This window comes from Cupriavidus sp. 09_S30 (assembly GCF_056930435.1).
The window spans coordinates 556,973-1,005,015 of record NZ_JBXOWI010000001.1; the positions used below are offsets into that span (position 1 = coordinate 556,973).

Here is a 448,043-nt window from a genome sequence, read left to right on the forward strand (position 1 = left end):
TCCACCATCAGGCTCGACATCGACAGCTCGGCGCCCAGCGCATGCACTTCGTCCAGGTACCACTCCAGGATCAGCAGGGCCTGCTTGCGGGCCGCGTACTCGAGCGTCTCCGCGGTGACGTTCGGGTTGCCGTCGCGGTCGCCCCCGATCCACGAACCCATCTGGAAGAAGGGCGGCAGCCGCCGGGACTTGTCGGCGCCGGCGCCCTGTCCCTTGCGCGCGGCCGGGAAGACCTTGGCGATGTCGTCTTCCAGCTCGCTGATCAACTGGGGGATGCCGTGCAGGAAGGTGGTGCGATAGTAGGACAGCGCGTTCTCGATCTCATCCACCACCATCAGCCGCGTATTGCGCAGCATGCGGGTCTGCCACAGCGTGGTCACGCAGGCGCGCAGGCGCGCGGTGTTCTGCTCGCGCTCGCGGGCGGTCATCGGCAGGTCGCGCTCGGCCAACAGGCGGGCGATCTCGCGCTCGGCGTCCAGGATGCTCTTGCGCTGCACTTCGGTCGGGTGCGCGGTCAGCACCGGCACGATCAGCGCCTCGTCGAAGAACTTGCGCAGCGCCTTGCCGGTCACGCCGGCGGCGTCGATGTCGGCCAGCGCGCGTTCCAGGCTGCCCGGCTGGGGCGGCGAGCCCGCCAGCGCGTGCACGCGGCGGCGGCGGTTGTGGTGCTGGTCCTCGGCGATATTGGCCAGGTGCGAGAAGTAACTGAAGGCGCGCACCACCGAATTGGTCTGGTCGCGCGACAGCCGCTTGAGCAGCCGGTCGAGCTCGGCGCCCGCGGCACGGTCATTCTCGCGGCGAAAGCGCACCGCGGTCTGGCGGATGGTTTCGACCACGTCGAAGGCGGCCTCGCCCTCCTGCTCGCGCAAGCTCTCGCCGAGCAGGCGGCCGAGGAAGCGGATGTCCTCGCGCAGCGGCAGGTCCTTGTCGGCGGCGCGGCGCGGCGTGGCAGCGCCGGTCGCCACCAGGGCGCCATCGGCGGCGCCGTTGGGCTTGCTTGCGCTGGCAGTACGTCGAGTGGTTTTTGCTGCACTCGTGGCTTTGCCGGCCGACACGGTCTTGGCAGCCTTGGCGGGTTTGGCGGCCTTGGCGGTCTTGGTGGCCTTTGCGGCGGTGCGGCGGGAGGGGGAGGGTTCCTGCGATCCGGCAGCTTGGCCGGAAATGGGGTCGTGGCTACTGGCGGCCGGGGCGGTGCCTCGGCCGTCGGGGCGCGCAGCGGGCTGCGTCATGCAATCTCCTCTCGGTCTTATATGATCGGTCCGGTCGGCGCCGGGGGGCGGCGTCAAGGGTGCGTGCTACCATTGGCGCATGCAAGCATCCGCCACCCCGCCGTCTTCCTCCGATACCGCTACTGCTGTACCGCGCAAGCTCGTCATTGCCTCCCGCGAAAGCCGTCTGGCAATGTGGCAGGCCGAACATGTGCGTGCTGCGTTGCAACAATACTACCCTGCGTGCGATGTGTCCATTCTGGGCATGACCACCCGCGGAGATCAGATTCTAGACCGGACTTTGTCCAAAGTCGGGGGCAAGGGTCTCTTCGTGAAGGAACTGGAGGTGGCGATGGCCGAGGGCCGGGCCGACCTGGCGGTGCATTCGCTCAAGGACGTGCCCATGGAGCTGCCGCAAGGATTCGCGCTGGCCGCCGTGATGACACGCGAGGATCCGCGCGACGCCCTGGTCAGCAGCCAGTTCGACTCGCTCGCCGAGATGCCGGCGGGCACCGTGGTCGGCACCTCCAGCCTGCGCCGCGAGGCGGCGCTGCGCGCGCGCTACCCGCATCTGCTCATCAAGCCGCTGCGCGGCAACCTTGACACGCGCCTGGGCAAGCTCGACCGCGGCGACTACGGCGCCATCATCCTCGCCGCTGCCGGCCTGAAGCGGCTGGGCCTGGGAGCGCGCATCCGCGCGCTGCTGGCGCCCGAGGATTCGCTGCCGGCGGCAGGGCAGGGCGCTCTCGGCATCGAGATCCGCGCCGACCGGCCTGAGCTGGCCGCTTGGCTGGCGCCGCTCAATGACCGGCCGACCGCACTGGCGGTGGCCGCCGAGCGCGCGGTCTCGCGCGCGCTGGGGGGCTCCTGCCAGGTGCCGCTGGCCGCCCACGCGCGCTGGGATGGCGCGCAACTGCGGCTCGACGCCTTCGTCGCCCTGCCCGATGGTTCGCGCTGCCTGCGTGCCGCGGCGGTGCGCCAGGCGGACAGCCTCGAGGCGGCCGAGCGGCTCGGTGCCGATGTCGCCGGCGAACTGCTGGCTCAGGGCGCCAGCAAGATCCTGGCTGCGGTGGCCGACCTGACCACCCCCGATACTCCCACCTGAGGTTCACCGCATGCCTCGCCCGACCGTCGTTGTGACACGACCCGCCGGGCAGTCCCGGCATCTGACCGAGGCCTTGCAGGCCGCCGGCCTGGACGTGCTCGGCTTCCCGCTGCTGGCCATCGGGCCGGCCGCCGACGAAGGGCCGCTGCGCGCCGCGCTGGCGCGGCTCGCTGATTTCGCGCTGGTCGTCTTCGTCAGTCCCAATGCCATCAGCCATGCGCTGGACGCGCTGGCTGAGGTCCAGGCGGCCGTCGTGCCGCAGTGGCCGGCCGCCGTTCGCATTGCCGTGGTCGGGCCGGCCAGTGTGACAGCGCTGGCGCGGCGCGGTATCGGTGCGCCGCGCGAGCGGGTGATCGCGCCGGCCGGGGCCAACGCAGGGGAGCGCCATGACGAGGGCACCGGCGAGAACGGTGGTGAGAACGGCGGCGAGAATGGTGGCGATGGCCCGCGCTTCGACTCCGAGGCCCTGTGGGCGCAACTGGGCGCCCATCTCGATCTGGCCGCGCTCTCCGGCCGCGAGGTCCTGCTGGTGCGCGGCAACGGCGGGCGTGACTGGCTGGCGGACCGCCTGCGCGAGGCCGGCGCCGAAGTGCGGGCGGTCGAGGCCTATCGCCGCTCGCTGCCCGAGCCCAGTGCCATGCTGTGGCAGGCCGTGCGCGACCGCTTGCGTCCGGGGGCCGCGCCGCAGGCCTGGTTGCTGACCAGTTCCGAAGCGGTGCGCAACCTCGATGCCTTGGGCCGCCAGCACCTGTCCGCGCAGGAGCTTGCCTGCCTGCGCCAGGTGCAGTGCATCGCGCCGCATGCGAGAATTGCCGAACAGGCGGCCGCGCTCGGCTTCACGCGCCTGCTGCGCGCCGCGCCGGGCGATGAAGGTCTGCTGGCTGCGTGCCGGCAGTGGGCCGAATCCTACGCTGGCCCGCCGCAGCCCGCGCCGGCGGCGGCAGTCCCGCCGCCGCCAGCCACATCCATCAAGGTCGAACGCGTGACGCAAGACAACCCGTCCTCCACTGCTCCCGGTCCCGCCGCGGCACCGCACGCTGGCACGCCGGCCGCCGGTCCCCGCCGCGCCAGTCCCTGGTGGCTCCTGCTCGTGGCCCTGGTGCTGGCCATCGGCGGCGGCTTCTGGTGGCTGCAGCAGCGCGTCGACCACCTGACCCAGGAACTGGCCCGGCGCCAGCAGAGCAATGACGCCCTGGTGCAGGAGTCGCGCGTGCTGTCGCGCAATGCCCAGGACACGGTCAAGGAACTGCAGGCGAAGGTGGGCGCGCTGGACGGCCAGGTGGCCGAGGCGCGCGACAAGCAGGCCGCGCTCGAGCAGGTCTACCAGGACCTGATGCGCAACCGCGACGACTGGGAGATCGCCGAGATCCAGCAGCTGCTGACCAATGCCGGCCAGCAACTGCAGCTCACCGGCAACGTCCAGGTGGCCCTGGCCGCGCTGCAGAGCGCGGACGCGCGCCTGGCGCGCACCGACAAGCCGCAGTACAACCTGCTGCGGCGCGCGATCGCGCGCGATGTCGCGCGCATGAAGGCCGTGCCCGATACCGACCTGACCGGTGCCGCGATCAAGCTCGACGAGGCCATCAACCAGATCGACACGCTGCCCCTGCTATCCGGCGAGCGCATGCTCGAGCGCAGCGAGGCCGACGCGCGCAAGGCTGCCCGCAAGGCCGCGAAGGACGAGAAGCCTGCAGCCCCCGGCAGCCCGGCGCTGCAGGCCGGCCATGCCATCGCCGGCTGGTTCGGCAGCCTGTGGGACGACCTGCGGGACGAACTCGCCAGCGTGGTGCGCGTGCGCCGCGTGGACGATGCCCAGGCGCTGCTGCTGTCGGGAGATCAGGGCTGGTTCCTGCGCGAGAACGTCAAGCTGCGCCTGCTCAATGCGCGGCTGGCGCTGCTGTCGCGCAACGAGCCGGTCTTCCGCAATGACCTGGCGGCGGCGCAGTCGATGATCTCGCACTATTTCGACGTGCGTGCCCGGCGTGTGCAGGGCGTGCTGACCTTGCTCAAGCAGGCACAGGCCGGCGCGGTCACCGTGCAGCTTCCGACCATGGCCGAAAGCCTCGGCGCGCTGCGCGCGCTCAAGAAGGAGTAGCGCATGCGGCTTTTGTTCTGGGTGGCGCTGCTGTTCGGCGGCGCGGTGGGGCTGGCGCTGTTCACGCAGTTCAACCAAAGCAATGTGGTGCTGTTCTACCCGCCATACCGGGTCGAGCTGTCGCTGAACCTGACGCTGGCGCTGCTGCTGCTGACCTTCGTCGTGCTGTGGACCCTGTTCTCGGCGGTGCGCCACCTGGCGGAGATGCCACGCCGCGCGGCCGCCTATCGTGAGAAGAACCGCATGGGCCGCGCGCAGGCCGCGCTGCGCGAGTCGATCGAGAACCTGTTCGCCGGCCGCTTCGCCCGCGCCGAGCGCGCCGCGCGCGATGCCCAGGCCTGGCCGGAGCAGGCGCAGACCGCCGCGCTGATCGGCGCGCGCGCCGCCCACCGCATGCAGGAAGCGGAACGGCGCGACAAGTGGATGGAGCAGGTCACCGATCCCGACCGCGAGCAGGCCAAGCTGGTATCGATGGCGGAGCTGCTGGTGGATGCGCGCGACGCCGAGGGCGCGCTCGAGACCATCGCCCAGCTGCAGGCGCAGGGCGCGCGCCAGATCCACGTGCAGCGCATCGCGCTGCGCGCGCACCAGCATCTGAAGAACTGGGCCGAGGTGCTGCGGCTGGCGCGCTCGCTGGAGAAGCGCAATGCCCTGCACCCGGTGCTGGCGCTGCGCCTGAAGCAGATGGCCTGCGAGGCGATGCTGGAGGAGCGCCGACACGATGCCGTGGCGCTGCAGGAATTCTGGCGCTCGCTCTCGGCCGAAGAGCGGCGCGCGGTGCGCATCGCCGAGCCCGCCGCGCGCTACTTCGCCGCGCTGGGCAAGCAGGACGAGGCGCGCAAGATCGTCGAAGATGCGCTCAAGGCCAACTGGGATGCCCGCCTGGTGCAGCGCTACGCCGATTGCGCCGTGCCCGGCCAGGCGTTGCCGTTGATCCAGCAGGCGGAGAAATGGCTGGTTCAGCATCCGGCCGACGCCGATCTGTACTACACCCTCGGCGGCTTGTGCCTGGGCGAGAAGCTTTGGGGCAAGGCGCAATCGAATTTCGAGCGGGCGTTGAAGTACGCCGACGCCGAGCAGCAGCGCCGCCTGCGCGTGCGTTCCCACCTGGCGCTGGCCCGGCTGTTCGAGGAAACCGAGCGGCCGGAGGACGCCCAGCGCCACTACCGCGAAAGCGCGATGCTGGCGGCCTGATCCGGCCGGCATCGTTCGCTGCCCGGCTCGCCTGCGCGGCCCGGATCGCTGCCTGGCGGCGTCCGTTCCGTGGCCGGCCAGCAGTATAGGCCAGTCGTTGGCGGCCGGGCCGATCACCTACCCTAATCCAATGCCGTTGGCGCCGCCGCGCGCCGGGCAAGCAATCGGGAAGCCGCGGGCTTCCGCACTACAACATGATGACACTCGACCGTATTCTCCAATCCCAAGGCTTCGGCACGCGCCGCTATTGCGGCGACCTGGTCGGCGCCGGCCTGGTCGAGGTGGAGGGCGAACTGTGCGAGGATCCGCGGACGAAGTTCGAACCGGAAGGGCTGCAGCTGGTCGTGGACGGGGAGGCCTGGACCTGCCACGTCAAGGCCTACCTGATGCTGAACAAGCCCACCGGCTATGAGTGCTCGCAGCGCCCGCTGCATTACCCCAGCGTCTATACGCTGCTGCCGGTGCCGCTGCGCCAGCGCGGGGTGCAGGCCGTCGGCCGCCTGGACCAGGACACCACGGGCCTGCTGTTGCTGTCCGACGACGGTCAGTTCATCCATGCCCAGACCTCGCCCAAGCGCAAGGTGCCCAAGGTCTACGAGGTGACGACGGCGGAGCCGGTCACGCTGGCGCAGATCGAGGCGCTGCGCACCGGCGTGCAGCTCGATGACGAGCCCGCGCCGCTGGCGGCGGCCGATTGCATGGGCACCGGCGAACACAGCCTGCGCCTGACCCTGGTGCAGGGTAAGTACCACCAGGTCAAGCGCATGGTGGTGGCCGCCGGCAATCACGTCACCGCGCTGCACCGCAGCGCGATCGGCGGCCTGACGCTGGACCCGGCCCTGGCGCCGGGCGGCTGGCGCTGGCTCGCCCCCGAGGAGCTGACGCTGCTCACCCGGAAGGACTGACGCCGGCGCCCTGCGGGGCCGACGCCAAAGTTTTGCGGAACAAGCGCGGCGATTTGATAAAATACGAGGCATGGCGAAGCCCGAAGCCCCGATCAATCTGACCAATCAGTTCCTCATTGCCATGCCCGGCATGGCAGATCCGACCTTTGCGGGTGCCGTCGTCTATTTGTGCGAGCACAATGAGCGTGGCGCGCTGGGCCTGGTGATCAACCGGCCCATCGACATCGACATGGCCACGCTGTTCGACAAGATCGACCTCAAGCTGGAGATCCAGCCGGTGGCGCACCAGCCGGTCTATTTCGGCGGCCCGGTGCAGACCGAGCGTGGTTTCGTGCTGCATGACCCCGTCGGCCGCTATGTTTCCTCGCTGACCGTCCCAGGCGGCCTGGAAATGACCACTTCCAAAGACGTTCTCGAGGCCGTCGCCAATGGCGAAGGCCCGAGCCGTTTCATGCTGACGCTGGGGTATTCCGGCTGGGGCGCCGGCCAGTTGGAGGAAGAGCTGTCCCGCAACGGCTGGCTGACTGTCCAGTCCGACCCCGAAATCATCTTCAGCGTTCCCCCCGAGGAACGCTTTGCCGCCGCCATCCGCCTGCTGGGCATCGATATGAGCATGCTCTCGGGCGAGGCCGGGCATGCTTGATCAGCCGGGCTTGACCCGGCCCCGCGACGGCACCGTGCTGGCCTTCGACTATGGCGAGCGCAAGATCGGCGTCGCACTCGGGAATTTCGTGACGCGCGGGGCGCGCGCCTTGACCATCCTGCCCAACCTGACCGTGGACGGCCGCTTTGCGGCCGTCGCCGCACTGATCGCGGAGTGGTCGCCGGTGCAGCTGGTGGTGGGCATGCCGCTCAACCCCGAGGGGGGCGAGCAGGCATCGATGCGGCTGGCGCGCCGCTTCGGCAACCAGTTGCATGGCCGCTTCGGCCTGCCGGTCACCTGGGTGGACGAACGCTACACCTCGCGGCTGGCGCAGATGGCCGGGGCGCGCCCCGGCGCGCTCGATGCAGAGGCGGCCCGCATCATCCTGCAGCAGTATTTCGACCAGCCCGAAGGGCTGGAACGGCCCGACATGCCGCCCGACCGGGAGGCAGGCTGAGCGCCAGCCGGCCAGGCGCAGGCTCCGATTCCGCACCCGACCCGAATTCCGAAACCGTTCCCGCCATGACCAAGAACCCCTCACCCGACGCCGAAGCGCTCTACAGTTCGCTGCGCGACCAGGTCCAGGCCTTGCTGCCGGCCGCTGCCGAAGCGCGCGCGCAGTGGTCGGTAGCCGGCATCCACTCCGGCGGCGCGTGGATCGCCGAGCGCCTCGCCGCCGATCTGGGGCTCGCAGGCCACGGCGTCGTCAATGTCGCCTTTCATCGTGACGACTACGCCAAGAAGGGCCTGCACAGCCAGGCCCAGCCCACCACGCTGCCGTTCGAGGTGGAGGAGCGCAACGTGCTGCTGATCGACGACGTGCTGGCGACCGGGCGCACCATCCGCGCTGCCGTCAACGAACTGTTCGACTACGGCAGGCCGGCGCGCGTCGTCCTGGCCGCGCTGGTCGACCGCGGCGGCCGCGAACTGCCGATCGCGGCCGACCTCGTCGCCCTGCGGCTGGAACTGCCGCGCGAGCGCACGCTGGTGCTGTCCCGCGAAGGCGAGGGCGCCGCGATGCGCTTCGCCTTTGCCAACGAGGCCGTCGCCAGCTGATGTCCCGGCGCCCGGCCCGCATTCGCCGGCGCGCCGAAGAAGAACCCGACCCGATTTCTGCCCAGGTCCGATCCGCCATGACCAAGATGTTCCGCAACCCACAGCTGACCAAGAACGGTGAACTGAAGCACCTCTTGTCGATCGAGGGACTGTCGCGCGAGATGGTTACCCACATCCTCGACACCGCCACCCAGTTCGTCTCGCTTTCCGATTCCGACCGCGAGGTCAAGAAGGTGCCGCTGCTGCGCGGCAAGAGCGTGTTCAACCTGTTCTTCGAGAACTCCACGCGTACCCGCACCACCTTCGAGATCGCCGCCAAGCGCCTGTCGGCGGACGTGCTGAACCTGAACATCAACGCTTCGTCGACCAGCAAGGGCGAATCCCTGCTCGACACCATCAACAACTTGTCGGCGATGTCGGCCGACATGTTTGTGGTGCGCCACGCCAGTTCCGGCGCGCCCTACCTGATCGCCGAGCACGTCGCGCCCCACGTGCACGTGATCAACGCCGGCGACGGCCGCCATGCGCACCCCACCCAGGGGCTGCTCGACATGTACACCATCCGCCATTTCAAGAAGGACTTCACCGGGCTGACGGTGGCGATCGTGGGCGACATCCTGCACTCGCGCGTGGCACGCTCCGACATCCACGCGCTGACCACGCTGGGTGTGCCGGAACTGCGCGCGATCGGTCCGCGCACGCTGCTGCCCTCCGGACTGGAGCAGATGGGCGTGCGCGTCTTCCACGACATGGAGGAAGGCCTCAAGGGCGTGGACGTGGTCATCATGCTGCGCCTGCAGAACGAGCGCATGAGCGGCGCGCTGCTGCCGTCCGCGCAGGAGTACTTCAAGGCCTACGGCCTGACGCCGGAACGCCTGGCACTGGCCAAGCCGGATGCCATCGTGATGCACCCGGGCCCGATGAACCGCGGCGTGGAGATCGACTCCGCCGTGGCCGACGGCCCGCAGTCGGTGATCCTGAACCAGGTCACCTTCGGCATCGCCGTGCGCATGGCGGTGATGGGCATCGTGGCGGGCAACAACGACTGAGGCCGCGCCCGACCAGGCGCACAAGCGAACACAGCGAACACAGCAAGCGACGCGATATGAAGATTCACATCAAGGGTGGCCGCCTGATCGACCCGGCCGGCAAGATCGACGCCCAGCAGGACCTGTACATCGCGGCCGGCAAGATCGTCGGCGTCGGCGATGCCCCGGCCGATTTCCAGGCCAACAAGACCATCGATGCCACCGGCCTGATCGTCTGCCCCGGCCTGGTCGACCTGTCCGCGCGGCTGCGCGAACCCGGCTACGAATACAAGGCGACGCTGGAATCCGAAGTGGCCGCCGCCGCCGCAGGCGGCGTCACCAGCCTGGTGTGCCCGCCGGACACCGACCCCGTGCTCGACGAGCCCGGCCTGGTCGAAATGCTCAAGTTCCGCGCCCGCACGCTGAACCAGACCCACGTCTACCCGCTCGGCGCGTTGACTGTAGGGCTCAAGGGCGAAGTGCTGACCGAGATGTCGCAGCTCACCCAGGCAGGCTGCGTCGGCTTCAGTCAGGCCGAGGCGCCGGTCCACAACACCCAGGTGCTGCTGCGCGCGCTGCAGTACGCGCAGACTTTCGGCTTCACCGTATGGCTGCGCCCGGAAGACCCCTTCCTGGGCGGCGGCGTCGCCGCCAGCGGCGCGGTGGCCTCGCGCCTGGGCCTGTCGGGCGTCTCGGCCTTTGCCGAAACGGTGCGCCTGCACACCATCTTCGAGCTGCAGCGCGCCTCCGGCGCGCGCGTGCACCTGTGCCGCCTGTCCACCGCTGCCGGGCTGGAGCTGGTGCGCCAGGCCAAGCGTGAAGGCCTGCGCGTGAGCTGCGATGTCAATATCCACCACGTGTCGCTGACCGACGTGGATATCGGCTACTTCAATTCGCAGATGCGCTTCACGCCGCCGCTGCGCAGCGCACGCGACCGCGACGCCATCGTTGCCGCGCTGGCGGACGGCACCATCGACGCGCTGTGCTCGGACCACACGCCGGTGGACGATGACGAGAAGCTGCTGCCGTTTGCCGAGGCCACGCCGGGCGCCACCGGGCTTGAGTTGCTGCTGCCGCTGACGCTGCGCTGGGCGCGCGACCAGAAGGTGCCGCTCGTGCAGGCCCTGGCACGCATCACCAGCGAGCCGGCGCGCGCCGTCGGCCTGCCTGCGGGCACGCTGGCGGCAGGCAGCCCCGCCGATGTCTGCCTGTTCGACCCGGAGCAGGCGTGGAAGGTGGAGCGCCGCTCGCTGAAGAGCCAGGGCAAGAATTCACCGTGGCTGGGCTACGAAATGCAGGGCAAGGTCCGCATGACGCTGGTCGGCGGACAGGTCGTGCACGAAGTCCACTGACGGGCGGCCCGCCATGGTCAGGCTGCGCAAGCTGGCGCTGGTCCTCCATCTGATGCGTGGCGCGCTGACCTGCGCGCTGCTCTTTCCCTGGCTCGGCGAGGCCGCGCGGCACAGCCATATCCGGCGCTGGTCGCTGCGGCTGCTGCGCCTGTGCGGCATCACGCTGGAGCTGCAGGGCGAGCCGCCGGCCACCGGCAAGGGCCACGGCGCGATGGTGGTGTCCAACCATATCTCCTGGCTGGATATCTACGTGATCAACTGCTGGCATCCGGTGCGCTTTGTCGCCAAGTCGGAGATCCGCGACTGGCCGCTGATCGGCTGGCTGTGCAAGCAGACCGGCACCATCTTCATCGAGCGCGCGCGCAAGCGCGATGCCCACCGGGTGCTGCACGACATCACCAACGTGATGCGACAGGGCGATCTGGTGTGTGTCTTTCCGGAGGGAACGACCAGCGATGGCAGCTCCGTGCTGCCTTTCCATGCCAACCTGATGCAGGCGCCGATCTCGGGCGGCCTGCCGGTGCAGCCGCTGGGGCTGGCCTATCTCGACGCCGCCACGCGGCAACCGACCATGGCGCCTGCCTATATCGGCGACCTGAGCCTGCTGCAGTGCCTGGACGCCATCCTGAAGTCCCCGCCCATCATCGCCCGCCTGTCCTTCGCGCCCGCGCTGCATGCCACGTCCGCCAGCCGCCGCGAGCTGGGCGAGGCGGCGCGTGAAGTCGTGCTGCACCTGTGCCAGGGGGCGCCCGAACGTGCAGAGGACGTGGCTGCGCGGGTCAACGGCGGCACGGGTGGCGCACCGCAGGAGCCTGGAGCAGGCGCCGAAGCGCTGGCCGCACCGGCACGCTGAGACGCGCCCGCCTTCCCAACGTCCAACCCCGCAGGTGCGGGGTTTTTCGTGTCAGGCCAGCGGATCACAATAGGGCGGGCAGTCGACTTGCACCAGTTCGCGCGCCGCGGGCTCCGCCGCCAGCCGTACCGCGCTCAGCTTGCCGCCCCAGACGCAGCCAGTGTCGAGCGCCAGCAGGTCCGGCCGCATCACCAGTCCGAGCGTTGACCAGTGCCCGCAAACGACCGTCACGCCACTGGTGCGGCGGCCCGGCACATCGAACCAGGGCATGAATCCGTCCGGCGCCTTGCCCAGCCCTTCCTTGGTCTTCAGGTCCATGACGCCTTCGGCATTGCAGAAGCGCAGGCGCGTCAGGGCGTTGACGACCACGCGGTGCCGCTCGATGCCGCGCAGCGCGTCGTGCCAGCGGTTGGCGGCATTGCCGAAGACATCGGCCAGGAAGTCTTGCCAGTTGGGGCCCTGCAACTGCGCCTCGACCTCGCGGGCAAGGTCCAGCACCTGTGCCGGCGACCACTGCGGCAGCACGCCGGCGTGGACCAGCAGGAAACCGTCGTCCGCCAGTGCCAGAGGGAGGTGTCGCAGCCAAGTGAGCAGTTCGTCGCAATCCGGGGCGCCCAGGATGTCGTCCAGCGTGTCCGATTTCCCCTTCTTGCGCACGCCGGCGGCCACGGCGAGCAGGTGGATGTCATGATTGCCCAGGACGGCGCGCGCGCGCGCGCCCATGGCCTTGACGGTGCGCAGCGTCTGCAGTGATGCGGGGCCGCGATTGACCAGGTCGCCGACGAAGCACAGCGGCGCGGCGGCTGGCAGGCGGCCTAAAAGGTGGTCGAGGGAGGGGAGGCATCCCTGCAGGTCGCCGATGGCGAAGGGGCGGCTGGCGTACTCAGGCGCGTCAGGCATAAAGTGTGTTAGGAAGTGTGAATTATTGTTTGAATGTGATAACAACAAGCGCAAGGTCAGTTACATCACGCTACAAAAAATCATCCTGTCCCCGCAAGCGGGACTGCCGGTCAGATAGAATACCGCCACTTCCAAGCGCTACGGATTCCCGCCAAACTACAAATAGCAATATGGCGGATGCCCGGCATTTGCCGGGACCTCGAAATATATCGATATGCATGGAGCAAACGAGTTGTCCTATATTTTTGTAACGGGCGGGGCGGGGTTCATCGGTGCGAACTTCGTGCTCGGCTGGCTGCGTGACGACAGCGCAGATGCCATCGTCAACATCGACAAGCTGACCTACGCGGGCAATCGCAAGACACTGGCCTCGCTCGAGGGCGACGCGCGTCATGTCTTCTCCCAGACCGATATCTGCGACCGCGCAGCGCTGGATCGTCTTTTCGCTACCTATCGCCCGCGCGCGGTGGTGCATTTCGCGGCAGAGAGCCATGTGGATCGCTCCATCCATGGCCCGGCCGAGTTTATCGAGACCAATATCGTCGGCACCTTCACGCTGCTGGAAGCGGCACGCGCCTACTGGGGCGCGCTCGACAAGGACGCCAAGGGGGCCTTCCGCTTCCTGCACGTGTCCACCGACGAGGTGTTCGGCTCGCTCGGCCCCGCCGACCCGCAGTTCTCGGAATCCACGCCGTACGCCCCCAACAGCCCGTATTCGGCTTCCAAGGCGGCCTCCGACCACCTGGTGCGAGCCTACCACCATACCTACGGGCTGCCGGTGCTGACCACCAACTGCTCGAACAACTACGGGCCGTACCACTTCCCCGAGAAACTGATTCCGCTGATGATCGCCAACGCGCTGGCGGGCAAGCCGTTGCCGGTCTACGGCGATGGCCTGAACGTGCGTGACTGGCTCTATGTGGGCGACCACTGCGCAGCCATCCGCGAAGTGCTGGCGCGCGGCCGCCTGGGCGAGACCTACAACGTCGGCGGCTGGAACGAGAAGACCAACCTGGACGTCGTGCATACGCTGTGCGACCTGCTGGACGAACTCCAGCCCAAGGCAGAGGGCTCTTACCGGTCGCTGATCACCTACGTCAAAGACCGTCCGGGCCATGATCGGCGCTACGCGATCGACGCCCGCAAGCTGGAGCGCGAACTGGGCTGGAAGCCCGCCGAGACCTTCGAGAGCGGGCTGCGCAAGACGGTGCAGTGGTACCTGGACAACCAGGCCTGGGTAAAGGATGTGATGTCCGGTGAATACCGGAACTGGGTGGCCAAGCAATATGCAGCCTAAGACAGCTGAGGTGTCCACCATTCTTGTGACCGGGTGTAACGGACAGGTCGGCTTCGAACTCCAGCGCAGCCTGGCCCCACTGGGCCGGGTGATCGCGCTCGACCGGGCAGGCTGCGACCTGACTCGGCCGGATCACATCCGCCAGGTCGTGCGCGAGTTGCGGCCCGACGTGATCGTCAATCCGGCTGCCTATACCGCGGTCGACAAGGCTGAGAGCGACGCCGAAACGGCGTTCGCCATCAATGGCACCGCCGTCGGCGTACTGGCCGAAGAGGCCAAGGCCCTCGGCAGCCTGCTGGTGCACTACTCGACCGACTACGTGTTCGACGGCCGCAAGGACGGCGCCTACGTCGAGACCGATCCCGTCGATCCGCAATCGGTGTACGGCAAGAGCAAGCTCGCGGGCGAGCAGGCCGTCGCCGCCTCGGGCGCGGCCGCGCTGGTGCTGCGCACCTGCTGGGTGGCCGGTGCCCACGGCGGGAACTTCGCCAAGACCATGCTGAAGCTGGGCAGCGAGCGCGACAGCCTGCGCGTGATCGCTGACCAGTTCGGCGCGCCCACCACGGCATCGCTGATCGCGGACGTGACGGCGCAGATCGTCGCGCGGCACTGGTTGTTCGGCGACCGTGCAGCCTTCCCGGCGGGCACCTACCACCTCGCGGCCGCGGGCGAGACCACCTGGCATGGCTATGCCACGGAGGTCCTCGGATACGCGGCAAGCAAGGGGCTCGCGCTGAGGGTGAATCCCGCCGCAATCGAGGCGATTCCGGCGACTGCCTACCCATTGCCCGCACCGCGGCCATCGAATTCGCGACTGGACACCAGCAAGCTGCGCGCCACCTTTGACATTCATCTGCCGGATTGGCGGCAGGGCGTCCACTATTTGCTCGACCAGATCCTCGCCTGAACTACTGGCAGCATGTATAAGGGACAGGATCTTCGCTGGCAGTCGCAGGCACGAATCGATTCGAGAAACGGCGGCACGTCGACGACTTGTGCGGTGCACAGGCAACGTCAAGCGGTCGGATCTCAAAGAGGGCGTATCGAATGCGGCTTTGCCGTAATGCAGGCCGACCAGCGCGATGCACGAGCCCACTGGAACGTCCTTGGGCTGCCGTCCGCGCCGGCCACTTGTCGGCTGCATGGTGCGGTAGGATGGGTGGTGAGTTCGGCGCGTCACCGTTTGCATCGCCAGTCGCGGCTTTGTGCCTGCCAGCGATGCAATCTGGCCGATGACGGGATGATCATGCTGGCGGCCCTTGGTCCGGTTCGAGCAGGCAGCAGTATGTACGATTGACCCCGCCAATGCAGGGGGCGGTAGTTACCATCATCTATGATCACTATCACATTAGCATTTCTCGTCTCATCGCTGATTACCTTTCTGGTGGTGCGGTACTCGCGCTTCCACGAGCACCTTACCGCGGACTGGGATCTCCAGGGCGTACAAAAACATCATGCGAAGCCGGTTCCTCGCATTGGGGGGCTAGGCATCGCGACGAGCCTCGCGGTGGTGTCGCTCATCACCTGGACGCGCTCGGACGCAACGACAGGTGGCACGATGCTCCTGCTGGCGGCCTGTGCGACATTCGCATTCGGCGCGGGCTTCTGGGAGGACTTGACGAAGCGGGTGTCGCCGCGTGAGAGACTGATCGCGACCATGATTTCGGCATTGGCTGCGGCCTGGCTGCTCGACGCCAGGATCATGCGGGTGGACGTCGCGCTGATCGACCAGTTCCTCTCCATCACTGTTGTTTCGATCGCCATCACTGCGCTTGCGGTTTCGGGGCTGGCGAACGCGATCAACATCATCGACGGGTTTAACGGGCTGGCCTCGATGGTCTCGATGATCATGTTTCTGTCGCTGGCCTACGTCGCTTTCCAGGTCGGGGACGCATTCGTTCTCACGGTGGCCTTCCTGATGATCGGCGCCATATTCGGTTTTTTCATCTGGAACTTTCCGGCGGGTTCGATTTTCCTCGGTGACGGCGGAGCCTATCTGATTGGATTCGTGCTGGCAGAGCTGGCCATTCTTCTGATTGCGCGGCATCCGCAGATTTCCGCGTGGTACCCGTTCCTGATGGTGATTTACCCGATCTTCGAAACGCTTTTCAGTATCTATCGCCGGAAGGTGGTCAGAGGGGTGCCGGCAGGCCATCCCGACGGCGTGCATCTGCATACCCTGATCTATAAGAGGGTGATGCGCTGGGCAGTGGGAAGCGCGGATCATCGCCATAAGCTGCGGCGTAACTCCATGACCTCGCCTTATCTCTGGCTGCTCAGCCTGTTCGCCGTCGTTCCTGCGACGCTGTTCTGGAACAACGGGATCGTCCTTGCGATTTTCTCGGCAGTGTTCATGATTTTTTACGTGTGGATATATTGGCGCATCGTCCGCTTTCAGGCCCCACGTTGGATGATATTTCGGAAATAAGGACGAGCATGCCCTTGAACAAGTCTATTGCAGCCAGTGAAGATCAGGACGAAGACCTGGGCCGGATGACGCTGGAGTTCCTGAGGAAAGCGAAGTACTGGCTGGTAGCTGGCGCGCTACTGGGCGGGGCTGCCGGATATGGCGCTACGTTCCTCGTTCGTGCCCAGTGGAATGCAACCCTTCTGCTGCAGGTCGCCCAGATCGGAGGGGACAACGGCGGCGCTCCCACGATCGTGGAACCGATCGGCCGCACGGTGGACAGGATGGTCTCCAGGCAGTTCAAGGAGGCAGTGCTGTCGCGGCTTGGGCTCCCTTCCGATGTGAACGTCAGCCCGGATACCGACCTGATACTGAAGTCTGCCAATGTCGCGCAGATGCGCAATTCCGATCTGCTCATGGTTTCGGTGAATGGGTATAGCAGGGAGCAGGCAGGCCAGTTCGCCAAGGCATTCGAGAGTGAAGTCTCCCAAGTACATGACGTACTCGCAAAGCCGACGATCGACAAGCTGAAGACCGAGCAATCGTCGATCGAAGACTCGCTGGTGACCGAAGAAAGGCGCAGGACTGAATTGCAGAAGCTTGCGCAGGACCAGTTCCGCGGCGATGTGGCCGGGAAGTTCTCGCAAAGCGTATTGTTGTCCCAGATGCTCTCTCAGAACGAACTGTCCCTGCTGCAGCTCGGGCGTAGAGAGCGTGCGCTCAAGGAGCAACTGGATCCCACCCGCACCTTCGGCACGCATGCTCTCCTGGGGGCGGCCGACATAAGCAGGCGTCCGGTCTTCCCTCGCAGATCCGCATTTGTCGGGGCGGGGATTCTCGCGGGCCTGGCCCTGGCCATGGTGTTGCTGCTGGTTCGGCAGCAAAAGCGAAAATAGGGCCGGTGTTGGAAGCCGGTCCCGCAGCGGGTCGGGGTCCTTGCTTGCGATAAGTCGGAAGAGATTGAGCCGTCTCCGCGTCTGTCTTTGCCTTTCGTGAGAGACGCTCACGAAATCACCGGGCGAACGGGAGCGGAGAGTTGTTGGGAGTTTAAGGGTAATGCCGAAGATCGTTCATTTTGGGAAGTACTATCCCCCAGACGCCGGTGGCATTGAAAGCGTGACATCCAGCCTTGCCCAAGGTGCGGCAAAGGCGGGTTACGACGTGACTGTTGTCTGCTTCAAGAAATCGGCGGCGGACGATGTCAGCGTTGTCGATGGCGTCCGGATCATCAGGCTGCCGATCAGCAAGCTGGTCGCCTCGCAGCCGCTGGGTCTGAAGTATCTGAAGGTGTGCCTCGACGAGGCGCGCAAGGCCGACGTCATTCACCTGCATGTGCCCAATATGCTCGGCGCATTGTGCTGCCTGCTGATCGGGAAGAAGCCGCGTCTTCTGGTGCACTGGCACGCCGACGTCATCAACAAGGGTTTCCTGGGCAAGTTGATGATGCCGCTCGAGGTCGCCTTGCTGAAGCGGGCGGACTGCATCGTGGCTACGTCGCAGGTCTATGCTGAGGCCTCGCCGTTCCTCAGCCGTTTCAAGCATAAGGTTTCAGTCGTGCCGATCGGCGTGACGGACGTGCGAGAGGGCGCTGTTTCGACCGATGGCTCATCGCACCTTCCCCCGGAGCTGGAAAGCAAGCTGGCCGGCAAGAAACTGATCCTTGCAGTCGGGCGGCTCGTTCCCTACAAAGGTTTTGACGTGCTGATCGAAGCCGCCAGGCACCTGCGCGACGATGCCGTCGTCGTCATTGTCGGCAGCGGTCCGCTCAAGGAATCGCTCGAGGCTTCGATTCACCGCGCGGGGGCGGCGGCTCGCGTCGTCCTCGCGGGCCGTCTGAGCGACGATGCCCTGCATGCGTTGTTCGCCCGTGCTGCCCTGTACTGCCTGCCTTCTGTCACCCGGGCTGAAGCGTTCGGCGTGGTGCTGCTCGAAGCGATGGCCTATGGGCTTCCGATCGTCGCGACGGATATTCCCGGTTCCGGCGTGCCATGGGTCAATCAGCATGGCGTCAGCGGCATCAACGTGCCAGTGAGCGATGCCAATGCATTGGCTCAGGCCTGCAACCGGATTCTCGAATCGGAGCCGGAGCGGGCCAAGCTTTCGGAAGGGGCACGCCGGCGGTTTATGACCGAGTTCACGGAGGAGGTTTCCGTGAAGCGGATGATGGCGGCCTATGGTCGTCTCGCAGCGTAGTCAACGAATTGCGCCAAATTGACAATCCGGGCCGCCATGTCGTGCGAGGCATTTTTTGCATGCCGTCGCCGGCTATGCGGCAAGGGAAAAACCAATGATCTCGGTTACTCCAGTTATTCTTTGCGGTGGTTCCGGTACTAGGCTCTGGCCCCTTTCGCGGGCAGGCTTCCCGAAGCAGTTCCTGTGTCTGACCGGAAAGGAAAGCCTCTTCCAGCAGGCCATAGACAGGATCGCGGCCGTGGGGACGGCCCAGGTCTCGGTCGGCTCGCCGCTTCTCGTCAGCAATGAAGAGCACCGCTTCCTGGCCCTCGAGCAATTGCGCGAGACAGGTGTGGCGCTGGGTGCGGCCTTGCTGGAGCCCGTGGGGCGGGGTACCGCGCCTGCACTGACGATTGCGGCGCTGGCAGCGCTGGAGAAGGGGGAAGACCCGGTTCTCGTGGTGACGCCCTCGGACCAGTCCATCTCTGACAAGGCGGCCTATGTGGCCGCCTTGCGGGTTGCGATCGATGAAGCCGCCGCTGGTGCCATTGTCATTCTCGGCATTCCGGCGCAGACACCGGAAACGGGCTACGGCTACATCAAGACCCGCATGGAAGCCAGCGCATCTGCTGCGGTCAGCGATGTCGAGGCATTCGTCGAGAAGCCCGATGCCGCCACCGCCATGCGCTACCTGGAAGCGGGCGGGTACTACTGGAACAGCGGGATGTTCGTGCTTCGGGCCTCGCTTTGGCTCGCTGCGCTCGGGCACTTCCGTCCCGATATTCTCGAGGCATCGCGCAGGGCCTGGGAGGCGCGCAGCAACGATGCGAATTTCACGCGGCCAGGCGGCCCTGAGTTTGCCGAGATACCGGCGGACTCGGTCGACTGCGCGGTCATGGAGCGCTGCCCGGGAAGTCCGTTCCCCATCCGGATGGTGCCGCTCAATGCGGGCTGGAGCGATCTGGGGGCTTGGGATGCGATCTGGAACGTATCGCCGAAGGACGAGGCCGGCAATGCGCATATGGGTGATGTGATCACTGCAGAAAGTCGCGATACCCTGGTGCATGCCACCAGCCGACTGGTCGCTCTTGTCGGCGTGGAAAATCTCGTCGTGGTCGAAACACCGGATGCTGTCCTGGTAGCTGACAAATCCCGCTGCCAGGACGTGAAGCGCATTGTCAGCGCGCTCGACCAGCAGCAGCGCAAGGAACATACCCTGCATCGCAAAGTGCACCGGCCCTGGGGCTGGTATGACAGCGTCGATGAGAGCGACCGCTTCAAGGTCAAGCGCATCCAGGTGAAGCCGAAGGCCAGTCTGAGCCTGCAAAAGCACTATCACCGGGCGGAGCACTGGATCGTGGTCAAGGGCACGGCGGAGATCACCTGCGGCGACAAGACGATCCTGCTCACTGAGAACCAGTCGACCTACATCCCGCTGGGAGAAGTCCATCGGCTGGCCAATCCGGGCAACATCCCGCTGGAGATCATCGAGGTCCAGTCGGGCAGCTATCTCAGCGAGGATGACATTGTGCGAATCGAGGACAGCTACGGACGCCAATGATGCTGCAATGGATAAACCCAGCCGGCAGGCGGGCGGACGCCAGGCGGCAGCCGTACCATGGCCGACCGCTTCGATCGAATGCCATGTCTCGTCCCGTCTTCGCATGCTGGTACCGGCACTCCGGAGTGCGCGGCGATGACTAGCAACCCGCATTCGGCGGCCCGGCATCAGCAAGGCCTGCGCATCGCCGTGATCGGCGCGTGCTATTACATGCCACCTTCGCGTTTCTCGAAGGTGGTGGCGGCGTTCGTGCGCAATCTGCTGCCGCCTCACAGTTCGGTGCAGAAGTGCTACGTCGGCATGCGTTCGCCTGAATCGGCACCCGCCGTGGGCAACGAGGAGTCGGCGTTGTGGATCGGCTCGTCCGGGCACTTTCTCGACATTTCCGCCTATGCTTCAGCAGTCTGCGGTCGTCGGAAACCACGATCTTTATCTGGTACTGAACGATACGCTGTTCGCCAAGCATCCGTGGCACCTGATTTCCAAGAGTCTTGGCGCGCTGATTCCGAGCTTGGCAGCGATCAGCGAGCCTGCCGCAGCAGGCGTCGTCCATCCCACCACCGACCTGCTGCTGGTGGATTCGCGCAACCCGACGCGGCGGCACCTGTCGACATTCTGCTTCCTGCTGAATCCGGCCGGATTCGCCGTGTTCAGGGAACTCGCCGACACATTGCCTACGGATGGCTCGAACCAAGGCATCCGCGATTGGCTGAGGGCCCATGGTGAAGCCCATGTGCCGCTGAAGCATCTGCTACATGTGCATCTTACGGGCCCGGTCAGCCCATGGTCCTGGAAGGGCCGGCTGGGCGCTGGCGTCTCCGAGGAACTGGTGCTTCGCAAGGCGGTAACGGTGGCGTTCGAGTATCTGTTCAGCGAACAGATGCTGCGCCTTGGCGGGCTGGTCATGCCGATCAATCTGGGACTGACATACCGCATGCGCGCGAAGGCAGCCGCCTTGTATTCACGAATCGGACGTAGATGAAACGCATAAAAATACTCGCATTGGGGCCGCAAGAAGTGATTCCTCCGGTCGATGGCGGGAAGGAAGGGATACATGGTGCGCTCGCCTCGCTTGCCGAGCAGTTCGATGTCACCTATGCCTATCCGCGAGCGGAGAACAGCGCAGAGGCGGCTGCGGGCTACGCGGCCATCGGTGTTCGCCAGGTCGCGGTTCCATTCACGCCGCGCGAGTCCGTGGGCGTGGTTCTGTCTTCCACGCTGAGAGCGAAGCCGTATAAGTTCGAGAAATACTCGGCCGGCACGGCTGCCTCGGCCTATGCCGAAGCAATCGGTCCCGTGCAATTTGACGCCATTCTCTGTTTCCATCCGCACACCGTTGCGCTGGCCGAGAAGATCAAGCGCAATGCAGGCTGGCGCGTGCCGATCATCCTGCGCGAGCACAACATCGAGTATGAGCTGGTGCGCAGTTTTCGCGATTCGCTGCACGGGCCAGCCCGCATTGCGGCCAGTCTGTTCGCCATGCTCACACGCCGGGAAGAAATGCAGATCTGGCGGCGTGTGGATGCGGTCGCCTTCCTGACCGACCACGACCTCTCGATCGCCCGCGCCCAGGATGCCAGCAGCAACTTCTTTCTCGCGCCTGAAGGCATCCCCATTCCGCCGAGGCGCGAACTGAACCGATCCGCGGCGTCGTTGCAGCTGCTCGTCCTGCTCAACCCCCGCGCCACACAGAGCGTCGCCAGCCTGAAGCGCTTTCTCCATACCGTCTGGGTGCCGGCGTCGACTGAGCCCGCGCTGCAGCCCCTCTCTCTGGCAATCACCGGCGTGGAAATGGGGCAACTCGCCCAACTCGTCGATATGACGCCGGACAGGCTCGCAGAACTGCGGGTAAGAGCGCTTGGCTTCGTGCCATCCTTGAAAGCGGTCTTCGCGGAATCGCTTGCGCTGGTTTCCCCGACCTATGTCGGCGGGGGGATACGGAAGAAGATACTCGAGGCGATGGCCAACCAGGTGCCGGTGATCGCTACCACGCTCGATGTGGAGAGTTGCGGCTACTTCCGGGCGGGCCAGAATCTCATTTCCTTCGATTCGCCTTCCGAGTTCATCAGCGGAGCCGTGCGGCTGATGGAAGACAATGCCTACTGGGCGCAAATCGCCGACGCCGGACGAAGCGCGGTCGAGACCCATGCCAGCTGGAAGCTGTTTGCTGATGAGATCCGGGCGGAGGCTGCCCGGCTGGTCGGCAGCGCAGTGCCGGCGCGCGACTGAGGTGCTCATTTACTGAGATGCTCATTTCCCGGCTGTTATCCATCGCGTTCTCCGCATCGATTGCCCTGACGGCATTCGGCGCCGTCTATCGGCCCGGGACCCTTGGCTATCTGGCGGCCTCGCCGGGCACGCTGCTGATCGCATGCTGCCTGCCTATGGTGCTTCTGGTGCGCCTGGTCGAGGGACGCGCGCATTCGACAGTCAGCCTGAATGCCTGGTGGCTCGTTGGATATGGCCTGGTGGCTTCGATCCTGTCGATGCTCTTCTTCGGGATGGCGCCGCTGTTCGCAGTGAAGTCGGCAACACTGCTTGTGCTGTCGGCACTTTGGTTGTCGCCGCTGCTGTTCTTCGATCACCTGCGAGTGCGGGATCTGCGGATGGGATTGACCATCGCACTCGCCATCTGCGCGATCGCTTATCTCTGCAGCGATGTTTTTCCGGGCAGCCTGCCCCAGGCCATTCGCGAGGTAATCTTTGCACCCGGCTATCTGGTCGCTTCGGATGCACGGGCGCGTGGATTCATGCAGGAAACGTCCCATTTTTCGACGCTGGTCGGGCGCTATGCCATGATGCTCTTCCTGTTGATCGAAGCGCCGCGCGCCTACTCGGCGAAGCGGCAGGCCGTGTTCATGCTGTTGCTCGTGGTCCTGCTGGCCATCTTCGGCTCGAAGGGGGCGTCGATCAGTATCCTGATTGCTTTCCTGAGCATCAGCCTGACACGCCGCCAGATTCCATACCTCATCGCCTTCGCTCCGGTTGTCGCGTGGATTGGCCTGCACCAGGCGCAGGCTGTCGCGTACGATTTCCAGAACTTCACCTCAGGGTCGACGCGCCTTACGCTATGGCTCACCGGGCTGTCTGGTCTGGTCGCCGATCCGATAGGATATGGCTATTACGGTTTCTACGGCGCCGTGCAGCATTTTGGAGGAGCGGCCATGAACTGGCTCGGCGCGCTGTACCCGCTGAACTTTTCAGAGATGGTCGATATCCTCGAGGGGCTGAACAATGTGTCGACAAAGTCCACCCTTCTCGATTTCCTGCTGGTGTACGGCGTCTTTTTCTTGTGGATGATGTATCTGTTGTGCCGGCGCATCAACTTGGCGGATCCCCGTGCCAAGGCAGCCATCGTCTACCTGGCGCTCACGTCCTTGGCAAGCAGCGGCCACGAGTCAATATCCTTCTTCCTTGGCTTCGCGGTGCTGCTCATCGCGTTCCCACGGAAAGCGGCGGCTCGAATGCCTGTGGCTGCAGATACTGTATCAACCCCCTGTTCATGAGTTCGGGCCGATGATCTTTCGTGAAATGTCCCGTCTGAATGGGTGTCTTTCAGGTGAAAACTAAATGATTATTCGAGCGCGTGCACCTCTTCGTCTTGGTCTCGCAGGCGGCGGTACCGACGTGTCGCCCTACTGCGATGTTCATACCGGTGCGGTATTGAACGCAACGATCGATCGGTATGCGTATGCGGTCATCAAGGTGCTGGACGAACCCGTGGTCCGCTTCGTTGCATCCGACCAGGGGCTCGTGTCGGAGCACGGCGTGGATGATGTGCTGTCCACCGCATCGAAGCTGGCGCTGCATTCGGCGGTGTATCGCGAGATCATGCGCGAATTCAACAATTCGGTGCCGATGGCGCTTGAGCTGACGACATTCTGCGATGCGCCGGCCGGCTCGGGGCTCGGCTCCTCGTCGACGCTGGTCGTGGCCATGGTCAGGGCATTTGCGGAGCTTCTCCGTCTGCCGCTGGATGACTACACCATCGCGCGCATGGCGTTCAAGATCGAGCGTGTGGACTGCGGCCTGAAAGGCGGTCGCCAGGACCAGTACTCGGCGACCTTCGGCGGCTTCAACTTCATGGAGTTCTACGCTGAAGAGCGGGCCTTGATCAGTCCGCTACGCATCAAGAACTGGATCATCTGCGAACTGGAAGCGTCCCTGGTTCTCTTCTACACCGGTGTTTCGCGGGAGTCCGCCAAGATCATCGCGGACCAGAGCGACAATATGCAGTCCGGCAGCCAGGATGCGATCGAGACATTCCACAACATCAAGCGCGAGGCATTCGTCATGAAGGAGTGCCTGCTGAAGGGCGATTTCTCCGGCATCGTGGATTCGATGCTGCAGGGATGGGAGAACAAGAAGAAGAGCGCGCGCACCGTATCCAACCCGCACATCGATGAGATCTATGATGCCGCCATCTCGTCAGGCGCGCTGGCAGGCAAGGTATCCGGCGCCGGCGGCGGCGGATTCATGATGTTCTTCGTGCCGCCGGATCGGCGCATGGACGTGATCCGCACGCTGAACAAGTATGAAGGACAGGTCAGCAACGCGCATTTCACTAAGCACGGCACCCAAGCATGGAGTATCGCATGAACAAAGCCTATATCGTTGATCAGGTCAGGGAAACGCAGCGCATCATGGGCGAGATGCTTGGCGACCAGTCATTGCTGGCGGCCACCGAGGCGGCTGCCTTGGCGTGCGTGAAGGCGCTGAATGCGGGCGGCAAGGTCTTGCTGGCCGGCAATGGTGGCAGCGCCGCGGATGCGCAGCACATCGCAGGCGAGCTCGTCAGCCGCTTTGCGTTCGACAGGCCCGGCCTTCCGGCAGTCGCCCTGACGACGGACTCGTCGATCCTGACCGCGATCGGAAACGACTACGGATTCGAAAAGCTGTTCGCGCGCCAGGTACAGGCACAAGGCAAGCCGGGCGACGTGTTCATCGGTTATTCGACGTCCGGCCAGTCGCCGAACATCCTCAAGGCGTTCGAGACGGCGCGCCAGTCCGGCGTCGTGACAATCGGCCTGACGGGCAACCGCGGCGGCCCCATGACGGAACTCTGCGATCATCTGCTGGCCGTGCCGTCGGCCGTCACGCCGAAGATCCAGGAGGGCCATCTGGTCCTCGGGCACATCCTTTGCGGGATCATCGAACAAGAGATCTTCGGGGAGGCCGCCTGATGGAGGCCATCGTCTTGGCGGGCGGCCTCGGGACGCGGCTCAGGGAGGTCGTGTCGGATGTCCCGAAGGTCATGGCACCGGTGGCGGGGCGCCCGTTCCTTGAAATCCTGCTGACGGTGCTGGCGCGCAAGGGCTTCACCCGGGTGGTGCTGTCCCTCGGCTATCTGGCCGACACGGTGGTGACGCACTTCGGCAGCAGCTTCGCCGGGCTCGATCTGGTGTATGAGATCGAGCAGCAGCCGCTGGGCACGGGCGGAGCCATGCGCGCCGCCCTGGGCCGCTGCACGGGCGAACATGTCTTCGTCTTCAACGGCGACACCTTCCTGGACCTGGAAGTTGCCGATGTCGAGTTGGAGTGGGGGCGCCGGCAGGTACCGGTCATCGTCGCGCGCGAAGTGCCCGATACCAAGCGATATGGCCGCCTCGATGTCTCGGACGGCCAGGTGCTCGGCTTCTTCGAGAAGGGGATGTCCGGTCCCGGCCTGATCAATGCCGGGTGCTATGTGCTGCCCCGGGATACGCTCGATGCCTTCGCGCCAGGCCAGGCATTCTCGTTCGAGACGGATTACCTGCCTGGTGCCGTCGGGCAGCGGCGCTTCGATGTCTTCGTGAGCCGTGGCTACTTCATCGACATCGGCGTGCCCGATGACTATGCGCGGGCGCAGAGCGAACTGGCGGGCATTGCCAAATGACGATGCGTCCTGCACTGTTCCTTGACCGCGATGGCGTCGTGAACGTCGACCACGGCTACGTATCGACACCCGCGCAGTTCGAGTTCCTCGATGGCATCTTCGATCTCTGCCGGGCGGCGAAGGAACGCGGCTACTGGATCTTCATCATCACCAACCAGGCCGGCATCGGCCGCGGTTACTACACGGAAGACGACTTCCGGGTGCTGACCGACTGGATGAAGGCGGCGTTCAAGTCGGCAGGGGCGGAGATCGATGCGGTCTACTACAGCCCGTATCATCCCGAGCACGGCGTGGGCGAGTACCGGAAGGACAGTGACTGCCGCAAGCCGAAGCCGGGCATGCTCATCCAGGCGACGAGGGAGTTCGAGGTGGATCTCGGCAGGTCGCTTCTTGTGGGGGACAAGCACTCGGACATCGAAGCGGGCCTGGCCGCCGGCGTGGCGCGCAACCTGCTGTTCGCCCCACCCGCCGGGAATCGGTATGACGAGACCTCGCAAGGGGCCACCGCAGTCATCGGGTCTCTGCGCGAAGCGGTTTCTTATTTGGAATATTGAGGGCGGCAGCCTGTCCGCGAATCGTCCGGCATGGCTTGTCCGAGGCGGGCATGCCGGATACCCCGGGCATTTCCCGGAGTGACAGCGCCCGGCGCGTCAAGACGCTCCCGGGATGCAGAAGGAGAAAAACATGACAGCACGTAAAGGCATTATCCTCGCCGGCGGGTCGGGAACCCGGCTTTATCCGGTGACGCAGGCGGTTTCGAAGCAGTTGATGCCTGTCTATGACAAGCCGATGATCTACTACCCGCTCAGCACGCTGATGCTGGCGGGCATGCGCGATGTCCTCGTGATCTCGACCCCCCAAGACACGCCGCGATTCGCGGAGCTGCTCGGCGACGGCAGCCGGTGGGGCATGAACATCAGCTACGCCGTGCAGCCCTCGCCGGACGGCCTGGCGCAGGCATTCATCATCGGCCGGGATTTCCTGAACGGCGGCCCCAGCGCGCTGGTGCTGGGGGACAACATCTTCCACGGGCACGATCTGCCGAAGCTGCTGAAGAGCGCCGACTCCCGCCAGAACGGGGCCAGTGTCTTCGCGTATCACGTGCATGACCCGGAGCGCTATGGCGTGGTTGAGTTCGATGCCGGCCAGAACGCGATCAGCATCGAGGAAAAGCCGCAGCAGCCCAAGAGCAGCTACGCGGTGACCGGCCTGTATTTCTACGACCAGCAGGTCTGCGACATCGCGGCCGACATCAAGCCGTCCGCCCGGGGCGAGCTGGAGATCACCGACGTCAATCGCCGCTACCTCGAGCAAGGCGACCTCAACGTCGAGATCATGGGGCGAGGCTACGCCTGGCTCGATACCGGGACGCACGACAGCCTCCTGGATGCGTCGAGCTTCATTGCCACATTGCAGAAGCGCCAGGGTCAGATGGTGGCCTGTCCGGAAGAGATCGCTTTCGGACAGGGTTGGATCGATGCGGCCAAGGTGCAGGAACTTGCCGCGCCGCTGGCCAAGAACGGGTACGGCCAGTACCTGCTGGGCCTGCTGAAGTAAGGGAGAACACAGATGCCATTCATTGCGACGCCGACGGCGCTGCCCGAAGTCGTGATCCTGGAACCCAAGGTCTTTGGCGACGACCGGGGTTTCTTCTTCGAGAGTTTCAACCAGCGCGACTTCCAGCAGGCCACTGGGGTCGATACGCCGTTCGTGCAGGACAACCACAGCCGGTCGGCCAAGGGGGTGCTGCGCGGCCTGCACTATCAGATCCAGCATCCGCAGGGCAAGCTCGTGCGGGTGGCGGCCGGCGAAGTGTTCGACGTGGCGGTCGACCTGCGCCGCAGCTCGCCGAACTTCGGGAAGTGGGTGGGCGTGGTGCTGTCCGCCGAGAACAAGCGCCAACTGTGGGTGCCGCCCGGCTTTGCCCATGGTTTCGTTGCCACCAGCGACGTTGCCGAGGTCCTGTACAAGACGACCGACTACTGGCATCCGGAGCATGAGCGGAGCCTGCTCTGGAACGACCCGACGGTGGCCGTGCAGTGGCCGGTCTCCGGCACGCCGACGCTGGCCGCCAAGGATGCGGCGGGCAAGCTGTTCAACGACGCCGATATGTTCGAGTAAAGGCCGGCCCGCAGCAGCGGGCTTCCTTGCGGCATCGCGGGCAAGGGGGCTGGCCGTTGTCCAAGCGGCGCGCCGTGCGGGAGCCCCGCCGGCGCCAGCCTGGCGCCGCTATGCCGCAGCGATGACGTTCAGGCCGGCGCGTCCTGCCCTGTCCTGCCGGGGGACTTCCGGCTCTCGCGAAGGTAGAGCCATGCAAACGCGGCGGCGCCGACCAGTTCCGTCAGGATCACCGAAATGATGGTCCCTTCCGCGCCCAGATAGCGCGTGAGCGGTACGACGTACAACAGGTGCAGACCGGTGGCGACCGCGTACACATTCTTCAGCAGCCGTGTGTGGCCCATGGCCATCAAGCCCAGATTGCCGTACACGAGCGCTACGCCGATGATGGGCAGCAGCACCGCTTCCAGCCTCAGCAGTGCGATCGATGAGTGGAATTGCTCGCCGAGCCAGAAGGTGACCGCCCAGCCTGCGCAAAGCTGGATCACCACGAACATGATGCCGGCGGAGCCCAGGATCGCGAGCATCGCCGTGCGCAGCAGCCTGCCCGCAGCGGCGGGATCGATGGCGTTGTACTGGCTGATGCGTGGATAGAACGCCTGGCCGATCACGACGAACACGGCCTGCGCTGCCAGGCGGATCTTGTCCGCCATCGCGAACTGGCCGACGGCGACCGGTCCGTAGAAGTAATTCAGCAGGATCGAGTTGAAGTTCACGTAGAAGCTGACCAGCACCACCGAAAGGAAGACCGGGAACCCGTCAACGAGCGTGTCACGGATTGCCCGCATCTTCACCATCGCGAAGGATGCCAGCTTCTCCCTGGCGATGATCCACAGGGCAGCGGCGGCGAGCATGACGTTGCCGATGCTGATGCCGAGTGCTGCAAAGGCTGCGTCGCCGTTGCCCTTGACCAGCATCACCACGCAAAGCAGGCTCACCGCCTTCGAAACGAAGGTCGGCAGCACCAGGGACTTCATCCGCTCCAGGCCCTGGAACAGCCACAGGGGCGTGACTGCGTTCGCGATCAGGCCCAGGCTCGCGGCCAGGAACACGGCCCAGTGCGAGCGGATATCGGGGACGAACGCGATGCCGGCAATCAGCAGCACCAGCGCGCCGAGCATCAGCGCCAGCCTGCCCGCCGTGGTGCACGAATACACCTGGTCCAGCATGGGCCGGTCGTCCCGGTGCAGCGATACGAGCCGCGTTGCCGTCAGGTTGTAGCCATAGTCGGTCAGCAGGGTCAGGTACTGCATGATCGCCTGGCAGTAAGCAAGTACGCCGAATTCCTTGACCCCAAGCACTTTGCCGAGATAGGGCAGCAGCAGCAGCGGAAACAGGTAGTTGCCGCCTTGGATCAGGATCAGATACAGGACGGTCTTCTTGATCGATGTGGTCATCGGCTGTGTTTTGAGGCGTACGCCAGGCGTGGGCGATCAGGCGTGTGCAGGGCCATGGATCGCGCTGCCGCCGCCGGGCGTCGTGACTGAGCGCCGGCGCGAGGCGATGGCGCACGCAATCCGTGTCACGACACCGCACACGCGCGCGTCTGCTCTGTTCTCCGGGGGAAAGCTCTGTGTCCGAGAGGGTGGCCGGGGAGCACGAATGCCGAACCGGTCTGGCGCGCGCAAGACGGCCGCAGGAACCGGTTCTGCCGGAACGGGCCGCCGCGATGGCGAAGAACGCCCCTGGGCTGTACCGGCGGCGGGGGCGCGGATTCCCGCATGCCCCGGCTCTCGAACGGTGGCGAGTGTAGCATGACAGCCTGCGCGCTCACCGTGGCGGGAACAGGGCGGCGGGAGCACCCGGTGCTAGGTTCCCGCTTGCGGCGGTCTGCTCGCCAACCAGGCCTGGACGGCCGAATGCAGCGCGGTCCAGGTCGAGAAGCGGCGATGCTCGTAGTACAGCGGGCCGGCATGCGGGCGCTCGAGAATCCGCTGTCTGCTGACCGGCTGCAGCGCCTGGGTTCCCGAGGTCATGTAGTGCAGGACAAGAAAAGGGAACAGTCCGATCCAGCTATTGCGCTGGGAGGGGTAGGTCAAGGCGTACTTCAGGAAGCGAACGCGATGGCGCCACGGAATGCGCGAGGCCTGAACCGGGCCGTTCTCGCGCAATGGAGCCAGGAGCCGAAAGAAGGGCCGCGGGCAGCGAAACGCATTGTAGAGGGCGAATTGCCTGGCGCGGGTGGTGATTCCCAGTTCCGTGCAAAGCTGGACCGCAAAGGCGTGCAGGCTGTCATGGTCGGGATGCCCGCCCTCCCAGGCTGGCATGTACACGGAACCGATCGAGGCGAACGATGCCAGCCAGGATCGGGTCCATGCGAAGGCGGGCTGAAGCGCATCGCTCAGTCTTCCGTCGGCGATGCCGAGTTGCGCGCCGGCGAAGCGCACATCCGTCGCCGCGACCCCCAGGCGGCCCAATACGGCCAGCGATTCCCGATCCCGCTGCGCAGGGTCCGAGCCAGGGGGCACGCCGCTGGTGAGGTATGCACAGACCACGCGCCGCCCAAGCCGCCGCTCGGCAAGGATCTGCTGAAAGACACCGAACTCATCGTCCTGGTGCGCGAACAGGAATACCGCGACCGGACCCGCCTTGCCGTCCTCAGTAGGCATCGAAATCCAAGAAGGTGAACTGGATCTGCCCCGGCTCCAAGCGTGCGCCGTCCGCGCCCAGCGGGCGATAGATCAGGTTGAGGGGGGACGGGCGCAGGCGCTGGGGGATGTGCGCATACGCTGCAAAATCGCAGGCGGCACCAGGTACAAGACCGAGGAACAGCCGCAAGGGCGTGCGCAGGCTGCCGTTTCCGCCGGTGCCCGCTTCCACCGTGGCAGGCAGTTCGGCGTAGGCGGAAATCAAGCGGCCAGAGGCACGGGCTTGCAGGCACAGCCGGTCATTCCAGAGGCGGCGATGGACCGGATTGACCGGATTGGCGCAGCGCCAACCCAGGGACTCCGGCGTCCATACGCGTTCGAACGCCGCATCACGCGCGACCCGGGAAAAATCGATTCCGAGCCGGCCGACGCCGACCATCGCATCCAGCGGCTGCACCAGCTGGAAGCCCAGCTTGCGCACGAAGCCGGGCGTGCTGTTGCTGTTGGCGACGCCGTACACGCAATGGAAGCCCAGGTCGGCCGCCGCCCGGTAGGTCATGTCAGCGAGCTTGGTGAATAGGCCCTTGCCCTGGTAGTCCGGGTGCGTCGCGGTGTTGAGCGACAACAGTGCCGTGACCGGCATCCCGTGGACACGGAGACGGGCGGGAATGCAGGCATAGTGCGCGGCCAGGCGATCGCCGTCGAAGGCGTCGAATCCGATGGCCTCGCCGTCGGGGTTGTCCTTGTACAGCCACGTCAGGAAGGCTGAGCCAAACTTGGTGGTGCCGGGGAAGCACTCCCGGAACAGCGTCTGATAGCGCTGCAGCCGCTCCTGCTCGATGCCGATCGGCGAGAAAGTGATCATCTGAATACCCAGTGCCTGCTCAAGAAAAAGCCATTGGCGGCCACGACGGGAAGCGACGCGATCTTGCCGATCATCACGCTGTCCAGGAGGTGGCGGGAAACAACGATCAGGGCGATCGTGATCAGATAGTTCAGGAAGACGACAACGCCGAACTTCATCATGGTTGCCGCGGATCCCCGCACCTTGAAGGTGACGCGGGCGTGGCAGGCGTAATTCACAGCCAGACCGATGAAGAAACTCGCAGTGGCGGCGACTCCATACTGGACGCCCCAATGGATCAGCGCCTGCATCGCGGAGATATCGACGGCGGCCGAAAGCACGCCGACGCACACAAAGACGGCAAACTGGCGACTGATCATCATTCCCCTGCCGGCCCCTTCGGCCTGCGCACGGCACGTTTGTGGATGGCCCTGCGCGGCACCGACGAGATGTCGTGCGCGATGAAGGCCAGGACGAATTGCAGGCCGATCAGCAGCGGGATGGCGGCAAGCATCACGGTGCCGGCAGGCGTGGCCGAGCCTCTCTCCAGCGAGGAGATCCAGTGGTAGCTGCCGAAAATGATGCCCGCCAGCATCATGAGTATCCCCGTCGGCAACTCGATCGAAGCGAGCGACATGTCCCGCAGGTAGTAGTTGTAGAAGATGCGCTTGGCGAAGTTCCGGGTGTGCTTGACCAGGAATTCACCGACGATCTTGCTGATCTTCAGGTTGCTCACCTCATCGCCGTACTTCGCATCCATCGGTATATCGACGACGACGGCGCGCAAGGTGTTGAGACGGAACAGCATGTCGGTCTCGAAGAAATACCGGCGGCTGATCTTGTTGAACGGCAGCTTCTGTGCCACCTCCCGGTGGATGGCCGTATAGCCGTTGGTCGGATCGAACAGGTCCCAGTAGCCGGAAGAGAGCTTCGTCATGAAGGAAAGCGCCGCGTTGCCGAAGAGCCTGGCCTTCGGCATGGCGCTGATCTCCTCGAGATTGAAGAAGCGATTGCCCTTCGTGTAGTCAGCCTCGCCAGCCCAGATCGGAGCGATGAAGTCCGGGATCAACACAGGATCCATCTGTCCGTCGCCATCGACCTTGACGATGATGTCCATGCCGTCCGCAATCGCCGCCTGGTAGCCGGTCATGACAGCACCGCCGACGCCCATGTTCACGGCGTTTTGCAGGACCGTCACGCGCGGGTCTTGGCAATTGTCCCTGACGAAGTCTCCGCTGCCGTCCGGGCAGCAGTCATCGACTGCGTAGATCCTGGCGCATTCCGGTCCGATTCGGCCGATGAGGCCAAGGATGTGCTGCTTTACCTTGTAGCAGGGTATGACCACGGCAACAGCCTGCTGCGCATTTGTCGGACTCATTGTCAATTCGTCTCTAGCGTAAGGTTCGTCAGCAGGATCTCAGGTGCATCTTGCCTGCCAAGGCGGATCTCCGCACGGGAGGCCCCGCTTGGTACCGGCAGCGATTCCGAGAAATCGGTCGGTTCACCATTGCAGGGAATGAGGCGATAGTAGGTCGGCCCCGCATCCCAGTTGATCTGGAATACCAGGCGTCCAGCTGGCGACTGGCAATTGAGCGTTGCGTGATACCGCGCAAGCGATGCACCGCCGATCGGTACTGTCGCCAGTATCTCAGGGGCTTCGCTTCTCACTGTCTTCGTCGTGTCCGAAGTGTCCTTCTGGAGATCAAAGACCTGACGATAGGAGAGGTCATGGCCAATGACGCGGTACAGAACGAAGTTGCCGAGCCGGAGTTCCGGAGTGCCTGCACGACTCAAGTATTCCCGCAGCCACCATTCCGGATCCTTGGCGGCGTACACATCGTAAGTGCTCCAGACGACGAATTCTACCTTCTCGTCTTTCAGGAAGTCCGCGACGTCGGCAAGGTTCCTGGCTGCGCCGAAGCGAGCCTCGGTCGACGGGGAGTACCAGTTGACGTAGATAGGGGCGCCTTCAAGGCTCGCGCCGAAAGGCGCGGAAGCCGGGTAAAGCACCCTCGCACCTTTGTATTTGTCATTCACATAGGCCGTCATCAGTTTTACCGGATTGATCTTCTCGGTAATCTGGTGGCGCCCTGCCTCCCTGTAGGCCTGCTGCGGTGCGGTCTCGAAGACCCAGGAGATACCCGGAAAGAAGTACAGGTTGACGGCGGCATAAAAGAAGATCGCGCCTCTCACGATGGCGATATGCCAGGAGCCTCTGCCGGGCCTCTCCCGGAGAAGCACCCCGATCACGATCGTGGCGAGCGGGAGCGCTGGAAAGACGTAGCGCCAGTACTGGGTCATGGCGAACATCGCGATACCGAAGCCGGCGAGCGGAATCAGCACGATCAACAGCTGCTTGCGATGCACCCTCGTGATGCCGGCCAGGGCCAGGAAGGGAAGGAACAGGTACTGGAAGCCCGCGACGAAGTCCTTCGATTCGAGAAACCCCGACGTCCTGAAGAACACGGTCCAATAGCTCTGCAAGCTGAAGCCCTTGATCCATCTCACGTCGGAGAAATTCTTCGCCTCGAATAAGGGGGACTTGAAGATGCCGTTGTAGAGGGGGAAGAACGGGTTCCCCGTCATTTTCCAGGCCGTGACGTACGAATGCAGCGCCAGCAGCACCATCAGGGAGAGGAACAGCAACATCGCCCAGTGCCTCGGTCGCTGCACGGCTTGGGCGGGGCCGCGCGATAGCCAGACTTGCACAGCAGTCGCCATCGCCAGCAGGGCCCCAATCAGCGCACCGGGCAACTTGGTTGCCGCGCACATGGCTCCGATCGCGATAACGACGAGGGTCTTGCTGCTGAGCCAGCCGTCCTTCGCCTCCAGGGCAAGCCGGACGCCGCCGGCGGCCAACAGCGCCAGTAACAGCTCCGCCTGCAAGGTGCCAAGCAGGCTGCCGACCATCGGCGTGCTCGCCAACAGGAGCAGCAGCAGCATGCGGTCGAGCGGCCGCACGGAGAAGTGCGCGAGGATCGCCCAAAGCTGGGTGAAGAGGAGAAGCAGAAACGCCAGATCGAGCGCGCCGCGCGCGTCCGCGCCCGCCGTGAGCGAGGCAATGGCATGCAGCAGGGCCACGGAGAAGGGCGCCACCTCCCAGACCTGCGTCAAGACGTCGAAGGAATAGACGTGCCGATAGGCGAGCTCCGTCCAGAGCCTCAGGTGCTGTGCATTCTCGTCATAGCCGACCGTGGGGTAAAGCGCATATCTCGCCACCACCCCCAGCAACGTTGCCAGCAGGACGAAATACCAGTATGGAATTTCGTCCAATGCCTTCATCCGTGCCGCCATGCCGTCTGAAAAGGCACGCCAGCCCAACATCATCCGGCCGCAAAGGAGCTGGCCGGCCAAAGGCGCCGCGAGAATGGTGAAGTACAACGCCCTGAAATTGACGGAAAAATGGACCAGGACGCTGAACACGGCCAGCAGCACCGCCAGTCCCGCGAAGATGCACTGGGACCAGTCGGCGGCTTCGCTTCCACTGCTGAAGACGAGGCGAAGCGATGTACGTCCGTAGAGGAAAGCCGAAAGAAAGAGCAGGGCGACAGCGGCACTCGCGCTGAAGCCCACGCCGATAGACAGGTACAGGAGGATGGTCAGCGCGAAGAGACGGGTGGCCCACACCTTCGCAACGCGCCGAAGCAGCCATGCGATGCCCAGGCAAGCCGCGCTCCAGGCCAGGAAATCCCTGAATACGTCCGGCTTCCAATACACAGGGAATTCGGCGGCGTAGTGAGCCAGGCCCGCCAGTACGCACAGTACAGACGCGATGAGGAGGATGGCCGTCGGCTGGCTTCTTGTCTCCTGGGGCCGCTGGCTAGCTTTATCTGGGTATATCAGCATGTTGGCGCTGGTAGGCAGGTGGATCGGCGCTGGTGGACCGCAATTGCGCGAGGCCACCGGGAATTCTCGTTCACATGAGGGGAGGCGCCACGCCTCCCGGGCGATGGCGCGTGGCGGGCGTCGCCGGCTGCGCCGGCACGGACATGTTCGACTGGCACGACATCTCTCATGGTTTCGCTATGCTGCTGCTCCAAGTCATAGGTTGCTTCTCTGCGTCAGGCCGCAAGCGGCGCCGGAGCGCCGGCCAGCCTGCGCTGCCCTAGCCCTTTCGTTCGCCCGGGAGCAGCAGCTGTTCCCACATGTCCGCAATTCGGCGGTCGGCGTAGCCGAGCGCGACGGCACGCCCTGCCTCGCCCAGCCGTGCGCGAAGGGAAGGGGAGGCAATTGCGCGCATCAAGGCTTGTGCCAGGGCCGCCGGGTCGTCGGTGGCGACGAGCAGCGCATTGTCTTCGCCAGTAAGCAGTTCCCTTGGTCCGGTCTCGCAGTTGGTGGAAATGACCGGCAGGCCGTAGGCCATGGCCTCGACCAGCACCAGCCCAAATCCTTCATACCGGGAGCTGAGGCAGAAGACGGCAGCGCCCATGTATGCTGTCTCAACGTCGTTCCTTGCGCCCGGCAGCGAAACGGAAGCGGCAAGCCCGAGGTCGTCCCGCAGTGCCAGGAGGTCCGACCGCTCCGCGCCTTCGCCGACAATCTGCAGCTGCCAGTCCGGAAATGCTGCGACGACCGTGGACCATGCCCGCAGCAGGACGTCGAAGCCTTTGGCGGTATCGAGCCGGCCGACGGCCAGCACGCGTTTGGTGTCGGCTGGGGCGGCGCGTTCTGGGTACGGGAATGGCAGCGCGTTCGGGATGCGTTCGACCGGGCAGCGCGGATGCAGGGCCTCCAGCCACCGTAGGCGATCGCGCTGGGTGAGCACCACGATCCCTGCCGCAGTGCGGGCAGCGAGATAGCGCGCAGCACGCCTGGCTCGCCGACCCAGGTCCTCGTCAAAGTGGCAGTGCTCCCACGCAATCCTGCGCACGGGCAGTCCGCAGCATGCCGCCATGGTGAACAGCGTGAGCATGGTGTCCACCTCGACCAGGGTGTCCACCCGGTGCTGCCGGAGATAGCGCCGGATACCGGTGACGGTGGCGAGATAGGCCCGCTTGAACGAGGGGCGTTCGCTGAAGAGCGCATGGTGGGTCACGCCGGGGTGCAGCGTGAAGCAGCTGCGCGCATCCCACAAGCTGAGGATGTGGACGGCGTAGCCGCGCGCGGCCAGGGCATTGGCGATGACCGCCGTCATGCGTTCCGCTCCGGCCAGGGCATTCAGGGTGCCGGTGAGGAAACAGACCGTGGGCAGTGTCTTCATGGTGCCACCAGCGAAAGTGTCTTCCTGGTGCGCCACCACATGCACGTGCCGAAGATGACGGCGACGGCATTGCCGGTGGCATAGCCGCCGATGGCGCCCCAGGCGCCGTAGGTCGGCACCATGACGAGGTCGAAGACGAGCGTGACGCCGAGCACGGCTCCCCACTTGATGGCGATCCACCCGGGCCGCCGCAAGTAGACCGGCAGCAGGGTCAGGCCGACGTCCGCGAAGATCAGCGTCGATGACAGTGCGGCAGCGCGCAGCAGGGAGGCCGTGGACGAGAACGCCTTGCCGTACAGCAGTTGCACGATCCACGGCGCTCCGGCGGCGATGAGGATCGCCCCGAACAGGCCGACCGCCGTCATCGCCACGGCGACGCGGGCGATGTTGGCGTGCGCGGCGGCGAATGCCGTCCTGCTGTACACATAGGCCGGGGCAATGCCTGCAGCCAGGATGGTGGCCACGATGGTGTAGTTGTCGAGAATCTGCATGCAGGCCGCATACGCGCCGAAATCGGCGAGCGGGACCGCGGGCTGCAGCACGAGCTGGTCGACCCGTCGCGCGCCCATCATCAGCATGAAGCTGACCCAGAACAGCGCGCCGCTGCGCATCAGTTCTCGCGCGAGGCGGGGATCGTACCCGACGGCACTGCGCTTCTCGCTGATGAAGTAGTAGGCGGCGAGCAGGGCGGCGAGGATGATGGCCTCGATGGCATAGGCGCTGGCGAACCAGGGAACGCTGTGCATGCCCGTGACGAAAAGGAATGCCACGAGTCCCGCCTTGGCGGCGAGCGAGGCCAGGCTGAACAGCGTATTCGGCCGGTTGTTCGTGTGCGCCTGCATCCAGGCGGTGACGACGCCGAAGGGCTCGCGCAGCAGGATGGCGATCCCCAGGAGAGCGGCCGCGCTCCAGGTGTCCGGTGCCGGGCTGCGCACCAGCAGGAAGCCGCACATCAGCAGGTATCCAAGGATGGCTCCGCCGGCACGCAGCAGGAAGGCGTGCGTCAGCAACTGGTGCTGGGCCTGCGGCTCGGGTTTGGCGACCAGGCGGGGCACGACGACCTCGCCTCCGCAGATCAGCGCCACCGAGGAGGCGATCAGCACGACGGCTTGCGCGTACTGGAAGTGGGCAAAGCCCTCCGGTCCGAGCCCGCGCGCCAGCATGGCGACGATGCCGATTCCGGTGGTGACCTGGATGCCGCGCTCGGCCAGCATCCAGAGCAGGTTTCCGGCAATGCGGCGACTCATCGGGCGGGCTCCGCGTGCGCGGCAGGAGCGGACGCGGCGAGGCTGGCATAGCGTTCGAGCCATTGCCGGGCGACGGCTTCGATGCTGAAGCGCGAGGCAACGCGCTGGCAGCGCGCGGCCTGCGCTTGCGGGGAGGCATCGGTCGACTCCAGCGCGGCGCGCATCGCTGTGGCCAGTGCCTCGGCATCGCCGCGCGGCACGATCCGGCCGGCATCGCCTAGCATGTCCGTCACGCCGGGCGCATCGGTGGAGACGACCGGACAGCCGCAGGCAAGGGCCTCCGCCACCACCAGCGGCATGCCTTCCACCTGGGATGACAGGACAAAGAGGTCCGCGGCATTCAGCAAAGCCGGGATGTCGCGCCGCATGCCCAGCAAGGCGGCACGATCGCCGAGGCCGAGCCGGGCGATGGCGTCGGCCAGTGCCGCCCGCATGGGGCCTTCGCCAGCAATCAGCAGGCGCGCCGTGCCGGCACTCTTGCCCCCCGCGGCCTGCAGGCGGCTGAAGGCGTCGAGCAGCAGGTCTTGCGCCTTCTCGGGCACGAGCCGGCCGACGTTGAGCACCAGCATCGCTTCGGGCGGCACGCCGAGGGCGGCGCGCGCTGCCAGCCGCAGGTCGGGGCGGGGGCGGAAGCGTCCGGTGTCGATGCCGTTCGGCACCACGGCGATGCGATCGGCCGCCACAGCGCCGGCGTCGATCATGCCCTGGCGACCGTCGGTACTGACGTGCGTGGTCAAGCTGTCCCAGCCGTCGGTGAGGCGGTAGGCAAGCATGCGCAGGCTACCGCCCTCGCGGTAGCTGTGTGCGGTGCAGACCAGCGGCGGCGCCTGCACGATGCGCGTCAGCACGCGTGCGAACACATTCGCGTGGATCATGTGGGCATGGATGACGTCCGGCCGCCAGCGGCGCACGATGCCGCGCGCTTGCCACAGGGCCCGCGCCATCGACCAGGGCGTCTTGCGCATGTCGAGGCAGGTCAGCGTTGCCGCATCGGGCAGTTCGACATCGCAGCCGGGCGTCAGGCTGACGATGGCCACGGCATGGCCGAGCGCGATGAACTGCCGCGCCAGCGCGGCGACCTGCTGCTCGGCGCCGCCCATCTTCAGGCCCGTGCTCAGCAACATGATGCGCATCGGCCGGGGCGCAGGCGAGGTCGGCATCCTCAGCGCGCTCCGTACCCGGTCATCATCGTGCGCAGTGTCTTGACCGCGATCAGCAGGTCCAGCGCGAACGAACAGCGCTTGACGTAGTAGAGGTCATAGCTAAGCTTGGTGACCGTTTCTTCGTGGGTGCCCACGTAGCCCTGCTGCACCTGCGCCCAGCCCGACAAGCCGGGGCGAACCAGGTGGCGATACGGATAGTAGGGGATGGTGTCGGAGAAGTGTTCGACCATCGGCACCTGCTCGGGGCGCGGTCCGATCAGGCTCATATGCCCGCACAGCACGTTCCACAACTGGGGAATCTCGTCGAGCCGGTATTTGCGGATGACACGGCCGACCCGCGTCACGCGCGGATCTTGATGGGCCGCGAATTGCGCGGGCGCGCCGGCGTCGAAGCTCATGCTGCGGAACTTCAGCATGGTGAAAGGCTTGCCGTAGATGCCCGCGCGTCCCTGCCGGAACAGGATCGGGCCGGCGGAGTCGCGGCGGACTGCCAGCGCGACCCCGAGCGCGATCGGGATGGCGAGCGGCGCCAGGCAGAGCACGGCCAGCAGGTCGATGGCGCGCTTCAGGTAACCGTACAGATAGTGGCTGGCGTAGTCATCGAGGAAGTTGTCGTCGATGTGCGCCAGCCCGACCCGGCCGGTGATCATCTCGCCAATCTTCTCCACGGAGTACATGCGCACATGGCTCAGCTTGAGCTTGGCCAGCAGGCGCGTGCGCTCCGGATCGGCGGCGGCGTTGCGGTCGAGCATCAGGCCGTCGCAGTGCACTGCGTCTTCCAGCGATGCGATCATCTCGAAGCGTGGCTGCATGGGCGGCGCGGCGCCCGGCATGGCAAGGATCTCGTGCAGTTGTTCGAGCGTTGCCGGGTCCGTGTAGCCGAAGACCGGCACGTAGTTGCTGACGTAGCGGCGGTATCCGGTCCAGGTCCAACCCAGCGTGGTCAGGTAGCCGAGCAGCAGCGCGCCGCGGGAATACTCGATGTGCAAGGCCGCGAACACGAAGAGCAGGGCAATGAAGGGCAGGGTCACCGCCAGCCCGACCAGGCTGTTGCCCTCCATGGCCGGCAGGTGCAAGGCACGCTGCAGCAGGGTGAAGGCCAGCAGGTAGGGGGCGATGGACCAGAGCAGCGTGCGGGTGAAGACATGGGTGACCAGCCCCGCATGATGGGCCGTCTCGGCCAGCACGGCGTTGAGCCCGTACAGGAGCAGTCCGAGCGCTGCCCAGCTGAGCATGTGGCTCGCGCGGCGGATGGTTTCGGAGCGCAGCCCGGCCGTGCGTGGCCCCTTGCGCTGGAGTGTCTGGCTCTTGCTCATCGGATCGAGCCCGCATGGTGTAATGCCGGCCGGTGGGCACCCGCGGCCAGCTGATAGACGTTCCACGTGGCGTCGGCCATGGGTGCTTGGCCGAAGCTGCCTGCCCAGCGTGCGCGTGCGTCGGTGCCGAGTTGTGCGCGCAGGCGGGGATCGCCGGCCAGCCGCTGCAGGGCCCCGGCCAGGACGCTCACGTCGCCCGCCGCCGCCAGTATCCCGCAGCGCCCGTCATCGAGCTGCTCGCGGATGCCGGGCAGGTCGGTGGCCACCACGGGCAGCCCGGCGCGCATGGCCTCGAGCACGGAGAGCGGAAAGCCCTCGTGGTCGGAGGCCAGGGCAAAGACCTGTGCGCTGGCCAGCAGCGATGCAATGTCCTGCACGGCGCCCGGCAGGCGGATGCGCGCGGGCGCCAGGCTCGCGGCCAGCGTGCGCATGGCCTCCAGCTGCGGCCCTTCGCCGGCGATGACCAGTTCGCAATCCGGCAGCGCTGCCTGCGCGAAGGCCCGGATCAGCAGGTCCGGTCGCTTGGGGGCGGCAAAGCGCGCCACCATCACGATGCGCCGCAGCGCTTGGCCGGGCTCGGCCAGCAGCGTGGTGTCGCCGATGCCGTTGCGGATCACGCTGACCTTGTTCTGTGCGATGGGCAGGCTGCGGGACAGTTCGCGTTCGGCTTCCGCCACGCAGATCATGCGGGCGGTCAGCGGTGCCAGCAGCCATTCGCCGATGCGCGCGGCGAGCCGTTGGCGCACCGGCGCCGCCGGCTTGAAGGCGAATCCATGCACCGTGTAGACCACCGGCACGCCGAGCAGGCGGCCGGCCAGGCGGCCGAGGGCGCCGGCCTTGGCGCTGTGGGCATGGATCAGGTCGGGGCGCGCGGCGCGCAGCGCACGCATCAGCTCGCGCAGCGCGGCGATGGCACGCACTGGCGACAAGGCATTATCGAGCAGGGGCATCCGCACGACGGTGGCGCCGGCGTCTTGTGCTCCCTGCAGCAGGGGACCATCGCCGCCGGCCAGCAAAGTGGCGGCGACGCGATCGCGCAGGGCCCACAGCAGGTCGAGCACGTGGCTTTGTGCTCCCCCGATCTCCGACTGGGTGATCAGGAAGGCGACGCGAAGCCGGCGGTCGGGCAGGTTGGAGGACGACAATGCCAGGTTCTCTGACGGGATCGGGTGGTGGTTCGGGGCGGACCGGGCCGGGTTGCGGCGCTTGCGCCGTGTCACGACGCGGGCGGACGCCAGGCCAGTCTCGCGAGACGCGGCATCGGATGTGCTGCCGCACGCCTTGTGCGTCGCTTTTTCCGGCCGGGCGCGGTGCCACGCGGTACTGGTGCTCGCCGGGCGTGTAAGGTGGTGCACGAGGGTGCGGCGTGCGCAACCCCACCATTATAAACTGCCGCGCCCGGCGCATTCCGGCAAAATATCGCCTTTGGCGCCTGGCCAGCCCGCCATTGGCGGTGGCCGGACATCGCTGACATGGCGGACCGACACGCCGCCGGCAGGCGCGGGCAGAGACCCGGGCCGCAGGCCGGTACAACGCAAACAGGACGAAGCATGCAACTCGATTCCTCCATTTTCAAAGCCTATGACATCCGAGGCATCGTCGGCAAAACGCTGACCCGCGAGGTCACGCGCGCCGTTGGCCTGGCCTTCGGTTCCACCGCCGTCGAGAAAGGCGAGCGCGCCGTGGTGGTCGGCCGCGACGGCCGGCTGTCCGGTCCCGATCTGCTGGGCGGCCTGGTCGAGGGCCTGCGCGCCGCAGGCCTGGACGTGATCGACCTGGGCATGGTGGCCACGCCGATGGTCTACTTCGGCACCAATGTCGAGCTCGACGGCCAGCGCGCCACCTCGGGCATCATGGTGACGGGCAGCCACAACCCGCCCGACTACAACGGCCTCAAGATGGTGCTGGCCGGCGAGGCCATCTACGGTGACGCCATCCAGGGGCTGCGCCAGCGCATCGAAGCGGGCAATTTCACCAGTGGCGCGGGCGGCTACAAGCAGGTGGACATCCGCCGCCAGTACGTCGACCGCATCCTGGGCGACGTCAAGCTGGCGCGGCCGATGAAGATCGCGCTGGACGCGGGCAATGGGGTCGCCGGCGCCTTCGTCGGCGAGTTGTTCCGCGGACTGGGCTGCGAGGTGACCGAGCTCTTCTGCGAGGTGGATGGCAACTTCCCCAACCACCATCCGGACCCGGCGCACGTCGAGAACCTGCAGGACCTGATGCGCTGCCTGCGTGAGACCGACTGCGAGCTGGGCCTGGCCTTCGACGGCGATGGTGACCGCCTCGGGGTGGTCACCAAGGATGGCCAGGTGATCTTCCCCGACCGGCAGCTGATGCTGTTCGCCGAGGAGATCCTGGCGCGCAATCCGGGCAAGCAGGTGATCTACGACGTCAAGTGCACCGGCAAGCTCGCACCCTGGATCCGCCAGCACGGCGGCGAGCCGCTGATGTGGAAGACCGGCCATTCGCTGATCAAGGCCAAGCTGCGCGAGACCGGTGCGCCGATCGCCGGCGAAATGAGCGGCCATGTGTTCTTCAAGGACCGCTGGTACGGTTTCGACGACGGCCTGTACACCGGCGCGCGCCTGCTGGAGATCCTGTCGCGCCATGCCGACCCGAGCGTGGTGCTCAATGCGCTGCCGAACTCCAACAGCACGCCCGAGCTGCAGCTCAAGTGCGCCGAAGGCGAACCCTTCACGCTGCTCGACAAGATCCGCGCCAACGCAACCTTCGAAGGTGCGCGCGAGGTGAACAAGATCGACGGCGTGCGCGTGGAGTACCCGGATGGCTTCGGCCTGGCGCGGCCCTCCAACACCACGCCCGTGGTGGTGATGCGTTTCGAGGCCGACAACGACGCCGCGCTGGCGCGCATCCAGGCCCAGTTCAAGCGCGCGATCCTGGCCGAGAAGCCGGATGCGCAACTGCCGTTCTGAGCGGATGCGGATGGATTCCCTGCCCGAAGCGGGCGCCCTGACGGTGCCCGCCCAGGGCGCCGTCGCCGGTTTCGCCTTGCCGGCGCGGCCGCGCATTCTCATCGTGAAGGTATCGTCGCTGGGCGACGTCGTGCACAACATGCCCCTGGTGCACGACCTGCGCGCACGTTGGCCCGATTGCGAGATCGACTGGGTGGTGGAGGAGGGCTATGCCGACCTCGTGCGGCTGCTGCCCGAAGTGCGACAAGTGATCCCTTTCGCGCTGCGCCGCTGGCGCAAGCGCTTCTATCAGGCCGCCACCTGGCATGAGGTGGGGGCTTTGCGCGCCACCTTGCGTGAAACGGCCTACGATGCCGTGATCGAAACCCAGGGTTTGCTGAAGACAGCGGTGGTGGCGCGCGTGGCGCAGCGCCAGCCCGGTGCGCCGCTGATCGGCCTGGCCAATGCCACGCAGGGCTCCGGCTATGAGCCGGCGGCCCGGCTCTTCTATACGCTCGACGTGAAGGTGCCGCGCCAGACGCACTCGGTGCGGCGCTCGCGCCTGCTGGGCGCCGCGCTGACGGGGATGGCGCCGCCGGAGCCGCCACGCTTTTTCGGGCCGCAGGCGCGTTCCCTGCATGTCGACGACCCGATCTGGTCCAGCCTGCCGGCACGCTATGCCGTCTGCTTCCATGCCACGGCGGGCGCGAAGAAGCGCTGGCCGGTGGCGAGCTGGCACGCGCTGGGCCAGCGCCTGCGCGCCGAGGGGCTGGAAGTCCTGTTGCCGTGGGGCAATGAGGCGGAACGGCGCGTGGCCGAGCAGATCGCCGCCGGCGTGCCGCAGGCGCGGGTGTTGCCGCGTTTCTCGGTGATGCAGGGCTTCGGCCTGATCAACCGTGCCGAGGTGGTGGTGGGCGTCGACACCGGCCTGGTCCACATCGCCGCGGCCTTGTGCCGGCCGACGGTGGAAATCTACACGGCCACCTGGCGCTGGAAGACCGAAGGCTACTGGTCCGACACCATCGCCAACGTGGGCGACGACGGCGTGGTGCCCGCGGTGGACGAGGTCTATGCGGCGACGCGCCGCGTGCGCGGGATGACTGCCTGATGCTGCGCCTGCTCTATTCCCTGCTGTGGCTGATCGCGCTGCCGGTGGCGCTGCTGCGCCTGGCCTGGCGTGCGCGCCGCGAGCCTGGCTATCTGCAGCACGTGGGCGAACGCCTGGGCCGCTATCCGCATAGCCCGGGCGCGGGTCCCTGGCTCTGGGTGCACGCGGTGTCGGTGGGCGAGACGCGCGCCGCGCAGCCGCTGGTACAGGCACTGCTGGCGCGCTATCCGGGCCACCGGCTGCTGCTGACTCATATGACGCCGACTGGCCGCCAGACCGGCGCCCAGTTGTTCGGCAGCGAGCCGCGCGTGGCGCAGTGCTACATCCCTTATGACCTGCCCTGGCTGGTGCGCCGCTTCCTGCGGCATTTCCAACCCGAAACCGGCATGTTGATGGAGACCGAGGTCTGGCCCAACCTGGTGCGCGGCGCGCGCCGGGCGGGCGTGCCGCTGTTCCTGGTCAACGCACGCCTGTCTCCGCGCAGCTTCCGCCGTACCGCGCGCTTCGGCAGTGCCGCCGCGGCGGTCTATGCCGACTTCGCCGGGGTGCTGGCCCAGACCGAAGGCGATGCCGAGCGCTTTCGCGCCTTGGGCGTGGCCTCGGTGCAGGTCACCGGCAACCTGAAGTTCGACATGCAGCCCGCGCAAGGCCTGATGGAGCGCGGACGCAAGCTGCGCCAGGCCTTCGGTGAGCGTGCCGTGCTGGCGGCCGCGAGCACGCGCGAAGGCGAGGAGGCCCTGCTGCTCGAGGCGTTCGCGCGCTGGACGGCGCTGGGCGGCGGCGTGCCGCGGCCGGCGCTGTTGCTGGTGCCGCGGCATCCGCAGCGCTTCGACGAGGTGGCCGCCCAGGCCACGCGCGCTGGCTTCTCCGTGCAGCGCCGCAGCACGCTGGCGGGCGGCGCGTGCTCGGGTCCGTTGACGGCCGATGTGCTGCTGGGCGATTCGATGGGCGAGATGGCGATGTATTTCTCCGCCTCGGACCTGGCCTTCATCGGCGGCAGCCTGATGCCGCTCGGCGGGCAGAACCTGATCGAGGCCTGTGCGGTCGGCACACCGGTGCTGGTCGGGCCGCACACCTTCAACTTCGCCCAGGCGACCGAGGACGCCATCGCTGCCGGCGCCTGCGAGCGCGTGGCGGATGCAGACGAACTGATGCGCGCCGCCGCCGCGCTGCTCGGCGACGCCCCGCGCCTGGCCGCCATGGGCGGCAACGCGCGCGCCTTCGCCGCGCTGCACCGGGGCGCCACCTCGCGCACGGTGGCCGACCTGGCGCCGGCCATCGTGCCGTTCGCGCAGGAGCCGCGTTGAACTCTGGGTGCCACGGACGCCTCTAACACCCTTGTCGTTGTCAAGGAGTCCGACCCATGCACATGCCAGCCCGTCTTACCGCCCTTGGCGCCGCCCTGTTATTGGGTGGCGCATTGGCCGCGTGCGCGTCGTCGTCTGCGCCGGAGGCCCCCGCGGGTGAGCCGGCCGGCCTGAACCAGAGCCAGTCCGACGGTCCCAGCCGCTGGGAGCTGATGCGCTGGCAGCAGGCTGACGGCACACTCAAGCCGATTCCCCACGGCGATAACGGCGAGCCGATCATGTTCGAGTTCAGCGCCGGCATCGACGCCGCACAGGGCCGGGTCAGCGGATACAGCGGCTGCAACCGCTTCACCGGCAGCTACGGCAAGATTGCCGGTGGCATCCGCTTCGGCCCGGTGGCGGGCACGCGCATGGCCTGCGAGCCGCCGCGGATGGCGTTGGAGTCCGCCTTGTACCAACTCATGGAAGCGCCGCTCAGCACCGTCGGCCTGCAGCCGTCCTCGGGTTCGATGGGCCGCCAGGTCATCTGGAAGGCCGCCAATGGCGACCTGCTGCAGTTCGTCGAGCGCGAAGGCGTGGGCCGCCGCGCCGACAAGCTCGATGCGCAGGCGCAGGCTGGCGGCGTCGAGAAGACCATCTACGTGGATTCGCAGCGGGTGAACTGCACCGGCGTGGCGCCCCAGCAGTGCTATCGCGTCAAGACCGCGCCCGATGCACCGTGGACCCTCTGGTACGGCCCCATCGAAGGCCTGGACTTCGAGCCCGGCACTGCCTACACGCTGCGCGTACTGGAGACCCGAGTGGAGAATCCGCCGGCCGACGCGTCATCGGTCCGCTGGAAGCTGCTGCGCGTGGAGTCGCGCACACGGGCGCAATAACGATGCGGCGCGGCGCCTGCCGCGCCAGCGCCCCGGTGGCCCCGGTGCGCAGTCCGAGCCTCAGCGCGTAACAGGTGTATTGCCGGCGAAGGTCTCGCGACGCGGGGCAGCGGCGCGTCGGGGCGCGGCCTGGTCGCGCGAGCCGAGCCTGGCGGCCTCCGGCGGCTTGATCATGCTGCCCGGCGCCGACGTCAGCAGCGTATTGATCTGCACCACGTCGTCTTCCTGCAGCGTGGCGGCCGCGCCTTTCAGCCGCAGCCCGTTCATGATGGTGTCGTAGCGCGCGCGGGCCAGGTCGCGCCGCGTCGAGTAGAGCTGGGCCTCGGCGTTGAGCACGTCGATATTGATGCGCACGCCGACCTCATAGCCGAGCTGGTTCGATTCGACCGCGCTCTGCGCCGAATGCTCGGCCGCCTCGAGCGCCTTGACCTGCGCCAGTCCGTTGGAGACGCCCGAATAGCTCTGGCGCGCCGTCTGCGCCGCGCTGCGGCGGGCGAATTCCAGGTCGCTGGCGGCCTTGTCGGCCAGCGCCAGCGTCTCGCGCACGCGCGACTGGATCTGGCCGCCGGTGAAGATGGGGATGTTCAGCTGCACGCCGATCTGCGAGCTGTTGTACCGGCTCGCGATATTGACCTGCTGGGTCGCCGTGCCGGTCTGGTTGGTGAAGCCGTAGGCGGCCACCAGGTCGACCGAGGGCAGGTGCGCGGCACGGGCCTTGTTGGTCTCGCGCTGCGCCGTTTCCAGGTTGTAGCGCGCCAGGCCGACCTGCAGGTTGTCGGCTTCGGCCTGGGAGGCCCAGGCGTTCACGTCGGCTGGCTGCGGCCCCGGAAGGGCGGCGCCGGCGCGCAGGCCGAGCAGATCGTCGACCGGCTTGGCAGTGATCTGCTGCAGCGTCGCGCGCCGGATTTCCAGGTCATTCTGTGCGGCGATCTCGGTGGAGACGGCCAGGTCGTAGCGCGCCTGTGCGTCGTTGGCGTCGGTGATGGTGGCGGTGCCGACCTCGAAATTACGTTTTGCCTGCGCCAGCTGCTCGGCGATCGCTTTCTTCTGTGCGCCAGCCAGGTAGAGGGTGTCCTGCGCGCTCAGCACGTCGAAGTAGGCTTGCGCGGTGCGCAGGATCAGGTCGATCTGCGCCTGGTTGAAGGTGACCTCGCCGGCCAGCACGGCCAGTTCGCCCTGCTTGTAGGTTTCCCAGCGGTCCCAGCGGAACAACGGCTGGTTCAGCTGCAGGGCCCAGTTGTTGTTGTTGAAGAAGCGGTTGGCCTGCAGCGGCTGGCTCTGGTCGATATTGGTGCGCGTGGCGCCCGCCGAGCCGAAGATCTGCGGCAGCAGGCCGGACCTGGCCTGCGGCAGTTTTTCGCGCGTCGCCTCCCGCTGGGCCCGCGCGCCGGCGAACTGCGCGTCGTTGGCCTGCGCATCGCGGTAGACCTGCATCAGGTCAGCCGCAGCGGCTGCGGCCGGCTGCAGCAGCGCGAGCAAAGGCAGCAGCAGGGCCAGGCATGCCTGGGGACTGCCAGGCACGGCGGGAAGCGCGAACGTCATGACATCTCCAGGTATGCCGGCGCGAGGCGGCCGGCCGTCGGTATTGCGGCCGGCGCGGGGCCGGCGGGGGCGATGGGGCCGATAGGGCCGATGAGCGATAGGCGATCCGCCCTCAGTACTTCGGCATGGCCGGGTCCACCTCGTGGGCCCAGGCATCGACGCCGCCGCTCAGGTTGTAGACCTTGGCATAGCCCTGGCGCTCGAGGAAGCTGGCCACCTGCATGCTGCGCATGCCGTGGTGGCAGATGCAGACGATGTCCGCATCTTCATCCAGCTCCGCCAGGCGGGCGGGGATCTGTCCCATCGGGATGTGGGTGATGCCGGGCATGGCGCAGGTCTGCACCTCCCAGCCTTCGCGCACATCGAGCAGGACCGGCTGCGGCCGGCCGCTATCGGCCAGCCACTGGGCCAGTTCCGTTGCCTTGATGACCTGCATGGCTTGCTCTTACCTTAGAACTGGAAGCGGGAGGGCTGCTCGGCGCCGTCCAGCGGTTGCACGGCGGTCTCGAACAGGTTGGTCACCTGGTATTCGGTCTCGGACACGCGCGTGACGAGGCGCGCTTCCATCACCGGCAGCGTGCCGATGAAGGCAGCGATGCGGCCGCCCACCTTGACCTGGGCCAGGATGCTCTTGGGCAGCACGGGCAGCGAGCCCGAGATGCAGATGACGTCGTAGGGGGCGGCGGCATCCCAGCCGGCCGCGGCATTGCCCTCGACGACTTCCACGTTGCCCACGCTGGCGCGGGCCAGGTTGAGGCGGCTCATTGTCACCAGTTCCGGGCGGATCTCGACCGACAGCACGTGGCGGGCGCGCTGGGCCAGCAGGGCGGCCATATAGCCCGAGCCGGTGCCGATTTCCAGCACGTTTTCATGCTTGCGCACGGCCAGGTCCTGCAGGATGCGGGCTTCCACGCGCGGGGGCAGCATGCACTGGCCGCCCGGCAGCGGGATTTCCATGTCGACGAAAGCCAGGGCCGCATGCTCGGGCGGCACGAACTGCTCTCTCTTGACCACGGCCAACAGGTCCAGGATTTCCTGATCCAGCACATCCCAGGGACGGATCTGCTGTTCGATCATATTGAAGCGGGCTTTTTCGATATCCATCTTGCCATTCCTTCCATTGCCAACCGCCAACGGTTCCGAGCGGTTCCATCTTGCGGTCCGGCCACGCCCGGGTGGCGCTTCCGGACCCTGAATTTCGTCAAACCGTCTATTCTAACCCCCGCGAGTGTCACCCGGTTCATTCCGCGGACACTTCGCCGGGCTGGCCGGCCGGCGCCGCGGGGGCCGGCGGATGCGCCGGCTTGCCGCGCCAGAGCCTGGCCAGCCAGGCCCCGAAGTCGTCGAGGTAGGTGTAGATCACGGGTACCACCACCAGCGTCAGCACTGAGGAGGTGATGATGCCGCCAATCACGGTCTGGCCCATCGGCGCGCGCTGCTCAGCGCCTTCGCCCAGGCTGAAGGCCAGCGGCACCATGCCGAAGATCATGGCCAGCGTGGTCATCAGGATCGGGCGCAGCCGCACGCGCGCGGCCTCCACCAGCGCCGCCTCGCGCGACAGCCCGGCCTTGCCGTCCTCGCCCTTGCGCGCCTGGTTGGCGAAGTCCACCAGCAGGATGGCATTCTTCGTCACCAGCCCCATCAGCATGATGAAGCCGATGATGGAAAACATGTTCAGGGTGGAGCGGAACATCAGCAGCGCCGCGAACACGCCGATCAGCGTCAGCGGCAGCGAGCTCATGATGGCCAGCGGCTGGAAGAAGCTGGCGAACTGCGAAGCCAGGATCATGTAGATGAAGATGATGGCCAGCGCCAGCGCCGAGACGGCGTAGCCGAAGGACTCGTTCATCGATTTGGTCGAGCCGCCGAAGCGGTACTTGTAGCCAGCGGGCCAGTTCATGCCGTCCAGCGCTTGCTTGACGTCGCGCGCCACCTCGCCGGCGGAGCGCCCGGCCGTGTTCGCGGTCAGCTCCACTTCGCGGTTCAGGTCGCGCCGGCTGATCTGGTTGGCGCCGGTGGTCGGCACCAGCTCCGCCACCTGGCGCAGCGGCACCATCTTCGGCGAGCCGTCGGCATTGGTCTGGCTGCTGGCGATCATCAGCGCGTTCAGGTCGGCCAGGCCGGTGCGTGCGTCCTTGGGCAGGCGCACGCGCACGTCATAGTTCTGGTCGTCGGGCCCGCGCCAGGAGCTGATGGCATCGCCCGCCAGCAGCGGGCGCAGGGCGTTGCCGATCTGTGCCACGCCGATGCCCAGGTCCGAGGCCAGCTCGCGGCGCACGCGCACCTCGATGGTGGGGCGGTCATCCTTCATGCTGGAGTCGAGGTCGGCCAGGCCGGGGATGGCCGCCATGCGGCGGCTGGCCTCCTGCGACAGACGGCGCAGCTCGTCCAGGTCATCCCCCTGGATCGATACCTGGAGCGCCTTCTGGCCGCCGGCGCCGTCGGGCATGCCGACCATGGTCAGCGTGATGCCGGCGATGCTGGCCAGCCGCTGGCGGATCAGGGGATTGAGCTGTGCGGTGCTGCGCGCGCGGGCGCGCCGGTCTATCAGCCGCACCGATACCAGTGCGTTATTGCGCCCCGAAGTATTGCCGGCGTTGATGGTGGCGTAGGTGTAGTCGACCTCGGGGAACTCGCGCAGGGCCGCCTCGACCTGCCTGACCTTGGCCTCGGTCACGTCCAGGGCGGTGCCGACGGGCGTGGTGAAGCCGACCTGCGTCTCGCCCAGGTCGGCCGCCGGCACGAACTCCGTTCCGATCAGGGGCACCAGCGCGAAGCTGCCGAGGAAGGTCACCACGGCGATGAGGGCAGTGGCCAGGCGATGGCGCAGCGCCCAGGCGAGCATGGCGGCGTAGCCGTTGCCCAGCCCATCCATGCGCGTCGAGAACCAGTCGAGCGCGCGGCCCACGGTGCGGCCGTACCAGCTGGTCTTGTTCCCGGTGCCATGCAGGTCCGGATCGTGCCAGACCGATGACAGCATGGGGTCGAGCGTGAAGGACACGAACATCGAGATCAGCACCGCCGCCACCACGGTGATGCCGAACTGGTGGAAGAAGCGGCCGATGATGCCGCCCATGAAGCCCACGGGCAGGAACACCGCCACGATGGAGAAGGTGGTGGCCAGCACCGCCAGCCCGATCTCGTTGGTACCGTCCAGCGCCGCCGCGTGGTGGTCCTTGCCCATCAGGTTGTGGCGCACGATGTTCTCGCGCACGACGATGGCATCGTCGATCAGCAGGCCCACGCACAGCGACAGCGCCATCAGCGTGATCACGTTCAGCGTGAAGCCGCACATATACATGACGCCGAAGGTGCCGATCAGGGCGATCGGCAGCGTCAGCCCCGTGATCACCGTGCTGCGCCACGAGCCGAGGAAGAGGAAGACGATCGCCACCGTCAGCAGCGCGCCTTCGAGCAGGGTGGAGCGGACCTCCTTGACGCTGCTGCGGATGCCGCGCGCGGTGTCGTTGATGACGGTCAGGCGCACGTCGGCGGGCACCAGCTTGCGCGTTTCCTCGGTCATGCGCACCAGGCCGTCCACGGTATCCACCGTGTTCTGCCCCTGCGCCTTGACCACCGACAGGAAGAGGGCGCGCTTGCCATCCAGCAGCGCCAGGCTTTCCCGCTCTTCCTCGCCATCGCGCACGTCGGCCACCTCGCCGAGCGTGACGGGATGGCCGGCGCGCCGCGCCACGATGATCTGCCGGAAGGCCTCCGGCGTCGGCACGCGCCCCTTGATCTGCACCACCGATTCCGTGGCCGACGAGCGCAGCTCGCCGGCGGGCAGCTCCTGGTTCTCGCTGCGGATGGCGTTCATGACCTGGTCCACGCCGATGCCCAGCGCTTCGAGCTGGGCCGGCCGCATGCGGATCTCCACTTCGCGCTTGGTGCCGCCGACGATATTGATGGCGCCCACGCCGCGCACCGTCTCCAGCCGCTTGCGCACGATCTGGTCGGCGATCGTGGTCAGTTCGCGCTGGCTGCGCGTGGCGCCGGGCGCGTTGGACACGGACAGGTAGAAGATGGGCGCGTCCGACGGGTCGTAGCGCAGCACGCGCGGCTCCTTGACCTCATCGCGCAGCTGGGGGCGGATCAGCGCGATCTTGTCGCGCACGTCCTGCGCGGCCTGGCCCACATCCACGCTCAGGTCGAACTTGACCACCACCACCGAGCTGCCCTGGTAGGAGTGGGAGAAGATCTCGTCGATGCCCGAGATGGTGTTGACGATCTCCTCGACCTTGCGCGTCACGTCGGATTCCACCGACTCGGGCGCGGCGCCGGGGTACTCGGTCTGCACCACCACGATGGGGAAGGTGATGTCGGGGAACTGGTCTACCGACAGGCGCTGGTAGGAGAACAGGCCCACCACGATGAAGGCCAGCATCATCATGGTGGCCAGCACCGGGTTGCGGATGGACAGGCGGGTGAACCACATGGCGGCGGCGTCCTCTTGGGTCCTGGCTCAGCTCTTGACGAGCTTGACTCTGCTGCCTGCGCGCAGCGTGCCGAGGTTGTTGCGCACGATGCGCGCGCCGGGCGACAGGCCGGCGGTGATTTCCACCATGCCGCTGCCGGCATCGTGCACGCCAAGCTGCACGGGGCGCTCGGCCAGCACGCCGTCCTCGACCGCGTAGACGAAGGCGCGCTCGCCTTCGCTGCGCACCGCGCCGGCCGGCACCGCCAGGACGCCGGCACGGCTGCCCAGCACTAGCGTGCCGCGCGCGAACATGCCGGAGCGCAGGCGGGTCTCGGCATTGTCCACGCGCACATAGATCATCACGCTGCGGGTGCCGGGCGTGACGGCCGGATTGATGCGCGCCAGCCGCCCTTCGAGGCGCCCGTGGCCCTCCACCTCGAGCTGCACGCGCTGGCCGATGGCCGTGCGGGCCACATCGGCCATCGGCACCGGGGCTTCCAGTTCCAGCACACGCAGGTCGACCACGTCGATCAGCCGGGTGTCGGGCGACACCTTTTCGCCGGGCTGCACGGAGCGCGCCGAGACGGTGCCGTCCAGCGGCGATTTGACCACGGTGTCGGCCAACGCTTTCCGCGTCACCGCCAGCCCCGCCTCGGCGGCATCGAGATTGGCGCGGGCCACGTCCAGGCTGGACTGGTAGTTGTCGAAGGCGGTCTGCGAGATGAAGCCCTTGCTCACCAGCGTGCGGTTGCGCTCGTAGGTCTGGCGCGCGTTTTCGTACTGGCCGCGGGCAGCGAGCATCTGGCCGCGGGCCTGTGCCGCCTTGGCGTCGAATTCAGTCGGGTCGATGCGCGCGATCACCTGGCCGGCGCGCACCGGCTCGCCCTCGCGCACCAGCACCTGCTGCACCTCGCCCGAGACCTTGGCCTTGACCGAGGACTGGTTCAGCGCCCGCAGGCTGCCGGACAGCGGCAGCGCGACCTGCAGGTCGCGCGGGTCGACGCTGACCAGGTCGGTCTGCAGGAACTCCACCATGGCGGGTGCCGCCGGTGCCGGGGCCTTGGCGCCGCGGCCCTTGCGCATGGCAGCGCCCGTGCCCAGCAGCACGGCGAGCACGAGCACACCCAGCACGATCTTCTTGCCACGTCTCACGTCTTGTCTCCTTGCCGGCCATCCGGCGCGGGGGCGGCGTCGGCGGCCTGCCGGAACCGTTCCCAGAAATAGGGGCTCGACTTTGGTGGCAGCGGCGTGTCGCGCGCGCTGCCGGCGGTCAGGCCGAACAGCAGGACTTCGAGCAGGTTGTCGAGATAGGCCGAAGGGTCGATCTCGCAGGGCGCGCCCACGCCCAGGCCGTGCTGCCACAGCATCAGGAACACCAGGGGTGCGCAGATCAGCGTGGTGGCCGGGTTCGGCGGCAGCGCACGCAGTTCTCCGCGCGCCACCCCGCGCGCCAGTACCCGGGCGAACAGCTCATCGCCGGGTACCGTGACCTCGCGATGGTAGAAGGCCGCGATGTCAGGGAAATTGCCGGCTTCGGCCAGGATCAGCTTGGTCAGTCCCGCCACCGGCGTGGCCCCGATCAAGCCCCACCAGCCGCGCAGCAGCTCGCGCAGCAGTTCGGGGGTCGAACCTTCGTAGCTGTCGACCAGATCCACCCCCTTGGCCAGGGCGGGCACGAGGTTCTCGCGCACCACCGTCTTGAACAACTCCTCCTTGTTGGCGAAGTACAGATAGACCGTGCCCTTGGACACGCCTGCCGCCGCGGCCACGTCCTCCAGCCGCGTGGCCGCGTAGCCGCGCTCGACGAACAGGGCCAGGGCGGCCGCCACCAGTTCCTGCGGGCGGGCGGCCTTGCGCCGGCTCCAGCGCTTGCCTTCGCTGCCAGGCTTGTCTTTAGGGGGAGATGCGTTCAAGGGAGGGCTGCGGTTCGGTGTGGTGGGTCGGCCGCTTCTTATTGTTAATAACTACTGGGTCAGTAATGTAGTTGAGGCCCCGGAGGCGGTCAAGCGGCCGGCAGGCGGCGCAAACGCCGCGTGACGGCCGCGCTCCGGACGGTGGCCTGGGTGCCGCGATGGGAGCCGGGCAGGGCGCGCCTCGCCAAGCCGGGCGCGGCAGTTCCGGACTGGGGCACAATGGCGGACTTGTGTCCGCCGGCCTGTGCCGTCCTGAACCTTTGCCATGACCCGCCAGTCTGATGTTTCCTGCCGCCCGGCGTGTGGCGCCTGCTGCATCGCGCCCTCGATCACCTCGCCGATTCCCGGCATGCCCGAGGGCAAGCCGGCCGGCGTGCCGTGCGTGCAACTGCTGCCGGACTACCGCTGCGCCATTTTCGGCCGGCCGGAGCGGCCGGCCTTTTGCGCGGGCCTGCGTCCCGCCGCCGATATGTGCGGAGAGTCGCGCGGCGAAGCGCTGGCCTGGCTGGCACGGCTGGAGGCCCAGACTGTGCCGGCGGCGGCCTGATGAATCGAGCTAGGGGAAAAGACATGATCCACACCACGCGCCGCCGCTGGATGGCCGCGGCCGCAGCGGCTGCCACCGTCGGCCTGGCCGGCTGGCTGGGCGGTTGCGCCGGCATCGGCAACGACTACACATTCTCCCAGGCGCAACTGCAGGCAGCGCTCGAGCGCAAGTTCCCGTTCAATAAGCGCTATATGGAGCTGTTCGACATCCAGCTTGCACACCCGCAGCTGCTGCTGGATCCGCAGCGCAACAGAGTCAGCGTGCAGTTCGACGCCACCATCGATAATCGGCTGTTCTTCAGCCAGCCGCTGAAGGGCCGCTTCGCGCTGGACAGCGGGCTGCGCTACGACCAGCCTTCGCGCTCACTGGTGCTGCAGGATCCGCAGGTGCAACAGTTCGACGTGGCGGGCCTGCCGGGGCAGTTCTCGCGCCAGCTCAACGCGCTCGGAGCGATCCTGGCCGAACAGCTGCTGCAGGGCTATCCCCTCTACACCTTCAAGCCGGAACAGCTGCGCCTGGCCGGCACCGATGTGGAGCCCGGTACAATCACCGTCCTGCCCAACGGCATCAACGTCAAGATCAACCGGCCCTAATGTCCGCGCGACGGCCGAACAACAACCAAATCGCTCCAGCATGGATATAGCAATCGCCCTGAAAGCCGTGATACTCGGCATCGTGGAAGGCCTGACCGAGTTCTTGCCCATCTCCAGCACCGGCCACCTGATCCTGGCCGGCCAGCTGCTGGACTTCAACGACGAGAAGGGCAAGATCTTCGAGATCGTGATCCAGTTCGGCGCGATCCTGGCGGTGTGCTGGGAGTTCCGCCATCGCATCGCCAAGGTGGTGGCCGGCCTGGGGTCGGATCCCAAGGCCCAGCGCTTTACCATCAACGTCATCGTGGCCACGCTGCCGGCCATCGTGCTGGCCCTGGTCTTCGGCAAGTGGATCAAGGCACATCTGTTCAATCCCATCACCGTGGCGACGGCCTTCATCATCGGCGGCCTGGTGATCCTGTGGGCCGAGCGGCGCGACGGGCGCCGCGGCCAGGTGTCGAACCCGCGTGCCAACGCCCTGCTGGAAGCGGCCAAGGCCGGCGCGCCGCGCATCGAGTCGGTTGACGACCTGAACTGGCGCGACGCGCTCAAGGTCGGCCTCGCGCAGTGCTGCGCGCTGATTCCGGGCACCTCGCGCTCGGGCGCGACCATCATCGGCGGCATGCTGTTCGGCCTGTCGCGCCAGGTGGCCACCGAGTTCTCGTTCTTCCTGGCCATCCCGGTGATCTTCGGCGCCACCGTCTATGAACTCTACAAGGCGCGCGCCCTGCTGTCGGCCGACGACCTGGGCATCTTCGCCATCGGTTTCGTCTTCGCCTTCATTTCGGCATTCTTCTGCGTACGCTGGCTGCTGCGCTTCGTCGCCACCCACGACTTCAAGCCCTTCGCCTGGTATCGCATTGCCTTCGGCCTGATCGTGCTGGGCACGGCGTATTCCGGGCTGGTGGCCTGGAGCGCATAAGTCGCGGCAGGCGCGGCAGGCGCGGCAGGCCCCGCCAACAAAAAAACCTCCCGATCCGGGAGGTTTTTTTTGTTTTGTGGCACGTGTCAGCGGTGGCTTGGCTTGCCGCCGTTGCCCGGCATTGCGCTACCGCGCGCATCGCGCCGCAGCCGCCTCTCCTCACGCACCACCAGCCACACGCCGCCGACCAGCATCAGCGCCAGCCCGTACCAGGTCAGTGCATAGATCAGATGGTTGTTGGGGAAGGCGAGCACCGTCAGGCCGCCGGCCGGATAGGTGGGCGCCGCGCCTGGCGCCGCGGGCGCGGCTTCAGCGTCGATGAAGTAGGGCGCCACCGGGCCCAGTCCGCGCGCGGCGGCGATGGCCTGCACGTCGCGCGCATACCAGATGTCACGGGCCGGATCGTTCTTGCGCAGGAAGCGGGTGCCGGGTTCGCTGATGCGCAGCAGGCCCGTCACCGTGGTCTGGCCCGTCGGCTCGGTGCCCGTGCGCGTGGCGCGCTCGCGCTGCTCGGGCGGGACGAAGCCGCGGTTGACCAGCACGATGCTGCCGTCGGCCTGGCGCAGCGGCGTTATCACCCAGTAGCCGCTGCCGAGCTCCGTGCTGGCCTGCACCAGGGTCTCGCGGTCGTTGAGGAAGGTGCCGCTTGCCTGCACGTGGCGGTATTCGTCGCTGGCGGCGGTGATGCCCGGCCACTGGGCGGCGCCGGGCGCGGCGACAGGAGGCGCATGCACGCGCTGGTCGACGTGGGAGATCAGGTCGAGCTTCCAGGCGCGCCGATGGACCTGCCAGGTGCCGAGCGCGCATAGCGCGCCGAAGGCAAGCAGGGCGATCAGGGCAAGCAGGATGAGGGTGGCGGGACGGCGGGGCCGGGAGGTTCGGTCGAGCCGGTCGAGCCGGCCGGTGGTGGCGTTCGGTTTGCTGGTCAAGGCAAGTTCTTCATGTCCTGCGTTGTCATCGGCATCATGTTCTCGTCGAGGTGGAACATGACCCAGAGCGAGCCGCTGAGCGCGATGACCACCAGCACGATGGTGAAGATCAGCGCGAGCATCGACCAGCCTCCGTGCGACTTGGCGTTCATGTGCAGGAAATAGATCATGTGCACGACGATCTGCACAGCGGCCAAGGCCAGGAGGAACAACGCAGTGGTACTGGATTTCTCGAACACCTTGCCCATCACCAGCCAGAAGGGGACGGCGGTGAGGACCACCGACAGGAGGAAGCCTGTCATATAGCCCCGGAAGCTGATGTGGATGTCGGCGAATTCGTCGTCATGATGGTCGTCATGGCCGTGGGCGCCGCCGGCATCGGCAAGGGTATTGTCGTGCGCGCTCATGGTAACACTCCCATCAGGTAGACGAAGGTGAAGACGCCGATCCAGACCACGTCAAGGAAGTGCCAGAACATGGACAGGCACATCAGGCGCCGCTTGTTCTCGTGGATCAGGCCATGCTTGCCGACCTGGGTCATCAGGGTCAGCAGCCAGACGATGCCGGTGGTCACGTGCAGGCCGTGGGTGCCGACCAGGGCGAAGAAGGAGGTCAGGAAGGCGCTGCGCTGCGGGCCGTTGCCCTCGTGGATCAGGGTGCCGAACTCGTACAGTTCCACGCCGAGGAAGGCGGCGCCGAACAGGCCGGTCACGGCCAGCCAGAACTGGGTGGCGCTCACGCGGTTGCGCTGCACCTCCAGCATGGCAAAGCCGTAGGTGATCGACGACAGCAGCAGGAAGGTGGTGTTGAGCGCCACCAGCGGCAGCTCGAACAGTTCGGCGCCGGTCGGGCCACCCCCGTAGCGCCGCCCCAGCACGCCATAGCCGGCGAACAGGCAGGCGAAGACGAGACAGTCGCTCATCAGGTAGATCCAGAAGCCCAGCAGCGTGCCGTGGGGCGGATGGACCTCGGTGGTGGCGTAGAAGCGCAGCGGCCCGGCGGCCTGCGGCGCCTCCGGTGTGCCGGCGGACCCGGACGGGTAGAGGGCGGTGGTCTCAGACATGGTTGGCGAGCAGGCGCGTGCGCGCCGCCTCCGTGCGGGTGACCTCGTCGGCCGGGATGTAGTAGTCGCGCTTGTAGTTGAAGGTGTGGCCGATCGCCACGGCCAGCGTGGCGGCGAAGGACAGCACCACCAGCAGCCACATGTGCCAGATCAGCGCAAAGCCGCACAGCGTGCTGAGGCCCGCGAGGATGATGCCGGCGCTGGTGTTCTTCGGCATGTGGATGGGGATGAAGTCCTGCTGCGGCCGCTGGAAGTTGTGCTCCTTCATCTGCCACCAGGCGTCGGTGTCATGAACGATGGGCGTGAAGGCGAAGTTGTAGGGGGGCGGGGGAGAGGAGGTGGACCATTCCAGCGTGCGCGCCCCCCAGGGGTCGCCAGTGGTGTCACGCAGCGACTCGCGCCTGCGGAAGCTGACCACCAGCTGGATCAGGAAGCTCGCGATGCCCAGTGCGATCAGGAAGGCGCCGAAGGCAGCGAGCTGGAACCAGATCTTCAGCGAGGGGTCGACGAAGTGGCTGAGCCGGCGGGTGACGCCCATCAGGCCGAGCACGTACAGCGGCATGAAGGCGAAGTAGAAGCCGACCAGCCAGAACCAGAACGAGCACTTGCCCCAGAAGGGGTCGAGCCGGTAGCCGAAGGCCTTGGGGAACCAGAAGGTGATGCCGGCCATCAGCCCGAATATCACGGCGCCGATGATCACGTTGTGGAAATGGGCGATCAGGAACAGGCTGTTGTGCAGCAGGAAGTCGGCCGGCGGCACCGCCAGCAGCACGCCGGTCATGCCGCCGATCACGAAGGTGATCATGAAGCCGACGGTCCACAGCATCGGCACCTCGAAGCGGATGCGGCCCTTGTACATGGTGAAGAGCCAGTTGAATATCTTCGCCCCGGTCGGGATCGAGATGATCATCGTGGTGATGCCGAAGAAGGAGTTGACGCTGGCGCCCGAGCCCATGGTGAAGAAATGGTGCAGCCAGACCAGGTAGGACAGCACCGTGATCACCACCGTGGCGTACACCATCGACGCATAGCCGAACAGGCGCTTGCCGCTGAAGGTGGAGACCACCTCGGAGAAGACGCCGAACACCGGCAGCACCAGGATGTAGACCTCGGGGTGGCCCCAGATCCAGATCAGGTTCACGTACATCATGGGGTTGCCGCCGGCATCGGCGGTAAAGAAGTTGGTGCCGACGTAGCGGTCGAGCGCCAGCATGGCCAGCGCGGCGGTCAGCACCGGGAAGGCGGCGATGATCAGCACGTTGGTGCACAGCGAGGTCCAGGTGAATACCGGCATCTTCATCAGCGTCATGCCGGGTGCGCGCATCTTGACGATGGTGACCATGATGTTGATGCCCGACAGCAGGGTGCCGATGCCCGCTACCTGCAGCCCCCAGATGTAGTAGTCCACGCCGACGTCGGGGCTCTGCAGGATGCCGGACAACGGCGGGTAGGCCAGCCATCCGGTGCGCGCGAACTCGCCGACGAACAACGAGGCCATCACCAGGAGCGCGCCGCCGGTGGTCATCCAGAAGCTGAAATTGTTCAGGAAGGGGAAGGCCACGTCGCGCGCGCCGATCTGCAGCGGCACCACGAAGTTCATGATGCCGGTGACCAGCGGCATGGCCACGAAGAAGATCATGATCACGCCGTGCGCGGTGAAGATCTGGTCGTAGTGGTGGGGCGGCAGGTAGCCCAGCGAGTCGCCGAAGGCGATGGCCTGCTGCAGCCGCATCATGGCGGCGTCGGCGAAGCCGCGCAGCAGCATCACCACGCCGAGGACCACGTACATGACGCCGATCCTCTTGTGGTCGATGCTGGTGAACCACTCGTGCCACAGGTAGCCCCACAGGCGGAAGTAGGTGATCGCCCCCAGCACGGCCACGCCGCCGATGGCGACCGCCGCGAAGGTTGCCAGCAGGATGGGCTCGTGGAGCGGGATCGCCTCCCACGTCAGGCGACCGAATATCAGCTTGGTGAAGTCGAGGCGCTCTTGCATGGTGGTCGTGGTCGGCAGTGGATCAACGGAACCGGGGGCGCATCATCGGGCGGGGCCTGCGGGGATCGCTATCGCTGCAGGTTGCCGCCGGATGCGGAGACGGTGGGAGTGCGCGCGAGACGTGCGGTGTCGGCGGCCGTGCAGACCGCGCTCAGGTAGGGGGGGCTGCCGCGCGCCAGCCCGAGCCGCGCGCGGGCGGCTTCGGCCGCGGCGGCATCGTGTGCCCCGCCTTGGCGGCCGCGCGAGTCCATTGCCATCACGTCGCGAATGCATGGGCGGCCGGCCTCGACGCAACGGTTCACGATGGCGTCGTAGAGGTCCTTGTCCACGCTGGCATAGTGCCGCACGGGTTCGCGCTCGCTAGGCTGCTCGAGCTTCAGGTAGGCCGCGCGGCTCAGCGCACCGCCGCCGCTCCTGACCTGCTTCACCCATTGCTCGAAGTCGGCGCCGCTCATGCCGTGGAAGGTGAAGCGCATGCCCGAGAAGCCGGCGCCGCTGTAGTTGGCCGAGAATCCTTCATAGACGCCGGGCCGGTTGATGACGGCATGCAGCTTGGTCTCCATGCCGGGCATCGCGTAGATCTGGCCTGCCAGCGCGGGGACGAAGAAGGAGTTCATCACGCTGGTGGCGGTGATCCTGAAGCGGATCGGCTGATCCACCGGCGCGGCCAGTTCGTTGACGGTGGCAATGCCCAATTCCGGGTACACGAAGAGCCACTTCCAATCCATCGCGACCACTTCCACCGTCAGCGGCACGGTGCCGGTCGGCACCTCGCGCGCCTCGTCGAGCCGGGCGAGCGGGCGGAAAGGATCGAGCTTGTGGGTGCTGACCCAGGTCAGCGCGCCGAGCGCGATGATGATCAGCAGCGGCGCGGACCAGATCAGCAGTTCCAGTTGCGTGGAGTGGTCCCAGTCGGGCTCATAGGTCGCCTCTGTGTTCGAGGCGCGGTATCGCCATGCGAACAGCAGCGTCAGCGCGATCACCGGAACGATGATCAGCAGCATCAGGCAGGTGGAGATGATGATGATGTCACGCTGCCGGACCGCAAGGTCGCCGGCGGGCGACAGCAGGACAGCGTTGCATCCAGCCAACAGCGTGAGGGCGGGCAGCAGGAGCAATCCGCACTTGGCTTTGAGGTTTGGCCTTGTCGGCATAGGTGACACCTTAGCCGTGGGAGAGAGCGCTGAATTTACGCCCGTGATCGCGTAGCGAGAACTGGACATATTCCCTATGGCAAAGTGGTCTGGCGGATGCCATTCTTATGGATGCGGCACGAAACCGCGTCCGACCTGCGAGAGGGCCTGATGATGACCAGCATCACTCACAAGCACCAATCGTCTTCTGCTTCACCTGCTGCGCCCGATCCCGCGCATCGCGCGCAGGTCGCCCCGGGAGAGATCGCCACCGGGGTCGTCATCGGCCGGGCCTCCGAGTACTTCGACTTCTTCGTCTACGGCATTGCCTCTGTACTGGTGTTCCCTTCGGTCTTCTTTCCGACCATGGAGAGGCTGGAAGGGATGTTGTACGCTTTCACGATCTTCTCCTTCGCCTTCATCGCGAGGCCGTTCGGCACGGCCTTGTTCATGAGGATCCAGCGTCGCTGGGGACGCGGCATCAAGCTCACGGCCGCGCTGTTCGTGCTGGGCACGTCCACGGTCGGGATAGCATTCCTGCCTGGCTACAACAGCCTCGGCTTCACGTCCATCGTGCTGCTGTCTTTCTTCCGCGTACTGCAGGGCATCGGCTTCGGCGGCTCGTGGGACGGCCTGCCCTCGCTGCTTGCAATCAATGCCCCGTCGCAGCGGCGTGGCTGGTACGCCATGCTGGGACAACTCGGTGCGCCGATCGGCTTCATCGTGGCCTCCGCGCTGTTCCTTTTCCTCTATACGAGTCTGGACGGCGGCGACTTCCTGGATTGGGGCTGGCGCTACCCCTTCTACGTCGCTTTCGCGATCAACGTGGTGGCCCTGTTTGCGCGACTGCGGCTGGTGGTCACGCAAGAGTACACCCAGCTGCTGGAAGAAGGCGAGTTGGAACCGATCAGCACCATGGAAATGGTACGCGGCCAAGGTTACAACATCTTTATCGGCGCCTTCGCGGCGCTGGCCAGCTATGCGCTGTTCCACCTGGTCACGGTGTTCCCGCTGTCCTGGGTGGTGATCAGCGCCACCCAGGATGTCAGCCACGTCCTGGTGGTGCAGATCATCGGTGGCTTTATTGCCATCTTCTGCACGCTGGCCTCCGGGCGCATCGCCGACATCATCGGGCGCCGCACCACGCTCGGCCTGATGGCCGGCCTGATCGGGGTGTTCGCCTTGTTCGCCCCCTTCCTGATGGGCGGCGGCGCGGCCCGGCAGAATCTGTTCATCCTCGTAGGCTTTGGCTTGCTGGGGCTGTCCTACGGGCAGGCCGCGGGAACGGTCACGGCCAACTTCGAGCGGCGCTTCCGCTACACGGGCGCGGCGCTGACTTCCGACTTCGCCTGGCTGTTCGGCGCCGCCTTCGCGCCGCTGGTCGCGCTTGGCCTGTCCACAGTGTTCGGGCTGGTGGCGGTCAGTGCCTACCTGCTGTCGGGTACCGCGTGCACCATGGTGGCGCTGCGCATCAATCGGGCGCTGGAGACACGCGACTGAGGCGCGACTGAGGCGCAACGCCATATCGCAAGCGCTGCGGTAGGCTGCCGCCCACGCGGTGACCACAAAAGCAAAAGAGGCCTCGCCCGCAAGGGGAGGCCTCTTATCATTCCTGCTTCCTTATTCGGCTGCGGGCCGCGCTCCTGGGGGCGGCCCTAGTCATGCCTGGAAAATCAGCCGCGCTTGCGGAACACCACATCCCAGACGCCATGGCCCAGGCGCAGCCCGCGGCGCTCGAACTTGGTGACCGGACGGTAGTCGGGGCGCGGCGCGAAGCCGCCGGCCATATCCGAGGTGTTTTCCAGCGTCGGCTCGCCCGACAGGACTTCCACCATCTGGTGCGCGTACTCTTCCCAGTCGGTGGCGCAGTGGATGTAGCCGCCCGGCTTCAGGCGGCTGGCCAGCAGCTTCACCAGCGGCGGCTGTACCAGGCGGCGCTTGTTGTGGCGCTTCTTGTGCCAGGGATCGGGGAAGAAGATATGCACGCCGTCCAGGCTGTCCTCGGTCAGCATGTGTGCGACGACTTCCACGGCATCGTGCTGCAGGATGCGCACATTGCCGATGTCCCGTTCGCCGACCAGCTTGAGCAGCGCGCCCACGCCGGGCTCGTGCACTTCGCAGCCGAGGAAGTTGTCCTGCGGGCGCAGTGCGGCGATGTGCGCGGTGGTCTCGCCCATGCCGAAGCCGATTTCCAGGATGGCCGGCGCTGCGCGGCCGAAGGCGGCCTGCCAGTCCAGGGGCTCGGGTGCATAGGGCAGCACGAAACGCGGACCCAGGTCGTCGATCGCGCGCTGCTGGCCCGTCGACGTGCGGCCGGCACGCCGCACGAAGGAGCGGATGCGGCGCGGATGGGCTACACCCTCGATGTCGGCGGCGTCGGGCGCGGCGTCGACACCTTCCGGCGTCGGGTCGGTAGGGGGGGATTGGGGAAGCATGGCAACAAGAAAGCCGCCGGGCGGTTTCCGAACCGGTTGGCGCTGGCTTCAGCGCAATGACCACGGATCGGCTGCCTCTGGCGGCTTGATTCAGTATGCGGTGGAGCGGGCGATGGGAATCGAACCCACGTCTTTAGCTTGGGAAGCTAAGGTAATAGCCATTATACGACGCCCGCGGAGGACGCAATTCTATGCGGGATTTGGGTGGTGGCGCAAGCAGCAGGGCTGCCTGCTTGTCGAAAAAGTGCGACAAAAGCCATGCGCCTGCTGCGCCCGCCCCGGGCGCAGCAAGCGCCGGCGCTCAGTGCCCCGCGCTCTGGCCGCCGTCCACATGCAGGATTTCGCCCGTCACGAAGGGGGCGGACTCGAGAAACAGGATGGCTTGCACGATATCTCGCATCTCGCCCATATGGCCGACCGGATGCAGGGCGCCGAGCGCTTCGTGGGTTTCCGGCGCGTGCATGGGCGATTTGATGATGCCTGGCGAGACGGCATTGACGCGAATCCCGGTCTTCGCGTACTCGATCGCCAGCGACTTGGTGGCAGCATTGAGGCCGCCCTTGGTCAGGGAAGCGAGCACCGACGGCACGCCCTGGATGGCGTGATCCACCAGGCTTGTCGTGATGCTGACCACATGGCCGCTCCGGTTCTTCTCCATCTCGGCAATGGCGAGCTGCGTGATATGGAAGAAGCCCGACAGATTGACACCCGTCGTGGCGGCGTAGTCTTCCGCGGTGTAGCGGGTAAATGGCTTGGCGAGGAAGATGCCGGCGTTGTTGACGAGCGTGTCGATGCGGCCGAAGGTTTTGAGGCCTTCGGCAATCACGCGGCGTGCCGTGGCCGGGTCTGAGATATCGCCTGCGACGGCCAGGATGTCCGCGTCATCTGAGGGCTTGATCGTCCGTGCCGTCGCGACGACGCGGTAGCCGTGTTCGCGGTAGGCCTTGACCAGCTCAGCACCGATGCCTTGGGATGCGCCTGTGATAACGGCGACTTTTTGGGGAGAGCGCATTGCAAACCTCTAGATAGGTTGATTGATTTGGCTTTATGCCGATCGGACCAGCGGGGCCGATGGGAACCAATCTAGTGCAGCGGTCCTGGCGCACGAATGCCCACCGCGGACCAACAGTTATGCGCAGCGGGAACAAGTCGATAGGGAAGATCTCCCAGGGCGCCTGGGAGGGCACCAACCGCAATCGCGGAGAAGATTGGCGTTGATGGGAATACGAGGGCTTGCGCTTAGGGGCGCCGCGCCTCCTTCACTCGCTGTGGAGATGGGCAGCCGGTGGTTCGTCATGACTGCAAACAGGTGGGGGGGTAAAGTGCCGAAAAACGTACACTGGCAAGCCAGGCCAGCCATGACCCAGCCTTTGATTTTCAAGTCGCATGCTCCATGCTTCGAAGGGTCGCACGCCGCGAGGTAAGACAACGAACTGGCATTTGTGCCTGGCGCAGTGCGGGGTCGGTCGATCCGGCTGCAGGTATCGCATCGCATTGCATCGGGCGTCGCATTGCCGGGGCCCGGTGGAAAGGCAACCTACGTCTTTGGGAGATCCGTCATGAAGGTTCTGATCGTTCTGACTTCTCACGACCAACTCGGCGATACCGGCGCGAAGACCGGTTTCTGGCTCGAGGAATTGGCCGCGCCCTACTACGTGCTGCAAGATGCCGGCGTCGATGTCACGCTCGCCTCGGTCAAGGGCGGACAGCCGCCGCTCGACCCGAAGAGCAATGACCCCGGTTTCCAGACGGATGCGACGCGCCGCTTCGAGGCGGATGCCCAGGCGAAGGCTGCGCTGGCGACGACGCGCAAGCTCTCCGACGTGTCGGCCGACGACTACGACGCGGTGTTCTATCCGGGCGGGCACGGTCCGATGTGGGATCTCGCCGAGGATGCGCACTCGATCGCGCTGATCGAACGCGTGTATGCCTCAGGCAAGCCGGTCGCCGCGGTCTGCCATGCGCCCGGGGTTCTGCGCCATGTGAAGGCGCCGGACGGCAGCCCGCTGGTCAAGGGCAAGAACGTGACGGGCTTCACGAATACCGAGGAGGAGGCCGTCGGCCTCACCAAGGTCGTGCCGTTCCTGGTGGAAGACATGCTGAAAGCGAACGGTGGCCGGTATTCCAAGGTCGGCGACTGGCAACCGTATGCCGTGGAGGACGGCTTGCTGATCACCGGCCAGAATCCGGCGTCGTCCGAACGCGTCGCCCACACGCTGCTTGGCCAGCTGAGGTCGCGCTAGAGCGCGCTGGGGAGCGGAAGCAGCCCGGGAATCCGAGAGCGCATCGAGGATGCCCCGGGCATCGCCATCCATCGGATGCCTCATGGAATGAAGCGACAATTCGACGACCTTCAGCTCGGCAGCATCGAACTGTTCTGTCTCGCCGCGGAGCTCGGCAGCTTCACGGCGGCGGCAGTTGCAGCCGGTGTGACGCCGCCCGCGGTCAGCCGCACGATCCTCCGGCTGGAGCAGCGGCTGGGCGTCCGCCTCTTTGTGCGTACGACACGGCAGATCCGGCTGACCGAAGCTGGGCGCGTCTATTTCGAGCAGAGCCGCCGTGCCCTGGCGCAACTGGTGGAAGCCGAGCGGCAGATCAGCGGGCAGCAGGTGGCGCCGGCGGGCCTGGTGCGGATCAGCTTGCCCACGCCCTACGCGCACTATCGCGTCCTGCCCATCCTTCCCGCATTCCGGGCGCGGTATCCGGACGTCGAGATCGATGTGCATATCAGCAACCGAAATGTCGATTTTGCGGACGATACCTACGACCTGTCCGTGCGCGGGCGGGCGCCGGACGATTCGAGCCTCATCGCCCGCAAGCTGGAAGACGCGGAGATGGTCGTGGTAGGCACCCCGGACTATCTCCGGCGCGCGGGTACGCCCCGGACGCTGGACGATCTGCACAAGCACGAGTGCATCCAGTTCGAAGTGCCCAGCAGCGGCAGGAGGCTTCCGTGGACGTTCAACGTGGAGGGAGAGGGAACGGACATGCTCACGCCGGGCACCTACGGCACGTCGGAGGATGCGCTCGGTGGCGTCACGCTGGCCCGGGCGGGAGCCGGTCTCTTCCAGACCTACCGCTTCGTCGTCGAGCAAGACCTGCGGGATGGCGCACTCGTCGAGGTTCTGCCCGACTATGGCGGCCGCACGCGGCCCTTTGTCCTGCTCTACCCCTCCGCCCGGCACGTGACGCGCCGGGTCCGCGCATTCGTTGACTTCCTGGTGGAGAAGTGTGCCGCCTAGCCATGCGCGGCTCGGTCTCGGCGTACTGCCCTCGGGAGGGAGAGCGGGAGAGACCGCCGGGGATCCGGCAATCCGGGAAGGCGTCGTCAAAGGGACTTCGATGCGCGAAGCGGGCAGCTACTGAGCCTGGCCTGGCTCCGCCCTCTTCACGTTCGGATCGGGCGCACCGGCAGCGTTGGCCAAGGCCGGCTCACGCTTGCACCTTGAGCCGGCACACAGCGTAGTCTTCGTCACCCGGCGCCAGCCAGCGCAGGCCGTTGCCATGGCCGATGGCATCAGGCAGGCCCAGCCAGGGCTCGACGCAATAGTAGTCGGCCTGCTCGTGCTCGCTCCACGTGGTCACGGCATGCCAGGCGGCGCTGCCGCCGGCATCCAGTTCGATGGCGAGGCGCCGGCCGCGCGGGGCGGCGGCATGCGGCGGGATGGCGAGCACAGCGGTGCCGGCATGGCCGTCGGCAGGCCGGAGCACGTGGAAGGTGTCCTGCAGGCGCGCGTCATCGAGACGGTAGCTGGCGGCGCCTGGCTCGGCTGGCGCGAGCGCGCCGTCGGGCCGCTGGCGCTGGCGTGCCGCCGGCGGCATGGCCAGCGTGGCGCCAGCGCGCACCGAGGCCGGCAGCCCGAAGTAGAAGTGGTGGCCGGCGTAGTGCGGCAGCGGCGCGGTGCCGGTGTTGCGGATCCGCAGCGTGGCTTCCAGCCCGTCCGGCAGCAGGCGGTAGCCGGCGGTGAAGGCGAAGTCGAAGGGGTAGCCGGCGCGTGTCGCGTCCGAGGCGTGCAGCGACATGGCGATCGACGGGCCACCCTCGCCATCCTGGGCGGCGTCGACTGCAAAGGGCAGGTCGCGGGCGAAGCCGTGCTGCGGCAAGGCGTGGACGCTGCCGGCGGCGTCGCGCCAGCGTCCCGCTTCGCCGTCGGCGAAGTGCCGGCCGATGAAGGGGAACAGCAGCGGGTTGCCGCCCCGGATCTTGCCCGAACGGGTCCAGTCGGCAGAGTCTGGCCAATAGAGGATGTCTTCGCCCCGATGTACCCAGCGCACAAGCCGTCCGCCGTGGGCCGGCGCCAGCAGCAGGAAGCTGGTGTCGTCGCCGACGCGCACGAGCGTCTGGCCCTGGAAGTTGACTGCCGTCGGCAGGGGGGAGGGGGCTGGCATCATCGGGACTCCGTTGCGTTGCCGTGGTGTCGGGGGTGCCGGCATGGCGCCGGCGTGGTGCGAGGGCAGGCCGCCCTCGCGCGTCGCCATGATAGCGTCCCGGTCAGCGCCTGGTTCATGCGTTCTCACCACGATGGTGCCGGCGCACGGTTCGGTGTGCCACGCTGGTGCATGCGCGCGGGCCGCGCCAAGGCGCCGGCCTGCGCGCTCCGGTGCTTGGCTCAGGCGCTCATGTAGATGTGGTCGCGTACCAGCGGGTAGACCTGCACTTCCCAGCGCTTGCCGTGGAACACGCCATAGTGACCGACGCCGGTCTGCACATGGTGCATGCGCTTGCAGGGCGGCAGGCTGGCGCACAGGTCCTGCGCTGCCATGGTCTGCCCGATCGAGCAGATGTCGTCGCGCTCGCCCTCGATGGTGAGCAGCGGGGTGCGGCGGATCGCGGCGGGGCGTACGCGCCGCCCGGCGACCGCGAGATCGCCCTGCGCCAGCAGGAAGCGCTGGAAGACCTGGCTGACCGTCTCCAGGTAGAAGTCGGCGGCCAGGTCCATGGTGGCGAAGTATTCCTCGTAGAAGGACTGGATGGCGTCGGCCTGGGCGTGTTCGCCGCGGGCGCGCAGCGCATAGAGGTCGCGCAGCGCCTGCTCGTGGCGTTCCAGGTTCATCGTCATGAAGGCGAGCAGCTGGACGAAGCCCGGGTACACGCGCCGCAGCGCGCCGGGGTAGCGCAGCGGTACCGTGCCGATCAGCGTGGTCTCGAACCATTCGATCGGGCGGCTGGTGGCAAGCGCGTTGACCTTGGTGGGGTTGACGCGCGCGTCGATCGGGCCGGCCATCAGGGTCAGGCTTGCCGGCTGCGCCGGATCATCGTCCTCGGCCATCAGTGCTGCCGCCGCCAGTGCCGCCACAGTCGGCTGGCACACCGCAACCACGTGGGTGCCGGCGCCAAGCTCGCGCAGGAAGGCGACCAGGTGCTGGACGAACTCGTCGAAGCCGAAGCGGCCGCAGGCCAGCGGGATGTCGCGCGGGTTGTGCCAGTCGGTGATGTAGACATCGTGGTCGCGCAGCATGGTCTGCGCGGTGCCGCGCAGCAGGGTGGCGAAGTGGCCCGACATCGGCGCCACCAGCAGCACGCGCGGCTGGCCGCTCACACCGTGGCGGCGCAGCCGCAGCAGGGAGCAGAAGGGGGTGCGCATCACCACCTCTTCGCTGACCTGGACCGGCATGCCGTCGACCATCACGCCTTCGATGCCGAAGGGCGGGCGCTGGTGCGTCAGCCTGGCCAGCGCGAGGACCTCGCAGGCCGCGCGCATCGCCCGGGCCGCCTCGCTCGTCGTGCCGCTTGCCAGCGACGCGGCAGCCAGCCCGGCCAGCGCGCAGGCTGGATGGGTCAGGTCCGCATAGGTTTGGTACGCCTGATAAAGCATCGCTCGGCCTCATCGTGCAATGGCCTCTGATGTGCAATATATATGCCAATGCGCGAAAGTTGGCACGCAGTTTGCGAGGTATTCAGCGGCAGGCGTGGCCTGTCGCACTGAAGGGTGGCAAAGCGCCGGCGGATCCGCAGGCGGCACCGGCCGATTTCAGTGATTCAGTGGACTAGCTGCTAGGCTTCAGGAAGGATGCCCCGCCTGGAGTCTTTCCGCTCGGCGACCGCCTGTATGGCAATGGAGGCGCGATGGCAAAGACGACGCTTACGATCAGCAGCAAGACCTATTCTTCCTGGTCCCTGCGCGGCTGGCTGCTGGCCCGCTTCGCCGGGCTGGAGTTCGACGAGGTAGTGGTGTCGCCCGAAGATGCGTCGGTGCGTGCCGAACTGCTCTTGCTCTCGCCATCCATCCTCGTGCCCTGCCTGCGTCACCAGGGTGTGACGGTCTGGGACACACTGGCGATTGCCGAATACCTGAATGAAGTGCGTCCCAAGTCGGGGCTGCTGCCGGCCGACCGCGCCGCGCGCGCGCACTGCCGCGCCATCTGCGGCGAGATGCACTCTGGCTTCGCCGCGCTGCGCGCCGCGCTGCCGATGAACCTCAAGGGACACTTCCCGGGCCTCAAGGTCTGGTCGCGCGCGCAGGCCGACATCGATCGCATCTGCGCCATCTGGAGCGAGTGCCTGGACCGCTACGGCGGGCCCTACCTGTTCGGCACGCGCACCATGGCCGACGCGATGTACGCGCCGGTGGTGACGCGCTTCATGACCTATGGCGTGCAGGTCGATCCGCTGCCGCTGGCCTACTGCAAGCAGATCCTTTCGATGCCCGAGCTGCAGGAGTGGATGGCCGCCGCCAAGCAGGAACCCGACGAGATCAGCGAGCTGGACGTCGAGTTCTAGCGGTGGCGGTACCGGCGCAGGGGGCGGCGCCGGTAGCCGGTAGCGGCTCAGGCCGGGCTGTCCTGCGCCTGGCGCGCGGCGAGGTAGGCCGCCGCGTAGGCGAAGTACCACTCCAGGCAGTCGGGGTTGGCCATGGCGTCGCGGTTGGCGATCTTGTCGGCGGGATGGCCGAGCAGCAGTTTCTTGATCGGCACTTCCATCTTCTTGCCAGACAGCGTGCGCGGCACCGCCGGCACCTGCAGGATCTCATTGGGCACGTGGCGGGCCGACAGTGCCTCGCGGATGCGCGCGCGCAGCGTATCGCGCAGCGCGTCGTCCAGCGACAGGCCTTCGCGCAGCACCACGAACAGCGGCATGTAGGACTCGCGGCCCAGGTATTCGAGGTCCACTACCAGGCTGTCCAGCACCTGCGGCAGCTCTTCCACGACCCGGTACAGCTCGCTGGTGCCCATGCGGATGCCGTAGCGGTTGATGGTGGCGTCCGAGCGCCCGTAGATGATGGCGCCGCCGCGCGCGGTGATCTTGATCCAGTCGCCGTGGCGCCAGACGCCCGGATAGACGTCGAAATAGCTGTCGCGGTAGCGCTGGCCGTCGGTGTCGCCCCACAGGAAGAGCGGCATCGATGGCATCGGCTCGGTGCAGACCAGCTCGCCGACCTCGTCGATCAAGGCCTTGCCCTGCTCGTCGAAGGCTTCCACCTTGGCGCCCAGGCAACGGCATTGCATCTCGCCCGAGTAGACCGGCAGCAGCGGGCAGCCCGCCACGAAGGAGCCCGAGAAGTCGGTGCCACCCGACATCGGCGTCAGCCAGATGTCTGCGCGCACCTCGCGGTAGATCCAGTCATAGGCTTCGGCCGGCAGCGGCGAGCCGGTCGAGCCCAGCATGCGCAGGCGCGACAGGTCGGCCACCTGCGCCGGGCGGATGCCGGCCTTCATGCCACCGGTGAAAAAGGCGGCGCCCGCGCCGAAGGCGGTCACGCTTGCCGACTCGACGAAGCGCCACAGCACGCCCGCATCCGGCCAGGCGGGGTTGCCGTCGTAGATGGCGATGGTGGCGCCCAGCAGCAGGCCGGACACCTGGGCGTTCCACATGATCCAGCCGCTGCTGCTGTACCAGTGGAAGACATCGTCGGCGCCCAGGTTGTTGTGGAAAGCCATCAGCTTGAGCTGCTCGATGACCACGCCGCCGTGGCCATGCACGATGGGTTTGGGACTGCCCGTGGTGCCGGACGAGTAGACGATCCACAGCGGATGGTCGAAGGGGACCGACTCGATCTCCAGCGGTGCCGCATGCGCCAGCACCTCCTGCCAGGCATGCTGGCGCACCCGCGTGTCCAGGCGAGGCGATGTGCCCAGCAGCGGCACCACCACGACGTGCTCCAGGGAGGGCAGGGCGGCGACCAGGTCGGCCAGCACGGGGGTGCGGTCGAAGGCCTTGCCGCCATAGTGGTAGCCATCGACCGCGACCAGCACCTTGGGCTCGATCTGGCGGAAGCGGTCGATCACCGCTACCTGGCCCATGTCGGGGGCGCAGCCCGACCAGATCGCGCCAAGGCTGGCGGTGGCCAGGAAGGCGACGATGGTGGCGGGGACGTTCGGCAGGTAGCCGGCGACGCGGTCGCCGCGGCCCACACCCATCCGGCGCAGCGCATGGGCCAGGGACGCCACCTGCCGCTCCAGCTCGTCCCAGCTCAGCTCGGCCAGTGGCTGGGCCTCCCCGGCAAAGCGGATGGCGGCCCGCTGGCGTGCCGCGCCGGTGCCGACATGGCGGAATACCTGTTGTACGTAGTTGAGGCTGGCACCCTCGAACCAGCGTGCCCCCGGCATCTCGCGGCGCGCCAGCACGGCGCGCGGCGGGGTGTCGAAGCGCACGTCGAAATAGGCGCGCACGGCGTCCCAGAAGGCCTCGATCTCCGTCACCGACCATTGCCAGAGGCTGGCAAAGTCGGCGAAGTCGAGCCCGCGCTCGCTGGCCAGCCAGCGCATGAACTGCGCGATCTGGCTGCCGTCGCGGAACGCCGCGGACGGCGTCCACATCAGTTTTCCTTCTTCCAGCGTGGTCATGCTTGTCTCCTCCGTGGTCCGTCTTGGCGCGGACGCGGGTGGTTGGCGGTTTGGGTGCCGAGGGGCGGCGCCGGCCTGCGGGCCGCCCGGGCAGGCCTCCATGATACCTGCAGCGCACCCCGCACCGCCGGCCCGGGCTTCAGCGGCCGGCGGATGGCGCGAACAGGGTTTCCCACATGCCGTCCACGCGCGCCTTGACGGCCTCGTCCATGTGGATGGCGCGGCCCCACTCGCGGGTCGTCTCGCCGGGCCATTTGTCGGTGGCGTCGATGCCCATCTTGGAGCCCAGGCCGGAAACCGGGGAAGCGAAGTCGAGATAGTCGATCGGAGTGTTGTCCACCATCACGGTGTCCCGGCTGGGGTCGACCCGCGTGGTGATGGCCCAGATCACTTCCTTCCAGTCGCGCACGTCGACATCGTCGTCGACGACGACGATGAACTTCGTATACATGAACTGGCGCAGGAAGCTCCAGACGCCGAACATCACCCGCTTGGCGTGGCCGGCGTACTGCTTCTTCATGCGCACCAGCGCCATCCGGTAGCTGCAGCCCTCCGGCGGCAGGTAGAAGTCGGTGATCTCGGGGAACTGCTTCTGCAGCAGCGGCACGAACACCTCGTTGAGCGCCACGCCGAGCACGGCCGGCTCGTCGGGCGGCTTGCCCGTGTAGGTGGAGTGGTAGATCGGATCGCGCCGCATGGTGATGCGGTCGATGGTGAACACCGGGAACCAGTCCTGCTCGTTGTAATAGCCGGTGTGGTCACCGAAGGGGCCCTCCAGCGCGTGCTCGTAGCCCGACGGATGGGACGGGTCGGGGCGGATATGGCCCTCCAGCACGATCTCCGCGCTGGCAGGCACGTTCAGCTCGGACAGCGTGGGGGTCAGGCAGGATGCCAGTTCGGTGCGGCCGCCGCGCAGCAGCCCCGCGAACTGGTATTCGGACAGGGTGTCGGGCACCGGCGTCACCGCGCCCAGGATGGTGGCGGGGTCGGCGCCCAGCGCCACGGCGATGGGGAAGGGCTGGCCGGGGTTGGCCAGCGCGTGCTCGCGGAAGTCCAGCGCGCCGCCGCGATGGGCCAGCCAGCGCATGATGACCTTGTCGCGGCCGATGACCTGCTGGCGGTAGATGCCCAGGTTCTGGCGCTTCTTGTGCGGGCCGCGGGTGACCACCAGGCCCCAGGTGATGAGCGGCGCCGCGTCGCCCGGCCAGCAGGTCTGGATGGGCAGGCGCGCCAGGTCCACGTCCTGGCCTTCCCACACGATTTCCTGGCAGGCCGGGCTGGACACGCGCTTGGGCGCCATGTCCCACACCGACTTGGCAAGCGTCAGCAGCTTGCCCGCCTCGCGCAGGCCGCGTGGCGGATCCGGTTCTTTCAGCGCCGAGAGTACGCGTCCGATGTCGCGCAGGTCGGCCAGCGATTCGGCGCCCATGCCGAGTGCGACCCTGCGTGTGGTACCGAACAGATTGGCCAGTACCGGCACCCTATAAACGTGCTGAGGGCCGCTGCCTAGGGAGGGGCGTTCGAACAGCACAGCCGGCCCGCCGGCACGCAGCAAGCGGTCGCAGATCTCGGTCATCTCCAGGTTCGGCGACACCGCGGCAGCAACGCGCTTCAGCTCGCCCTGTGCCTCGAGTTTGCCGATGAAGTCGCGCAAGTCCTTGTATTTCATGGTGAATTCGTATGGCGCAGCGGGATGCTGCCGCCAGATCTCGGTTATTGTGTGTGTCCGTTAGAGCACTTCGCGTAAAGACGGCGCAAATTTTTTGCTTTTCCGCACGGCTGCGAATTGTAAGTTTTTTGTGTCATCAGGCCACGGGCCCTTCGCCGCCAGCCCAAGACAGTACGCCGATTCCGGGGGCTCGGGTGCACGGAAAGCAGCATCGCCATCCTTGTTACATATATCTGGAGGTAATGATTTTCTTCGCCCTTATTATTGACGGGATATAAAACGGTTCCTACAATCCGGTCTGCTCAATGGAATGTTGCGTCGCAACATGGGTTTCGCCCCGCTGTCAAGAGGGGAAGCAGCGAAATCCGCCATTTCAGACCGACCCGGCTGAAGCATCCGATTCGATGCGCCTGGCGGTCACCCCGGTTTCGCCGGGGCGTCTTGAGTCATTCGCAGCAGGGTGCGTTCCCCCAAGAGCGTACCCTGTTTCTCGTTGGACGCATGGGAAGCGTCCACCAACAGATGCCGGTCGTCCCTGCTAGACGGCGCAGCATCCTTACTTGAGTACGTTGGGATCGGGCGTGCGGCCGCTGTTTGCCGCCCGCAGCGGACAACGGATGGAGGTAAGCATGAGCGGTTGGAAAACCCTTCAGCTTCCCGGCGTCGGGCGGGCATTGCAGGTCCGCCTACGTACGCCGGTTCCAGGCGTAAGCCGGTCGCTTCAAATGCGGCTGGCACACCCTGTGGCGGGCCGCGCTTTGCGCGGTGGCCGCCTGACCTTGAAGTACGCCCTGAACAGCTTGGGCGTGGTGGCCGTGGTCACGGCCGTCTCGCTGTCGCTGAGCCAGGAGTGGCGCACAGAACTGGCTGGCCTGCTGGCCGGCGGCAAGGCAACATCGGTGCGGCTCGACGCGGCCGCGCCTGCCAGCAGCGCCGACGCGGCCGCGGCGCAGCTGGGCTACCCGCGCGGTGGCCTGGCGACGGCCAGCCTGCCGACGGGCGGCCTGCCGACCGTGAGCGGCGTGGACGAATGGAGCCAGACCGCGGCCAAGGTACCCTCGGTGGCCCACCTGGCCGCGCAGATCCCGGTGCAGCGGGTGGCGCTGGATGCCCGCGACAAGGCGGGCGTGCTGGGCAGCCCGCGGGAGCAGGCTGCGGTGGCTGAGTACATCGCACGCAAGTACCGCGTGGCCGCGGAAGCGACCGCGCAACTGGTCAAGGCCGCCTATACGACGGGCCGCGAGGTCGGCATCGACCCGCTGCTGATCCTGGGCGTGATCGCCATCGAGTCCAGCTTCAACCCCTACGCCGAGAGCGGCGTGGGCGCGCAGGGCCTGATGCAGGTGATGACCAAGGTTCACCAGGACAAGTACGAGGCGGTGGGCGGCGTTGCCGCTGCGCTGAATCCGTACGCCAACATCAAGATCGGCGCGCTGGTGCTCAAGGATTGCATCGCGCGGGCCGGTTCGATCGAAGGCGGCTTGAAGTACTACGTGGGTGCCACCACCAACACCGATGGCGGCTATGGCGCCAAGGTCCTGGCCGAGCGCACTCGCCTGCGCCAGGTGCTGGGCCTGCGCAACGCGGCGCCGGAAGTTGTCGCCCGCCCGGCGGCACCGGCCGTCAAGACGACCGAGGCTGGCCAGGGCGCTGATAAGCTCGAGGCTGCCGGCGCAACGCCGCCGGCCACGGTCATCGCGGCGCGCGGCTCCGCCTGATACGCTGTGAATCCGGAGCGTCCGCGGGCGCTCCGGCTGCCGCTGGCGGCGGGGCGTTCGTCACCGCCAGCGGCAGGAACACTCTCCCGCCCCCCACTTGCCGGCACCGCCCGGCATGCCTTCACCCCCAGGCCTTTTCCGTGCTCAGGCTCACTGCCGGCTCGATCCCCAATGCCATGCGGCGCCCGCCATCGCCGGCTCCCTCGCCTGCGGCTTTGCCTTTCCGGGCGGCCGCGACCAAGGCGCAAATTCAGTTTTTGGGCGACGGTCCGGGGCCATCAGTGAGAGTTTTCCCTGCGCCGTGTCGCGCGGGGAGCTGCCATCAAGGCCGGCCTATCGCTGCCGGCAGCGATAGGCGCTGGCAGGCGATTCAGGCGACTCAGGCGAACAACTTGCCGAGCCGCGCCATGGCCAGTTCGATGTTCTCCATCGAGGTGGCATAGGAGACGCGGATATAGTCGCGCGCCGTGTGCGGACCGAAGTCCTGGCCGGGTACCAGCACCACGCCGGCATCCTGCAGCATGGCCTGGGTCAGCCGGTCGGCGTCGCCGGCGGCGGGATGGTTGACGCCGCGGCAGTCGGCATAGACATAGAAGGCGCCGTCGGGCTTGACCGGTACCCGGAAGCCAAGCGCCTCCAGTGCCGGCACGATGGCTTCGCGGCGGCGGTGGAACTCGGCCTTGCGGGCATCGTAGATGGCGAGCGCCTCGGGCGTGAAGCAGGCCAGCGCCGCGTACTGGGCGACCGCGGAGGCGCAGATGAACAGGTTCTGCGCCACTTTCTCGAAGGCGTCGACCAGCGCGTCGGGCACCACCAGCCAGCCCAGGCGCCAGCCCGTCATATTGAAGTACTTGGAGAAGCTGTTGACGGTCACCACCTGATCGTCCAGCGACAGGGCCGTGACGGGCGGCGCGTCGTAGGACAGCCCCTGGTAGATCTCGTCGAGGATGGCGAAGCCCTTGCGTTCGCGCACCACCTGCAGGATCCGCTGCAGTTCGTCGGCCAGGATCGAGGTGCCGGTCGGGTTGGAGGGCGACGCCAGCAGCACACCGCGCGTGCGCTCACCCCAGTTGGCCTGCACCTGGGCAGCGGTAAGCTGGAAGCGTTCGGCCGGGCCGCTCGGGATCATCCGGGCCGCGCCATCGAAGGCGGCCACGAAATGCCGGTTGCACGGGTAGCTGGGGTCCGGCATCAGCACCTCGGCGCCGATCTCGACCAGTACCGCGCAGGCCAGCAGCAGGGCGCCCGAGGCCCCCGCGGTGACGATCACGCGGCGCGCCGGCACATCGACGCCGTAGGCCGTCTTGTAGTAGCCGGCGATGGCTTCGCGCAGCGCCGGGATGCCCAGCGCGCCCGTGTACTGCGTCACCCCGCTTCGCATCGCGGCCTCGGCGGCCCGCACCACCGGCTCGGCGGCGGTGAAGTCCGGTTCGCCGATGCCCATATGGACAATGTGGCGGCCGGCGCGCTCCAGCTCGGCGGCCTGTTTGGCCAGTTCCATAACGTGGAAGGGCGCGATATGCGCGAGGCGGGAGGCGGTGGCGATGCGCTGCAGGTCCATGGGTCTGTGGGGTCTGTGGGGCAGGTGGCGGCCCGCGATCAGTTCAGGTGGGGAAAATGACAACACCCGCCGCGGCGGGTGTTGCTGTTGGCGTTCTGGCGCCCCTTGTTGCGGCGGCATGGCCGCCGCGCGGGCGCGTCAGGCGCTCAGCGCCGCGCGGCGACTTCGGTGGCGCGCACTTGGGCGGCGACCTTGTCGAGTACGCCGTTGACGTACTTGTAGCCCTCGACGCCGCCGAAGGTCTTGGTCAGCTCGACGGCCTCATTGATCACAACCCGGTAAGGGATGTCGATGCAATGCACCAGCTCGTAGCTGCCGATCAGCAGCGCCGCGCGTTCCACCGGCGACAGCTCATCGACGGTGCGGTCCAGGAAGGGCTCGAAGGCGGCCGTCAGGCGCGCTTCCTCACGCGTGGTGCCGTTGAGCAGGGCGTCGAAATGCTCGCGGTCGGCCTTGCTGAAGCCCTGCGCATCGTGCAGGTGTGCCTGGATGGCGCCGATGTCGTTGCGGTTCAGCAGCCATTGATACAGGCCCTGCAGCGCCAGCTCGCGCGAGCGGCGCCGCGCGCTCTTGGGCGGTGCCTTGGGCGCGGCCGGCTTGCCGGTTTGGGGCGCATCACTCATCGTCGTCCTCGTCTTCGTCCTCGTCGCCATCATGCTCGCGCAGCGAATCGAGCGCCACCACCAGGTTGGCCATCTCGACCGCGGTGCGGGCGCAGTCGCGGCCCTTTTCACGGGTGCGGGCATGCGCCTGGGCGTCGGTGTCGACGGTGAGGATGCCGTTGGCGATCGGCACGTTGAAGTCCAAGCCCACACGGGTGAGGCCGGCGCCGGACTCGTTCGAAACCAGCTCGAAATGGTAGGTTTCGCCGCGCACGACCGCGCCCAGCGCGATCAGGGCGTCGAACTGGCCGCTTTCGGCCATCTTCTGCAGTGCCAGCGGCACTTCCAGTGCGCCCGGCACGGTCACCACCAAGGTGTCCTCGCCCTCGACGCCGAGTTTTTCCAGTTCGGCCACGCAGGCCTCGCGCAGTTCATCGCAGACGGGCTCGTTGAAGCGCGCCTGCACGATGCCGATGCGCAGTCCCTCGCCATCGAGGTTGCTGGGATAGAAACCGTGATCCATCGTGATTCTCCTGTATTCGGTAAGGCGGCCGTGCCGGGCACGGCCGCCGGATGTTCGGTGGTTCGGTCGATCAGTCGATCAGTCGGCGCGCGTGGCGCCCATGGACTGGTAGCCGGTGACTTCCAGATCGTAGCCGGTCATGCTGGGCACCCTTTGCGGCGAAGCCAGCACCCGCATCTTGCCCACGCCGAGATCCTTCAGGATCTGGGCGCCCGTGCCGTAGGTGCGCAGGTCGTGCTTCTGGCGCGCCCGGTTCTCCGGCGCGTCCAGCGCGCTGAACTGGCGGAACAGCTGCTCGGGGGTGTCGCCGCAATTAAGCATGACCATCACGCCGTGCTCCGCCTGGGCAATGGCTTCCAGCGCGGCAGCCACGCTCCAGGAATGGGTGGTGGACGCCACTTCCAGCAGGTCGAGCACCGACAGCGGCTCATGCACGCGCACCAGCGTCTCGCAGTCGGGACGCGGCTCGCCCTTGACCAGCGCCAGGTGGGCGCTGCCGCTGGGCTTGTCGCGGTAGGCGATGCAGTGGAAGGTGCCTTGAGGCGTCTGCATGCTGCGCTCGCCCACGCGCTCGATGATGCTTTCGGTGCGGCTGCGGTAGTGGATCAGGTCGGCAATGGTGCCGATCTTGATGCCGTGCTCCTCGGCGAACTCAATCAGGTCCGGCAGGCGCGCCATGGTGCCGTCGTCCTTCATGATCTCGCAGATCACCGCGGCAGGCGTCAGGCCAGCCAGTGCCGACAGGTCGCAGCCGGCCTCGGTGTGACCGGCACGGATCAGCACGCCGCCCGGCTGCGCCTTGAGCGGGAAGATGTGCCCGGGCTGGACCAGGTCGGACGGCCTGGCTTCGCGTGCCACTGCGGCCTGCACGGTGCGGGCGCGGTCGGCCGCCGAGATGCCGGTGGTCACGCCTTCGGCCGCCTCGATGGATACCGTGAAGTTGGTGCCGTGCTGGGTGCCGTTGCGGCTCACCATCGGATGCAGCTCGAGCTGCGCGCAGCGCTCGGCGGTGAGCGTCAGGCAGATCAGGCCGCGGCCGAATTTGGCCATGAAGTTGATCGCTTCCGGGGTGACGAAATCGGCAGCCAGCACCAGGTCGCCCTCGTTCTCGCGGTCTTCCTCGTCGACCAGGATGACCATGCGGCCGGCACGGATTTCGGCAATGATGTCTTCGGTACGGGCGATTGTCATGGAATGCTGGACGAAGAAAAAACGGGCAGGAGGCGGACGGGCGCCGCGTGACAAGGTTCCGGGCCGGCCTTGCGGCCGCGCTCAGGGCGGGGCGTGATCAAGGCCGGTATTGTACGCCAAGCGGGCCCGATCCGGCGCCGGGGCGGCGTGCGCGGCCCGACGGCGGGATGGGGCGGCCCGCGCCGACTGGGGACTGTGGCCCCTGGCGAGCCGCGCTAGGCGTGGCCGGCGTGATCGGCGTGGTCGGCGCGCCGGGCCAGCAGGCGCAGGTCGTCGCCGATCTGGCTGACCTCATGCCAGCGGAAGGCCGGCGCATCCTGCAACTGCGCCAGCGCGGGAAGCTGGAACATGCCTTGTGCATCCCCCAGCAGCTTGGGTGCCAGATAAACCAGCAACTCGTCGGCGCAGCGCTCCCGCACCAGCGAGCCGTTCAGCTTGTAGCCGGCCTCGACGTGCAGCTCATTGATGCCGCGTCGGCCCAGTTCTTCCAGCATCTTGCGCAGTTCGACCTTGCCCTGCGCGTTGGGCAGCATCACCACCTCGGCGCCGCGCGCCTCCAGCGCCTGGCGGCGTTCCGGTGCGTCCACCGCGCAGAAGACCAGCACAGGCTTGGCGAAGGGGCCGTGCTCAGGCGTCAGCAGGCGCGCGTCCAGCGGCACCTCCAGCCTGGAGTCGACCAGCACGCGCTGGGGCTGGCGCGGCGTCTCGACCGCGCGCACGGTCATCTGCGGGTCGTCGTCGCGCACGGTGCCGATGCCGGTGAGGATGGCGCAGGCGCGCGCGCGCCAGGCATGGCCATCGTCGCGTGCTGCCTGCCCGGTGATCCACTGGCTGGTGCCGTCGTGCAGCGCCGTCCGGCCGTCGAGCGAGGCCGCCACCTTCACGCGCACCCATGGCAGGCCGCGCGTCATGCGTGAGACGAAGCCGATGTTCAGTTCACGCGCCTCCTTCTCGAACAGGCCGCTGCGCACCTCGATGCCGGCCGCACGCAGCCGCTGCAGGCCACGTCCGGACACGCTGGGGTTCGGGTCCTCCATGGCCGCCACCACCTGCGCCACGCCGGCGCGCACCAGCGCGTCGGCACACGGCGGCGTGCGGCCGAAGTGGCTGCAGGGTTCCAGCGTGACGTAGGCCGTGGCGCCGGTGGGGTCGAAGCCGCGCGCGGCGGCGTCCTTCAACGCCTGGATCTCGGCATGGTCCTGCCCGGCGGGCTGGGTGGAGCCCTGGCCGATGACCTGTCCGTGCTTGACCAGCACGCAGCCGACGCGGGGATTGGGCGTGGTGATGTAAAGCCCGCGGGTGGCGAGCGCCAGCGCCTGCCGCATGGCGGCGTGGTCAGTGTCGGAGAACATGTGAGAAATGGTATGGATCCCGGTTTGGCTGCCGTGGCCGGCAGGCCGGCGGGTCAGCGGCACGCTCACGGCGGGCCGGCGGTGTCGCAGTCGGGATCCTGCCCCGGCGTGCAGATGCGAATCCGGCCTTGCGCGCCCACCCTGAGCTGCCGCTGCTCGCCGCGGCAGCGCAACATGAAGGTGGCGGCGAAAAAACCGCCTTGCTCAGTCCGAGAGTATCCCACAGCCGTCACGCGCAAGGCGGATTCGCCGCCGCTGGAGCGCAGCCGCACGGTCAGGCAGCGGTGGTGCAGTTGCACCGTGGAGACGGTGGCCTCGCCCTTGTCGCCGTCGCCGTCGTCGCCGGCTGCCATGCGCAGGCGCCATCCCCCGTTGAAGCCGGTTGCGCCGGGCAAGGGCTCGACCAGGACTTCGGTGCGCCGGGCCGCCGCCGCCGTTCGCGCGAGCGCGAGGGAGCCGGCCAGCCGGTCGCCCGCCTGCGTGACTTGCTGGCGGGCCTGCCAGGCTTGCCAGGAAGGGTAGGCCATGGCGCCGAGGATGGCGAGCAGCAGAAGGCAGCAAAGCAGTTCGACCAGGGTGGTGCCATGAGGCACGCCGCTTGCCGGGCGTGGGCCGGGCGGTGTCATGTCAGCACGCCGGCGGCAGGGGCCGTGGCGGTTCTGCTTCGGTTGCTTGCGAGAGCCACTCTCCGGTGCTGCGCAGGATCAGCGTGCCGCAATGGCCGTCCGGCAGCAGCGGCACCGCGCGCAGTTCCACGCAGTGGTCGATGCCCGCCTGCGGACAGGCGGCGGGCACCAGCAAGTGGCGTGGCTGCGCGGGCGGCGGTGGCACGGGGCGTGGCCAGTCGCCCGCAATCCTTCCCCTATCGCCGGGCGCGGCGAAGCTGGCTGTGGAGAGCGCGAGGCGCTCCAGTTCCAGCATGGCCGCCACCAGTGCCGCCCGCGCCTCCATGCGGCGGCCGCGCTCCAGGTGCTGTTGCCAGGCTGGCACGGCGATGCCCGCCAGCACGGCCAGGATGGCCAGCGCGACCATCAGTTCCAGCACGGTGAATCCGGAGCGGCCACTCATGGGGTCGGCTCCGATGCCGGCGTGTGAATCAGTTCGCGCCAGCTCAGCCGCCCCTTGCGCCGCTCGTCATGAATGCGATTCAGCGGGGTGGCGATGCCGCCTTCGATGGCCCACAGGGTATAGGTGATTTCCACCGTTGCCGGCTTGCCGGGCAGGGTTGGCGGACCGGCAAGGCGCGAGGCCTGTGTCACCAGCAGATGTGCCTGCGGGCCAAGCGCCTGCCCGGTGCGAATGGGCATGGCGCGCAGGCCCGGCCTCAGGCTGCCGGAGGACTCGCCGCGCCGCGCCGTCACCAGGTAGGCGCGTTGGCCTCCGGTGCCATCGACGGAGACGATGGCGAGGTGCGCAGGCCCTGCCGGCAGCAGGCGATGCACGCGCTCGCCGGCATGCGGCAAGTCCAGCCGCCAGCCGCTCGGCTGCGCGGCTGGCAAGCCTGGCGTGCCCGGCGCGGGAGGCGCGGAAGGGGCGCGCAGCACGACGGCGCCACCTTCCGCCAGGTCGGCCTCGACGGGCGTGGCGGGCATGGCCCTGCGTTGCGCCAGCGGGCCGGCGTCGAATACGGCGTGCACGCTGGAGCCGCTGCCGTAGATGGCGAGATGTCCGCCCGGGGCAGCGAAGAGCAGCGGAGGCGCCGCTTCCTGCAGCTCGCCGCCGCCCGGGCGGCCCGCGCCGGCAGTCGGGGCATGCAGGCAGGCGGCGGCGTGCCTGCGGTCCGGTCCGGTAGCGAGGTCGGGCAGGTCGAAGCGCCATAGCTGTGCGGCCGCATCGACGGCATAGGCCGCCCGGGCAATGCCGGCGGCATCGTTCAGCACGCTCGCCGCCAGCAGCGGGGAAGCGGAGACGCCGCCCGCGCAGGCTTGCGCGGGCAGGGGCAGGACGATATCCGGTGCGTCCGGGTCCAGTGGCAACAGGGCGAGGCCGGGGCGCGGCACGCCGCGCGGGTGGGCGATGGCGCTCAAGGCGTGCCAGCGTGGCCGCAGCGGGTCGCCCAGCGCCAGCGCGCGTACCGGCCCCGCCGCGGACAGCGGCAGCGCGGGCGAGGTCTCGCGCACCAGCAGCACCGGGGGAGGTTCGCCAGCGGTGACGCGCGAGATGTCGAGCACGTAGATGCGGACTCCTGGCGGTGGCAGGGTTTGCCGGCGCGGCGCTGGAGGGCCGTTGCCCGGCTGGGCCAGGCCGTGGGCGTCACGCATCTCTCTTGTGGTCATGCCGCAAAGCAAGACCGTGCGCCAGGTGCCGTCGCCCAGCCGGACATCGGCGGCTTGCGGACGCGGGCAGGGGTTGCGCGGATGCCGTGGCATGCCGCCAGCACCGGTGCCGGCCGGCGCCGCGGTCGTCATGACTACGGCGCCGCTGGCTGCGTCGAGGGCTTGGATCTTGCCGTCGGCAGTGCCCAGCCAGATCAGGGACGGGCGCTTGCTGTGTTGCGCGCGAAAGGCAGCATGTCCGGGTTGGCCGGGCATCCAGGGTGGCGCCGGCACGAGCACTGCCGCTGCGAGATCGCGCAGGTCAGTCAGCTCCGGGCGGAGGCCAGGCAGGCTTGCCTGCCACCGCACAGGAGCGGGGCCGGCGGCGCCATCCGCGGGCAGTGTCCGAGCCACCAGGCGGTCGGTGGCCTCGATCAGGATGACGCGCTCCAGCGCCGCGGTTGGCCCGCTAGCATCGTGCGGCGCCGCCGCGCATGGAGAGGCGGCCAGGGCCAGCGCGGTGATTGCTGCGATCGCGCCGATTGCGGCGCGCGCGGTGTCAATGGGGCTCATGGCAGGAACTCGCTTTGCAGCACGACGCGGCCCAAGCCATGACGGCCCACGCCGATGGCGGTGATGCGCAGGCGTGGCGCGGAGGGCTGCTGCGCATAGCTGGCGTTCAACAGGCTGTATTCCGGAGATTCCGGCAGCAGTTCGACCAGGTACCGCGGTGGCAGGGTGGCGCCGGCAGCCCGCGGCGGCAGCAGAGGCAGCCTGTTGCCGGTGATGTCCCCGAAGGCGACGCCGAGCGAGGTCACCGGCACCTGCCCATGCAGCCAGGCCAGCCAGGGCGGCTCGCCTTTGCCGTCGGGGCGGCAAAGGCCGCGCTGCGCACCGCTGCCGCACCGGCCCGGCGCGGGCCAGTCGGACAGGCGCACGCTCACGCCGGCCGCAGTGTCCCGCAGCGCCTTCGTCATGTCGGCTTCTGCGTCCTGCAAGGCGGCATCGGCCGCGCGCAAGGCGATTTCCCGTTCCAGTTGCAGCGTGACAAGCTGCCGTCCCGATAGCAGGAAGGACAGCAAGGCGACGGTACAGGCCGCGCTCGACAGCAACAATACGGCAGTGAGCAGCAGGGTCGAGCCGCCGCGGATGGTTGCCGCACCGAAGCGTTGGCGCGCGCATCGCGCCGGCGGGATCGCTGGCGTGCTCATGGCACATCGGCGTTCGCCGGGTTGCGCAGGTGAACGGTGGTGGCGAACACCCTGCGCACCAGGCCTGGGTTGGTGTCGGGATGGAACAGGATGTCGCTGCCCTCGGGTGCGGCCGCGTCCTGCGCGCGGCGCGGCAGAAGGGGCAGGGCATCGGAGGTGCCGGCGCCGGGCAGTGGCCGCTCGCCGCGCAGCACCATGGCCACCTGCACCGCGCGGACTTGTGTCCAGGACGGGGCGCCGGGCCGTTCGAGCTCTCCGGCACGAAGATAGTCGTCAATGACGCCGTCGCCATCGCGGTCGACGCCGTAGCGCAACTGCATCGTCTCCACCCCGCGCACCAGGGCGCCGGACGTCCAGGCGCCGGCTTGGGCCATGCCGTTGCGGCGGGTGGGATAGCGGCACAGCAGTTGCGGTTCGCCATCATTGCCCAGGCCCACATACAGCAGGTTGGCCGCGGCATGCCCGGCAACGGCGGCGCCGCCATCGTCGACCGCCTGCGCGGCCAGCGGATAGCCGCTGCAATCGATCATGGTCCGGTCGGGGACGGTCGGATCGGCGGCCATAGCACTGCCGCTCATGCGCACCAGCATGGCGTCGCTGGCGACCACGCCGCGTCGTCCACAGGACAGTGCGTTGCCGATGGCAGGCTGCCCGCAGTCGTCGCGGCCGCTGAGCGCCGGCGGGGCGCCAGCCGGAAGGGCGCCGGCCTCCGTCGGGCGCCAGCCCGCATGGCGGACGAGGTGCGCGACCATGGCGAGCGCGCGTTGCCCCCGCTCCTCCAGCAGGATGCGGTCGACCGCCAGGCGGTAGGCGAGCTGCAGCGCGTGGAAGGCGATGCCCGCCAGGCCCAGCACGAGCAGACCGAGGACAAGGCCGACCATCAGTTCGACCAGGGACATCCCGCGCGTATCCGGACGCCGTCCGCGCCTGCCACTGCAAACGCGGCCTTCAGGCCGGACGCACGGTGGCCGGCGTGCCAATGCGCGGGTGCAGTCGTCGCGGGTCAAGGCCGGCTCCACAGCGCCACGGCCGCTTCGCCATCCGACGCCCCGGGGTGGATGGCGGGCAGCAGCGCGACCGCCAGCCGGCGGCCGGGGTGACAGACCCGGCCGTCGAACCGGTCGCAGTGCATCAGTTGTGTCTTGCGTTCGGCCGCCGACTGCCGGCCGGCCAGGACCTCGTCCGGGCCATTCGCCTCGGCCAGTTCCGCTGCGGCGCGCGTGGCCGCGCCCAGCGTCTCGTAGTGCCGCAAGGCGTCGACGGCGAGCGGCGCCAGCGTGGCCATCGGCATCAGCGCGATGCCGGTGAGCGCGAGCGCGACGAGGCTCTCTGTCAGCAGGTAGCCTCGATCGAGCTGTGCGATGGGCGTGATCCGCCGGGGTTGCGGGCGGGCGCCGAGAGCGGCAAGCGGGGAAGCTGGCATGGCAATCTCCATCGGCTTGGTATCCGCTCAGGATAGGGATCGGCGTGCGGGCCGATGTGCCAGCCTGTAAAGAGATTGCTTAATGATGTTGCCGACTGCCTGCGCGAAGGGCAGGCGCTGGCAACCACGATCTGCCGGCCTCTTTGTCGATGTCGCGTGCGTGGCGGCATTGCGTCCTTGTCCTAGGCGGCGTCAGCCTTTGCACCCAACAACCATACGACATCCCCCTTCGGGGGCTGCCGGTCACTTTTCTTTGCGTTCTGCAAAGAAAACTAACGAAAAGAAAGCAGACCCTGCCGGGGGCAGAGCAATAAGGCTCGCTTGGGTTATCGCCAGCCGTCGTGGGCGTGTCGCCTCTGCTGGTCGCTGCCGCGCCCGGTGCTTAAGTGGTCGACGCTGCCAATGCCGAGAGCATGGATGGTTGGGCCCCTGATGCCGGGCCGCCGTGGTAGTTAGACCATCCTGCCGTTACCGAGGCTGGCCGCCACTTCCTACTAATCGTGGCTGGTTTCGTGGTGGGCGTGTTGGCACCGCCCTCCGGCGCCTTAGCCAGGGCTAGCTTTCTCGTGAGACGCGCTGTTTTCGCTCGGCGGCGCCTAGAGCTTGCGGTTCGGGCCGGCCGAGATTTCCTCCAGCACTTCCCTGAACTCTGATACATCCTCGAAGCTCCGGTAGACCGAAGCGAAGCGGATATAGGCGATCTTGTCGAGCTTGCGCAGTTCGCGCATCACCAGTTCGCCGACCTGGCTGCTCAGCAGTTCCTTCTGTCCCAGCGACAGCAGCTTTTCCTCGATGCGCGTGATGGCGTCGTCGATGGCCTCGGCCGAGACGGGGCGCTTGCGCAGCGCGGTGCGCATGGAGTCCTTGAGCTTGGCGCGGACGTAGTCCTCGCGCGAACCGTTCTTCTTGACGATGGCGGGAAAGAAGAGCTCGATCCGCTCGTACGTGGTGAAGCGGCGGTCGCAGGATTCGCAGCGGCGCCTGCGGCGCACCGTGTCGCCGTCCTCGGACATGCGGGTGTCAAGCACCTGCGTATTGGAATGACCGCAGAAGGGACATTTCATGCCTGACCACCTTGGGATGAGAAAACCTGCCGCGCCGCGCGTCTTGTCATTCTGTCATGGCGCGGGGGCATTGGGGAGGGGGCGGGCAGCGCCGGCAGGCGCCGGCCCGCACCTGGCGCCGCCCGGGGAGGGCGGCGCGCCGAGGTCTCGTCAGCCGTAGACCGGGAAGCGGCGGGTCAGCGCGGAGACCTGTTCGCGCACGCGCGCGATGGTGGCCTCGTCGTGCGGGTTGTCCAGCACGTCGGCGAGCAGGTTGGCCACCTGGCGGGCTTCGTCTTCCTTGAAGCCGCGGGTGGTCATGGCCGGCGAGCCGATGCGGATGCCCGAGGTCACGAACGGCTTTTCCGGGTCGTTCGGGATGGCGTTCTTGTTGACCGTCAGGTGGGCGTCGCCGAGGATCTTCTCGGCTTCCTTGCCGGTGATCTTCTTGGCGCGCAGGTCCACCAGCATCACGTGGCTCTCGGTGCGGCCCGAGACGATGCGCAGGCCGCGCGCGATCAGGGTCTCGGCCAGCACGGCGGCGTTCTTCACCACCTGTTCCTGGTAAGCCTTGAATTCCGGCGTCAGCGCTTCCTTGAAGGCCACGGCCTTGCCGGCGATGACGTGCATCAGCGGGCCGCCCTGGATGCCGGGGAAGATGGCCGAGTTGATGGCCTTCTCATGCTCGGCCTTCATCAGGATCACGCCGCCGCGCGGGCCGCGCAGGCTCTTGTGCGTGGTGGTGGTGACGAAGTCGGCGTGCGGCACCGGGTTCGGGTAGACGCCCGCGGCGATCAGGCCGGCGTAGTGGGCCATGTCGACCATGAAGTAGGCGCCGATGGACTTGGCGACGCGCGCGATGCGCTCGAAATCGATGCGCAGGGCGAAGGCGGAGGCGCCGGCGATGATCAGCTTGGGCTTCTTCTCCTGGGCCAGCGCTTCCAGCGCGTCGTAGTCGATGTCTTCCTGGGCGTTCAGGCCGTAGCTGACTACGTTGAACCACTTGCCGCTCATGTTCAGCGCCATGCCGTGGGTCAGGTGGCCGCCTTCGGCCAGGCTCATGCCCATGATGGTGTCGCCCGGCTTGAGCACGGCGAAGAACACGCCCTGGTTGGCCTGGGAACCGGAGTTCGGCTGCACGTTGGCGGCTTCCGCGCCGAACAGTTGCTTGACGCGGTCGATGGCCAGCTGCTCGACGACGTCGACGTACTCGCAGCCACCGTAGTAGCGCTTGCCAGGATAGCCCTCGGCGTACTTGTTGGTCAGCTGCGAGCCCTGGGCGGCCATCACGGCCGGCGAGGTGTAGTTTTCCGAGGCGATCAGCTCGATGTGATCTTCCTGGCGCTGGTTTTCCTTCTGGATGGCGGCGAAGAGTTCCGGATCGATCTGGTCGATCGTGTAGCGGCTGCGTTCGAACATGGCGGGATTCGTCTTAAAAAAAGGGGATCCGACTTGAGCTTCGGGGGGAGGGCGCGCGGGGGAAGGCACATGCGACCAGCACCGGCGGGACTTCCGACCGGCGCAGGGCGCACCCTGCTTCCCATTCGCTGCCCAGGCGAGCGGCAGGCGTTATAAACTACACGCCAGAGACCTTGCGCTTCCTCGTGGTAGTGCCCACTGACTTCGCCAGTCGCGCAAGATGGAATGGTTGGCGCGAGTTTACGCGAGCCGCGGGCCGGCCGCAAGACGCCTGCCAGGCACTGTGGCTGCGGATACAAGGGTTTACGTCAGGGTGGGGTTCGGCTCCGCTACAATCGCGGCCATGACGAACTTTGTCTGGACCCTGCGCGTGTATTGGGAAGATACCGACGCAGGCGGCGTGGTCTTCTACGCCAACTACCTGAAATTCTTCGAACGTGCCCGCACCGAGTGGCTGCGCGCGCTTGGAGTCGGCCAGCAGTCACTTGCCGACGAAGCGGGCGTAGTCTTCGTCGTCAGAAGCACGGCAGTGGAATACAATGCGCCCGCCCGCCTGGACGACCAGGTCGAGATCCGTACCCGGATTGAACGGGTTGGCCCGGCCTCGGTCCAATTCGCCCAAGAAGCGTGGCGCGGGGAGTTGTTGCTGGCGACCGGCGCCATCCGCGTCGGTTGTGTAGATAAAGTCACGTTCCGTCCCGCCCCCATCCCCGCCCCCGTCCTCGCAACCATCAAGACCGCCCGATGAATCCCGTGTCCGTCACGCAAGACCTGTCGATCATTACGCTGGTGCTTCACGCCAGCCTGCTGGCGCAGGCCGTCATGGCGCTGCTGCTGGTGATGTCCCTGTTCTCGTGGACCTATATCTTCCGCAAGCACTTGGCGCTGCGTTCCGCGCGTAGCCAGACCGAGGGCTTCGAGCGCGATTTCTGGGCCGGCGGCGACCTGCAGGCCCTCTATAACAGCGCGGTCAACAACCGTCACAACACCGGCGCGCTGGAACGCATCTTCGAGTCCGGCATGGGTGAATTCCTCAAGGCACGCGAGCGCAGCAACGACGCCGGTGCGCTGCTCGACGCGGCCCGCCGCGCGATGCGCGCGGCCTACCAGCGCGAAATGGACGTGCTGGAGTCGCACCTGCCCTTCCTGGCCTCGGTCGGCTCGGTCAGCCCCTATATCGGTCTGTTCGGCACCGTGTGGGGCATCATGAACGCCTTCCGCGGCTTGTCCAACGTCCAGCAGGCGACCCTCGCCTCGGTGGCGCCCGGCATTGCCGAGGCGCTGGTGGCCACGGCCATCGGCCTGTTCGCCGCGATTCCGGCGGTGATCGCCTACAACCGCTACGCGACCGAGATCGACCGGCTGGCGATCCGCTTCGAGAGCTTCATCGAAGAGTTCCTGAACATCCTGCAGCGCCAGACGCGCTGACGCCAGCAAGGAGCCCAGCTATGGCAGCCATCCAGCGTCGCGGCGGTTCGCGCCGTCGTGCCAGCGCCGAGATCAACGTCGTGCCGTATATCGACGTGATGCTCGTGCTGCTCGTCATCTTCATGGTGGCCGCGCCGATCGTGAGCCCGGCCGTGGTCGACCTGCCTTCGGTGGCCAATGCCACGCCGCAGCAGAAGACGCCGCCCATCGTGGTGACGGTCCACGAGGACGGCAAGCTGACCGCGCGCGGCAAGGACAATGCCGGCAACGCGTTCGACCGCCAGCTCGACAAGCCGGGGCTGATCGCCTTTGTCAATCAGCGCCAGAACGAGAACCCGGACCAGCCGGTGGTGATCGCTGCCGACCGCTCGGTGCGCTATGAAGCCGTGCTCGACGTGATGTCCGACCTGAAGGCCGATGGGGTCAAGCGCGTCGGCCTGATGGTGAAGTCCAAGTAGCCAGAGTCAGCCCGCCGTCGATGAAAAAGGCCGCCTACCCTTACCAGCCGGTGCAAGAGAAGGGAACCCTGCGTTCCTTCCTGCTGGCCCTGCTGATGCACCTGCTCCTGGCGCTGGTGTTGTACTTCGGCGTTCACTGGCAGATCAGCACACCGGCGGGCTCCGAAGCGGAGCTTTGGAGTGCCGCCGACCTGACGCCCGAGCCCGCGCCTGCGCCTGCGCCGCCACCACCGATGCCGGTTGTGCCGCCGGCGCCGGTGCCGCCCGCGCCGGCTGTGCGCCAGAAGGCGGAGGAAGAGGCCGACATCGCCCTGCAGCAACTGAAGCGCCGCCAGGCCGAGGCCGCGGTGCGCGAGGAAGCGCGCAAGCAGGCGGAACTGCGTGAGCGCCAGGCGCGCGAAGAGGCCGAGCGGCAAGAGGCCCAGCGCAAGGAAGAGGCTAGGAAGAAGGAGAAGGCGGCGCAGCAGCAGGCCGCCCAGCTCGCTGCCCAGCAGGAGCAGCAACGCAAGGAACAGCAGCACAAGGAAGCGGAAGCCAAGGCGAAGGCCAAGGCGGATGCCGATGCGAAGGCGAAGGCCGAGGCAGCTGCCGAAGCAAAGGCGAAGGCCAAGGCGGATGCCGAAGCGAAGGCGAAGGCCGAGGCTGCTGCCGAAGCGAAGGCAAAGGCCAAGGCGGATGCCGAAGCAAAGGCGAAGGCCGAGGCGAAGGCCGAGGCGGCTGCCGAAGCGAAAGCGAAGGCCAAGGCGGATGCCGAAGCGAAGGCCAAGGCCGACGCGGCTGCCAACGCCCAGCGCCGCGGTGAGCTCGCGCGCCTGCAGGCCATGGCCGCGGGTGCCGGCGGTGGTGCCGGCGGTGGCGGGGTGGGCAGCACTGCCGGCGCGGGCGCCGGCAGCGGCGGCAAGGCCTCACCCGGCTACGCAGATCGCGTGCGCCGCCGCGTCAAGCCGAACATCGTCTTCACCGAGGATATCCCCGGTAATCCGGCCGCCGTGGTGACGGTGCAGCTCGCGCCGGATGGCTCGCTGATGTCCGCCCGCTTGAGCAAGTCGAGCGGCAATTCATCCTGGGACAACGCCGTGCTGCGCGCGGTGGAGCGCTCCGATCCGCTGCCGCGCGACGAAAACGGCAAGGCGCCGAGTAACTTCACCATTACGTTCCATCCCAAGGATTGAGCGGCACCGGCGACCATGAATTGCAACATAATGCAACTATCGAAACAGGGCGCCGGATCCACGGCTACGATGATAGGTTGCCTGACGCAGCCGGCTGCGCACATGCAGCACGCTATTGCCAGTGTGCTGCGCGCCACGCCGCGCAACGCCGTGCGCCGGCTGCGCCCCATGAATCTTGATCTTGATTGAGGAGCAGCATGCGAAAGCTTTGGGCCCCAATACTGCTGTCCGTGACGCTGGCATTCACCGCCGGCGGCGCGCGCGCACAGCTCAACGTCGAAATCACCGGGGTTGGCTCCAGCCAGTTCCCGGTGGCCACCGCCAATTTCCAGGGTGAGGCGCAAGCCCCGCAGAACCTGACGGCGATCATTCGCTCCGACCTGCAGCGCAGCGGCCGCATCCGCAACGTCGACCCCGGCGGTGCCACCGTGGCCGAATCCGCGCAAGTGGATCTGGGCAGCTGGAAGGGGCGTGGTGCCGACGCCTTCGTCGCCGGCAGCGTGACGCCGTCCGGCAACGGCCAGTACGACGTGCGTTTCCGCCTGTATGACACGGTCAAGGGCCAGAGCCTGGGCGGGCTGGCCTTCAACGTCAACCAGAACCAGCTGCGCCTGACGGCGCACAAGATCGCCGACTACATCTACGAGAAGCTGCTCGGCGAGCGCGGCGTGTTCGCCACCCGGCTGTCCTATGTGTCGCGTGTCGGCAACCGCTACCAGCTGCTGATCTCGGATTCCGACGGCCAGAACCCGCAAGTCGCGCTGACCAGCACCGAGCCGATCATCTCGCCCTCGTGGTCGCCGGACGGGCGCCGCGTCGCCTATGTTTCGTTCGAGGCCAGGAAGCCGGTCGTCTACGTGCACGACCTGGCCACCGGCCGCCGTACGCAGGTGGCGAACTTCAAGGGCAACAACAGCGCGCCGGCGTGGTCGCCGGACGGCCAGCACCTCGCCCTGGCCCTGTCGCGCGACGGCAATACCCAGATCTACCTGGTCAACGCAGACGGTACCGGCCTCAAGCGCCTGACCCGCAGCAGCGCCATCGACACCGAGCCGATGTACTCGCCCGACGGCCGCAGCATCTACTTCACCAGCGACCGTGGCGGCGGCCCGCAGGTCTACCGCATGCCTGCCGATGGCGAGGCCAGCGGCACGGCCCAGCGCGTGACCTTCAAGGGCAACTACAACGTCAGTCCGCGCATCTCGCCGGACGGCAAGCAGCTCGCCTATATCACGCGTGCCGGCGGCTTCAAGCTGCAACTGCTGGACCTGGCCACTGGCGATGTCAGCTCGCTGACCGACACCAGCAACGACGAAGCGCCGAGCTTCGCGGCCAACGGCAAGTACATTCTCTACGCAACCCGGGTGGGCGGCCGCCCGGTGTTGGCGGCGGTGTCCACTGACGGGCGTACCCGCCAGGTTCTGTCCCTCCAGTCCGGCGAAGTTCGCGAGCCGTCCTGGGGTCCCTTCATGCAATAACAGGAGTGTTCTGCCATGTCCCAAATGATGACCAAGACTCTCGCAGTCGCAGCGCTGCTGGCGCTGGGCGCGTGCAGCTCGGGTGTCAAGCTCGAAGACACCGCCAACGCCGGCGCGAACAAGGGCGCGGCAACCGATGCACGCGCTGTGGCACCGGTCGACGTGAGCCGCGATGCGCTGAACGACCCGAACAGCCCGCTGGCCAAGCGCAGCGTGTACTTCGACTTCGACAGCTACTCGGTCAAGCCCGAGTACCAGGGCACGCTGACCGAGCACGCCAAGTACCTCGGCGGCCATCGTGACCACAAGATCCTGATCCAGGGCAACACCGACGAACGCGGCACCAGCGAGTACAACCTCGCGCTGGGCCAGAAGCGCGCCGAAGCGGTGCTGCGCTCGCTGTCGTCGCTGGGCGTGCCCGAGAGCCAGATGGAAGCTGTCAGCCTGGGCAAGGAAAAGCCGAAGGCGACCGGTCACGACGAATCCTCGTGGTCGGAAAACCGCCGCGCGGACCTCGTCTACTGATCGGACGGTTCACACCATGAATGCACGCGTCTCCAAACTGTCCTGGCTGGCCGCGCTGTCCTGCGTCGGCCTGCTGTGCGCCGCCGGCCAGGCGCGCGCCGGCGTCTTCGATGACGACGAGGCCCGTCGCGCCATCATGACGATGCGCGACCAGTTCAACGCCTTCCAGGCCACGGCCTCGCAGCGCATCGACCAGACCAGCCGCGTCCAGCTCGACATGCAGAACCAGCTCGAGGGCCTGCGCCAGGAAGTGGCGCGGTTGCGCGGGCAGAACGAGGTACTGCAGAACCAGTTGGAGACGCTGCAGAAGCAGCAGAAGGACTACTACGCGGATCTCGATGGGCGGCTGAAGAAGTTCGAACCGCAGCAGGTGACGGTGGAAGGCAAGGAAGGCGTATCCCAGCCGAACGAGAAGCCGGAGTACGACGCCGCGCTGCAGCGTTTCCAGGGCGGCGACTTCAAGGGCGCCGGCCAGGCCTTCTCGGCCTTCATCAAGAAGTATCCGCAGAGCCCCTACCTCCCGCTGGCGCAGTACTGGCTCGGCAATTCGCTGTATGCCCAGCGTGACTACCGCGGTTCGACCAGCGTGTTGCAGAACATGGTGCAGGCCAATCCCTCGCACCCCAAGGTTCCCGATGCGCTGATCGTGATCGCCAACAACCAGCTCGAGTCCGGCCAGAAGGCGGCCGCCCGCAAGACGCTGGAGCTGGTGGTGTCCAAGTATCCGGGCACCGAAGGCGCGCAGGTGGCCAGCAATCGGCTCAAGACGCTGAAGTAGGCAGGGTCGGTGGCTGCTGCCGCCGCACCGACGGATGCCCTGATGGAGCCCGCGCTGGTCGCGGGCTTTTCTTTTGCCTGCGTCCTGGCCCCGCCGCCGAGGGGTAAGGTGCCGAGGCAGGCTAAAATACCCGGTTACCCCAATCCGCAGATCGGCGCCGCCAGCGCCGGGCACCCATCATGACCAAACGCGCCATCGTCCTGCTTTCCGGCGGCCTGGACTCCGCCACCGTGCTCGCCATGGCACGCGACCAGGGCTTCGAAACCTATGCCCTGTCGATGCGCTACGGCCAGCGCCATTCCTCCGAACTCGAGGCGGCCAAGCGCGTCGCCGCCGCCCTCGGTGCCAAGCGCCACGAGATCATCGACCTGGACCTGCGCCGCTTCGGCGGTTCGGCCCTGACCGACGACGCGCTCGAGGTGCCGACCGACGGCGCCAGCGAGGGCATTCCCATCACCTACGTGCCCGCGCGCAACACCATCATGCTGTCGCTGGCGCTCGGCTGGGCCGAGGCCGTGGGCGGGCGCGACCTTTTCTTCGGCGCCAACGCGGTGGACTATTCCGGCTATCCCGACTGCCGGCCGGAGTACGTGGCCGCCTACGAGACGCTGGCGAACCTGGCCACCAAGGCTGGCGTGGAAGGGGAACGCTTCCACGTGCACGCGCCCATCATCCACATGAGCAAGGCCGAGATCATCCGTGAAGGGAACCGCCTGGGCGTGGACTACGGCCTGACCGTCTCCTGCTACCAGGCCGACGACGACGGCCGCGCCTGCGGTGTCTGCGATTCCTGCCGCATCCGCCGCGCCGGCTTCGAAGCCGCCGGCGTGCCCGACCCCACCCGCTACCAGCAGGCCGGCTGAGACCGGCGCTGCGCTTCGACCTTCCCACGCCCCCGCCTATGCCCGAGATCGATCTTTCCGCGCTCACGCACACGGTGCTGCTGAGCACCTTCGTCCTGACCTTCCTGTTCGGCGCGGTCCTGCAGCGCACGCACTTCTGCACGATGGGTGCGGTGTCCGACGTGGTCAACATCGGCGACTGGAGCCGTATGCGCATGTGGGCGCTGGCGATCGGCGTGGCCATGATCGGCACCGGCGCGCTGGCCGCGGCGGGGGTCATCGATCCGACCAAGACCATCTACACGGTGAGCAAGCTGTCGTGGCTGTCAGCGCTGGCCGGCGGCCTGATGTTCGGCTTCGGCATGGTGCTGGCCTCCGGTTGCGGCAGCAAGACGCTGGTGCGCATCGGCACCGGCAACCTGAAGTCGCTGGTGGTGTTCGTCTTCCTCGGGCTGTCGGCCTTTATGACGCTGCGCGGCCTGTTCGGCGTGGTGCGCGTCAATACGGTGGATGCCGTCTCGCTTGCGCTGCCCGTCACCCAGGACCTGCCCTCGCTGCTGGCCCAGGGCAGCGGCATTGCGCGCGGCACGCTGCAGCTCGGACTGGGGCTGGTGCTGGGCGGCGGCCTGGCGCTGTGGGCGCTGGCGGGGCAGGGCTTCCGCACCTTCGACAACCTGCTCGGCGGCATCGCGGTCGGGCTGGTCATCGTCGCCATGTGGTATGTGTCCGGCCATCTCGGCTACGTGTCGGAAGACCCCAATACGCTGGAAGAGCTCTTCGTCGGCACCAATAGCGGACGCATGGAAAGCCTGAGCTTCGTCGCGCCCTATGCCTACACGCTCGACTGGCTGATGATGTTCAGCGACAAGAGCAAGGTGCTGACCGTGGGCATCGTCAGCGTGTTCGGCGTGATCGCCGGCGCCGCGACCTATGCGCTGGCGACGCGCACCTTCCGCTGGGAAGGATTCGCCGGCGCCGAGGACGTGGCCAACCATATCGTCGGCGGCGTGCTGATGGGAGCCGGCGGCGTGACCGCGCTGGGCTGCACGATCGGGCAGGGGCTGTCGGGTGTGTCGACCCTGGCGCTAGGTTCCTTCATCGCACTGGCGGGTATCCTGGCCGGCGCGGTGCTCGCGTTCCGCTACCAGATCTGGCGTCTGGAACGCATGGCTTGAACAAGTAGGTCGCCAGCGCTTGACATTGCCTGGTGTCGATGCTTATAATCGCTGCTTCAGTTTTTCGGGGTCGTTAGCTCAGTCGGTAGAGCAGCGGACTTTTAATCCGTTGGTCGCGTGTTCGAGTCACGCACGACCCACCAGCATTTCGAAGGGCCTGTGGCGCAAGTCACAGGCCCTTTTTATTTTTCTTTTGCTGATTGATTGCCGTCTTGGCTTGTTCTGAGCCTGGCAGGCTTGCGCAGGTGCGCCGCAGGAGAATGCAGCCGGTGCCGAATGCGCGTTTCGGGCGAGTTTCGGCACCGGCCGGATTCAGCGGTCCTGTTCGTGTTCCTGTTCCTGTTCCTGCTTTTGTTCCGTTGCCGTGCCGGCTGGCGTATCGGTAGCTACCTGTGCCTCGTTCCAGCGCTGGTAGGCCCAATAGCCGGCGCCCGCCACCAGTCCCACCTTCGACAATTTCCAGGCCCAGCGCGCCAGCGGCGTCTTGCGCAGCAGCGGCATGGCCAGCGAGATGGCCGAGCTGAGCACTGGGTGGTCCTTTGCCAGGCCGAGCACGCGCATCCAGGGCGAGGACGTGCCTGGCAGCCAATGGCGCAGGCTGGCGATGCGGCTGGCATTGCCGCGGACGTGGTTGACGGCCTGCGCGAAATCGTAGCGTTCGAGGGCGGCGCGGGTGAGCAGCAGTTCCTTGCGCACGGCGAGCGGTAGCTTGGTTTCGCGCGGCAGTCGCACGGGACGCGGGTGTGGCCGCTGCGATGGGCCGGTCTCGCCTGGCATGGCGCCGGTCTTCGGATCCGTCGCGTTCATCGGCGCAGCACCTCCCGATCCTTGTCAATTTCGGCCAGCGTGGCCTCGAACAGCGGCGGCGCGGTGCGCAGAGTGCGGCGCGCGGCCAACAGGCAGATGGCGCAGGCGAGGATGTCGATCGCCACCACGGCGCCTAGTGCCTGCCAGCGGTAGGTATCCCAGAAGACGACGGCGACCAGCACGGTCAGGGTCACCAGGGCGAGGCCGAAGAAGACCAGGCCGAAGCAGGCGAGCAGGGCCATCTTGATCAGCCGCGCGCGTTCCTCGGCCAGCTCGACACTGGCGAGTTCCAGGCGCGTCTGCGCCATGGCCACCACCGAGCCGGCGAGGTTGCGCAGGGATTCCAGTAATTTAGGTGAGGTGGGCGATTCGCTCATGCGGATTGGGCGTGGCTACATTCGCCCGGACGCGGCTCGGCCGGCCACGGGCGGGAGGGGCCGCGGCATCGCGGCCGCGGGGGCTTGGCTCGCAGTGGCGCGCAGCGTGCGCCACCGCCCGGGCGCGGCGCGGCCGCGCGGGATTACTTGCGGTTGAGCAGCAGGCCGATCAGCAGGCCGACACCGGCGGCCACGCCCACGGCACGCCAGGGGTGATCGTGCACGTAGTCGTCGGTCGCGCGTGCGGCGGCCTTGCTCTTGGTAACGACTGCGTCCTGCAGGTCCTGCGCCTTTTCCTTTGCTTGCTTCAGCAGGCCCATGCCGCGTTCACGCAGCTCGGCAGCCTTTTCACCAGTGGTCGAGGCCGCTTGCTTAAGCAGTTCTTCGGCGTCGGACAAAACGGTCTTGACATCGCTCATCAGTTTCTCCTGTTTGCGGGCGGTTGGTTCGGATGTTGGCATTGTGCCTGCCTCGCGCCGCCTTGGGCGGATTCTTGCGTACTTCCTAGCATATGCGGCGCGCCTGCGTGGTTTCAAGGCCACGCAGTCATATCGTCCGCATCCGCGCGATGCGCGGGCTGGCAGCATATGCCCTTATGCGTTGGAGTGATTTTGTCGTGACTTTATATTCGTTTGGGTTGGATCGCAATCCGGCTACGCTGGTTCCCATCTCAATTCTGTGTGCGTCTTTTCAGCAAGGAGCAAAGCATGGCACTGCGCCTCGGCGATATCGCCCCCGACTTCGAGCAGGATTCCAGCGAAGGTCCGATTCGCTTCCACGCCTGGCTTGGCGAGGGTTGGGGCGTACTGTTCTCGCATCCGGCCGACTTCACGCCGGTGTGCACCACCGAACTGGGGCTGACCGCCAAGCTGAAGGATGAGTTTGCGCGGCGTAACGTGAAGGTGATCGCCTTGTCCGTGGATGGCGTGGAGTCGCACCGCGGCTGGATCCGCGACATCGAGGAAACGCAGGGCGCCTCGGTCGGCTTTCCCATCCTGGCGGATGCGGACCGCAAGGTCGCCACGCTCTATGACATGATCCATCCGAACGCCAGCGAGACGCTGACCGTGCGCTCGCTGTTCGTGATCGACCCGAGCAGGAAGGTGCGGCTGATCATCACGTATCCGGCCAGTACTGGGCGCAACTTCAACGAGATCCTGCGCGTGATCGACTCGCTGCAGCTGACCGACAGCCACAGCGTGGCGACACCGGGCAACTGGCAGGATGGCGACGATGTCGTGATCGTGCCCTCGCTGAAGGACGAGGAGGTGATTCGCCAGAAGTTTCCGAAGGGCTACCGCGCTGTACGGCCATATCTGCGCCTGACGCCACAGCCGAACAAGTGAAGGCAGTATGCGATGCCGGAAACGGAAGCGGCGCGCGGGGCCTGAGCCCTCGCGCGCCGCGCTTGCCTTGGTGGCGGTGTAGTCAACGGCGGGGCAGCCCGTCGTCTCCTTGGTAGTGCGTGCTTGGCCCGGCGTGGCCCGGCATTGCCGGGCCTTTTTACTGCACAGCCGGAAGCAGGCGGGGCCTCAGAAGAAGGCCTGGATGCCGGTCTGGGCGCGGCCCAGGATCAGGGCGTGGATGTCGTGCGTGCCTTCGTAGGTGTTGACCACTTCCAGGTTCACCACGTGGCGGATCACGCCGAACTCGTCCGAGATGCCGTTGCCGCCGAGCATGTCGCGCGCCACGCGGGCGATGTCGAGCGACTTGCCGCAGGAGTTGCGCTTCATGATCGAGGTGATCTCGACCGCGGCCGTGCCTTCGTCCTTCATGCGGCCCAGGCGCAGGCAGCCTTGCAGGCCCAGCGTGATCTCGGTCTGCATGTCGGCCAGCTTCTTCTGGATCAGCTGGTTGGCGGCCAGCGGGCGGCCGAACTGCTTGCGGTCCAGCGTGTACTGGCGGGCGGTATGCCAGCAGAACTCCGCGGCGCCCAGCGCGCCCCAGGCGATGCCGTAGCGGGCCGAGTTCAGGCAGGTGAAGGGGCCCTTCAGGCCGGCGACGCCGGGCATCAGGTTCTCTTCCGGCACGAAGACCTGGTCCAGCACGATCTCGCCGGTGATGGAGGTGCGCAGGCCGACCTTGCCGTGGATGGCGGGCGCGCTCAGGCCCTTCCAGCCCTTTTCCAGGATGAAGCCGCGGATGGCTTCCTTGCCGTCGTCGCCCATCAGCTTGGCCCAGACCACGAAGACGTCGGCGATCGGCGAGTTGGTGATCCACATCTTGGCGCCGCTCAGCTCGTAGCCGCCCGCGACCTTCTTGGCGCGGGTGATCATCGAGCCCGGGTCGGAGCCGTGGTTCGGCTCGGTCAGGCCGAAGCAGCCGATCCATTCGCCGGTGGCCAGCTTGGGCAGGTACTTCTGCTTCTGCGCCTCGCTGCCGAATTCGTAGATGGGCACCATCACCAGCGACGACTGCACGCTCATCATCGAGCGGTAGCCCGAGTCCACGCGTTCGACTTCGCGCGCGATCAGGCCGTAGCTGACGTAGTTCAGGCCGGGGCCGCCGTATTGCTCGGGGATGGTCGGGCCCAGCAGGCCGAGTTCGCCCATCTCGCGGAAGATGGCCACGTCGGTCTTCTCGTTGCGGAACGATTCCAGCACGCGCGGGGCGAGCTTGTCCTGGCAGTAGGCGGCGGCGGCATCGCGCACCATGCGCTCGTCGGCGCTCAGTTGCTGGTCGAGCAGCAGCGGGTCGGCCCAGTGGAATTCGGCGTTTGCGGCCATGGAGGTCTCCTTCGGTAGATCGGTAGAGCAGTCGGGTCGGGTGGCCGGCATGCCGGCCAGGGATCAAATGCGGGTGCGGGTTGGTCTTGCTTGGTTCCGCATTGCGGAACTTTGTTCCGATGAGTTAGTATAGCGTAAAGATGCCGGCCGGCAATAGGGGGCTGCCAAGCCCGGTGCCGGCCAGCGCCAGCCTGTGCGTGCGGCCGCTATGCCTCTTTTGCCTGCCGCGGCGCATCTGCCGCTGCGGGCTGGACGCGTCGGCAGGTCCCTTGCAGGCCGGTTCCGAACTCTCCGCAGGAGCGCCACCTTGTCTAACCGCCAACTCTCGCCATCCGTCGCCGACGCCGCCGCGCCGCCCGCCCGCGAAAGCGATCCCAACTTCGTCACCGCGCTGGCGCGCGGGCTGGAGCTGCTGCGCTGTTTCCGCACCGGCGAAGCCATGCTGGGCAACCAGGACTTCGTGCGCCGCACCGGCCTGCCCAAGGCCACTGTCAGCCGGCTGGCCGGCACGCTGGTGCAGCTTGGCTACCTGCGCTACGACGACAGCCTGGGCAAGTATGCGCTGGATGCCGGCGTGCTGGCGCTCGGCTACGCCTATCTGTCGGCCTCGGACGTGGTGGGGCTGGCGCGCCCGCACATGCTGGCGTTTGCGCAGGCCTATGGCGTGTCGGTGTCGCTCGGCAAGCGCGAGCGGCAGGAGGTCATCTACCTGGAGTCGATCCGCAATGACGCGGGCGTGATGCTGGGGCTGGGCGTGGGGTCGCGCCTGTCGCTGGTGTCCAGCTCGATGGGACGCGCCTACCTGGCGGCGCTGCCACCGGCGCGGCGCGAGCGGGTGTTGGCCGAGTTCGCCGAGGCCTTTCCCGAGCAATGGAAGCAGCAGGAGGCGCCGATGCGCGCCGCGCTGGCGCAGGCGGAGCAAGACGGCTACGCGGCGTCATTCCGCGATTGGCATCCGGCCATCCATGCCTGCGCGGTGGCCTTCCGGCCGGTGGGGGAGACGGAGCCGCACATGCTGAGTTGCAGCGCCTCGTATGGCTCGGTGGCCGAGTCCGTCTTCGCTGAGACCCTGGCGCCCGCGCTGCGGGCGCTGGCGGCCAGGCTGTCGGCCCCGGCGGGATAAGCGGAGGGGCGGAGGGGCGGAGGAGCGGTGCGGCCGCACCATCGTGCGGCCGGGCTGGCAGGCTACAGGTCGGTGCGCAGCTTCCACAGCTCGGGGAACAGCACCACGTCGAGCATCCTGCGCAGATAGCTGACGCCTTCGGTGCCGCCGGTGCCGCGCTTGAAGCCGATCACCCGCTCCACCGTGGTCACATGGCGGAAACGCCATTGGCGGAAGGAGTCCTCCAGGTCAACGAACTTCTCACCCAGTTCGTACAGCTCCCAATGCGCGTCGGGCTTGCGGTACACCTCCAGCCACGCGGCCTCGACCGAGGCGTTGTAGGCGGTGGGCTGGGTCCAGTCGCGCTCGACGCATTCGGCGTCGATGGCGAAGCCGCGCCGCGCCATCAGCCGGATCGCCTCGTCATAGAGCGAAGGCGTGCGCAGCGCCGCGTCCACCAGCGCCAGGTGCTCCGGCCGGTGGGCGTGCGGACGCAGCATGGCGGCGTTCTTGTTGCCGAGGATGAACTCGATCTCGCGGTACTGGTAGGACTGGAAGCCGGATGACATGCCCAGGTAGGGCCGCATGGCCGAGTACTCCGGCGGCGTCATCGTGGCCAGCACGTTCCAGGCCTGCACCAGCTGGTCCATGATGCGCGACACCCGCGTCAGCATCTTGAAGGCCGGCGGCAGGTGGTCCTGGCGCACCGAGTCGCGCGCGGCGCGCAGCTCGTGCAGCATCAGCTTCATCCACAGCTCGGTGGTCTGGTGCTGCACGATGAACAGCATCTCGTTGTGGTCCGGCGAGAGCGGGTGCTGCGCGCTGAGGATCTGGTCCAGGCCCAGGTAGTCGCCATAGCTCATGTCCTTGGCGAAATCCATCTGCGCGCCGTGCCAGCCGTCGCCCGAAGCCTCGTCCTGGCCAGCCGCGCCCGACATCGGGCATCCCTTGTGTTGGCTCATGCTGCGTCTCTCTCAGGTTACCGTGCTGCGGATCTGGAAGCGTGCGTCGCGGTAGCTGCCGCTGTCGAGCACGTCGCGCAGCACTTCGACCGCGTCCCAGACTTCGGTGAAACTGGTGTAGAGCGGCGTGAAGCCGAAGCGCGCGATGCGCGGCTCACGGTAGTCGCCGATCACGCCGCGCTCGATCAGGTTGGCCATGAGCGCGTAGCCGTCCGGGTGGGCGAAGCTGGCCTGGCTGCCGCGCCGGGCATGCTCGCGCGGCGTGATGAGTTCGAGCGGGTGGTGGCCGCAACGCGTCTCCACCAGTGTAATGAACAGGTCGGTCAGTTGCAGCGACTTCGCGCGCAGCGCCTGCATGTCGGTCTGGGCGAAGATATCGAGGCCGCATTCGACCAGCGCCAGCGAGGTGATGGGCTGGGTGCCGCACAGGAAGCGGGCGACGCCGCTGCGCGGGCGGTAGCCGGGCTCCATGGCGAAGGGGGCGGCATGGCCCCACCAGCCCGACAGCGGCTGCCAGAAGGCATCGCGCAGGGCCGGCGAGACCCAGACGAAGGCGGGCGAGCCTGGGCTGCCGTTCAGGTATTTGTAGGTGCAGCCGATCGCGTAGTCGGCGCCGGCCCCGCTCAGGTCGACCGGCACCGCCCCGGCCGAGTGGCACAGGTCCCACACCGTCAGCACGCCCTTGGCATGGGCCATGGCGGTCAGCCCGGCCATGTCGAGCATCTCGCCGGTCTTGTAGTTGACGTGGGTCAGCATCAGCACCGCGGTGTCGGCGCCCACGGCAGCTTCGATCTGGTCCGGCGAATCCACCAGCTTGAGCGAGTAGCCCTGCTGCAGCAGGTCGGCCAGCCCCTGGGCGATGTACAGGTCGGTGGGGAAGTTGCTGGCTTCGGAGACGATGACCTTGCGCGCGGGATCGCGCGAGGCCTGCACGCGCAGCGCGGCGGCCAGCACCTTGAACAGGTTGATCGAGGTGGTGTCGGTCACCACCACTTCGTCCTTGCCGGCACCGATGAGCGGCGCCAGCTTGTTGCCCAGCCGCTGCGGCAGGTCGAACCAGCCGGCGCTGTTCCAACTGCGGATCAGGCCGTCACCCCATTCGTCGGCCACCACCGCGGCGGCGCGCGCGGCGGCCGTGCGCGGGCGCGCGCCGAGCGAGTTGCCGTCGAGGTAGATCACGCCTTCGGGCAGCGCGAACTGATCGCGCAGGTGACGCAGCGCGTCGTCACGGTCGAGTGCGAGGCAGTGCTCGCGGGTCAATGTCGTCATGGTCAGGGCAGGGGACGGATATCAGGTACTGGTCAATGTGGGCCAGGGTAGGCGTGCCGAGCGGCCTCAGCGGAGCGTGCGCAGCACCGCGCGCACCGGGCTGGCGTCCAGCCCGGCCAGGCGCAGCGGCAGCGCGATCAGTTCGTAGTCGCCCTCGGGCACCTCGTCGAGCAGCAGGCCTTCGAGTATGGCCATGCCGTGCCGGCGTATGGTGCGGTGGGCGTCCATGGTCTTGGATTCCTGCGGGTCTACCGAGGGCGTGTCGATGCCGACCAGGCGCACGTGGTGCGCGGCCAGCAGTTCGATCGCCTGCGGGGAGATGGCGCAGAAATGCGGGTCCCAGCGCGCCAGCGGCGCCGCCTGATAGCAGCGCAGCAGCACGCGCGGCGGCGCGCCGGCCAGCGCATGCTCGATGTGGCGCGGTTCGACCAGCGGCGCGGCGCCGATGCAGTGGATCACACGGCAGGGCCCGAGGTAGGGCTCCAGGGGCACCGCGCCGATCGGCGCGCCGTCGGCCGCGTAATGCAGCGGCGCATCGGCATGCGCGCCAGTGTGCGGGGACAGCGTGATGCGGCCGACGTTGACCGGGCAGCCCGGGCCGATGGCCCAGGCCGGCTCCTGCTGGAATGGCGTGTCGCCTGGCCACACGGGCGTGTCGGGCGAGAGCGGCGGGCTGATATCCCAGAGCTGGCGGGGCGAGGCATGGTCGGTCATGGCAGTGGGGCCGCCGCAGAGGCGTGCACAAGCTGTCGATGTCCGCATGATAAGCAAAAATGCCTGCAAGATGCTTGCTATTTCCACTATGAATGCCGCACGCTATCGCATAGAATTCGAAAACAAAGCCTGAAAACGGAATTTTCTGCGAATGCAACTCGATCCTACCGACCTGCGCATCCTCGACTGCCTGCAGGAGAACGGCCGCATCAGCAACCAGGACCTGGCCGAGCGCGTCGCGCTGTCGCCTTCGGCCTGCCTGCGCCGGGTGCGCCTGCTGGAAGAAGGCGGTGTGATCGGGGGCTACCGCGCCTGGTTCGACGCCGAACAGCTCGGGCTAGAGATCGAGGCCATCGTGCAGGTGTCGATGCGCCATGACGTGGACGACTGGCACGATACCTTCAACGCCGCGGTGCAGTCCTGGCCGGAAGTGGTGTCGGCCTACATCATCACCGGCGACAGCAACTACATCCTGCGCGTGCAGGCGCGCAACCTGAAGCACTACTCGGATTTCATCGTGAACCGGCTCTACCGCACCCGCGGCGTGATGGACATCCGCTCCAATATCGTGCTGCAGCGGATCAAGGCCGGCGGCTCGCCGCTGGCGGTGCTGAAGGCCTGAGCGCCGCCCGGACGCGGGGGCGCAAGTTTCAGCGCGCCGTATGCAGCGCGATGAGCCGGCGCAAGGTTTCCTTGAGCTGCTTGCCCTGCCGGGTGCCGAAGTCTTCCAGCACCGCGCGTTCGTGGGCGGCAGCCTGGTCCAGCAGCGGCAGCGCGCGCGCGCGGCCCGCGGCGGTGATGGAGACCAGCGCGGTGCGGCGGTCGGTCTTGCCATTGCGGCGCTCGACCAGGCCTTCGGCGGCCATGCGGTCGATCAGCTTGGTCAGCGTGGGCTGCTTGTTCAGCGTGATCTGGGCCAGTTCGCCGACCGGGCAGGCGCTGCGGTCGGCTAAGGTGGCCAGCACGCGCCATTCGGCCACGGTCAGGCCGGCGGCCTCCACCTGGCGGTGGAATTCACCCGACACGAGGTGGCTGGCGCGCGCCAGCAGGTAGGCCAGGTAGTCGTCGACGAAGGGTTCGCGGACATCGTCAGCCATGACCGTGCGGCATGCTCAGTCGGTGAGCGGCGTAGTGGTGGAAAAGGCGCCGCCCTGGAAGACCAGCGGGTGGCCGCCGCGATCGAGCACGCCGCAGCGTTCCACCTCGCCGACGAAGATGAGGTGGTCGCCCTCGTCGTAGCGGCTGCGGTTGTGGCACTCGAACCAGGCGAGCGCGTCCTTCAGCACCGGCAGTCCGGTCTCGGACAGGCTGTAGTCCACGCCCGCGAAGCGGTCGCCCTTGAGCGTGGCGAAGCGCTGGCACAGGTCGAGCTGCGAGGCCGACAGCACATTGATGATGTAGTGCGAGCCATCGCGGAACATCGGCAGGCTGTTGGCGCGTGTGGCCATGCTCCACAGCACCAGCGGCGGCTCCATCGACACCGAATTGAAGGAGCTCGCCGTGATGCCCACGAACGGACCGCCGGCGCCCGGCGCGGCGCGCGTGGTGATCACCGTCACACCCGTGGCGAACTGCGACAGGGCGCGGCGGAAGTGCTTGGCGTCGAAGTCAGGCGCGGCGGCGCCACCGGCCTGGCGGGGGGCGCGCGGCTCGGGCTCAGGCATGCCCATGTCTCGGGCTCCACTGGAATCCATGAAATTTCATATATTATTTGCGCCAGGGCCAAGAATCACAAGCACAAGCTAATGCGCTTCCTGTCCGCCATCGGTGGACTTGCGCACACAAGGCAGAAGGAGGAGACATGCTCATCGAGCAGATCGAGCACCGCTGGCTGGCGGCGTTCCGGCGCACCCTCGAACTTTGCGGCCTGGCAGGCGGCGAGGTGGTGGGAATTGTAACGGAGTCGCAATCCCGGCGAGTGAACGTGGAATTGGCCGAGCTGGCCGTGCAGGCGCTGGGCGCCACACCGGTGCGCGTGCAGGTGCCGACCCCGGCACTGAGCGCGCCGGCACCGGTGCGTTCCACCGGCGCCAGTGATGCATTGCAGCAACTGGCGCCGGTCGTCGCCGCGCTGTCGCGCTGCCACCTCGTGCTGGACTGCACCGTCGAAGGCCTGCTGCACGCACCGGAACTGCCGCAGATCCTGCGCGGCGCCGACGGCGTGGTGCCGCGCCTCTTGATGGTCAGCAACGAACATCCCGAGATCCTGGAGCGCTGCCTGCCCGATCCCGCGCTGGAGGGCAGCGTGCGCGCGGCCATGAAGCGGTTGCGCGGCGCGCGCGAGATGCGCGTGCACAGCGCCGCCGGCACCGAGCTGCGCATCGGCCTGGGCGAGGCGCGCGTGGGCGGCGTGTGGGGCTACTGCAACAAGCCCGGACAGGTCGCGCACTGGCCCGGCGGGCTGTGCCTGGCGTTCCCGGCGCGCGGCCAGGTCAACGGCACGCTGGTGCTGGCGCCGGGCGACGTCAACCTGACCTTCAAGACCTATCTGCGCGACACCGTGGTCTGCCACATCGAGGACGACTATATCGTCGGCATCGAAGGGCAGGGCGTCGACGCCGACATGATGCGCGGCTACTACGAGGCCTGGGTACAGCGCGAGGGCAACCGGGATGCCTATGCCGTCTCGCACGTGGGCTGGGGCCTGAACCCGGCCGCGCGCTGGGATGCCTTGACCTTCTACGACAAGCGCGACTGCAACGGCACCGAGCTGCGCGCCTTCGGCGGCAACTTCCTCTACTCGACCGGCGCCAACGAGGTGGCCGGCCGCCACACCCTGGGCCACTTCGACCTGCCGCTGCGCAACTGCACCGTCACGCTGGACGGCCGCGTCGAGGTCGAGCAAGGCCGCCTGATGGAGCCCGCCGCATGAGCGCCGCGCCATCCGTCCAGACCGCCGCGCCGCTGCGCCGGGTCCACGCCAATGGCATCGCCACCCTGGAACTGGGCGAGGGCCCGGTGGCGGTGGTGATGCTGCACGGCATCGGCGGCGGCAAGTCCGCCTGGCCGGCGCAGTTCACCGCGCTGGCACAGGCCGGCTACCGTGCCGTCGCCTGGGACATGCCGGGCTATGGCGATAGCGCGATGATCGATCCCTACGACTTCGACGGCCTGGCCGCCGCGCTCGTGCCGCTGCTGCAGGCCGAGCGGGCTGCGGGACGACGCGTGGTGCTGCTCGGCCACAGCATGGGCGGCATGGTCGCCCAGCAGGCTTGCGCGGCCACGCCGGCGCTGATCGACGGCATGGTGCTGTCGGGCACCTCGCCGGCCTTCGGCAAGCCGGGCGGCGACTGGCAGCGCGCCTTTGTCGCGGCGCGTACCGCGCCGCTGGATGCCGGCAAGAGCATGGCGGAAATGGCCGCCGGACTGGTGCGCGCGATGGTGGCGCCCGATGCTGGCGCCGACGGCGTGGCCTTCGCCACCGCCGTGATGGCGGCGGTGCCCGCCGACACCTACCGCGCCGCGCTGGGCGCGCTGGTGTGTTTCGACCAGCGCGAGGCGCTGGCGCGCATCGCGGTGCCGGTGCTGGCCCTGGCCGGCGAGCACGACACCAATGCCGCGCCCGCGGTGATGGAGCGCATGGCACAGAAGATCCCGGGCGCCGAGTACCGCTGCCTGCCCGGCGTGGGCCATCTGGCCTGCATGGAGGAACCGGCCGCGTTCAACGCGGCCGTGCTGGATTTCCTCGGACGGCGCTTCCCGGCCGCTTGAGTCATGCCGCTGCGCCGCTCCCGCTGCGTCGGTTGCGGGCGGCGGTGCGGCACCCCCACACGAAGACCGGCACAGCCGGCAAAAAAACAAGCGCTGGCCCCTGCGGCGGCGCCATCAGGAGACAGCAACATGCCACTGGATTTCACTCCCGCGGTCGGCAGCGCCGACTTCACCGAGGCGCAGGCGCGCCTGCTTACATTGGCCAACCGGCTCGGGCGCGAATGCTTCGCCCCGCGCGCGGCCAAGTGGGACCGCGAGGCGAGCTTTCCCTTCGCCAATTACGACGACCTGCGCGAGGCGGGCCTGCTGCGCCTGTGCGTGCCGCGCGCCTTCGGCGGCGAGGGCGCGGACTTCGCCACCTACTGCATGGTCGGGGCCGAGATCGGCCGTTTCTGCGGTGCCACCGCGCTCACCTACAACATGCACATCTGCTCGACCATGTGGACCGGTGTGCTGTCCGACGGCATCGACATGACAGCCGAGCAGCGCGCCGAGCACGAGTCGCGCCGCGAGCGGCATTTCGCGCGCGTGGTGCGCGACGGCGCCATCTACGCCCAGCCCTTTTCCGAAGGCTCGGCCGCCGCGGCCGGCAAGGCGCCCTTCGGCACCACGGCGCGCAAGGTGGAGGGCGGCTGGGTGCTCAATGGCCGTAAGATCTTCGCCTCGCTGTCGGGCGCGGCCGACTACTACGGCATCCTCTGCACGGAGGACCGCGGCGACCACCATCCCGACATGCGCGACACGCTCTACATCGCCGTGCCGGGCAGCGCCGAAGGCCTGACCGTCACCGGCGATTGGGATCCGATGGGCATGCGCGGCACGGTGTCGCGCACGCTGCTGCTCAAGGATGTCTTCGTGCCCGACGCCGAGCAGCTGATGCCGCGCGGCGTCTACCACAAGGCCGCGCAGACCTGGCCGGCGATGTTCTTCACGCTGGCGCCCACCTATCTCGGCGTGGCCCAGGCCGCCTACGATTTCACCGTGCAGTACCTGCGCGGCGAGGTGCCGGGGCAACCGCCGGTCAAGCGCCGCATGTACGCGACCAAGCAGATCGCGGTGGCGCAGATGCGCATCCAGCTGGAGAACCTGCGCTCGATCTTCTGGAGGGTCATCCACGAGGCGCGCCCCAATCCGTCCAAGGACGAGCGCCTGCGCCTCTATGCGGCCCAGTACACGGTGATGGAAGGCGCCAATGACATCGCGCGCCTGGCCATCCGCACCTGCGGCGGCCAGTCGATGCTGAAGGACCTGCCGCTGGAGCGCCTGTACCGCGACTCGCGCTGCGGCGCGCTGATGCTGCCCTGGACCGCCGAGCTCGTGCTGGACCGCATGGGCCGCGAAACGCTGTACGAAGCCGGCGAGCGCGACGAATGAGCGGCGCGCTCGCCGACGCCGCGCAGGCGGCCACGCTGGCAGACGCGCTGCGCACGCATGCCGCGGCCGCGCCGCAGCGGCCGGCGCTGCACTACCTCGGGCGCACTCTCTCCTATGGCGAACTGTGGCAGCGCGTGGAGACGGTGGCGGCCGCCTTGGCGCGCGACTGGGGCGTGCGCCAGGGCGACAGAGTCGCCACCCTGTGCCTGAACCACGAGCTGCAGCTCGCCTTGCTGTTCGCCTGCGCGCGGCTGGGCGCGGTCCTGGTGCCCATGAACTATCGGCTGGCGGTGCCGGAGCTGCGGGCGGTGGCCGAGCATGCGCAGCTTGCCGTGCTGTTCCACGATGACGGCCATGCGGTGCAGGCGTTGCAGGTGGCGGATGGCCTCTGCAAGTGCGGGCCGCTCGCGCGGCTGGCCGATGCGCCGGCGGCCGGCGACGCCGCGCTGCCGGCCGCGACGGATGCCGGCACGGTGACCGTCGATATGCCGCTGCTGCTGGCCTACACCTCGGGCACCACCGGGCGGCCCAAAGGCGCCTTGCACACCCAGGCGGCGATGCTGGCCAATGCGCGTGCGAGCTGGTGGGCGCATGGGCTGCAGCCGCAGGACCACGTCTTGTCGGTGCTGCCGCTGTTCCACGTGGGCGGGCTGTGCATCCAGACCTTGCCGGCGCTGCTGGCCGGCGCGCAGGTCACCCTGCATGACCGCTTCACCCCCGAGTCCTGGCTGCAGGCGCTGGGGTCGGCGCGGCCGACCTTGACGCTGATGGTGCCGGCCACGCTGCGCGCAGCGCTGGAACATCCGGACTGGGCCCGCGCCGACCTGTCCTCGCTGCGCGGCGTGATGGCGGGCTCCTCGCCGATCCCGCTGTCCTACATCGAGGCCTTTCACGCGCGCGGCGTGCCGCTCGGCCAGGTCTACGGCACAACCGAGACCGGTCCGGTCTCGGTCGCGCTGCGCCTGTCCGATGCCATGGCGCGACCGGGCGCGGCAGGCTGGCCGCATCCGGGCGCCAGCGTGCGCGTGGTGACGCATGCCGGCGGGGAGGCGGAGGCGGGCGCGGTCGGCGAGCTGTGGCTGCGTGCCGACAACCTGATGCAGGGGTACTGGCGCGAGCCGTCGCATGCCGATTTCGTCGACGGCTGGTTCCGCTCGGGCGACCTCGCCAGGCGTGATCCGGATGGCTGCCTGACCGTGGTGGGGCGCAGCAAGGACATGATCATCTCCGGTGGCGAGAACATCTATCCGGCCGAGATCGAGAACGCGCTGCTGGCGCTGCCGGGCGTGCTGGAGTGCGCCGTGGTCGGCCTGCCGGATGCGCGCTGGGGCGAAGTGCCCGTCGCGGCGATTGTGCCGGCGCCGGACGCCGACCGCGACGCGTTGGCGGGCGAGCGCCTGCGCGCGGCACTGGATGGCCGCATCGCGCGTTTCAAGCTGCCGCGCGAGGCGGTGCTGATGGAAGCGCTGCCACGCAGCGCGCTGGGCAAGGTGCTCAAGCCGCAATTGCTGGCCATGTTGGCGCAGCGCGTGCGGCCGGCAGACTGATCGCGCCGGTGCGGTAGGGCACGGGCGGCGACCGCGTGCCGGTCGCCGCGCCCATGCGTGGCCCCCGGCGACAGGCTATGCTACAGGCATTGTCAAGGGAGCAAAGTCTATGGAAAACGGACTGGAGACCGCCACGCTGGGTGGCGGCTGTTTTTGGTGCCTGGAGGCCGTCTACCAGCAGGTGAGTGGCGTCAAGGCGGTCGAGTCCGGCTACAGCGGCGGGCATGTGCGCAATCCGAGCTACGAGCAGGTCTGCGTGGGCGACACCGGCCACGCCGAGGTCGTGCGCGTGACCTTTGATCCCTCGGTGATCACCTACCGCGAAATCCTGGAGATCTTCTTCGCCATCCACGATCCCACCACGCTCAACCGCCAGGGCCATGATGTCGGCCCGCAGTACCGTTCCGTGATCTTCACGCATTCGCAAGCCCAGCGCGACACCGCCGAGCAGGTGATGCAGGAACTGGCGGCGGCCAAGGTGTTCGACGAGCCGCTGGTCACGCAGGTCGAGCCGGAGCAGCCCTACTGGCGCGCCGAGGACGGCCACCAGAACTACTTCCAGGACCATCCCGCGCAGGGCTACTGCGCGGTGGTGATCTCGCCCAAGCTGGCCAAGTTCCGCGAGCGGTTCGCCGACCGCCTGCGCCGCTGAAGCGTGCAGGCCGTTCGCGCCGCGCCCCGCATCGCCATCACCCCTGCATGCGCGCGGCAATGGCCTCGGCCAGCCGGATGCAGCTCAGCGGCGCCGAGCCTTCGGCCTTGTTGCTGACGATCACGTAGGCGGGCTGGCCGGCGCGCAGCGTGCGCACCACCACATCGGCGATGGCCTCGCGCGTATGCACATCTTCCTCGACCAGCTTGTCGAAGGGTGCGTAGATGGACTCGGCCAGTTCGTACGGGCGTCCGCCGTGCAGCATCCAGCGCAGCACCAGCGGGCCCGGCTCGCCCTCATCCAGCATGGCCTGCGCCGGTGCCTGCCGCGCCACCGGCGGCAGGCGGTCGCGCGCCGACAGGCAGAAGCGCACGCCGCGTGCGCGCAGCAGCTTGATGTAGCGCGGCGTCAGCAGTGCAGAGTCGCGCAGTTCCACGGCATAGCAGGCGTGCGGTGTGATGCTCGGGTCGAGCGGCGGCAGCGCCGACAGGAAGGCGTCGAGCCGCGCGAGGAAGGCGGCGGCATCGTCGGCCAAGGCGCCCAGCGGCGACAGCTGGAACAGCAGCGGGCCGCATTTCGCGCCCAGTCCACCGGTGGCCGGCACGATGAAATCGCGGATGGCGATCTGCGCGTCGAGAAAGGCGGCGTTGGCCAGGCGGCCCGCGCCATCGGAGCCACGCAGCCACGCATCGCAGACACTGGCGGGCGCCTTCACCAGGAAGCGGAAGTGCTCGGGCACCTGCGCCGCGTAGGCGAGATGGTCGGCCAGCGGGATCGGCGCGTAGAAGCCGCGGTCAACGCCCGCCGCGCGCAGCAGCGGGTGGCGCGAGTAGGCCGCCAGGCCCTTGCGCGACAACATGCTTTCGCTGTACTCGCCCTGGTAGACCAGGCCGTTCCAGCCCGGGTAGGACCAGGTCGAGGTGCCCAGGTACAGCCCGGCGGGCAGGTGCGCGGCCAGTGCCGCCAGGGCGGGGTCGGTCGGCACCGGCAGCACGGACTTGCCACGCGCGGCGCGAGAAGAGGAGTCAGGCTGGCCGTCGGAGGAAGAGGCGCCTGCTGCGGCCGGCGGCAGGTCGTCGAACAAGTCAGCGGTCAAATCGTTTGTTGCGTCTGTTGCGCTCGCGCCCGTCGTGGGCGCGCGGGCCCGTCAGGACTTGTCATGCGTTGAGCGGTCATACATATAGCGGCGCGACCAAGGCAGCGAGGACGCGTCCTTGCCCGCCTTGTGGCACAGCACCTGGAACAGCGCCATCTGGTCCGTTTCGAAGGCGTGCGCGCAGCCAGCCAGGTAGACGCGCCAGATGCGGTATTTCTTCTCGCCCACCATCGCGCGGATGGTATCGCCCTGCTGCTCGAAGCGGTCGGCCCAGTGGCGCAGCGTTTTCACATAGTGCCGGCGCAGGCCCTCCACGTCCAGCGCTTCGAGGCCGCCCTTCTGCATGGTGGTCAGCACCAGGCCGATGTGCGGCAGTTCGCCCTGCGGGAAGACGTAGCGGTCCATGAACTCCGATCCGTCCGTGGGTCTGGCACCGACGGCCGGGTCGGGGGAGGTGATGCCGTGGTTCAGCGCGAAGCCGTCGTCGGCCAGCAGATCGCGGATGCGGCCGAAGTAGGTGACCAGATTGTCCTTGCCCACGTGCTCGAACATGCCGACGCTGGTGATGCGGTCGAAGGTGCCGCTGATGTCGCGGTAGTCCTGCAGCCGGATCTCGACGCGGTCGGCCAGGCCGGCGGCCCTGACGCGCTCGGTGGCCAGGTCGAACTGGTTCTGCGACAGCGTGATGCCGACGCAGCGCGCGCCGAACTTCTGCGCCGCGCGCAGCACCAACGCACCCCAGCCGCAGCCGATATCGAGCAGGGTCTGCCCCGGCTGCAGGCGGACCTTGGTCAGGATGTGGTCAATCTTCTGCAGCTGGGCCGTGGCCAGGTCCTCGTCGCCGTTGGCGAAATAGGCGCACGAATAGACCATATTGGGATCCAGCCAGAGCTTGTAGAAATCGTTGGAGACGTCGTAGTGATACTGGATCGACTTCTTGTCGTCCTGCTTGCTGTGCGTGAAGTGGTGCGCCACCTTGGCCAGCGCCCCGCCGGCGCGCCGGGCGGCTGCGGCGGAGAACTGATAGCCCACCGAGATGATGTCGGCGAGCCTGCCCTCGAAGTCGATCTTGCCCTGCACATAAGCTTCGCCAAGGTTGTCGAGGCTGGGCGTCAGCAGGAAGGGCAGGGCGCCCGCCTCGCGCACGGTGAGCGTGACGGCCGGGCGTTCGAACTTGCCCAGCGCATACTCCGTGCCGTTCCACAGGCGCAGCCGCACGGGAATGTCGGCGTTCTCGCGCAGGTCGGTGATCCAGTGATCCAGTTGCTTGTCCAGTCGCTTGTCGAGTACTTGCTTGAAAAACATGCGGCCATCCTCCAAACGGTTACGGCGCACTCCTCGAAACCACTGCAACGCGCAGGCACGTTACCCGCACGCCATCGTGGGGTGTTGCCAACAGGTCAATGAAGCAATATGGCTTGCACTTTACTCTACGACAATTCACGCGATTGTGCTGGGACCGCCGCTGCGGCAATCCGGGCCAGCCCTCAGGGCGACAGGCGCACGATGTGCCAGGTGCCGTCGTCCTGCCGGCGGTAGCCGATGCGGTCATGCAGGCGCGAGGGGCGTCCCTGCCAGAATTCGATCCAGTTCGGAATCAGCCGGTAACCGCCCCAGTGCGCGGGACGCGGCGGGTTCTCGCCGAACTTCGCGCGGAAGTCCGCTTCGCGCTGCTCGATCACTTCGCGGCCGGTCACTTCACGGCTTTGTTCGGAGGCCCAGGCGCCCAGGCGCGAGCCGAGCGGGCGCGTGACATAGTAGGCATCGCTCTCAGCCTCGGAGACCTTCTCCACCTCGCCTTCGACGCGAACCTGGCGCTCGAGCTGCACCCAGTGAAACAGCAGCGCGGCGCGCGGGTTGGCGGCGAGGTCCAGCCCCTTGCGGCTCTCGTAGTTGGTGAAGAAGGTGAAACCCTTGTCGTCCAGGCCCTTGAGCAGCACGATGCGCGCCGAGGGCTGGCCCTCGGCATCGACCGTGGCCAGCGTCATGGCGTTCGGCTCCGGCAGCTTGGCGTTGACGGCCTCGTCGAACCAGTGCCGGAACTGCTGGACGGCGTCGACGGCCACATCGGTTTCGGATAGCGCACCCAGCACGTAGGTGCGGCGCAGTTCAGCAAGTTGAGTCATGTCGGATTCAGTTGGAAGTCGGCGCGACGTCGGGCCGGGCGCATCGATCCGGCCCCATCCGCTATTTCGAGTATAGCGAAAGCACCGCGGGCGATTTTGCGCCGGCGCAAGCGCATCGGGGCTTGTTTGCGGCAGGTCGGGTGTCTGGGCAGGTGCCGCGTGCGCCTGGCGGGAAGGCCGGGCCGTCGGCGGGCGCGTGTGGCGCGAAGGCGGGAGCAGATGTGAAGGCTGCAAGTGGCACGAGAAAAATGAGTGCGGCCGAAGCCGCACCATGTCAAGGCCGCCTGCTCCGGGACAGGTCCGGCGCAGGCACTTGCTGCATTGCCATCGTTCAAGTCGTCGTTGTAAATGGCTGCTTAATTATGCGGCTCGGCCGCGCCTCGCACAACGCCTTTCTGCCCACCGCACAGCAAAGTGTTGCGAATTTGCTTCGCCAGGGCTGGGCCGGCAGGATGCCTTCACCGAGGCCCGGCGGTCAGCCTCCCTGGGTGAAGTCATCCTGCCGGCGCGGCGCTGGGGATGGCGTAGGCACGGGCCGGTCGGTGCGGGGCATGCTGGTGGCGGCGCTGCCGGCAGCCTTGGGCACCACCGGCACCCCGGGCTTGTCGCGCATGGCGGCCAGCAGCTTGCCGCACTGGCTCTCCTGCCCGGGCGCCAGCTCGGTCAGCGGCAGGATGGCGGTGGCCACCGGCGCCAGCAGGGCCAATGCCAGCACGCTGCCGGCGCGCAGTGCCAGCACGCCGGCGTCGGGGCTGACCGAGGGACGCTTGAACGTGCCGCCCACATAGAGCGGTGCGTTCAGGGAGAGGATGCGCACGCCCTTGGCTTCGGGGCGCACGGTCAGTGCCAGTTTCTCCTCGCCCAGGTCGATCACGCCTGTGGTGCGGACAACGGCATCCTCCGTGTCGAGGACGAAGGTGCGGGCGGTGGCGATGCCCTTGTCGAAGCTGAAATCGCTGACACCGCAAAGGATGCGCACCGGCTTGTCGCCGAACAGTTTGGTCAGCACCACGCTGCCCACATTCAGTCCCATGGCTTCCAGCAGGAACTTGCTGACGGTGCCGTCTTCGACGAGCAGCCCGGCTTCCCCGTTGGCGCTGCCCAGCAGCGCCGCCACCGAATTGCCCCGCGCGGCCAGCCGTGCGCTGCCGTTGAGTTCGCCCAGGCTGGTCTTCATCGGCTCGAAGGTGGGGAAGAGCTGCTTGAGTTTCAGGTGGCGCGCCGTCACGGAGAGTTGGGCGGCCAGCGGCGCGCGCTTGCCGTCCAGGCGCAGGGTGGAGACGAGGTTGCCGCCGGCGACGCCGAAGTTGAGCGGGTCGAGCGTCAGCGCGCCGTCCTTCAGCGACAGGTGCCCGCGCAGGTCGGTGACCGGCAGCGCGGCCTCGCGCACGATGCGCTTGCCGGCGAAGGTCACGTCGGCGTCGATGCTGTCCCAGCGCTCGACATGGAAGGGTGCCACCGGCAGTGCCTTGTCGGCGGGCTGCTTGACCGGGCTGTCGCTGGCGGCCTTGCCGGGTTTGGCCTCGGCGCCGATCAGCGGCGCCAGGTCGGCCAGCCGCAGTTCGGACGAGCTGACCGTGCCGGACAGCAGCGGGCGCGGCTGGCGCTGCGCGTAGGTGAGTGAGCCGGACAGGTCGCTGCCGCCCATGCGGCCACTGAAGTCCTCATAGTGGAACACGGAGGCCTGCCTGCGCAGCGTCGCGCGCAGCCTGCCACGCGTGTCATACGGTGGCGTGGAGGGCAGGGTGATGCCGGTCAGTGCATACAGCCTGGCCAGGTTGTCGCCGGCGAGTTGCAGGCGCAGGTCGAGCGCTGCCAGGTGGGCCGGATTGGTCAGCGTGCCCTCCAGGGCCACGCGCGTGGTGCCGATGCGCACCTCGGCCTGGAGCGGAAAGGGTGTGTCGGAATCGCGCAGGCTGAGCACGCTGCCGGCCTTGCCGCTGGCGCTGATGCTGTTCTGGTTGAAACGCCCGCTGGCCTTCCAGCGGATCCCGTAGGGCGAGTCCCGTCCTTCCTCGGCGGCCGGCGCGCTGCCGGCCACGGCAGGGACCGCGGCGGACGACGGCGCGGTTGCGGCAGGGGAAGCGGGCCCGGAGGCCGCCGCAGAGTCGCGCGGGCGCGCATAGAGGCCGTCGTCGCCGATGGTGTCGATGGTGGCCTGCAGTTCGATCTTCTGGGCCTGGTCCGACAGCGCCAGGTTGCCGCGGGTCAGCACCACCTCGTCGATGCCGAGCCCCCAGCGCGGCCCGGCGCCGCCGCCCAGGGTGAAGGTCCAGTTGTTGCGCTGGTCGGCCAGCCGTTCGAGCCAGATGGAGGGGGTGTCCAGCACCAGGCGCGGGATCTCGATGCGGTGCGCCAGCAGCGGCAGGGGGCGCAGGATGAAGACCAGCTCGCCCACGCTGGCGATATTGGTCTCGCGCGTCCAGTCCGGATTGCCGACGGTGATATCGCGCGCGGACAGCCGCGGCCATGGCACCCAGGTGCGCCAGCCCGTCTCGCCCACGGCGCTGCGCCAGGTCAGGCTCAGGTCCCCGTTGATGGCGAACGGCCGGCCGATCGCGTCGGAGACCCGGTGGTTGAGCCAGGGCTTGAGGCGGTTCCAGTCGAAGGTGAGCAGCAGGATGACGATCAGTCCGAGCAACACCAGCGGTGTCAGCAGGCTCAAGACGACGACCTTGCGGCGCAGGGGCATGGGGACGGACTCCTGGACAGCGCAAACGGGTGGCACATCCGGGTGGCACATCCACGCCATGATGTGGCGGACAGGCCACGATGGTGACTATTGTATAGTTGCGCGCCGTCCCCGCCTCTCGCTTTGTGTGCGAACCATGTGGCACGGCACGCATTTCCCGTCACTTCAATGTTCCGGCCATGTCCCAAGCTGATCCGTTCCCACCGACTTCGCCAATCCTCCAGGATGGGTTCGCCGACGACGACTGGTCGCGCCGTTTTGGCGGCGTCGCCCGCCTCTACGGCGAGTCCGGCCTTGCGCGGCTGCAGCATGCCAGCGTGTGCGTGGTGGGCATCGGCGGGGTGGGCAGCTGGGCGGCCGAGGCGCTGGCGCGCAACGCCGTCGGCCGCATCACGCTGGTGGACCTGGACCATATCGCCTTGTCGAACACCAATCGCCAGATCCACGCGCTTGGCGAGGCCTACGGCCGCGCCAAGGTCGAGGCGATGGCCGAGCGCATCACACAGATCAATCCGCGCTGCCAGGTCCGGCAGGTGGACGACTTCGTCACCACGGACAACGTGGCCGAGGTGCTCGGCGCCGGCCATGACTACGTGATCGACGCCATCGATGCTGTCCGGGTCAAGATCGCCATGCTGGGCTGGGCGCGGCGCCAGGGCCTGCCGATCATCACCTGCGGCGGCGCCGGCGGCCAGATCGACCCCACGCGCGTGCGCATCGACGATCTGGCGCGCACCATCCAGGACCCGCTGCTCTCCAAGGTGCGTGCCGGCCTGCGTAAGGAGTGGGGATTACCGCGCGATCCGAAGAAGAAGTTCGGCATTCCCGCCGTCTATTCGGATGAGCCGCTGCGCTATCCGGCACCGCAGGTGCAGGCCTGCGATATCGATGAAGCGCCGCCGCGCCAGCACGGGCCGCAGGGGCTGGCCTGCGCGGGATTCGGCTCGTCGGTCGCCGTCACGGCGGTGTTCGGCTTCGTGGCGGCCTCGGCGGCGATCGGCGCGCTGGCCGCCGGCTCGGTGCCGGTCGCCGCGCTGGGGGCCGCAGACTAATCTGCGAGGGCGGACAGCAGCGCGTCGAATTCGGCCTGGCCGGGCGCGCCGTTGTCGAAGTAGATCAGTTCCGGATAGTCGGTCGCCGCCGGCATGAAACGCCGCGTGCGGTAGTTTTCCCAGTGGGCCAGCTTGTAGGCATCGTTGGGGTTGCCGCGCCGGACGATGCGCGCGTGGGCCTCGCCTTCCGGCAGATGCACCCAGACGATGCGCACCGCGGTGTCGGCCGGCGCGCGCAGCCAGGCGGGGTCGTGCAACTGATGCGCGCGCACTTCGCGCGAGAGCGGTCCCACCACGATGACGCTGATGCCCAGCGCCAGGTTTTCGCGCGCCGTGTCCATCAATCCTTCATATTCCGGGTTGCGCAGGTGGGTCAGGTAGGTGGGGCTGTCGCGGTCGTTGGGGTCGCCAGTCAACGCGGCCATGGCTGCGGCGCTGTAGCCGCCGTACAGCGTGTCCTTGTCGAGCAGGCAGAAGGGTTCGCCGGTGGCGCGCATCAGCGGGCCGATCAGGCGGTGCGCCAGCGTGGTCTTGCCGGTGCCGGCATGGCCGCAGAAGAAGATCAGTCGAGGCATCGGGGCCGTGGTCGAATTCGGAATGCCCCGTAAGCATAACCCGGCACACGGGCCCGCCGCGCGATCCCCCCTGGCCTTGCGCCAGATCAGGGTGGCGTGCCGCCGATTGGGTATGCTTGAGGCTTGCCCGGGCGCAGCCCGGCCGTCTATCCAGCCGTCCGCTCCATGACCGATTCCGCTTCGCTCTCCTCCGCCGCCCTCCCGTCCGAACTGCATCTCGGCGAGCCGGTGACCGATGCCACCCACGCCGAATTCACGCTGCTGCTGGCGGCCGCAGCGCGCGCCGCCGACGACGGCTTCCTGGCGGCCTTCGATGAATGGATCGAACATACCCGCCATCATTTCGCGCAGGAAGACGGCTGGATGGAGGCGATGGATTTCGGGCCGCGCCATTGCCATGCGGGCGAGCACAAGCAGGTGCTGGCCGTGGTCGAGGCGGTGCGCGCCAAGGTGGTGGACGAAGGCCAACTGGAACTCGGCCGCCGCCTGGTGGCCGAGCTATCGGGCTGGTTCGCCCATCATGTGACGACCATGGACGCGATGATGGTCAGCCATATGCGCGAGAACGGCTTCACGCTGATCGAGGCGCCGGCCTGATGGTCTGATGGCCTGAAGGCCCGAAGTCCTCAAGACCTGGCAGGCAGCGGCGCCTGGCGGGCTCAGGCCGGCCGCGCGGCGGCGCGGTCGATCACGACGAAGTGCTTGCGCACGGGTTCGAGCACTTCGAACACGCCCTGGAAGCCGGCGGGGATGACGCAGGCGTCGCCGGGGCCGAACTCGCGCGCGGCGCCGGCCTCATCGGTGATGCGGATGCGGCCGCTGATCACATGGAAGAACTCTTCCTTGCCGGGCGCGAAGGCGATGCGCCAGGCACCGGGTTCGCAGGCCCAGATGCCGCAGTCGAAGTCGCCCGTGGCGGCGGCGTAGTGGGTCCACGTGGTGCGTCCCGGATTGCCGCGGACCAGGCGGTCGGGCCGCGGGCGGTCGTGGCTGGGTGCGGGGTCGGCGCGGAAGTCGATGAGGACGGGCGAGGGGGCGGTCACGTTGGCGGTCACGGTTGGCGGGCAGGCCGCGGGCGGACAGTTTACCGTGCCGCCGGGCCTGCCTGCTGCCCTGCCGCTTCAGTTCAGCGCCGTGCTGAGCAGCCGGCGCCAGCGCGACACCGCATCCGGCCGGTCGGCCATCAGGTCGAACACAGACAGCATGGTCTTGCGCGCCACCTGGTCTTCGTAGTTGCGGTCGGCGCGCACGATGGCCAGCAACTGCTCCAGCGCTGCCTCGTAGTCATGATGTGCGATGTGCTGGCGGGCCAGGTCGAGGCGGGCGGCGAGGTCGCCCGGATCGGCCGCGACGCGCTGCGCCAGCACCGCCGCATCGGGCAGCGCCGAGGCTTCGCGCACGGTCTGCAGTCGCGTCTGCAAGGCCGCGTAGCCATCCTCCTGCGGCGCGCGCGCGCTCAGCAGGTCAAACTCCGACTCGGCGTCGGCCACGGCATTGCCGTCCAGCAGGAAGCCGATGTACTCGATGCGCGCAGAGTCCGCGCCCGGATCCAGCGCCAGCGCGGCCTGGAAGGCCGCCTGCGCCGCCTCGCGCTCGCCGGCGGCCGCCAGATCGCGCGCCTGGCGCAAGGCGAGCTCGCTGGGAGCGGGCGTGACGCGGGCGAGGAATTCGCGCAGTCCGCTCTCGGGCAGCACGCCGACGAACTGGTCGACCGGCTGGCCGTCGACGAACGCGATCACGTGCGGGATGCTGCGCACGCCGAAGTGGCCGGCCAGCTGCTGGTTCTCGTCCACATTGATCTTGGCGAGCTTCCATTTGCCGGCCGACTCATGCTCCAGCTTCTCCAGCATGGGGCCGAGCGTGCGGCAGGGACCGCACCAGGGCGCCCAGAAATCCACCAGTACCGGCACCTGGCGCGACATCTCGATGACGTCGGCTTCGAAGGTCTGCAGGGTCGTATTGCTCATATCTGTTCTCGATTCTCGTGACGGGTGCGCCATTCGCCATGGTACGCCTCCCTCTATTCTGAGGGCGCCGGCTTCGTTTGCAACCCGCTGCCGGGTAGGGCCAGGGGCAGGGCCGCATCGGGGCCGCATCAGGGCCGCAACCGATTGAAAATAGAACGGTCGTTCGGTTATATTGATTGACTGGATTCGACAATACCCGGTCGCCAGACGACCACCTAGGAGACATCATGCAGAACAAACAGCCCGCGCGCCCGCACCTGCAGTTCTGGCCCAAGCGCGTGCCCACCGAGATCGTGCTGCCGGAGACCTCGCTCTGGTACAACCTCGAGGTCTCGGCCCACCGCTATGCCGAAAAGGCGGCCATCCGCTACTTCGGCAACGCCATCAGCTTCCGCGCGCTGCGCGAGCAGGCTGAGGCGCTGGCGGGCTGGCTGCAGCACAAGGCCGGCGTCAAGAAGGGCGACCGGGTGTTGCTCTACATGCAGAACTGCCCGCAGTTCATCATCAGCTACTACGCCATCTTGCGCGCGGATGCGGTGGTGGTGCCGGTCAACCCGATGAACCGGGCCGAGGAGTTCAAGCACTACGTGACCGATGCCCAGGCGCGCGTGGCCATCTGCTCCGCCGACCTGGCCGCCGGCGCCGCCGCGGCCGATGCCGAGCTGCCCGCCGACGAACGCCTGCAGCACCTGCTGGTCACGCAGTACGCCGACGCACTGCCGCCGCATCATGAGCATCCGGAGGATGCGCCGCCGGCCTGGTTGACCGCGGCACATCCGCTGCCCGCGGGCGCCACCGCCTGGCAGGTGGCGCTGGATTCGGCGCCGGCGCCGCGCGAGCACACCGCCGGGCCCGACGACATGGCCGTGATGCCTTACACCTCCGGCACCACGGGCTTCCCCAAGGGCTGCATCCACACCCACCGCTCGGTGATGCACAACGTCATCGGCGGCTCGACCTGGTCGGGCAGCGGCGCCGAGTCGGTGATCCTGTCGGTGCTGCCGCTGTTCCACGTGACCGGCATGCAGTACGGCATGAACGGTCCGATCTACAGCGGCGCCACCGTGGTGATGCTGCCGCGCTGGGACCGTGAGGTGGCGGGCCGGCTGATCTCGCGCTACCAGGTCACGCACTGGACCAACATCCCCACCATGGTGATCGACTTCCTGGCCAGCCCGAACCTGGAGCAGTTCGACCTGTCCAGCCTGCGCTACATCGGCGGCGGCGGCGCGGCCATGCCGCAGGCCGTGGCCGAGCGCCTGAAGCAGCAGTTCGGCCTGAGCTACCTGGAGGGCTACGGCCTGTCGGAAACGATGGCGCCGACGCACAGCAACCCCTCCGACCGGCCCAAGCTGCAATGCCTGGGTGTGCCAACCTTCAACACCGAAGCGCGCGTGATCGACCCGGTCACGCTGACCGAACTGCCGCCCAACGAGATCGGTGAGATCATCGTCAGCGGCCCGCAGGTCTTCAAGGGCTACTGGGGCAAGCCGGAGGCCACCAAGGAGGCCTTCATCGAGTTCGAGGGGCGCACCTATTTCCGCACCGGCGACCTGGGCCGCATGGATGAAGAGGGCTACTACTTCCTCACCGACCGCCTCAAGCGCATGATCAATGCCTCGGGCTTCAAGGTCTGGCCGGCCGAGGTGGAGAACCTGCTCTACAAGCACCCGGACATCCAGGAGGCCTGCATCATCGGCACGCGCGACCCCTACCGCGGCGAAAGCGTGAAGGCGGTGGTGGTGCTGCGCGCCCATGCCAAGGGCAAGACCACCGAGGCCGACATCATCGAATGGGCCAAGGAGAATATGGCGGCCTACAAGTATCCGAGAGTGGTCGAATTCGTCGACGCGCTGCCCAAGTCGGGCACGGGCAAGGTGATGTGGCGCCAGCTGCAGGAAACCGAGAACGCGCGCGTGGCCGCGCAGGCCGCCCAGGGCAAGGCCAACCCCTGAGCGCACAGACCGTGGCGGGGATGGCGGGCGGCGGTGGCCGCCCTGCCGCCCGCTCCGCCCACTTCGCCGCGCGCGGCTTCAATGCCCGCGCGCGCGCATCAGCATCTTCACCATCGTCTTGTAGCCGCGCTCGCGCGCATGGCGCGTCGGCGTGGTGCCTTCGCGGTCGGCCAGGTTGGCGTCCGCGCCGGCATCCAGCAGCAGCTGCACGATATCCTCGTAGCGCTGACTGCCGTCGCCCAGGATGATGGCCTCCAGCAGCGCCGTCCAGCCGAGCTGGTTGACGTGGTCGACCGGCACGCCCGCCTGCAGCAGCAGCTTGACCACCGCGACGTGCCCGTGTTCCGCGGCGGCGATCAGCGCGGTGCCGTCGTAGCGGTCGGTGCTGCGCAGGTCGGCGCCGTGCGCGATCTCCAAGCGGACCAGGTCGGCCTGTCCGCTTGCCGCCGATTGCAGGAAGGGGCTGTTGGCCTCGCCGTCCTTGCGGTTGACGTCGGCGCCGGCCAGGATCAGCACCCTGGCCACTTCGTAGTGCTGGCCGTAGATGGCCCCCAGCAGCGCGCTGCGCCCGCGCTCGTCCACCGCCTGTGCCGATGCGCCGGCGTTCAGCAGCTTGGCCACGAGTTCCAGGTCGCCCCCGGCGGCAGCGGTGATCAGGTTGCGGTCCAGCGCGGAGATGCCGTTGTGTACGGAATGGTGCGGCGGCGGGTGGAGCGCAGGCGCGTGGAGGGGCATGCCGGCGGACGCCGAACTGGCGGCCATCCGAGCCGCCTGCGACGAGCCGCCCGGCGTGGTGAGGAGCGCGCTGCCCATCAGCAGGCCCGCCAGGCCCAGGACCTCGGCGACCATCAGGCTGCGTGAACGTGCGGCGACGCGTCGCATGGGGTTCCCCGCTACTCAGCCTGCCGCGGGAGCGGACACGCCTGAACCGGCGTCCTCGTGCTGCAACTGGCGCCACAGACGGTCGAGATACGGATCCTCGACACCGTTGGTGGCGAGTCCCAGCATAGTCTGCTGCAGGTATTCCCGTGCGGGTCCGTACAGGCCACAGGCGTGGCGCAGGCAGGCCACAACTCTGGCGTCGGGCAGGCGGCCGGCATAGGCCTCGTGGCCGCGGTTCATGACGAAGGCCAGCGCGCGCTGGGGTTCGCCGGCGAATTCGCCGTCCATCCGGACTTGCAGCCAGCGCGGGTGATAGGCGCCGGTCAGCATTTCGCGGCGCCACAGCAGGCGGAATTCCTGCTCGATGACATGGCGCGGGATGCGGAAGGCCATGCCGTGGCAGCAGCCGCCGCGGTCCAGGCCCAGCACCAGGCCGGGGTTGTCCCAGGTGCCGCGGTTGATGCGGGAGTAGAGATAGAAGCCCCGGTGGTAGCCGTGGACGGTAGCGATCCGGCGGTCGATATGGACCACCATCGGGTTCCAGATCAGGGAGCCATAGCCGAACAGCCAGACGTCGCCATCCAGTGAGAGGGCGTCGGGGCGTTGATCGAGCGTGTCGTGCAGCGACCGTTCGAGCGCATCCTCGGGCAGCAGCGAGGCAGCCACCGGCGTGCTGCAAAGCGTTGCACGCAGCCGATCTGCTTCGAGATCTTGTCGGGTGATGGCCATGCTCCAAGCATAATGCAAAGGCAGCCGGGATGCGGCAGCCAAACCACATCCCACGGGGGAAATCGCTCTAAGGATGGCCGCGCTGTCGGCGACAGACAACGGTATCTCGTGTCAGGAGGCTTCGATGCCATTCCAGATCGCTCTGTCGAGTGCGCTGTCCGGGGCAGGCGCCAACGCGCGGCACCTCTGCTGGCTGGCCTTTGCCCAGCCGGCCGACGGTGAGATCGCGCAAGCACGCGCCGCGCCAGCATGCGCAGCGGCCAAGCCTTGATCCAGCGCAGCCGGGGGGCGAGCCGGCTGGCGGGCATGCCCCGGGTATCCGTACAATGGGGGGTCTCAATCAGGAGAACATGCGATGGCGCGCACGCTTACGGTGGTTTTCGGCAATGGCAGGGAATTCGCATTCACGATCGGGGAGGCCGAGCTGGCTTCGATCAGTGAGGAGGCAGGCTGGCGCTGGTTCGACCGCGAGTATGCGGAGCTCGACTGCCAGGCCTCCAGCCCGGTGGGCAAGGTGCTGGTGATCGACAAGATACTGAGCGTGGCCAAGTTCTCGGGCGAGTCGCGCTTTGCCGACGATGCCGCCTGGGCGGCAGACTATGCGCGCCACGCGGCGCGGCTGCTCGACCGCGACAAGGTGCGGGTCGACGTCAGCAACGCGGCAATCAGCTTCTGAGCGTTGCCGCGCAGCGGGGCCGGCCCGCGGCCCCGGAAAGACTTGGGGGCGCCGCGGGACACCGCTGCCGCGATGCCCCGGGGCGCCCCCGGGTGGAGCTCAAGTCCTGCGCGGACTCAGACCGACAGCAGTTCCACTTCGAACAGCAGCGTCGCGTTGGGCGGAATCACGCCGCCGGCGCCGCGCGCGCCATAGCCCAGGTCGGCCGGGATCACCAGGCGGCGCGTGCCGCCCACCTTCATGCCCTGTACGCCTTCGTCCCAGCCACGGATCACGTGGCCGGCGCCCAGCGGGAACACGAAGGGGTCGTTGCGGTCCTTGCTCGAATCGAACTTGCGGCCTGCCTGGCCGTTCTCGTACAGCCAGCCGGTGTAGTGCACTGTCACGTGCTTGCCGGCGACGGCTTCGGCGCCCGAGCCGATCACGGTGTCTTCAAACTGCAGGCCGGAGGGAGTGGTTTGCATTTCAATCTTCCTTGGTTGGCGTGGTCGGCGGCGGGACGCTGTGCCCCGCCGTGGCTCAATGCGCGGCGCGCTGCAGCGCGTCGAGCGTCAACTGGACATTGCGGTCGTCGCTGCTGACCCAGATCTCGCCGTCCTGGATCGTCACCGTCAGCCGCATGGCGCGCTCGGCCAGGCCGGCCAGCGCTTCCACCGCATCGTCCCGCACATTGTAGATGGTCACATTGCGCAGCTTGCCGGCCTTGCCGGCCATGCCCTTCCACCATTCGCGCGCGCTCGCGCCGTTGTAGGTGAAGACGGTGACGCGGCCGGCACGCGCCGACGCGCGCTTCAGGCGCGCCTCGTCGGGCTGGCCCAGGTCGATCCAGTGGGCGATCTCGCCGGTCAGGTTCTTTTCCCACAGGTCGGGCTCATCAGGCTCGTCCAGGCCGCGCGTGAAGGCCAGGGTTTCGCTGGCCTCGCAGGCGAAGGCGAGCACGCGAACCATCATGCGCGCATCGGTCTCGGACGGATGCCGGGCGATGGTCAGCGCGTGGCTGCCGTAGTAGGGGCGATCCATGTCGGAGATGGATAGCTCGGCCTTGAAGATGGTGGACTTGAGCGCCATGGGAGAGTTGCGGCTTTGGGGCTTGCGACAATGCGAAAGGCCGCATCATACGCGAATCCCGCGGCAGGCCGTGGCTGCGCCCCTCGCTGCGCCTATTGCTGTGCCTATTTCGCTGACTGCGCGGGTGCGCCGGACGCCGCAGGTCCGGGGCCCGCGGCGGGTGTGGCCTCCACCGCAATGGACAGCGTCACCGCGTCGCTGACCTCAGGGAGAAAGCGCGTCATGCCGAACTCACTGCGCGACAAGGTGACGTGGAAGTCCCCGCCGCAGGCGTGGCGGCGCACGCCGAGAATCACTTCCTCGCCACAGCTGAAGCGTGTGGCTTCCAGCCGCACCGGGCGGGTAACGCCGTGCAGGCTCAGCTCACCCTCGACCGCGACGAGGCGGCCGTTCTCCGAGAGAAAGCGCTGCGCGCGCAGCCGTGCGTAGGGGTGGGCCTGGGCATCGAGGAACTGCGCCGAGCGCAGCACGCCGTCCAGCGGCGGCAGGCCGGTATCGACCGAGGCGGTGTCGACGGTGAAATCGAGCGAACCCACGCCGCTGGCCGGATCGTAGAGGATGCGGCCGTCAATCTTGCCGAAGCGCCCGCGCACGCTGCTGCGGTCGAAGTGGCTGGCGGCGAAGTAGACCGCGGTATGCGTGGGGTCCACCGTATAGGGGCGGGCCTGGGCGAAAGCGCCGTGCAGGCCGCCGAGCCAGCCGGCCAGCACGGCCAGGCCGGCCAGCGCCAGGCGCGCCCTGCGCGGAACCGGTTTCATGGGCAGGGTCATGGTGCTTGGCCTATGGTTAGTCCACTGAATCACTGAAATTGGTCGGTGCCTGCCACGCCATGCGGGCTCATCGCGTCGTTGCAAATGCTCGCAATAGCCGTGCTATTGCTGCGCTTTGCGCCTAGCGCTGATTCCCGCATGGCATGTCCTTCACCTCCCATTTCAGTGATTCAGCGGACTAGCGCTGGCGCCGTGGACGCTCAGTGCACGAAGACCGGCAGCAGGAAGATGCCGATCACCGAGAGGAAGCCGACCGTCCAGCACAGGGTGCGCAGTGTGGCGCGGTCGCCGAGGTAGCACAGCGTGTACAGCACGCGCGCGACGACGAAGGTCAGCGCGAGCTCGTCGATGCGCGCGGGATTGGCCTGCAGGTGGCTGGCGCTGAGCACGGCCGCGGCGAAGAAGGGAAAGGCCTCGAAGTGGTTGCGATGGGCGAGGTCGGCGCGCCGCGCCCGGCCACTCTGCCGCTCCAGCCAGCTGCGCGGGTCGTGGTTGTCGTAGCCCTTGCCGCCGGCCTTGGCGAGGGCCACCGTCAGCACGGGCAGGATGCCCGCCACCAGCACGCACCAGAATGCGATCGGCATCGATGTCTCTCCTGCCTCAGGCGGCCACCACGCGGATCCTCACCGGGCCCACGCCGACCACCTGGCCGGCGCGGATCTTGGCCGTCTTGCGCGTTTCCAGCGCGCCGTCCACCGTCACTTCGCCGGCCGCGACCAGTGCCTTGCCGGCGCCGCCGCTGTCGCACACGCCAGCCACCTTGAGCAAGTCGTTGAGCGCGATGAACTCGCCTTCGAGCGGGAAGGTGACCGTCTGCGTGCCTGCCATGTCGTGTTGTCCCTTGTGTCCTTTATCTCGTGCGCTCATTTGGCCCAGCTGTCCTTGAGCCCGACGATGCGGTTGAACACGGGCTTGCCCGGCTGCGAGTCCACGCGGTCGGCGACGAAGTAGCCGTGGCGCTCGAACTGGAAGCGGTCTTCGGGAGCCGCCTCGCGCAGGCCGGGTTCCAGGTAGGCCGTGATGACCTTCTTGGAATCCGGGTTCAGCGCCTCGAGGAAGTTCTTGCCGCCCGCATCCGGGTTCGGGTCGTTGAACAGGCGGTCGTACAGGCGCACCTCGGCCTCGCAGGCGTGCGCCGCGCTGACCCAGTGGATGTTGCCCTTGACCTTGACGCTGTCCGCACCCGGCGTGCCGCTCTTGGTCTCAGGCAGGTAGTTGGCGTGCACGGCCACGACATTGCCGTCGGCATCCTTGTCCACGCCGGTGCATTCGATCACATAGCCGTAGCGCAGCCGCACCTTGTTGCCCGGGAACAGGCGGAAATAGCCCTTGGGCGGGTTCTCGCTGAAGTCCTCGCGCTCGATCCACAGCTCGCGCGAGAGCGGGAACACGCGGCGGCCCAGTTCGGCTTTCTTCGGGTGCACCGGCGCCGAGCACTCCTCGCTCTGGCCTTCCGGGTAGTTGTCCAGGATCAGCTTGAGCGGATCGAGCACGGCCACCGAACGCGGCGCGCGCGAGTCGAGGTCGTCGCGCACGGCGCCTTCCAGCGTGCTCATGTCGATCCAGCTATCGGACTTGGCCACGCCGACGCGGTCGCAGAACAGCTGGATCGACTCGGGCGTGAAGCCGCGCCGGCGCACGCCGACGATGGTCGGCATGCGCGGGTCGTCCCAGCCGTCCACCCGGCCCTCGTTCACCAGTTGCAGCAGCTTGCGCTTGCTGGTGATGGCGTAAGTCAGGTTGAGGCGGGCGAACTCGTACTGGTGCGGCAGCGGATCCTTGAACGCGCCGCAGTCGCGCAGCTGGTGCAGCACCCAGTCGTAGAGCGGGCGGTTGTTCTCGAACTCCAGCGTGCACAGCGAGTGCGTGATGTTCTCCAGCGCGTCCGAGGTGCAGTGCGTGAAGTCGTACATCGGATAGATGCACCACTTGTCGCCGGTGCGATGGTGGTGCGCGTGGCGGATGCGATAGATCACCGGGTCGCGCATCACGATATTGGGCGCGCTCATGTCGATCTTCGCGCGCAGCACGTGCTCGCCGTCGCCGTACTTGCCGGCGCGCATGTCGCGGAACAGCTGCATGTTCTCCTCGACGCTGCGGTCGCGGAACGGTGAAGGCGTGCCCGGGCGCGAGAAGTCGCCGCGGTTGGTGGCGATCTGCTCGGCGCTCTGGCTGTCCACATAGGCCACGCCGCGCTCGATCAGCTTCTCGGCGAAGGCGTAGAGCTGGTCGAAGTAGTCGCTGGCGTAGTACAGGTGGGTCTCGCCGGCGCCGTCCCCGCTTGCCCAGGAGAAGCCCAGCCAGTGCACCGCGTCGATGATGGAGTCGACGTACTCGGTGTCTTCCTTGACCGGGTTGGTGTCATCGAAACGCAGGTGGCAGCGGCCGCCGTAGTCGCGAGCCAGGCCGAAGTTCACGCAGATGCTCTTGGCATGGCCGATGTGCAGGTAGCCATTGGGCTCCGGCGGGAAGCGCGTGATCACGGTCGGCAGCGGCTGGCCCTGGCTGTCCTGGCGGCCGGCATAGGTGCCGGAGGCGAGATCCTGGTCGATGATGCTCCGCAGGAAGTTGGAGGCGGCTGGCGTGCTGTCGGTGGTCTTGGGAACGTGGCTCATGGTGGCGCCGCCGGAGCGGCTGGAAACGCTGCTGGATCGTCGCTGGAAAGGCCAGCGGGTCTAGAGGCAGGATTTTACCGCGCCGCAGGGGGGCTTGCCGGATTCTGTGCAGGGTGTGCCGCAGGCCGGCAGAAGCGGCTGCGCCGGACTAGCATGAAAGCGCACGGCGGCTGCGCCGCAGCGGCATTCGCGCCGCCGCACGCCGCGCTAGTCCACGCGCCAGTCCATCGAGAGCCATCCCATGGAATCCACTACGTCCGTTCCCGCCGTCGCCCTGGCCAGCCTGTGGCAGGAGGCCGGCCTGCCGCAGGAGGCGCTGGCGCAACTGCGCCTGACCGGCGCCGATCCGGTGCTCCCATCCAGCTTCGCCGTCGGCGCGGCGGCCCAGGCCAGCCTGGCGGCCTCGGCGCTTGCCGCGGCCAGCCTGTGGCAGCAGCGCACTGGACGCTGGCAGCAGGTGGCGGTGGATATGCGTCACGCGCTGACGGAGTTCCGCAGTGAGCGCTACCTGCGCGTCGCCGGCAGCCCGGCACCGGAGTTCCACGACAAGATCGCCGGCCTGTACCGCTGCGGCGACGGCCGCTGGGTGCGGCTGCACACCAACTTCCCGCATCACCGCGACGGCGTGCTGCACCTGCTCGCCTGCGCGCATGACCGGGATGCCGTCGCCGCCGCGCTGGCCAAGTGGGAGGCCGAAGCCTTCGAGACCGCGGCGTCGGAGGCCGGCCTGGTGGTGGCGGCCATGCGCAGCTTCGAGGAATGGGACGGGCACCCCCAGGGGCAGGCGCTGCGCGGCCTGCCGCCGCTGACACTGGAGCGCATCGGCGACGCGCCGCCCGAAGCGCTGCCGCCTCTGCCGGCGGACGGCGCACGCCCGCTCACCGGCGTGCGTGTGCTCGATTTCACCCGCATCATCGCCGGCCCTGTGGCCGGGCGCACGCTGGCCGCCCACGGCGCCGACGTGCTGCTGGTGACCGCGGCGCACCTGCCGGCCATCGGCCCGCTGGTGATCGACACCGGCCGCGGCAAGCGCTCGTGCCAACTCGATCTGCGCGACCCGGACGACCGGCACACGCTGCACAAGCTGCTGCACCGCGCCGACGTGATGGTGCAGGGATACCGGCCCGGCGGGCTGGCCGAACGGGGCTTGGGGCCGGACGACGCAGCGAGGGCGCGGCCAGGCATCGTGTATGTGACGCTGACGTCGTATGGAAATGCCGGTCCCTGGGCGGCCAAGCGCGGCTTTGACTCGCTGGTACAGACCGCCACCGGCTTCAACCATGCCGAGGGCATGGCGGCCGCCACCGACGCGCCACGGCCGCTCCCGGCGCAGGTGCTGGATCATGCCGCCGGCTACCTGCTGGCATGTGGCGCCATGGCGGCGCTGCTGCGGCGCGCCCGGGAGGGGGGCAGCTGGCACGTGCGCGTCTCGCTGGCGCAGGTGGGGCAGTGGCTGCGCGGGCTGGGCCGGGTCCCAGACGGGTTGAAGGTGGCCGACCAGCGCTTCGAAGACATCGGCGACCTGCTGGAGACGCTGCCGTCCGGGTTTGGCGAGCTGACTGTAGTGCGGCACGCGGCGCAGCTGTCCGAGACGCCGGCGCGCTGGGTGCTGCCATCGGTACCGCTGGGAACGCACGCGGCCGAGTGGTTGCCGCGCGGCTGACGGCCGGTCTTTCATAGTATCTGGACGGAATCGGTCTGCGAGTCAACGGCCCGTTTCGACTCCCCTGCGGGGAGTCGAAACAGGCTGTTGCCCTAAACAACCCGCGCCGCCCGTCCAAAGCCCCAGAGCCCAAAAGCCCAAAAGCCAGCCCCTACCTCACCAACTGATCAATCTCAATACGTTGCCCCGCCGGCGCAGTCCGCGTTCCCTACGCGGCGCCCGTCAGCCGCGCCATCCACTCCGCCATGTCGCGCTCGACCTCGCTGCCCGCGCGCTGCGCTTCCAGGATGCGTGCACGGTCGCCGGCCGGGCGGTTCTGGCTCAGCTTGAACTTGGCTTCGACTCGCGTCGGCACCAGACGCAGGCCGACGATGGCGCCGAGCATCTTCTGCTGGAAGTCGGCAGGCAGCTCGCGCCATTGCTGCGCGTAGGCGGGTTCGTTGCGCCCGATCAGGCGCTTGAGCAGCGCATCCTTCTCGCCGGCATCGTGGACGGTGGCGATCTCGCCATAGACGTGCACGGCAATGTAGTTCCACGTCGGCACGGACAGCCTCTGCTCGTACAGCGCGGGCGAGACGTAGCCGTGTGGGCCCTGGAAGATCAGCAGGGCGCGCGGTGCGGCTTCCAGCCAGCGCCAGTGCGGATTGGCGCGCGCCATGTGTCCTTCGATGCGCCAGCCCGACTCGCCGCGCTCGGCCACCACCGGCAGGTGGGTGGCGAAGGGCATGCCGGCGGCGTCGTTGCCGATCAACGTGGCAAAGGGGTAGCGGCGCATCACCTCGTCGATGAGGTCGGCGTCTTCGCTGGTGAAATGGGACGGCAGGTACATGGCGGTGGGCCTTGCGTGGGCGGGTTGGCGGTGGCGGTGCTCAATACAGCGTGCCGCGCATTCGCTCCGGCTGGCCCTGGTCGTAGGCCTGCCCGTCGATGCTGCCGCGGCTGAGGTCGGCGAGGATGGTGCCGTTGCTTGGCAGCGCGCTGCGCGGGACCTGCGCCTGCGGCGACCACAGTTGCGAGCGCACCAGGGCGCGCGCGCACTGGAAGAATACCGAGTGGATCGAGATCACCAGCACGGTGGCCGGCGCCTTGCCCTGCACGTGGCAGCGCGCGATCAGGTCGGGGTCCACCGAGATGCGGGCGGTGCCGGCCACGCGCAGGGTCTCGTTCACGCCGGGCACCAGGAACAGCAGGCCTACGCGCGGGTCGGCGATGAGGTTGCGCAGGCTGTCGATGCGGTTGTTGCCGCGGCGGTCCGGCAGCAGCAGGGTGCGCTCGTCCAGCACCTGCACGAAGCCCGGCGCGTCGCCGCGCGGCGAGCATTCGGCCCGGCCTTGCGCCACCGTGGACAGCAGGCAGAACGGCGAGGCTTCGACGAAGGCGCGGTAGTGCGGATGCAGGTAGTCGACTTCCTTGGCGAGGGAGGCGGCGCCCGGCTCTGCGTAATGGGCCTCGAGTTCTTCCAGCGTCGTGAGCGTGTGCGATGTCATGGGGACTAGGGAGGTGTCGGCGCGGCGCCGCAGGGCGGCGCCACGCTCTTCAATGTAACGCAAGGGCGGGGCGCGTGGCGCGCAGGTCCGCGCGAGGCTACAGCGTGATGGTGCCGCGGCCGATCTCGATCACGCGCCCGCCGACCTCGATCGCGCCGTCGCCGCTGACCGCCAGGTGCAGCCGGCACGGACGCCCGACCGCTTCGCCCTGGTCGATCGAGTAGGCCGCCGGCAGGGCGTGGCCGGTGGCCAGCAGCCAGCCGCCAAGGTTGGCGCAGGCAGAGCCGGTGCCCGGATCCTCGGCCACGCCGCCGCCCTGCTTGGTGAAGAAGTAGCGCGACAGCACCGTGCCGGGCCGCTCGGCATCGAAGGCGAACGCATAGGCCGTCTTGCGGCCGAGGCTGCTTTGCGGCCAGGCCGCCAGCCGTGCGCTGTCGGGCTGGGCACGCCGCACGGCCTCGGTGGTCTTGAGCGGCACCAGCAACTGGTCGGCGCCGGTATCGACCCACATCGGCGAGGCCGCCAGATCCTCGGCGCGCAGGCCGAGCAGCGCCGCCATCTCGGCGTCGGACACGCCGGCCGGTGCCGTCCTGGGCTGGCCGGCATGCGGCGCGGTCAGCGTCCAGGCATCGCCCTGCGCGGTGACCGGCACCACGCCGGCCTTGAATTCGAGGCGCTGCGCATCGCCGCCGCGCAGCGCGCGCAATACGTGGGCCGTGCCCAGCGTGGGATGGCCGGCGAAGCGCATCTCGTAGCCGGGCGTGAAGATGCGCACGAAGGCGTCGGCCTGCGTGGAGGGCAGGATGAAGGTGGTCTCGGAGAGGTTGAACTGCAGGGCAAGCGCCTGCATGGTGGCGTCGTCCATGCCGCGCGCATCCTCGAAGACGCACAGCGGATTGCCGCCGAAGGTCGATTCGGCGAAGACATTGACGAGGCGGAAGGCGTAGGTCGGCATGGCTGGGCCCCGGGGGAAATCGGAATCCGTCAGTGTAGGGCCGCGCCATGCCGGCGCAAGGGACAATTTGGTGCGGCGGGGGCAGGCCAGTTGGATGGGCGAGCGCCCAACCGGCCTGCGCGGCCCCGCTTCGCGCGTGGGGGCCGTGCCGCGCTAGCGTCAGAAGCCCACGGCCTGGCCGTCGCGGCGGCTGTCGCTGGCCGCTACATAGCCTTGGTCGGCGTCATCCGACAGGCGCCAGATGAACTGGCCCGAGCCGAAGTCCATATACGGATCGTCGACCGTCTTGAGCTGGTGGCCGCGCGCCTTCAGGCCCGTCACCACGTCGCGGTTCATGGTCGCTTCCAGGTCCACCGTGAAGTCGCGGTTCACCTTCCAGCGCGGCGCGCAGCAGGCGGCCTGCGGCTGCTGGCGGTAGTCGAGCATGCGCACGATGGTCTGCAGGTGTCCCTGCGGCTGCATGTCGCCGCCCATCACGCCGAAGCTCATCACCGGGCGGCCGTCCTTGGTCAGGAAGGCGGGAATGATGGTGTGGAAGGGGCGCTTGCCGCCGGCCACGACGTTGGCCGACTTCGGGTCCATCGAGAAGCCCACGCCGCGGTTCTGCAGGCTGATGCCGGTGCCCGGCACCACCACGCCGGAACCGAAGCCCATGTAGTTCGACTGGATGAAGGAGATCATCATGCCGTTCTCATCGGCGGCGCTCAGGTAGATGGTGCCGCCGCTCTTCGGCATGCCGAACTTGAATTGCGTGGCACGCTGCATGTCGATCAGCTTCGCGCGCGATTTCAGGTAGCCGTCGTCGAGCATCTGCTCGGGCGTGACTTCCATGCTGCGCGGGTCGGCCACGTACTTGTAGAGATCGGCGAAGGCGAGCTTCATCGCCTCGATCTGCAGGTGCTGCGAATCCAGCGAATCCACCGGCAGCGAGGCCACGTCGAACTGCTCGAGGATGCCCAGCGCCATCAGCGCGGCGATGCCCTGGCCGTTGGGCGGGATCTCGTGCACGGTATAGCCGCGGTAGTCCTTGCCGATCGGCGTGACCCAGTCGGGGCGGTAGTTGCGCAGGTCGTCCAGCGTCATGGCAGCGCCGCACTGCTTGCTGTAGGCGGCGATCTTCTCGGCGATCTCGCCTTCGTAGTAGGCGCGCCCGCGCGTCTCGGCGATCTTGCGCAGCGTCTCGGCCGCGGCCTTCATCACGAACTTCTCGCCTACTTGCGGCGCACGGCCATGCGGCATGAAGGTCTCGGCATAGCCCGGCTGGTCCTTCAGTTCCGGCACGGCCAGGCCCCACTTGTGCGCCACCATCGGCGGCACCGCGTAGCCGCGCTCGGCGATCTCGATGGCCGGCTCCATCAGGTCGGCGAAGGGCAGCTTGCCGAAGCGCTCATGCAGCGCCGCCCAGCCGGCGATCACGCCCGGCACGGTGACCGCATCCCAGCCGCGGATCGGCCGCTTGGCCAGGCCGTCGGCCTCGGTGCCGTACTTGGCCTTGAAGTATTCCGGGCTCCAGGCGGCGGGCGCCACGCCCGAGGAGTTCAGGCCGTGCAGCTCCTTGCCGTCCCACAAGATGGCGAAGGCGTCGCTGCCCAGGCCGCAGGAGACCGGCTCGACGATGGTGATCGCGGCCGCGGCGGCGATCGCGGCGTCCACGGCATTGCCGCCCTTGAGCAGCATGCGCAGGCCGGCCTGCGCGGCAAGCGGGTGGGACGTCGAGACGACGTTGCGCGCGAACAGCGGCGTGCGCGCGGTGGGGTAGGGGTTGGTCCAGTTGAATGCTTGCATGGTGTTCTCGCGAGTGCTGTCGAATTCGTTTGCTGTCTAGTGTCTGTGCTGCTTGCTGCCGGTTTGCTCCCCTCTCCCGCTTGCGGGAGAGGGGTTGGGGGAGAGGGCCGGCGCTTGCCAGCGGCAATGGGTTGGATAACACCGACGGCTTCGTTGCTGCGTCGGCGTGCTGGATAACACCGACGGCTTCGTTGCTTGTGGTGCCTTGCTAGACCACCCCTCTCCCCAACCCTCTCCCCATGAGGGGAGAGGGAGCCAAGACACTATGCTTGGCCGACGGTGTTGGCGCATCCTGCCGGCTTCGGCTGGCGCGTTGAGTTTCGCGCCGCGCTGGTGTGCTCCCCTCTCCCGCGTGCGGGAGAGGGGTTGGGGGTGAGGGCGGGCGCAGGCCAGCGGCGATGGCCTGGATAACACCGACGGCTTCGTTGCTGCGTCGGCGTGCTGGAGAACACCGACGGCTTCGTCTGTACGTGGCGCCTTGCTAGACCACCCCTCTCCCCAACCCTCTCCCCATGAGGGGAGAGGGAGCCAGGACACTATGCTTGGCCGACGGTGTTGGCGCATCCTGCCGGCTTCGGCTGGCGCGTTGAGTTTCGCGCCGCGCTGGTGTGCTCCCCTCTCCCGCTTGCGGGAGATGGGTTGGGGGTGAGGGCGGGCGCTGGCCAGCGGCGATGGTCTGGAAAATACCGACGGCTTCGTTGCTGCGTCGGTGTGCTGGAGAACACCGACGGCTTCGTCTGTACGTGGCGCCTTGCTAGACCACCCCTCTCCCCAGCCCTCTCCCCATGAGGGGAGAGGGAGCCAAGACCGCGTGCTTGGCCGATGGCGCTGGCGCATTCTTTCGGCTTCGGCCTGCGGTGTCGCTCGTTCCATTCAATCCACCGCTATCTTGCGGTCCTTGATCAGCTTGCCCCAGCGCGCGCTGTCCTTCTTCACCATGGCGGCGAACTGCGCGGGCGTGCCGCCGACAGGTTCGGCGCCGAGCTTGGCCAGGCGGTCCTTGACCTCGCTGGCCTGGATGGCCTTGTTGAACTCGGCGTTCAGGCGGCTGACGACATCGGCCGGCAGGCCCTTCGGTCCGTAAATGCCGAACCAAGTGTCGGACTCGAAGCCGGGCAGGCCGGACTCGCTCGCGGTCGGGATGTCCGGCGCCAGCGGCGAGCGCTTCAGGCTCGTTACCGCCAGGCCCTTGAGTTTGCCGTCCTTCACGTGCGGCAGTCCGGACACGATGCTGTCGAACAGCACTTGCACCTTGCCCGACATCAGGTCGGGGATGGCCAGCGCGGTGCCGCGGTACGGAATGTGCGTGATGAAGACGCCGGCCTGCGCCTTGAAGGCCTCGGTGGTCAGGTGGACCACGGTGCCGGGGCCACTGGAAGCATAGTTCAGCTCGCCCGGATGCTTCGCGGCGTAGTCGATCAGTTCCTTGACGTTCTTCACTGGCAGGCTGTTCGGCACCAGCAGCAGGTTGGTGGCGGTGGCAACCTCACCGATCGGGGTGAAGTCGGTCTCCGTGTTGTAGGGCAGGCGCGGCGTGATGTGCGGCCCGATCGAATGCGTGCTGGTGGTGGCGATCAGCAGCGTGTAGCCGTCGGCCGATGCCTTGGCCGCCATGTCGGAGCCGATCGCGCCGCCGGCGCCGGGACGGTTGTCGATCACGATCTGCTGGCCGATATTGACGCTGACCTTCTGCGCGATGGCGCGCGCCAGCAGGTCGGTGGCACCGCTGGCCGGGAAGGGCACGATCAGGCGGATCGGCTTGCTCGGGTAGCTGTCAGCGAAGGCCGGCGCGGCGGCGAGGGTGAGGGCGGTGGCAAGGCCGGTGCCGGCGCGGCGCAACCAGGGGGGCATGATGGTCTCCGTTTGGAATGGCAGGAAGGCGTGCCTTTGTGCCTTTGTGCCGCTCGAGGCGCGGCGCCAGGTCTCCGGCCATTATTCCGCGCGCTGCCAAACAATAAAAGCTAATATTTCTTTTTGCTGTCACAAGGATTTCTTTTGTATGACATGCCTTGCCCTGTGCGTCGCGGCGCTTGGCCAGGCCATGTCCTGCGATGTCTTGCCGGGTCTTCCGCTTGCCGCAGCCTGCCTCCGGCCGACCCTTCACCGCCTCTCTGTCCGCAGCGTTCGCCATGAGCACCATCCGCTTTCTCCGCACCTTCGTCGCCGTTGCCGAGCATGGCTCCTTTGCCGCCGCCGCTGGCCCGGTGGCACTGACCCAGGCCGCCGTCAGCCTGCAGATGCGCGCGCTGGAGGCCGAGCTGCGGCGCGAGCTGTTCGACCGCGGCGGGCGCATGGCCGTGCTCAATGCCGACGGCCGCGAATTGCTGCCGCAGGTGCGCCGCCTGCTGGCGCTGTATGACGAGATGCGCCTGCCGCTGGTGCCGCCGGAGGCGATGGCCGGCGCCGTTGCGGTGGGGGCCGTGGTGTCGGTGATGGGCGGCCTGTCGCAGGTGGTGGCGCGCATGAAGCGTGCCTATCCCGCGCTGGATGTGCGGCTGGTGGGCGCCAAGTCGATCGAACTGGCGGCCCAGGTAGAGGCCGGTGAGCTGGATGCCGCGGTACTGGTGGAGAGCGCGGGCCGCCTGCCCGGCACCTTGCGCTGGACGCCGCTCTACCAGGAGCCGCTGGTCGCCATCGCCGCGCGTGACAGTCCCGGGCAGACTGCGCGTGAGGCGCTGGCCGCCAATCCCTTCCTGCGCTTCGACCGCGGCCAGCGCACCGGCATGCTGGTGGAGCGCGCGCTGCGCCGCGCCCACCTGCGAGTCAACGAGTTCCTGGAGCTCAATTCGATCGAGGCCCTGGTCGAGCTGGTGCGCCAGCAGGTGGGCGTCACCGTGGTGCCGCAACTGCGCCGCGCGCGCTGGCTGGAGGACGAGGCGCTGCGCGTGCTGCCGCTGCAGGGCGGCACGCCGGTGATGCGCACGGTCGGCATGCTGGAGCGGCGCGACCATGCGCGCCGCCGTGTCACCGAGGCGGTGCGGGTGGCCTGCGCGGAACTGTTCGGCGCCTGAGTGCCCGCGCCGGGGGAAGAGGAGGGAAGCGGGGCGGAGGGCCGCTGAATGCAGAACGGGGGCCTTGCGGCCCCCGTTCTCATCGTCTTGGCGTCCGGCCCGCAGCAGCAGGCCGGCAAGCCAGCAAGCCAGGCGTGGCTTACTCTTCCTGGAACGCTTCTTCGCGCTTGGCCTTGATCGACGGCATGGCCACCACCAGCACCAGCAGCGCGGCGCCGACCAGCAGGCCGAGCGACAGCGGGCGCGTGACGAACACGGTGAAGTCACCGCGCGACAGCAGCAGCGAGCGGCGGAAGTTCTCTTCCATCATCGGCCCCAGCACGAAGCCCAGCAGCAGCGGTGCCGGCTCGCAACGCAGCTTGATGAAGAGGTAGCCGATCACGCCGAAGGCCGCAGTCTGGAACACGTCGAAGGTGGTGTTCTGGACCGAGTAGACGCCGATGCAGCAGAACGTCAGGATGGCCGGGAACAGGTAGCGGTAGGGCACCTTCAGCAGCTTCACCCAGACACCGATCATCGGCAGGTTCAGGATGATCAGCATGAGGTTGCCGATCCACATCGAGGCGATCAGGCCCCAGAACAGCGCGGGGTTGCTGGTCATGACCTGCGGACCCGGCTGGATGTTGTGGATGGTCATCGCACCCACCATCAGCGCCATCACCGCGTTGGGCGGGATGCCCAGCGTCAGCAGCGGGATGAAGGAGGTCTGCGCCGCGGCGTTGTTGGCCGATTCCGGACCCGCCACGCCTTCGATCGCGCCCTTGCCGAACTCATGCGCGTACTTCGAGGTCTTCTTCTCCAGCGAGTAGGCCGCGAACGAGGCCAGCGCCGCACCGCCGCCCGGCAGGATGCCCAGCGCCGAGCCCAGTGCCGTGCCGCGCAGCACAGCGGGGATCATGCGCTTGAAGTCTTCCTTGGTCGGGAACAGGTTGGTCACGTGGTCGGTGAAGGTCTCGCGGGCTTCCTTCTGCTCCAGGTTCGCGATGATTTCCGCGAAGCCGAACACACCCATGGCGACCGAGACGAAGTTCAGGCCGTCGGTCAGTTCGGGCACGTCGAAGGAGAAGCGCGCGGCGCCCGAGTTCACGTCGGTGCCGACCAGGCCCAGCAGCAGGCCCAGCACGATCATGGCGATCGCCTTGACCAGCGAGCCCGAGGCCAGCACCACGGCGCCGATCAGGCCCAGCACCATCAGCGAGAAGTACTCGGCGGGGCCGAACTTGAAGGCCAGCTCCGACAGCGGTGCGGCGAAGGCTGCCAGGATCAGCGTGGCCACGCAGCCGGCGAAGAACGAGCCCAGGCCAGCGGTGGCCAGCGCCACGCCGGCGCGGCCGCGCCTTGCCATCTGGTAGCCGTCGATGGTGGTCACCACCGAGGACGATTCACCGGGCAGGTTCACCAGGATGGCGGTGGTCGAGCCGCCGTACTGCGCACCGTAGTAGATGCCGGCCAGCATGATCAGCGCGGCCACCGGCGGCAGCGTGTAGGTCACCGGCAGCAGCATGGCGATGGTGGCCAGCGGCCCCAGGCCCGGCAGCACGCCGATCAGGGTGCCCAGCACGCAGCCCAGGAAGGCGTACGCGAGGTTCTGGAAGGACAGGGCGGTCGCGAAGCCCAGTCCGAGGTTGGCGAGTAGTTCCATCAGGCCGTCTCCTTAACCTGCCAGGAATGCCGGCCACACCGGCATCTGAAGATTGATGCCGTACACGAAGGCGCCCAGGCTGATCAGCACCAGCACGATGGCGTTCAGGATCGCGCCCTTCCAGCTGAACTCGTGGCTGGCCATCGACGACACCAGCACCAGCACCACGACCGACAACACCATGCCGAGCGGCTTGAGCAGCAGGCCGAACAGCACCACCGAACCCAGGATCCACAGCAGGGTCTTCAGGTCCCAGCGGGCCAGGTGGTCCGCCTCGCCCCTGCTCGACAGCGAGCCGATCAGCACCAGCGCGCCCAGCAAGGCGAGCACCAGTCCGAGCAGGAATGGAAAGTATCCGGGTCCCATCTTGGCGGCTGTTCCCATGGAATAGCCGCGGGCGACCCAGGAAAAGCTCAGGCCGACCAGGATGAACATCAGGCCGGAGGCAAAGTCCTTTTGGCTGCGTATGCGCAAATTGATTCTCCTCGAAGTAACGCTTGGATTCCGTGCGGTTTGTGCGGCGCAGCATTGCTGGTGTTGCCGGCCCGGCCGCCAGGCAGGTGGAAAATTAAGGGGCATACCTTTCAGAAAGCTTTCGGATGTATGCATTCTTGATCAATACCAGGGAATCTACCTAGAAGACATCCGGTGGCGGCCAGTTCCGGCGGCAAGGGCGAGAGGGCGCTGCGCTATCATCAGCCGATCGCCGGAACCCGCCGGCACGCTCCCCGGAAGCGGATTCCGGCCGGGACCGACTACCCATAGGGCGTGGCTTGGACAGCATCGAACACCTCATCCTGATCGGCGCCATCGTGATGTCACTGGGCATCGTGGTGGGGGCCTTCTCGGCACGCTGGGGCGTGCCGTTCCTGCTCGTATTCCTCGCCGTGGGCATGCTGGCCGGCGTCGACGGTCCGGGCGGCATCCGCTTCGCCAACACCTGGCTGAGCTTCCTGGTCGGCAACCTGGCGCTGGCCGTCATCCTGCTGGATGGCGGCTTGCGCACCCGCTATGCCACCTTCCGTGTGGCGCTGCGGCCGTCCTTGTCGCTCGCCACCGTGGGCGTGCTGCTCACTACCGTGCTGGTGGGCCTGTTCGCGGCCTGGCTGCTCAAGATCGACTGGAAACTGGGCCTGTTGCTGGGCGCCATCGTCGGTTCGACCGACGCCGCCGCGGTGTTCTCGCTGCTCAACAGCAGCGGCGTGCGCCTGAAGGAGCGGGTGGCCAGCGTGCTGGAGATCGAGTCGGGCATCAACGATCCGATGGCGATCTTCCTGACGCTGACCCTGATGGAGTGGATCGCGTCGCCAGCCGGCATGTCGGCCGGTGGCCTGGCATGGCGCCTGGTCGTGCAGTTCGGCGTGGGCGGGGCGCTCGGCCTGGGGCTGGGCTACTGCCTGGCCAATGTGCTGGAGCGCATCCACGTGGCGGAAGGGCTGCAGGCCATCCTGCTGTGCTCGGGCGGGGCGCTGGTCTTCGCCATCGTGCAGAGCGCCGGCGGCAGCGGCTTCCTGGCGGTCTACCTGGCCGGCATGCTGGTGGGCAATCGCGACCGCGGCGTCAGCGCGGACACCATGCGTGCGATGGACGGCATGGCCTGGCTGGCGCAGTCCGCCATGTTCCTGCTGCTGGGCCTGCTGGTGGCGCCGCACCGGATCTGGGACGTGGCGCTGCCGGCCGTTGCCGTGGCAGCCTTCCTGATGCTGGTGGCGCGGCCGCTGGCCGTCTTCGCGGCGCTTCTGCCCTTCCGCTTCAGCGCCCGCGAGAAGGGCTTCGTCGCCTGGATGGGCCTGCGTGGCGCGGTACCCATCGTGCTGGCGCTGTTCCCCATGCTGCATGGCCTGCCCGACGCCGGCCTGCTGTTCCGCATCGCCTTTGCCGTGGTGCTGGCCAGCCTGCTGTTCCAGGGCACCACGGTGTCGCTCGCGGCGCGGCTGGCGCGCGTGCTGCGGCCGCCTTATCCGGAGCCGCTGGCGCGCACGCGGCTGCAGGGCACGCGCGCGCCGGCGCTGGACGTGATGCAGTTCAAGGTCGGGGCCGGCTCGCCGGTGGATAACGTGCGTGCCGACCAGCTCGAACTGCCGCCGCAGTGCCGTCTGCTGACGGTGGTGCGCGATGCCGCGCTGGCCGCGCCGGACCAGACCCTGCTGCGGCCGGGCGACGCGGTCTCGGTGCTGGCGCCCGTCACCAGCGTGCCGATGCTGTCGCTGCTGTTCCAGGCGCCGGGGCGGGCGCCGGCCTGGGAGCAGGCCTCGCACGACTTCCTGCTGTCGGGCGACGCCTTCCTGCGCGACGTGGCGGCACTCTACGGCAGCCGGCCGTTGACGCCGGCCGAGGCGCCGCTGACGCTGGAGTCGGCGATGCTGCGGGCTTTCACCTCCCCGCCCGTCGAGGGCGATGCGGTGGCGCTCGCGGGCCTGAAGCTGACTGTGATCCGGATGAACGGTCCGCGCATCGTCCAGGTAGGCCTGCTGCTGCCGCGCAAGCCAGGCAGGCGGGCGCGGCAGGCCGGGGACGGCGGGGAGGGGCTGGCCGCCTGAAGCGGCCCAAGGCAGCCCGGCTGCCCGGCGGGCCGCCTGCGGGCGGTGCGGCCTTCAGTGGTACTTCAGTCGGCCTTCAGTCGGCCTTCAGTCGGCCTTCAGTCGACCTTGGCGCCCGAGACCTTGACCACCTGGCCGTACTTCTTCAGCTCGCGCTGGATCAGCGCGCCGAACTGCTCCGGCGTGGTTGGCGCCGGCTGGGCGCCGATGCGCGCCAGCATGGCCTTCATCTCGTCCGTCTTCAGGATGGCGACGATGTCGTGGTTCAGGCGATCCACGATCTCGCGCGGCGTGCGGGCCGGCGCCAGTACGCCGAACCACGTCGAGATGTCGAACCCTTCCAGCCCCAGGCCCTTGCCTGCCTCGGCGATGGTCGGCAGATCGGGGAAGGCCGCGGCGCGCGTGGCCGTCGTCACGGCGAAGGCCTTGAGCTTGCCCGCCTTGATATTGGCCGAGGCCGAGGCGAGGTTGTCGAAAATCATGTCGGTCTGGCCCGACAGCACCGACAGTTGCGCCGGCGCCGCCCCGTTGTACGGGATGTGCACCATGCTGACATGCGCCATGCTCTTGAACAGCTCGCCCGACAGATGGCCTGCGCTGCCGTTGCCGCCCGAGGCGTAGTCAAGCTTGCCGGGGTTCTTGCGCGCGTATTCGACCAGGTCGCGCACGCTGTTGATGCGCAGCTCCGCCGCCTTGCCCGGGTGCATTACCAGCACGTTGGGCACGTCGGCCACCAGCGTGATCGGGGAGAAGTCCTTGACCGGGTCGTAGGGCAGCTTGGTGAACAGCGTCGGATTGATGGCGTGCGTGGCCACCGCACCCATGACGATGGTGTAGCCGTCCGGCGGCTGCTTGGCCACGTAGTCAGCACCGAGGTTGCCGCCGGCGCCGGGCCGGTTCTCCACGATGACCGGCTGGCCCAGGCTGTCCTTGAGCTTGTCGCTGATGGCGCGGGCCACGGTGTCGAGCGGGCCGCCGGCGGGATAGGGCACGACGAACTTGATCGGCTTGCTGGGCCAGGCGGGCGCGGCGGCGGCTGGGGCCGACAAGGACAGCGGCACGGCGACGGCCACCAGGGCCGCGGCGAGCAGTTTCTTCAGCATGGAGGGAGGTCTCGTCTCGATTGAAATTCTTGTGGGCGCCGGGCCCGCGCCCTGTTTCTACTTGAGGCCGATGCCGCGCGCCATCATCACGGCGCACAGCGGCAACAGGATCAGCAGGTGGGCCTCGATCATGACCCAGCGCCGCGCGGCCTTCAGCTCGGCCGCGGCGGGCAGGAAATCGGGCTCGCTGCGCACGCGCTTGCGCCAGCGCGAGAAGGTGCGGGTGGGCGGCAGCGAGCACAGCGCGATCACCACGAACACCGTCATCTTGGCGTGGAACCATGGATTGGACAGGTAGAAGCCCGCGCCCTTGGCGCCGTAGAACAAGCGCAGCAGGCCGCTCGCCAGCACCAGCATGGCGCAGAGGAAATACAGCAGGTCGTAGGTGGAGAGCCGCCTGAGCGTGGCCGGCGTCAGCCCTGGCCGCAGCACCACGGCCTCTGCGGCGAGGAAGGTGATCAGCGCGAAGATGGCGGTGAAATGCAGGAAGGCCAGCAGGGCATCGGTCAGCATGGCATCGGTCTCCTTGACTCGTGGCGGCGGACGGGACTGCGATTTGGACTGAGGTAAGGACTGCGGAAAACTGACGGCGGACGGCAAACAGCGGGCGGCATGCCCGCAGGCCGCGCAGGCTGCCCGGCGGGCGCGGCCCTGGCTCCGGCGAGATGCGATAGCGTCGGCGCCGATGCCGGAGGCCGCCGGCTGCAGCGGCCTCCGCGTGCCTTATACCACGCCTTTGGCGCGCAGCGCGGCGATCTGCTCCGCCGAGTAACCGAGCATGCCGGACAGCACGTCGTCGGTATGCTCGCCCAGCAGCGGCGGGTGGCGCACCGCCTCGGGCGGGGTGGCGCTCATCTTGATCGGGCTGCCGACCAGCTTGACCTCGCCGGCGCTGGGGTGGGGCAGGTCCACGCGCAGGCCGCGCGCCTTGACCTGCTGGTCCTCGAAGACGTCGTCCAGGGTGTTGATCGGGCCGCAGGGCACGCCGGCCGCTTCCAGGTCGGCGATCCACTGTGCGCGGGTGCGCGGGCGCACCATCTCGGCCAGGATCGGCACCAGGGTGTCGCGCTGGGCCACGCGCTGCGGGTTGGTGGCGAAGCGCGGGTCGTCCGCCAGTTCGGGGCATCCGCCGGCATTGACGAACTTGCGGAACTGGCCGTCGTTGCCCACCGCGACGATGATCCAGCCGTCGGCGGCCTGGAAGGTCTGGTAGGGGACGATATTGGGATGGGCGTTGCCCCAGCGCTTGGGTGCCACGCCGCTGGCCAGGTAGTTGGTGTTCATATTGGCCAGCATGGCCACCTGCACGTCGAGCAGGGCCATGTCGATGTACTGGCCCTCACCCGTGCGCTCGCGGTGCGCCAGCGCCGCCAGCACGGCGATGGTGGCGTACTGGCCGGTCATCAGGTCCGAGATGGCCACGCCGGCCTTCTGCGGGCCGCCGCCGGGCAGGTCGTCGCGCTCGCCGGTCAGGCTCATGAAGCCGCCCATGCCCTGGATGATGAAGTCGTAGCCGGGGCGGGCCGCGTAGGGGCCAGTCTGGCCGAAGCCGGTGACCGAGCAATAGATCAGGTCGGGCTTGATCGCCTTGAGCGATGCGTAGTCCAGGCCGTACTTCTTCAGTTGGCCGACCTTGTAGTTTTCCAGCACCACGTCGCTCTGCGCGGCCAGCGCGCGCACCAGCGCCTGGCCCTCGGGCGTGCTGATGTCGCAGGTCACCGAGCGCTTGTTGCGGTTGGCCGCCAGGTAGTAGGCGGCCTCGGCGGTGTCCTCGCCTGCCGGTGTCTGCAGCCAGGGCGGGCCCCAGGTGCGGGTGTCATCGCCGGCGCCTGGGCGCTCGATCTTGATGACATCGGCGCCGAAGTCGGCGAGGTTCTGGGCGCACCATGGCCCGGCGAGCACGCGGGTCAGGTCGAGGACGCGGAGATGGCTTAAGGCTCCCATGACGGCAGGGCGGATTCGGAAAAAGGGATGGAGGAAGGGGGGTGGGCCGGGACGTCCGGCACGGCAGCCGCAACTGTAACATCGGGCCGCGGGCGGCGCGCCCGGCCGGTCGGAAAAAGAGTATGAAAGTGCACTCGCGGCGGCCGAGATCACAGCGCCGGCGAGCGCGCTGGCCGGGCGCAACGCCAGCCGCCTCGGCCCCTGCCCGGGACTGCCGGGGCACCGGGCTTGCCCGTATAATGAAAAGTTTGCAAATCCAATCCGACCGGCCGTTCCCCGCCCCGCCGCGGGACGCCCTTGCCCCAACATGAAAGTCTCCGACATTCGTAGCAAGTTCCTGCAGTACTTCGAGTCGAAGGGCCATACCGTGGTCCGCTCGTCCAGCCTGGTGCCGGCGAACGACCCGACGCTGCTGTTCACCAACTCCGGCATGGTGCAGTTCAAGGACGTCTTCCTCGGCACCGACAAGCGCCCCTACACCCGCGCCACCTCGGCGCAGCGCTCGGTGCGCGCCGGCGGCAAGCACAACGACCTGGAGAATGTGGGCTACACCGCGCGGCACCACACCTTCTTCGAGATGCTGGGCAACTTCTCCTTCGGCGACTACTTCAAGCGTGATGCGATCCAGTACGCCTGGGAACTGCTGACCCAGGTCTACAAGCTGCCCGCCGAGAAGCTGTGGGTGACGGTGTACGAAGAGGACGACGAGGCCTACGACATCTGGGCCAAGGAAGTGGGCGTGCCGGTCGAGCGCATCGTGCGCATCGGCGACAACAAGGGCGCGCGCTACGCCTCGGACAACTTCTGGCAGATGGCCGACACCGGTCCCTGCGGCCCCTGCTCGGAGATCTTCTACGACCACGGTCCGGACGTGTGGGGCGGCCCTCCGGGATCCCCCGACCAGGACGGCGACCGCTACATCGAGATCTGGAACCTGGTGTTCATGCAGTTCAACCGCGACGAGCAGGGCAATATGCCGCGCCTGCCCAAGCCCTGCGTGGACACGGGCATGGGCCTGGAGCGCATCGCCGCGGTGCTGCAGCACGTGCACAGCAACTATGAGATCGACCTGTTCCAGGCGCTGATCCAGGCCGCCGGGCGCGAAACGCAGACCGCCAACCTCAGCCAGAACTCGCTCAAGGTCATTGCCGACCATATCCGCGCGTGCTCCTTCCTGGTCGTCGACGGCGTGATCCCCGGCAACGAAGGCCGCGGCTACGTGCTGCGCCGGATCATCCGCCGCGCCATCCGCCACGGCTACAAGCTGGGCCAGAAGACGCCGTTCTTCCACAAGCTGGTGCCGGACCTGGTGGCGCAGATGGGTGAGGCCTATCCCGAGCTGGCCGAGGCGCAGTCGCGCGTGATCGAAGTGCTGAAGGCCGAGGAAGAACGCTTCTTTGAAACCATCGAGAACGGCATGGCCATCCTCGAGGCCGCGCTGGCCGACCTCAAGCTCAAGCACGGCAAGGTGCTCGACGGCGAGCTGGCCTTCAAGCTGCACGACACCTTCGGCTTCCCGCTGGACCTGACCCAGGACGTCTGCCGCGAGCAAGAGATCTCGGTCGACGAGGCAGCCTTCGACGCTGCCATGACCCGCCAGCGCGAACAGGCGCGCGCGGCCGGCAAGTTCCGCATGGCCGCCGGCCTGGAGTACAGCGGCGACAAGACGACCTTCCACGGCTACGAGAAGCTGGCGCTGGATAACGCTCGCGTGATCGCGCTCTACGTCGACGGTGCCGCGGTCGAGGCCATGCAGCCCGGCCAAACCGGCGTGGTGGTGCTCGACAACACCCCGTTCTACGCCGAGTCCGGCGGCCAGGCCGGCGACCAGGGCGAACTGAAGGCGGGCGCCGCCGTGTTCGCCGTGGCCGATACCACCAAGGTCCAGGCCGATGTGTTCGGTCACCAGGGCACGCTGTCCGGCGGCCCGCTCAAGGTGGGCGACAGCGTGCGTGCCGAGGTCGACACGCAGCGCCGTGCGCGCACCATGCGCAACCACTCGGCCACCCACCTGATGCACAAGGCCCTGCGCGAAGTGCTGGGCACCCACGTGCAGCAGAAGGGCTCGCTGGTGGACGCCGACAAGACCCGCTTCGACTTCTCGCACAACGCGGCGCTGACCGAAGAGCAGATCCGCCAGGTCGAGGAAATCGTCAACGCCGAGATCCTGGGCAACCAGGACACGCATGCCGAGGTGATGCCCTTCGATGACGCGGTCAAGAGCGGCGCGATGGCGCTGTTCGGCGAAAAGTACGCCGATGACGTGCGCGTGCTGTCGATCGGCAGCTCGAAGGAACTGTGCGGCGGCACCCACGTACAGCGCACCGGCGACATCGGCCTGTTCAAGATCGTGATGGAAGGCGGCGTGGCCGCCGGCATCCGCCGTGTCGAGGCGATCACCGGCGACAACGCGCTGCACTACCTGCAATCGCTGGACGCCAAGCTCAACGAAGCCGCCGCCGTGCTGAAGGCCCAGCCGTCCGAGCTGGTGCCGCGCATCGGCCAGGTGCAGGAACAGGTGCGCGCGCTGGAGAAGGAGCTGGAGCGCCTGAAGAGCAAGCTGGCCGCCTCGCAGGGCGACGAACTGGCCACGCAGGCCGTCGACGTCAAGGGCCTGAAGGTGCTGGCTGCCCAGCTCGACGGCGCCGATGTCAAGACGCTGCGCGAGACCATGGACAAGCTCAAGGACAAGCTGGGCAGCGCTGCCATCGTGCTGGCCGCTGTCGCTGACGGCAAGGTCAGCCTGATCGCGGGCGTGACTGCCGACGCGACTGCGAAGGTCAAGGCTGGCGAGCTGGTCAATTTTGTTGCCCAGCAGGTTGGTGGCAAGGGTGGTGGTCGTCCTGATATGGCCCAGGCTGGTGGTACCGAGCCGGCCAATCTGCCGCAGGCGCTGGCTGGTGTCAGTGAGTGGGTGGCAGGGAAGGTCTGAGGACTTTGCTTGGAATGTGCTGCGGTGGGATGCCGCGGCGCGATAGGACAGGGGGCGCTTCGGCGCCCTTTGTTTTTTTTGTGCTCGTGCGGCGCGCGGTTGGTATGTGGCGGACATGCGGCAGGCGTGTGGCTGGCTGTGCGCTCTTGCTTGCTGCGGGTTTGCTCCCCTCTCCCGCTTGCGGGAGAGGGGTTGGGGGTGAGGGCGGGCGCTTGCAGCTACGATTTGCTGCCCGTTGCCAATGTCGCGTGAGTTGGCGGCATCGCGTCCTTGCTCTGAGCGGTGTTGGCTGTTGGACCCAACGGCCATACGACATCCCCCTTCGGGGGCTGCCGGTCACTTTTCTTTGCGTTCTGCAAAGAAAACTAACGAAAAGAAAGCAGACCCTGCCGGGGGCAGAGCAATAAGGCTCGCTTGGGTTTTTGCCAGCTGTGGTGGGCGTGTCGGCTCTGCTGGCCTCTGCCGGTCGCGTTGCCACTGGCCACGTCCTTGCGGCCGTCCTGACTTGTATTGATTTGCCCGTGATGGCGGGCGGTGGTGGTGGTTCGACCATCTGCCGTTACCGGGGCGGGTGGCCGCTATCTACCGAGCGGTGCTGGTTTCATTGCAGGGAAGTGGCCCCGGCTTGAAGCGTGGGCGCCACTGTAATCACCTCCTCACGGGTGAAACGCAAAGTGGTCGACGCGGAGTGTCACTCTTGATGAGGCAACAGCCGCGCCCCGCGATCCGCACACACCTTGGTTGAAGTCTTCATGAGGATCGCGCTTGCTGTCCGTCCCGCACGTGAGCCCCAGGCCTGCAATGCAACCAGCCACGCCGATTAGGAAGTGGCGCTCCGCCCCGGTATCGGCAGATGGCCGAACCACCACCACCGCCCGTCATCACGGGCCAAGCAATACAACTCAGGACAGTGGCAAATCCGGGCGGCCCGCTTCGCGAACGGCAGAGACGAGCAGAAGCGATAAGCCCACGACAGCTGGCAACGCCATCTGAAATCCTTATTGCTCTGCCCCCGGCAGGGTCTGCTTTCTTTTCGTTAGTTTTCTTTGCAGAACGCAAAGAAAAGTGACCGGCAGCCCCCGAAGGGGGATGTCGTACGGTCGTTGGTTTCAACAGCCAACGCCGTCCAACAAAACGCGATACCGAGTGCAGTCCAGCGGCGTCGTGCAGCCGCACCAAGCCCTGCCGCCGCTGGAAAACGGCCCCCCGCCTTCGGACGGCCCCCCAAATCCCTCAATCAATCAATCGGATCCAACTTCGCCACCCCCAACGCCAACCACTTCGCCCCATGCCGCTTGAAGTTGATATTGGCCCGCGCATCCGCCCCCGATCCTTCCAGCGCAGTAATGACACCTTCCCCAAACTTGTTGTGGAACACCCCCTGCCCGATGCGGAAGCCAGTGCCAGCCTCGCGTTGCGCATTGGCGTAGGTGTTGCCGCGATCCATGCCGCCGGTCGGCTTGGTGCCCGTGTAAGGCACGTCCTCCGGCTTCTTGAACCAATCGCGGCCCCAGCCACCTTCGTTCTGGCGGCGCTGCTGCCCGCCCAGGCTCTGGGCCGGCGGCGTCAGCCATTTCAGCGAGGGCTCGGGCAGTTCCTCGAAGAAGCGCGAGCGTACGTGGTAGCGCATCTGCCCGTGCAGCACGCGGTTCTGCGCGAACGACAGATAGAGGCGCTTGCGTGCGCGCGTGATGGCCACGTACATCAGCCGGCGTTCTTCTTCCAGGCCGTCCGGGTCCATCATGCTGTTCTCATGCGGGAACAGGCCTTCCTCCAGGCCGGTGATGAAGACCGCGTCGAACTCCAGTCCCTTGGCGGCGTGCACCGTCATCATCTGCACGGCGTCCTGGCCTGCCTGGGCCTGGTTGTCGCCGGCCTCCAGCGAGGCGTGCGTGAGGAAGGCCACCAGCGGCGTCATCACCACCGGCAGCGCCTCGGGGTCCAGCACCTGCTGCGCCTGGTCGCCGGCGGCCAGTGCCGGCGGAGCTGCCGGCTCGGCCGGCAGCGCGCTGGCGAGCGCGTCCAGTCCGTAGCCTTCCTCGACCACGAAGGCCTGTGCCGCCGTCACCAGTTCCTGCAAGTTCTCGATGCGGTCCTGGCCTTCCTTCTCACCCTGGTAATGGGTGATCAGCCCGCTGGTGTTGGTGACGTGCTCGACCGTCTCGGGCAGGGTCATGCGGCGCGTGTCGAAGCGCATCTGCTCGATCAACCGCACGAAGGCGCCCAGCGTGCTGCCGGCCTTGCCGGGCACGTAGGCCACCGCCTCGAACAGCGAGCAGTTGTACTGGCGCGCCGCATCCTGCAGCGACTCGAGCGAACGCGCGCCGATGCCGCGCGTGGGGAAGTTGACCACGCGGCCGAAGGCAGCGTCGTTGCGCGGGTTCTCCAGCAGCTGCAGGTAGGCCAGCGCGTGCTTGATTTCGGCACGCTCGAAGAAGCGCAGGCCGCCGTAGACGCGGTAGGGAATGCCGGCCGAGAACAGCGCGTGCTCGATCACGCGCGACTGGGCGTTGCTGCGATAGAGGATGGCGATTTCCGAGCGGCTGGTGCCCTGGGCCACGCGGTCGCGGATCTCTTCCATCAGCCAGCCGGCCTCGCGGCCGTCGGAATCGGCCTGGAACACGCGCACCGGCTCGCCGTGGCCGGCGTCGGTGCGCAGGTTCTTGCCGAGACGGCGCGCATTGTGCGAGATCAGGTGGTTGGCGGAGTCGAGGATGTGGCCGTGCGAGCGGTAGTTCTGCTCCAGCTTGATCATCCGGCGCACGCGGAACTCGTGCTCGAAGTCGCGCATATTGCCGACATTGGCGCCGCGGAAGGCGTAGATGCTCTGGTCGTCGTCGCCCACCGCGAACACCGCGGCCGGGTTCTTCGTGCCGAAGCCGGCCAGCAGCTTGAGCCACTGGTACTGGAGCACGTTGGTGTCCTGGAACTCGTCGACCAGGATGTGGCGGAAGCGGTGCTGGTAGTGCTGGCGGATCGCGTCGTTGTAGCGCAGCAGCTCGTAGCAGCGCAGCAGCAGTTCGGCGAAGTCGACCACGCCCTCGCGCTGGCACTGCTCGTCATAGGCGGCGTAGAGATCGACGAAGCGCTTGTTGAAGTCGTCGTTGGCCTCGACGTCGGCCGGCCGCAGCCCCTGCTCCTTGGCGTTGTTGATGAAGTACTGCAGGTTCTTGGCCGGGTACTTCTCGTCGTCGACGTTGTGCGCCTTGAGCAGGCGCTTGAGCGCCGACAGCTGGTCCTGGCTGTCCAGGATGGAGAAGGTCTGCGGCAGGCCGGCGTCGCGGAAGTGCGCGCGCAGCATGCGGTTGCACAGCCCGTGGAAGGTGCCGATCCACATGCTGCGCGTGTTGATCGGCAGCATGGCCGACAGGCGCGCCTGCATCTCCTTGGCGGCCTTGTTGGTGAAGGTCACGGCCAGGATGCCGGCCGGCGAGACGTGGCCGTTCTGGATCAGCCAGGCGATGCGGGTGGTCAGCACGCGCGTCTTGCCGCTGCCCGCGCCCGCCAGGATCAGGGCCGGTTCGTCGGGCAGGGTGACGGCGGCGAGTTGTTCGGCGTTGAGGTTGGCGAGCAGATCTGGCATCGGTTAGGCCTTGTGGAATGCCTCCGGATTATACCGGGGTGCTCCGCGGCGCCGTTCCCGTGGAGGCGGTTCGCTCGCCATGTGATCCCCTCGCAGGAGGTAACGGAAAATGCACCCCGGTCGGCTGGATGGCGGGCAAAATGCGCGTCGATCGATTTCGGATGACTGCCCGGACCTCGCGCTGGCGGCGGCTGCCGGGCCACTTCGCGCACCAGCCACGCCGGCTCCCCTATAATTTGACGTTTTCCCCGGCGCTTTGTCCCTGCCTGCCTGGGCCGCAGAATCCGACGCAATCATCGATACCCGAGCATGACCTCCCAAGACCAGTCCCTCGCCAAGAGCTTCGAACCCGCCGCCATCGAGGCCAAGTGGGGCCCCGAGTGGGAACGGCGCGGCATCGCCCAGCCCACCTTCGATCCGGCCAAGCCCGACTTCGCCATCCAGTTGCCGCCGCCGAACGTGACGGGCACGCTGCACATGGGCCACGCGTTCAACCAGACCATCATGGATGGCCTGACGCGGCATGCGCGCATGCTGGGCGCCAACACGCTGTGGGTGCCGGGCACGGACCATGCCGGCATCGCCACGCAGATCGTGGTCGAGCGCCAGCTGGAGGCGCAGGGGGTGTCGCGGCATGAACTGGGCCGTGAGAAGTTCACCGAGAAGGTGTGGGCCTGGAAGGAGGAGTCGGGTTCGACCATCACGCGCCAGGTGCGCCGCATGGGCGCCTCGATCGACTGGACGCGCGAGTACTTCACCATGTCGCCGCAGATGTCCAAGGCGGTCACCGAGGTTTTCGTGCGCCTGTACGAGCAGGGCCTGATCTACCGCGGCAAGCGGCTGGTCAACTGGGATCCGGTGCTCGGCACGGCTGTTTCGGACCTGGAAGTGGACAGCGTCGAGGAAGAGGGCTCGCTGTGGCACATCCGCTATCCGCTGGTGGAGGCTGACACCAAGACGGGCCTGACGCACCTGACTGTAGCCACCACGCGCCCCGAGACCATGCTGGGCGACGTCGCCGTGATGGTGCACCCCGAGGACGAGCGCTACGCCCACCTGATCGGCAAGTCGGTGCACCTGCCGCTGACCGGCCGCCAGATCCCGGTGATCGCCGACGAATACGTCGACCGCGAGTTCGGTACCGGCGTGGTCAAGGTCACGCCCGCGCATGACTTCAACGACTATGCCGTGGGCCAGCGGCACCAGCTGCCGCAGATCTCCATCCTGACGCTGGACGCCAAGATCGTCGCCGACGCGCCGGCCGCCTACGCCGGCCTGGACCGCTTCGAGGCGCGCAAGCGCATGGTTGCCGATCTCGACTCTCAGGGCCTCTTGGCCGAGGTCAAGAAGCACAAGCTGATGACGCCGCGCAGCGAGCGCACCGGTACCGCGATCGAGCCGATGCTGACCGACCAGTGGTTCGTGGCGATGAGCAAGCCGGCGCCGGAAGGCACCTTCCATCCGGGCCGCTCGATTGCCGAGGTGGCGCTGGAGGCCGTCAAGAGCGGCGAGATCAAGCTGGTGCCGGAGAACTGGAACAGCACCTACAACCAGTGGCTGGAGAACATCCAGGACTGGTGCATTTCGCGCCAGCTGTGGTGGGGCCATCAGATCCCGGCCTGGTTCGATGACGCAGGCAACTGCTATGTCGCGCGCGACGAGCAGGAAGCGCAGGCCAAGGCGCGCGCCGCCGGCTCCACCGGCGCGCTGCGCCGTGAGGAGGACGTGCTCGACACCTGGTTCTCGTCGGCGCTGGTGCCCTTCTCCTCGCTCGGCTGGCCCGAGCAGACCACGGAGCTTGCGCACTTCCTGCCGTCCTCGGTGCTGGTCACCGGCTACGACATCATCTTCTTCTGGGTGGCGCGCATGGTCATGATGACCAAGCACTTCACCGGCCAGGTGCCTTTCCACACCGTCTACGTGCACGGCCTGGTGCGCGATTCGGAAGGCAAGAAGATGAGCAAGTCCGAGGGCAACACGCTCGACCCGGTCGACCTGATCGACGGCATCGCGCTGGAGCCGCTCTTGAAGAAGCGCACCACCGGCCTGCGCCGGCCCAAGGATGCGCCCAAGATCGAGACCAAGACCAAAAAGGAATTCCCGGAGGGCATCCCGGCCTTCGGCGCTGATGCGCTGCGCTTCACTTTTGCCTCGCTGGCCACGCTGGGCCGCAACATCAATTTCGACACCGGCCGCTGCGAGGGCTACCGCAACTTCTGCAACAAGCTGTGGAACGCCACCCGCTTCGTGCTGATGAACACCGAGGGCCATGATTGCGGCATGGGCCCGTGCAGCAACGACTGCGGCCCGGACGGCTACCTGCATTTCTCGCAGGCCGACCGCTGGATCGTCTCGCTGCTGCAGCGTGCCGAGGCCGAGGTCGAGAAGGGCTTCGCGGAGTACCGCTTCGACAACATCGCCAGCGCCGTCTACAAGTTCGTCTGGGACGAATACTGCGACTGGTACCTGGAACTGGCCAAGGTGCAGATCCAGAACGGTACCGAGGCCCAGCAGCGCGCCACGCGCCGCACGCTGCTGCGTGTGCTGGAGACGGTACTGCGCCTGGCACATCCGATCATCCCCTTCATTACCGAAGAGCTGTGGCAGAAAGTGGCGCCGCTCGCCGGCCGTGCCAAGGGCGACGGCAGCGAGTGCATCGCCACGCAGGCCTATCCGCTCGCGGCGACGGCGAAGATCGATGAAGGCGCCGAGCAGTGGGTGGCCCAGCTCAAGGCGGTGGTCGATGTGTGCCGCAACCTGCGTGGCGAAATGAACATCTCGCCGGCGCAGCGTATTCCGCTTTATGCACATGGCGACCGTGCCTTCCTCACGTCGGTGGCGGACTATGTGAAGGCGCTTGCGAAACTTTCTGAGGTCCGGGTTTTCGAACAAGAGACCGAGCTGATGGCTGAGGGTGCGGGCGCACCAGTGGCCATCGTCGGTGGTAACCACCTGTTGCTGAAGATCGAGATCGACGTCGCGGCCGAGCGCGTGCGCCTTGGTAAGGAGGTCGAGCGTATCGGCGGCGAGATCGGCAAGTGCCGTGGCAAGCTCTCCAATCAGAGCTTTGTCGCGAAGGCACCACCCGCGGTCGTGGCCCAGGAGCAGCAGCGCCTGGCCGACTTCGAGCAAACCCTGGCCAAGCTGCAGGATCAGTTGCAGCGCCTGCCGGCGTAGTCCTGCTGGCCTGGCCTGTATTGCCCCAAATACGAGAAAAGGAGTCTCTGACATGGAAACCCGCGTAACCAAGGCAGTCTTTCCGGTGGCGGGGCTGGGAACCCGCTTCCTGCCCGCCACCAAGGCCAGTCCCAAGGAAATGCTGCCCGTGGTGGACAAGCCCTTGATCCAGTATGCGGTCGAGGAGGCCATGGCCGCCGGCATTACCGAGATGATCTTCGTCACCGGGCGTTCCAAGCGCGCCATCGAGGATCATTTCGACAAAGCCTATGAACTCGAGGCGGAACTCGAAGCCAAGAACAAGCAGGCCCTGCTCAGCGTGGTCCGTTCGATCAAGCCGGCCAATGTCGAGTGCTTCTATGTCCGCCAGCCCGAAGCGCTCGGCCTTGGGCACGCCGTGCTGTGCGCGCAGAAGCTGGTGGGCAACGAGCCCTTCGCCATCATCCTGGCCGACGACCTGCTGGACGGCGAGCCGCCGGTGATGAAGCAGATGGTCGACCTCTACAACCACTACAACTGTTCGGTGCTGGGCGTTGAGGAAATCGCGCCGGAGCAGACCCGTTCTTATGGCGTGATCGAGGGCCGTGAGTGGGATGACCGTGTCATCAAGATGTCGGGCATCATCGAGAAGCCGGCCCCGGAAGACGCGCCGTCGAACCTGGGTGTGGTGGGGCGTTATATCCTGACGCCGCGCATCTTCGAGCATATCCGCGAACTGAAGCCGGGCGCCGGCGGCGAGTACCAGCTCACCGATGCGATCCAGAACCTGCTGGCGCATGAACAAGTGCTGGCCTATCGCTACAACGGCGTGCGCTACGACTGCGGCAGCAAGCTCGGCTACCTGAAGGCCACCGTGGAGTTCGCGCTGAAGCACCCGGAAGTCGGCGCCGACTTCCGCGCCTACCTGGGCGAGAACCGCTGACGAGCTGCCGGGCAGGCGGCGACTTCGCCTTCGGGCCGCTCAGGCCCGGCAAGCCCTGCAAGCCCGGCACCAATGACAAAGCCCCCGCTGTGGCGGGGGCTTTGTCATTGGCAGGACGGTCCGGGCCGCCAGGGCCCGGCCGGCATCAGCGCCGGCGCATGTAGAACACGAACACCTTGTCCACTTCCTGGTGCGACAGCAGCTCGTTTCCAGTCTGCTTGGCGAAGGCCTGGAAATCGCGCGTCGAGCCCGGGTCGGTTGCCAGCACCTTGAGCACTTCGCCGCTGGCCATGTCGGCCAGTGCCTTCTTGGTCCGCAGGATCGGCAGCGGGCAGTTCAGCCCGCGCGCGTCCACTTCTTTCTGAAACTCCATTCCGCTCTTCCTCGATTGATAGTCCACTGAATCACTGAAATCGATCGGTGCCTGCCACGCCATGCGGGCTCATCGCGTCGTTGCAAATGCTCGCAATAGCCGTGCTATTGCTGCGCTTTGCGCCTAGCGCTGATTCCCGCATGGCATGTCCTTCAATGATTCAGCGGACTAGGGGATCTGTCTACAGCCGATCTTCAGCCGATCTACAGCCGGTATTGTAGCGAAGGGTCGTCCGCCCGCAGGCGCGGGTCCGGGATGTCGGCACCCGTCTGGCGGTCGAAGAATTGCACCGGATAGCCGCGCCTAGCGAGCCAGTCCGCCACCGCGAAGCCGGTGCCGGCGCTCCAGATGCGCATGTTTTCCGGGGCCACCAGCTTGTACTCGGCCAGTTCCTCCGACAGCGCCACGGTGCCGCTCGCCTGCACGTGATAGGCAATGATCAGCTCGTTCTTGCGCATGAATTCGTAGACGCCGATTAGCGACACGCCCTGCGCATCGAGATTGGTCTCCTCCTTCAGCTCGCGTGCCACGCCCTCCTCGGGCGTTTCGTCGCGCTCGAGGAAGCCGGTCACCAGGGCGAACATCTTCTCCGGCCAGGCGGCATTGCGCGCCAGCAGCAGCTTGCCTTCGTACTCGACCACCGCGGCCAGGACCGGCAGCGGGTTGTTCCAGTGCACGAAGCCGCATCCGGGCTCCAGGCACGCGTAGCGCTCGCGCCCGGACAGCGGCAGCAACTGAAGGGGGGCACCGCATTGCGGGCAGAATCGATAGCCTTGCATCTTGTGACTCTCCGGTCTGTTCTAGTGCAGCAGATAGGTTCCAGTGCAGCAAATAGTGCAGCAGGTCTGGTGCAGCAAATGGTAATTCGATCCGGCCCGGCCTGCTGCCGCACGCTGCGGCATCGCCGGTCCCGGCATCAGGCGCCGCAGGCGGCGCGCATGTCGCGCGCCAGCGCTTCCACGGTCTCGGGCTGCAGGTCCCACGAGCACATGAAGCGGCAGCCGCCCGCACCGATGAAGGTATAGAAGCGCCAGCCCTTGGCGCGCAGCGCTTCGATCGCCGGCAGCGGCAGCTCGGCGAAGACCGCGTTGGACTGGGTCGGGAACATGATGCGCACGCCCGGGATGCCGACGATGCGATCGTGCAGCAGCTGCGCCATGGCGTTGGCGTGGCGCGCGTTGGCGAGCCATACGTCGTTTTCCAACAGGCCGAGCCAGGGCGCAGAGATAAAGCGCATCTTCGACGCGAGCTGGCCAGCCTGCTTGACGCGGTAGGCGAAGTCCTCGGCCAGCCGGCGGTCGAAGAAGACCACGGCTTCGCCCACCGGCAGCCCGTTCTTGGTGCCGCCGAAGCAGAGCACATCGACGCCCGCGCGCCAGGTCACCTCGGACGGGTGGCAGCCCAGCGATGCCACCGCGTTGGCGAAGCGCGCCCCGTCCATGTGCACGCGCAGCTGGCGGCGCTTGGCGATGGCGGCGATCGCGCGGACTTCCTCCACCGAGTACACCGTGCCCACCTCGGTGGACTGCGTCAGCGAGACCACCTTGGGCTTCGGGTAGTGAATGTCGCTGCGGCGGGTGACCAGCGCCTCCACCGCGTCGGGCGTCAGCTTGCCGTCGGGCCCCGGCGCCGTCAGCAGCTTGGAGCCATTGGAGAAGAACTCGGGGCCGCCGCATTCGTCGGTCTCGATGTGCGCCAGTTCGTGGCAGATCACGGAGTGGTAGGACTGGCACAGCGCGGCCAGCGCCAGCGAGTTCGCCGCCGTGCCGTTGAAGACGAAGAAGACTTCACAGTCGGTCTGGAACAGGTCGCGGATGCGGTCGCAGACCTTCTGCGTCCACGAGTCGTCGCCATAGGCCTGTTCATGGCCGCTGCCGTTGGCTTCCAGGAAGTACTTGAGGGAGGCCGGGCAGAAGCCGGCGTAGTTGTCAGAGGCGAAGTGCTGCATGGATGGCGGGGACGCAGGAATTCAGGGCGGGGAGGGGGGCGCTGATGGGATGCTGCTACGGAATGCCGCTATTTCTTGTCGGCCCACAGCTCGCCGCCGGTGGCCCAGTTCTCGCGCTTGACGTCGGTGATGATGATGTCGACCGCGCCCGGCGAACATCCCAGCGTCTCGCAGGTCACGCGGGTGACTTCCTCGACCAGCTTGCGCTTTTGCTCGATGGTGCGGCCTTCGAACATTTCCACATGGTAAGTCGGCATGGCTTGTTGGCTCCTGGTTGCGGGGAGTCGTTCCCCGCTTGTTCTGCTTGTTCTGGTGTTCTGGACGGCTCGGGCCCGCTGCCAGTCGCGGCGCTCACGGCGCTGTCAGTCACGGTATAGCCAGCGTCGATTCTATCGAGTTTGCACAGCGGCCGCGGGCCATTCCTCGCGCGATGGCACCCGCGGCGCTTCTAGCGCGGCGGCCGCAGGGGCAATGCCCGCAGCATCCAGGCGAAGATCAGCGCGCCCAGCACCAGCGCGCCGGCAGCCGTGGCGAGCGAGGAAGCGAAGCCGCCGGTGCGTGCGACCAGCGCCGTGGCCAGCGGTGGCCCGGCGATCTGGCCCAGCCCGTAGGAGGCCGTCATCAGTCCCATCAGGCGGGGCGCCTGCATGCCCCACAGACGGCGCGCCTCGCGCATGGCGAAGGACACCAGGGCGGTGAAGGGCAGGCCGGCCAGCAGGCTGCTCAGCGCGAAGCCGGCCACCGTGGGCCAGACCACCGCAATGGCCACGCCCAGTGCCTGCATGGAGTAGGTCAGCACCAGCAGGCGGCGGTTATCGTGCGCCATGCCCACACGCGTGGCCGCCAGTGCGCCGAGCGCCACGCCGACGCCGAAGACCGGCCAGAACAGGTCGGCCCAGACTGAGCCCGGCATGGCCTGCCGCGCGATCACCGGCAGGAAGGTGGCCGTGATGATGTAGCCGAAGCCGGCGAGCCCGTAGGCGAAGGTCAGGGCCCAGGTCTCGCCGGTCAGATTCGGCGCGGCCTCCGGCACGTGGGCGGCGCCGGCCTTGCCGGGGGCGCGGACTTCCGGCGTGAACACGCGCCATACCAGCGCCACCAGTATCAGGCCCAAGGCGCCGAACGCCAGCCAGCCCCAGTTCGCTTGCCAGCCAGCCGCGACCATGCCGAAGGCGGACACGCCAGTCGCCACGATGCCCAGGCCAGGCCCGCAGAAAATCAGGCCCGCCAGCGCCGGCTCGCCGAGCTCGGCCAGCCGGTGCAGGCACCAGCCGGCGGTGTAGACCATCACCAGTGCGCTGGCCACCCCCGCCGCGCCGCGCCACCAGGACCACACCGCCATGCCGCCCGGCGCCGCCATGGCGAAGGTCAGCACCACGGTGGCGGCCAGGCCCAGGCGCACCATGCGCGCCGCGTCCGGGCGGATGAACATGCAGGCAAGCGCGCCGGCGAAATAGCCGATGTAGTTCCAGGTGGCCAGCCATCCGCCGTCCGCCAGGCTGACGCTGCCGTCGTGCAGCATCATCGGCAGCAGCGGCGTAAAGGCAAAGCGGCCCACGCCCATGGCCACCGCGAGCGCGACCAGCCCGGCCAGCGCGATGGTCAGGGGACTGGCCCCATGCTGCCGCGACGGGGTTGCCACGGTCTCCATCCGGGTGTCCACGCCTGCGCGGCCGCCCATCACTTTCCCGCCTTCCGGCGCATGGCAACGGCATCGCCGCCAATGCCCCGCTTGCCGGCATCGGCCGTGTCGATCACGCCTGCGCGGTTGATCTCGATGTTCGCGTGCAGCATCTTGCTGTGTCCTCGGGCGCGGAGTGATTCAGCCTGCACTAGGCTGCGTGGTGACGGGAATCTTGAACAGTCAATCATCGACATATTACCCATCTTCGCCCGGGATGAAGTGGAGTGCCAGGCGCCAGGCTTTCCGCTAGCGCACCGGCACGGAGCGGCGAGGCGTCGCCCGATGTCCCCGGCCGCACTCAGGATTTTTCGCACGATGGGGGCGGCTGGGGGGCATGGCGCACGCCGCTGTCTGCAGCGGCGGCAGCAGGATGTGGCCGGTCGCCTACACTGGAAGTGGTGTCGCCAAGGCATCCAGCGCCCTGGCCGCCCCTGCGATGATGCCTGCCACTTCCTTTGTCGTTGCCCTCGGGCGGCGGCTTGCCGCCGTGTTCTGCCTGGTGCTTGCCGCCGTGCCGGGCTGGCTGGCGCTGGGCCAGCCAGCCGCGGCGCCGCCCGCCAACGCGGCCCCGCTGGCCCCGGTCTATGTGCTGCCGCTGCAGGGCACCATCGGCCCGGCCAGCGCCGGCTATATCCTGCGCGGCATCGCGCGCGCGCAGCAGGCTGGCGCCCAGTTGATCGTGATCGAGATGGACACGCCGGGCGGGCTCGACCTGTCCATGCGGGAGATCATCGAAGCCATCCTCGCCTCGCGCGTGCCGGTGGCCAGCTACGTGTATCCGGGTGGCGCGCGTGCCGCCAGCGCCGGCACCTACATCCTCTACGCCAGCCATGTCGCGGCGATGGCGCCGGGCACCAACCTGGGTGCGGCCAGCCCGGTGCAGATCGGCCTGGGCGGGGCGCAGCCGCCCGGCACCACGCCAGGGACCACGCCCGGCACCACGCCGGCCAGCGCGCCGCATGCGGCGCCCGCCGACACCATGGAGCGCAAGGTGATGCATGATGCCTCGGCCTATATCCGCGGCCTGGCCCAATTGCGCGGGCGCAATGCGGCCTGGGGCGAGCGCGCGGTGCGCGAGGCGGTCAGCCTGTCGGCCAGCGAGGCCGTGACGCAGCATGTGGCTGACCTGGTCGCGCCCGACCTGCCCGCGCTGCTGCGCGCGCTGGACGGGCGCAGCGTCAAGCTCGGCGGCCCTGCCGGCGAGTCCGTCGTGCTGCATACCGCGCATGCGCCGGTGCAGGTGCTGACGCCCGACTGGCGCGACCGCTTCCTCGCCGTCATCACCGAACCGAGCGTGGCGCTGGTGATGATGATGATCGGCATCTACGGCCTGATCTTCGAGTTCTCCACGCCGGGCATGGTGTTGCCCGGGGTGGCCGGCGCGATCTGCCTGCTGCTGGCCCTGTTCGCGCTGCAGATGCTGCCGATCAACTACGCGGGCCTGGCCTTGGTGGCGCTCGGCATCGGCTGCATGGTGGCTGAGCTCTTCCTGCCCACCTTCGGCGCGCTGGGCGTGGGCGGCATCATCGCCTTCGCCTTCGGCGCCGTGATGCTGATCGATACCGACGTGCCCGGCTTTGGCGTGCCGACTGGGCTGGTGGTGGGCCTTTCGGTGGTCAGCGGCGCCTTCCTGCTCGCCATGTCGACGCTGTTGCTGCGTGCGCGCCGGCGCCCGGTGGTCAGCGGCGGCGACACCCTGGTAGGGAGTGCGGGCATCGTGCTGGAGGACTGCCACGGCGATGGTTGGGCCGAGGTGGCGGGAGAGCGCTGGCGGATACGGAGCGCGCACGCGCTGGCGCGCGGGCAGCGGGTGCAGGTGACGGGGCGCGACGGCCTGGTGCTGGACGTCGCGCCGGACAATACGGGGCCAGGTGCGGGAGCAGCGCCGCGGTCCGTTGAGAAAGGAGCCTGACCATGGCCTACGGCTTCAGCTTCGGCGGTCTGATCTTCATCGTGGTGGTGCTCATCGTCAGCGCCTTCCGCGTACTGCGCGAGTACGAGCGCGGCGTGGTCTTCATGCTCGGGCGCTTCTGGCGGGTCAAGGGGCCGGGCCTGGTGCTGCTGATTCCTGCCGTGCAGCAGATGGTGCGCGTGGACCTGCGCACCGTGGTGTTCGACGTGCCGCCGCAGGACGTGATCTCGCACGACAACGTCTCGGTCAAGGTCAATGCGGTGGTCTACTTCCGCGTCGTCGATCCCGAACGCGCCATCATCCAGGTGGCCAACTTCCTGGAGGCCACCAGCCAGTTGTCGCAGACCACCCTGCGCGCGGTGCTGGGCAAGCACGAGCTGGACGAGATGCTGGCCGAACGAGAACGCCTCAACCTCGACATCCAGAAGGTCCTCGACGCCCAGACCGATGCCTGGGGCATCAAGGTCTCGAACGTGGAGATCAAGCATGTCGACCTGAACGAATCGATGGTGCGCGCCATCGCCCGCCAGGCCGAGGCCGAGCGCGAACGGCGGGCCAAGGTGATCCACGCCGAGGGCGAACTGCAGGCCTCCGAGAAGCTGCTGGAAGCCGCGCAGATGCTGGCGCGCCAGCCGCAGGCGATGCAGCTGCGCTACCTGCAGACGCTGACGCAGATCGCCGGGGACAAGAGCCATACCATCGTCTTCCCCTTGCCGATGGAGGTGCTCGACGTGTTCAAGGGCAAGGGCGGCGGATCGGCCTGACGCCCGCGGCTCACCTTTTGGCGCGGGCTGAAGAAGGGGCCGGCGCCGTACGCGTGGCGGCTCCCGGGGAACATCACGCTCCCGGCGATGCCTCTGCCGGCGGCACGTTGAAGCAGCCGCGGTAGGTCGCGTAGAAGGAGCAGTACAGGATGGCCAGCATCAGCAGCGAGTACGGCGTGACCAGGAAGGACAGCACGTTCTCGGCGCCGAAGGCGCTGAACACCGCCTCCAGGAAGAAGGGGATGGCCACCATCAGCACCGCGAACAGCATGGCATAGGTAAAGAACGCGCCGCGGTTGCGCCAGCAGGCGGTCCAGTCTGAAGAACAGCGCCTTGATCGGCGGGATGTTGTGCCAGGCGGCCAGCAGCGGGGCGAACCAGAACATCATCGCGATCGGCGTGTACAGCACGGCGCCGACCAGCAAGGCGTAGTACATCTGGCGCACGGCCTCGGCGGATGGCGCTTCTTCCTTGAGCAGGATGGGTAGCAGGTCGCTGATGTTGACCATGGCGCCGGCAATCAGGCTGAGCACGAACACCAGGCCCGCGTAGATGCCGCCGAGCACCAGCAGATGGCGTGTGGCCTGCTTGCCATTGGTGCGGAAGCCGGCTAGCAGCACGGTGGGCAGCACGCGCTTGTTCTGGATCACCTCGCGGCAGGCGGTCATGATGCCGACCGACAGGCCGGGCGTGGCTACCAGCAGCGCGATGACGCCGAAGAGCGGCACGAAGATGGCCAGCTGCGCCGTGATCAGGTAGATGAAGAGCAGCATCAGAAAGGCGAGCGGGTTCTTGCGGAACAGCCAGACTCCCTGGCGGAACCAGACGTAGCCTTCCTTGGCGGGGACTTCCAGTAGTTGCATGGTGATTCTGGCTCGGCTCAGGTCCAGGGCAGTGCGTCGGTGGCGATGCGCCGGCGCAGGATGCGTTCGAAATGGGTCGGGTCGTGCGGCTGCAGGATGTCGGCTTCGCGCGGCAGGTAGAAGTCCCACAGCCGGGAAACCCAGAAGCGCAGCGCGCCGGCCCGCAGCATGTCCTGCCAGTGTGCGGCCTCCGCTGCACCCAGCGGCCTCACGGCATGATAAGCCCGCAGCATGGCGCTTGCACGCTCTGCGTCGAGCTCGCCCGTGGCCAGGTCGATGCACCAGTCATTGACCGTTACCGCGAGATCGAAGAGCCACTTGTCGTTGCCGGCGAAGTAGAAATCGAAGAAGCCGCCCAGGCGGTGCTGGCCCGGGCCCGTGCTTTCGAACAGCACGTTGTCGCGGAACAGGTCGCAGTGGCAGGGGCCGCCGGGCAGGGCTGCGTACGAGGCGTCGCCGAAGAAGGCAGCCTGATGGGCGATCTCGGCGCGCAGCAGCTCCCGCTGTCCGGCATCGAGGAAGGGCGCGATCTCCGGCTCGGTCTGCTGCCACCAGGCCAGGCTGCGCAAATTGGGTTGCTGGCGCGGATAGTCCTGCCCGGCCAGGTGCAGGCGTGCCAGCATGTCGCCGACCTCGGCGCAGTGGCCGGCGTCGGGGGCCAGCTGCGAACTGCCCGGCAACCGCGTGACGATCGACGCGGGCTTGCCCTTCAGCTCGCGCAGGATCTCGCCGTCGCGCCCCGGGATCGGTGCCGGCACGCTGATGCCGCGCTCGGCCAGGTGGGCCATCAGGTGCAGGTAGTAGGGCAGTTGCGTAAAGCTCAGCCGCTCGAAGATGGTCAGCACGTACTCATGCGTGCGGCCATCCTGCTCCATGGTCAGAAAGAAGTTGCTGTTCTCGATGCCGGAGGCGATGCCGCGGAAATCGCGCATCGTGCCCAGGTCGAAGTTCTGCAGCCAGCTTGCGATCTCGTCCTGCGAGACCGTGGTGAATACGGCCATACTAGTCGTGTGAGGTAAAAACGGAGGCGGCGGGCGCAAGAACGTCCGCCGCCGCGGCAAGACTGCCGGAGGGCCGCCGCGGCAGCGCCGCGCGCGCTCAGAACTTCAGATTGACCGAGGGTACGCGATTGACCTCGTGGTCCCGGATCTTGGGCGAGCTGTCCTCGGGCTTGCTCATGTCGTAACGCGTGCCGAAACCCGACTTGACCTGGATGTCGGTCTGCCGGCCCTTGTTGGTGTACTCGCGCACCTGGGTGCCGTCGCGCTCGTCAAGCCGGAAGCTGGGCTCCCGCTGCGGCTTGTTGATCTGGGTCTTGGCCTGCGGCGCGATTGGCTGGTTGTTGATCTTGTCCAGTTCTTCCTGCGACAGGGCATTGCCCTGGGCCAGCACCCAGGCTGGCGCGCCGAGCGCCAGCACGACGGCGGTGAGCAGCATGGCGCGCCCGCTCGCGCCACGGCCGGGCGCCCGGTGCACCGCATGCGCTGCGGCCGTCAGGGAAGGGGAGTTCATCAGAGGCTCCTGTGCCGCGCAAGGGCGCCCAAGCGCCGCACGGCAGAATTGCGCTGCGGCCCGGCGGCGCCGGGCTGTCGCAGTGTGTCAGGCTTCCATTTTAGCAATTCCCGCCGCGGGCGGGCTTGGGCGGTGCCGCATGGCGCACCGCCGCAACAGCGCCGCGGCCGGGGCCTCACAGGTAGAACATCTCTTCCTTGGGAGGGATCGGCTTGTCGCCGCCGCGGCGCTCGTAGTACTCGTAGACCGCTTCGAGCACTTCATGGGGTTCGTCGACGATCTTCATCAGGTCGAGGTCATGCTCGGCGATCAGGCCCATCGGCAGCAGCGTGAAGCGGAACCAGTCCAGCAGGCCCTTCCAGAAGCGGCTGCCGACCATCACCACCGGCACCGAGCGCGACTTGCCCGTCTGCACCAGCGTCAGCACCTCGGCCAGCTCGTCCAGCGTGCCGAAGCCGCCGGGCATCACGATGAAGGCGTCGGAGTTCTTGACGAAGGTCACCTTGCGCGTGAAGAAGTGACGGAAGCGCATGGCGATATCCTGGTACGGATTGCCCTGCTGCTCGTGCGGCAGTTCGATGTTCAGGCCGACGCTGGCAGACTTGCCGGCGTGCGCGCCCTTGTTGGCCGCCTCCATGATGCCGGGGCCGCCGCCGGAGATCACGGCGAAGCCGGCGTCGGAGAACAGGCGCGCGATTTCGATGGTCTGCTGGTAGTAGGGCGAGTCCTCGCGCAAGCGCGCGCTGCCGTAGATCGAGACCGCCGGCCGGATCTCCGACAGGTACTCGGTGGCCTCGATGAACTCTGCCATAATCGTGAACATTTGCCACGAGGCCCGCGCCTTCTTCGCGGTGGCGCGATCCTCGTCCGCCAGCGCACGCAGGCTCGGGATCATCTTGCGCGGGTTGGCGCGCGAGCCGGCGGCGCCGGCCGGATTTGCGGCGGTGGTCGCATTCACATTGGCGTCCGCGCCCGCGTGCGTTTGCGCGGCTGCCTGGCCGTCGGGACTGACCACGCCAGAGGCTGCGGCCTGACGGTCGTCGGCGGCGTCGGAAAGAGGGGCGGTGGCGGTGCCGCCAGCCGCGGCACCAATCATTTTAGAGTCCATGGGAATGTCGGATAGTCCAAAAACACTCTTGCTCGTCGATGGTTCGAGCTATTTGTATCGCGCGTATCACGCTCTGCCGGACCTGAGGAATGGCGAAGGGCTGCCCACAGGGGCAATCTACGGCATGATCAACATGCTGCGCAAGCTGCGCAACGATTACCCGGCAGAGTATAGCGCCTGTGTGTTCGACGCCAGGGGCAAGACGTTCCGCGACGATCTCTATCCCGCCTACAAGGAGCACCGGCCCTCGATGCCCGAGGACCTGGCCCGCCAGATCGAGCCCATCCACGAAGCGGTGCGCGCGCTGGGCTGGCCGATCGTGGTGGTGGAGGGTGTCGAGGCCGACGACGTGATCGGCACGCTCGCGCGCGAGGCCAGCGGACAGGGCGTGCGCACGGTGGTCTCCACCGGCGACAAGGACCTGGCGCAGCTCGTGAACGACGATGTCACGCTGGTCAACACGATGAGCGGCGAGGTGCTCGACCCGGCCGGCGTGCAGGCCAAGTTCGGCGTGCCGCCCGATCGCATCATCGACTATCTCTCCCTGATCGGCGACACCGTCGACAACGTGCCGGGCGTGCCCAAGGTCGGACCCAAGACCGCAGTGAAGTGGCTGGCCGAACATGGTTCGCTCGATGGCGTGATGGCCAATGCCGCCGGCATCAAAGGCGTGGTCGGCGAGAACCTGCGCAACACGCTGGACTGGCTGCCGATGGCGCGCACGCTGGTCACGGTCAAGACCGACTGCGACCTCGGCGCATCGGTGCCCGACTTCCACGCGCTCAAAGAGGTGGGCGAGGACAAGGGCAAGCTGATCGACTTCTTCTCGCGCTATGGCTTCAAGACCTGGCTGCGCGAGCTGACCGGCGAAAGCCTGCCCAGCCTGCGCGCACAGGCGGCCAAGGGCGCCGGCGCGCGCGCGCCGAAGGCGCAGGCGCAGGCGCAAGGCGGCCTGTTCGACGGGCCCGCCGACGACGCCCCCGCGTCGGCGGCCATGCCTGCCGCAGAGGCACCGCCGGCAGAGACGCGTTATGAGATGGTGACCACCGAGGCTGCGCTGCAGTCCTGGCTGGACCAGCTCGCCACCGGCGCGCTGGTGGCCGTCGATACGGAGACCACCTCGCTCGACCCGATGCAGGCGCAGCTGGTGGGCATCTCGCTGTCGCTGGTGCCCGGCGTCGCCTGCTATATCCCGGTGGGCCACCGCGGCCCCGATGTGGCCGGTGAAGAGAATCACGGCCAGCTCACGCGCGAGTTCGTGCTGGAGCGGCTGCGCGGCTGGCTGGAGGATCCGGCGCGGCCCAAGCTCGGCCAGAACATCAAGTACGACGCGCACGTCTTCGCCAACCACGGTGTCACGCTGCGCGGCATCGTCCACGACACCATGCTGCAGAGCTACGTGCTGGCCTCCCATCGCAACCACGGCATGGACAGCCTGGCCGAGCGCCTGCTGAGCATCAAGACCATCACCTACGAGGAGGTCTGTGGCAAGGGCGCGAACCAGATCGGCTTCGACCAGATCGACCTGGCACGTGCCACCGAGTACGCGGCCGAGGATGCCGACGTCACGCTGCGCCTGCACCGCGCCATGTATCCGCAGCTGCAGGCCGCACCCGGGCTCGACCACGTCTACGAGCACATCGAGATGCCGGTGTCGGTGGTGCTGCAGAAGATCGAGCGCAACGGCGTGCTGGTCGACGCGCAGCGCCTGGCCGAGCAGAGCGCGCAACTGGGCCAGCGCATGCTGGCGCTGGAGCAGGCTGCCTATGATGCCGCCGGGCAGCCCTTCAACCTGGGCTCGCCCAAGCAGATCGGCGAGATCCTGTTCAACCAGATGAAGCTGCCGGTGGTGAAGAAGACCGCCAGCGGCGCACCGTCGACCGACGAAGAGGTGCTGCAGAAGCTGGCCGAGGACTACCCGCTGCCCAAGGTGCTGCTGGACTACCGCGGCCTGGCCAAGCTGAAGTCCACCTACACCGACAAGCTGCCCAAGATGGTGGACCCGGCCACCGGCCGCGTGCACACCAGCTATGGCCAGGCCACGGCGGTGACGGGGCGGCTGGCCTCGACCGATCCGAACCTGCAGAACATTCCGGTGCGCACCGAAGAAGGCCGGCGCATCCGCGAGGCCTTTATCGCGCCGCCGGGCCGCGTAATCGTGTCGGCCGACTACTCGCAGATCGAGCTGCGCATCATGGCCCATATCTCCGGCGACGAGAACCTGCTGGGCGCCTTCGCGCGCGGCGAGGATATCCACCGCGCCACCGCCGGCGAAATCTTCGGCGTGGAGCGCGACGCGGTCAGCAGCGAGCAGCGCCGCTACGCCAAGGTGATCAACTTCGGCCTGATCTACGGCATGAGCGCCTTCGGCCTGGCCAGCAACCTGGGCATCGAGCGCGAGGCCGCCAAGCACTACATCGACCGCTACTTCACGCGCTATCCCGGCGTGGCGCGCTACATGGAGGAAACCCGGCAGACCGCGCGCGAGCAGGGCTACGTGGAAACCGTGTTCGGCCGCCGCCTGTGGCTGCCGGACATCAACGGCGGCAACGGGCCGCGCCGCCAGGCCGCCGAGCGTGCCGCCATCAACGCGCCGATGCAGGGTACCGCGGCCGACCTGATCAAGCTGTCGATGATCGCCGTGCAGGACTGGCTGGAGCGCGACGGCCTGGGCACGCTGCAGATCATGCAGGTGCATGACGAACTGGTGCTCGAGGTGCCGGACGGCGAGCTGGAACTGGTCGAGCGCAGGCTGCCCGAACTGATGTGCGGCGTGGCCGAGCTGCGCGTGCCGCTGGTGGCCGAGGTGGGCAGCGGCGCCAACTGGGAAGAAGCGCACTGATGTTGCGCTGACACCCTGCGCGGGCCTCACCCCTCCTGAGGCCCGGCACCTGCGCGGCCTTCGCTGCGTCCCCCGTATCGTTTGAAGCGACCGCTGAATCGGTAATCGGGGGCTTGTGCCTGCTGCTGCCATGCAGCAAACTGGCGTGAAACGTCGGCGCGACGATCACGACAATCTTGGGTAGACCATGGGTACACAGGGAAGCGCGCATCGCATCATCGTGGTGGGGGGCGGGGCCGGCGGACTGGAGCTGGCGACCCGCCTGGGCGACAAGCTGGGCCGCAGGGGCGCGGCGCAAGTGGTGCTGGTGGACCGCTTGCCCACGCATATCTGGAAGCCGCTGCTGCACGAGGTGGCGGCCGGCAGCATGGATCCCAACACCCATCAGCTCGAGTATGCCGCGCAGGCGCTCTGGCACCATTTCGAGTTCCAGCTCGGCGAAATGCTCGGCGTGGACCGCGCCGCCAAGACCATCTCACTGGCGGCCTATACCGACCAGGATGGCGAGGAGGTGCTGCCGGCGCGCACGCTCCCCTACGACACCCTGGTGCTGTCCATCGGCAGCATCACCCATTTCTTCGGCGTGCCCGGCGCGGCGGAGCATGCCATCGCCCTCGATACGGCCGAGCAGGCCGACCGTTTCCGCCGCCGCCTGGTATCGGCCTGCGTGCGCGCGCAGAACGGGCTGGGCCGCGCCGACGCGGACGGCCGCCCGCGCGTGGACATCGCCATCATCGGTGCCGGTGCCACCGGCGTGGAGCTGTCGGCCGAGCTGCGCAATACCGCCCAGGTGCTCAATGCCTACGGCCTGCACCGGCTCGATCCGCGCCGCGACGTGCATATCCGCGTGATCGAAGCCGGCCCGCGCATCCTGCCGGCGCTGTCCGAGCGTGTGTCCACCGAGACCGCCAAGCTGCTGCGCAAGCTCGAGGTCGACATCTTCACCAACGAGCGCGTGACCGAGATCGCCACCGATGCCGTGCATACCGCCAGCGGCAAGCGCATCGACGCCGACCTGACGGTGTGGGCGGCCGGCATCAAGGCGCCGCCCGTGCTGGCCACACTAGGGCTGCCGACCAGCCGGCTCGGCCAGATCCTGGTCAAGCCGACGCTGCAGAGCGAGGGCGACCCCGATATCTTCGCCTTTGGCGATTGCGCGAGCTGCCCCTGGCCGGAGAAGCAAGGCTCGGTGCCGCCGCGCGCGCAGGCCGCCCACCAGCAGGCCACCTTCCTCTATGGCGCGCTGCGCGCCCGCCTGGCGGGACGGCCGCTGCCCGCGTTCGCCTTCAAGGACCTGGGTTCGCTGGTGTCGCTGGGCCATTTCAGCGCGGTGGGCAGCCTGATGGGCGGCTTGATCGGCGGCTCGATGTTTATCGAGGGCGTGATGGCGCGGTTGATGTACACCTCGCTGTACCGCATGCACGTGATGGCCCTGCACGGCGCGCTGCGCATGGGCCTGGACACCGTGACGCACTGGCTGCGCAGCAAGACCCGGCCCCGCGTGAAGCTGCACTGAGAAGCTGCACTGAGGCAAGACGCGCGGCGGGCAGGGCGCCCGGCACGCTGGCCGGCATGTGACGCATGCAACCGGTCCCTGGCATAGAATCGACCGCTGGCGAGTCGGCCGCCGACGCCGCGCCAGCCCTCGATCCCGGAATCCAGGAGACCCAAGCATGCTGAAACCCGAAGTGGAAAGCCTTGTCCCCGGCCAGGCGTTCAGCCGCCGCACCTTCGTCAAGACCGCGCTGGGCTCGGCCTTCGCCGTGGCCGCGCTGCCCGTGACGGCACAGGCGATCAAGACCGACTTCAACGGACTGACCGCGGGCGAGGTGACCATCCCCTCGGCCGGCTTCAATATGCCTGCCTACCGCGCCCAGCCGGAAGGCGGCAAGAATCTCCCGGTGGTCCTGGTGGTCAGCGAGATCTTTGGCGTGCACGAGTACATTGCTGACATCTGCCGCCGCTTCGCCAAGCTGGGCTACCTGGCGATCGCGCCGGAACTGTTCGCGCGGCAGGGCGACCCGTCCAGCTTCGGCACCATCCAGGAACTGATGACCCAGGTGGTTTCCAAGGTGCCCGACGCCCAGGTGATGGGCGACCTGGACGCCGCCGCCGCCTGGGCCATGGCCAATGGCGGCGACCCGAAGCGGCTCGCCATCACTGGATTCTGCTGGGGCGGGCGCATGGCCTGGCTGTACGCCGCGCACAGCAAGCAGCTCAGGGCGGCCGTGGCCTGGTATGGCCAGCTCACGGGCGAACCCACTGCGCTGAAGCCGCGCAACCCTGTCGACCTGGTCAATCAGCTCAACGCGCCGGTGCTGGGCCTGTATGGCGGCAAGGACACCGGCATCACCCATGAACATGTGGAGAAGATGAAGGCGGCGCTGGCGGCTTCATCCAACCCCAACGCGCGTGCCTCGGTCTTCGTCGTCTATCCGGACGCGGGCCACGCCTTTCATGCCGACTATCGGCCGAGCTATCGCGAAGCCGACGCCAAGGATGGCTGGAAGCGCTGCCTGGCGTGGTTCCAGCAGCACGGCGTGGCCTAGCCCCCCGCCTCGCGGCGCGGCGGCCGCGCCGCGAGGATTGCAAAGCCGGTCCCGAAGTCCGTACAATGCGGTTTTTCTCTCTTGCAACAGTGTTGCGTTTCAGCCCGCGTCCCGCCGGCGGCACCGCACATCCTGGCAAGCGTGCCGTTCGCTACGGGAGCCCATCATCGATTCCACCCTTATCAACATCCTGCTGGCCGCCACCATTTCCGGGGTGGGCAGCATCTTCGGCGCGGCGCTGCTGTCCCTGACCGTCGCCTCGCGCGTGGTGGATCGCATGGTGAGCTTCTCGGTCGGGGTGCTGCTGGCCACGGCTTTGCTGCACTCGCTGCCCGAGGCCTTCGAGTCGGGTGCCGATCCGCGCGCGCTGTTCGCGACCTTGCTGGCCGGCCTGCTGGGCTTCTTCCTGCTGGAGAAGATCGCGCTGCTGCGCCACTCGCACCACCACGAGGGCGACGGCCACCATCACCACCACGGACACGACCGCGAGGCCGCCGGCCGCAGCGGCCTGGCCATCCTGGTGGGCGACGGCTTCCACAATTTCGCCGACGGCATTGTGATCGCGGCGGCCTTCCTGGCCAACCCGCACATCGGCCTGGTCACCGCGCTGGCCATCGCGGCGCACGAGATCCCGCAGGAAGTCGGCGACTTTATCGTGCTGCTCAATGCGGGCTTCTCCAAGACGCGTGCTTTCGCCTTCAACCTGCTGTCGAGCGTGTCGGCCATTGCCGGCGGCCTGGTGGGCTATTTCCTGCTGGACCAGTTGAGCAGCTGGATTCCCTACGTGCTGGTGATCGCCTCCAGCAGCTTCGTCTACATCGCGGTCAGCGACCTGATGCCGCAGATGCAGCGCAAGCCGCGCTGGCGCGAGTCGCTGGTGCAGGTGGTGCTGGTGGCAGCGGGCATTGCCGCCATCTACTTCATCACCAACGGCGTGCACCACCACCACGGCCGCGCCGCGCGGGCGGCGCAGGCCGCCGCCGCATTGGGCTGAGCCTCGGGGGAGGCGGTCAGGCGACGGTCAAGCGCCGGTCGCCACCGGGCGCGCCGGATCGGCGCACCATTCGCTCCACGAGCCGGGATAGAGCGCTGCATCGCGCAGGCCGGCCACTTCCAGCGCCAGCAGGTTGTGGCAGGCAGTCACGCCCGAGCCGCATTGCATCACCGCCAGTTCGGGCGGAGTGGTGCCCAGCACCTGGCCGAATTCCGTGCGCAGCGTCGCGGCGGGCTTGAAGCGGCCATCGGACTGCAGGTTGTCCTTGAAGAAGCGGTTGGCCGCGCCGGGGATATGGCCGCCGACCGGGTCCAGCGTCTCGTTCTCGCCGCGGAAGCGGTCGGGCGAGCGGGCGTCCACCACCAGCCAGCTCGGCGCGCGCAGATTGGCCAGCAGCGCGTCGGCGTCGACGGTGCGCACCAGCGCGGGACGGCGGCTGAAATTGCCTTTTGCCTCGGGCTCCGGGGTGGCGCCTTGCTCGGTCGCCAGGGCGTCCGCCATCCACGCATTGGTGCCGCCGTCCAGCACTGCCACGGCCTCATGGCCAAGCCAGCGCAGCAGCCACCAGGCGCGCGCGGCGTACATCCCGCCCTGCGCGTCGTAGGCCACGATCTGGCTGTCGTCATTGAGGCCCAGCGCGCGCAGGCGCGCGGCCAGTGCGTCCGGATCCGGCAACGGATGGCGGCCGTTGCTGCCCGTCTTCGGGCCGGACAGCTCATTGTCGAGGTGCAGGTAGTGGGCACCCGGCAGGTGGGCGCGGTGGTAGGCCTCGCGCCCGGCGGCCGGGTCGGCCAGGTCGAAGGTACAGTCGATCAGCACGCAGTGGCGGCTGTCGTCGGCGAGCAGCGCCTTGAGTTCCTTGCAGGAGATCAGGGTGGTCGGCATGGCGGAACCTGTCAGTTCGTGAGGGATGCGGTGCGCAATGCGCGCCGCGCTGGCCCGATGCTACACCTCGGGATGGACTTCCGCCTCCGCGGATGCCACGGGGGTGTCCGCGCTCGGCGGCTGGTCGCTGGCCGCGCGCGCCCGTGTCAGCGTGGTGGCGATGCCGCTGGCGATGATCAGCGCCATGCCCAGCCAGGACAGCGCGTTGAGGCGGTCCGACCAGATCAGCATGCCCCAGATGCTGGAGAAGACGATGCCCGCGTATTGCAGGTTGGCGGTCAGCAGCGTGTTGCCGCGCTTGTAGGCGCGCGTCATGGCGGTCTGTCCGAGCGTGGCCAGCACGCCGATGGCGAGCAGCAGGCCGGCGCCGTGCCAGGTATGCGGGCTCGGGCCGGTCCACAGCATCCAGGCCAGGCCGACCAGCGCGCCGACCAGCGAGAAGTAGAAGACGATGCGGCCCTCGGGCTCGCCGAGCTGGCCGAGCTGGCGCACTTCCACGTAGGCCAGCGCGGTGAACACGCCGGAGATCAGGCCGATCAGGCCGCCGGTGAGCTGGTCCTTGCCGACCGCGGGCTGCAGCAGGCACAGCACGCCGGCGAAGGACATCAGGATGGCGCCGATCAGCTTGCGGTCGGTGCCGCGCGTGCCGGCCAGCGCCGCACCGGCGCCCAGGATCAGCGCGATCCAGACCGGCGACATGTAGTTCAGCGTCATCGCCGTGGCCAGCGGCAGCATGGTGATGGAGCTGAACCACAGCAGCAGCGAGGTCACGCCGAACAGGCTGCGCTTGATGTGCATCGGCATGTGCGGCGTGCGCACCGACACGCCGCCGGAGGCGAGCACCGCCCACATGATGGCCACGCCGATCACGCTGCGGTAGAAGACGATCTCGCCCGTAGTGTAGAGCTCGGACGCAAGCTTGACGCCCACCCCCATCAGCGAAAACGAGAAGGCGGCGAACAGCATCCAGAGCGATTGCATGGCGAGGCGCGGAGAGGGGAGCGGGCAGCGCGCGGGCAGGGCGTTCTCGGGCTCGTGCCCCACGCCGCGGAATGGATTGCCGGCAGGCGATGCCGGCGCGGGAATTGTAACAGTGCAGTGCGCGCCGCACCAATGCAGAACGGACCGCACAGGCGGTCCGTTCTGCTTTCCGGCAAGGCCAGGATTCTATGCGCTATGCGCTATGCGCTGTAGCGCATGGCGCGGCGATACCACTCATGGAAATGCTGCATGCCGTCTTCCATCGGCGACTGGTAGGGACCGGTCTCGCTGATCCCGCGCTTCATCAGCGCCAGCCGGCCCGCATCCATGCGCTCGGCGATCTCGTCGTCCTCCACGCAGGTTTCCATGTAGGCGGCACGTTCCGCCTCGACGAACTCGCGCTCGAACAGCGCGATTTCCTCGGGGTAGTAGAACTCCACCACATTGCGGGTCTTGTGCGGCCCGAGCGGGTGCAGCGTGGATACCACCAGCACGTGCGGATACCACTCCACCATGATGTTGGGGTAGTAGGTCAGCCAGATCGCGCCGTGCTTGGGCAATACGCCGTTGTTGAAACGCAACACTGCGTCGTGCCACTTGCGATACGTCGGGCTGCCAGGACGCTTGAGGCCGGCGTGCAGGCCGACCGTCTGCACGCTGTGCCATTCGCCGAACTCCCAGGTCAGGTCGTCGCAGGAGACGAAACTGCCCAGGCCCGGGTGGAAGGGCACGACGTGGTAGTCCTCGAGGTAGACCTCGATGAAGGTCTTCCAGTTGTAGTTGCAGTCGTGGATCTCGACGTGGTCGAGCATGTAGCCGTCGAAGTTCAGGTCTTCGGCCACGCCCAGGCGCGCCAGGTCGGCGCGCACGTCGCGCTTGCCCTCGAACAGCAGGCCGTTCCAGTTCTGCAGCGGCGAGCGCTTCAGGTGCAGGCAGGGCTGTTGTTCGAAGTGCGGCGCGCCGAGCAGTTCGCCCTTCAGGTCATAGGTCCAGCGGTGCAGCGGGCAGACGATGTTCTGGGCGTTGCCGCGGCCGTTGAGCATGATGGCCTGGCGGTGGCGGCAGACGTTGGACATCAGTTCGATGCCCTCCTGGTTGCGGACCAGGATACGGCCCTCATCCTCGGCCTTGAGGGCGTGGTAGTCGCCCACTTCCGGCACCATCAGCGCGTGCCCGACGTAGCCGGGGCCCTTGGCAAACAGCAGTTCCAGTTCTTGTTGGTGCAACGCCTCATCAAAGTAGGCGTCGACGGGCAGCTGAGATTCAGCTGGCGCCAGTTTCAGCGCGGTGCTGAGATTGGACATTATCCCCACTCCCAAATGACAGGTGAAAGCAGTGAACAACCCAACCATCGAAACAAAAGATCGATATGGGAAAGACGGCTGGAAGCGGGGCACGCAAGGGCGGTCACCTGGGTGGCCGGCCGTGAAATGTGGCGCTCGCTTTTTTCCGCCGAGCCCGGGATTGTACCCGAGCCAAAAAGTTAAGGGCCTGATTTTTTTGCGTTTTTAGCGAAAAAGTCGACCCGGGTCGTCATGGGGGTGCCGTTCGCGACGCATTCGGAAAGACGACCGGAGCGCACAAGTCACTTTCGGCGGCGGATCGGGGGTTCCGCTGTCGGAAGAGTCGGACAAGTCCTCGCTTTGGCGTAAAATCGCAGCTTCCCCTGTTGCAAGGCCAGACATGCCAAGAGAAAAGACCGCCCCGGTCCAGCCAGACGACACCCCGGCGCCCGTTGCGCCGCCCGCCTCCTACGAGGCGGCCATGGATGAGCTGGAGGCGCTGGTGGCGAGCATGGAAAGCGGCGCGCTGCCGCTCGAGGAGTCGCTGGCGGCCTACCGCCGCGGTGCCGAACTGGTGCGCTACTGCCAGCAGAAGCTGGAGCGCGTCGAGCAGCAGATCAAGGTGCTGGAAGGCGATGTTCTCAAACCCATGACCGAGGCCGGCACACAGGCGGACACAACAGAATGAACGATTTTTCCCAATGGATGCAGGCGCTTGGCGCCCGGACTGAACAAGCGCTTAATACGGCACTTCCATCTGCGGATACAATTCCGCACACCTTGCACGATGCCATGCGGTATGCTGTGCTCGGCGGTGGTAAGCGTGTCCGCCCGCTGCTGGTCCACGCGGCCGGTGAGGTCACCGGTGCCAGCGCTGAGGCCTGCGACGCGGCAGCCTGCGCGGTGGAGATGATCCACGCCTACTCGCTGGTGCACGACGACATGCCCTGCATGGACGACGATGACCTGCGCCGCGGCCGCCCGACCGTACACAAGGCCTATGACGAGGCCACCGCGCTGCTGGTGGGCGATGCCCTGCAGACGCAAGCCTTCGTCGTGCTGGCCGAGACGCCCGCGCTGGAGCCTGCCGCGCGGCTGCGTCTGGTGGGCGAACTGGCGCAGGCCTCCGGCTCCGTCGGCATGTGCGGCGGCCAGGCCATCGACCTGCAGCATGTGGGCCTGGCGATGACGCTGCCCGAGCTGGAAGGCATGCACCGCATGAAGACCGGTGCGCTGCTGCGCGCGAGCGTGCGCATGGGCGCCCTGTGCGGCAGCATCGACGCCGCCGGCCTGGAAGCGCTGGACCGTTACGCTGCGGCGATCGGGCTGGCGTTCCAGGTGGTGGATGACATCCTGGACGTGACCGCGGATACGGCCACGCTGGGCAAGACCGCCGGCAAGGATGCCGCGAACGACAAGCCGACCTATGTCTCGCTGATGGGACTGGAGCCGGCGCGCGAACTGGCCGGCAAGCTGCGCGATACCGCCCACGAGGCGTTGTCGGGCTTTGGCGCGCGAGGCGCACGCTTGGCCGGGTTGGCCGACCTGATCGTGCTGCGCACCCATTGATATGACAAGCCGGACGCAAGAATCTGGCGGCCGAACCAAAACCATGACCTACGCACTGCTCAAGACCATCGACGATCCCGCGGACCTGCGCAAGCTGGACCGGCGCCAGCTGCAAACGCTGGCGGAAGAATTGCGCGCCTACGTGATCGAGTCGGTCTCGCAGACCGGCGGCCACCTCTCGTCCAATCTCGGTACGGTCGAGCTGACCATCGCGCTGCACTACGCCTTCCACACGCCCGACGACCGCATCGTCTGGGACGTCGGCCACCAGAGCTACCCGCACAAGATCCTGACCGGCCGCCGCGACCGCATGAGCACGCTGCGCCAGTGGGGCGGCATCTCCGGCTTCCCGCGCCGCAGCGAGAGCGAGTACGACACCTTCGGCACCGCGCACTCCTCCACCTCGATCTCGGCCGCGCTCGGCATGGCCTTGGGCGCGCGCACGGTCGGCGACAAGCGTGTCTCCATCGCCGTGATCGGCGACGGCGCGATGTCCGCCGGCATGGCCTTCGAGGCCATGAACAATGCCGGTGTCTACAAGGACCTGCCGCTGGTGGTGGTGCTCAACGACAACGACATGTCGATCTCGCCGCCGGTGGGCGCACTGAACAGCCACCTCGCGCGCCTGCTGAGTGGACAGTTCTACGCGGCCACCAAGAAGGGCATCGAGCGCGTGCTGTCGGTGGCGCCGCCGGTGCTGGAATTCGCCAAGCGCTTGGAGGAACACGCCAAGGGCATGGTGGGACCGGCCGCGCTGTTCGAGGAATTCGGCTTCAACTACATCGGCCCGATCGACGGCCATGACCTGAACGCCCTGGTGCCCACGCTGCAGAACATCCGCCGCCGCGCGCTGGAAGGCGCCGGCCCGATCTTCCTGCACGTGGTGACCAAGAAGGGGCAGGGCTACAAGCTGGCCGAAGCCGACCCCATCCTGTACCACGGTCCGGGCAAGTTCGATCCGGCCGAGGGCATCCGTCCCTCCACCAAGCCGGCCCGCAAGACCTATACCCAGGTCTTCGGCGAGTGGCTGTGCGACATGGCCGCGGCAGACAAGCGCTTGGTCGGCATCACGCCCGCCATGCGAGAGGGCTCGGGCATGGTCGAGTTCGAGAAGCGCTTCCCCGACCGCTACTACGACGTGGGCATCGCCGAGCAGCACGCGGTGACCTTCGCCGGCGGCATGGCCTGCGAGGGCATCAAGCCGGTGGTGGCGATCTACTCGACCTTCCTGCAGCGCGGCTACGACCAGCTGATCCACGACGTGGCGCTGCAGAACCTGCCGGTGGTGTTCGCGCTGGACCGCGCCGGCCTGGTCGGCGCCGACGGTGCGACGCATGCGGGCGCCTATGACATCGCCTACCTGCGCTGCATCCCCAACATGATGGTCGCCACGCCGTGCGACGAGAAGGAATGCCGCGAGCTGCTGACGACGGCCTTCCATTTCGACGGCCCGAGCGCGGTGCGCTATCCGCGCGGTTCCGGCCCGGGCGTTGCCACACAGGCGGCGCTCGAGCCGCTGCCGCTGGGCAAGGGCGAGATGCGCCGCGAGGGCGGCGCGCGCAAGGGCCAGCGCGTGGCCTTCCTGGCCTTCGGCTCGATGGTGCAGCCGGCGCTGGGCGCGGCCGAGGCGCTCGATGCCTCCGTGGCCAACATGCGCTTCGTCAAGCCGCTGGACGTGGAACTGGTCAAGTCGCTGGCGCGCGAGCACGACTACCTGGTCACCGTCGAGGAAGGCTGTGTGATGGGTGGCGCGGGCAGCGCGGTGCTCGAGGCGCTGGCCGAGGCCGGCCTGGAAGTGCCGGTGCTGACACTCGGCCTGCCTGACCGTTTCATCGACCATGGCGATCCCGCCTTCCTGCTGTCGCAGTGCGGGCTGGATGCCAAGGGCATCGAAGAGACGGTGCGCCAGCGCTTCGGCCTGGGCCAGGCGGCTGTCGCCCCTGTCGCCGTTGCCACGCGCGCAGCCTGAAGCGCGCGCAGGCGAGGGGTGCCGGCGCGATGCGCCCGCTCGATAGCTTGCATCAATCACCCGCATAGCGCGTGCGGGATTGGGCCTTCCGCCGGCAGCAATGGCGGATTTCCCTTAGAATCCCTTCCGTTCCGTGTTCGCAGTCTGCGGGGTGGCTCAGTCACCCACCCCGTGGTTTCACACTCGTTGCGTGGCATGTTGACTGCGAAAGTGCCACGACCGTAAGAATCACAAAAAGCCAGGCTACGTGGTTCTGGAGGAAACCGGTAATGAATGACATCAATCCCGCCTTTGCGATGCCCGACGTGCAGTCGAGCCGCGATACGCGCCAGATCCCGATCCAACGGGTTGGCGTCAAGGGCGTCCGCTATCCCCTGTCGCTGAAGACCCCCGCCGGGGTGCAGGCCACGGTGGGCACCTTCAATCTCGACGTGCATCTTCCCGCCGACCAGAAGGGCACGCACATGTCGCGCTTCATGGCGCTGCTGGAAGAGGAGCGTGAGGCGATCGACCTGGCCAGCTTCCGCGGCCTGCTCGACAAGATGCTCGAGAAGCTCGAGGCCGATGCCGGCCGCATCGAGGTCACCTTCCCGTACTTCGTCAACAAGACTGCGCCGATTTCCGGCGTGCAGTCGCTGATGGATTACGAAGTGACGCTGCTCGGCGAAGTGCGTGGCGGCGAGACCAAGGTCTTCCTGACGGCCCTGGTGCCGGTGACCAGCCTGTGCCCCTGCTCGAAGAAGATCTCGCAGTATGGCGCGCACAACCAGCGTTCGCACATCACGATGAAGGTGGAGATGGCGGGCGACCTGCCGGTCGAAGCCCTGGTGCGCATGGCCGAGGAAGAGGCCTCGTGCGAACTATGGGGCCTGCTCAAGCGCCCCGATGAAAAGTTCGTCACCGAGCGTGCCTATGAGAATCCGAAGTTCGTCGAGGACCTGGTGCGCGATATCGCCATGCGCCTGAACGCCGACGACCGCATCGTGGCGTATGTGCTGGAGGCCGAGAACTTCGAGTCCATCCACAACCACAGCGCCTACGCCGTGATCGAGCGCGACAAGCGCGTCGAGGATCCGGCGCTGTAACAGGCGGCGGGAGGCGCAGTGACTGCGCCGGCATGAAGAAAGCCACCCTTAGGGTGGCTTTTCTTTTGTCGGTGCGGCGGGGCGGCGCGCGCTGCGCCAGGCCTCAATGCGCGGGCAGGCGGATGTCCGCCAGCTCCCAGCGCGGCGTCACGCCATAGCCGTAGTCGTGCTGCGCCAGCTGCGGCGCGGCCTGCAGCCGCATCGCGCCGGCAAAGGCGATCATCGCGCCGTTGTCCGTGCAGAAGGCCAGGTCCGGGTAATGGACCTCGATCCTGCGTTGCCGGCCCAGCGTGTCCAGCCGCTCGCGCAGCTGGCGGTTGGCGCCCACGCCGCCGGCCACGACCAGGCGGCGGTGCCCGGTCTGCTTCAGCGCCGCCATCGACTTGGCCGCGAGCACGTCGACGAGGGCATCGACGAAGGCGCGCGCCAGGTTGGCGCGGTCCTGTTCGCACACATTGCTGCCGAGCTTGCGGCTTTGCGTCAGCACCGCAGTCTTCAGGCCGGCGAAGGAAAAATCGAGATTGCCCGAATGCAGCATCGGGCGGGGCAGTTCGAAGGCGCCCGGAATACCGAACTCCGCCAGCCGCGAGACTTCCGGTCCGCCCGGATAGCCCAGGCCCAGCAGCTTGGCGGTCTTGTCGAAGGCCTCGCCGGCGGCATCGTCGAGCGTTTCGCCGAGCAGGGCGTAGTCGCCGATGCCGCGTACTTCCATCAGTTGCGTGTGACCGCCCGAGACCAGCAGCGCGACGAAGGGGAAGGGCGGCGGCGCGTCGGTCAGCAGCGGCGACAACAGGTGGCCCTCGAGGTGGTGCACGCCGAGCATCGGCACATTGAGCGCGAAGCCCAGCGCATTGGCCACCGAGGCGCCCACCAGCAGCGCGCCGGCCAGGCCCGGGCCTTGCGTATAGGCGATCGCATCGATGTCCGCGCGCGCGCGGCCGGCCTGGTCCAGCACCTGCTGCAGCAACGGCAGCACGCGGCGGATATGGTCGCGCGAGGCGAGTTCGGGTACCACGCCGCCGTAGTCGCGGTGCATGGCGATCTGCGAGTGCAGGGCGTGCGACAGCAGGCCGGCCTCGGTGTCGTAGAGGGCCAGCCCGGTTTCGTCGCAGGAGGATTCGATGCCGAGGACGAGCATGGGAGAAGCAGAAGATCGATGGCGCCGGCGCCGCCCGGTGTGGGCGGATGGCGAGGCCGCAGGGTAGCACACCGGCGCGCGCCGCGCTTTTCGCTACAATCTGCGCTTCTTTGAGATTTGGGGTTCCGATGGACGCAGCAGGCGCCGCATCGACGGGAACGGCGCGCGGCGCGCGCACGGCAGGCCGCTACGACGTGGCGGTGCTGGGGGCCGGCGCGGCCGGCATGATGTGCGCGGCGGTGGCCGGGCAGGGCGGCGCGCGCGTCGTGCTGATCGACCATGCGACCCGGCTCGCCGAGAAGATCCGCATCTCGGGCGGTGGGCGCTGCAACTTCACCAATCTCCAGGCCGGGCCGGCCAACTATCTGTCGTCTAATCCGCACTTCTGCCGCTCGGCCCTGGCACGCTACACGCCGCAGGATTTCCTTGCGCTGATGCGCCGGCATGGCATCGCCTGGCACGAGAAGCACCGCGGCCAGCTCTTCTGCAACGACAGCGCCGAAGACGTGATCGCCATGCTGCGCGCCGAGTGCGATGCCGGTGGCGTGCACTGGCAGACCGGTTGCACGGTGGCCGAAGTGCGCCGCGAAGGCGATGATTTCCTGCTGCTGACCGCGCAGGGCACGGTGCGCGCGGGAGCGCTGGTGGTGGCCACCGGCGGCCTGTCGATCCCGAAGATCGGCGCCACCGACCTGGGCTACCGCATCGCGCGGCAATTCGGCCTCGGCGTGGTCGAGACGCGCCCGGGCCTGGTGCCGCTGACCTTCGACGGGCAGGCCTGGCAGCCGTTCGTGCCGCTCGCGGGCATTTCCAAGGAGGTGGATATCGCCACGGGTGCGGGCAAGGCGGCCGGCGCCTTCCGCGAGGATCTGCTGTGGACGCACCGCGGGCTCTCCGGCCCCGCCGTGCTGCAGATCTCCAGCTTCTGGCGGCCCGGTACCCCGATCGCGGTCGATCTGTTCGATGGCGAAGATGCGGCCGCCTGGCTGCTCGAGCAGAAGGCGAACAGCCGCAAGCAGCTGGCCAACCTGCTGGCCGAACGCCTTCCCGCGCGCCTGGCCGACGCCTGGTGCGCCGCAGTCGGCCTCGACGGCAGGCAGCACCCGCAGGACATGGCGGATAAGGCGCTGCGCAGGCTGGGCGAGGCGCTCAACGCCTGGCGGCTGGTGCCATCCGGCACCGAGGGCTACCGCAAGGCCGAGGTGACGCTGGGCGGCGTCGATACGCGCGCGCTGTCCTCGTCGACGATGATGGCGCGCGAGGTGGCCAACCTCTATTTCGTCGGCGAAGTGGTTGACGTGACCGGTTGGCTGGGCGGCTACAACTTCCAGTGGGCCTGGGCCTCGGCGGTGGCGGCCGGGCAGGCGCTGGCCGAGGCGGCGCGGCGCGGGCGCGAGGTGGCCTGAAGCGGCATAAAGCGGCGCTGCCGTGCGGGCGGTGAGCGCCGCTAAGCCTTGTTGTGTAAGGGTTACCACGGATTCGAGTGGCGCGAAATTTGTTTACGCGGGCCCGGAAGTCAGGTGCTAAAATCACGCTCTTCATAAAACCGCTAGCCCTGCGCGTTAGCACTCCTCCTCTGACTGGCCAAATGACCACGATCCGCCTCAAAGAAAATGAGCCGTTTGAAGTCGCGATGCGCCGCTTCAAGCGCACCATCGAAAAGAACGGTTTGATCACGGAATTGCGGGCACGCGAGTTTTATGAAAAGCCGACGGCCGAGCGCAAGCGCAAGAAGGCTGCCGCCGTGAAGCGCCACTACAAGCGCATCCGCAGCCAGATGCTGCCGAAGAAGCTGTACTGATCGCGCTTCCAGCGTCAGCATCCAAACCCGCTGCGGGCATCGCTCCGGCGGGTTTTTGCGTTTTGGCGGCGCATGCCGCGCCGCTTGCCGCACTTCGCGGCGTCCGTCCTTTTCCGCTCCCCCCTCACTACGGAACATTGTCATGTCCCTCAAAGCCCGCATCAGTGAAGACATGAAGGCCGCCATGCGCGCCCGCGAAGCCGAGCGTCTCGGCACCATCCGCCTGCTGCTGGCCGCGATCAAGCAGCGCGAGGTCGATGAGCGCATCGAGCTGGACGACGCTGCCGTGCTGGCCGTGGTCGAAAAGCTGATCAAGCAGCGCAAGGACGCTATCGAGCAGTTTCAGCAGGCCGGTCGCGACGACCTGGTTGACAAAGAGTCCGCCGAGGTCGAGGTGCTCAAGGTCTATATGCCGGCAGCCCTGTCGGAGGCCGAGGTGGCCGCCGAGGTGCAGCGCGCCGTGACCGAAAGCGGCGCCGCCGGTCCGCAGGACATGGGCAAGGTGATGGGCCTGGTCAAGGCGCGGCTGGCCGGCCGCGCGGACATGACGGCCGTCTCGGCTCTGGTCAAGGCTGCGCTGGCCCCGAAGTAAGCGCGTCGACCGCGGAAGGGGGCATATCTTCCTCCTTCCCTTGCCGGGTTTGCGCCGGGATCGCGCCGGATTCAACGCCGTTCGCCGCGGAATGCGGCATCAATGTGCGCAATTGTCGTCATTCTGGGGCGGGCGACGAACCCTGCACTACAATATTCCCATAACGGGCGGGACATCCCGTCCCGTTTGCATGCACGCCAGACCAAAGAACGGGCCGCCGCACGCGCGGGCGGTCCGCCCATCAGGACGAACAGCCGGGTGATTCCGCAATCCTTTATTCAAGACCTGCTCAACCGTGTCGACATCGTCGACGTGGTGGGGAAGTATGTGCAGCTGAAAAAGGGTGGGGCGAACTTCATGGGGCTGTGCCCCTTCCACAATGAGAAGTCGCCGTCGTTCACGGTGTCGCCGACCAAGCAGTTCTACCACTGCTTCGGCTGTGGCGCGCACGGTTCGGCCATCGGCTTCCTGATGGAGTATTCGGGCCAGTCCTACCCCGATGCGGTGCGCGAGCTGGCCCAGTCGGTCGGCCTGACCGTGCCGGAGGAGCGCGACCGCCTGCCTCCCGCCCAGCGCGCCGAGCAGCAGGCCCGCTCGCTGGCCCTGACCGAGGCCATGACGCGCGCCACCGATTTCTATCGCCGGCAATTGCGCGGCGCCCAGCAGGCCATCCAGTACCTCAAGGGGCGGGGCCTGACTGGCGAGATCGCGGCGCATTTCGGCCTGGGCTACGCCCCCGATGACTGGCAGGGGCTGGAGTCGGTGTTCGGCAGCTACCGCGATGACGCCGTGGCCGGCCCGCTGGTGGAGGCGGGCCTGCTGATCGAGAACGCCGAGCGGCGCGATGCCGACGGCAAGCCGCGCCGCTACGACCGCTTCCGCGACCGCATCATGTTCCCCATCCGCAACACGAAGGGGCAGGTGATCGGCTTTGGCGGCCGCGTGCTGGGGCAGGGCGAGCCGAAATACCTGAATTCGCCCGAAACCCCGTTGTTCAGCAAGGGTACCGAGCTGTATGGCCTGTTCGAGGCGCGCCACGCGATCCGGGAAACCGGCTATGTTCTGGTGGTCGAAGGCTATATGGACGTCGTGGCGCTGGCGCAGCTGGGTTTCGGCAACGCGGTGGCTACGCTGGGCACGGCATGCACGGCGGTACACGTACAGAAGCTGCTGCGGCAGACCGATGCGGTGGTGTTCTCCTTCGACGGCGATACGGCCGGCCGGCGGGCGGCCAGGCGGGCGCTGGAGGCCTGCCTGCCGCACCTGGCCGACAACAAGACGATCCGCTTCCTCTTCCTGCCTGCCGAGCACGATCCCGACAGCTATGTGCGCGAAGAGGGCACGGATGCCTTCGCCGCCCAGGTGCGCGATGCGATGCCGCTGTCGCGCTTCCTGCTGCAGACGGTGACCGAGGAGCAGGACCTGCGCCAGCCCGAAGGGCGCGCGCGGGCCCAGTACGAGGCCAGGCCGCTGCTGCAGGCGATGCCGGCCGGCGGGCTGCGGCTGCAGATCGTGCGCGAACTGGCCGAAGCCACCGGCACCACGCCGGCCGAGATCGAGGCGGTCTGCGGCTTGCGCAGCGACCCCGCGCGCGCCGGCCGCTTCGCCCAGCCGCGGCCGCGTGCCAAGCGGCAGGCGCCGACCGGACTGGAACAGCGCTTGCTCCAGCTGCTGATGGGGTTTCCGCAGTTCGCTGCGCGGCTCGACGAAGATAGCCGCGCCTTGCTGCTCGATCCCGATCAGCCGCAGGCGGAAGTGCTGGCGCACCTGGTGGCCGCCTGCGACCAGGTGCAGGGCGAGGTGAATTTCGCGGCCTTCAGCGAGCAGCTGGCGCAATCGCCGTATGCTGAGGTCTACGCCAATGTGCGCACGGCGGTGCTGCGTGAGGAGATCGAGGCGGAGCCGGCCGAGCTGGAGTTCGACGCGGCCGTCACCAAGTTGCTGGCCGAGCCGCTGCGGCGGGAACTCGAGGGGCTGCAGGCCGCCGTGGTCAATGGTGTGGCGGATGAGGCAGCCAAGGAGCGGATGCTCTGGCTGGTGAGTGAAATCAATCGGCGCCGGCGGCTGGGATGAGCCCGCGGCGCGGCAGGGAGGTGGGCAGTAAGGCGTAAATGGCGGCGGACGGCTGTGGATGAGCGTTCTTAAGCCTTGATTTTTCAGGTGAATGCCCCACCTGAGAGGAGGCCGGCTATTGTTGACGTGCTACAATAGGCGGTTTGGATTGCGAGATCTTTCTTCCCAGTTCTGGTGAAAGTGAGCGTGCCAATGGCAAAGGCCAAAGCAACCGAAAAGGTTTCCACGAAGGCTCCCCAATCCGGGAGCGGCAAGGCGTCTGCAAAGACGACGACGGCACGATCAGCCGCGCCGGTCAAGACGCAAGCCAGGCCTTTGCCAGCGAAGTCAGCGCGTGATGCCGATGCGGCCAAGTCAGCCGCGGCGTCGGTCGCGACCACTGCAGCCGGAATTCGTGCATCCAAGAAGACACAGCCCTCGACTTCGGCACGCGAGAGCGGTGAAAGCGCCCCCAGCGGCGTCCATGCAAGCGCAAATACGGGCGGCAGCCATGCCGCGCCTGTACCTGTGAGAGGCAAGAGTATCACCGTGGCGAAACAGCAGAATACCGAAGTCGAGAACGAGCGTACGGCAGCAGCCGCAACCAAGGCCACCCCGGCCAAGGCGCGTGCCGCTTCCACCGCCCCCGCTGCACCCGAGCGCCCCGCCGCTGCGGCCGCCAAGCCGGAGCCGAAGAAGCGCGGCCGCAAGCCCAAGGCCGAGATGCAGCACGACGACAGCACCACAGACGACGTGACTGAAGAGTTCTACGAAGACGAGATTCCCGCAGCCGCACCGGCCGCTGCGCCGAAGACCGAGAAGCAGAAGGCCAAGGACCGCAAGGCCAAGGAAAAGGCCCTGCTGAAGGAATTCGCCTCGACCCAGCAAGGCACTGAGGAAGAGCTCGAGGCACGCCGCCAGAAGCTCAAGGCGCTGATCAAGCTGGGCAAGTCGCGCGGCTACCTGACCTACGCGGAAATCAACGATCACCTGCCGGACGACATGGTCGATTCGGAAACGATCGACACCTTGGTCGCGACGTTGAACGACATCGGCATCGCCGTCTACGAGCAGGCGCCCGACGCAGAGACGCTGCTGCTCAACGACAACGCGCCGTCCGCGACCAGCGAGGAAGAGGCCGAGGAAGAGGCCGAGGCCGCGCTGTCCACCGTCGACTCCGAGTTCGGCCGCACCACCGACCCGGTGCGCATGTACATGCGCGAGATGGGCACGGTGGAACTGCTCACGCGCGAAGGCGAGATCGAGATCGCCAAGCGCATCGAAGCCGGCCTGAAGGACATGGTGATGGCCATTTCCGCCTGCCCGGTCACGATCTCCGAGATCCTGGCCCAGGCCGAGCGCGTGGCCAACGAGGAGATCAAGATCGACGAATTCGTCGATGGCCTGATCGATCCGAATGCCGAGTCGGCTGCAGAGGCCGGCTCGCAAGGCAGCGCCGCATCCTCCGACGACGAAGACCTCGATGAGGAAGAGGCCGAAGAGGAAGAGGAAGAGGAAGAAGAGGACGAAGCCGGCGCCGGTGCTTCCGCGCGCCAGCTCGAGGAACTCAAGCTGGCCTCGCTGGAGAAGTTCCGCATCATCGCCGAGCAGTTCGACAAGATGCGCCGTGCCTTCGAAAAGGAAGGCTACAAGTCCAAGTCCTATGTGAAGGCGCAGGAGGCCATCCAGGCCGAGCTGATCGGCTTCCGCTTCACCGCGCGCAACGTCGAGCGCCTGTGCGACACGCTGCGCGGCCAGGTGGACGAGGTGCGCAAGCTCGAGCGTGCGATCCTGAATATCGTGGTGGACAAGTGTGGCATGCCGCGCGTGGAGTTCGTCGCCCGCTTCCCGGGCAACGAGACGAACCTCGAGTGGATCGATGGCGTGATCGGCGACGGCAAGGGCTACAGCGCCATCGTCGAGCGCAACGTGCCCGCCGTGCGTGAACTGCAGCAGAAGCTGATCGACCTGCAGGCGCGCGTGGTGCTGCCGCTCAAGGAGCTGAAGGACGTCAACCGCAAGATGTCCGAAGGCGAGAAGCGCGCCCGCGAAGCCAAGCGCGAGATGACCGAGGCCAACCTGCGCCTGGTGATCTCGATCGCCAAGAAGTACACCAACCGCGGCCTGCAGTTCCTCGACCTGATCCAGGAAGGCAACATCGGCCTGATGAAGGCGGTGGACAAGTTCGAATACCGCCGCGGCTACAAGTTCTCGACCTACGCCACGTGGTGGATCCGCCAGGCCATCACGCGCTCGATCGCCGACCAGGCACGCACCATCCGCATTCCGGTGCACATGATCGAGACGATCAACAAGATGAACCGCATCTCGCGCCAGATCCTGCAGGAAACCGGCAACGAGCCGGATCCGGCAACGCTGGCCGAGAAGATGGAGATGCCGGAGGACAAGATCCGCAAGATCATGAAGATCGCCAAGGAGCCGATCTCCATGGAAACGCCGATCGGTGACGACGACGACTCCCATCTGGGCGACTTCATCGAGGACACCAACACGCTGGCCCCGGCCGAGGCTGCGCTGCACGGCTCGATGCGCGACGTGGTCAAGGACGTGCTGGATTCGCTGACGCCGCGCGAAGCCAAGGTGCTGCGCATGCGCTTCGGCATCGAAATGAGCACCGACCACACGCTGGAAGAGGTCGGCAAGCAGTTCGACGTGACGCGCGAACGGATCCGCCAGATCGAGGCCAAGGCGCTGCGCAAGCTGCGTCATCCGAGCCGCTCCGACAAGCTGAAGAGCTTCCTGGAAGGCAACTGATCCTGAGATAATGCAGGGACGGACCCGGCCCCGGCCGGGTCCTTCGCGTTTTCCGGGCCTCTAGCTCATGCTTGGTTAGAGCAGCGGACTCATAATCCGTTGGTGCCGTGTTCGACTCACGGGAGGCCCACCATCTGTGAAAAGGGCCTGCAGGCTGATGCCTGCAGGCCCTTTTTCCATTCCTGCGCGGCCCATGGGCGCAAGCCCGGGGGATTCAGGGCGGATATCGCGGGCGGCAAGTCTCGCCGCGCAGATGCGCTGTGCGAAGGCTGTGTGTCCGCTGTACCCCGCGTTCGGGTGTTGCGCCCCATTGCGTTCGCATCCAGCATTCGCATGGGGCAGCTTGACGGCTCCCCGCTACCAATTGACCCCGCGGCCTGATGGCCGCGGGTTTTTTTATGCGCCGCCGCTGCCGGGCCCCATAGGGAAGGGCGTGAGCTTCTGCTGTCGTGTGCCGGCCAGGTATTCGCGCAGTACGGCTTCGTCCGGCCCGAAGGCCGCGCTGGCCGATCCCGTCGTGCAGGACTAGATGCTGAAGGCTGGCACGGTGGCGTCGTATCAGGCGCCGGACCAGATGGCCGCGCGCATGTGCGACGACCAAAGGAAGTGAGGGAAGGTGATCCGGGGTACAGGCATCCAGGGCGATTGACGGCCCTGTGCTTTGCCGGCGGGGGGGAAGGCGGACAGGCGCCGTCTCCCACCTTGTCTGTGCCGCGCCGCCTCGGGGCGCGTTGTCGTGGCCTGCGGCGCGCTATGCGCGCGGTTGCCACGCTGGCGCGGCAGGCGGCGCAAAATCAGCCACGGGCAGGCCGCTGGCTTGCGGCGCGCCGTCATCGGCGTTCACCGGTGCGGACATCGCGGATTCCGCGGTGGCGCCAAGCCCCAGGAAGATGCCCGAGATGAGCAGGAAGTGGTGCAGGGCGAGGCGTGTGGGTTCCATCAGGTGCGTCAGGTGTGTGGCCGTTAAGTCGGGTGAAGGGGCTGGTCGCCGGACCGGCTTTCCAGTTGCCGGTGCCGCGGCGTCGCAGCGGCGATCATCGTCTGCCAACATGACAATGTGGTGACATGTGCGCGTCTGTCACGGATGGGCGTTGTGCGGTCGTGCTGTTCACCGATGCGGCTCTGATGCTAAAATGTAAGTCTTTGATTCTCATGGGCTATTGATTTTGCCGGCATGCCCCGGCAAGCATGCCGCCAAGCCGCGGCACGAATCAGCCAGCCCGCCCCGAGACGCGTGTCCGCTGGCGCCGGGTTCGCCTCCCGCCAGACACCGAAATCATGACCACGACTAGCCAAGCAGACACTGCAGCCTCCGCAGACACGACCGACAACGCAATCACCTTCGACAGCTTCGGGCTGGATCCGCGCATCCTGCGCGCCTTGTCCGACCAGGGCTACACCAAGCCGACGCCGATCCAGGCGCAGGCAATCCCGGTGGTGCTGCTGGGCAAGGACGTCATGGGCGCGGCCCAGACCGGTACCGGCAAGACGGCCGGATTCGCCCTGCCCATCATCCAGCGCCTGCTGCCGCTGGCCAATGGCAGTGCCTCGCCGGCACGCCACCCGGTGCGCGCGCTGATGCTGACGCCCACGCGCGAGCTGGCCGACCAGGTCTACGACAATGTCGCGCGCTACGCCAAGCACACCGACCTGCGCAGCACGGTGGTGTTCGGCGGTGTCGACATGAACCCGCAGACCGACGCGCTGCGCCGTGGCGTCGAGATCCTGGTGGCCACGCCGGGCCGCCTGCTCGACCACGTGCAGCAGAAGTCGGTCAACCTGTCGCAGGTGCAGATGCTGGTGCTGGACGAGGCCGACCGCATGCTCGACATGGGCTTCCTGCCGGACCTGCAGCGCATCATCAACCTGCTGCCCGCGCAACGCCAGACCCTGCTGTTCTCGGCCACCTTCTCGCCCGAGATCAAGCGGCTGGCCTCGAGCTACCTGACCGAGCCCGTCACCATCGAAGTCGCGCGCAGCAACTCGGCCAACGAGAACGTGCGCCAGACCGTGTACCAGGTCGAAGACGGCCAGAAGCAGGCCGCCGTCGTGCACCTGCTCAAGCAGCGCGCCGACCAGGGCCTGTCGCGCCAGTGCATCGTCTTCGTCAACAGCAAGATCGGCTGCTCGCGCCTGGCGCGCCACCTGGAGCGCGAAGGCATCAACGCCGCCGCCATCCATGGCGACAAGACGCAGACCGAGCGCATGCAGACGCTGGATGGCTTCAAGGGCGGCACCATCGACGCGCTGGTCGCGACCGACGTGGCCGCGCGCGGGCTGGACATCCCCGACATGCCCTGCGTGATCAACTTCGACCTGCCGTTCAGCGCTGAGGACTACGTGCACCGCATCGGCCGCACGGGCCGTGCCGGCGCCAGCGGTGACGCGCTTTCCGTGTTCCAGCCCGGCGACGAACGCCTGCTGACCGATATCGAGAAGCTGATCAAGCGCAGCATTCCGCGTGGCACGCTGGAGGGTTTCGATCCCACCGGCGAGCGCGCCCGCAGCGAGGATGGCGATCGCCGCCGTGCCCGCTCGGAAGTGCGCCGGGCCCGCGGCGACAGCGAAGAGCGCCCGCGCCGCAAGGACGGCAACGGCGCGAACCAGCGTCAGGCTTTCCGTGCCTCGGACGATCCCTTCTTCTCCCGGCCCTACGAGCCCAGCCCCAGTAGCGCCGCTGCTGCGGCCACCAAGCAGACCGAGGAAGCGGCCCTTGCCGCGCTGGGCCGGGGCCGCTCGGCACCCAAGCGCCCGCTGGCGGCGCTGCTTGGCGGGGTGCCGCGCAAGTCCTGAGCGCCGGGTTTGCCGGCGGGCGTGGCGGCCGGCTGGCCGCCACCGCATGGCCTCACGCCAGCCGGCGCGAGGCCTCCAAACTTCCTCCTCCTTCCTCCTCCCTCCTTCTCCCCCTTCATCTTTCCCGCTCGTTTCCACTCGCATCCCCACATGCGCCGGAACGAAGGGGGCCATCCTTCAACGCCTGACTGAACGGCATGGCGGCGCACGAGCTCGTGATCACATATAGGTCACGATCGCGATCATTCTTGTGCCCCGGCCTGGCGCCGCGGCCGGAAGAGCGATCGGGGCAGCGGACTGCGTCAGTCGGGCCGTCTGCAATGTCGCGCGGCCGTCCAGGTTCACGAGGTCAAGGCCGGCGGCGACAGGGCGCGGACAGCTCGGGCGCAATCGGGCGGCGCCGGACTCATCTACCGAGACCTGGAAGGAGCAAGGCGGCTCCACGATCATGCCCGTAAAGCGAAGAATGCCGCTCTGCGCATGCACCATTCCTGCGGAGCCAAGCAGGGTGGCGGCAATGGTGAACCGAGCAAGTAGCGGGCGAACGGACATGGCGCTTCTCCATTGGAAATTGACTAGGTGGGCTGAGCGGGTCTTGACCATCGATTCCGGAATTGCCGTCAGCCTTACCCCGTCAACGGCGCGGCGGGCGGCAGGATTGATTGGGGTAAACAATGAGAATAAAAGTGCACATCGCCACTGGCTTTCTGAGTGAAATAGGATATTTCGCCTATTTAATGATCAGAAGAGCCTTTTATTTATTTCAGAAGTAAGCGAGAAGAAGTAAGCGAGAAGAAGATTTGATTCCCTGGGGGCGCGAGCGGACTTACCGGAAGCCGGACCGAGATCAGCGCGTACGATTGCTGCTCGGGTGGCAGTGCGTTCCGCGCATCGGTGTCAGTGATTTCCGAGGAGATCGGGCGACCGGGCGGACGCCCGTGCCGAAAGCGGGCGGCACTTTCCTGCAGATATCCGCCGCTGCCGGCGGCGAGGAGGCGCTGCGACCATCCGGCGCCAGGCCGGACAGATGCCGGGCTCAGGCCGAGTGCGGCCGGGGCAGGGTGGTGAGCAGTGCGGCCCAGTCCGTCGTGGCGCGGGTCAGCCAGTCCGCGATGTCCGTGGCCGCGTTGGACAGGCCCAGATGGGAACCGGCCGCGCGCAGGGCGTCCAGCGGGGGCAGGCCGTCGATGGCCTCGGCACCGCTCTGCTTGCTCAGCTTTTCGCCGACGGGGTTCACCACCACGGGCACATGCAGGTAGGACGGCGTGGGGATGCCGAGCAGATGTTGCAGATGGATCTGGCGCGGCGTGGAGTCGAGCAGGTCCGCGCCGCGCACGATGTGGGTGATGCCCTGCAGCGCATCGTCGACCACTACCGCGAGCTGGTAGGCCCATAGCCCGTCCGCGCGGCGCAACACGAAGTCGCCCAGGTCGGTGGCAAGGTTCTGGCACTGCCGGCCCTGCCAGCGGTCGTCGAAGCAGACCGTTGCGCCATCGCCGTCCGGCACGCGCACGCGCCAGGCGCGCGGGAGCTTGCCGTTCAGGCCGTGCCGGCAGGTGCCAGGGTAGGCCAGGGTCTGGTGGCGTTCGCGCACGTGTACCAGGGAATCGGCAATCTCCTTGCGCGAGCAGCCGCAGGGATAGACCTGGCCCGCCGCCTCGAGGCCTTGCAGTGCCGTGGCGTAGTGGGGTTCGCGCCGGCTTTGCCATAGCGGCGGCTCGTCGGGATGCATGCCGAGCGCGGCCAGCGTGCGCAGGATCGAGTCGTCGGCACCACGCACGCAGCGTGGATAGTCGATGTCCTCGATGCGTACCAGCCAGGTGCCGCCGTGTGCGCGCGCGTCCAGCCAGCTGGCCAGCGCGGTGACCAGCGAGCCCATGTGCAGCGGGCCGGTCGGGGAGGGGGCGAAGCGGCCGCGATAGGCGCCGCCTGCCGTGCTTGCCGCCATCTTCAGTCTGCCGCCTCGGGCTGGCCAGGGACGAACTGCAGCAGCGCTTGCGCCAGGCGCGGGTCGTCCAGCTTGCGCGCCCACCACTGCAGCGCCTTGCCGCGTGTGCTGGTGCGCCAGGCGACCTTGAAATTGCCAGTCCCGCGTACCTCGACCGTTTCCTTGGCCTGCAGCACGCCGCTCTCGATATAAGGCTGGGCCATCGGTGCCGGCAGCCAGCCGCATCCGAGCCCGCGGATCTGCGCCTCCAGCTTGTCGCGCATGCTGGGCACCACCAGCACGTCCTGGCCGGCCAGCACGCCATAGGTGCGGGTGGGCAGGTTGCGCGACGTGTCCCCCACGGCCACGCTGCGGTGCATGGCGATCTGGGTGGTGGTCAGCGGGCCCGCCTCCGCCGCCAGCGGGTGGTGGGCGGCCACGGCGAAGACGAAGGGCAGGCTGCCGAGCGCGCGCACCTGGAAGCCCTGGGCGCTGGGTGCGTCGTAGGCGCCGCCGATGATCAGGTCGGCGCGGTTGCTCACCAGCGCGTCCCAGGACCCGCCCAGCACTTCCTTGGAGAAGCGCAGCCGGGTGGCGGTGTTCTCGGCATAGAAGTCCTGGATGACGGGCAAGAGCGCGCGGAAGTTGATCAGGTCATCCACCGCGATCGTGAGCGTGGCTTCCCAGCCGGTGGCCAGCCGCTTGACGCGCCGTTCCAGGTCATCGGCCGCGTGCAGCAGGTGCCGGCCTTCGTCCAGCAGCGCGCGCCCGGCGGGGGTCAGCTCGGCGCGATGGCGGCGGCGGTCGAACAGCAGGACGTCCAGGTCTTCCTCGAGCTTGCGGACCACGTAGGTGAGGGCGGAGGGCACCTTGCCCATCTCGTGCGCGGCGGCGGCGAAGCTGCCCTTGCGCTCGATGGCATCGAGCACCTCAAGCGATTCGAGGGAGAGAGGCATGTTCAGAAATTCTGAATGATTGCTACTAATGTCGTGCCGACGACTATACTCCTGCTCCCCTAAACTTCCTAGCGTCAAGACGAAATCTCCCTTGCAATGTGCGCCGGATCTGGTGTGCTTCGTCAAGGGGCTAATCAGGAGAGCCGTCAAAATGATTGAAATCAGGAAGTCGGGCGAGCGTGGCTATGCTGATCACGGCTGGCTCAAGTCGTATCACACCTTCTCCTTTGCCGAATACTACGATCCGCACCATGTGCAGTTCGGGCCGCTGCGAGTGATCAACGAGGACCGCGTCGCGCCTGGCATGGGTTTCGGCACGCACGGGCACCGCGACATGGAGATCATCAGCTACGTGCTGGAAGGCGAGTTGGCGCACCGCGACAGCATGGGCAATGGCAGCGTGATCCGGCCGGGCGACGTGCAGCGCATGAGCGCGGGCACCGGCGTGCGGCATTCGGAGTACAACCATGCCGACCACGAGGTGACGCACTTCTTGCAGATCTGGATCCTGCCGGATCAAACGGGGATCGCGCCCGGCTATGAGGAAAAGCGCTTCGAGGCCGCCGACAAGCGGGGCCGGCTGCGCCTGGTGGCCAGTCCCGACGGCAGCGACGGCTCGGTGCTGATCCACCAGGACATGCGCCTGTATGCCGGTCTGTTCGACGGTGAGGAAAGCGCCAGGCTGGAGATTGCCCCGGGGCGCCGCGCCTATGTGCATGTGGCGCGCGGCCGCGTCTGTGTGAATGGCCAGGCACTGGAGGCCGGCGACGCCGCGCAGATGGAGGATGTGCAGGCGGTCGAGCTGTCGCAGGGCAGCGGCGCCGAGGTGCTGGTCTTCGACCTGCCTTGAGCGTTGAGTGACGCCGGGTCACCTGCCCGCCAAGCGAGCCCGCCGGGTGCCCCGGCGGGCTTTCTTGCCTCTTCGGGGAGGCATGGCCGTGTGCTATCTTCTCGCTATCGGCATGCGGCCGTGCCGGCACTTGGCCTGACCCGCGTTGCGGCCGTCGTCACCCTGACCTGCAATGACCTTCGTTTCTGTTCTTCTCGCGCTGATTGCCGAGCAGTTCCGCGCCCTGGGCCGCAACAATCCCATTTATGACATCGTGCGCGTGCTGGCCGATCGCGCCGAGCGTGCATTCGACACCGGGCGCAAGCGCGACGCGCGGCTGGCGTGGTTCACGGTGGTGGTGCCGCTGACGCTGGGGGTGATGGTGGTGCATTACCTGCTGGCTTCCATCAGCGTCGCGCTGACGCTGGCCTGGAACGTGCTGCTGCTCTACCTCACGCTGGGCTTCCGCCAGTTCAGCCATTACTTCACCGACATCCACGAAGCGCTGAATCGCGACGACCTGGTGGCCGCGCGCGCGCTGCTGCATGAATGGACGGGGCTGGAGACGGTGGACATGCCTGTCACCGAGATCGTGCGGCACACGCTGGAGGCCGCGATCGTGGCCGCGCACCGCCATGTGTTCGGCGTCTTCTTCTGGTTCCTGGTGCCCATCGGCCCCGGCGGCGTCGTGCTGTACCGCACGGCCGAATACCTCAGCCGCCACTGGAACGTGTCCTCTGCCGAACGCAGCCCCACGCTGGGGCGATTTGCCGCGCAAGCCTTCTACGTGCTCGACTGGCTGCCCTCGCGCCTGACCGCGATCGGCTTCGCCATCGTGGGCAACTTCGAGGATGCGGTCTACGCCTGGCGCAATCACGCGCGCAAGTTCAACGACAGCGTCAACGGCATCCTGCTCGCCAGCGGCGGCGGCGCGCTCGGCGTGCGCCTGGGCACGCCGCTGGCCGAGGACGATTCCAGCGTGGTGCTGCGCACCATCCCGGCCGGCCCCGCGCTGGACTACGCGCCCGAGCCGGAAGGCGAGAGCGGGCCCGAGCCGGCCCCGCCGGAGTTCGGTGCCGACCCCGGCGTGCGCACGCTGCAGTCGGCCGTCGGCCTGGTCTGGCGCGCCGTGGTGCTGTGGATGCTGCTGCTGGCGATGCTGTCGCTGGCGCTCTGGGTGGGGTGAGCGTCCGGGCGGCCTGCGGGTCGCCGGCGCGTCTTGCCCCCGAGGCCGGCCGTTGCGCCGGCCTTTCTTTTTGCGGTGTCCCTTTTGCGGCATCCGCCGTGCCCTGAGCTGGCGTTTTCCCCTGCCCGCGAACTGGCGGGTGGGCTGCTTCCTGAAGGGCTACCCGCTGAAGGGCTACTCGCGGCTGGCACCGCACTGCCAGCAGGCGCCGAACTGCGCTTCGTGCCATTCGCCACAGCGCGCGCACTGCCAGCGCGGACCGGGTGCCGGCCGGGCTGCGGCCTCCAGCACCGCCCGGGCTTCCGCTTCCTTGTCGGTATCGAGCAGCCAGACCTGGGGGGCGCTTTCCTGGAAGGGGATGTCGCCGGTCGCGCCGCCCAGCCAGATGTTGCGCACTTCCGCGCGGATGCCGGCCGCGGCCAGCAGGTTGCGGCAGTGCGTCGCGTGGATCAGGGAAGCGGTCGACAGCAGCAGTTTCATCGTTGCGCGCCCTCGGCGGCCGCCGGGCCGCCACGCGCCTACCTTACCACGGCTTCTGCTGGCTCGACTCGTGCAGCAACTGGGCGTAGAGCTGGTGGCGCCGTTCGGAGATTGCGCCCGACTGCACGGCCTCCAGCACGCCGCAGCCGGGCTCGTTGATGTGGTGGCAGTTGTAGAAGCGGCAGGCGGTCAGGCGCGGGCGGAACTCCGGGAAGGCGCGTTCGAGCATGCCTTCGCTCAGGTGATAGAGGCCGAATTCCTGGAAGCCGGGCGAATCGATCAGGCAGCCCTGCCGGTCGTCGACCATGCTCCAGTCGGGCGGCAGCGCATAAAGGCGGGTGAAGGTGGTGGTGTGCTTGCCTGAATCGAGCTTGGTCGAGATCTCGCGTGTTTGCGCCTCGACGCCTGGGATCAGCAGGTTCAGCAGCGAAGACTTGCCCATGCCGGACTGGCCGATCAGGATGGTGGACAAGCCCGCCAGCCGCGGCCGCAGCAGCGCCTCGGTGCCTTCCGGGTCGCCGTGCACCGACAGCTCGAGCACTTCATAGCCAAGCGCGCGGTAGGGCGCCAGCCGTTGCCGTCCGGCCTCCAGCCGGTCGGTCAGGTCGATCTTGTTGAGCACCACCAGCGGACGGATCTCCAGCGCTTCCGCGGCCACCAGCGCGCGCCCGAGCAGGTCTTCGGAGAAGCTCGGCTCGGTCGCCAGCACGATCACCACCTGGTCGATATTGGCGGCCAGCAGCTTGGACTTGAACTGGTCGGAGCGGTGCAGCAGGTTCTTGCGCGGCAGCACGCCGGTGATCACCACCTGGTCGACCGCGGCCTGCTCGACGCCGACTCTGTCGCCGACCGCGCAGTCGCTGCGCTTGCCGCGCGGGAAGGCGTGCAGCAGGCTGCCGTCGGCCATTTCCACCACGTAGTGGCGGCCGTGCGCGGCCACCACCAGCGCCTGATGGGCCTGTTGCGCCTTGCCGTGGGCGGCGCGCTGATGCCGGACGACGCGGCTCATGCGTGTGCCAGCAAGCGGTCGATGCGCTGCGCTGCCGGTGGATGCGAATAGTAGAAGGCGCTGTAGAGCGGGTCGGGCGTCAGCGTGGACGCATTGTCCTTGTACAGCTTGACCAGGGCCGAGACCAGGTGGCTGGCGTCGGTCTGGTCGGCGGCGAAGGCGTCGGCCTCGAATTCGTGGCGGCGCGAGCTGACGCTCGACAGCGGCCCGAGCAGGAAGGTGAAGACCGGCAGCGTCAGGAAGAACAGCACCAGCGCGAGCGCATGGTTGGACACGCCCAGATTGGGCAGCACGCCCAGGCCAGTGTAGAACCAACTGCGCGTCGACAGCCAGCCCAGCAGCGCCAGGAAGGCCAGGCTGAGGGCGAAGGTGACGACGATGCGCTTGGCCACGTGGTGGCGCTTGAAATGGCCCAGCTCGTGCGCCAGCACGGCCTCGATCTCGTCGCCCGACAGGCGCGACAGCAGCGTGTCGAAGAAGACGATGCGCTTGGCGGCGCCGAAGCCGGTGAAGTAGGCGTTGCCGTGCGCGCTGCGGCGGCTGCCGTCCATCACGAACAGGCCCTTGCTGGCGAAGCCGCACTTGCGCAGCAGCACCTCGATGCGCGTCTTCAGCGCGTCGTCGGTCAGCGGCTCGAACTTGTTGAACAGCGGCGCGATGAAAGTGGGGAAGACCACCAGCAGCAGCAGGTTGAAGGCCATCCAGACCAGCCAGGTCCAGACCCACCAGAACTGCCCGGCCTGGTCCATCAGCCACAGCACCGCCAGCAGCAGCGGCAGGCCCAGCACGCAGGCCACCGCCATCATCTTGACCAGGTCGGCCAGCCACAGGCCCCAGGTCATCTTGTTGAAGCCGAAGCGTTGTTCGATGCCGAACTGGCCATACAGAGAGAACGGCAGTTCGGCCAGCCCGCCGATCAGGGCCACGCTGCCAACCAGCGCCACGCCGTAGGCATAGCCCGGGCCGAAGGTGCCCAGCCAGAACTGGTTGAGCGCATGCAATCCGCCCAGCAGGGTGAAGCCGATCAGCACCGCGGCGCTGACCAGCACTTCGAGCATCGACAGCCGCGTGCGGGCGATGGTGTAGTCGGCCGCCTTCTGGTGTGCGGGCAGCGCGATGGTATCGGCGAAGCGGGCCGGCACCGCATTGCGGTGGCGCCCGACGCAGGCGACCTGCCGGACGGCCAGCCAGAGCTTGGTCAGCACCATGACCGTGAGTGCGGCAAGAAAGAGAAGGGTGAACATCGGGCGGGCCTTTGGTCGGAATTCGCCGCAGCGGGCGCCACGCGCGCGAAGCGCAGCGGACGCCCCGTGCGGGCGGTTATGCGAGAATTATAAATTGTTCGCGCCCGGGGCTCAGGGCCGCGGCGCGCGGGGCGCTGCCGCGCCGCCCGCCCGTGCTTTCCCGTATCCGTCCCCGGGACTCTATCCCTGGGGCTCTATCCCGCTTTCCCGATCGTCCAGATGACAAGCAATACCCACGTCGGCGCCGCCGCCAAATCCGTCAAGAGCGAAAACAACCTGGTCTGGCTGGACATGGAAATGACCGGCCTGTCGCCCGACAATGACCGCATCATCGAAGTGGCCGTGGTGGTGACCGATTCCGAGCTGAACATCCTCACCGAAGGCCCGGTGCTGGTGATCCATCAGGACGATGCCGTGCTCGACGGCATGGACAACTGGAACAAGGGTACTCACGGGCGCTCCGGCCTGATCGACAAGGTCAAGGCCTCGACCCTGACCGAGGAGCAGGCCGAGGCCGAGCTGCTCGCCTTCCTGAAGCGCTGGGTGCCGGCCGGCAAGTCGCCGATGTGCGGCAACTCGATCTGCCAGGACCGCCGCTTCATGGCGCGCTACATGCCCAAGCTGGAGTCCTTCTTCCACTACCGCAACCTCGATGTGTCGACCCTGAAGGAGCTCTGCAAGCGCTGGGAGCCGGCCATCCACAAGGGCTTCGTCAAGCGCCAGCTGCACACCGCGCTGGCCGATATCCTCGAGTCGGTCGAGGAGCTGCGCTACTACCGCACGCACTTCATCCGCCACCCGAGCGCCCCCGCGCCGGCCCCGGCCGCCGACGCCTCGCCCGCCCAGCAGTAAGCCGGCAGCCCACAATAATCCGAGCGGCCGGCAGGCCGCCGTCCCGCCGCGCCCGCGCGCGGCCTTCAATGCGTTCCGTCGCGCCCCGTCGCGTCCCGCCGCGCTCTCCCAGGCCGCCCGCCATGCTTGCCCGCATCGTCTCCATCATCACGCCGGTGATCCTGATCATCCTGATCGGCTGGCTGTACGGGCGCCGTGCCCACCCCGACATGGCCGGCATCAATCGCGCCATGCTCGACGTGATCGCGCCGCTGCTGGTGGTGTCCGCCTTTGTCAGCAAGGATTTCGTGCTGGCCGACCAGCTCGAGCTGCTTGCCTGCGCGGTGGCGGTGGTGCTGGGATCGGGCGTGCTGGCCTGGCTGGCGGCGCGGCTGATGGGGGCCGATCCGCGCACCTTCGTGCCGCCGATGATGTTCAATAACTGCGGCAACATGGGGCTGCCGCTGTCGGTGTTCGCCTTCGGCCAGGCCGGCCTGGCGCCGGCGGTGGCGCTCTTTGCGGCGTCGAACCTGATGCACTTCACCATCGGCATGAAGATCGTCAACCGGCATGCCTCGCTGGCGCAGATCGCGCGCAACCCGATGGTGCTGGCCACCGTGGCGGGGGTGGGCCTGTCGCTGGCGCGGCCGTGGTTCGCCTTGCCCGAGCCGGTCTACCAGTCGATCAAGCTGCTCGGCGATGCCACCGTGCCGCTGATGCTGTTCGCGCTGGGCGTGCGCATGAAGGATGTGAGCCTGCGCAACTGGGGCAGGGGCGTGGCCGGCGCCGTGCTGTGCCCGCTGACCGGGCTGGCCTGCGCGCTGGTGCTGGCGCAACTGGTGCCGCTGACGGAATTGCAGCGCGGCCTGCTGTTCGTGTTCGCAGCGCTGCCGCCGGCGGTGCTGAACTTCCTGGTCGCCGACCACTTCCGGCAGGAGCCGGACCAGGTGGCGTCCATCGTGTTGCTCGGCAATATCGGCGCCGTGGTGTTCGTGCCGGTGGGGCTCTATCTGGGCCTGCGCTGATTGCGTGACCCTTCGCGGCCCTTCGCTGAGTCGGGCGGGCTCTCAGCCCGCGCTCTTGGGGCGGATCGCGTTCTTCGGCCGGAAGGCCTTGACCACGGCCTCGTTGGTTTCCATATAGGGCCCGCCGATCAGGTCGATGCAGTAGGGCACGGCGGCGAAGATGCCGGGCACCAGGGGCTTGCCGTCGCCGCCGCGCAGGCCCTCGAGGGTCTCGCGGATGGCGCGCGGCTGGCCGGGCAGGTTGACGATCAGCGCGGCGCGGCTCGCGGTTTCGCGGATCACCGCGACCTGGCGCGAGAGGATGGCCGTGGGCACGAAGTGCAGGCTGATCTGCCGCATCTGCTCGCCGAAGCCGGGCATTTCCTTGGTGCCCACCGCCAGGGTGGCCTCAGGCGTCACATCGCGGCGCGAAGGGCCGGTGCCGCCCGTGGTCAGCACCAGGTCGCAGCCGGCCACGTCCACCAGTTCGATCAGGGTCTGCGAGATCAGCGCCTGCTCATCGGGGATCAGGCGTTCGGTGGCCTGCCAGGGCGAGCTCAGCGCCTGCCCCAGCCATTCACGCAGCGCCGGGATGCCTTCGTCCTGGTAGGTGCCCGCGGAGGCACGGTCGGAGATCGAGACCAGGCCCACCACGAGTTCGTCGGGGTGGCGGCGGGTGATCGGCTGGGGCTGGGTTTGCGTCATTCCTGTGGCTCCTTGGCGGCATCGTCCGCGCCGGCGTCCGGCGCCTCGCCGCCGAGCGCGGTCTTGATGGCCTGGAACAGTTCGCGGAAGTAGCGCGGCGGCTTGCCCTGCTGGTGCTCCCTGCGCGCGTTGCGGATGATGTTGCGCAGCGTCTGCACGTCGTCGACCGGATGCTCGGCCAGGAAGCGCGTCAGCGCATCGTCGTCGGCAAGCAGCAGTTCGCGCCAGCGCTCGACCAGGTGCAGCTTGGCCGTCTCGGCCTTGCTGGTTCCCTTGAAGGCTTCCAGCGCGCCCCGGATCGCCTCGACCTCGTCGTCGTCCAGCGAGCGCATGATCTTGCCCACGAACTGGAGCTGGCGGCGCTTGCCTTCATGGCTGTTGATCCGGCGTGCCGCGTGGATCGCATCGGCCAGGGCTTCGGGCATGGGCACGCGTGCCAGCCGGTCCTTGGGCAGGGCCTCGAGTTCGGCGCCCAGGTCCTGCAGCGCGGTCATCTCGCGCTTCTTCTGTGACTTGCTCTTCGGCTCGTCGTCGGCATCCGGCTCGGGGGCGAAGGCGCCTGGGAATCTTGAGGGTTGGGAGTTTCGCGTCATGGGGTGCATTTTATCTTGCTATGATTCCCGTTTGGACTTTTGATCAAGCCACCCAGCATGGACCTGACCGTGGACCAGACCACAGAACCGACCGCCCATTTCACCTATACCCCGGCCCAGCTCAGCGAGATGGCCGCCGATGTGCTGCGTGTGGCACGCGAGCTCGGCGCCACCGATGCTGCCACCGAGATTTCCGAAGGGGGTGGGTTGTCGGTATCGGTGCGCAAGGGGCAGGTCGAGACCATCGAGCAGAACCGCGACAAGGTGGTCGGCGTGACGGTGCTGATCGGCAAGCGGCGCGGCAATGCGAGCACCTCCGATTTCTCGCCGACGGCGCTGCGCGCAACGGTGGAGGCGGCCTACAACATCGCACGCTTCACCGCCGAGGACGACTGTGCCGGCCTGGCCGAGGAGGAGTTGCTGGAGCGCGCGCCGCGCGACCTGGACCTGTTCCATCCCTGGACCCTGGACGCGGAAGAGGCCATCGACATCGCGCGACGCGCCGAAGCCGCCGCCTTCGCCGTCTCGCCGCGCATCCGCAACTCCGACGGCGCCAGCGTTTCGGCCCAGCATTCGCAGTTCATGCTGGCCACCTCGCGCGGCTTCATGGGCGGCTATCCCTATTCGCGCCATTTCATCTCCTGCGCGCCGATCGCCGGCAACGGCAGCGGCATGCAGCGCGACGACTGGTATTCGTCCAAGCGCTCGCCGCTGGCGCTGGCCGCGCCCGAGGACATCGGCCGCTACGCCGCCGAGCGCTCGCTCGCGCGGCTGAACGCGCGCAAGCTGTCCACGCGCCGCTGCCCGGTCCTGTTCGAGGCGCCGCTGGCCGCGGGGCTGCTGGGCGCCTTCGTGCAGGCGGTCTCGGGCGGCGCGCTGTACCGCAAGTCGACCTTCCTGCATGACACGCTCGGCAAGGCGGTCTTTGCCCCGCACGTGCAGATCCACGAGCAGCCGCATGTGCCCGGCGCGATGGGCAGCGCGCCCTTCGACGAGGAAGGCGTGCGCACGCGGGCGCGCGATGTGGTGCGCGACGGCGTGGTCGAGGGCTACTTCCTCTCCACCTATTCGGCGCGCAAGCTCGGCATGCAGACCACCGGCAACGCCGGCGGTTCGCACAACCTGACGCTGTCGAGCTCGCTGACGGCAGCCGGCGACGATTTCCCCGCCATGCTGGCCAAGATGGGCACCGGCCTGCTGGTGACCGAGCTGATGGGGCAGGGCGTCAACTACGTCACCGGCGACTACTCGCGCGGCGCCTCGGGCTACTGGGTGGAGAACGGTGTGATCCAGTATCCGGTGGAGGAGATCACCATCGCCGGCAGCATGAATGAGATGTTCCAGCAGATCGTGGCGGTCGGCGCCGATGCGCTGGTGCGCGGCACCAAGGAAACCGGCTCCATCCTGATCGAGCAGATGACGATTGCCGGCAACTGAAGCCAGCTACTGAGGCCGGCCGCGTGGTCAAGCAGAACGGGCGCCGAGGCGCCCGTTCTGCTTTGTGCGGCAGTCGTGCCACCGGCGCCGGCGCCCCTGTGGCGCCGGTCCGTTCATTCCTCGCCCGATGGCGGGCGCTCGTACACGACGAAGGCATAGTCGAAGCCGTTGGCCTCGCTATGGTGCGTCTCGCGTGTGGTCTCCACCCACCGGCTGTGGTCGATCGGCGGGAAATGGGCGTCGCCTTCCACCTCGGCGTCGATCTCGGTGACCACCAGCCGGTCGGCGCTGGGCAATGCCTCGGCGTAGAGCTGGGCGCCGCCGATCAGGAAGACCTGCTCGACGCCCACGCACAGCCGCTGTGCCTCTTCCAGCGACGGCGCCACTTCGGCGCCGGCCAGCTGCAGCGCCGGGTTGCGGCTGACCACGATGTTGCGCCGGCCCGGCAGCGGGCGGCCGATCGAGTCCCAGGTCTTGCGGCCCATGATCACCGGCGCGCCCATGGTGGTGCGCTTGAAGTGGGCCAGGTCCTCGGGCAGGCGCCAGGGCAGCGCGTTGTCGCGGCCGATCACGCCATTGCGGGCCTTGGCCACGATCAGTGTCAGCAGGGTCATACGGCCACCGGCGCCTTGATCGCTTCGTGCGACTGGTAGCCTTCCAGCGTGAAGTCTTCGTAACGGTAGTCGAAGATGCTGTCCGGCTTGCGCGCGATCACCAGGCGCGGCAGCGCCAGCGGCGCGCGCGCGAGCTGGGTGCGCACCTGCTCGAAGTGGTTGTTGTAGATGTGGCAGTCGCCGCCGGTCCAGATGAACTCGCCCACCTCCAGGCCGGTCTGCTGCGCCATCATATGGGTCAGCAGCGCGTAGCTGGCGATGTTGAAGGGCACGCCCAGGAAGATGTCGGCGCTGCGCTGGTAGAGCTGGCAGGAGAGGCGGCCGTCGGCCACGTAGAACTGGAAGAAGGCGTGGCAGGGCGGCAGCTTCATGCGCGGGATGTCGGCCACGTTCCAGGCCGAGACTATCAGCCGGCGCGAGTCCGGGTTGGCGCGGATCTGCGCCACCAGATCGGTGATCTGGTCGATGTGGCGGCCGTCCGGCGCCGGCCACGAGCGCCACTGCGAACCGTAGACGGGGCCAAGCTCGCCGTTCTCGTCGGCCCACTCGTCCCAGATGGTGACGCCGTTCTCCTGCAGGTAGCGGACATTGGTCGAGCCCTGCAGGAACCACAGCAGTTCGTGGATGATGGACTTCAGGTGCAGCTTCTTGGTGGTCACCACCGGGAAGCCTTCGCGCAGGTCGAAGCGCATCTGATGGCCGAAGACCGAACGCGTGCCGGTGCCGGTGCGGTCGGCCTTGTCGGTGCCATGCTCGTACACATGGCGCATGAAGTCGAGGTACTGTTTCATCGGCGCGGGCGCTGGGATTGCGGCTGATATTGCGGTGTCGGGGGCGCGGACGGGGAGTCCGCGCGAGCCCCGCATTTTATCCCATGCGGCGGATCGCCATGGCCGGCACGCCGGTGCGTGCCGGCTCGTGGTGCGGCCTCAGTTGCCCGCGGGTTCCGGCGCGTGGCGCTGCTTGGCCAGGTAGCCGCCGCCCAGCACGCCGCCGATGATCAGCGCGTACAGGCCCCACAGCAGCGCGGGGTTGGCGGCGAAGACGTGCTTGATCAGCGGCTCGCCCGAGACCATCTTGGCGGCCGTGAAGGCCAGCACGCCGGCGCCCAGGTAGATGATGGCCGGGTAGCGCGCCATCAGCTTGAGCACCAGGCTCGAACCCCAGACCACGATGGGGATGCTGATCAGCAGGCCCAGCAGCACCAGCAGGAAGCTGCCATGTGAGGCACCGGCCACGGCCAGCACGTTGTCGATGCCCATCACCGCGTCGGCAATGATGATGGTCTTCATCGCGCCGATCAGCGTGGTGGCGCCGGCGCCATGCTCGTCGCCGTCACCGTCCTCGGCCAGCAGCTTGTAGGCGATCCACACCAGCGCCAGGCCGCCCACCAGCATGAGCCCCGGGATCTTGAGCAGCCAGACCACGCCGACTGTCATGGCGGAGCGCACCACCACGGCGCCGATCGTGCCCCAGACGATGGCCTTCTTCTGCAGATGAGGCGGCAGGTTGCGCGCGGCCAGCGCGATGACGATGGCGTTGTCGCCGGCTAGCACGAGGTCGATGACGACGATGGTTGCCAGTGCCGTGAGGAACTGCATCGTGAACAGATCGGTGAACCACTCCATGAGTACTCCTCAAGTACGAATAGCTGCGTTGGATTCGCCTGGAGTCATGAAGCTGGGGAGGAATGACCGCCTTTGCAAACCATGAAGCCAGGTTGCAAAGGTCTTGCTCGACATCGGCCGGTTCGGCGGGCGAACCGTGGCGAAGTCAGCACAACCGGGGACGCTGTCCCGGAATGACGATTGTGCTAAGGGCAGGGCCCCGGAGCTACTCCCCTTTGAAGGGACGCGGCCGCTGCCGGCCACGTTGGACGCCAATTATAATCGAAACGATGCCGATGTGAAGCCCGCGCATCGGCAGAATTCGGCTCCGATGTGGTCATATACGCGCACTTTGGCGCGGGTTCCCGCCGGGTTGGGTCCGTGTTCCGCATTGCGGACCTTTCGTGCCGGCTTCGGCGTGCGCCTCGCGGCAACCGTTTCAATCTGCGCAATGTCCGGCTTGCACCTATGCTTGGTGCATCGGCCGCGGCCGGGTGGCCTGCCGTTCTGCCGCCGGCCGTCGGGGATGCTCGCAGTATCCAACAACAAGGAACGACGACATGCCGGCTGTACCCACCCCGCTTCACCCTACGCGCCGCGCGCTGCGCGGTGCCCATGAAGACGAGTCCGAAGACGGGCAAGAGGACGCACGTGGCGAGACCTTGGAGGCCCTGCGCCGCCGGCTGATCGCGCTTGCCAGCGGCCACGACGGGCAAGGCGGCCCGGCCGCACCGCCACGACCGGTCTTCGTGCAGCAGTACCGTGAGGATGACGCCGCGCTGCGCGAGGAAGTGGTCGCCGGGCTGTGCCGGGAGGCGGCCAGAATCAGCCCCAAGCTGTTCTACGACGTGTTGGGCTCGCGCCTGTTCGAGGCGATCACGGAACTGGACGAGTACTACCCGACGCGCACCGAAGCATCGATCTTTGCCGCCTGCGCGGCGCCGATCGCGGCGCGCGCCGGCAGCGGCTGCGTGCTGGTGGACCTGGGTGCCGGCAACTGCCGCAAGGCGGCAGGCCTGTTCGCCAGCCTGCGCCCCGCGCAATATGTGGCGGTGGACATCTCGGTCGACTTCCTGCGCGGAACGCTCGACTGTCTGCAGCAGCAGTATCCGCAGATCCCGATGCTCGGCCTGGGCGCCGACCTGTGCGGCGACCTGACGCTGCCGCCCGAGGTGACGGGCGGCCGCCGCCTGTTCTTCTACCCCGGCTCCAGCATCGGCAATTTCGCGCCCGACGCCGCGCTGGCCTTGCTGGGCCGCCTGCGCGGCCAGGCCCGTGCGGGCGACGGCCTGTTGATCGGCGTCGACCTGGTCAAGGAAGAGGCTGTGCTGCGTGCGGCCTACGACGACTCTCTGGGCGTCACCGCCGCGTTCAACCGCAATGTGCTGTGCCACGTCAACCGCATCATCGGCAGCGACTTTGCGCTGGCCGACTGGCGGCACGTGGCGGGCTTCGATGCCGGTGCCTCGCGCATCCAGATGCATCTGGAGGCCGTGCGCGATCTCACCGTGCGCTGGCCCGGCGGCGCGCGCCGCTTCGCCGCCGGCGAGCGCATCCATACCGAAGACTCGTACAAGTTCCGGCCGCAAGCCTTCGCCAGCCTGCTGGAGGCGGCGGGCTTCCGCGATCCGGTCTGCTGGACTGACCCGCAACACTGGTTCGCCGTCTTCCACGCGCGGGCCTGAGCCGCGCCGGTCGGGCGGCGATGTCATAATGCCCTGCGCCGCCACCGCGCCGGCTTCGCGGTGGCGGTCTTCCCAACTTCTGTGGCAGGGCCTGAGAATGAGCGGTTTCTCGATGCTTCCCGATCTCCACTTCACCGGCGGCAGGTCCCACTGGACCGACACAAGACGCCTGCCGCGCGAAGCGCTGGCGCAGGCGCTGGTGGAAACCCGCAACCGCACGCTGGCCTGGCTGGCTGCCTTCGGCCAGACGCGGCGGGGGTGGGAGGTGCCGCGCCAGTACGATGCCGATCCGCCGCTCTGGACGCTTGGCCACGTCGCCTGGCACACGGAATGGTGGTGCCTGCGCGACGTGCGCGTGATCGACCGCGACGGCGTGCGGCTGGCTGTGGCGGGTGCGCCGGCGCGGCTCGAGGGCGCCGACGACTGGTTCGACCCCGACCGCATCGACCCGGATGCGCGCTGGGACGCGGCGCTGCCGGATGTGGCGGTGGTCAAGGGCTATGCTGCCGACGTGCTCGACGGCGTGCTGCGCCGGCTGGCCTTGCTGCCCGACGACGGCGACGCCACGCTTTACCCGGTGCGGCGCGCCTTGTTCCATGAGGATGCGCAGGGCGAGGGCATTGCCGCGTTGCTGCAGGCCCTTGGCATGGCGCCTGCCGGAGCCGCAAGCGTGCCGCCGGCCAGCGCGATGGCGGCCGGCCGCGCCGGCGTGCTGCAGTTTCCCGGGGGGCGCTTCACCCAGGGCTGGGTCGAGGCGGATGGCTTCGCGCTGCCCGACGAACTGCCACCCCAGCGCACTTACGTGCCGGCCTTCGAGATGGATGCCACGCCGGTCAGCAATGCGCAGTTCCTGGAGTTCGTCGAGGATCGCGGCTATGAGCATCCGGCCTGGTGGTCTGCCGCGGGTTGCCAGTGGCTGATGGCCCAGGAGCGCTCGGCGCCGCGCTACTGGTCGCGCCACCCGCAGTCCCGCGCCTGGATGGTCGAGCGCTTCGGCACGCTGCGCACGCTCAATCCGGACGAACCGGTGCGCCACGTCAGCCTGTTCGAGGCCCAGGCCTGGTGCGCCTGGGCCGGGCGCCGCCTGCCGGCCGAAGCAGAGTGGGAACTCGCCGCCACGCAGAACCGCGCTGGCATGTCCTGGGGCATGGTCCGCGAATGGACGGCCACGCCCTACGAGCCCTATGCGGGGTTCGTCGCGCAGCCGGCCGATGCCGGCATGGTCGGCCGTTTCGCGGTTTGCCAGGCGGTGCGCGGCTGCTCGTTCGCGAGCCCGCCGCGGCTGCGCCATCCGCGCGCGCGCACCGCCTTGCTGCCGGACACCGACCTTGCCTTCATCGGCTTTCGCACCTGCGCGCTGTAGGCGGAGGCCGGACACGGGCCGGATATGGCCCGGAAGGGGATCGAGGGGCCAGGAGGCCAACAGTCCGCTGGCTCGGGCATAAAAAAAGCACCCCATCGGGGTGCTTTTTCATGCCTGGCGTCCAAGGGCCGACCCGTCATCGGGGCCGGCCTGGGACGATGCCGATCAGCGCTCGTAGCGGTTGCGGCCGCCGTTGTTGCGCTGGCCGCCGAAGCCGCCGCGCTTGTTGTCGCCGAAGTCGCGGTTGCCGAAGCTGCGGTTCTCACCGCCGCCGAAGCCGCCGCGATTGCCATTGCCACGGTTGTCGCCGTCACCGAACTTGCGCTCGCCGAAATTGCGCTCACCACCGAAGCTGCGGTCGCCGAAGCTGCGTTCGCCGCCGAAGCTGCGGCCGCCTTCGCGATTGCCGTCACGATTGCCGCCGCGGTAACCGCCTTCACCGCGCGCCTGGCCCTGGCCTTGGCCTTGGCCTTGGCCTTGGCCACGATAGCCGCCGTCGCGGTAGGCGCCTTCGCGGTTGCCGAAGCCGCGGTTCTCGCCGCCGCCGAAGCCTTCGCGATTACCAAAGCCGCGGTTCTCGCCGCCGCTGAAGCCTTCACGGTTGCCGAAGCCGCGGTTCTCACCGCCGCCGAAGCCGCCGCGATTGCCAAAGCCGCGGTTCTCACCGCCGCCGAAGCTGCGCCCGCCTTCCTGGCCGCCACGATAGCCGCCCGGCTTGCCGCGGAAGTCGCCACGGCCGCCCGGCTTGCCGCCGAAGCCGCCGGTACGCGGCTTGGGCGAGCGGCGCGGCTCCAGGCCTTCGATCACCGAGGCGTCGATGCGCTGGTTGGTGAAGCGCTCGATGCGGCGCCACTGGAACATGTCGCCGTGATTGACCAGGTTGATGGCGATGCCCGAGCGGCCGGCGCGGCCGGTACGTCCGATGCGGTGCACGTAGTCTTCAGCCTGCTTGGGCAGGTCGAAGTTGACCACGTGGGTGATGTCCGGCACGTCGATGCCGCGCGCGGCCACATCGGTGGCCACCAGCACGCGCAGGTTGCCGCGGCGCAGCGCGGTCAGCGTGCGGTTGCGCGCGCCCTGGGTCATGTCGCCGTGCAGGGCGCCGGCGGAGAAGCCGGTGTCGGACAGGCGCTCGGCCAGCGAATCGGCGTCGCGCTTGGTGGCCGTGAAGACGATGGCCTGCTTCAGGTCCGCGTCGCGCAGCAGGTGGTCGAGCAGGCGCTCCTTGTGCGACATGTCGTCGGTGAAGTGCAGGCGCTGCTGGATATGGCTCTGGTCCATGCGTGCCGCGGCGATCTCGATGCGCTGCGGATCGCGCAGCTGGCGCGAGGCGAGTTGCGCAATGCGGGAGTCCAGCGTGGCCGAGAACATCAGCGTCTGGCGGCTGGCCGGCGTGGCGGCGACGATGGCGTCGATGTCATCGGCGAAGCCCATGTCGAGCATGCGGTCGGCTTCGTCGAAGACCAGCATGTCGAGCGCGGACAGGTCGATGCGGCCGGCTTCGATATGGTCGAGCAGGCGGCCCGGCGTGGCCACCAGGATGTCCGGCATCTTGGCCAGCATGGCCAGTTGCTTGGGGTAGGGCATGCCGCCCAGGATGCTGGCGCAGACGATGCGGCGCAGGTGGCGGCCGTACTTGGCGGCGGCCTCGGTCACCTGCAGCGCCAGCTCGCGCGTGGGCGTCAGCACCAGCAGGGACGGCTGTGCCGCTGCAGGGCGCGGGCGGCGGCCCTTGATGCGCTTGACCGGCTCTTCGGCGCGCGGGCGGTTCGGTGCCGGCTTTTCGCTGATGCGCTGGATGGCGGGCAGCATGAAGGCTGCGGTCTTGCCGGAGCCGGTCTGGCTCGAAACCAGCAGGTCGCGGCCGGCCAGGAAGGCCGGGATGGCCTGAGCCTGCACCGGCGTCGGGTTGTTGTAGCCTTGGTCGGCCAGGGCGCGCAGGATGGCGGGGTCGAGGCCGAGGGTCGCGAATCCGCTTTGTGCCTCGGGCTGGGCGTCGCCGGCTTGCGCGTCGTCTTGCACGCCGTTGAGCATCGCGTCGAGCTTGTCGAGCGGGCTGGACGTGGCAATGGCGTCGTCAGCGGAGGCAATAGCTTGCTCCGCACGGATATCGTGCTGGGTCATGTCGTAATCATCAATGTGCAAGGCACCCCGGCGAATGGAAGGTCCCGGGGCGGGCGCAGTGCAAAGTCTTAAAAAGGCTTCGGCGCCAATCGGTGAGGCCGTTACGACAGACACAGCTGACGGTACGGCGGCAGGCAGGGGCGGCAGACCAAGAGGCTGGCGGGTCCCTGGCAGGCAAGCGGCCCGGAAGGCAGCTCAACAGGATCGGAGACGAGGCGACGTCGGGTGAGAAATGCGTTCTGTCCGGCATGCTTCGCCGGGTTGGCCGGCGGGTAGGCGGGAGGCAGAGCTGGAGAGCCGGGAGGCGGTTCCGATGCGGGATCGGCGAGCGCTGAAAAGCTCACAGTGCGAACTCACGGCGCGCAGTATAGCAGAAATCGGATTTCGATGCTGCGCTGCGAAAAAGCGATTGCAGACGACCGGCCGGCCTGCGTCCGGGAAAGGGGGCGGGTTTGGCGTTTGCATCCGCCTGCGGCAGGCCTATACTGGTGATGCCGGCCCCAAGGTGGTCGGTTCGGAGGTGGACCCAGAATAGTCTGATGACCTTCTCCAGCATTTGCCTGCTGCTCGCCGTCAGCATGGCGATCATCATCGCCATCGCCAGTGTTCCTGCGGCTGTCCGGGTGGTCCGGATGGGCGTCCGCGTGATGGGCGGAATCATAGGAATCCTGCTTGCGCTACTGCTGGTCGAAATGCTATCGGCGCTGACCTAGAAGGTCCGGTCCCGTCCACATCCAGCCCGCCAGGACATTGGCGGGCTTTTCATTTGCCGGCCTGGCACCGCAAAGAGGCTGGTTCCTGCCCTTTTTTCCGCGTACAATGCCGCGGCACTTCCGTGTCGCCCATCCGTGGCTGCACCGTGCGGTTCTCGCCGTAGTTCAATGGATAGAACGAGCGCCTCCTAAGCGCTAGATACAGGTTCGATTCCTGTCGGCGGGACCATCCACAATGATTGTTCTCCCGGTTCTCCCGGTTCTCCCGGTTCTCCCGGTTTGCCCGCATCGCCTGGCGCCTTCTGCGGGTAGCGCGGGGTAGCGCGCCGCCTAAGGTCGCGTCCCCGCTCCGGGCAATTGCACCCCGCACCATTTCCACGACCACAGCCCGTCGCGGCGCAGGTCGAGCACGACGCGCTCGCCGTTTTCCCGCCTGGCCGAGGCCTCCACGCGATTCCAGCCGCGGTAGGCGACTTCGTACCGCAGGGATTGCCGCTGCGGCGGCGCGGGCGGCGGCGCCGTGCCGCTGTCGGCGGGCGCCGGGGGTTCGGGTACGGGCTGGGGCGGCGGGCTGGCGTCCGGCCGCGCTTCGCCCTGCGCCATGATGGCCATGACGCCTGCCGGCGTGACCATGGTGTCGACCACGGTGTTGACCATCGCTGTGCCGATCATCTTGCCGATGCTGGCGAAGGGCGTGTCCTTGAGCGCGGGCGTGCCCAGCCGCTCGTGCAGCGAGTTCAGGATCTGCCCCTTCAGGCTCTCGCGCAGGGCGGGATAGTCGACGTAGCGCGAGAACTTGTCAGCGTCGCGTGCCTCGATGGCCGCGTGCATCTGGTGGAGGGTCCAGTAGGGGCTGGCATAGCTGCCGGCTCCCACGGCAAGCGCCAGCGCGACCGCGCCGGCAGTGGCTTTTCTATGCATCTCGGATCTCGGTTCCCCGTGCGGCCGCTGCGGCCGTTGCGGCCGTTGCGGCCGTTGCGGCCGGCATGCCGGTCAGGCGACCCGCGCCACGATGTCGAGAACGCGGCGGCCGAGCTTGGTCAGGCGCGGCCACCGGCCGCAGTCCGTCCCGCTCTCCAGGCTGACGAGCCGGCGGTCCAGCAGTGTCTGCAGATCGGTCGGGTTCAACTGGCGATGGTCGTGCGTGCTGTCGACGATCATGAGGGCGGCAAGTTCATGCGCACTGAGCATGTTGTCTCCTTGGCGAGGCGCTGTCGGATGTCGCGCCGTAAAGACGGGGGGTGGGCGGCCTGGTGCCCATGTTGGCCAGGCCTTGCGGGGGCCGCCCGGATGCGCTCTGTGCGGGACGGCAGATCTCTGCCTTGGTGGCAGGCGTTTACTCTCGCTCGGGCCAGGCAGCCAAGCAACGCCGAATACACTTGCTTACATGGGTGGAGAAATTGTCACGTTTGTATCGGCAGGGCATCCATTGGTGGTGGCAACGCCGCGCGGATGGCGGGGTCAAATCATAGGGCGGCACGCCGCAGGCCTTCTGCGCGCGTTCGCCGCGCATCGGCCAGGCCATAGGCGGGAAACGTGCCCGGAGGAGCTGTTTCCGTCCCTCTGCCACCGCATGCATAGGGCAACACCATGAAGTTCCACATCCATCCTCTCGATCCCCACGCGCCACACCACGGCGCACGCTACTACCTCGCGCTGGCCGCCGGCTTGCTGCTGCCTGCCGTCATCTATCTGGTGTGGACGTACATGACGGCCCGTTAGCCGGGCGGGGCGCCTGACGCTGGCGAGTGGGGCGCTGAAGATCAGAGGGGGGCGCGGCAACGCGCTGCGGTCCCCGCGATCCGGGGGGGGGGAGCTTGCCTGCCGGCGCGGACCCGGGGCAAGCCCCGGCGCCAAGGTCTCAATTCGCGCCGGTAGGGGGCGCTACGCAGGTCGTCGCGCGGAGAGTCGGATTTCGACGGTGTCTCGAATCAGAAAGCGGCCTGAATCAGGTCGGCAAACAGCGAGGTGCTAGGATGAAATCACAGAGCGGAGACGACCATGGAATGCGGTACGTTGGAGTACAAGGGCTACGTCGTCCACGTCTTCTGCGACAAGATCCGAGACGGTGCCTACCTGGCATGCTGCGAAATCTGGGAGGATGCGGCCGTCGTGCAGGAGTCGAGGTCGGTCGGGCGCGAGCATCCCAGCCCGGTCGCGGCCAGGGACGCGGCATACGCCTGGGCGATGAGATGGATCGACGCCAATAGTTGAGCCCTGCGGTGGCGTTCTGCCTTTGCAGGGGAGAGTGGCGGGCGCGTGGCGGTGTGTCCTGGCGGCGTCTTCGCTTGCCGAAGAAAGGCGGACCCACGGCTGGCCGGGGGTCCGCGGAAGGGAAATTGGGCGTTGGATGTCTGGCCCAGCGCAATCTTCGCGCCAAGGGCAGTTTTCCACACTTGGAGGAGCCGGCGCTTTCCGGGGATGATCGGACTTGCCTTGCCTGGCCTTTTGTGATCTTGCCTCTTGTCCGCCGCTAGTGCGCTTCCATTTTCGAGAACAGCTGGATCACCGCGACGCCCGCCACGATCAGCGCGATGCCGACCCAGGCGGCCAGGTCCGGCAACTGGCGGTACAGCACGCTGGCGATCAGCGTGACCAGCACGATGCCGGCACCGCACCAGATCGCATAGGCGACGCCCACCGGCACGGTCTTCATCACCTGCATCAGTAGGAAAAAAGCGGCGACATAGCCCGTCACGACAAGGACGCTGGGCACCAGCCTGGTGAAATCCTGGGAAGCCTTCAGGCTGCTGGTGGCGATGACCTCGGCCGCGATGGCGAGGGCCAGAAGAAGATAGCTGTTCATGAACAAGGTAAATGAAGCGCCGGATTCGGCTGCGGGATCGCGCCATGATAAATGGCGTTGGCGGCTGATGCGAGGGCGAACGGGCGTTGGTGAGGAGCGGCCTTACCCGGCTGCGGGGGGCGAAGTGTGGCTTCGGCCCAACTGCGCGGCTGTCGGGCTACCCCACCTTGGCATGGAATCAGCTCGCAATCGGTGGTTTTCGATCAGAATGTCCGCATCATCCACCGGCCCCGGGGCCGGTGGCGGGCAGGCCGGCGCAGTCGGTGCAGCTTTCAGGGGGAGCCGCAATGGACGAGGGACTCGACAGGACGACGGTCTGGCCTGATGCCGATGCGCATGGCGCATGGGAGAACACCATCGCCGCCGCCGACCAGGCGCTGGAAGAGGCGGCCCGCATCCAGCGCAACGTCCAGCAGACCTTGAAACTGCAGGCCGAAGTGCGCAGCTTGCGCGAGGAACTGGCCAAGGCGCACGCGGAACTCGACCGCTATCGCGGCATGCACGCACGCGTGGTGCTCGCCATGCGCCAGATGGAAGAGGAACACGCGAGCGCTGCCACGCAGTTGCAGGCCGATGCCGAGTTGCTGCGCGTGCGCCATCGCGTCTACCGGCTGCTGGCCGAGCACTATGCGCTGACCGCCTTGGGCCTGGATGCGGAGACCTTCGCCGAGCACCGCGACCGTGTGCTGCAGCACGTGCTGTTCCAGAAGCGCAAGGGCCAGCTGATCAGCGAGATCCGGGCCGCGGACCTGGCCTTCCTGCTGCTCTAGCGGGCAGCTAGCCGGCAGCAAGCAGCCAGGCGGGGCTCCTGTGCCTCAGGCCGTCTGCCGCTGGCGCAGTACCAACAGGGCCAGCATGCCGCCCACCACACCCCAGAAAGCCGAGCCGATGCCGGCCAGTGTCATGCCCGAGGCCGTGATCATGAACGTCAGCAGCGCAGGCTCGCGTTCCTGCGGCGACTGCATGGCGACCGTGAGCCCGCTGGCGATTGAGCCGAGCAGGGCAAAGGCCGCCAGCGCCACCACCAGCGCCTTGGGAAAGGCGGCGAACAGCGCCGCGATGCTGGCCGCCAGTACGCCCGCCACCAGATAGCCGATGCCGCAGACCACCGCCGCCGTGTAGCGCCGCTCGCGATCGGGGTCCGCCTGTGCGCCGGTGCAGATGGCCGCGGTGATGGCGGCAAGGTTGATGCCATGCGAGCCGAAGGGGGCCAGCACGGCCGAGGCCAGTCCCGTCACCGTGATCAGGGGCGAGGCGCGCACGTGGTAGCCGTCCGCGCGCAGCACGGCCAGGCCCGGGATGTTCTGCGAGGCCAGCGCCACGATGAACAGCGGGATGGCGATGCTGATGAAGGCCTGCAGCGAGAAGGCCGGCGTGGTCCAGACCGGCTGGGCGACGGCGAAGTGGAAGTTCTCGAAGTGCAGCTGGCCGAGCGCGCCGGCCAGCGCCACGCCGACCAGCAACACGCCGGGCACGGCGTAGCGTGGCCACCAGCGGCGCCCGAGCAGGTAGGCGGCGAACATCGCCAGCAGCAGGACCGTCTGCTGCTGGGCTTCTACGAAGACCTCGACGCTGATGCGGAACAGGATGCCGGCCAGCAGCGCGGAGGCAATGCTAGCCGGCAGCGCCCGCATCAGGCGGTCGAACCAGCCAGTCAGCCCGGCGGCGGTCATCAGCAGCGCGGCCAGCAGGAAGGCGCCGATGGCTTCCGCATAGGGCACGCCCGGCAGGCTGGCGATCAGCAGCGCCGCGCCCGGCGTGGACCAGGCGACGACAATCGGCACGCGGGCGACCAGGGACAGGCCGATGGTGGTTACGCCCATGCCGATCGACAGGGCCCAGATCCAGGAGGCGATCTGCGCGGCGGACAGGTGGGCGGCCTGGCCGGCCTGCACCATCAGCACGAGCGAGCTGGTGTAGCCGGTCATCATGGCGACCAGGCCGGCGACCAGAGCCGAAACGGACAGGTCGGCGAAACGCAGGGGACGTGGATTCATCGGGCGGGGTGGGAGCAGGCGGCGCAATCGGCGCATGTAGCGCGGGTCGGCCATCTTCGCACGACTTGCCTTGCGGCGTAAGGTGGGCGCGGCGTGGCGGCCGGCTGCCATGGCTGCATTGCCCCGCGGAGGCGACAAGTCCGCCCTCGGGCGCGCTGCTTCGGCCGCTGACGGGGCTTTCCCTTACGGAGTTTTCCGACTGGAGCGGCACATGGGCGCTTGCTATTCTCAACCTGTGCCTTGCGAGCAGGGCACCGAGGAGAGACTCTTGGGCCCCCGGCGTGGGCCCATTTTTTTTGGCCGGCGCGCGGGCGGGTCGAGCCGGGCCAGTGTGCCGGCGCCTCGACTACAATGCGGCCTGCACCCGCGTGCCGCCACCCGAACGGGTTTGCCGCGCGCGCCACACCGGATTCTCTCTGACGTTTCATGGCCCTGTTCTCCATTACCGATGCCCAACTCGCCTTCGGGCATGTGGCGCTGCTCGACCACACGGATTTCTCGCTGGAAGCCGGCGAGCGCGTCGGCCTGATCGGCCGCAACGGTTCGGGCAAGTCCTCCCTGCTGAAGATCGTGGCCGGCCTCGCCGCGCCCGACGACGGGCTGATCTCGCGGCAGAACGGCGTGACCACGGCCTACGTGCCGCAGGAGCCGCAATTTGAAGCCGGGCTGACGGTCTTCGACGCCGTCTCGCAAGGCATGGGCGCCGCCCACGATCTGCTGGCCTGCTATGAAGCTGCCGCGGCGGCCCTGGCCGAGGGCCACGGCGGACAGGATGAGGCTGCGGCGCTGGCCGAATTGCACCGGCTGCAATCGGAACTGGACGCGGCCGGCGCCTGGCAGCTGCGCACGCGCGTCGAAACCACACTGGCCCAGCTCGGGTTGGACCCGAAGGCCCCGGTCGATGGGCTGTCCGGCGGCACGCAGAAGCGGGTCGCGCTGGCGCAGGCCCTGGTGGCCGAGCCGGACATCCTGCTGCTCGACGAGCCGACCAACCATCTCGACGTCGCCGCCATCCGCTGGCTGGAGGACCTGCTGCTGGCCTTCCGCGGCAGCGTGCTGCTGATCACCCACGACCGAGCCTTCCTCGATCGCGTGGCGACGCGCATCGTCGAGCTGGATCGCGGCCGCCTGCTGTCCTTCCCCGGCAACTTCGCCGCCTACCAGGCGCGCAAGGAAGAGCTGCTGGCTGCCGAGCAGGTCGAGCAGGCCAAGTTCGACAAGCTGCTCGCGCAGGAGGAAGTCTGGATTCGCAAGGGCGTGGAAGCCCGCCGCACGCGCAGCGTCTCGCGCATCCAGCGGTTGGTGGCTATGCGTACGGAACGCGCCGCGCGGCGCGAGGCGCAGGGCAACGTCAAGCTGGAGGTGGCGCAGGGCGATCGCTCGGGCAAGATCGTGGCCGAGCTGACCGATGTCAGCAAATCCTTCGGCACGCCGCCCGCGGCCAAGACGGTGGTGCGCGATTTCTCCGCCACCCTCATGCGCGGCGACAAGGTCGGCCTGATCGGGCCCAACGGCGCCGGCAAGACCACGCTGCTGCGGCTGATCCTGGGCGAGCTGCCGCCGGACACCGGCACCGTGCGCAACGGCAGCAACCTGCAGGTTGCCTACTTCGACCAGATGCGCGGCCAGCTCGACCTGGAGCGCTCGCTTGCCGACACCATCAGCCCGGGCAGCGACTGGGTCGAGATCAACGGCCAGCGCAAGCACGTGATGAGCTATCTGGGCGACTTCCTGTTCGCGCCCGAGCGCGCGCGCTCGCCGGTCAAGTCGCTGTCCGGCGGCGAGCGTAACCGCCTGCTGCTGGCACGCCTGTTCGCGCGCCCCGCCAACGCGCTCGTGCTGGACGAACCGACCAACGACCTGGACATCGACACCCTGGAACTGCTGGAAGAACTGCTGCAGGACTATCCCGGCACGGTCTTCCTGGTTTCCCACGACCGCGCCTTCCTCGACAACGTCGTCACCTCGACCATCGCCGCCGAAGGCGACGGGCGCTGGCGCGAGTATGTGGGTGGCTACGCCGACTGGGAACAGCAGTCGGCGCGCGCCGCTCAGATCCAGGCGCAGCAGGCCCAGCAGGCGCGCGGCGCCGAAGCGGCGGCCGAGGCCGCCAAGCCGCGCGAAGGTCGCGAGGCGCGCGGCGCCAACCGCACCGTCAAGCTGTCCTACAAGGAGCAACGCGAACTGGACGGCCTGCCCGAGCGCATCGCCTCGCTCGAGGAAGAGCAGAAGGCCATCACCGCGCGCCTGGCCGACGGCTCGCTCTATGTCAGCGACCCTGCCGGCGCGGCGCAACTCGCCACGCGCCACGACGAGATCGAGATAGAACTGCTGGAGGCGCTGGAGCGGTGGGAGATCCTGGAGGCGAAGAGCCGGGGCGAGAGTCAGTAGCAGCGGCAGTGGCGGCCCGCCGAGGCCGCCGCGCCGGCGGCGCCGGCGCCTGCTGTCTTCACCCGCACCACGCCAGCACCATATTGGCGAGATCCACCATGAAGGCCGGCCGCAGGTAGGCCAGGAAGGCCAGCACCGTGACAGCCGCCAGCGCGGCCAGGCCGGTGGCATGCAGGAGGCGCCTGGTCGTCATAATCCGCTCTGCCTGTGGGCCGCCCTCATGCCGCCGCGACCTGCGGCCGCACCACGGCATGCTCGCGGATCGGCAGGTTCACCAGCGCGGCCATCACGCCCAGTGCGATCGCCAGCATCCAGACGGTGTCATAGCTGCCGGTGCGGTCGTAGAGGAAGCCGCCCAGCCAGGCGCCGAGGAAGCTGCCGATCTGGTGCGAGAAGAACACCACGCCCGACAGCATGGACAGATAGCGCACGCCGAATACCTGGGCGATGATGCCGTTGGTCAGCGGCACGGTGGACAGCCATAGCGCGCCCATCAGCGCGGCGAACACCCAGGTGCTGGCGGTGGAGAGCGGCAGCAGCAGGTAGCCGGTGATGATGACCGAGCGGGCCAGGTAGATGAAGGCCAGCAGATAGCGCTTCGGCACACGCTGGCCCAGCAATCCGGCGCTGTAGGTGCCGAAGACGTTGAACAGGCCGATCAGCGCCAGCGCCACGGTGGCGATCTTGGGGTCGCCCAGGCCGCGGTCTTTCAGGTACGGCGCGAGGTGCACGCCGATGAACACCACCTGGAAGCCGCACACGAAGTAGCCCAGCGTCAGCAACTGGAAGTTGCGGTTGCCGAAGGCCTCGCGGATGGCCTGGCCGATGGTCTGGTGTGCGGCACCCGAGCCGTCGGCCATGTCGGGCTCGCGCAGGGCAAATGCCAGCGGCAGCATCAGGCAGGCCATCGCGGCCAGCACGAACAGCGCGTTCTGCCAGCCGACGCTGGAAATCAGCGTCTGCTCGACCGGGATCATCAGGAACTGGCCGAAGGAGCCGGCCGCCGCGGCGATGCCCATGGCCCAGATGCGCTTCTCGGCGCTGGCGACGCGGCCGATCACGCCGTAGACCACGCTGTAGGTGGTGCCAGACTGCGCTATGCCGATGAGCAGGCCGGCGCCGGACGCAAAGGCGGTGCCGGTCGTGGCCATGGCCATCACCAGCAGGCCGGCCACGTACAGCGCCACGCCGACCAGCATCACCCTGACCGCGCCGAAGCGGTCGGCGAGGGCGCCGGCGAAGGGCTGGCTGGCGCCCCACATCAGGTTCTGCAGCGCCAGGGCGAAGGCGAAGGTTTCGCGGCTCCAGCCGTGCGTCTGGGTGATGGGCAGGTTGAACAGGCCGAAGCCGTGGCGGATGCCCATCGAGAGGGTGACGAGGAGGCCGCCGCAGACCAGTACGGTGCCCAGTGAAAGTTGTCGATTCTGCATGTCTGGCTCGGTGCGCTTGGTTCTATGCCGTTGGGTGTCGTTGTTGTTGTTGTTCGTCTTCTTGTTTTTACCGTCCCGCGTCCGGTCCTGCGGCACCGCAGGCGGGGCAGGCATCGGGGCGCCGCCCCGCGCCCGGCGGGGGAAAGCGGGTGGCTGCCGGGCGGATGGCGTCGCAGCGCCGAGTGTACTCTGGGCCGGCAAAATGCGTTTGGGCGTCACTTTTTCACGCAATGCCTTTCAACGACAGCCTTGCTGCATCCATTACAATGCGGTGCCCGGCCCTTGGCAGGTACCCCGGCGCTCACGCCGCCCGCCCGGCCGGAACTCCATTTTCGTAGCGACTCCATGGCGAGCAAAACCAGTCAGTACAGCGAATCTTCCATCCGGGTCCTGAAGGGCCTGGAGCCGGTCAAGCAGCGGCCGGGCATGTACACGCGCACCGACAATCCCCTGCACATCGTGCAGGAGGTGATCGACAACGCGTCCGACGAAGCCCTGGGCGGCTTCGGCTCCCAGATCCTGGTCACCCTGCACAAGGACGGCAGCGTCAGCGTGGAGGACGATGGCCGCGGCATCCCGGTGGGCATCCACCCCGAGGAAGGCGTGCCGGTGGTCGAGATCGTCTTCACGCGGCTGCATGCCGGCGGCAAGTTCGACAAGGGCAAGGGCGGTGCCTATGCCTTCTCCGGCGGCCTGCACGGCGTCGGTGTGTCGGTCACCAATGCGCTGTCGACCCGGCTCGACGTCGCCGTCTGGCGCGACGGCATGGCCTCCGCGCTGACCTTCTCCGGTGGCGACGTCACTGAGCCGCTGGCTTCGCGCAAACTAGAGCGCGGCGAAAAGAAGAACGGCACGCGCGTGCAGGTCTGGCCTGATCCCAAGTACTTCGATTCGGCCGCCATCCCGCTGGCCGAGTTGCAGCGCTTGCTGCGCAGCAAGGCCGTGCTGCTGCCCGGCGTCAAGGTCACGCTGGTGACCGAGAAGAGCGGCGAGTCGCAGACCTGGCAGTATGACCAGGGCCTCAAGGGCTACCTGGTGGAGGCGCTGGCGCAAGGCAGCGGCGCCGAACTGGTGATCCCCATGTTCGAGGGCGAGCATTTCGCCGACCCGGAGGCCAACAACGGCGAGGAAGGCTTCGCCGAGGGCGAAGGCGCTTCCTGGGTGGTGGCCTGGACCGAAGAGGGTTCGCCGGTGCGTGAATCCTACGTCAACCTGATCCCGACCCCGGCCGGCGGCACCCACGAATCGGGCCTGCGCGAGGGGCTGTTCCAGGCGGTCAAGAGCTTTATCGAGATGCACGCGCTGCAGCCCAAGGGCGTCAAGCTGATGAGCGAGGACGTGTTCGCGCGCGCCTCCTTCGTGCTCTCGGCCAAGGTGCTGGATCCGCAGTTCCAGGGCCAGATCAAGGAGCGGCTGAACAGCCGCGACGCGGTGCGCCTGGTGTCGACGTTCAGCCGCCCGGCCCTGGAGCTGTGGCTGAACCAGCATGTGGAATATGGCAAGAAGCTGGCCGAGCTGGTGATCCGCCAGGCGCAGGCGCGCACGCGCGCGGCGCAGAAGGTCGAGAAGAAGAAGGGCTCCGGCGTGGCGGTGCTGCCGGGCAAGCTGACCGACTGCGAATCGACCGACACGGAGCGCAACGAGCTGTTCCTGGTCGAGGGCGATTCGGCGGGCGGCTCCGCCAAGATGGGCCGCGACAAGGAATTCCAGGCCATCCTGCCGCTGCGCGGCAAGGTGCTCAACACCTGGGAGACCGAGCGCGACCGGCTCTTCGCCAACAACGAGGTGCACGATATCGCGGTGGCGATCGGCGTGGACCCGCACGGCGCGACCGACGAGCCCGACCTGTCCAATCTGCGCTACGGCAAGATCTGCATCCTGTCGGACGCGGACGTGGACGGCGCGCACATCCAGGTGCTGCTGCTGACGCTGTTCTTCCGCCATTTCCCCCGGCTGATCGAGCGCGGCAACGTCTGCGTGGCGCGCCCGCCGCTGTACCGCGTCGACGCGCCGGCACGCGGCAAGAAGCCGGCGCAGAAGCTGTACGCGCTGGACGACGGCGAACTCGAAGCGATCCAGGACAAGCTGCGCAAGGAAGGCATCAAGGACGGCGCGTGGCAGATCTCGCGCTTCAAGGGCCTGGGCGAGATGAGTGCCGAGCAGTTGTGGGAAACCACCATGAACCCCGACACGCGCCGGCTGCTGCCGGTGGCGCTGGGCAGCTTCGGCCAGGAAGAGACCGTCGGCGTGATGAATATGCTGATGGGCAAGGGCGAGGCCGCGCAGCGCCGCAGCTGGCTGGAAGAGCGCGGCAACGAAGTCGTGGCGGATATCTGAGGACGAGGCAGGCAAGATGCGGGCGGCAAGACGGATGACGAGGGCGGTGTCGAAGGCGGGGCGCGCGGCGGTGGCTGCGGCCTTGCTGCTGGCCGGCCTTGGCTTTGCCGGTGCCGCCCATGCCGAGCTCTACGGCTATGTCGACGACGAGGGCGTAGCGCACTTCGCCGACCGCAAGCTCGATGCGCGCTATCAGCTCTTCATGCGCGACGGCGGCTCGCTCAACAGTCTCGGGCCTGGCGCGCGGCGGCGCGCGCGCGGGCCGGGGCGCCGACCGGGGCACGGACAGTGCCGGCGGCATCGACATCGAGAACCACAAGCTCTACCGCTACATCATCAACCACCCGAACATCGCCGTGGTCGAGCCGATGATCCGCCAGATTGCGCGCGCGCAGAACGTGGATCCGGCGCTGGTCAAGGCGGTGATGGCGGTGGAGTCCGGCTTCAATCCGCAGGCCGTGTCGCCCAAGGGGGCGATCGGCCTGATGCAGGTGATTCCCGACACCGGGGCGCGCTTCGGCGTGGCGGCCGATGCCAAGCGCACCGTCGAGCAGAAGCTGGCCGACCCGCGCACCAACATCTCCGCGGGCGTGCGCTACCTGAGCTGGCTGATGCAGGCGTTTTCCAACAACCTGGAGCTGGTGCTGGCTGCCTATAACGCCGGCGAGGGCGCCGTGCAGCGCTACAACAACCAGATCCCGCCGTACCCCGAGACGCAGCAGTACGTCAGCACGGTCCTGCAGTTCTACCGCATCTACCGGCCCGAGGGCCCGGTGCCCCGGACGCTCGCCGCCGGCGGCCGCCGCGGCGGGGTGACGCGTGTCAAGATGGTGCTCGGGGGCCAGGACGAATTGCCTTGAGGGCGTGCGCCCGAACCCATGCAACCCGGCGCGCGGGCACCTGATCGTGCCGTGCGCCGTCTTCATGTGAATCCATGGAACAACAAGACATCTCCTTCCAAGCGGACGAACCGGCCGATGCGCTGACACTGGCGCACTATGCCGAGCGTGCCTACCTGGACTACGCCATCAGCGTGGTCAAGGGCCGCGCACTGCCCGAGGTGGCCGACGGGCAGAAACCGGTGCAGCGCCGCATCCTCTTCGCGATGCACGAGATGGGGCTGCGCGCGGACTCGAAGCCGGTCAAGTCCGCCCGCGTGGTGGGCGACGTGCTGGGCAAGTTCCACCCGCACGGCGACCAGTCCGCCTATGACGCACTGGTGCGCCTGGCGCAGGATTTCTCGCTGCGCTACCCGCTCATCGACGGCCAGGGCAACTTCGGCTCCCGCGACGGCGACGGCGCGGCCGCGATGCGCTACACCGAGGCGCGCCTGACCCCGATCGCAAAGCTGCTGCTCGACGAGATCGACCAGGGCACGGTGGACTTCGCCCCGAATTACGACGGTTCGATGGAGGAGCCCAAGCTGCTGCCGGCACGGCTGCCCTTCGTGCTCCTCAACGGTGCCTCGGGCATCGCGGTGGGCATGGCCACCGAAGTGCCGCCGCACAATCTGCGTGAAGTGGCGCATGCCACGGTGGCGATGATCCGCAACCCTGACATCTCGCTGGCCGAGCTGCTGGCGTTGATGCCGGGGCCCGACTATCCGGGCGGCGGCCAGATCATCTCGCCGGCGGCCGACATCGCCCAGATCTATGAAGGCGGGCGCGGCAGCCTGAAGGTGCGCGCGCGCTGGACCATCGAAGAGATGGCGCGCGGCCAGTGGCAGCTGGTGGTCACCGAGCTGCCGCCCGCCACCTCGGCGCAGAAGGTGCTGGAGGAGATCGAGGAGATCACCAACCCGAAGGTGCGCGCCGGCAAGAAGTCGCTGACGCCCGAGCAGCTGCAGCTCAAGCAGACGTTGCTGGGCGTGCTCGACGCTGTGCGCGACGAATCCGGCAAGGACGCGCCGGTGCGCCTGGTGTTCGAGCCCAAGAGCAAGAACATCGAGCAGCAGGAGTTCGCGCAGACCCTGCTCGCGCACACCAGCCTGGAATCGGGCGCGCCGATCAACCTGGTGATGATCGGCACCGACGGCCGTCCGCGCCAGAAGGGGCTGCGCGAGATCCTGCGCGAGTGGATCGCCTTCCGCTTCGAGACGGTCACACGGCGCACGCGCCATCGCCTGGGCAAGGTCGAGGACCGCATCCACATCCTCGAAGGCCGGATGCTGGTGCTGCTCAATATCGACGAGGTGATCCGCATCATCCGCGAGAGCGACGAGCCCAAGCCCGCGCTGATGCAGGCCTTCGGCCTGTCCGAGCGCCAGGCCGAGGACATCCTCGAGATCCGGCTGCGCCAGCTGGCGCGGCTGGAGGCCATCCGCATCGAGCAGGAGCTGAAGGAGCTGCGCGAGGAGCGCGGCGACCTCGACGTGCTGCTGAAGTCCGAGACCATGATGCGCCGGCGCATCATCAAGGAGATCGAGGCCGACGCCAAGCAGTACAGCCCGGAAGACAAGGACCCGCGCCGCACGCTGATCCAGGAGGAGCGCCGCGCCGCCGCCGAGGTGCGCGTGGTCGACGAGCCGGTGACGGTGGTGGTATCGCAGAAGGGCTGGGTGCGCACGCGCCAGGGCCACGGCCACGACGCGCAGCAGTTCACTTTCAAGGCCGGCGATTCCCTGTACAGCACCTTCGAGTGCCGCACCATCGACGCGCTGTTGGCCTTCGGCACCAATGGCCGTGTCTATTCGGTGCCGGTCTCCGGCCTGCCGGGCGGGCGCGGCGATGGCGTGCCGCTGACCACGCTGATCGACCTGCAGGCGGGCTCGCAGATCGCCCACACCTTCGCCGGGGCGGCCGAACAGCGCATGCTGATCGCCACGCGCAACGGCAACGGCTTCCAGACCAAGGTGGCGGACATGATCGGCCGCAACAAGGGCGGCAAGGCCTTCCTGACGCTGGATGAGGGCGACGCACCGCTGCCGCCCGCGCCGGTGGGCGACGAGGCCACCCATGCCGCCTGCCTGTCGGCCAATGGCCGGCTGCTGCTGGTGGCGCTGGATGAGATCAAGGTACTGGCGGCCGGCGGCCGCGGCGTGATCCTGATGGAGCTGGAGCCGAAGGAAACGCTGCTGCAGGCGATCGCCGTCGGCGCCCCGGGCCTGGTGCTGTCCGGCGCCGGCCGCGGCGGCAAGCCGAGCGCGCAGAAGCTGGCTGGCCAGTCGCTGCTGCCCTACGTGGGCAAGCGTGCGCGCAAGGGCCGCGCGCTGGAGTCGAAGCTCAAGGAGCCGAGGCTCGACCCGGTGCGGGTCGAGCCGGTGGGCGGTAACTGAGGACGCCGACGCCGCGTTCTTTGCCTGTACTCAGGCTTTCGCTATGCCGATGGTTGGCTCCCCTCTCCCGCGTGCGGGAGAGGGGTTGGGGGAGAGGGCAGGCGCCCGCAAACGGCGACGCGCTGGACAACACCGAGGGCTTCGTCTTGCCTCGGCGTGCTGGACAACACCGGCGGCTTCGTTGTACGTGGCATCTTGCTAGACCACCCCTCTCCCCAACCCTCTCCCCATGAGGGGAGAGGGAGCCAAGACGCTATGCTTGGCCAGCGGTGTTGGCGCATCTTGTCGGCTTCGGCAAGCGCTTTGGCTTTCGCCCTGCGCCGGTTTGCTCCCCTCTCCCGCTTGCGGGAGAGCAACCGTGTCAAGCGAGAGTTTTGTCTTGCCACGGTTGGCCGGTTTTGACCATCGCATTGAGGATGGTCAGCAATTTGCGCATGCACGCTGTAGCGGCAAGCTTGAACGGCTTGCCAGCTGCGCTCAACCGCTCATAGAAGGCGCGGATAACCGGGTTGTGGCGAATGGCCGTCACTGTGGCCATGTACAGCACGTTGCGTACCTCTGCCCGACCTCCGCGGATGTAGCGCTGCCCGCGCCGCTTGCCGCTGTCGTCGTTGAACGGCGCCACACCGACCAGCGCAGCGATCTGCTGGCGATTGAGCTTGCCCAGCTCTGGCAGCCGCCCAAGCAGCGTGAAGATACTCACCTTGCCGATGCCCGGCATGCTGTCGAGCAACTCCACCTTGTTTTTCCACACCTCGCTGGTGCGCAGCTTGTGGGTCATGTCGATGTCCAGCGACTTGATCCGGGCGTCCAGCCATTGGATGTGTTCCTTCAAACTCTTGATGGCTAGCGGCGCAGCCGTAACCAGGCGCGCCTTCTCCTGCGCGCGCATGACCACCAGTTGGCTGCGCCGGTCCAGCAGATCAGCAAATTCGCGCTGTTCCTCGTCTGGCAAGGGGCGTACCGGTGGACGGATTTGCCGGGCAAACCGCGCCAATACCTGCGCATCCAGCTGATCGGTCTTGGCCAGAATTCCGCAGGCTTTGGCAAAGTCGCGTACTTGCTTGGGATTGACCACCACCACCGGCAGTCCCGCGCCAGCCAGCGCGATGCTCACCGCTGTCTCATACCCGCCGGTCGCTTCCAGCACGACCCGGTCAATCTGGCCTTGACTGTTATGCCCAGCCAGATAGGCCAGCAGCGCAGCGATACCCGCTTCGTCATTCGCAAACTGACGGGCCTCGCCTTCAGGCTGCAGATTCAGGTCCAGTGCGATCTTGCTGACGTCGATTCCTACAACTTTGAGTTCCATTCGGCTTATCCCACCCTTGTGTTCCATGCGGCATGTTGCCATCCAACCGTTCGGGCTTAAACCAAACGCGCTCAAGAGTGGAAGCTTCGATCCTCGCTCTCCCTCGAACTTGACCACTGGGATCAGGGCTTGGGGCCATCGATCTGAAGCTTCCAGGCTCAATTTTGAGACATACAAGGGGCCGGGGGAGAGGGCGGGCGCCTGCAAACGGCGACGCGCTGGACAACACCGAGGGCTTCGTCTTGCCTCCGGCGTGCTGGACAACCCCAGCGGCTTCGTTGTTCGTGGTGCCTTGCTAGACCACCCCTCTCCCCAACCCTCTCCCCATGAGGGGAGAGGGAGCCAAGACGCTATGCTTGGCCCACGGTGTTGGCGCATCCTGGGCGCACCTTGTCGGTTTCGACAAGCGCATTGGCTTTCGCCCCGCGCCGGTTTGCTCCCCTCTCCCGCTTGCGGGAGAGGGGCCGGGGGTGAGGGCAGGCGCCTGCGAACCGTGGCGTCTTGTCCGTTTCGCGCAGGCGCGCACCCCAAAGCGCAGGCACAATGCGGTGCGCGCGGACAGCCCCCGCGCGCTGCAGCGGCGGGAAGGTCCCGCTGCCCGCCTGACCGCCTGCTCCGATGCCACTGCCCGCGCCCCCCGCCGCCGATCCCCTCGCTTCCCCGCCCACGCCCCGGCGCCTCTTCGTCGAGTTCGCGCGCATGGGCCTGTCCGGCTTCGGCGGCGTGCTGCCCTTCGTGCGGCGCGCCGTGGTGGAGCGCAACCGCTGGCTGGACGATCGCCAGTTCGTCGAGCTGCTGAGCATGGGCCAGGTGCTGCCCGGCCCCAATGTCATCAATGTCGCCCTGATGATGGGGCTGCGTCTTGCCGGTCTGCGCGGCGCACTGTCCGCGTTCGCCGGCCTGGTGCTGGTGCCGATGATGGTGGTGCTGTCGGCCATGTTGCTCTATGAGCACTATCGCGACGTGGCGGCGGTGCAGCGCATGCTGGCCGGCATGACGGCGGTGTCGGCGGGCCTGATGCTGGCGACCGGATTCAAGCTGGCGCAGAGCCAGTCGCCCACGGTGCGCGGCGTGCTGGTGGGCGTCGCGGCCTTCGTCGGCATCGGCCTGCTGCGCTGGCCGCTGGTGCCGGTGATGGCGGTGCTGGTGCCGCTGGGCCTGCTGCTCGAGTGGCGTGCCGAGGGGCAGGCGCTGCGCGCCACGCTCGATGCTGCGCGAGGCGCAGAGGCCGCCGGGTCGCCGGCGGGTGCCGCGGCAGGGGAGCCGCAGCCATGAGCCAGGCCAGCGTCATCGGCAGCTTCTTCGCCCACTTCCTGCTGTTGTCCCTTCTTTCCATCGGCGGCGCCGGCACGACCATCCCCGATATGCACCGCTTCCTGGTGGAGTCAAACGCTTGGATGAGCGACGCGCAGTTCTCCGCCATGTACGCCATCTCGCAGGCGTCGCCCGGGCCGAACGTGCTGTTCGTGGCGCTGTTCGGCTGGCAGCTCGCCGGCCTGGCCGGCGCCATCGCGGGCATGGTCGCCATCTGCGGGCCGTCCAGCCTCATCGCGCTGGCCTTCGAATACTTCGCCGGCCGCTCGCCGCAGGCGCGCTGGCCCGGCCTGATCCGGCGCGGCCTGGCCACGCTGACCATCGGCCTGCTGTGCTCCACCGGCTGGGTGCTGGCCGCCAGCGTGGACCACCGCTGGAGCGCGGTCGCCGTCACGCTCGTCACCATCGTCCTGATGCTCAAGACGCGGGTACACCCGCTGGTGCTGGTGGCGCTGGGCGCGGGCGCGGGGCTGCTGGGACTGGTGTGAGCCGGCGTCGCCGCGCTCAGGCGGCCTGCGCCGCCAGCTCGCGGATGCAGTGCAGGAAGTAGTCGGCGGGGCGTGTCAGGATCGCGCCTTCGCGCACTATCAGGGCGAGGTGCAGGTCGGGCGGGTTTTCGGGCAGCGCCAGCGCCTGCAGGCGTCCCTCGGTCACCTTGGCCTGCAGCGTCGCGACCGATAGCGGTACCACCGCGTCGGTTTCGAGCAGCAGGCTGGAAAACAGCAGGTTGGAGGTGCAACGCGTGAGCCGCCGCGGCGGCGCCAGCCCGTGGCGGGCGAACAGGTCCGCCAGGTAGCGCGGGTAGTTGTCGCTGACGTCGGCATGCAGCCATTCCGCATCCTGCAACTGGGCCAGCGAGGTGCAGCCGGCCAGCGGGCTGACCGAGCGGATGGCGAACGCGGTGGGGAAGACGAACAGCTCCGTGCAGCTCACGAAGGCGTCCGACGGCGCCGCCTGGAAGGCGGCGAGGGCAAAGTCCAGCCGGCTGTTGCGCAGGTTCTCCAGCAACTGCGCATGGTCGAATTCGAGGAAGTCGACGGCCACCTCGGGCATGGCGCGGCGAAAGCGCGTGAACGCCTGCGGCATCACCGCCAGACCGGCCAGCGGCGTCACGCCGATCTGCAGGCGCCCCTCGCGCGCGCCGCGCAGCCACGCCATGTCTTCCTCGGCGCGCTCCAGCTCGCTGACGATCAGGCGGGCGCGCGCCAGCAGCTTCTGCCCATCCGCGGTCAGCGTCACGCCCCAGGAGTTGCGGGCCAGCAGCGCCACGCCGGTGTCGGCCTCCAGCTCGCGCATGGCCTTGGTGATGGCGGGCTGGCTCACGCACAGGGCGCGCGCGGCGGCATTGATGCTGCCTGCTTCGGCGATGGCCACCAAGGCGCGCAGATGGTGATGCTTCATGGCTGCGGCTTCAAGAACCCATGCAGGGCGCTAAGGGAAATACCGGATAACCGGGGGTTATGGCTATCAACATTCGTGCTTAGTCAGGCGGCGGCCGGACCCATAGTATTGCTGATCCGTCCCCATCGAGGAAAGCCTGCATGTCGACCCAGCCCGCCATTATTCCCGAGATCCACGCCAGCCAGGCTGACTTCGTGGAGATCCGCCGCCAGATCCACGCCCATCCCGAACTGGGTTTCGAAGAGGAACGCACCAGCAAGCTGGTCGCTGCCAAGCTGAAGGAATGGGGCTATGACGTCACCGAGGGCGTCGGCGGCACCGGCGTGGTGGGCCAGTTGCGCGTGGGCAGCGGCACGCGCAAGCTCGGCATCCGCGCCGACATGGACGCGCTGCCGATCCAGGAGACCACCGGCCTGCCTTACGCCAGCACCGTGCCGGGCAAGATGCACGCCTGCGGCCATGACGGCCACACCGCCATCCTCCTGGCGGCGGCACATTACCTGGCGCGCACGCGGCGCTTCGACGGCACGCTCAACCTGATATTCCAGCCGGCCGAGGAAGGACTGGGCGGCGCGCCGCGCATGATGGAGGACGGCCTGTTCGAGCGCTTTCCCTGCGATGCCATCTACGCGCTGCATAACGGCCCCGGCGTGCCGATCGGCCATTTCGTGCTGCGCGAGGGCGTGATGGCGGCTTCGTCGGATTCCGTCACCGTGACACTGACCGGCAAGGGCACGCACGGTGCCATGCCCAGCTTCGGGCGCGACCCCATCGTCGCCGCCGCTGCCATCGTGATGGCGCTGCAGACCATCGTCGCGCGCAACATCCCCGCCACCGAGGCGGGCGTGATCAGCGTGGGGGCGCTGCATGCCGGCAAGGCCCACAACGTGATTCCGGACAGCGCGCAGATCCTGCTGACCGTGCGCGCCCAGGACGCCGAGGTGCGCGATACGCTGGAGCGCCGGCTGCGCGAGGTGGTGGAGCTGCAGGCGCAGAGCTTCGGCGTAGAAGCGCAGATCGAATACCAGCACGTCTCGCGCGTGCTGATGAACGCGCCGGAGCAGACCCGCTTCGCCCGCAGCGTGATCGAGGAACTGGTGGGAGCCGACAAGGTGGTCGAGCCGCCCAAGGGCATGATGGGCAGCGAGGACTTCTCCTGGATGCTGGAGCGCGTGCCGGGCTGCTATTTGGTGCTGGGCAACGGCACCGGCTCGCACGGCGGCTGCATGGTGCACAACCCGGGCTACGACTTCAACGACGAGGCGCTGGCCCTGGGCGCGACGCTGTGGGCGCGGCTGACCGAGCGCTACCTGGTCGGCGGGGCCTGAGCGCCTCCGGGAAAAGCACAACGAGAGAAAAAAGAAGGAGACAAGCATGCAGGAACGACTGGGAGCCGCCGCCATCGGCGCCGACGGCGTGGCGGGCGAGTCTCGCACGCCGGGCACGCAGGCCGTGCCCGCGCGCGCGATGCAGCGGCGCGCCGTGGTGGCCGCCTCGCTGGGCAATGCGCTGGAATGGTTTGACTTCACCGTGTTCAGCTTCTTCGCCGGCCTGATCGGCAAGCTGTTCTTCCCCGTCGAGGGCGAGTACGGGCCGCTGCTGCTGTCGCTGGCCACCTTCGGCATTGGCTTCGTGATGCGGCCGCTGGGCAGCGTGGTGATCGGCAACTACGCCGACCGGGCCGGGCGCAAGCCGGCGCTGACGCTGACCATCGGCCTGATGGCGCTGGGCACGGCCATCATCGGCCTTGCGCCCACCTACGCGCAGATCGGCATCGCCGCGCCGCTGCTGATCGTGGCCGGCCGGCTGCTGCAGGGCTTCTCGGCGGGCGGCGAGGTCGGCGCCGCGACCAGCTTCCTGATGGAGTCGGGCACGCGCGCCAACCGCGGCTTCATGGTGAGCTGGCAGATGGCGGGGCAGGGCGCGTCGGCGCTCGCCGGTGCCCTGTGCGGCACGCTGCTGGCGCGCGGGCTGACGCCGGAGGCGCTGGAGGGCTGGGGCTGGCGCGTGCCCTTCCTGCTGGGGCTGATGATCGGCCCGGTCGGCTTCTATATCCGCCGCCATCTCGACGAGACCCACAGCGACCATGCGCGCGAGCGCAGCGCCTTTGCCGAGGTGGTGCGCAGCCATGGGCGCGCGCTGCTGCTGGGCACGCTGCTGATCCTGGGCGGCACCGCCAGCATGTACGTGGTGGTGTTCTTTATGCCGGCCTACCTGGTCAAGACCGTGCACATGCCGCCGGCCACCTCGCTGGTGGCGGGCTGTGCGGCTGGTGCCACGCTGCTGCTGATGTCGCCGCTGGCCGGCTGGCTGGCCGACCGGCTGCCGCGCCGCAAGCCGCTGCTGCTGGCCGTCAGTGTCCTGTCGCTGCTGGCGATCTGGCCGGCGTTCAGCGCGGTGCAGGGCCATCCCACGCTGGGCACGGTGCTGGGCGCGGTGGTGGTGCTGGTGGCGCTGCTGTCCACCAGCAGCCCGGCCGGCTTCCTGCTGATCATGGAGTCTTTCCCGCGCAAGGTGCGCGCGACCGGGCTGGCCATCGTCTATGCCAGCGGCGTGACGCTGTTCGGCGGCTTCGCCCAGTTCATCGTCACCTGGATGCTCAAGCTGACCGGCGACCCGATGGCGCCGGCCTGGTACATGCTGGCCTGCTCGGCGGTCAGCTTCGTCGCTCTGCTGGCCTTCCGCGAGCAGGCCGCCGCCGACTGAGCGGGCGCCCGGCGGCTCAGTCCACGCCGACGAAGCCGCCGGTCTGGTGCGCCCACAGGCGCGCGTACAGCCCGTCCTGCGCCAGCAGCGCGGCATGCGTGCCGCTTTCCGCGATGCGGCCCTGGTCCAGCACCACCAGCCGGTCCATGCGCGCGATGGTGGACAGCCGGTGCGCGATGGCGATCACCGTCTTGCCCTGCATCAGGGTCTCCAGGCTTTCCTGGATGGCAGCCTCCACCTCCGAGTCGAGCGCCGAGGTGGCCTCGTCCAGGATCAGGATGGGCGCGTCCTTCAGCAGCACGCGCGCGATCGCGATCCGCTGGCGCTGGCCGCCCGAGAGCTTGACGCCACGCTCGCCCACCAGCGCATCCATGCCGCTGCGGCCATGCCCGTCGACCAGCTGTGGGATGAACTGGTCGGCGCGCGCCAGGCGCACCGCGCGCGCCAGCTCGGCCTCGCTCGCGCCGGGCCTGCCATAGAGCAGGTTGTCGCGGATCGAGCGGTGCAGGAGCGAGGTGTCCTGCGTGACCACGCCGACGCGGGCGCGCAGGCTTTCCTGCGTCACCGCGGCGATGTCCTGCCCGTCCACCAGGATGCGCCCGCCTTCCAGGTCGTAGAGGCGCAACAGCAGATTGACCAGCGTGGACTTGCCGGCGCCCGAGGGGCCGACCAGGCCGATCTTCTCGCCCGGGCGCACCACCAGGTCCAGCCGGTCGAGCACGCCGCCGCCCTTGCCGTAGTGGAAGCTGACGTCCTCGAAACGCACCTCGCCGTGCGCGACCTGCAGCGGGCGGGCGTCGGCGCGGTCGAGCACCTGGCGCGGCGCCGAGATGGTCTTCATGCCGTCCTGCACCTGTCCCACGTTCTCGAAGATGCCGTTGACCACCCACATGATCCAGCCCGACATATTGTTGATGCGGATCACCAGCCCGGTGGTCAGCGCAATGGCGCCCACGGTGATGCTGCCGCGGCTCCACAGCCACAGCGCCAGCGCGCTCGTGCCGGCAATCAGCATGCCGTTCATCGCCGTGATGGTGACGTCCATGGCGCTCACCATGCGGCCGGCCAGCCGCACCTTGTCGGTCTGGTCGGCCATGGCCTCGCGCGCATACTCCTCTTCCCGGCGCGAGTGCGCGAACAGCTTGAGCGTGGCGATATTGGTGTAGCCGTCGACGATGCGGCCCATCAGCCGCGAGCGCGCCTCGGTCGCCACAACCGAGCGCGCCTTCACGCGCGGTACGAACCACGCCAGCGCCGCCACATAGGCGGCGATCCACAGCAGCAGCGGCACCGTCAGCCGCCAGTCGGCGCTGGCGAACAGCACCAGCGCGCTGATGGCATAGATGACCACGTGCCAGATGGCGTCGACCGCCTGCACCGCCGAGTCGCGCAGGGAGAATCCGGTCTGCATGATGCGCTGGGCGATGCGGCCGGCGAAGTCATTCTGGAAGAAGGACAGGCTCTGCTTGAGCACGTAGCGGTGGTTCTGCCAGCGGATCAGGTTGGCCAGGCCGGGATTGATGACCTGGTGCACCAGCACGTCGTGCAGGCCGAAGAAGATGGGGCGCAGCACCAGCGCGACCACGGCCATCCACAGCAGCTCGGTGCGATGGCGCGCGAAGAAGCCGGCGCCGGGCCCGTCCTTGGCCATGTCGACCAGCCGGCCGAGGAAGTCGAACAGCGCCACCTCGATCAGGGCGCACACCAGGCCCACGGCCAGCAGCAGGGCGAAGACGCCGCGCACCTCGCGCAGGAAGTGCAGGTAGAAGCGCCAGACCTCGGCAGGAGGCCGGTGGTCGGCCATGCTGCGGAAGGGGTCGATCAGTCTTTCCAGGCGACGTATCAGCATGCTCGGTTCCCGGGAGGGCGGGGATGGGGCGGCAAGGCGGCGGGCAGCGGGGCGGGCGTCGCACCGCCTGCCATGCGGCCCCGAGGCAGATGCCAGCCATGATACATGGCGCATTGCACCAATGCAGGGCATGGCCGGGGCGCCACCCGCCTTTGGGCACTTTCGCCTTGAACCTGGGATTTCCCCTAATTTATCCTAGCCTGTATATACAGGACTATACACGTATCGGCGCGCAGACCGCGCCGGGAGAAAGGGAGCCCCCGCTATGTCACTACTGAATCTGAAGCCCGGCACACTGACGCTGGCGCAAATCCGCCAGGCCTACCTGGGTCCGCTGCAACTGGCCCTGGACGCCGAGGCTGGTCCCGCCATCGACGCCAGCGTCGCCTGTGTGCAGGGCATCCTGGACGCCGGGCGCACCGCCTACGGCATCAACACCGGCTTCGGCCTGCTGGCGCAGACCCGCATCGCCCCCCAGGACCTGGAGAAACTGCAGCGCTCGCTGGTGCTGTCGCACGCCGCCGGCGTGGGCGAAGCGCTGGACGACGCCATGGTGCGCCTGATCATGCTGTTGAAGATCAACAGCCTGGCGCGCGGTTTTTCCGGCATCCGCCGCGAGGTGATCGACGCCCTGATCGCCTTGGTCAATGCCGAAGTCTACCCCCACATCCCGCTCAAGGGCTCGGTGGGCGCCTCGGGCGACCTGGCGCCACTGGCGCATATGTCGCTGGTGCTGCTGGGCGAGAGCCGCGCGCGCCACCGCGGCGAGTGGCTGCCGGCGCGCGAGGCGCTGGAGGTGGCAGGCCTGAAGCCGCTGACGCTGGCCGCCAAGGAAGGCCTGGCCCTGCTCAACGGCACCCAGGTGTCCACCGCCTATGCGCTGCGCGGCCTGTTCGAGGCCGAGGACCTGTTCGCCGCCGCCACCGTGTGCGGCGCGCTGAGCGTGGAGGCCATGCTCGGTTCGCGCGCGCCGTTCGACCCGCGCATCCATGCCGCGCGCGGCCAGCGCGGCCAGATCGATGCCGCCTCCGCCTACCGCACGCTGCTGACCGAGACCAGCGAACTGGCACGCTCGCACGCGCAATGCGACAAGGTGCAGGACCCGTACTCGCTGCGCTGCCAGCCGCAGGTGATGGGCGCCTGCCTGACGCAGCTGCGTCAGGCCGCCGAGGTGCTGGAGGTCGAGGCCAATGCGGTGTCCGACAACCCGCTGGTGTTCGCCGAGCAGGGCGACGTGATTTCGGGCGGCAATTTCCACGCCGAGCCGGTGGCCATGGCTGCCGACAACCTCGCGCTGGCGCTGGCCGAGATCGGGGCGCTGTCCGAGCGCCGCATCTCGCTGATGATGGATATGCACATGTCGCAGCTGCCGCCCTTCCTGGTGGCCAATGGCGGCGTCAATTCGGGCTTCATGATCGCCCAGGTCACGGCCGCCGCGCTGGCCAGCGACAACAAGGCGCTGGCGCACCCCGCCAGCGTCGACAGCCTGCCCACCTCGGCCAACCAGGAAGACCACGTGTCGATGGCGCCCAATGCCGGCAAGCGCCTGTGGCCCATGGCCGAGAATGTGCGCGGCATCCTCGCCGTGGAGTGGCTCGGCGCCTGCCAGGGGCTGGATTTCCGCGAGGGGCTGAAGAGCTCGCCCCGGCTGGAAGAGGCCCGCGCGCTGCTGCGCGCCAAGGTGCCGTACTACCAGGAGGACCGCTTCTTCGCGCCCGACATCGAGGCCGCCAGCGCCTTGCTGGGCAGCGCCTGCCTGAACCGGCTGGTGCCCGCCGGCCTGCTGCCCAGCCTCTAGGCGGGAAGCGGGATCCGGGCCGGCCCTGCGCCCGGCCCGGAAGCGGCGGCCATCAGCGCCGCAGACGGCCCGCTCCAGGCGGGCCGCACATCCAACCAGGAGACATAGCGATGCATGATCCATTGACCATGCCGGGGAGCGCGCGCGCGCGTTCCGGCCGAGACGCCCCACCGCGGCACCGCTAGCGACAAGCCCCAGCGCCGCCCCGGGTCACCGCCCGTTTTTTCGCCACCGCCCGCCTGCGCGGCCGGCGTGTTCTTCCCGCCTGGATGCAATCCATGTCCATCGCCCAGTCCTTGCCCGGCCTCGCGGCCGATACCGGCGCATCGCGCCAGCCCCTGTCCAAGCTCCATGCCATTGCTGCCATCACCATCGGCAACGGCCTGGAGTTCTACGACTTCGTCGTCTACAGCTTCTTCGCCACCCTGATCGGGCGCCTCTACTTTCCCGTGGCGGACCCGACCGGGCAATTGCTGCTGTCCTTCGCCACCTTCGGCGTCGGCTTCCTGATGCGCCCGCTGGGCGGCCTGCTGATCGGCATGTACGCCGACCGCGTCGGGCGCAAGCCCGCGGTGGCCCTGACGCTGTGGCTGATGGGGCTGAGCGCGGTGATCTTCGTGGTGACGCCCACCTATGCGCAGGTCGGCGTGGCCGCGCCGCTGCTGATCCTGCTGGCCCGCCTGGTGCAGGGCTTCGCCATCGGCGGCGAGATGGGCGCGTCGACGGCCTTGCTGCTGGAGTATGCCGACCACCGTTCGCGCGGCTTCTACACCGGCTGGCAGCCCTTCAGCCAGGGCCTGGCGGCGCTGTTCGGCGCGCTGGTCGGGCTGGCCCTGAGCAACCTGCTGGCGCCGGCGGCGCTGGAGTCCTGGGGCTGGCGGGTGGCGTTCCTGATCGGCATCCTGGTGATTCCCGTGGGCCTGCTGATCCGCCGCCGGCTCGAGGAGACGGCACCGACCGGGGACGCGGACGGGACCACACCGGGACTCGCTCTGCTGCTGGCGCATCGGCGCGCCCTGGCCGCGAGCATCCTGCTGATGATCGGCGTCGCCTCGTCCACCTACATCGTGGTGTACTACCTGAGCAACTACGCGGTCAGCCAGCTGCACATGCCGCTGTCGCTGGGTATCTGGGCGGGTTGCGTGGCTGCCGCCGTACAGGTGCTGTTGTCGCCGTTCGCCGGCTGGCTGTGTGACCGCCTGGGGCGGCGCACGGTGGTGCTGTGGTCGCGTGTGGCGCTGCTGCTGGGCGTCTATCCGGCCTTCGCCCTGCTCAACGCTGAGCCCAGCCTGGCCCGGCTGCTCGTGGTGGTCGGCTGCCTGTCGGTGCCGATGTCGATGACTTCGCCGGCATCGATGGTGCTGGTCAGCGAGGTGCTGCCTCAGCGCCTGCGCGCCACTGGCCTGTCGATCGCCTACTGCGTCGCCATCGCCATCTTCGGCGGCTTCGCGCAGTTCTTCTCGACGGAACTGATCCACCTGACCGCCAACCCCAATGCGCCGGCCTTCTATGTGATCGGCTGCGGGCTGGTATCGCTGGCGGGGCTGGCGATGGTGCCGGAAACCCTGGGCCGCCGCCTGTCATAGCCGTGCGCGGCCGGGAGCGACGGCCGCCGTGTTCCCGCCCCCGGGCTGCTCGCCGTCCGGGGCACCTTCACCGCTCAACGCCGCTTGCCACGGAGATGGCGCGGTCCTCTACGGAGACGAATTAATGAAAGAACAGTCGCAGTCACTCAAGCGCGGGCTCAGTTCGCGCCACATCCGCTTTATGGCGCTGGGCTCGGCGATCGGCACCGGCCTCTTCTACGGTTCGGCCGCCGCGATCCAGGCCGCCGGCCCCGCGGTGCTGCTGGCCTACGCCATCGGCGGCGCGGCCGTCTACATGGTGATGCGTGCGCTCGGCGAGATGGCCGTGCGCAACCCCGCACCCGGCGCCTTCGGCCACTACGCCAGCAGTGCGCTCGGCCCGCTGGCCGGCTTCCTGCTCGGCTGGACCTACACGCTGTCGATGGTCGTGGTCTGCCTGGCCGACGTCACCGCGCTCGCCATCTACCTGGGCTTCTGGTTCCCCGACGTACCGCGCTGGATCTGGATCCTGGGCACCATCCTGCTGATCGGCGGCATCAACCTGTGCAGCGTCAAGGTCTTCGGGGAGCTGGAGTTCTGGCTGTCGCTGCTCAAGGTCGGGGCCATCCTCGCCATGATCGGCGGTGGCTGCGCGCTGCTGGTGGGTGGCGCCACCTTCGGCGCTGGCGGCGCCACCGTGGGCCTGCACAACCTGTGGGCGAACGGCGGCTTCCTGCCCAACGGCGTCGGCGGTGTGGTCGCCTCCCTGGCCATTGTCATGTTCGCCTTCGGCGGCATCGAGATCATCGGCGTGGCCGCCAGCGAGGCGCGCGAGCCCGAGCGCACGCTGCCGCGCGCCATCAATGCCGTGCCGCTGCGCATCCTGCTGTTCTACGTGCTGACGCTGGCCGTGTTGATGTCGCTGGCGCCGTGGCGCGAGGTCGGCTCCAGCGGCAGCCCCTTCGTGCAGATTTTCAGCCAGCTCGGCATCGGCTCGGCCGCGGCGGTGCTCAATATCGTCGTGATCTCGGCCGCGGTGTCGGCCATCAACAGCGATGTCTTCGCCGCCGGCCGGATGATGTACGGCATGGCGGTGCAGGGCCAGGCGCCGCGCAGCTTTGCCCGGCTCTCGCGCAACGGCGTGCCCTGGATGACCGTGGTGGTGATGGCGCTGGCCTTGCTCGTCGGCGTCATCCTCAACGTGGTGATGCCCGAACATGTGTTCGTGCTGGTCGCCTCGATCGGCACCTTCGCCACGGTCTGGGTGTGGCTGATGATCCTGCTGTCGCAGTTCCGCATGCGGCAGCGCATGAGCGCCGCGGAAGCGGCCGCGCTGAAGTTTCCCGTGCCGCTGTGGCCGGTGGGGCCGCTGGCGGCGATCGCCTTCATGCTGTTCGTGTTCGGCGTGCTGGGCTGGTTCGAGTCCACGCGCGCGGCGCTGGTGGTGGGCGTGGTCTGGCTCGCGCTGCTGGTGGTGGCGTGGTACATGTGGGTGCGGCCGCCGCAGGGCGGCGTGCGCACCGCTGCGATGCTGGCAGGCGACTGAACGGCCTGCCGCCAGAAAGGAAAACCCCGCCGTCGCAGGCGGGGTTTTTCGTTTCCGGTGCGGCGGCCAGGCGCCGCACCGGGGCGTCAGTGGATCACCATCTGCGTGAACGGATGCACATAGGCCTGCAGCGAGATGAACAGCCCCATCAGGATCGCCAGCGCGATCGAGTGGAAGAACACATAGCGCAGGATGTCGCCTTCGTGCCCATACCACTTGGTGGCGGTGGAGGCCACCACGATGGACTGGGCATCGATCATCTTGCCCATGACGCCGCCCGAGCTGTTGGCCGCCGCCATCAGCACCGGCGACAGGCCGAGCTGCTCCGCGGTGGTCTTCTGCAGGCCGCCGAACAGCACGTTGGAGGCCGTATCGGAGCCGGTCAGCGCCACCCCCAGCCAGCCCAGCATGGTGCCGAACAGCGGGTAGAGCACGCCGGTATGGGCGAAGGCCAGGCCCAGCGTGGCGTCCAGGCCCGAGTAGCGGGTCAGGTAGCCGATGCCGAACATCGCGCAGATGGTGAACAGCGAGTAGCGCACCAGCTTGATGGTCTCGAAGTACTCCTTGACCAGTCGCGGCACCGAATAGCCCATCAGCAGGCCGCCCAGCACGGCCGATGCCAGGATGCCGGTGCCGGCCATCGACAGCACGTTGAAGCTGAACACCGCGCCTTCGGCAATCTCCTTGGGTACCACGGGCGGCACCTTCAGCACGGCCTTGTCGAGGCCGGGGACGGGGAATTTCCATTGCCACAGGCCATCCATCAGCTTCTTGAACTCTGGCACGCCCCAGACGAAGACGAACACCGTCAGGATCACCCACGGCATCCACGCCTTGACCACCGAGATACCGGCGGCGGCAGCGCTGGCCTGGGCCTCGGCGGCCAAGGCTTCGGGATGGTCGATCTTGGATTCGTCGTGGCGGCCGAGGATCTTGGTCGAGGTCCAGATCTCCTTGGGCTTCCATACCTTGAGGAACAGCGTCAGCGCGCCCATCGACACCAGCGCCGCGATCACGTCGACCAGCCATGGGCCGTGGAAGTTCGACACCAGGAACTGCGGGATGGCGAAGGTGACGCCTGCCACCAGGATGGCCGGCCAGATCGCCAGCATGCCGCGGAAGCCGGCAAAGGCCCAGATCAGCCAGAAGGGCACCAGCACCGAGAAGAAAGGCAACTGGCGGCCGATCATCGCCGACAGCTGCAGCAGGTCCAGCCCGGTCACCGAGGCCAGGCCGATGATCGGCGCGCCCAGCGCGCCGTAGGCCACCGGCGCCGTGTTGGCGATCAGCGCCAGGCCAGAGGCGGCCAGCGGCGAGAAGCCCAGGCCGATCAGGATGGCGCCGGTCACGGCCACCGGCGTGCCGAAGCCCGCTGCCCCTTCGAAGAAGGCGCCGAAGCTGAACGCGACCAGCAGCAGCTGCAGGCGGCGGTCTTCGGTGATGCCGGAGATCGAGTTCTGCAGGACCTTGAACGAGCCGTTGATGGTCGTCAGCCGGTGCAGGAAGATGATGTTGAGCACGATCCAGCCGATCGGGAACAGGCCGGACACGATGCCCAGGCCTGCCGCCTTGCCGGCCATCGCCGCCGGCATGCCGAACACGGCGGACGCGACGATGATGCCGATCACCAGCGCCAGGCCGGCGGCCAGATGGGCCTGCAGGTGAAAGAAGGCGAGCGCGCACAGCAGCACCGCGACGGGTACCCCCGCCGCAATGGTGGACAGCGCCATATTGCTTAGCGGGTCATAGACTTGACTCCACACGATCGATTCCTCCTCTGGTTTGGCGGCAGCCATGCTCCCGCTGCGCAGGTGCGCCGCCCATTCTTGTTGTGGTTCGGCGCGCAGACAGCGCCGGGCTGCGGACAAAACGCCCGATGGTACGGACGGGTTTCCGCTGCGCCGGCTTCAATCCGGTCACGGCCAACGTGAGCCGGATTCAGGGATCAGGGTTTGCCTGGGGGACGCGTCGATACTGCGTCCTGTGCAGCGTACCCGAAAGTCGAAATCAAGGAAATGTCTTCCCGGTGGCGGGTGGCGGGCCGCCAGGGCAAGCGAGGAGGGCGAGGAGGGAAAACCGCGGGCGCGGCGGTTGCCGCGCCGCGCGGATCAACGCAGCGGCAGATCGAGGATGCCGGTGGCGGCAGGCCGTGCGCGCATGTCGGCCAGCCAGCGTTCGAGGTTGGGGCGCGTTGCGTGGGCAACCGGCAGGCCCATCCAGCGGTGGGCCGCGCAGGCCAGCGGGATGTCGGCCATGGTGAATCGGTCGCCGCCGATGAATTCGCGCCCGGCCAGGGCTTCGTCCAGCAGTGCGGCCATCGGCTCGGTGGCCGTGCAGGAGGCGGCGATGACCGCCTCGTCGCGCTCGGCGGCAGGCTTTCGCACGAGGTTCAGGAAGGCCGCGACCATGGCCGGGCTGAAGGCGGTGGTCTGCCAGTCCATCCAGCGGTCGGCCGAGGCGCGCGCCCTGACGTCTTCCGGCCACAGCGTGCCTTCGCCATAGCGCGCACACAGGTAGCGCACGATCGCATTGGATTCCCACAGCACGAAGGGCTCGCCGCCCACGTCGGTGCCGCGGAAGTCTTCGATCACTGGAATCTTGCGGTTCGGGTTCAACCGCACATAGGCTTCAGTGTCGAGGTCGCCCCGCGCCACGCCGATGTCGATACGCTCGTGGTCGAGGTGCAGCTCACGCGCGCACCAGACCACCTTCTGCACATTGATCGACGACAGGCGTCCCCAGATACGCAACATGAAGAGGTTCTCCTATGGTTCGTGAGGATGGCGCGCGGGGCGGGCCTCAGGCGGCCTTGGCCTGCGGTGCGGCAGCCGCGATCGCCTCGCGGAACAGCTCGGCCAGGATCGCGACGCCCTGCTCGATGCGCTCGGGCGAGACCGTCACGAAGGCCAGGCGCAGCGTGTGGCGGCGCGGGTTGCTGGCGAAGAACGGCGCGCCCGGCACGTAGGCCACGTTGCGCTGCACCGCCTGCTCCAGCAGGGCCATGCTGTCCAGGCCTTCGGGCAGTTCCACCCAGATGAACATGCCGCCTTCGGGTGCGTTCCAGCGTACGCCTTCCGGCATGTGGCGGGCCAGCGAATCCAGCATGAACTGGCACTGCTTGCCGTAGAGCTCGCGGATGGTCGGGATGTGGCGGTCCAGCAGGCCGTCGCGGATGGTCTCGTAGGCCACGCGCTGGGTGAAGCTCGGCGTGTGCAGGTCGGAGGCCTGCTTGGCCTGGCAGAGCTTGAAGTGCAGCTCGGGCGGGGCGATCACGAAGCCCAGGCGCAGGCCCGGTGCCAGGATCTTCGAGAAGGAGCCCATGTAGATCACGCCGTCGGGGTTCATCGACAGCAGCGTGGGCAGGTGATTGCCGGTGTAGCTCAGCTCGCCGTAGGGGTCGTCCTCGACCAGCAGCAGGCCCAGTTCCTTGGCGCGCGCCACCAGCGCCTGGCGGCGTTCCAGCGGCAGGCGGCGGCCGGTCGGGTTCTGGAAGTTGGGCAGGGCATACAGGAAGCGGGCGCCGGCGGTCAGCTCGGGCGTCAGGCTCTCGGGCAGCAGGCCCTTCTCATCGGTCGGCACCGAGACGAATTCCGGCTCGAACAGCGAGAAGGCCTGCAGCGCGCCGAGGTAGCTCGGCGTCTCGACCAGCACGGGGCTGCCCGGGTCGATCATCACCTTGGCGATCAGGTCCAGCGCCTGCTGCGAGCCGGTGGTGATCAGCACGCGCTCCACGTCCACCTTGTAGCGGTCGGCGATGAACTGGCGCAGCGGCATGTAGCCCTCGGTCGCGGCGTACTGCAGGGCGGCCTGCGGGTTGTCGGCGAATACGCGGGCCACTGCCGCTTCCATCTCCGCTACCGGGAAGGTGGCGGGCGAGGGCAGGCCACCGGCGAAGGAAATGACTTCCGGACGCTCGGTGACTTTCAGGATTTCGCGGATGGCCGAGCTGGTGAGCTGTTGTGCCCGGCGGGAGATGGCCCAGTTCATGATGGTCTCTTGTGGTTTGGGGGAGCCGGCGGGCCGGCTCAGTCAACGATAAACAAACGCGCGCCGCCCGGCGTGGAAGAGCGGTGCGGCTCCGCCTGGTCGGCGACCTGGTAGCTTGTGCCGGCACCCAGCACGAACGTCCGGCCGTCTTCCAGCTCGGTGTGCAGTTCGCCGTCCAGCACGAACAGAATGTGTCCCTTCGTGCACCAGTGATCGGCGAGGTAACCGGCAGAATACTCCACCATGCGGACGCGGATGTCGCCGAACTGACGCGTGCGCCAGCGGGCCTCGCCGCGTTCGCCGGGGTGGATGGTCGGCTCGACGGCCGACCAGTCGGTGGTGCCGAAGGGCAGGTTCTCGATGCGCATGGGGTGACAGTGTCTCGGGGCGGAGTCCTGCAACTACTTCATTACTTCATTACTTCATTACTTCACTTCGACGATCATCTCGATCTCGACGCAGGCACCCATCGGGATCTGCGCCACGCCGAAGGCGCTGCGGGCATGCTTGCCCGCGTCGCCGAACACCTCGACGAAGAACTCCGAGGCGCCGTTGGTGACCAGGTGCTGCTCGGTGAATTCCGGGGTCGAATTGACCAGGCTCATCACCTTGACCACGCGGGTGACGCGGTTCAGGTCGCCCAGGTGGGCGTGCAGCGTGGCCAGCAGGTCGATCGCGATGGCACGCGCGGCGACCTTGCCGTCGGCGGTGACCAGTTCGTTGCCCAGCTTGCCTACCCAGGGTTTGCCGTCCTTGCGCGCGATGTGGCCGGACACGAAGACGGTGTTGCCGGTCTGCGCGGCCATCACGTAGGCGGCGGCCGGGGCGTTGGCGGTGGGCAGTTCGATGCCGAGGCGGGCGAGGGTGTCGTAGACGGACATGCGGTCTCCAGTCAGTGAGTGCGTCATGGAAGCTTGGGAGGCTCCTGCGTGGCGGGTGCCTGCGCGCCGGTGCGCAGGATGCGCGCTGCCGGGGCGAGGCGCGTCGCGGCGATGCGCTGCGCGCCGGGTGCCGCGCAGAGCATCGCGGCGCCACCCGCCAGCGCCAGGAACGGTTGCAGACATTGTATCTGGCCTGCGCACGCCACGGCGCCTTTTGCGAGGGCGCGGCGGGGCAGGCTGTCATCGGTGCGTGGTTGCGCATGCATGGGCGTTTCCTCGGATCCTGAGCCCGTCAGCCGCCCGCGGGACGGCCGGCGAAGGCGATCCACAGCGCGGTCAGCCCGAGCGCCAGTCCCATCGCGCGATTGAACCAGAGCACGCGCTCGCCCACGGTCAGCCATTGCCGCAGTGCCGCGCCCAGCACGCCGTACGCGCCGTTGCTGACGAAGCCGAAGACGGCGAACACCGCGCACATCAGCAGGCCTCGCTGCCAGGGCGAAGGCGCGCCCGCCATGTAGGAAGCGGCCGTGGCGAGCGCCAGCATCCAGGCCTTGAGGTTGGCATACTGCAGCGCAGCCGACTGCCACAGGCGCAGCGGTCGCAGCACCTGGCGCTCGGCCAGCACCGTGCTGCGGGCCAGCTTCCAGGACAGCCACAGCAGATAGGCCACCCCGCCCGCGTGGAGCACGGCACCGGCCAGCGGATGGCCGAGCACCAGGGCGCCGACGCCGGCTGCGCACAAGGCCAGGATGCTGGCAAAGCCGAGGGCCACGCCCGCGCAGTGCGGCAGCGTGGCGCGCAGGCCGAAATTGGCGCCGCTGACGGCCGCGATGGTGGTATTGGGACCGGGCGTGAAGGAGCCCAGCGTCATCAGCGACAGCAGCGCGAGGAACTGGGCCGCGCTCAACCCGGTCAGCAGATCCGCTTGCATGGCCACGGACTCAAGCCGTTTCGGCCGACGCGAACTGCACCACCACGCGCCGGTTGCTGCGGCTCTTCTTCTCGATCTTGCTCACCACCACCGGCCCGATCTCGCCGGTACGCGCCACATGCGTGCCGCCGCAAGGCTGGCGGTCCACCCCTGGGATGCTGACGATGCGGATGCGGTCCGTGCCGGCCGGCGGGGCTGCGCCCACGGTGCGCACCAGTTCCGGCTGGGCGGCCAGCTCCTGCGGCGTGATCAGTTCGATCATAAGCGCGGTGTCGGCCGCGATCAGCGCGTTCAGGCGCGCCGTCAGGTCGGCCTTGTCCAGTGTGGACTCGGGCAGGTCGAAGTCGATGCGGGCCGATTCGGCGGAAATGCCGCAACCGGTCACGGGCACGGGGATGAGCGAGCCCAGCAGGTGCAGGCAGGTGTGCAGGCGCATCAGGCGATGGCGGCGTGCCCAGTCGATGCGCACCGTCACGCGCTCGCCGGGACGGGGCAGGGCGGCGCCAGGGGCCGGCACGTGCAGGATGCGGCTGCGGTCGGCCGAGTAGATGGTGTCGGCCAGTGCCAACGTGCTGCCGTCGGCCAGGGTCAGCGTGCCGGTGTCGCCCGCCTGGCCGCCGCTGCGAGCGTAGCAGACCGTCTCGTCGAGTTCGATGCCTTCCTCGTGCACGGCCACCACGGTGGCTTCACACTGCTGCAGGTAGGCGTCGTCGTCGAATCGCTTGCGGGTGGCGCACATTGCCGGTGTCTCCTTGTTGTGTTCTTTCTACCTGCCCTTTTTACTGCTCTTTACGTCTTGTCACTTGCTGCCTGCCGATCCGCTGCCGGACCGGTCCGCACGCTCAGCATGCTCAGCGCAGCGTGCGCACGCCTTGCGGCGTCTCGATCTCGGCGATGAGCTCGGGCGCTCCATCACCGTGCTCCACGGCGATCAGGCTGCCGGCGCCGAGCCAGTCCAGCCCCTGCTGCAGCAGTGCCGCACGCGGATGCCGGCCACGCAGCGCGCGCAGCGCGAGATCCTGGCGCGGCAGCTGCGTGCCAGGGCGTTCGGCGGTGTCCCACTGGATCAGCGTGGGGAGCAGGCCGTCGCCGGCGAGGCCCGACTCGTCCGATTCTCCCGTCCAGGCCGGCAGGCTGCCATCATCGGGCACCGCGATGCGCCAGCGCAGGTGCCCGCGCGTCATCGGTATCACCGGCGCGATCAGCCCCGGGTACTGCGCCTGCCACTGGCCCAGGTCGGTGGGCCGCTCCACGCGCGCCACCCAGTGCAGCAGGAAGGGGCCGCCGGCCAGGCGCTGGTGCACGGCTTCGCTGTCGAGCCCGAACCAGCGCGGCCGCTGCGGCACGGGCGCGGCCGGGTCCGGGGCGATCACCTCCAGGTAGCAGTCGCCGAACAGGCCGAGCAGCCGGTTGTGGGTGGCCATGCCGGGGTGGCTGCCGCCGCGCTGCGGCGCTACGCCGAGCTGGTCGGCCACGTATTGCGCCCCGCTTTCGAGGTCGGGCGCGGCAATCACGAGGTGGTCGAGGGCAAGCTTCATCTTGGCTTGATGGTAGAGAAAGTTGTCGGTACAGTACCTATACAGTTGTTCCAGTCGTACGCAGTACAGTTGCGGGAGCGCGCATGGAAGGGGAGCAGACGATGGCCCAGGCACAGAAGGATAGCGGAAGCGGCGTGCAAGACATGCCGTCCGCGCGTTCGCGGCTGGTGATGCCGGCATCCCGGGTCGATCGGCTGCCCGATCCCGTGCCCTCGGCGCAGATGACGCTGGTCGAGCAGCTCACCGAGTGGGCGCGCATGCGCATCGACGAACGCGTGTTCCGCGCCGGCATGCGCATGCCCTCGATCCGCCAGCTCGCCCAGGACAAGGGCATCTCGCGCTTCACCGTGGTCGAGGCCTATGAGCGCCTGGTGGCGCTGGGCTATCTGGAGTCGCGGCGCGGCTCTGGCTTCTACGTGCGCGAACCGTCGGCTCCGCAGGCGCCGACGGCGCCGGTGCCGGCGCGCGCCCGCAATATCGACGTGACCTGGCTGCTGCGCAGCATGTTCCACACCGCGGAGAGCCACAAGGCGCCGGGGCTGGGCTTCCTGCCCAATGAGTGGCTGGACGGCGAGCTGATCGCCAGCGCGCTGCGGGGCCTGGGCCGCCAGCCCGGCGGGCACTTCCTTTCCAGCGGCACGCCGCAGGGCTTCCTGCCGCTGCGCCAGCAGCTGCGCACGCGGCTGGCCGAGCTGGAGATCGGCGCCACGTCGGAGCAGATCGTGCTGACCTCGGGCATTACCCAGGCGCTCGACCTGATCGCGCGGCTGTACCTGCAGCCGGGCGACGCGGTGCTGGTCGGCGATCCGGCCTGGTTCGTGATGTTCGGCCGCTTCGCCGCGCAGGGCGCGCAGGTGATCGGCGTGCCATACACGCCCGAGGGCCCCGACCTGGAGGCGCTGGAGCGCATCGTGCAGGCGCACCGGCCGCGGCTGTTCGTCATCAATTCGGTGGTGCACAACCCCACCGGCACCTCGCTGTCGGCGGCCAAGGCCTTCCAGCTGCTGCGCCTGGCCGAGCAGTACGACTTCCTGATCGTCGAGGACGATATCTACAGCGACCTGCTGCCGCCGGGCCAGAGCGCCACGCGCCTGGCCAGCCTGGACCAGCTGCGCCGGGTGATCTACCTGGGCAGCTTCTCCAAGACGCTGGCACCCAACCTGCGCGTGGGCTTCATCGCCGCGGACGCGGAGCTGGCCTCGGCGCTGACCGACGCCAAGCTGCTGGCCGGCCTGACCTCGCCCGAGATCAACGAGCGCGTGCTCTACAAGGTGCTGACCGAGGGGCACTACCGCAAGCACGTCGAACGGGTGCGCGCCCGCCTCGACCGTGCCCGCGACGAGACGCGGCGCACGCTGGAAGACCTGGGCCTGAAGCTGTTCCCTGGCCAGCACGCCGGCATGTACCTGTGGGCGGACACCGGGCGCGACACCAATGCCATCGCCACGGCGGGCCACGAGGAGGGCTACCTGTTCGCGCCCGGCAGCTTGTTCTCGCCCTCGCAGCTGCCCTCGGCCTGGATGCGCTTCAATGTGGCCAGCAGCGCCGATCCGGGCATGCTGCGTTTCCTGGCGCGGCAGATGGAGCGGCGCTGACGGCACAATGCCGGGACTTGAAAAGCGCCGTCCCGGCCCTTATTTGTCGGGGCACGGGCGGCGAGATGCCGGCCCGGCGCGCTGCCAGCACCGCGCCACGAGCATTCCGATATTCCGCAGGCCCCGGGGCGCATTTCCGGGGTACCGAGATTCCCAGATTCCCGAGATTCCCAAGAGGAGAACCATGACCGCACCGCACGAAACGATGAGCTTCCAGGCGGAAGTGAAGCAACTGCTGCACCTGATGATCCACTCGCTGTACAGCAACAAGGAAATCTTCCTGCGCGAGCTGGTCTCCAATGCTTCCGACGCCACCGACAAGCTGCGCTTCGAGGCGATCGCGAATCCCGCCCTGCTGGAGAACGATGCCGACCTGGCGATCCGTATCGAGGTGGACAGCGCCGCGCGCACGCTGAAGATCACCGACAACGGCATCGGCATGAGCCGCGACGAGGCCATCCGCAACCTCGGCACCATCGCCCGCTCGGGCACCAAGGAGTTCTTCCAGCAGCTCTCCGGCGACCAGCAGAAGGACGCCGCCCTGATCGGCCAGTTCGGCGTGGGCTTCTATTCGGCCTTCATCGTCGCCGACAAGGTCAGTGTGGAGACGCGCCGCGCCGGCCTGCCCGCCAGCGAGGCGGTGCGCTGGGAAAGCGCCGGCGACGGCGAGTTCTCCGTCGACGCCATCGACCGCACCGAGCGTGGCACCACCATCACCCTGCACCTGCGCGAGGGCGAGGACGATTTCCTGTCGGCCTGGAAGCTCAAGGAGATCATCCGCAAGTATTCGGACCATATCTCGCTGCCGATCCGCATGCCCAAGGAAGTGTGGGATGCCGAGGCCAACACCTACAAGCGCACCGACGAGTGGGAGAGCGTGAACCAGGCGAGCGCGCTGTGGACGCGCGCCAAGTCCGACATCAGCGACGAACAGTACACCGCCTTCTACCAGCACATCGCGCACGACAACGAGGCGCCGCTGGCGTGGACGCACAACCGCGTGGAAGGCCGCAGCGAATACACCCAGCTGCTCTACATTCCGGCGCGCGCGCCCTTCGACCTGTGGGACCGCAACCACAAGGGCGGCCTCAAGCTCTACGTGAAGCGCGTCTTCATCATGGACGAGGCCGAGCAGCTGCTGCCGTCCTACCTGCGCTTCGTCAAGGGCGTGGTGGACTCGGCCGACCTGCCGCTGAATGTGTCGCGCGAGCTGCTGCAGGAAAGCCGCGACGTCAAGGCCATCCGCGAAGGCTGCACCAAGCGCGTGCTGTCGATGCTGGAAGCGCTGGCCGACAGCGATGAGCAGGCCGAGCGCGACAAGTACGCCACCTTCTGGCAGCAGTTCGGCCAGGTGCTCAAGGAGGGCATGGGCGAGGACCAGGCCAACCAGGAACGCATCGCCAAGCTGCTGCGCCTTGCCTCGACCCATAACGACGACGCCGAGCAGAACGTCTCGCTGGCCGCCTACGTGGGCCGCATGAAGGAAGGGCAGGACAAGATCTACTACGTCACCGCCGACACCTGGGTGGCCGCGAAGTCCAGCCCGCACCTGGAAGTCTTCCGCAAGAAGGGCATCGAAGTGCTGCTGCTGACCGAGCGCGTCGATGAGTGGATGCTGTCCTTCGTGCGCGAGTTCGACGGCAAGGAGCTGGTCTCGGTGGCGCGCGGCGGACTCGACCTCGGCACGCTGGCCGACGCTGAGGAGAAGGCGGAACAGGAGAAGGCCGAAGGCGACTGGAAGGACGTGCTCGGCCGCGCCAAGGCCGTGCTCGACGGCAAGGCCAAGGACGTGCGCGTGACGCTGCGCCTGACCGACTCGGCATCGTGCCTGGTGTCGGACGAAGGCGACATGAGCGGCTACCTGCAGCGCCTGCTCAAGCAGGCCGGCCAGAAGGCGCCCGACATGCAGCCCATCCTGGAGCTGAACCCCGAGCACGCGCTGGTGCAGAAGCTGCGCGACCTGCCCGAGGGCGAGGCCTTCGCCGACCGCGTGCAGGTGCTGTTCGACCAGGCGCTGCTGGCCGAAGGCGGCATGCTGGAAGATCCGGCCGCCTACGTGCAGCGGGTCAACAAGCTGCTGGCCTGAGGCCGCGGGGCGTGATCGGCATGCCGCGGGGCTTCGTCCCGTGCCGCGTTTCCGCCCCCGCAGGCCGGGGGCGGGGCACATGCCGCGTCGTCACGCTGCGCGGGAATGCCGATGCCTGACGACAGGCCACCACTCGCCATGCCTGACCTGCCCGACCTGCACGTGGGCCTGCCCCCGGTCATCGATCGCAATACGCGGGTCCTCGTGCTGGGCAGCTTCCCTGGCGCCGCCTCGCTGGCGGCCCGCCAGTACTATGCCCATCCGCGCAACCAGTTCTGGCCGCTGATGGGTGCGCTGACCGGCGAGCCGTTGCCCGAACTGCCCTATGCCGAGCGCCTGGTGCGACTGCTCGCTCATCGCATCGGTGTCTGGGACGTACTCGGCGCCTGTGCGCGCGAGGGCAGCCTGGACAGCAATATCCGCCATCCGCAGGCCAACGATTTCGAGCGCCTGCGCGCGCTCGCGCCGGAGCTGCGCCGCGTGGGCTTCAACGGCGGCACCTCGGGCCGCTTCGCGCCGCAGTTTGCCGCGGCCGGCTACGAGACCGTGGTGCTGCCGTCGTCGAGCCCGGCGCACGCGGCACGCAGTTTCGCGCAGAAGCTGGAGCTCTGGCGCGGGCTGCTGCTGCCCGCCACCTCCGCCGCATAGCGGAGGCCGTCGCCCGACAGCGTCGTGTGCCGTCCTCGTACCTGTGTACGCGGAGCACCTTCCCCGCGCGGCGGCCGGGGTCCGTACTTCTGTCACAATTCCACCTGTAGCCAACCACTGGCCCGGCCGCGCGAGCGGTGCGGGACAAGCACGCACAATGCCATACCTGGGAATCAGCCTCCACGTCATCGTCGCCATCTACTTTGCCGTCCACGCGGTGCGTACGCAGCAGAACATGTACTGGCTGCTGATCCTGTTCGCCTTCCCGCTGTTCGGCAGCGTGGTCTATTTCTTTGCCGTCTACCTGCCCGCGCTGCGGCAGTCGCGCGGCGCAAGAGTCGCCACGCGCGCGCTGTCCAACCTCGTCGACCCCAACCGCGCGGTGCGCGAGGCACGCACCGACTTCGACCGCACGCCCACCGTCGCCCATCGCATGCGGCTGGCGGCGGCGCTGCTGGAAGCGGGCGAGGCGCGCGAGGCGCTGCAACACTACCAGGCTGCTGCCAGCGGCCCGTTCGCGAGCGATCCGGCGCTGCTGCTTGGCCTGGCGCAGGCGCAGTTCGCCACGGGCGATGCGGCCGCGGCGGGGGCCACGCTGGACCAGTTCTTCGCCGGCAATCCGCAGATGCGCCAGCAGGCCGATCCCGCGCTGCTGTATGCGCGCGCGCTGGCTGCGCAGGGCGCACCCGGCACGCGGGCGGCGTTCGAGACGGCGCTCACCTGCGCCAGCGATGTCGCGGCGCGCTGCCTGTTCGCCGACTGGCTGGCGCAGCAAGCCGAGGCGTCGGACCGCGAACGGGCCCGCGCGCTGTATGCCGAGATCGTGCATGATGCGCGCCATTGGCCGCGGCATGCGCGCGAGCACAATCGTGAGTGGCTGCAACGCGCCCAGTCGGCCCAGGTCAGGTCCTGAACCCATACCGCGCATGGCGCATGGGGCGCAAAGGGGCGCCCCATTCTTTTTGCAACCGGCCCGCTGTGGCGGGCCAGAATGATCGACAAGTCTTCTTATCTTTTTATGACCCTGCTGAAACGCAAATCCATCGAGGCCGAGGCCTCCCGCCGCCCCGCGCGCGGCACGCGCGCCGAGCGCCGTGCAGAACGCAGCGATGACCAGGACGCGGCGCCGCGCGAGGACAAGCCCGCGCGCAAGGGCGGGCAGGCGCGCGAGGAAAAGCGCATGACGCCGCGCTTTGCGCCCGTGACCTTCTCCGAAATGGATGGCGTGCGCTACCTGCACTTCGGCACGGAGTGGGTGCAGGGCGCGATGCGCCTGCGCAAGCCTGACGCCATCGAACTGGAATACGCCCAGCAGATGATGGCCTGGCTGCTGTTCCTGTCGCCCGCCTCGCCGGACTTCCACGTGGCCCAGCTTGGCCTCGGCGCCGCCGCGCTGACCAAGTTCAGCCACCGCAACTTCAGCCGTGCGCGTGTGACGGCGGTGGAGCTGAACCCGGCCGTCATCGTGGCGGGGCGCAGCATGTTCGGCCTGCGCGACGACGACGCACGCTTGCAAGTGCTGGAGCAGGACGCCTGGGACTTCGTGATGGACGCCGCCCACACCGCCAGCATCGATGCCCTGCAGGTGGACCTGTATGACGCCACCGCGCGCGGGCCGGTGCTCGACACCACTGCCTTCTACAAGGCTTGCCGCCGCGTGCTGAAGGCGCCGGGCGTGATGACGATCAACCTGTTCGGCGACCACGACAGCTTCCCCAAGAACATCGTCCGCATCTGCGAAGCCTTCGACAACCGCGTGCTGGTCTTCCCTGAGGTGCACGACGGCAACGTCATCGCGCTGGCCTTCAACGGCCCGGAGATCGACGTATCGTGGGATGTGCTGGAGGCGCGCGCCAAGGTGATCGAGACGACCACCCGCCTGCCGGCGCGCGACTGGGTGGCCAAGCTGCGCGCCGCGAATGCGCGGCAGGAGGAGAGGCTGCGGATCTGAGGGTGCGGGCGTGAGGGAAGGTGGGCGGACGTTGGCGCGCAGTGCGTGCCTTCGTTCTGGCGAGCGCCGGCCCTCTCCCCCGACCCCTCTCCCGCAAGCGGGAGAGGGGAGCAAACCGGCGCGGGGCGAATCCCAGCGCCAGTCGAAGCCGACGGGATGCGCCAACACCAATCGCCAAGCTTAGTGTCTTGGCTCCCTCTCCCCTCACGGGGAGAGGGTTGGGGAGAGGGGTGGTCTAGCAAGGCGCCACTAGCAACGAAGCCGTTGGTGTAGTCCAGCACACCAAGGCTAAGAAGAAGCCGTCGGTGTTATCCAGCACGCCAAGGCTTAACGAAGCCGTTGGTGTTATCCAGCACGCCAAGGCACGACGAAGCCCCCACCCCCCGCCCCTATTCCTTATGGAAGAACTGCGCCAGCGACCACTCGTCCGTGCGCGCCTCGTAGCGCACGCCCTTGCGCATGGCCCACATCGCGAGCTGGCTGTGCGAGGGAATGATGCCGTGGTCCGCCAGGGCGAACTTCGCCGCGGTGCGCGCGTTTTCCTCGCGGGCCTTGTCACTGCTGACGGTGGTCAGCGATTTTTCGATGAGCTGGTCGAGTTGCGCATTGCTGTACTTGCCCCAGTTCCAGGTACCGTAGCCGGTCTTGGGATTGGGCGTGCCTAGGATGGAGCGCAGCGCGACGTCAGCCGCGGCCGAGCCCCAGCCAAGCATCTGGAAGGCGAAGTCGCCCTGGCGCGCGCGGGTGAAGTAGGCGGCCACCGGCAGCGTTTCCACCTTGGTCTGGATGCCGATGCGGGTCAGCATGCCGGCTGTGGCCTGTGCCACCGCGGCATCGTTCAGGTAGCGGTTGTTGGTCGCGTGCAAGGTCAGGCCGAAGCCGTCCGGGTAACCGGCGGCGGCCAGCAGCTTCTTCGCGCCTTCCGGGTCGTAGGCATCCGGCTTGGTGCCGGGGTGGCCGAAGATCTGGGGGGAGACGATGGACGAGGCCGGCACCGCCAGGCCTTCCATGATGCGGCTGACGATGGCGTCGCGATTCAGCGACTTGCTGATCGCGGCGCGCACCCGTGCGTCCTTGAACGGGTTCTTGCCCAGTGGCTTGCCCGCCTTGTCGGTGACGAAGGGCGGGTTGTCGCGCCACTGGTCCATCTGCCAGAAGATGGTGCGCCACGACACCTGCTGCTCGATCTTGAACTTGGGGTTCTGCTTGAGCTTGGCCACGTCCGCCGAGGGCACGCTCTCGATCACGTCGACGTCGCCGGCAAGCAGGGCCGCGGTGCGCGCGCCGTTGTCGGTGAGGATGCGGAACACGGCGCGCTCCCATTCGGGCTTGGGGCCCCAGTAGTCGGGGTTGCGCTCCATCACGATTTCCTGCCCGCGCGCGAAGCGCACGAACTTGAACGGCCCGGTGCCGATCATCGCCTTGCCCGAGTCGAACTCGGCCTGCGTCAGCGTGGCCGCCACCTTCTTGGGCATGATCGGCACGCTGTTCAGGTCGTTGGCCAGGTTGGCGTAGTTGGGCACGCTCATGGTCAGCCGCACGGTGTGGGCGTCTGGCGTGTCGATGCGCGCGATCGGCTTGGTATAGCTGGTGAAGGAGCCGGGGCTGTTGACCAGTTTCTCGGGCCGTTCCAGCGAGGCCTTGACGTCCTCGCTGGTGAAGGGCGAGCCGTCTTGCCATTTCACGTTGGGGCGCAGCTTGATTTCCCAGGTGATGGCGTTGACTGGCTTCCAGGACAGCGCCAGGCCGGGGATGTAGCGCGCGTTCTTGTCCATGAACACGAGCGACTCGAAGATGTGCAGCGCAATGGCGTTATTGGGGCCGGCGTTGTTCCACTGCGGGTCCATCGAGGTGACATCGGCCGCCAGGCCGATGCGCAAGGTATCGGGGTCGGCCGCGCCGGCAGGCCGGAAGGCCTGGGCGGCAGGGCCCAGCGCCAGCGCGGCGCCGGCTTGCAGCAGGCGCCGCCGCGCGGGCGAGCGCGGGGAGGGAGGGGAACGGTGGCTGGCGGTCATCGGGTGCTCCTCGTGCGGGCCCGGCTCGTGTCGCGCAACGGAAGCGGTCGCGAGCGGGTGGGTTCTCGGATGGACAGACCGCATTGTGCCGCCAAAAAGACATCGGCGTGCAGTCGGGCCTCGCGCGGGTGACCGGCATGGCGATTGGGGGGCAAGATGTGCCGGCTACGGCCCCGCGGCGCGCCGCCATGTCCATGGTCCGCAGGCCGGTGCGGACCGGTGCGGCCTCACCCGGTAGAATCGCGGCCATGTTCGCCAATTCCCGTACCATCGCCTCGGCCCAGGCCGGCATCCATGAGCATTTGCAGGCACGCCTGGTGCGCCATCTGGCCGAGCCCTTCCGCAAGCCGGTCGGCGAGCCCAGCCGGCGCGCGCTCGAGCAGGCTCTGGAGCACTGGCAGCGGGCCGGCGGTGCGCCGCTGATCCTGGATGCTGGCTGCGGCGTGGGCGAGAGCACTCTGCGGCTGGCACAGGCCTGGCCCGGCCACTTCGTGATCGGTGTGGACCAGTCGGAGAAGCGCCTGGCCGCGGGCAAGGACTGGTGGGACGGGCCACTGCCGGACAACTTCACCTGGGCCCGCGCCGACCTGGTCGACGTCTGGCGCCTGCTGCAGGCGGAGCAGGTGGCCGTCGACCGGCACTATGTGCTGTATCCGAACCCCTGGCCCAAGATCGGCCACCTGGGCCGGCGCTGGCAGGGTCATGCCGTGTTCCCGGCACTGGCCGCCTGTGGCGCCTACCTCGAATGCCGCAGCAACTGGCAGATCTATGTGGAGGAATTTGCACTGGCGCTGACGTTGGCCGGCAGGCCCGCGCACGTCGAGCCCTGGCAGCCGGAGCAGGCGATGACGCCATTCGAGCGCAAGTACGCGGCTTCGGGCCACGCCCTGTGGCGCTGTGTCAGCGAAGCGGCCGGCGCGGCCGCCTGACAAAGACGAACGGCCCGCGTGGGCGGGCCGTCTGGATGGCGCGGGCGATCCGCCCGGGACTCAGTGGTTCAGCAACTCAGTGGAACAGCGGCTGCTGGGTCGGCGCGTCTTCCGGCAGCTCGGCGTGGACAATCTCGCCGGAGCGGTCCGCGTAGAGCGGCGTGCCGCAGTCTTCGCAGTATTCGGGGTCGAACAGCGCGGCGTGGCGGAAGATGTCCTCTACGCCGGCGTTGCGCAGTTCCTCGCAGATCTGCTCGAGCGGGTTGCCTTTTTCCTCGCTGTCGATCTCGCCGGACTCGCGGCCGTAGACCGGCCACACGATGCCGTAGATCACGTCCTTCTCGCCGCGCATGGTGAAGCCCACGCGGTACTCCTCGACCTCGTCCTCGCCGAAGGCCGCCAGCACCGCGGCCAGCTGCCCGGCCGGCACATCGAGGGTGCCGCACAGGTAGTTGACCGCCGCGCGCACGGTCAGCGGGCGGATGCTCTTGTCGGATTCCCGGCAGGACAGGAAGAATGCATCAGGCAGCAGCAGCTCGAATTCGCAGCCCGGCAGCAGCAGGGCGATCGAGGGCTGCACCTGGGTGCGCCATTGCTCCAGGCAGATCGAGCGCTCGGCATGGTGCTCCTTCGCGTCTTCCTGCCAGCGGAACAGCGCGCCTTCATGCGGCGCCACCACCACCGCCAGCAGATAGCGCGGGTCGGCCAGGATGGGCGCCGTCTCGGGCAAGTCGCGCAGGTCGACCTTGGGCGCGTTGCCGGACAGCGCGGCCGACACCAGCCTGTGCGTCAGCGCAAAGGTATCGCTGTGCGTGCGCGGCAGCTGGTCGATGCTGTACAGATAGGGCGACAGCGCCACCTTGGTCTGCGCGCCCAGCACGTGGGCCTGCAGGTGCACGGTCAGTGTCTGTGCCAGTTCGGGCTTGAGCGCGCCGGACGGGATGGCGTAGCGGGTGTGGGCCAGGATGGGAGCCGCGATCAGCAGGGCATCGTAGCGCACGCCGTCGACCTCGACCGTTGCCGACTCCGCCAGCGTCTCCGCCTGCTCGGCCAGCACGTCCGAGGCGTCGGAATTGTGCTTGAACAGGTGCTCGAGGGCAGCGTCCAGCGCGGTCTGGCTGCCGTTCTTCAGCAGCCGGCCGAGCCGTTGCGAGAGCCTCCGCTCCCAGTACCCGTCTTCCATGCGGCTGCCCGAGGCATCGAGGGCGAGCGCGTCCGCCACCAGGCGCTCGGCGTCAGGTGAAAGACGTGGGGAAGCCTTGGAGCGAAAACCTGCCATATGTAGAAATCATCCGTATATCGGTAAAACGATATTCTACTCGCTGCCATGGCAAACGCAGCGGCCTGGCGGGGTCGCGCGCGTGGAAAACTGGGCGGGCCTATTTCTGGGCGGAGGCGGCCGGCGCGTGTGACTCGACGCTGTGCTGCTCGCCGGCGATGGCGACGTCGCCGCCGGCGCGGGTCAGCAGGTAAAGGGCGCCGCCGGCGACGAGTACGAAGGCGATGAGGATCTTGACCATGGTGTCTCCTGGTGGATGGCGGGCTGGGTACCCGGTTGCCTGATTGCCGGCCCGGCGGGCTGCGGCATCGTTGTTGTCGGAGACAGTTTGGCAGCGGCGGCTTGCGTGGAACTTACACGCAGGCGCTGCAGGGCCGGCCACCGGAGCCCTGGCCGGAAAGACGCGCCGCCTGCGGCGCAAGAGCGCGGCAGGCGGCGTGGGGGTGTAGCCAGGAAGCGGCCGCCGTCCTTGCTGGGGACGGCGGCGCCGGACGTCAGGCGGCGAGCAGCTGGCGCAGCACGAACGGCAGGATGCCGCCGTGGTTGTAGTAGTCCACTTCGATCGGCGTGTCGATGCGCAGCAGCACCGGAACGCGCTGCACATCGCCGCTGGCGCGGTGGATGACCAGGGTCACGTCCTGCTGGGGCTTCAGGTCGCCCTCGATGCCCTCGATGTCGAAGGTCTCGGTGCCGGTGATGCCGAGCGATTCAGCGCAGTCACTGCCCTTGAACTGCAGCGGCAGCACGCCCATGCCGACCAGGTTGGAACGGTGGATGCGCTCGAAGCTGCGCGCGATCACCGCCTTGACGCCGAGCAGCTGCGTGCCCTTGGCCGCCCAGTCGCGCGACGAGCCGGTGCCATACTCCTCGCCGCCGAACACGATGGTCGGCGTGCCGTCGGCGATGTACTGCATGGCGGCGTCGTAGATCGACATTTCTTCGCCGCTGGGCTGGTGCAGGGTCAGGCCGCCTTCCACGCGCGAGCCGTCCGCCTTGGCCGGGATCATCAGGTTCTTGATGCGCACATTGGCGAAGGTGCCGCGCATCATCACCTCATGATTGCCGCGGCGCGAGCCGTAGCTGTTGAAGTCGGCCTTCAGCACGCCGTGCGCCAGCAGGTACTTGCCCGCGGGCGAGGTGTCCTTGATCGAGCCGGCCGGCGAGATGTGGTCGGTGGTGACCGAGTCGCCGAAGATGCCCAGCGCGCGCGCGCCGCGCACGCTGGTCACGCCCTGTGCCGGCTCCATGCTGAAGTTGTCGAAGAACGGCGGCTCGGCGATATAGGTCGACTTGGGCCAGTCGTAGACCTGGCCGGTGGTGCCGGTGATGTTGGCCCACAGCTTGCTCGGCTTGTTGACCTGGGCGTAGTTCTTCTTGAAGACGTCCGCGTTCATGGCGAACTTCATCAACTCGTGGATCTCCTCCGAGGTCGGCCAGATGTCGCCCAGATAGATGTCGCGGCCATCCTTGCCCTGGCCGACCGGCTCGGTCATCAGGTCGCGCGTGACGGTGCCGGCGATGGCATAGGCCACCACCAGCGGCGGCGAGGCCAGGAAGTTGGCGCGGATGTTCGGATGGATGCGCGCCTCGAAATTGCGGTTGCCCGACAGCACGGCAGCGGCAACCAGGTCGTGGTCGACGATGGCCTCGTTGATCTCAGGCGTCAGGTCGCCGGCGTTGCCGATGCAGGTGGTGCAGCCGTAGGCGGCCACGTCGAAGCCCAGCTTCTCCAGGTAGGGCAGCAGGCCGGTCGCCTCCAGGTATTCCGTCACCACGCGGCTTCCCGGGGCCAGCGAGGTCTTGATGTGCTTGGCCACGGTCAGCCCGGCCTCGACCGCCTTCTTGGCCAGCAGGCCTGCTGCCAGCAGCACGCTGGGGTTGGAGGTGTTGGTGCAGGAGGTGATGGCGGCGATCAGCACGTCGCCGTTCTTGATCTGGAGGCCGTCGGCGGTCTGGTAGGGGCGGTCGAGTTCGGCGATGTCCTTGTTGAAGCCATTCTCGGCCACGGGCTTGGCGAACAGCGAGGCAAAGTTGGACTTGACGTTGCCGATCTCGATGCGGTCCTGCGGGCGCTTCGGGCCGGCCAGGGACGGCGCCACGGTGCCCAGGTCCAGCGTCAACGCCTTGGTGTAGTCGATCTCGCCGGTGCGCGGCACGCCGAACATCTTCTGGGCGCGGAAATAGCCCTCGAAGGCGGCGATTTCCTCGTCGGTGCGGCCGGTACCCTTGAAGTAGTCGATGGTCTTCTCGTCGACCGGGAAGAAGCCCATGGTGGCGCCGTACTCGGGCGCCATATTGCCGATGGTGGCGCGGTCCGGCACCGACAGGCTGGCCGTGCCTTCGCCGAAGAACTCGACGAACTTACCCACCACCTTTTCGCGGCGCAGCATCTCGGTGATGGTGAGCACCAGGTCGGTGGCCGTCACCCCTTCGCGCAGGCGGCCCTTCAGTTCCACGCCGACCACATCCGGCGTCAGGAAATAGACCGGCTGGCCCAGCATGCCGGCCTCGGCCTCGATGCCGCCCACGCCCCAGCCGACCACGCCGATGCCGTTGATCATGGTGGTGTGGCTGTCGGTGCCGACCAGGGTATCAGGGTAGTAGACGCCGTCCTTCTTGTGCACGCCGCGCGCCAGGTATTCCAGGTTCACCTGGTGCACGATGCCGAAGCCGGGCTGCACCACGCCGAAGGTGTCGAAGGCCTGCATGCCCCACTTCATGAACTGGTAGCGCTCGTTGTTGCGCTTGAATTCCAGCTGCATGTTCAGGTCGAGGGACTTCTTGTCGCCGTAGTAGTCGACCTGCACGGAGTGGTCGACCACCAGGTCCACCGGCACCAGCGGCTCGATCTTCTTGGGGTTCTTGCCCATGGTCTCGGCCACGTTGCGCATGGCGGCCAGGTCGGCCAGCAGCGGCACGCCGGTGAAGTCCTGCAGCACCACGCGCGCCACCACGAAGGGGATCTCGTCGACGCGGTCTGTGTTGGGCTGCCAGCCGGCCAGCTGCTTGACGTGTTCCTCGGTCACCTTCTTGCCATCGCAATTGCGCAGCACGGATTCGAGCACGAGGCGGATCGATATCGGCAGGCGCTCGACGGCCACGCCGAGTTCCTTGCCGAGCTGGGGCAGGGAGTAGAACTTGCCTTTGGCCGACGGGCCGATCTTGAATTCTTTCAGAGTCTTGTTCAGGTTGTGGGGCATTGCCTTACTCCAATCGAAGGGTGGTGCGGGCTGATGACGGATTCTGACTCGGACATCATGGTATCCGCAGCGCGGCACGGTGCCCAAGCATGGCGCCGTACCGCGGGCGTGGGGGCGCGGCGCGCCCCCGCACACCGGCGGCATGGCCACGCCGCCGGTCACAATGCTCAACTGTAGCCTCGGCCGATGGCGCAGGGCAACCCACCCGGCGCAGTGGCCTGACTCGGCTCAAATCACATACAGGTCGACATAGTCGTTGACCGGCATCGCCTCCAGGCGCGCCTGGTCCAGCGAGATATCGAGGATGGCCTGCTGCTGCCTGGGCGGGAAGCGCCGCGCCAGGTTGGTCTGGAACTTCTCGACCAGCAAGGGGATGCCTTCCTCGCGGCGGCGCTTGTGCCCGATCGGGTATTCCACCAGCACCTCCGGCAGCACCGTGCCGTCATCGAGCTCGACGGTCAGGCCGTTGGCGATCGAGCGCTTGTCGGGGTCATGGTAGTCGGCAGTGAAGGCCGGGTCTTCCACGCAGACGATCTTCGCACGCAGCGCGTCGATGCGCGGGTCGGCCGCCACGCTGTCCTCGTAGTCCGCGGCGGTAAGGCGGCCGAAGAGCAGGGGCACCGCCACCATGTACTGGATGCAGTGGTCACGGTCGGCCGGATTGGCCAGCAGGCCCGTCTTGTCGATGATGCGCAGGCAGGCCTCGTGGGTACGGATGGTGACGCGGCGGATGTCGGCCGCGCTCTTGCCGGCCTGGGCGAGCTGGCCATGCAGGGCCATGGCCGCCTCGGCCGCGGTCTGCGCGTGGAATTCTGCCGGGAAGGAAATCTTGAACAGCACGTTCTCCATCACGTAGCTGCCGTAGGGGCGCTGGAAGCGGAACGGCTGGCCCTTGAAGAGGACGTCGTAGAAGCCCCAGGTCTTGGCGGTCAGCACGGATGGGTAGCCCATTTCGCCGGTGCGCGCGATCAGCGCCAGGCGCACGGCCCGGCTGGTGGCGTCGCCGGCCGCCCAGCTCTTGCGGCTGCCGGTATTGGGCGCGTGGCGGTAGGTGCGCAGGCTCTGGCCGTCGACCCACGCCAGCGACACGGCATTGGCGATTTCCTCGCGCGACAGGCCCAGCAGGCGGGCGGTGACGGCCGTGGAGGCCACCTTGACCAGCACCACGTGGTCCAGGCCGACCTTGTTGAAGGCGTTTTCCAGCGCGATGCAGCCCTGGATCTCGTGCGCCTTGATCATGGCGCAGAGCACGTCCTTCATCACCAGCGGCTTGCGCCCCGCGGCCAGGTTGCTGCGGGAGAGCCAGTCGGCGGTGGCCAGGATCGCGCCCAGGTTGTCGGAGGGGTGGCCCCATTCGGCGGCCAGCCAGGTGTCGTTGAAGTCCAGCCAGCGGATCATGGCGCCGATGCTGAAGGCGGCCTGGACCGGGTCGAGCTGGAACTGGGTGCCGGGAACCTTGGCGCCGTTGGGCACCACCGTGCCGGGCACGATGGGGCCCAGCAGCTTGGTGCAGGCGGGGTAGGAGAGCGCCTCCATGCCGCAGCCGAGGGTGTCGATCAGGCAGTTGCGGGCCGTGTCGTAGGCCAGCGCGCTCTTGATCTGGTACTGCGTCACGTAGTCGACGATGTCGACGATGACCTGGTCGGTATCGGGACGGACACTGGAGATGGCTGCGGACATGGTGTTTCCTCGGCGCTCCTGCCTGTCTTCGGCTGGTCTGGCGTGCCGGGCTGGCCGCCCGGCTGGCTTGCAGCTTGACTTACTGGTGCGGCTGCGCAGGTTGCTGCGGCGCAGCATCCTGCGTTTGCGCCGGCTGCTGCGCCGGTGCCATCAGCAGCGGCGTGGTCACCGGGGCGCGCAGCCCGCCGGCCTGCGTCGGTGCGGCAGCGCCGCCCTGCATGGCCGCGGTCTGGCATTCATCGGCCAGGCGGTGGGCTTCCTTGTGGTCGAACAGCATCGCCTTGCTCGGGATCACGACCAGGTCCAGGCCGGAACGCGCGTCGTAGTAGCGGTCGGCGCCGGTCACCGTGTTCTCGCGCGGCAGCTTGTATTCCTTGCCATGCCAGTTCAGCGTGATGACCTCGTCGCGCTGCATGTTGCCGTCGATATAGAGGTTGTTACCCAGCTCGCAGCTCCACTTCTCGCCCTTGGGCGGCACCGGCGCTTCGGCGGTGGTTGCTGCCTTCTTCGTGCTCTTCTTGGCAGGCGCCTTCTTGGCGGTGTGCTTCGTGGCGGGTTCCTGGGCCACGGCGGTGCCGGCGGCGGTCACAGTAAGGGCGCCGAGGCAGGCGGCGATCAGGAGGTGTTTCATCAGGCGATTCCTTTCGGAGAATGAGATCTTCAGTCGGGCCTGGCGCTCCCTCCCCCCTCCTTTTCGGGGGAGGGGCGGGGCGCCGTTCCGCCGCTATTCTCTACGATTTGGCGCGGCGGGCGTAGGGGCGGTGCCAATGGTTACATAATCGACGCCGCCACGTGCCGTTCCCGGCCCCGGTGCGTCGCGCGGCTCACTTGCGCTTGCCGATCGGTACAAATTTCAGATTTTCCGGTCCGGTGTAGTTGGCGCTGGGGCGGATGATCTTGTTGTCGATGCGCTGCTCGATGATGTGCGCGGCCCAGCCCGAGGTGCGCGCGATGACGAACAGCGGGGTGAACATGGCAGTGGGCACGCCCATCATGTGGTAGCTGACCGCGCTGAACCAGTCCAGGTTGGGGAACATCTTCTTGATGTCCGCCATCACCGTTTCCAGGCGCTCGGCGATGTCGAACATCTTCATCGAGCCGGCGTCCTTGGACAGATTGCGTGCCACTTCCTTGATGACCTTGTTGCGCGGGTCGCTGATGGTGTACACCGGGTGGCCGAAGCCGATCACCACTTCCTTGTTCTCGACGCGGCGCGTGATGTCGGCCTGGGCCTCATCGGGGGTGTCGTAGCGCTTCTGGATCTCGAAGGCCACCTCGTTGGCGCCGCCGTGCTTGGGGCCGCGCAGCGCGCCGATGGCGCCGCAGATGGACGAGTACATGTCCGAGCCGGTGCCGGCGATGACGCGGCCGGCGAAGGTCGAGGCGTTGAACTCGTGCTCCGCGTACAGGATCAGCGAGGTGTGCATGGCACGCTCCCACAGCGCCGACGGCTTCTCGCCGTGCAGCAGGTGCAGGAAGTGCGCGCCGATGGACTCGTCGTCGGTCTCGACCTCGATGCGCCGTCCGTTGTGGCTGTAGTGGTACCAGTACAGCAGCATCGAGCCGAGGCAGGCCATCAGGCGGTCGGCGATGTCGCGCGCGTCGGGGGTGTTGTGGTCATCCTTCTCGGGCAGCACAGTGCCCAGCACCGACACACCGGTGCGCATCACGTCCATCGGGTGGGCGCTGGCGGGCACCCACTCCAGGGCGGCCTTGACGTTGGCGGGCAGGCCGCGCAGGGCCTTGAGCTTGGCCTTGTAGGCGCGCAGCTCGGCCACGGTGGGCAGCTTGCCGTGCACCAGCAGGTGGGCGATCTCCTCGAATTCGCAGGCGTCGGCGATGTCGAGGATGTCGTAGCCGCGGTAGTGCAGGTCGTTGCCGCTGCGGCCGACCGTGCACAGCGCGGTGTTGCCGGCGGTCACGCCGGACAGGGCCACGGATTTCTTGGGCTTCGGAGCGGTGGGGGCGGTGTCGGGGCTGGCGGGCACTTGCGCTTTGGGCATCGGGATCTCCTGGTTCTGCATTGTTGGTTTGTCGTGGCGCCCGCGCGCGCGGGCTGCCGGCTCTCCGATGGCGTGGCACCGCGCCACGCCGCTTCGCCATTCAGGCGAAGAACAAATCCTGGACGCGCTCGGGCAGTTGCGCGCCGGTGGCGTGCGCACGCTGCAGCAGCGACCAGTAGTAGCGGTAGCTGGCGCGGTCGTGCAGTTGGTCCTGATGCCGGATCGGTGCCCAGCTGTTCTCATAGGCGGCCAGCAGGATCTCGCTGGCCGCGCCGATTTCCTCGCGCGCCGGCCGGAAGGCCTCGACGATCGGCTCGATCTGGCTCGGGTGGATGCTCCATTTGCGCAGATAGCCGAATTCCGTGCGGGCGCGACGCGCATCCTCGCCGGCGCGTTCCGGATGGCGTATGTCAGTGCTGACATTGTGCGAGGGCACTTTGCCATGCCGATGACAGGCCGCCGAGATTTCAAGCATGGCGCGGCGGATCAGCGGGTGCTCGAACTGCTGCGGCGAGCGCATGGCCTCGCCCGGGATGGCGCCGTGGTGGGCCGAGACGAAATCCATCAGGCCGAAGCTCAGGCATTCGACCTGCACCAGGGAAGCAATCTCGAACACCTGTTCCAGCGCCGCATGGGTCTCGATCAGGGCATGGATTGGAATATGGCGCGCAATGCCTGCCGAGCGTGCCACCTGGTTGACGTGGTCGGTCACGCGCGCGATCTCTACCACGTCGGTGGCCTTGGGCACGACCACATAGGCCAGGCGGGCTCCGGCCTCGCCGACCAGGATCTCGACGTCGCTGCGCCAGGACGGGTGCGAGGGAGCGTGCACGCGTACCCCGACGCGGTTGTGCGCGTTGAGCGGGCCGTTGATCAGGCGCGCGCACAACTGGGCGTGCTCGCGTTCCTGGCCGACCGCCGCGCCGTCCTCGCAATCGAGGGTGAGGTCGAAGACGGGCCCAAGCTCTTGCTGCAGGGCGAGCGATTTCAGCATCAGCTTTTCGCTGCCGGCATAGTGGTCGCACACGGGCAACTGGACCGGAATGGATTCGCCCTGGAACAAGACCTCGGATGGGTGCACGTTGACGGTTCTTCAGTGAGGGGGGAGGGGGAGGGCGGCACGAAAAAAAACCGGAGCCCGCGCCGATCCGAGAATCGTTACGGGGCTCCGGTCTTTCATGCGGCGCCTTGTGCTAAGGAGCCGGTATCAGCCGAGCAGATGCTGCACGCCGGCGCGCTCTTCCTCGAACTCCTTCAGCGTGATGTTGATCTTTTCCTGGCTGTAGGCGTCGATCTCGAGACCCTTGACGATCTCGTACTTGCCGTTGGCGGTGGTGACCGGGTAGCCGAACATCACGTCCTGCGGAATGCCGTATTCACCGTTGGAGGGGATGCCCATGGTGACGACCTTGCCGTTGGTGCCCAGCACCCAGTCGTGCACGTGGTCGATGGCGGCGTTGGCTGCCGAAGCGGCCGACGATAGGCCACGTGCCTCGATGATGGCGGCGCCGCGCTTGCCAACGGTCGGCAGGAACACGTCGTTGTTCCACACCTGGTCGTTGATCAGGTCCTTGACGCTCTGGCCGTCGACGGTCGCGTAGCGGTAGTCGGCGTACATGGTCGGGCTGTGGTTGCCCCACACGAACAGCTTCTCGATCGACGAGACCGGCTTGCCGGTCTTGGCGGCGATCTGCGACAGCGCACGGTTGTGGTCCAGGCGCAGCATCGCGGTGAAGTTCCCGCGCGGCAGGTCCGGGGCCGACTTCATGGCGATGTAGGCGTTGGTGTTGGCCGGGTTGCCGACCACCAGCACCTTGACGTTGCGGCTGGCGACTTCGTTCAGGGCCTTGCCCTGCACCGTGAAGATCTGGGCGTTGGCTTCGAGCAGGTCCTTGCGTTCCATGCCCTTGCTACGGGGACGGGCGCCAACCAGCAGGGCCACGTCGGCGTCCTTGAAGGCAACCTTGGGGTCGTCGGTGATCACCACGCCGGCCAGCAGCGGGAACGCGCAGTCTTCCAGTTCCATCACCACGCCCTTGACAGCGGTCTGGGCTTGCGGGAGGTCGAGCAGTTGGAGGATGACCGGCTGGTCTTTGCCCAGCATGTCGCCATTGGCGATGCGGAACAGCAGGGAGTAGCCGATCTGGCCAGCGGCGCCGGTGACTGCGACGCGCATTGGGGCTTTAGCCATGAGTAAATCTCCAAACGAGAAAAGGGGGAAACCGGTCGGTGTCACGCACCACGGAGGTGGGCGTCGCACCGCTGCGGGTTGTCGCCACGGCGGTCGGCGGCAGTCCGTCGGCGCCGCCTGCGCGGTGCGCAGCGCGGCGGCCGGGTGGGCAAGTGCCACAACGGGTCATGGTGATGCGACAAGGCGTAAGTCTACTGCTAAGCGGCATGCCGCATCCATAGCAACATCGCGGACTAGGCTCCACATTGCGTGGCTGCCTGCGTGGTTGCACGAGGCAGCGGGAGTGTAGGCCGCCCCCCTTGCAAAGTCAATTCATATGTCTTATATAAGACATAAGACATTTGACGTTGGGCTGGACGCCCCTCGTCGTTTTGTGGTGAAATCCGGCTATGTCATCGCTGCCCTCGACCCTCGTCGGTGTTCCGACCAGCGGAACTCCCGATTCCAGCGCCGCCGCGCCTGGCGCTGGGGCGCAGCCGTCCGCACCTGCCGCGGGGCCTGTGGCGCCTGCGGCGGCACCCCCGGCCCCCGCCTCGCCGACCTTCAGCCCACTCTACCAGCAGATCAAGGCTCTGATCATGAAGAGCCTGCAGTCCGGCGAATGGAAGCCGGGCGAGATGATCCCGAGCGAGATGGAGCTCGCCTCGCGTTACAAGGTGAGCCAGGGTACGGTGCGCAAGGCCATCGACGAGCTGGCCGCGGAGAACCTGGTGGCGCGCCGCCAGGGCAAGGGCACCTTCGTCACCACCCACCACGAGGACGGCGTCAAGTTCCGCTTCCTGCGCCTGGTGCCTGATGAGGGCGAGCCGCACTACGGGACCAGCCACGTGCTCGAGTGCAAGCGCCTGCGGGCGCCGGCCGAGATCGCCCGCCTGCTCGACATCCGCACCGGCGATAGCGTGGTGCAGATCCGCCGCATCCTGTTCTTCTCGGGCGAAGCGACCGTGCTCGACGAGATCTGGCTGCTCGGCGCCAACTTCAAGGGCCTGACGGCAGAGAAGCTGACCGAATGGAAGGGCCCGATGTACGCCTTGTTCGAGGCAGAGTTCGGCACGAGGATGATCCGTGCCACGGAAAAGATTCGCGCGGTGCCGGCCGATTCGACCGCCGCCGCGCTGCTCACGGTGCCCGAAGGCTCGCCGCTGCTGTCGGTGGAGCGGGTTTCGTTCACCTATGGGGATCGCCCGGTCGAAGTCCGGCGCGGCTTGTACGTCACTACACGTCACTATTACCAGAACGATCTGAGCTGATCCCCCGGCCGGCGCGGCAGTTGTGCGCCGATTTTCGTAGTTTTGGCGATGGCTTTCATGGCCGTCGCGAATGATGCACGCAATTTTTGCACCAGAATGGTTGCGTGCGATTGTCGAGCACGCCATGTTTGTGCCCGATAGCTGAAAATTATTGGTGCGGCGCGCAACAAAGGCGCTAAAATTGTCAGGATTTGCACCCGGTGCATCCATTTGCATTCAGGCTCCGGATGCAATGGATATTTTTGTTTTTTGTTTACCGCTAATGGGGTCTCGCATGGCTGAAGCCGTCAAACAAGCCAGGCCGGAATTCCGGAACATCCATATCACGCAGCTTGCGCGATATCGGTTGCCCTGGGCCGGCAAGGTATCCATCCTGCATCGTGTGAGCGGTGCGCTGATGTTCCTGCTCCTGCCGTTCATCCTGTACCTGTTCGAACAGAGCGTCACGTCGGAACTCAGCTTCGCCAAGTTCACGTCCCTGCTCTCCGGTGGCTTCGTCAAGCTGGTCCTGCTGGTTCTGATCTGGGGTTACCTGCACCACTTCTGCGCCGGCATCCGCTTCCTGCTGCTCGATGTCCACGTCGGCGTCTCCAAGCCTGCCTCCGCAAAGTCCGCCGTCGCCGTCCTGGTCATCAGCCTGCTGCTCACCGCGATTTTCGGCCTGAAGCTGTTCGGCGTGTTTTGAGGAGAGTCAAGGTGGCAAACAATAATATCGGTCCCAAGCGCCTCGTCGTCGGCGCACACTACGGTATCAAGGATTGGCTGGCGCAGCGCGTCACCGCCTGCGTGATGGTGGTCTTCACGGTCGTGCTGGCCATCGCCTTCCTGCTCTCGAACGGCGCTTCCTACGAAGCGTGGGCAGGGCTCTTCGCCAACCAGTGGATGAAGATCCTGACGTTCCTGACCATCCTGTCGCTGCTGTATCACGCCTGGATCGGCGTGCGCGACATCTGGATGGACTACGTGAAGCCGATGGCCGTGCGCCTCGTGCTCCAAGTTCTTACGATTCTGTGGCTCGTCGGTTGTGCGGGCTACGCAGCTCAGATTCTCTGGAGGGTGTAATAAATGGTCGCAGTCAAGACAGGATTGCCGCGTCGTCGCTTTGACGTGGTCATCGTCGGGGCGGGCGGCTCCGGGATGCGCGCATCCCTCCAGCTCGCGGAAGCCGGCCTCAGCGTGGCCGTACTCTCCAAGGTGTTCCCCACGCGCTCGCACACCGTCGCGGCGCAGGGCGGCATCGGCGCTTCGCTCGGCAACATGAGCGAAGACAACTGGCACTATCACTTCTACGACACCATCAAGGGCTCCGACTGGCTGGGCGACCAGGACGCCATTGAGTTCATGTGCCGCGAGGCACCGAACGTGGTGTACGAGCTGGAACACTTCGGCATGCCGTTCGACCGCAATGCCGACGGCACCATCTACCAGCGTCCCTTCGGCGGCCACACCTCGAACTACGGCGAGAAGCCGGTGCAGCGTGCCTGCGCCGCGGCCGACCGTACCGGCCACGCGCTGCTGCACACGCTGTACCAGCGCAACGTCCGCGCCAAGACGCACTTCTTCGTCGAGTGGATGGCGCTGGACCTGATCCGCGACGAGGACGGCGACGTGCTGGGCGTGACCGCGCTGGAAATGGAAACCGGCGAGGTCTATATCCTCGAGGCCAAGACCACGCTGTTCGCCACCGGCGGTGCCGGCCGCATCTACGCCGCTTCCACCAACGCCTTCATCAATACCGGTGATGGCCTGGGCATGGCGGCGCGTGCCGGCATCCCGCTGGAAGACATGGAGTTCTGGCAGTTCCACCCGACCGGCGTGGCCGGCGCGGGCGTGCTGATCACCGAAGGCGTGCGCGGCGAAGGCGGCATCCTGCGCAACAAGGACGGCGAGCGCTTCATGGAGCGCTACGCGCCGACGCTGAAGGACCTGGCGCCGCGCGACTTCGTCTCGCGCTCGATGGACCAGGAAATCAAGGAAGGCCGTGGCTGCGGCCCGAACGGCGACTACGTGCTGCTCGACCTGACCCACGTCGGTGCCGAGACCATCATGAAGCGCCTGCCGTCGATCCGCGAGATCGGCGTGAAGTTCGCCAACGTCGACGCCATCAAGGAACCGATTCCCGTGGTGCCGACCATCCACTACCAGATGGGCGGCATTCCGACCAACTACCACGGTCAGGTGGTGGTGCCGAAGAACGGCAGCCCGAACGAGGTGGTCAACGGCTTCTACGCGATCGGCGAATGCTCCTGCGTGTCGGTGCACGGCGCCAACCGCCTGGGCACGAACTCACTGCTCGACCTGGTGGTGTTCGGCCGTTCCGCCGGCAACCACATCGTCAAGCACGTCAACGACAGCAAGGCACACAAGCCGCTGCCGGCCGACGCCGCCGACCGCGCGATGGCGCGCCTGGCCAAGCTGCAGTCCTCGTCCAAGGGCGAGTACACGCAGGATGTGGCCAACGACATCCGCAAGAACATGCAGTCGCATGCCGGCGTGTTCCGTACGCAGAAGCTGATGGACGAAGGTGTCGAGCGCATCCTCGAGGTTGCCGAGCGCGCCGACAACATCCACCTGAAGGACAAGTCCAAGGTGTTCAACACGGCGCTGATCGAAGCGCTGGAAGTGGCCAACCTGACGGAAGTGGCCAAGGCCACGATGATCTCTGCTGCGGCCCGCAAGGAATCGCGCGGTGCCCATGCGCACAGCGACTTCCCCAACCGCGACGACGAGAACTGGCTCAAGCACACGCTGTTCTACAGCGAGGGCAACCGCCTCGACTACAAGCCGGTGACGATGAAGCCGCTGACGGTGGAAAGCGTTCCGCCCAAGGCCCGTACGTTCTAAGCCCGCCTCGTAGAGAAAACAGGACCCACAGAAATGAAGCGTATTTTCGAAGTCTACCGCTACGATCCGGACAAGGACGCGGCGCCGCGCATGCAGACCTACGAGATCGAGCTGGACGGCCACGAGCGCATGCTGCTCGACGCGCTGCTCAAGCTGAAGAAGGTCGATGAGTCGATCGCCTTCCGCCGCTCCTGCCGCGAAGGCGTGTGCGGTTCGGACGCGATGAACATCAACGGCAAGAACGGCCTGGCCTGCCTGACGAACATGCGCGAGCTGCCGGAGCGCATCGTGCTGCGTCCGCTGCCCGGCCTGCCGGTGGTGCGCGACCTGATCGTCGACATGACGCAGTTCTTCAAGCAGTACAACTCGATCAAGCCCTACCTGATCAACGACGAGCCGCCGCCCGAGAAGGAGCGCCTGCAGTCGCCGGAAGAGCGTGACGAGCTGGACGGCCTGTACGAGTGCATCTTGTGCGCCAGCTGCTCGACGTCCTGCCCCTCGTTCTGGTGGAACCCGGACAAGTTCGTCGGCCCGGCCGGCCTGCTGCAGGCCTACCGCTTCATCGCCGACAGCCGCGACCAGGCCACCAACGAGCGTCTGGACAACCTGAACGACCCGTACCGCCTGTTCCGCTGCCACAGCATCATGAACTGCGTGGATGTGTGCCCGAAGGGCCTGAATCCCACGAAGGCCATCGGCAAGATCAAGGAGCTGATGGTCCGCCGCGCGGTCTGACCTCGGCCACGGCCTTGTAGTAAGCGGTGCGCCAGCCCGGTCGGCTATACCGGGCTGGCGCACCGGAAGCAGGAAATCATGACCGAGAGTCAACCCACCTCATTCTCCCATCAGGCCGATCCGCTCAAGCGCGCCCGTCTGCGCTGGCGCGCCCGCCGCGGCCTCCTGGAGAACGACATCATCGTCGAAAGATTCTTCAACCGTTACGAGGAGAGCCTGTCCGATGCGGACGTGGCTTCGCTGAGCGCGCTGTTCGAGCTCAGCGACAACGAGTTGATGGACCTCCTCCTTGCCCGCAAGGAGCTGGACGGTGAACTCGCCACGCCCCCGATGCAAAAGGTCCTCGACCTGCTGCGCTCGGTTTGAGTTTGGTCAATATTTATCTATAGCATTTGAAGGAACAGACATGACGCCGTCCGATGTGAAAGCCACGCTATCGTTTTCCGATGGTTCCCCCAGCGTCGAGCTGCCGATCTACAAGGGCACCGTAGGCCCGGACGTGATCGATATTCGCAAGCTGTACGGCCAGACCGGCAAGTTTACTTACGACCCCGGTTTCATGTCGACGGCCTCGTGCAATTCGAAGATCACCTACATCGACGGCGACAAGGGCGAGCTGCTGTACCGTGGTTACCCGATCGAGCAACTGGCGCAGAAGTGCGACCACCTCGAGACCTGCTACCTGCTGCTGAAGGGCGAGCTGCCCAACGCCAAGCAGAAGGAAGAGTTTGTTGGTGCGGTGATGAACCACACCATGGTTCACGAGCAGATGCAGTTCTTCCTGCGCGGCTTCCGCCGCGATGCTCACCCGATGGCCGTGCTGACGGGCCTGGTGGGCGCCATGAGCGCGTTCTACCACGACGCCATGGACATCGATGACCCGCACCAGCGCGAAATCTCCGCGATCCGCCTGATCGCCAAGATGCCGACCCTGGTCGCGATGGCATACAAGTACAACATCGGCCAGCCGTACATCTACCCGCAGAACGACCTGTCCTACTCGGGCAACTTCATGCAGATGATGTTCGCCACGCCGTGCGCGCCGTACAAGGTCAATCCGGTGCTGGAGCGCGCGCTGGACCGTATCTTCATCCTGCACGCCGACCACGAGCAGAACGCCTCCACCTCGACCGTGCGCCTGGCCGGCTCGTCGGGTACCAACCCGTTCGCCGCCATCGCCGCCGGCGTGGCCTGCCTGTGGGGTCCGGCCCACGGCGGCGCCAACGAGGCCGCGCTGAAGATGCTGGAAGAGATCGGCAGCGTCGACAACATCGGCGAGTTCATCAAGCAGGTCAAGGACAAGAACTCGGGCGTGCGCCTGATGGGCTTCGGCCACCGCGTGTACAAGAACTACGACCCGCGCGCCAAGCTGATGCGCGAGACCTGCCACGAGGTGCTGGAAGAGCTGGGCCTGCACAATGACCCGCTGTTCAAGCTGGCCATGGAGCTGGAAAAGATCGCGCTGGAAGACGAATACTTCGTCAGCCGCAAGCTGTACCCGAACGTCGACTTCTACTCGGGCATCGTGCAGCGCGCGCTGGGCATCCCGACCTCGCTGTTCACCTGCATCTTCGCCCTGGCGCGTACCCCGGGCTGGATCTCGCAGTGGGAAGAGATGATCACCGATCCGGAGTACAAGATCGGCCGTCCGCGCCAGCTGTTCAACGGCGCCGCCGCACGCGAAGTGCCGGACCTGAACAAGCGCTGATCCCTGATCGCCTGACCTCTCTTGCTGCATTGCGCAGCAAGCGCGACGCCCCGGCCCTGCCGGGGCGTTTGTTTTTGCGGCTTGCGCCATTTTTGTGCGGCGCGAAAAAAGATTGCGTAGTATGTGGCGATTGCGTCGTTTCGCGGCGATTTGTGGCTCAATTTACTTAGGGTTATCACCAGATGTTGTGCAAATTTCGCTTGTTGCGGGAAATTTGACCCTATAATGCGGCCAGCTTTGCCGACTGCAGTCGGGCCACCCTTCCGGCCTGCGGTGCGGCAAGCGGGGCAGGCGATTCGCTTGCGCAATAGAGAACGCATCAACGTTGTCTTTCCGAACCAAGGTCCCCGGCAGAAGGGGGCTGACACATGCCGGGCCCCGCAAGCGACTCTTCAAGCAGGCCCGTATTCCGCGTCATGGGTTCCCTCCCGCGGGTGTTGTTCGATTGCGCAGGTCAGACCGCTTTGCCCGGTTGACTAATACATAATCGAGGAGCTCCTGATGATGCTGTCCCGTCTTACGTCCATCTCCCTGGCAAGCGCGCTGCTCGCCTTCGGCGCTGCTGCCAACGCGGAAACCGTCAAGATCGCCATTGCCGGTCCGATGAGCGGCTCGGTCGCCCAGTACGGCGACATGGTCAAGGCCGGCGCGCTGACCGCGATCGAGCAGATCAATGCTGCGGGCGGTGCCGGTGGCAACAAGCTGGAAGCGGTGATGATGGACGACGCCTGCGAACCCAAGCAGGCCGTGGCGGTGGCCAACAAGATCGTCAGCCAGGGTATCAAGTACGTGATCGGCCACGTCTGCTCGGGCTCGACCATCCCCGCCTCGGACATCTACGAGAACGAAGGCATCGTGATGGTCACGCCGTCGGCCACCGCCCCGCAGCTGACCGAAGGCAAGAAGCGCAAGTTCGTCTTCCGCACCATCGGCCGCGATGACCAGCAGGGCCCGGCCGCCGCCAACTACATCATCACCAAGGTCAAGCCGAAGAAGGTCGCCGTGCTGCACGACAAGCAGTCGTACGGCCAGGGCATCGCCGCCTCGGTGAAGAAGGATCTGGAAGCCGCCAAGATTCCCGTCGCCGTCTTCGAGGGCATCAACGCCGGCGATTCGGATTACTCGGCCATCATCACCAAGCTGAAGTCGCAGGGCGTGGACTTCGTCTACTTCGGCGGCTACCACCCCGAGATGGGCATGCTGCTGCGCCAGGCGCGCGAGCAGGGCGTCAAGGCGACCTTCATGGGTCCCGAGGGTGTGGGCAACAAGGACGTGACCGCGATTGCAGGCCCGTCCTCCGAAGGCATGCTGGTGACGCTGCCGGCCGACTTCTCGGCCGACCCGGCCAACGCGGCGCTGGTCAAGGCCTTCGCCGACAAGAAGCGTGACGCCAACGGTCCGTTCCAGATGCCTGCCTACACCGGCGTCAAGATCATCTCCGACGCCATCGCCGGCGCCAAGAGCACCGATCCGGCCAAGGTCGCGGCATATATGCACAAGAACGCCTTCCAGACCCCGATCGGCAAGGTCGAGTACGACGCTCAGGGCGACCTGAAGTCCTTCAAGTTCGTTGTCTTCACCTGGCACAAGGACGCCACCAAGACGGCCGCCAACTGATCTGGCGCCTTTCCCGACACGCCCCGTTCCTCCACCGACGAGCGGGGCGTTTTAGTATCGGGCTTCCTTGCTGCGAGGCTTCCCGCATGAATGAATTCCTTCCACAGTTCACCCAGCAACTGGTCAACGGCCTGACGCTGGGTGCGATCTACGCCTTGATCGCCATCGGCTACACGATGGTCTACGGCATCATCGGCATGATCAACTTCGCCCACGGCGAGATCTATATGATCGGCGCCTACGTGGGCCTCGTAACCCTGACCGCGATCGGCGTGCAGGCGGGCTATCCGCTGCCGCTGGTGCTCGGCGCCGCGCTGCTGGTGTCGGTCCTGGTCACCGGCCTGTACGGCTTCGCGGTCGAGCGCGTGGCGTACCGGCCCTTGCGCGGCGGCCCGCGCCTGGTGCCGCTGATTTCCGCCATCGGCATGTCGATCTTCCTGCAGAACTACGTGCAGATCGGGCAGGGCGCCCGCGATGTCTCCGTGCCCGCGCTGATCTCCGGCGCGATCGAGTTCCAGATGGGCGGCGACTTCACCGTGACCATCCCCTACGCGCGCCTGCTGATCGTCGGCGTGACGCTGGCGCTGATGATCGCGCTGACGCTCTTCATCGGCCGCTCGCGCATGGGCCGCGCCTGCCGCGCCTGCGCCGAGGATATGCGCATGGCCAACCTGCTCGGCATCGACACCAACAAGGTGATCTCCTTCACCTTCGTGCTCGGCGCGATGCTGGCCGCCGTGGGCGGCGTGCTGATCGGGCTGACCATCGGCAAGCTCAATCCCTTCATCGGCTTCATCGCCGGCATCAAGGCCTTCACCGCTGCGGTGCTGGGCGGCATCGGCAGCATCCCCGGCGCGATGCTGGGTGGCGTGCTGCTGGGCCTGGCCGAGACCTTCGCCTCCGGCTACATGCCGGCCGAGTACAAGGACGTAGTGGCCTTCGGCCTGCTGGTGCTGGTGCTGCTGTTCCGACCCACCGGCCTGCTGGGCAAGCCGGACGTGGAAAAGGTGTGAGGACGACATGACACAAGCCATTGCTACGCAAGCCGGCCTGGCACAGGCCGCGCCCGTCTCGTCGACGCTGAAGAACGCGGTCGTCGCCGCCGTGATGACCGCCATCCTGACCGTGCCGGTGCTGGGCCTGCAGCTCAAGCTCGACGGCTACAAGGTGGTGCTGGAATCGCACTGGCGGCCGGTCTGGATCGCGGTGATCGCGGTCTTCCTGTTCCAGCTCTGCAAGCCCATGCTCAACCGCGCGCGCGGCGCGGTGCGGCTGCCGGCGGTGCCCGCGCTGGGCGCGCGCCAGCAGCGGGTGGCCATCTGGGTGCTGCTCGCGGTCGGCCTGGTGTGGCCCTTCTTCGGCTCGCGCGGTGCGGTCGACGTGGCCACGCTCGCGCTGATCTACGTGATCCTGGGCCTGGGCCTGAACATCGTGGTGGGCTTTGCCGGCCTGCTTGACCTGGGCTACGTGGGCTTCTACGCCGTGGGCGGCTACACCTACGCGCTGCTGAACCAGTACTTCGGCCTGAGCTTCTGGGAGTGCCTGCCGATCGCGGCCATGATGTCGGCCACCTTCGGCTTCCTGCTGGGCTTCCCGGTGCTGCGCCTGCGCGGCGACTACCTGGCCATCGTGACGCTGGGCTTCGGCGAGATCATCCGCCTGCTGCTCAACAACCTGACCAGCCTGACCGGCGGCCCGGACGGCGTCTCGGGCATTCCCAAGCCCACCGTGTTCGGCATCGAGATGGCGCGCAGCGCCAGCGTCGAGGGCGCGCGCACCTTCCACGAACTGATGGGCTGGGACTACAGCGGCCAGCACATGGTGATCTTCCTCTACCTGCTCGCGCTGCTGCTGGTGGCCTTCACGCTCTTCGTCACCAGCCGGCTGATCCGCATGCCGATGGGCCGCGCCTGGGAGGCACTGCGAGAGGACGAGATCGCCTGCCGCTCGCTGGGCCTGAACCCGACCCGCATCAAGCTGTCGGCCTTCACGCTGGGGGCGTCCTTCGCCGGCATCGGCGGCGCCTTCTTCGCCGCACGCCAGGGCCTGGTCAATCCGGAGTCCTTCACTTTCATCGAGTCGGCGCTGATCCTGGCCGTGGTGGTGCTGGGCGGCATGGGCTCGCAGCTGGGCGTGATCCTGGCCGCCATCCTGCTGACCGCGCTGCCCGAGATGGCGCGCGGCTTCGCCGAATACCGCATGTTGATCTTCGGCCTGGTGATGGTGCTGATGATGATGTGGCGACCGCAGGGCCTGCTGCCCTCGAGCCGTCCGCACGTGGAGCTGCCACGATGACCGCTATGCAATCCAATGAACTGCTGAAGGTATCCGGCCTGCAGATGCGCTTCGGCGGCCTGCTGGCCGTCGACGGGATCGACTTCGACGTACGTCGCGACGAGGTCTTCGCCATCATCGGCCCCAACGGCGCGGGCAAGACCACGGTGTTCAACTGCGTGGGCGGTTTCTACCGTCCCACCGCAGGCCAGGTTGTGCTGGACGGCCACGGCATCGCCGGCCTGCCCAGCCACATGGTGGCGCGCAAGGGCCTGGTGCGCACCTTCCAGAACATCCGCCTGTTCAAGCAATTGACGGTGGTGGAGAACCTGATGGTGGCCCAGCACATGCAGGTCAAGAGCGGCCTGCTGCACGGCCTGCTAGCGACGCCGGCCTACCGCCGCGCCGAGCGCGAGGCGCTGGAGCGCGCCGCGCACTGGCTGGAGCGCATGGAGCTGACCAAGGTCGCCAACCGCGAGGCCGGCACCCTGTCCTACGGCCACCAGCGCCGCCTGGAGATCGCGCGCTGCATGATCACCAAGCCGCGCCTGCTGATGCTGGACGAGCCGGCGGCCGGCCTGAACCCGCAGGAGAAGATCGAACTGCAGCACCTGATCGACAGCCTGCGCCGCGAGTTCGGCATCGCCGTGCTGCTGATCGAGCACGACATGAGCCTGGTGATGGGCGTGTCCGACCGCATCCTGGTGATGGAGCACGGCCGTCCGATCGTGATCGGCAAACCGGAAGAAGTGCGCAACGACCCGCGCGTGATCAAGGCCTACCTGGGAGAGGACTGATGCTGAAGCTGGAAAAGGTCCACACCCACTATGGTGCCGTCGAGGCGCTGTCGGGCGTGTCGATCGAAGTCAACAAGGGCGAGATCGTCACCCTGATCGGCAGCAACGGCGCCGGCAAGACCACGCTGATGATGACGGTGTGCGGCTCGCCGCGCGCCTCCAGCGGCCGCGTGCTGTTCGAGGGCCGCGACATCACCCGCATGCCCACGCACGAGATCATGCGCATGGGCATGGCGATCTCGCCCGAGGGGCGGAGAGTCTTCCCCAGCCTGACCGTGCTGGAGAACCTGCAGATGGGCGGCTTCTTCGCCAACCGGCAGGAGATCGAGGCGGGCATCGAGCATGTGTTCAAGCTGTTCCCGCGGCTGAACCAGCGCGCCACCCAACGCGCCGGCACCATGTCGGGCGGCGAGCAGCAGATGCTGGCGATCGGCCGCGCGCTGATGAGCCGGCCGCGCCTGCTGCTGCTCGACGAGCCGACGCTGGGGCTGGCGCCGCTGATCATCGCGCAGATCTTCGACATCATCCGCACCATCCGCGAGGAAGGCGTCACCGTCTTCCTGGTTGAACAGAACGCCAACAAGGCGCTGCACGTGGCGGACCGCGGCTATGTGCTGGAGACCGGGCGCGTGGTGCTGGCCGACAGCGGCGAGAACCTGCTGGCCAACGACAGCATCAAGAAGGCGTATCTGGGCGGGTAGGGCGGCAAAAACCCCGATGGGGTGCGCTGAGGCGGCGAGTGCGCCAACGCCGTTGGCCAAGAGATGCGCCAACACCGTTGGTCAAGAGATGCGCCAACGCCGTTGGTCAAGCATAGTGTCCTGGCTCCCTCTCCCCTCATGGGGAGAGGGTTGGGGAGAGGGGTGGTCTAGCAAGGCACCACACAAAGCGAATCCCTCGGTGTTGTCCAGCACGCCAAGGCGAGACGAAGCCGACAAGATGCGCCAACACCGTCGGCCAAGCATAGTGTCCTGGCTCCCTCTCCCCTCATGGGGAGAGGGTTGGGGAGAGGGGTGGTCTAGCAAGGCACCACACAAAGCGAATCCCTCGGTGTTGTCCAGCACGCCAAGGCGAGACGAAGCCGACAAGATGCGCCAACACCGTCGGCCAAGCATAGTGTCCTGGCTCCCTCTCCCCTCAGGGGAGAGGGAGGGGGTGAGGGGTGGTCTAGCAAGGCGCAACGCAAAGCGAAGCCCTCGGTGTTGTCCAGCACGCCAACACAGAGACGAAGCCGATGGTGTTGTCCAGCACGTCGCCATTCGCAAGCGCCTGCCCTCTCCCCCGGCCCCTCTCCCGCAAGCGGGAGAGGGGAGCAAACCAGCGGCACGTTGATCGGTTTTCCCGCTGCGGCCGCACTGCTTCTACCACCCCCTTTTCGCCAACCACGAAATCCCCCTTTCGCCAATCACATCACATCCACTGTGATTCATGCGGCTCCTGAGGCCCGGCGCGCCACACCCCCTGTGGCATAATTTCTTGCGAAGTCAAGCAATCGCTGCAAGCCGCAGTTTCTGCCAATTCCTGTGCGAGTTCCTGCCCGCACTTGCCGCGAAACATCCCCGCAATCCAAAACCAGCGGAACCGCCCGCCGAGCCGTGTCCACGTGACAGCATGGCGCCGGACCGCCCCCCGCATCATGGCCAAGACGCTCTACGACAAACTCTGGGATGACCACACCGTCCACGTCGAGGAAGACGGTACCACGCTGCTCTACATCGACCGCCACCTGCTGCACGAAGTGACCAGCCCGCAGGCGTTCGAAGGCCTGAAGCTGGCGGAGCGCCCGGTATGGCGCATCAGCGCCAACCTGGCGGTGTCGGACCACAATGTGCCGACCACCGACCGCAGCCAGGGCATCGCCGACCCGGTCTCCAAGCTGCAGGTGGACACGCTGGATGCGAACTGCGACGCCTACGGCATCACCCAGTTCAAGATGAACGATCACCGCCAGGGCATCGTCCACGTGATCGGGCCGGAGCAGGGTGCCACGCTGCCTGGCATGACCGTGGTCTGCGGCGATTCGCACACCAGCACGCACGGTGCCTTCGGCGCGCTGGCGCACGGCATCGGCACCTCCGAGGTCGAGCACGTGCTGGCCACGCAGACGCTGCTGGGCAAGAAGGCCAAGAACATGCTGGTCAAGGTGGAAGGCAAGCTGCCGCGCGGCTGCACCGCCAAGGACATCGTGCTGGCCGTGATCGGCAAGATCGGCACCGCCGGCGGCACCGGCTACACCATCGAGTTCGCCGGCTCGGCCATCCGCGACCTGACCATGGAAGGCCGCATGACCGTCTGCAACATGGCCATCGAGGCGGGCGCGCGCGCCGGCCTGGTGGCGGTGGACGACGTCACGCTGGAGTACGTCAAGGGTCGCCCCTATGCGCCGCAGGGCGTGGAGTGGGAGCAGGCCGTGCGCTACTGGCGCACGCTGCATTCGGATGCGGGCGCCCATTTCGACCTGGTGGTCGAGCTGCGCGCGGAAGACATCCGTCCGCAGGTGACCTGGGGCACCTCGCCCGAGATGGTGATCAGCATCGAGGACCGCGTGCCGGATCCGGAGAAGGAAAAGGACGCGAACAAGCGCAACGCCATGGAGCGCGCGCTCGAGTACATGGGCCTGCAGCCCAACGTGCCGGTCGAGAGCATCAAGATCGACAAGGTCTTTATCGGCTCCTGCACCAACAGCCGTATCGAAGACATGCGCGCCGCCGCCTGGGTGGTGCAGAAGCTGGGCCGCCGGGTTGCCTCCAACGTGAAGCTGGCGATGGTGGTGCCGGGCTCGGGCCTGGTCAAGGAACAGGCCGAGCGCGAAGGGCTGGACAAGATCTTCAAGGCGGCCGGTTTCGAGTGGCGCGAGCCTGGCTGCTCGATGTGCCTGGCCATGAACGCCGACCGCCTCGATGCCGGCGAACGTTGCGCCTCGACCTCGAACCGCAACTTCGAAGGCCGTCAGGGCGCGGGCGGGCGCACGCATCTCGTGAGCCCGGCGATGGCCGCCGCGGCCGCCATCGAGGGCCACTTCGTCGACGTGCGCAAGCTGGGCTGAAGGCCAGCCGCGCCATGCACATCATGAAAAGGACCCTGTTCGCATTGCTCGCCTGCATCGGCCTGCTCCAGCTGGCCGGCTGCAACACCATGGCGGGCCTGGGCAAGGACACGCAGGCCGCCGGCCGTTCGCTCGAGAACACGGCGAAGAAGTAAGGAAGAATCCAACCATGGAAAAGTTCACCGTACATAGCGGCCTCGTGGCGCCCCTGGACCGCGAGAACGTCGATACCGACGCCATCATCCCGAAGCAGTTCCTGAAGTCGATCAAGCGCACCGGCTTCGGCCCCAATCTGTTCGACGAGTGGCGCTACAAGGATGTGGGCGAGCCCGGCCAGGACAACAGCAAGCGTCCGCTGAACCCGGACTTCGTGCTGAACCAGCCGCGTTACCAGGGCGCCTCCGTCCTGCTGGCACGCCGTAATTTCGGCTGCGGCAGCTCGCGCGAGCACGCGCCCTGGGCGCTCACGCAGTACGGCTTCCGCGCCGTGATCGCGCCCAGCTTCGCCGACATCTTCTTCAACAACTGCTACAAGAACGGCCTGCTGCCGGTGGTGCTCACCGAGATGCAGGTGGACCACCTGTTCAACGAGACCAATGCCTTCAACGGCTACAAGCTGACCATCGATCTCGACAAGCAGGTCGTGGTGACGCCGGGCGGCGACGCCTATCCGTTCGACATCGCGCCGTTCCGCAAGTACTGCATGCTCAACGGCTTCGACGACATCGGCCTGACCCTGCGCCATGCGGACAAGATCAAGGCCTTCGAGGCCGAGCGCGTGGCCAAGATGCCGTGGCTGAACAACCGCCTGGTCGGCTGAGCCCGGCGCGCCAACTCAACAAGGAAGAGCAACAGCATGAAAATCGCAGTCCTGCCGGGTGACGGCATCGGTCCCGAAATCGTCGAGCAAGCCGTCAAGGTGCTGAACGCCCTGGACGAGAAGTTCGAACTGGAAACGGCCCCCGTGGGCGGCGCCGGCTACGAGGCCGAGGGCCATCCGCTGCCGGAGAACACGCTCAAGCTGGCCAAGGAGGCCGACGCCATCCTGTTCGGCGCCGTGGGCGACTGGAAGTACGACAAGCTGGAGCGCGCGCTGCGCCCCGAGCAGGCCATCCTGGGCTTGCGCAAGCACCTGCAGCTGTTCGCCAACTTCCGTCCGGCGATCTGCTACCCCGAGCTGACCGGCGCTTCCAGCCTGAAGCCCGAACTGGTGGCCGGTCTGGACATCCTGATCGTGCGCGAGCTCAACGGCGACATCTACTTCGGCCAGCCGCGCGGCTTGCGCGAGGCGCCGGACGGCCTGTTCAAGGGCCAGCGCGAGGGCTTCGACACCATGCGCTACAGCGAGCCGGAAATCCGCCGCATCGCCCACGTGGCCTTCCAGGCCGCGGCCAAGCGCGGCAAGAAGCTGTGCAGCGTGGACAAGGCCAATGTGCTGGAGACCTTCCAGTTCTGGAAGGACATCGTCACCGAGGTGCACAAGGAGTACCCGGAGGTCGAGCTGTCGCACATGTATGTCGACAACGCGGCCATGCAGCTGGTCAAGGCGCCCAAGAGCTTCGACGTGATCGTCACCGGCAATATGTTCGGCGACATCCTGTCGGACGAGGCGGCGATGCTGACCGGCTCGATCGGCATGCTGCCGTCGGCCTCGCTGGACGCCAACAACAAGGGCCTGTACGAGCCCTCGCACGGCTCGGCACCGGACATCGCCGGCAAGGGCATCGCCAACCCGCTGGCGACCATCCTGTCGGCGGCCATGATGCTGCGCTACTCGCTGAACCGCGCCGAGCAGGCCGACCGCATCGAGAACGCGGTCAAGCAGGTACTGGCGCAGGGCTACCGCACCGCCGATATCCTGACGCCGGGCTGCAAGCAGGTCGGCACGCGCGAGATGGGCGAGGCCGTGCTGGCCGCGCTGTAAGCCCATGTGAAGGAAGGCGCCGCTTGCGGCGCCTTTTTTCTGTTTTTTCGATGGTTTTCTTTGTTTTGTCCCCGTTTTCTGGTGTGCGGCGCCGCCGCAATTTCGTGTAGACTTACCGAATGCCCCGAATCTCCCAGTCCACCTTGACTGTCACCGCTGCCTCCGCTACCCGCGGCACGGCCGGCATGGATTCGCGCGGCCAGCAGATCACCGCAACGACGATTAAAACCATTACCAAAAAAGCGATCGCCTAGATCGTTCGTCGTGCCTGCTCGTCTTCCCCGCGCAGCCACGCCGGGCGAGGAAAGTGCGGGGAAGTTTCAATCACATCCGAGGTTAGTCATGAATGTAGGTCTCGTCGGTTGGCGGGGAATGGTCGGCAGCGTGCTGATGCAGCGCATGCAGCAAGAGGGTGATTTCGACCATATCGAGCCCATTTTCTTCAGCACGTCCAACGCTGGCGGCAAGGCGCCCGCCATGGCGAAGAATGAAGCCACGCTCAAGGACGCGAACGACATCGAAGCGCTGAAGAAGTGCGACGTGATCCTCACCGCCCAGGGCGGCGACTACACCAACGAAGTCTTCCCCAAGCTGCGCGCGGCCGGCTGGAAGGGCTACTGGATCGACGCGGCCTCCTCGCTGCGCATGAAGGACGATGCCATCATCGTGCTGGATCCGGTCAACCTGGGTGTGATCAAGGATGCGCTTTCGAAGGGCGTGAAGAACTTCGTCGGCGGCAACTGCACGGTCAGCTGCATGCTGATGGGCCTGGGCGGCCTGTTCCAGCACGACCTGGTCGAGTGGATGACCTCGATGACTTACCAGGCGGCCTCGGGTGGCGGCGCGCAGCATATGCGCGAGCTGCTGACCCAGTTCGGCACGCTGAACGCCGCAGTGAAGCCGCTGCTGGATGATCCGGCCTCGGCCATCCTGGAAATCGACCGCACCATCCTCGCCACCCAGCACGGCCTGTCGGCCGAAGAGACCAAGCAGTTCGGCGTGCCGCTGGCCGGCAACCTGATTCCCTGGATCGACAAGGACCTGGGCAACGGCGTGTCGCGCGAAGAGTGGAAGGGTGGCGCCGAGACCAACAAGATCCTGGGCCGCGGCGAGGGCTTCCTCGGCGCGACCGGTGCTGCGCCGATCGCCGTGGACGGCCTGTGCGTGCGCATCGGCGCGATGCGCTGCCACTCGCAGGCGCTGACCATCAAGCTGAAGAAGGACGTGCCGCTCGACGAGATCGAGGGCATGCTGGCGGCCAACAACCCCTGGGCCAAGGTCGTGCCGAACACCCGCGAAGCCAGCATGACGGACCTGACGCCGGCTACCGTGACCGGCACGCTGACGATCCCGGTCGGCCGCCTGCGCAAGATGCAGATGGGCGGCGAGTACCTGTCGGCCTTCACGGTCGGCGACCAGCTGCTGTGGGGTGCGGCCGAGCCGCTGCGCCGCATGCTGCGCATCCTGATCGAGTCCTGATCGAGGACCGATCCTGAGCCGATCGCGTCCCGGGCCGTTTGCCGATGGCCCGGGCGTCGGGCGGAATACGTTGCAGCCAGGCAACAGATTCCGCCGCGCTTTCCCGCCACGCCGCGCAGCCGCGCGGCGTTGTCACATCTGGGCGCCCATTTTTCCGAGGGCTTGCGTCACAATAACGCCGGCATGCGCCGGCTGCGGGGGCCGGGTTGCCGTGGCGCTCCTGCCGCGCCCGGCCGCAGCCAAAAGCCGTTGTCGTTTCGTTGGATTCGCTTTCAGAACACAAACACAAGGGAGCACAAGGTGAGTGTGAGCCTACATCGCCGGAAAGATGCGCCTATCGCCCGTCAGCGCTGGTCAACGCTGGCCGTCGCGGCAATCAGCCTGCTGTTTGCGCAGGCTGGCCATGCCGCGGGGTTTGGGCAATTACGGGTACAGTCCAGCCTGGGGCAGCCGCTCCAGGCCGAAATCGATATCAGCGGGGTGGCAGCAGACGAGGCCGACAGCCTGAGCGTCAAGCTGGCCTCGCCGGATGCCTACGCGCGAGCCGGCCTGAACTACCTGCCGGCCGTCAGCAGCCTCCGTCTCCAGATGGATCGCCGGCCGGATGGCCGCTTCGTGGCGCGCCTGCGCTCGAACCAGCCGATCAGCGAGCCCTTCGTCGACATCCTCGTCGACATGAGCTGGCCCAGCGGCAAGGCGTCGCGCGCCTATACCTTCCTGCTCGATCCCGCCGGGGCCAAGTCGGCGCCGGAGAGCTTCTCCCCGACCGTGGTCCAGGCGGCCACCCCGGATGCGCCGCCTGCAGCGGCACCGGCGGCGGCACCGGCGGCGCAGTCAGCCATGCCGGGTGCGCCGGCGCTGCAGCAGTCCGCACCGCCGACCGCCCGTGCCGCCGCAGCGCGGCCGAAACGCCCCGTTCAGGCAGCGGCGCCGGCCGACGCGGCGCCGCCGGCCGGCGGCAAGGCCGACAGCTACACCGTGCAGCGTGGCGATACGCTCTACGGCATCGCCAGCGAAGTGGCGCAAGGGCAAGATGCCGTCTCGCTCGACCAGATGCTGGTGGCTCTCTATCGGAACAACCCGGGAGCCTTCATCGGCGGCAGCATGAACCGCCTGCGCTCGGGGGCCGTGCTCAAGGTGCCGTCCTCCGATCAGGCGCAGTCCGTCGGCCGTGCCACGGCGCGCCGCGAGGTGGTGGCGCGCACCCAGGGCTTTGACGCCTACCGCAGCCGCCTGGCAACCGCCGCGGCGGCCAAGTCGGTCGAGCCGGGCAACGGGCGCGAGCAGGCTGGCAGTGTCACTGCCCGCGTGCAGGAGCCGCAGGCACAGGGCGGCGGCGCACGCGACGAACTGAAGCTGAGCAAGCCCGAGCGCGGCGCCCAGTCGGCCACGGCCGACGCGGAGGCCAATGTCGCCAAGGCGCGCCAGCTCAAGGAGGCCGAGAGCCGCATGGCGCAGTTGGAGAAGAATGTCTCCGACATGCAGCGGCTGCTCGAACTGAAGAACGCGGAAATCGCCAAGCTGGCGCAGGGCAAGGGCGGCACGGCCGCGGCCGATGCCAAGCCTGCACCCGCGCCTGCCGTGGTGCCGGCCGAAACGGTGAAGGCGGATACGCCCGCACCGGCCGCCAAGGAGGCCGCCGTGCCATCCGCGGCTGCCGCAGCGGCCACGGCGGTAGCCCAGCCTGCCTCCGCATCGGCGGCGGCGGCGGGCGCCAGTGCCGCGGCGGTGGCCGCGGCTTCGGCTCCGGCCGTGGCGGCCGCAGGCGCCTCCGCGGCGCAAGTGGCCCAAGTGGCAGCCGCCTCGGCCCCGGCAGCGGCCAGGTCCGGTGCGGCTTCGGCGGCCGCGGCCAAGCGTCCGCCCCCGGTCCACGTCGAACCCGCGCCGCAGCCGACCTTCCTCGATGACCTGCTGGCCAACCCCACCACGCTGCCGGGCGCCGGCCTGTTGGTGGCGCTGCTGGGCGGCTATGCGATCTACCGGCGTCGCCGCCAGCAGAAGGCCGGGGAGGCCGCGGGCTTCGGCGACAGCATCCTGTCGCAGGAAAGCACGGTGATGGGCGGCGGCAATTCCCTGTTCGGCGCCGCTGGCGGCCAGAGTGTCGATACCTCGCAGCACAGCGTGTTCGGGGCGGATTTCCGTATCGGCAACAACGCGGCCGAGGCCAACGAGGTCGATCCGATCGCCGAGGCTGATGTCTATATCGCCTACGGCCGCGACGTGCAGGCCGAGGAGATCCTGCGTGAAGCGCTGCAGCAGAACCCGGAGCGTCAGGCGATCCGCCTGAAGCTGCTGGAGATCTACAACAATCGTCAGGATGTGGAAGGTTTTCGAGTGATTGCAGAAGAAATGTTCGCCCAGACGGGCGGGCAGGGCGCGGAGTGGACGCAGGCGGCGGAAATGGGCCGGCGCCTGGACCCGTCGAACGCGTTGTATCTCGCGGTGGGGCCCGACAGCGTCGGCGCACAAGACGGTGTAGACACGGAGACGAAGCCAGGCGACGAGTGGCGTACGCGTGACCCGATGCTGGATCCGGCCATGGCACCGCGCGAAGCCGCGCTGACCGATCTGGCGCTGCCGCTCGACGCCTTCCCGGCGCCGGCGCCGGGGGCGCCGATCACGGCGCCTGAGTCGGCCACGCTGGTGTTCGGCGAGTCGGAGGCGGCTGAACCGGTGGCGCGCCTCGACGATGGGCTCGACCTGGATCTGCCGGTCCTGAGCTCCACCATCGACATCGCCGCCGCGCCTGCGGCGCAAGGGCCGCAGACCCGGCCGCTGGTGTTCGACATGTCGGACCTCTCGCTCGACCTGAACCCTGCCGCCGACCCCATCAGCAAGGTGGAATCGGCGGCACCGCTGCCGGCACCGACCATGATCCGCAACGGCGTGCTGGCCGAGCCGATCGACCTGGCGCGCGTCACTTCCGAACACGTCTCGCAGACCACGCGGAGCCTGGCGATCAGCACGCTGGCTGCCGATGGCGCGGATGGTAGCCGGGATATGCAGATCAAGTTCGACCTGGCTCGCGCCTACATCGAGATCGGTGACAAGGAGGGAGCCCGCGAACTGCTGCAGGAGGTCGTCGACCAGTCGCCCGATCCGCTGCAGTCGGAGGCGCGCACGCTGCTGCGGCAGGTTGCCTGATATCATTGCCGCGAGGGGCCGCCATCACGCGCGGTCCCGCACCATGCGCCGGAAGCGCCGCTTCCGGCGCATTTGCTTTGATCCACCCGAAATGCCGCCCGCACCCGCGTCCATGCCGGTCGGGCCGCGCGCGCAGCCCAGCGCGGCGCCGGTTTCGCGCACGCCCTTGCTATGACCCGAATCGCCCTTGGCCTGCAGTACGACGGTACGGCCTTTTCCGGCTGGCAGTCCCAGCCGCACCGGAACACCGTGCAGGACCGCCTCGAGGATGCCATCGAGCGGTTTGCCGGCACCCGGCTGCTGACCACGGTCGCCGGGCGTACCGACGCCGGCGTGCATGCGCTCGGCCAGGTGATCCACCTCGATACGGATCTGTCGCGCGAGCCGTTTTCCTGGGTCCGCGGTGTCAATGCCTTCCTGCCGCCGTCGATTGCCCTGCAGTGGGCGCAACCAGTGGACGACAGCTTCCATGCGCGCTTCCTGGCGCATGAGCGCATGTATTTCTACGCCCTCCATACCGGCCCACACCGCGTGCCACTGGTGCATGGCCGGGCCGGCTACCTGATGCTGCCCCCGGGGCAGCGGCTGGACATCGAGGCGATGCGCGCCGCCGCTGCCTGCCTGCTGGGCGAGCACGATTTCTCGGCCTTCCGCGCAGCCGAATGCCAGGCCAAGTCGCCCGTCAAGACCATGTATGACGTGACGGTGCGCGCCGACGGCGACTGGGTGTTCCTGCGCTTTCGCGCCAGCGCCTTCCTGCATCACATGGTGCGCAATCTGATGGGCTGCCTGGTCGCGGTGGGGCGGGGCCGCTATCCCGCCGACTGGCTGGCCGAGGTGCTGGCCGGGCGCGACCGCAAGCACGCCGCACCCACCTTCATGCCCGATGGCCTGTACCTGGCCGACGTGAAGTATCCTGATGCCTACCGCATCCCCGCGGCGGACCCGTCCGCCAGCCTGTTCCACGGAGTCTTTGCCGATGACGGCGCCTGAAATCCAGCCCGGCCGCACCCGCATCAAGATCTGCGGCCTGACGCGCGAGCAAGACGTGCAAGCTGCCGTCGATGCCGGCGCCGACGCCATCGGCCTGGTCTTCTATCCCGCCAGCCCGCGCTTTGTCGATGTGACTCTCGCCGCGGCGCTGGCCGAGGCTGCCGGGGCTTTTGTCTCGGTAGTGGGGCTCTTCGTCAACGCGACGGCCGAGGACGTGGCGCATGTGGCCGAGCGGGTGCCGCTGACACTGCTTCAATTCCACGGCGACGAGACACCGCAGGCCTGCCAGGACATCGCGCTGCGCTGCCGGCTGCCCTATCTGCGCGCGGCGCGCGTGCGCCCGGGCCTCGATTTGGTAGAATTCGCCGATCACTATCATGACGCCGCAGCACTGTTGCTCGATGCCTTCACCGAGGGCTACGGCGGCGGCGGCCACGTCTTCGACTGGACCCTGATTCCACCGGCATGGCTTCCACCCACATCCGGCTCCACGGCCAACCGGCCGGCCACCAGCGCAAGCGCCGCTCCTCGCATCGTTTTGAGTGGTGGGTTGAACGCGCAAAACGTCGCTGGCGCGATTGAGCGCGTGCGGCCCTACGCCGTCGATGTCAGCAGCGGCGTGGAAGCCGCCAAGGGCGTGAAAGACCACGCCCGCATTGCCGAGTTCGTGCGCGCCGTGCGCGCGGCCGACGCGGGATGAGGGGATCGGGCACGATCCCGCCCGTGCCGGCGACCCGGCCGGACTTCCACGCAATCCATTCCGCGCGCCCGCGCCAGCCGCAGGCGGCCCAGCAAAGCCACCTCGCCAGCCGCGAGCGCGCCACACAGATGAGTCAAGACATGTACGACTTGCCCGATTCCCACGGCCATTTCGGCCCCTATGGCGGTTCCTTCGTCTCCGAGACCCTGGTCCACGCGCTCGACGAGCTGCGCGAGGCCTATGCCCATTCCCAGAAGGATCCGGACTTCGACGCGGAATTCCGCCGCGAGCTGAAGCACTTCGTCGGCCGGCCTTCGCCGATCTACCACGCCCAGCGCTGGAGCCAGGAGCTCGGCGGCGCGCAGATCTATTTCAAGCGCGAGGACCTGAACCACACCGGCGCGCACAAGATCAACAACGTGATCGGGCAGGCGCTGCTGGCCAAGCGCATGGGCAAGCCGCGCGTGATCGCCGAGACCGGCGCCGGCCAGCATGGCGTGGCCACCGCCACCATCGCCGCGCGTTTCGGCATGGAGTGCGTGGTGTACATGGGGGCCGAGGACGTCAAGCGCCAGGCCGCCAACGTCTACCGCATGAAGCTGCTCGGCGCCACCGTGGTGCCGGTGACGAGCGGCTCCAAGACGCTGAAGGATGCGCTCAACGAGGCCATGCGCGACTGGGTCACCAATGTCGAGAACACCTTCTACATCATCGGCACGGTGGCGGGCCCGCACCCCTACCCGATGATGGTGCGCGACTTCCAGTGCGTGATCGGCGAGGAAGCCAAGGTGCAGATGCCGGAACTGGCCGGCCGCCAGCCCGACGCCGTGATTGCCTGCGTGGGCGGCGGCTCCAATGCCATGGGCATCTTCTACCCGTATATCGATCATGCCGACGTCAAGCTGATCGGCGTGGAAGCGGCCGGCGACGGCATCGACACGGGCCGCCACGCGGCCGCGCTGCTCGGCGGCTCGCCGGGCGTGCTGCACGGCAACCGCACCTACCTGCTGCAGGATGCCGATGGCCAGATCATCGAGACGCATTCGGTCTCGGCCGGCCTGGACTACCCGGGCGTCGGTCCCGAACACGCCTGGCTCAAGGACAGCGGGCGGGCGGAGTACGTGGCCATCACCGACGAGGAGGCCTTGAAGGCCTTCCACGACTGCTGCCGCATCGAGGGCATCATCCCGGCGCTGGAATCCAGCCACGCCATTGCCTATGCCTGCAAGCTCGCGCCGACGCTCTCGCGCGACAAGCTGCTGCTGGTGAACCTGTCCGGCCGCGGCGACAAGGACATGCACACCGTGGCCGAACGCTCGGGAATCCAGCTCTGATGCGCACACTGCCACCCGCGGAGGGCGCCGGCGGCGGTGCCGAGGACGACGGCATCGACCTGACCGTGCCCGGCGGCATGCCCGCGCTGCTGTTCCAGGAAGACGTGCTGGAGGGCATCGCCCGCTTGCCGGACGGCTCGGTCGACCTGGTCGTGGCCGATCCGCCGTATGGCCTGGGCAAGGACTACGGCAACGATTCCGACCGGCTCTCGGGCCAGGCCTACCTGGAGTGGGCCGAGCGCTGGATGGATGCCGTCTGCCCGAAACTGGCGCCGCGTGGCTCGCTTTATATCTTCTGCACCTGGCAGTATTCGCCGGAACTGTTCGTGATGCTCAAGCAGCGCCTGACGATGATCAACGAGATCATCTGGGACCGCCGCGTGCCCAGCATGGGCGGCACCACGCGCAAGTTCTCGTCGGTGCACGACAACATCGGCTTCTTCGCCCGGCAGCGCGACTACTACTTCGATCTCGACCCGGTCCGCATTCCCTACGACCCCGAGACCAAGAAGGCGCGCAGCCGGCCCCGCTTCGAAGGCAAGAAGTGGCTGGAGGTGGGCTACAACCCCAAGGACCTGTGGAGCATTTCGCGCATCCACCGCCAGGATCCCGAACGGGCCGACCACCCCACGCAGAAGCCGCTGGAAATCGTCGAGCGCATGGTGCAGTCGAGCTGCCCGCCGGGCGGCCTGGTGCTGGATCCCTTCGCCGGTAGCGGCACCACCGCGGTGGCGTGTGCGAAGCATGGCCGGCGCTTTGTCGGCTTCGAGATCAATCCGCAGTATGTGCATGTGGCGCGTGCGAGAGTTGCGACTGCCCGGCCGCTGGCCGGCAAGGCGCAAGCGCAGGATGATGCCGCGCCCTCGACCCCAACCCAGGCAGCCGCCGTCGCCGTAGCCGCCGATGCCATCGAGGCGTCGGTCGACGAAGCACAGGCGCCGCTGCCCAATCTGATGTCCTGACCATGTCCCGAATCCAATCGACTTTCGCGGCGCTGGCCGCGCAGCAGAAGAAGGGCCTGATCCCCTTTATCACCGCCGGCGATCCCGAACCCGGCCTGACCGTGGCACTGATGCACGCGCTGGTCGCGGGCGGTGCCAATGTGATCGAGCTCGGCGTGCCGTTTTCCGACCCGATGGCCGACGGCCCGGTGATCCAGCGCGCCTCCGAACGCGCGCTGGCCAACGGCGTGACTCTAGCCAAGGTGCTGGCCTGGGTCACCGAGTTCCGCCAGACCGACCAGGCCACCCCGGTGGTGCTGATGGGCTATGCCAACCCGATCGAGCGCATGGGCGAGGAGGCCTTTGCCCGCGCCGCGCGCGAGGCCGGCGTCGACGGCGTGCTGGTGGTGGACTATCCGCCGGAGGAGGGCGAGGCCTTCGCCGCGCTGATGCGCGCCAACGGCATCGACCCGATCTTCCTGCTGGCGCCGACCTCCACCGACGCGCGCATCGAAGCGGTGGCGCGCATCGCCAGCGGCTACCTCTACTATGTGTCGCTCAAGGGCGTGACCGGCTCGGGCGCGCTCGACCTGGACAGCGTGGCCGCGCGCATTCCGCTGATCAAGCAGCACGCCAAGCTGCCGGTGGGCGTGGGCTTCGGCATCCGCGACGCGCAGACCGCGCGCGCCATCGGCAGTGTGGCCGACGCCGTGGTGATCGGCAGCCGCCTGGTGCAGCTGCTGGAAGATGCGCCGCGCGAACAGGCGGTAGAATCGCTGCGTGCCTTCATCGCGGAGATTCGCCAGGCGCTCGACGCCTGATAGTGATCTATACACCGCTTGTTGCCGTCTTTTGTGCGGTGAATCGGGCGCATTCCAGCGGTTTTGCTTCGGCTGGATGCGCCCGGCATGATAAATTCGCGGCCTGATTCCCTGCCGAGCCCATGCCGTCCCCTGAAGCGGGAGGCCGGGCGCCCGGTGCCTGTCGTGGCATCGGCTTGCCGCCCGCGCGGACATCGGCAGCCATCCGAAAGGAGCTTTCATGAGCTGGTTGGATAAACTCCTGCCTCCCAAGATTCAACAGACCGACCCCTCCGCCCGCAAGGGCATTCCGGAAGGCCTGTGGGTCAAGTGCCCGTCGTGCGAGTCCGTCCTGTACCGGACCGATGTCGAGGCCAATCTGCACGTTTGCCCGAAGTGCGACCACCATATGCGCATCCGTGCGCGCGAGCGCCTGGACGCACTGCTCGACGCCGAGGGCCGCTACGAGATCGGCCAGGAGATCGTGCCGGTCGACGCGCTGAAGTTCAAGGACACCAAGAAATACCCGGACCGCATCAAGGCGGCCATGGACGAAACCGGCGAGACCGATGCCATGGTGGTCATGGGCGGCGCCATCCATACGCTGCCGGTGGTGGTCTCCTGCTTCGAGTTCGAGTTCATGGGCGGTTCGATGGGCTCGGCCGTGGGCGAGCGCTTCGTGCGCGGCGCACAGGCTGCGCTGGAGCAGAAGGTGCCCTTTATCTGCTTCACCGCCACGGGCGGCGCGCGCATGCAGGAAAGCCTGCTGTCGCTGATGCAGATGGCCAAGACCACCTCGATGCTGAACCAGCTGTCGGCGGCCAAGCTGCCCTTCATCAGCGTGCTGACCGACCCTACCATGGGCGGCGTGTCGGCCAGCTTCGCGTTCCTGGGCGACGTGGTGATCGCCGAGCCCAAGGCGCTGATCGGCTTCGCCGGGCCGCGCGTGATCGAGCAGACCGTGCGCGAGAAGCTGCCGGAAGGCTTCCAGCGCGCCGAGTTCCTGGTGAAGAAGGGCGCCGTCGACATGATCGTCGACCGCCGCAAGCTGCGCGACGAACTGGCGCAGCTACTGGCGCTGCTGCAGAAGCAGCCGGCCGACGCGGTGGCCTGAGGCGCACTCGCGAGCTGATATGGGCGCGGACCTGGTCCGCGCCTTTTGCTTGTGGGGCCGCGCTGGGCGCGGGATGACTGGAAGGGCGGAAAGGCCGCCGGTTTGCTCCCCTCTCCCGCCTGCGGGAGAGGGGCTGGGGGAGAGGGCAGGCGCATCTCGATGCGGGGTGGACTGGAAACAGTCGGCCTTGCTTGAGGTGGCGCCTTGCCAGCCCCCCTCTCCCCAAGATGGGGGAGGGAGGAAATGGCTCTTGCCTTGCCGGCGGTCTTGGTACACGGTTGACACCGTGGACGCCTTGCGGCCCCGTTGCCTCGCCCAGTCCCCGCCCTGATCTGCCACCGCCGACTCGCCCAGGCGCCTCCGAACCACTCCGACACAACCCATCTAGCACCCGCCCGCCAGGGCCGCATTGCCATCATGCCCATCTTCCACACCCTTCCCGAATGGTTGACCCACCTCGAAACGGCCCACGCGGTCGGCATCGACATGGGCCTGACCCGCATCACCCGCGTCAAGGAGGCGCTGGGCTTGCGCATCGACGCCGTGGTGTTCACCGTGGGCGGCACCAACGGCAAGGGATCGACCTGCGCCATGCTGGAGCGGATCCTGATGGAGGCCGGCTACAAGGTCGGTTGCCACACCTCGCCGCACCTGATCTCGTTCAACGAACGCGCCCGCATCGGCGGCCACATGCTGAGCGACGCCCAGCTGCTGCCGCACTTCGAAGCGGTGGAGCGTGCGCGCACCAGCTTTGCCGATCCGGTCAGCCTGACCTATTTCGAGTTCACCACGCTGGCGATCGTCCATGCCTTCGCCGCAGCGGGGCTGGACGCGATCATCCTCGAGGTGGGCCTGGGCGGCCGTCTCGACGCAGTCAACGTGTTCGATACCGACTGTGCCATCGTGACCAGCGTGGACATCGACCACACGCAATACCTGGGCAGCACCCGTGAGGCCATCGGCTTCGAGAAGGCCGGGATCTTCCGCCCTGGCGTACCCGCCGTCTGCGGCGATCCGGTGCCGCCCAAGTCCCTGGTGGACCACGCCGAGGCGATCGGCGCCGAGCTGTGGCTGATCGGCCGCGACTTCGGCTACCAGTCGGCCCGGGGGCAGGAGCGCCAGCAATGGGACTGGCACGGGGGCGGACGCAAGCTGAGCGGCTTGGGCTATCCGGCGCTGCGCGGCGCCAACCAGCTCCTCAACGCCGCGGCAGCCCTGGCGGCGCTGCAGGCGATGCGCCATCGGCTTCCGGTGAGCGCGCAGGACGTGCGCAACGGCCTGGCCTTCGTCGAGCTGCCGGGGCGCTTCCAGGTGCTCGCCGGCCGGCCGGTTGTCATCCTGGATGTAGCGCACAATCCTCATGCGGCCGCCACCCTGGGGCAGAACCTGGAGAACATGGGTTTCTTCCGCTACACCTACGCGGTGTTCGGCGCCATGGCCGACAAGGACATCGCCGGCGTGCTGCGCCACGTGGCGGACAAGGTCGACCACTGGTGCCTGAGCGACCTGCCGACCGAGCGCGCCGCCAGCGCGCAGGACCTGCTGCGCACATTGGAGGCGGGCGGCTTCCAGCCCGGGCCGGACGCCACCGCGGCGTGCTTCTCCAGTCCCGAGGCGGCCTATCGCGACGCCATCGAGAGAGCGACCGAGGATGATAGAATTCTGGTCTTCGGATCGTTCTACACCGTCGCCGGCGTGATGGCATACCGCGCCACGCAGGCAAACTGAGCGACAAACACAGCGGCGGGCCACCCCCGCCGCCGCACCGAACCAATTTATGGGCCTGCTTTCGCTGTTTACCGCCCGCAAGGGCAATGACCCGGCTCCCCAGCGCACGCGTCGCGCGCGCCCCGACCCGGGCGCAGGCATTGCCTCGTCGCGCCGGCTTGCCGAGGAATACGCGGACGACACGCTGGACCCCGAATTCCCGCAGAAGCAGCGCGCCCGCCGGCGCCTGATCGGCGCGGTGGTCCTGATGGTGGCTGCGGTGATCGTGCTGCCCATCGTGTTCGAGACCAAGCCGCGTCCGGTATCCGACGACATCTCCGTCAACGTCGCCAACGGGCAGGGCGGCAAGCAGAAACCCAAGGTCGAGGCGCGCAAGGCAGAGCCGCTGCCGCCGTCGGCCAAGGCCGATACGCAGCAGGCACTCGACGCCGGCGAGGAAATCGTGCAGGAGCCGGCCGCGAAGCCGCAGTCCGCTGCGGCCATCAAGCCGGCTGCTGCCGCGCCCGCCGCAGCACCGAACGCGGCCGCTCCGGCCGCCGCACAGAAGACCGCAGATGCCAAGCCCCAGGGCAGCGGCAAGTTCCTGTTGTTGATCGGCGCCTTCCCGTCCGAGGAAAAGGCCAGGAACTGGATGGACAAGCTCAAGGCGAGCAAGGTGCCCGCCTACGTCGAGAAGAAAACCTTCGCCGACGGCGATCGCGTGCTGCTGCGCGCTGGCCCCTTCTCCGATCGCGATGCGGCCGATGCCGCTGCCAGGAAGGTGAGCGCCGCGGGCCTGTCGGGCAAGGTCGTCGAACAGTGAAGCACGGCCGCTCCGGCCAGCCAGCATGCAACCGACATTCTTCGATTACGGCGTCGCCTTCATCCTGATCGCTTCCGGGCTGATCGGCGTCCTGCGCGGCCTGGTGCGCGAGGTGCTGGCCCTGATCGGCTGGGTGGTGGCGTTCTGGGTGGCCTACCACTACGCGCCCACCGCCGCGCAATGGGTGCCCGGGTCGCTGCCCGGCGGTGCGCTGGCGCGCGAGGCGCTGGGCTTCGTGATGCTGTTCATCGGCACGGTGATCGCGGCGGCGCTGGGCGCGACGCTGATCGGCCAGTTCATGGAGCGCACCGGGCTGAAGCCGGCGGACCGCGGCCTGGGGCTGGTGTTCGGCCTGCTGCGCGGCGCGCTGGTGGTGATGTTCGTGGTGACGCTGGCGGGCTTGACCAAGCTGCCGCAGGAAGCCTTCTGGCGCGAGGCGGTGTCGCGCCCCTACGTGATGCAGGCAATGGACTCACTGCGGCCTTGGTTGCCGCCCGAGATCGCCAAGTACGTGAAGACATGAGGGTCGGGCCCGCCGGGCCCTGATGCCTTCGCAACGGTTTATTCGCTGGCGCCGCCAAGGGTGGGGCCGCGGCTCTGATTGAAACGCCTTTCCTGGGAGTCTGGCATGTGCGGTATCGTCGGTGTGGTGTCCTCCACGCCCGTCAACCAATTGATTTACGACAGCCTGTTGCTGCTGCAGCATCGCGGACAGGATGCCGCAGGCATTGCCACGGCCAACGGCAGCACCTTCCACATGCACAAGGCCAACGGCCTGGTGCGCGACGTGTTCCGCACGCGCAATATGCGCGGCCTGCCGGGCAACGCCGGCATCGGCCAGGTGCGTTACCCGACCGCCGGCTCGGCATCCAGCGAGGAAGAGGCGCAGCCTTTCTACGTCAATGCGCCCTACGGCATCATCCTGGCGCATAACGGCAACCTGACCAACTGGCAGCAGTTGCGCGAGGAGATGTTCCGCCGCGATCGCCGCCACATCAACACGCACTCGGACACCGAGGTGCTGCTCAACGTGCTGGCAGACGAACTGCAGCGCGCCAGCAACGGCACCTCGCTGGAGCCCGAGACCATCTTCAAGGCGGTGGCGGGCATGCACCGGCGCGTGCGCGGCTCCTACGCCATCGCCGCGCAGATCGCCGGCTACGGCATGCTGGCGGTGCGCGATCCCTTCGGCATCCGCCCGCTGTGCCTGGGCAGCGTCGACACCCCGAGCGGCAAGGAATGGATGGTGGCGTCCGAGTCGGTGGCGCTGGAAGGCATCGGCTACCGCCTCGAGCGCGACGTGGCGCCCGGCGAGGCGATCTTCATCGACCTCGACGGCAAGCTGCACAGCAAGCAGTGCGCCGACAACCCGGTGCTGAACTCCTGCATCTTCGAGTACGTCTACCTGGCGCGCCCGGATTCGTGCATCGACGGCGTGCCGGTCTACGATGCGCGCCTGCGCATGGGCGACTACCTCGCCGAGAAGATCCGCCGCGAAGTGTCGGCCGGCGATATCGACGTGGTGATGCCGATCCCCGATTCGAGCCGCCCGGCCGCCATGCAAGTGGCCAACAGGCTGGGCGTGGGCTACCGCGAGGGCTTCTTCAAGAACCGCTACGTCGGCCGCACCTTCATCATGCCCGGCCAGGCGGTGCGCAAGAAGTCCGTGCGCCAGAAGCTCAATGCGATGGGCGTGGAGTTCAAGGGCAAGAACGTGCTGATCGTCGACGATTCCATCGTGCGCGGCACCACCTCCTTCGAGATCGTGCAGATGGCGCGCGACGCCGGCGCCAACAAGGTGATCTTTGCCTCGGCCGCGCCGCCGGTGCAGTTCCCCAACGTGTACGGCATCGACATGCCCACTCGCGCCGAGCTGGTGGCACACGGCCGCACGCACGAGGAAATCGCACGCATCATCGGCGCCGACCAGCTGGTCTACCAGGACGTCGAGGCGATGAAGCAGGCCGTGCGCGACATCAACCCCGCACTGAAGGACTTCGACGCTTCCTGCTTCGACGGCCGCTACGTCACGGGCGATATCGACGAGGCCTACCTGGCGCGGCTCGAAACGGCGCGCAGCCAGGCCGACCGCGAAGGCACGGCCGAAACCGAGCGCTCGCAACTGCACCTGCAGCGTTCGGGCGGCAACGAGTAAGGCCTGGGCGGCCCCGCGCGCGTTGACGAACGCCGGGCCCGGCCGTAACATGGCCGGGCGTCGATTTGATTGTCAGCTTGCGGACGCGGGCCCTGCCGGCAGGCGGGGAGTTGGTCGGGGAGGGAGAGCCCTCCGCCGCCAGGCCCGAAACAGCTAAAGCGGAACGCCGTCAGGGCGGTTGTGCGGACAAGGCACGACGCAAGCCGGCATCCCGCCGCGGCACGAGGCCCGGCATCCGCCACACATTCCCGCACCCTATGCAGCCCGTCGATTCGGCCACCCGATCGAACGGGCTTTTTTCATGGCCGCCGGCCAGCGGCAGCCCGACCCGAACCCAGAACGAACCACGAACCGCGCGCCGCGCCGCACCTACCATGAACGAACCGCTCCCCCTCGACTCCCTTGGCATCGATACGCTCGGCGTGCGCGCCGGCACCCTGCGCAGCGAGTTCATGGAGCACTCGGAGGCGATGTACCTGACCTCCAGCTTCTGCTTCCACAGCGCGGCCGAGGCGGCCGAGCGCTTCGCCAACTCGGAAGACGGCTTCACCTATTCGCGCTTCACCAACCCGACCGTCAGCATGTTCCAGTCGCGGCTGGCCGCGCTGGAGGGCGCCGAGTCCTGCATGGCCACGGCCTCGGGCATGAGCGCCATCCTGTCGGTGGTGCTGTCGGCGATGCAGGCGGGCGACCACCTGGTCAGCTCGCGCGCGATCTTCGGCTCGACTATGACGCTGTTCTCGAACATCTTCGGCAAGTTCGGCGTCGAGACCACCTTCGTCGATCCGACCGACCTGGCGGCCTGGCGCGCGGCGGTGCGGCCCAACACCAAGCTGTTCTTCCTGGAGACGCCGTCGAACCCGCTGACCGAGGTGGCCGACATCGCCGCGGTGGCTGACATCGCGCACAATGCCGGCGCGCTGCTGGTGGTCGACAACTGTTTCTGTTCGCCGGCGCTGCAGCAGCCGATGAAGTTCGGAGCCGACATCGTGGTGCACTCCGCCACCAAGCACATCGACGGCCAAGGCCGTGTGCTCGGTGGTGCGGTGGTGGGCTCGCACGATTTCATCATGGGCAAGGTCTTCCCCTTCGTACGCACCGCGGGGCCGACCCTGTCCGCCTTCAACGCCTGGGTGATGCTCAAGGGCATGGAGACGCTGGCGCTGCGCATGGAGCGGCATTCCGCCAGCGCGCTGGCCCTGGCCGAGTTCCTGGAATCGCATCCGGCGGTGGCGCGCGTCTATCATCCGGCGCTGAAGTCCCATCCGCAGCACGAGATCGCCATGCGCCAGCAGAGCGGCGGCGGCGCCATCGTGTCCTTCGAGCTGAAGGGCGACACACCGGAGCAGCAGCGCGCCAACGCCTGGCGCGTGATCGACAGCACGCAACTGTGCTCGATCACCGGCAACCTGGGCGATACGCGCACCACGCTGACCCATCCGTACACCACCACGCATGCACGTGTGAGCGCCGAAGCCAAGGCCGCCGCCGGCATCGGCGAAGGCCTGATCCGGATGGCGGTGGGGCTGGAGTCGGTCGCCGACCTGAAGGCGGACCTGCTGCGCGGCCTGCGCGACTGAGGCGCGCGGCGCCTGCCGCGCAAGCCGTGAGTCAATGCGGCGGCGTCTCGCCGTCGCTGCCGGCGGCTGCCTTGACGCCGGCCTTGCCCAGGTCGTAGGTGGTTTCCACCGCGGTGGAGGCCACGCTGACCGCCGCAGAGCCGACTGTCGTGGCGGCCGAAACCGCCACGCTGCCCACGGCGACGGTAGCACCCACGACGCTGCATCCTGCCGTGCCGGTCGCCGCCGCCAGCACCGCCAGCAGGCCTGCCGTCGCGTTGCGCCGGCCCGGCGCGACCCCGCTCATGCTTCCCATTGTGGATCCCATCGTGGAGCCTGTTGCAGCCCGCAGTGCGCGCCTCATCGCAGCAGGCGCCGGCGCAGCAGCACCAGCGCCAGCATCAGCGCGGCGAAGGCATAGGCCGCCAGCACCGCCACATGCAGCAGCGCGCCGTCCAGCGGCCAGCCGAGCAGTAGTGAGCGGATCAGCGCGACAGCGTGGGCCAGCGGCAGCATCTCGGCCGCCGCCTGCACACCGGCGGGCAATTGTTCGAGCGGGAAGAATACACCGGACAGCAGCAGCATCGGTGTCATCACCAGCGTCTGGTAGAACATGAAGAAGTCATAGCTGGGCGCAAGCGCCGTGACGATCATGGCCAGGCTGGCAAAGGCCAGGCCGGCCAGCACGATGACGGCCAGTGCCGGCAGCATCCCTGTCCAGTGTGCGTAGCCGAGCGTGCCGGCCACCAGCATGATGGCCGTGCCCGACAGCACGGCCTTGCTGGCGGCCCAGGCGACCTCGCCCAGCACCACGTCGCCCAGTGTCAGCGGCGCGTGCATGATGGCCTCCCAGGTGCGCTGCACATGCATGCGCGAGAAGGCGGAGTACATCGATTCGAAGCTGGCCGACATCATCACGCTCGAGGCGGTGGTGCCGGCAGCCAGGAAGGCGATGTACGACACGCCGCTGACGTGCCCGACCAGCATGCCCAGCCCAAGGCCAAGCCCGAACAGATAGATCATCGGATCGGCCAGGTTGCCGATCAAGGACGGCACGGCCAGCTTCTTCCACACCATGTAGTTGCGGTACCAGACCATGGTCCAGTTGCGCAGGTTGCGCGGCCACAGCGGCTGCGGGTAGCTCCGGCCGGCCGCAGCGGGCCTGGCGCGGCCTGCACCCGCATCCTGCACATCCTGTGCGGCGGGCGCCTGCGGCGGCGTATGGGGGTCCATCTGGGAGTCCGTACGGGGGTCCTGTTCAGCCATGCTCAATCCCTCATCTCCCGTCCCGTCAGCTTGAGGAACACGTCCTCCAGGTTGGCGGGCCGGTGCAGGTAGCGCACGCCGCCGTTGCCGTGCAGCGCGGCCAGCAGCGGGGCGGGTTCGCGAACGTAGCAGAACAGCGTCTCGCCGCTGATCTCCACGCGCTGGGCGAGCGGGCCCAGGTGCACCCGCAGGGGCTCCAGTTCATCGCCATAGACTTCGACCACGTCGCAACCGATCTGCGTATCGATCAGTTCGTGCGGCCGTCCTTCGGCGATCTTGCGGCCCCCGTCGATCACGCAGAGGTGGTTGCACAACCGTTCGGCCTCTTCCATGAAGTGCGTCGTCAGCAAGATGGTCTTGCCGGCGGCCATCAGCGACTTGAGCCGTTCCCAGATCAGGTGGCGCGCCTGCGGGTCGAGCCCCGTGGTCGGCTCGTCCAGCACCAGCAGATCGGGGTCGTTGATCAGCGCGCGCGCTACCGTCAGGCGCCGGCGCATGCCGCCGGACAAGTCACGCACCTGCGCATCGGCGCGGTTCTCGAGCCGGGCGAAGTCGAGCAGGGCGGGGATGCGCCGCTCGATCTCGGCCGAACGCAGGCCGAAATAGCGGCCGAAAATGCGCAGGTTCTCGATCACGCTGAAGTCCGGATCGAGGTTGTCGAATTGCGGCACCACGCCCACACGCATGCGGGCCTGTGGCGCCCGCTCCGGCACCGGCTCGCCGCACAGCATGATGCTGCCCGCTGCCGGCGTGGTCAGTCCGAGCAGCAGGCGCAGCGTCGTGGTCTTGCCGGCCCCGTTGGGGCCGAGCAGGCCGAAGCACTGTCCGCGCTGCACTTCGAGATCGAGATCGTCGACCACGAGGGCATCGCCATAGTGCTTGCGCACCTTGTGCAGTTGGAGGATGGCGGTCAAGGCGGTGGGGGATCAAGTACGCCGGTGGCGCAATACCAGCCATTATGCCGGGCCTTGGCGTGGTGCATGCTTGGCGCACCGCAGCAAATCAGCGTGCCGCAGAGGCGACAAGAATTCCCGTGCGCTACCCGCCGGGCTGGGGCCGGGTAGCGCATATCCCCATCACGCAGCTCCAGAGCAAAAAAAACCGCCAGCGGACTGGCGGTTTTTTTCAGGCGGAGAGGCTCAGTAGAGCTTCTTCGGCAGCATCTGCATACGCAGGCGCTTACGCAGGCGCGACTCGGCAGCCTTCTTCTTGCGCTTGCGCTCAGTCGTCGGCTTTTCGTACGAGGTCCGGCTCTTGAGCTCAACGATCAGGCCGGTTTGGAGAATTGCCCTGCGGAAGCGTCGCATTGCGACTTCAACGGGCTCACCTGGTTTCAAGACGATCTTAGTCAACTCAGTCCTTTACGGGATGCCGCAGGGCGGCGTGGTTCAAACGGGAGGAGGCGGCGCGCGCCCGGGGATTCGCCCTGGTACTTCTGGCGAGGCGCGCCGGCTGGCAATCGCCGTCGGCATCCGACCATCGCGGCACTGGAATCCAAATCCCTTCTATTGCATCGATCCGCCGGTAGGCCCGGCGGCCGGTGTTTGCTCGAGCCACAGTGCGTGCGCCGACGGTGAATCGACGTATACATGTACGCGAGCAGAATAAACTCTACCTTTTACGCGATTATCGCCACATTGTCAAGAACACGGGGTGGGGAGGGGTGGCGCGCAGGCTCGAAGTGCGGTATCATTTACAGATCGGACGCGGGGTGGAGCAGTTGGCAGCTCGTCGGGCTCATAACCCGAAGGTCGCAGGTTCAAGTCCTGCCCCCGCAACCAGTCTCTTCCGGCGAGTCTTCTCGCTGTCCCCGGTTTTCCTGCTGCTCCTCCCCATACTTCCCTTTCCTGCTTGTTCCGCTTGAGCGGTTCTGCGTTGTCCTGCCTCGCGCTCTGTCCTTCTTGGTTTGCTGGCCCCTGGTGATGCGGGATGCGGGCTGATCGCCGCCGAGGCAGTGCGTCGTGCCGTCCCTTGTGGTTTGTTCGGTCTGGAGGCATGGGTGTCACCCATGTCTCCGAACACCCGTTACCTATGTCTCCGAACACCCGTTACCTATGTCTCCGAACACCCGTTACCTATGTCTCCGGTCTGAGTTATGGTTCTTCAGGGATTCGAGGGCTCAGCGGCGGGGGAGTGCATCGGCGCGGCGCCAATGCAAAAAGGCCCGCAATTGCTTGCGGGCCTTCGCATTCTTTGGCTCCCCGACCTGGGCTCGAACCAGGGACCTACGGATTAACAGTCCGGCGCTCTACCGACTGAGCTATCGGGGAACAGCTGAGAAAGAAATTATAACCAGTTTCTCTTCGATTCGTCAACAGCTTTTTAACATTTTATCGATGTCATCAGCTGCGCCGAATCTCTGGTTCGCCAGTGCCGGCGCGGGTTTCAGGCCTTGCAGGCCGTCTTGTCCGTGCGCCGCTCAAGAGCGAGGCCGCATTATAGCGGCACTTCCTGCTTTGTGCCAGAAAAAAACCGCCCGGAGGCGGCTTTTTTGTCGGGTTCGGCCAGGATCAGTCGAACACCGGGCTATCCACGCCCAGGATCTTGTGTAGCTTGGGCGAGGTGGTGGTGTACTGCATGTGGATCTTCTTCTCGGGGAAGATGTAGGGCGCCGCGCCGAAGGCTGCCAGCGCGGCCTCGTGGAAGCCCGACAGGATCAGCTTCTTCTTGCCCGGATAGGTGTTGATGTCGCCCACCGCAAAGATGCCCGGGATGTTGGTCTCGAACTTCTCGGTGTCCACCTTGATCTGCTTGCGCTCGAGGTCCAGGCCCCATTCGGCGATCGGGCCCAGCTTGGGCGACAGGCCGAAGAAGACCAGCAGGTCGTCCAGCGGCAGGCGGCGCGTCACGCCGTCGGCGCCGGTGACCTTCAGCTCGGTCAGCAGGCCGTCCTTTTCCTCGTAGCCGCCGATCTGGCCGACCACGAACTGCATCTCCATCTGCTCGCACAGTTCCTTCATCTTGGCGACCGAGGCCGGCGCGGCGCGGAAGCCGTCGCGCCGGTGGATCAGCACCACCGACTCGGCCTTGCCGACCAGGTCCAGCGTCCAGTCCAGCGCGGAATCGCCGCCGCCGACGATCACCAGGTTGCGGCCGTGGAAGCGGCTCGGATCCTTGACGCGGTAGAAGAACTGCTTGCCGTCGAAGCGGTCGATGCCCTCCACCTTCACCGTGCGCGGCTGGAAGGAGCCCACGCCTGCGGCAATGAAGATGGTCTTGGTGATGAAGCGCGTGCCGGTCGAGGTGGCGACGTAGAAGCGGCCGTCTTCGCGGCGTTCGACCACCGACACTTCCTGTCCCAGGTGGAAGGTGGGCTCGAAGGGCTCGATCTGCTTGAGCAGGTTGTCGGTCAGTTCCTGGCCGGTGCAGATGGGCACCGCCGGGATGTCGTAGATCGGCTTGTCGGGATAGAGCTCGACGCACTGGCCGCCGACCACCTTGAGGGAGTCGATCACGTGGGCCTTGATCTCGAGCAGGCCAAGTTCAAAGACCTGGAACAGGCCTACGGGGCCGGCGCCCACGATCAGCGCGTCGATCTCCAGCGGCTGGCCGCCGCCCGTGGTGCCGGTGGTGGCGCGCTGCGTGGTGTCGGCGACGGGGTTTGGAATGCTCAAATCCATAATCGTCCTGTACATTCTGCGGGCGCGGTGCGCCCATCGTGGCGGGAAAGCGCGTGGGGACGGCTTCCCGGCCCGGCGGGCTTGCGTCTCGCTGCGGCGCGAGGCGGCCGGCGGCCGCGGGCCGTGTTGTGATCAGCGCTGCAGGTATTGCAGCTTGTCGGTGGCGTCTTTCCACTCCTCGGCTTCGGCGAGGGGCGGCTTGGTCTTAGTGATGGAGGGCCAGCCGCGGGCCAGCTCGACGTTCAGCGGGATGAACTGCTGCTGGTCGCCAGGGACGTCTTCCTCTGCGTAGATCGCATTCACCGGGCATTCGGCCACGCACACCGCGCAATCAATGCACTCGTCCGGGTCGATGGCGAGGAAGTTCGGGCCTTCGCGGAAGCAATCAACCGGACACACGTCGACGCAGTCGGTGTATTTGCAGCGGATGCAGGATTCGGTGACAACGTGGGTCATTTCGGTTCCAGAAAATCGGATCGGCTTGGATGGGGGCTTTGGCCGCTTGTCGCCGCGCCGCCATGAGAGCGTTGCGCGAGCGCGGGCCATGATCTTTCAAAGATCCATATTGTATCCGAGCCGGCAGGCGAGGGCAGTGCCTCTATATAGCCGGATCAGATAGTTTTCTTATTTCTTTATGTATATTTGATCAAGCTCAGTTTCGCGACCCATTCCGGCACTTTGATACCGCCGGTGTGATGCCGACGTTCTATGCTGTATATGGCCGCGCCGGGCCCGGCGGCGGCATTGCGCAACAGGAGACCTGACCCGTGCCACCTCGCCTTTGCCTTGCCCTGCGGCGCATGCGGCTGCGGCGCCCCCCTGCGTTTCACGCCTGTGCTGTGGCCGGCCTTGCCGCGCTGGCGATGGCGGCCGGTGCCTGGGCGCAATCGCTCAATGGCGCCGGCGATGCCCGCAGCGTCGTCGCCCGGCTGGTGGCGTGGGGCGCCAGCGGCACACAACCCGTGGCGCTGGCCGACCTGACGGATTTCGACTGGGACCATTTCAGCGTGCGCCAGGTGCCCGCCGGCGACGGCGTGGCCAATTGCGGACGGGCGGGGCTGATGCCCTGCAGCCCCGAGCTGCAGCCGCCGCGCACGCAGCGCATCCAGATGCTGGTGTTCCTGCGCGATGGCCAGCCGGTCTATCGCGAGCGCATCATGACCGAGCTGGGCGCGTTTGCCGAGCCGCTGCCGGACAATGTGCCGCGAGCCCAGGCCGTGCTGGTGCCCTGTCCCGGCATGCACGGGCACAAGTTGTGGTGCATGCGGGGCGCGGGCAGGGCGCGCCAGCCCGACCCCTACCTGGACGGCGCCTGAGCGGCGTTTCCGGGCATGTGCGGGGCATGTGCGGGGCGTGTGCTGGGCGCGGGTCAGGCAGTTCGGGTAGCATGTGGCCCTGACCCGGCATTGCCGTTTGCCCGCCATGATCATTACTTCGCTGCTCGACACCGACCTGTACAAGTTCACGATGATGCAGGTGGTGCTGCATCATTTCCCCGCCGCCCAGGTCGAGTACCGTTTCAAGTGCCGTAACGCCGGCGTCGACCTGACGCCGTACATCGACGAGATCCGGGCCGAGGTGGCCCAGCTGTGCCAGGTGCGCTTCACCGAGGAGGAGCTCGACTACCTGCGTGGGCTGCGCTTCATCAAGAGCGACTTCGTCGACTTCCTCGACCTGTTCCACCTGAACGAGAAATACGTGCGGATCACGCCATCGCCCAAGGGCAATGGCGAGATCGACATCGCCATCCGCGGCCCGTGGCTGCACACCATCCTGTTCGAGGTGCCGCTGCTGGCCATCATCAACGAGGTCTACTTCCGCCGCACGCAGCCCAACCCCGACCTGGAGGAGGGGCGCCGCCGGCTGGAGAACAAGCTGGCGCTGCTGAAGGTGCCGGCCCATGCCGCTTGCGTGATCGCCGACTACGGCAGCCGGCGCCGCTTCTCGCGGGACTGGCAGGAGGAGGTGCTGCTGACCATGCAGCGTGTGCTCGGACCGCAGCTGGCAGGCACCAGCAATGTGCACTTCGCGCGCCTGCACAAGATGACCCCGCTGGGCACCATGGCGCACGAGTACCTGCAAGCCTGCCAGGCGCTCGGTCCGCGGCTGCGCGATTCGCAGGTGTTCGCACTCGAGACCTGGGCCAAGGAGTACCGGGGCGATCTCGGCATCGCGCTGTCCGACACCTACGGATTCGACGCCTTCCTGCGCGATTTCGACCTGTACTTCTGCAAGCTGTTCGATGGCGTGCGGCATGACTCGGGCGACCCGGTCGCCTGGGGCGAACGCATGCTGGCACACTACGCCGCCCATCGCGTCGACTCGCGCAGCCGCACGCTGATCTTCAGCGACAGCCTGGACATTCCGCGCGTGATCGAGCTGTTCGAACGCTTCAGCGGTCGTTGCCGGCTGGCGTTCGGCGTGGGCACCAACCTGACCAATGACCTGGGCTACACGCCGCTGCAGATCGTCATCAAGATGGTCCGCTGCAACGGGCAGCCGGTGGCCAAGCTGTCCGACGCGCCGGAGAAGACCATGTGCGACGACCCGGCCTACCTGGCCTACCTGCGGCAGGTATTCGGCATCGACCCCCGCCCCGTATAATCGGCAGGCCGCTCCCGCCATCGCCCCTAGAGCAGACATGGACACCAGCAACGCACGCGACCGCATCTTCGCCCGCATCCGCGCCGCCCAGGGCAGGCCGACGAAGGTCGGCAGCGGCGAACGCGAGGCCGTGGCCGACTACCTGGCCCGGCATCCGCAGGGCCCGCGCCCGGCAGTGCCGCCCGATCTCGCCGAAGCCTTTGCCGCCCAGGCACGCAAGATGGCGTCGACGGTGGCGCGCGTGGCCAGTGAGGCCGACGTGCCCGCTGCCGTGGCCACCTACCTGGACGAGCTCGGCCTGGGGCGGCGCGCCGTCGCCTGGGACACGCTGGCCGGGCTGCCCTGGCAGCAGCACGGGCTGGACGTGCAATGCCGCCCGCCGGTGCGCGACCCGCAGGCAGACCACGACCACGGCGACCTGGTCGGCATCACGGGCTGCTTCTGCGCCATCGCCGAGACCGGCTCCCTGATGCTGCTGTCGGGCCCGCAGACCTTCGCTTCCGCCGCGCTGCTGCCCGAGACCCACATCGCCATCGTGCCGGCCGGACGCATCGTCGCCGGCCTGGAAGACGCCTTCGCGCTGGTGCGCAGCGAACACGGCGTGCTGCCGCGCGCCACCAACATCATCAGCGGCCCCTCCCGCACCGGCGACATCGAGCAGACCATCGTGCTGGGCGCGCATGGTCCGTACCGGGTGCACGTGATCCTGGTCGGCCAGCCCTTAAGCCAGCCCTGACCCCCGGCACGCTGCGCCGCTTGCTTTACACTTGAGGGCTCGCCGCGTGCCGGCAGCCAGGCCTTGCCCTGGCGCTGCCCTGCGCACGCACCATGGCGCCGCCGCGCTTCGCGGCGCGCGCGCCCCCGACCTTCAAGCCAAGGAGATTCCGCCTGATGCGACGTGTTCCCCCGCCTTTGCGGCTGCTGCCACCATTGCTTTTCCTGAGCGCGTTCACCCTGCCTGCAGGTGCGGCCGATCTCGATGGTGCCGCGCTGTCGCCGCTGTGGGGCGCGCCGTTCGCCGGCATCCTGCTGTCGATTGCACTGGTGCCGCTGCTGGCGCCGCGCTTCTGGCACCACCATTTCGGCAAGGTGGCGGCGGCCTGGGGGCTGGTCTTCATCGTACCGTTCGCGCTGGTGTTCGGCATCCATGCTGCCCTGGCCAACGCCTTGCACGCGCTGCTTGCCGAGTACATCCCATTCATCGTGCTGGTGGGCACGCTCTATATCGTGGCCGGCGGCATCTGCGTGCGCGGCAACCTGCATGGCTCGCCGCGGCTGAATACCGGCATCCTGGCGCTGGGCACGGCGCTGGCCAGCCTGATGGGCACCACCGGCGCGGCCATGCTGCTGATCCGGCCGCTGCTGCGGGCGAACGACAATCGCCGCCACGTCGCGCACGTGGTGGTCTTCTTTATTTTCCTGGTGGCCAATGCGGGCGGCGCGCTGACGCCGCTGGGCGACCCGCCGCTGTTCCTCGGCTTCCTCAAGGGCGTGGACTTCTTCTGGACGATGCGCAACATCCTGTTCGAGACGCTCTTCATCTGCGCGTCCCTGCTCGTCATCTTCTATTTCATCGACCGGCACTACTACCTGAACAAGGAGGAAGACCTGCCGCCCGCGATGGACCCCACGCCCGATAGCCGCGGCATTGCCATCGAAGGCAAGGTCAACTTCGTGCTGCTGCTGGCGGTCATCGGCCTGGTGCTGATGAGCGGCATGTGGAAGCCTGGGATCGACTTCAACGTGATGGGAACCGAGGTGGCGCTGCCGGCCCTGCTGCGCGACGTGCTGCTGGTGGTCGTGGCCATCGCCTCGCTGCTGCTGACGCCGCATTCGGCGCGTGCCGGCAACGAGTTCGGCTGGGAGCCGATTTTGGAGGTGGGCAAGCTGTTCGCCGGCATCTTCCTCACCATCATTCCGGTCATCGCCATGCTCAAGGCGGGGACCCAGGGCCCGTTCGCTCCGGTGATCCACGCCGTCAGCGATGCCAATGGCCAGCCGATCGACAGCATGTACTTCTGGGCCACCGGCGTGCTGTCGTCCTTCCTCGACAATGCGCCGACCTACCTGGTCTTCTTCAACACCGCCGGCGGCGATGCCGCTACCCTGATGACGCACAATGCCTCGACGCTGGCCGCGATCTCGGCCGGTGCTGTTTTCATGGGCGCCAATACCTATATCGGCAATGCCCCCAACCTGATGGTGAAGGCCATCGCCGAGGGGCGCGGCGTACGCATGCCGGGCTTCTTCGGCTTCATGGCCTGGTCGATGTGCGTTCTGGTGCCGCTTTTCCTGGTGATGACCTTCCTGTTCTTCCACGAGTGAACGCGATGAAGCCTTCCATCCTCGTTACCCGCGCCATCTTTCCCGACGTGCTCGAACGGCTGGCGCAATACTTCGACGTTGACGACAACCAGCCGGACGTGCCGCTCGATGCGGCCGCGCTCAGCGCGCGGCTGGCGGGCAAGGCCGGCGTGCTGGCCAACGCCGCGGACCGCATCGATGCGGGCCTGATCAGCGGGCTGCCGGCGCTGCGCGCGGTCTGCAATATGGCCGTGGGCTACAACAATCTCGACGTGCCGGCGCTGACCGCGGCCGGCATCGTGGCGACCAACACGCCGGACGTGCTCACCGAAACCACCGCCGACTTCGGCTGGGCGCTGCTCATGGCGGCCGCACGCCGCGTGACCGAGTCCGAGCACTGGCTGCGCGCCGGCAAGTGGCAGCGCTGGAGCTACGACATGTTCCTCGGCATGGACCTGTACGGCAGCACGCTCGGCATCCTCGGCATGGGCCGCATCGGCCAGGCACTGGCGCGGCGCGCGGCCGGCTTCGGCATGCCGGTGCTCTACCACAACCGCAGCCGGCTGCCGCAGGAGGTGGAGCAAAGCCTGAACGCGAGCTATGTGAGCAAGGACGAACTGCTGGCGCGCGCCGACCACCTGGTGCTGGTGCTGCCCTACAGCGCCGAGAGCCACCATGCCATCGGCGCGGCCGAACTGGCACGCATGAAGCCAACCGCCACGCTCGTCAACCTGGCGCGCGGCGGCATCGTCGACGATGCCGCGCTGGCCGCCGCGCTGCGCGAGCGCCGCCTCTTCTCCGCGGGGCTCGATGTGTTCGAGGCTGAGCCCGCCGTGCATCCCGACCTGCTGACGGTGCCCAATGTCGTGCTGACCCCGCATATCGCCAGTGCGTCGGAGAAGACGCGCCGGGCGATGGCGCAGCTCGCCGCGGACAACCTGATCGCGGCGCTCGACGCCGGTCCGGAAGCCGGCAAGCCACGCTCGGTGATCAACCCGGAGGTGATGCCGCGCCGCCGCTGAGGCGGCCGTCACCGCCGTCACTGCTGTCACCGCCGCCCCTCCACCCACTCTCATGACCCTGATTTCCCTCTCCACGCTGGCCGCCGCGGTGGCGGCCGTGATCCTGCTCGCGCTCGTGCTGCTGCGCCTGCGCGGCGGGTCCGGCGATGCCGGCGCCGAAGCGGCGGTCGACGCCGCCGCCGATGCATTGCAGCGCGAACTGGCGGCACTGCGCGGCGAACACGCGCGTGCCAGCGAACGGCTCGAGCGCGAACTGCGCACCGAGGTGGCCGAGACCGCGCGCGCCAATCGTGGCGAATCCGGCCAGCAGATGATGCGCTTCCAACAGGCGCTGTCCTCGCAGCTGACCAGCATCGCCACGCTGCAGAACAGCCAGATCGACACCTTCGCCCAGCAACTCGCCAAGCTGACCGAATCCAATGCCCAGCAGCTCGAGCGGGTCAGGCAGAACCTGATGCTGCAGGGCCAGCAGGCGCGCGAGGAGCAGGGCGCCGCGCTGCGCCGCTTCGGTGACGGGCTGCAGCAGCAGCTAGCGCAGATGTCCGAGGCCAACGAACGGCGCCTGGCCGAGGTGCGCGCCACGCTGGAGCAGAAGCTGCGCGATATCGAGGCCAACAACGCGCTCAAGCTCGAGGAGATGCGCCGCACCGTCGACGAGAAGCTGCACGCCACGCTGGAGCAGCGCCTGGGCGAGTCGTTCAAGCTGGTGTCCGACCGGCTCGAGCAGGTGCACCGCGGCCTGGGCGAGATGCAGGTGCTGGCGCAAGGCGTGGGCGACCTGAAGCGCGTCCTGACCAATGTGAAGACACGCGGGACCTGGGGCGAGGTGCAGCTCGAGATGCTGCTGGAGCAGTTGCTCACCGCCGAGCAGTACGGCAAGAACGTGGAGACCGTGCGCAATTCCGGCGCGCGCGTGGAGTTCGCGGTCCGGCTTCCCGGCAAGGATGCCGGCGGGGCACCGGTCTGGCTGCCGATCGATGCCAAGTTTCCCAAGGAGCAGTACGAGCGGTTGCTCGACGCGCAGGAGCGCAGCGATGCCGAGGGCGTGGCCGTGGCCGGCCGCGAACTGGAATCGGCGCTCAAGCGCGAGGCGCAGGCCATCGCGGAGAAATACCTGTCGCCGCCGCAGACGACCGATTTCGCCATCCTGTTCCTGCCCACCGAGGGTTTGTATGCCGAGGCGCTGCGCCGGCCCGGCCTGGCCGACCTGCTGCAGCGCGACTACCGCGTCACGGTGGCCGGCCCGACCACGCTGACCGCCTTGCTCAACAGCCTGCAGATGGGGTTCCGCACGCTGGCGCTGGAACGGCGCTCGAGCGAGGTGTGGGAGGTGCTGGGCGCGGTCAAGACCGAGTTCGGCAAGTTCGGCGAGGTACTGGCGAAGACGCGCGATACGCTGGAGCGCGCCGCCCGCAATATCGAGCAGGCCGAGGTGCGCACCCGGCAGATGGAGCGCAAGCTGCGCAAGGTCGAGGCCTTGCCTGGCGAGGCCGCGCAGCGGCTGCTGGGGCAGGGCGAGGCGTCGGTGCCTGAAGAGAGGGACTGAGGTGGCGGCTTGGAAACCGCCTGGGAAAGCCGCCGGGCGGCGGGGACGGGCAGGGAGTGCCGGCGTGGCCCCGCGTTTGCCCAGGGGCGGCGCGGCGCGTCAGCCGATCCTGCTCAGCGGCACTCGCGGATGACGACTTCGATGCCGCCGAAACGTGCGGCTACCCAGTTGTAGGCCTTGCAGGCCAGCCACAGCAGGCCGAAGCCGACCAGGGCGTTCAGAATCAGGGCCGTGAACACGGTGATGCCGGGCAGGTCGCCGTAGCGGACGAAGGCGACGAACAGGGCCAGCGACACGATAGGCACCGAGAAGCACAGGTAGACCAGCACAAGCGCGCGGGCGGTCTTGACCGGGTGGAGGTAGGCGATCTCCTGGTTCATGACAACAGGCTGTAAACAAAGTGATGTTGCGCAAGTGTAGCGGTTTGGGCCGAGCCGCGCATCGCCCGGCACCGGAGGGGGGCGCATATCCGGCTAAAGGGGGGGCTCATGCGGTCGGATTGGTGCGCAAAAACGACAGTGGGCACCCGGCTGGCGGCGCACGCGACGGGAGCTGCCGCAGCCGGGCTGCCCGGCCGCCATGCTCAGACCAGCCCGTCGAACAGCATCACCTCCACCGGGTCGCCGGCGGCCACCGGACCCTGGTCGTGGTCCAGGACGATGAAGCAGTTGGCCTCGCTCATCGAGCGCAGCACGCCCGAGCCCTGCTGACCGGTGACGCGCACCTCCAGTTGGCCGTCATCGGCGCGGGCCAGCACGCCGCGCTGGTATTCGGTGCGCCCCGGTTTCTTGCGCATGGCCTGGGCGCTGCGCACGCGCAGCAGGGGCGGCGCCGGCTCGTCGGTGCCCATCATGCGGTGCAGTGCGCCGCGCACCATCTGGTAGAAGGTCACCATCACCGCCACCGGATTGCCGGGCAGGCCGAACAGCAGGGCTTCGTGTCCCGCCGAGGCAATGCGGCCGAAGGCCATCGGCCGGCCGGGACGCATGGCGATGGTCCAGAAACGCACGTCGCCCAGCCGGGCCATGGTCTCTTTGGTGTAGTCCGCCTCGCCGACCGAAACACCGCCTGAGGTGATCACCGCGTCGGCGTTTTCGCAGGCGCTGCGCAGCGCTGCCTCGAGCGCATCCGGATCGTCCCGGACCACCCCCATATCGATCAGCTCGACATGCAGCCGGCGCAGCATGCCATGCAGCGTGTAGCGGTTGGAATCGTAGACGCAGCCAGGGTCGAGCGGCTGGCCGATGGAGCGCAGTTCGTCGCCGGTGGAGAAGAAGGCCACGCGCAGGCGGCGCCGGACCTTGATCTCGGCCACGCCGAGCGAGGCCAGCAGGCCCAGGTCGGCAGGCCGCAGCAGGCGGCCGGCGGCGAGCGCCGGGCGGCCCTGTGCGAGATCCTCGCCGCGCAGGCGGCGGTTGTCCCCGCGGCGCACAGCCCCGGCCGCGAAGCGGATCCGGCCATCCGGCGAGGCCTCGACAAACTCCTGCGGTACCACGGTGTCGCAGCCGGCCGGCATCACCGCGCCGGTCATGATGCGCAGCGCCTGCCCGGGGCCAGGCGACAGCGCGCCCGCGCCGCCCGCCAGCGCCGTGCCGACCACCTGCAAGACCAGCTCGCCCTCCGGTGCCGCGGCCAGTACGTCGCCGGCGAAGGCGTAACCGTCCATGGCAGCATTGTCGTGGGCCGGCACGTCGATGGGGGAAATCACGTCTTCGGCCAGCACGCGGTCCAGCGCATCGCGCAGGGCGACCTGCTCGATGCCCCGCACCGGCTCGGCTACTTCGCTGAGGATGCGCTGGGCATGGGCGACCGGGAGGGCGCCCGGATCATAGCCGGACTGGCAGGAGATGACGGATTGCAGAGAGGGCATCAGGGTCTCGGATTGGATGGCCGGGCGCGCATGCTACGCCCGGGACTGGTCGAAGGCGTGCAATTCTTCCAGCGTATTGATATTGGCGAAGGCGAGGGCGTCTTCGAACATGACTTCGGCCAGCCGGTGCGATGCGGCCCAGGTTTCCACCTTGTGCCCGCCACCGGCCAGGTAGGCCTGCAGGCTGTCCAGCGCCGAGACCGGCAGCAGGCAGAAGACGGGCTGCGGCTGCCGTTGCCCCTGCGTGCCGCGCGTGACGGCCATGGCGAGTTCCGCCTTGGCCGAGGTGAGGCCCTCGACCAGCCGCGCCACCAGGTCGACCGGCAGCAGCGGCGAATCGCACGGTGCGGTGACCAGCCAGCCGGTCCGGCATTGCTCCATGCCGGCCAGCACGCCGGCCAGCGGGCCGGCGAAGTCCGGCACGGAGTCCCGCACCACGGGCACACCGAAGGCCTGGTAAAGGTCCAGGTTGCGGTTGGCATTGATGATCGTGGCGCCGACCTGCGGCGCCAGCCGCGACAGCGCATGCATGGCCAGCGGCATGCCGTGCACCATCTGCAGCCCCTTGTCGCTGCCGCCCATGCGGCTGCTCCGGCCGCCGGCGAGGATCAGGCCGGTGATGTCGTGGCGGTCGATCATGGTGCGCTGCTGGCGATTGGCGGCGATAGGCGGCATGGCGGTCAGCCGCCGATATAGGACATCTCGATCTTGTGCTCGGCGCGCGCCTGGCGCACGGCCGGATTGCCGCGCTGCTCGGAATAGTTGTCCGTGCGCGGCTGCCACACGGCAGCGATCGCATTGGCGATTTCCAGGTCGCTGCGGCCGCCGCGCAGCAGTTCGCGCAGATCGTAGCCCTCGGTGGCGAACAGGCACAGGTAGAGCCGCCCCTCGGTCGACAGGCGAATGCGGCTACAGTCGCCGCAGAAGGCGTGGGTGACGCTGGAGATCACGCCGATCTCGCCGGCGCCATCGCGATAGCGCCAGCGTTCGGCCGTCTCGCCGCTGTAGTTGGCGTCCAGCGGCTCGAGCGGGAAGGCTGCGTCGATGCGGCGCACGACCTCGGCCGATGGCAGCACCTCGTCCATGCGCCAATGGTTGCTGGCGCCCACATCCATGAATTCGATGAAGCGCACGATGATGCCGCTGCCGCGGAAGTGCGCGGCCATCGGCACGATCTCGCCGTCGTTGACGCCACGCTTGACCACCATGTTCACCTTGATCGGCGCCAGTCCGACAGCCTGCGCCGCCTCGATGCCCGCCAGCACGTCGCCAACGGGAAAGTCGACGTCGTTCATGCGCCGGAAGATGGTGTCGTCGATGGCATCCAGGCTGACGCTGACTCTCGTCAGGCCGGCGTCGCGCAGCGCGCGCGCCTTGCGCGCGAGCAGGGAGGCATTGGTGGTCAGTGTCAGGTCCAGCGGCTTGCCCGAGACGGTCTCGATGCGCGCCAGCATTTCCACTAGCTTCTCGATATTCTTGCGCAGCAGCGGTTCGCCGCCGGTGAGGCGGATCTTTTCGACCCCGTGGGCGACGAAGATGCGCGCTGCCCGCTCGATCTCCTCGAAGCTCAGCAGTTCGCCATGCGGCAGGAAGGTGTAGTCCTTGTCGAACACCTCCTTGGGCATGCAGTAGACACAGCGGAAGTTGCAGCGGTCCGTCACCGAGATGCGCAGGTCGTGCAGCCGGCGCCCGCGCGTGTCGGCCAGCAGGCCAGAGGGCGGCACCAGCTCGGCCGGAATGCCGGGCGCCATCGAACGATAGCGATGGTCGCGCAGGTCGAGGAGGGGGATGACGGTCTCGGTCATGGCCTGAGGGCTGGGGCGGCGCGGGCGGTGGGCGGTCTGCCCGCCGCCCGTGGCGCGATGACGTTATGCCGTCATTCTAGCCGAGCACGCCGGCGATACGTGCTGCGCGGGACCGGGAATGAGGGGCCGGGAATGAAAAAGGGGACGGTTTCCCGTCCCCTTTCAGGCAGCGGCGGATGGCCGCGGCGGTGCGTCTCTTACTGCTGTTGTTGCTGCTGCTGCGAAGCCATTTCCACCTGGCTGCCACCGGTTTCGACCAGGATCATCGGACCTTCGGGCAGCGGCGGCAGGGGCTTGCGCTCGCGCGGCACCCGCGGGGCGGGGACGATACGGGCTGCGGCCTCTTGCGCAGCACGGTGCTTGTCGGCATCCGTGTGGACCCACTGCAGGCCAGCGGCGGCCAGCATCGGCTCCAGGTCGGCCGGCGGGACCGCCGGTGCGGCGGCCTGCACGGCGGGGGCCGGGACCTCGGCTTGCACCGCGGCGATCGCCGGTGCCGGCTCCTGCGCTGCGGGTGCCGGCGCGGCCATTTCGGACGCCACCGGGGCAGCCGGTGCGGCCGCTTCGGCCATCACGGCCGGGGCAGCCGGAGTTGCGGCAACGGCAGGCGCGGCTTGGGCCGCGGCTTCCGCCACAGGCGCCACTTCAGCCACCGGCGCGGCAGCAGCCTGGATCGGCTGGCTGTACGCGGTCGCGGCTTCGAATGCTGCGGCGGGCGCGGGGCCGGCGGCGGCCACGGGGGCGGCCGTGCCTTCCTCGGCCACGGCTGCTGCCGGGCGGACGGATTGAGTCGTTTCGGTCACTTCTTCGACCCGTGCTACCACGACTTCCTCAGCGCGTGCGGCCTCGGCGACCACCGGTGCAGCGACAGGCGCCACCTCGGCACCGGCTTCGCCGGCTTCTGCGGCTTCAGCCTCACCATTCTGCAGGCCTTCCTCGCGCTCGCGGCGATAGCGGTTGCGGCCGCGACGGTTGCGGCGGCGGCGCTCTTCGCCTTCGCCGCCTTCGGCCGCTTCCGCGCCCTCGACGCCTTCCGGCAGGTCGGTGCTTGCGGCTTCCTCGGTGTCACGCGGCGCAATGCCGGCGCCGGCCTGTGCCGGGGCGCCTTCCTGCAACGCTGCTCCGGCGGCGACTGCTGCTACGGTTGCTGCTGCGGTCACCTCTTCGCCGGCCTCGCTTTCACGGGCCTCGCCACGCTCACGCTGGCGCTCGCGGCCGCGCTCGCGGCGCTCGCCGCGCTCAGCACGTTCGCCACGCTCGGGGCGTTCGCCACGTTCGGCACGTTCACCGCGCTCGCCACGTTCGCGGCGTTCCTGGCCGCCTTCGGCCTGGCGGGCCGCAGGCACGGCCTGCTGCTCGGCCGGCTGGCGCTGCGGACGCGGGGCGCGTTCGCCCTTCTGCTCGGTCGACGGACGTTCGCCGCGCTCGCCACGCTGGCCGCGGCCACCCTGGCGCTCGCCACGTTCACCGCGCTCGGTGCGTTCGCCACGCTCGGCGCGCTCGCCGCGGCCGCCCTGGGCGCGCTCACCACGTTCACCGCGCTGGCCGCGTTCACCGCGCTCGCGGCGGCCTTCGCCACCGCGCGTCTCGGCAGCCACCGGCTTGGCCGGCTCAACCACCGGGGCTGCCGGCTTGGCGCCGAACAGGCCCTTCAGCCAGGCGATGAAGCCGCCGCTGGCGACCGGCTGGGTAGCCGGCACCGGCGGTGCGGCAGGTGCTTCCTGGCGCGCAGCGCGTTCGGGACGCGGCGTCGAGACCGGTGCGGGCTGCTCGGGAGTGATGCCCTTGACCGCGGCTTCCTGGCGCGGCTTGGCGTCTTCCTTCTTGCGGCTGCTGTAGCTGGTGTCGGCCTCCAGTTCCTTGGCGGCGGCCTCGGCCATCTTGTAGCTGGCGGTGCTTTCTTCCAGGCGCGGATCGTCGTGGCGCAGGCGTTCCAGCTTGTAGTGCGGCGTTTCCAGGTGCTTGTTGGGAATCAGCAGCACATTGACCTTGAAGCGCATTTCGATCAGGTTGATCTCCTGGCGCTTCTCGTTCAGCAGGAAGGCGGTCACCTCCACCGGCACCTGGCAATGGATGGCGGCGGTGTTTTCCTTCATCGCCTCTTCCTGGATGATGCGCAGCACCTGCAGGGCGGACGATTCGGTATCGCGGATGTGGCCGGTGCCGTTGCAGCGCGGGCAGGTGATGTGCGAGCCTTCCGACAGCGAGGGGCGCAGGCGCTGGCGCGACAGCTCCATCAGGCCGAAGCGGCTGATCTTGCCCATCTGCACGCGCGCGCGGTCATGGCGCAGGGCGTCCTTCAGGCGGGTTTCGACATCCTTCTGGGCCTTGCTCGACTCCATGTCGATGAAGTCGATCACGATCAGGCCGCCCAGGTCGCGCAGGCGCAACTGGCGGGCGATCTCGTCGGCCGCTTCCAGGTTGGTGCGCAGCGCCGTTTCCTCGATGTCGGCGCCCTTGGTGGCGCGCGCCGAGTTCACGTCGACCGAGACCAGCGCCTCGGTGTGGTCGATCACGATGGCGCCGCCCGAGGGCAGCATCACCATGCGGGAATAGGCCGACTCGATCTGGTGTTCGATCTGGAAGCGCGAGAACAGGGGGACGTCGTCGCGGTATTTCTTGACCCGGTTGAGGTTGTCTGGCATCACCACGCTCATGAAGGCGCGGGCCTGCTCGTAGATCTCGTCGGTGTCGATCAGGATCTCGCCGATGTCCGGCTGGAAGTAGTCGCGGATGGCGCGGATCACCAGGCTGGATTCCAGGTAGATCAGCAGCGGCGCCTTATTGTCGCCGGCGGCGCCATCGATGGCCTTCCACAGTTGCAGCAGGTAGTTCAGGTCCCACTGCAGTTCCTCGGCCGAGCGGCCGATGCCCGCAGTGCGGGCGATGATGCTCATGCCGTCCGGCACGGTCAGCTGCGCCATGGTCTCGCGCAGTTCCTGGCGGTCCTCGCCCTCGATGCGGCGCGATACGCCGCCGCCGCGCGGGTTGTTGGGCATCAGCACCAGGTAGCGGCCGGCCAGCGAGATGAAGGTGGTCAGCGCCGCGCCCTTGTTGCCGCGCTCTTCCTTCTCGACCTGGACGATCAGTTCCTGGCCTTCGTGCAGGGCATCCTGGATGCGCGCGTTGCGCACGTCGATGCCTTCCTTGAAGTAGGCGCGCGCCACTTCCTTGAAGGGCAGGAAGCCATGGCGCTCTTCGCCGTAGTTGACGAAGCAGGCTTCCAGCGAGGGCTCGATGCGGGTGATCACGCCCTTGTAGATATTGCCCTTGCGTTGTTCGCGCCCGGCGGCCTCGATGTCGATGTCGATCAGTTTCTGACCGTCGACAATCGCGACGCGCAGTTCTTCCTGCTGCGTCGCATTGAATAGCATGCGTTTCATCGCATTACCTCACTCCAATGCCGCGCAAGGCGCCGTCATGCGGCGCCCGCGGCGTTCCATGGAGCACGCGAGGGAGCGCGAGTGGGGGTGGGAGAATTGCCGAATGCGCCGGTGCGCGAATGGGCGCGGCCGGCTGGGCGCGGGTGAGGAGAGGCTACGGCGTCCTGGCGACGTCCGCGTGTTGTGAGAGAGGGCCGGCGGCTGCTCGATGCAGCATGCCGGCGGAATTCCCTGCTTGCTGGCGGCGGGGGCCAGGCAAACCGCGCCGGCCACACCGCGGCCGGCCGCGGTGTGGCCGAGACGCGTCAAAGAGCAATTTGTCGGGCGACAACGCTTGTCCGCATGCTGACATCTCCTGGCGGGCGCACCTATACCTTCTTAGAGTTCTGCGACCGGGCGCCGGTAATACCAGCCAGCTGCGAGGCAAGCCTGCCGGCCGGCACCGTCTTGCCGGTGCGGGCGGGACTTCTCTCACCAAAGCGGATGCCTCGGGCATCCGCAGTCAAATTCTGTTCTACCTGAACACTCTGTTCCCACGTCACCGCCATCATCGCCGAAGCCGACTACGGGCGGCTTCCTGCGCGCGGGTGGTGCCGTGCGTGCTGCTTTTTGCTGCCATTCGCCAGCCTGGCATCTGCGGGGTACGCAATTCGATGCGAAGCTGGCCGGGCTGGCTGCAACCCGAAGTGTAAAATGCGATAAATCGCCTACACCGGATTTGCGCTGCCGGTCCTTGGCCGGAACAGCGAGGAAATTATATTGAAAATGAATGAGTTACGCCATCAAATTGAAAAAGAGGCGCGGACGCCCGCAGCGGGCCCTCAGGTGGCGTATGTGACAGTCGGCGAAGAGGCCGACGGCCAGCGCATCGACAACTACCTGCTGAAGACCGCCAAGGGCGTGCCCAAGAGCCATGTCTACCGCATCCTGCGTTCGGGCGAGGTACGGGTCAACAAGGGACGCGTCGACGCCACTTACCGGCTGAAGAGCGGTGATGTGGTGCGGATCCCGCCGATTCGCGTGGCTGCCGCGCCTGCTGCGGCCGGCTTCGTGCCGCCTGCCAGCTTCCCCGTGCTGTTCGAGGATGCGCACCTGCTGATCATCGACAAGCCGGCGGGCGTGGCCGTCCACGGTGGCTCCGGCGTCGCATTCGGCGTCATCGAGCAGTTGCGCCAGGCCCGGCCGGAGGCGCGTTTCCTGGAACTGGTCCACCGCCTCGACCGCGAAACCTCGGGCATCCTGATGCTTGCCAAGAAGCGCTCGGCCCTGGTGGGGCTGCACGAGCAGATCCGTGGCAATGCGCTCGACAAACGCTATTACGCCTGCGTGGCGGGCGAATTCCAGAATGCGCGCCAGCATGTGAAGTTTGCGCTATTCAAGTACACCACCGCAGACGGTGAGCGCCGGGTGCGGGTGCAGGCCGACGGGCTGGCCTCGCACACGGTGTTCAACCGCGTCGAGGCCTTCCCCGGCTTCACGCTGGTGGAGGCCGAGCTGAAGACGGGGCGCACGCACCAGATCCGCGTGCACCTGGCGCACTCGGGCTTTCCCATCGTCGGCGACGAGAAGTATGGCGATTTCACCTTGAACAAGGCCTTGGCGCGGGCAGGGGCGCAGCCGGGCATCCGGCGCATGTTCCTGCACGCCCATCAGCTCACCTTTGCGCACCCCGCCACCGGCGAATCGGTGACGGTGCGCGCGCCGCTGCCCGCCGAATGCGTGGGCTTCCTGCAACAGTTGCGCGAGCGCGCGGGCCGGCCGGCCTGAACGCGCCAACGACAGACGAGACAGACGAGGATACCGAAAGCCATGTCCAGGCAACGCTTTGACCTGATCGTGTTCGACTGGGACGGAACCCTGATGGATTCCACCCCGACCATCGCCAAGTGCATCCAGCTCGCCGCGCTCGACCTGGGGCTGCCGGTGCCCGACGACAGCGCGGCGGCCCACGTGATCGGACTGGGGCTGAAGGACGCGCTGTCCTACGCCGTCCCCACGCTGGATCCGGCCGACTATCCCAAGCTGGCGGAGCGCTACCGCTTCCATTTCCTCACGCGCGACGCCGAGCTGGTGCTGTTCGATGGCGTGCGTGAGATGCTGGAGGCGCTGCGCGCCGAGCATTACTTCCTCGGCGTGGCCACCGGCAAGACACGTGTCGGCCTCCAGCGCGCGCTGGAGGCCACCGGGCTGGCCAGCTTGTTCGATGCCACGCGCTGCGCCGACGAGACCTTCTCCAAGCCGCATCCGGCCATGCTGCACGAGCTGACACGCGAACTCGGCCAGGACATGGCGCGCACGGTGATGGTCGGCGATACCACCCACGACCTGCAGATGGCAGTCAATGCCGGCGCGGCCGGCATCGGCGTGAGCTACGGCGCCCACCCGGCCGATTCGCTGCAGGCGATGGCGCCGGTGCACTGTGCGGCCTCGGTCGCCGACCTCAACTCCTGGTTGCTGCGCCATGGCTGAAGAGGCCCAGCGCCTTTGCGCGGCGGACGCGCTGGTGGAAGGCGGCACCGGCGTGCGCTTCCTGGTCGAGCTGCGCGGACGCCAGGTGGGCGCCTTCGCGGTGCGCTTCGACGGCGCCGTTCACGGCTACCTCAACCAGTGCGCCCACGTGCCGATGGAGCTCGACTGGCAGGAGGGCCAGTTCTTCGAGTCCTCGGGCCTATACTTGATGTGCGCGACACATGGCGCCCTCTACGCGCCCGATACCGGGCAGTGCGTCGGCGGCCCTTGCCGTGGCGCCACGCTCGCCAAGCTGCGCATCGAAGAACGGCCGGACGGCGTGTACTGGCTGCCCGAACCGCCTTATGTCGCACCGGATGCCGCTGCGGATGCGCCATCGACCTTCTCCTAGAGTTCCTGCATGACAGAACAGCAAAAACCTCCGTTCGACGACGACACGCCGCGCAAGCCGGGCAGCGAAGAGGGCGGCGCAGCCGGCGATGAGCGCCTGGAAACGGCGCGCCGCGCGGATTTCCCGCTAGAGGACGAGTTGCGCAAGGGCGATGCTGCCGCCCGCCGCGAATCCGAGGAGCGGGCCGAGCGGATTTCCGGCGGCGGCGGTCCGGTGAGCGGCGGCTGGGAGCGCGACGTGCTGGAAAAGGTGCTGATGGCCACGCTGCGGGAACAGCGCGCGGCGCGCCGCTGGCGCATCTTCTTCCGCTTCGTCAGCCTGGCCCTGCTGCTTGTGATCTTCCTGCTGGTCTTCGACCTGAAGGGCGAAGGCACCATCGGCACCGGGAGGCACACGGCGATGGTGTCGCTCGACGGCGAGATCGCGGCGGGCACGACGGCGAGCGCGGAGTCGATCAACGCGGCGCTGCAGGCGGCCTTCGCCGATAGCAATGCGGCCGGGGTGATCCTGAAGATCAATTCGCCGGGCGGCTCGCCGGTGCAGGCCGGCATCATCAATGATGAGATCCATCGCCTGCGCAAGCTTTATCCGTCCAAGCCGCTGTATGTGGTGGTCGAGGAGGTCTGCGCCTCGGGCGGCTACTACGTGGCGGCTGCGGCCGACAAGATCTATGTGGACAAGGCCAGCATCGTCGGCTCGATCGGCGTGCTGATGGATGGCTTCGGCTTCACCGGCCTGATGGACAAGCTTGGCGTCGAGCGCCGCTTGTACACCTCCGGCGCCAACAAGGGCATGCTCGATCCGTTCTCGCCCGAGGTGCCGCGCCAGAAGGAGTATGCGCAGACCATGCTCAAGCAGATCCACCAGCAGTTCATCGACGTGGTCAAGGAAGGCCGCGGCGACCGCCTGAAGAACGATCCCGACCTGTTCTCGGGGCTGTTCTGGACCGGCGAGCGCAGCGTCCAGCTGGGGCTGGCAGACGGGCTCGGCAACGCCGACTACGTGGCTCGGGACCTGTTCAAGGCCGAGGACATAGTCGACTACACGGTCAAGGAGAACCTGGCCGAGCGCCTGGCCAAGCGTTTCGGCGCCGCCGTGGGCAGCGCCGCGATCAAGACGTTGATGCTGGGCAACCGCTTCCAGTCCGTGCAGTAAGTGGCAAGTGCGGGAGGCCGGGCGGGCGTACGGCCAGGGTGGCCGCGCGCCCGGTAAGCATCCGGCAAGCGCCCGTCAGGCGGCCAGCAGCGAGAAGATCGCGGGCCGCTTGTGCAGATCGAGCCGCTCCGGCCGCCAGGCCGACAGCGGCAGCGTGACGATGGTTTCGCTCGGCAGCGTCAGGTCCACCGCGATCGACAGCAGCGTGGAGCCTGCGCAATGCTGGCGCATGGCTTCCAGCAGGGCGGCATTGCGGTAGGGCGTTTCGATCCAGACCTGGGTCTGGCGCGTCTTGCGCGAATGCTGTTCCAGTTCGCGCAGCTTCTGGGCGCGCTCCCCCGCGTCCACCGGCAGGTAGCCATTGAAGGCGAAGCTCTGGCCGTTGAGTCCTGACCCCATCACCGCCAGCAGGATGGCGCTGGGCCCGACCAGCGGGCGCACACGCACGCCCGCGGCATGTGCCAGCCGGACCAGGTCGGCGCCGGGGTCGGCCACGGCGGGAACGCCGGCTTCAGACAGCAGCCCGCCGTCGCGGCCGGCCTGGATCGGCGCCAGCAACTCTGCCAGCGCCTCGGCGCGGGTGTTGACATTCAGCTCGCGTATCTCGATCTGCTGGATGGGGCGCGCCAGCGCGGTGGTTTCCCCCAGCTTCTTCAGGTAGGCGCGTGCCGTCTTGGCGTTTTCCGCGACCAGATAGTCGAGTCCTGCGGCGATCTGCTGTACGCCGGCCGGGATGACATCGGGCAGGGGATCGGCCTCGTCGCGCTTGCCGAGCGTGTTGGGAATCAGGTAGAGGGTGCCGCCCTTCACATTGCTGCTGCTCATGCCCGCCTCACGCCTGGAAGAAGGGGTAGCCGGCCTGGCGCAGCATGCCGGTGAGGGCGATCAGCGGCAGTCCCACCAGGGCGGTGGGGTCGTCCGATTCCACGCGGGAGAGCAGGGCGATGCCCAGTCCCTCCGATTTCGCGCTGCCGGCCACGTCATAGGGGCGCTCCAGTTGCAGGTAGGCTTCGAGTTCGGTGTCGTCGAGCTCGCGGAAGGTGGCGCGTGTCTGCACGTCGGCCAGTTGCGATTGGCCGTTGCGGCTGTCGAGCAGGCACAGGGCCGAGTGGAATGTGATGGTGCGTCCACGCATCAGCTTGAGCTGGGCCAGCGCCTTTTCGTGCGTGCCGGGTTTGCCGATCTGTGCGCCGTCGAGCGTGGCTACCTGGTCCGAGCCGATGACCAGTGCACCCGGGTGGCGTGCCGCGATGGCCTCGGCCTTGGCCAGGGACAGGCGCAGTGCGGTGGCTTCGGGGGTTTCGCCTGCGCGGGGCGTTTCGTCGATGTCGGGCGTGGCCACGTCGAAGGGGATGCGCAGACGTTCGAGCAGTTCGCGGCGATAGGGCGAGCTGGAGCCAAGGATCAGGGCGGGGTGCTTGCTGGAAGACATAAGTGATTGAGCGGAAAGAGGAAAGATGTGTGTTCCGGTTTTGACTCTTGCCGGATTATCGACGTATAATGCTGCGTTTTGCCGCTTGTGGCTCGCGATTTGGCGGGCCAGTGCGCGGCGGCCGTGGCAGAGAGTGATGTATCGGTTGCTGTGCCTGCATCTCGCGCCTTACCGCGGCCCGCATTGCAAGCGGCTATTGTCAGGCAGTGTCAGGCAGCCTAGCGCCCAAGCAGCTAGCGGTAAGCCAGCGGTGCCTGACAGCGGACAGCCATCATGACCCAGTCGATCGACCTGCGCGAGTTTGATCTCTTTGCCTTCTGCCGGGCCGGCGATTCTGTTGCCGGCGAGGTGGCGGTGCAGAAGTTGCCGCGCATCTTAGCCGAGACGGCGGCGCAAGCGCCAGCCTCGGCTGCCGAGGAGCGCTTCACGTATGAAGCGCGGGGCTCGGTGCGCGAGGAAGCGGGGGAGCCCGGCAAGCCGCCGGTGCGGCGCCTGTTCCTGGACCTGACCGTCGACGCGCGCGTGTGGTTGACCTGCCAGCGTTGCCTGGAGGCCTATGCCGAGCCGATCGCCACGTCGACGCGGTTCGAGGTCATGGCTTCCGAGGAAGAGGCTGATGCGGCGCCGATGGACGACGACGATGTCGACGTCATCGCCGGGTCCAAGCGCTTCTCGCTGTTGACGCTGATCGAAGATGAAGTGCTGCTGGCCCTGCCGGTGGCGCCCAAGCATGCTGTTTGCGCCGATGTGCACGAAAGCCTCGTGACCGGCGCGGACGGACAGGTGGAGCCAGAAGTCGAGGCGACGCCGGAAGAAGAAAAGCGGCCTTCGCCCTTCGCGGCGCTGGCCAGCCTGAAGTCGAAGCACTGAATCCGCACGCGATGCGCGCGGGCCGGTGCCCGTCTTCAGGTCCTGGATACGCATCCGGCCGGGCCCGGCTACGCCTTGTGCTGGATGCTGTGTGTTAATATTGCAAAATTCTCGAAGGAGTCATCATGGCTGTTCAACAGAACAAGAAGTCGCCGTCCAAGCGCGGCATGCACCGCTCGCACGACCACCTGTCGGCGGCTCCCCTGGCTGTCGAGCCGACCACCGGCGAAGCCCACCTGCGCCACCACGTGAGCCCGAACGGCTACTACCGTGGCCGCAAGGTCATCAAGACCAAGAACGACTGATACGCTCGTTCGGCGTGACTTCGCGTCTCGCTCGCGCGTTCTAGGCTAGAAACAAGAAAGCGGCAAGCTCGTTGCCGCTTTTTTGTTGCGCGCTCGGAAGGGATTCGGGCCGGCCGGCCGTCACTGTGCGGCCGGTCAGGCCCCTCCGTCGGGCGGCCGGATCGAATCGGCGGGAGGCGGGTCAGAGTGAGCGCAAGTGCGCGTCTGCTCCAGGAAACAATGACGATCAAACTTGCTATCGACTGCATGGGCGGTGATCACGGCGTCTCCGTGACGGTGCCGGCAGCGATCAGTTTTCTCTCGACCCACGAGGATGCCGAGATGGTGCTGGTCGGCCAGCCCGAAGCCATCCAGCCGCAGCTCAAGAAGCTGCATGCGCTGGAGCATCCGCGTGTGCACATCGTTGCTGCCACCGAGGTCATCACCATGGATGATCCCGTGGAGGTGGCGCTGCGCAAGAAGAAGGATTCCTCGATGCGCGTGGCGGTGACCCAGGTCAAGGAAGGCCGGGCCGACGCCTGCATCTCCGCCGGCAATACCGGCGCGCTGATGGCCGTTTCGCGCTATGTGCTGAAGACGCTGGAGGGTATCGAGCGCCCGGCCATCGCCACCACCATTCCGAATGAGCAGGGGTGGGGCACCACGGTGCTCGATCTCGGCGCCAACGCTGATTGCGAGCCCGAGCACCTGCTGCAGTTCGCCCGCATGGCAGAGGCCATGGTGGCGGTGGTCGACCACAAGGCCCAGCCCACTGTCGGCCTGCTGAACATCGGCGAGGAAGTCATCAAGGGCAATGAAGTGGTCAAGCGCGCCGGCGAACTGCTGCGCGCCTCCGAACTCAACTTCTACGGCAACGTGGAAGGCAACGACATCTTCAAGGGCACGACCGACATCGTGGTCTGCGACGGCTTCGTCGGCAATGTGGCGCTCAAGAGTACCGAGGGCCTGGCGAAGATGATCGGGAGTATGATCAAGGAAGAATTCACGCGCTCCTGGTTCACCAAGCTGCTGGCAGGCGTGGCCATGCCGGTGCTGTCGCGGCTGGCCAAGCGGCTGGACCCGGCGCGTTATAACGGTGCTTCGCTGCTGGGGTTGCGCGGACTAGTCATCAAGAGCCACGGCTCGGCTGACGCGCACTCCTTTGAGTGGGCTATCAAACGCGGGTATGATGCCGCCAAGAATGGCGTCATCGAGCGTATCAGCCAGGCCTTTGCGACCAAGGCCGGTGCCGGCGGCGCCCCAGCGGGCAGCCCACAGCCGGGCACGGCACCGAACCCGCATCCCAGCGCCCGCGCTGCCTGAGCCCGCCTGGCGGGCCCGGAGCAGATGCCCAGGGCAATTCGATCCGATACGACATGACAAGCTACGCAAAAATCATCGGTACGGGGAGCTACCTGCCCCCGCGGCGCGTCACCAACCAGGACTTGGCGGAGCAACTGGCGGCAAAAGGCATCGAGACCAGCCACGAGTGGATCTTCTCGCGCAGCGGCATCGCGGCGCGCCACTGGGCCGAGCCGGATGTCGGCAGCAGCGAGCTGGCGCTCAAGGCTGCCGAGCGCGCCATCGAGGCGGCCGGCATCGACCGCCAGAGCATCGACCTGATCATCGTCGCCACCTCCACGCCGGACTACGTCTTCCCCAGCACCGCCAGCCTGGTGCAGCACAAGCTCGGCATCACCAACCACTGCGCGGCCTTCGACCTGCAGGCGGTTTGCTCGGGCTTCGTCTATGCGCTGGCCACCGCGGACAAGTTCATCCGCAGCGGCTCGCACAAGAACGTGCTGGTGATCGGCGCCGAGGTCTTCTCGCGCATCCTCGACTTCAATGACCGCACCACCTGCGTGCTGTTCGGCGACGGCGCCGGCGCCGTGGTGCTGAGTGCGTCGGACGAGCCGGGCATCCTGTCGACGGCCATGCACGCCGATGGCAGCCATGTGGACATCCTGTGCGTGCCGGGCAACGTCAGCGGCGGCAACATCACCGGCAGCCCCTTCCTGCGCATGGATGGGCAGGCGGTGTTCAAGCTGGCGGTCAACGTGCTGGACAAGGTCGCGCGCGAGGCGCTCGCCGGGGCCGACATGCCGGCCGAGGAACTTGACTGGCTGATCCCTCACCAGGCCAATATCCGCATCATGCAGAGCACGGCCAAGAAGCTCGGCCTGCCCACCGAACGCATGGTGGCGACCGTGCACGAGCACGGCAACACCTCGGCGGCCTCGATCCCCCTCGCACTCGACGAGGCGGTGCGCGATGGCCGCATCCGTCCCGGCCAGACCGTGCTGGTGGAAGGTGTGGGCGGCGGCTTCACCTGGGGCGCGGCGCTGCTGCGCATGTAAGGATCCGGCACGCGCCGCGGCCTGTGTGGCCGCCGCGCGGCCGAGGTGCGATCTCAACGATTCCACAACGATTCCAATTCGATGAAATTCGCTTTCGTATTCCCTGGGCAGGGCTCGCAGTCGGTGGGCATGCTCAATGCGTTCGCCGACCACCCGGTGGTACGCGCGACGCTGGAAGAAGCCTCTACCGCCCTGGGCCAGGACATCGGCCGCATGATCGCGGAAGGCCCGGCCGAGGATCTGAACCTCACCACCAACACCCAGCCGGTCATGCTGACCGCCGCGGTGGCTGTCTACCGCGCCTGGCTGGACGCAGGCGGCCCGGCTCCGGCGCTGGTCGCCGGCCACAGCCTGGGCGAGTACTCGGCGCTGGTGGCGGCGGGTGTGATCCCCTTCGCCGACGCCGTGCCGCTGGTGCGCTTCCGCGCGCAAGCGATGCAGGAAGCGGTGCCGGTGGGCGAGGGCGGCATGGCCGCCATCCTCGGCCTGTCCGATGACGACGTGCGTGCCGCCTGCGCGGAAGCCGCGCCGGCAGGTGTGGTCGAGGCAGTGAACTTCAACGCCCCCTCGCAAGTGGTCATCGCGGGCCAGAAGGCCGCGGTGGAGAAGGCCTGCGAGATCGCCAAGGCCAAGGGCGCCAAGCGTGCGCTGCCGCTGCCGGTGTCGGCGCCGTTCCACTCCTCCTTGCTCAAGCCGGCCTCCGACCGCCTGCGCGAGCGCATGGCCGGGCTGGCCTTCTCGGCACCCGCCATTCCGGTGGTGAACAACGTCGACGTGGCCATCGTCAATGATCCGGAAGCGATCAAGGATGCACTGGTGCGCCAGGCCGCGGCCCCGGTGCGCTGGGTGGAGTGCGTGCAGAAGATGGCTGCCGAAGGCGTGACCCATGTGATCGAATGCGGTCCCGGCAAGGTGCTGGCCGGCATGACCAAGCGCATCGACGGCAACCTGGTCGGCGGCGCGATCTTCGATCCGGCCTCGCTGCAGGAAATGCTGGCGCTGCTGAAGTAAGACGGACGGAACACTAGGTCATGACGAAATTTCTGGATAATCAGGTCGCGCTGGTCACCGGCGCCTCGCGCGGCATTGGCCGCGCCATCGCGCTGGAGCTGGCGCGCCAGGGTGCCACCGTGATCGGCACCGCCACCACCGAGGGCGGCGCGGCCGCCATCGGCGAGTACCTGGCCGGCGAGGGCCTCAAGGGCGCGGGCGCCGTGCTCGACGTCAAGGATGCCGCGCGCTGCGAAGCAGTGATCGACGAACTGATCAAGGCCCACGGTGGCTTGAACGTACTGGTCAACAACGCCGGCATCACGCAGGACCAACTGGCCATGCGGATGAAGGACGAGGACTGGAGCGCGGTTATCGACACCAATCTGTCGGCAGTCTTCCGCTTGTCGCGTGCCGTGCTGCGCCCGATGATGAAGGCGCGCGGCGGCCGCATCATCAACATCACCTCGGTGGTCGCCTCTTCGGGCAACCCCGGCCAGATGAACTACGCGGCCGCCAAGGCCGGCGTGGAAGGCATGAGCCGTGCGCTCGCGCGCGAGATCGGCAGCCGCAATATCACGGTCAACTGCGTGGCCCCCGGCTTTATCGATACCGATATGACCAAGGTCTTGTCGGATGAGCAGCATGCGGCACTGAAGACTCAGATTCCGCTGGGCCGCCTGGGCCTGCCCGAGGACATCGCGCATGCGGTGGCTTTCCTGGCCGGTCCGCAGGCAGCCTACATTACTGGTACGACGTTGCACGTCAACGGCGGCATGTACATGAACTGATTGTGGCGCGCGGCGGACGGTTTCGAGGGAGAAGCCGTGCGATGCCGCGCGAAACGATCTTTTTCCGAGCCAATCGGGCGCAGATCTTGCAATGGTCGGCAGGCGGGATTTTTACGTTCCAAACCTGCTAAAATGCGCCCACTTTTTGTCGAACTTCCCTGGAGGGTTACATGGACAATATCGAACAACGCGTCAAGAAAATCGTGGCAGAGCAGCTTGGCGTGGCCGAAGCAGACATCAAGAACGAATCCTCGTTCGTGAATGACCTCGGCGCCGACTCGCTCGACACGGTTGAACTCGTGATGGCGTTGGAAGATGAATTCGGCATGGAAATTCCCGATGAGGAAGCCGAGAAGATCACCACCGTGCAGCAGGCGATCGACTACGCCACTGCGCACGTGAAGGCCTGAGCCTGCCTTTTCTGAATTCCCGAGCCACAGAAGGCGGATGGGCGGGCCGTGCGGTCCCGCCACGCTGTTTTCTGTGGCTTTCGTCTGTCCGAAGAGGCAGAATCGCCATGAGCGGAGCGCGCCGTTGCGGGCCCGCCGAAGCGGCCGGCTGCAAGGCCACCGTTCCGCATTCTGCTTCACGCACCCGTAGGAAATCATAGTGAGCCGTCGTCGCGTCGTCGTCACCGGGCTCGGCCTCGTGTCTCCGGTTGGAAACACGGTAGCCGAAGGCTGGGCCAACCTGGTTGCGGGCCAGTCCGGCATCGCCACCATCACCAAGTTCGATCATTCCGCGCTTTCCGTGCACTTTGCCGGTGAAGTGAAGGGTTTCAATGCCGAGGATTACGTCCCCGCCAAGGAAGCCCGCCACATGGATACGTTCATCCATTACGGCATCGCGGCTGGCACGCAAGCGCTCAAGGACAGTGGCCTTGAAGTGACCGAGGCCAACGCAGAGCGCATCGGCGTGCTGGTCGGCTCGGGCATCGGCGGCCTGCCGATGATCGAGGATACCCATGCGGAGCTGACCAATCGCGGCCCGCGCCGGATTTCGCCGTTCTTCGTGCCTGGCTCGATCATCAACATGATCTCGGGCCATCTGTCGATCATCCACGGCATCAAGGGCCCGAACCTCGGTGCCGTGACTGCCTGCACCACGGGCCTGCACAGCATCGGCCTGGCCGCGCGCCTGATCCAGGCCGGCGACGCCGACGCCATGCTGGCCGGCGGTGCCGAGTCCACGGTCTCGCCGCTGGGCATTGGCGGCTTCGCCGCGGCGCGTGCACTGTCGACCCGCAACGATGACCCGGCAACGGCATCGCGTCCGTGGGACAAGGGCCGTGATGGTTTCGTGCTCGGCGAGGGTTCCGGCGTGATGATGCTGGAGGAGTATGAGTCGGCCAAGGCGCGCGGCGCGCGTATCTATGCGGAGCTGATCGGCTTCGGCATGAGCGGCGACGCCTTCCACATGACGGCACCGAGCACCGACGGCCCGCGTCGCTGCATGGTCAATGCGCTCAAGGACGCCGGCGTGAACGTCGGCGAAGTGCAGTACCTGAACGCGCACGGCACCTCCACGCCGCTGGGCGACAAGAACGAAACCGACGCGATCAAGCTCGCCTTCGGCGAGCAGGCCTACAAGATGGTGGTCAACTCGACCAAGTCGATGACCGGCCACCTGCTGGGCGGCGCGGGCGGGTTGGAGTCCGTCTTCACCGTGCTGGCGCTGCACCACCAAGTGTCGCCGCCGACCATCAACATCTTCGAACAGGATCCCGAGTGTGACCTGGATTACGTGGCCAATACGGCGCGTGAGATGAAGATCGACGTGGCGGTGAAAAACAACTTCGGTTTTGGCGGCACCAACGGGTCGCTTGTCTTCCGCCGCGTCTGAAGCCGGTCGCCGGCGGCCCGCCCCTGTGGTGCCCGGGGGCGGCGCAACCTTGCTGCGCGGCGCGCTCTGTGCCGCGCTCGCGGCCGAGCTTGGCGCGCTGTTCCTGCTTGCCAAGGCTTGTGCCGATGCCGCCGGCCGCGCGCCAGGGGGCTGGCAGCTGGAGCATGGGCTGTACGCCGCATTGCTGGCGGTACTGGCCATCCTGCTGCTGCCGGGCTGGCGCCGCGCGTGGCGGGCCGCTGGCTGCCGCTATCAAGGCATGGTCGGTGCGGCGGGCGGCAGGCCGAGAGTCGCGCTGGCCTGGCCGGATGGCCGGACCGTCCTGGCCGATATCGTTTCAAGCTGGGATTTCGGTGGCGCCTTGCTGCTGCTTGCATTGCGCCCGCTTGAGCCGGGCAAGGAGTCCGCGCCCCGCCTGCTGGCACTGCACCGCTGCAATACGACGGATGCCGCGCTGCGCGCGGTGCGCCGGGCGGTGCGCGGTGCCCGCCACTGAGCCCGCAGCCGTTGCCAGCGGCCGCTGGTGGCGACCCAAGCATTTTGATGCACTGCCTGCCGCCGAAACGTAGGTAAAATACAACGTTTGTCGTGACGACGAAACCAAGAGATACACTGCAGGTGAACCATTCGTGAGCGAACGCGAAGCCGATCAGCTCCTAGTTGAACGCGTCCAGCAGGGCGATAAGCGGGCATTTGAATTGCTGGTGACCAAGTATCACCGCAAGATCATTCGCCTGATTTCGCGCCTGGTCCGGGATCCCGCTGAAGTGGAGGATGTGGCGCAAGATGCCTTTATCAAGGCATATCGCGCCTTGCCCCAATTCCGCGGCGAGTCGGCCTTCTACACCTGGTTGTACCGGATCGCCGTCAACACGGCCAAGAACTACCTGGCCACCCAAGGCCGCCGGCCGGAGGCGTCGAGCGACATCGATGCCGAAGAGGCTGAAACTTTTGCAGACGGCGAGCAACTAAGGGATATCAATACGCCGGAGTCGATGCTCCACACGCGCCAGGTCGCCGAAACGGTGAACCGCGCCATGGAGGCGCTGCCGGAGGAATTGCGCACCGCCATCACGCTGCGTGAGATCGAAGGCCTCAGCTATGAGGAGATCGCGGAGGCGATGGGTTGCCCGATCGGTACGGTGCGCTCGCGCATCTTCCGGGCACGCGAGGCGATTGCCGAGAAATTGCGCCCCCTGCTGGGAACGGCGGAGGGCAAGCGGTGGTAGAAGCGTTGTAAAAGAAATGTCGTGCAGCCAGCGTTGCAGTCAATTCCTGCATCGATAGACGACAAGCGGTCACGGGATATCGGTGTTCAATGGAATGTCTTGGGGTGGGAAATGGGTCAGGCTCATAAGCAGTCGGTTCATGTAGTGGAAGTGGCAGAACAGGTCTCCGCGCTGATGGATGGCGAACTGGCGTCGCACGAGATCGGCGCCGCGCTGGAGTTCACGCGCAGCGAGCGGGGCATGACGGACTGGTCGACCTTCCAGATGATCGGCGACGTCCTGCGTTCGGAAGACCTGGCGCATATCGATTCGACGGATTCCTTCCTGGCGCGTTTCTCCGCGCGCCTGGACAGCGAGCCGCACGTGCTCGTGCCCGCGGTGGCGCAGGCACGCCAAGCGCGCCAGCGTCTGCTGCTGCGTCCCTCCTGGGTGCGCCGGGTGGTGCCGGGTACCGCGATTGCGGCGGCCGTGGCCGCCGTCAGCTGGGTGGTGGTGCCGCAGATGCGCGGCCCGGGCGATGTCGGTACGCCGGACGCCGTGGTGGCCCGTGCCGACCAGTCCGCTCCCAAGGCCGGCGGCATCGTCACGGTGGCGGCGGATAACGGACAGATGATCCGTGACCCGCGCCTCGACGAATACCTCCGCGCGCATCGCGTGTCCGTGGCCACCGATGCGGTTGTGCCGACCATGCGCACGGTTGCCAACAGCGCCAATTTCATTCAGGACAATTCGCAGGAATAATGCCGGACATGCATAAGGGATGGTCGCCCGCCTATGTAGCGGGCGCACACAGAATAAGGGCCCTGCGCAGGTCCTTTTTTCTGGCCTTCTGTCTGACTGCGGCTGCGGCAAGCGCGCAGCCGCCGGACAATACGCTGGCGCGTCGCGACGCGACGGCCTGGCTGAACAAGATCCACCGCGCGGCGCAGCGCGAGAACTACACCGGCACCCTGATCTACCAGCGTGGCAGCGTCATGCATGCCTCGCGTATCCAGCACTACAGCGATCCGGCGCAGAACGAGTACGAGCGGCTGGAAACGCTCGACGGCAAGCCGCGTGAGGTGCTGCGCGAGAACGATGTCGTGCACAGCCTCATTCCGGAGGCCAAGCTGGTGGTGGTGGAGAAGCAGCAGGCGAAGGACCGCTTCCCGGCGCTGCTGGCCACCAACAAGACCGACGTGCTCGATATCTACGACATGCGCAAGCTGTCCGACGAGCGGGTGGCGGGCCTCGAGTGCGAGGTCTTCTCGCTGCAGCCGCACGATGCGGCACGCTATGCCGTGCGCCTGTGGGCAGAGAAGAACTCCGGTCTGCTGATGCGCGCGCAGACGCTGGATGAAGCGGGCAAGGTGCTGGAACAGGTGGCCTTCTCGCAGGTGCAGATCGGCGTGCCGTCCGAGAAGCAGCGCATCCTGGCGGCCATCCGCAATGCCAATGCCTGGAGCCACTACGAGGTCACCTACCAGCCGGCCAATATCGCCGACGAAGGCTGGTCCATCAATGTGCCCGTCAAGGGCTTCCAGAAGATCCGTGAAGTACGCCGCCCGCTGGGTGAGCTGCGTGCGCCCCAGGGCGACGGCCGCAACCACATGTTTGAAGTCCAGCAGGTGGTCTACAGCGACGGCTTGACCGGCTTGTCCGTCTTCATCGAGCCGGTTTCCGAGCAGCGCGCCCGCCGCGAGGGGGTGGCCTCGCTTGGCGCCACCCAGGTCGTGGTGCGCCGCGTGGCCGATTTCTGGATCACGGTGGTCGGCGAGGTGCCGGCCGCCACGGTGAAGCAGTTCGCGGCCGCGGTGGAATACCATTCACCCAAGACGGCGCACTGAGCCGGGCGCCGTCGCATGCCGGCGGCCGCCGCGGGCGGCGCCGGCTTCCTTGCCATCGCCCAGCCGCGACCGCTTAGTTGTCACCTATAGACAGGCGTTGAAAGCAAGACGCTGACCTCCGGGAGTTGTCGATGATCTCCAAATCGCCTGCCTTGGCGCGTGCCATGGTGATGGCCGCCATTCTTGCCGTCGCCCCGATGGTGTCCGAGCTGGGCCATGCCCAGGCCGCGGCCCCGAGCTACGGCGTGCCCGATTTCACCGATCTGGTGGAGAAGGCCAGTCCGGCCGTGGTCAACATCCGCACTACCGAGCGCGTGCGCGCAGGTAGCAGCCAGGATGACGACATGGCGGAATTCTTCCGCCGCTTCTTCGGCGTGCCGATGCCCGGCGCGCCCGCCCCGCGCCGCGGCCAGCCGCCGCAAGGGCAGGGCCAAGGCCAGGGGCAGGGGCAGGGCGAGGAGATGAACCGCGGCGTGGGCTCCGGCTTCATCATCAGCCAGGACGGCTATGTGATGACCAACACTCATGTGGTGGCCGACGCCGACACCATCTACGTGACGCTGCCCGACAAGCGCGAATTCAAGGCCAAGCTGATCGGCTCGGACAAGCGTACCGACGTGGCGCTGCTCAAGATCGATGCGGCCGGCCTGCCCAGGCTGCCGATGGGGGATTCCGACAAGGTACGCGCCGGCGAATGGGTGCTGGCGATCGGCTCGCCGTTCGGCCTGGACAATAGCGTGACCGCCGGCATCGTTTCCGCCAAGGGCCGAGACACCGGCGACTACCTGCCTTTCATCCAGACCGACGTGGCGGTCAACCCGGGTAACTCGGGCGGCCCGCTGATCAACCTGCGCGGCGAGGTGATCGGCATCAACTCGCAGATCTACAGCCGCAGCGGCGGCTATATGGGCATTTCCTTCGCGATTCCGATCGACGAGGCGATGCGCGTGGTCGAGCAGCTCAAGACCACCGGCAAGGTGACGCGCGGGCGGATCGCGGTCGCCATCGGCGATGTCACCAAGGAAGTGGCCGACTCGCTGGGCCTGGGCCGCGCACGCGGCGCGCTGGTGGGCAGCGTCGAGCCGGGCGGTCCCGCGGAGCGTGCCGGCATCGAGCCGGGCGACATCATCCTGAAGTTCAACGGCAAGGACATCGACCGTGCCTCGGACCTGCCGCGCATGGTCGGCGACACCAAGCCGGGCAGCCGCGTGCCGATGCAGCTCTGGCGCAAGGGTGCGACGCGCGAGGTCACCATCACCGTTGCCGAGCTGGAGCCGGACAACAAGCCGCGCGCACGCGCCAGCAGCAGCCCGCGTGATGACAGCGCCGCGGCGGCGCGGCCGAATGCGCTCGGCCTGGTCGTCAACGACCTGCCCGATGCGCGCCTCAAGGAACTGAAGATCAAGTCGGGCGTGGAAGTCGATACGGTCGATGGGCCGGCCCTGCGTGCAGGCATCCGCCCGGGCGACATCATCCTGCGCCTGGGCGATACCGATGTCACCGGTGCCCGGCAGTTCAACGACATGGTCCGCTCGCTCGACAAGGGCCGGCTCGCGGCCTTGTTCGTGCGGCGTGGCGATGCCACCCAGGTACTCACCCTGCGCCCGGGCAACAACGCGTCGCGCTGATCCGGCGGGCTTCGGGCGGGCTTCGAAGAGAGGAAGCGCTCACATGGCATGGCAGGCGCTACTGCCAGCCGTGTGAGGACATGAAAGCGGCGCTCGCGCCGCTGCGCCGCGAATTCTCCTGCTTGCCGCATGAAGGCGGCGCCGATCCGCTGCTCGCAGCGCGCATCGGCGAGCGGGTGCCGCTGGTGGTCGGCGGCGCGTCCGGGGCGGCCGGAGCGCCGCTTTACCGCCACTTTCTCGACGCCGTGGCGATTCGCGTGTGGCCTGCCGCACATTGTCGCGATCTGCCGCAGTAGCGCCGGTGCCCGCGGGTGCCGGTACGGCCCCCATGTCACGATGCGGGACGCCCTGGAAATCCGGTAAAATCGCAGTCTGGCGCCGGCCTTCGTAGAGGCTCCGCGCCGCCGAACATCAGCGACCGGGAGTGGACGCGCCCCGGGCGGGGCGCCAATTCCGGGTCGTTCCCTAGCTTTGCGCCGGCCCCGCGCGCCGGTGCTTTCCCTGAACATAGATGGACCATATCCGCAACTTCTCGATCATCGCCCATATCGACCACGGGAAATCGACCCTGGCCGACCGCATCATTCAGCGCTGCGGCGGCCTGTCCGACCGCGAGATGGAGGCGCAGGTGCTCGATTCGATGGACATCGAGAAGGAGCGCGGCATCACCATCAAGGCGCAGACCGCCGCCCTCAGCTACAAGGCGCGCGACGGCAAGCTCTACAACCTGAACCTGATCGACACCCCGGGGCACGTCGACTTCAGCTATGAAGTCAGCCGCTCGCTGTCCGCCTGCGAGGGCGCGCTGCTGGTGGTGGACGCCTCGCAGGGCGTCGAGGCGCAGACCGTCGCCAACTGCTACACCGCCATCGAACTGGGCGTGGAAGTGGTGCCGGTGCTCAACAAGATCGACCTGCCGCAGGCCGATCCCGACAACGCGATCCAGGAGATCGAGGAAGTCATCGGCATCGACGCGCATGACGCCGTGCAGTGCTCGGCCAAGACCGGGCTGGGCGTGGAGGACGTGATCGAGTCGCTGATCGCCAAGGTGCCGCCGCCCGAGGGCGATCCGGAGGCGCCGCTGCAGGCGCTGATCATCGATTCCTGGTTCGACAACTACGTCGGCGTGGTGATGCTGGTGCGCGTGGTCAACGGCACCCTGCGCCCCAAGGAGAAGGTGCTGCTGATGGCGACCGGTGCCCAGCACCTGGTCGAGCAGGTCGGCGTGTTCTCGCCCAAGTCCATCCAGCGCGAGGCGCTGTCGGCGGGGCAGGTGGGCTTCATCATCGCCGGCATCAAGGAGCTGAAGGCGGCCAAGGTGGGCGACACCATCACCAATGTCGCGCGCAAGGCCGAGGCGCCGCTGCCCGGCTTCAAGGAAGTCAAGCCGCAGGTCTTCGCCGGTCTGTACCCGGTGGAGGCCAACCAGTACGAGGCGCTGCGCGAATCGCTGGAGAAGCTGCGCCTGAACGACGCCTCGCTGCAGTTCGAGCCCGAGGTCTCGCAGGCGCTCGGCTTCGGCTTCCGCTGCGGCTTCCTCGGCCTGCTGCACATGGAGATCGTGCAGGAGCGCCTGGAGCGCGAGTTCGACATGGACCTGATCACCACCGCGCCGACGGTGGTCTACCAGGTGCAGCTGCGCGACGGCACCATGGTCACGGTGGAAAACCCGGCCAAGATGCCGGACGCGGCCAGGATCGAGGCCATCCTCGAGCCCATCGTTACCGTCAACCTGTACATGCCGCAGGACTATGTCGGCTCGGTGATCACGCTGTGCACGCAGAAGCGCGGCACGCAGATCAACATGAGCTACCACGGCAAGCAGGTGCAACTCACCTACGAGATTCCCATGGCGGAGATCGTCATGGACTTCTTCGACCGGCTCAAGTCAGTGTCGCGCGGCTATGCCTCGATGGACTACGAGTTCAAGGAATACCGGCCGTCCGACGTGGTCAAGGTGGACATCCTGATCAACGGCGACAAGGTGGATGCCCTGTCGGTGATCGTGCACCGCTCGAACTCGCAGTACCGCGGGCGCGAAGTCGCCGCGAAGATGCGCGAGATCATCCCGCGCCAGATGTACGATGTGGCGATCCAGGCTGCCATCGGCGCCAACATCATCGCCCGCGAGAACGTCAAGGCGCTGCGCAAGAACGTGCTGGCGAAGTGCTACGGCGGCGATATCTCGCGCAAGAAGAAGCTGCTGGAAAAGCAGAAGGCCGGCAAGAAGCGCATGAAGCAGGTCGGTACGGTCGAGATCCCGCAGGAGGCCTTCCTCGCCATCCTGCAGGTGGACGACAAATAAGGGAAGCGGCAATAGAAGGGCGCCGGCTGGCGCCGCGACAGGTGGCAGGCCAGCCGGGCTCAACCAACAATCGTCAATAAGCAAGCCGTCATGAATTTTGCACTGATTCTTTTTGTGCTGGTGGTGGTCACGGGCGTGGCGTGGATCGCCGACAAGCTCGTCTTTGAAAGGCAGCGAAGAGTAGCTGCGCAGGCTGCGCTGGCCGAGTTCGATGCGCGCCAGTCCGAGCTGCAGCGCTATGGCCAGGCAGACCTGGACACCTCGCGCAGCCGCCTGGCCGAGGATAAGCTGCGCCAGCCCTGGTGGCTGGAATACTCGGCAAGCTTCTTCCCGGTGATCCTGGCCGTCTTCGTGCTGCGCTCCTTCGTGGTCGAGCCGTTCAAGATCCCGTCCGGCTCGATGATTCCCACGCTGCTGATAGGCGACTTCATCCTGGTCAACAAGTACGAGTACGGCATCCGCCTGCCGGTGATCAACAAGAAGATCATCGAAGTGGGCGATCCGCAGCGCGGCGATGTGATGGTCTTCCGCTACCCGAAGGACGAGTCGCTCGACTACATCAAGCGCGTGATCGGCGTGCCTGGCGATGTGGTCAGCTACCAGGACAAGCGCCTGACCGTCAACGGCAAGCCGGCCGAGTACGCGCCGCTGCCCGAATACCTGGACGAGGAGCGGCTGGCCTACTCCAAGCAGTTCCGTGAGAAGCTGCCCGACGGGCCGGAGCACGGTGTGCTCAATGACGCCGACCGGCCGGCCTATGTGGCAGGCGCAGATCCGGATTTTCCCTTCCACGAGAACTGCACTTACAATCAGCAGGGGCTGACCTGCAAGGTGCCGCCGGGACACTATTTCGTCATGGGCGACAACCGGGACAACAGCCTGGATTCCCGCTACTGGGGGTTCGTGCCGAACCAGAACATCGTCGGCAAGGCCTTCATGATCTGGATGAATCTGGGCAACTTCAGCCGCATCGGTTCCTTCAAGTAGCGCGGAACCGAGGACATCACCACACCATCAAGAGCTAAGAAAGGCACAGCATGGGTCAAACGGGTCAGGGCGGGGCAGTCTACAGAGGGCGGCTCGGGCCGGCCCGGACACAGGGATTCTCCCTGGGTTCCCTGCTGGTGGTCATACTGGTGGCGGGAGGTGTGCTGATTCCTGCGGTCAAGACGATTCCCAGCCTGCTAGAGTATTTCTCAGTCAAGCGCGCGGTGAGTTACGCCAAGCAGCAGGCAAGCAGCAAGCAGGAAGTCGCCAGCTATTTCGACAAGCAGGCCCAGATCGACCGCATCACCGTCTTGCGCGGCGATGACCTGGACATCGAGGAGAACGACAGCGGAGGGATCCGGTCGGTCGGTTTCTCCTATCGCAGCGAGGTCCCCATCTACGGCCCGCTCAGTTTTTTGATCACCTATTCGGGAACGCAGTACTGACATGAACCTCGACGCCTTGCAGCAACGACTCGGCTACCGATTCAGCAAGCCCGAATTGCTGCAACAGGCGCTGACGCACCGCAGCCACAGCGCCCAGCACAACGAACGCCTGGAATTCCTCGGCGACTCGGTGCTGAACTGCGCGGTGGCGGACATGCTGTACGGCATGTTCGGCAAGCTCGACGAGGGCGACCTGTCGCGCGTGCGCGCCAATCTCGTCAAGCAGCAGGCGCTGTACGAGATCGCCCAGATGCTGCAGCTGTCAGACGTGTTGCGCCTGGGCGAAGGCGAGCTGAAGAGTGGCGGCTTCCGCCGCCCCTCGATCCTCGCCGACGCGCTGGAGGCCATCGTCGGGGCGGTTTTCCTCGACGCGGGCTTCGATGCCGCGCGCGCGCTGATCCGCAAGCTCTACATCCCCATCCTGGAGCAGGTCGATCCGCGCACGCTGGGCAAGGACGCCAAGACCCTGCTGCAGGAGTACCTGCAGGGCCACAAGATCGCCCTGCCGCAATATAACGTGATCGCCACGCATGGCGCGGCGCACAACCAGCAGTTTGAAGTCGAATGCACGGTGCCTAAACTGGAGGTGCGTGTGTTCGGTACCGGCGCCTCGCGCCGTGCGGCCGAGCAGGCCGCGGCCAAGCTGGCGCTCGAGGAAGTCCAGAAGCTGGTGCCGCAGCTGCTCAAGCGCAGCCGCGCCGAGCGGACCGGCAAGACTCGCAAGCAGCCGGTGCCGCCCGATCCCCAGTTGTCTCTCAGGTTGAAGGAATGACCGAATTGAATGCGCCGCGGCAGGATGCCGCGGACACCCCCCACGCCGCCTTCCGTTGCGGCACCGTGGCCATCGTCGGCCGGCCCAATGTAGGCAAGTCCACGCTGATGAACGCGCTGGTCGGCCAGAAGGTCAGCATCACCTCGCGCAAGGCGCAGACCACGCGCCACCGCATCGTCGGCATCCAGACCACCGATGACGCGCAGTACGTGTTCGCCGATACGCCGGGCTTCCAGACCCGCCACGCCAGCGCGCTGAACCGCTCGCTGAACCGTGCCGTCACCTCCACGCTGTCGTCGGTCGACCTGGTGCTGTTCGTGGTCGAGGCCGGCCAGTTTGGCGCCGACGACGAGAAGGTGCTGTCGCTGCTGCCGAAGAACACGCCGGTGCTGTTGGTGGCCAACAAGCTCGACCGCATCGGCGCCGAGCGCGCAGAGGTGATGATGCCATTCCTGGAGAAGATGGGGCAGCTGTTTCCCTTCCGGGAAGTGGTGCCGATGTCGGCCAAGGCGCGCGATCACATCCAGCGCCTGTTCGCCATCATCCGGCCCTACCTGCCGGAGGGCGAGCCGATGTACGACGCCGATGCGATGACCGACCGCAGCGAGCGCTTCCTGGCCTCGGAGATCATCCGCGAGAAGGTGTTCCGCTGGACCGGCGACGAACTGCCCTACACCAGTACCGTCCTCATCGACAAGTTCGAGACGGAAGGGCGGCTGCGCCGCGTCTTCGCCACCATCCTGGTCGAGCGCGACGCACACAAGGCCATGATCATCGGCAACAAGGGCAGCAAGCTCAAGCAGATCTCCACTGAGGCCCGCCTCGACATGGAGAAGCTGTTCGACGGCAAGGTCTACCTGGAGATGTGGATCAAGGTCAAGAGCGGCTGGGCCGACAACGAGGCGGGGCTGCGCGCCTACGGTTACGAGTGAGCGAGTGAAGGGGTGAGCAAGATGCCCGGGTCGGGAGGTGGCCAGCAAGGCCATGGCGGCCGCCGCCGCGCCGATCCCGTTGCCGACGAGGCAGCCGAGGTGCTCGGTGCCCAGTCGGTGCCGGGCATGAGCGTGGCCGAGCAGCGCGCGATGATGGACCGCGCGCTGCGCATCGTGCCGGCGCGCACCGAGGTGCGCATCGTCAACCAGCCCGGCTTTGTGCTGCACTCCTGGCCTTACCGCGAAACCAGCCTGATCCTGGACGTCTTCACGCGCGACTACGGCCGCATGGCCCTGGTGGCCAAGGGCGCCAAGCGCCCGCATTCGGCCTTGCGCCCGGTGCTGCAGCACTTCCAGCCGATCGCGCTGTCGTGGAGCGGCCGCGGCGAGGTCAAGACCCTGACCAAGGCCGAGTGGGTGGGCGGCATGCTGCCGCTGTCCGCCGATGCGCTGCTGTCCGGCTTCTACCTGAACGAGCTGCTGCTGCGCTTCTGTCCGCGCGAGGATGCGCACGAGGTGCTGTTCCGCCACTACATGGCCACGCTGACACGGCTCGGGCATGGCGAGCCCGCGGGGCTCGTGCTGCGCAGCTTCGAGCGCATGCTGCTGCAGGAGACGGGCTTCGCCGTGGCCTTCGACCGCTGCACCAGCAGCGGCGAGCGCGTGCGTGCCGAGGTGGACTACGTCTACCACCCGGAGCGCGGCGTGCGCCCGGCGCATGCCAGCGATCCGTCGTCGTGGCCGGTGATCAGCGGCCAGACCCTGCTCGACATGGCCCAGGACGACTACGGCAGGGCGCAGACGGCCGCACAGAGCCGCGCGCTGATGCGCTTCCTGCTGCATTATTATCTGCAGGGCGAGCCGCTCAGGACGCGCCAGATCCTGATCGACCTGCACTATCTCTGATCCGACTCCTTACCGAAACCACTCGCATGATCTTCCACGCCAACCCCGGTGTCATCGATCTGGGCGTCAATATCGACCACGTGGCCACCTTGCGCAACGCGCGCGGCACCGTCTACCCGGATCCGATCCAGGCAGCGCTGCAGGCCGAGGAGGCCGGCGCCGACCTGATCACGCTGCACCTGCGCGAGGACCGCCGCCATATCCGCGATGCCGACGTGCGCGCGCTGCGCCCGCAACTGGCGACCCGCATGAACCTGGAGTGCGCGATCACCCAGGAGATGCTCGACATCGCCTGCGAGATCCGCCCGCAGGACGTCTGCCTGGTGCCCGAGCGGCGCGAGGAAGTGACCACCGAGGGCGGGCTGGACGTGGCCGGGCGCTTCGAGCAGGTCAAGGCCGCCTGCCGCCAGCTCGCCGACGCCGGCATCCGCGTTTCGCTCTTCATCGACGCGCAGGCCGAGCAGATCGAGGCCGCCGCCGCCTGCGGCGCACCGGTGATCGAGCTGCACACCGGCCGCTATGCCGACGCGAACACGCCCGACGAACAGGCGATCGAGTACCGCCGCGTGGCCAACGGGGTCGATGCCGGCCTGCGCCACGGCCTGGTGGTCAACGCCGGCCACGGCCTGCACTACACCAATGTGCAGCCCATCGCCGCGCTGCCGGGCATCACCGAGCTGAACATCGGCCACGCCATCGTGGCGCACGCGGTCTTCGCCGGCTGGCAGAACGCGGTGCGCGAGATGAAGGCGATCATGGTGGCGGCGCGCCTCGGCACCCGCTATTCCGGCCCTGGCGCGAGCGCACCGGCGTGATCTACGGCCTGGGCACCGACATCATCCAGATCGAGCGCGTGCGCGGCGTGATGGCGCGCACCGAAGGACGCTTCGCGCAGAAGATCCTGGGGCCGCGCGAGCTGGAGAAGTACCACGCCCGCCTGGCGCGCTCCGACAAGCGCGGCCTGGCCTTCCTCGCGACCCGCTTCGCCGCCAAGGAGGCCTTCTCCAAGGCCATCGGGCTGGGCATGCGCTGGCCGATGACCTGGCGCGCGATGGAACTGCTGAACCTGCCCTCGGGCGAGCCGGTCGCGCTTTGCAGTGGCGAACTGGCCGAATGGATGCGTGCGCGCGGCTTGTCCGTGCGCGTCAGCGTCAGCGACGAACATGACTACGCGGTCGCCTTCGCGATCGCGGAGCGCGCGGGCGATGGCGCCGCGCGCGAAATCGAACCGGAACCTACCCCATGAACAAGACGATCTCCGGCAAGCGTCCGGGCCCTGTGGTGCTCGACATTGTCGGCATGCAGCTCGATGCCGAGGATGCGCGCCGTATCGCCCACCCGCTGACCGGCGGCGTGATCCTGTTCGCGCGCAACTTCGAGTCGCGCGCGCAGCTGCTGGCGCTGACGCGCGCGATCCGTGCCGTGCGCGACGACGTGCTGATCTGCATCGACCACGAGGGCGGGCGCGTGCAGCGCTGCAAGACCGATGGCTTCACCCACCTGCCCGCCATGGCGCGGCTGGGCGAGCTGTGGGACCGCGACGTGCTGGCCGCCACCAAGGCGGCCATCAACTGCGGCTATGTGCTGGCCGCCGAACTGCGGGCCTGCGACATCGACCTGAGCTTCACGCCGGTGCTGGACCTGGACTTCGGCCGCAGCGACGTGATCGGCGACCGGGCCTTCCACGCCGATCCGCGCGTGGTGAGCATGCTGGCCAACCACCTGACGCATGGCCTGCTGCTGGCCGGCATGGCCAACTGCGGCAAGCACTTCCCGGGGCACGGCTATGTCGCGGCGGACTCGCACGTGGCAGTACCGGTGGACGAGCGGTCGCTGGAGGAGATCCTGGCGCAGGATGCGCGTCCCTACGACTGGATGGGCCTGTCGCTGGCTTCGGTGATGCCGGCCCACGTGATCTACCCGAAGGTGGACAGCCAGCCGGCGGGCTTCTCGCGCTTCTGGCTGCAGGACATCCTGCGCAGCCAGCTTGGCTTCGATGGCGTGATCTTCAGCGACGACCTGAGCATGGAGGGGGCCAGCGTGGCCGGCACGGTGACCGAGGCCGCGCAGGCGGCGCTGGCCGCCGGCTGCGACATGGTGCTGATCTGCAACCATCCCGAGCGGGCCGATCAGCTGCTGAACGAGCTGGACGTGACCATCGGCAAGGTCTCGCAGCGGCGCATCCGCGGGCTGTTCGCCCGCCGCAAGCCGACCGACTGGAACAAGCTGCACCAGCAGCCGCGGTACCGCGCGGCGCTGCGCCAGCTGAAGGAACTGGACCTGATCGCCTGAGGTGCGCCGTCCCCGCTAGGCCACCGAGCGGGGAGGGGACGGCCACAAAGCAAAAGGGCAAGCAAAAGGGCAGCCGAGGCTGCCCTTTTTCGTGTCCGGCCCGCCATGTCGGCGGGCGCGCGCCTGCTTAGTTGGCGCGGCTGCGGTATTCGCCGGTGCGGGTGTCGATTTCGATCTTGTCGCCGATGTTGCAGAACAGCGGCACTTGCAGTTCGAAGCCGGTGTTGATCTTGGCGCTCTTGAGCACCTTGCCCGACGAGGTGTCGCCCTTGACGGCGGGTTCGGTGTAGATGATCTCGCGGACCAGCGAGGTCGGCAGATCGACCGAGATGGCCTTGTCGTTGAAGAACACCACTTCCACCGACATGCCGTCCTCGAGGTAGTGCAGCGCGTCGCCCATGCTGTCCTGCTCGACTTCGTACTGGTTGTAGTCGGCGTCCATGAACACGTACATCGGGTCGGCGAAGTACGAGTAGGTGCACTCGCGGCGCTCGAGCACGACCACTTCGAACTTGTCGTCAGCCTTGAACACCGACTCGCCCGGTGCCTCGGTGAGCAGGTTCTTGTACTTCATCTTGACGACGGCAGCGTTGCGGCCCGACTTGTTGTATTCGGTCTTCTGCACCACCATCGCGTCGCCGCCCATCATGAACACGTTGCCGACGCGGAGTTCTTGTGCGATTTTCATCTGAACTGATTTCCTGAAAAAGAATGTCCCGGATTGGGGGATGGCGATGATGCGCGCTGGCGCGTTGCAGACCCAGGATCCGCTGCAATTCCCCACCGGCGCTGCGCGTCGAACCGACGCTCCAGGTGCACCCGCTTAAGCGGTCGCTGCCCCCGGTTTTCCGGGCCGGTCGCCATCAAATCAACCCATTATTCTACCTGATTCTCGCAAAAAGCCACGAGATTCGCGGCCAGGTCGCCGAGGTGGCGCAGGCGGCGCTGCCAGCGTTCTGCGTCGGCCTGCAGCGCGGGAAGATGTGCATGGAACGACAGCCAATCCGGCTCGCCGCCATAGCCGTTCCAGGCGCGCCAGAAGGCGGCCTGCGTCGCGGCCGCATCGGCATGGCGGGCGGCCAGGGCGAGGTAGGCGTCGAGCTTGATCCGGTGGGCGTCATCCGCCTGGGGATAGATCTGCCAGACCAAGGGCCGTGCGGCCCAGTGCGCGCGCACGAAGGAATCCTCGCCGCGCACGAAGTTGAGGTCGCAGGCCCACAGCAGTTCATCGTAGTGCTCCTGGCGCACGAAGGGCGCGAAGTGCACCGTGAGCTGGCCTCGTTCCACCTTGGTGCCTGCCTGTGCCTGGGTACCCAGGCAGGCCGCCACCTGGTCAGCGGCCAGGCCGAGCGGAACCAGGCATTGCAGCGGCCCGGGGCCTTCGCACCACTGGCGCAACAGCGTCGGCAGGGCGGCATTGGCATAGGCGAACAGGCTGACCTTCAGTGCCCCCGCGATCGGTTGCGCGCCCAGGCGGTGCCACAGGGCGGCCTGGGCCGACGGACTGGCGAGGAAGGTGTCGCGCTGGGCGCCGAGCGCCGATTCGCGCAGCAGGCCGCCGGTGCCGGGTTCAAAGCCGGGAAAGAAGAAGTGCTTGGTGAGCGGCAGCCGCGGGTGCGGCGAGGGCATGGCATGGTATTCGCGCACCCAGGGCTCGGCACTCAGGTATTCCAGGTTGATCCAGGCCGGGCGCGGCACCTGCGCGGCCATGCGCGCCAGAAAGGTCTCGGGCAGTGCGCAGGCGAATGCCTCGATCACGGCGTCATGCGGCGTGACTTGGGCGAAGGCCGCTGCGGCCGGGGCGTCATCGCGCGGCCAGGGGCGGATGTCGACGCCGGCAATGCGCTGCCGCGCTGCGGCCGGGTCGAGTTCGGGCGCCAGGCGTGCGAAGCTGGCCAGGTCGTCGACCCAGAGGCGCACGGCGTGGCCGTGTTCCTGCGCCAGCTGGCGCGCCAGGCGCCAGCAGACGCCGATGTCGCCGAAGTTGTCGACCACGGTGCAGAAGATGTCCCAGGAACGGATGGGCATGGCAGGGCTCAAGGATAGAGAGCGCAGATCGGCCAGGGATCGGTGCCAAGGAGCCGGCCGGTGGCATGGCCACGACCGGAGCGGCAGCGCCCGCCGGAGATTGCTCTAAACTTGCGATTTTAGAGCGTGTTCCGCCCGCGCCTTGCGGCGGCGCCCATCGCCTCTCCCAAACCTTTCCATGTCTGAGCAGGAATCCGCTTCCACTGCCGGGTCGCCCGAGCCGGCGTTCGACCCGAAGGCCATCATTGCGCGGCTGCCCGGCCTGCCCGGCGTCTACCGCTATCTCGACGCCGAGGGGCGTGTGCTGTACGTGGGGAAGGCGCGCGACCTGAAGAAGCGCGTCTCCAGCTACTTCAACAAGACGCAGCTGTCGCCGCGCATCGCCATGATGGTGGCCAAGATCGCGCAGATCGAGACTACCGTGGTGCGCACCGAGGCGGAAGCGCTGCTGCTGGAGAACAACCTGATCAAGGCGCTGGCGCCGCGCTACAACATCCTGTTCCGCGACGACAAGTCCTATCCCTACCTGAAGCTGAGCGGGCATCGCTACCCGCGCATGGCCTACTACCGGGGGGCTACCGACCGCAAGCACCAGTACTTCGGTCCCTTCCCCAGCGCGCATGCCGTGCGCGAAAGCATGCAGATCCTGCAGCGCGTGTTCCAGTTGCGTACGTGCGAGGACACAGTCTTCAACAATCGCACGCGCCCCTGCCTGCTGCACCAGATCCACCGCTGCACCGGACCCTGCGTGGGCGCGATCAGCGAGGCGGACTACGCGCGCGACGTTGGCAATGCCGCGGACTTCCTGCAGGGAAGGCAGACCGAAGTCCTCGCGGGCCTGCAGTCCAAGATGGAAGAGCATGCCGAGCGGCTGGAGTTCGAGCAGGCGGCGACGGTGCGCGACCAGATCGCGGCGCTTTCCACTGTGCTCAGCCGGCAGGCGGTGGAGGAGGTGGGGCTGGCGCGCGATATCGATATCCTGGCCGTGGCGGTCGAAGGCGGCCGCGCCTGCGTCAATCTCGCCATGGTGCGCGGCGGGCGCCATCTGGGCGACCGCGCCTATTTTCCGGCGCATGCCGACGAGGCCGCGATGATCGTCGGCGACGACGAGTTGGCCGAGGGCGGCTCTGGCGAAGTTGCGGCCGCTGCCGGCGAGACGGGGGGCGGTGCGGGCCATGATGTGAGCGCCGATGCGGTCGCCGGCAGCGGTCCCTCCGTAGAACGGATCGCCGCGGGCGTGTTGTCGGCCTTCATGGCGCAGCACTACCTGGACCAGCCGCCGCCGCCCATCCTGGTCGTCAGCCACTTGCCGGCCGACCGTGCACTGGTCGAGGCGCTGGCCATGCAGGCCGGCCGCAAGGTCTCGCTGGTGCGCCAGCCCCAGGGCCAGCGCCGCGCCTGGCTGGAGATGGCGCAGCAGGGCGCTGCGCTGGCGCTGGCGCGGCGGCTCGCCGAGCAGGGCAGCCAGCAGGCGCGCACGCGTGCGCTGGCGGAGACCATCAGCCTCGATCTCGACGAGCTCTCCCAGTTGCGCGTGGAGTGCTTCGACATCAGCCACACCGCGGGTGAGGCGACGCAGGCGTCCTGCGTGGTGTTCCATCACCACGAGATGCAGAACAGCGAGTACCGGCGCTACAACATCCAGGGCATCACGCCGGGCGACGACTACGCGGCCATGCGCCAGGCGCTGACGCGCCGCTACCAGAAGCTGGTCGAGCAAAGCGAGGAAGCCGCGGCAGGCGAGGAGGAGCGCATGCCCAACATCGTGCTGATCGATGGGGGCAAGGGCCAGGTCGAGGTGGCGCGGCAGGTCTTCGAGGAGCTCGGCCTGGATATCGGCATGCTGGTCGGCGTGGCCAAGGGCGAGGGGCGCAAGGTCGGGCTGGAGACCCTGGTGTTCGCCGACGGCCGGCCGGCGCTGGAGCTGGGGCCGGGCAGCGCGGCACTGATGCTGGTGGCGCAGATCCGCGACGAGGCGCACCGCTTCGCCATCACCGGCATGCGCGCGCGCCGCGCCAAGGCGCGCACCACGTCGCGGCTCGAAGAGATCGAGGGCATCGGGGCGCGCCGGCGCCAGAAGCTGCTGACGCGCTTCGGTGGCCTGCGTGGCGTGATCGCTGCCAGCGTTGACGAACTGGCCAGCGTGGAGGGCATTTCACGCACCCTGGCCGAGGAGATCTACCGCCAGCTCCACTGAGCGGGAAATGCCAGAATGACCCTCCGGTCGGGAAATCGGCGACAATCGCAAGGTTGTCCACCGCCGTATCCCGAGCGCAGACCCCCATGCCCCTGAATATTCCGATTCTGCTGACCTGGCTCCGCGTCGCCATGATTCCCCTCGTGGTCGGCGTGTTCTATCTGCCCGAGGCATGGGTGCCGATGCCCACCAAGAACCTGACGGCGGCAATCTTCTTCATCATCGCGGCCGTCACCGACTGGCTGGACGGCTTCCTGGCGCGGCGCTGGAACCAGACTTCTTCCTTCGGCGCCTTCCTCGACCCGGTGGCCGACAAGCTGATGGTCACGGCGGCGCTGCTGACCCTGCTGGCGCTGGGGCGGGTGACGGACCTGATCGCGCTGGTCATCATCGGCCGCGAGATCACGATCTCCGCGCTGCGCGAGTGGATGGCGCAGATCGGCGCTTCCAAGAGCGTGGCCGTCAACTTCCTGGGCAAGCTGAAGACGACCTTCCAGATGATTGCCATTCCGCTGCTGCTGTTCAACGGCCCGCTCTTCCACGTCGACGCCGCCATGCTCGGCACCTGGATGATCTACCTGGCCGCGGTGCTGACGCTGTGGTCGATGGTGTACTACATGAAGCTCGCCTGGCCGCAGATCCGCGAGCGCAGCGCGCTCGTCGGCGAAGCCCCCGCGCAAAAGTGAGGGAATGCAAAAAAGTGCTTGACGGCGCTATACCTCCTTTGCAATAATCTTGTTCTCGCTGCTGACGATGCAAACGAAATCAGCGAGATAAGGCGAAGCTGGCGCGAGAAGGCTGCAGAAAGCGACAGTTAGCCGCAGGAAGTTGCGGTGCTTATGCGGGAGTAGCTCAGTTGGTAGAGCGCAACCTTGCCAAGGTTGAGGTCGCGAGTTCGAGACTCGTCTCCCGCTCCAGGTTTCGGCGAGAACGCCAGACGATCGACAAGGTCGAGGCTGTGGCGGGCAAGCCTAGTAGTTGCAGTAGTGTTGTAGCAGTGCGCGGGAGTAGCTCAGTTGGTAGAGCGCAACCTTGCCAAGGTTGAGGTCGCGAGTTCGAGACTCGTCTCCCGCTCCAAATCCCAAAGGGAAGCAGCGCTTCCCTTTTATTTTGGGTTGGTGCCCCACTAGTCGCATCCGGCACGCCGGCAGCGATCGGTAAATGCGGATACAATCCAGAGCGCGTCACCTGGCGGGGTGGCAGAGTGGTCATGCAGCGGCCTGCAAAGCCGTGTACGCCGGTTCGATTCCGACCTCCGCCTCCAGTTTGATGAAAGCCCTGAAGCCTGTGCTTCAGGGCTTTTTGCTTTGTGTGCCGCCGACGAGGGGCCACTGCCACCGGCAGCTTCTGTCCGCGTGCGCGTCAATGGCGCCGGTGCGCCAGGCCGACCGATTTGCCGCGTCTTGCGCGCGGATGATCGTGTTACATTATGAGAAGTCGCCCGCACACTTCCGTGCGGGTCACGCGGGGCCGCTCTGTCAGGGCCTCCAGCATCCGGCCGCAAGCAGTCTTGCTTTCTCTTGCTTGCGCGCCTGTGGCGACATTCCCGTTTTCCGCCTTTCCGAGCAGCAGAGTTGCGCGCCGGCACGGTCTCCCGCCGGGCGCGCCTGGGTGTCAGTGAACAGTGCTGGCCATCGTTCGGCGCTGGCGGATGCTTTCCACCATTGCCCCCGCGGCTGCTATCAGGAACCGAGAACGCATGCATCACGCCTCCCCGCTCATCAGTACCATCGTCGGCGGCATCGTGTTGGCGTTCTTGCTGGGTGCGCTGGCGGCGCGGCTGCGCCTGCCCCCGCTGATCGGCTACCTGTGCGCGGGCATCCTGGTGGGTCCCCATACTCCTGGCTACACCGCCGACCAGACACTGGCGCCGGAACTTGCCGAACTGGGCGTGATCCTGCTGATGTTCGGCGTCGGCCTGCATTTCTCGGTGAAGGACCTGATGGCGGTCAAGAAGATCGCGATCCCCGGTGCCGTGGCGCAGATCGGCATCGCCACCTTGCTGGGGATGGCGGTGTCCTGGGGGCTGGGCTGGTCATGGGGGCAGGGTCTGGTCTTCGGCCTCGCGTTGTCCGTGGCCAGTACGGTGGTGCTGCTCAAGGCGCTGCAGGACCGCGACCTGGTCGACTCCCCGCAAGGCCGCATCGCCGTAGGCTGGCTGGTCGTGGAGGATCTGGCGATGGTGCTGACGCTGGTGCTGCTGCCGGCGCTGGCCGGCCTGCTCGCACCGGGCGAGGGCAACGCCAGCGCAGCAACGCCGAGTGCCGGCGATATCCTGCTGGCTGTGCTCTATACCTTGGGCAAGGTGGCGGCGTTCGTCGCGGTGATGCTGGTGATCGGCCGCCGCTTCATTCCGTGGATGCTGGAGCGCATCGTCTGGAGCGGCAGCCGCGAACTGTTCCGCCTGGGCGTGCTGGCGACGGCGCTGGGCGTGGCCTTCGGTGCCTTCTACCTGTTCGGGGTGTCGTTCGCGCTGGGCGCCTTCTTCGCCGGCATGGTCCTGGCAGAATCCGAGTTCAGCCATCGTGCCGCCGAGGAATCGCTGCCGCTGCGCGATGCCTTCGCTGTGCTCTTCTTCGTCTCGGTCGGCATGTTGTTCGATCCGGCCGTGCTGGTCTCGGATCCCTGGGGTGTCCTGGCCACTCTGTTCATCATCCTGGTGGTCAAGTCGGTGGCGGCGCTGGGCATCGTGCGGGCCTTCGGGCACGACGCCCGCACCGGCCTGACGATTGCCGCCAGCCTGGCGCAGATCGGCGAGTTCTCCTTCATTCTCGCCAGCCTGGGCGTTTATCTGAAGATCCTGCCGGAACGCGCGCAGGCGCTGGTCGTGGCCGGTGCGCTGTTGTCGATCATGCTGAACCCGCTGCTGTTCCATCTGCTGGATCGCTACACTGCCAAGCTCGCCCGCGCCAGTGAGTCGCCCGCGGCCTGAGTTCAGGCGCTGCTGGTGTGCGGCGCGGCGCGGCGCAGGTATTCCGTGAAGGCCAGCAGGCCCTGGGTGGGGTATTTGTGCTCGTGCACCACGAGCTGCAGCGGGCGGACCAGCGGCGGGATGCCCGCGCGCAATGCCACCAGCGCACCGCGCTCCAATTCCTCGCCTACCACGTGCAATGACAGGCAGCTGATGCCGTAGCCGCTCAACACGGTGCGCTTGATCGCCTCGGCATTGCCCAGCTCCAGCGCGAAGCGCAGCTCCCCGAGGGCGGGTACGAGGCGCTGCTCGATGATTTCGCGTGTGCCGGAACCCGGTTCGCGCACGATCCAGTCTGCCTCGCGCAGCGCCTGCCGGCTGACCGGCCGCTGTGCCAGCGGATGCGAGGCGCCCACCACCACGACCATCTCGTCATCGCACCAGTGTGTGCTGCGCAGGTCGCGTTCATGGCTGGTGCCCTCGATCAGGCCGAGGTCGGCCTCGAATTGCAGCAGCGATTGCAGTACCTCGCGCGTGTTGCCGATGCGCATGTCCAGCGCGCAGGGACCGGCCTGGCTGTCGCGGAATCCACGCAGCAAGGCCGGCAGGATGTAGCTGCCGATGGTATTGCTGGCGGCGACTCTCAACTGCACGCCGGCCTGCAGCGGGAAGCGCTCCAGTTCGTAGGCCTGGTCGAGCAGGGAAAGGGCGCGCGGGAAAAAGAGCCGGCCGGTCTCATTGATGCTGAGGCGCCGCGCGACACGGTCGAACAGCGGACCGCCCAGCGCGCGCTCGAGTTCGGCCAGCGCCGCGCTGACGGCCGATTGGGACATGGCCAGGGCGTCGGCGGCCGCCACTGTGCTGCCGTGCTGGGCAACGGCGACGAAAACGGAGAGCTGGCGCAGCGTCAGCCGCAGTGGGCGTTGTTCCATATCGATAAAGTGGGTAGATCATAGCGATATTACCCGTTTCACAGATTAATTGGGGCGCTCTACTCTCAGGCCATCGAGATACACGAAGGGACCGGAGCCTGCCATGTCGACTCTTTCCGCCCAAGGCGCACCGAATATCGCATCCACTCCAGGCGCGCAGGCGGCAGCACTGCCGAGCTGGCGCACGCGCCTGCTGACTCTGCTGCCGCTGGGCGCCGTTGCCTGGCTGGCGATGGTGCTGGCGGACCACCCGGCAATTTCGCGCTATGGCCTGAGCGCGCTGACGCTGGCGATGTGCGCCGGCATGGTGGCGGCCAATACCATGCCGCGCGAATGGCTGGCGCCGCTGGCACCGGGAATGCAGGTGGCGCGGCACCATATGCTGCGCATCGGCGTCGCGCTCTATGGCCTGCGCCTGACCTTCGGGGCGATCGCGGCGCTTGGCGTATCGGGTGTGGTGGTGCCGCTGGCCATGCTGGTGGCCACGCTGGCGGTGGGGACGTGGCTGGGAACCTCGGTGTTCGGCTTGAGCCGCCGCGAGGCTATCCTTGTCAGCGCGGGCAGTGCGGTGTGTGGCGCGGCCGCGGCCATCGCCGTGTCTTCGGTGCTGCGCACCGATGACAAGCAGACGGCTGTGGCGGTCGCGACGGTGGTGCTGTTCGGCACGGTCGGCATGCTGCTCTATCCCTACCTGTTCACGCTGGCCACGCATCAATGGCACTGGCCCGTCACCGAGCGCCTGTTCGGCATCTTCACCGGCGCGACGCTGCACGAAGTGGCGCAGGTGATCGCCGCCGGCAAGATGGTCAGCGACACCACGGCGGATGCGGCTGTAGTGGTCAAGATGGTACGTGTGCTGGCCCTCGGGCCGCTGCTGCTGGCGATGGCCCTGTGGCAGCGCACGGGAAGCCGCGATGGGCAGGGCCGGGCGGGCGGCCTGCGTGCCGTGCTGAAATCGGTGCCTTGGTTCGCCGTCGGTTTCGTGGCGGTGATGGCCGTGCACTCGGCCGGCATGGTGCCCCAGTCGTGGATGGGCAGCCTGGTAGCGTTGGACAACTGGCTGCTCGCCTGCGCCATGCTGGCCATCGGCCTGCATACCCGCATCGGCGACCTGCTGCGTGCCGGCCGCCGGCCGCTGGCCCTGGCCGGCATGCTGTTCGTGTTCCTGATGGTGGCTGGCGCCGCGTTGTGCGCCCTGATGGCCTGATCGGTGCGGGGCGCCCGCTGATGCTGGTGCGGCCGACGGGACTCGAACCCGTAAGCCTGTGAAGGCGGCAGATTTTAAGTCTGCTGAGTCTACCAATTTCTCCACGGCCGCCCGGCAAGCCCGGTATTGTGGTGGTTTGGGCGGTTGGATGCAAGCAGGCCGCCACCTTGTGCATGGTTACGCTTGGTAACAATGTCGCCTTCGCCGTTGCACCTGGATTTTGCCCAGTACTTAAAATAACGGTATCAACACCGTCACAAAAAGAGGCACGATCATGAAGCGTTGGATGCTTGCAGGTCTTGGCGCTGCGGTTGCGCTGGCGTCAGGTGCAGCGATGGCTCACGTCAGCGTCGGCGTGGCGATTGGCGTGCCTGGCGTGGTGATCGGCGCCCCGGCATACTATCCGCCGCCCGCGTACTATGCGCCGCCCCCGGTGGTAGTGGCGCCAGCCCCCGTCTACTATGGCCCGCCGCCTGTGGTGGTGCGGCCGGCGCCGGTCTACTACGGTGGTCCGGGCTACTACTATGGCCCCGGCTACTATGGCCCGCGAGGACACTGGCGGGGGCATGGACACGGCCGCTGGCGTGACTGAGGGCCGCTGGCGGCCCGCGTGATCGACGGGCAGTCGGTCATCCTTTATCGGTAAGTCGGCAAGGGCTCCGCAAGGAGCCCTTGCCGTTGTCATTGGTGCACCCGGAAGGCGCAGGCGATGTCGAAAGTGATGCAGGGTTCCCGTCGATTTACCCTGTCAACGTTAGGGTCAAAAAAATTGAAGTGACTCATCAAAGTCTGTGTCACTTCGCCCTAGGGTTTTCCCCTACATTATCGCTGTGACACCGTCATGACACGTGCGACGCATATGCGTCAGGGCAGGGCGGTGAAGACTCGCAAAAAATATACAAGGATCACCGCGACATGAAGATCAAATCCAGCCTGGTGGCACTCGCCGCCCTGACCGCCCTGTCGGCACTTTCCGTTTCGGCCCAAGCTGCTCCGCGCAAGGCCGATCCGTACACCGACGGCGCCAAGATGGGCAAGGTGGACACCTACACCGACGGTGCGAAGATGGGCAAGGTCGATCCCTACACCGACGGCGCCAAGCTGGGCAAGGTCGATCCCTATAGCGATGGTGCCAAGATCGGCGATCGCCGCGACCCGTTCTCGGAAGGCGTCTGATGCCGCGGGCTGCCTGATCTCCCCCGATCGGCGCCCGAGACCGGCCACGGCCACAGAAAGACCCGCAGATGTTGCGGGTTTTTTGCTTTTTTGGCGTCCTTTCGGCCATGGCGGCTGCCTCCACGCAGAGGCTATACTGCCGGCTCTTGTTCCGTATTGATTTCCGAGGAGAGTGGTATGCAGCAGAAAACCGTGCTGACGGCTGATGACGTGAAGAAGGTGCTGGCCGCAGCCGAGGCCGAGGCGAAGAACCATCACTGGGCGGTCACGATCGTTGTGGTAGATGACGGTGGCCACCAGCTTGCCTTGCTGCGTCTGGACGGCGCCGCGCCGATCTCGAGCTATATCGCTGCCGAAAAGGCCCGCACGTCGGCGCTGGGCCGCCGTGAGTCGAAGATCTATGAGGACATGATCAACAACGGCCGCTACTCCTTCATGACGGCGCCGGTGCTGCAAGGCATGCTGGAAGGCGGCGTGCCTATCGTCGTCAACGAACAGGTCGTCGGTGCGGTGGGTGTGTCGGGCGTCAAGTCGACCGAGGACGCGCAGATTGCGCGCGCCGGCATCGCCGCCCTGGGTATCTGAGCGGGCGCATCGGTCAGGCATTGTCCGATCCGGTGACAGCATCCCGCGCGGCCATGCCGCAGGGGTGCTGATTTAATGAGAACGGGGCGCAGATGCGCCCCGTTTGCATGGAAAAAGGCTGCCATCAGGCGGCCTTTCTGCTTGCTGCTCCGTCTTGTTCCGCTATTTGGTCAGGATCAGCTTGCCGTAGCGCGTGATCCGCAGCGTGTAAACCTCGCCATTGTGGAGGAGGGGCAGGGTACCGGCGCCACGCATCAGCGTTTCGACGGCGACCGGCTCGCCGGTGGCGGGCGTGGCAGCGCGGTTGTCGCGCACGAGGGCCTCGAGGCGGGCGGGCAAGGCCGCCACGGCGGACTTCACCGTCTCGATGGCCGTGGCTGCCGGCGTCTCTCGGCGTGGCTGGGCCGGGCTCACTTCGACGCGGCGTAGGGATAGACGCCGGCGCGTGACTTGGCGCGGTTGCGACAGCGGCAGGGCAAAGGTGCTCATCATCAGGCTCCGGTGGTCTTGGCGGGTGCCGGCGCTGCCGGCGTGTGGATTTTCAGGTGCGCTCGATATTAAATGAGAATGGTTATCAATACAATGAAGCTCACGAAACTTTACAAATATGCCGGTGCCAGCGAGGCAAGCGCGGGCGGAACAGGAGGCAAGAGGGGGAGCTGGTTCCAATAAGAAGCGGCACCCCCGGCGCGGGTAGGGGCAAAGAAAAAGGCATCCGTCGGGATGCCTTTTTGTCGTGCGGGCAAGGCGCGCAGCGCCTTGACGCGCTCAGTGCTTGGGTTCGGTGATGAAGCCGATCTTGCCGAGGCCGCCGTGTTGCGCCGCCGCCATCACCTGCGCCACGCGCTCGTAGCGGACTTCGCGGTCGGCGCGCAGATGCAGCTCGGGTTGCGGCTGCTGTTGGGCGGCCTGGGCGATCTTGGTGTCCAGGGTGGCCTCGTCGACCTCGGCCTGGTTCCAGAACACCTTGCCGCTCGCGTCGATCGACACGTTGATGCTCTGCGGCTTGGTGTCGTTGGGCTGGTTGGTCGCGCGCGGGAGGTCGATCTTCACCGCGTGGTTGATGACGGGGATGGTGATGATGAAGATGATCAGCAGCACCAGCATGACGTCGACCAGCGGCGTCATGTTGATTTCACTCATCACCTCGTTGTCGTCACTTTCCAGAGTGCCGAATGCCATGATGACTTCCTTTGGGACTTGGCGGGAACCGCTCGCGCGGATCTCAAGGGTTCTTGACGGCCAGGCGCACCGAGCTGTCGTCGGCGCCGCGTGCCACGCCCGGGCGCACGCGTGCACCGGTCACGAAATAGGCGTGCAGGTCATGCGCGAAGCGGTTGAGCTTGGAGATGACCGACTTGTTGCCGCGCGTCAGGGCGTTGTAGCCGAGCACGGCCGGGATCGCCACGGCCAGGCCGAAGGCGGTCATGATCAGCGCCTCGCCCACCGGGCCCGCAACCTTGTCGATGGTCGGCACGCCCGAGGCGCCAATGCCGATCAGCGCGTGATAGATGCCCCAGACCGTGCCGAACAGGCCGACGAAGGGGGCGGTGGAACCCACCGAAGCCAGCACGGCCAGGCCCGACTGCATGTGAGCGACGGCGTCGTCGATGGCACTCTTGAGCGTGCGGGTGAGCCAGTCGGAGATGTCCATCACGTCATGCAGCTGAGGCTGGCTGGCGCGGTGGTGCTGGGCGGCTTCCTTGCCGGTGATGGCCAATGTGCGGAAGGGGTTGGCGTCGTTGGCACCGAGGGTCTCGAGCGCGTGGTCGAAGTCGTCGGAGTGCCAGAAGCGCTTTTCCGCACCGTGCGCCATCTTCTTCAGGCGAATGAGATCCCACGCCTTGGTGAGGATCACGATCCACGAAGACAGCGACATGATGAGCAGAATGATGGCCGTCGCACGCATGACGAAATCGCCTTGCGCCCAGAGGTGGGAGAGTCCGAGGTCCTGCATGTTGGTGGTTCCTGGTAGGTCGGGATGGAATGGGATGGATCAGGGGATCCGTTGATCAGTTGAGCTCGAAGGCGATCGGCTGCTGCGCGGTCACCGCGACGGCACGCCCGTTTTCAAGATAGGGCTTGCAGCGCATGCGCTTGACCGCGTCTTCCGCAGCCTGGTCCAGCCGCGACGAACCGCTGCTGTTGACCACGCTGGTCTTGACCACCTTGCCGCTGTCATCAGTGGTAAGACGCACCACGGCCCGGCCGGTTTCACCCATGCGGCGAGACTGCGAGGGGTAGGTCGGCTGCGGCGGCGTGCACTGGATCTCGCCGATGCCGACGGCGCGCGGCGCGCTCGATACCGGAGCAGGCGCTTCGGCCGGCGCGGGCGGGGCGGGCGGAGCCGGCGGAGCGGGTGGCGCCGCGATCGCATTGGGGGTGGGCGGCAGAGCCGGCACGGGTTCGATCCTGGCCTGCTGCGGCTGGGGCTGCGGCTTGGGCGTGGTGACCTTGACCTGACGCGGCGGCTCGGGCTTGGGCTGGGGTTTGGGCGGCTGCGGCTGCGGGGCAGGCGGTTGCGCCGGCTCCAGCGGGATGATGCGCGCGACGATCTCCGGCGAGATCACGGTTTCCGTGAACTTGCGGGCCAGACCGCTCTGGATCAGGTAAAGCAGCCCGGCGTGGAACAACAGGACGGCGAGCGTGATCTTGAAGAAACGTTGATCGAACATGGGAAACGGCAGGTGTCGCTACAGAGCTGGCTGCGCATGGCGCGATGGACGTCTGGCCTGGCTTACTTGCGATAGAAGAGGATAAGCGAAATGCCACAACCGACCAGCAGGCTGAGCAACAGTTCCATGGTAAACGCTCCTTCAACCGGGTTGCCGTGGGAGCGCCGCTCTCTGGCAGCGTGTCAGTATAAACGATAATGATTCTTATTTGTTGCCTTTCGCGCCTCATGGGCGCGAAACGCGGGCACAGCCGCCTTTATACCGCTGATCGCGATCCGGCGCCTACCCCGCGACAAAGGAACGCAGCGTCCGACCGAGGGTCGGCGGCAATGTTTCGCAAGCCATAAAGCGCGCTAGGATAGGAAGAAACTGGCCGCCCGCACCGGCGCGCAGCGGCCTGAGCGAGGGGACGAAGCCATGGAATTCACCCGCAATGCCGACGAGGACCGTTCGACCGTCCTGCGCGCCGCCCCCGGGGCCGGCACCAGTTCGGCGCTCGACTGGATGTGCGCGCAGTTCGCCCTGCGCGTGGTCTGCGCGCTGGGGCCTCGCTTCAACCTGCGCAGCAATATCAATGACGTGCTGACGGTCAGCGCCCAGGAGATGGTGTGGCCGTACGGCGTGGTGCTGCGCGTACAGCGCTTCCTCGCGGCACGCTGCGCTGACATGCCTGCCTGGAAGGGGGCGGCCCGCCTGCCGCCAGCGGAGTTCCTGGATCGCCATGGCCAGTGGAACAGCGCCTTCGACGAGAGCGCGCTGTTCTATTACCTCGACGAGTACGTCAAGTACCAGGCCAAGGACATGTACGCCGTGTTCGAGGTCTCGGCCGCCGCCATTGCCGCGCGGCTGGACGGCGAGCGGGTCTTGCTCGTGCGTAATATCGATATGCTCAGCCGCGTGCTCGACCTGCCGGAGCACGAGCGCAAGCTGCTGCTCTATGCCGCGCTGGCAAAGTACAAGCGTGACCTGCGGGCGGTCATGGTCGACTGCAAGGTGGCGCATAGCCAGGAGGCATTCCAGATCCTGGCCGGCCTGACCGGGGCCAGCCCCGCGGAAGTCGCGGTTTCGCTGCGGCCCGGTTCGCGGCTGGAAACGCTGAACCTGATCGAGCAGCCCCTGCCCGAGAACAGCGTGACCGACCTTGGCGACCTGATGCGCCTGTCCGATCGGCTGCTGCACGTGCTGCTGGGCAACTATGCCGACGAGGCGGAGATGATGGCCGTCTTCACCCGGCCGGCCGCGCCGCCGACGCTGGATTGCTCCGACTACCCGCATGTGGAGACCGACGCGCGCTACCTCTCGGCGCTGCTGGGCAATGCCACGCGCCAGCACGCCGCGGGCGTGAACATCCTCTTGTATGGGCCGCCCGGCACGGGCAAGACCGAGTTCGCGCGGCTGATCGCGCGCGAGGCCGGGTGCGAGCTCTACGAGGTCGATTGCCTGGACCGGGACGGCAACAGCCTGTCGGGCAAGGACCGTTACCGCTCGCTGCAGGTCTCGCAGGCCTTCCTGCGCGGTCGCCCGCGCACCGCGCTGCTGTTCGACGAGGTCGAGGATGTTTTTCCCGGCAGCGCGCGCGAATTGATGAGCCTGTTCGGCCACGACGATGCGCGCGGCTCGGTCAACGGCAAGGCGTGGGTGAACCAGACGCTGGAGCAGAACCCGGTGCCGGTGATCTGGATCTCCAATTCGATCCGCCAGATCGATCCGGCCTACCTGCGCCGCTTCCAGTTCCACCTGGAGCTGAAAGTGCCGCCACCGGTGGTGCGCGAGAACATCCTGCGCAAGCACCTGCAGGGGCTGGATGTCAGCGATGCCTTCATCGCCGCGCTGGCCGCGCGCAAGACGCTGACGCCGGCGCAGGTGCAGTCGGCTGCGCGCTTCGTCGAGCTGGCCCGGCCTGATGTGCAGGAGCCGGCCGAGGCATTGATCCTGCGCCAGCTCGACCACGCGGACCGCGCCATGGGTTTGCGTCCCGAGGCGGAGGCGCGCCCGGTGGTCACGCATTACCGGCTCGACTACCTGAACCTGGAAACCCGCTACGCGGTGGAAAAGATCATCCAGGCGCTCCAGGTGCGCCAGCGCGGCACCCTGTGCTTCTTCGGGCCGCCCGGCACCGGCAAGACCGCCCTGGCGGAGCACATCGCCGCGGCGCTGGACCTGCCGCTGATGATCCGCCGGGCATCCGACCTGATGAGCAAGTATGTGGGCGAGACCGAGCAGCAGATCGCTGCGATGTTCGCGCGGGCGGAGGAAGACGGCGCCGTGGTGCTGCTCGACGAGGCCGACAGCTTCATGCAGAGCCGGCAGAACGCGGTACGCAACTACGAGGTGTCCGAGGTCAATGAGATGCTGCAGGGCATGGAGCGCTTCAACGGCATCTTCGTCTGCACCACCAATCTGTTCGAGCGCATCGACGAGGCGGCATTGCGCCGCTTCTCGTTCAAGATCCGCTTCCTGCCGCTGAAGCCGGCGCAGCGGATGGCGATGTTCGTCGACGAAGCGCTCGATGGCGACGCGGCAGCGCTGACTGAGCCGATGCGCCGCGAGCTTGGCGTGATGGATTGCCTGACGCCGGGTGACTTCGCCACCGTGAAGCGCCAGTGTGTGCTGTTAGGCGAGGCGTTGACGCCGGACGAATTCCTGGCGCAGTTGCGCCAGGAGCACGCGGTCAAGCCGGAGGTGCGGCAGCACCGGCCGCTGGGGTTCCTGCAGTAGTCAGCGCCGGGCGGGGCAGTGGGAAGCGGCGCGGCGTGCGGCTCAGGAGGCGACGGCGACGGCCTCGCCCAGCGGTGGCGCCGGCTCGATTACCACGGTTTCCGCCTCCGCATCCACGTGCAGCAGTGCCGAGACCATGCCGTGGAGGTGGCCGGCTTCCTTGGTGGTGGTGTAGCGGGTGAACGGCTGCGCGCCGGGGCCGGCCGGGGCCGCTGCCAAGCCATGCTCGGCGAGCTTGCGCGCCAGCTGCCTGGCCACGGCGTCGCCGGTGTCGATCATCGCGAGCCGGTCGCCGACCATATCCTGCAGCGTATCCATCAGGAAGGGGTAGTGTGTGCAGCCCAGCACCAGCGTGTCGGCGCCCGCCTCCAGCATGGGTGCCAGGTAGTTCGCCAGGTGGGTGCGCACGGCGGGGCTGCTGACGTCGCCTTGCTCGATTGCCGGCACCAGGCCGATGCCGGCCGCGCACACGAAGCGGCTCTCGCCCTCGAGCGAGGCGAGCAGGCGCGCGAACTTGGCGCTCTTGAGCGTGTTGGCGGTGGCCAGCACGCCCACCACCTTGCTGCGGCTGGCGGCGGCGGCCGGCTTCAGGCCGGGCTCGACGCCGATGATGGGCAGCGCCAGCGTCTCGCGCAAGGTCTGCACCGCATGCGAGGTGGCGGTGTTGCAGGCGATCACCAGTGCCTTGCAACCCTGGTCCGCCAGCCACCGGCACACCTGCAGCGTGCGCGCCTCGACGAAGCGCTCGGGCTTCTCGCCATAGGGCGCGTATTTCGAGTCGGCGACATAGAGAAGCGATTCATGCGGCAGCAGCGCGCGGATCTCGCGCAGCACGGACAGGCCGCCGAGGCCGGAATCGAAGATGCCGATGGGCGCATTGTTCGTGGACATGGTCACGGACGGGGAGAGGGCAGTCGGAGCGTCGGGTATGAAAAAGCCGGGTCGGATGACCCGGCTTTCGCGGACAGCGAGGCTGTCACAAGTGTCACAAGGCGGTCAGGCTCAGGCCGCTGCGACGGGGATCTTGCCGATCTTGGCCTGCCACTCGGCGGGGCCCGTCTTGTGCACCGAGGTGCCCGAGCTGTCGACGGCCACCGTGACCGGCATGTCCTTCACGTCGAACTCGTAGATGGCTTCCATGCCGAGGTCTTCGAAGGCCAGCACCTTGGCACCGCGGATGGCCTTGGAGACCAGGTAGGCGGCGCCGCCCACGGCCATCAGGTAAGCCGACTTGTGCTTCTGGATGGCCTCGATCGCCACCGGGCCGCGCTCGGCCTTGCCGACCATCGAGATCAGGCCGGTCTGCGCCAGCATGGTCTCGGTGAACTTGTCCATGCGGGTGGCGGTGGTGGGGCCGGCCGGGCCGACCACTTCGTCGCGCACCGGATCCACCGGGCCCACGTAGTAGATCACGCGGTTGGTGAAGTCGATTGGCAGGGTCTCACCCTTGGCCAGCATGTCGACGATGCGCTTGTGCGCGGCGTCGCGGCCGGTCAGCATCTTGCCGTTCAGCAGCAGGGTCTGGCCGGGCTTCCACGAAGCCACTTCCTCGGGCGTCAGCGTGTTCAGGTCGACGCGCTTGGAGGTCTCGGTGTTGGGTGCCCACTCGACCTGCGGCCATTGCGACAGGTCAGGCGCTTCCAGCTTGGCCGGGCCGCTGCCGTCCAGCGTGAAGTGCGCGTGGCGGGTGGCGGCGCAATTCGGGATCATGGCCACCGGCAGGTTGGCGGCATGGGTCGGGTAGTCCTTGATCTTCACGTCGAGCACGGTAGTCAGGCCGCCCAGGCCCTGCGCGCCGATGCCCAGCGCGTTGACCTTCTCGTACAGCTCGATGCGCAGTTCCTCGGCACGATTCGACGGGCCGCGCGCGATCAGGTCCTGGATGTCGATGGGCTCCATCAGGGCTTCCTTGGCCAGCAGCATCGCCTTCTCGGCGGTGCCGCCAATGCCGATGCCCAGCATGCCCGGCGGGCACCATCCGGCGCCCATGGTCGGCACGGTCTTGAGCACCCAGTCGACGATCGAGTCGGACGGGTTCAGCATCACGAACTTGGACTTCGCCTCGGAGCCGCCGCCCTTGGCCGCGACGATCACGTCGATCGTGTCGCCCGGCACGATGGAGACATTGATCACCGCCGGGGTGTTGTCCTTCGTATTGGCGCGCTTGCCGGCCGGATCGGCCAGCACGCTGGCGCGCAGCTTGTTGTCCGGGTCGTTGTAGGCGCGGCGCACGCCCTCGTTGACCATGTCTTCCAGGCTCAGCGTGGCGCCATCCCAGCGCACATTCATGCCGACCTTCAGGAACACGGTGACGATGCCGGTGTCCTGGCAGATCGGGCGCTTGCCTTCAGCGCACATGCGGCTGTTGGTCAGGATCTGCGCGATGGCATCCCGGGCCGCCGGGCTCTGCTCCAGCTCATAGGCACGGCCCAGGCTGGTGATGTAGTCCATCGGGTGGTAGTAGCTGATGTACTGCAGGGAGTCGGCGACGCTCTGGATGAGGTCTTCTTGCTTGATGACGGTCATGTTGTGGGGAGGACATGCGGTGGGACTTAGCCCGCAATCATACACCCAGCCGGGCGGGGTTGCCTGCTTGCATACATTGGTCCACATTCAGGGGCGGCCCGTGCGCCGGCTGTCGTCGGTGAAGGCCGCTCGAGCAGGTGGACGGGCCGGATGACGATCGGCGCCATCGCGCACAGGCGCACGGGCATGTGCACGTGCATGGGAATGGCAGAGTATGGCGTGCGGGTATCCGCCGCGAACGGCGCCATCGCCGGGCAGCTGTGCTAGCCTAATGAAGAAGGCTGCACATTGGCTGTGCAAGCGGCACCAGCCGTGCGCCCGCATCGCTTGCGTTGCATTGCAGCAAAGGCGGATGCAGTCCTGCGGCAAGCCAGCGTCAGGATTCAGTAAGCCACCAAGCGTAAGTTTGCAGCCACGCAGCCAAGCTAATACAGGAGACAACGTCATGTCCGCCATCGAATCGGTGATGCAAGAGCATCGCGTCTTCAATCCCCCCGCATCGTTCGCCGACAAGGCGGCCATTTCCGGCATGGGGGCCTACCGGGCCCTGTGCGACGAGGCCGAGCGCGACTACGAGGGTTTCTGGGCACGCCACGCGCGCGAACTGCTGGTCTGGAGCAAGCCGTTCACCAAGGTGCTGGACGAGAGCAACGCGCCGTTCTACAAGTGGTTCGAGGACGGCCAGCTCAACGCTTCCTACAACTGCCTGGACCGCAACCTGCAGAACGGCAATGCCGACAGGACGGCCATCGTGTTCGAGGCCGACGACGGCACGGTCACCCGCGTCAGCTACCGCGAGCTGCATGCGCGCGTGTGCCGCTTCGCCAACGGGCTGAAGTCGCTGGGCGTCAACAAGGGCGACCGCGTGGTGATCTACCTGCCGATGTCGGTCGAGGGCGTGGTGGCCATGCAGGCCTGCGCCCGCATCGGCGCCACGCACTCGGTGGTGTTCGGCGGCTTCTCCGCCAAGTCGCTGCAGGAACGCCTGGTCGATGTCGGCGCCGTGGCGCTGATCACCGCCGACGAGCAGATGCGCGGCGGCAAGGCGCTGCCGCTGAAGGCCATTGCCGATGAGGCGCTGGCGCTGGGAGGCTGCGAGGCCGTCAAGAACGTCATCGTCTACCGGCGCACCGGCGGCAAGGTCAACTGGACCGAAGGCCGCGACCGCTGGATGGAAGACCTGTCCGCCGGCCAGGCCGACACCTGCGAGGCCGTGCCGGTCGACGCCGAGCACCCGCTCTTCGTGCTCTACACCTCGGGTTCCACCGGCAAGCCCAAGGGCGTGCAGCACAGCACGGGCGGCTACCTGCTGTGGGCGCTGATGACGATGCGCTGGACCTTCGACATCAAGCCCGACGATCTCTTCTGGTGTACCGCCGACATCGGCTGGGTCACCGGACACACCTACATCGCCTACGGCCCGCTTGCCGCCGGCGCCACCCAGGTGATGTTCGAGGGCGTGCCGACCTATCCGAACGCCGGCCGCTTCTGGGAAATGATCCAGCGCCACAAGGTCAGCATCTTCTACACGGCGCCGACGGCGATCCGCTCGCTGATCAAGGCCGCCGATGCCGACCCGAAGGTCCATCCCAAGCAGTACGATCTCTCCAGCCTGCGCCTGCTGGGTACGGTGGGCGAGCCCATCAATCCCGAGGCTTGGATGTGGTACTACCACAATATCGGCGGCGAGCGCTGCCCGGTGGTCGACACCTTCTGGCAGACCGAGACCGGCGGCCACATGATCACGCCGCTGCCCGGTGCGACGCCGCTGGTGCCGGGCTCGTGCACGCTGCCGCTGCCTGGCATCATGGCGGCCGTCGTCGACGAGACGGGCCAGGACGTACCCAACGGCAATGGCGGCATCCTGGTGGTCAAGCGGCCCTGGCCGGCGATGATCCGCACCATCTGGGGCGATCCAGAGCGCTTCAAGAAGAGCTATTTCCCCGAGGAGCTCGGCGGCACCCTCTATCTCGCGGGCGACGGCTCGATCCGCGACAAGGACACCGGGTACTTCACCATCATGGGCCGCATCGACGACGTGCTCAACGTGTCGGGCCACCGCATGGGCACGATGGAGATCGAGTCGGCGCTGGTGGCGAACCCGCTGGTGGCGGAAGCCGCCGTGGTGGGCCGGCCCGATGACATGACCGGCGAAGCCATCTGCGCCTTCGTCGTGCTCAAGCGCTCACGGCCGGAAGGCGACGAGGCCGAGCAGATCGCCACCGAGCTGCGCAACTGGGTGGGCAAGGAGATCGGGCCGATCGCCAAGCCCAAGGACATCCGCTTCGGCGACAACCTGCCCAAGACGCGCTCCGGCAAGATCATGCGGCGCCTGCTGCGTTCGCTGGCCAAGGGCGAGGAAATCACCCAGGACACCTCGACGCTGGAAAACCCCCATATCCTGGACCAACTCAAGCAGGCCCGCTGAGCGGGGCAGGGGCGGCATGACGGCGGGGCACCGATGCGGTGCCCCGCCGCGTGCCGCGCTGTCCCGGGCCCGGCCCGCTTCGCCATCCACACGATGCCAGACGAACAGTCGCGCTTTCGCCGCCGGCTGAGGCTGTACTACAGCCTGTTCACCCTCGGGCTGTTCGGCTTCGTCGGCATGATGGCGCTGCTGGAGCACTCCAGTAGTGACGCCCTGTGGCTGGGCTATGTCTTCCTCTTCGTCACCATCGCCATTTATGCCTGCATCGGGCTGATCTGCCGCACCTCGGACCTGACCGAGTACTACGTGGCGGGCCGACGCGTGCCCGCGATGTACAACGGCATGGCGATCGCCGCCGACTGGATGAGCGCGGCCTCCTTCATCGGCCTGGCCGGCATCGTCTTCGCCTCCGGCTATGAAGGCCTGGCCTATGTGATGGGCTGGACCGGCGGCTACTGCCTGGTGGCCTTCCTGCTCGCGCCGTACCTGCGCAAGTACGGCGGCTACACGATCCCCGACTTCCTCGCTGCGCGCTACGGCAACGGCAAGCCGGGCGGCAACCTGCCGGTGCGCGGCATCGCCGTGCTGGCCGCCTCGCTCTGTTCCTTCGTCTACCTGGTGGCGCAGATCCAGGGCGTGGGGCTGGTGGTGACGCGCTTCATCGGCGTCGAGTTCGCGGTAGGCGTGTTCTTCGGGCTGGCCGGCATCCTCGTCTGCTCCTTCCTGGGCGGCATGCGCGCCGTGACCTGGACCCAGGTGGCCCAGTACATCATGCTGATCGTGGCCTTCCTGGTGACGGTGTCGATGATCGCGTGGAAGCACCACCACCAGGCGCTGCCCCAGCTGAGTTATGGCCCCTTGCTGGCGCAGATCGACCAGCAGGAGCGCCGGCTCGAACAAGACCCCGCTGAGAAAGCGGTGAGGCAGTACTACCAGGACAAGGCGGCGGCACTGCAGATGCGCATCGTGCGGCTGCCACAGTCCTTCGAGGAGGAGCGCGAGGCGCTGTCCGCGCGGCTGGAAGAGCTGCGCACGCGCAACGCGCCGCTGCGCGAGATCAAGGACCTCGAGCGCGAGCGCGCTGCGTACCCGCGCGATGCCGCGGCAGCGCAGCGGCAGTGGACGCAGATGCGCGACGAGGCGCGTGCGCGCAGCCTGCCGTCAACCTCGTCCACCGAACCCTATCCCGCGGCGACAGAGGCTGAGCGCAACACGAAGCGGCTGAACTTCGTCCTGCTGGTGTTCTGCCTGATGCTGGGTACCGCCAGCCTGCCGCACATCCTGACCCGGCTCTACACCACGCCCTCGGTCAAGGAAACGCGCCGGTCGGTGGCCTGGGCCGTGTTCTTCATCGCCTTGCTCTACGTCTCGGCGCCGGCGCTGGCGGCGCTGGTGAAGGCGGAGTTCCTGCAGCACCTGGTGGGTACGCCCTATGCCGAACTGCCGCAATGGGTGGTGCAATGGCGCAAGGTCGACCCGCCAGTGTTCACGCTGCGCGACGTCAACGGCGACGGCATCGTGCAGTGGGCCGAGATCCTGATCCAGCCCGACATGATCGTGCTGGCCGCGCCCGAGATCGCCGGGCTGCCTTACGTGATTTCGGGCCTGGTCGCCGCCGGCGCGCTGGCCGCCGCGCTGTCGACGGCCGATGGCCTGCTGCTGACCATCGCCAATGCCCTCTCGCACGACGTCTTCTACCATATGGTCGATCGCCAGGCGAGCCACCAGCGGCGCGTCACCACGGCCAAGGTGGTGCTGCTTGGCGTGGCACTGTTCGCCTCGTATGTCACCTCGCTGCGGCCGGGCAATATCCTGTTCCTGGTCGGCGCCGCCTTCTCGCTGGCCGCCTCCAGTTTCTTTCCGGTGCTGGTGCTTGGCATCTTCTGGCGCCGCACCACCGCGGCCGGCGCCGTCGCCGGCATGGCCGCGGGCCTCGGCGTGGCGATCTACTACATCTTCGTCAACTATCCCTTCTTCACGCGCATGACCGGCATCTTCGGCGACCGCTGGTTCGGCGTCGACCCGATCGCCTCCGGCGCCTTCGGCGTGCCGGCCGGCTTCGTCGTCGCCATCGTCGTCAGCCTGCTGACGCCGCGCAACTCGCCGGTGATCGACAGGCTGGTAGGCTACTTGCGCAAGGGTTGAACATCTTCCGTCACGAAGTACTAGCTTCGCTAGGCAACTCTGCTATAATCGCGGACTTCCCGGAGAGATGGATGAGTGGTTTAAGTCGCACGCCTGGAAAGCGTGTATGGGTTAATAGCCCATCGGGGGTTCGAATCCCCCTCTCTCCGCCAGAATAAGAATGAAATCCCTGCAAGTTCTAAGACTTGCAGGGATTTTTTTTTGGTCTGTCGAACGGCACGATCCCGGCGGGCCACGATCCCGGCGCGGTTCGCAGTGCCTCGTGACAGCCCGGCACGGCGCAGACTAGGCAAATCGGTCGGTCACTACTTGTGCCAAGAGTTCGCGGCTTTTCCAGAACATGTGGTGGATGCGGCCGGCAAATTTGTGCAGTGTCTCCGGATCCATGTCGTGGAAGTCCAGTATCACGGACGGCCGCGTGCCGTCGCCTGCCACCTGCTCCATGCTGTCGCAGGCCGGCAGGCCGTACTTGTGGAGGAACGCCCGGATTTCATCGTCCGTGGTGCCGGGCTCGATATTCGTCAGAAGCAGGCGTGACATGATTCCCTCGTGCTTGTGTATCGTGAACATTCCCGCGGTGGGGCATTGGGGCGTTAGGGCGGGCGCTTGACGCCAGGCGGCGGGCGCGAAACGCACCCGCCGGTGGAGACGCCGGAACGGCTTCGCCGGCGGCTCAGTACTTCTCGGACACGTACTTGTAGGGATAGTCCGGTTCCACGTAGCCTTGCGACTTCTGCCGCTTCGGCAGCGACAACTCCTTGCGCGGCATGTTCTCGTAAGGAATCTTGCCGAGCAGGTCGTTGATGACATTGAGGCGGGCCCGCTGCTTATCGTCGGACTTGACCACGTACCATGGTGCAAGGGGTGTGTCCGTGGCACGGAACATGGCATCGCGGGCGCGCGAGTAGTCATACCAGCGGCTGTATGACTTCAGGTCCATGTCGGAGAGCTTCCACAGCTTGCGGCCATCATGGATGCGCCCTTCGAGCCGGCGGGTCTGCTCCTCCTGGCCGACTTCCAGCCAGTACTTGAACAGCAGGACGCCGGAGTGGATGATCGCCTGCTCGACCAGCGGCACGGCCCTGAAAAAGCTCTCCACCTGTTCCTCCGTGCAGAATCCCATGACTCTTTCGACGCCTGCACGGTTGTACCAGCTGCGGTCAAAGATCACGATTTCACCGGCGGCGGGCAGATGCGGCACATAGCGCTGCATGTACATCTGCGTTTTTTCCCGCTCCGTGGGCGCGGGCAGTGCGACCACGCGGAACACGCGTGGGCTCGCGCGTTCTGTCAGGGCCTTGATCGTGCCGCCTTTCCCGGCACCGTCCCGCCCTTCAAAGACGATGCAGATCTTGGCACCGGTCTGCACCACCCACTCCTGCAGCTTGACCAGCTCGACATGCAAGGGAAACAAGGCCTTCCTGTATTCCTTGAATGAGATGTCCTTGTGGTCGCCATGCTTGTCGTTTTCCTCATGGCTCGCTTTCTCTTTACCCTTGCCCATGCTCGTCTCCCTCGGGTATGTCCACGGCATCTGCCGGCAATCCTGTGCGAAGTGCCGCTTTCAGTTTTGTCGCACGGGGAGGCAGAGTCAAATGGCTGCAACCGATGTTCCTTCGCCAATCTCCTTCCAGGCCCCCCGCAGCTCGACCAGCGGCTCCGACAGCATGAGGATGGCCTCGCTACTGTTTCAGCGAATGCGGATTTTTTGGATAGCGCTCCCGCAAATGCCAGAAACGCGGCAGCGCACCCGCGTCGCGGCCCTGAGTTGCGTGCGAACCGCGCCTTGTCGAGCCCGTAGCTGAGGCCGGCCACCGCGCCTATGCGCGGGGCGATCTTGCGGCTGACCGCTTCCGTGCACTGCATCTCGTCACCGCCTGCAATGACTCAGCGAAGCGAAGGTGGCCGGCCTTCCTGGGCGTGGCCAACGGCCGCCAACGCTGAGCCTGGATGGGACAGTTCCCCATGCCATTGGCACATCGAAGCGGCACGCCGCCACGCCGTGGACTACATTGGTAGGGCGCTTCGCCAGCGGCTTGCGCGTGTGTCCGGCGCTGGCGCGCTGGCGCGGCCACGGGCTGGCTTGCGTGGTGTTTCCTTCTTCTGCTTTTTTTGCGCCCTGGGCAGGGAGGCCGTCATGCCGCAATCGCGTTGTCCGAAGCCTTCCTCCCATGCACGCCCGGGAACGCCAATGCACGTGGCCACTGCGCTTCGGCAGCCCGTCGATCCAGGCCGGCGCCGGCTGGTCTGTGCCGGCTTATGCGCCTTGGTCGCGGGGCTCGGCGGCCGGCAGTCCGAGGTGCGGGCCGAGACGGCGCCGCATCCCGCAGGGAAGCCGCAGCCGATCGGCGTGATCGGCGCGGGCCACATCGGCGGCACCATCGGTGGTCTATGGGTGCGGGCCGGCCATCCTGTGCTGTTCTCTTCCCGTCATCCGGACGAGTTGCGGCCGCTGGTGGAGAAGCTGGGGCCGCTGGCGCGCGCCGGCACGGTTGACCAGGCGATTGCGTTCGCGGATGTGGTGTTGCTCGCCGTGCCTTACAAGGCACTGCCGGAAATTGCTAAGGACCATGGCGCGGCCCTCGCCGGCAAGGTGCTGATCGATGCAACCAATGCTTTCCGCGAGCGGGACGGCGAGCCTGGCGCGCAGGCGCTGCGCGACGGCATTGGCATCACGACCGCGCGCTTCTTCCCGGGCGCCCGCGTGGTGCGGGCCTTTAACTTCATGGGGGCGGCAAGCTTCGCCAGCGAAAGCCATCGCCCCGGCGAGCCGGTCGCGGTGCCGATTGCCGGCGACGACATGCAGGCGCTGCGGGTGGCCGCGCAACTCGTGCGCGACGCGGGCTTCGAGCCGGTGGTGGTGGGCGGGCTCGCCAGCGCCGACAGCTTTGCGCCGGGCGGGCCGCTTTTCCACCAGATCGGCTCGGCCCAGGCGATGCGCGATCGCCTCGGACAGGCCTCGGGGCCGGCCGGAGGGCCGCCGCGCTAGGCGCGGTTCGATGCGCGTCTTTCCCCGGGGCCGTGGCCAGCCCGGCCCGCCGCGGACAGCATCATTGCCAGCAGCGGGTTGAGCGCGAGCCACGGCCCCCACATCAGGCGCACCATATCGAGCCAGTCCCGCATGACCTGCTCGCCTGCCGGCATGAAGACGCTCTGCATCCAGCGTTCAATGGCATGCGCGTCGGGCTGGTAGGTCAGGCGCAAGCCGAATTGCGCGCGGCCGCCCGGCAGCAGGCGCTGCAGCCACTCGACGTCCGTGGCCGGCAGCGAGGTGGTGATGCGATGCTCGTGTATGCCGTGCGGGCCTGCGTGCGGGTTCATTTCGGTTCGGCCACGACTCGCAGATAGGGTTTCAAGGTGCGGAAGCCTTGCGGGTATTTCTTCTTGGCTTCTTCGTCTGAGACCGAGGTCGGGATGATCACGTCATCGCCTGGCCGCCAGTTGACCGGCGTGGCCACGGTGTGGCGGGCGTTGATCTGCAGCGCGTCGAGCAGGCGCAGCACCTCGTCGAAATTCCGCCCGGCGCTCATCGGGTAGACCAGCATCGCCTTGACCTTCTTGTCCGGCCCGATCAGGAATACCGAGCGCACCGTGGCATTGTCCACCGCCGTGCGCGGTCCGCCGCCGCTGGCATTGGGGTGGATCATGTCGTACAGCTTGGCCACCGTCAGGTCGGCATCGCCGATCATGGGATAGTTGACGGCGTGGCCCTGCGTTTCCTGGATATCACCGACCCAGCGCTGATGGTCTGAGACCGGGTCCACGCTCAGGCCGATGATCTTGGTGTCGCGCTTGTCGAACTCTGGCTTGAGCCGGGCCATATAGCCCAGTTCGGTGGTGCAGACCGGGGTGAAGTCCTTCGGGTGGGAGAACAGGATGGCCCACTTGTCTCCGATCCACTCATGAAACCGGATCTTGCCTTCGGTAGTGTCGGCGGTGAAGTCGGGGGCTTCATCTCCAATGCGGATTGACATGTCTTACCTCCGTATCAGGGGCGGCGAGCGCCAGCAAGGGTTGGCCGGCGGGACGCATGACCGGCCAAACCAGTATAGGCGCCGCGCTGCGCCGTTTGCGGGGCAGGAGTAGACTCATTGAGCAGTGTCCGGGCCGCCTCGGCGTGCCCGCTCATGCGCGGTGCCGGCGACGGGCACCGGCGCCGGCCTTGTCCGATATGGCCCGTCCGATGTATGGGGGCGTGTGATGATCAAGCACCAATTCCTGGAATTCCCGGTTGAGGAGCGGGAACAGATGGCGGCGGTCTGCGGGCGTGTCGGCCTGGCACCGGACGACTTCGAGGTGGTCGATGAAACCACCGACGCGGATGATGCTGCCGCCAGCGGCGTGGGAACTGCATTGCGCAAGGTGTCGGTGAAACGGTTGAGCACCGGCACGCAGAGCGTCTACGAGGCCGAGTCGCCCGGTTCCTGGGTGGAGGAATTCGAGAGCGACCTGGAATGCGGACTGTTCGGGCCGCTGTCCGGCTAGCCGTTTAGCAGTCGGGCGGGGGCGCAATGCCGCCGCCCGGGTCCTCGCCCTGCGGCGGCGCCAGCCACTGCCGCGGCCAGGCCGCGACGGCGGCGGCGGGCACCGCGCGCGAGAACAGGAAGCCCTGTCCGATCTGGCAGCCGTGGGCGGCGAGGAAGCTGTGCTGGAACGCCGAGTTGATCCCTTCGGCCACCACGGTCAGGTCCAGGCTGCGGCCGATGCGGATCACCGCTTCGACCAGGGTGCGGGCTTCAGCGCTGGATTCCAGGGAGGTCAGGAAGGAGCGGTCCAGCTTGATCTCGTCGACCGGCAGCCGCATCAGCCGGCTCAGGGTCGAGAAGCCAGTGCCGAAATCATCGATCGACAGTGGCAGGCCGAGCCGCCGCAGCGCGGCGACAGTGGCAGCGGTGCTGGCGGAGTGCTCGAGAAAGACGCTTTCCGTGATTTCGATGATCAGGTCCGATGGCAGCAGCCCGTAGCGCGCCAAGGTCTGGGCGACCCGCCCGGGCAGGCTAGGGTCGCGCAGGTCGATCGGCGACAGGTTCACGGAGATGCGCGGAATGGCAACGCCGTCCGCGCGCCAGCGCGCCAGTTGGGCGCAAGCCTGGTCGATCGCCCACCTGCCCAGCGCGGCGATCAATCCATCTTCCTCGGCCAGCGGGATGAAACGCGCCGGAGGAATCTCGCCGCGCTCGGGGTGGTACCAGCGCGCCAGCGCTTCGACGCCCCATAGCTGCCCGGTGTCCATCGCGATCTGCGGCTGGTAGTGCTGCTGCAGCGCGTTTGCCGCGATCGCCGCGCGCAGCTCCGCCGCCAGCGTGCGATGTTCGGCCAGACGGCGTTCCACCGCGGCGTCGTAGACGCCGATCTGGTGGCCGCCACCCTTCTTGGCCTGGTACCTGGCCAGGTCGGCCTGCTTGAACAGCGCCTGCCCGTTGCAGGCGTCGCCGCTCAGCACGCTGATGCCGACGCTGGCCGAGGCGCGCAGCGTGGCGCCGCTTCCCGTCGCGGCCGGCCGGGCCAGTTCGTCGAGCAGCGCGCCGGCCAGGGCTCTGGCCATGGCAACGGTGTGGCCGGGGAGGACGATGCCGAACTCGTCGCCGCCCAGCCGGCCGACCGTGCCGGCGGTGCCGACCGCGCGCGCCAGGCGCGCCGCCACCTCGCCGAGGACGCGGTCGCCCATCGCATGGCCTTCCGCTTCATTGACTCTCTTGAAGTCGTCGATGTCGATGAACAGTACGGCGAGCGGCTGGCCGCTGGCTCGTGTGGCGGCCACGGCGGCATCGAGCCGGGCCAGCAGCAGTTGCCGGTTGGGCAGCCCGGTCAGCGGATCGGAGTAGGCGAGCCGGTGGATGTGTTCGCGCGAGGCGTCACGCTCGAGCGCGAGCGCGCACAGGTAGGTGCCCACGTCGACCAGGCTGCGGTGCAGCGCGTCGGGGCCGCGGCACTCGCGAAAGTAGAGCGCGAAGGCCCCGACCACCTGGCCGTCATAGGCCTTGATCGGCGTCGACCAGCAGGCCCGCAGCCCGTGCGGCAGCACCAGGTCGCGATAGGGCGCCCACAGGGGATCGTGGGCGATGTCGGTGACCATCACCGGCTCGCCGCGGTGGGCGGCGGTGCCGCAGGAGCCGACCATCGGTCCGATCGGCAGGCCGTCAATTCCCTGTGCGCAGGCAGCGGGCAGCCCCGGCGCGGCCAGCGTGTGCAGCTTGCCATCGGTCACGCGGACGATGCTGACGATCACGCCGGGGGCCACCGCCTCGATCTGCCGGCACAGGCTGCTCATCATCTCGGTGCTGGGCACGTCCTTGGCGAGCGCTTCCAGCGCCTTGCGCTGGATCATGTCGCGCATCTTGGTGGCGCTGATGTCGGTCAGCGTGCAGACGGCACTGCCGAGCTTGCCCTCATGATCCTTGATCGGGCTGATCGCCGCGGCGAACCAGCGGGGCCGGCCGAGGCGGTCCTCGAGCAGGGCTTCGCGATGCAGCGTGGCGCCCTGCGCCAGTTCGGACTGGATCTCTTCGATATGCCCCTCGCCGGTCCTGGCGGGCCGCAGCAGTGCCAGCGCATTGCGGCCGACCGCCTGGTAGCGCTGCAGGCCGAATACCTCGGAGAAGGCTCGGTTGACATGGCTGACGCAGCCGCTGCCATCGAGAAAGAGAACCGGATTGCCGGCCACGTCCAGGTAGGCCGAGGCGAGGGCGCACTCTCTGTCATTGCCGCCGTTGCCGGCATTGCCGCTGTCGAGCGCGAAGATGGCCAGCGCATCCACCCCCATTCGGGTGGCATGCAGCATCACGTCGCGATGGCTGCCGTCGGCGCGCTGCAATCGCAGGCTGGCCGGCGCCGCGCTGTCCTCGCCAGCGGGCAGGGCGGCCAGGGCGGGCGGCAGGCCCAGCTCGGCGGCGGGGCGGCCGATGGTCGGGGTGCCGGCCCGGCCCCACAGGGCCTGGGCCGCGGCGTTGAAGAGCGTCACCCGTCCCTGCATGTCGACCACGACGACCGCATCGATGGCTTGCTCGAGCGCCTGACTTTGCATGTTGGTACGTTCTCCGTACGATTGCTTTTCCGATCTCTACGCCCGCACAAGCCTGCGCTGGCCGAGTATATGACATGCGCGCGGCTCGTGGAATGGCGCAAGGCCAGGCCTGGGCACCCCGCTGGCGTGGGGCCTAGTCCACTAGCACCGGATGCGCAGCACGGCCGCGCCCGCCAGACGGCCGTCGCGCAGGTCGGCCAGGGCGGCGTTGGCTTGTTCCAGCGGATAGGCGGTGGTGTGGGTGCGCAGCGGGATGGCGGCGGCCAACTGCATCAGGTCCAGCCCGTCGGCGCGCGTGAGGTTGGCCACCGACAGCAGGCGCCGCTCCTCCCACAGCAGGCGGTAGGGAAAGGCGGGCAGGTCGCTCATATGGATGCCGCCGCAGACCACGGTGCCGCCCTTGGTCACCGCGCGCAGTGCCACGGGCACCAGGGCGCCGACCGGCGCGAAGATCAGCGCCGCGTCCAGGAGCGCGGGCGGGGCTTCGTCGCTGGAGCCCACCCAGCTTGCGCCGGTGTCACGCGCGAGTTGCTGGGCCGCGCTGTCGCCGCTGCGCGTGAAAGCGAATACCTCGCGCCCCTGTGCGACCGCGATCTGGGCCACCAGGTGGGCAGCGGCGCCGAAACCGTAGATGCCGATGCGCGCGGCGTCGCCTGCCAGCCGCAGCGTGCGGTAGCCGATCAAGCCGGCGCACAGCAGCGGCGCCACATGTTCGTCGTCGTAGTTGTCGGGCAGGGCGAAGCAATAGCGGCTATCGGCCACGACGTACTCGGCGTAGCCGCCGTCGCGTGTATAGCCGGTGAACTGCGGAGAGTCGCACAGGTTTTCGCGCTGGCCGCGGCAGAAGGCGCAATGCCCGCAGGTATGGCCGAGCCAGGGAACGCCGACTCTTTCGCCCAGGGTGAAACCGCTGACCCCGCTGCCGCAGGCGTCGACATAGCCGACGATCTCGTGGCCGGGTATCAGGGCGGGTTTGGGGCGGGGCAGGTCGCCGTCGACCACGTGCAGGTCGGTACGGCAGACGCCGCAGGTGCTGACGGCAATGCGCAGCTCGCCGGGCCCCGGCGCCGGCACCGGCACCTCGCGCGCTTGCAGCACCGGGCTGACGCCGTCGAAGATCATTGCACGCATGGTCGTCGCCATGGCAGGGCTCCTGGTTGAGGGGGCCAGCGCACGCTGGCCCGGCGGGGCATGGCTGCGCGGCCACGGACTGCCTAGAGTATGTGCGTGCCGAGCACTGCCGCTTGATCCGCGTCAAGGTGATTCGCAGGGCGCCTTGCGATGCTGTACCCCGCGCAGGGCAGGCCGCCCGTGGGCCGGCACCTGCCGGTATGATCGGTGTGCCGACACGCCGGACGGCTGCCTTCACAATATTCCATCGGACAGGTGAGCGACATGGACTTCAAGACGGTGCTGGTCGAACTGGGCAATGACGAGGGCGTCGAGGCGCGCATCGAGGCAGCGGCGGCGCTGGCCGCCCTGGGCGGCAGCGGCGGCCACGTGATCGGCGTGACCGCCACGGGCTTTCGCCCCGACCCCTTCCGCGGTGCTGGCGAGGAGGCCGGCCGCTATGCCGAGCAGGCGCAGCGCAGCCAGCAGGAACGCAGCGAGGCCGATGAGAGCCGCCTGCGCCGCATCGTGGCGCAGGCCGCACCGGGCGTGTCCTGCGCACATTGCCTGCTGGAGGAAGATGCCGGCTGGGCGCTTGCCATGCAGAGCCGAGTGGCCGACATCGTCCTGCTGGCGCGTCCGCCCGTTCCCGACATGGCGCCGGTGCTGGTGGCGCAGACCGCCGAATACGTGCTGCTGCATGCCGGACGGCCCGTGCTGGTGATGCCGCCACAAGTACGGCGGGTCGACGCGCGCCATGTCGCGGTGGCCTGGGACGGACGCCGCGAGGCCGCGCGCGCGGTCGCCGATGCGCTGCCATTGCTCAGGCGCGCCGAGCGGGTCAGCCTGATCACTGTCGATCCGGATGGCAGGGGGGCGGCCCTCAGCGAGGGCCTCGGCGAGTACCTCGGCCGGCATGGGGTCGCCGCGCAGCCTTTCCCGGTGCCGTCGCAGGAAGCCGTGGGGCCGGCGCTGCTGCGCGCGGTCGGCCATCTGCAGGCCGACCTGCTGGTGGCGGGCGGCTACGGCCACTCGCGCATGCGCGAGCTGGTGATGGGGGGCGCCACGCGGGTGCTGCTGCGCCACGCCGAGGTGCCGCTGCTGGTGTCGCACTGAGGCCGTCTGCCTGCCGAGGCGCAGCGCCAGCGGGCCAGCCGCAGAGCGACGCTCAATCGACCGTCACGATGATCGAGACGCGGCGATTCTGGGCGCGCCCTTCGGGCGTGCTGTTGTCCGCGACCGGCCGGCTCATCCCCAGGGCGCGCGTCTCGATATTGGCTCGCGCATAGCCCGCCGCGGCGAACATGCCGGCGATGGTGTGCGCCCGATGCAGCGACAGCCGCAGGTTGTATTCGTCGGTGCCGGCGTCGTCGGTGTGACCGTCCAGCCGGATGTGGTCGATGCCGGCCGCCAGCAGGACCTGGGCGATGCGCCGGATGCTCGCCTGCCGCTCGGGTGGGATGGTGTCTTCATCGAAGCCGAACAGCACCTTTTCGGACAGGTTCAGTTCCCAGCCGTTGGCGGTCAGTTGGAACCCTTCCTGCTTCAGCGTCTGCACCTGTTGCGCGCTCAGAGCGCCATGGGGCGCGGACTGGCAACCGGCCAGGGCCAGCGCACCACCCAGCAGTATCGCCGCGGCGGCCCGGCCCGCCGCCTGTGCCATGCTCGCCATCCATGTCGACTGTGCTGTGGTCACGTTCCTTCTCCCCAAGTCCACTGAATCACTGAAATCGGTCGGTGCCTGCCATGCCATGCGGGCCGGGTTGACGCAGCGGCGTCGTTGCAAATGCTCGCAATAGCCGTGCTATTGCTGCGCTTTGCCCTTGCAGGGCGTGCACGCGCTGGTAAGCGCGTGCCGCTGCGCAGGCGGATTGCTGTGCAATCCGAATCCCCTGCTCCGCCCTAGCGCTGATTCCCGCATGGCATGTCCTTCACCTCCCATTTCAATGATTCAGCGGACTAGCTCGGTCCTCGATCGGTACCTGGCCGGCCTTTGGCCGGCTCCTGGTCGGCTGCGTCCAGTGGTGGCGGAGCGCTCTGCCAGGTGCCGCCGGAGCGGCGCTTGGCGCCATACATGGCCGTGTCCGCAGCCCGCAGCAGCGCTTCGGCGGTGGTGCCGTGCACCGGATGGGCGGCGATGCCGATGCTGATCGACGCGCTGATCGCCGCACCGGATTTCAGCATGATCGGCTCTTGCAGGCTGGCAAGAATGTGCTCGGCAACCCGGATCGCGTCGCCAGGCCGCTGCAGTGGCGCCAGCAATACGGCGAACTCGTCGCCGCCCAGCCGCGCGACCACGTCGGATTCGCGCAGGCAGGCGCGCAGGCGCGCCGCCACGCCGATCAGCACCTCGTCGCCGGCCGCATGGCCGAAGCGGTCGTTGATGTCCTTGAAGTCATCACTGTCCAGGTACAGCACGGCGGCGTGCCGGTCCAGCGCTTGCGCGGCCCGCAGCGCCCGCTCCAGTGCCTGCTCGAAGGCGGCCCGGTTGAGCAGGCCGGTGAGCCCGTCGTGGCTGGCCTGGTGCGCCAGCGAGCGGTTTTCATGCTGCCACTGCTTCTGCCAGTCTTCGAGCTCGTCGAGCAGGCCGTTGAAGTCCTCGCCCAGCGCATGCAGTTCGGCAATGCGTGCCGGCGGCGTGCGCTGGTCGAACGCGCGCTCGGAGCGCACCGCGTGCGCCACCCGCATCAGGTTGCGCACCGGCTCGATGATGTGCGCCAGCATGCGGCGCGACATATAGTGCGCGCTGACCGCGGTGAGCACGAGGCAGGCCAGCAGGCCGAAGAAGCCGCTGGCCAGGAAGCTGAGGAGGTTGCCGGGGTCGCCGGTCAGGCGCAGGTATCCCACCGCCTGCGCGTCGTGCAGGATGGGTTGCTCGACCGGCCCGGCCAGCAGCAACTCGCCGACGGCGCGGCTGAGACCCGGGAAACTGTGGCTGGCGGGGCGCCGCCACTCGGCAAGCAGGCGGTCGTTGCGGTCATAGACACTGGCGTGCGCCACGTCCTCGCTGGCGATCAGCGCCAACGCGTCGCCCGTGGCGGCCTTGTCGTTGAACACCACCGGCGCCTCGAGCGCGTAGGCAACCGAGCGTGCCACCAGGCGCAGGTTGTGGTCAGCATAGACGCGCAAGGCGGCGATGCCCAGCACGGTCAGCGACAGGCCCGCCGTGCAGATGGCGATCAGCGCCACGCTGAGGTGGATCCGCCGCAGCGTCCTTTGCAGCGTCGGGCGCGTGCTTGTCTTGCCGTTCCCGATCATGGCGTCGGCCCCCGCCTGCGGCCGAGCTGCAGCACACCCGGGTGGATGTGGATGCCGCTGCGTGCCACGGAATCGAGATTGACCCGGAAGGACACCTGGGAGTCGCGCACGTTCAGGCAGAACATGCTGCCGGCCTCGCACTCGAAATCCTCCTCGCTGACAACGAGCACGGGCTGGTTCCGCAGTTCGCGTACCAGCATCTTGCGCTTGTCGTCGGTCATCGGGCCGACATACAGCGCGTCACAGTCGCGGGTCAGGTCATCGGCCGCCAGGTCGACGGCGCGTGCGCGCACCGGCCGGCCGTTGGCCAGCGTGCCGCCTTCCAGCAGCCTGCCCGAATAGAGGCTGGTCCGCTCCACGCACAGGCGCAGCACGCTTGGCTCGCTGGGCCAGCGCGCGTAGCTGAGCAGGTTGAAGACCGTCTTGGCCACCGCTTCGGAGCGTCGTTGCAATGTGTCAGCGGCCAGCCCCGGCGCATAGGCCAGGTGGAAGGCCGCGAGCAGCAGCCCGAGCAGCGCCAGCGCGGGGCGGCGGTCTCGGCTGCCGTGGGCGCTTTCCGGCAGTGAAGAGGAGGGGAGCGGGCACATGAGGTGGCTGAACGCTTGCCGGCGTGCTTCAGGCGCCGGTTGAGCGGGTATTGTGGTGGCGCCCGGCGCGGCAGGTCAAGGCGGCGGCGCAACAGTACGGCGCCGCGCCGGTGCCGGTTCAGGCCAGGCCGCCTTCCTGCGCCGTGTCCTGGCGCTCCGGTCCGCCGGGTGCGTGGGGCTTCGGATCGCGGGGATCGCCGGGATCCCCGGGATCGGTCATGTCGGCGCCGGCCTGGCGCAACATCGCCCCCAGCATGTGGTCCATGTCCGCGCAGGCCTGGCGAAGGGCCGCAAGATGGCGTGCCACATCGTCACCCGACCCGCCGCGCAGTGCCTGCTCGAGCGCTTCGCAGGCCGCCACTCCCGGTGCGAAGCCGATGATGGCCACGCCTCCCTTGAGCTTGTGCACGCTCGACGCGGCCTGCGGCAAGCGCGCTCCGGCGACGGCCTGCTCAGCGTCGGCCAGGTATTCCCGACTGGTGGATTGCAGCAGGCGCAGGAACTCGGCCGCGGCGTCCCGGTCGTCGTCGAAGATTTCGCCCAGGCGTTGCGCCGCGAGCTCGGCCACCGGCTTCCCGCTGTCGCTGCCGTCGCTGCCGCCAACGTCGCCAACGCCTGGTCCCGCATCCCCGGGCAGCAGCTGGCGCAGCGTATCCAGGCTCACCGGCTTGACGATGCAGGCGTCCATGCCGGCCGCCTCGGCCTGCGCGTGGACTTCCGGCCCTGCGTCGGCAGTGCAGCCGATGATGCGAAGATGGCGCAGGCGCGCGTCGGCGCGGATGCGGCGGGCCAGCGCATAGCCGTCCATGCCCGGCATATTGCAGTCGGTGACGACCAGGTCGAAATCCGCTTGCGCCAGCATCGCCAGCGCCGCTTCGCCGTGGGCGGCCGCGCGGACCCGCTCGACGCCGAAGAAGGCAAGCTGCCGCATCAGCAACTGCTGGTTGGCGGGGTGGTCGTCGACCACCAGCACGCGCAGCCCCGCGCGGGCGGCGTCCGGCGGCGGCGCGGGTTGCGGACAGGCCGGCTGCTGCACGGGCGTGGCGGCGACCTGCGCCGGGATCTCTACAAACATCTCGGTGCCCTCGCCGTACTCGCTGCGCATCCAGATGCGCCCACCCATCTGCGCCAGCAGTTGCCGGCAGATCCACAGGCCCAGCCCGGTGCCGCCGGACTTGCCGCCGGCATCGTCGCCCGCCTGCCGGAAGGGCAGGAACAGCCTGGCCTGGTGCTCGGCACGGATGCCGGTGCCGGTGTCGCGCACCACGATGCGCAGCGTACCCGCGGCCGGCCCGTCGGCGCACCATTGCACGTCGAGCCCGACCCAGCCGCGCCGCGTGAACTTCAGCGCATTGCTCAACAGGTTGCCGACGATCTGTCGCACGCGCAGTGCATCGATGCGCAGCGCGGGCGGGAGCGCATCGGCAATGTGCGTTTCCAAGGCCAGCGCCTTCTCGCGCGCGAGCGGCCGATAGATGGCCAGCAGGCGCTCCAGCTCTTCGCGAGGGTCCGCAGGCTGGAGGTCGAGGCTGAGCTGGCCGGCCTCGATCTTGGCGTAGTCGAGAATGTCGTTGATCAGCGTCAGCAGGGATTGCGCCGCCTGCTGCACGATGGCAAGGCGGCGCTTGTCCGGCGCTGCCTGGCTGCGTATCTCCAGTTCCAGCGTGCCCAGGATGGCATGCATCGGTGTGCGTATCTCATGACTGATGGTGGCAAGGAAGGTGTTCTTGGCGCGGTTGGCGGCGTCGGCGGCCTGCCTGGCGTGCTGCAGTTCGCGCTCGCTGCGCTTGCGTTCGGTGATGTCGAGCCAGCCGCCCAGCACCCCTGCGAACTCTTGGTCCGCGTTGAAGACCGGCAACATCCAGACGAAGAGGTCGATGGGCTCGCCCTTGTGCAGCAGGTGGCAATCGGTCAGGCAGGCGGCGCGCTGCGTGTCCACCGTGCGTGCCAGCGTTGCCATCTGCGTCGCGAGCGCGCCGGCGGACAGCGTCTGCTCCCAGGTCTCGCGCCGGCCGAGTTCCAGCAGGCGCTCGACGGTATCGCCGTAGGCCGCCGCATAGTGCGCATTGCAACTGACCAGCCGGCCCTCGGCATCGCGCACGAAGACGGAAAAGGGCAGGCCGTTGATCAGGGTGCGCTGGAATTCGAGCTGGTCGCGCAGCCGTTGCGCCTGCTGCCGCCGGGCATGGAACGACCAGGCCAGGTAGAGGCCGCAGGCGCACAGCAGGGCCAGCACACTCCATAGTGCCTTCAGCAAGGTCTCGGTCTGCCTGTCAGTCAGGCCATAGCGCGGGATCGCCACGCGCGCGCCGCTCCAGTCGCGCCGGATCGCGTCGATCTCCTCGGGTGGAATGCTGTCCAGCACCTTGTCGATGATGCCGATCAGCTCCGGCGAGCGGAGGTTGGCGGCGAAGCCGATCGGCCATGGCGAATCGCCCGTGCTCGCCACCACCTTGAGCGTGTCGCCGAAACGGGTGGCGATCAGGAAGTTCGCGGTGAGCAGATTGGTGGTGATTGCCTCCACCTTGCCCTCCTGTAGCCAGCGGAACAGCTCCAGCATGTCGGGCGCGGCCACCAGGCGGGCGGACTCTTGCACGGACTCGGGCAGCATGGCGCGCGCGCCGATGATATTGCCGGGCACGCCGACCTGCCTGCCGGCGAGGTCCGCGAGGCTGGAGATGCCGGTCTGGTCGGCGCGCGTGACGATGACCCACAGCGACTGCATATAGGGGCTGGAGAAGAGCATCTGCCTGCGCCGTTCCACGGTCTCGGTGACCGAGAGCAGCAGGTCGATGCGTCCCGATGCCAGGGCCGCGAAGCCGTCGCTGTCCTGCTCGAGGATCACAGGCTCGAAGCGCAGGCCGGTCCTGGCGCTGATCCGGGACAGCAGATCCATCGACATGCCGGTGACGCCGGCGTCGCGCTGCTCCAGGAAGGAAAACGGTGCGAGAAAGCGGGCCGCGCCGAAACGCACGCGCGGGTGCGCCTGGATCCAGGCCTGTTCCTCCGGCGACAGGTTGACGCGCTGCGCGATGTGGAAATGGCTGGCCGATCCGAGCCAGCGCTGATGGATGCGGCCGGCCGTGCGCACCGGCACATTGCGCAGCAGCGTGTCGATGCATTGCAGCAGCCGTGCCTGCCTTGGCAGGGCAAGCAACACGAATGGCGCCTCGCTGAACGGTGCGAAATTGGTGATCGCAAGCGGCAACAGCTGCATCTGGTCGATCAGGAAATTGGCACCCGTCTCCATGCCGACGAAGAGATCGGCACGGCCGAAGGCGACGGCCTCGAGCGCCAGCAATTGCGTAGGAAAGGCGACCACGCGGGCTTCGGCATAGTGCCGGGCGAAGTCGGCGCTGGCGATGCTGCCGCGCGCGATGGCGATGGTCTGCACGCCGGCCTGGCGCCCGGCCCCGGTGCGGCGTACCTCGACCTGGCGCTGGGAAAGATAGCCGGAGGTGGCCATCAGCGTGTCGCTGGCGTCGTTGGCGGTGCCGGCGAGCAGGTCGATCGCGCCGCTCTCCAGCGCCCGCCGGGCCAGCGCCGCGTCGGCAAAGCCGTAGACCTCGAAGCGCAGCCCGCTCATGGCGCCCATGACCGCGAGATAGTCGGCCAGCACGCCTTCGAAGAGGTCGCCAGCGCGGTTCAGGTAGACCGGGACATAGGAGTCGAGCACGTAGCCGACGCGGACCGTCCGGTGCGCGCGCAGTACCGCCGAGCCTGCCAGGCCGGGCGGCAAGCCGGGCGGCGTCTCCACGGCGGTGAGGCTGCTGGTCAGCTTCATGGCGCGGCCATCCGTTTCCGGCAGGGGGGCGGCCAGGACGCTCCAGGCGCTCCATGCCAGGCACGCGGCGAGCGCCGCGCGCCAGGCGAAGCAATGCCAGGACAGGAGCTTGCACATAGGGGGATCTCGATGCTGGCAGGGCGCGGGACCGAGCGGGACGGAACGGCCTTCGGGCGTGCCGGCCATGCTGACTGCCGGTACGGTAGCGAATGGCAGTGGCGTCCAACGCGTGGGCGGGTCAGCCTTGTGCCGGGGAGGAGGAGCGGCGGACGAAAACCACGGCCGTGGTTGCAGTGAGCATGGCGTTCACGGCTGCCGCACGGCCCGGCCGGCTTGCAAGGAGGGAAACATAGTTCATGGTTGTGGCTCGCTGTCGTGGAAGCGGGCCCCGGCAGGCGTGCGGGGAGCGCAGTCCTTCGGGCTGATTTCAGCTTCCGGCAGCGCTTTCCGCAATGGCAGCCCGCCTGGATTGAGAAATGGCTCAATGCAAACGGGATGTGTCCTGCCAAAAAGATCGGAAATACATATAGGGAATATCAGATCCATCTGGATTCGGGCAGGCTGGGGTGCCGACGTGCACGTGCGACCGGGAACGGCGCAATCCTTCCTTTTGCGACGTCTGGGCGGCTCAGCGGAGGCGGCTCGGCGCGCACATCGCCTCGGGCAAGCGCGGCGCCGGGGCGCGGCGCGACGGCGGTTACCCAGTCCGCAGGGCGCGTTGCGCCGTCACGGAAACGCAAGCGGGATGCGGCGACGTGAAAGATGGCGGCGGCCTTGCCAAGCCGGCACCGTATGCTAGAGTGGCCCAAGACCCCACGCAGGAGGGACATCATGGCCACGGATTCCAAGTCGCATCTGAGTGCAGTGGTGCAAACGGCGCCGCAGGCGGGACGCTATGTCTGGGTGATCGCGCTGGTGGATTTCGATGCGCGGCAGATCAAGCGCACCATCGTCTCGGACGACACCTTCACCACCGCGGATGCGGCCCGCGATGTCGGCGAGGCGCAGCTCAAAGCGATGGCGGGGGACCACTAGTCAGCACAGCGCGGCACAACGCCGTCTTGCCGGCTTGAAATCCAAGGAAGCCCTTTCTTACAGATTGTCACAGGGGCGGGGAATAGACTGCCAGCCAGTTCAACACCCCCGCTTGGGAAAGGATTTCCGTGAACAGCATCGTCCGCCGTGCCGCGATTGGCGCCGCGTGCGCGGCCACCTTGGTCTGCGGCCTGGCCGCGGCGCCTGCCGCAATGGCGCAGGTTTCGCTCAACATCACCATTGGCACGCCGCCGCCGGCACCGGTCTATGAGGCCGTGCCCGCGCCACGGCCCGGCTTTATCTGGGTGCCGGGCTTCTGGGACTGGGATGCCGCGCGCCACGCGCACGTCTGGGCGCCGGGACGCTGGGAAGCCGAGCGGCCGGGCTATGCCTATGAGGCGCCGCGCTGGGAGCATCGCCCCGAAGGCTGGGTATTGATGCGTGGTGGCTGGGGCGGGCGTCCCGAGCCGTACCGGGGCCCTGAGCGCGGCCGGTACGATGATCACGACCATGACCATGATTACCATCATGACCGGGATGACTACGACCATGGCCCGCATGACCACGGCCGCCGGGATCACGACTGAGGCGATGACGCCGTGAAGGCCCGGGCCGGCGGGAGGCGGCGGGTGGCGACGGGGTGCCGCCCCACGCCCATCGCGCTGCCTTCACCGTGATACGATCCTCCGAAATCAACGGAGGTCGCCATGCCGGCAAAGCATGTCTTTTCGCGCGAACAGTACCTCGACATTCTCAACGAGAGTTTGCGCAACCACCCGGGCTGGCGTCCGGGAATGGCCTTCGTCTTCCATCCGGCCGGTGCCGACGCGCGCCAGGCCACCGGCGTGAGCTGCACGGGGCCGGCCTCGGCGCTGCCGGTCTATGAAGATATCCAGCGCGTGGCCGCCGCACTGATCCAGGTGCGCGACTGAACGCCGCGGCCGGCCACCGGTCTCCCGGTCCCGGCCTCGGCGCCGCCAATCACTCGTCCCCTTCTTCCTCGCTGTCGAGAAACTCGCGGCGCTGCATCCAGTTGGCAATGGCCTCGTCGCAGACGCGCTTGAGCTTCTGCCGCTCGGGCAGCTTGTCGAACAGCTCGAAGTTCACCAGCGCCATGCCGGCATCGGTGATGTAGAACATGCGCCGCGGCTCGTCGTAGTGCACGATGCGTCCGTCGATGCCGGCTTCCTCGCCTTCGCCCGGCACATCCTCCAATTCCACCACGCGGCAGGTGAAGCGCGGGCTGCGCGTATGGGTCAGATACTCGAACTCGTCGTGCATGACCTCGCCGCCCTTGCCGGCGACGATGGCGAAGCCCCAGATGAAACGGGGCATCGGCAGGTCGGACAGATCGTCAATCTCGTCCATGTCTTCCATGGGATTCTCCCTGATGCAATAGGGCGCATTATCGCTCGGGAGTGCCGGTTGGCGCCATGGGCGGCGGTGTTGCCGCCCGCCGACGCCTGGTCACGAGCGGAACAGGACGCTAGCGCACTGCCTTGCAGTTCGCGTACGGCGGTGGCGCATTGTCCGCGCCGCGCTGGTCTTCCAGCATGCCTTCGTCGCCCTTGGTCAGCCACAGGTAGGGGCCGGAGGCATAGCGTGCGCCGGAACCGCTCAGTACGCTGACGAACAGCAGCGGCTTGCCCTCCAGCTTGAGGATGGCGATCTGGTTGTCCGGGCTGTTGAAGTAGCGTGCTGTCAGCGCCTTGCCGGCGTCGCAGCGGTAGTGCACGGTGTGCGGCGGGTCGAAGCGTACGCCGTCGATGCCGGCGCGGGCGTAGGCCGCCGGGGCCAGGGCAGGGAGGGTGGTCAGGGTGGCGCCCAGGGCCAGTACGGCAGCGAGGGGGCGGGGGAGGGAGGCCTTCATGGCGGATTCCTCGCGAGGGGGCGGCGCGGATGCGATGCCGGACAGACTGCGGCCGGCGCCGGCGGGTTTCCTTGCCCCGCCGGCCGCGGCACGGTTCCGCGCCCGGTTCCGCGCTTAGTCCAGCGTCAGTTCAACGTATAGCCCGCGGCAAGCGCGCGGAAGTCTTCCACTTCGCGTGCCTGCCAGGCGTCGTCGTGCCCGAGTTCCTCGGCCAGGATGGCCGCCACGCGCGGCGCCGCGGCGCTGGCGCCGCGCGCATCGAGGAAGAGCGCGCGATTACGCCGCGCCAGCACGTCCTCCACCCGGCGCGCCAGTTCGTGGCGCGCGGCGAAGCGGACATGGGCGGCGGTCAGCCCGCAGTCGGCCATCAGCACCTCGTCATGGCCCGGCAGCGCGCGCAGGGCGCCCAGTTCGTTGCCGTAGTAGCGGTCGGGCGAGCCGCTGCCGGCGGCAGGCAGGTCGGCCGGCAGGCCCTGGGCGCCGTGCAGCGGCAGGTCGGCGGTGGTGCAGGGCGCCGCGCGCGCCAGCAGATGGCGGCTGATCGCCATGTCCACCACGTCCTCCGCCATCTTGCGATAGGTGGTCCACTTGCCGCCGGTCACGGTGATCAGGCCGCCCTTGGAGACCAGGATGGTATGTTCGCGTGACAGCGATGCGGTGGAGCTTTCGCCGGTGGCCTTGACCAGCGGGCGCAGGCCGGCCCAGACGCTGGTCACGTCGGCGCGCGTGGGCGTGCGCGACAGGTAGCGTGCTGCGGTTTCGAGGATGAAGTCGACGTCGTCGCCGGCGGCGCGCGGTTCCAGCGGCAGGTCCTGGCGCGGCGTGTCGGTGGTGCCGATGATGGTGTGGCCGTTCCAGGGGACCACGAACAGCACGCGCCCGTCGTCGGTGCGCGGGATCAGGATGGCATCCTTGCCGGGCAGGAAGCTGTGCGGCAGCGTCAGGTGCACGCCCTGGCTGGGCGCGACCATGGTGCGCGCCTGGCCGTCCTCCATGCGGCGGATAGCATCGACCCAGACCCCGGTGGCGTTGATCACGCATTTCGCCTGCAGCGTGAAGCTAGAGTCGCCCAGCGCGTCCTGCACCGTCACGCCGCTGACCGCACCGCCTTGCTGCTGCAGGCCGGTCACTCTCAGGTAGTTGACGGCGGTGCCGCCCACGTCGAACAGCGTGCGCATCAGGGCGATGGCCAGGCGCGCATCGTCGAACTGGCCGTCGAAGTACAGGTTGCCGCCGCGCAGCGGGCGCCCGCCCACGTGCTCGGCCAGGGTCGGTGCCGCGGCCAGGGTCTCGCTGTGGTTCAGCCAGCGGCTGCCGGACAGCTTCAGGTTGCCGGCGAGCATGTCGTAGACCTTCAGGCCGATGCCGTAGAAGGGCTGGTCCAGCATCTGGTAGGCCGGCACCACGAAGCCGAGCGGCCACACCAGGTGCGGCGCGTTGCGCGCCAGCAGGCCGCGTTCGTGCAGGGCCTCGCGCACCAGGCTGATATTGCCCTGGGCCAGGTAGCGCACGCCGCCGTGCACGAGTTTGGTGGCCTTGCTGGAGGTGCCCTTGGCGAAGTCGGCGGCTTCGACCAGCAGTGTGCGGTAGCCGCGCGAGGCGGCGTCGACGGCCGTGCCCAGGCCGGTGGCGCCGCCGCCGATGACGATCACGTCCCAGCGCGGTTCGCGCGCAAGGCCGGCGAGCAGGTCGGCGCGGGCGGGGGGCAGGATCTGGGTAAGAGGCGTTGGCATGATTGCGGGTTCGATACAGGTAAATCTGCGGGTAAATCTACGGATAAATCGTGAGGCGGTGTCTGTGTTCGGCCGGTGCCGGCGGTGTTCACTGCGCGCCAGGCGCGCCCGGCCCGGCAAGGTCCTCGCGCGCCCAGTCGCGGGCGCGCTCCACCGCGCGGTGCCAGCGCGCCAGGCACTGTGCGCGCGCGTCGGCGGACAGGCGCGGCTCGAAGCGCTGTTCAACCTGCCATTGCTGGCTGATCTCTTCCTCGTCCTGCCAGTAGCCGGTGGCGAGGCCGGCGAGGTAGGCCGCGCCCAGGGCGGTGGTCTCGATCACGCGCGGTCGCACCACGGTCGTGCCGAGCAGGTCGGCCTGCATCTGCATCAGCAGGTCGCTGCGCGAGGCGCCGCCGTCCACGCGCAGCTCGGCCAGCGCGATGCCGGCATCCTTCTGCATGGCGTCGAGCACGTCCACGCTCTGCAGCGCGATCGATTCCAGCGCGGCGCGCGCGATCTGCGGGCGCCCGGTGCCGCGCGTCATGCCGACCAGCGTGCCGCGCGCGAAGGCGTCCCAGTGCGGTGCGCCGAGGCCGGCGAAGGCCGGCACCAGCACCACGCCGCCGGTGTCCTCACACTGGCGCGCCAGCGGCTCCACCTCGGGCGCGCTGCGGATGATCTGCAGGCCGTCGCGCAGCCACTGGATGGTGGCGCCGCCCATGAAGACGCCGCCCTCCAGGCAGTAGGCGGTGCGCTCGCCGAAACGCCAGCCGACCGTGGTCAGCAAGCGGTTATGCGAGACCACCGGCTGGCTGCCCGTGTTCATCAGCAGGAAGCATCCCGTGCCGTAGGTGTTCTTGGCCATGCCGGGCGACAGGCAGGCCTGGCCGAAGGTGGCGGCCTGCTGGTCGCCCGCGATGCCGGCGATCGGCACTGCGGCGCCGAACAGGCGCGGCGCCGTGCGCGCGACCTCGCCGCTGGAGGGCACGACTTCGGGCAGCAGGCTGCGCGGGATATCGAGCAGGGCGAGCAGCTCGTCGTCCCATTCGAAGCGGTGGATGTTGAACAGCAGCGTGCGTGAGGCGTTCGACACGTCGGTGACGTGGCGCGCGCCGTCGGTCAGTTGCCACACCAGCCAGGCGTCGATGGTGCCGAAGGCCAGCTCGCCGCGCTCGGCGCGCGCGCGGGCGCCTTCGATGTTGTCCAGCATCCAGCGCAGCTTGGTGCCCGAGAAATAGGCGTCGACGATCAGCCCGGTGCGCTCGCGAAACAGCTCGCCGTGGCCGGCCGCCACCAGCGCCTCGCACATGGGGGCGGTGCGGCGGTCCTGCCAGACCAGCGCGCGGCCCACCGGCTCGCCGGTGGCACGGTCCCACAGCACCGTGGTCTCGCGCTGGTTGGTGATGCCGATGGCCTCCAGCTGGCTGGCCGAGACCCCGGCGTCGTTCAGCACCTCGTGCGCCACGGCCAGCTGCGATTGCCAGATCTCGTAGGGATCGTGCTCGACGTGGCCGGGGTGTGGATAATATTGGCGGAATTCACGCTGGGCCACGCGCACCACGTTGCCGGCATGGTCGAACAGAATCGCGCGCGAGCTGCTGGTGCCCTGGTCGAGCGCCAGCACGAAGCGGGGCTGTCCATGCGGATGGCGGGGCGCGGTCTGGTGTTGCGTCGTGCTGTGCGTCGAGCTCTGCGTCATGCAAGCGGTCCTGTGTGTTCCTGAATGTTCCTGTCGGAACCCGTTGAGAGGTGGCGTGGGCCGGCCCGGTGGGCGACCCGCTGCGTGTGCTCAGTCAGAGAGGCAGTCAACTTGTCCAAGTTTCCCGATTCCCCTTCCACGTCGTCCGTCCCCGCCATCCTGGCCCGCATCGAAGCCTCGCTGGCGGCGCGCAGCCGCTTCGATGACAGCGCGCATCTGCGCCTGATGGCGGGCGGCCGCCAGGTCGGCTGGCTGCCGCGCACGCACGCCGAGATCCTGCGCACGCAGTCCGCCGTCGCCGACGTGCTGGGCGACGGTGCGCCGGGCGAGGCGGTGCTGCTGCCGCTCTGCGCGGAGTTCGCCGCGCGCAGCGCTGCACTGGCGACGCTGGCACGCTGGCTGGCCGATGCCGGCCACGTGCGCGGCTGGCGCAACGAGCTGTTTGCTGTCACGCCGGCGCTGACCGCCCCCGCGCTTGCCGTGATCGAGCGCGCGGCGGCGCGCTTCCTTGGCCTGCTGACCTTCGCCTCGCACATGAACGGCATCGTCGACGACCGCGACGGCAGGCGGCGGTTCTGGGTGGCGCGGCGCAGTGCCGCCAAGGCGGTCGACCCCGGCATGTGGGACAACCTGGTGGCCGGCGGCATGCCGCATGGCAGCGATCCGCTCGCCACGCTGGTGCGCGAGTGCGAGGAGGAGTCCGGCATCCCGCCCGGGCTGGCGGCGCGCGCGCAGCCGTGCGGGGTGATCGATGTGCTGCGCGAGATACCTGAAGGTGTGCAGTGGGAGGCCGTGTACGCGTACGACCTACTGCTGCCGCTAGGCTTCGTGCCGGTCAACCAGGACGGCGAGGTGTCCGAGCACCGCTGTATCGAGCCCGAGTCATTGCTTGCTATCATGGCGGATGGCGCCATGACGGTCGACGCGACCCTGGTGACGCTGGATGCCCTCCGCCGGCGTGGCTGGACGGCCTCCAGCGCACCCCAAGGCTGAGCCCCTCGCTGCGTGCTTGACCAAGCGGCCACTCCACAGAACAAATCACGATGAGCAACACCGGATTCATTCTCACCATCTCCTGCCCTGATCAGCCCGGCATCGTGCATGCCGTGTCCGGCCTGCTGTTCCAGCACGGCTGCAATATCGTCGATTCCGACCAGTACGGCGACGAGTTCACCGGCCGCTTCTTCATGCGCGTGCACTTCAGCACGGCGGTCGGCGGCCCCGACCTGGCCACGCTGAAGGCCGCCTTCGCGCCGGTGGGCGAGCAGTTCGCCATGCAGTGGGACTTGTTCGACGCCAGCGTCAAGCCGCGCGTGATGATCATGGTGTCCAAGATCGGCCATTGCCTGAACGATCTGCTGTTCCGCGCCAAGGCAGGCGGGCTGCCGGTGGAGATCGCCGCCATCGTGTCGAACCACCGCGATTTCTACCAGCTCGCGGCCTCCTACGACATCCCCTTCTTCCACCTGCCGCTGATGAGCGCCTCGCGCGAGCAGAAGCTGGCCCAGGAAGCCAAGGTGTTCGAGGTCGTGCGCGACCAGAACATCGACCTGGTGGTGCTGGCGCGCTACATGCAGGTGCTGTCCGACGACCTGTGCACGAAGCTGGCCGGCCGCGCGATCAACATCCACCACTCCTTCCTGCCCAGCTTCAAGGGCGCCAAGCCCTACTATCAGGCGCATGACCGCGGCGTGAAGCTGATCGGTGCCACGGCCCACTACGTGACCGCGGACCTGGACGAAGGCCCGATCATCGAGCAGGAGATCGAGAGAGTCGATCACAGCATGGATCCCGAGCAGCTGACCGCCGTGGGCCGCGACGTGGAATGCGTTGCGCTGGCGCGCGCGGTCAAGTGGCACGCCGAGCATCGCATCCTGCTCAACGGCCACAAGACGGTCGTCTTCAAGTAAGTCCCGCCACCCGGGGGCGGCGCCGAGCGCGCCGCCTTCGCCCCTTGGGCGCCCGCCCGGCCACGCCGGCAGCGCTTGCCGCCCGGCGCACACCGGCCGCTCACGGCTGGTCCGCCACCACACAGTTCACCCCGCTTTCCGCCAGCATCTGCTCGAAGGGCGGCATCAGCGGCTGGTCGGTGAAGAGCCGGTCGATCTGCGACAGATGGGCCAGTTCCACCATGGCCTGCCGGTTGAACTTGCTGGCGTCCGCCGCCAGCCATACCTCGCGTGCATGTTCGATGATGGTCTGTGCCACCTTGACCTCGCGGAAGTCGTAGTCACGCAGCGTGCCGTCCGCCTCGATGCCCGAGATGCCGATCAGGCCGATGTCCACCCTGAACTGCCGGATGAAGTCGACCGTCGCCTCGCCGACGATGCCGCGGTCGCGCGAGCGCAGCACGCCGCCGGCGACGATGACCTCGCAGTCCGGGTTGTCCGCCAGGATGCTGGCCACGTTCAGGTTGTTGGTGATGACGCGCAGGCCGCGGTGATGCAGCAGCGCGCGCGCGACCTCCTCGACCGTGGTACCGATGTTCAGGATCAGCGAGCAGCCCTCGGGCACCGCGGCCGCCACGGCGCGGGCGATGCGCGCCTTGCCTTCGGCATTGAGCACCTGGCGCTGGCGGTAGGCGATGTTCTCGATGGTCGAGCCCTCGACCCGCACGCCCCCATGGAAGCGCGCCAACATGCCGTTCTCGGCCAGCAGGTTGACGTCGCGCCGGACGGTCTGCAGGGTCACGCCGAACTTGCGCGCGAGTTCTTCGATCGAGGCGAAGCCCTGGGTCCGGACTTCTTCCAGCAGGGCGGTTTGGCGTGGATTGAGCGTCATGCCCGCATTCTAGTTCAATCAGAAACGAAAACAAATGATGCGCCGCAAGATTGTTTTGTTTTCGTTTCTTTGCTAAAACGAGCGGAAAGCGGGAATGCGAAGCATCACAAGAAGAATGACAAGCATTGCGCGAGCCTGACCGCGCAATCCGAGGCAGACATCACGATCGCGCTGGCACGCAGCGCGCGCAGGAGGCCGGATGCAGCTCAGACTGGAAGGCATTGCGCAGCATGCAGGATCGCAGGCCTATCTCTATCCCATGTCGCTGGCGCCGGTGGCCGGTGCGGTGACAATTCTGCTCGGGGCCACCCAGGCAGGCAAGACCTCCTTGATGCGGGTAATGGCGGGGCTGGACAAGCCGAGCGCGGGCAAGGTGATGGTGGACGGCGCGGACGTGACCGGCGTGCCGGTGCGCGAGCGCAACGTGTCGATGGTCTACCAGCAGTTCATCAACTACCCCTCCATGCGGGTGTTCGACAACATCGCTTCGCCGCTGCGCCTGCGCGGCGGCAGCGGCGGCAGTGGCGACATCCCCGGACAGGTCAAGGCGTTGGCGGCGCGGCTGCACATCGACCATCTGCTCGACCGTTATCCCGCCGAGCTGTCGGGCGGGCAGCAGCAACGCGTGGCGCTGGCGCGCGCGCTGGCCAAGGATGCCCCGCTGATGCTGCTTGACGAGCCGCTCGTCAACCTCGACTACAAGTTGCGCGAGGAACTGCGCGAAGAGCTGAGCCAGTTGTTCGCCAATGGCGAGGCGACCGTGATCTACGCCACCACCGAGCCTTCGGAGGCCTTGCTGCTTGGCGGCCACACCGCGGTGCTCGACGCCGGCGAGCTGCTGCAATACGGGCCGACGCCCGAAGTCTTCCACTATCCCGATTCCCTGCGCGTGGCGCGCGCCTTCAGCGATCCGCCGATGAACCTGGTGCCGGGCGAGCTGCACGGCGGGCGCGTGGCGCTGGCCGGCGGCATCGTGCTGCCGCTGCCGGAGGCGGTGGCGCACGGCGGCGCCGTGACAGTCGGCGTGCGCGCCGGCGCCTTGCGGCTGGAGCCGGCGCCCGGCGCGGTGGCGGTGCCGGGGCGGGTGGCGCTGGCCGAGCTGTCCGGCTCGGATACCTTCGTCCACGTCGATACCGCGGTGGGCAGCCTGGTCGCGCAGTTCCCCGGCGTGGTGGACCTGGCGCTGGGGGCGCAGCTCACGCTGCACCTCGATCCCGCCCAGGTCTACCTGTTCGATGCCGGCGGCAGGCGCATCCACGCGCCGCGCCGGCCGGGCGGCGGGGCGGCACCGGCGGCACCGGCGGGCGTGGCGGGAGGACGTTGAGATGGCGCGCATCGACCTGGACCTCGCCCATTCCTACCTGGCGCATCCCGAGGCGGACGAGGACTACGCGCTGCTGCCGCTGCGTTTCACCTTCGAGGATGGCGGCGCCTATGCCCTGCTCGGGCCGTCGGGCTGCGGCAAGACCACGCTGCTGAACTGCATTTCCGGGCTGCTGCGGCCCTCGCACGGCACCATCGCCTTCGACGGCCGCGACGTGACCGCCGCCACGCCGCAGCAGCGCAATATCGCCCAGGTGTTCCAGTTCCCGGTTATCTACGACACCATGACCGTCGGCGAGAACCTGGCCTTTCCCTTGCGCAACCGCGGCGTGCCGGCCGAACAGGTCAAGGAGCGGGTAGGGCGGGTGGCGGAGATGCTGGAGCTGTCCGCCTGGCTGGACCGCCGTGCCAGCGGGCTGGCGGCCGATGCCAAGCAGAAGATCTCGCTCGGGCGGGGCCTGGTGCGCAGCGACGTGTCGGCCATCCTCTTCGACGAGCCGCTGACGGTGATCGACCCGCAACTGAAGTGGCAACTGCGCCGCAAGCTCAAGGAGATCCATCACGAATTCCGCCTGACGCTGATCTACGTCACGCACGACCAGACCGAGGCGCTGACCTTCGCCGACCAGGTGCTGGTGATGTCGCGCGGCAAGGCCGTGCAGGCGGGCTCGGCGGATGCGCTGTTCGAGCGTCCGGCACACACCTTCGTCGGCCACTTCATCGGTTCGCCCGGCATGAACTTCCTGCCGGGCCAGTGGCGTGACGGCGCCATCGAGATGGGCGGCCGCCGCTACCTGCCCGAGCTGGCACCCGCGCTAGGCCAGGCGCTGCAGGCGGCCGGCAGCTTCAAGGTGGGGGTGCGGCCCGAATACCTGCGGCTGGCCGCTGCCGACGATGCGCATGCGGTGCCCGCCATCGTCGAGCGCGCCCAGGACATCGGCACCTACTGGCTGGTGACCGCCGCGGTGCAGGAGGCGGGCGCCAAGGTAGCCACGCTGCGCGCCCGCATGGGCGCCGAGGCAGCTGCGCTCAGGCCGGGCGACACCGCCTGGTTGTCGGCCTTCCACCGCCGCACCTGCTACTACGTCAACGAGGAACTGGTGTCATGAGCACGCTCAAGCCCGTCAATCAGAAAGCCTGGCTGCTGGTGGTGCCGGTGGTGCTGTGCGTAGCCTTCTCCGCCATCCTGCCGCTGATGACCATCGTCAACTACTCGGTGCAGGACATCATCTCGCCCGAGCGCCGCGTCTTCGTCGGCACCGAATGGTTCGCCACCGTGCTGCGCGACGGCGAACTGCACGACGCCTTGCTGCGCCAGGTCGCGTTCTCGCTCGCCGTGCTGCTGGTGGAGATCCCGCTGGGCATCCTGCTGGCGCTGTCGATGCCGGCCACGGGCTGGAAGGCCTCGGCGACGCTGGTGATCATCGCCCTGTCGCTGCTGATCCCGTGGAACGTGGTGGGCACCATCTGGCAGATCTTCGGGCGCACCGACATCGGCCTGCTGGGGGCCGCGCTCACGGGCCTGGGCCTGGCCTACAACTACACCGGCAGCGCCGTCGATGCCTGGCTGACCGTGCTGGTGATGGATGTCTGGCACTGGACGCCGCTGGTGGCGCTGCTGTGCTACGCGGGCCTGCGTGCCATTCCCGACGCCTACTACCAGGCCGCCAAGATCGACGGCGCCAGCCGTTTCGCGGTGTTCCGCTACATCCAGCTGCCCAAGCTGCGCGGCGTGCTGATGATCGCCGTGCTGCTGCGCTTCATGGACAGTTTCATGATCTACACCGAGCCCTTCGTGCTGACCGGCGGCGGGCCGGGCAACGCCACCACCTTCCTGTCGCAGTACCTGACGCAGAAGGCCGTCGGCCAGTTCGACCTCGGCCCGGCGGCCGCCTTCTCCATCGTCTACTTCCTGATCATCCTGCTCCTGTGCTTCGTCCTGTACAACTGGATGCAGCGCGCGGGCACCGCCGCCGCGGAGGACATGCCCAATGCCTGAAGCGAAGCAGCACGCCACCTGGTGGCGCAACGCCTTCCTGCTGGTCTACCTGCTGTTCGCCATCGTGCCGATCTACTGGATGGTGAACATGTCGTTCAAGACCAACGAGGAGATCGTCTCCACGCTGTCGCTGTGGCCGGCGGCATTCACGCTGGAGCACTACCGCACCATCTTCACCGATGCGTCCTGGTACTCCGGCTACATCAACTCGATGATCTATGTGGCCTTGAACACCGTGATCTCGATCACCATGGCGCTGCCCGCGGCCTATGCCTTCTCGCGCTACCGCTTCATCGGCGACAAGCATGTGTTCTTCTGGCTGCTGACCAACCGCATGACGCCGCCGGCGGTGTTCCTGCTGCCGTTCTTCCAGCTTTACTCCACCATCGGGCTGATGGACACCCACCTCGGCGTGGCGCTGTCCCACCTGGTGTTCAACGTGCCGCTGGCGGTGTGGATCCTGGAAGGCTTCATGTCGGGCGTGCCGCGCGAGATCGACGAGACCGCCTATGTCGACGGCTACTCCTTCCCACGCTTCTTCCTGACCATCTTCCTACCGCTGATCAAGGCCGGCGTGGGCGTGGCTGCCTTCTTCTGCTTCATGTTCAGCTGGGTGGAGCTGCTGCTGGCGCGCACGCTGACCTCGGTCGACGCCAAGCCCATCGTCGCCACCATGACGCGCACCGTGTCCGCGTCCGGCATGGACTGGGGCGTGCTGGCCGCGGCCGGCGTGCTCACCATCGTGCCCGGCGGCATCGTGATCTGGTTCGTGCGGCACTACATCGCGAAGGGCTTCGCGATGGGCCGCGTCTGATTCCGAAGGAGCGCTCCATGTTCAGTTGGATGGTCTGGACCACGCCCGTGGCCGTCTTCTTCGCCAGCATCGCACTGATGCTGGTCGCCATGACCTTGTGGGAGGCGCGTTCGCCCTCGGCATTGCGCAAGGGCTTCCTGCCGATCGCCACCACGCGCGGCGACCGCCTGTTCATCGGCCTGATGTGCGCGGCCTGGATCAACCTCGCCTGGGTCGGCCTGGGCGAGAAGCTGGCGCAGTGGTTCTCGCTCGCCGAAGCGCCCTCCGTGTGGGTCAGCTTCGCGCTGTCGATGCTGGCCCTGGCGCTGATCATGCGCAAGGGCTGAGCGCTGCGGCGCCTACTGTGGCGCCTACTGCGCGACCTGAATCGAAGTCATCGAGCCAATGGGCCTGGCGGCTTGTCCCTTCCCGGGGCCGCTGCCCAACGATACAGCGGGGAGGGGGAATCTCGAGGAGGCGTTCATGAAGGTGCAGATGAAGTTGGGCATGACGGCGTTCGCCTGTGCGGCGGCGCTGGCCTGCGGGCATGCGGCCTGGGCCGGCGAGGCCGAGGCCAAGAAGTGGATCAACGACGAGTTCCAGCCGTCCTCGCTGTCCAAGGACAAGCAGCTGGCCGAGATGAAGTGGTTCATGGACGCCGCCGCCAAGCTCAAGGCCAAGGGCGTCACGCAGATCAACGTGGTGTCGGAGACCATCACCACGCATGAGTACGAATCGAAGACCTTGGCCAAGGCCTTCGAGGAGATCACCGGCATCAAGGTCAACCACGACATCATCCAGGAGGGTGACGTGGTCGAGAAGCTGCAGACCTCGATGCAGTCGGGCAAGTCCATCTACGATGGCTGGATCTCGGATTCGGACCTGATCGGCACGCACTACCGCTACGGCGCCATCCTGCCGCTGACCGACTATATGGCGGGCGCGGGCAAGGAGTGGACCAACCCGGGCCTGGACGTCAAGGACTTCATCGGCACCAAGTTCACCACCGCGCCGGACGGCAAGCTCTACCAGCTGCCCGACCAGCAGTTCGCCAACCTGTATTGGTTCCGCGCCGACTGGTTCGCGCGCAAGGACCTGCAGGACAAGTTCAAGGCCAAGTACGGCTACGAACTGGGCGTGCCGACCAACTGGTCGGCCTATGAGGACATCGCCGAGTTCTTCACCAATGACGTCAAGGAGATCGACGGCAAGAAGGTCTTCGGCCATATGGACTATGGCAAGAAGGATCCTTCGCTGGGCTGGCGCTTCACCGATGCGTGGCTGTCGATGGCGGGCGCGGCGGACAAGGGCCTGCCCAACGGCATGCCGGTGGATGAATGGGGCATTCGCGTGGCCGAGGACAAGTGCACGCCGGTGGGCGCCTCGGTGGCGCGCGGCGGCGCCACCAACAGCCCGGCCGCGGTCTATGCGCTGACCAAGTACGTCGACTGGATGAAGAAGTACGCGCCGCCGCAGGCGATGGGCATGACCTTCTCGGAAGCCGGCCCCGTGCCGGCGCAGGGGCAGGTGGCCCAGCAGGTGTTCTGGTACACGGCCTTTACCGCCGACATGACCAAGAAGGGTTTGCCGGTGGTCAATGCCGACGGCACGCCGAAGTGGCGCATGGCGCCGTCGCCCTATGGCCCGTACTGGAAGCCGGGCATGCAGAACGGCTACCAGGACGTGGGTTCCTGGACCTTCTTCAAGAACACCGATCCGAACCGGCTGGCGGCGGCCTGGCTGTACGCGCAGTTCGTGACGTCGAAGACGGTGTCGCTGAAGAAGTCGCTGACCGGCCTGACCTTCATCCGCGACAGCGACATCCACCACGACTACCTGACCAAGAACGCAGCCAAGTACGGCGGACTGATCGAGTTCTACCGCAGCCCCGCGCGCGTGGCCTGGACGCCGACCGGCACCAACGTGCCGGACTATCCGAAGCTCGCGCAGCTGTGGTGGAAGAACGTGGCCACCGCCGTCACCGGGGAGAAGACGCCGCAGGCGGCGATGGACAACCTGGCCGACGAGATGGAGCAGGTGATGGGGCGGCTGCAGCGCGCCGGCATGACGAACTGCGCGCCCAAGCTCAATCCCAAGAGCGACCCGGCCAAGTGGCTGTCGACCGAGCACGCGCCCTGGCAGAAGCTGGCCAACGAGAAGCCCAAGGGCGAGACCATCGCCTATGACAAGCTGCTGCAAGCCTGGAAGGAGGGGCGGGTGCGCTGAAACGGACGATCTGCCTGGAAGCGGACGGCAGCGCGCTTGCGCTGCCGTTTTTTTCTGGCGGCAGCGCAATGCGCGGCTGCCCTCGGCTAGCCGGCGAGCAGCGCGACGCCGCATGCCAGCAGCGCCGCCGACCACACCCGGTCGAGGTTGATCCAGCCCGTGCGCAGGAAGGCCAGCCCGATGCGGTCGTAGACCAGCAGCGCAACCGCGCCGATTGCCAGCAGCATGGCGAGCGTATGCACTGCCAGCATAAGCAGCGCCGGCAGCAGCGGCGCGGCGGCGCCGGCGCCGGGACTGGCCCCGCACAGCGGCAGCAGCGCGGGCAGCAGCATCAGGCCGGCGCCGTGCGTGCCCGCCATCAGGAAGGACCAGGCCGCCAGCCCCGCCATGCCCGCCTGCATGCCCACGCGCGGGCGCTGGCGATGGCCGCGCAGGCCGTGCCAGGCGGCCCAGGCGATCAGCACGGCCCCGGTGGCGCGCGCAAGCCAGTGCGGATCGAGCAAGCTGCCCAGGGCCAGCGCGGCGGCCATCGCTGCCGCCACCGCAAGGGCATGGCCCAGCGCGATCGGCAGCAATGCCAGCAGTACGACGGCGCGCCTGCCGCGATGCAGGCCGAGCGCAACAGCGAACAGCCAGCCCATGGCCGGGTTGATGCCGTGGTAGAGGCCCAGCGCGGCGGCCGCCAGCCAGGGCCACCACGGCGGCCCCGACCGGGCCCATTGCAAGGCGAGATGCGCGTCCAGCGGCGCTGGCATGGAGAACATGGCTGGCTGGCGACGCAGTCCGGCGTAGCGCGCGTGCTGCGTCCTGCCGGTTCAGGGGTAGCAGTAGGAATCCGAGGAGCAGTCGCCGCCCTGGAGCCTGACCTGGTGCGGGCGCAGCCCGTCGGGCCAGCGCAGGAAGAAGCGCGGATCGAAGTGGATGCCGCCGTCGGGGTCGGCATCCAGCTTGACCATCCACCCATCGATGCCGTCCGGGTAGAACTGGGCGTCGATCGCGCCGTACAGCGAATTGGTGAAGTAGACGCGGCGCCCGTCACGGCTGACCTCGACCATCTGCGGCGCGCCGTTGAGCGGCCTGCCGTCTGTGCCCGGATGCGAGGCGCGCGAGATGACGCCGCCGATGCGCACGCTGCCGGTAAGCCGGGGCGTGAAGGGGTCGGAGACGTCGTACTGCAGCAGGTCGCCGGTGCCCCAGCAGGAGACGTAGAGAAAGCGGTCGTCCAGCGAGAGGTCGATGTCCGTCACCAGCGGCGGTACCGCCTTGAACGGCTGCAGCAGCGGCGGCAGCTGCGCGGGGTCGGCCGGCTCGGCGGGAATGTCGATCACCTTGCGTACCGCCCAGCGCTCGCCGTCGCGGTGCCAGACCCAGATCGACGAAGACAGATCCTGCAGGCTCAGCACGCAATTGACGAAGCCATAGGCGCGTGTGGGGTCGTGTGCCGGGCGCAGTTCGAATACCAGCTGGTAGGTCTCGCCGAAGTCGATCTCCTGCAGGTGCCGGCGGCGGTTCAGGTCCCAGAAGTGCAGGCGCCTGCCATAGCGCGCGCCCAGCAGCAGCGCGGGATCGAGGCCGTTCTCGAACATGTCGGGCGTGCCCCACTCGCTGGTGACCAGTGTGTCGTAGCCGAGGTGCCACCAGCCATCGTAGGCGAAGCGCTGCGGGCCGCGCTCCACCTCCCAGCGGCCGAGGGGCTCGAAGCTCTCCGGGTCGAGCAGCAGCATGCCGCCGGGCGCCTCGCCAGCGGTATTGCCGAGTGCGCTCAGGAAGATGCCGCCCGGCCCGCAATGCACGGTGTGCGGGCGCGTGTATCCGGTGCGTTCGGCCAGGTCGCCGGGCTCGATCACCTTGGCGATGGACGGGTGGCGCGGGTCGGGCTGCGTGTCGATGATATGGATGCGCGAGGAGCGCAGTCCCGGCACCACCAGATAGCGCCGCGCCATGTGTGGATGGGGTGCGTTCGGGCACAGGCAGGATGAGCAAGAGTTCCAGCCGAAATGGTGCAGCTCGTCGCCGGTGTTGGGCATGTCGATGCGTCCGACGATGCCAGCATAGGTTGCCGAAGCCGGGTCGACGTCGACCACGGCGATGCCGTCGGGGCGGCGGCGCGAGGGGTCGAACATGGCCACGTAGGCGAGTGCTTCGGCCGGCGCCTTCGCAGCCAGGCGCGGTGAGGGATAAAAACTGGGATCGGGCTTCCAGGTCGCCATGGCGCACCTCCTCGCTCCGCAGTGCATCGCAGCCCTTGAACTATAGGCCACATCGCGCCGGCGCGCCGGCGACGGTCCTCAGACCTGGCCGTGCAGGCCCGGCAAGGCGTAGCGCGCCTTGCCGCGCCGCTTGGCTTCGTAGAGCGCCATGTCCGCCCGCATGAACAGTTCGCTCGCGGTCTGGCCGTCGCCAGGCAGATGCATGGCTGCGCCGACGCTGGCCGTGGCCAGCAGCGCGTGGCCGGCGATGTGGTGCGGCTGTTGCGAAGCCTGCACGATGGCCTGCGCGATGCGCTCGATGCCGGACGATGTGATGGCGTTGCCCAGCACGATGGCGAACTCGTCTCCGCCGATGCGGGCCACGGCGTCGCCTTCGCGCACGCAGGCCGACAGGCGCTTGCCGAAGGCGGCCAGCAGTTCGTCGCCGACCGCGTGTCCGTGGCTGTCGTTGATGTGCTTGAAATCATCGAGGTCGACCAGCAGCAGCGCGATGCCGTGGTCGCGCCCGTGGCCGCGGTTCAGGGCGTCGGCCAGACAGCGGTCGAAGCCCTTGCGGTTGAAGAGGCCGGTCAGGTGGTCGCTGACGGTCTGGGCCTCCAGCTTGCGAAGCGTCTGGCGCTCGGCCGTGACGTTGCGCGCGAACATGTAGACCCCGATCACGGTGTCGTGCGCGTCATTCCACGCCGGCTGGCAGAACACCTCCAGGCATTCGGCGCCATCGGGGCTCTCCTGGCTGAAGGTGACGGCATTGCCGGCAAAGGCCTGCGCCAGATGAGGCTGGACGGCGAGATAGGTGGGGGTGCCCCACAGCTCGCGCAGCTTGAGTCCGATGATCTGCTGCACCGGCAGGCCGAAATGCCGGGCATAGGCCTGGTTGACGAAGACATAGCGTTCCTTCGCATCGATGAAGGAGACGAAGTCGGGCACATGGTTGGCAATGGCCTCGATGCGCTTCTCGCTTTCCGCGGCGCGGTCCTTGGCGGCGCTGAGTGCGTCCTCGCGTTCCTTGAGCTGGCGCACGACGACAGCGAAGGCGGTCGCGAGCTGGCCGATTTCGTCCTTGCGATGCGTGGGCAGCTGGTTGACCGCATCGGCGTTGGCGGCCACGGTGTCGACCACGCGACGGAAATCCTCGAGCGGCTTCAGCAGGCGGCGCACCATGAGCCACATCAGGACGGCGGTTCCCAGCAGGGTGAGCAGGCTGATCACCATGGCCTTGCGGCGCACCTCCAGCAGCGGCAGGAAGGCCTCGCCGGCGGGCAACACCGACACCACGGTCCAGCCGTTGATGTCCAGAGGGCGGCGCGTGACGACCGGCTGTTCGGGCAGCAGGAACTCCCAGGGCGAGGCGGCATGCCGTTCGACGCCGCAGGCATCTTGCGCGCCCTGCGACGGCAGCATGATCCTGGCCGGATCGGCATGCATCGCGTAGCGGGGATTCGGGCCGGAGGAGATGAGGCAATAGGTGCCGGCCGCAGCGAGCCGGCCATGTCCCAGTTTGCGCAGGAAATTGTCCTCGGCCAGGTTGACCACGCCGCCGACCACGGCCTGCAGCGCGCCATCGGGGCCGCGCAGCGGCACCGCCAGCACGATGCCCGGCGCATTGCTCATGCGGCCGTACAGCAGGTCGGATGCCGCCACGTCGGCACCTGCCTCGATGGCGCGGAAGTAGTCGCGGTCCTTGATCTGCAGCCGCCGGCCAAGAGGCACGGCGGTGCTGAAGGCCACCTCGCCGTCGGGCCTGGCCATGAAGACCGCGTTGAAGTCCTCGGGCATGGCCACCGCGTCGACGGCGAACGCCTTGAGCTTGGCGGGCGGCTGCTCGAGCATGGGCGCGAACTGGTGCGCCAGGCGGTGCAGCACGACGATGCGGCTGTCGAACTTCTCATCCAGGTGCATGGCAACCAGGTCGGTCTGCCTGGCCTGCTGCGCTTCCCGCAGCTCCCGCAAGGAAGAGTAGGCATAGTACTGAGAAACCAGGACGCGCACGCCGATGATCAGCGTCACGACCAGCGCCGTGGCCAGTGCAACCCGGTATTTCAGTGAGTGCCGCATGATTGCTGTTCTTGCCTGGACGGGTGCGGGACGATGGCCAAGATTAGCAGATGCACGGGGCACCGGGATATGGCGGCGGCCCGTGCGATCACGGGCAATTGCCGAGCGTTTGCATCAGCCAGTCGATGACAGGGCGGAAACGCGAATTGCCGCGGAACTCGGCCGGATAGGCCAGCCAGATCTCGCGCACCACTTCCGGCACCTCGTGCAGCAGTTCCAGGCTGGCGTCCCCCTGCGCCAGGTAGTGCGGCAGCAGGCCGGCGCCCAGCCCGGCGCGCACCGCGTGGCGCACGGCCTGCAGGCTGTTGGACTGGAAGGCGACCCGGGTGCCGCGTACCTCGGTCCAGGCGGATTCCGGCAGCGTCAGCCCTTCGTCCAGCAGGGCGCAGCAGGGCAGGGCGGCGACCGCGGCGGCGTCGCGCGGAGGCGTGCCGGCATCGCGGGCACGGGCGTAGAAGCCGAAGCGCACGGTCCCGGCGCGCTGCGCCACCACTTCGTCCTCCTGCGGGCGCGCCAGCCGCACGGCGATGTGCGCGCGCCGGCGTGCCAGGCTGGCGACGCGATTGTCGAGCTCCAGCCTGACCTGGATGGCGGGGTGCGCTGCGTACAGGGCACCGAGCCGTGGCGTCAGGAAATCGCTGCCGAGCGCCGCGGTCGCCGCCACTCTCACCTCGCCCGACACACCGCCGCTGCCGTGCTCGGCAGTGCGCAGCAGCCGGTCCGCGCTGCGTTCCATCTGGCGTGCCGCGTCGAGCGCGGCCAGGCCGGTTTCCGTCAGCGCGAAGGCGCCGTCGGTCCGCGTCGCCACGGAACTGCCCAGGGCGGCTTCCAGGCGGCGGATGCGCCGGATCGCGGTGGCATGCGTGATGCCGAGCTCGCGCGCGCAGGCGGAGTAGCTGCCGCAGCGTTGCAGCGCCGACAAGGTCAGCAGGTCGTCCCAGCAAAGTGAACGTTTTTGCACAGTGGGCGTGAGGATCTTGAGAATTGGCGTACAGCTTAGCGGCGCCTAACATGGCTGCAAAGCGTCGACATGGCCGCTTTGCAGCCATGTTAGGCGCCGGCCTTCCTTACGTTCCTTTCTATTTCACTTTCCGCGCCGGCCCTAGGCCGGCCCAAGGAGCCCTGCATCATGACCCAAGCGTTCACCCTGCTCGATCTCGCCGGCGCCAGCCGCGCACCGTCCGCCTGGGATGCGGCCGTGCTCCTGCTGATCGACCACCAGCGCGAGTATGTCGACGGCCGCCTGCCCTTGAGCGGGATGCCCGCCGCCGTGGCACACTGCGCGGCCCTGCTGGCTCTGGCGCGCGAGCGGGGCGCGCCCGTGGTCCATGTGGTGCACCACGGCCGGCCGGGCGGCGGTGCCTTCGACCCCACCGGCCCCTACGCGGCCATCATCGAAGGGCTGGCGCCGCGCGCCGGCGAAGCCACGGTGACGAAGAGCCTGCCCAACAGCTTTGCCGGCACCGACCTGGCGGCGGTGCTGCAGCGTACCGGCCGCAAGGAACTGATCGTGGCCGGCTTCCAGACGCATATGTGCGTCAGTGCGACCGTGCGCTCTGCGCTCGACCACGGCTACCGCAGCACGGTCGTGGCCGCCGCCTGTGCGACGCGCGACCTGCCCGACCCGCTGGGCGGTGGCGCCCTGGCGGCATCGGAGGTGCATCGCGCGGCGCTAGCGGCCCTGCATGACCGCTTCGCCACGGTGGTGGCCGACGAGGGTGCCTGGCGCTAGGCGCGTCGCAGCCCACCGGCGCCCGTGTGGCGCCGGTCGGGCACTGTGTTCGGGACTACGCAGAACGGGGAAGGGCGTGCGTGGCGGCCAGGTGCGGGCCGTGCGGCGCGCCGGGAGGAGTCGCGCGGGGAACGGTTGCCTCGCTGAGGGCGGCGATCGCCGTAGCTGCGAGGCTGCACGCTGGCCGTATTTCCAGACTGGTGCATCTGTGCGGCGAAGTCAAAGAAAATGGCACGCGCGCGCAGAGAACCGTTGGTGCGGGCCCCGGGTGCCTGTCGCCTTGGTGCTGCGGGGGCGGCATGGAAGTCATGCAGACCGTGCAGACAATGGGGAAAAACAAAAAACCCCGGAAGCCTTTCGGCGCCGGGGTTCCTTGGCAACGTAAGGCGTTGCCAGCCAAATCTGGTGGGTGGTACAGGGATTGAACCTGTGACCCCTGCCGTGTGAAGGCAGTGCTCTACCGCTGAGCTAACCACCCCTGCTGCTGCGTCGTTGTTGCTGTCGTGCAGCGGAGAAATGAGATTATGCAGGCGCTGCTGTATCTTGTAAAGCCCTTTCTGCAAATATTTCTGCGGCGCTGCGCAAAGACCCTCGTTCCTGCTGCCGCTGGCTGCCCTTGGGGGCTCAGGCGGCAGGCAACTCCTGCCACACCGTCTTGCCGCCGCTGGCCTTGTCCAACTGCTTCAATACGGCCGCATGCGCCGCGCTTTCCTCGGCGCTGGCGCGCAGCACCGGCAACTCCAGCGCTGACAGATCGGCCGCCGCAACGGCATGGCCCGCGCTGCCGCCATCGTCCAGGGCATCGATCACCAGCGAATTCTGGCCGCGCGTCATGGCCAGGTAGACCTCGGCCAGCAGTTCCGCATCGAGCAAGGCCCCGTGCAGCGTGCGGTGCGCATTGCTGATGCCGAGGCGCTCGCACAGGGCGTCGAGCGAGTTGCGCTTGCCGGGGAACATCTGGCGCGCTTCCTTCAACGTATCGATCACGCTGGCGGCGTGGCCGCGGAAGGGCGGCAGGCCGAGCAGCTGGAACTCCATGTCGAGGAAGCCCAGGTCGAAGCTGGCGTTGTGGATGATCAGCTCGGCATCGCGCACGAATTCGCGGATGGGTTCGACCACCTCGGCAAAGCGTGGCTTGTCGGAGAGGAACTCGAGCGTCAGCCCGTGGACGGCAATCGCGCCTTCATCGATATCCCGCTCGGGATTGATATAGAAATGCAGATTGCGCCCCGTCAGGCGCCGGTTGATCATCTCCACACAGCCGATTTCAATCAGGCGGTCGCCGGTGGCGGCATTCAGGCCGGTGGTTTCGGTATCGAGAACGATCTGTCGCATGGCGGGCATTCTACCGGAGGGCGCCGGCTGCCTCAGGCGGCGAGCGTGGCCACGCCGCGATTGGCCAGCGCGTCCGCGCGTTCGTTGCCAGGGTGGCCGTTGTGGCCGCGCACCCAGTGCCAGCTGATCTGATGCTGGCTGGCCAGGGTGTCCAGCACCTGCCACAGGTCGGCGTTCTTGACCGGCTTCTTGTCCGCCGTCTTCCAGCCGCGCGCCTTCCAGCCCGGCAGCCATTCGCTGATGCCCTTCTGCACGTACTGCGAATCGGTGTAGACCTTGATGCGGCACGGGCGCTTGAGCGCGCGCAGGGCTTCGATGACCGCGGTCATTTCCATGCGGTTGTTGGTGGTGTTGTTCTCACCGCCGAACAACTCCTTCTCGCTGGTGCCGGCCACCAGCAGCGCGCCCCACCCGCCGGGGCCGGGATTGCCCTTGCAGGCACCATCGGAATAGATCGTGACGTCTTGCACTTCTTGGACTTCTTGCATAGGTTCCTGGGTTCGGGCCGGGCCGCGGGGCGGCCGGCGAGGGTCTTGCGGCGCAGCGCGGTGCGGGCTGGCTAGCTAGCCGTCGTCGCGCTGCGTGCCGTCGTGGTTCTTGCCGTGGGTGCCGGTCGGGCTGGCCACGGGCGCGGCCACCGGCTTGAGCGCCGCCTTGGCGGGCTTCCACGCCGGGCCCACCAGCCGGATGCTGCGCACCCGCTTGATGGCCGAGATCATGTAGACGGCGCCGAAGATGGGCCACCAGCGGTCGCCGGCCTTTTCCATGAAGGCCGAGCGCTGCAGCCAGCGCTCCGTGCGGTAGGGCGGGCAGTAGCAGCCGAAGCGACCGCGGATGATATCGAAGCCGAGCAGCTTGAGCCAATCCTTGATGCGCACAAAGCCGATCGACTGCGCATCGGCCGGCAGGAACGGGTCCACGCCGAGGCGGTTCAGGCCCTGGCGCGCGCCCCACAGGCTCATGGGGTTGAAGCAGGTGACCACCACCCGGCCCTCCGGCATCAGTACGCGCGCGACCTCGCGCAGCACCTCGTGTGGGTACTCGCTGAACTCCAGCACATGGGGCAGGGTGACGAGATCGATGCTCTGCGTTTCAAAGGGCAGTTCATCGAAGCGGCACAGCAGCTGGCGCGCGTCGGGATGGCTGGCGCGCGGGCCGTGGGGGCCGCTGCCCGCGTCCAGCGCCAGCGCCGAGAAGGGCATGCGGTTCTCGCGCAGCGTGTCGATCACGGGCAGGCCGAGCTGCACCGCGTGGTAGCCGAAGATGTCCGCCACCGTGCGGTCGTACTGGCCCTGCTCCCAGCCCAGCATGTATTGCCCGGGCGGGGAAGCCAGCCAGCCTTCCCAATCTATAATCGGTCGGTCGGACATAGGAGCACGTATGTTGAGAGTGGAGCCGATTCCTGCATTCCAGGATAACTATATCTGGGCGATTCACGATGGTCACTGCGCCGCCGTGGTGGATCCCGGCGAGGCAGGCCCGGTCGAGCGCTTCCTGGCGCAGCACCGGCTGGCTCTGGGCGCTATTGTAATCACCCATCATCACGGCGATCACCAGGGCGGTGTCGCCGCCTTGCTGGAGGCGCATCCGCGCGCACCGGACGGCATGCCGCTGCCCGTGGTGGGGCCGGCCGCCGAACGCATCGGCGGGTGCACCGTGGCGGTGCGCGAGGGCGATGTGCTTACGCTGGCGTCGCCGCGGCTGCGCCTGCGTGTGCAGGATGTGCCCGGCCACACGGCGGGCCATGTGGCCTACGTGGCAGACGGCGGGGAGCTGGGCGACGCCGGGCCCGCGGTCTTCTGCGGCGACACCTTGTTCGCCACCGGTTGCGGCCGCCTGTTCGAGGGTTCTCCGGCACAGATGCTGGCCTCGCTCGACAAGCTGGCAGCGCTGCCGCCCGCCACGCGGGTCTATTGCGCGCACGAGTACACGGCGGCCAATGTCCGCTTTGCGCGCGCGGTGGAGCCGGCCAACGCGGCGCTGGCCGAGTGGCAGGCGCAGGTGCAGGCGCTGCGCGCGCAGGGCAGGCCGACCGTGCCCACCACCATCGGCCTGGAACGCGCGGTCAATCCGTTCCTGCGCTCGCGCGAGCCCGCCGTACGTGCTGCGCTGACCGCCCAAGGTGCCGGCGCCGGCAGCGACGCGGCAGCGTTTGGCGCGCTGCGCGGCTGGAAGGATGGCTTCCGCTAGGCCTGCGCCGCGCGTCATGCGAGCCGTCGCGCCATGTTCGGGCGGCGGGCGCATCCCGCGTTTCTCCAGGGCCGCCGTGGCGGACTTGGGGGGAGAATCTCATTGACGCCTTAGCGCGTTTTTCATAGCATCAGGCAATTTTTTAGCGTCACGATTCGAGAAATTAATGAAAATTGGTCGATTCATGGTGGTGGTCGCATGCGCTGCGCTGCTGGCGGCGTGCGCAGGCACGCCGCCAGCAGCCGATCCGGACGGCACACCGACCGCGCAGCGCGCCAAGCCAGATCCGCTCAACAGCCTGACCACCGGCAAAGCTGCCGGCGGGCTGAATGCGGCCAAGAAGCCGCCCGCGGGCGGCGAGAGCAGCGGCAGGGACTGGCTGAACGTGCAGCAGAGCGATATCTGGGATCGCATCCGGCGCGGCTTCGCCATGCCCGACCTGGAAGGCACGCTGGTTGACGACCGTACGCAGTGGTACGCGCAGCGCCCGGAATACATGGAGCGCATGATCAGCCGGTCGAGCCGCTACCTCTATCACATCGTCGAGGAACTCGAGCGCCGCAACATGCCCACTGAGCTGGCGCTGCTGCCCTTCGTCGAGAGCGCCTTCAACCCGCAGGCCGAGTCCAGCGCGAAGGCGGCCGGCATGTGGCAGTTCATCCCCAGCACGGGCAAGACTTACAAGCTCAAGCAGAATATGTTCCGCGACGAGCGCCGCGATGTGCTGGCCTCGACCGATGCCGCGCTCGACTACCTGGCGCGCCTGTACGACATGTTCGGCGACTGGCAGCTGGCGCTGGCGGCCTACAACTGGGGCGAGGGCGCGGTGGGGCGCGCGATCGCGCGCAACCAGGCGCGCGGCTTGCCGACCGACTACGCCAGCCTGAGCATGCCGAACGAGACACGCTACTACGTGCCCAAGCTGCAGGCGGTCAAGAACATCATCAGGAATCCCGAGATGTACGGCGTCAAGCTGCCCGACATCCCGGACCAGCCCTATTTCGTCACGGTCACCACCTCGCGCGATATCGACGTGGCACTGGCGGCCAAGCTGGCCAATATGCCGCTGGAGGAGTTCAAGGCGCTGAATCCATCCTTCAACCGCCCGGTGATCCTGGGCGCGGCCAATCCGCAGATCCTGCTGCCCTTCGACAACGCGGAGCGCTTCCAGTACAACCTGAACACCTACCGTGGCGGGCTGTCGAGCTGGACGGCGGTGACGGTGGACAGCAAGGAGCGCGTGGAGGCGCTGGCCGCCCGCCTGAACATCGACCCGGACACCCTGCGCGAGATCAACCGTATTCCCAAGGGCATGCGGCTCAAGGCCGGCTCTACCGTGATGATCCCCCGCACGGAGCGCAATGACGAGGACATCAGCGCCAGCCTGGCCGACAACGCCACGCTCGCCGTCGAGCCGGACCAGCCGGACGCGCGGCGGGTCGTGGTGCGCGCCGGGCGGCGCGACACGGTGGCGTCGATCGCGCGCCGCTATGGCGTCAGCGCCAACCAGTTGATGTCGTGGAACCACCTGCCGGGCACCAAGCTCGTGGCCGGCCAAAGCCTGGTGGTGATGGTGCCGGTGCATGCCGGCGGCGCGCGCGCCGCCGCGAGCAGGCACGGCGGTGCCGAGGTGGTCAGGGTGTCGGGCAAGCCCCACGCCGAGGCGCACGGCCGCGCGGCCGAGCCGCACAGCCGTGCGGCCGCGGCGCCGGCGCGCAAGTCGGCGGCGCCGGCAGCCAAGGCCAGCGCCGGCAAGGCGGCGGCGCCGGTCAAGGCGTCGGCGGGTTCCGCCAAGGGCAGCAAGAAACGCTGACGGTGGGTGGGCGGCAAGCGCTGCCGCCCGCCGCGCCCGCCGTGCCGGCAACGCTTGCGATAGATCTAACCGCGGCGGCGGCGGCGATGGCAAACTAGCGGCACAATCACAGCCGCCATCGCGCGGAGGAGACAGCCATGACCGCTAGCCGCGCCCTGCACGCGCGTTCTCTGGCCGACCCCGAGGGGTTCTGGGCCGAGCAAGCCAGACGCATCGAGTGGGAAACCCCCTTCGAGCGGGTGCTCGACGATAGCCGGGCCCCCTTCGCGCGCTGGTTCGTCGGCGGGCGCACCAATCTCTGCCACAACGCCGTCGACCGGCATCTCGCCGAACGCGCGGCGCAGCCGGCGTTGATCCACGTCTCCACCGAAACCGGGCAGCGCCGGACCTACACCTACGCCGAACTGCACGACGAGGTGAACCGGATGGCCGCCATCCTGCAAGCCTTCGGCGTGGTCAAGGGCGACCGCGTGCTGATCTACCTGCCGATGATCCCGGAGGCGGCCTTCGCGATGCTGGCCTGCGCTCGCATCGGCGCGATCCACTCCGTGGTGTTCGGCGGCTTTGCCTCGGTCAGCCTCGCCGCGCGCATCGACGACGCGCAGCCGCGCGTGATCATCAGCGCCGACTCTGGCTCGCGCGCCGGCAAGGTCGTGCCGTACAAGCCACTGCTCGACGAGGCCCTGCGCCTTGCGGGGCACCGGCCCGAGCGCGTGCTGCTGGTCGACCGCGGGCTCGCCGACATGGCCCGCACGCCCGGCCGCGACGAAGACTATGCGCAATGGCGCGAACAGGTCGGGCCGGCCCGCGTGCCCTGCGTCTGGCTCGAATCGAGCGAGCCTTCTTACGTGCTCTACACCTCGGGTACGACCGGCAAGCCCAAGGGGGTGCAGCGCGACACCGGCGGCTACGCGGTGGCGCTGGCCACGTCGATGGAGTACATCTTCTGCGGCAAGCCGGGCGACACGATGTTCACCTGTTCCGACATCGGCTGGGTGGTCGGGCACAGCTACATCATCTATGCGCCGCTGCTGGCGGGGCTGGCCACCGTCATGTACGAGGGCACACCGGTGCGGCCCGATGGCGGCATCCTGTGGCAGCTGGTGCAGGAGTACAAGGTGAACCTGATGTTCACCGCGCCCACCGCCATCCGCGTGCTGAAGAAGCAGGACCCGGCCTGGCTGACGCGCTATGACCTGTCCAGCCTGCGCCTGCTGTTCCTGGCCGGCGAGCCGCTCGACGAGCCCACCGCGGACTGGATCCAGCAGGGTATCGGCAAGCCGGTGGTGGACAACTACTGGCAGACCGAGACCGGGTGGCCCATCATCGCCATCCAGCGCGGCATCGAACCACTGCCGGCCAAGCTCGGCTCGCCCGGCGTGCCGGCCTACGGCTATGACTTGAAGATCGTCGACGAGTCGACCGGCGAGGTCTGCGCGCCCGGGCAGAAGGGCGTGGTGGCCATCGACTGGCCGCTGCCGCCGGGCTGCATGAGCACCATCTGGGGCGACGACGAGCGCTTCGTGCAGACGTATTGGTCGTCCATACCGAATCGGCGCTGTTATTCCACCTTCGATTGGGGCGTCCAGGACGAGGATGGCTATGTCTTCATCCTGGGCCGTACCGACGACGTCATCAATGTGGCCGGGCACCGCCTGGGCACGCGCGAGATCGAGGAGAGCCTGTCCTCTCATTCCGGCGTGGTCGAGGTGGCGGTGGTCGGCGTGCAGGACGCGCTCAAGGGCCAGGTCGCGCTGGCGGTGTGCGTGGCGCGCGATCACGCCGCGGTGGAGGATGCCGCTGGGCGCCTGGCGCTGGAAGGCGAACTGATGAAGACGGTGGAACGCCAGCTCGGCGCGGTGGCGCGGCCGGCGCGCGTGCTGTTCGTCAACGCGCTGCCCAAGACGCGTTCGGGCAAGCTGCTGCGCCGCGCCATCCAGGCGGTGGCGGAGGGCAGGGCCTCGGGCGACCTGACCACCATCGAAGATCCGGCTACGCTGGAGTTGCTGCAGGCCGCGCTGAAGGGCTGAGCGCCCGGGGCCGGCTGCGCCAGGTCGCAGCCGGCCCACGTGCAAACAGCGCTTGCGTTTCGAAGCAATGCCTCCTAATATTTTAAGCATGAAATATTTAGGCTTGATCTAGAGCCGGGCTGGCGGCCAGCGAAGCGGCGGCTGGCGCACAAGGAGACAAGACATGCGTGTGCTGTGCATTGGCGGCGGTCCGGCGGGCCTGTACTTCGGCCTGCTGATGAAGTTGCGGGACGCCCGCAACGAGGTCATCGTGGTGGAGCGCAACCGCCCGTACGACACCTTCGGTTGGGGCGTGGTGTTTTCGGACGCCACCATGGACAACCTGAAGGAAGCCGATCCGGTCAGCGCCGCCGAGATCAACGAAGCCTTCAACCACTGGGACGACATCGACGTCCACATCGGCGGGCGCACCATCCGCTCGGGCGGCCACGGCTTCATCGGCATCGGCCGCAAGCGGCTGCTCAACATCCTGCAGGCGCGCTGCGAAGCGCTCGGCGTGCGGCTGGTGTTCGAGACCGACGTGAGCGACGACCAGGCGCTGGCCGAACAGTACGAGGCGGACCTCGTGATCGCCTGTGACGGCATCAACAACCGCATCCGCACGCGCTACGCCGACACCTTCCGCCCCGACATCGACACGCGCCGCTGCCGCTTCGTCTGGCTGGGTACCCAGAAGCTGTTCGACGCCTTCACCTTCGCCTTCGAGAAGACCGAGCACGGCTGGTTCCAGGCGCACGCCTACCGCTTCGACGACAACACCTCCACCTTCATCGTCGAGACGCCCGAAGAGGTCTGGCAGGCCGCCGGCATCGAGCAGATGAGCCAGGAGGAGGGCGTGGCCTACTGCGAGCGCCTGTTCTCGCGCTACCTGGACGGACACAAGCTGATCAGCAACGCCACCCACCTGCGCGGCTCGGCGATCTGGATCCGCTTTCCGCGCGTGATCTGCCAGCACTGGGTGCACTGGAACACGCTGGCCGGCGGGCGCCGGGTGCCGGTGGTGCTGATGGGCGACGCGGCGCACACGGCGCACTTCTCAATTGGATCCGGCACCAAGCTGGCGCTGGAGGATGCCATCGACCTGGCCGCTGAGATCGGCGCCGGCGGCACGGCCGGCCTGCCCGAGGCGCTGGCGCGCTACGAAGCCACGCGCAGCGTCGAGGTGCTGAAGATCCAGAACGCGGCGCGCAACTCCACCGAATGGTTCGAGAACGTCGAGCGTTATGCCAGCCTCGCCCCCGAGCAGTTCGCCTACTCGCTGCTGACGCGCTCGCAGCGCATCTCGCACGAGAACCTGCGGCTGCGCGATGCCGGCTACGTGCAGGGCTTTGAGCACTGGCTCGCGCGCGAGGCCGGCATGCCGGCCGACGCTCCCGTCATGGCGGAAGGCAAGGCGCTGCCCCCGATGTTCACGCCCTATCACGTGCGCGGCCTGACGCTGAAGAACCGCGTAGTGGTGTCGCCGATGGCGATGTACTCCTGCGTCGATGGCGTGCCGGGCGACTTCCACCTGGTGCACCTCGGCGGGCGCGCGATGGGCGGCGCCGGCATGGTGGTGGCCGAGATGACCTGCACCTCGCCGGACGCGCGCATCACGCCGGGCTGCCCGGGTTTGTGGAACGACACGCAGCGCGAAGCCTGGCGCCGCATCGTGGATTTCGTCCATGCCAACAGCGATGCGCGCATCGCCATGCAGATCGGCCACGCCGGGCGCAAGGGGTCGACCCAGCTCGGCTGGGAGCAGATGGACTACCCGCTGCCGGAAGGCAACTGGCCGCTGCTGTCCGCCTCGCCCCTGCCTTACCTGCCGGGCGTGTCGCAGGTGCCACGCGAGATGACGCGGGACGACCTGGCCGGCGTGCGCGATGACTTTGTCGCCGCCGCGCGCCGTGCGGCCGAGGCCGGCTTCGACTGGCTCGAGCTGCATTGCGCGCACGGCTACCTGCTGTCCAGCTTCATCTCGCCGCTGACCAACCAGCGGGACGACGAGTACGGCGGTTCGCTGGAGAACCGGCTGCGCTATCCGCTCGAGGTGTTCCGCGCGGTGCGCGCGGCCTGGCCGCAGGAGCGGCCGATGTCGGTGCGCATCTCCGCGCACGACTGGGTCGAGGGCGGCATCACGCCCGACGATGCAGTGGCGATCGCGCGTGCCTTCAAGGCTGCCGGCGCCGACATGATCGACTGCTCCTCGGGCCAGGTCAGCCCCGACCAGGCGCCGGTGTACGGCCGCATGTACCAGACGCCGTTCGCCGACCGCGTGCGCAACGAAGCGGGCATCGCCACCATTGCGGTGGGTGCCATTTTCGAGGCCGACCACGTGGACAGCATCATCGCCGCCGGCCGCGCCGACCTGTGCGCGATCGCGCGGCCGCACCTGGCCGATCCGGCCTGGACACTGCATGAGGCGGCCAGGCTGGGCTGGCGCGAGGCCGCGTGGCCCAAGCAATACCTGGCCGGCAAGCGCCAGTACGAGACCAACCTGGAGCGCGCCGCCGCCGTCGAGGCGCAGGCCGCGGGGAAATGAAGAAATGACCATGGCCGACCAGACCAACGCAGGCGTGTTGCGCGGCAGGCACGCACTGGTGACCGGCGCGGGCCGGGGCATCGGCGCGGCGATCGCGCGCCGGCTGCTGGCCGAAGGCGCCAGCGTGACCTTGCTCGGCCGCCAGGCCGTGACGCTGCAGGAGACTGCGGCCGCGCTGCGTGAACACGCGCCGGCCGGCGCCGCGCTGGCGATCGAAGCGGCCGACATCGCCGATGCCGATGCGGTGGCGCGGGCCTTTGCCGCCGCCGCCGAGCGCCTCGGCCCGATCGCGGTGCTGGTGAACAACGCCGGCCAGGCGCGCAGCGCGCCCTTCGGCAAGACCGACCTGGCGCTGTGGCAGTCCATGCTCGAGGTGAACCTGACCGGCACCTTCCTCTGCATCCAGGCCGCGCTGCCGGCCATGCTGGCGGCCGGCTGGGGCCGCATCGTCAACGTGGCGAGCACCGCGGGGCTGACCGGCTATGGCTACGTCAGCGCCTATTGCGCGGCCAAGCACGGCGTCATCGGGCTGACCCGGGCGCTGGCGCTGGAAGTGGCCGCCAAGGGCGTGACCGTCAATGCGGTCTGCCCCGGCTATACGGAGACCGACATCGTGCGCGAGGCTGTCGCCAACATCGTGGCCAAGACCGGGCGCAGCGAGGCCGAGGCACGCGCCGAGCTGGCCGCCGCCAATCCGCAGAAGCGGCTGGTGCAGCCGGACGAGGTTGCCGATGCGGTGGCCTGGCTCTGCCGGCCGGCGGCCGGCGCGATGACCGGCCAGGCTATCGCGGTGGCGGGCGGCGAGCTGATGACCGGCTGAGCGGGGTCGCCGCCCGCGTGAAGCGGAAGACAGAACCGAAACGGCGAGCCGACATAGCGAACCGACAGACAAGATAGACAAGACAGATAGAGAAACAGAGAGATAGCCCATGACCGACATCGCCCTCGACATGCGCCACCACAAGCGCCCCTTCGCCGACTACCAGCCGCGCCACTTCCAGTGGTCGGTCTCGGCGGACGGCAAGGTGGGCACGGTGACCCTGAACCGCCCCGAGCGCAAGAACCCGCTTACCTTCGATTCCTACGCCGAGCTGCGCGACCTGTTCCGCGGCCTGTGCTACGCCAGCGACATCAAGGCGGTGGTGGTGACCGGCGCCGGCGGCAATTTCTGCTCCGGCGGCGACGTGCACGAGATCATCGGGCCCCTCACGCGCATGCGCATGCCCGAGCTGCTCGAATTCACGCGCATGACCGGCGACCTCATCAAGGCCATGCGCGCCTGCCCGCAGCCGGTGATCAGCGCCGTGGATGGCATCTGCGCCGGCGCCGGCGCCATGATGGCGCTGGCCTCCGACATGCGCCTGGGCACCGAGGCGGCCAAGACCGCCTTCCTGTTCGTGAGAGTCGGCCTGGCCGGCGCCGACATGGGCGCGTGCTCGCTGCTGCCGCGCGTGATCGGGCAGGGGCGTGCCAGCGAACTGCTCTATACCGGGCGCAGCATGAGTGCGCAGGAGGGGCTGCAATGGGGCTTCTTCAATGCGCTGCACTCTCCCGATGCGGTGCTGGCCGAAGCGCAGGCGCTGGCCGCCCAGCTCGCCGCCGGGCCGACCTTCGCCCACGGCGTCACCAAGAAGCTGCTGCACCAGGAATGGAATATGGGGCTCGACGAAGCGATCGAGGCCGAGGCCGAGGCCCAGGCCATCTGCATGCAGACCCAGGACTTCCGCCGTGCCTACGATGCCTTCGTGGCCAAGCGCAAGCCTGAGTTCGAGGGCGACTGAACCGGATGCACGTCGTGCCGCACCACACAAGCCAAATCTTCCGAGGATGACGATGTCGGACAAGAGCTATCTCGAACTGCCGTTCTTCGACGAGGCGCACCGCGCACTGGAACGCGATCTCGACGCCTGGTGCGCGGCCTCGCTGCACGTGGACCACGGCGATACCGATGCCGCCTGCCGTGCGCTGGTGCGCCAGCTCGGCGCGGCCGGCTGGCTGCGCTACTGCGTGCCTGCCGCCTACGGCGGCGCGTTGCCGGCGCTGGATTCGCGCGCGCTGTGCCTGCTGCGCGAAACGCTGGCCCGTCACGACGGCCTGGCTGACTTCGCCTTCGCCATGCAGGGGCTGGGCTCGGGCGCGATCACGCTGGCCGGCAGCGATGCGCTGCGCGAGCGCTACCTGCCGCGCGTGGCATGCGGCGAGGCCATCGCTGCCTTCGCGCTGTCCGAGCCCGAGGCGGGTTCTGACGTGGCCGCCATGCAATGCAGCGCGACGCTGTCGGCGGACGGCAGTCACTACGTGCTGGACGGCGCCAAGACCTGGATTTCCAACGGCGGCATCGCCGATTTCTACTGCGTGTTCGCACGCACCGGCGAAGCGCCGGGCGCGCGCGGCATCAGCGCCTTCGTGGTCGACGCCGGCACGCCCGGCCTGGAGATCGCCGAGCGCATCGAGGTGATGGCGCCGCATCCGCTGGCCACGCTGCGCTTCTCCGGCTGCCGCGTGCCCGTGTCGCACCGGCTCGGCGAGCCGGGGCAGGGCTTCAAGGTGGCGATGATGACGCTGGACATCTTCCGTGCCTCGGTGGCGGCCGCCGCGCTGGGCTTCGGCCGCGCCGCGCTGGACGAGGCGCTGGCGCGGGCACGTTCGCGCCCGATGTTCGGCGGCGTGCTGGCCGACCTGCAGCTGACCCAGGCCGCGCTGGGCGAGATGGCGACGGCGGTCGACGCTGCCGCGCTGCTGACCTACCGTGCCGCCTGGCTGCGCGATGTGGCGCAGCGGCGCACCACGCGCGAGGCCGCGATGGCCAAGATGGTGGCCACCGAGAACGCCCAGCAGGTGATCGACCGCGCGGTGCAGATGTTCGGCGGGCTCGGCGTCAAGGTGGGCTCCCGCGTGGAGGGCCTGTATCGGGAGATCCGCGCGCTGCGCATCTATGAAGGCGCCACCGAAGTCCAGAAGCTGATCATCGCGCGCGAGACGCTGGCGGCTGGCTGAGCCTGCGCTCGGCCTGGGATGAATGCAGGAAGCACACCGAGCAGGAAGCACACTGAGGATAACGACGGAGACAAGCATGCCCACCAACGCCCCCAGCGACACCTTCGCGCGCGACCGCCTGCCGCCGCGCGAAGCCTGGCCCGAGTTCCTGTTCAACGAGGACACGCAGTACCCGGCGCGGCTGAACTGCGCCGCCGAGCTGGTCGACCGGCACGTGCGCGAAGGCCGCGGGGAGCGCATCGCGATCCGTTACCGCGATGCCGGCGGGCAGGCGCGCACGGTCAGCTATGCAGAGCTGGCCGCGCTGGCCAACCGCATCGCCCACGTGCTGGTGGAAGACATGGGGCTGGTGTCGGGCAATCGCGTGCTGCTGCGCGGGCCCAATAACCTGATGATGGCGGCGAGCTGGCTGGCTACAGTCAAGGCAGGCCTGATCGCGGTGCCGACCATGCCGCTGCTGCGCGCACGCGAGCTCAAGCAGATCATCGACAAGGCCGAGGTCAGCGCTGCGCTGTGCGACGCACGGCTGCGCGAGGAGCTGGAGGCCAACCTGGCCGAGGGCGAGCAGCATTGCCCCAGCCTGAAGCAGGTGCGCTACTTCAACGCCGAGGAAGGCGACCCGGCATCGCTGGAAGCCGCACTGGCAGGCAAGCCCGGGACATTCGCCGCCTGCGACACCGCGGCCGACGATATCTGCCTGATCGCCTTCACCAGCGGCACCACGGGACAGCCGAAAGGGACTGTGCACTTCCACCGCGACGTGCTCGCCATGTGCGACCTGTTCCCGCGCCACGTGCTGAAGCCGGATGCCGACGACATCTTCTGCGGCACGCCGCCGATCGCCTTCACCTTCGGCCTGGGCGGCATCCTGTGCTTTCCGCTGCGGGTGGGCGCCTGCACCGTGCTGGCCGAGCGCCTGACGCCGGATACGCTGCTGGAACTGATCCAGGACTTCCGCGCCACCATCGTCTTCACCGCGCCCACCTTCTACCGGCAGATGGCCGCGCTGGCGCCGCGCTACCGGCTCGACAGCCTGAAGAAAAGCGTGTCGGCCGGCGAGGCCCTGCCGGATGCCACGCGCCAGACCTGGAAGGCCGCCACCGGCATCGAGATGACGGATGGCATCGGTGGAACGGAGATGATGCACATCTTTATCTCCAGCGCCGGCGCCGAAGCGCGCGCCGGCGCCATCGGCAAGGTGGTGCCGGGCTACGTGGCGCAGATCGTCGACGAAGACATGCGCCCAGTGCCGCCGGGCACGGTCGGCCGCCTGGCGGTGCGCGGCCCGACCGGCTGCCGCTACCTGGACGACCCGCGCCAGGCCAACTACGTCAAGGCGGGGTGGAACCTGCCGGGCGACACCTTCGTCGCCGATGCCGACGGCTACTACTTCTACCAGGCACGCTCGGACGACATGATCGTTTCGGCCGGCTACAACATCGCCGGGCCCGAGGTGGAGAGCGCGCTGATGCAACACGAGGCGGTGGCCGAATGCGGCGTGATCGGCTCCCCCGATCCCGAACGCGGGCAGGTGGTGACGGCCTTCGTCGTGCTCCGGCCTGGCGTAGCCGCGGACGAGACCACGCGCAGCGTGCTGCAGGACTATGTGAAGCGCCAGATCGCGCCCTACAAGTACCCCCGGCGCATCGAGTTCGTGGCGGCGCTGCCGCGTACCGAGACCGGCAAGCTGCAGCGCTTCCGGCTGCGCCAGATGGCAGAGCAGGGCGGCGGGGCAGGGCGGCCATGAGCGCCCCCTTCCGCAACACCGTGCGGGTGCGCTTCAAGGACTGCGATGCGGCTGGCATCGTGTTCTTCCCGCGCTACTTCGACATGCTCAACGACCTGGTCGAGGACTGGTTCGGAGAGGCGCTGGACTGGCCCTTCGAGGCGATGCACGGCAGCGACCGCTGCGGCGTGCCCACCGCCGAGGTCACCACCCGCTTCCTGGCGCCGAACCGGCTCGGCGAGACGCTGACGCGCGAACTGGCGGTGACCCGGCTGGGCGGCTCCAGCGCCACCTTGCTGGTACGCTTCGCCGGCCCTGCGGGGGACGATCGCGTGATATTCACGCAGCGGCTGGTCTGCGTCGACCTGGCGCGCATCGCGCCGCGGCCCTGGCCGGAGGCCGTGCGCGCCGCCATGGAGCGCTATGTGACGGAAGCCTGAGCGCATCGCCGAACGCACCCGAATGCACCCGAACGCACAACCTATCACCACGGAAAACCTGGAAACGACATGAAGATTCTGCAACCACCCGACTGGGCTCCGCCTCGCGGTTACGTCAACGGCATGATGACGGAGATGCAGGCCGGCAGCCGGCTGCTGTTCATCAGCGGCCAGATCGGCTGGAACGCGCAGTGCGAGTTCGAAACCGATGACTTCGCCGAGCAGGCGGGCCAGGCGCTGCGCAATATCGCGGCCGTGCTGGCTGCCGGCGGCGCGCGCCCGGAGCACATCGTGCGCATGACCTGGTATGTCAAGGACAAGACGGAGTATGTCAGCGCCTATCGCGCCATCGGCGCGCACTATCGCGAGGTGATCGGCCGGCATTTCCCGGCGATGACGGCGGTGGAAGTGGCCGACCTGGTCGAGTCCCGCGCCAAGGTGGAGATCGAGGTCACGGCGGTGGTTCCGCCTGGCGGAAACTGAGGCCGGATGGAAGGCCGCCGGGGGCGGTGAAAAGCAGGTCCTGGATGGTCGCCGGATGGCCCGCCGGGTAGGGGGCCCGAAAAGGTGTGGCGCTGCCGGAGATGCATGGAGCACGCCGGCGTGGCGGGGAGGGCGGGCCGGGCTCGCCGGCGGCGCCGATGTGGTGCATGCGGGGCTCGGCTGCCCGGGCGAAAGTCCGCAAGTCCTTGAAAACTTGAGAAAATGCCCTGCGCGAGATATAATTCGAAAGTTTCGCTTTCAGAACCCTTCACCCTAGCGCCAACCGCATTCCACCTTCCGCCGCCCCCATTTCCGCCTTGCTCGGGCCTCGCCCGGATTCGCCTGGTACCCAGCTGCTTCCGCCAAGGAGTGTAGCGGAGAAAAGTGAAGTTTGGAGCATGGCGCGGCCGGCCCCGACAGCATGCTTGCGCGCTGCCGTCGTGCCGGGACCCTCCGGGGGCCAGAGGCGTCGATCAGGTCGGTGACGGGGTGAATCCAGCAGGAGCCTACCCGTGTTACCGTCTTTCCCGTCCGCCATCCTCGCGCTTGCAGACGGCACGGTCTTTCGTGGCTATTCCATCGGCGCTTCCGGCCATACCATCGGCGAAGTGGTGTTCAACACCGCCATCACCGGTTACCAGGAAATCCTCACCGACCCCAGCTATTCCCGGCAGATCGTCACGCTGACGTATCCGCATATCGGCAATGTCGGGGTGAACGCTGAGGACGTCGAAGCCACCAAAGTCCATGCCGCCGGCCTGATCATCAAGGACCTGCCGCTGCAGGCGTCGAACTTCCGCAAGGAACACACGCTCGGCCACTACCTGAAGCAGGAGAAGGTGGTTGCCATCGCCGGCATCGACACCCGCAAGCTGACCCGCATCCTGCGCGAGAAGGGCGCCCAGAACGGCTGCATCCTCGCCGGCGAGGACAATGTGCAGAAGGCCATCGACCTGGCCCGCTCCTTCCCCGGCCTGGCCGGCATGGACCTGGCCAAGGTGGTGTCGGTCAAGGAACCGTACGACTGGACCCAGACCGAGTGGGCGCTGGGCCGTGGCTACGGCAAGCAGGAAGCACCGCGCTTCCACGTGGTCGCCTATGACTTCGGCGTCAAGTACAACATCCTGCGCATGTTGGCCGAGCGTGGCTGCAAGGTGACGGTGCTGCCGGCCCAGGCCAGCGCGGCCGATGCGCTGGCGCTGAATCCGGACGGCGTCTTCCTGTCCAACGGCCCCGGCGACCCCGAGCCCTGCGACTACGCCATCGCCGCCACGCGCGAGTTCCTCGAGCGCGGCGTCCCGACCTTCGGCATCTGCCTGGGCCACCAGATCATGGGCCTGGCCGTCGGCGCGAAGACGCTGAAGATGAAGACCGGCCATCACGGCGCCAACCACCCGGTCAAGGACCTGGACGACGGCCGCGTGATCATCACCTCGCAGAACCACGGCTTCGCGGTGGATCCGGAATCGCTGCCGGCCAACGCGCGCGTGACGCACGTGTCGCTGTTCGACGGCACGCTGCAGGGCTTCGAGCTGACCGACCGTCCGGCGTTCTGCTTCCAGGGCCACCCGGAAGCCTCGCCCGGCCCGCACGACATCGGCTACCTGTTCGACCGCTTCACCGCGGCGATGGCCGAGCGCAAGCAGTAAGCGGGACCAGGACATCGCCATGAACGCCTTCATGCACACTGCGCTCGGCATCACCGACTTCTGGACCTATGTGCTCGGCACGATCTTCATCGTGCTGCTGCCCGGCCCGAACTCGATGTTCGTGCTGTCGGTGGCCGCGCAGCGCGGCGTGCGCGCCGGCTACAAGGGCGCCTGCGGGGTGTTCGTGGGCGATGCCATCCTGATGGCGCTGTCCGCCGCGGGCGTGGCTTCGTTGCTGAAGGCGAGCCCGGCGCTGTTCCACGTGGTCAAGTACGCGGGCGCGGCCTACCTCGGCTGGATCGGGCTGCAGATGCTGCGCGGCGCGGTGCGCGGCTGGCGCGCGCGCAGTGCAGCCGACGTGGCCGGCGCGCAGCCGCAGGTGGCGCCCTCGCTCGCCAGCGAGGCCAGTCCCTTCCGCAAGGCGCTGGTGATCAGCCTGCTGAACCCGAAGGCCATCCTGTTCTTCATCTCCTTCTTCATCCAGTTCGTGGACCCGGGCTTCGCATATCCGGCGCTGTCCTTCGTCGTGCTGGGGCTGGTGTGCCAGGTGTGCAGCTTCGCCTACCTGACCACCATCATCTTCACGGGCGCCCGGCTGGCCGAGGCCTTCCGCCGCCGCCGACGCCTGACGGCGGGCATGGCCAGCGGCGTGGGCGCCATGTTCATCGGCTTCGGCGCCAAGCTGGCCACGGCCACACTGAACTGAACACCTGACATCCGGTGCGGCGCGCGCGAGCGCGCCCGCCAACAAAGAGAGCGTGCAATGCCAAAACGCACAGACATCAAGAGCATCCTGATCATCGGCGCGGGCCCCATCATCATCGGCCAGGCGTGCGAGTTCGATTACTCCGGCGCGCAGGCCTGCAAGGCGCTGCGCGAGGAAGGCTTCAAGGTCATCCTGGTCAACTCGAACCCGGCGACCATCATGACCGACCCCAGCACGGCCGATGTGACCTACATCGAGCCGATCACCTGGGAAGTGGTCGAGCGCATCATCGCCAAGGAGCGTCCCGACGCCATCCTGCCGACCATGGGCGGCCAGACCGCGCTGAACTGCGCGCTCGACCTGCACCGCAACGGCGTGCTGGAAAAGTACAAGGTCGAGCTGATCGGCGCATCGCCCGAGGCCATCGACAAGGCTGAGGACCGCCAGAAGTTCAAGGAGGCGATGACCAAGATCGGCCTGGGCTCGGCCAAGTCCGGCATCGCCCACTCGATGGACGAGGCGGTTGCGGTGCAGGCGCAGATCGCGCGCGAGACCAGCACCACCGGCTACCCGATCGTGATCCGCCCCTCCTTCACGCTGGGCGGCAGCGGTGGCGGCATCGCCTACAACCGCGAAGAGTTCGAGGAGATCTGCAAGCGCGGCCTCGACCTGTCGCCGACGCGCGAGCTGCTGATCGAGGAATCGCTGCTGGGCTGGAAGGAATATGAGATGGAAGTGGTCCGCGACAAGGCGGACAACTGCATCATCATCTGCTCGATCGAGAACCTGGATCCGATGGGCATCCACACCGGCGACTCCATCACCGTGGCGCCGGCGCAGACCCTGACCGACAAGGAATACCAGATCCTGCGCAACGCCTCGCTGGCCGTGCTGCGCGAGATCGGCGTGGATACCGGCGGTTCCAACGTGCAGTTCTCGATCAACCCGAAGGACGGTCGCATGATCGTCATCGAGATGAACCCGCGCGTGTCGCGTTCGTCGGCGCTGGCCTCCAAGGCCACCGGCTTCCCGATCGCCAAGGTCGCCGCCAAGCTGGCGGTGGGCTACACGCTGGACGAGCTGAAGAACGAGATCACCGGCGGCCTGACCCCGGCCTCGTTCGAGCCGTCGATCGACTACGTGGTCACCAAGGTGCCGCGCTTCGCCTTCGAGAAGTTCCCGCAGGCCGACAGCCACCTGACCACCCAGATGAAGTCGGTGGGCGAGGTGATGGCCATGGGCCGCACCTTCCAGGAATCGTTCCAGAAGGCCCTGCGCGGCCTGGAAGTGGGCGTGGACGGCCTGGACGAGAAGTCGGCCGACCGCGACGAGATCGTCGAGGAGATCGGCGAGGCCGGCCCGGACCGCATCTGGTACGTGGGCGATGCCTTCCGCCTCGGCATGTCACTGGAAGAGGTCTACGCCGAGACCGACATCGATCCCTGGTTCCTGGCCCAGATCGAAGACATCGTCAAGACCGAGGGCCTGGTCAAGAGCCGCACGCTGGACAGCCTGTCGGCCGCAGAACTGCGCCTGCTCAAGCAGAAGGGCTTCTCCGACCGCCGCCTGGCCAAGCTGCTGAAGATCGACGCCAAGGCCGTGCGCGAGGCGCGCCTGGCCAAGAACGTGCGCCCGGTCTACAAGCGCGTGGACACCTGCGCGGCTGAGTTCTCCACCAACACCGCCTATATGTACTCGACCTACGAGGCCGAGCATGGCGAGTGCGAGGCCAACCCGACCGACCGCAAGAAGATCATGGTCCTGGGCGGCGGCCCGAACCGGATCGGCCAGGGCATCGAGTTCGACTACTGCTGCGTGCACGCCGCGCTCGCGCTGCGCGAGGACGGCTACGAGACCATCATGGTCAACTGCAACCCGGAGACCGTGTCGACCGACTACGACACCTCCGACCGCCTGTACTTCGAGCCGGTGACGCTGGAAGACGTGCTGGAAATCGTCGACATGGAGAAGCCGGTCGGCGTGATCGTGCAGTACGGCGGCCAGACCCCGCTGAAGCTGGCGCTCGACCTGGAAGCCAACGGCGTGCCCATCATCGGCACCAGCCCCGACATGATCGACGCCGCCGAGGACCGCGAGCGCTTCCAGAAGCTGCTGCAGGAGCTGGGCCTGCGCCAGCCGCCCAACCGCACCGCGCGTGCCGAGGACGAGGCGCTGCGCCTGGCCGAAGAAATCGGCTACCCGCTGGTGGTGCGTCCCTCCTACGTTCTGGGCGGCCGCGCCATGGAAATCGTGCATGAGCCGCGCGACCTGGAGCGCTACATGCGCGAGGCCGTCAAGGTCTCGAACGACTCTCCGGTGCTGCTCGACCGCTTCCTGAACGACGCCATCGAGTGCGACGTGGATGCCCTGTGCGATGGCCAGCGCGTCTTCATCGGCGGCGTGATGGAGCACATCGAGCAGGCCGGCGTGCACTCGGGCGACTCCGCCTGCTCGCTGCCGCCGTACTCGCTGGCGCAGGAAACCGTGGACGAACTCAAGCGCCAGACCGCCGCGATGGCCAAGGCCCTGAACGTGGTCGGCCTGATGAACGTGCAGTTCGCCATCCAGCAGACCGACGGCAAGGACGTCGTCTACGTGCTGGAAGTGAACCCGCGCGCCTCGCGCACGGTGCCTTACGTGTCCAAGGCCACCGGCCTGTCGCTGGCCAAGATCGCCGCGCGCTGCATGGCGGGCCAGTCGCTGGATTCGCAGGGCATCGTTGCCGAGGTGGTGCCGCCGTACTTCAGCGTCAAGGAAGCGGTGTTCCCGTTCAACAAGTTCCCGGGCGTCGACCCGGTGCTCGGACCTGAGATGCGCTCCACCGGCGAGGTGATGGGCGTGGGCAGGACCTTCGGCGAGGCGCTCTTCAAGAGCCAGCTGGCCGCAGGTTCGCGCCTGCCGGCCAAGGGCACCGTGCTGATCACGGTCAAGGACAGCGACAAGCCGCGCGCCGTCGGCGTGGCCCGCATGCTGCACGACCTGGGCTACCCGATCGTGGCCACCCGCGGCACCGCCTCGGCCATCGAGGCAGCAGGCATCCCGGTGCGCATGGTGAACAAGGTCAAGGATGGCCGCCCGCATATCGTCGACATGCTGAAGAACGGCGAACTCGCGCTGGTCTTCACCACCGTCGACGAGACCCGCACCGCCATCGCCGATTCGCGCTCGATCCGTATCTCGGCGCTGGCCCATCGTGTGCCGTACTACACCACCATCGCCGGCGCCCGCGCCGCGGTGGAAGGCCTGAAGCACATGCAGAGCCTGGAGGTCTATGACCTGCAGGGCCTGCACGGCGAACTGGCCTGAGGTACACCCGGCGGCCGCCGCCCCAAGGACGGCGTGCCCCAAGCGGCGCGCCGTCCTTGGGGTACGCCCGCTGCAGTTGCTGGCAGCGGGCATCTTGGCCTAAACTAACGTGAAATTCGCTGATCGAACGGCGATGTCCGGGTCTCCCCCGGGCTGCCGGGCGATCCAAACTGTAAGCCGCGGTTGAGCGGAAGTGCCACCGGCCCTCGTGCCGGGACATGGATCTCGCTCCGCTGCGGCTCATTTTTTTGCCGAACAAAGACATGAGCACCATTCCGATTACCAAGCGCGGCGCAGAACTGCTCAAGGAGGAACTGCACCGCCTGAAGGCCGTCGAACGTCCGGCCGTGATCAACGCCATCTCAGAGGCGCGCGCGCAGGGCGACCTGTCGGAGAACGCCGAGTACGACGCCGCCAAGGAGAAGCAGGCCTTCATCGAGGGCCGCATCCTGGAGGTGGAGTCCAAGCTGTCGACCGCGCAGGTCATCGATCCGACCCAGCTCGACACCGACGGCCGCATCGTGTTCGGCGCCACGGTCGAGCTGGAAGACCTAGAGTCCGGCAGCCCGGTGCGCTACCAGATCGTCGGCGACGACGAGGCTGATCTCGACACGGGCAAGATCTCGGTCAGCTCGCCGATCGCGCGCGCCCTGATCGGCAAGTTCGAAGGCGACGTGGCGACGGTGCTGGCACCGGGCGGCGAGCGCGAGTACGAAGTCATCACCGTCAGCTACGTCTGATCCACGCGCCCGGCACCGTCCCGTGTTCTCCGCCTCCTACGCCAACCTGCCTCCGCTGCCGCATCGTGTCTTCCTTCTGCTGACCGTGATCTGGGCAGGCAGCATGTGGACGGTGGGGTATATGGTGGCGCCTACGCTGTTCTCGATCCTGCCCAGCCGCGAGATGGCGGGCATGATCGCCGGCCAGCTTTTCCACACCCAGGCCATCCTCGGCGTCGTCGTGGGCGTGCTGCAGCTGGTGCTGTGCAATGTGATGATCCGCCGCGGTGCGGCCCGCTACAGGGCGCTGCGCTGGCTCGTGCTGGCGATGCTGTGCTGTGTGCTGGTCGGCTACTTCGGCGTGCAGCCCTTCATGGAGAGCCTGAAGGCCAAGGCGCATGCGCTGGGCGTGGGGGTCTCGGAGTCGCCGTACAAGAGCGACTTCGGCATGCTGCACGGCATTTCGAGCGCGTTCTACCTGCTGCAGAGCGTGCTGGCCCTGGTGCTGGTGTGGCGCGCTGCCGCGCCGCGTTCGGCAGGGGAGTAAGAGAGAAGAGGGGCCGCGGTGGCACAGGCCAGCGCGGCACGGGCACCCCGGGGTGCCCGGCGGTGCGCTGGCTTAGCCCAGTGCCTTCTTCTTCTGGCTGGTGGGACGCGCGCGGGCACGCTTGACATTGCCGCCGGCGGTCACGCGCTCGTTGCCCAGCACGGTCAAATCCTTGCGCGTGGGGCGCCGGTTCGGCGCGGCGCTGGGCTTGCGGACCGTGACCGTGCGCGGTGCGGCGCCCTTGCGCGGCGCCGAGCGAGCGAGTTCGTTCGGCTGGTTTTCCTTCAGGCGCGCGGGACCCGGGCGCCACACCACCAGCAGCTTGCCGATGTGCTGGATCGGCGCGGCGTCCAGCGCGTCGCAGATCTCTTCGTAGATGGCGATGCGGTTGTCGCGCTCGTCACCGAAGACGCGGATCTTGATCAGGTCGTGCGCCGCCAGGCTGCGGTCGATTTCCGCCAGCACCGCGGGGGTGAGGCCTTCGGCGCCGATCATTACGACCGGATTGAGGCCGTGGGCGCGTGAGCGGAGTTCGGAGCGCTGGGCGGGAATGAGTTGTAGTGCGGGCATAGATGAGGCGCCGGCAAGCGGCGCAAACGGGGCCGCAAGCGGCCGGTAAAAGCGAATTGGCGCGTATTATCCGTCAAATCGGCCCGCCTCGGCGGCAAAATCAGCAAAATCGATAGGGAAAGCCAGGCGCTGCAGGCCGCCGCGCGACGGCTTTCCCGCACATCTGTGTTGGGAATGGCCAAGAACAAGTTCAATCAGTCGTGGTTGCACGACCATATCAACGATCCCTATGTGAAGATGGCGCAGCGCGAGGGCTACCGGGCCCGCGCCGCGTACAAGCTCAAGGAGATCGACGAGCAGGACAAGCTGATCCGTCCGGGCCAGGTCATTGTCGACCTGGGCGCCGCACCGGGCAGCTGGAGCCAGTATGCGCGTAACAAGCTGGCGGCGTCGCCGCGCGCCAAGGACGGCCGCATCGACGGCGCCGTGGTGGCGATCGACCTGCTGCCGATGGAGCCGATCGCCGACGTGACCTTCATCCAGGGTGACTTCCGCGAGGAGGAAATCTTCCGGCAACTGGAAAAAGTGGTGCTGGAAGCCTCCGGTGGTGCAAAAATCGATCTTGTTTTGTCGGATATGGCCCCCAATCTGTCTGGGGTAGCCTCCGCCGATGCCGCGCGCATCGACTATCTGTGCGACCTGGCGCTGGAGTTCGCCCAGGCGCACCTGAAGCCGGAGGGCGCGCTGCTGGTAAAGTGCTTCCACGGCAGCGGCTACAGTCAGATCGTGGAGAAGTTCAAGCAGGTGTTCAAGGTGGTCGCGAAGCGCAAGCCCAAGGCGTCGCGCGACAAGTCTTCCGAGACGTTCATCCTTGGGCGCCACCTGAAATCGACCGCCTGACGCGCCTTGGCCGGTTCGCTGGATGTAGATCAAGGACAGCGGCGGCGTGCCGGGCGAAACTGGAAACAAGTGCTGGCCGCGAGCCTATCGGTGTCATGAATTCAGTGTTTCCCCCCGGGAGCCAGTGCTGCATTACAATGCAGCTATCCGTTGGCAAGGCAATTGCAAAGGAGTTCGGCCTTGAATAACAACCTGTTTCAAAAGGCGGCAATCTGGCTGGTGATCGCACTGGTCCTGTTTACCGTCTTCAAGCAGTTCGACAAGCCCCGCACCCAGGAGAGCGTCACCTACTCGCAGTTCATGGATGACGCCAAGAACGGCAAGGTGGGCCGCGTCGACGTGCAAGGCCGCAACCTGGTGGTGACGCCCAAGGAGGGCGCCAAGTACACCATCATCTCGCCGGGCGACATCTGGATGGTCGGCGACCTGATGAAGTACGGTGTCCAGGTGACGGGCAAGGCGGACGACGAGCCGAATGTGCTGGTCCAGGCCCTGTACTACCTCGGGCCGACCTTGCTGATCATCGTCTTCTGGTTCTACATGATGCGGCAGATGCAGGGCGGAGGGAAAGGCGGCGCCTTCTCCTTCGGCAAGTCCCGCGCGCGCCTGATCGACGAGAACCAGAACGCGGTCACCTTCCAGGACGTCGCCGGCTGCGACGAAGCCAAGGAAGAGGTGGTCGAACTGGTCGACTTCCTGAAGGATCCGCAGAAATTCCAGAAGCTGGGCGGCCGCATTCCGCGCGGCGTGCTGCTGGTCGGCCCTCCGGGTACCGGCAAGACGCTGCTGGCGCGCGCCATCGCCGGCGAGGCCAAGGTGCCGTTCTTCAGCATCTCGGGTTCGGACTTCGTCGAAATGTTCGTCGGCGTGGGCGCGGCCCGCGTGCGCGACATGTTCGAGAACGCCAAGAAGCAGGCACCCTGCATCGTGTTCATCGATGAAATCGACGCAGTCGGCCGCCATCGCGGCGCCGGCATGGGCGGCGGCAACGACGAGCGCGAGCAGACCCTGAACCAGATGCTGGTCGAGATGGACGGCTTCGAGGCCAACTCGGGCGTGATCGTGATCGCCGCCACCAACCGTGCCGACGTGCTGGACAAGGCGCTGCTGCGCCCGGGCCGCTTCGACCGCCAGGTCTATGTAGGCCTGCCGGACATCCGCGGCCGCGAGCAGATCCTGAAGGTGCACATGCGCAAGGTGCCGATCGGCAACGACGTCGACGCCTCGGTGATCGCGCGCGGCACCCCCGGCTTTTCCGGCGCCGACCTGGCCAACCTGGTCAACGAGGCCGCGCTGTTCGCCGCCCGCCGCAACAAGCGCGTGGTCGACATGCAGGACTTCGAGGACGCCAAGGACAAGATCTTCATGGGTCCGGAGCGCAAGTCCACGGTCATGCGCGAAGAAGAGCGCAAGGCCACGGCTTACCACGAGTCCGGCCACGCGGTGGTGGCCAAGCTGCTGCCCAAGGCCGACCCGGTGCACAAGGTCACCATCATGCCGCGCGGCTGGGCGCTGGGCGTGACCTGGCAGCTGCCGGAGCATGACAAGTATTCGAAGTACAAGGACAACATGCTGGAAGAGATCGCCATCCTGTTCGGCGGTCGCGCGGCGGAGGAGGTCTTCCTCAACGCGATGAGCACCGGCGCGTCCAACGACTTCGAACGTGCCACCAAGATCGCGCGCGACATGGTGACCCGCTTCGGCATGAGCGATTCGCTCGGCGCCATGGTCTACGTGGATACCGAGCAGGACGGCATGTTCGGCAAGCTCTCGTCCAAGAGCGTGTCGGAGGCTACCCAGCAGAAGGTCGACGCGGAGATCCGCAGCATCATCGACGACCAGTACGCGCTGGCCAAGCGCCTGCTGGAAGAGAACCGCGACAAGGTCGAGGCCATGACGGCCGCGCTGATGGAGTGGGAAACCATTGATGCCGACCAGGTCAACGACATCATGGCCGGCAAGCCGCCGCGTCCGCCGCGTGGCGCGACCGGTGCCAGCGGTGGTGGTGGCAGCACGCCTTCGGGCGGCTCCCCCGTAGCGCCGTCGAACGCGCCGGCGACGGCATGAACGTCGCGGGGCGCCAAGCCGTGCAGCCACGATAACCTGCGATAAGCTGAAGCCGGTGCCCTGGGCACCGGCTTCTTCCATTCCGGCTGCCGTTTGCAGTTGTTGACTGCCTGGCTCGCCGCTTTCCCTGCCGGCTGTGGTATGCCCCATCGGCAAGTCCCGAAACCGTATTCCTTCTCCGATGTCGTCCAAGCAGTCCCCGCCGTCGCACTTCCAGTGCGGACGCTACCATTTTGAACTCGCCCGTCGGCCACTGGTGATGGGCATCCTCAATGTCACGCCCGACTCCTTTTCCGATGGCGGCCAGCACGCCGGCCTGGATGCCGCGCGGCACCACGCCGAGCGCATGATCGCGGAGGGCGTCGACATCATCGACATCGGCGGCGAGTCGAGCCGCCCCGGCTCGGTTGCGCTGCCGCTGGAACAGGAACTGGATCGCGTGCTGCCGGTCGTGGAGGCGCTGCGCGATTGTGGGCGGCCACTTTCCATCGATACCTACAAGCCAGAGGTCATGCGTGCTGCGCTGGATGCGGGCGCCGACCTGATCAACGACATCTGGGGATTCCGCATGCCGGGCGCGGTCGAGGCCGTGGCGCAGGGCCAGGCCGGGCTGTGCGTGATGCATATGCAGCGCGACCCGCAGACCATGCAGGAAGACCCGCACTACACAGATGTGGTGGCCGAAGTGCGCGATTTCCTGGCCGAGCGCGTGGCGGTGCTGCGTGCAGCCGGCGTCGATGCCTCGCGCATTACCCTCGATCCGGGGTATGGCTTTGGTAAATCTCCGGATCATAATCTGCGCCTGCTCGGCCAGCTGCCCCAACTGGCGATCGACGGGCTGCCGCTGCTGGTGGGCCTGTCACGCAAGTCGACGTTGGGTGCCATCCTTGGCGGCCGCCCGCCGCAGCAGCGCGTGGCCGCCAGCATCGCGGCAGCGGTTTGTGCGGCTGAGCACGGTGCGTACATCGTGCGCGTGCATGATGTGGAACAGACGGTGGACGCCCTGAAGGTCTGGTGGGCGGTCCGCAACGAATCGGTCGCCAGCGTGAACGGCTGAGGCGGCCAACGATACGGGATACAAAGGGAATCAGGAGATTGATCCAATGACTCGCAAGTACTTCGGCACCGATGGCGTGCGCGGCAAGGTCGGAGAGCTGCCGATCACGCCGGATCTGGTGATGCGCCTCGGGCACGCCGCCGGCAAGGTGCTGGCACACGGCGCCAGGCAGCATGCGCAAGGCCGGCCGACGGTGCTGATCGGAAAGGACACCCGTATTTCGGGCTATATGCTGGAAGCCGCGCTGGAAGCGGGCTTCACCTCGGCCGGCGTCAACGTGCTGCTGACGGGCCCGCTGCCCACACCGGGCATTGCCTACCTGACGCGCGCGCTGCGCCTGTCCGCCGGCGTGGTCATCTCGGCCAGCCACAATCCGTACTATGACAACGGCATCAAGTTCTTCTCAGCGGACGGTGACAAGCTACCCGATGCGGTCGAGATGGAGATCGAGGCCGCGCTCGAGGTGCCGATGGGCTGCGCGCCTTCCGACGAGCTTGGGCGGGCCAGGCGCATCGACGATGCCGCCGGCCGCTACATCGAGTTCTGCAAGAGCACCTTCCCCTACGAGCAGGATCTGCGTGGCCTCAAGCTGGTGGTGGACTGCGCCCACGGCGCGGCTTACCACATCGCGCCCCACGTCTTCCACGAGCTCGGCGCCGAGGTGACGGCGATCGGCAACCAGCCCGATGGCCGCAACATCAATGCGGGCTACGGCGCGACCGCGCCGGAGAAGCTGGTCGCCGCCGTCAAGGAGCAGCGCGCCGACCTGGGCCTTGCCTTCGATGGCGACGCCGATCGGCTCCAGGTGGTGGATGCCGACGGGCGCCTCTACAACGGGGACGAACTGCTGTACCTGATCGCGCGCGACCGGATCGCGGCCGGCCATAAGGTGGAGGGTGTCGTCGGCACCCTGATGACCAATATGGCGGTGGAACTTGCCTTCAAGCGGATGGGCGTCCAGTTCGTGCGCGCGAAGGTCGGAGACCGCTATGTGCTGGAAGAACTGAACAAGCGCGGCTGGACCTTGGGTGGCGAGGGCTCGGGGCACTTGCTGTGCCTGGATCGCCATAGCACGGGCGACGGCATCATCTCGGCGCTGCAAGTCCTGGCGGCGTTGCGCCGCAGCGGCAAGACCCTGGCGGAACTGCTCGACGGCGTGTCGCTGTTCCCGCAGAAGCTGATCAATGTGCGCGTGGACAAGGGCTTCGACTGGCAGAGCCATGCCGGCCTGCAGGCCGCTCGCGCGCAGGTGGAGCCTGAGCTGGAGGGCAGGGGCCGTGTGCTGATCCGCGCCTCCGGTACCGAGCCGGTGGTGCGTGTGATGGTGGAGGCCGAGCAGGTGGAAACGGCCGAACGCGCCGCGCAGGCGCTGGCACAGGCGCTCCGTTCCTGAGCCGCACAAGGGCAGTGAGCGAGGATGCCGGGCCTGGCCCGGCATTTTTTTCACAATTTCTGCAATTAACAGTCTCACATTCGGGGCAGAGCGCGGGAGGGGAGCGGGCAGCACATCGCGTTTTTAAGAAGATTTGATGCTGTCACGGAAATGTCATCTACGCGGCATAGAGTTCGACTTGTCAAAAATTTGTCATTCCCAACCCTTGTTCTCTGGAGAACATATGAAGCTGGTCAAGACTGCCGTAGCAGGCATCGCGTCGTTGTTGGTGGTGGGCACTGCGTTTGCGGCGGAAATTACCGGTGCTGGCGCTTCTTTCCCGGCGCCCGTCTATTCCAAGTGGGCCGATGCATACCAAAAAGCAACGGGTAACAAGGTCAACTATCAATCGATCGGTTCGTCGGGCGGCATCAAGCAGATCAACGCCAAGACGGTCGACTTCGGCGCCTCGGATGCGCCTCTGAAGGACGAAGAGCTGGCCAAGCAGGGCCTGGTGCAATTCCCGACCGTGATCGGCGGCGTGGTACCGGTGATCAACCTGCAAGGCATCAAGCCGGGCGAACTGACCATCACCGGTGACGTGCTGGCCAACATCTACCTGGGCAAGATCAAGAAGTGGGATGATCCGGCCATCAAGGCGCTGAACCCGCACGCCAAGCTGCCGAACCAGGACATCCTGCCGGTGCGCCGCGCTGATGGCTCGGGCACGACCTTCATCTTCACCAACTACCTGTCCAAGGTCAGCCCCGAGTGGAAGAGCAGCGTGGGTGAGGGCACCTCGGTCAACTGGCCGGGCGGCGGCACCGGCGGCAAGGGCAATGAGGGCGTGGCCGCCTTCGTGCAGCGCCTGAACGGCGCCATCGGCTACGTCGAGTACGCCTACGCCAAGCAGAACAAGATGACCCACCTGAACATGAAGAATGCCGCGGGTGTGGTGGTGCAGCCGAGCGACGAGGGCTTCAAGGCCGCCGCAGCCGGTGCCGACTGGAGCAAGACCTACTACCAGATCCTGACCAACGAGCCGGGCAAGGCAGCATGGCCGATCGCCGGCGCGACCTTCATCCTGGTCCACAAGAACCAGGACAAGCCGGCGCAGGGCACGGAAGTGCTGAAGTTCTTCGACTGGGCCTACAAGAGCGGCGGCCACCTGGCCAGCGATCTGGACTACGTGCCGCTGCCCGAGTCCGTCGTGAACCAGATCCGCAACACCTGGAAGACCAGCGTCAAGGACGCTTCGGGCAAGGCACTGTACTGATCGGCGGTTCCTCGCTGAGCAATTGAGAGCCTGGGACGCTCCGGCGTCCTCGTGAGCCGGCCCGGCCCCGCCGGGCCGGCTTTCCAATGCATCCAACGTTTTCCCTCGACAACATGGCGACCTCGTCCGACCTCCCCGCCGTACGCCCCCCCAGCCGGGCCGGCGACATTCTGTTCGGTGGCCTGACCCGCGGCGCCGCCATTGTGACGCTGCTGCTGCTGGGCGGCATCATCGTGTCGCTGGCCATCAGTGCCTGGCCATCGATCGAGACCTTCGGGCTGCACTTCCTGTGGTCCGCCGACTGGGATCCTCCCGCTGATGTCTATGGCGCCCTGGTACCGATCTACGGCACCATCGTGTCCTCCCTGATCGCGCTGATCATCGCGGTGCCGGTCAGCTTCGGCATTGCCCTGTTCCTGACCGAGCTGTCCCCGGCCTGGCTGCGCCGTCCGCTGGGCACGGCGATCGAGTTGCTGGCCGCAGTGCCGTCCATCGTCTACGGCATGTGGGGCCTGCTCGTCTTCTCGCCGATCTTCGGCGAATACTTCCAGAAGCCGCTTGCTGCCACCGTGGGCAAGGTTCCGTTCATCGGCAAGCTGTTCCAGGGTGCGCCCCTGGGCATCGGCCTGCTGTGCGCCGGCGTGATTCTGGCTATCATGATCATTCCCTACATCGCCTCCGTGATGCGCGATGTATTCGAAGTGACGCCGGTGCTGCTCAAGGAGTCGGCCTATGGCGTAGGCTGCACCACCTGGGAGGTGATGTGGCGCGTCGTGCTGCCCTATACGCGCGCCGGCGTGATCGGCGGCGTGATGCTCGGCCTGGGCCGCGCGCTGGGCGAGACCATGGCCGTGACCTTCGTGATCGGCAACACCAACCTGCTCGACAACGCGTCTCTCTTCTCGCCCGGCAACAGCATCACCTCCGCGCTGGCGAACGAATTCGCCGAGGCCGGCGCCGGCCTGCACACCGCCGCGCTGATGGAGCTGGGCCTGATCCTGTTCTTCATCACCTTCGTCGTGCTGTCGCTGTCCAAGCTGCTGCTGCTGCGCATGGCCAAGAATGAGGGGGCAAAATGAACCAAGCCAGCCAAGCGACCATTTCGTCTTCGTCGATCCCGGCGGTACGCCCGGATGCCGACGCCGTGCGCGCGCGCCTGCAGGCCCGCCGCCGCCGTACCAACCTGTTCGCGCTGGCCTGCTCGCTCGGCGCCATGAGCTTCGGCCTGTTCTGGCTCGGGTGGATCCTGTGGACCACCGTGACGCTGGGCGTGGGCGGGCTCTCGGTCGACCTGTTCACGCAGATGACGCCGGCGCCGAACACCGCCGGCGGCGGCCTGGCCAATGCCATCTACGGCAGCTTCGCCATGGTCGCGCTGGCGACCCTGCTCGGCACGCCGCTGGGCATCCTGGCAGGCATCTACCTGGCCGAGTACGGCAAGGCCGGCGCGCTGGCCAGCCTCATCCGTTTCATCAACGACATCCTGCTGTCGGCACCGTCGATCGTGATCGGCCTCTTTGTCTACGCGCTGGTCGTTACCACCATGGGGCACTTCTCCGGCTGGGCCGGCGTCTGTGCGCTGGCGCTGCTGCAGGTGCCCATCGTGGTGCGTACCACCGAGAACATGCTGAACCTGGTGCCCAACGCGCTGCGCGAGGCCGCCTTTGCGCTCGGTACGCCGAAATGGAAGATGGTGCTGTCGATCACGGTGAAGTCCTCCTACGCAGGCATCGTCACCGGCGTGCTGCTGGCCGTCGCCCGTATCGCCGGCGAGACCGCGCCGCTGCTGTTCACCGCGCTGTCGAACCAGTTCTGGAGTGCCGACCTGAACAAGCCGATGGCCAACCTGCCGGTGACCATCTTCCGCTTCGCCATGAGCCCGTTCACCGAATGGCAGCAGCTGGCGTGGGCCGGGGTGTTCCTCATCACCATCGGTGTGCTCGCGCTCAATATCCTGGCGCGCATGATGTTCAAGAAGTGAGGCGCCTGCCACGCCGCCAGCCAACGAATTACCGCGAGACATGAGCATGACTTCTACCGTCATCGACATCCCCGATACCCTCCGCGCCAAGATCGACGTGCGCAACCTGAACTTCTACTATGGACAGTTCCATGCGTTGAAGAACATCAACATGTCGATTCCCGACCGCAAGGTGACGGCCTTCATCGGCCCGTCCGGCTGCGGCAAGTCGACGCTGCTGCGCACCTTCAACAAGATGTACGCGCTCTATCCCGAGCAGCGCGCGGAAGGCGAGATCAACATGGACGGCGAGAACCTGCTGACCAGCCGCGAGGACATCGCCCTGCTGCGCGCCAAGGTGGGCATGGTGTTCCAGAAGCCGACCCCGTTTCCGATGTCGATCTACGACAATATCGCCTTCGGCGTGCGCCTGTTCGAGAAGCTGTCGCGCTCGGAGATGGACGATCGGGTGGAGTGGGCGCTGACCAAGGCGGCGCTGTGGAACGAGGCCAAGGACAAGCTGCACCAGTCGGGCTATGGCCTGTCCGGCGGCCAGCAGCAGCGCTTGTGCATCGCCCGCGGCATCGCCATCCGTCCGGAAGTGCTGCTCCTCGACGAGCCCTGCTCGGCGCTGGACCCGATCTCGACCGGCCGCATCGAGGAGCTGATCGCCGAATTGAAGGACGAATACACGGTCGTCATCGTGACGCACAATATGCAGCAGGCCGCGCGCTGCTCGGACTACACCGCGTACATGTACCTGGGCGAGCTGATCGAGTTCGGCGAGACGGAGAAGATCTTCATCAAGCCGCACCGCAAGGAAACGGAAGACTACATTACCGGGCGTTTCGGCTAAGCGCCATCCCCGCGCGGCTGCCACGCGCAGCGCACACGCCCCAATAGGAATCGCGGCCAGGAGAACATCATGCCCGACAAGCACCTGTCTACCCAATTCGACACTGACCTCAACGCCATCAACACCAAGCTGCTGCAGATGGGCGGGCTGGTCGAATCGCAGATCGAGCACGCGATGCGCGCGCTGGCCGACTTCGACGCCGACCAGGCGGACCAGGTCATCGCGCGCGAGCAGCAGATCAATGCGATGGAAATCGAGATCGATGCCGATTGCGGCAACATCATCGCGCGCCGCCAGCCGACCGCGCGCGACCTTCGCCTGGTGATGGCCATCTCGAAGACCATCACCAACCTCGAGCGCGCCGGCGACGAGGCGGAGAAGATCGCCAAGCGCACCAAGCACATCATGGAAGATGCGGCCGCGCACACCATCAACTATTCCGAGGTGAAGCTGTCCGGCGGGATGGCCATCTCGCTGCTGCGCCAGGCGCTGGACGCCTTTGCGCGCCTCGACACCGTCGCCGCGGCGCGCATCGTCAAGGAAGACAAGGCGATCGACGAGGAATTCCGTGCCTTCGTGCGCAAGTTGATCACCTACATGATGGAAGACCCACGCACCATCTCGGTGGCGCTGGACTTCCTGTTCATTGCCAAGGCGATCGAGCGGATTGGCGACCATGCCAAGAACATCGCCGAATTCATCATTTACATTGTCAAGGGAACCGACGTGCGTCATGCCTCGCGTGAGGACATGGAGCGCGAAGCGCTGAGTTGAGCTGATCGGGAGAACATCACATATGCCAAGCAGTATTCTTGTCGTCGAGGATGAACCGGCGATTGCCGAGCTGATCGCAGTCAACCTCCAGCATGCGGGCCATTACCCGATCCGGGCCTACAACGCGGAGCAGGCGCTGTCGCTGATGAGCGACGTGCTGCCCGATCTGGTGCTGCTCGACTGGATGCTTCCCGGCAAGTCGGGTGCCAACTTCGCCAAGGAGTTGCGCAACAACGAGCGGACGAAGCAGATCCCCATCATCATGCTGACCGCGCGCAGCGAGGAGCAGGACAAGGTGATGGGCCTGGAGGCAGGCGCCGACGACTATGTCACCAAGCCGTTCTCGCCCAAGGAGCTGCTGGCCCGCATCAAGGCCGTGCTGCGCCGCCGTGCGCCCCAGCTGACCGATGACGTGGTCGCCATCAACGGCCTGCGGCTGGATCCTGCCACGCACCGCGTCACGGGCCACGACCCGGCGGGCGAGGCCATCAAGCTGGACCTGGGTCCGACCGAGTTCCGCCTGCTCCACTTCCTGATGACGCATCCGGAGCGTGTGCACAGCCGCTCGCAGCTGCTCGACCAGGTGTGGGGCGATCATGTGTTCGTCGAGGAACGCACCGTGGACGTCCACATCAAGCGCTTGCGTGCCGCGCTGACGCCGGGCGGCTACAGCAATATGATCGAGACCGTGCGCGGCAGCGGTTACCGCCTCGCGCGTGCCCCCAGCGCCTGACGGACGGCGGCCTGCGCCGCCGCTGCGCGGCAGGATGCGCGGGCGCGCCGTTCGTGGCACACTCTGCGCAAACATGCCTGCGGCGCCGCCGCCTGGCTGAGTCCTATTCAGTTCGATGAATGTCATCTGGGCCCGCTCGGCGGCCATCCTGATCAGCGTGGCCGTCGCGTCGGCCGGGCTCTATTTCTGGCGCGGCCCTGTCTGGGCGCTGGCGCTGTTCAGCGTCGCCCTGCTGGGGCAGCTCGCCTACTACCTGTACCAGATCAACCGGCTGTGGAAGGTGCTCGATGCGCCTGCCTATGGCGAAATCCCCAGCGCGCTCGGGCTGTGGGGTGAGGTCTATTACCGGCTGCACCGGCTCGTCAAGCGCTGGCGCCTGCAGGTGCTGCAGGTGGAACAGCAGCACCTGCGCTTCATCCAGGCCATCCAGGCCTCGCCCAACGGCGTGCTGATGCTGGATGATGCCGACCAGATCGAATGGTGCAACGACGTCGCCGAGCTGCAGCTCGGCCTGAATGCGCGGCGCGACGTGCGCCAGCGCATCACGCACCTGATCCGGCGGCCGGAGTTCGTGCAGTACCTGATGCGGCAGCGCTTCGATGATCCACTGGTGATGCGCGACATGGGCACGCACAAGCAAGGCGTGATCTCGGTGCAGATCCTGCCCTACGGCGAGAACCGCAAGCTGGTGCTGACGCAGGACATCACCAAGCTGGAGAACACCGAGTCGATGCGGCGCGACTTCGTCGCCAATGTGTCGCACGAGCTGAAGACGCCGCTGACTGTGCTGACGGGCTTCCTGGAGACGGTGCGGGACCTGCCCGTATCGGACGAGGACCGCCGCCGCTACGTGGACCTGATGCTGGTGCAGTCCATGCGCATGCAGCACATCGTCGAGGACCTGCTGGCGCTGGCCAAGCTGGAGAGCGACGCACAGCCGCCGGGCTACGAGCCCATCCCCGTGAACGCGATGATCGCGCACCTGCTGCACGACGCGGAGGCACTGTCGCAGGGGCGGCACCGCATCATCAGCGACGTGGACGCCGGCGTGGTGCTGCGCGGCTCGGAAATCGAGCTGTTTTCCGCGCTGGCCAACCTGGTGTCGAACGCAGTGCGCTACACGCCGGACGGCGGCCAGATCGGCGTCCGCCTGGCGATGGATGACGGCCATGCCGTGTTCTCCGTCACCGACACGGGCCTGGGGATTGCCGCCGAACACATCCCGCGGCTGACGGAGCGCTTCTATCGCATCGATCGCAGCCGTTCTCGCGACACCGGCGGTACCGGGCTCGGACTGGCCATCGTCAAACACGTGCTGTCGCGCCATCATGCCGATCTGCGCATCACCAGCGAGGTCGGCCGGGGCAGTGTGTTCCGGGTGGTGTTCCCACTGGATCGCAGCGGGCACGAGGGGCCGGAGGTCCAGGGCGAGCCGGCTCCGAAGCGCGCGGCCTGAGCCTGCCCGCGGTGGGCATCGAGAGCGCGAGGGCAGGGCGGTGCGCCCCCGCCCCCGCTGTCCTCCGCTCTCAGCGGGTGCCGAACCGCGCCAGCAGGTCGAGCTGGCTGACGTGCTGCTGCTTGGCCTTCGATTGCTTACGGACGTACTCGCCGTCGCCCTGCATGATCCAGGCCGAGGCGTTGTCGCGCAGATGCACGCGCAGGCCTTCCTGGATCACGCGCTGCTTCAGCGCCTTGTTGTTGACCGGGAAGGCCACTTCGACGCGTCGGAACAGGTTGCGGTCCATCCAGTCGGCACTCGACAGATAGATGACTTCCTCGCCATCGGCCAGAAAATAGAACACGCGATGGTGCTCGAGGAAGCGCCCGACGACGGAGCGCACGCTGATGTTTTCCGACAGCCCGGGCACGCCGGGGCGCAGTGCGCAGACGCCGCGCACGATCAGGTCGATCTTGACGCCGGCCCGCGAAGCCTTGTACAGCTCGTCGATGATGGACGGCTCCAGCAAGGCGTTCATCTTGGCGATGATGCGGGCAGGCTTGTCGGCGCGCGCGTTGCGGGCCTCGGCACGGATATGTTCCACCAGCTTGTCGTGCATGGTGAAAGGCGACTGCCAGAGCTGGTTCAGCCGGATGGTGCCGGCGGTGCCGGTCAGCAACTGGAAGACGTGATGTACGTCCTCGCAGATTGATTCGTCGGCGGTCAGCAGGCCGAAGTCGGTGTACAGGCGCGCCGTGCGCGGGTGGTAGTTCCCCGTGCCCAGATGCACATAGCGGCGCAGCCTGAACTCCTTGGCCTTGACGCGCTCGCGCCGCACGATCAGCAGCATCTTGGCGTGGCACTTGTGCCCGACCACGCCGTAGACAACGTGGGCGCCAGCAGACTCGAGCCGCTCCGCCCAGTTGATGTTGGTCTCCTCGTCAAAGCGCGCCAGCAGTTCCACCACCACGGTGACTTCCTTGCCATTGCGCGCGGCCGTCATCAGGGCCTCCATCACCAGCGACTCGTTGCCGGTGCGGTAGACGGTCTGCTTGATCGCCACCACGTCGGGGTCGGTCGCGGCCAGCTGCAGCAGGTCGAGGACGGAATTGAAGCTCTCGTAGGGGTGGTGGAGCAGCACGTCCTGCTGGCGGATCACGTCGAACATCGGCTGTGCGCCTGAGAAGGCCTTGACCGCGGCCGGCACGTGCGGCGGGAACTTGAGCGCGGCATGGTCCACCAGGTCGGGGATCTGCATCAGCCGCACCAGGTTGACCGGGCCGCTGACGCGGTACAGGTCCTGCTCGCCTAGCCCGGACTCCAGCAGCAGGCGACGCGCCAGCAAGGGCGGCGTGTCGGACGAGATTTCGAGCCGTACGGTGTCGCCGAAATGGCGGGTCGGCAGTTCGCCCTGCAGCGCCTCGCGCAGGTCGGTGATCTCGTCTTCGGAGACGAACAGGTCGGAGTTGCGGGTGACGCGGAACTGGTAGCAGCCATGTACCTCGATCGCCGGAAACAGTTCATGCACGAAACCCTGCATGAACGAGGACAGCAATACGAAGCCGAAGGGATAGCCGGACAGGGCCTCGGGCATGGTGACCACGCGAGGCAGTGCCCGCGGCGCCTGCACGATGGCGAGCTCGGCTTCGCGGCCGAAGGCGTCGGTGCCCGACAGCTCGACCACGAAGTTCAGGCTCTTGTTGAGCACGCGCGGAAACGGATGGGCGGGATCGAGCGCGATCGGCGTGAGCACCGGGCCCAGCTCGCGCAGGAAGAAGTCGCGTGCCCAGGCGCGTTGGGCATCGTTCCAGGAGCCGGTCAGGTGGAAGAACACGCCTTCCTTCTCGAGCAGCGGGAAGATCACGTTCTGCAGCATGTCATACTGCATGGTGACAAGCCGCTGGGTGCGTTCGGTGACGAGCTGGTAGGTTTGCTGGAAGGAGAGGCCGTCGGGCGTCAGGCCGGACGGATTGTCGCGAAGCTGTTCCTTCAGGCCCGCCATGCGGATCTCGAAGAATTCATCGAGATTGCTTGATACGATGCAGATGAATTTCAGTCTTTCCAGCAGCGGGACCTTGGGGTCTGCAGCCTGTGCCAGCACGCGCGCGTTGAATTCAAGAATGCCGAGTTCGCGATTGAGCAGTGTCCCGGCCGGTGTCGTCGCCATTGGCATGACCTTCTTTTGGTAATGCTGCGACTTTTTCATAGAATCGTGTCAGTTTGATGACATTGTGGTTTTGTCATGATCCGGTCATGCACAAGACATATTTTGAAGGATTAGGCCATGGCGGAGGGCTGCCGCGCAAGCGGTTCCAGCGCGCCAGCCGTTGCCCATCCCCTACCTTGAGTTCCCCACACTACGATGAATGAATCCCCACGCTTGCTGGCCGCAGTCGACATGGGTTCGAACAGCTTCCGATTGATGATCGGGCGGGTGGACGAAACGATCACGGCTTCGGGCCCGGCAAGCCAGATCTTCCAGGTCGACGCGTTGCGCGAGCCCGTCCGGCTGGCCGCGGGCCTGACGCCCGACAAATACCTCGACCAACCGGCGCGCCGCCGCGGTATCGACGCGTTGCGGCGCTTCGGCGACCGCCTGCGCGACTTCGCCCCCGACCAGGTACGCGCGGTCGCGACCAACACGCTGCGCGTGGCGAAAAATGCGCCGGAGTTCCTGATCGAGGCCGAAGCGGCGCTAGGCTTCCCGATCGAGGTCATCGCCGGCCGCGAAGAGGCGCGCCTGATCTACCTGGGCGCTTCCCATGACGCCCCGGTGTGCCAGGGCAACCGGCTGGTGGTCGACATCGGCGGTGGCTCCACCGAGTTCATCATCGGCAGCGGCTTCCATCCCAAGCTGATGGAGAGCCTGTATATCGGTTGCGTGTCGCACAGCCGGCAGTTCTTCCCGAGCGGCAATGTCGACGAGTACGCGATGAAGCAGGCCGAGCTGGCCGCGCGCCGCGAAATCCAGGTGCTGGTGCGCCAGTACCGCGCGGCCGGCTGGCAGCAGGCGGTCGGCTCCTCCGGCACGGCGCGTGCGCTGGCCGAGCTGATCGAACTCAACGGGATGAACGACAACCCCGCCGAGCATGGCATCACGCGCGAAGGGCTGGAGCGCCTCAAGCGCGCGCTGATCAAGGCCGAGAACGCCAACCGCGTGAAGCTCGCCGGCCTCAAGCCGGACCGCATTCCGGTGCTGCCGGGTGGCCTGGCGATCATGCTTGGCGTGTTCGCCGAGCTGGACGTCGATCGCATGGACGTGACCGACGGCGCGTTGCGCCTGGGCGTGCTGTACGACCTGCTGGGCCGCAGTCACCACGAAGACATGCGTACCGTGACGGTCGATCAGTTCATGCGGCGCTACGCCGTGGACCGTGCGCAGGCGCAACGCGTGCGCAACGCGGCGCTCAGTCTGCTGGCGCAGTTTCCCGATCCGCCCGACGAACAACGCGAGGACAACCTGGCCCTGCTGGGCTGGGCGGCGAGCCTGCACGAGATCGGCATGTCGATCTCGCACAGTGCATACCACAAGCATTCCGCCTATATCGCCACGCACGCCGATATGCCTGGCTTCTCGAAGACCGATCAGGCGCGCTTGTCCACGCTGCTGCTCGGCCATGCCGGCAAGCTGGGCAAGCTCTCCGGCAGCGGCCGCTTCGTCGACTGGCGCATGCTGTTCAGCCTGCGGCTGGCCTTCGTGCTGTGCCGCCGGCGTACCGATTCGGCGCTGCCGCAGATCCGCGTACGCCAGCGCGCCGACGCGCTGGACGAAGGCTTCGAGGTGCGCTTGCCGCGCGACTGGATCGATGTCAATCCGCTGGTCGAGTACAGCCTGGCGCAGGAAGCCGATGAATGGGAGCGGGTCGGCAAGCGCTACAAGGTGGTCTACGCCTGAGCGCTTGCAGGGAAGGGGACGTGGCCGGGGCCACGTCCGCCATGCGCCCGCCCGCGGTTGGCGGCGGGCAGAGGCGAGCGGCGGTGGCTTAGCGGTTCAGGCCGAGGAAGTGGCGGGCGTAGCGCGGGTTCATGTCGCTCACGCGCAGCAGGGTCAGGAAGTCCGCGACATTGAAGTCCGGGTCCCAGGCGGGCAGGCCGCAGATGCGTGCGCCCAGGCGCAGATAGCCCTTGATCAGCGCTGGCGGTTCGACGTCCAGCGTCTGGTTCAGGTCGTCCACCGGCAGCGGCAGGCGCGGGAAGGCGTGATATTCGATGGGCGCGAGCGAGCGCTCGGCGAACAGGCGGTACAAGCTGGCCGCATAGTGGCCGCCGTCGCTCATCGGCACGCTGGCGCAGCCCAGCATCGACTCGATGCCCCAGCGCTGCAGGTACTCACCCAGCCCGCCCCACAGCGCCATGATGACGCTGCCCGAGCGATAGTCGCGATGCACGCAGGAGCGGCCGAGCTCCAGCATCTTGGGCCGCAGGTGCGTCAGGCGTACCAGATCGAATTCCGATTCGGCGTAGAGGCAGCCGATGCGCTTGGCCTGGTGCGGCGGCAGCACGCGATAGGTGCCAACCACCTTCAGCGTGGTCTGGTCGCGCACGATCAGGTGGTCGCAATAGGCATCGAACATGTCGACGTCCAGCTCGGGCACGTTGGAGGTCAGGCGTGCGCCCATTTCCTCGGCAAACACCTTGTAGCGCAGGCGCTGCGCCTCGACTACTTCGTCTTGGTGGCGCGCCCACGCCACGCTGAAAGCAGCCGGCTCATGCGCTGGTGCATCCGGTTGGCGATGAAGACGCCTCCGCGCCGTCTGGCCGTTCAGGCCATTGGGCAAGGCATCGAAGAGCGGCTGGGTCGGCGTCGGCAGATCTCGCATCAGTATGTCCTTTCGATGACGTAACTGTTGCGGAGCAATGTAGAGAGAGCGGGTGACAATGCCGTGAAGAGGCAATGACGGTTGCGTGACGCCGCTGGGCTGCAGGGGGCGGCGGAGCCTTTAGGACGCCCGCCGCGCCGCCGGGTGTGGGGTGAACTACAGCAGTTCGGGGTTGATGACCGCGCGCAGAACCACCTGCGCCTCGCTCTCGCGGGTGCGGCCGGCCAGCCACCAGATGCCGCCCTTGCGCACGCTCCAATTCATCTCGCTGCCTGCCAGCAGCAGGCTGGCGAGCCGGCCCAGCCAGGGCTGGTGGCCGACGACGATGGTGTCGGGGCCGTCTGGCCAGCCGACGGCCGCGAGCACGGCGCTCACGTCGGCGCCCGGCACCAGTTCGCGCACCACCTCGGGCTGCGGGTTCAGGGCGGCAGCGGTCTCACGCGTGCGGAGAGCGGGGCTGCAGAGGATGCGGGTGTCGGGCGCCACGTGCGCGCGCAGCCAGTCCGCGCAGGCCTGCGCCTGCTGGCGGCCGCGCCGCGTCAGCGAGCGTTGCAGATCGGTGTTCCGGGTCAGGCCGAGCGGGCCGGAGGCATCTTCGGCCTCGGCGTGGCGCCACAGGATCAGGTTCATGACAAGAAGGGCGTGCGCTGTGATCGTTTCGATCGAGTATGACGAAGCCGCCGCTCATGCGCAAGGCGCAAGTCGGATCTCAGCGCGGCAGCATGGCTGCCCTCTGTGTCAACCTGATGGCTGACGGGCGGGAAGCGCGGCATCTTCGATGCCGGGCGTCCCGCCCGTCAGGAGAAGATCAGGACTTGTGACGGAAGTTGATGCGACCCTTGGTCAGATCGTATGGCGACATTTCGAGGGTCACGCGGTCGCCGGCGAGAATGCGGATGCGGTGCTTCTGCATCTTGCCCGATGCGTAGGCCCAGATCTCGACGCCGTTCTCGAGCGTGACACGATAGCGGTTATCGGGGAGGGCTTCCGAAACCACGCCGCCAAATTCAATCAGTTCTTCCTTAGCCAATCTGTCTTTCCTTTTCCGCGGCCCGCGACGAGCCGCACGATTTGAGAGAAATTCATTCTATGCCGCAACTTCCCTGATCAACAGATACCGGCGCGCTGCGATAGCGCATCCGCGTCATGAGCGGGCGGTCGTGGATCGTGAAAGGGGCGGATTTACCCCAGCCTGCGGGCCGGGTCCAGTACCGTCGCGGCCGTGAAATGCGCACGATGCTGCAGGGCAAGGACAAAGCAATGGCTCGCCGCAGCCGCTTCGTGGAGATGATGTCTTTTTCAGCGGGGGCGCCCGGTGACAGGGCACGCTGCGCCTGATGCTGGCGCATTTGACATTCTACCACGAAGCGTGCGGCAGGCTCGGGGTGACGCGCTGACGCAACGCAGCATCCCTTGTCCGGGGCAGGGTGGATTCCGTGGCGCATCAAAGTGCTTTTTGCGACGCTTGGCATTTTGTGCCGATGGCCTAGAACTATCCATACGAGGTGGATGATCTTCCACCGGCATGACAAGGAGGCGCATATGGAACTGCATATGCATTCGCATCGCTTCGTCCATCGCCTGCCCGACTGGCGGGCCGCGGCCTACGCCGGGCTTGCCGCAGGCGTGGTGTATATGGTGATGGAGTTGCTGACGGCGCGCTTCGTCCTTTATCAGAGCGCCTGGGGCACGGTGAAGATGGTTGCGGCCATCATGCTCGGCAGTGGCATGCTCAACTCGGCGGACAGCTTCAGCTGGATCGTGGTGCTGGCCGCCGCGATC

405 protein-coding genes, 12 tRNA genes, 2 pseudogenes and 1 riboswitch (2 of these 420 running past the window's edge) are annotated in these 448,043 nt (G+C 67.5%); of the genes and pseudogenes, 234 read left to right on the forward strand and 185 right to left on the reverse strand.

Annotation, left to right across the window (positions count from 1 at the left end; genetic code table 11):
• Positions 1-1,229: the start of a phosphoenolpyruvate carboxylase gene (ppc, locus tag AC1Z3O_RS02650; protein WP_483513305.1), read on the reverse strand. Its footprint begins 1,888 nt before the window's first position; 1,229 of the gene's 3,117 nt are visible here — the first part of the coding sequence; the start codon lies at positions 1,227-1,229; its stop codon lies off the left edge, out of view.
• A gap of 79 nt (positions 1,230-1,308) precedes the next feature.
• On the opposite strand from ppc, the gene hemC reads away from it, so the two are divergent.
• The 10 genes from hemC (at position 1,309) to AC1Z3O_RS02700 (ending at position 11,439) form a co-directional block, all read left to right on the forward strand.
• Entirely contained in the window at positions 1,309-2,313 is a 1,005-nt protein-coding gene (hemC, locus tag AC1Z3O_RS02655; protein ID WP_483513307.1) for a hydroxymethylbilane synthase, read from the forward strand.
• A gap of 10 nt (positions 2,314-2,323) precedes the next feature.
• Entirely contained in the window at positions 2,324-4,408 is a 2,085-nt protein-coding gene (gene hemDX, locus AC1Z3O_RS02660; protein WP_483513309.1) for a fused uroporphyrinogen-III synthase HemD/membrane protein HemX, read from the forward strand.
• A 3-nt stretch (positions 4,409-4,411) separates the two neighbouring features.
• Positions 4,412-5,602 (forward strand): heme biosynthesis HemY N-terminal domain-containing protein, encoded by a 1,191-nt coding sequence (locus AC1Z3O_RS02665; RefSeq protein WP_483513310.1) that lies wholly within the window; start codon positions 4,412-4,414, stop codon positions 5,600-5,602.
• A gap of 197 nt (positions 5,603-5,799) precedes the next feature.
• Complete coding sequence (locus AC1Z3O_RS02670; protein WP_483517500.1) at positions 5,800-6,507, forward strand: 16S rRNA pseudouridine(516) synthase; 708 nt, start codon at positions 5,800-5,802, stop codon at positions 6,505-6,507.
• Positions 6,508-6,577: 70 nt separating this feature from the next.
• A complete protein-coding gene (locus AC1Z3O_RS02675) occupies positions 6,578-7,150 on the forward strand; it encodes a YqgE/AlgH family protein (protein WP_483513311.1) in 573 nt (190 codons plus the stop codon).
• A complete protein-coding gene (ruvX, locus tag AC1Z3O_RS02680) occupies positions 7,143-7,607 on the forward strand; it encodes a Holliday junction resolvase RuvX (protein WP_483513312.1) in 465 nt (154 codons plus the stop codon). The genes AC1Z3O_RS02675 and ruvX overlap by 8 nt, the downstream gene beginning before the upstream one ends.
• 65 nt (positions 7,608-7,672) lie before the next feature.
• The gene (gene pyrR / locus AC1Z3O_RS02685; RefSeq protein ID WP_483513313.1) at positions 7,673-8,206 is read left to right on the forward strand and encodes a bifunctional pyr operon transcriptional regulator/uracil phosphoribosyltransferase PyrR; all 534 of its coding nucleotides are present in this window, start codon (positions 7,673-7,675) and stop codon (positions 8,204-8,206) included.
• A gap of 77 nt (positions 8,207-8,283) precedes the next feature.
• A complete protein-coding gene (locus tag AC1Z3O_RS02690; RefSeq protein ID WP_483513314.1) occupies positions 8,284-9,255 on the forward strand; it encodes an aspartate carbamoyltransferase catalytic subunit in 972 nt (323 codons plus the stop codon).
• 56 nt (positions 9,256-9,311) lie between these two features.
• A complete protein-coding gene (locus AC1Z3O_RS02695) occupies positions 9,312-10,586 on the forward strand; it encodes a dihydroorotase (RefSeq protein ID WP_483513315.1) in 1,275 nt (424 codons plus the stop codon).
• A gap of 13 nt (positions 10,587-10,599) precedes the next feature.
• Positions 10,600-11,439 carry a lysophospholipid acyltransferase family protein gene (locus tag AC1Z3O_RS02700; RefSeq protein ID WP_483513317.1) on the forward strand — a complete coding sequence of 280 codons (840 nt, stop codon included), beginning with the start codon at positions 10,600-10,602 and terminating at the stop codon, positions 11,437-11,439.
• A gap of 51 nt (positions 11,440-11,490) precedes the next feature.
• Here AC1Z3O_RS02700 and AC1Z3O_RS02705 read toward each other — a convergent pair whose 3' ends face one another.
• Positions 11,491-12,339 carry a symmetrical bis(5'-nucleosyl)-tetraphosphatase gene (locus tag AC1Z3O_RS02705; RefSeq protein ID WP_483513318.1) on the reverse strand — a complete coding sequence of 283 codons (849 nt, stop codon included), beginning with the start codon at positions 12,337-12,339 and terminating at the stop codon, positions 11,491-11,493.
• A 232-nt stretch (positions 12,340-12,571) separates the two neighbouring features.
• Here AC1Z3O_RS02705 and rfbB point away from each other — a divergent pair, with 232 nt between their 5' ends.
• The 15 genes from rfbB (at position 12,572) to rfbC (ending at position 27,772) form a co-directional block, all read left to right on the forward strand.
• Complete coding sequence (gene rfbB / locus AC1Z3O_RS02710; protein ID WP_483513319.1) at positions 12,572-13,636, forward strand: dTDP-glucose 4,6-dehydratase; 1,065 nt, start codon at positions 12,572-12,574, stop codon at positions 13,634-13,636.
• Positions 13,626-14,543: a dTDP-4-dehydrorhamnose reductase gene (gene rfbD, locus AC1Z3O_RS02715; protein ID WP_483513320.1), complete on the forward strand. Its 918-nt coding sequence runs from the start codon at positions 13,626-13,628 to the stop codon at positions 14,541-14,543. The genes rfbB and rfbD overlap by 11 nt, the downstream gene beginning before the upstream one ends.
• Positions 14,544-14,969: 426 nt before the next feature.
• Positions 14,970-16,064, forward strand: coding sequence for an MraY family glycosyltransferase (locus AC1Z3O_RS02720; RefSeq protein ID WP_483513321.1), 1,095 nt, complete (start codon positions 14,970-14,972; stop codon positions 16,062-16,064).
• Between the two features lie 14 nt (positions 16,065-16,078).
• Positions 16,079-16,939 (forward strand): hypothetical protein, encoded by an 861-nt coding sequence (locus AC1Z3O_RS02725; protein ID WP_483513322.1) that lies wholly within the window; start codon positions 16,079-16,081, stop codon positions 16,937-16,939.
• Between the two features lie 160 nt (positions 16,940-17,099).
• Entirely contained in the window at positions 17,100-18,236 is a 1,137-nt protein-coding gene (locus AC1Z3O_RS02730) for a glycosyltransferase (protein WP_483513323.1), read from the forward strand.
• Positions 18,237-18,330: 94 nt separating this feature from the next.
• Complete coding sequence (locus tag AC1Z3O_RS02735) at positions 18,331-19,776, forward strand: mannose-1-phosphate guanylyltransferase/mannose-6-phosphate isomerase (RefSeq protein ID WP_483513324.1); 1,446 nt, start codon at positions 18,331-18,333, stop codon at positions 19,774-19,776.
• A 391-nt stretch (positions 19,777-20,167) separates the two neighbouring features.
• Positions 20,168-20,758 carry a hypothetical protein gene (locus AC1Z3O_RS02740; protein WP_483513325.1) on the forward strand — a complete coding sequence of 197 codons (591 nt, stop codon included), beginning with the start codon at positions 20,168-20,170 and terminating at the stop codon, positions 20,756-20,758.
• A 212-nt stretch (positions 20,759-20,970) separates the two neighbouring features.
• On the forward strand, positions 20,971-22,005 hold the full coding sequence (locus AC1Z3O_RS02745) for a glycosyltransferase (protein WP_483513326.1): 1,035 nt from the start codon (positions 20,971-20,973) through the stop codon (positions 22,003-22,005).
• Positions 22,006-22,022: 17 nt separating this feature from the next.
• Complete coding sequence (locus tag AC1Z3O_RS02750; RefSeq protein WP_483513327.1) at positions 22,023-23,282, forward strand: hypothetical protein; 1,260 nt, start codon at positions 22,023-22,025, stop codon at positions 23,280-23,282.
• 64 nt (positions 23,283-23,346) lie between these two features.
• On the forward strand, positions 23,347-24,375 hold the full coding sequence (locus AC1Z3O_RS02755) for a GHMP family kinase ATP-binding protein (protein WP_483513328.1): 1,029 nt from the start codon (positions 23,347-23,349) through the stop codon (positions 24,373-24,375).
• Complete coding sequence (locus AC1Z3O_RS02760) at positions 24,372-24,959, forward strand: D-sedoheptulose 7-phosphate isomerase (protein ID WP_483513329.1); 588 nt, start codon at positions 24,372-24,374, stop codon at positions 24,957-24,959. Before AC1Z3O_RS02755 ends, AC1Z3O_RS02760 begins: the two co-directional genes overlap by 4 nt.
• The gene (locus AC1Z3O_RS02765; RefSeq protein ID WP_483513330.1) at positions 24,959-25,651 is read left to right on the forward strand and encodes a nucleotidyltransferase family protein; all 693 of its coding nucleotides are present in this window, start codon (positions 24,959-24,961) and stop codon (positions 25,649-25,651) included. Before AC1Z3O_RS02760 ends, AC1Z3O_RS02765 begins: the two co-directional genes overlap by 1 nt.
• The gene (locus AC1Z3O_RS02770) at positions 25,648-26,205 is read left to right on the forward strand and encodes a D-glycero-alpha-D-manno-heptose-1,7-bisphosphate 7-phosphatase (RefSeq protein ID WP_483513331.1); all 558 of its coding nucleotides are present in this window, start codon (positions 25,648-25,650) and stop codon (positions 26,203-26,205) included. The genes AC1Z3O_RS02765 and AC1Z3O_RS02770 overlap by 4 nt, the downstream gene beginning before the upstream one ends.
• Positions 26,206-26,335: 130 nt before the next feature.
• A complete protein-coding gene (gene rfbA / locus AC1Z3O_RS02775; protein WP_483513332.1) occupies positions 26,336-27,208 on the forward strand; it encodes a glucose-1-phosphate thymidylyltransferase RfbA in 873 nt (290 codons plus the stop codon).
• A 12-nt stretch (positions 27,209-27,220) separates the two neighbouring features.
• Positions 27,221-27,772 carry a dTDP-4-dehydrorhamnose 3,5-epimerase gene (rfbC, locus tag AC1Z3O_RS02780; RefSeq protein WP_483513334.1) on the forward strand — a complete coding sequence of 184 codons (552 nt, stop codon included), beginning with the start codon at positions 27,221-27,223 and terminating at the stop codon, positions 27,770-27,772.
• A 128-nt stretch (positions 27,773-27,900) separates the two neighbouring features.
• Here rfbC and AC1Z3O_RS02785 read toward each other — a convergent pair whose 3' ends face one another.
• From AC1Z3O_RS02785 to AC1Z3O_RS02835, 11 genes are all read right to left on the reverse strand, one after another.
• A complete protein-coding gene (locus AC1Z3O_RS02785) occupies positions 27,901-29,166 on the reverse strand; it encodes an oligosaccharide flippase family protein (protein WP_483513336.1) in 1,266 nt (421 codons plus the stop codon).
• A gap of 411 nt (positions 29,167-29,577) precedes the next feature.
• The gene (locus AC1Z3O_RS02790) at positions 29,578-30,378 is read right to left on the reverse strand and encodes a PIG-L deacetylase family protein (RefSeq protein WP_483513338.1); all 801 of its coding nucleotides are present in this window, start codon (positions 30,376-30,378) and stop codon (positions 29,578-29,580) included.
• Positions 30,368-31,222: a GNAT family N-acetyltransferase gene (locus tag AC1Z3O_RS02795; protein ID WP_483513339.1), complete on the reverse strand. Its 855-nt coding sequence runs from the start codon at positions 31,220-31,222 to the stop codon at positions 30,368-30,370. The genes AC1Z3O_RS02790 and AC1Z3O_RS02795 overlap by 11 nt, the downstream gene beginning before the upstream one ends.
• On the reverse strand, positions 31,219-31,584 hold the full coding sequence (locus AC1Z3O_RS02800) for a GtrA family protein (RefSeq protein ID WP_483513340.1): 366 nt from the start codon (positions 31,582-31,584) through the stop codon (positions 31,219-31,221). The genes AC1Z3O_RS02795 and AC1Z3O_RS02800 overlap by 4 nt, the downstream gene beginning before the upstream one ends.
• The gene (locus AC1Z3O_RS02805; RefSeq protein WP_483513341.1) at positions 31,581-32,579 is read right to left on the reverse strand and encodes a glycosyltransferase; all 999 of its coding nucleotides are present in this window, start codon (positions 32,577-32,579) and stop codon (positions 31,581-31,583) included. The genes AC1Z3O_RS02800 and AC1Z3O_RS02805 overlap by 4 nt, the downstream gene beginning before the upstream one ends.
• A gap of 2 nt (positions 32,580-32,581) precedes the next feature.
• On the reverse strand, positions 32,582-35,104 hold the full coding sequence (locus AC1Z3O_RS02810; protein WP_483513343.1) for a hypothetical protein: 2,523 nt from the start codon (positions 35,102-35,104) through the stop codon (positions 32,582-32,584).
• Between the two features lie 202 nt (positions 35,105-35,306).
• Positions 35,307-36,401, reverse strand: coding sequence for a glycosyltransferase family 4 protein (locus AC1Z3O_RS02815; RefSeq protein WP_483513345.1), 1,095 nt, complete (start codon positions 36,399-36,401; stop codon positions 35,307-35,309).
• On the reverse strand, positions 36,398-37,648 hold the full coding sequence (locus AC1Z3O_RS02820) for a lipopolysaccharide biosynthesis protein (RefSeq protein WP_483513347.1): 1,251 nt from the start codon (positions 37,646-37,648) through the stop codon (positions 36,398-36,400). The genes AC1Z3O_RS02815 and AC1Z3O_RS02820 overlap by 4 nt, the downstream gene beginning before the upstream one ends.
• Positions 37,645-38,781 carry a glycosyltransferase gene (locus AC1Z3O_RS02825; protein ID WP_483517501.1) on the reverse strand — a complete coding sequence of 379 codons (1,137 nt, stop codon included), beginning with the start codon at positions 38,779-38,781 and terminating at the stop codon, positions 37,645-37,647. The genes AC1Z3O_RS02820 and AC1Z3O_RS02825 overlap by 4 nt, the downstream gene beginning before the upstream one ends.
• Before the next feature lie 29 nt (positions 38,782-38,810).
• Entirely contained in the window at positions 38,811-40,127 is a 1,317-nt protein-coding gene (locus AC1Z3O_RS02830) for an exopolysaccharide biosynthesis polyprenyl glycosylphosphotransferase (protein WP_483513349.1), read from the reverse strand.
• Positions 40,124-41,272 carry a glycosyltransferase family 4 protein gene (locus AC1Z3O_RS02835; RefSeq protein ID WP_483513351.1) on the reverse strand — a complete coding sequence of 383 codons (1,149 nt, stop codon included), beginning with the start codon at positions 41,270-41,272 and terminating at the stop codon, positions 40,124-40,126. The genes AC1Z3O_RS02830 and AC1Z3O_RS02835 overlap by 4 nt, the downstream gene beginning before the upstream one ends.
• A 405-nt stretch (positions 41,273-41,677) precedes the next feature.
• Between AC1Z3O_RS02835 and AC1Z3O_RS02840 the strand changes: the two genes are divergently transcribed.
• The 4 genes from AC1Z3O_RS02840 to AC1Z3O_RS02855 are packed head-to-tail and all read left to right on the forward strand — an operon-like array spanning position 41,678 to position 46,335.
• Positions 41,678-43,063, forward strand: coding sequence for a phosphomannomutase/phosphoglucomutase (locus tag AC1Z3O_RS02840; RefSeq protein ID WP_483513352.1), 1,386 nt, complete (start codon positions 41,678-41,680; stop codon positions 43,061-43,063).
• The gene (gene waaC / locus AC1Z3O_RS02845; RefSeq protein ID WP_483513353.1) at positions 43,044-44,150 is read left to right on the forward strand and encodes a lipopolysaccharide heptosyltransferase I; all 1,107 of its coding nucleotides are present in this window, start codon (positions 43,044-43,046) and stop codon (positions 44,148-44,150) included. The genes AC1Z3O_RS02840 and waaC overlap by 20 nt, the downstream gene beginning before the upstream one ends.
• Positions 44,150-45,457, forward strand: a complete 1,308-nt coding sequence (gene waaA / locus AC1Z3O_RS02850) for a lipid IV(A) 3-deoxy-D-manno-octulosonic acid transferase (protein ID WP_483513355.1) — start codon at positions 44,150-44,152, stop codon at positions 45,455-45,457. Before waaC ends, waaA begins: the two co-directional genes overlap by 1 nt.
• 56 nt (positions 45,458-45,513) lie before the next feature.
• Positions 45,514-46,335 (forward strand): META and DUF4377 domain-containing protein, encoded by an 822-nt coding sequence (locus AC1Z3O_RS02855; protein WP_483513357.1) that lies wholly within the window; start codon positions 45,514-45,516, stop codon positions 46,333-46,335.
• A gap of 60 nt (positions 46,336-46,395) precedes the next feature.
• Here the strand turns inward: AC1Z3O_RS02855 and AC1Z3O_RS02860 are convergent, their stop codons facing one another.
• The 6 genes from AC1Z3O_RS02860 to AC1Z3O_RS02885 all read right to left on the reverse strand — a co-directional run bounded on the left by AC1Z3O_RS02860 (position 46,396) and on the right by AC1Z3O_RS02885 (position 54,207).
• On the reverse strand, positions 46,396-47,877 hold the full coding sequence (locus AC1Z3O_RS02860) for a TolC family outer membrane protein (protein ID WP_483513359.1): 1,482 nt from the start codon (positions 47,875-47,877) through the stop codon (positions 46,396-46,398).
• A 112-nt stretch (positions 47,878-47,989) separates the two neighbouring features.
• Positions 47,990-48,313: a rhodanese-like domain-containing protein gene (locus tag AC1Z3O_RS02865; protein ID WP_483513360.1), complete on the reverse strand. Its 324-nt coding sequence runs from the start codon at positions 48,311-48,313 to the stop codon at positions 47,990-47,992.
• A 14-nt stretch (positions 48,314-48,327) separates the two neighbouring features.
• The gene (locus AC1Z3O_RS02870; RefSeq protein ID WP_483513362.1) at positions 48,328-48,981 is read right to left on the reverse strand and encodes a protein-L-isoaspartate O-methyltransferase family protein; all 654 of its coding nucleotides are present in this window, start codon (positions 48,979-48,981) and stop codon (positions 48,328-48,330) included.
• 136 nt (positions 48,982-49,117) lie between these two features.
• Positions 49,118-52,312 (reverse strand): efflux RND transporter permease subunit, encoded by a 3,195-nt coding sequence (locus AC1Z3O_RS02875; protein WP_483513364.1) that lies wholly within the window; start codon positions 52,310-52,312, stop codon positions 49,118-49,120.
• A gap of 27 nt (positions 52,313-52,339) precedes the next feature.
• A complete protein-coding gene (locus tag AC1Z3O_RS02880) occupies positions 52,340-53,410 on the reverse strand; it encodes an efflux RND transporter periplasmic adaptor subunit (protein WP_483517502.1) in 1,071 nt (356 codons plus the stop codon).
• A gap of 32 nt (positions 53,411-53,442) precedes the next feature.
• Positions 53,443-54,207, reverse strand: a complete 765-nt coding sequence (locus AC1Z3O_RS02885; protein WP_483513365.1) for a TetR/AcrR family transcriptional regulator — start codon at positions 54,205-54,207, stop codon at positions 53,443-53,445.
• A gap of 265 nt (positions 54,208-54,472) precedes the next feature.
• Between AC1Z3O_RS02885 and AC1Z3O_RS02890 the strand changes: the two genes are divergently transcribed.
• The 3 genes from AC1Z3O_RS02890 to AC1Z3O_RS02900 are packed head-to-tail and all read left to right on the forward strand — an operon-like array spanning position 54,473 to position 56,269.
• Complete coding sequence (locus AC1Z3O_RS02890) at positions 54,473-54,754, forward strand: YkgJ family cysteine cluster protein (RefSeq protein WP_483513366.1); 282 nt, start codon at positions 54,473-54,475, stop codon at positions 54,752-54,754.
• A gap of 23 nt (positions 54,755-54,777) precedes the next feature.
• Entirely contained in the window at positions 54,778-55,347 is a 570-nt protein-coding gene (locus AC1Z3O_RS02895; protein ID WP_483513368.1) for a DUF1439 domain-containing protein, read from the forward strand.
• A 40-nt stretch (positions 55,348-55,387) separates the two neighbouring features.
• Positions 55,388-56,269, forward strand: coding sequence for an undecaprenyl-diphosphate phosphatase (locus tag AC1Z3O_RS02900; protein ID WP_483513370.1), 882 nt, complete (start codon positions 55,388-55,390; stop codon positions 56,267-56,269).
• Positions 56,270-56,355: 86 nt separating this feature from the next.
• Here AC1Z3O_RS02900 and AC1Z3O_RS02905 read toward each other — a convergent pair whose 3' ends face one another.
• The 5 genes from AC1Z3O_RS02905 to cyoA form a co-directional block, all read right to left on the reverse strand.
• Positions 56,356-57,198 (reverse strand): SURF1 family protein, encoded by an 843-nt coding sequence (locus AC1Z3O_RS02905; protein WP_483513372.1) that lies wholly within the window; start codon positions 57,196-57,198, stop codon positions 56,356-56,358.
• Positions 57,195-57,605: a cytochrome o ubiquinol oxidase subunit IV gene (gene cyoD, locus AC1Z3O_RS02910; RefSeq protein WP_483513374.1), complete on the reverse strand. Its 411-nt coding sequence runs from the start codon at positions 57,603-57,605 to the stop codon at positions 57,195-57,197. Before cyoD ends, AC1Z3O_RS02905 begins: the two co-directional genes overlap by 4 nt.
• Positions 57,602-58,261, reverse strand: coding sequence for a cytochrome o ubiquinol oxidase subunit III (gene cyoC / locus AC1Z3O_RS02915; RefSeq protein ID WP_483513376.1), 660 nt, complete (start codon positions 58,259-58,261; stop codon positions 57,602-57,604). Before cyoC ends, cyoD begins: the two co-directional genes overlap by 4 nt.
• Entirely contained in the window at positions 58,254-60,257 is a 2,004-nt protein-coding gene (gene cyoB, locus AC1Z3O_RS02920) for a cytochrome o ubiquinol oxidase subunit I (RefSeq protein ID WP_483513378.1), read from the reverse strand. The genes cyoC and cyoB overlap by 8 nt, the downstream gene beginning before the upstream one ends.
• Before the next feature lie 68 nt (positions 60,258-60,325).
• Complete coding sequence (gene cyoA, locus AC1Z3O_RS02925; RefSeq protein ID WP_483513380.1) at positions 60,326-61,411, reverse strand: ubiquinol oxidase subunit II; 1,086 nt, start codon at positions 61,409-61,411, stop codon at positions 60,326-60,328.
• 153 nt (positions 61,412-61,564) lie between these two features.
• On the opposite strand from cyoA, the gene AC1Z3O_RS02930 reads away from it, so the two are divergent.
• Positions 61,565-62,890, forward strand: a complete 1,326-nt coding sequence (locus AC1Z3O_RS02930; RefSeq protein WP_483517503.1) for an MFS transporter — start codon at positions 61,565-61,567, stop codon at positions 62,888-62,890.
• 173 nt (positions 62,891-63,063) lie between these two features.
• On the opposite strand, the gene trmB (AC1Z3O_RS02935) is transcribed toward AC1Z3O_RS02930, so the two are convergent.
• From trmB (AC1Z3O_RS02935) to AC1Z3O_RS02945, 3 genes are all read right to left on the reverse strand, one after another.
• Positions 63,064-63,825 (reverse strand): tRNA (guanosine(46)-N7)-methyltransferase TrmB, encoded by a 762-nt coding sequence (gene trmB, locus AC1Z3O_RS02935; RefSeq protein ID WP_483513381.1) that lies wholly within the window; start codon positions 63,823-63,825, stop codon positions 63,064-63,066.
• Positions 63,826-63,926: 101 nt separating this feature from the next.
• Positions 63,927-64,001, reverse strand: a tRNA-Gly gene (locus AC1Z3O_RS02940).
• A 125-nt stretch (positions 64,002-64,126) separates the two neighbouring features.
• Positions 64,127-64,837: an SDR family NAD(P)-dependent oxidoreductase gene (locus AC1Z3O_RS02945; RefSeq protein ID WP_483513382.1), complete on the reverse strand. Its 711-nt coding sequence runs from the start codon at positions 64,835-64,837 to the stop codon at positions 64,127-64,129.
• A gap of 547 nt (positions 64,838-65,384) precedes the next feature.
• On the opposite strand from AC1Z3O_RS02945, the gene AC1Z3O_RS02950 reads away from it, so the two are divergent.
• Both AC1Z3O_RS02950 and AC1Z3O_RS02955 read left to right on the forward strand, forming a co-directional pair.
• Complete coding sequence (locus AC1Z3O_RS02950; RefSeq protein WP_483513383.1) at positions 65,385-66,068, forward strand: type 1 glutamine amidotransferase domain-containing protein; 684 nt, start codon at positions 65,385-65,387, stop codon at positions 66,066-66,068.
• Between the two features lie 87 nt (positions 66,069-66,155).
• On the forward strand, positions 66,156-67,067 hold the full coding sequence (locus AC1Z3O_RS02955) for a LysR family transcriptional regulator (RefSeq protein ID WP_483513385.1): 912 nt from the start codon (positions 66,156-66,158) through the stop codon (positions 67,065-67,067).
• 190 nt (positions 67,068-67,257) lie between these two features.
• Here AC1Z3O_RS02955 and AC1Z3O_RS02960 read toward each other — a convergent pair whose 3' ends face one another.
• Together AC1Z3O_RS02960 and AC1Z3O_RS02965 are read right to left on the reverse strand one after the other, a co-directional pair.
• Complete coding sequence (locus AC1Z3O_RS02960) at positions 67,258-68,214, reverse strand: aldose epimerase family protein (protein ID WP_483517504.1); 957 nt, start codon at positions 68,212-68,214, stop codon at positions 67,258-67,260.
• A gap of 221 nt (positions 68,215-68,435) precedes the next feature.
• Positions 68,436-69,641, reverse strand: coding sequence for a polyhydroxyalkanoate depolymerase (locus AC1Z3O_RS02965; protein ID WP_483513386.1), 1,206 nt, complete (start codon positions 69,639-69,641; stop codon positions 68,436-68,438).
• A gap of 251 nt (positions 69,642-69,892) precedes the next feature.
• On the opposite strand from AC1Z3O_RS02965, the gene AC1Z3O_RS02970 reads away from it, so the two are divergent.
• Positions 69,893-70,546, forward strand: coding sequence for a glutathione S-transferase family protein (locus AC1Z3O_RS02970; protein ID WP_483513388.1), 654 nt, complete (start codon positions 69,893-69,895; stop codon positions 70,544-70,546).
• 47 nt (positions 70,547-70,593) lie between these two features.
• Here the strand turns inward: AC1Z3O_RS02970 and AC1Z3O_RS02975 are convergent, their stop codons facing one another.
• A complete protein-coding gene (locus AC1Z3O_RS02975) occupies positions 70,594-72,609 on the reverse strand; it encodes an acetoacetate--CoA ligase (protein WP_483513389.1) in 2,016 nt (671 codons plus the stop codon).
• Positions 72,610-72,748: 139 nt separating this feature from the next.
• Positions 72,749-74,278 carry a 4-hydroxy-3-polyprenylbenzoate decarboxylase gene (ubiD, locus tag AC1Z3O_RS02980; protein ID WP_483513391.1) on the reverse strand — a complete coding sequence of 510 codons (1,530 nt, stop codon included), beginning with the start codon at positions 74,276-74,278 and terminating at the stop codon, positions 72,749-72,751.
• Positions 74,279-74,907: 629 nt separating this feature from the next.
• Here ubiD and AC1Z3O_RS02985 point away from each other — a divergent pair.
• Positions 74,908-75,996: a lytic transglycosylase domain-containing protein gene (locus tag AC1Z3O_RS02985; RefSeq protein WP_483513393.1), complete on the forward strand. Its 1,089-nt coding sequence runs from the start codon at positions 74,908-74,910 to the stop codon at positions 75,994-75,996.
• A gap of 379 nt (positions 75,997-76,375) precedes the next feature.
• On the opposite strand, the gene AC1Z3O_RS02990 is transcribed toward AC1Z3O_RS02985, so the two are convergent.
• The 13 genes from AC1Z3O_RS02990 to glyA all read right to left on the reverse strand — a co-directional run bounded on the left by AC1Z3O_RS02990 (position 76,376) and on the right by glyA (position 88,576).
• A complete protein-coding gene (locus AC1Z3O_RS02990; RefSeq protein ID WP_483513395.1) occupies positions 76,376-77,557 on the reverse strand; it encodes a pyridoxal phosphate-dependent aminotransferase in 1,182 nt (393 codons plus the stop codon).
• Positions 77,558-77,703: 146 nt separating this feature from the next.
• Positions 77,704-78,180, reverse strand: a complete 477-nt coding sequence (gene nusB, locus AC1Z3O_RS02995) for a transcription antitermination factor NusB (protein ID WP_483513397.1) — start codon at positions 78,178-78,180, stop codon at positions 77,704-77,706.
• A complete protein-coding gene (gene ribH / locus AC1Z3O_RS03000; RefSeq protein ID WP_483513398.1) occupies positions 78,173-78,682 on the reverse strand; it encodes a 6,7-dimethyl-8-ribityllumazine synthase in 510 nt (169 codons plus the stop codon). The genes nusB and ribH overlap by 8 nt, the downstream gene beginning before the upstream one ends.
• 78 nt (positions 78,683-78,760) lie before the next feature.
• The gene (gene ribBA / locus AC1Z3O_RS03005; protein ID WP_483513399.1) at positions 78,761-79,873 is read right to left on the reverse strand and encodes a bifunctional 3,4-dihydroxy-2-butanone-4-phosphate synthase/GTP cyclohydrolase II; all 1,113 of its coding nucleotides are present in this window, start codon (positions 79,871-79,873) and stop codon (positions 78,761-78,763) included.
• A 215-nt stretch (positions 79,874-80,088) separates the two neighbouring features.
• On the reverse strand, positions 80,089-81,225 hold the full coding sequence (gene ribD / locus AC1Z3O_RS03010; protein WP_483513401.1) for a bifunctional diaminohydroxyphosphoribosylaminopyrimidine deaminase/5-amino-6-(5-phosphoribosylamino)uracil reductase RibD: 1,137 nt from the start codon (positions 81,223-81,225) through the stop codon (positions 80,089-80,091).
• 65 nt (positions 81,226-81,290) lie between these two features.
• Positions 81,291-81,851: a pilus assembly FimT family protein gene (locus AC1Z3O_RS03015; protein ID WP_483513403.1), complete on the reverse strand. Its 561-nt coding sequence runs from the start codon at positions 81,849-81,851 to the stop codon at positions 81,291-81,293.
• Position 81,852: 1 nt separating this feature from the next.
• On the reverse strand, positions 81,853-82,293 hold the full coding sequence (locus AC1Z3O_RS03020; protein WP_483513404.1) for a type IV pilin protein: 441 nt from the start codon (positions 82,291-82,293) through the stop codon (positions 81,853-81,855).
• A complete protein-coding gene (locus AC1Z3O_RS03025) occupies positions 82,290-84,053 on the reverse strand; it encodes a hypothetical protein (protein WP_483513406.1) in 1,764 nt (587 codons plus the stop codon). Before AC1Z3O_RS03025 ends, AC1Z3O_RS03020 begins: the two co-directional genes overlap by 4 nt.
• A complete protein-coding gene (locus tag AC1Z3O_RS03030; RefSeq protein ID WP_483513408.1) occupies positions 84,050-84,691 on the reverse strand; it encodes a pilus assembly protein in 642 nt (213 codons plus the stop codon). Before AC1Z3O_RS03030 ends, AC1Z3O_RS03025 begins: the two co-directional genes overlap by 4 nt.
• Complete coding sequence (locus AC1Z3O_RS03035; RefSeq protein ID WP_483513410.1) at positions 84,688-85,698, reverse strand: PilW family protein; 1,011 nt, start codon at positions 85,696-85,698, stop codon at positions 84,688-84,690. The genes AC1Z3O_RS03030 and AC1Z3O_RS03035 overlap by 4 nt, the downstream gene beginning before the upstream one ends.
• The gene (locus AC1Z3O_RS03040) at positions 85,695-86,114 is read right to left on the reverse strand and encodes a hypothetical protein (protein ID WP_483513412.1); all 420 of its coding nucleotides are present in this window, start codon (positions 86,112-86,114) and stop codon (positions 85,695-85,697) included. Before AC1Z3O_RS03040 ends, AC1Z3O_RS03035 begins: the two co-directional genes overlap by 4 nt.
• A 596-nt stretch (positions 86,115-86,710) precedes the next feature.
• Positions 86,711-87,178, reverse strand: coding sequence for a transcriptional regulator NrdR (gene nrdR / locus AC1Z3O_RS03045; protein ID WP_483513413.1), 468 nt, complete (start codon positions 87,176-87,178; stop codon positions 86,711-86,713).
• 150 nt (positions 87,179-87,328) lie between these two features.
• Positions 87,329-88,576 (reverse strand): serine hydroxymethyltransferase, encoded by a 1,248-nt coding sequence (gene glyA / locus AC1Z3O_RS03050; protein WP_483513415.1) that lies wholly within the window; start codon positions 88,574-88,576, stop codon positions 87,329-87,331.
• Positions 88,577-88,699: 123 nt separating this feature from the next.
• Positions 88,700-88,801, reverse strand: a riboswitch (ZMP/ZTP riboswitch).
• Between the two features lie 118 nt (positions 88,802-88,919).
• Between glyA and ybgC the strand changes: the two genes are divergently transcribed.
• The 10 genes from ybgC (at position 88,920) to AC1Z3O_RS03100 (ending at position 96,575) form a co-directional block, all read left to right on the forward strand.
• Positions 88,920-89,324 carry a tol-pal system-associated acyl-CoA thioesterase gene (gene ybgC / locus AC1Z3O_RS03055; RefSeq protein WP_483513417.1) on the forward strand — a complete coding sequence of 135 codons (405 nt, stop codon included), beginning with the start codon at positions 88,920-88,922 and terminating at the stop codon, positions 89,322-89,324.
• Positions 89,321-90,004, forward strand: coding sequence for a protein TolQ (tolQ, locus tag AC1Z3O_RS03060; RefSeq protein ID WP_483513418.1), 684 nt, complete (start codon positions 89,321-89,323; stop codon positions 90,002-90,004). Before ybgC ends, tolQ begins: the two co-directional genes overlap by 4 nt.
• Before the next feature lie 20 nt (positions 90,005-90,024).
• Positions 90,025-90,462 carry a protein TolR gene (gene tolR, locus AC1Z3O_RS03065; protein ID WP_483513419.1) on the forward strand — a complete coding sequence of 146 codons (438 nt, stop codon included), beginning with the start codon at positions 90,025-90,027 and terminating at the stop codon, positions 90,460-90,462.
• 20 nt (positions 90,463-90,482) lie between these two features.
• Positions 90,483-91,634 (forward strand): cell envelope integrity protein TolA, encoded by a 1,152-nt coding sequence (gene tolA / locus AC1Z3O_RS03070; protein WP_483513421.1) that lies wholly within the window; start codon positions 90,483-90,485, stop codon positions 91,632-91,634.
• Positions 91,635-91,831: 197 nt separating this feature from the next.
• Complete coding sequence (gene tolB, locus AC1Z3O_RS03075) at positions 91,832-93,112, forward strand: Tol-Pal system beta propeller repeat protein TolB (RefSeq protein ID WP_483513422.1); 1,281 nt, start codon at positions 91,832-91,834, stop codon at positions 93,110-93,112.
• Positions 93,113-93,127: 15 nt separating this feature from the next.
• Positions 93,128-93,637 (forward strand): peptidoglycan-associated lipoprotein Pal, encoded by a 510-nt coding sequence (gene pal, locus AC1Z3O_RS03080; protein ID WP_483513423.1) that lies wholly within the window; start codon positions 93,128-93,130, stop codon positions 93,635-93,637.
• Between the two features lie 16 nt (positions 93,638-93,653).
• Complete coding sequence (gene ybgF / locus AC1Z3O_RS03085; RefSeq protein ID WP_483513424.1) at positions 93,654-94,415, forward strand: tol-pal system protein YbgF; 762 nt, start codon at positions 93,654-93,656, stop codon at positions 94,413-94,415.
• A 179-nt stretch (positions 94,416-94,594) separates the two neighbouring features.
• A complete protein-coding gene (queC, locus tag AC1Z3O_RS03090) occupies positions 94,595-95,278 on the forward strand; it encodes a 7-cyano-7-deazaguanine synthase QueC (protein ID WP_483513426.1) in 684 nt (227 codons plus the stop codon).
• Positions 95,279-95,316: 38 nt separating this feature from the next.
• A complete protein-coding gene (locus AC1Z3O_RS03095; RefSeq protein ID WP_483513427.1) occupies positions 95,317-96,432 on the forward strand; it encodes a YeeE/YedE family protein in 1,116 nt (371 codons plus the stop codon).
• 67 nt (positions 96,433-96,499) lie between these two features.
• Positions 96,500-96,575, forward strand: a tRNA-Lys gene (locus AC1Z3O_RS03100).
• Positions 96,576-96,744: 169 nt separating this feature from the next.
• Here AC1Z3O_RS03100 and AC1Z3O_RS03105 read toward each other — a convergent pair.
• The 3 genes from AC1Z3O_RS03105 to AC1Z3O_RS03115 form a co-directional block, all read right to left on the reverse strand.
• Positions 96,745-97,239, reverse strand: a complete 495-nt coding sequence (locus tag AC1Z3O_RS03105; RefSeq protein WP_483513428.1) for a DUF3318 domain-containing protein — start codon at positions 97,237-97,239, stop codon at positions 96,745-96,747.
• On the reverse strand, positions 97,236-97,616 hold the full coding sequence (locus AC1Z3O_RS03110) for a phage holin family protein (protein ID WP_483513430.1): 381 nt from the start codon (positions 97,614-97,616) through the stop codon (positions 97,236-97,238). Before AC1Z3O_RS03110 ends, AC1Z3O_RS03105 begins: the two co-directional genes overlap by 4 nt.
• Positions 97,617-97,759: 143 nt before the next feature.
• Complete coding sequence (locus AC1Z3O_RS03115; protein WP_483513432.1) at positions 97,760-98,077, reverse strand: ElaB/YgaM/YqjD family protein; 318 nt, start codon at positions 98,075-98,077, stop codon at positions 97,760-97,762.
• Positions 98,078-98,323: 246 nt separating this feature from the next.
• On the opposite strand from AC1Z3O_RS03115, the gene AC1Z3O_RS03120 reads away from it, so the two are divergent.
• Positions 98,324-98,962 (forward strand): peroxiredoxin, encoded by a 639-nt coding sequence (locus AC1Z3O_RS03120; protein ID WP_483513434.1) that lies wholly within the window; start codon positions 98,324-98,326, stop codon positions 98,960-98,962.
• 186 nt (positions 98,963-99,148) lie between these two features.
• On the opposite strand, the gene AC1Z3O_RS03125 is transcribed toward AC1Z3O_RS03120, so the two are convergent.
• Entirely contained in the window at positions 99,149-100,342 is a 1,194-nt protein-coding gene (locus AC1Z3O_RS03125) for an acyl-CoA dehydrogenase (RefSeq protein ID WP_483513436.1), read from the reverse strand.
• Positions 100,343-100,649: 307 nt separating this feature from the next.
• On the opposite strand from AC1Z3O_RS03125, the gene AC1Z3O_RS03130 reads away from it, so the two are divergent.
• Positions 100,650-101,465: an IclR family transcriptional regulator gene (locus AC1Z3O_RS03130; protein WP_483513438.1), complete on the forward strand. Its 816-nt coding sequence runs from the start codon at positions 100,650-100,652 to the stop codon at positions 101,463-101,465.
• A gap of 62 nt (positions 101,466-101,527) precedes the next feature.
• On the opposite strand, the gene kynA is transcribed toward AC1Z3O_RS03130, so the two are convergent.
• From kynA to kynB, 3 genes are all read right to left on the reverse strand, one after another.
• The gene (gene kynA / locus AC1Z3O_RS03135) at positions 101,528-102,406 is read right to left on the reverse strand and encodes a tryptophan 2,3-dioxygenase (RefSeq protein WP_483513440.1); all 879 of its coding nucleotides are present in this window, start codon (positions 102,404-102,406) and stop codon (positions 101,528-101,530) included.
• A gap of 12 nt (positions 102,407-102,418) precedes the next feature.
• On the reverse strand, positions 102,419-103,675 hold the full coding sequence (gene kynU, locus AC1Z3O_RS03140; protein WP_483513442.1) for a kynureninase: 1,257 nt from the start codon (positions 103,673-103,675) through the stop codon (positions 102,419-102,421).
• A gap of 66 nt (positions 103,676-103,741) precedes the next feature.
• Positions 103,742-104,389 carry an arylformamidase gene (gene kynB, locus AC1Z3O_RS03145; protein WP_483513444.1) on the reverse strand — a complete coding sequence of 216 codons (648 nt, stop codon included), beginning with the start codon at positions 104,387-104,389 and terminating at the stop codon, positions 103,742-103,744.
• Between the two features lie 151 nt (positions 104,390-104,540).
• Here kynB and AC1Z3O_RS03150 point away from each other — a divergent pair, with 151 nt between their 5' ends.
• Positions 104,541-105,011 carry an Lrp/AsnC family transcriptional regulator gene (locus AC1Z3O_RS03150; protein ID WP_483513445.1) on the forward strand — a complete coding sequence of 157 codons (471 nt, stop codon included), beginning with the start codon at positions 104,541-104,543 and terminating at the stop codon, positions 105,009-105,011.
• Between the two features lie 28 nt (positions 105,012-105,039).
• Here the strand turns inward: AC1Z3O_RS03150 and AC1Z3O_RS03155 are convergent, their stop codons facing one another.
• Positions 105,040-105,486 (reverse strand): MarR family winged helix-turn-helix transcriptional regulator, encoded by a 447-nt coding sequence (locus AC1Z3O_RS03155; protein WP_483513447.1) that lies wholly within the window; start codon positions 105,484-105,486, stop codon positions 105,040-105,042.
• A gap of 15 nt (positions 105,487-105,501) precedes the next feature.
• Complete coding sequence (locus tag AC1Z3O_RS03160) at positions 105,502-106,059, reverse strand: flavin reductase family protein (protein ID WP_483513449.1); 558 nt, start codon at positions 106,057-106,059, stop codon at positions 105,502-105,504.
• Between the two features lie 131 nt (positions 106,060-106,190).
• Here AC1Z3O_RS03160 and AC1Z3O_RS03165 point away from each other — a divergent pair, with 131 nt between their 5' ends.
• The 5 genes from AC1Z3O_RS03165 (at position 106,191) to msrA (ending at position 111,673) form a co-directional block, all read left to right on the forward strand.
• Complete coding sequence (locus tag AC1Z3O_RS03165) at positions 106,191-107,261, forward strand: 2,5-dihydroxypyridine 5,6-dioxygenase NicX family protein (protein WP_483513451.1); 1,071 nt, start codon at positions 106,191-106,193, stop codon at positions 107,259-107,261.
• Complete coding sequence (locus tag AC1Z3O_RS03170) at positions 107,258-108,100, forward strand: alpha/beta fold hydrolase (protein WP_483513453.1); 843 nt, start codon at positions 107,258-107,260, stop codon at positions 108,098-108,100. Before AC1Z3O_RS03165 ends, AC1Z3O_RS03170 begins: the two co-directional genes overlap by 4 nt.
• Before the next feature lie 129 nt (positions 108,101-108,229).
• Entirely contained in the window at positions 108,230-109,474 is a 1,245-nt protein-coding gene (locus tag AC1Z3O_RS03175) for an acyl-CoA dehydrogenase family protein (RefSeq protein WP_483513454.1), read from the forward strand.
• Positions 109,471-111,021 carry a class I adenylate-forming enzyme family protein gene (locus tag AC1Z3O_RS03180; RefSeq protein WP_483513455.1) on the forward strand — a complete coding sequence of 517 codons (1,551 nt, stop codon included), beginning with the start codon at positions 109,471-109,473 and terminating at the stop codon, positions 111,019-111,021. Before AC1Z3O_RS03175 ends, AC1Z3O_RS03180 begins: the two co-directional genes overlap by 4 nt.
• 109 nt (positions 111,022-111,130) lie before the next feature.
• Positions 111,131-111,673 carry a peptide-methionine (S)-S-oxide reductase MsrA gene (gene msrA / locus AC1Z3O_RS03185; RefSeq protein WP_483513457.1) on the forward strand — a complete coding sequence of 181 codons (543 nt, stop codon included), beginning with the start codon at positions 111,131-111,133 and terminating at the stop codon, positions 111,671-111,673.
• Positions 111,674-111,710: 37 nt separating this feature from the next.
• Here the strand turns inward: msrA and AC1Z3O_RS03190 are convergent, their stop codons facing one another.
• The 4 genes from AC1Z3O_RS03190 to AC1Z3O_RS03205 all read right to left on the reverse strand — a co-directional run bounded on the left by AC1Z3O_RS03190 (position 111,711) and on the right by AC1Z3O_RS03205 (position 117,587).
• Positions 111,711-112,769, reverse strand: coding sequence for a DUF72 domain-containing protein (locus tag AC1Z3O_RS03190; protein ID WP_483513459.1), 1,059 nt, complete (start codon positions 112,767-112,769; stop codon positions 111,711-111,713).
• A 51-nt stretch (positions 112,770-112,820) separates the two neighbouring features.
• Complete coding sequence (locus AC1Z3O_RS03195) at positions 112,821-114,074, reverse strand: class I SAM-dependent methyltransferase (protein WP_483513460.1); 1,254 nt, start codon at positions 114,072-114,074, stop codon at positions 112,821-112,823.
• 182 nt (positions 114,075-114,256) lie between these two features.
• Positions 114,257-114,895, reverse strand: a complete 639-nt coding sequence (gene pdxH, locus AC1Z3O_RS03200) for a pyridoxamine 5'-phosphate oxidase (protein WP_483513462.1) — start codon at positions 114,893-114,895, stop codon at positions 114,257-114,259.
• Between the two features lie 475 nt (positions 114,896-115,370).
• A complete protein-coding gene (locus AC1Z3O_RS03205) occupies positions 115,371-117,587 on the reverse strand; it encodes an AsmA family protein (RefSeq protein ID WP_483513463.1) in 2,217 nt (738 codons plus the stop codon).
• 179 nt (positions 117,588-117,766) lie between these two features.
• Here AC1Z3O_RS03205 and tcdA point away from each other — a divergent pair, with 179 nt between their 5' ends.
• The gene (gene tcdA, locus AC1Z3O_RS03210) at positions 117,767-118,639 is read left to right on the forward strand and encodes a tRNA cyclic N6-threonylcarbamoyladenosine(37) synthase TcdA (protein WP_483513465.1); all 873 of its coding nucleotides are present in this window, start codon (positions 117,767-117,769) and stop codon (positions 118,637-118,639) included.
• Here the strand turns inward: tcdA and AC1Z3O_RS03215 are convergent.
• Positions 118,636-119,214 (reverse strand): P-loop nucleotide/nucleoside kinase family protein, encoded by a 579-nt coding sequence (locus tag AC1Z3O_RS03215; RefSeq protein WP_483513467.1) that lies wholly within the window; start codon positions 119,212-119,214, stop codon positions 118,636-118,638. The genes tcdA and AC1Z3O_RS03215 overlap by 4 nt on opposite strands.
• Before the next feature lie 165 nt (positions 119,215-119,379).
• Here AC1Z3O_RS03215 and AC1Z3O_RS03220 point away from each other — a divergent pair, with 165 nt between their 5' ends.
• The gene (locus AC1Z3O_RS03220; RefSeq protein ID WP_483513468.1) at positions 119,380-119,811 is read left to right on the forward strand and encodes a bacteriohemerythrin; all 432 of its coding nucleotides are present in this window, start codon (positions 119,380-119,382) and stop codon (positions 119,809-119,811) included.
• Between the two features lie 62 nt (positions 119,812-119,873).
• Here AC1Z3O_RS03220 and AC1Z3O_RS03225 read toward each other — a convergent pair whose 3' ends face one another.
• Together AC1Z3O_RS03225 and trxA are read right to left on the reverse strand one after the other, a co-directional pair.
• Positions 119,874-120,257, reverse strand: coding sequence for a cupin domain-containing protein (locus AC1Z3O_RS03225; RefSeq protein WP_483513470.1), 384 nt, complete (start codon positions 120,255-120,257; stop codon positions 119,874-119,876).
• 78 nt (positions 120,258-120,335) lie between these two features.
• A complete protein-coding gene (gene trxA / locus AC1Z3O_RS03230; protein WP_483513471.1) occupies positions 120,336-121,181 on the reverse strand; it encodes a thioredoxin in 846 nt (281 codons plus the stop codon).
• Positions 121,182-121,408: 227 nt separating this feature from the next.
• Here trxA and AC1Z3O_RS03235 point away from each other — a divergent pair, with 227 nt between their 5' ends.
• A complete protein-coding gene (locus AC1Z3O_RS03235) occupies positions 121,409-123,136 on the forward strand; it encodes a long-chain fatty acid--CoA ligase (RefSeq protein ID WP_483513473.1) in 1,728 nt (575 codons plus the stop codon).
• Positions 123,137-123,214: 78 nt separating this feature from the next.
• Here the strand turns inward: AC1Z3O_RS03235 and AC1Z3O_RS03240 are convergent, their stop codons facing one another.
• Together AC1Z3O_RS03240 and AC1Z3O_RS03245 are read right to left on the reverse strand one after the other, a co-directional pair.
• The gene (locus tag AC1Z3O_RS03240) at positions 123,215-124,018 is read right to left on the reverse strand and encodes an ankyrin repeat domain-containing protein (protein ID WP_483513475.1); all 804 of its coding nucleotides are present in this window, start codon (positions 124,016-124,018) and stop codon (positions 123,215-123,217) included.
• Between the two features lie 15 nt (positions 124,019-124,033).
• Positions 124,034-124,747 carry a gamma-glutamylcyclotransferase gene (locus AC1Z3O_RS03245; protein ID WP_483513477.1) on the reverse strand — a complete coding sequence of 238 codons (714 nt, stop codon included), beginning with the start codon at positions 124,745-124,747 and terminating at the stop codon, positions 124,034-124,036.
• A gap of 124 nt (positions 124,748-124,871) precedes the next feature.
• Here AC1Z3O_RS03245 and AC1Z3O_RS03250 point away from each other — a divergent pair, with 124 nt between their 5' ends.
• Together AC1Z3O_RS03250 and AC1Z3O_RS03255 are read left to right on the forward strand one after the other, a co-directional pair.
• Positions 124,872-125,018, forward strand: coding sequence for a hypothetical protein (locus tag AC1Z3O_RS03250; protein WP_483513478.1), 147 nt, complete (start codon positions 124,872-124,874; stop codon positions 125,016-125,018).
• A gap of 84 nt (positions 125,019-125,102) precedes the next feature.
• On the forward strand, positions 125,103-125,423 hold the full coding sequence (locus AC1Z3O_RS03255) for a hypothetical protein (protein ID WP_483513480.1): 321 nt from the start codon (positions 125,103-125,105) through the stop codon (positions 125,421-125,423).
• A 116-nt stretch (positions 125,424-125,539) separates the two neighbouring features.
• Here AC1Z3O_RS03255 and AC1Z3O_RS03260 read toward each other — a convergent pair whose 3' ends face one another.
• The 6 genes from AC1Z3O_RS03260 to AC1Z3O_RS03285 all read right to left on the reverse strand — a co-directional run bounded on the left by AC1Z3O_RS03260 (position 125,540) and on the right by AC1Z3O_RS03285 (position 129,876).
• Positions 125,540-125,887, reverse strand: coding sequence for an FKBP-type peptidyl-prolyl cis-trans isomerase (locus AC1Z3O_RS03260; protein WP_483513482.1), 348 nt, complete (start codon positions 125,885-125,887; stop codon positions 125,540-125,542).
• Between the two features lie 55 nt (positions 125,888-125,942).
• A complete protein-coding gene (locus AC1Z3O_RS03265) occupies positions 125,943-126,491 on the reverse strand; it encodes a YaeQ family protein (RefSeq protein ID WP_483513484.1) in 549 nt (182 codons plus the stop codon).
• A 104-nt stretch (positions 126,492-126,595) separates the two neighbouring features.
• Positions 126,596-127,261: a YceI family protein gene (locus AC1Z3O_RS03270; protein ID WP_483513486.1), complete on the reverse strand. Its 666-nt coding sequence runs from the start codon at positions 127,259-127,261 to the stop codon at positions 126,596-126,598.
• A 200-nt stretch (positions 127,262-127,461) separates the two neighbouring features.
• Entirely contained in the window at positions 127,462-127,845 is a 384-nt protein-coding gene (locus AC1Z3O_RS03275; protein ID WP_483513488.1) for an MAPEG family protein, read from the reverse strand.
• Between the two features lie 16 nt (positions 127,846-127,861).
• Positions 127,862-128,128, reverse strand: coding sequence for an RNA-binding S4 domain-containing protein (locus AC1Z3O_RS03280; RefSeq protein WP_483513490.1), 267 nt, complete (start codon positions 128,126-128,128; stop codon positions 127,862-127,864).
• Positions 128,125-129,876: a glutamine--tRNA ligase/YqeY domain fusion protein gene (locus tag AC1Z3O_RS03285; protein ID WP_483513492.1), complete on the reverse strand. Its 1,752-nt coding sequence runs from the start codon at positions 129,874-129,876 to the stop codon at positions 128,125-128,127. The genes AC1Z3O_RS03280 and AC1Z3O_RS03285 overlap by 4 nt, the downstream gene beginning before the upstream one ends.
• A 241-nt stretch (positions 129,877-130,117) precedes the next feature.
• Between AC1Z3O_RS03285 and AC1Z3O_RS03290 the strand changes: the two genes are divergently transcribed.
• A complete protein-coding gene (locus AC1Z3O_RS03290; RefSeq protein ID WP_483513494.1) occupies positions 130,118-131,539 on the forward strand; it encodes a CoA transferase in 1,422 nt (473 codons plus the stop codon).
• 208 nt (positions 131,540-131,747) lie between these two features.
• Here the strand turns inward: AC1Z3O_RS03290 and AC1Z3O_RS03295 are convergent, their stop codons facing one another.
• From AC1Z3O_RS03295 to AC1Z3O_RS03315, 5 genes are all read right to left on the reverse strand, one after another.
• Positions 131,748-132,368, reverse strand: coding sequence for an FMN-binding negative transcriptional regulator (locus AC1Z3O_RS03295; protein ID WP_483513496.1), 621 nt, complete (start codon positions 132,366-132,368; stop codon positions 131,748-131,750).
• 40 nt (positions 132,369-132,408) lie between these two features.
• Positions 132,409-133,026, reverse strand: coding sequence for a pyridoxamine 5'-phosphate oxidase family protein (locus AC1Z3O_RS03300; protein ID WP_483517505.1), 618 nt, complete (start codon positions 133,024-133,026; stop codon positions 132,409-132,411).
• A gap of 97 nt (positions 133,027-133,123) precedes the next feature.
• Positions 133,124-133,981: a PhzF family phenazine biosynthesis protein gene (locus tag AC1Z3O_RS03305; RefSeq protein ID WP_483513498.1), complete on the reverse strand. Its 858-nt coding sequence runs from the start codon at positions 133,979-133,981 to the stop codon at positions 133,124-133,126.
• Between the two features lie 159 nt (positions 133,982-134,140).
• Complete coding sequence (gene ggt / locus AC1Z3O_RS03310) at positions 134,141-135,766, reverse strand: gamma-glutamyltransferase (protein WP_483513500.1); 1,626 nt, start codon at positions 135,764-135,766, stop codon at positions 134,141-134,143.
• Positions 135,767-136,639: 873 nt separating this feature from the next.
• A complete protein-coding gene (locus tag AC1Z3O_RS03315; protein ID WP_483513502.1) occupies positions 136,640-137,617 on the reverse strand; it encodes a Bug family tripartite tricarboxylate transporter substrate binding protein in 978 nt (325 codons plus the stop codon).
• 278 nt (positions 137,618-137,895) lie between these two features.
• Here AC1Z3O_RS03315 and AC1Z3O_RS03320 point away from each other — a divergent pair, with 278 nt between their 5' ends.
• Entirely contained in the window at positions 137,896-138,777 is an 882-nt protein-coding gene (locus tag AC1Z3O_RS03320; protein ID WP_483513504.1) for a LysR substrate-binding domain-containing protein, read from the forward strand.
• A gap of 139 nt (positions 138,778-138,916) precedes the next feature.
• Here AC1Z3O_RS03320 and AC1Z3O_RS03325 read toward each other — a convergent pair whose 3' ends face one another.
• Both AC1Z3O_RS03325 and AC1Z3O_RS03330 read right to left on the reverse strand, forming a co-directional pair.
• Positions 138,917-140,419 (reverse strand): tripartite tricarboxylate transporter permease, encoded by a 1,503-nt coding sequence (locus AC1Z3O_RS03325; RefSeq protein WP_483513506.1) that lies wholly within the window; start codon positions 140,417-140,419, stop codon positions 138,917-138,919.
• Between the two features lie 12 nt (positions 140,420-140,431).
• On the reverse strand, positions 140,432-140,893 hold the full coding sequence (locus AC1Z3O_RS03330; protein ID WP_483513508.1) for a tripartite tricarboxylate transporter TctB family protein: 462 nt from the start codon (positions 140,891-140,893) through the stop codon (positions 140,432-140,434).
• 299 nt (positions 140,894-141,192) lie between these two features.
• Here AC1Z3O_RS03330 and AC1Z3O_RS03335 point away from each other — a divergent pair, with 299 nt between their 5' ends.
• Positions 141,193-142,959, forward strand: a complete 1,767-nt coding sequence (locus AC1Z3O_RS03335) for a potassium/proton antiporter (protein WP_483513509.1) — start codon at positions 141,193-141,195, stop codon at positions 142,957-142,959.
• A gap of 98 nt (positions 142,960-143,057) precedes the next feature.
• On the opposite strand, the gene AC1Z3O_RS03340 is transcribed toward AC1Z3O_RS03335, so the two are convergent.
• The 3 genes from AC1Z3O_RS03340 to AC1Z3O_RS03350 form a co-directional block, all read right to left on the reverse strand.
• Positions 143,058-144,062 (reverse strand): Bug family tripartite tricarboxylate transporter substrate binding protein, encoded by a 1,005-nt coding sequence (locus tag AC1Z3O_RS03340; protein WP_483513511.1) that lies wholly within the window; start codon positions 144,060-144,062, stop codon positions 143,058-143,060.
• Positions 144,063-144,119: 57 nt separating this feature from the next.
• Complete coding sequence (locus tag AC1Z3O_RS03345) at positions 144,120-144,575, reverse strand: DUF2214 family protein (protein ID WP_483513513.1); 456 nt, start codon at positions 144,573-144,575, stop codon at positions 144,120-144,122.
• 210 nt (positions 144,576-144,785) lie between these two features.
• Entirely contained in the window at positions 144,786-146,006 is a 1,221-nt protein-coding gene (locus tag AC1Z3O_RS03350; RefSeq protein WP_483513514.1) for a CaiB/BaiF CoA transferase family protein, read from the reverse strand.
• 307 nt (positions 146,007-146,313) lie between these two features.
• Here AC1Z3O_RS03350 and alaS point away from each other — a divergent pair, with 307 nt between their 5' ends.
• Positions 146,314-148,938, forward strand: coding sequence for an alanine--tRNA ligase (alaS, locus tag AC1Z3O_RS03355; RefSeq protein WP_483513515.1), 2,625 nt, complete (start codon positions 146,314-146,316; stop codon positions 148,936-148,938).
• Between the two features lie 1,237 nt (positions 148,939-150,175).
• On the opposite strand, the gene AC1Z3O_RS03360 is transcribed toward alaS, so the two are convergent.
• Positions 150,176-152,521, reverse strand: a complete 2,346-nt coding sequence (locus tag AC1Z3O_RS03360) for a UvrD-helicase domain-containing protein (RefSeq protein ID WP_483513517.1) — start codon at positions 152,519-152,521, stop codon at positions 150,176-150,178.
• A gap of 309 nt (positions 152,522-152,830) precedes the next feature.
• Here AC1Z3O_RS03360 and AC1Z3O_RS03365 point away from each other — a divergent pair, with 309 nt between their 5' ends.
• A complete protein-coding gene (locus AC1Z3O_RS03365) occupies positions 152,831-155,698 on the forward strand; it encodes a valine--tRNA ligase (RefSeq protein ID WP_483513518.1) in 2,868 nt (955 codons plus the stop codon).
• Positions 155,699-155,750: 52 nt separating this feature from the next.
• Entirely contained in the window at positions 155,751-156,620 is an 870-nt protein-coding gene (gene galU, locus AC1Z3O_RS03370; protein ID WP_483513519.1) for a UTP--glucose-1-phosphate uridylyltransferase GalU, read from the forward strand.
• A 145-nt stretch (positions 156,621-156,765) separates the two neighbouring features.
• On the opposite strand, the gene AC1Z3O_RS03375 is transcribed toward galU, so the two are convergent.
• The 5 genes from AC1Z3O_RS03375 to AC1Z3O_RS03395 form a co-directional block, all read right to left on the reverse strand.
• Complete coding sequence (locus AC1Z3O_RS03375; protein WP_483513520.1) at positions 156,766-156,993, reverse strand: sulfurtransferase TusA family protein; 228 nt, start codon at positions 156,991-156,993, stop codon at positions 156,766-156,768.
• Positions 156,994-157,196: 203 nt separating this feature from the next.
• Complete coding sequence (locus AC1Z3O_RS03380) at positions 157,197-157,772, reverse strand: NUDIX hydrolase (RefSeq protein ID WP_483513521.1); 576 nt, start codon at positions 157,770-157,772, stop codon at positions 157,197-157,199.
• Between the two features lie 137 nt (positions 157,773-157,909).
• Positions 157,910-158,941, reverse strand: coding sequence for a threonine aldolase family protein (locus AC1Z3O_RS03385; protein WP_483513522.1), 1,032 nt, complete (start codon positions 158,939-158,941; stop codon positions 157,910-157,912).
• A 68-nt stretch (positions 158,942-159,009) separates the two neighbouring features.
• Positions 159,010-159,198: a 4-oxalocrotonate tautomerase gene (locus AC1Z3O_RS03390; RefSeq protein ID WP_483513523.1), complete on the reverse strand. Its 189-nt coding sequence runs from the start codon at positions 159,196-159,198 to the stop codon at positions 159,010-159,012.
• A 191-nt stretch (positions 159,199-159,389) separates the two neighbouring features.
• Positions 159,390-160,592 carry a YbfB/YjiJ family MFS transporter gene (locus AC1Z3O_RS03395; protein WP_483513525.1) on the reverse strand — a complete coding sequence of 401 codons (1,203 nt, stop codon included), beginning with the start codon at positions 160,590-160,592 and terminating at the stop codon, positions 159,390-159,392.
• A gap of 469 nt (positions 160,593-161,061) precedes the next feature.
• Between AC1Z3O_RS03395 and AC1Z3O_RS03400 the strand changes: the two genes are divergently transcribed.
• Positions 161,062-162,537 carry an NfeD family protein gene (locus AC1Z3O_RS03400; RefSeq protein ID WP_483517506.1) on the forward strand — a complete coding sequence of 492 codons (1,476 nt, stop codon included), beginning with the start codon at positions 161,062-161,064 and terminating at the stop codon, positions 162,535-162,537.
• 2 nt (positions 162,538-162,539) lie between these two features.
• A complete protein-coding gene (locus AC1Z3O_RS03405; RefSeq protein ID WP_483513527.1) occupies positions 162,540-163,301 on the forward strand; it encodes a slipin family protein in 762 nt (253 codons plus the stop codon).
• Positions 163,302-163,374: 73 nt separating this feature from the next.
• On the opposite strand, the pseudogene AC1Z3O_RS03410 reads toward AC1Z3O_RS03405, so the two are convergent.
• The 4 genes and pseudogenes from AC1Z3O_RS03410 to AC1Z3O_RS03425 all read right to left on the reverse strand — a co-directional run bounded on the left by AC1Z3O_RS03410 (position 163,375) and on the right by AC1Z3O_RS03425 (position 166,784).
• Positions 163,375-164,164 (reverse strand): annotated as a pseudogene (locus AC1Z3O_RS03410) (BPSS1780 family membrane protein).
• 17 nt (positions 164,165-164,181) lie between these two features.
• A complete protein-coding gene (locus AC1Z3O_RS03415; RefSeq protein ID WP_483513528.1) occupies positions 164,182-165,165 on the reverse strand; it encodes a homoserine kinase in 984 nt (327 codons plus the stop codon).
• 97 nt (positions 165,166-165,262) lie between these two features.
• A complete protein-coding gene (locus AC1Z3O_RS03420) occupies positions 165,263-165,676 on the reverse strand; it encodes a hypothetical protein (RefSeq protein WP_483513530.1) in 414 nt (137 codons plus the stop codon).
• Between the two features lie 175 nt (positions 165,677-165,851).
• A complete protein-coding gene (locus AC1Z3O_RS03425) occupies positions 165,852-166,784 on the reverse strand; it encodes an LOG family protein (RefSeq protein ID WP_483513531.1) in 933 nt (310 codons plus the stop codon).
• Positions 166,785-166,788: 4 nt separating this feature from the next.
• On the opposite strand from AC1Z3O_RS03425, the gene polA reads away from it, so the two are divergent.
• From polA to AC1Z3O_RS03445, 4 genes are all read left to right on the forward strand, one after another.
• The gene (gene polA / locus AC1Z3O_RS03430; protein WP_483513532.1) at positions 166,789-169,626 is read left to right on the forward strand and encodes a DNA polymerase I; all 2,838 of its coding nucleotides are present in this window, start codon (positions 166,789-166,791) and stop codon (positions 169,624-169,626) included.
• Positions 169,627-169,813: 187 nt separating this feature from the next.
• Positions 169,814-171,142, forward strand: coding sequence for an NAD(P)/FAD-dependent oxidoreductase (locus AC1Z3O_RS03435; RefSeq protein WP_483513533.1), 1,329 nt, complete (start codon positions 169,814-169,816; stop codon positions 171,140-171,142).
• A 157-nt stretch (positions 171,143-171,299) separates the two neighbouring features.
• Positions 171,300-172,175 carry a dienelactone hydrolase family protein gene (locus AC1Z3O_RS03440; protein ID WP_483513534.1) on the forward strand — a complete coding sequence of 292 codons (876 nt, stop codon included), beginning with the start codon at positions 171,300-171,302 and terminating at the stop codon, positions 172,173-172,175.
• 214 nt (positions 172,176-172,389) lie between these two features.
• On the forward strand, positions 172,390-173,169 hold the full coding sequence (locus AC1Z3O_RS03445; protein WP_483513536.1) for a ZIP family metal transporter: 780 nt from the start codon (positions 172,390-172,392) through the stop codon (positions 173,167-173,169).
• A 27-nt stretch (positions 173,170-173,196) separates the two neighbouring features.
• Here AC1Z3O_RS03445 and AC1Z3O_RS03450 read toward each other — a convergent pair whose 3' ends face one another.
• The 3 genes from AC1Z3O_RS03450 to AC1Z3O_RS03460 form a co-directional block, all read right to left on the reverse strand.
• The gene (locus AC1Z3O_RS03450) at positions 173,197-174,054 is read right to left on the reverse strand and encodes a sulfurtransferase (protein WP_483513538.1); all 858 of its coding nucleotides are present in this window, start codon (positions 174,052-174,054) and stop codon (positions 173,197-173,199) included.
• Positions 174,055-174,114: 60 nt separating this feature from the next.
• The gene (locus AC1Z3O_RS03455; RefSeq protein WP_483513540.1) at positions 174,115-175,035 is read right to left on the reverse strand and encodes a DMT family transporter; all 921 of its coding nucleotides are present in this window, start codon (positions 175,033-175,035) and stop codon (positions 174,115-174,117) included.
• Between the two features lie 200 nt (positions 175,036-175,235).
• Entirely contained in the window at positions 175,236-176,339 is a 1,104-nt protein-coding gene (locus tag AC1Z3O_RS03460; RefSeq protein ID WP_483513542.1) for an aromatic ring-hydroxylating oxygenase subunit alpha, read from the reverse strand.
• Between the two features lie 379 nt (positions 176,340-176,718).
• Between AC1Z3O_RS03460 and AC1Z3O_RS03465 the strand changes: the two genes are divergently transcribed.
• The 4 genes from AC1Z3O_RS03465 to folE2 all read left to right on the forward strand — a co-directional run bounded on the left by AC1Z3O_RS03465 (position 176,719) and on the right by folE2 (position 180,941).
• The gene (locus AC1Z3O_RS03465; RefSeq protein WP_483513543.1) at positions 176,719-177,006 is read left to right on the forward strand and encodes an exodeoxyribonuclease VII small subunit; all 288 of its coding nucleotides are present in this window, start codon (positions 176,719-176,721) and stop codon (positions 177,004-177,006) included.
• Positions 177,003-177,887 (forward strand): polyprenyl synthetase family protein, encoded by an 885-nt coding sequence (locus tag AC1Z3O_RS03470; protein ID WP_483513545.1) that lies wholly within the window; start codon positions 177,003-177,005, stop codon positions 177,885-177,887. Before AC1Z3O_RS03465 ends, AC1Z3O_RS03470 begins: the two co-directional genes overlap by 4 nt.
• Before the next feature lie 43 nt (positions 177,888-177,930).
• Positions 177,931-179,856: a 1-deoxy-D-xylulose-5-phosphate synthase gene (gene dxs, locus AC1Z3O_RS03475; RefSeq protein WP_483513546.1), complete on the forward strand. Its 1,926-nt coding sequence runs from the start codon at positions 177,931-177,933 to the stop codon at positions 179,854-179,856.
• A 269-nt stretch (positions 179,857-180,125) separates the two neighbouring features.
• Complete coding sequence (folE2, locus tag AC1Z3O_RS03480) at positions 180,126-180,941, forward strand: GTP cyclohydrolase FolE2 (protein ID WP_483513548.1); 816 nt, start codon at positions 180,126-180,128, stop codon at positions 180,939-180,941.
• 103 nt (positions 180,942-181,044) lie between these two features.
• Here the strand turns inward: folE2 and tsaD are convergent, their stop codons facing one another.
• The gene (gene tsaD / locus AC1Z3O_RS03485) at positions 181,045-182,079 is read right to left on the reverse strand and encodes a tRNA (adenosine(37)-N6)-threonylcarbamoyltransferase complex transferase subunit TsaD (protein ID WP_483513549.1); all 1,035 of its coding nucleotides are present in this window, start codon (positions 182,077-182,079) and stop codon (positions 181,045-181,047) included.
• Between the two features lie 128 nt (positions 182,080-182,207).
• Between tsaD and AC1Z3O_RS03490 the strand changes: the two genes are divergently transcribed.
• The 6 genes from AC1Z3O_RS03490 (at position 182,208) to AC1Z3O_RS03515 (ending at position 189,432) form a co-directional block, all read left to right on the forward strand.
• The gene (locus AC1Z3O_RS03490) at positions 182,208-183,485 is read left to right on the forward strand and encodes a BaiN/RdsA family NAD(P)/FAD-dependent oxidoreductase (RefSeq protein ID WP_483513551.1); all 1,278 of its coding nucleotides are present in this window, start codon (positions 182,208-182,210) and stop codon (positions 183,483-183,485) included.
• Between the two features lie 182 nt (positions 183,486-183,667).
• Complete coding sequence (gene rpsU, locus AC1Z3O_RS03495; RefSeq protein ID WP_006576196.1) at positions 183,668-183,880, forward strand: 30S ribosomal protein S21; 213 nt, start codon at positions 183,668-183,670, stop codon at positions 183,878-183,880.
• 142 nt (positions 183,881-184,022) lie between these two features.
• Entirely contained in the window at positions 184,023-184,472 is a 450-nt protein-coding gene (locus AC1Z3O_RS03500) for a GatB/YqeY domain-containing protein (RefSeq protein WP_483513553.1), read from the forward strand.
• Positions 184,473-184,730: 258 nt separating this feature from the next.
• Positions 184,731-186,545: a DNA primase gene (dnaG, locus tag AC1Z3O_RS03505; protein WP_483513554.1), complete on the forward strand. Its 1,815-nt coding sequence runs from the start codon at positions 184,731-184,733 to the stop codon at positions 186,543-186,545.
• A gap of 192 nt (positions 186,546-186,737) precedes the next feature.
• A complete protein-coding gene (gene rpoD / locus AC1Z3O_RS03510) occupies positions 186,738-189,299 on the forward strand; it encodes an RNA polymerase sigma factor RpoD (RefSeq protein ID WP_483513556.1) in 2,562 nt (853 codons plus the stop codon).
• 54 nt (positions 189,300-189,353) lie between these two features.
• Positions 189,354-189,432, forward strand: a tRNA-Ile gene (locus AC1Z3O_RS03515).
• A 618-nt stretch (positions 189,433-190,050) separates the two neighbouring features.
• Here AC1Z3O_RS03515 and AC1Z3O_RS03520 read toward each other — a convergent pair.
• Entirely contained in the window at positions 190,051-190,239 is a 189-nt protein-coding gene (locus AC1Z3O_RS03520; RefSeq protein WP_483513558.1) for a hypothetical protein, read from the reverse strand.
• Between the two features lie 338 nt (positions 190,240-190,577).
• On the opposite strand from AC1Z3O_RS03520, the gene AC1Z3O_RS03525 reads away from it, so the two are divergent.
• Entirely contained in the window at positions 190,578-192,092 is a 1,515-nt protein-coding gene (locus tag AC1Z3O_RS03525; RefSeq protein WP_483513560.1) for a DEAD/DEAH box helicase, read from the forward strand.
• Between the two features lie 219 nt (positions 192,093-192,311).
• Here AC1Z3O_RS03525 and AC1Z3O_RS03530 read toward each other — a convergent pair whose 3' ends face one another.
• From AC1Z3O_RS03530 to AC1Z3O_RS03540, 3 genes are all read right to left on the reverse strand, one after another.
• A complete protein-coding gene (locus tag AC1Z3O_RS03530) occupies positions 192,312-192,644 on the reverse strand; it encodes a type 1 fimbrial protein (protein ID WP_483513562.1) in 333 nt (110 codons plus the stop codon).
• A 484-nt stretch (positions 192,645-193,128) separates the two neighbouring features.
• Positions 193,129-194,040, reverse strand: coding sequence for a tRNA glutamyl-Q(34) synthetase GluQRS (gene gluQRS, locus AC1Z3O_RS03535; protein ID WP_483513564.1), 912 nt, complete (start codon positions 194,038-194,040; stop codon positions 193,129-193,131).
• A gap of 2 nt (positions 194,041-194,042) precedes the next feature.
• A complete protein-coding gene (locus AC1Z3O_RS03540; RefSeq protein ID WP_483513566.1) occupies positions 194,043-194,975 on the reverse strand; it encodes a LysR family transcriptional regulator in 933 nt (310 codons plus the stop codon).
• 151 nt (positions 194,976-195,126) lie between these two features.
• Here AC1Z3O_RS03540 and AC1Z3O_RS03545 point away from each other — a divergent pair, with 151 nt between their 5' ends.
• Both AC1Z3O_RS03545 and AC1Z3O_RS03550 read left to right on the forward strand, forming a co-directional pair.
• Positions 195,127-195,825, forward strand: a complete 699-nt coding sequence (locus AC1Z3O_RS03545; RefSeq protein WP_483513568.1) for a pirin family protein — start codon at positions 195,127-195,129, stop codon at positions 195,823-195,825.
• A 172-nt stretch (positions 195,826-195,997) separates the two neighbouring features.
• Entirely contained in the window at positions 195,998-196,990 is a 993-nt protein-coding gene (locus tag AC1Z3O_RS03550) for a CobD/CbiB family protein (protein WP_483513570.1), read from the forward strand.
• Positions 196,991-197,164: 174 nt separating this feature from the next.
• Here AC1Z3O_RS03550 and AC1Z3O_RS03555 read toward each other — a convergent pair whose 3' ends face one another.
• Genes AC1Z3O_RS03555 through AC1Z3O_RS03565 form a run of 3 tightly spaced genes read right to left on the reverse strand, consistent with a single transcriptional unit; the run spans position 197,165 to position 199,723 of the window.
• A complete protein-coding gene (locus AC1Z3O_RS03555) occupies positions 197,165-197,470 on the reverse strand; it encodes a putative signal transducing protein (protein ID WP_483513572.1) in 306 nt (101 codons plus the stop codon).
• Positions 197,471-197,513: 43 nt separating this feature from the next.
• Positions 197,514-198,479, reverse strand: a complete 966-nt coding sequence (gene rsgA, locus AC1Z3O_RS03560; protein WP_483513574.1) for a ribosome small subunit-dependent GTPase A — start codon at positions 198,477-198,479, stop codon at positions 197,514-197,516.
• Positions 198,476-199,723, reverse strand: coding sequence for a M48 family metallopeptidase (locus AC1Z3O_RS03565; protein WP_483513576.1), 1,248 nt, complete (start codon positions 199,721-199,723; stop codon positions 198,476-198,478). Before AC1Z3O_RS03565 ends, rsgA begins: the two co-directional genes overlap by 4 nt.
• 219 nt (positions 199,724-199,942) lie before the next feature.
• Here AC1Z3O_RS03565 and orn point away from each other — a divergent pair, with 219 nt between their 5' ends.
• Positions 199,943-200,575 carry an oligoribonuclease gene (orn, locus tag AC1Z3O_RS03570; protein ID WP_483513578.1) on the forward strand — a complete coding sequence of 211 codons (633 nt, stop codon included), beginning with the start codon at positions 199,943-199,945 and terminating at the stop codon, positions 200,573-200,575.
• Between the two features lie 122 nt (positions 200,576-200,697).
• Positions 200,698-201,579: an AEC family transporter gene (locus tag AC1Z3O_RS03575; RefSeq protein WP_483513579.1), complete on the forward strand. Its 882-nt coding sequence runs from the start codon at positions 200,698-200,700 to the stop codon at positions 201,577-201,579.
• 42 nt (positions 201,580-201,621) lie between these two features.
• On the opposite strand, the gene mog is transcribed toward AC1Z3O_RS03575, so the two are convergent.
• Both mog and yjgA read right to left on the reverse strand, forming a co-directional pair.
• Complete coding sequence (gene mog, locus AC1Z3O_RS03580; protein WP_483513581.1) at positions 201,622-202,263, reverse strand: molybdopterin adenylyltransferase; 642 nt, start codon at positions 202,261-202,263, stop codon at positions 201,622-201,624.
• A complete protein-coding gene (gene yjgA, locus AC1Z3O_RS03585) occupies positions 202,260-202,856 on the reverse strand; it encodes a ribosome biogenesis factor YjgA (protein WP_483513583.1) in 597 nt (198 codons plus the stop codon). The genes mog and yjgA overlap by 4 nt, the downstream gene beginning before the upstream one ends.
• A gap of 57 nt (positions 202,857-202,913) precedes the next feature.
• On the opposite strand from yjgA, the gene pmbA reads away from it, so the two are divergent.
• Complete coding sequence (gene pmbA / locus AC1Z3O_RS03590; RefSeq protein ID WP_483513585.1) at positions 202,914-204,293, forward strand: metalloprotease PmbA; 1,380 nt, start codon at positions 202,914-202,916, stop codon at positions 204,291-204,293.
• 113 nt (positions 204,294-204,406) lie between these two features.
• Here the strand turns inward: pmbA and AC1Z3O_RS03595 are convergent, their stop codons facing one another.
• The 3 genes from AC1Z3O_RS03595 to AC1Z3O_RS03605 form a co-directional block, all read right to left on the reverse strand.
• The gene (locus AC1Z3O_RS03595; protein ID WP_483513586.1) at positions 204,407-204,907 is read right to left on the reverse strand and encodes a dihydrofolate reductase; all 501 of its coding nucleotides are present in this window, start codon (positions 204,905-204,907) and stop codon (positions 204,407-204,409) included.
• Positions 204,904-205,698 carry a thymidylate synthase gene (locus tag AC1Z3O_RS03600; protein ID WP_483513588.1) on the reverse strand — a complete coding sequence of 265 codons (795 nt, stop codon included), beginning with the start codon at positions 205,696-205,698 and terminating at the stop codon, positions 204,904-204,906. Before AC1Z3O_RS03600 ends, AC1Z3O_RS03595 begins: the two co-directional genes overlap by 4 nt.
• A gap of 138 nt (positions 205,699-205,836) precedes the next feature.
• Positions 205,837-206,535 (reverse strand): TerC family protein, encoded by a 699-nt coding sequence (locus AC1Z3O_RS03605; protein WP_483513590.1) that lies wholly within the window; start codon positions 206,533-206,535, stop codon positions 205,837-205,839.
• A gap of 539 nt (positions 206,536-207,074) precedes the next feature.
• Between AC1Z3O_RS03605 and egtD the strand changes: the two genes are divergently transcribed.
• Positions 207,075-208,199, forward strand: coding sequence for an L-histidine N(alpha)-methyltransferase (gene egtD / locus AC1Z3O_RS03610; protein ID WP_483513591.1), 1,125 nt, complete (start codon positions 207,075-207,077; stop codon positions 208,197-208,199).
• 97 nt (positions 208,200-208,296) lie between these two features.
• Positions 208,297-209,562: an SUMF1/EgtB/PvdO family nonheme iron enzyme gene (locus tag AC1Z3O_RS03615; protein WP_483513592.1), complete on the forward strand. Its 1,266-nt coding sequence runs from the start codon at positions 208,297-208,299 to the stop codon at positions 209,560-209,562.
• Positions 209,563-209,727: 165 nt separating this feature from the next.
• Here AC1Z3O_RS03615 and AC1Z3O_RS03620 read toward each other — a convergent pair whose 3' ends face one another.
• On the reverse strand, positions 209,728-211,686 hold the full coding sequence (locus tag AC1Z3O_RS03620) for a DEAD/DEAH box helicase (protein ID WP_483513593.1): 1,959 nt from the start codon (positions 211,684-211,686) through the stop codon (positions 209,728-209,730).
• Between the two features lie 539 nt (positions 211,687-212,225).
• Between AC1Z3O_RS03620 and AC1Z3O_RS03625 the strand changes: the two genes are divergently transcribed.
• Positions 212,226-212,399, forward strand: coding sequence for a hypothetical protein (locus AC1Z3O_RS03625; RefSeq protein WP_483513594.1), 174 nt, complete (start codon positions 212,226-212,228; stop codon positions 212,397-212,399).
• Between the two features lie 154 nt (positions 212,400-212,553).
• Positions 212,554-212,628, forward strand: a tRNA-Arg gene (locus AC1Z3O_RS03630).
• 101 nt (positions 212,629-212,729) lie between these two features.
• Here AC1Z3O_RS03630 and AC1Z3O_RS03635 read toward each other — a convergent pair.
• Positions 212,730-213,320: a DUF2939 domain-containing protein gene (locus AC1Z3O_RS03635; protein ID WP_483513595.1), complete on the reverse strand. Its 591-nt coding sequence runs from the start codon at positions 213,318-213,320 to the stop codon at positions 212,730-212,732.
• Positions 213,321-213,392: 72 nt separating this feature from the next.
• Positions 213,393-213,590 carry a hypothetical protein gene (locus AC1Z3O_RS03640; protein WP_483513596.1) on the reverse strand — a complete coding sequence of 66 codons (198 nt, stop codon included), beginning with the start codon at positions 213,588-213,590 and terminating at the stop codon, positions 213,393-213,395.
• 399 nt (positions 213,591-213,989) lie between these two features.
• Here AC1Z3O_RS03640 and AC1Z3O_RS03645 point away from each other — a divergent pair, with 399 nt between their 5' ends.
• Both AC1Z3O_RS03645 and AC1Z3O_RS03650 read left to right on the forward strand, forming a co-directional pair.
• Entirely contained in the window at positions 213,990-214,121 is a 132-nt protein-coding gene (locus AC1Z3O_RS03645) for a hypothetical protein (RefSeq protein ID WP_483513597.1), read from the forward strand.
• Positions 214,122-214,400: 279 nt separating this feature from the next.
• A complete protein-coding gene (locus AC1Z3O_RS03650) occupies positions 214,401-214,613 on the forward strand; it encodes a hypothetical protein (protein WP_483513598.1) in 213 nt (70 codons plus the stop codon).
• A gap of 259 nt (positions 214,614-214,872) precedes the next feature.
• Here the strand turns inward: AC1Z3O_RS03650 and AC1Z3O_RS03655 are convergent, their stop codons facing one another.
• Positions 214,873-215,205, reverse strand: coding sequence for a DMT family transporter (locus tag AC1Z3O_RS03655; protein WP_483513600.1), 333 nt, complete (start codon positions 215,203-215,205; stop codon positions 214,873-214,875).
• Positions 215,206-215,492: 287 nt separating this feature from the next.
• On the opposite strand from AC1Z3O_RS03655, the gene AC1Z3O_RS03660 reads away from it, so the two are divergent.
• Complete coding sequence (locus AC1Z3O_RS03660) at positions 215,493-215,975, forward strand: hypothetical protein (protein ID WP_483513601.1); 483 nt, start codon at positions 215,493-215,495, stop codon at positions 215,973-215,975.
• A gap of 45 nt (positions 215,976-216,020) precedes the next feature.
• Here AC1Z3O_RS03660 and AC1Z3O_RS03665 read toward each other — a convergent pair whose 3' ends face one another.
• The gene (locus AC1Z3O_RS03665; protein ID WP_483513603.1) at positions 216,021-217,202 is read right to left on the reverse strand and encodes a benzoate/H(+) symporter BenE family transporter; all 1,182 of its coding nucleotides are present in this window, start codon (positions 217,200-217,202) and stop codon (positions 216,021-216,023) included.
• A gap of 426 nt (positions 217,203-217,628) precedes the next feature.
• On the opposite strand from AC1Z3O_RS03665, the gene AC1Z3O_RS03670 reads away from it, so the two are divergent.
• Complete coding sequence (locus tag AC1Z3O_RS03670; RefSeq protein ID WP_483513605.1) at positions 217,629-219,593, forward strand: ATP-binding cassette domain-containing protein; 1,965 nt, start codon at positions 217,629-217,631, stop codon at positions 219,591-219,593.
• A 58-nt stretch (positions 219,594-219,651) separates the two neighbouring features.
• On the opposite strand, the gene AC1Z3O_RS03675 is transcribed toward AC1Z3O_RS03670, so the two are convergent.
• Positions 219,652-219,786 carry a hypothetical protein gene (locus tag AC1Z3O_RS03675; protein ID WP_483513607.1) on the reverse strand — a complete coding sequence of 45 codons (135 nt, stop codon included), beginning with the start codon at positions 219,784-219,786 and terminating at the stop codon, positions 219,652-219,654.
• 25 nt (positions 219,787-219,811) lie between these two features.
• Entirely contained in the window at positions 219,812-221,023 is a 1,212-nt protein-coding gene (locus AC1Z3O_RS03680; RefSeq protein ID WP_483513608.1) for an MFS transporter, read from the reverse strand.
• A 345-nt stretch (positions 221,024-221,368) separates the two neighbouring features.
• On the opposite strand from AC1Z3O_RS03680, the gene AC1Z3O_RS03685 reads away from it, so the two are divergent.
• The 4 genes and pseudogenes from AC1Z3O_RS03685 to parC all read left to right on the forward strand — a co-directional run bounded on the left by AC1Z3O_RS03685 (position 221,369) and on the right by parC (position 226,634).
• The gene (locus AC1Z3O_RS03685) at positions 221,369-223,360 is read left to right on the forward strand and encodes a DNA topoisomerase IV subunit B (RefSeq protein WP_483513610.1); all 1,992 of its coding nucleotides are present in this window, start codon (positions 221,369-221,371) and stop codon (positions 223,358-223,360) included.
• Positions 223,361-223,394: 34 nt separating this feature from the next.
• Positions 223,395-223,502 (forward strand): annotated as a pseudogene (locus AC1Z3O_RS03690) (lytic transglycosylase domain-containing protein); the annotation flags it as partial.
• Between the two features lie 40 nt (positions 223,503-223,542).
• Positions 223,543-224,220 carry a lytic transglycosylase domain-containing protein gene (locus AC1Z3O_RS03695; protein WP_483513612.1) on the forward strand — a complete coding sequence of 226 codons (678 nt, stop codon included), beginning with the start codon at positions 223,543-223,545 and terminating at the stop codon, positions 224,218-224,220.
• 74 nt (positions 224,221-224,294) lie between these two features.
• Complete coding sequence (gene parC, locus AC1Z3O_RS03700) at positions 224,295-226,634, forward strand: DNA topoisomerase IV subunit A (protein WP_483513614.1); 2,340 nt, start codon at positions 224,295-224,297, stop codon at positions 226,632-226,634.
• 361 nt (positions 226,635-226,995) lie between these two features.
• On the opposite strand, the gene AC1Z3O_RS03705 is transcribed toward parC, so the two are convergent.
• Positions 226,996-227,946, reverse strand: a complete 951-nt coding sequence (locus AC1Z3O_RS03705) for an IS110 family transposase (protein WP_483513615.1) — start codon at positions 227,944-227,946, stop codon at positions 226,996-226,998.
• Between the two features lie 618 nt (positions 227,947-228,564).
• Here AC1Z3O_RS03705 and AC1Z3O_RS03710 point away from each other — a divergent pair.
• Together AC1Z3O_RS03710 and AC1Z3O_RS03715 are read left to right on the forward strand one after the other, a co-directional pair.
• Positions 228,565-229,221, forward strand: a complete 657-nt coding sequence (locus AC1Z3O_RS03710; protein ID WP_483513617.1) for a chromate transporter — start codon at positions 228,565-228,567, stop codon at positions 229,219-229,221.
• Entirely contained in the window at positions 229,218-229,748 is a 531-nt protein-coding gene (locus AC1Z3O_RS03715; RefSeq protein WP_483513619.1) for a chromate transporter, read from the forward strand. The genes AC1Z3O_RS03710 and AC1Z3O_RS03715 overlap by 4 nt, the downstream gene beginning before the upstream one ends.
• 16 nt (positions 229,749-229,764) lie before the next feature.
• Here AC1Z3O_RS03715 and AC1Z3O_RS03720 read toward each other — a convergent pair whose 3' ends face one another.
• Positions 229,765-230,661, reverse strand: a complete 897-nt coding sequence (locus AC1Z3O_RS03720; RefSeq protein WP_483513621.1) for a LysR substrate-binding domain-containing protein — start codon at positions 230,659-230,661, stop codon at positions 229,765-229,767.
• A 140-nt stretch (positions 230,662-230,801) separates the two neighbouring features.
• Here AC1Z3O_RS03720 and AC1Z3O_RS03725 point away from each other — a divergent pair, with 140 nt between their 5' ends.
• Positions 230,802-231,989 carry a M20 aminoacylase family protein gene (locus AC1Z3O_RS03725; RefSeq protein WP_483513623.1) on the forward strand — a complete coding sequence of 396 codons (1,188 nt, stop codon included), beginning with the start codon at positions 230,802-230,804 and terminating at the stop codon, positions 231,987-231,989.
• 46 nt (positions 231,990-232,035) lie between these two features.
• A complete protein-coding gene (locus AC1Z3O_RS03730; RefSeq protein WP_483513625.1) occupies positions 232,036-233,367 on the forward strand; it encodes an MFS transporter in 1,332 nt (443 codons plus the stop codon).
• A gap of 16 nt (positions 233,368-233,383) precedes the next feature.
• Here AC1Z3O_RS03730 and AC1Z3O_RS03735 read toward each other — a convergent pair whose 3' ends face one another.
• Positions 233,384-235,216 carry an ABC transporter ATP-binding protein gene (locus tag AC1Z3O_RS03735; protein ID WP_483513627.1) on the reverse strand — a complete coding sequence of 611 codons (1,833 nt, stop codon included), beginning with the start codon at positions 235,214-235,216 and terminating at the stop codon, positions 233,384-233,386.
• A gap of 265 nt (positions 235,217-235,481) precedes the next feature.
• Between AC1Z3O_RS03735 and hutH the strand changes: the two genes are divergently transcribed.
• The 3 genes from hutH (at position 235,482) to AC1Z3O_RS03750 (ending at position 240,125) form a co-directional block, all read left to right on the forward strand.
• The gene (hutH, locus tag AC1Z3O_RS03740) at positions 235,482-237,014 is read left to right on the forward strand and encodes a histidine ammonia-lyase (RefSeq protein WP_483513629.1); all 1,533 of its coding nucleotides are present in this window, start codon (positions 235,482-235,484) and stop codon (positions 237,012-237,014) included.
• A gap of 278 nt (positions 237,015-237,292) precedes the next feature.
• Entirely contained in the window at positions 237,293-238,600 is a 1,308-nt protein-coding gene (locus AC1Z3O_RS03745) for an MFS transporter (protein ID WP_483513630.1), read from the forward strand.
• 124 nt (positions 238,601-238,724) lie between these two features.
• Entirely contained in the window at positions 238,725-240,125 is a 1,401-nt protein-coding gene (locus tag AC1Z3O_RS03750) for an amino acid permease (protein ID WP_483513632.1), read from the forward strand.
• An 86-nt stretch (positions 240,126-240,211) separates the two neighbouring features.
• Here the strand turns inward: AC1Z3O_RS03750 and AC1Z3O_RS03755 are convergent, their stop codons facing one another.
• From AC1Z3O_RS03755 to AC1Z3O_RS03795, 9 genes are all read right to left on the reverse strand, one after another.
• A complete protein-coding gene (locus AC1Z3O_RS03755; protein WP_483517507.1) occupies positions 240,212-241,888 on the reverse strand; it encodes an L-lactate permease in 1,677 nt (558 codons plus the stop codon).
• Positions 241,889-242,233: 345 nt separating this feature from the next.
• Positions 242,234-242,878 (reverse strand): glutathione S-transferase family protein, encoded by a 645-nt coding sequence (locus AC1Z3O_RS03760; protein ID WP_483513634.1) that lies wholly within the window; start codon positions 242,876-242,878, stop codon positions 242,234-242,236.
• A 46-nt stretch (positions 242,879-242,924) separates the two neighbouring features.
• Positions 242,925-244,112, reverse strand: a complete 1,188-nt coding sequence (locus tag AC1Z3O_RS03765) for an aminotransferase-like domain-containing protein (RefSeq protein WP_483513636.1) — start codon at positions 244,110-244,112, stop codon at positions 242,925-242,927.
• A 38-nt stretch (positions 244,113-244,150) separates the two neighbouring features.
• Complete coding sequence (locus AC1Z3O_RS03770; RefSeq protein ID WP_483513638.1) at positions 244,151-244,480, reverse strand: DHCW motif cupin fold protein; 330 nt, start codon at positions 244,478-244,480, stop codon at positions 244,151-244,153.
• Positions 244,481-244,537: 57 nt separating this feature from the next.
• On the reverse strand, positions 244,538-244,993 hold the full coding sequence (locus AC1Z3O_RS03775; RefSeq protein WP_483513640.1) for a RidA family protein: 456 nt from the start codon (positions 244,991-244,993) through the stop codon (positions 244,538-244,540).
• 23 nt (positions 244,994-245,016) lie between these two features.
• On the reverse strand, positions 245,017-245,259 hold the full coding sequence (locus tag AC1Z3O_RS03780; protein ID WP_483513642.1) for a hypothetical protein: 243 nt from the start codon (positions 245,257-245,259) through the stop codon (positions 245,017-245,019).
• A gap of 26 nt (positions 245,260-245,285) precedes the next feature.
• Entirely contained in the window at positions 245,286-245,924 is a 639-nt protein-coding gene (locus AC1Z3O_RS03785; RefSeq protein ID WP_483513644.1) for a LysE family translocator, read from the reverse strand.
• 10 nt (positions 245,925-245,934) lie between these two features.
• The gene (locus AC1Z3O_RS03790) at positions 245,935-246,663 is read right to left on the reverse strand and encodes an alanyl-tRNA editing protein (RefSeq protein WP_483513645.1); all 729 of its coding nucleotides are present in this window, start codon (positions 246,661-246,663) and stop codon (positions 245,935-245,937) included.
• Between the two features lie 112 nt (positions 246,664-246,775).
• Entirely contained in the window at positions 246,776-247,462 is a 687-nt protein-coding gene (locus AC1Z3O_RS03795; RefSeq protein ID WP_483513647.1) for a VOC family protein, read from the reverse strand.
• A 143-nt stretch (positions 247,463-247,605) separates the two neighbouring features.
• Here AC1Z3O_RS03795 and AC1Z3O_RS03800 point away from each other — a divergent pair, with 143 nt between their 5' ends.
• From AC1Z3O_RS03800 to AC1Z3O_RS03820, 5 genes are all read left to right on the forward strand, one after another.
• Positions 247,606-249,057, forward strand: a complete 1,452-nt coding sequence (locus AC1Z3O_RS03800) for an aminotransferase-like domain-containing protein (protein WP_483517508.1) — start codon at positions 247,606-247,608, stop codon at positions 249,055-249,057.
• Positions 249,058-249,241: 184 nt separating this feature from the next.
• The gene (htpG, locus tag AC1Z3O_RS03805) at positions 249,242-251,143 is read left to right on the forward strand and encodes a molecular chaperone HtpG (RefSeq protein ID WP_483513648.1); all 1,902 of its coding nucleotides are present in this window, start codon (positions 249,242-249,244) and stop codon (positions 251,141-251,143) included.
• Between the two features lie 111 nt (positions 251,144-251,254).
• Positions 251,255-251,791 (forward strand): DNA-deoxyinosine glycosylase, encoded by a 537-nt coding sequence (locus AC1Z3O_RS03810; protein WP_483513650.1) that lies wholly within the window; start codon positions 251,255-251,257, stop codon positions 251,789-251,791.
• A gap of 157 nt (positions 251,792-251,948) precedes the next feature.
• Entirely contained in the window at positions 251,949-252,704 is a 756-nt protein-coding gene (locus AC1Z3O_RS03815; protein WP_483513651.1) for a hypothetical protein, read from the forward strand.
• 105 nt (positions 252,705-252,809) lie between these two features.
• Entirely contained in the window at positions 252,810-253,742 is a 933-nt protein-coding gene (locus AC1Z3O_RS03820; RefSeq protein ID WP_483513652.1) for a class I SAM-dependent methyltransferase, read from the forward strand.
• A 389-nt stretch (positions 253,743-254,131) separates the two neighbouring features.
• On the opposite strand, the gene AC1Z3O_RS03825 is transcribed toward AC1Z3O_RS03820, so the two are convergent.
• A complete protein-coding gene (locus tag AC1Z3O_RS03825; protein WP_483513654.1) occupies positions 254,132-255,757 on the reverse strand; it encodes an ABC transporter substrate-binding protein in 1,626 nt (541 codons plus the stop codon).
• 248 nt (positions 255,758-256,005) lie between these two features.
• Between AC1Z3O_RS03825 and trmB (AC1Z3O_RS03830) the strand changes: the two genes are divergently transcribed.
• A complete protein-coding gene (trmB, locus tag AC1Z3O_RS03830; protein WP_483513655.1) occupies positions 256,006-256,686 on the forward strand; it encodes a tRNA (guanine(46)-N(7))-methyltransferase TrmB in 681 nt (226 codons plus the stop codon).
• 76 nt (positions 256,687-256,762) lie between these two features.
• Here the strand turns inward: trmB (AC1Z3O_RS03830) and AC1Z3O_RS03835 are convergent, their stop codons facing one another.
• The 8 genes from AC1Z3O_RS03835 to AC1Z3O_RS03870 all read right to left on the reverse strand — a co-directional run bounded on the left by AC1Z3O_RS03835 (position 256,763) and on the right by AC1Z3O_RS03870 (position 267,039).
• Positions 256,763-257,965 carry a DUF2863 family protein gene (locus AC1Z3O_RS03835; protein ID WP_483513657.1) on the reverse strand — a complete coding sequence of 401 codons (1,203 nt, stop codon included), beginning with the start codon at positions 257,963-257,965 and terminating at the stop codon, positions 256,763-256,765.
• Positions 257,966-258,065: 100 nt separating this feature from the next.
• Positions 258,066-258,206 carry a hypothetical protein gene (locus tag AC1Z3O_RS03840; protein WP_483513659.1) on the reverse strand — a complete coding sequence of 47 codons (141 nt, stop codon included), beginning with the start codon at positions 258,204-258,206 and terminating at the stop codon, positions 258,066-258,068.
• 253 nt (positions 258,207-258,459) lie between these two features.
• Entirely contained in the window at positions 258,460-261,165 is a 2,706-nt protein-coding gene (gene acnA, locus AC1Z3O_RS03845; protein WP_483513661.1) for an aconitate hydratase AcnA, read from the reverse strand.
• Positions 261,166-261,393: 228 nt separating this feature from the next.
• A complete protein-coding gene (locus AC1Z3O_RS03850) occupies positions 261,394-262,845 on the reverse strand; it encodes a bifunctional 2-methylcitrate dehydratase/aconitate hydratase (RefSeq protein WP_483513663.1) in 1,452 nt (483 codons plus the stop codon).
• 79 nt (positions 262,846-262,924) lie between these two features.
• Positions 262,925-263,476, reverse strand: a complete 552-nt coding sequence (locus tag AC1Z3O_RS03855; RefSeq protein WP_483513665.1) for a hypothetical protein — start codon at positions 263,474-263,476, stop codon at positions 262,925-262,927.
• Positions 263,477-263,669: 193 nt separating this feature from the next.
• Positions 263,670-264,848: a bifunctional 2-methylcitrate synthase/citrate synthase gene (gene prpC, locus AC1Z3O_RS03860; RefSeq protein ID WP_483513667.1), complete on the reverse strand. Its 1,179-nt coding sequence runs from the start codon at positions 264,846-264,848 to the stop codon at positions 263,670-263,672.
• A 100-nt stretch (positions 264,849-264,948) separates the two neighbouring features.
• Positions 264,949-265,929 (reverse strand): HpcH/HpaI aldolase/citrate lyase family protein, encoded by a 981-nt coding sequence (locus tag AC1Z3O_RS03865; RefSeq protein WP_483513668.1) that lies wholly within the window; start codon positions 265,927-265,929, stop codon positions 264,949-264,951.
• A 126-nt stretch (positions 265,930-266,055) separates the two neighbouring features.
• Positions 266,056-267,039, reverse strand: a complete 984-nt coding sequence (locus AC1Z3O_RS03870; protein ID WP_483513669.1) for a malate dehydrogenase — start codon at positions 267,037-267,039, stop codon at positions 266,056-266,058.
• Positions 267,040-267,428: 389 nt separating this feature from the next.
• Between AC1Z3O_RS03870 and AC1Z3O_RS03875 the strand changes: the two genes are divergently transcribed.
• From AC1Z3O_RS03875 to AC1Z3O_RS04020, 30 genes are all read left to right on the forward strand, one after another.
• Positions 267,429-268,289, forward strand: a complete 861-nt coding sequence (locus AC1Z3O_RS03875) for a GntR family transcriptional regulator (RefSeq protein WP_483513671.1) — start codon at positions 267,429-267,431, stop codon at positions 268,287-268,289.
• Between the two features lie 274 nt (positions 268,290-268,563).
• Positions 268,564-268,974 carry a succinate dehydrogenase, cytochrome b556 subunit gene (gene sdhC / locus AC1Z3O_RS03880; protein ID WP_483513673.1) on the forward strand — a complete coding sequence of 137 codons (411 nt, stop codon included), beginning with the start codon at positions 268,564-268,566 and terminating at the stop codon, positions 268,972-268,974.
• A gap of 11 nt (positions 268,975-268,985) precedes the next feature.
• Complete coding sequence (sdhD, locus tag AC1Z3O_RS03885) at positions 268,986-269,351, forward strand: succinate dehydrogenase, hydrophobic membrane anchor protein (protein ID WP_071014400.1); 366 nt, start codon at positions 268,986-268,988, stop codon at positions 269,349-269,351.
• A gap of 3 nt (positions 269,352-269,354) precedes the next feature.
• Positions 269,355-271,133, forward strand: a complete 1,779-nt coding sequence (gene sdhA / locus AC1Z3O_RS03890; protein WP_483513674.1) for a succinate dehydrogenase flavoprotein subunit — start codon at positions 269,355-269,357, stop codon at positions 271,131-271,133.
• Between the two features lie 33 nt (positions 271,134-271,166).
• The gene (locus tag AC1Z3O_RS03895; RefSeq protein ID WP_483513676.1) at positions 271,167-271,868 is read left to right on the forward strand and encodes a succinate dehydrogenase iron-sulfur subunit; all 702 of its coding nucleotides are present in this window, start codon (positions 271,167-271,169) and stop codon (positions 271,866-271,868) included.
• A 78-nt stretch (positions 271,869-271,946) separates the two neighbouring features.
• Positions 271,947-272,234, forward strand: coding sequence for an FAD assembly factor SdhE (locus AC1Z3O_RS03900; RefSeq protein ID WP_483513677.1), 288 nt, complete (start codon positions 271,947-271,949; stop codon positions 272,232-272,234).
• Positions 272,235-272,274: 40 nt separating this feature from the next.
• Positions 272,275-273,576 (forward strand): citrate synthase, encoded by a 1,302-nt coding sequence (gene gltA / locus AC1Z3O_RS03905; RefSeq protein WP_483513679.1) that lies wholly within the window; start codon positions 272,275-272,277, stop codon positions 273,574-273,576.
• A gap of 501 nt (positions 273,577-274,077) precedes the next feature.
• Positions 274,078-275,193: a branched-chain amino acid ABC transporter substrate-binding protein gene (locus AC1Z3O_RS03910; RefSeq protein WP_483513681.1), complete on the forward strand. Its 1,116-nt coding sequence runs from the start codon at positions 274,078-274,080 to the stop codon at positions 275,191-275,193.
• An 86-nt stretch (positions 275,194-275,279) separates the two neighbouring features.
• Complete coding sequence (gene livH / locus AC1Z3O_RS03915; RefSeq protein WP_483513682.1) at positions 275,280-276,206, forward strand: high-affinity branched-chain amino acid ABC transporter permease LivH; 927 nt, start codon at positions 275,280-275,282, stop codon at positions 276,204-276,206.
• Positions 276,207-276,213: 7 nt separating this feature from the next.
• Positions 276,214-277,488 carry a high-affinity branched-chain amino acid ABC transporter permease LivM gene (locus AC1Z3O_RS03920; RefSeq protein ID WP_483513684.1) on the forward strand — a complete coding sequence of 425 codons (1,275 nt, stop codon included), beginning with the start codon at positions 276,214-276,216 and terminating at the stop codon, positions 277,486-277,488.
• A 5-nt stretch (positions 277,489-277,493) separates the two neighbouring features.
• The gene (livG, locus tag AC1Z3O_RS03925) at positions 277,494-278,264 is read left to right on the forward strand and encodes a high-affinity branched-chain amino acid ABC transporter ATP-binding protein LivG (protein ID WP_483517509.1); all 771 of its coding nucleotides are present in this window, start codon (positions 277,494-277,496) and stop codon (positions 278,262-278,264) included.
• Positions 278,264-278,965, forward strand: a complete 702-nt coding sequence (locus AC1Z3O_RS03930) for an ABC transporter ATP-binding protein (protein WP_483513686.1) — start codon at positions 278,264-278,266, stop codon at positions 278,963-278,965. The genes livG and AC1Z3O_RS03930 overlap by 1 nt, the downstream gene beginning before the upstream one ends.
• 935 nt (positions 278,966-279,900) lie before the next feature.
• Positions 279,901-281,310: a 3-isopropylmalate dehydratase large subunit gene (gene leuC, locus AC1Z3O_RS03935; protein ID WP_483513688.1), complete on the forward strand. Its 1,410-nt coding sequence runs from the start codon at positions 279,901-279,903 to the stop codon at positions 281,308-281,310.
• A gap of 23 nt (positions 281,311-281,333) precedes the next feature.
• On the forward strand, positions 281,334-281,465 hold the full coding sequence (locus AC1Z3O_RS03940; protein ID WP_483517510.1) for an entericidin A/B family lipoprotein: 132 nt from the start codon (positions 281,334-281,336) through the stop codon (positions 281,463-281,465).
• Between the two features lie 14 nt (positions 281,466-281,479).
• Positions 281,480-282,130, forward strand: coding sequence for a 3-isopropylmalate dehydratase small subunit (gene leuD, locus AC1Z3O_RS03945; RefSeq protein ID WP_483513690.1), 651 nt, complete (start codon positions 281,480-281,482; stop codon positions 282,128-282,130).
• Positions 282,131-282,166: 36 nt separating this feature from the next.
• Positions 282,167-283,234 carry a 3-isopropylmalate dehydrogenase gene (gene leuB / locus AC1Z3O_RS03950; protein ID WP_483513692.1) on the forward strand — a complete coding sequence of 356 codons (1,068 nt, stop codon included), beginning with the start codon at positions 282,167-282,169 and terminating at the stop codon, positions 283,232-283,234.
• 119 nt (positions 283,235-283,353) lie between these two features.
• Positions 283,354-283,488 (forward strand): hypothetical protein, encoded by a 135-nt coding sequence (locus tag AC1Z3O_RS03955; protein WP_483513694.1) that lies wholly within the window; start codon positions 283,354-283,356, stop codon positions 283,486-283,488.
• A gap of 88 nt (positions 283,489-283,576) precedes the next feature.
• Positions 283,577-284,713: an aspartate-semialdehyde dehydrogenase gene (asd, locus tag AC1Z3O_RS03960; RefSeq protein WP_483513696.1), complete on the forward strand. Its 1,137-nt coding sequence runs from the start codon at positions 283,577-283,579 to the stop codon at positions 284,711-284,713.
• 300 nt (positions 284,714-285,013) lie between these two features.
• The gene (locus tag AC1Z3O_RS03965) at positions 285,014-287,857 is read left to right on the forward strand and encodes a motility hub landmark protein FimV (RefSeq protein ID WP_483513697.1); all 2,844 of its coding nucleotides are present in this window, start codon (positions 285,014-285,016) and stop codon (positions 287,855-287,857) included.
• Positions 287,858-288,028: 171 nt separating this feature from the next.
• The gene (gene truA, locus AC1Z3O_RS03970; protein WP_483513699.1) at positions 288,029-288,850 is read left to right on the forward strand and encodes a tRNA pseudouridine(38-40) synthase TruA; all 822 of its coding nucleotides are present in this window, start codon (positions 288,029-288,031) and stop codon (positions 288,848-288,850) included.
• Complete coding sequence (locus tag AC1Z3O_RS03975) at positions 288,837-289,550, forward strand: phosphoribosylanthranilate isomerase (RefSeq protein WP_483513700.1); 714 nt, start codon at positions 288,837-288,839, stop codon at positions 289,548-289,550. Before truA ends, AC1Z3O_RS03975 begins: the two co-directional genes overlap by 14 nt.
• 140 nt (positions 289,551-289,690) lie before the next feature.
• Positions 289,691-290,884 carry a tryptophan synthase subunit beta gene (gene trpB / locus AC1Z3O_RS03980; protein ID WP_483513701.1) on the forward strand — a complete coding sequence of 398 codons (1,194 nt, stop codon included), beginning with the start codon at positions 289,691-289,693 and terminating at the stop codon, positions 290,882-290,884.
• Positions 290,884-291,846, forward strand: a complete 963-nt coding sequence (locus AC1Z3O_RS03985; RefSeq protein ID WP_483513703.1) for a DNA-methyltransferase — start codon at positions 290,884-290,886, stop codon at positions 291,844-291,846. Before trpB ends, AC1Z3O_RS03985 begins: the two co-directional genes overlap by 1 nt.
• Before the next feature lie 2 nt (positions 291,847-291,848).
• Positions 291,849-292,646, forward strand: a complete 798-nt coding sequence (gene trpA / locus AC1Z3O_RS03990) for a tryptophan synthase subunit alpha (RefSeq protein WP_483513705.1) — start codon at positions 291,849-291,851, stop codon at positions 292,644-292,646.
• Positions 292,647-292,866: 220 nt separating this feature from the next.
• Positions 292,867-293,739 (forward strand): acetyl-CoA carboxylase, carboxyltransferase subunit beta, encoded by an 873-nt coding sequence (gene accD / locus AC1Z3O_RS03995; protein ID WP_483513707.1) that lies wholly within the window; start codon positions 292,867-292,869, stop codon positions 293,737-293,739.
• Positions 293,740-294,156: 417 nt separating this feature from the next.
• Positions 294,157-295,467 carry a bifunctional tetrahydrofolate synthase/dihydrofolate synthase gene (gene folC, locus AC1Z3O_RS04000; RefSeq protein ID WP_483513709.1) on the forward strand — a complete coding sequence of 437 codons (1,311 nt, stop codon included), beginning with the start codon at positions 294,157-294,159 and terminating at the stop codon, positions 295,465-295,467.
• Positions 295,468-295,516: 49 nt separating this feature from the next.
• Positions 295,517-296,269 (forward strand): SPOR domain-containing protein, encoded by a 753-nt coding sequence (locus tag AC1Z3O_RS04005; RefSeq protein ID WP_483513710.1) that lies wholly within the window; start codon positions 295,517-295,519, stop codon positions 296,267-296,269.
• Positions 296,270-296,294: 25 nt separating this feature from the next.
• Positions 296,295-296,792, forward strand: coding sequence for a CvpA family protein (locus tag AC1Z3O_RS04010; RefSeq protein ID WP_483513711.1), 498 nt, complete (start codon positions 296,295-296,297; stop codon positions 296,790-296,792).
• A gap of 105 nt (positions 296,793-296,897) precedes the next feature.
• The gene (gene purF / locus AC1Z3O_RS04015) at positions 296,898-298,424 is read left to right on the forward strand and encodes an amidophosphoribosyltransferase (RefSeq protein ID WP_483513713.1); all 1,527 of its coding nucleotides are present in this window, start codon (positions 296,898-296,900) and stop codon (positions 298,422-298,424) included.
• Between the two features lie 374 nt (positions 298,425-298,798).
• A complete protein-coding gene (locus tag AC1Z3O_RS04020; protein ID WP_483513715.1) occupies positions 298,799-300,004 on the forward strand; it encodes an O-succinylhomoserine sulfhydrylase in 1,206 nt (401 codons plus the stop codon).
• 31 nt (positions 300,005-300,035) lie between these two features.
• Here AC1Z3O_RS04020 and AC1Z3O_RS04025 read toward each other — a convergent pair whose 3' ends face one another.
• The 4 genes from AC1Z3O_RS04025 to rpsU (AC1Z3O_RS04040) form a co-directional block, all read right to left on the reverse strand.
• Positions 300,036-300,299: a hypothetical protein gene (locus tag AC1Z3O_RS04025; RefSeq protein ID WP_483513717.1), complete on the reverse strand. Its 264-nt coding sequence runs from the start codon at positions 300,297-300,299 to the stop codon at positions 300,036-300,038.
• Positions 300,300-300,343: 44 nt separating this feature from the next.
• Positions 300,344-301,249 (reverse strand): ABC transporter permease, encoded by a 906-nt coding sequence (locus AC1Z3O_RS04030; RefSeq protein ID WP_483513718.1) that lies wholly within the window; start codon positions 301,247-301,249, stop codon positions 300,344-300,346.
• A gap of 2 nt (positions 301,250-301,251) precedes the next feature.
• On the reverse strand, positions 301,252-302,163 hold the full coding sequence (gene nodI, locus AC1Z3O_RS04035) for a nodulation factor ABC transporter ATP-binding protein NodI (protein WP_483513720.1): 912 nt from the start codon (positions 302,161-302,163) through the stop codon (positions 301,252-301,254).
• 225 nt (positions 302,164-302,388) lie between these two features.
• On the reverse strand, positions 302,389-302,601 hold the full coding sequence (gene rpsU / locus AC1Z3O_RS04040; protein WP_483513722.1) for a 30S ribosomal protein S21: 213 nt from the start codon (positions 302,599-302,601) through the stop codon (positions 302,389-302,391).
• A gap of 353 nt (positions 302,602-302,954) precedes the next feature.
• Here rpsU (AC1Z3O_RS04040) and AC1Z3O_RS04045 point away from each other — a divergent pair.
• Positions 302,955-303,030 (forward strand) — tRNA-Met (locus tag AC1Z3O_RS04045).
• Positions 303,031-303,443: 413 nt separating this feature from the next.
• Here AC1Z3O_RS04045 and AC1Z3O_RS04050 read toward each other — a convergent pair.
• From AC1Z3O_RS04050 to fdxA, 3 genes are all read right to left on the reverse strand, one after another.
• Positions 303,444-303,519 (reverse strand) — tRNA-Asn (locus AC1Z3O_RS04050).
• A 240-nt stretch (positions 303,520-303,759) separates the two neighbouring features.
• Positions 303,760-304,869 (reverse strand): NAD(P)/FAD-dependent oxidoreductase, encoded by a 1,110-nt coding sequence (locus AC1Z3O_RS04055; RefSeq protein ID WP_483513724.1) that lies wholly within the window; start codon positions 304,867-304,869, stop codon positions 303,760-303,762.
• A 132-nt stretch (positions 304,870-305,001) separates the two neighbouring features.
• The gene (gene fdxA, locus AC1Z3O_RS04060) at positions 305,002-305,325 is read right to left on the reverse strand and encodes a ferredoxin FdxA (RefSeq protein WP_483513726.1); all 324 of its coding nucleotides are present in this window, start codon (positions 305,323-305,325) and stop codon (positions 305,002-305,004) included.
• A gap of 311 nt (positions 305,326-305,636) precedes the next feature.
• Here fdxA and AC1Z3O_RS04065 point away from each other — a divergent pair, with 311 nt between their 5' ends.
• From AC1Z3O_RS04065 to AC1Z3O_RS04090, 6 genes are all read left to right on the forward strand, one after another.
• Entirely contained in the window at positions 305,637-306,185 is a 549-nt protein-coding gene (locus tag AC1Z3O_RS04065) for a hypothetical protein (RefSeq protein WP_483513728.1), read from the forward strand.
• A 106-nt stretch (positions 306,186-306,291) separates the two neighbouring features.
• Positions 306,292-307,473 (forward strand): nicotinate phosphoribosyltransferase, encoded by a 1,182-nt coding sequence (pncB, locus tag AC1Z3O_RS04070; RefSeq protein WP_483513729.1) that lies wholly within the window; start codon positions 306,292-306,294, stop codon positions 307,471-307,473.
• 37 nt (positions 307,474-307,510) lie between these two features.
• Positions 307,511-308,209, forward strand: a complete 699-nt coding sequence (locus tag AC1Z3O_RS04075; RefSeq protein ID WP_483513731.1) for a LutC/YkgG family protein — start codon at positions 307,511-307,513, stop codon at positions 308,207-308,209.
• A 155-nt stretch (positions 308,210-308,364) separates the two neighbouring features.
• Positions 308,365-309,798: a sodium:proton antiporter gene (locus AC1Z3O_RS04080; RefSeq protein WP_483513733.1), complete on the forward strand. Its 1,434-nt coding sequence runs from the start codon at positions 308,365-308,367 to the stop codon at positions 309,796-309,798.
• 5 nt (positions 309,799-309,803) lie between these two features.
• Positions 309,804-310,799 carry a 2-hydroxyacid dehydrogenase gene (locus AC1Z3O_RS04085; RefSeq protein ID WP_483513735.1) on the forward strand — a complete coding sequence of 332 codons (996 nt, stop codon included), beginning with the start codon at positions 309,804-309,806 and terminating at the stop codon, positions 310,797-310,799.
• Between the two features lie 52 nt (positions 310,800-310,851).
• Positions 310,852-312,345 (forward strand): DNA recombination protein RmuC, encoded by a 1,494-nt coding sequence (locus tag AC1Z3O_RS04090; protein ID WP_483513737.1) that lies wholly within the window; start codon positions 310,852-310,854, stop codon positions 312,343-312,345.
• Positions 312,346-312,458: 113 nt separating this feature from the next.
• Here the strand turns inward: AC1Z3O_RS04090 and AC1Z3O_RS04095 are convergent, their stop codons facing one another.
• The 5 genes from AC1Z3O_RS04095 to AC1Z3O_RS04115 all read right to left on the reverse strand — a co-directional run bounded on the left by AC1Z3O_RS04095 (position 312,459) and on the right by AC1Z3O_RS04115 (position 319,403).
• A complete protein-coding gene (locus tag AC1Z3O_RS04095) occupies positions 312,459-312,725 on the reverse strand; it encodes a hypothetical protein (RefSeq protein ID WP_483513739.1) in 267 nt (88 codons plus the stop codon).
• A gap of 203 nt (positions 312,726-312,928) precedes the next feature.
• Positions 312,929-314,215, reverse strand: a complete 1,287-nt coding sequence (moeA, locus tag AC1Z3O_RS04100) for a molybdopterin molybdotransferase MoeA (protein ID WP_483513741.1) — start codon at positions 314,213-314,215, stop codon at positions 312,929-312,931.
• A 33-nt stretch (positions 314,216-314,248) separates the two neighbouring features.
• Entirely contained in the window at positions 314,249-314,854 is a 606-nt protein-coding gene (gene mobA / locus AC1Z3O_RS04105) for a molybdenum cofactor guanylyltransferase MobA (protein WP_483517511.1), read from the reverse strand.
• Positions 314,855-314,895: 41 nt separating this feature from the next.
• Complete coding sequence (gene moaA, locus AC1Z3O_RS04110; protein ID WP_483513743.1) at positions 314,896-316,020, reverse strand: GTP 3',8-cyclase MoaA; 1,125 nt, start codon at positions 316,018-316,020, stop codon at positions 314,896-314,898.
• 197 nt (positions 316,021-316,217) lie between these two features.
• Entirely contained in the window at positions 316,218-319,403 is a 3,186-nt protein-coding gene (locus AC1Z3O_RS04115) for an Rne/Rng family ribonuclease (protein WP_483513745.1), read from the reverse strand.
• A 765-nt stretch (positions 319,404-320,168) separates the two neighbouring features.
• On the opposite strand from AC1Z3O_RS04115, the gene AC1Z3O_RS04120 reads away from it, so the two are divergent.
• Genes AC1Z3O_RS04120 through AC1Z3O_RS04135 form a run of 4 tightly spaced genes read left to right on the forward strand, consistent with a single transcriptional unit; the run spans position 320,169 to position 323,418 of the window.
• Positions 320,169-321,170: an RluA family pseudouridine synthase gene (locus AC1Z3O_RS04120; RefSeq protein ID WP_483513747.1), complete on the forward strand. Its 1,002-nt coding sequence runs from the start codon at positions 320,169-320,171 to the stop codon at positions 321,168-321,170.
• Between the two features lie 42 nt (positions 321,171-321,212).
• Positions 321,213-321,872 (forward strand): HAD-IA family hydrolase, encoded by a 660-nt coding sequence (locus AC1Z3O_RS04125; RefSeq protein WP_483513748.1) that lies wholly within the window; start codon positions 321,213-321,215, stop codon positions 321,870-321,872.
• Entirely contained in the window at positions 321,865-322,263 is a 399-nt protein-coding gene (locus AC1Z3O_RS04130; RefSeq protein WP_483513750.1) for a Rieske (2Fe-2S) protein, read from the forward strand. The genes AC1Z3O_RS04125 and AC1Z3O_RS04130 overlap by 8 nt, the downstream gene beginning before the upstream one ends.
• Positions 322,264-322,272: 9 nt before the next feature.
• Positions 322,273-323,418 carry a S49 family peptidase gene (locus AC1Z3O_RS04135; protein WP_483513752.1) on the forward strand — a complete coding sequence of 382 codons (1,146 nt, stop codon included), beginning with the start codon at positions 322,273-322,275 and terminating at the stop codon, positions 323,416-323,418.
• A gap of 75 nt (positions 323,419-323,493) precedes the next feature.
• On the opposite strand, the gene AC1Z3O_RS04140 is transcribed toward AC1Z3O_RS04135, so the two are convergent.
• Positions 323,494-324,243: an SAM-dependent methyltransferase gene (locus tag AC1Z3O_RS04140; protein ID WP_483513754.1), complete on the reverse strand. Its 750-nt coding sequence runs from the start codon at positions 324,241-324,243 to the stop codon at positions 323,494-323,496.
• Positions 324,244-324,250: 7 nt separating this feature from the next.
• On the reverse strand, positions 324,251-324,850 hold the full coding sequence (locus AC1Z3O_RS04145; RefSeq protein ID WP_483513756.1) for a Maf-like protein: 600 nt from the start codon (positions 324,848-324,850) through the stop codon (positions 324,251-324,253).
• Between the two features lie 273 nt (positions 324,851-325,123).
• On the opposite strand from AC1Z3O_RS04145, the gene AC1Z3O_RS04150 reads away from it, so the two are divergent.
• The 23 genes from AC1Z3O_RS04150 (at position 325,124) to nagZ (ending at position 345,307) form a co-directional block, all read left to right on the forward strand.
• Positions 325,124-325,720, forward strand: a complete 597-nt coding sequence (locus AC1Z3O_RS04150; RefSeq protein WP_483513757.1) for a YceD family protein — start codon at positions 325,124-325,126, stop codon at positions 325,718-325,720.
• 125 nt (positions 325,721-325,845) lie between these two features.
• Positions 325,846-326,025: a 50S ribosomal protein L32 gene (gene rpmF, locus AC1Z3O_RS04155; RefSeq protein WP_017229329.1), complete on the forward strand. Its 180-nt coding sequence runs from the start codon at positions 325,846-325,848 to the stop codon at positions 326,023-326,025.
• Between the two features lie 219 nt (positions 326,026-326,244).
• Positions 326,245-327,327 carry a phosphate acyltransferase PlsX gene (gene plsX / locus AC1Z3O_RS04160; protein WP_483513760.1) on the forward strand — a complete coding sequence of 361 codons (1,083 nt, stop codon included), beginning with the start codon at positions 326,245-326,247 and terminating at the stop codon, positions 327,325-327,327.
• A 53-nt stretch (positions 327,328-327,380) separates the two neighbouring features.
• A complete protein-coding gene (locus AC1Z3O_RS04165) occupies positions 327,381-328,361 on the forward strand; it encodes a beta-ketoacyl-ACP synthase III (protein WP_483513762.1) in 981 nt (326 codons plus the stop codon).
• 81 nt (positions 328,362-328,442) lie between these two features.
• Entirely contained in the window at positions 328,443-329,372 is a 930-nt protein-coding gene (gene fabD, locus AC1Z3O_RS04170) for an ACP S-malonyltransferase (RefSeq protein WP_483513763.1), read from the forward strand.
• Between the two features lie 20 nt (positions 329,373-329,392).
• Positions 329,393-330,142: a 3-oxoacyl-ACP reductase FabG gene (gene fabG, locus AC1Z3O_RS04175; RefSeq protein ID WP_483513764.1), complete on the forward strand. Its 750-nt coding sequence runs from the start codon at positions 329,393-329,395 to the stop codon at positions 330,140-330,142.
• 170 nt (positions 330,143-330,312) lie between these two features.
• Entirely contained in the window at positions 330,313-330,552 is a 240-nt protein-coding gene (acpP, locus tag AC1Z3O_RS04180; RefSeq protein ID WP_008644813.1) for an acyl carrier protein, read from the forward strand.
• Between the two features lie 199 nt (positions 330,553-330,751).
• Positions 330,752-331,984: a beta-ketoacyl-ACP synthase II gene (fabF, locus tag AC1Z3O_RS04185; protein ID WP_483513770.1), complete on the forward strand. Its 1,233-nt coding sequence runs from the start codon at positions 330,752-330,754 to the stop codon at positions 331,982-331,984.
• Positions 331,985-332,033: 49 nt separating this feature from the next.
• The gene (locus tag AC1Z3O_RS04190; protein ID WP_483513771.1) at positions 332,034-332,480 is read left to right on the forward strand and encodes a hypothetical protein; all 447 of its coding nucleotides are present in this window, start codon (positions 332,034-332,036) and stop codon (positions 332,478-332,480) included.
• A gap of 133 nt (positions 332,481-332,613) precedes the next feature.
• A complete protein-coding gene (gene rpoE, locus AC1Z3O_RS04195; protein WP_010814682.1) occupies positions 332,614-333,213 on the forward strand; it encodes an RNA polymerase sigma factor RpoE in 600 nt (199 codons plus the stop codon).
• A gap of 111 nt (positions 333,214-333,324) precedes the next feature.
• Positions 333,325-333,954: a sigma-E factor negative regulatory protein gene (locus tag AC1Z3O_RS04200; RefSeq protein WP_483513773.1), complete on the forward strand. Its 630-nt coding sequence runs from the start codon at positions 333,325-333,327 to the stop codon at positions 333,952-333,954.
• Between the two features lie 8 nt (positions 333,955-333,962).
• Positions 333,963-335,039 carry a MucB/RseB C-terminal domain-containing protein gene (locus AC1Z3O_RS04205; protein ID WP_483513775.1) on the forward strand — a complete coding sequence of 359 codons (1,077 nt, stop codon included), beginning with the start codon at positions 333,963-333,965 and terminating at the stop codon, positions 335,037-335,039.
• Between the two features lie 131 nt (positions 335,040-335,170).
• Positions 335,171-336,667: a DegQ family serine endoprotease gene (locus AC1Z3O_RS04210; protein WP_483513777.1), complete on the forward strand. Its 1,497-nt coding sequence runs from the start codon at positions 335,171-335,173 to the stop codon at positions 336,665-336,667.
• Between the two features lie 80 nt (positions 336,668-336,747).
• On the forward strand, positions 336,748-336,963 hold the full coding sequence (locus AC1Z3O_RS04215) for a glutaredoxin family protein (protein ID WP_483513778.1): 216 nt from the start codon (positions 336,748-336,750) through the stop codon (positions 336,961-336,963).
• Between the two features lie 215 nt (positions 336,964-337,178).
• Positions 337,179-338,972: a translation elongation factor 4 gene (gene lepA, locus AC1Z3O_RS04220; RefSeq protein ID WP_483513780.1), complete on the forward strand. Its 1,794-nt coding sequence runs from the start codon at positions 337,179-337,181 to the stop codon at positions 338,970-338,972.
• A gap of 90 nt (positions 338,973-339,062) precedes the next feature.
• Positions 339,063-339,959, forward strand: a complete 897-nt coding sequence (gene lepB, locus AC1Z3O_RS04225; RefSeq protein ID WP_483513782.1) for a signal peptidase I — start codon at positions 339,063-339,065, stop codon at positions 339,957-339,959.
• A gap of 50 nt (positions 339,960-340,009) precedes the next feature.
• On the forward strand, positions 340,010-340,405 hold the full coding sequence (locus AC1Z3O_RS04230; protein ID WP_483513783.1) for a DUF4845 domain-containing protein: 396 nt from the start codon (positions 340,010-340,012) through the stop codon (positions 340,403-340,405).
• Position 340,406: 1 nt separating this feature from the next.
• On the forward strand, positions 340,407-341,177 hold the full coding sequence (gene rnc / locus AC1Z3O_RS04235; protein ID WP_483513785.1) for a ribonuclease III: 771 nt from the start codon (positions 340,407-340,409) through the stop codon (positions 341,175-341,177).
• A complete protein-coding gene (gene era, locus AC1Z3O_RS04240; RefSeq protein WP_483513786.1) occupies positions 341,174-342,109 on the forward strand; it encodes a GTPase Era in 936 nt (311 codons plus the stop codon). Before rnc ends, era begins: the two co-directional genes overlap by 4 nt.
• A gap of 21 nt (positions 342,110-342,130) precedes the next feature.
• Positions 342,131-343,015, forward strand: a complete 885-nt coding sequence (recO, locus tag AC1Z3O_RS04245) for a DNA repair protein RecO (protein WP_483517512.1) — start codon at positions 342,131-342,133, stop codon at positions 343,013-343,015.
• Between the two features lie 26 nt (positions 343,016-343,041).
• Positions 343,042-343,830, forward strand: a complete 789-nt coding sequence (gene pdxJ, locus AC1Z3O_RS04250; protein WP_483513788.1) for a pyridoxine 5'-phosphate synthase — start codon at positions 343,042-343,044, stop codon at positions 343,828-343,830.
• On the forward strand, positions 343,827-344,261 hold the full coding sequence (gene acpS, locus AC1Z3O_RS04255; protein WP_483513789.1) for a holo-ACP synthase: 435 nt from the start codon (positions 343,827-343,829) through the stop codon (positions 344,259-344,261). Before pdxJ ends, acpS begins: the two co-directional genes overlap by 4 nt.
• Positions 344,258-345,307 carry a beta-N-acetylhexosaminidase gene (gene nagZ, locus AC1Z3O_RS04260; RefSeq protein ID WP_483513791.1) on the forward strand — a complete coding sequence of 350 codons (1,050 nt, stop codon included), beginning with the start codon at positions 344,258-344,260 and terminating at the stop codon, positions 345,305-345,307. The genes acpS and nagZ overlap by 4 nt, the downstream gene beginning before the upstream one ends.
• Before the next feature lie 127 nt (positions 345,308-345,434).
• Here nagZ and efp read toward each other — a convergent pair whose 3' ends face one another.
• Together efp and earP are read right to left on the reverse strand one after the other, a co-directional pair.
• Entirely contained in the window at positions 345,435-345,995 is a 561-nt protein-coding gene (gene efp / locus AC1Z3O_RS04265; protein ID WP_483513793.1) for an elongation factor P, read from the reverse strand.
• A gap of 188 nt (positions 345,996-346,183) precedes the next feature.
• Positions 346,184-347,335, reverse strand: coding sequence for an elongation factor P maturation arginine rhamnosyltransferase EarP (gene earP, locus AC1Z3O_RS04270; RefSeq protein ID WP_483513795.1), 1,152 nt, complete (start codon positions 347,333-347,335; stop codon positions 346,184-346,186).
• A 178-nt stretch (positions 347,336-347,513) separates the two neighbouring features.
• On the opposite strand from earP, the gene uvrC reads away from it, so the two are divergent.
• The 6 genes from uvrC to AC1Z3O_RS04300 all read left to right on the forward strand — a co-directional run bounded on the left by uvrC (position 347,514) and on the right by AC1Z3O_RS04300 (position 352,464).
• Positions 347,514-349,532, forward strand: coding sequence for an excinuclease ABC subunit UvrC (gene uvrC / locus AC1Z3O_RS04275; protein WP_483513797.1), 2,019 nt, complete (start codon positions 347,514-347,516; stop codon positions 349,530-349,532).
• Positions 349,533-349,618: 86 nt separating this feature from the next.
• The gene (gene pgsA, locus AC1Z3O_RS04280; protein ID WP_483513799.1) at positions 349,619-350,218 is read left to right on the forward strand and encodes a CDP-diacylglycerol--glycerol-3-phosphate 3-phosphatidyltransferase; all 600 of its coding nucleotides are present in this window, start codon (positions 349,619-349,621) and stop codon (positions 350,216-350,218) included.
• A gap of 155 nt (positions 350,219-350,373) precedes the next feature.
• Positions 350,374-350,449: transfer RNA gene (locus AC1Z3O_RS04285), tRNA-Gly, on the forward strand.
• Between the two features lie 84 nt (positions 350,450-350,533).
• Positions 350,534-350,609, forward strand: a tRNA-Gly gene (locus AC1Z3O_RS04290).
• A 113-nt stretch (positions 350,610-350,722) separates the two neighbouring features.
• Positions 350,723-350,796: transfer RNA gene (locus AC1Z3O_RS04295), tRNA-Cys, on the forward strand.
• Between the two features lie 435 nt (positions 350,797-351,231).
• Positions 351,232-352,464, forward strand: coding sequence for a cation:proton antiporter domain-containing protein (locus tag AC1Z3O_RS04300; RefSeq protein WP_483513801.1), 1,233 nt, complete (start codon positions 351,232-351,234; stop codon positions 352,462-352,464).
• Positions 352,465-352,466: 2 nt separating this feature from the next.
• On the opposite strand, the gene AC1Z3O_RS04305 is transcribed toward AC1Z3O_RS04300, so the two are convergent.
• Positions 352,467-353,375: a LysR family transcriptional regulator gene (locus AC1Z3O_RS04305; protein ID WP_483513803.1), complete on the reverse strand. Its 909-nt coding sequence runs from the start codon at positions 353,373-353,375 to the stop codon at positions 352,467-352,469.
• 103 nt (positions 353,376-353,478) lie between these two features.
• Between AC1Z3O_RS04305 and AC1Z3O_RS04310 the strand changes: the two genes are divergently transcribed.
• Positions 353,479-354,582, forward strand: a complete 1,104-nt coding sequence (locus tag AC1Z3O_RS04310) for a YeiH family protein (protein WP_483513805.1) — start codon at positions 353,479-353,481, stop codon at positions 354,580-354,582.
• Positions 354,583-354,606: 24 nt separating this feature from the next.
• Here the strand turns inward: AC1Z3O_RS04310 and AC1Z3O_RS04315 are convergent.
• A tRNA-Leu gene (locus AC1Z3O_RS04315) sits at positions 354,607-354,693 on the reverse strand.
• 163 nt (positions 354,694-354,856) lie between these two features.
• On the opposite strand from AC1Z3O_RS04315, the gene AC1Z3O_RS04320 reads away from it, so the two are divergent.
• From AC1Z3O_RS04320 to AC1Z3O_RS04330, 3 genes are all read left to right on the forward strand, one after another.
• On the forward strand, positions 354,857-355,174 hold the full coding sequence (locus AC1Z3O_RS04320) for a hypothetical protein (protein WP_483513807.1): 318 nt from the start codon (positions 354,857-354,859) through the stop codon (positions 355,172-355,174).
• 323 nt (positions 355,175-355,497) lie between these two features.
• On the forward strand, positions 355,498-355,758 hold the full coding sequence (locus tag AC1Z3O_RS04325) for a hypothetical protein (RefSeq protein WP_483513809.1): 261 nt from the start codon (positions 355,498-355,500) through the stop codon (positions 355,756-355,758).
• Between the two features lie 177 nt (positions 355,759-355,935).
• Positions 355,936-356,343 carry a heme-binding protein gene (locus AC1Z3O_RS04330; protein WP_483513811.1) on the forward strand — a complete coding sequence of 136 codons (408 nt, stop codon included), beginning with the start codon at positions 355,936-355,938 and terminating at the stop codon, positions 356,341-356,343.
• A 162-nt stretch (positions 356,344-356,505) separates the two neighbouring features.
• Here AC1Z3O_RS04330 and AC1Z3O_RS04335 read toward each other — a convergent pair whose 3' ends face one another.
• From AC1Z3O_RS04335 to AC1Z3O_RS04350, 4 genes are all read right to left on the reverse strand, one after another.
• Positions 356,506-356,832 (reverse strand): hemin uptake protein HemP, encoded by a 327-nt coding sequence (locus tag AC1Z3O_RS04335; RefSeq protein ID WP_483517513.1) that lies wholly within the window; start codon positions 356,830-356,832, stop codon positions 356,506-356,508.
• Between the two features lie 279 nt (positions 356,833-357,111).
• Positions 357,112-357,525: an ExbD/TolR family protein gene (locus AC1Z3O_RS04340; protein ID WP_483513813.1), complete on the reverse strand. Its 414-nt coding sequence runs from the start codon at positions 357,523-357,525 to the stop codon at positions 357,112-357,114.
• 43 nt (positions 357,526-357,568) lie between these two features.
• Entirely contained in the window at positions 357,569-358,300 is a 732-nt protein-coding gene (locus tag AC1Z3O_RS04345) for a MotA/TolQ/ExbB proton channel family protein (protein ID WP_483513815.1), read from the reverse strand.
• A gap of 55 nt (positions 358,301-358,355) precedes the next feature.
• Positions 358,356-359,018: an energy transducer TonB gene (locus AC1Z3O_RS04350; protein WP_483513817.1), complete on the reverse strand. Its 663-nt coding sequence runs from the start codon at positions 359,016-359,018 to the stop codon at positions 358,356-358,358.
• A gap of 417 nt (positions 359,019-359,435) precedes the next feature.
• Between AC1Z3O_RS04350 and AC1Z3O_RS04355 the strand changes: the two genes are divergently transcribed.
• Complete coding sequence (locus AC1Z3O_RS04355; protein ID WP_483513819.1) at positions 359,436-361,736, forward strand: AAA family ATPase; 2,301 nt, start codon at positions 359,436-359,438, stop codon at positions 361,734-361,736.
• 42 nt (positions 361,737-361,778) lie between these two features.
• On the opposite strand, the gene murI is transcribed toward AC1Z3O_RS04355, so the two are convergent.
• The gene (gene murI, locus AC1Z3O_RS04360; RefSeq protein WP_483513821.1) at positions 361,779-362,627 is read right to left on the reverse strand and encodes a glutamate racemase; all 849 of its coding nucleotides are present in this window, start codon (positions 362,625-362,627) and stop codon (positions 361,779-361,781) included.
• Positions 362,628-362,738: 111 nt separating this feature from the next.
• On the reverse strand, positions 362,739-364,262 hold the full coding sequence (locus tag AC1Z3O_RS04365) for a fumarate hydratase (RefSeq protein ID WP_483513823.1): 1,524 nt from the start codon (positions 364,260-364,262) through the stop codon (positions 362,739-362,741).
• Positions 364,263-364,707: 445 nt separating this feature from the next.
• Here AC1Z3O_RS04365 and acs point away from each other — a divergent pair, with 445 nt between their 5' ends.
• From acs to AC1Z3O_RS04380, 3 genes are all read left to right on the forward strand, one after another.
• On the forward strand, positions 364,708-366,690 hold the full coding sequence (acs, locus tag AC1Z3O_RS04370; RefSeq protein WP_483513824.1) for an acetate--CoA ligase: 1,983 nt from the start codon (positions 364,708-364,710) through the stop codon (positions 366,688-366,690).
• Between the two features lie 93 nt (positions 366,691-366,783).
• Entirely contained in the window at positions 366,784-368,835 is a 2,052-nt protein-coding gene (locus tag AC1Z3O_RS04375; RefSeq protein ID WP_483513826.1) for a sodium:solute symporter family protein, read from the forward strand.
• A gap of 61 nt (positions 368,836-368,896) precedes the next feature.
• Positions 368,897-368,987 (forward strand) — tRNA-Ser (locus AC1Z3O_RS04380).
• A gap of 133 nt (positions 368,988-369,120) precedes the next feature.
• On the opposite strand, the gene AC1Z3O_RS04385 is transcribed toward AC1Z3O_RS04380, so the two are convergent.
• Together AC1Z3O_RS04385 and ppk2 are read right to left on the reverse strand one after the other, a co-directional pair.
• Positions 369,121-369,375, reverse strand: coding sequence for an RNA-binding protein (locus AC1Z3O_RS04385; RefSeq protein WP_483513828.1), 255 nt, complete (start codon positions 369,373-369,375; stop codon positions 369,121-369,123).
• Positions 369,376-369,508: 133 nt separating this feature from the next.
• Positions 369,509-370,339 carry a polyphosphate kinase 2 gene (gene ppk2, locus AC1Z3O_RS04390; RefSeq protein WP_483513830.1) on the reverse strand — a complete coding sequence of 277 codons (831 nt, stop codon included), beginning with the start codon at positions 370,337-370,339 and terminating at the stop codon, positions 369,509-369,511.
• A 687-nt stretch (positions 370,340-371,026) separates the two neighbouring features.
• Here ppk2 and AC1Z3O_RS04395 point away from each other — a divergent pair.
• On the forward strand, positions 371,027-371,824 hold the full coding sequence (locus tag AC1Z3O_RS04395) for an NADPH-dependent F420 reductase (protein WP_483513832.1): 798 nt from the start codon (positions 371,027-371,029) through the stop codon (positions 371,822-371,824).
• Here the strand turns inward: AC1Z3O_RS04395 and AC1Z3O_RS04400 are convergent.
• The gene (locus AC1Z3O_RS04400; RefSeq protein WP_483513834.1) at positions 371,821-372,156 is read right to left on the reverse strand and encodes a hypothetical protein; all 336 of its coding nucleotides are present in this window, start codon (positions 372,154-372,156) and stop codon (positions 371,821-371,823) included. The two genes, AC1Z3O_RS04395 and AC1Z3O_RS04400, sit on opposite strands and share 4 nt — an antisense overlap.
• The gene (locus AC1Z3O_RS04405; protein WP_483513835.1) at positions 372,153-372,809 is read right to left on the reverse strand and encodes a peroxiredoxin; all 657 of its coding nucleotides are present in this window, start codon (positions 372,807-372,809) and stop codon (positions 372,153-372,155) included. The genes AC1Z3O_RS04400 and AC1Z3O_RS04405 overlap by 4 nt, the downstream gene beginning before the upstream one ends.
• A gap of 226 nt (positions 372,810-373,035) precedes the next feature.
• Between AC1Z3O_RS04405 and AC1Z3O_RS04410 the strand changes: the two genes are divergently transcribed.
• On the forward strand, positions 373,036-373,320 hold the full coding sequence (locus tag AC1Z3O_RS04410) for a hypothetical protein (protein ID WP_483513837.1): 285 nt from the start codon (positions 373,036-373,038) through the stop codon (positions 373,318-373,320).
• Positions 373,321-373,324: 4 nt separating this feature from the next.
• On the opposite strand, the gene AC1Z3O_RS04415 is transcribed toward AC1Z3O_RS04410, so the two are convergent.
• Positions 373,325-375,859: a bifunctional diguanylate cyclase/phosphodiesterase gene (locus tag AC1Z3O_RS04415; protein ID WP_483513839.1), complete on the reverse strand. Its 2,535-nt coding sequence runs from the start codon at positions 375,857-375,859 to the stop codon at positions 373,325-373,327.
• A 141-nt stretch (positions 375,860-376,000) separates the two neighbouring features.
• Positions 376,001-377,002: a zinc-dependent alcohol dehydrogenase family protein gene (locus AC1Z3O_RS04420; RefSeq protein ID WP_483513841.1), complete on the reverse strand. Its 1,002-nt coding sequence runs from the start codon at positions 377,000-377,002 to the stop codon at positions 376,001-376,003.
• Positions 377,003-377,254: 252 nt separating this feature from the next.
• Here AC1Z3O_RS04420 and AC1Z3O_RS04425 point away from each other — a divergent pair, with 252 nt between their 5' ends.
• Positions 377,255-378,085, forward strand: coding sequence for a universal stress protein (locus AC1Z3O_RS04425; RefSeq protein WP_483513843.1), 831 nt, complete (start codon positions 377,255-377,257; stop codon positions 378,083-378,085).
• Positions 378,086-378,137: 52 nt separating this feature from the next.
• Here the strand turns inward: AC1Z3O_RS04425 and yfiB are convergent, their stop codons facing one another.
• The 4 genes from yfiB to AC1Z3O_RS04445 form a co-directional block, all read right to left on the reverse strand.
• Positions 378,138-378,665 (reverse strand): outer membrane lipoprotein YfiB, encoded by a 528-nt coding sequence (yfiB, locus tag AC1Z3O_RS04430; protein WP_483513844.1) that lies wholly within the window; start codon positions 378,663-378,665, stop codon positions 378,138-378,140.
• A 263-nt stretch (positions 378,666-378,928) separates the two neighbouring features.
• Positions 378,929-380,227, reverse strand: coding sequence for a diguanylate cyclase DgcN/YfiN (dgcN, locus tag AC1Z3O_RS04435; RefSeq protein ID WP_483513846.1), 1,299 nt, complete (start codon positions 380,225-380,227; stop codon positions 378,929-378,931).
• Positions 380,224-380,814: a regulatory sequestration protein YfiR gene (gene yfiR / locus AC1Z3O_RS04440; protein ID WP_483513848.1), complete on the reverse strand. Its 591-nt coding sequence runs from the start codon at positions 380,812-380,814 to the stop codon at positions 380,224-380,226. The genes dgcN and yfiR overlap by 4 nt, the downstream gene beginning before the upstream one ends.
• A gap of 118 nt (positions 380,815-380,932) precedes the next feature.
• Positions 380,933-384,715, reverse strand: a complete 3,783-nt coding sequence (locus tag AC1Z3O_RS04445) for an ATP-binding protein (RefSeq protein WP_483513850.1) — start codon at positions 384,713-384,715, stop codon at positions 380,933-380,935.
• Between the two features lie 714 nt (positions 384,716-385,429).
• Between AC1Z3O_RS04445 and AC1Z3O_RS04450 the strand changes: the two genes are divergently transcribed.
• The 3 genes from AC1Z3O_RS04450 (at position 385,430) to AC1Z3O_RS04460 (ending at position 386,565) form a co-directional block, all read left to right on the forward strand.
• Complete coding sequence (locus AC1Z3O_RS04450) at positions 385,430-385,633, forward strand: hypothetical protein (RefSeq protein ID WP_483513852.1); 204 nt, start codon at positions 385,430-385,432, stop codon at positions 385,631-385,633.
• Positions 385,634-385,761: 128 nt separating this feature from the next.
• Positions 385,762-386,220: a YXWGXW repeat-containing protein gene (locus tag AC1Z3O_RS04455; protein WP_483513854.1), complete on the forward strand. Its 459-nt coding sequence runs from the start codon at positions 385,762-385,764 to the stop codon at positions 386,218-386,220.
• Between the two features lie 120 nt (positions 386,221-386,340).
• The gene (locus tag AC1Z3O_RS04460) at positions 386,341-386,565 is read left to right on the forward strand and encodes a hypothetical protein (protein ID WP_483513855.1); all 225 of its coding nucleotides are present in this window, start codon (positions 386,341-386,343) and stop codon (positions 386,563-386,565) included.
• 49 nt (positions 386,566-386,614) lie between these two features.
• Here AC1Z3O_RS04460 and AC1Z3O_RS04465 read toward each other — a convergent pair whose 3' ends face one another.
• The 4 genes from AC1Z3O_RS04465 to glpK form a co-directional block, all read right to left on the reverse strand.
• Positions 386,615-387,001 (reverse strand): hypothetical protein, encoded by a 387-nt coding sequence (locus AC1Z3O_RS04465; protein WP_483517514.1) that lies wholly within the window; start codon positions 386,999-387,001, stop codon positions 386,615-386,617.
• A gap of 118 nt (positions 387,002-387,119) precedes the next feature.
• Positions 387,120-387,503: an MliC family protein gene (locus tag AC1Z3O_RS04470; RefSeq protein WP_483513857.1), complete on the reverse strand. Its 384-nt coding sequence runs from the start codon at positions 387,501-387,503 to the stop codon at positions 387,120-387,122.
• A gap of 125 nt (positions 387,504-387,628) precedes the next feature.
• A complete protein-coding gene (locus AC1Z3O_RS04475) occupies positions 387,629-389,236 on the reverse strand; it encodes a glycerol-3-phosphate dehydrogenase/oxidase (RefSeq protein WP_483513859.1) in 1,608 nt (535 codons plus the stop codon).
• 88 nt (positions 389,237-389,324) lie between these two features.
• Positions 389,325-390,914, reverse strand: coding sequence for a glycerol kinase GlpK (gene glpK, locus AC1Z3O_RS04480; protein ID WP_483513861.1), 1,590 nt, complete (start codon positions 390,912-390,914; stop codon positions 389,325-389,327).
• 111 nt (positions 390,915-391,025) lie between these two features.
• Between glpK and AC1Z3O_RS04485 the strand changes: the two genes are divergently transcribed.
• Together AC1Z3O_RS04485 and purU are read left to right on the forward strand one after the other, a co-directional pair.
• A complete protein-coding gene (locus AC1Z3O_RS04485) occupies positions 391,026-391,907 on the forward strand; it encodes an NUDIX hydrolase (RefSeq protein ID WP_483513863.1) in 882 nt (293 codons plus the stop codon).
• A 50-nt stretch (positions 391,908-391,957) separates the two neighbouring features.
• Entirely contained in the window at positions 391,958-392,824 is an 867-nt protein-coding gene (gene purU, locus AC1Z3O_RS04490; protein ID WP_483513865.1) for a formyltetrahydrofolate deformylase, read from the forward strand.
• A gap of 100 nt (positions 392,825-392,924) precedes the next feature.
• On the opposite strand, the gene AC1Z3O_RS04495 is transcribed toward purU, so the two are convergent.
• Positions 392,925-393,695 carry a DeoR/GlpR family DNA-binding transcription regulator gene (locus AC1Z3O_RS04495; RefSeq protein WP_483513867.1) on the reverse strand — a complete coding sequence of 257 codons (771 nt, stop codon included), beginning with the start codon at positions 393,693-393,695 and terminating at the stop codon, positions 392,925-392,927.
• Between the two features lie 199 nt (positions 393,696-393,894).
• Here AC1Z3O_RS04495 and AC1Z3O_RS04500 point away from each other — a divergent pair, with 199 nt between their 5' ends.
• The 6 genes from AC1Z3O_RS04500 (at position 393,895) to AC1Z3O_RS04525 (ending at position 400,036) form a co-directional block, all read left to right on the forward strand.
• A complete protein-coding gene (locus AC1Z3O_RS04500) occupies positions 393,895-395,019 on the forward strand; it encodes an ABC transporter ATP-binding protein (protein ID WP_483513869.1) in 1,125 nt (374 codons plus the stop codon).
• A gap of 1 nt (position 395,020) precedes the next feature.
• Positions 395,021-396,127 carry an ABC transporter ATP-binding protein gene (locus AC1Z3O_RS04505; protein ID WP_483513871.1) on the forward strand — a complete coding sequence of 369 codons (1,107 nt, stop codon included), beginning with the start codon at positions 395,021-395,023 and terminating at the stop codon, positions 396,125-396,127.
• Positions 396,124-397,017: a carbohydrate ABC transporter permease gene (locus AC1Z3O_RS04510; protein WP_483513873.1), complete on the forward strand. Its 894-nt coding sequence runs from the start codon at positions 396,124-396,126 to the stop codon at positions 397,015-397,017. Before AC1Z3O_RS04505 ends, AC1Z3O_RS04510 begins: the two co-directional genes overlap by 4 nt.
• Positions 397,010-397,831 carry a carbohydrate ABC transporter permease gene (locus tag AC1Z3O_RS04515; protein ID WP_483513875.1) on the forward strand — a complete coding sequence of 274 codons (822 nt, stop codon included), beginning with the start codon at positions 397,010-397,012 and terminating at the stop codon, positions 397,829-397,831. The genes AC1Z3O_RS04510 and AC1Z3O_RS04515 overlap by 8 nt, the downstream gene beginning before the upstream one ends.
• A 17-nt stretch (positions 397,832-397,848) precedes the next feature.
• The gene (locus tag AC1Z3O_RS04520; RefSeq protein ID WP_483513876.1) at positions 397,849-398,157 is read left to right on the forward strand and encodes a DUF2160 domain-containing protein; all 309 of its coding nucleotides are present in this window, start codon (positions 397,849-397,851) and stop codon (positions 398,155-398,157) included.
• Between the two features lie 148 nt (positions 398,158-398,305).
• Positions 398,306-400,036: an ABC transporter substrate-binding protein gene (locus tag AC1Z3O_RS04525; protein WP_483517515.1), complete on the forward strand. Its 1,731-nt coding sequence runs from the start codon at positions 398,306-398,308 to the stop codon at positions 400,034-400,036.
• 86 nt (positions 400,037-400,122) lie between these two features.
• Here AC1Z3O_RS04525 and AC1Z3O_RS04530 read toward each other — a convergent pair whose 3' ends face one another.
• The 4 genes from AC1Z3O_RS04530 to AC1Z3O_RS04545 all read right to left on the reverse strand — a co-directional run bounded on the left by AC1Z3O_RS04530 (position 400,123) and on the right by AC1Z3O_RS04545 (position 405,262).
• Positions 400,123-400,791 (reverse strand): hypothetical protein, encoded by a 669-nt coding sequence (locus tag AC1Z3O_RS04530; RefSeq protein ID WP_483517516.1) that lies wholly within the window; start codon positions 400,789-400,791, stop codon positions 400,123-400,125.
• 60 nt (positions 400,792-400,851) lie between these two features.
• On the reverse strand, positions 400,852-402,246 hold the full coding sequence (locus tag AC1Z3O_RS04535; RefSeq protein ID WP_483513878.1) for a selenium-binding protein SBP56-related protein: 1,395 nt from the start codon (positions 402,244-402,246) through the stop codon (positions 400,852-400,854).
• A gap of 78 nt (positions 402,247-402,324) precedes the next feature.
• On the reverse strand, positions 402,325-404,301 hold the full coding sequence (locus AC1Z3O_RS04540) for a sensor domain-containing diguanylate cyclase (protein WP_483513880.1): 1,977 nt from the start codon (positions 404,299-404,301) through the stop codon (positions 402,325-402,327).
• An 88-nt stretch (positions 404,302-404,389) separates the two neighbouring features.
• Positions 404,390-405,262: a LysR family transcriptional regulator gene (locus AC1Z3O_RS04545; protein ID WP_483513882.1), complete on the reverse strand. Its 873-nt coding sequence runs from the start codon at positions 405,260-405,262 to the stop codon at positions 404,390-404,392.
• Positions 405,263-405,430: 168 nt separating this feature from the next.
• On the opposite strand from AC1Z3O_RS04545, the gene AC1Z3O_RS04550 reads away from it, so the two are divergent.
• On the forward strand, positions 405,431-406,033 hold the full coding sequence (locus AC1Z3O_RS04550; protein WP_483513884.1) for a cysteine hydrolase family protein: 603 nt from the start codon (positions 405,431-405,433) through the stop codon (positions 406,031-406,033).
• Between the two features lie 403 nt (positions 406,034-406,436).
• On the opposite strand, the gene AC1Z3O_RS04555 is transcribed toward AC1Z3O_RS04550, so the two are convergent.
• The 4 genes from AC1Z3O_RS04555 to AC1Z3O_RS04570 all read right to left on the reverse strand — a co-directional run bounded on the left by AC1Z3O_RS04555 (position 406,437) and on the right by AC1Z3O_RS04570 (position 408,738).
• A tRNA-Val gene (locus AC1Z3O_RS04555) sits at positions 406,437-406,511 on the reverse strand.
• A 146-nt stretch (positions 406,512-406,657) separates the two neighbouring features.
• On the reverse strand, positions 406,658-407,368 hold the full coding sequence (dnaQ, locus tag AC1Z3O_RS04560) for a DNA polymerase III subunit epsilon (protein ID WP_483513886.1): 711 nt from the start codon (positions 407,366-407,368) through the stop codon (positions 406,658-406,660).
• 32 nt (positions 407,369-407,400) lie between these two features.
• Complete coding sequence (gene rnhA / locus AC1Z3O_RS04565; RefSeq protein ID WP_483517517.1) at positions 407,401-407,838, reverse strand: ribonuclease HI; 438 nt, start codon at positions 407,836-407,838, stop codon at positions 407,401-407,403.
• 93 nt (positions 407,839-407,931) lie between these two features.
• Positions 407,932-408,738 carry a class I SAM-dependent methyltransferase gene (locus AC1Z3O_RS04570; protein WP_483513888.1) on the reverse strand — a complete coding sequence of 269 codons (807 nt, stop codon included), beginning with the start codon at positions 408,736-408,738 and terminating at the stop codon, positions 407,932-407,934.
• A 10-nt stretch (positions 408,739-408,748) separates the two neighbouring features.
• Here AC1Z3O_RS04570 and gloB point away from each other — a divergent pair, with 10 nt between their 5' ends.
• The 15 genes from gloB to AC1Z3O_RS04645 all read left to right on the forward strand — a co-directional run bounded on the left by gloB (position 408,749) and on the right by AC1Z3O_RS04645 (position 428,498).
• Complete coding sequence (gene gloB, locus AC1Z3O_RS04575) at positions 408,749-409,558, forward strand: hydroxyacylglutathione hydrolase (RefSeq protein WP_483513890.1); 810 nt, start codon at positions 408,749-408,751, stop codon at positions 409,556-409,558.
• 166 nt (positions 409,559-409,724) lie between these two features.
• Entirely contained in the window at positions 409,725-411,371 is a 1,647-nt protein-coding gene (locus AC1Z3O_RS04580; RefSeq protein WP_483513891.1) for a transglycosylase SLT domain-containing protein, read from the forward strand.
• 137 nt (positions 411,372-411,508) lie between these two features.
• Positions 411,509-413,401: a propionate--CoA ligase gene (locus AC1Z3O_RS04585; protein WP_483513893.1), complete on the forward strand. Its 1,893-nt coding sequence runs from the start codon at positions 411,509-411,511 to the stop codon at positions 413,399-413,401.
• A 163-nt stretch (positions 413,402-413,564) separates the two neighbouring features.
• A complete protein-coding gene (locus AC1Z3O_RS04590) occupies positions 413,565-415,925 on the forward strand; it encodes a bifunctional salicylyl-CoA 5-hydroxylase/oxidoreductase (RefSeq protein WP_483513895.1) in 2,361 nt (786 codons plus the stop codon).
• Between the two features lie 10 nt (positions 415,926-415,935).
• The gene (locus AC1Z3O_RS04595) at positions 415,936-416,745 is read left to right on the forward strand and encodes an SDR family NAD(P)-dependent oxidoreductase (protein WP_483513897.1); all 810 of its coding nucleotides are present in this window, start codon (positions 415,936-415,938) and stop codon (positions 416,743-416,745) included.
• A gap of 109 nt (positions 416,746-416,854) precedes the next feature.
• The gene (locus AC1Z3O_RS04600) at positions 416,855-417,706 is read left to right on the forward strand and encodes an enoyl-CoA hydratase family protein (protein ID WP_483513898.1); all 852 of its coding nucleotides are present in this window, start codon (positions 416,855-416,857) and stop codon (positions 417,704-417,706) included.
• 52 nt (positions 417,707-417,758) lie between these two features.
• Positions 417,759-418,922 (forward strand): acyl-CoA dehydrogenase family protein, encoded by a 1,164-nt coding sequence (locus tag AC1Z3O_RS04605; protein WP_483513900.1) that lies wholly within the window; start codon positions 417,759-417,761, stop codon positions 418,920-418,922.
• 76 nt (positions 418,923-418,998) lie between these two features.
• Positions 418,999-420,669 carry an AMP-binding protein gene (locus tag AC1Z3O_RS04610; protein WP_483513902.1) on the forward strand — a complete coding sequence of 557 codons (1,671 nt, stop codon included), beginning with the start codon at positions 418,999-419,001 and terminating at the stop codon, positions 420,667-420,669.
• Positions 420,666-421,088 carry an acyl-CoA thioesterase gene (locus AC1Z3O_RS04615; RefSeq protein ID WP_483513903.1) on the forward strand — a complete coding sequence of 141 codons (423 nt, stop codon included), beginning with the start codon at positions 420,666-420,668 and terminating at the stop codon, positions 421,086-421,088. The genes AC1Z3O_RS04610 and AC1Z3O_RS04615 overlap by 4 nt, the downstream gene beginning before the upstream one ends.
• 69 nt (positions 421,089-421,157) lie before the next feature.
• Positions 421,158-421,571 (forward strand): RidA family protein, encoded by a 414-nt coding sequence (locus AC1Z3O_RS04620; RefSeq protein ID WP_483513905.1) that lies wholly within the window; start codon positions 421,158-421,160, stop codon positions 421,569-421,571.
• A 512-nt stretch (positions 421,572-422,083) separates the two neighbouring features.
• Positions 422,084-423,220, forward strand: a complete 1,137-nt coding sequence (gene carA / locus AC1Z3O_RS04625; RefSeq protein ID WP_483513907.1) for a glutamine-hydrolyzing carbamoyl-phosphate synthase small subunit — start codon at positions 422,084-422,086, stop codon at positions 423,218-423,220.
• Between the two features lie 19 nt (positions 423,221-423,239).
• The gene (leuE, locus tag AC1Z3O_RS04630; RefSeq protein WP_483513909.1) at positions 423,240-423,926 is read left to right on the forward strand and encodes a leucine efflux protein LeuE; all 687 of its coding nucleotides are present in this window, start codon (positions 423,240-423,242) and stop codon (positions 423,924-423,926) included.
• 57 nt (positions 423,927-423,983) lie between these two features.
• Entirely contained in the window at positions 423,984-427,232 is a 3,249-nt protein-coding gene (carB, locus tag AC1Z3O_RS04635; protein ID WP_483513911.1) for a carbamoyl-phosphate synthase large subunit, read from the forward strand.
• Positions 427,233-427,495: 263 nt separating this feature from the next.
• Positions 427,496-427,972 carry a transcription elongation factor GreA gene (gene greA / locus AC1Z3O_RS04640; RefSeq protein WP_483513913.1) on the forward strand — a complete coding sequence of 159 codons (477 nt, stop codon included), beginning with the start codon at positions 427,496-427,498 and terminating at the stop codon, positions 427,970-427,972.
• A 22-nt stretch (positions 427,973-427,994) separates the two neighbouring features.
• Complete coding sequence (locus AC1Z3O_RS04645; RefSeq protein ID WP_483513915.1) at positions 427,995-428,498, forward strand: DUF4149 domain-containing protein; 504 nt, start codon at positions 427,995-427,997, stop codon at positions 428,496-428,498.
• A gap of 72 nt (positions 428,499-428,570) precedes the next feature.
• Here AC1Z3O_RS04645 and AC1Z3O_RS04650 read toward each other — a convergent pair whose 3' ends face one another.
• Complete coding sequence (locus AC1Z3O_RS04650) at positions 428,571-429,068, reverse strand: YhbY family RNA-binding protein (protein ID WP_483513917.1); 498 nt, start codon at positions 429,066-429,068, stop codon at positions 428,571-428,573.
• Positions 429,069-429,242: 174 nt separating this feature from the next.
• Here AC1Z3O_RS04650 and AC1Z3O_RS04655 point away from each other — a divergent pair, with 174 nt between their 5' ends.
• The 11 genes from AC1Z3O_RS04655 to phoR all read left to right on the forward strand — a co-directional run bounded on the left by AC1Z3O_RS04655 (position 429,243) and on the right by phoR (position 441,459).
• On the forward strand, positions 429,243-429,908 hold the full coding sequence (locus AC1Z3O_RS04655; RefSeq protein WP_483513919.1) for an RlmE family RNA methyltransferase: 666 nt from the start codon (positions 429,243-429,245) through the stop codon (positions 429,906-429,908).
• 180 nt (positions 429,909-430,088) lie between these two features.
• Positions 430,089-431,975, forward strand: a complete 1,887-nt coding sequence (ftsH, locus tag AC1Z3O_RS04660; RefSeq protein WP_483513921.1) for an ATP-dependent zinc metalloprotease FtsH — start codon at positions 430,089-430,091, stop codon at positions 431,973-431,975.
• 181 nt (positions 431,976-432,156) lie between these two features.
• Positions 432,157-433,032 (forward strand): dihydropteroate synthase, encoded by an 876-nt coding sequence (folP, locus tag AC1Z3O_RS04665; protein ID WP_483513923.1) that lies wholly within the window; start codon positions 432,157-432,159, stop codon positions 433,030-433,032.
• Positions 433,033-433,078: 46 nt separating this feature from the next.
• Entirely contained in the window at positions 433,079-434,425 is a 1,347-nt protein-coding gene (gene glmM, locus AC1Z3O_RS04670) for a phosphoglucosamine mutase (protein ID WP_483513924.1), read from the forward strand.
• Positions 434,426-434,648: 223 nt separating this feature from the next.
• Positions 434,649-435,680, forward strand: a complete 1,032-nt coding sequence (gene pstS / locus AC1Z3O_RS04675) for a phosphate ABC transporter substrate-binding protein PstS (RefSeq protein WP_483513926.1) — start codon at positions 434,649-434,651, stop codon at positions 435,678-435,680.
• Positions 435,681-435,793: 113 nt separating this feature from the next.
• Positions 435,794-436,759 carry a phosphate ABC transporter permease PstC gene (pstC, locus tag AC1Z3O_RS04680; RefSeq protein WP_483517518.1) on the forward strand — a complete coding sequence of 322 codons (966 nt, stop codon included), beginning with the start codon at positions 435,794-435,796 and terminating at the stop codon, positions 436,757-436,759.
• A complete protein-coding gene (pstA, locus tag AC1Z3O_RS04685) occupies positions 436,756-437,661 on the forward strand; it encodes a phosphate ABC transporter permease PstA (RefSeq protein ID WP_483513928.1) in 906 nt (301 codons plus the stop codon). The genes pstC and pstA overlap by 4 nt, the downstream gene beginning before the upstream one ends.
• A gap of 46 nt (positions 437,662-437,707) precedes the next feature.
• On the forward strand, positions 437,708-438,496 hold the full coding sequence (gene pstB, locus AC1Z3O_RS04690; RefSeq protein ID WP_483513930.1) for a phosphate ABC transporter ATP-binding protein PstB: 789 nt from the start codon (positions 437,708-437,710) through the stop codon (positions 438,494-438,496).
• A 69-nt stretch (positions 438,497-438,565) separates the two neighbouring features.
• A complete protein-coding gene (gene phoU, locus AC1Z3O_RS04695) occupies positions 438,566-439,270 on the forward strand; it encodes a phosphate signaling complex protein PhoU (RefSeq protein ID WP_483513932.1) in 705 nt (234 codons plus the stop codon).
• Positions 439,271-439,292: 22 nt separating this feature from the next.
• Positions 439,293-440,003, forward strand: coding sequence for a phosphate regulon transcriptional regulator PhoB (phoB, locus tag AC1Z3O_RS04700; RefSeq protein WP_483513934.1), 711 nt, complete (start codon positions 439,293-439,295; stop codon positions 440,001-440,003).
• 115 nt (positions 440,004-440,118) lie between these two features.
• Positions 440,119-441,459: a phosphate regulon sensor histidine kinase PhoR gene (gene phoR, locus AC1Z3O_RS04705; RefSeq protein ID WP_483513936.1), complete on the forward strand. Its 1,341-nt coding sequence runs from the start codon at positions 440,119-440,121 to the stop codon at positions 441,457-441,459.
• A 70-nt stretch (positions 441,460-441,529) separates the two neighbouring features.
• Here phoR and ppk1 read toward each other — a convergent pair whose 3' ends face one another.
• On the reverse strand, positions 441,530-443,647 hold the full coding sequence (gene ppk1 / locus AC1Z3O_RS04710; RefSeq protein WP_483513938.1) for a polyphosphate kinase 1: 2,118 nt from the start codon (positions 443,645-443,647) through the stop codon (positions 441,530-441,532).
• Positions 443,648-443,803: 156 nt separating this feature from the next.
• On the opposite strand from ppk1, the gene ppx reads away from it, so the two are divergent.
• Positions 443,804-445,336: an exopolyphosphatase gene (gene ppx / locus AC1Z3O_RS04715; protein ID WP_483513940.1), complete on the forward strand. Its 1,533-nt coding sequence runs from the start codon at positions 443,804-443,806 to the stop codon at positions 445,334-445,336.
• An 88-nt stretch (positions 445,337-445,424) separates the two neighbouring features.
• On the opposite strand, the gene AC1Z3O_RS04720 is transcribed toward ppx, so the two are convergent.
• From AC1Z3O_RS04720 to AC1Z3O_RS04735, 4 genes are all read right to left on the reverse strand, one after another.
• The gene (locus AC1Z3O_RS04720; RefSeq protein ID WP_483513942.1) at positions 445,425-446,261 is read right to left on the reverse strand and encodes a GNAT family N-acetyltransferase; all 837 of its coding nucleotides are present in this window, start codon (positions 446,259-446,261) and stop codon (positions 445,425-445,427) included.
• Between the two features lie 156 nt (positions 446,262-446,417).
• Positions 446,418-446,891, reverse strand: coding sequence for a SixA phosphatase family protein (locus tag AC1Z3O_RS04725; RefSeq protein WP_483513944.1), 474 nt, complete (start codon positions 446,889-446,891; stop codon positions 446,418-446,420).
• Between the two features lie 178 nt (positions 446,892-447,069).
• Positions 447,070-447,291 (reverse strand): translation initiation factor IF-1, encoded by a 222-nt coding sequence (gene infA / locus AC1Z3O_RS04730; RefSeq protein WP_008641674.1) that lies wholly within the window; start codon positions 447,289-447,291, stop codon positions 447,070-447,072.
• A gap of 52 nt (positions 447,292-447,343) precedes the next feature.
• A complete protein-coding gene (locus tag AC1Z3O_RS04735; protein WP_483513946.1) occupies positions 447,344-447,610 on the reverse strand; it encodes a hypothetical protein in 267 nt (88 codons plus the stop codon).
• Between the two features lie 193 nt (positions 447,611-447,803).
• On the opposite strand from AC1Z3O_RS04735, the gene AC1Z3O_RS04740 reads away from it, so the two are divergent.
• Positions 447,804-448,043 carry the beginning of a hypothetical protein gene (locus AC1Z3O_RS04740; RefSeq protein ID WP_483513948.1) on the forward strand. 288 nt of this gene lie beyond the right edge of the window, so only the first 240 of its 528 coding nucleotides appear in the window; it begins with the start codon at positions 447,804-447,806; its stop codon lies beyond the right edge, outside the window.

Bases quoted from the DNA above. Each gene is read 5' to 3' on its own strand.
- hemC (WP_483513307.1), top strand. From the start codon at position 1,309: ATGCAAGCATCCGCCACCCCGCCGTCTTCCTCCGATACCGCTACTGCT.
- hemDX (WP_483513309.1), top strand. From the start codon at position 2,324: ATGCCTCGCCCGACCGTCGTTGTGACACGACCCGCCGGGCAGTCCCGG.
- AC1Z3O_RS02665 (WP_483513310.1), top strand. From the start codon at position 4,412: ATGCGGCTTTTGTTCTGGGTGGCGCTGCTGTTCGGCGGCGCGGTGGGG.
- AC1Z3O_RS02670 (WP_483517500.1), top strand. From the start codon at position 5,800: ATGACACTCGACCGTATTCTCCAATCCCAAGGCTTCGGCACGCGCCGC.
- AC1Z3O_RS02675 (WP_483513311.1), top strand. From the start codon at position 6,578: ATGGCGAAGCCCGAAGCCCCGATCAATCTGACCAATCAGTTCCTCATT.
- ruvX (WP_483513312.1), top strand. From the start codon at position 7,143: ATGCTTGATCAGCCGGGCTTGACCCGGCCCCGCGACGGCACCGTGCTG.
- pyrR (WP_483513313.1), top strand. From the start codon at position 7,673: ATGACCAAGAACCCCTCACCCGACGCCGAAGCGCTCTACAGTTCGCTG.
- AC1Z3O_RS02690 (WP_483513314.1), top strand. From the start codon at position 8,284: ATGACCAAGATGTTCCGCAACCCACAGCTGACCAAGAACGGTGAACTG.
- AC1Z3O_RS02695 (WP_483513315.1), top strand. From the start codon at position 9,312: ATGAAGATTCACATCAAGGGTGGCCGCCTGATCGACCCGGCCGGCAAG.
- AC1Z3O_RS02700 (WP_483513317.1), top strand. From the start codon at position 10,600: ATGGTCAGGCTGCGCAAGCTGGCGCTGGTCCTCCATCTGATGCGTGGC.
- AC1Z3O_RS02705 (WP_483513318.1), bottom strand. From the start codon at position 12,339: ATGCCTGACGCGCCTGAGTACGCCAGCCGCCCCTTCGCCATCGGCGAC.
- rfbD (WP_483513320.1), top strand. From the start codon at position 13,626: ATGCAGCCTAAGACAGCTGAGGTGTCCACCATTCTTGTGACCGGGTGT.
- AC1Z3O_RS02720 (WP_483513321.1), top strand. From the start codon at position 14,970: ATGATCACTATCACATTAGCATTTCTCGTCTCATCGCTGATTACCTTT.
- AC1Z3O_RS02730 (WP_483513323.1), top strand. From the start codon at position 17,100: ATGCCGAAGATCGTTCATTTTGGGAAGTACTATCCCCCAGACGCCGGT.
- AC1Z3O_RS02735 (WP_483513324.1), top strand. From the start codon at position 18,331: ATGATCTCGGTTACTCCAGTTATTCTTTGCGGTGGTTCCGGTACTAGG.
- AC1Z3O_RS02740 (WP_483513325.1), top strand. From the start codon at position 20,168: ATGCTTCAGCAGTCTGCGGTCGTCGGAAACCACGATCTTTATCTGGTA.
- AC1Z3O_RS02750 (WP_483513327.1), top strand. From the start codon at position 22,023: ATGCTCATTTCCCGGCTGTTATCCATCGCGTTCTCCGCATCGATTGCC.
- AC1Z3O_RS02755 (WP_483513328.1), top strand. From the start codon at position 23,347: ATGATTATTCGAGCGCGTGCACCTCTTCGTCTTGGTCTCGCAGGCGGC.
- AC1Z3O_RS02760 (WP_483513329.1), top strand. From the start codon at position 24,372: ATGAACAAAGCCTATATCGTTGATCAGGTCAGGGAAACGCAGCGCATC.
- AC1Z3O_RS02765 (WP_483513330.1), top strand. From the start codon at position 24,959: ATGGAGGCCATCGTCTTGGCGGGCGGCCTCGGGACGCGGCTCAGGGAG.
- AC1Z3O_RS02770 (WP_483513331.1), top strand. From the start codon at position 25,648: ATGACGATGCGTCCTGCACTGTTCCTTGACCGCGATGGCGTCGTGAAC.
- rfbA (WP_483513332.1), top strand. From the start codon at position 26,336: ATGACAGCACGTAAAGGCATTATCCTCGCCGGCGGGTCGGGAACCCGG.
- rfbC (WP_483513334.1), top strand. From the start codon at position 27,221: ATGCCATTCATTGCGACGCCGACGGCGCTGCCCGAAGTCGTGATCCTG.
- AC1Z3O_RS02785 (WP_483513336.1), bottom strand. From the start codon at position 29,166: ATGACCACATCGATCAAGAAGACCGTCCTGTATCTGATCCTGATCCAA.
- AC1Z3O_RS02790 (WP_483513338.1), bottom strand. From the start codon at position 30,378: ATGCCTACTGAGGACGGCAAGGCGGGTCCGGTCGCGGTATTCCTGTTC.
- AC1Z3O_RS02795 (WP_483513339.1), bottom strand. From the start codon at position 31,222: ATGATCACTTTCTCGCCGATCGGCATCGAGCAGGAGCGGCTGCAGCGC.
- AC1Z3O_RS02800 (WP_483513340.1), bottom strand. From the start codon at position 31,584: ATGATGATCAGTCGCCAGTTTGCCGTCTTTGTGTGCGTCGGCGTGCTT.
- AC1Z3O_RS02805 (WP_483513341.1), bottom strand. From the start codon at position 32,579: ATGAGTCCGACAAATGCGCAGCAGGCTGTTGCCGTGGTCATACCCTGC.
- AC1Z3O_RS02815 (WP_483513345.1), bottom strand. From the start codon at position 36,401: ATGAAGACACTGCCCACGGTCTGTTTCCTCACCGGCACCCTGAATGCC.
- AC1Z3O_RS02820 (WP_483513347.1), bottom strand. From the start codon at position 37,648: ATGAGTCGCCGCATTGCCGGAAACCTGCTCTGGATGCTGGCCGAGCGC.
- AC1Z3O_RS02825 (WP_483517501.1), bottom strand. From the start codon at position 38,781: ATGCGCATCATGTTGCTGAGCACGGGCCTGAAGATGGGCGGCGCCGAG.
- AC1Z3O_RS02830 (WP_483513349.1), bottom strand. From the start codon at position 40,127: ATGAGCAAGAGCCAGACACTCCAGCGCAAGGGGCCACGCACGGCCGGG.
- AC1Z3O_RS02840 (WP_483513352.1), top strand. From the start codon at position 41,678: ATGCAACTCGATTCCTCCATTTTCAAAGCCTATGACATCCGAGGCATC.
- waaC (WP_483513353.1), top strand. From the start codon at position 43,044: ATGCGCAACTGCCGTTCTGAGCGGATGCGGATGGATTCCCTGCCCGAA.
- waaA (WP_483513355.1), top strand. From the start codon at position 44,150: ATGCTGCGCCTGCTCTATTCCCTGCTGTGGCTGATCGCGCTGCCGGTG.
- AC1Z3O_RS02855 (WP_483513357.1), top strand. From the start codon at position 45,514: ATGCACATGCCAGCCCGTCTTACCGCCCTTGGCGCCGCCCTGTTATTG.
- AC1Z3O_RS02860 (WP_483513359.1), bottom strand. From the start codon at position 47,877: ATGACGTTCGCGCTTCCCGCCGTGCCTGGCAGTCCCCAGGCATGCCTG.
- AC1Z3O_RS02865 (WP_483513360.1), bottom strand. From the start codon at position 48,313: ATGCAGGTCATCAAGGCAACGGAACTGGCCCAGTGGCTGGCCGATAGC.
- AC1Z3O_RS02870 (WP_483513362.1), bottom strand. From the start codon at position 48,981: ATGGATATCGAAAAAGCCCGCTTCAATATGATCGAACAGCAGATCCGT.
- AC1Z3O_RS02875 (WP_483513364.1), bottom strand. From the start codon at position 52,312: ATGTGGTTCACCCGCCTGTCCATCCGCAACCCGGTGCTGGCCACCATG.
- AC1Z3O_RS02890 (WP_483513366.1), top strand. From the start codon at position 54,473: ATGACCCGCCAGTCTGATGTTTCCTGCCGCCCGGCGTGTGGCGCCTGC.
- AC1Z3O_RS02895 (WP_483513368.1), top strand. From the start codon at position 54,778: ATGATCCACACCACGCGCCGCCGCTGGATGGCCGCGGCCGCAGCGGCT.
- AC1Z3O_RS02900 (WP_483513370.1), top strand. From the start codon at position 55,388: ATGGATATAGCAATCGCCCTGAAAGCCGTGATACTCGGCATCGTGGAA.
- cyoD (WP_483513374.1), bottom strand. From the start codon at position 57,605: ATGAGCGCGCACGACAATACCCTTGCCGATGCCGGCGGCGCCCACGGC.
- cyoC (WP_483513376.1), bottom strand. From the start codon at position 58,261: ATGTCTGAGACCACCGCCCTCTACCCGTCCGGGTCCGCCGGCACACCG.
- cyoB (WP_483513378.1), bottom strand. From the start codon at position 60,257: ATGCAAGAGCGCCTCGACTTCACCAAGCTGATATTCGGTCGCCTGACG.
- cyoA (WP_483513380.1), bottom strand. From the start codon at position 61,411: ATGCCGACAAGGCCAAACCTCAAAGCCAAGTGCGGATTGCTCCTGCTG.
- AC1Z3O_RS02930 (WP_483517503.1), top strand. From the start codon at position 61,565: ATGACCAGCATCACTCACAAGCACCAATCGTCTTCTGCTTCACCTGCT.
- trmB (WP_483513381.1), bottom strand. From the start codon at position 63,825: ATGCTTCCCCAATCCCCCCCTACCGACCCGACGCCGGAAGGTGTCGAC.
- AC1Z3O_RS02945 (WP_483513382.1), bottom strand. From the start codon at position 64,837: ATGCGCTCTCCCCAAAAAGTCGCCGTTATCACAGGCGCATCCCAAGGC.
- AC1Z3O_RS02950 (WP_483513383.1), top strand. From the start codon at position 65,385: ATGAAGGTTCTGATCGTTCTGACTTCTCACGACCAACTCGGCGATACC.
- AC1Z3O_RS02955 (WP_483513385.1), top strand. From the start codon at position 66,156: ATGAAGCGACAATTCGACGACCTTCAGCTCGGCAGCATCGAACTGTTC.
- AC1Z3O_RS02960 (WP_483517504.1), bottom strand. From the start codon at position 68,214: ATGCCAGCCCCCTCCCCCCTGCCGACGGCAGTCAACTTCCAGGGCCAG.
- AC1Z3O_RS02965 (WP_483513386.1), bottom strand. From the start codon at position 69,641: ATGCTTTATCAGGCGTACCAAACCTATGCGGACCTGACCCATCCAGCC.
- AC1Z3O_RS02970 (WP_483513388.1), top strand. From the start codon at position 69,893: ATGGCAAAGACGACGCTTACGATCAGCAGCAAGACCTATTCTTCCTGG.
- AC1Z3O_RS02975 (WP_483513389.1), bottom strand. From the start codon at position 72,609: ATGACCACGCTGGAAGAAGGAAAACTGATGTGGACGCCGTCCGCGGCG.
- ubiD (WP_483513391.1), bottom strand. From the start codon at position 74,278: ATGAAATACAAGGACTTGCGCGACTTCATCGGCAAACTCGAGGCACAG.
- AC1Z3O_RS02985 (WP_483513393.1), top strand. From the start codon at position 74,908: ATGAGCGGTTGGAAAACCCTTCAGCTTCCCGGCGTCGGGCGGGCATTG.
- AC1Z3O_RS02990 (WP_483513395.1), bottom strand. From the start codon at position 77,557: ATGGACCTGCAGCGCATCGCCACCGCCTCCCGCCTCGCGCATATCGCG.
- nusB (WP_483513397.1), bottom strand. From the start codon at position 78,180: ATGAGTGATGCGCCCCAAACCGGCAAGCCGGCCGCGCCCAAGGCACCG.
- ribH (WP_483513398.1), bottom strand. From the start codon at position 78,682: ATGGATCACGGTTTCTATCCCAGCAACCTCGATGGCGAGGGACTGCGC.
- ribBA (WP_483513399.1), bottom strand. From the start codon at position 79,873: ATGACAATCGCCCGTACCGAAGACATCATTGCCGAAATCCGTGCCGGC.
- ribD (WP_483513401.1), bottom strand. From the start codon at position 81,225: ATGTTCTCCGACACTGACCACGCCGCCATGCGGCAGGCGCTGGCGCTC.
- AC1Z3O_RS03015 (WP_483513403.1), bottom strand. From the start codon at position 81,851: ATGACACCGCCCGGCCCACGCCCGGCAAGCGGCGTGCCTCATGGCACC.
- AC1Z3O_RS03020 (WP_483513404.1), bottom strand. From the start codon at position 82,293: ATGAGTGGCCGCTCCGGATTCACCGTGCTGGAACTGATGGTCGCGCTG.
- AC1Z3O_RS03025 (WP_483513406.1), bottom strand. From the start codon at position 84,053: ATGAGCCCCATTGACACCGCGCGCGCCGCAATCGGCGCGATCGCAGCA.
- AC1Z3O_RS03030 (WP_483513408.1), bottom strand. From the start codon at position 84,691: ATGAGCACGCCAGCGATCCCGCCGGCGCGATGCGCGCGCCAACGCTTC.
- AC1Z3O_RS03040 (WP_483513412.1), bottom strand. From the start codon at position 86,114: ATGCCAGCTTCCCCGCTTGCCGCTCTCGGCGCCCGCCCGCAACCCCGG.
- nrdR (WP_483513413.1), bottom strand. From the start codon at position 87,178: ATGAAATGTCCCTTCTGCGGTCATTCCAATACGCAGGTGCTTGACACC.
- glyA (WP_483513415.1), bottom strand. From the start codon at position 88,576: ATGTTCGAACGCAGCCGCTACACGATCGACCAGATCGATCCGGAACTC.
- ybgC (WP_483513417.1), top strand. From the start codon at position 88,920: ATGACGAACTTTGTCTGGACCCTGCGCGTGTATTGGGAAGATACCGAC.
- tolQ (WP_483513418.1), top strand. From the start codon at position 89,321: ATGAATCCCGTGTCCGTCACGCAAGACCTGTCGATCATTACGCTGGTG.
- tolR (WP_483513419.1), top strand. From the start codon at position 90,025: ATGGCAGCCATCCAGCGTCGCGGCGGTTCGCGCCGTCGTGCCAGCGCC.
- tolA (WP_483513421.1), top strand. From the start codon at position 90,483: ATGAAAAAGGCCGCCTACCCTTACCAGCCGGTGCAAGAGAAGGGAACC.
- tolB (WP_483513422.1), top strand. From the start codon at position 91,832: ATGCGAAAGCTTTGGGCCCCAATACTGCTGTCCGTGACGCTGGCATTC.
- pal (WP_483513423.1), top strand. From the start codon at position 93,128: ATGTCCCAAATGATGACCAAGACTCTCGCAGTCGCAGCGCTGCTGGCG.
- ybgF (WP_483513424.1), top strand. From the start codon at position 93,654: ATGAATGCACGCGTCTCCAAACTGTCCTGGCTGGCCGCGCTGTCCTGC.
- queC (WP_483513426.1), top strand. From the start codon at position 94,595: ATGACCAAACGCGCCATCGTCCTGCTTTCCGGCGGCCTGGACTCCGCC.
- AC1Z3O_RS03095 (WP_483513427.1), top strand. From the start codon at position 95,317: ATGCCCGAGATCGATCTTTCCGCGCTCACGCACACGGTGCTGCTGAGC.
- AC1Z3O_RS03105 (WP_483513428.1), bottom strand. From the start codon at position 97,239: ATGAACGCGACGGATCCGAAGACCGGCGCCATGCCAGGCGAGACCGGC.
- AC1Z3O_RS03110 (WP_483513430.1), bottom strand. From the start codon at position 97,616: ATGAGCGAATCGCCCACCTCACCTAAATTACTGGAATCCCTGCGCAAC.
- AC1Z3O_RS03115 (WP_483513432.1), bottom strand. From the start codon at position 98,077: ATGCCAACATCCGAACCAACCGCCCGCAAACAGGAGAAACTGATGAGC.
- AC1Z3O_RS03120 (WP_483513434.1), top strand. From the start codon at position 98,324: ATGGCACTGCGCCTCGGCGATATCGCCCCCGACTTCGAGCAGGATTCC.
- AC1Z3O_RS03125 (WP_483513436.1), bottom strand. From the start codon at position 100,342: ATGGCCGCAAACGCCGAATTCCACTGGGCCGACCCGCTGCTGCTCGAC.
- kynA (WP_483513440.1), bottom strand. From the start codon at position 102,406: ATGAGCCAACACAAGGGATGCCCGATGTCGGGCGCGGCTGGCCAGGAC.
- kynU (WP_483513442.1), bottom strand. From the start codon at position 103,675: ATGACGACATTGACCCGCGAGCACTGCCTCGCACTCGACCGTGACGAC.
- kynB (WP_483513444.1), bottom strand. From the start codon at position 104,389: ATGACCGACCATGCCTCGCCCCGCCAGCTCTGGGATATCAGCCCGCCG.
- AC1Z3O_RS03150 (WP_483513445.1), top strand. From the start codon at position 104,541: ATGCAACTCGATCCTACCGACCTGCGCATCCTCGACTGCCTGCAGGAG.
- AC1Z3O_RS03155 (WP_483513447.1), bottom strand. From the start codon at position 105,486: ATGGCTGACGATGTCCGCGAACCCTTCGTCGACGACTACCTGGCCTAC.
- AC1Z3O_RS03160 (WP_483513449.1), bottom strand. From the start codon at position 106,059: ATGGGCATGCCTGAGCCCGAGCCGCGCGCCCCCCGCCAGGCCGGTGGC.
- AC1Z3O_RS03165 (WP_483513451.1), top strand. From the start codon at position 106,191: ATGCTCATCGAGCAGATCGAGCACCGCTGGCTGGCGGCGTTCCGGCGC.
- AC1Z3O_RS03170 (WP_483513453.1), top strand. From the start codon at position 107,258: ATGAGCGCCGCGCCATCCGTCCAGACCGCCGCGCCGCTGCGCCGGGTC.
- AC1Z3O_RS03175 (WP_483513454.1), top strand. From the start codon at position 108,230: ATGCCACTGGATTTCACTCCCGCGGTCGGCAGCGCCGACTTCACCGAG.
- AC1Z3O_RS03180 (WP_483513455.1), top strand. From the start codon at position 109,471: ATGAGCGGCGCGCTCGCCGACGCCGCGCAGGCGGCCACGCTGGCAGAC.
- msrA (WP_483513457.1), top strand. From the start codon at position 111,131: ATGGAAAACGGACTGGAGACCGCCACGCTGGGTGGCGGCTGTTTTTGG.
- AC1Z3O_RS03195 (WP_483513460.1), bottom strand. From the start codon at position 114,074: ATGTTTTTCAAGCAAGTACTCGACAAGCGACTGGACAAGCAACTGGAT.
- pdxH (WP_483513462.1), bottom strand. From the start codon at position 114,895: ATGACTCAACTTGCTGAACTGCGCCGCACCTACGTGCTGGGTGCGCTA.
- AC1Z3O_RS03205 (WP_483513463.1), bottom strand. From the start codon at position 117,587: ATGCCCCTGCGCCGCAAGGTCGTCGTCTTGAGCCTGCTGACACCGCTG.
- tcdA (WP_483513465.1), top strand. From the start codon at position 117,767: ATGTCCCAAGCTGATCCGTTCCCACCGACTTCGCCAATCCTCCAGGAT.
- AC1Z3O_RS03215 (WP_483513467.1), bottom strand. From the start codon at position 119,214: ATGCCTCGACTGATCTTCTTCTGCGGCCATGCCGGCACCGGCAAGACC.
- AC1Z3O_RS03220 (WP_483513468.1), top strand. From the start codon at position 119,380: ATGACCGATTCCGCTTCGCTCTCCTCCGCCGCCCTCCCGTCCGAACTG.
- trxA (WP_483513471.1), bottom strand. From the start codon at position 121,181: ATGAGCAATACGACCCTGCAGACCTTCGAAGCCGACGTCATCGAGATG.
- AC1Z3O_RS03235 (WP_483513473.1), top strand. From the start codon at position 121,409: ATGCAGAACAAACAGCCCGCGCGCCCGCACCTGCAGTTCTGGCCCAAG.
- AC1Z3O_RS03240 (WP_483513475.1), bottom strand. From the start codon at position 124,018: ATGCGACGCGTCGCCGCACGTTCACGCAGCCTGATGGTCGCCGAGGTC.
- AC1Z3O_RS03245 (WP_483513477.1), bottom strand. From the start codon at position 124,747: ATGGCCATCACCCGACAAGATCTCGAAGCAGATCGGCTGCGTGCAACG.
- AC1Z3O_RS03250 (WP_483513478.1), top strand. From the start codon at position 124,872: ATGCCATTCCAGATCGCTCTGTCGAGTGCGCTGTCCGGGGCAGGCGCC.
- AC1Z3O_RS03255 (WP_483513480.1), top strand. From the start codon at position 125,103: ATGGCGCGCACGCTTACGGTGGTTTTCGGCAATGGCAGGGAATTCGCA.
- AC1Z3O_RS03260 (WP_483513482.1), bottom strand. From the start codon at position 125,887: ATGCAAACCACTCCCTCCGGCCTGCAGTTTGAAGACACCGTGATCGGC.
- AC1Z3O_RS03265 (WP_483513484.1), bottom strand. From the start codon at position 126,491: ATGGCGCTCAAGTCCACCATCTTCAAGGCCGAGCTATCCATCTCCGAC.
- AC1Z3O_RS03270 (WP_483513486.1), bottom strand. From the start codon at position 127,261: ATGACCCTGCCCATGAAACCGGTTCCGCGCAGGGCGCGCCTGGCGCTG.
- AC1Z3O_RS03275 (WP_483513488.1), bottom strand. From the start codon at position 127,845: ATGCCGATCGCATTCTGGTGCGTGCTGGTGGCGGGCATCCTGCCCGTG.
- AC1Z3O_RS03280 (WP_483513490.1), bottom strand. From the start codon at position 128,128: ATGAGCGCACGAGATAAAGGACACAAGGGACAACACGACATGGCAGGC.
- AC1Z3O_RS03285 (WP_483513492.1), bottom strand. From the start codon at position 129,876: ATGAGCCACGTTCCCAAGACCACCGACAGCACGCCAGCCGCCTCCAAC.
- AC1Z3O_RS03290 (WP_483513494.1), top strand. From the start codon at position 130,118: ATGGAATCCACTACGTCCGTTCCCGCCGTCGCCCTGGCCAGCCTGTGG.
- AC1Z3O_RS03295 (WP_483513496.1), bottom strand. From the start codon at position 132,368: ATGTACCTGCCGTCCCATTTCACCAGCGAAGACGCCGACCTCATCGAC.
- AC1Z3O_RS03300 (WP_483517505.1), bottom strand. From the start codon at position 133,026: ATGACATCGCACACGCTCACGACGCTGGAAGAACTCGAGGCCCATTAC.
- AC1Z3O_RS03305 (WP_483513498.1), bottom strand. From the start codon at position 133,981: ATGCCGACCTACGCCTTCCGCCTCGTCAATGTCTTCGCCGAATCGACC.
- ggt (WP_483513500.1), bottom strand. From the start codon at position 135,766: ATGCAAGCATTCAACTGGACCAACCCCTACCCCACCGCGCGCACGCCG.
- AC1Z3O_RS03315 (WP_483513502.1), bottom strand. From the start codon at position 137,617: ATGCCCCCCTGGTTGCGCCGCGCCGGCACCGGCCTTGCCACCGCCCTC.
- AC1Z3O_RS03320 (WP_483513504.1), top strand. From the start codon at position 137,896: ATGAGCACCATCCGCTTTCTCCGCACCTTCGTCGCCGTTGCCGAGCAT.
- AC1Z3O_RS03325 (WP_483513506.1), bottom strand. From the start codon at position 140,419: ATGGAACTACTCGCCAACCTCGGACTGGGCTTCGCGACCGCCCTGTCC.
- AC1Z3O_RS03340 (WP_483513511.1), bottom strand. From the start codon at position 144,062: ATGCTGAAGAAACTGCTCGCCGCGGCCCTGGTGGCCGTCGCCGTGCCG.
- AC1Z3O_RS03345 (WP_483513513.1), bottom strand. From the start codon at position 144,575: ATGCTGACCGATGCCCTGCTGGCCTTCCTGCATTTCACCGCCATCTTC.
- AC1Z3O_RS03350 (WP_483513514.1), bottom strand. From the start codon at position 146,006: ATGGGAGCCTTAAGCCATCTCCGCGTCCTCGACCTGACCCGCGTGCTC.
- alaS (WP_483513515.1), top strand. From the start codon at position 146,314: ATGAAAGTCTCCGACATTCGTAGCAAGTTCCTGCAGTACTTCGAGTCG.
- AC1Z3O_RS03360 (WP_483513517.1), bottom strand. From the start codon at position 152,521: ATGCCAGATCTGCTCGCCAACCTCAACGCCGAACAACTCGCCGCCGTC.
- AC1Z3O_RS03365 (WP_483513518.1), top strand. From the start codon at position 152,831: ATGACCTCCCAAGACCAGTCCCTCGCCAAGAGCTTCGAACCCGCCGCC.
- galU (WP_483513519.1), top strand. From the start codon at position 155,751: ATGGAAACCCGCGTAACCAAGGCAGTCTTTCCGGTGGCGGGGCTGGGA.
- AC1Z3O_RS03375 (WP_483513520.1), bottom strand. From the start codon at position 156,993: ATGGAGTTTCAGAAAGAAGTGGACGCGCGCGGGCTGAACTGCCCGCTG.
- AC1Z3O_RS03380 (WP_483513521.1), bottom strand. From the start codon at position 157,772: ATGCAAGGCTATCGATTCTGCCCGCAATGCGGTGCCCCCCTTCAGTTG.
- AC1Z3O_RS03385 (WP_483513522.1), bottom strand. From the start codon at position 158,941: ATGCAGCACTTCGCCTCTGACAACTACGCCGGCTTCTGCCCGGCCTCC.
- AC1Z3O_RS03390 (WP_483513523.1), bottom strand. From the start codon at position 159,198: ATGCCGACTTACCATGTGGAAATGTTCGAAGGCCGCACCATCGAGCAA.
- AC1Z3O_RS03395 (WP_483513525.1), bottom strand. From the start codon at position 160,592: ATGGAGACCGTGGCAACCCCGTCGCGGCAGCATGGGGCCAGTCCCCTG.
- AC1Z3O_RS03400 (WP_483517506.1), top strand. From the start codon at position 161,062: ATGATGCCTGCCACTTCCTTTGTCGTTGCCCTCGGGCGGCGGCTTGCC.
- AC1Z3O_RS03405 (WP_483513527.1), top strand. From the start codon at position 162,540: ATGGCCTACGGCTTCAGCTTCGGCGGTCTGATCTTCATCGTGGTGGTG.
- AC1Z3O_RS03415 (WP_483513528.1), bottom strand. From the start codon at position 165,165: ATGGCCGTATTCACCACGGTCTCGCAGGACGAGATCGCAAGCTGGCTG.
- AC1Z3O_RS03420 (WP_483513530.1), bottom strand. From the start codon at position 165,676: ATGAACTCCCCTTCCCTGACGGCCGCAGCGCATGCGGTGCACCGGGCG.
- AC1Z3O_RS03425 (WP_483513531.1), bottom strand. From the start codon at position 166,784: ATGGACTCTAAAATGATTGGTGCCGCGGCTGGCGGCACCGCCACCGCC.
- polA (WP_483513532.1), top strand. From the start codon at position 166,789: ATGTCGGATAGTCCAAAAACACTCTTGCTCGTCGATGGTTCGAGCTAT.
- AC1Z3O_RS03435 (WP_483513533.1), top strand. From the start codon at position 169,814: ATGGGTACACAGGGAAGCGCGCATCGCATCATCGTGGTGGGGGGCGGG.
- AC1Z3O_RS03440 (WP_483513534.1), top strand. From the start codon at position 171,300: ATGCTGAAACCCGAAGTGGAAAGCCTTGTCCCCGGCCAGGCGTTCAGC.
- AC1Z3O_RS03450 (WP_483513538.1), bottom strand. From the start codon at position 174,054: ATGCCGACCACCCTGATCTCCTGCAAGGAACTCAAGGCGCTGCTCGCC.
- AC1Z3O_RS03455 (WP_483513540.1), bottom strand. From the start codon at position 175,035: ATGCAATCGCTCTGGATGCTGTTCGCCGCCTTCTCGTTTTCGCTGATG.
- AC1Z3O_RS03460 (WP_483513542.1), bottom strand. From the start codon at position 176,339: ATGTCCAATCTCAGCACCGCGCTGAAACTGGCGCCAGCTGAATCTCAG.
- AC1Z3O_RS03465 (WP_483513543.1), top strand. From the start codon at position 176,719: ATGCCAAGAGAAAAGACCGCCCCGGTCCAGCCAGACGACACCCCGGCG.
- AC1Z3O_RS03470 (WP_483513545.1), top strand. From the start codon at position 177,003: ATGAACGATTTTTCCCAATGGATGCAGGCGCTTGGCGCCCGGACTGAA.
- dxs (WP_483513546.1), top strand. From the start codon at position 177,931: ATGACCTACGCACTGCTCAAGACCATCGACGATCCCGCGGACCTGCGC.
- folE2 (WP_483513548.1), top strand. From the start codon at position 180,126: ATGAATGACATCAATCCCGCCTTTGCGATGCCCGACGTGCAGTCGAGC.
- tsaD (WP_483513549.1), bottom strand. From the start codon at position 182,079: ATGCTCGTCCTCGGCATCGAATCCTCCTGCGACGAAACCGGGCTGGCC.
- AC1Z3O_RS03490 (WP_483513551.1), top strand. From the start codon at position 182,208: ATGGACGCAGCAGGCGCCGCATCGACGGGAACGGCGCGCGGCGCGCGC.
- rpsU (WP_006576196.1), top strand. From the start codon at position 183,668: ATGACCACGATCCGCCTCAAAGAAAATGAGCCGTTTGAAGTCGCGATG.
- AC1Z3O_RS03500 (WP_483513553.1), top strand. From the start codon at position 184,023: ATGTCCCTCAAAGCCCGCATCAGTGAAGACATGAAGGCCGCCATGCGC.
- rpoD (WP_483513556.1), top strand. From the start codon at position 186,738: ATGGCAAAGGCCAAAGCAACCGAAAAGGTTTCCACGAAGGCTCCCCAA.
- AC1Z3O_RS03520 (WP_483513558.1), bottom strand. From the start codon at position 190,239: ATGGAACCCACACGCCTCGCCCTGCACCACTTCCTGCTCATCTCGGGC.
- AC1Z3O_RS03525 (WP_483513560.1), top strand. From the start codon at position 190,578: ATGACCACGACTAGCCAAGCAGACACTGCAGCCTCCGCAGACACGACC.
- AC1Z3O_RS03530 (WP_483513562.1), bottom strand. From the start codon at position 192,644: ATGTCCGTTCGCCCGCTACTTGCTCGGTTCACCATTGCCGCCACCCTG.
- gluQRS (WP_483513564.1), bottom strand. From the start codon at position 194,040: ATGGCGGCAAGCACGGCAGGCGGCGCCTATCGCGGCCGCTTCGCCCCC.
- AC1Z3O_RS03540 (WP_483513566.1), bottom strand. From the start codon at position 194,975: ATGCCTCTCTCCCTCGAATCGCTTGAGGTGCTCGATGCCATCGAGCGC.
- AC1Z3O_RS03545 (WP_483513568.1), top strand. From the start codon at position 195,127: ATGATTGAAATCAGGAAGTCGGGCGAGCGTGGCTATGCTGATCACGGC.
- AC1Z3O_RS03550 (WP_483513570.1), top strand. From the start codon at position 195,998: ATGACCTTCGTTTCTGTTCTTCTCGCGCTGATTGCCGAGCAGTTCCGC.
- AC1Z3O_RS03555 (WP_483513572.1), bottom strand. From the start codon at position 197,470: ATGAAACTGCTGCTGTCGACCGCTTCCCTGATCCACGCGACGCACTGC.
- rsgA (WP_483513574.1), bottom strand. From the start codon at position 198,479: ATGAGCCGCGTCGTCCGGCATCAGCGCGCCGCCCACGGCAAGGCGCAA.
- AC1Z3O_RS03565 (WP_483513576.1), bottom strand. From the start codon at position 199,723: ATGTTCACCCTTCTCTTTCTTGCCGCACTCACGGTCATGGTGCTGACC.
- orn (WP_483513578.1), top strand. From the start codon at position 199,943: ATGACAAGCAATACCCACGTCGGCGCCGCCGCCAAATCCGTCAAGAGC.
- AC1Z3O_RS03575 (WP_483513579.1), top strand. From the start codon at position 200,698: ATGCTTGCCCGCATCGTCTCCATCATCACGCCGGTGATCCTGATCATC.
- mog (WP_483513581.1), bottom strand. From the start codon at position 202,263: ATGACGCAAACCCAGCCCCAGCCGATCACCCGCCGCCACCCCGACGAA.
- yjgA (WP_483513583.1), bottom strand. From the start codon at position 202,856: ATGACGCGAAACTCCCAACCCTCAAGATTCCCAGGCGCCTTCGCCCCC.
- pmbA (WP_483513585.1), top strand. From the start codon at position 202,914: ATGGACCTGACCGTGGACCAGACCACAGAACCGACCGCCCATTTCACC.
- AC1Z3O_RS03595 (WP_483513586.1), bottom strand. From the start codon at position 204,907: ATGACCCTGCTGACACTGATCGTGGCCAAGGCCCGCAATGGCGTGATC.
- AC1Z3O_RS03600 (WP_483513588.1), bottom strand. From the start codon at position 205,698: ATGAAACAGTACCTCGACTTCATGCGCCATGTGTACGAGCATGGCACC.
- AC1Z3O_RS03605 (WP_483513590.1), bottom strand. From the start codon at position 206,535: ATGGAGTGGTTCACCGATCTGTTCACGATGCAGTTCCTCACGGCACTG.
- egtD (WP_483513591.1), top strand. From the start codon at position 207,075: ATGCCGGCTGTACCCACCCCGCTTCACCCTACGCGCCGCGCGCTGCGC.
- AC1Z3O_RS03615 (WP_483513592.1), top strand. From the start codon at position 208,297: ATGAGCGGTTTCTCGATGCTTCCCGATCTCCACTTCACCGGCGGCAGG.
- AC1Z3O_RS03620 (WP_483513593.1), bottom strand. From the start codon at position 211,686: ATGACCCAGCACGATATCCGTGCGGAGCAAGCTATTGCCTCCGCTGAC.
- AC1Z3O_RS03625 (WP_483513594.1), top strand. From the start codon at position 212,226: ATGACCTTCTCCAGCATTTGCCTGCTGCTCGCCGTCAGCATGGCGATC.
- AC1Z3O_RS03635 (WP_483513595.1), bottom strand. From the start codon at position 213,320: ATGCATAGAAAAGCCACTGCCGGCGCGGTCGCGCTGGCGCTTGCCGTG.
- AC1Z3O_RS03640 (WP_483513596.1), bottom strand. From the start codon at position 213,590: ATGCTCAGTGCGCATGAACTTGCCGCCCTCATGATCGTCGACAGCACG.
- AC1Z3O_RS03645 (WP_483513597.1), top strand. From the start codon at position 213,990: ATGAAGTTCCACATCCATCCTCTCGATCCCCACGCGCCACACCACGGC.
- AC1Z3O_RS03650 (WP_483513598.1), top strand. From the start codon at position 214,401: ATGGAATGCGGTACGTTGGAGTACAAGGGCTACGTCGTCCACGTCTTC.
- AC1Z3O_RS03655 (WP_483513600.1), bottom strand. From the start codon at position 215,205: ATGAACAGCTATCTTCTTCTGGCCCTCGCCATCGCGGCCGAGGTCATC.
- AC1Z3O_RS03660 (WP_483513601.1), top strand. From the start codon at position 215,493: ATGGACGAGGGACTCGACAGGACGACGGTCTGGCCTGATGCCGATGCG.
- AC1Z3O_RS03665 (WP_483513603.1), bottom strand. From the start codon at position 217,202: ATGAATCCACGTCCCCTGCGTTTCGCCGACCTGTCCGTTTCGGCTCTG.
- AC1Z3O_RS03670 (WP_483513605.1), top strand. From the start codon at position 217,629: ATGGCCCTGTTCTCCATTACCGATGCCCAACTCGCCTTCGGGCATGTG.
- AC1Z3O_RS03675 (WP_483513607.1), bottom strand. From the start codon at position 219,786: ATGACGACCAGGCGCCTCCTGCATGCCACCGGCCTGGCCGCGCTGGCG.
- AC1Z3O_RS03680 (WP_483513608.1), bottom strand. From the start codon at position 221,023: ATGCAGAATCGACAACTTTCACTGGGCACCGTACTGGTCTGCGGCGGC.
- AC1Z3O_RS03685 (WP_483513610.1), top strand. From the start codon at position 221,369: ATGGCGAGCAAAACCAGTCAGTACAGCGAATCTTCCATCCGGGTCCTG.
- AC1Z3O_RS03695 (WP_483513612.1), top strand. From the start codon at position 223,543: ATGCGCGCTATCAGCTCTTCATGCGCGACGGCGGCTCGCTCAACAGTC.
- parC (WP_483513614.1), top strand. From the start codon at position 224,295: ATGGAACAACAAGACATCTCCTTCCAAGCGGACGAACCGGCCGATGCG.
- AC1Z3O_RS03705 (WP_483513615.1), bottom strand. From the start codon at position 227,946: ATGGAACTCAAAGTTGTAGGAATCGACGTCAGCAAGATCGCACTGGAC.
- AC1Z3O_RS03710 (WP_483513617.1), top strand. From the start codon at position 228,565: ATGCCACTGCCCGCGCCCCCCGCCGCCGATCCCCTCGCTTCCCCGCCC.
- AC1Z3O_RS03715 (WP_483513619.1), top strand. From the start codon at position 229,218: ATGAGCCAGGCCAGCGTCATCGGCAGCTTCTTCGCCCACTTCCTGCTG.
- AC1Z3O_RS03720 (WP_483513621.1), bottom strand. From the start codon at position 230,661: ATGAAGCATCACCATCTGCGCGCCTTGGTGGCCATCGCCGAAGCAGGC.
- AC1Z3O_RS03725 (WP_483513623.1), top strand. From the start codon at position 230,802: ATGTCGACCCAGCCCGCCATTATTCCCGAGATCCACGCCAGCCAGGCT.
- AC1Z3O_RS03730 (WP_483513625.1), top strand. From the start codon at position 232,036: ATGCAGGAACGACTGGGAGCCGCCGCCATCGGCGCCGACGGCGTGGCG.
- AC1Z3O_RS03735 (WP_483513627.1), bottom strand. From the start codon at position 235,216: ATGCTGATACGTCGCCTGGAAAGACTGATCGACCCCTTCCGCAGCATG.
- hutH (WP_483513629.1), top strand. From the start codon at position 235,482: ATGTCACTACTGAATCTGAAGCCCGGCACACTGACGCTGGCGCAAATC.
- AC1Z3O_RS03745 (WP_483513630.1), top strand. From the start codon at position 237,293: ATGTCCATCGCCCAGTCCTTGCCCGGCCTCGCGGCCGATACCGGCGCA.
- AC1Z3O_RS03750 (WP_483513632.1), top strand. From the start codon at position 238,725: ATGAAAGAACAGTCGCAGTCACTCAAGCGCGGGCTCAGTTCGCGCCAC.
- AC1Z3O_RS03760 (WP_483513634.1), bottom strand. From the start codon at position 242,878: ATGTTGCGTATCTGGGGACGCCTGTCGTCGATCAATGTGCAGAAGGTG.
- AC1Z3O_RS03765 (WP_483513636.1), bottom strand. From the start codon at position 244,112: ATGAACTGGGCCATCTCCCGCCGGGCACAACAGCTCACCAGCTCGGCC.
- AC1Z3O_RS03770 (WP_483513638.1), bottom strand. From the start codon at position 244,480: ATGCGCATCGAGAACCTGCCCTTCGGCACCACCGACTGGTCGGCCGTC.
- AC1Z3O_RS03775 (WP_483513640.1), bottom strand. From the start codon at position 244,993: ATGTCCGTCTACGACACCCTCGCCCGCCTCGGCATCGAACTGCCCACC.
- AC1Z3O_RS03780 (WP_483513642.1), bottom strand. From the start codon at position 245,259: ATGCATGCGCAACCACGCACCGATGACAGCCTGCCCCGCCGCGCCCTC.
- AC1Z3O_RS03785 (WP_483513644.1), bottom strand. From the start codon at position 245,924: ATGCAAGCGGATCTGCTGACCGGGTTGAGCGCGGCCCAGTTCCTCGCG.
- AC1Z3O_RS03790 (WP_483513645.1), bottom strand. From the start codon at position 246,663: ATGTGCGCCACCCGCAAGCGATTCGACGACGACGCCTACCTGCAGCAG.
- AC1Z3O_RS03795 (WP_483513647.1), bottom strand. From the start codon at position 247,462: ATGAAGCTTGCCCTCGACCACCTCGTGATTGCCGCGCCCGACCTCGAA.
- AC1Z3O_RS03800 (WP_483517508.1), top strand. From the start codon at position 247,606: ATGCCGTCCGCGCGTTCGCGGCTGGTGATGCCGGCATCCCGGGTCGAT.
- htpG (WP_483513648.1), top strand. From the start codon at position 249,242: ATGACCGCACCGCACGAAACGATGAGCTTCCAGGCGGAAGTGAAGCAA.
- AC1Z3O_RS03810 (WP_483513650.1), top strand. From the start codon at position 251,255: ATGCCTGACGACAGGCCACCACTCGCCATGCCTGACCTGCCCGACCTG.
- AC1Z3O_RS03815 (WP_483513651.1), top strand. From the start codon at position 251,949: ATGCCATACCTGGGAATCAGCCTCCACGTCATCGTCGCCATCTACTTT.
- AC1Z3O_RS03820 (WP_483513652.1), top strand. From the start codon at position 252,810: ATGACCCTGCTGAAACGCAAATCCATCGAGGCCGAGGCCTCCCGCCGC.
- AC1Z3O_RS03825 (WP_483513654.1), bottom strand. From the start codon at position 255,757: ATGACCGCCAGCCACCGTTCCCCTCCCTCCCCGCGCTCGCCCGCGCGG.
- trmB (WP_483513655.1), top strand. From the start codon at position 256,006: ATGTTCGCCAATTCCCGTACCATCGCCTCGGCCCAGGCCGGCATCCAT.
- AC1Z3O_RS03835 (WP_483513657.1), bottom strand. From the start codon at position 257,965: ATGGCAGGTTTTCGCTCCAAGGCTTCCCCACGTCTTTCACCTGACGCC.
- AC1Z3O_RS03840 (WP_483513659.1), bottom strand. From the start codon at position 258,206: ATGGTCAAGATCCTCATCGCCTTCGTACTCGTCGCCGGCGGCGCCCTT.
- acnA (WP_483513661.1), bottom strand. From the start codon at position 261,165: ATGCCCCACAACCTGAACAAGACTCTGAAAGAATTCAAGATCGGCCCG.
- AC1Z3O_RS03850 (WP_483513663.1), bottom strand. From the start codon at position 262,845: ATGTCCGCAGCCATCTCCAGTGTCCGTCCCGATACCGACCAGGTCATC.
- AC1Z3O_RS03855 (WP_483513665.1), bottom strand. From the start codon at position 263,476: ATGAAACACCTCCTGATCGCCGCCTGCCTCGGCGCCCTTACTGTGACC.
- prpC (WP_483513667.1), bottom strand. From the start codon at position 264,848: ATGCCCAAAGCGCAAGTGCCCGCCAGCCCCGACACCGCCCCCACCGCT.
- AC1Z3O_RS03870 (WP_483513669.1), bottom strand. From the start codon at position 267,039: ATGGCTAAAGCCCCAATGCGCGTCGCAGTCACCGGCGCCGCTGGCCAG.
- AC1Z3O_RS03875 (WP_483513671.1), top strand. From the start codon at position 267,429: ATGTCATCGCTGCCCTCGACCCTCGTCGGTGTTCCGACCAGCGGAACT.
- sdhC (WP_483513673.1), top strand. From the start codon at position 268,564: ATGGCTGAAGCCGTCAAACAAGCCAGGCCGGAATTCCGGAACATCCAT.
- sdhA (WP_483513674.1), top strand. From the start codon at position 269,355: ATGGTCGCAGTCAAGACAGGATTGCCGCGTCGTCGCTTTGACGTGGTC.
- AC1Z3O_RS03895 (WP_483513676.1), top strand. From the start codon at position 271,167: ATGAAGCGTATTTTCGAAGTCTACCGCTACGATCCGGACAAGGACGCG.
- AC1Z3O_RS03900 (WP_483513677.1), top strand. From the start codon at position 271,947: ATGACCGAGAGTCAACCCACCTCATTCTCCCATCAGGCCGATCCGCTC.
- gltA (WP_483513679.1), top strand. From the start codon at position 272,275: ATGACGCCGTCCGATGTGAAAGCCACGCTATCGTTTTCCGATGGTTCC.
- AC1Z3O_RS03910 (WP_483513681.1), top strand. From the start codon at position 274,078: ATGATGCTGTCCCGTCTTACGTCCATCTCCCTGGCAAGCGCGCTGCTC.
- livH (WP_483513682.1), top strand. From the start codon at position 275,280: ATGAATGAATTCCTTCCACAGTTCACCCAGCAACTGGTCAACGGCCTG.
- AC1Z3O_RS03920 (WP_483513684.1), top strand. From the start codon at position 276,214: ATGACACAAGCCATTGCTACGCAAGCCGGCCTGGCACAGGCCGCGCCC.
- livG (WP_483517509.1), top strand. From the start codon at position 277,494: ATGCAATCCAATGAACTGCTGAAGGTATCCGGCCTGCAGATGCGCTTC.
- AC1Z3O_RS03930 (WP_483513686.1), top strand. From the start codon at position 278,264: ATGCTGAAGCTGGAAAAGGTCCACACCCACTATGGTGCCGTCGAGGCG.
- leuC (WP_483513688.1), top strand. From the start codon at position 279,901: ATGGCCAAGACGCTCTACGACAAACTCTGGGATGACCACACCGTCCAC.
- AC1Z3O_RS03940 (WP_483517510.1), top strand. From the start codon at position 281,334: ATGAAAAGGACCCTGTTCGCATTGCTCGCCTGCATCGGCCTGCTCCAG.
- leuD (WP_483513690.1), top strand. From the start codon at position 281,480: ATGGAAAAGTTCACCGTACATAGCGGCCTCGTGGCGCCCCTGGACCGC.
- leuB (WP_483513692.1), top strand. From the start codon at position 282,167: ATGAAAATCGCAGTCCTGCCGGGTGACGGCATCGGTCCCGAAATCGTC.
- AC1Z3O_RS03955 (WP_483513694.1), top strand. From the start codon at position 283,354: ATGCCCCGAATCTCCCAGTCCACCTTGACTGTCACCGCTGCCTCCGCT.
- asd (WP_483513696.1), top strand. From the start codon at position 283,577: ATGAATGTAGGTCTCGTCGGTTGGCGGGGAATGGTCGGCAGCGTGCTG.
- truA (WP_483513699.1), top strand. From the start codon at position 288,029: ATGACCCGAATCGCCCTTGGCCTGCAGTACGACGGTACGGCCTTTTCC.
- AC1Z3O_RS03975 (WP_483513700.1), top strand. From the start codon at position 288,837: ATGACGGCGCCTGAAATCCAGCCCGGCCGCACCCGCATCAAGATCTGC.
- trpB (WP_483513701.1), top strand. From the start codon at position 289,691: ATGTACGACTTGCCCGATTCCCACGGCCATTTCGGCCCCTATGGCGGT.
- AC1Z3O_RS03985 (WP_483513703.1), top strand. From the start codon at position 290,884: ATGCGCACACTGCCACCCGCGGAGGGCGCCGGCGGCGGTGCCGAGGAC.
- trpA (WP_483513705.1), top strand. From the start codon at position 291,849: ATGTCCCGAATCCAATCGACTTTCGCGGCGCTGGCCGCGCAGCAGAAG.
- accD (WP_483513707.1), top strand. From the start codon at position 292,867: ATGAGCTGGTTGGATAAACTCCTGCCTCCCAAGATTCAACAGACCGAC.
- folC (WP_483513709.1), top strand. From the start codon at position 294,157: ATGCCCATCTTCCACACCCTTCCCGAATGGTTGACCCACCTCGAAACG.
- AC1Z3O_RS04005 (WP_483513710.1), top strand. From the start codon at position 295,517: ATGGGCCTGCTTTCGCTGTTTACCGCCCGCAAGGGCAATGACCCGGCT.
- AC1Z3O_RS04010 (WP_483513711.1), top strand. From the start codon at position 296,295: ATGCAACCGACATTCTTCGATTACGGCGTCGCCTTCATCCTGATCGCT.
- purF (WP_483513713.1), top strand. From the start codon at position 296,898: ATGTGCGGTATCGTCGGTGTGGTGTCCTCCACGCCCGTCAACCAATTG.
- AC1Z3O_RS04020 (WP_483513715.1), top strand. From the start codon at position 298,799: ATGAACGAACCGCTCCCCCTCGACTCCCTTGGCATCGATACGCTCGGC.
- AC1Z3O_RS04025 (WP_483513717.1), bottom strand. From the start codon at position 300,299: ATGGGAAGCATGAGCGGGGTCGCGCCGGGCCGGCGCAACGCGACGGCA.
- AC1Z3O_RS04030 (WP_483513718.1), bottom strand. From the start codon at position 301,249: ATGGCTGAACAGGACCCCCGTACGGACTCCCAGATGGACCCCCATACG.
- AC1Z3O_RS04055 (WP_483513724.1), bottom strand. From the start codon at position 304,869: ATGGATTTGAGCATTCCAAACCCCGTCGCCGACACCACGCAGCGCGCC.
- fdxA (WP_483513726.1), bottom strand. From the start codon at position 305,325: ATGACCCACGTTGTCACCGAATCCTGCATCCGCTGCAAATACACCGAC.
- pncB (WP_483513729.1), top strand. From the start codon at position 306,292: ATGATCATTACTTCGCTGCTCGACACCGACCTGTACAAGTTCACGATG.
- AC1Z3O_RS04075 (WP_483513731.1), top strand. From the start codon at position 307,511: ATGGACACCAGCAACGCACGCGACCGCATCTTCGCCCGCATCCGCGCC.
- AC1Z3O_RS04080 (WP_483513733.1), top strand. From the start codon at position 308,365: ATGCGACGTGTTCCCCCGCCTTTGCGGCTGCTGCCACCATTGCTTTTC.
- AC1Z3O_RS04085 (WP_483513735.1), top strand. From the start codon at position 309,804: ATGAAGCCTTCCATCCTCGTTACCCGCGCCATCTTTCCCGACGTGCTC.
- AC1Z3O_RS04090 (WP_483513737.1), top strand. From the start codon at position 310,852: ATGACCCTGATTTCCCTCTCCACGCTGGCCGCCGCGGTGGCGGCCGTG.
- AC1Z3O_RS04095 (WP_483513739.1), bottom strand. From the start codon at position 312,725: ATGAACCAGGAGATCGCCTACCTCCACCCGGTCAAGACCGCCCGCGCG.
- moeA (WP_483513741.1), bottom strand. From the start codon at position 314,215: ATGCCCTCTCTGCAATCCGTCATCTCCTGCCAGTCCGGCTATGATCCG.
- mobA (WP_483517511.1), bottom strand. From the start codon at position 314,854: ATGATCGACCGCCACGACATCACCGGCCTGATCCTCGCCGGCGGCCGG.
- moaA (WP_483513743.1), bottom strand. From the start codon at position 316,020: ATGACCGAGACCGTCATCCCCCTCCTCGACCTGCGCGACCATCGCTAT.
- AC1Z3O_RS04115 (WP_483513745.1), bottom strand. From the start codon at position 319,403: ATGAAACGCATGCTATTCAATGCGACGCAGCAGGAAGAACTGCGCGTC.
- AC1Z3O_RS04120 (WP_483513747.1), top strand. From the start codon at position 320,169: ATGAATGAGTTACGCCATCAAATTGAAAAAGAGGCGCGGACGCCCGCA.
- AC1Z3O_RS04125 (WP_483513748.1), top strand. From the start codon at position 321,213: ATGTCCAGGCAACGCTTTGACCTGATCGTGTTCGACTGGGACGGAACC.
- AC1Z3O_RS04130 (WP_483513750.1), top strand. From the start codon at position 321,865: ATGGCTGAAGAGGCCCAGCGCCTTTGCGCGGCGGACGCGCTGGTGGAA.
- AC1Z3O_RS04135 (WP_483513752.1), top strand. From the start codon at position 322,273: ATGACAGAACAGCAAAAACCTCCGTTCGACGACGACACGCCGCGCAAG.
- AC1Z3O_RS04140 (WP_483513754.1), bottom strand. From the start codon at position 324,243: ATGAGCAGCAGCAATGTGAAGGGCGGCACCCTCTACCTGATTCCCAAC.
- AC1Z3O_RS04145 (WP_483513756.1), bottom strand. From the start codon at position 324,850: ATGTCTTCCAGCAAGCACCCCGCCCTGATCCTTGGCTCCAGCTCGCCC.
- AC1Z3O_RS04150 (WP_483513757.1), top strand. From the start codon at position 325,124: ATGACCCAGTCGATCGACCTGCGCGAGTTTGATCTCTTTGCCTTCTGC.
- rpmF (WP_017229329.1), top strand. From the start codon at position 325,846: ATGGCTGTTCAACAGAACAAGAAGTCGCCGTCCAAGCGCGGCATGCAC.
- plsX (WP_483513760.1), top strand. From the start codon at position 326,245: ATGACGATCAAACTTGCTATCGACTGCATGGGCGGTGATCACGGCGTC.
- AC1Z3O_RS04165 (WP_483513762.1), top strand. From the start codon at position 327,381: ATGACAAGCTACGCAAAAATCATCGGTACGGGGAGCTACCTGCCCCCG.
- fabD (WP_483513763.1), top strand. From the start codon at position 328,443: ATGAAATTCGCTTTCGTATTCCCTGGGCAGGGCTCGCAGTCGGTGGGC.
- fabG (WP_483513764.1), top strand. From the start codon at position 329,393: ATGACGAAATTTCTGGATAATCAGGTCGCGCTGGTCACCGGCGCCTCG.
- acpP (WP_008644813.1), top strand. From the start codon at position 330,313: ATGGACAATATCGAACAACGCGTCAAGAAAATCGTGGCAGAGCAGCTT.
- AC1Z3O_RS04200 (WP_483513773.1), top strand. From the start codon at position 333,325: ATGGGTCAGGCTCATAAGCAGTCGGTTCATGTAGTGGAAGTGGCAGAA.
- AC1Z3O_RS04205 (WP_483513775.1), top strand. From the start codon at position 333,963: ATGCATAAGGGATGGTCGCCCGCCTATGTAGCGGGCGCACACAGAATA.
- AC1Z3O_RS04210 (WP_483513777.1), top strand. From the start codon at position 335,171: ATGATCTCCAAATCGCCTGCCTTGGCGCGTGCCATGGTGATGGCCGCC.
- AC1Z3O_RS04215 (WP_483513778.1), top strand. From the start codon at position 336,748: ATGAAAGCGGCGCTCGCGCCGCTGCGCCGCGAATTCTCCTGCTTGCCG.
- lepA (WP_483513780.1), top strand. From the start codon at position 337,179: ATGGACCATATCCGCAACTTCTCGATCATCGCCCATATCGACCACGGG.
- lepB (WP_483513782.1), top strand. From the start codon at position 339,063: ATGAATTTTGCACTGATTCTTTTTGTGCTGGTGGTGGTCACGGGCGTG.
- AC1Z3O_RS04230 (WP_483513783.1), top strand. From the start codon at position 340,010: ATGGGTCAAACGGGTCAGGGCGGGGCAGTCTACAGAGGGCGGCTCGGG.
- rnc (WP_483513785.1), top strand. From the start codon at position 340,407: ATGAACCTCGACGCCTTGCAGCAACGACTCGGCTACCGATTCAGCAAG.
- era (WP_483513786.1), top strand. From the start codon at position 341,174: ATGACCGAATTGAATGCGCCGCGGCAGGATGCCGCGGACACCCCCCAC.
- recO (WP_483517512.1), top strand. From the start codon at position 342,131: ATGCCCGGGTCGGGAGGTGGCCAGCAAGGCCATGGCGGCCGCCGCCGC.
- pdxJ (WP_483513788.1), top strand. From the start codon at position 343,042: ATGATCTTCCACGCCAACCCCGGTGTCATCGATCTGGGCGTCAATATC.
- nagZ (WP_483513791.1), top strand. From the start codon at position 344,258: ATGAACAAGACGATCTCCGGCAAGCGTCCGGGCCCTGTGGTGCTCGAC.
- efp (WP_483513793.1), bottom strand. From the start codon at position 345,995: ATGAAAATCGCACAAGAACTCCGCGTCGGCAACGTGTTCATGATGGGC.
- earP (WP_483513795.1), bottom strand. From the start codon at position 347,335: ATGCCCATCCGTTCCTGGGACATCTTCTGCACCGTGGTCGACAACTTC.
- uvrC (WP_483513797.1), top strand. From the start codon at position 347,514: ATGTCTGAGCAGGAATCCGCTTCCACTGCCGGGTCGCCCGAGCCGGCG.
- pgsA (WP_483513799.1), top strand. From the start codon at position 349,619: ATGCCCCTGAATATTCCGATTCTGCTGACCTGGCTCCGCGTCGCCATG.
- AC1Z3O_RS04300 (WP_483513801.1), top strand. From the start codon at position 351,232: ATGCATCACGCCTCCCCGCTCATCAGTACCATCGTCGGCGGCATCGTG.
- AC1Z3O_RS04305 (WP_483513803.1), bottom strand. From the start codon at position 353,375: ATGGAACAACGCCCACTGCGGCTGACGCTGCGCCAGCTCTCCGTTTTC.
- AC1Z3O_RS04310 (WP_483513805.1), top strand. From the start codon at position 353,479: ATGTCGACTCTTTCCGCCCAAGGCGCACCGAATATCGCATCCACTCCA.
- AC1Z3O_RS04320 (WP_483513807.1), top strand. From the start codon at position 354,857: ATGAAGCGTTGGATGCTTGCAGGTCTTGGCGCTGCGGTTGCGCTGGCG.
- AC1Z3O_RS04325 (WP_483513809.1), top strand. From the start codon at position 355,498: ATGAAGATCAAATCCAGCCTGGTGGCACTCGCCGCCCTGACCGCCCTG.
- AC1Z3O_RS04330 (WP_483513811.1), top strand. From the start codon at position 355,936: ATGCAGCAGAAAACCGTGCTGACGGCTGATGACGTGAAGAAGGTGCTG.
- AC1Z3O_RS04335 (WP_483517513.1), bottom strand. From the start codon at position 356,832: ATGAGCACCTTTGCCCTGCCGCTGTCGCAACCGCGCCAAGTCACGCGC.
- AC1Z3O_RS04340 (WP_483513813.1), bottom strand. From the start codon at position 357,525: ATGGCATTCGGCACTCTGGAAAGTGACGACAACGAGGTGATGAGTGAA.
- AC1Z3O_RS04345 (WP_483513815.1), bottom strand. From the start codon at position 358,300: ATGCAGGACCTCGGACTCTCCCACCTCTGGGCGCAAGGCGATTTCGTC.
- AC1Z3O_RS04350 (WP_483513817.1), bottom strand. From the start codon at position 359,018: ATGTTCGATCAACGTTTCTTCAAGATCACGCTCGCCGTCCTGTTGTTC.
- AC1Z3O_RS04355 (WP_483513819.1), top strand. From the start codon at position 359,436: ATGGAATTCACCCGCAATGCCGACGAGGACCGTTCGACCGTCCTGCGC.
- murI (WP_483513821.1), bottom strand. From the start codon at position 362,627: ATGTCCACGAACAATGCGCCCATCGGCATCTTCGATTCCGGCCTCGGC.
- AC1Z3O_RS04365 (WP_483513823.1), bottom strand. From the start codon at position 364,262: ATGACCGTCATCAAGCAAGAAGACCTCATCCAGAGCGTCGCCGACTCC.
- acs (WP_483513824.1), top strand. From the start codon at position 364,708: ATGTCCGCCATCGAATCGGTGATGCAAGAGCATCGCGTCTTCAATCCC.
- AC1Z3O_RS04375 (WP_483513826.1), top strand. From the start codon at position 366,784: ATGCCAGACGAACAGTCGCGCTTTCGCCGCCGGCTGAGGCTGTACTAC.
- AC1Z3O_RS04385 (WP_483513828.1), bottom strand. From the start codon at position 369,375: ATGTCACGCCTGCTTCTGACGAATATCGAGCCCGGCACCACGGACGAT.
- ppk2 (WP_483513830.1), bottom strand. From the start codon at position 370,339: ATGGGCAAGGGTAAAGAGAAAGCGAGCCATGAGGAAAACGACAAGCAT.
- AC1Z3O_RS04395 (WP_483513832.1), top strand. From the start codon at position 371,027: ATGCACGTGGCCACTGCGCTTCGGCAGCCCGTCGATCCAGGCCGGCGC.
- AC1Z3O_RS04400 (WP_483513834.1), bottom strand. From the start codon at position 372,156: ATGAACCCGCACGCAGGCCCGCACGGCATACACGAGCATCGCATCACC.
- AC1Z3O_RS04405 (WP_483513835.1), bottom strand. From the start codon at position 372,809: ATGTCAATCCGCATTGGAGATGAAGCCCCCGACTTCACCGCCGACACT.
- AC1Z3O_RS04410 (WP_483513837.1), top strand. From the start codon at position 373,036: ATGATCAAGCACCAATTCCTGGAATTCCCGGTTGAGGAGCGGGAACAG.
- AC1Z3O_RS04415 (WP_483513839.1), bottom strand. From the start codon at position 375,859: ATGCAAAGTCAGGCGCTCGAGCAAGCCATCGATGCGGTCGTCGTGGTC.
- AC1Z3O_RS04420 (WP_483513841.1), bottom strand. From the start codon at position 377,002: ATGGCGACGACCATGCGTGCAATGATCTTCGACGGCGTCAGCCCGGTG.
- AC1Z3O_RS04425 (WP_483513843.1), top strand. From the start codon at position 377,255: ATGGACTTCAAGACGGTGCTGGTCGAACTGGGCAATGACGAGGGCGTC.
- dgcN (WP_483513846.1), bottom strand. From the start codon at position 380,227: ATGATCGGGAACGGCAAGACAAGCACGCGCCCGACGCTGCAAAGGACG.
- yfiR (WP_483513848.1), bottom strand. From the start codon at position 380,814: ATGTGCCCGCTCCCCTCCTCTTCACTGCCGGAAAGCGCCCACGGCAGC.
- AC1Z3O_RS04445 (WP_483513850.1), bottom strand. From the start codon at position 384,715: ATGTGCAAGCTCCTGTCCTGGCATTGCTTCGCCTGGCGCGCGGCGCTC.
- AC1Z3O_RS04450 (WP_483513852.1), top strand. From the start codon at position 385,430: ATGGCCACGGATTCCAAGTCGCATCTGAGTGCAGTGGTGCAAACGGCG.
- AC1Z3O_RS04460 (WP_483513855.1), top strand. From the start codon at position 386,341: ATGCCGGCAAAGCATGTCTTTTCGCGCGAACAGTACCTCGACATTCTC.
- AC1Z3O_RS04465 (WP_483517514.1), bottom strand. From the start codon at position 387,001: ATGGACGAGATTGACGATCTGTCCGACCTGCCGATGCCCCGTTTCATC.
- AC1Z3O_RS04470 (WP_483513857.1), bottom strand. From the start codon at position 387,503: ATGAAGGCCTCCCTCCCCCGCCCCCTCGCTGCCGTACTGGCCCTGGGC.
- AC1Z3O_RS04475 (WP_483513859.1), bottom strand. From the start codon at position 389,236: ATGCCAACGCCTCTTACCCAGATCCTGCCCCCCGCCCGCGCCGACCTG.
- glpK (WP_483513861.1), bottom strand. From the start codon at position 390,914: ATGACGCAGAGCTCGACGCACAGCACGACGCAACACCAGACCGCGCCC.
- purU (WP_483513865.1), top strand. From the start codon at position 391,958: ATGAGCAACACCGGATTCATTCTCACCATCTCCTGCCCTGATCAGCCC.
- AC1Z3O_RS04495 (WP_483513867.1), bottom strand. From the start codon at position 393,695: ATGACGCTCAATCCACGCCAAACCGCCCTGCTGGAAGAAGTCCGGACC.
- AC1Z3O_RS04500 (WP_483513869.1), top strand. From the start codon at position 393,895: ATGCAGCTCAGACTGGAAGGCATTGCGCAGCATGCAGGATCGCAGGCC.
- AC1Z3O_RS04505 (WP_483513871.1), top strand. From the start codon at position 395,021: ATGGCGCGCATCGACCTGGACCTCGCCCATTCCTACCTGGCGCATCCC.
- AC1Z3O_RS04510 (WP_483513873.1), top strand. From the start codon at position 396,124: ATGAGCACGCTCAAGCCCGTCAATCAGAAAGCCTGGCTGCTGGTGGTG.
- AC1Z3O_RS04515 (WP_483513875.1), top strand. From the start codon at position 397,010: ATGCCTGAAGCGAAGCAGCACGCCACCTGGTGGCGCAACGCCTTCCTG.
- AC1Z3O_RS04520 (WP_483513876.1), top strand. From the start codon at position 397,849: ATGTTCAGTTGGATGGTCTGGACCACGCCCGTGGCCGTCTTCTTCGCC.
- AC1Z3O_RS04525 (WP_483517515.1), top strand. From the start codon at position 398,306: ATGAAGTTGGGCATGACGGCGTTCGCCTGTGCGGCGGCGCTGGCCTGC.
- AC1Z3O_RS04530 (WP_483517516.1), bottom strand. From the start codon at position 400,791: ATGCCAGCGCCGCTGGACGCGCATCTCGCCTTGCAATGGGCCCGGTCG.
- AC1Z3O_RS04535 (WP_483513878.1), bottom strand. From the start codon at position 402,246: ATGGCGACCTGGAAGCCCGATCCCAGTTTTTATCCCTCACCGCGCCTG.
- AC1Z3O_RS04540 (WP_483513880.1), bottom strand. From the start codon at position 404,301: ATGCGGCACTCACTGAAATACCGGGTTGCACTGGCCACGGCGCTGGTC.
- AC1Z3O_RS04550 (WP_483513884.1), top strand. From the start codon at position 405,431: ATGACCCAAGCGTTCACCCTGCTCGATCTCGCCGGCGCCAGCCGCGCA.
- dnaQ (WP_483513886.1), bottom strand. From the start codon at position 407,368: ATGCGACAGATCGTTCTCGATACCGAAACCACCGGCCTGAATGCCGCC.
- AC1Z3O_RS04570 (WP_483513888.1), bottom strand. From the start codon at position 408,738: ATGTCCGACCGACCGATTATAGATTGGGAAGGCTGGCTGGCTTCCCCG.
- gloB (WP_483513890.1), top strand. From the start codon at position 408,749: ATGTTGAGAGTGGAGCCGATTCCTGCATTCCAGGATAACTATATCTGG.
- AC1Z3O_RS04580 (WP_483513891.1), top strand. From the start codon at position 409,725: ATGAAAATTGGTCGATTCATGGTGGTGGTCGCATGCGCTGCGCTGCTG.
- AC1Z3O_RS04585 (WP_483513893.1), top strand. From the start codon at position 411,509: ATGACCGCTAGCCGCGCCCTGCACGCGCGTTCTCTGGCCGACCCCGAG.
- AC1Z3O_RS04590 (WP_483513895.1), top strand. From the start codon at position 413,565: ATGCGTGTGCTGTGCATTGGCGGCGGTCCGGCGGGCCTGTACTTCGGC.
- AC1Z3O_RS04595 (WP_483513897.1), top strand. From the start codon at position 415,936: ATGGCCGACCAGACCAACGCAGGCGTGTTGCGCGGCAGGCACGCACTG.
- AC1Z3O_RS04600 (WP_483513898.1), top strand. From the start codon at position 416,855: ATGACCGACATCGCCCTCGACATGCGCCACCACAAGCGCCCCTTCGCC.
- AC1Z3O_RS04605 (WP_483513900.1), top strand. From the start codon at position 417,759: ATGTCGGACAAGAGCTATCTCGAACTGCCGTTCTTCGACGAGGCGCAC.
- AC1Z3O_RS04610 (WP_483513902.1), top strand. From the start codon at position 418,999: ATGCCCACCAACGCCCCCAGCGACACCTTCGCGCGCGACCGCCTGCCG.
- AC1Z3O_RS04615 (WP_483513903.1), top strand. From the start codon at position 420,666: ATGAGCGCCCCCTTCCGCAACACCGTGCGGGTGCGCTTCAAGGACTGC.
- AC1Z3O_RS04620 (WP_483513905.1), top strand. From the start codon at position 421,158: ATGAAGATTCTGCAACCACCCGACTGGGCTCCGCCTCGCGGTTACGTC.
- leuE (WP_483513909.1), top strand. From the start codon at position 423,240: ATGAACGCCTTCATGCACACTGCGCTCGGCATCACCGACTTCTGGACC.
- carB (WP_483513911.1), top strand. From the start codon at position 423,984: ATGCCAAAACGCACAGACATCAAGAGCATCCTGATCATCGGCGCGGGC.
- greA (WP_483513913.1), top strand. From the start codon at position 427,496: ATGAGCACCATTCCGATTACCAAGCGCGGCGCAGAACTGCTCAAGGAG.
- AC1Z3O_RS04650 (WP_483513917.1), bottom strand. From the start codon at position 429,068: ATGCCCGCACTACAACTCATTCCCGCCCAGCGCTCCGAACTCCGCTCA.
- AC1Z3O_RS04655 (WP_483513919.1), top strand. From the start codon at position 429,243: ATGGCCAAGAACAAGTTCAATCAGTCGTGGTTGCACGACCATATCAAC.
- folP (WP_483513923.1), top strand. From the start codon at position 432,157: ATGTCGTCCAAGCAGTCCCCGCCGTCGCACTTCCAGTGCGGACGCTAC.
- glmM (WP_483513924.1), top strand. From the start codon at position 433,079: ATGACTCGCAAGTACTTCGGCACCGATGGCGTGCGCGGCAAGGTCGGA.
- pstS (WP_483513926.1), top strand. From the start codon at position 434,649: ATGAAGCTGGTCAAGACTGCCGTAGCAGGCATCGCGTCGTTGTTGGTG.
- pstC (WP_483517518.1), top strand. From the start codon at position 435,794: ATGGCGACCTCGTCCGACCTCCCCGCCGTACGCCCCCCCAGCCGGGCC.
- pstA (WP_483513928.1), top strand. From the start codon at position 436,756: ATGAACCAAGCCAGCCAAGCGACCATTTCGTCTTCGTCGATCCCGGCG.
- pstB (WP_483513930.1), top strand. From the start codon at position 437,708: ATGACTTCTACCGTCATCGACATCCCCGATACCCTCCGCGCCAAGATC.
- phoU (WP_483513932.1), top strand. From the start codon at position 438,566: ATGCCCGACAAGCACCTGTCTACCCAATTCGACACTGACCTCAACGCC.
- phoB (WP_483513934.1), top strand. From the start codon at position 439,293: ATGCCAAGCAGTATTCTTGTCGTCGAGGATGAACCGGCGATTGCCGAG.
- phoR (WP_483513936.1), top strand. From the start codon at position 440,119: ATGAATGTCATCTGGGCCCGCTCGGCGGCCATCCTGATCAGCGTGGCC.
- ppk1 (WP_483513938.1), bottom strand. From the start codon at position 443,647: ATGAAAAAGTCGCAGCATTACCAAAAGAAGGTCATGCCAATGGCGACG.
- ppx (WP_483513940.1), top strand. From the start codon at position 443,804: ATGAATGAATCCCCACGCTTGCTGGCCGCAGTCGACATGGGTTCGAAC.
- AC1Z3O_RS04720 (WP_483513942.1), bottom strand. From the start codon at position 446,261: ATGCGAGATCTGCCGACGCCGACCCAGCCGCTCTTCGATGCCTTGCCC.
- AC1Z3O_RS04725 (WP_483513944.1), bottom strand. From the start codon at position 446,891: ATGAACCTGATCCTGTGGCGCCACGCCGAGGCCGAAGATGCCTCCGGC.
- AC1Z3O_RS04735 (WP_483513946.1), bottom strand. From the start codon at position 447,610: ATGCGCCAGCATCAGGCGCAGCGTGCCCTGTCACCGGGCGCCCCCGCT.